A 356,646-nucleotide genomic window follows, 5' to 3' on the forward strand; every position below is an offset into this window, starting at 1 on the left:
GACGAATTTTTCTCGTTAATTTTCTCGTATCAATCCCTGCTAATCCTGGAATATTTCTTTCTTTCAAGTAATCATTTAACGAAATTTCATTACGGAAGTTTGATGGGTGATCACAAATTTCGTTTACGATTAAACCATTTACAGATGGGTGAATGGATTCAAAATCGTCACGGTTAATGCCGTAATTTCCGATTAATGGGTACGTGAATGTTACGATTTGACCGCAATATGATGGATCAGATAATGTTTCTTGATATCCAGTCATTCCTGTTGTAAATACAACCTCACCTGACTTTTCGATTTCGCCTCCGAAACCTGTTCCAATTAATACTGTTCCATCTTCTAAGATAAGTTGTCTTTTCATACTAATGCACTCTCCTTTTGCCATGCGATCTTACCACCAACGATTGTCATTACCGGCCATCCTTGGCATTTCCAACCTGCGAATGGTGTATTTTTTCCTTTTGATAAGAATGTTGTTGGGTCAATCTCTTCTTCTTGTTCTAAATCAATGATTGTAATATCAGCTGCTCTACCTTCTTTTAGGCGACCTGCTTCTAAGCCGAATGTATCAGCTGGCTTTTCTGTTAAGAATTGAATTAACTGTTCTAGCGTAATGACTCCCTTTTTCACAAGGTTTGTGTATAGAAGCGGGAATGCTGTTTCAAAACCAGTAATTCCAAACGGTGCTCTTTCAATTCCTTGTGCTTTCTCTTCCGCTGTATGCGGTGCATGGTCAGTTGCGATCATATCGATCGTTCCATCTAATAAACCTTCAATTAATGCTGTATGGTCTTCTTTTCCACGAAGTGGTGGGTTCATTTTAAAGTTAGGATCAGCTGATGGGATATCATCTTCACATAACACTAGGTGATGCGGTGTTACTTCTGCTGTTACTTTAATTCCAGCGCGTTTCGCATCACGGATTACACGTACAGAACCTTTCGTACTTACGTGACATACGTGATAGTGGCAATCTGCTGCTTCAGCAAGCAGTATATCCCTTGCAATATGTACAGATTCACATACTGATGGGATACCGTTTAATCCGTGTTTCTCAGAAAACTTCCCTTCATGTACACAACCTTTATTAATAAGCGTATTCTCTTCACAGTGCGCAACTACTGCCATATCTAATTTTGCTGCACGTTTCATAGCCGCTAACATCATGCTCGCATCTTGTACGCCTACGCCGTCATCTGTGAAAGCAAATGCTCCAAGTTCTTTTAATGTTTCGAAATCTGTCATTTCAGAACCAGCTTGACGTACTGTAATTGCTCCGTATGGTAGTACGTTAACATGAGCTTTTTCTTCAATACGTTTTTGCAAGTCTTCCATATGTTCTCTGCAATCTGGTACCGGGCGTGTATTTGGCATTGCGCAAATTGTAGTGAATCCACCTTTTGCCGCTGCTAGTGTACCTGTTTCAATTGTTTCTTTATGTTCACCACCTGGTTCACGAAGATGTACGTGTACATCTACTAATCCAGGTGCGATTAACTTTCCGTTCACATCGATTACTTCAGCATTATCTGCCGTAATATTTTCTGCTACCTTAGCGATTTTACCGTCTTGTACGAGAAGATCCGTTGCTACGATTTTTCCTTCTTCATTCATATAACGACCATTTTTAAACAAATAATTCATGTTTCATTCCTCCTAATACATTTGGTAAGGCGCGTTTTAGTACAGCCATTCTTACGTAAACTCCATTTTCCATTTGTTTAAATATGCGTGAACGCTCACACTCAACAAGTTCACTTGCAATTTCAACATCACGGTTTACAGGAGCTGGATGCATAATAATGCTTCCTTCTTTCATACGCTTTTCTCTTTCTACTGTTAATCCGTGTTTCTCATGATATTCTTTCATAATGTCTGTTTCATAATGATCATGACGCTCATGTTGTACACGGAGTAACATCATTACATCAACTTCTGGAACAAGTTCATCTAATGGTTTGTATGTTCCAAATGTGTTGTCTTCATCTTTCCACTCTTCTGGACTTGCAAAGTAAATCGTTGCACCAAGCTTCGTTAATGCTTCTGCATTAGAACGTGCTACTCGGCTATGACGAACATCTCCTACTATTGCAATCTTCAAACCTTCAAATCTTCCAAACTCTTGTTTAATTGTAAGAAGGTCCAGTAGGCACTGTGTTGGGTGGTTTCCGCATCCATCTCCAGCGTTTAAGATTGGAATATTCACCTGATCTTTTAGTTCATCGAAGTAGCGATCTTGCTCGTGGCGGATGACCACTGCTTTTGTTCCGATTGATTCTAGTGTTCTTATCGTATCGTATAGAGTTTCTCCTTTTTGTACGCTAGATGCATCAGCTGAAAAGTTTAAAACATCAAGTCCTAATCTCTTCTCAGCAACTTCAAAGCTAAATCTCGTTCTCGTACTATTCTCAAAGAACAAGTTCGCAACAAAAGTTTGCTCTGTCGTTTTGCTCTCTTTTCCATTCGCAAAATCTTCTGCATCTTTTAGGATTTCTGAAATTTCTACTTCCGATAATTCACTCATCGTTAACAAATGGCTCATCGTCATCCCTCATCTTTCTGATTTTTATGTTACCACTTTTGAATTTTTATAACAACCTTTGCATAAAAATACCCTAGTCATGTGAGACTAGGGTGCAAGAAAGAAGCCACCCTTTTCGGTCTCACAGGACTGAATTAAAAGGTTATTATTATGAAGCAATCTGCTTAGATTGTTTTATTTGTTTCGTTTCCGGTAGTAGTAGATTTAACAGTACACCTACAATTGCTGCTAGTGCCATTCCTTCTACTTGGAATGATTCTCCTACGTGAAGTACCGCTCCACCAATACCGATTACTAATATTACTGATGCAATCATTAGGTTTCGTTTGTCACTTAAATCTGTTTTATCATCTACCATCATGCGTAATCCGCTTGATGCGATTACACCGAATAGTAAGATTGATACACCACCCATAACTGGTGTTGGGATCGAATGAATCAGTGCAGAAATCTTACCGATAAATCCGAACATGATTGCGAATACTGCTGAACCGATGAATAAGTATACACTGTATGCTCTCGTAATTGCTAGCACACCGATGTTTTCACCATACGTTGTATTTGGTGGCCCACCGATTAGTGACGCGATTAATGTTGCTACTCCGTCACCGAAGATTGAACGGTGTAAACCTGGTTTTTCAATTAAATCTCTTTTAATAACATTTCCAAGAACAATTTGATGTCCGATATGTTCTGATATTGTTACTAGTGCAACTGGTACCATCAAGAGTACAATCTTCCATGAAAACTCTGGTGTGTATGTTACAAATGGTACTGTGAAATCTGGTACAACAAACCATTTTGCCTCAGCTACCGGCTTTAAGTCTACTAGCCCTTGGAAGTAAGCGAAGATATATCCGCCGATAATGCCAAGTAACACTGGTATTATACTGAAAAATCCTCTTCCAAATATCGAGCATATAATTGTAATTGCTAATGTTACTAACGCTACTGAAAAATGTGTAAAGCTATATTTGCCATCCGCATCGTTCATCGCCATGTTAACTGCTGTATGTGCTAAAGCTAGACCGATTACCATTACTACTGGACCAACTACGATTGGTGGTAGTAATTTCATAATCCACTCTGATCCTGATTTCTTAATTCCGAGTGAGATTAAAATGTACACAAGTCCTGCTAGCAAACCACCAAGCATTGCCGCTCCCGGTCCACCTGCCGTTTTGGCTGTTATAATCGGTGCGATAAAGGCGAATGATGATCCTAGATAAGCAGGTACTTGGCCTTTCGTTATAAGAAGGAACGCTAACGTTCCTAATCCACTTGATATTAATGCTACTGATGGATTCAATCCTGTTAAAAATGGAACAAGCACTGTTGATCCAAACATCGCGAACAAATGTTGTATACTTAAAAATAACCATTTTCCCGGTTTCGGTACTTCATTAACGTCTAACACTGGCTTTTGTTCCATTGTTACATCCTCCTTCAGTTTAAATCTTTGCAATAAAAAAACTCTTTGTGCCTGTGCACAAAGAGTCCTACACTTTCGTATGCCAAATTTGACATATGAAAGCCAAGACCCTTTGGCAGCCTCACAGGACTACATTTAAAAGGGCTTTACTTATCGTATATGCTTACTCGATCTTGTTGATCTGTCTCTTGCAAATCAACTTCGATACGCTCTTCACTTGATGTTGGAATGTTCTTCCCTACATAATCAGCGCGAATTGGTAATTCGCGATGACCTCTATCAACAAGAACCGCCAATTGGATTTGAGATGGTCTACCTAAATCCATAAGAGCATCCATTGCTGCTCGAACTGTTCTTCCTGTATATAATACGTCATCCACAAGGATAACTTTTTTCTTCGTAATATCTACAGGGATATCAGAACCCTTTACAAGTGGTTCTTTATTTTTCGATTGTAGTGTTAAATCATCACGATATAACGTAATGTCTAACTCTCCAACTTCCATTTCTTTTCCTTCAATTTGACCAATTCGTTCTGCCAAACGTTGTGCAATAAAAATTCCACGAGTTTTAATTCCGACAAGAACACAATTATCGACACCTTTATTTCGTTCCACGATTTCATGACTAATTCGTGTTAAAGCGCGGCGAATCATTTGGTCATCTAAAACGACAGCTTTCTCTTGCATGCTCTACACCTCCAAGCTTTTTTCTTGCGTGAGAGTAATGGTATAAAAAAAGTCCTCTCAGCGTGTGCGAGAGGACTTTTGAAAAAAGGGTACAACATACCCTAAGTATTTCAAACCGTTACCTTCTCAACCTCACGGGGCTGTGTTAAAGGATCATTATTTAACTGTTGTCAGTATCTCAGTTTTCTTATGATTTGTCAATACTATTTTCGTAAAATATTTAATGCGTCTTCAAACACTTCTGGAATTGGTGCCTCAAACTGAATATATTCACCAGTACGAGGATGATCAAAGCCTAAAATACCCGCATGAAGTGCTTGTCCATTCATATCTAACGTTTTCTTCGGACCATACTTCGGATCTCCTGCAAGTGGATAGCCAATATATTTCATATGAACACGAATTTGGTGCGTACGTCCCGTTTCTAAGCGACATTCTACAAGTGTAAAGTCTTTAAAGCGTTCTAACACTTGGAAGTGCGTAACAGCGTTCTTACCATTTTCATCAACTGTCATACTTTGACGCTCTTTCTTATCACGAGCAATCGGAGCATCAATCGTTCCCTTATCATGCGGAATCACACCGTGTACAATCGCTTTGTAACGTCTCGTTACTGTTTTTGCTACAAGCTGATTTACAAGCGATTCATGTGCCATATCATTTTTAGCAACCATTAATAGTCCAGATGTATCTTTATCAATACGATGCACGATACCTGGACGCATTATACCGTTAATGCCTGATAAGTCTGTACAATGGTGCATGAGGCCGTTTACAAGTGTACCACTTGTATGCCCTGGTGCTGGATGTACAACCATACCACGTGGCTTATTTACAACAAGCACATCTGCATCTTCATAATAAATTTCTAAATTTAAATCTTCTGGTTGAATATCTAACTCTTCTGGTTCAGGAATTGTTACTGTAATTTCATCTTCTTCTTTTACTTTATAATTTCCTTTTACAGCTTTCCCGTTTACTGTCACAACGTCATCTTTAATCCATTGCTGCACTTGCGTACGTGACCATTCGTTATTTATCCCTGCAACGAATTTATCAATTCGCTCGTTTTTTTGCTCTGCTGCAACTGTTACTTGTACTACTTCACTCATTCAATTACTCCTTCGCTTTCTTGCCTTCTAATAATGTTTGAATAATAATTAATACAACACCAATACATAATGCTGAATCAGCTATATTGAATACTGGATAGTTGTACGAGAAAATATACACGTGAATGAAATCCACTACTTCTTGTCTAAATACACGATCAATAAAGTTACCAATTGCCCCGCCCAAAATTAGGCCTAACGAAATACCTAGAAGCTTGTCTGTTTTCGCATACTTTTTCATATAAAATACAATAAATACTACAAAAACAACTGTAATAATGTAGAAGAACCACATTTTATTTTCTAAAATACCCCAAGCAGCACCTCTATTTCGATGTGATGTTATGTATAATACATTGTCGATAATCGGAATACTCGTACCCAATTCCATGTTCTTTACAATTAACCACTTCGATATTTGATCGATAGCAATGACGAATAACGCTATTACATAATATATCATTTTCATTTCCCCCACAAAGACAGTGTACCTCAAAATTTTAGCATAGCTGCTACCTTTTCACAATGAACCTTTATAGAAGAATAAAATAAATTAAAAAAAGGTAATATAATATCGTTGTGCGTATTCATACATTTACCTTTTCATAGAAGAATTCATGAATCGTACGGGCAGTCGGCATTGTCTTCATTTGCTTTGTCGAAATTAATCTCCCCGTCTCTTCACAAATACCATACATGTCTATTTCCATCTTAAATAATGCGCGTTCTACATCCTTTAAATCCTCTTTTATATCATGTAATAGCAATTTTTTCTTTATCTCTTCCTTAATTTCATATCCAAGTTCTTGGCTGAACTCGACATCATATTTGTGCATTACTTCTTTAGCTAGTCTCTCTTGCAACTCTTTTCTCATCAATTGCAATTCTTCTTTTATTTCCATGTAAATTTCATTCACGTGTACATTCCTCCTAGCTGTAATGTACAGTTAGTGTGTCCGAAATTTATTTGCTTACCTCACACACATTTTTCCTTCACAGGAAAGAGTCTGAAAGTGATTTTGATATACCATCAACAAAAAAACTGACTGCATCAATAGCAGTCAGCTTTTTTATTATTTTACATAGTTTTCTTTAACAACTGTTGCACAACGCTCACATAATGTTTCATGTTCAGTATCTTTACCAATTGTTTCTGAAACTACCCAACAACGTTCACATGTTTCACCAGTTGCTTGGGCAACAACAACCGCTGTATGTTCATACTTCGGTGCATCTGCTGGCGCTTCATCCATCATACCACCAAGTTTATACTCAGAAACGATGAATAATTGCTTTAAGTCTTCGCTAATAGACTCCAACATAACTTTCATTTCTGCAGTTGGATATAGTGTAATGCTTGCATTTAATGACTTACCGATTACTTTTTCATTACGAGCTACTTCTAGTGCTTTTAACACGTCATCACGTAATGTCATAAATGCATCCCATTTTGTTTTTAACGCTTCCGCGTCATCTAATTGTACAGCTTCTGGCATATCAGTTAATTGTACACTTTCTTCTGTTACGCCTGGAATATATGGCCATACTTCATCAGCTGTATGCGGTAAGATTGGTGTTACAAGTTTCGTTAACGCAACAAGAACATCATATAATACAGTTTGAATTGCACGACGATCTTCGTGGTTTGCACCTTCAATGTATAAAATGTCTTTTGCAAAGTCTAAATAGAATGAACTTAAATCAATTGTACAGAAGTTATGAATTGCATGATACACAGCAGCGAAGTCGTATGTCTCATATGCTTCTTTAACTTTTGTAATTAAGTCATTTAATTTCACTAACATGTAACGATCTACTTCACGAAGTTCAGCTACAGCTACTGCATTTTCACTTGGATTAAAGTCGTCTAAGTTTCCTAATAAGAAACGGAATGTGTTACGGATTTTACGATACACTTCTGCTACTTGTTTTAAAATATCATCTGAAATACGTACGTCAGATTGATAGTCAACAGAAGATACCCATAAGCGTAAAATGTCTCCACCTAATTGATCCATAATTTTCTTCGGTACGACGATGTTTCCAATCGACTTACTCATTTTACGTCCTTCACCGTCTAGTACGAAACCGTGGCTTAATACGCCTTTATATGGTGCTTTACCTGTTACAGCAACTGCTGTTGATAATGAAGAGTTAAACCAACCACGATACTGGTCAGATCCTTCTAAATATAAATCAGCTGGACGCTGTAAATCTTCGCGCTCTTCTAATACCGCTTGGTGAGAAGAACCTGAATCGAACCATACATCCATGATGTCTGTTTCTTTACGGAATTCGCCATTTGGGCTACCCGGATGTGTAAACCCTTCTGGTAATAGATCTTTCGCTTCACGCTCGAACCATACGTTAGAACCGTGTTCACGGAATAAATCTGCTACATGGTTAATTGTTTCATCCGTAATAATTGGATCACCATTCTCAGCATAGAATACCGGAATTGGCACACCCCATGCACGCTGACGAGAAATACACCAGTCACCACGGTCACGAACCATATTATGAAGACGAGTTTCTCCCCATGCTGGTACCCATTTTGTTTCCGCTACAGCTTCTATTAATTCTTTACGGAATGCTTCAATAGACGCAAACCACTGTGCTGTCGCACGGAAAATAATTGGTTTTTTCGTTCTCCAATCATGTGGGTATGAATGTGTAATGAATGTTAGTTTCAGTAACGCGCCTACTTCTTCTAATTTTTCTGTAATTGGTTTGTTAGCTTTATCATAGAATAAGCCTTCAAATCCAGGTGCTTCATTTGTTAACACACCTTTATCATCGACTGGGCAAAGTACTTCTAATCCATACTTTTTACCAACAACGAAGTCATCTTCCCCGTGTCCTGGTGCTGTATGAACACAACCTGTACCTGCATCTGTTGTTACGTGATCTCCTAGCATAACTAATGAATCACGATCGTAGAATGGGTGTTTTGCAACTGTGTACTCAAGTTCGCTACCTTTTACTGTTTTCACAACTTCAGCATTTTCCCACTCTAACGTTTTTGCAACTGTCTCAAACAGCTCAGAAGCAATGATATATTTCTCATCATTTACTTTTACAATGCTATATTCAAGCTCTGGGTGAACAGAAATACCTAAGTTTGCAGGTAATGTCCAAGGTGTTGTTGTCCAAATGATGTACTTTTCATCACCTTCTAATACGTTCTTTCCATCTTTTACAGGGAATGCTACGTAAATAGATGCTGATTTTTTATCTTGATATTCAATTTCAGCTTCCGCTAAAGCAGATTCACTCGTTGGAGACCAGTAAACTGGTTTTTGACCTTTATAGATATAACCTTTTTTCGCCATGTCACCAAACACTTTAATTTGTTGTGCTTCATAAGCTGGCTCTAAAGTAATATATGGATTATCCCAATCTGCACGTACACCTAGACGCTTAAATTGTTCACGTTGACGTTCTACTTGTTCATATGCATACTCTGCACATAACTTACGGAACTCAGCAACTGTCATTTCTTTACGTTTTACACCTTTATTTGTTAAAGCTTGTTCAATTGGTAAACCGTGCGTATCCCATCCTGGAACATATGGTGCACTAAAACCAGTCATTGATTTATAACGAACAATAAAGTCTTTTAATACTTTATTTAATGCATGTCCCATATGAATGTCACCATTCGCATATGGAGGTCCATCATGCAATACAAATAAAGGACGACCTTTTGTATGTTCTTGTACTTTTTCGTAAATATTCATTTCAGCCCATTTTTCTTGCATTGCAGGCTCACGTTTTGGTAAATTCCCACGCATTGGGAACTCAGTTTTTGGCATCAGTAATGTATTTTTGTACTCCATGCTCAATTCCTCCTTACATGTATAAAAGAAATACTTAAAAAACGGAATAAAAAAGAGACCTTCTCATCCCAAAAAGGGACGAGAAAGTCTCCCGCGGTACCACCCTAGTAGATCATATACCTATGTATAGAACCCTCTTTATATTCTTAACGCGAATACACGCCTACGCTTACTCTATTTGTTCAGCGCGGAACTCCAGGGTGATATTCCCACTATCTCCTTATCCTGAGCTTACACCATCCTCAGTTCGCTATATAAGGTTTGAAAAGGTACTTATCCCTATCTTCGTTTTTCTTAATAAATATGTTGTTTAAAATTATATGTAATAATGAGAAAAACGTCAAGCTTACACTGTTTCTTCTTTTTTCAACAGTTCATCTACTTCGTCTTCTAATTCAATTAGTTTATCCCAATCATCGTTGTTTAACATCTCAAGCTGTGTTTCTAATAACATACGGAAACGAGTTCGGAATACTTTCGCTTGTTTCTTTAGCTCTTCAATATCAAAAGCAACTTTTCTTGATTTTACTAATGCTTCGTTAATAATACGATCAGCATTCTTTTCAGCTTCACGCACAATTAATTTCGCTTCTTTTTGCGCATTACGTTTTACTTCTTCCGCTGCTTCTTGTGCAACAACGATAGATTTGTTTAACGTATCTTCAATATTAGAGAAATGATCTAACTTCCCTTCTAACTGCGCAACTTTTTCTTCTAAAGCTTTTTTCTCACGAATGACCAATTCATAATCTTTGATAATTTGATCAAGAAACTCATTTACTTGATCTTCATCATAGCCACGGAATCCGCGACCAAATTCTTTGTTATGAATATCTAATGGTGTTAACGGCACAACGCCACCTCCAAGTAGTTATCTAAATTTCCTCTTTCAATTATATCTTTTCTTCGACAAAATAGGAGGATTTCCTTCTAAAAAACCAATCATTTTAGTATACCATACAAAATTCTCCATTTGTCGCGTTTTGTTCTACCTTCTACAGAAAATAATTTACTTCGGCCATATCCTCTAACAGAAAAAACATCTCCTGGATAACATTCATACGAAGTTTGCTCCACTGTTTTCCAATTGACTTTTACTAAACCATTTTTTATGAAAGGTTGTACTTTCTGTCTAGATAAATGTAACATTTCAGCTAACATAACATCTAAACGAAGTGAAGAAACCGTTCCAGATTTCTCTCCCCACGTTTCATGTATCTGTAGAATTTTTTCTCCTTGCACTGACGCTAAAGAGACTTTTACTTTCCCTATTGATTGTAAGTTCATCTCAATATACGATACAATTTCTTTCGCAACTACAATTTGGGCACGATTTTCTTGCAGCAAAATATCACCACATTTTTCTCTTGTTAAACCAAGAGACATAAATGTACCTAATATTTGCCTATGTTCTAGCGTATAAAACTTGGAAGGATAGTCAATTTCTAATACTTCTACTTGAAATTCTTCTTCATTTAATTCTAGATAGTCTGGATAAATAAGTGCTCTTTTACGCTCTGCATTAGGCGTTGCACCACCAAATTGCACAGCAACATCACCTTGTCCTATTACCATAGAAACAATTTGTTGTTGCCTAGGATCAAGAAAATCCGTTAACTTCACTTGATGGTACTCCGCCGCTCGCTTCCACTCTAGCACTTTATCCACAAAGACCTCCTCATCAGGCCTAAAATGTTCGTAGATGCTCATGTATTTACCTTCTTACTATAAGAAATAGCTTAATAAACTGAACAAACCAGTTTTAGCAAGTTTCAACGCAAAGATTGCAACGATTGGAGAAATATCAATCATTCCAAGCGGCGGAATAAAGCGGCGGAATGGTTCTAAATACGGTTCACAAATACGTGCCAGGAACTCTCCAAAAGATGATTCCTTTGCACCAGGAAACCATGATAGGAGAATGTAAATAATAAGTGCCCACGAGTAAATCTCGATAGCATAACTTAACACTATAAAAACTGTTGTCATGGCGTATTACCACCTCTTTATATTTGTTTCTTCTTCTTCACCGAATAACTCTGAAATTGCACCAACAATATCTACATTTTCAGGTGTACACATAAATGTTTTCGGTCCTATTTTTTGAATGTCCCCGCCTATAGCGTATACAGTACCACTTAAAAAGTCAACGATACGCACCGCTTGATCAGTAGACATTCTCTGCAAATTAATTACAACAGCTCGTCTACCTTTTAAGTGGTCCGCAATCCCTTGCGCTTCCGAATATGTGCGTGGTTCTAATAAAACAACTTTTGAAGATTGTTTTGCTGTTTCAATACTAACAACATTTTGCTTCGGTTGTGCTTTCGGAAACGTAACGTCTTGTTGTTCTGGTGGATCTTGCTGCTTTTTCATGTCTGTTTGCTCCTTTTCATAACCATATTGAGCTGCTTCTTTTTCTTCCGGTGTATCAAAAAAGAAGTATTTTACTTTTGACCAACTCATAATAAGATTCTCCTTCCTTTTACGCTTTTCCTACTAAAATCGTTCCCAAACGAATATATGTAGCCCCTTCTTCAATTGCAATCGTGTAATCGTTGGACATTCCCATTGATAATTCTTTACATGGCGCATGTAATAACTCTAGCTCCTGCACCTCTGTTTGCAGCATACGTAATTCCTTAAAACAGCGTCTGATTTCTTCCTCTTCTTCTGTAAATGGAGCCATCGTCATTAGTCCAACCACTTCAATTTTATCGAATTCTTGCAAACTTTGAATAAAAGAAACAACCTCTTCTATTGCCAATCCTTGCTTCGATTCTTCAGATGAGGTTTTCACTTGAATAAAGCATTTTACTTTCTTATCAGCACGTTTCTGAATTTCTTTCGCCAGGGAAAGACGATCTAACGAATGTAAATAATCAATTTCATTAATAATTTCTTTTACTTTTCTCGTTTGTAATGAGCCAATAAAGTGCCAATTAACTTTTGAACCGAAATGCTCGTATTTCTGTAAGAAACCTTCATTTCTATTTTCACCTAAATCGATAATTCCAGCTTCAATTACTTCGTTTGTTTTTTCAATCCCTACAGTTTTTGTAACTGCAACAAGTTTAATATCTTGCAACGAACGTCCAGCTCGAGCGCAAGATTCTTTAATAGCTTCGTTTACAATTACTAAATTTTCTTGTACTGTCACTTGCTTCCTTCCTCCTTAAAACCTATGAAACTCAACATTCTTCCTGTCTTACCTTGATCACGACGATGAGAGAAAAATAGTTGCTCTTCACAGCTTGTACAAAGAGATGACATTACAATATGCTCTTCTTTTATGCCTGCTTGTACACATAATATACGATTAATTTCTTTTAAATTAATTGCGTACTGCCCGTCAGAAATTTTTTGATGAGGAACAGCACCGCTAACTACTTCCTGTGCTGCTGTTAATACACGATCATCCACAACATAACAACAAGATCCGATCGACGGCCCAATTGCAACATGAATTTCATCACTTGAAATACCTTCTGCATCCCACTTTTGAATCATTTCCTTTGCAATCTCTTGTACAGTGCCTTTCCATCCAGCATGCGCAAGTCCTATCATACCATGTGATGGTGCATAAAAATAGAGCGGAACACAATCCGCGTAACAAGACGTTAACAGAACATCTTCATTACTCGTATAAATGCCATCTGTTTTTGAAATGCCGTCCTCATATGAATAGACGCCACTTCCCTTTTCCTGTTGCCCTACTTTTTCAACATGATGAGCATGAACTTGTTCAGAGCAAATCCAGTTTTCTAATGGTTTTTGTAACTTATTTGCTAAAATGCGTCTGTTTTCATGAACGTTCTCCACGATATCATTCACATGTAATCCTAAATTCATCGTATGAAAGGAGCCCGTACTTATCCCACCATCTTTTGTCGTAAATCCAGCAGTAATGTTTCCAAGTTCTTTCCACGCTTGTAAATACAGTATACCGTCCACATATTTAAATGGTTCTCTCATAATAAAGCGGCTCCTTTTAATTAAAATAACAGAAAAAAGCATGGTACTTCCTGTCTATTTTACCATACTTTTATTTTTTCATAATCCTAACAGAAAAAAAAGAGGAATTTGTAATATTCTTTATGAAATTGTCGGTGTTTGTATTGATTCTGTTACAGTATTAACAGGATTTACTCTTACAAGTATGACATCCTCTCCAATCTTCACAATTTCCTTCCAAGGAATTACAATCTCAACATCTTTTCCAAAAATACCTAGCATACGTGTCTGTTTGGAAATAATAACAGAACAAACTTTCCCTGTGTTCATATCAATTTCAATATCTCCAATATTCCCAATCCTTTTTCCATCTGAAATATTTATAACATCCTTCATCTGTAACTCTGAAATTCGTATCACCATTTTTATCCTCTCCCTTATATGACGAATTGGAAACTGTTTCTCATATTTACAGGAAGCCACCTATACGAAACACCATACTAGTTTCATTATATGAACACTAATCCCCTACTATGAGCACAAACTATATTACATATAAAAAGGTCTCACCATAATTGGTGAGACCTTATCCTTGAATCGTTTTATTCATTTGTTTAATGGCTGACTTCTCTAAACGTGATACTTGCGCTTGCGAAATCCCAATTTCTTCTGCAACTTCCATCTGTGTCTTTCCTTGGAAGAAACGTTTTCTAATAATCATTTTCTCTCTATCATTTAAACGCTTCATTCCTTCTTTCAATGCTAATTCTTCAACCCACTGCTCGTCCTTTTGTTTTTCATCACTTAACTGATCCATAACAAAGATAGGATCTCCTCCATCATTATAAATTGGTTCAAATAATGAAACTGGGTCTTGAATCGCATCTAAAGCAAATACTATCTCTTCATGAGTTACTTCTAGCACTTTTGCAATATCCATTGCTGTTGGTTCTTTTGAATTTTCTGCAATCAACTTTTCTCTTACTTGCAAAGCTTTATACGCAATATCTCGCAATGAGCGCGATACGCGAATCGGATTATTATCACGCAAATATCTGCGTATTTCCCCAATAATCATCGGCACAGCATACGTTGAAAATTTTACATTTTGGCCTAAATCAAAATTATCAATTGATTTCATAAGTCCGATGCAACCAACTTGAAATAAATCGTCAACATATTCTCCTCTGTTATTAAATCTTTGGATGACGCTCAGTACAAGACGTAAGTTTCCATTCACTAATTTTTCTCTTGCGCTTATCTCTCCACTTTGCATTTCACGAAATAATTTACGCATCTCTTCATTTTTTAATACTGGAAGTTTAGCTGTATCAACACCGCAAATTTCTACTTTGTTTCTCGTCAAAGTGTTCCCTCCTATCGGGAGTTGCTGTACAGTGTAAAGTATTTCCTTTGAAGGGGATTTTATGCATGTGGTTTTTTCACGATTTGTTATTTAAATTATCTTTCCTAATACAACTAAATAGAATAAGACCAGCCTACATAACGGCTGGTCTTATTCTTTACACCATTTTATTAAATTCTTTTCGTAATCTTTTTATAATTCTTTTTTCTAAACGCGAAATGTATGACTGTGAAATCCCAAGCATATCAGCCACATCTTTTTGCGTCTTTTCCTCTCCTCCAGCAAGCCCAAACCGAAGTTCCATAATTTGTTTTTCACGATCATTTAATTGGTGTAATGCTTTCATTAAAAGGTGACGATCTACAGTAGCTTCTAAATCTTTTGTAATAATATCATCATCTGTACCTAACACGTCAGACAATAACAGTTCATTCCCATCCCAATCAATGTTTAGCGGTTCATCAAAAGAAACTTCCGAACGATTTTTGTTATTTCGACGTAAATGCATTAAAATTTCATTTTCTATACAACGAGATGCATATGTTGCTAATTTTATTTTCTTTTCCGGATTAAATGTATTTACAGCTTTAATAAGGCCGATTGTTCCTATACTAATCAAATCTTCAATATTTATCCCTGTATTTTCAAACTTTCTTGCTATATATACAACGAGCCTTAAGTTACGTTCAATGAGTAATGACCTTGCTGCCTGATCTCCTTTTGGCAATTTATTCAAAAGAACTTCCTCTTCTTCTTTTGTTAACGGTGGTGGCAACGCTTCGCTTCCACCAATATAATAAATTTCATCGGTCTTAATTCCTAATTTCAGCAATACTTTATACCAAAGGTATACTAAATAAAATTTTAATTTCATCATATTATCCCGCCTCTCATTATTAAGCGATCACCATTTTTTGTGAAATCAACATTTTTGGATGCACAATACATTGATACTCCCCATTAGTAGACAGCTGTTGTGTATTTAATCCAATTAATACTTTGTTTACAACAATAGAACTACCTTCATGGTCAACTTGCACACTGTCAGGCTTAATTGCCCACAAAAATTGACTCTCTACTCCTACTGCACGGAAAGGAATTAAGCGTAATTTGGTCGCCCAACCAGAATCATTTTCTGGTATTTGAGGAATTTCTGTTTTGGAATAAATTTGCTCTGTTAACCAAGATGGTAAGCAATGTTCTAATGATGAAACATGCATAATCATAACGGGTGTTTTGGTTAATGGGTCGTAAAGTTGGTTCCCACTGTCAATAAGGCCTGCCAGTTCTAGTTCTTCTTCGGCTAATTGAATTTTTACTTTCACAATTTGATCATAGTGTATTTTCGTGACCTCTACGCTTTCAATACGCTTTTTAGAAAAATAATAAATTACTGGAAAACCAAAAATAACAAATAACCAACTAATTGGATCACCGTAAGAAATTGACTGAGATTGAACCAATCCATTTACCATTTCATTCGTTTGCAAAAAGAAATGAGTTCCAATTAATCCTCCGCCAACCATAAAGGTTACAAAGTAAAAAGTAAAAACAGTTTGTGCATAATCTCTAAATGTTGTAAACCCAAATGCTGTATACACAATAAGTAACGAGTACAGTAGTTTCATAATTGGATGTGTCATCATAGAAGCAAAAGGAGTAAAGGCAAAAATAACAATAGTTGAACCTATAAATGCCCCTAGCACAAGCCTCCATCTTTGGATTTTCTTTTTTAACACGGTAGCTGTTAATAAAAGCAAAAGAAAATCAATGCAGGCGTTTAACAACCAAACAACGTCGGCGTAAACAACCAAACAATTCACCTCTTTTTTCAAGTTGAGACTAGTATAATGCATATCCAATAGGAAAGTGTGTCAATTTGCGGAGGTGTTTTTTTGTTATTTTGTGATTTCTAGACATAATCTGTCGGTAAAAAATAAAAGTACAAATTCATAGAATGATATACTCTTATTTTCACCAACAAAATATATTGAAATATACGAAATAAAAAAAGACCTGCTTAGCAGGTCTTTTCCATTTAAAAAACAAAAAAGGAGCATGAAAGCTCCTTTTTTTATCGTCTACGACGGTTACGTAAAAATGCTGGAATATCGATATCATCTGAATCTGAATGACGCTCATGTACAACTGGCTCTTCACGCTTCATTTCGCGTTTTACTTCACGCTGTTTTGAAGGTTGAGCTACTGGTTGTTGCTGTTGTTGCGTGTGGTTCGCATTCGGACGGATAATTGGTTTTGGTGGTTGAGTTGCAATGCTATCATCAAAACCAGTTGCAATTACAGTTACAACGATATCATCTTTTAATCCTTCGTTAATAACAGAACCGAAGATCATATTTACTTCTGGATCTGAAGCTGAAGCTACGATATCTGCCGCTTCTTGTACTTCATATAAGCTTAAGTTAGCGCCACCCGTAATGTTCATGATAACACCTTGAGCTCCATCAATAGATGTTTCTAGTAATGGACTTGAAATCGCTTTTTTCGCAGCTTCTGCAGCACGATTTTCCCCGTTACCAGAACCAATACCCATTAAAGCAGAACCTCTATTAGACATAATTGTCTTTACGTCTGCAAAGTCTAAGTTAATTAAACCTGGCGTTGCAATTAAATCCGAAATACCTTGAACACCTTGACGTAATACGTTATCAGCTTCACGGAATGCTTCTAACATTGGCGTATTTTTATCAACAATCTCTAATAAACGATCATTTGGAATTACAATAAGAGTATCTACATTTTCTTTAAATGCTGCAATACCAGATGCTGCTTGCGTCGCACGCTTACGTCCTTCAAAAGTAAATGGACGTGTTACAACACCAACTGTTAAAGCACCTAATTCTTTTGCAACTTGAGCAACAACTGGAGCTGCACCAGTTCCAGTTCCACCGCCCATACCAGCAGTTACGAAGACCATATCCGCACCACGAAGTGCTTCTTGGATCTGTTCTTTACTTTCTTCTGCAGCTTTTTTCCCTACTTCAGGGTTTGCACCTGCACCAAGTCCACGCGTTAATTTTCCACCAATTTGCATTTTTGTTTCAGCTTTTGATAGATTTAATGCTTGTGCATCAGTGTTCACAGCGATAAAGTCTACACCTTGTACACCGTGTTCAATCATACGGTTTACAGCATTGTTTCCGCCACCGCCGACACCGATAACTTTTATATTCGCTAATTGATCTTGAGTAGTATCAAACTCTAACATGTCGAAATCCCCCTAGAACCTCATTTTTCGTGTCCAATTTTAATCCCATAAATAACGGAATACACGTTTTACTTTTGACATCATGCGGTCATCATTTTGATTATTATTGTTTTGATTACGAGTTTTTTGTTTCGCGGGTTGCTGTTGTACCGGCGTTGGTGCTGGTGCTGGTTCAAAATGCTCTTGCTTTTCCTGCACATTTTTCCCACGTAATTTAGCTTTTTGATAAGAATGTTTAATTAATCCAACTCCACTTGTATATTGGGGCTCACGCACACCAATATAATCAGGAGTTGCTACACGAACATTTTCATGTAAAATATCATATGCAAGATCAAGAACACCTGGCATAGAAGCAATTCCGCCAGTTAGTACATAACCAGAAGCCACTTGCTTTACTCCTAACTTACGCACTTCATCTTGAACAAACATTAAAATTTCCTCTACACGAGCCTCTATTATATCCGATAATTCCAACTGAGAATATTGTTCTGTTTGGTCGCTTCCCATAATAGGAACCGTAAACATCTCTTCTTCAGATGCTGTATCATAAAAAGCATGTCCATATTTCAACTTAATTTGATCTGCATTTTCTGTTGAAGTTTTCAACCCAATCGCAATATCTTTCGTTATATGGTCTCCACCTAATGGTAATACGCTCGTCGCTTGTAACTCTCCATCTTTAAAAATAGATAAAGTTGTAGATCCTCCCCCCATATCAACAAGGGCTACTCCTCTATTTTTTTCATCTGAAGATATAGCAACTGTTGCAGCCGCTAAAGGTTGAAGACAAATATCAACAATTTCAAGACCTGCTTTTTCTACACAACGAAGTAGGTTATGTAGTAAAGTTCTCGAGCCTGTAATAAGTGTACCTTCCATTTCTAATCTTACACCGATCATCCCGCGTGGATCGTTAATCTCGTCAAGACCGTCTACGATGAACTGTCGAGGTACCACATCAATAAACTCACGTTCTGGAGCAATTGACACAACTTGTGCTGCATCTAGAACGCGTAAGACATCTTCATTCCCGATTTCACGATCTTCATTTGAAACAGCGACTACTCCGTGACAAGGAAGTAGCTGTACCTGGTTTGCATTGACACCTACTACAACTTGCTCAATGTGGATTCCCACCATGCGCTCAGCTTGTTCAATTGCTTTTTTAATTGATCGAACAGTCTCATCTATATCAACTATCGATCCCTTCTTTAAACCATTTGATTTTACATTTCCAACACCAATAATGTTTAAGCTGTCATTAACCATTTCACCAATGATGACTTTAACATTGGATGTACCGATGTCAAGACTAACATATATTTCATTGCTGTTCATTCTTTGGCACCTCCTTCTTTATTTATACCATACAACTCAATATATGGAACAACAATCGCAACTTTACTATTTATAAGAAAAATATTCAACGTCTTTATACGTTTCCCTTTTTTAACCCTATATTTTTCTTATTTTTATTTAGCATTCAATTAAGAATATCGCAGTAAACTATGAATAACTGCTTATCTTGAAATAATTCTATTTCGAGTGTAAAGTTTACCGCCAAGTATAAGTCTACACTAAGATGTACTCATAGAAAAGTGAAACTTGTACCAATACTAGTATGAATCTAAGAATTTTTACATATTTTTCATCAAATGAACCATTCTTCTAAATTCATATACATATAACAGAACATTCGTTCTGTTTTTTTCTGCTATAACCAGCGAAAACTACCATTCTATTCTTTTTTTTCTTCCACACCTAATTCTTTCGTATATGCACCTACTTCTAAGTCAATTAATACCTTCTTACCTGGCTCAATTGTTTTTAAAATAAGCGGATAGGTTTCCATACGTTTTGCGAAATTTCGAATCGTAGTGCTCACTTCATAACCCTCATTCATATATAAAGTAAGATGATCTTCATTCGCATTCGTTGGTGAATAGCGAATTTCCGAAATAGATTTTAAAATAGCTGGTGTTAATTTTTCTAGTTCAGTGATTAACTCCTTCATTTTCTCTTCTTTAAAAGGTTCAAAAATCGGTGCTGCAACAGGAAGTTTTCCATTAGGTAGTACATCAAGCGTTTTTCCATTCTCTAATAACGGTTGTAATTTTCCCTCTTTATTTATATAACCAATCGTTAAATATTCTTCGATATGAATATCAATCTTGTTTGGAAAACGTTTTTTTACATTTACTGCTTTAATTTCTTTTCGCTTCGTTAAGTTTTCTTCAGCTTTATGTGCTGTCACTCGGAAATAACTTGTATCATATGTCACGCCCGAATCCTTCATTACTTGTTCATCCGTCATATAGTGATTTCCAAACACACTAATCTTTTTTATATTACTAAGCGGAGACCGAAAATAAATTAAAAAGAGCACTAATAAAAATAAAATTGATATGTATAAAATCAATCGATGATTAACATTTTTTTTGTTTTTTTTCTTTTGATTTTTCAATTTTGGTACACGATCTTGTAGTTTAATCACTTTACTATTATTCATGTACGATCCCCCTATGTAACATAAAGAACGGCATGTTCCTCATGCCGTTCTTATCTTCTTATTATAACATAAATGATAATGAGCGGAATGAATAACCGTTATCTTCCAATGATTTCTACTTCTGTGTGCATATCTACATCAAATTTATCCTTAATTGTATGTTTTATTAATTCAATTAAGGACAATACATCTTGCGCTGAAGCTCCCCCGGTATTAACAATAAAATTGCCATGCATTTCAGAAATTTGAGCTCCACCAATCCTATAACCACGAAGCCCTGCTTTTTCTACTAAATCTCCTGCAAAATGTGGGATTGGATTCCGAAATACACTTCCTGCACACGGATAATTCCATGGTTGCGTTTCACGGCGGTAATCTTTATTATTTTGCATGCTACGTACAATTTCTTCACGTTTTCCCGCCTGTAATTGAAACTCCGCCTCTAAAACAATACCAGGACGTTTCGTTTGCAATACAGATGCCCGATAAGAAAACTCCAGTTCTCTATTCGTTAACCAGTCAATTGTACCGTCTTCAAACAGAATGAGAGCCTTCGATAATACACTCGATATATCTGATTTATGTGCACCTGCATTCATATATACTGCACCACCGACACTTCCTGGAATACCGCTTGCAAACTCCAATCCAGCTAACCCTTGACGACTAAGTAAAGTTGACAATTTAATAAGAGGATATCCACTACCAACTCTTACCTTATGTTTTTCGACCTCTAAGTGATCTAATCCTTCTCCTAAACGAATAACAACACCTTCTATGCCTTGATCAGATACAAGAAGGTTTGAACCGCGCCCAATTACAGTCCACTTCGTTTTGTATTGCTTTACTAACTGTAATGTTTTTTCAATACCGGCTACATGCTTTGGCACAATTAAAATATCCGCTGGTCCACCTATTTTCATAGTTGTATAACGTGCTAACGACTCGTTAACTAAAACACGACCAACGTCTGCTTCTATAAGCTCATTTACTAATTGTTCCATAGACAATCTCCCCCATATTAAGTCTCCTTATGACAATAATATGCAGGGCGTTCACCTAACGTTATCCCTCTATTTACGGGCAGTACGACTCCTAAATCAAAATTCGGTAGAAACAAAGAAAGTAGGCGGAATCGGGATGCCCGTAAATATCCGATTAGTGAAGGGTAATAATCAATGAGAGAGAATCACTCCCCACTGATTAAAGCCTCACTTTATTTTTTTACAAGCTTATTCATTACTTCATACAGCTTATTTGCTGCATCTGGAATACCTAGTTGCTTAGCAGCTAGCTTCATATTTTGTAATGTTTGTGCATCTAATAAAATCTCATCAATATCACGAATAAGTGTTTCAGCTGTTAAATCTTTTTCAAGTAACATTTTTGCCGCTCCTTTATCAACAACTGAACGTGCATTCTTTTCCTGATGATTATTGGTTACATACGGACTCGGTATTAACACACTTGGTTTTCCTAACGCTGTTAATTCTGCAAGTGTTGTTGCCCCAGCCCTTGAAACAACAAGGTCTACACCAGTTAGTACCTCTGGCATATTATGAATGAACGGCTTAATAATAACATTGCTTGGGTTCCCTTTTTGCTTAACGGCTTCCATCACTTTGTCATAATGTACTTCACCTGTTACATATAGTATTTCGTAGCTTTTGTTCCCAAACTGTTCAATTGCTTCAACGAAGGCATCGTTAATCGGTCTAGCCCCACGACTTCCACCAAATATAAGTACAGACTTTTTAGGAAGAGAAAGCCCAACTGAACGTTTCCCTTTCATTCCATTTTGATCCATTACCTCTGATGCCCGCGGATTACCTGTCATTACCACTTTTGACTCTGGAAAATGCTCTATAGCTGCTTCAAAACAAACAGCAACTTTATTTACATAACGGCTTAAAAATTTATTCGTTACACCTGGTACACTATTTTGTTCGTGTACAATAGTTGGAATACCTAATTTGGCTGCAGCGTATACAACTGGCCCACATACATAGCCACCCGTTCCAATTACGATATCAGGATTAAAACGACGAATATATCGTTTACTATCCTGTACACCTTTTAGAAAACGCATTACTGTTTTCACATTATCTAATGATATTTTTCGTTTAAATCCACTTATAACAATAGATTGAAATGGTACACCTGCTTTTGGAACGATTGTACTCTCTAGTCCATTTTCCGTACCAATATATAAAAATCTTGCTTCTGGATTTAACTTTTTTATTTCTCTAATTAAAGCAAGAGCTGGATAAATATGACCACCAGTACCCCCACCACTCACTAATACACGCACTACTAACTCCTCCGCTTCTTATTTCCATTATATTTATTTCTATATACATATTGCATTTTTACACACATACGAAAAACCCTGTCTTATAAACAGGGTTTAGTAGCGAGAATGGCGACTTATATTTAATAATACACCTACTGCCATTAACATTAATGTCAAACTTGATCCACCATAACTTAAAAACGGCAAGGTAATACCCGTAACAGGCATCAGTCCTGTTACAACACCAACATTAATCATTACTTGAATCGCAATCATCGCCACAATACCTACTGCTAAAAACGTACCATATAAATCTGGCGCTCCTAATGCGATACGAATCCCGCGCCATAATAATAGACTAAATAATAATAACACAAATGAACCGCCAATAAAACCTAATTCCTCGGATAAGATTGCAAATATAAAGTCAGTTTGTGGTTCAGGTAAATAAAGGAATTTTTGTCTACTTTGTCCAAGTCCAAGCCCAAATAATCCACCAGGTCCAATTGCGAGTAATGATTGGATAATTTGAAATCCACTTCCGAGCGGATCTGACCACGGATCTAAATATGATGTAATGCGTTTCATTCGATACGGTGCTGATGCAATTAACCCTATAAATCCTGCTACACCAATCAAACCAAACATTGCAAAGTGAAAGACCCTCGCTCCCGAAATAAATATCATAATGATACATGTCCCAACCATTACCGTTCCTGTCCCAAGGTCTGGTTGTAACATAATCATCCCAAAAGCAAGAAACACAAAACTAAGTGCCGGTAATAAACCACGTTTAAAAGATGTAATCAATTTTTGCCGTTCTGCTAAAAACTTTGCCAAGAAAATAATCATCGCAAACTTCATAAATTCTGACGGTTGAATCGAAAATGCACCGATTCCAATCCAACTTCGTGCTCCTCCTCGAACAAGACCTACTCCAGGAATAAGAACGAGAATAAGAAGAATGAAGCAAACTAGCAAAATCACTTTTGAATACGTACGCCACACCCAATAATCAATTTTCATAATAAAAAACATAGCTACTACACCAAGACCCGCAAACAGTAATTGTCTCTTTGCAAAAAAGAATGAGTCCCCCATTTTATAAGAGGCCCAAACTGCACTCGCACTATAAACCATAATCATTCCGATTGTCAACAATGAAAGTGTTACGATGATGAGAATAAAATCAGGCGTTTTCTTCATTACCCACAAACACCACCTCTTTAGGCAGAACCTTTTGCCCTATGTAACAAAACATCAGTAGGTGTTAGCCTACTGATGTTTTGATTTACTTTATATAAGTTTATGCACAGCTTGTATAAAAATGTCTCCTCTTTCTTCAAATGTTTTAAATTGATCCCAGCTTGCACACGCTGGAGAAAGAAGAACGACATCACCATCTTTAGAATGAGCATAAGCTTTCACCACTGCTTCATCTAAAGTATCGACACTTTCAATTATATCTAATCCCGCTTTTTCTGCCGCTCTTACTAGTTTAGGAGCTGTTTGTCCAAATGTTACAATCGCTTTTACATTTTTGAAATACGGAATTAAATCATCGAATTCATTTCCTCGATCAAGCCCACCTGCTAGTAACACAATCGGTTGTGTAAACGCAGATAGTGCTTTCTCAGTCGCTAACATATTCGTTGCTTTTGAATCATTATAAAACTTACGGTTGTTAATCGTTGTTACATATTCCAAACGATGTTTTACACCCGTAAAACGTTTTAACACGACCGTAATTGCTTCATTAGAAGTACCTAATAATTTCGCAATACTCATCGCAGCTAAAATATTTTCTAGATTATGTTGACCAGGTAAAACGATATCGCTTACTTCAACAACTTTTTCACCTTTGAAATAAAGAGCGTTATCTTTTATACACGCGCCATCTTCAATTTCTTTCGTTGTCGAAAACAGGATTTTTTGACCTTTAGAATACGCAGACAAAGCCATCACATCTGCATCATCCGCATTTATTACACTATAATCATTTTCTGTTTGATTTTTAAAAATATTTGCTTTCGCTAAACCATATTCTTTCTTCGTCCCATGATAATCTAAGTGGGCCTCAAATAAATTTAAAAACGCAGCAATTTTAGGTTGGAACAATTCTACTCCCATCAATTGAAACGATGAAAGTTCTGTAACTACAACTTCATTTTCTTTTGCATCCTGTGCTACTTCACACGCTACAGTTCCAATGTTCCCTGCAATTACAGGATGCTTTTGTCCTTCTTTTAGCATTTCAAATGTCAGCATTGTCGTCGTCGTTTTACCGTTAGACCCCGTAATCCCAACAAATGGTGCTTCTGAAATACGATATGCTAATTCAACTTCCGTAACAATCGGAATTTGCTTTTCTTTCGCAGCAACTAGTATTTGATTAGAATACGGGATTCCTGGATTTTTTACTACAAGAGAAATATTTCTCTCTAATAATTCTAAAGGATGTCCACCGCATACAACGTCCATTCCTTTTGCTTGTAATTCTGCAGCAAGTACATTCTCTGCTAAAGGCTTTCCGTCATTTACAATAACATTTGCCCCTAACTTTTGTAACAATGTAGCTGCTGCATAACCACTTTTTGCAATGCCTAATACAAGAATATTCTTATTTTGAAATTCAGTTACAGTTTTCAATTACATCCACACCCCGATATAAATTCCTAACACAGCTAATAAAAATCCTGCAGACCAAAACGTCACAACAACACGCCACTCTGACCAACCACATAATTCATAATGATGGTGTAATGGACTCATTTTAAAGACACGTTTTCCTGTTGTTTTAAATGAAATGACCTGAATGATAACCGATAAAGTTTCCATTACGAATACTCCGCCAATAATTACAAGTAGCAATTCTTGTTTTAATAAAATCGCTACAGCTGCAATGGCTCCACCTAAAGCTAATGAACCTGTATCTCCCATAAACACTTTTGCTGGATTCGCATTGAATACTAAAAATCCAAGTACAGCTCCTACAACTGCCATACAGAATATCGCTACTCCAAATTGCTCTTGTGCCACAGCAATAATACTAAATGCTCCAAATGCAATAGCAGCTGTTCCTGATAATAAACCATCTAAACCGTCAGTTAAGTTAACTGCATTCGATCCACCAATAAGCATAAATAGTACAAGTACAAAATACGCCCAACCTAATTCAAACTTAACATCCGTTCCTGGAATCATGATGTATGTGTGGAACGCTTGCCCTTTTCCAATTAAAAAGAATGCAATAGCAATAACAAGCTGACCTACTAATTTTTGTTTTGATGTTAAACCAAGATTTCTCTTCTTAACTACCTTTATGTAGTCATCTAAAAATCCGATCAATCCGTAACCAAATGTCACTAATAGTAATAACGAAACCTCTGCACCTAAATGATTAAACTTAATCGCCATAATAAGTGAAGTTACCATCATAGATACGTATATGACGATACCACCCATTGTCGGTGTCCCTGATTTTTTTTGATGTGACTTCGGTCCCTCATCACGAATACTCTGTCCGAACTTTAATTTTCTTAAAAATGGAATAAACAATGGCGAAAGGGCAACAGAAATTAAGAATGCTACCCCAGCCGTTACTAATAAACCTTGCTCAAGCACATGTAGTCCTCCTCTCACGTTGTTACTCTTCGTTGTTTAAACGCCCTGTAATTGCTTCTTTTGCAACTTCACGATCATCAAAATGATGAACTTCTTTACCAATAATTTGATACGTTTCATGACCCTTACCAGCAATAATAATGATATCATCTGCTTTCGCTTTAGCGATTGCATGGTGTATCGCTTCTTTTCTATCAATAATCACTTCATAATTATTTCCACGTGCACCATGTACCATATCATCTAAAATAACCGCTGGATCTTCACTTCTTGGATTATCTGATGTGTAAATTGCATGAGTTGCATATTTTGTTGCAACACTTGCCATTATCGGTCTCTTCGTCCGGTCCCTATCGCCGCCACAACCAACGATACAATACACATCACCTTTTGCAAATTGTTTTGCAGTTTTTAATACATTTTCTAAACTATCCGGCGTATGTGCGTAATCAACAATAACTGTATAATTTTGCCCTCCATCAACAACTTCAAAACGCCCTGGAACCCCAGCTAGTTCCTTTATAACAGCAATGATTGTTTCTAATTTCACACCCGAAACAAGTCCTGCTGCTGTTGCTGCAAGTACGTTATATACATTAAATTTACCTATTAATTTCATCGTAACATTTACACTTTCATATGGTGTGACAAGCGTAAATGTAGTCCCGCCACTCGTCATAACGATATTTTTTGCCATAATGTCACTTGTTGTATCAATACCATATGTTACAACTGTTGCTGCAGTACTTCTCATATACTCTTCTGTTACATTATCATCGCTATTCAACACAGCGTACTTTTCACGATTATGATTATAACTATTGCCAAGCTGTGCAAATAGTAACCCTTTTGCATGTTTATATTCTTCCATCGTTTTATGATAGTCTAAATGATCTTGTGTTAAATTCGTAAACACCGCTACATCGTAATCACATCCGTGTACACGACCAAGATCTAACGCATGTGACGAGACCTCCATTACCGTGCTGTCCACACCTTGTTCAACCATTTTTGAAAACGTCTGTTGAAGTGTTAGTGCATCTGGTGTTGTATTTTTCACCTCAAATGTTTCATCACCGATTTTCATATTAATCGTTCCAATTAGCCCTGTTTTATGACCATGCGCTCGCATAATCTCATCCATAATATGCGATGTTGTTGTCTTTCCATTTGTACCTGTAATTCCGATTAAATGTAACTTGTGTGTCGGTTGACCATAAAAATAATCAGCTAAAACCGCTAACGAACGAAAAGTATTTTTCACAAGTACAACTGGAACGTCAACATCAATTGGTCTTTCCGCAACAATAGCAGCCGCTCCTTGTGCCGCTGCTTGCTTAGCAAAATCATGGCTATCAACCGTATATCCTTTCATACATACAAATAAGCTTCCCTCTTTCACTTTACGTGAATCAGCTTCTATAGATGTGATTTCTGGATTTTCTTTTGGAACAACTGGAAAATCATGCAAACATGATACAAGTGTATGCAACTTCATTTCACTAAACCCTCTCTACATTGTTTATTTATCTTTTTTCAGTAAGCAACACATTACCTCCTATATAAGGAGGTAAGTGCTACTGACCTATTTATGAATGAGACACTTACTGTCTCAAATTAAGTAACTGTTCTATAAAGAACTCACTTCCACCAATTGTACCATAAAACGTACTATGTTACCTTTAATTCCCGAAGTAAATTCTAATTTTTGAGCCTTCTTTTACTTTAGCTCCCGCTTCTGGTGATTGTTTAATTACTTTCTCTCCATCTCCACTTATATCAAGCTTCAAATCGACGAGTTGTGTTTGTAAGTCTTTCTTTTTCATTCCAATTAAATTCGGAACTTCTACAGTTGGTGTATCGCCCCATTTATATTCTTTCTCAACTTGTTCTTTTCTCGGTTTCACTCCCATAACAGGAAGCGCATCTCGAAGGATATTCCCGACAATTGGAGCTGCTACCACTCCACCAAACTGTGTAACCCCTTTTGGATTATCAACAGCTACATACACAACAATCTCTGGATCATCCGCTGGAGCAAATCCGATAAAAGATACTATATAATTATTCTCTAAATATTTACCATCTTTCACCTTTTGAGCAGTACCCGTTTTTCCACCTACACGATACCCATCAATATAAGCACCTTTACCAGAACCTTTCGCTACAACATTCTCTAATGCATAACGAACTTTTTCTGAAGTTTCCTTGGAAATAACTTTTCTTTTCTCAACAGGTGTCTTTTTACTAACAACTTGATTATTTTTCGGATCAATAAACTCCTTAGCTATATACGGCTGATACAATGTTCCACCATTTACAGCCGCCGCTACAGCTGCTACTTGTTGAATCGGTGTAACAGAAACCCCTTGGCCGAATGAAGTTGTTGCTTGCTCTACTGGACCAACTTTATCTAAATTAAATAAAATCCCACTGCCTTCACCTTGCAAGTCAATTCCAGTCTTCTGCCCAAAACCAAAATTACGAATGTATTTAAATAATCGGTCTTTACCAAGGCGATCACCAAGTTCAATAAATCCCGGGTTACATGAGTTTTGAACGACTTCTAAAAACGTTTGACTGCCATGACCTCCTGCTTTCCAGCATTTCAATCTAGCTCCACCTACTTCAGCTGCTCCATCATCATAAAACGTATCCTTCTCTAAGTCTACTAAATTTTCATTCAATGCTGCAGCTAATGTAATGATCTTAAATGTTGAACCAGGCTCATACGTACTCCATACAGGTAGATTTCTGTTATACACTTCTGGAGAGACACTTTGAAAATCCGCTGGGTCAAAACTCGGTCGACTAGACATGCCTAAAATTTCACCATTTTTAGGATTCATTGCAATCGCAATCATACCGTCAGGATTATAAGTTGACTCCGCAATATTCATTTCTCTTTCCATAATCCTTGTAATACGCGCATCGATTGTTAATCCTAAATTTAAACCAGCTTCTGGTTTTTTGAAATCATCACCAACATTAGGCATCCTTTGTCCTTTCGCATCTGCAAAAAAACGCACATGACCTTTGTCCCCATTTAGCTCTTTATCATAATATTTCTCTAGTCCCATAAGACCTTGGTTATCGCTACCTGCAAAACCTAATACATGTGATAAAAAGTTTCCAAATGGATAGTACCGGATAGAATCCTCTGCGATATACACGCCCTTCAAACTTAATCCTCGTACTTCTTTCGCTTTGTCATGTGATATTTTCCTTCCGCCTTTATCTAACCTTACAATTGATTCTTTTTTTGTAATCCTTTTATAAATCTCATCTTTTTCCACACCTAATACTGCAGCTAACTTCTCTGCAGTCTCTGCTGGTTTTTCAATTTGCCTCGGTACAACAAAGACAGTTGGAGCACTTTTATTCGTGGCAAGTTCCACACCATTTCGGTCTAAAATTTTCCCACGTTCGGGTTCAAAAGTAATATTACGACTCCATGAATCTTTCGCACGATCCGTTAACATATTCCCAAGAAAAAATTGCACATATCCAAGACGAATATCGATAATAGTGAAAATAAGTATACCTGATATAAGTATAAAAATAAGTCGTTTTCTAACTGTTACATTTGATACACGCATATCGGAACAAGCCTCCCTTACGCCTAGCTTGTTCCAATATATGCTTGTACTTATTTAATTAGAACTTATTCTCTTTTACCATTACGGCTTTTCTGCTTCTTGCTGTGGTTCGAGTGGCGGTACGAGTGTGACACCTAATTCTGTACCAGGTTGTAATAATGTTCCTTCCGCCACACTTTGTTCTGTTACGTATCCTGTACCAGAAGGTTTCAAGTTAAGCTGTAATGTCTTCGCTAAATTCATAACATCACGCAGTGCCCATCCTTGTATATTTGGCATTGTAGGCTTATCTCCTACCAAGAAGACTCGGTCGCCTTTTAATGTTTGTTCAGTCGCTTTTGGTACTTGTTGCTGTACTTTCCCTTCACCTAGTACGATTGGACGAAGTTTTGCTTTATCAATCGCTTTCCCCGCTTCAGCCATCGTTTTACCAGTTACATCTGGAACAGTAGTTTGTTGTTCTTTCAGATGTTTTTTCGGATCTTTCACTTCATTTGGCTTAATCTTTAAATACTCTAAACTATTTTTTGTTACATATTTAAAAATATCAGCTAAAGGTTGTGCACCGTTCTCATCATCTTTTAATTTCGGCTGTTTAACAGCTACATACACAACAAGTTGTGGATCGTCCATTGGTGCCATACCTAAGAATGAGAATATATAATTCTGTCTTCCTGTCATATAGCCCCCTTTTCCATCCGGAATTTGCGCTGTACCTGTTTTACCACCAACTGAATATCCATCAATTTTATAAGCTGTCCCTGTACCTTTCGGAGATGTAACAACACGTTCTAATAACTGTCTTACTTGCGCTGCTGTTTCCTTTGTAACAGGTTTTCCTACTTCTTCTGGCTTATGTTCTAATTTTACTTTGTCTGTTATTGGGTCTACAATTTTATCAATTGCATAAGGTTTCATCATTTTTCCATCATTTGCAATGGCCGTTGCAGCTTGTACAAGCTGAATTGGTGTTACAGTGGAACCTTGTCCAAAAGCTGTTGTCACTTGTTGTATTTGCTGATCAAATAAAATTGTATTCGATCCTTCACCTGATAAATCAATGTTCGTTTTTTCATCTAATCCAAAACTATGAATATATTTTCGGAAACGTTCTGGACCAAGTTTTTGATCTCCTAAAATTGCAAACGCTACGTTTGAAGAACGCTCTACCCCTTCATCAAACGTGATAGAGCCCCAACCAGCACCGCCGTTATGATCTTTTATTTTCCTATTTCCGACTTGATATGTCCCAGATTGATAATAATCTTGTCCTTTGTACACACCTTCATTAATAGCTGCCGCTAACGTGAAAATTTTCATTGTTGATCCAGGTTCAAATGCATTGGCAATTGCGTCATTGAAGAAATATTTAATTTGGCGATCATTAGGGTCATAACTAGGTTTAGTAGACATCGCTAATATTTTTCCGGTTTTCGGATCTGCAACAATCCCTATTAAACTTTCTGGCTCATATTGCTTACTTGCTGCTTTCATCGCATCTTCTAAATAACTTTGGACACGTTGATCAATTGTCAAATACGCGTTATCTCCATTTTTAGGTGCCTTTACATTAACTTTTCCACCATCAAGGGACACACCTTTACGATCACCTGTATATGCTACTTCTCCATTGGAAGCACTTAAGTATTTATCCAAGCTTTTCTCTATGCCAAATTGACCTACCGAGGTTCCATTCTCATTTGGTTTTGCATGACCTATAACGTAAGATGCAAAATCACCGTTTGGATACACCCTTGCATTTTCTGTAATAAAAGATATTCCCGGCAACTTCAACGCTTCTATTTGTTCCTTCTTTTCTTTCGTCAAATCCTTACCTAACGTTCCAAATTCGACTTGACTTCTACCTTCCTTATTTAAAGAAGCTAAAATATCCTCTTCGCCTTTTCCAAGTACTCCTGCAATTTCCTTTGCAGTATCTTCTTTATTCTCAACAGAGTTAGCTCCTTTTAGCGCAGCTACTATTTTATAAGAGTTTGCGTCTTGCGCTAACACATGACCGTTTTGATCATAAATAGTTCCTCGGTTCGCTTCAAGAACTCCTTTTTTACTATGCTTTTGTTTAGCAAGTGCATCTAAATCCTGATTATGAACTGTTCCTGTTGATTGTATGTAAAAAAATCGGGCTAATAACAGCAAAAAGAGCAGGAGGAAAAATATCATAAAATAACCTGCTCCCTTATTGGTATGAAATTTAGTCATATTCTTCTTCATCGTTCCTTCACACCTATTGCCTTATTTGAGGCCTTTCACATTATTCGCATTAATTTCTAGCCCGTGTTTTTTTGCAACTTCAGCGATTCGTTCATAGCGACTTAACTTCTCTACTTCAGCTTGTAATTCTTGATTTTCTTTTTGCTGCTGTACAATTTTTTCTTCTATCGTCGCTGCTTCTACATTAACTTGATAAAGGCCTGCTTTATTTCCAATAAACGCGACACAGGCATACAATAAAAAGCCAATAAACGCTACATACAACAGTTTTTCGATTCTTGTAATTTTCGCTTTAATCTTCGGCTTAGCCATCTGCTGTGGGGGCGTTTGAATTTGCACCTCTTCTTGCGCTTGTTGTTTGTACTTTACAGCTAAATTAGTCATACCTCTCTCTCCCTTTTATCGTTTTTCAGCGATTCTCAACTTCGCAGAACGCGCACGATTATTTTCTTCTAGCTCTATATCAGAAGGTAAAATCGGTTTTCTTGTAATAAGCTTTAATTTCGGCTTAAATTCATCAGGAATAATCGGTAATCCTGGCGGCAATTGTGGCGTTGTACTATTTCGCTTAAACGTTGTTTTACAAATACGATCTTCTAATGAATGGAATGTTATAACACTAACCCTTCCACCTGGCTTAACCATCTCAATAGCAGATTCCAATGCTTCTTCAAATACTTTTAATTCATCATTTACAGCTATACGAATTGCCTGAAACACTCGCTTAGCAGGATGCCCACCCGTTCTACGAGCTGGAGCCGGAATACCTTCTTTAATTAGCTCTACTAATTCTCCTGTCGTTTCAATAGCTTTATTCTCACGATAAGCTTCAATTTTTCTTGCAATTTGTTTTGAAAATTTTTCTTCACCGTATTGGAAGAAAATCCTTACAAGTTGTTCATATGACCAGCTATTTACAACATCATACGCTGTTAATGGGGCATCTTGATCCATCCGCATATCTAGCGGTGCATCATGATGATAACTAAAGCCTCGTTCTGGTGTATCTAATTGTGGGGATGAAACACCTAAATCAAATAAAATACCGTCTACTTCTGTTATACCTATTTCCTGCAGTTTTTCAGCTAAATAACGGAAGTTACTCTTTACTGTTATAAACTGTTCACCGTATGAAGAGAACTTTTCTTTCGCGTTTTGAATCGCTATCTCATCTTGATCAAACGCTATTAATTTTCCACCTTCAGTTAATTGGGATAATAAATAAGAACTATGTCCTCCTCCCCCCAGTGTACAATCTACATATGTACCATCTGGCTTTATATCTAAGCCGTCTACTGTTTCCTTTAAAAGCACTGTTACGTGTTTAAACATTGTTGCACCTACTCTTTTTCCAATTAATTATGTTGAATGTATCCCTTCCTCTAAACACATATTTCACGCTTAGAGAATGAAATAATACGAAAGAACGACTCATTTAACTTACCAACAAAGGCAACATACTATACAAATCGCTATTTTCTTTTATTATATACTAAATTTTATCATCTTTTGCGGGAATTTAAATAAAAAACTGTCGAAAAAGCGAATAATACGTTTACATTTTGTGCTATTTTGTCATATATTTAAGTATCCAGCACAATTACCATATCCAACATTTTTTGATTGATAATTCAGAAAAAAATCACTTCACAGTAAATTCAACGGAATAAAAATAAAATCCTGCTCCAAAGAGCAAGATTTTATAGTTTTATAACATGATGTTTTCCGTCCCAAGAAAAAGGGTTTTCCATTACACGATCAACGAAATCCAAACCAAACTGATTTAAATAATAACATACATTCCACACACGTTCTTGTGGTGCACCTAATGGACGAAGTGCGAATTGTATACGACGGAATTTATTTAGCTGAACCTCATACTTTTTCTCAACATTTCTTTTCAACATTCTTTCCAGCAGTTCAATTTGTTCATTAATTTTCAATTCGTTTTTCCCTGCAAACGCACCTAACCCTGGCTCTATTTTCTTTACAAATTGCTGTAAAGATGTATGAATATCAGCAATTTCTTTTTTCGCCTTTTCAAAATGATCATCAATCGGTTCCTCTATTTGATTGGACAACCAGTTTTCACGCAATTTATCGACATCATTTAAAAATGGATCACTTTCTCTCAATTGCAAATCAAATAAATCTGTCGCTATATCTCTCTCCATATAAGTAATTGTAAGACGAGGAACGACAGGTGGCATTTGAAAACCGACAGTATGGAATACTTGTTGTAATTCACTCCAATAAGCTAATTCTCCTGGACCTCCAATAAATGCGAGCGTAGGAAATACATACTCTTGCATAAGAGGACGTGTTACAACGTTATTACTAAAACGCGCCGGATTTCTCTCCATCTCTTCAATCAATTCTTCGTATGAAAAGGAATGCGCCCCATCCTTTCCAACAAACTTACCTTGATGCTCTTCAAGCAATACTCGTTCATTATTTATTTCCATGAATATATGCACTGCATGAGACTTCGTTTCAATAATCGGTTTGTATCCTAGTTCTTTAATTACTTCCTGCTGATTTCGAAGGCCCTCTTGTACCTCTTTATACTTACTTATAACTCGCTTAAAAAATGGAATTTCTAACTTTCTTAATTCAGGATGATGTGAATCAACAAGGATTAAACCAGAATTAGCAAAGATTTTCGTAATAAGATGAGCAAAGAAATCTACATACGTATTCGATTTTTTCAAAGCATCATCAACAAATTTTAATACATCCTTTGTAAAATTTGTTTCTGGGTATGTTTTAAAAATCTCTTCAATCCAATTTCTACAATCTTCAACAGAAAGTTCAGACTCAGAAGCACTCGCCTTTTTCGGATTACGGTCATAAAAAATTGTTTTTTTCAACTTTTTATTTTTTGCTACGAAAGTATGGTTAATCTCATCCATATCATGGTCTTCACCCGCAATCCAGAAGACAGGGACAACTTTAACTCCTAAACTTACTTCCTTTTCCTTTGCAAGCTGTAAAATTGAAATAACTTTATGAATTGTATAAAGCGGTCCAGTTAATAACCCCGCTTGTTGTCCAGCTATAACAACATATGTATTTTCATCTCCAAGCGCTTTTACATTTTGAATTGTAGATTCTCCCGCTTGTAATTTTGTATTATATTCTAATAAATGCGCTACTAAATCTTGGCGGAAAAACTCCCTTTCACGCAAATCATGTAAACGTTGTTTAAAAGCATCTTCTGTTAACACATAATCAAAACATGACTGTATCTCTTTTTTACCGTTCATATAGTCCGCTACAACACCTTGTTGCGGAACAGAGATTTCTTTTATCTCCATATAATTCTTCCTTTCGTATCCAGTTCTCTCACCAATCCACATTGTAGTCAATGTTTCACGTAAAAGCAAAGAATAACACTTATACTCTTGTTTCTAAACCTTTTATTGCATCGAACAAAAATTGAAGTGTCGGAGCTGTTCGTTGCTGTTTCTTAGCTTCTTCTAATACATATCCAACAATCGCATTAATTTCCGTCTGTCTATTCGCTCTTACATCCGCTAACATAGAGGATGTATTACGAGACGTTCCTTCACACACATTTCGTACCATTTGCCATATCATTTCTTTTTCTCCTCTAATAAGAAATGCGACCTCCTGGAACACTTGCTCCATCATTTGATAAAAAAAACGATTCGTGATTAATTCACCATTCTTAACTCCCAATAATGCTGTCAACGGATTGATACATACATTTACTACTAATTTTTTGTGCATAATCTCTTCCCAATCCGTTTCTATTTGAACTGGAAAATAAGCAACAGGAAAATAATTGAATATTTTTTTAAAATGTATAGATTGACCACAAACCACTCCAAATTTTGTTACCCCTATCCCAGTATGATGAACGATATGCCCTCCCTCTTTTTTCGCACCATGTTCTACAATACCAACAGCTATATTTTCACTCCCTATGTTCAGCATCTTTTGAAGATGCGACATTCCGTTTTGCAAAAAGATTAATGATGATGCCCCTTCCACAAACGGTAGTATGTCATCTATATGATATTGCTTCACAGCAACAAATATATAATCTAAATTTTGCGCTACCATACTTTCTATCGGTAAAACAGATGGATATACTGTTTCACATCTTCCATCTCTAATACAAGTTACACCTGTTTCCTTCAATTCTTCCGCCTGCTTAGCCGTCCTAGTAAACAACGTAACATCTTGGTTATTTTTTTGTAAATAAAATGTATACAATAGACCAATAGCACCTGGTCCGACAATTCCAATTTTCATTTTCACACAAGGAATTCACATTAAGTGCCCTTGCCTTCCCCCCTTTATATCTTTTTAAAGCACATGAGCACGCCCTATAATTCCGCTGTCCTTTGCCCAACAAATACACTCTCATTTTTCACTATGTATGTACTACCTATTAATACGCTTCTACTCTTAGTTTAGCAAATCCTCAAAAAAATAAAAAAAGAAATATACTATCTTCTTCATAAAAATAAAAAAATGAGTTATAATATTATTGTAAATATTTTTACTTTTCTGCATTCAACGAGACAAGAAAAGGATGTGATGTAATGGGATTCCCAAAAGTTGAGCGCTTGCTCATCAATTATAAAACGTTAGATGAATTCAAAAAATTTAAAGGGTGCGGAGCCCAGGAACTATCTATGCTGGAAGAATTACAAGCAAACATTATTGAAAACGACAGTGAATCTCCATTTTACGGTATTTATTACGGTGGATCACTAATTGCACGTATGAGTCTATATATGAAAAGAAATGGCGGAGAACCATTCGAAATTACAGGTCCCTACCTCGAACTTTATAAACTTGAAGTATTACCAACTTTTCAAAAACAAGGATTCGGGCAAATGCTTGTAAATCATGCGAAACAAATGCAATTCCCTATTAAAACGATAGCACGTATTCATTCAGCTGGTTTTTGGGATAAATTAAATTTCAACCCCGTATCAGTAACTGATGGAGATTTTTATATTTGGCATCCAGAAGCAAATTTGAATGCGGTTACAAACGAAGAATCAGCTTAAGAAATAAAAAAACAGCTGTATAACAGCTGTTTTTTTATTTCTTAAGCTTCTCTAACTTCTCATTCGAGCGAGCATTGTTTCTTTCCGCTACCATTACACTTCTTTTTTGATCGATATAATCAAGTAATGTTCTATACTCTTCTTCATATACTGATAACCGCTCCAGAAGACGCTCTCTTTCTGTTTGTAATGATTCAACTTGTTGTTGCAACACCGTTAAAGAGTTTTCATCTTTATAATTTTGCAAGAAATCAATAACATCATTCAACGTAATTGACATAGGTTCTAACACCTTTGTCTCTTTCACTTCATAATTTTCTACTTTACGAAGTTGCTTTGCTTCCTCAATACGTTCTTTAAATTGCTTTCTTACGTAAGAATTCCATCTAAACCCACATGCTGCTGGTGTACGAGATAAATTTTTTCCCACTTCCTTAAAGGCAGAAAGTTGTGTTCCACCTTCTCGAATATGCCGGAGTACTACTTCTGCCAGAAGCAAATCTTCATCATCAGTCCAAGCATCTTGTCTTGTTGTCGCCATCTCTCTAGTCCTCCCTATGCATTTTTTATTAAGCATATGCAGTTACTAGAAAAGATAGAATACAACAACTAAAGATTAAGACAAAAAAAATAAACGCAGAAGATATCTTCTGCGTTTATTTTCCCGCAATTACTTGCTGATTACTTCTTTACCTTTGTAAGTACCGCATGCTTTACATACACGGTGAGCTAATTTCGCTTCACCACAGCTTGGGCACTCTACCATACCAGGTACTGATAATTTGAAATGCGTACGACGCTTTCTTTTTACTGTTTTAGAAGTTCTTCTAAAAGGTACAGCCATTCTTCCCACCTCCTTAAAAGAAATAGTTATTTTCATATGAAGGCCTGAACCAGTCTTCCGATTATTTGTCAAAAAACTTTGCAAGTCCTGCCAATCTTGGATCAACAGTCTTTTCTTTGTCTTCTTCCGAAATCACTTGCCAGTCTTGACCTTGCGTCGGTGCTCCACCAGAAACATCATCACTGAAAATTTGCATTGGAATCTCCAAAAGTATATTTTCCTTGATTACGGGCAGTAAGTCAAGTACTTCTCCTTCTAAAGAGTGAATTTCAGCTTCAGTTTCAAATTCTTCTTGTGAAGTTTGGAACACCTCAGTTGTTTTAATGTCAAATGGTAATGTCACATCTACTAAAGAGCGAGAACATGGTAAAACCATGCTTCCAGTTATATGTAGATGAAACGTAAACTTACCGGAGCCAAAATCAACTCTTCCCGTTACATGAACAGGATTAATTTCACGAATATCTTTCTCGACCTCTTTTAGCTCACTTACATCTACCATCTCATCCAATGTCAATCCTTTATTTCTCAATTTATTCAATTGATGGATGGACCATTTCATATCATATCACCTCAAGGCAACAAACAAAATTATAGCTAGCCATTTTATATTTGTCAATGTTTTTTCTTTACACTATAATGAAGTCATCATAGTAAATAATATATAGAGTATCACGTTTTTCAAAAAGATGCTACATCGAAAGGAGAGATTACCATAAAAGCTGGTGGTATTGTTGTTGAATATAACCCTTTTCATAACGGTCATCTTTATCATGTGCAACAGACAAAAAAGTTAACACAATCCGATATAATAATTGCCGTTATGAGTGGTCCTTTTTTACAGCGTGGTGAGCCCTCACTCATTTCCAAATGGTATCGCACTAAAATGGCCTTAGCAAACGGCGTAGACCTTGTTGTAGAGCTTCCATACGTCTTTGCAACACAAAAGGCTGAAACCTTCGCAAATGGTGCTATTTCCATTTTAAATGCTCTACGTGTTTCTGAAATTTGTTTCGGTAGTGAGGATGGACAAATCGAAAATTTTTATAATACCATCTCCGTACAAAAAAACGAAGAAGAGACTTTTAACTGCCTTGTAAAACAATTCATGGGCGCTGGTAATAGTTATGCAAAAGCAACATCGGATGCTTTCTCACACATTTTAACATCCGAAAAAAACATAGATATGTCACAACCAAATAATATTTTAGGCTTCCAATATATGAAAGCAATCCTGTCACAAAATAGCTCTATACAAGCTCAAACTATAAAAAGATTTGCCGCTCATTATCATGATGAAACATTTAGTGACCAACATATTGCAAGCGCGACAAGCATCCGAAAACAACTCTTTAGCGAAGAAGGATCATTTACAGCAATTGAACCTTTTCTCCCACAGGCAACCACTTCGCTTTTAGCAAATTACAAACAAAACTACGGGATATTACATAATTGGGAACAATACTTTTCATTTTTCAAATATAAACTCATGACGATGTCTCCAGGGGACTTACGACATATATATGAAATAGAAGAAGGTTTAGAGCATCGTATTTTATCAAAAATACAAAACAGTTCCTCCTTCTATTCATTCATGGAAGCATTAAAAACAAAACGTTATACATGGACTAGATTACAAAGAGCTTGTACACACATTTTAACAAACACAACAAAAGAGGAAATACGTAGCGCAAATATAGAACAACACGCACCATATATTCGCCTGCTAGGCATGTCACAAAAAGGACAAACTTATCTTTCAAAAAACAAGAAAAAAATCGAACTTCCAATCCTTACTCATACAAAAACATTTGACCATGCCGCTTTAGATATAGAGAAAAAAGCAAACTCTGTATATTTCTCCATCATGCACGAACCGTTACGCACGCAACTATTAAAACAGGATATAACACACCATCCTATTCGCTATGATGAAACATCTACAAAATTCCTATAAAAAAACCTCTCTATTTCAGAGAGGTTTTTCCTTATCCATCTTTTCTAAATATGTTAACGCATCATCCAGCGTATCTACTGGTACAATTTTCATTTTTGTTTTAATATCCTTTGCAGTCTCAAGTGCATCTTTATAGTTCGATTTCTCCGCACCTTTTTCATTTGGCGCAAAGAACACTTCAGCCCCGGCATCGCTAGCAGCCACCACTTTTTGATTTATACCACCAATCGGGCCCACTTCTCCTTTTTCATTAATTGTACCTGTTCCAGCTATTTCATGTCCTTTGGTTAAGTCTTCTTCCACAAGTTGATTATATATTTCTAATGTGAACATTAAACCTGCAGATGGTCCACCAATTTCATGAGAATTAATTTTCACTTTCGGATCGACCACTAATTCTCTTTCCGTAACGATAGAAACACCTATACCGACACGTCCATTCCCATTAGGAATCGTCTTTACATTTAAATTCTCTTTCAATTGTTTTCCATTTCTCATGTACTCAATACTTACAGCATCGCTTTCTTTTTTTCCAGTCATATATTCAATAAATTGCTCCGTCTTTTCAAATGTCTTTCCATCAACAGCTATAATAACATCACCAAGCTTAAGCTTTCCTTCTGACGGCATTCCTTTTGCCACACCAGCAACTAATACACCTTTATTTTCAAAAGATACTGAGCGATTTGCACGTTTATATGCATTATAAATTGCTGCATTTTGTGAATCTTTCATCGCATAATTTTGGCGAAATTGATATTCTTCATCACTCTCACCTTTTTGCAATATTTCTTCCGCTTTCGAAATATGTGTATATTTATTAAACTGTGCCGCTATTAAATTCACCACATTTGCTGGTCCCATTGAAACCGTAACAAGCATAAAATCACCAGATTCTTTCGTTCCACCCTCAACTTGAACGTAAGGCTCTAATTTGGCAGCCATTCCTGGTTTTGTTACATAATACGGTAAACGTACGTAAACAAGTAACATCGCCAATATAACCCCTATTAAGATTGCATATATAAACCGAAAACGCTTAAACATTATGTTTCTCCTTCCACTGCTCAATTAATAAATAAATATTTGAAACATGTTTTTCTGCTTCTACTTCTCCAACTCGAATAATATCTTCAATGTTTGTAAAAGCACGTGAACTAAATTGCTCTACAGCTGGTCGCATCATTAAATCCGATGCAATTTGCCGATTCATTACAAGCTCATGCTGCATAATTTCAATACTTTGCATGATTACGTCATAAATGGACGTAACATCGCCATTCACCTTAATTGGAGATACATCAACAGCGATAACAATATCGGCCCCTAACTCTTTCACAACCGATACTGGGATGCGATCAATGACTCCACCATCCACTAATAATCGTCCATCTATTTTTTCTGGTACAAACACTCCAGGAACAGATATGCTAGCCCTCACCGCATCTGCAACTGGCCCACTTGTAAAAACCACTTTTTCCCCCTTCAATATGTCAGTAGCCACAACAGCCGTCGGGATATCTAACTCTTCTAAATTTTTATTATATGTAAACATTTTAATCATATCTTTGACACGTTTTCCAGCAATAAATCCCATTTTCGGTACCGTGAAATCTAAATAATACTTCCGCTTAAAAACAGATGCCAATTTATACAATCTTTCAACGTTACTACTTGCCGCATAAAACGTACCTATTAACGCCCCCATACTACTTCCTGCAATCATGTGAATAGGGATACCCGCTTCCCTTAAAACCTTTATTACACCAATATGAGCAAACCCTTTCGCTCCTCCAGACCCAAGTGCTAAACCAATCTTTGGTTCTTTCATTTTTCTCACCCTTTAATTTTTTTCATTCCTTTTTCATACTTATGGTCTAAATTCACTACGTATCCACGTATACTGAAATGAACGTTTTTTGGGACAAAGGGGGATTTACTTACATGTATGAAAAATGGAAAACCGCTTTCCTTACCATATCAACGCTATTTTTAACCTTTTCTCTTGTACTCCACCCCCAAGCCGCTTTGCAAGCTTCTATTCGCGGGTTAAATATATGGTGGGAAGTTGTATTCCCTTCACTACTACCGTTTTTCATCATTGCGGAACTTCTAATTAGTATCGGTGTTGTAAAATTTATTGGCGTTATATTAGAACCACTCATGCGCCCACTTTTTCGCGTTCCAGGGATAGGCGGATTTGTTTGGGCGATGGGAATGGCTTCTGGTTTCCCTGCAGGCGCCAAATTAAGCGCTAGACTACGAAAAAGCAATCTTTTAACTCAGATTGAAGCGGAGCGCCTCGTTTCTTTCACAAATTCTTCTAATCCACTTTTTATTTTCGGTGCTGTTTCTATCGGTTTTTTTAATAATCCGAAATTAGGAATTATATTAGCCGCTGCCCATTATTTCAGTAACTTTGCTGTCGGATTAATTATGCGTTTTCACGGCGATAATACCGCTTACAAAAATAATACACACACTACAAAAAAACGTCGTTTTCAAAACCCTTTTTTAATTCTCCACGAGACGCGCTTACAAGAAAAAAGACCAATTGGTAAATTACTTGGGGATGCAATTGTTTCTTCTATTCAAACATTACTTATGATTGGTGGATTTATTATTTTATTCTCTGTGTTAAATAAAATGATTACTGTATTCCACATTACAGCAGCTCTTTCTTTTATTATGCAATATATTTTATCATTCTTCCAACTAAGTACAGATTTTAGTATACCTATATTATCAGGTATTTTCGAAATGACACTCGGAAGCCAAATGATTAGTCAAATAAATGAAACACCGCTCTTACAACAAGCTATGGTAACAAGCTTCATTTTAGCATTTAGCGGTCTTTCTATTCAGGCACAAATTGCTAGCATATTAGCTGAAACAGATATCCGATTTAAACCCTATTTTTTCGCACGAATTATTCAAAGTATCCTTGCCCCTATTTTTACATTTGTATTTTGGACACCGTTTTATGAGAAAGTGAGTTCTTTCTCACCTATGCCACAAGATATTCCTGTATTTTTATCCAAGCACCCTTCTATACTACATGAAATTTGGACATCTTTTATACATTACGGACCAATTTTCACATTATTTTGTCTATACTTATATGTAATTTTATTATTTTTGCGCACGTATAAAGAAAAACCCCGTTCACTTTAACGGGGTTTGAAACTTTTCTTTTAAAGCACGCTCTACAATAGGAGGTACAAGATCTACTACACTTCCTCCATACCTCGCAACTTCTTTCACAATACTCGAACTTAAAAATGAATATTGGTTGTTTGTCATAATAAAAAATGTTTCAATATTTTCATCTAATTTTCGATTCATAGAAGTAATTTGCATCTCATATTCAAAATCAGAAACTGCTCGTAAACCACGTAATATTGCATTTGCATTACGCATCTTTGCATACTCTACTAATAGCCCACTATGCGAATCTACTTTTACATTCGGGATATCTTTTGTCGCTTCTCGAATTAGTTCTAATCGCTCTTCAACTGAGAAGAATGGTTTTTTTGATGAATTGTTTAAAACGACTACGTACACTTCATCAAATACTTTTGCTCCCCTTTTAATAATATCCAGATGCCCAAGGGTAATTGGATCAAAACTTCCTGAAGAAATAGCTATACTTGTCATTCTGTCCCCTCACCTTCATACTTATAAATCGATATTGCAGTAATCCCATAATTCTCAGCTCGTACTTTTACAAGCCTACCTATTGAATTAGGTAAAACCACATCATTACCATGCTCTGCCATAATTAATCCATCACTATGCAGCAATCCATGTTGATCCATTACACTAATTAAAGATACAATTTTTTGCTCTTTATATGGAGGATCTATTAATATAAGATCGAATGACATTTCACGTTTTATTAACGCCTTTACTGCACGTTCCGCATCATTTCGATATACTTCAGCTTGTTCCTGTATTCTACAACTTTCTAAATTTTGATGAATTACTTTTATCGCTTTACTATCCCGATCAACAAAAATTGCTTTATCGATCCCTCTGCTCAAAGCTTCAATTCCAAGAGCACCGCTACCACCAAATAAATCAAGGGCGATACCACCATCAAAATAAGGACCTATCATATTAAAAATAGATTCTTTTACTTTATCTGTCGTTGGACGTGTTGTATTACCAGGAACCGCTTTAAGTGGGTGTCCTTTACATTTTCCTGAAACTACTCTCATCTGTTGTCACTACCTTTATTTCAATCTATCGAGGGATTATTGAAAGCCATTTCCACTTCGGTAACCGCTAACAAACCACATTCACCTAACTATAGGAAAACTCGGCCTTAAATAACCTCTCGTTATTTATATATATTCATCTCATCATTCACTAATATGAACCCAATATGTATATTAGTTCCACTTTATCTTTTTTATCCTATCACAAAATAAAAAAAAGAAAAATAAAAAGCCCAACATAAAATTTAATTTCATTATGTATATCTTCATTTAGATTGGACATAAATAATTATAACAACATCACCTTCGATGTTGTTGCCAACCGCGGAGAAGACTTACGTTTCCCCATAAGTTCTTCCTCCGGTTTCTCCTCTCCCTTTGCCTTCTTACTAGTACATGCTAGTATAAGAAGGGCCCTGCTATGCAGGGTTTTTTTTCTTTGTGTGCTTTTCATTTAAAAAGTGAAATGGTACAGTAAAAGAAAGAGGAGGAAAAGATATGATTCAACGCTTTATAGAACTTGGAGAAGGCTACTCTGATTTATATGAATTACTTGAAATTGCCAAAACAAATCAAGAACGTATAGCACATATGTTACAATTTGAAACGATAAAAAACGATAAAAAAGTGTGTTCGCTTGTTGTAATATTAAAACCAACTACTACTGGTGATTTCCAACCATTATACATATGTCGTGAAGGCATTCCTTTATTTGAAAATAAAAAAAGTAAACGTGTCATTTTATTTGAAGAAACGGCAGAACAACTTGGGAAAAAAGTGGCTACCTTTACTGTAAAACCATCTACAACTTTCCCAGAAAAAGAACTATTTTTTAATCATTTAATTGGTATTTTACGAATGAACAATTTCATTCCTCCGATGAAATAACACGTTATTTCAAGTGAAAAATCCCCCGCTAAATTTAGCAGGGGATTTTTTCTATTAGCTATAATCGTATTCTTTTGCTCGATCAGGACGGGAATTTTCAAATTCCGTTTTTAAATACGGGCGATACGACTGTTCTATCTTTTTCACAAAAGGAAGTTTGTTCAACTTATGCATCATATGCTCAATTTGTTCCATATCACAATATACTACAGCATATTTTAATCGTTTTGATATGTAATGTATGTTACCATATTTCCTTAAAATCTTGGCATGTTTCAATGAATGTAAATAAACAATCATACTTTGTCGTTGCCCGAACATAATCTTCTCCATCTTCTCCTTTTAAAAACATATATTTTATATTCTATGAAAACCGATCAGAAATTTATAACATTACAGGACAAACTCTGTATACGTTTTCTTCCAACTTCTAAAAAACGGGGTACATCACCCCGTTTTTTTACAACCACAACCTCCGCCAGTACCACAACCTCCACCACAGCCACCAGCATCAAAGAATGGATTTCCTGTTGGCACTTTAATGGAAGCAGACACTTCCGAACCGATTGCTACACTAACTTCGTCTAATAACTTCTGCAAAGCAGTTTCTGCTCTTTTAAAAGCTGCAACCTTATCATGTAAGTCCACAGAACGCTTTAATTCTCTCATTTTCATCGAAACGGTAGTATAGTCAGGATGGTATTTTCCAAAACGCTGTACTTCCTCATACCGTTCTTTCATCGCTGTAAATTGCTGAATTAGCTTCTGAAGTTCCATATCTTCATGTAATTCTCTATAATACTTACGATAATCTTCTGCTATATCTGAACAGATAATCGCTTTTGCAAGCTGCTCTGCCTTATCTAATATTAATACGCTTTCTAGCGTCGCTACAATCATGAGAGACACCTCCGAGTATCCATCATACCACATTTAGATTAGAACTACTAATTGAAGTGACTTACTCAAAAGAAAGATATAATGAAACTATTTTTACACTATATCCGTACACACTTATACATTAATATGTTCCGCTATATTATATTTAAGAACATCCCATTTTCCACTATTTTGTTTCACATAACTAATGCACGCATTTTTTAATGGTGTCTTAAATGTAATTTCATCTGGTTCAATGGCATGTAAAATCGCTTTTATCGCGTGTGAGTGAGCAACAATAATAATACGTTTGCCAAAATGAGTTGTCGCAACATCTTCTAAAGCAGCAAAGCAACGAGCTACAATCTCTTCATCTCGCTCCATACCTTCTACTTTACCTTCAGCAATCAACTCTCTAACAGCCGCAACCGGCTTCCCTGAAGCTTCCCCAAAATTCCGTTCAACAAATCGCTCATCTAATAAAATCGATTGTAATCCAGCTGCCTTTGCAATTTCATTAGCCGTTTCTTGCGCTCTAATTAACGGGCTACTTATAATGATATCCCACGTTTCTTTTTGTAAAGCAGCTGCACTTTGACTCGCTTGCTTCTTACCAACTTCATTAAGCGGAATATCTTCTCGTCCCTGAATAATTTCTTGAAAATTCCAATCAGTTTGTCCATGTCGTACTAAACAAATTTCCGTCATGCTGCAACTCCTTTTTAAATAATCAATCTCTATTGTAACAAAAGTTCTGCATGACGGACATATTTTTCACTTCCAATTAGGTTGCATTTTGTTGCTTCATATACTGAAACATATCAATCATAATCGAAGCAACGGCCAATTGATTTTGAAACTTTTCCACTTTATCTGGTATTGTTTTTTTGAAATGTTGCATCGCCGCTAACTCAAAAGCCTCTTTTTCTTCAGGATTTCGTGTTAATTTTCTATACCAGTATGGTTGTTCTCTAATATAGCGAGATAAATCCTCATCAGCCTTTATAAACTCCATAATTTCTGCTCTCATCATCTTTCCCCCTAATCCTTTTGAAAGAAAAACGGGTTATTTTCTGAAGTACTTTGCTCTTGCTGCGTACGGTTACCTTGAAATTGCTGAATAACTTGTTGCACGCTCCCAATTGCACTCGTCACATTAGCTAAATGGTTCTGCATTTGTTCCACGTCCAACTTTTTAAAAAAAGAAAGCATTTGCCCCATCACATCAGCAGTTTTTTCCTCTTCAGTTCGATTATCTTTTTCTTTTTTATTTTCTTTTACCGAAGAAAACGCAGGCGCTCCATCCGGTCTATACGTTGCCCATATTGGGTCCTCTTCACCAAGTAAGTACCATTCTTCATAAAATTGTTGCCATGTTTTGTGACCACTTCTAACCTCATGAACCATTTTAGGGTGATGGTTTACAAATTCTTTAAACTGTTGAACCGATGGATGTAACGGTCCTTTTGTTGTTGGCATAATCCTCACCTCTCCATGTATATCTACTATATAGTAAGAAAAAAAAGGCGCATGGTTCGCCTATTTTTAGACGATTCATGCACCTTTTTTTCTCCTATTTGCATACGGTCAGATTCCCACCTACAATTCAGTGAATACGAAGTAACTAATTTGGTGATGTAACACCCCACCGCTTACAGTTTCGCTTTATTTTCGAATAAAGTTTTGTGTATAAAATTTATCGTATACACCAACACCTAATCCTGTAAATTGTTCATTTAATAAATTCTTTCTATGCCCCTCACTATTTAACCACCCTTGCACTGCCGCAATTCCATCACTATGTTGCGCCGCTATGTTCTCACCAGCAAGTTGAAATCCTACTTTCCCGCGCTGCAAACGATCTCCTAGCGTACCTAATGTAGGTGAGTCATGAGAAAAATAATTATTGTCTTTCATATCTTTACTGTGACCAACAGCAACATCTGCTGTTTCCTGATCCCATGTTAGTAATGGTAATTTATGACGACTTCGAATGATATTTGTTAAATCAAAAATTTGTTGCATATTCCCATTTTCTACTTGTTTTATTTTTTCCGGAGTCAATGGTTGTTCTACTATTAATTCACCTGAATAAACGAGCTGATACGGTCTTTGGCGTAATAAAGTTTCATCATCCATATAACGAACACCAACAAGCTCATGTGTAAATTGATCAAAATACAATTGCGCCCATCCATCTTCTACAGGTATTAACGGTTGTTCCATGACTTCGGTATCAGATAGCTCAAATTGATAACTATTTTTCCCTCTTTTTAATGAAATTTCATGCGAAAGCGGACTTTTTTTATATACTTCTTCATATTTTTCATTTATATAATAAGGTAGAACCTTAACTTGTTCACCAGCTGCGTACGCCGTTACAACTTTACGTTCAGAAACTCCAAATTGAACATACTGAGTTAAATCCTGGTTGTATACCCACCATTCATATCCGTATGCAGATGGCTCTATTCGAGAGGGTTCTCCCCACTTCGCTAATAAGTTTTCAGAGTCTTCACCAATCATATTTAAAACAGTATCTGGGGAGTCTTCCTTCATTTGCTTTTTCTTTTTCACAATTTTATTTTCTTGCTTTGATTGAGATGGGGTTAATATATATTGTGAAACGAGTAATTTCCCGTATAAATCAACAGCTAAAATTAAAAATGTAATCATTACGATACGCAATAATTTCTTCAAACGATATACCTCCTGAACAAAACATAAAATTGAGATATACACAAATCCATTTCTTTCTTTTTGTGTGTACCGTACTCTTTTCACTATATCATATTTTTGTGAAAAAAGTCTGGATTATCCCTTTTCTCTCAATATGAATTGCACTTTCTTATTATTCATACTATTATAAAAATAATGGTGTAACATTAAAAAAGGAGGTATTATATGCAATTTACAAATACGAAATTTAATGGAGCCGTCGTTGAATTAACTCTTTTAACTGAAATCATGGAAAACAACCACTTCGTACTTGCTGGACAGTGGGATTATGAACGGGTTACATACGATTATAAATTTGAAATATTAAAGGATGTTTATTATTTACGAGTACAAGGAGTTGCTATTGAAGGTGACATTGGCAGTAGACATGCTGAAGTAAAACTACTTCCCCCCTTATTAGGAAAACATTATTATCCTCACGGCGTTGAATATGGTGATGATGAGACTTTCCCAACGAATGTACTTCAAAAAAGCGAACAACTCCTACAAAATGTCGAAAAAGAGTTAAAAGAATTTCAAATTATTGATTAACAAAAACAAGCGCATCAATATGATGCGCTTGTTTTATTTCCCTTCCCTAAGAATGAATCGTTTTTTTTACTGGATATCCATAAATAGATCCATCTTTTACTTTAATCTCCTCTTCCCAAGGAACCTTATATTTACCTTCAGCTAAATCTTTTACAAACGTATATGGATTTTCTTTCACCCCACCAGGAGTTGCTACATATCCTCTTGAACCTAGATTATATATATTATTTTCCAATCCCCATCCTAATCTAGCTTGATCTGCTAGTTCTGGATATACTTCAGCAGTAACAATCTCCCAAGGATTTCGATGTCCCTGTACTAAAGTAGTCCCATCAAAATTACATACTTGTCCTTCACCAAAGTAATAAAATACACCATCATAACCCGCTAAGTTTACCGACAATGTATACATTAAATTCTGCCATGCATTTGAACGATTGGTTAGCATCCATTGTTCACTAACTTGTGTACTATATCCAGAAATACGAATTAAGACATTTGCACCTTTATAGGCCGCTTCACGAGCTACTTCAGGGAACATACCATCATGACAAATACAAACAGCTAATTTACTTCCTCCAGGTCCATCACAAACAGGTAAGCCTAAATCTCCAGCTTTCCAAGGCTCGACTGGCACCCAAGGATTTAGCTTACGATACTTCAAAATCATCTCACCTTGTGGATCAATAATAACTGCGGTATTATATGGCTCTCCACCATCAGGATTTTTCTCCATTATTGAAAAAACACCATATACTTTAGATTCTTTACATGCCTCAGCAAATAAGTCTGTTTCCGGCCCAGGCACTGTACATAAAAATTCTTCTGTAGTCCATTTTTTTGTATTTAGCCCTTGTGTACTATATTCAGGAAATACTATCAATTCTAATCCAGGGTAACCTGATTTGGTCGAATGAATTGTTTTTATGATTTGTTGAATTTGTTTATCAATGTCTGCACGTGACTCTACTACTGGTACTGGATATTGAATTAGTGCTGTCAAAAAACCACTAATCGGCTTTACCATACTTCCACTACTACCCATTTAAACTCCCCCTTAAAATAGTTCGTATTTATTAAATATAAAAATATATATTTGTAACTCTCTAAAAAACTTGCACTACACATGGAATTATTACGCATGAAAACTAGTAGTAAATTTTATATCCACTTTTAGTACACGCCTACACTAACTTAACATTAATAGTTGGAAAATTCAATCTTTTTAAAGTGACTAAGTAAAAAAGCGTATGGAATCCCATACACTTTTTTACTTAGTCTGTAAATATGGCGGCAATTGTTGCAACTGCTCCTTATCCTTTTCACGTTCTCTACGTGCCCATCTAAAGAATACATAACCTATAATTGTACCGTACACTATTTCCTGGACAATTTTCATTATGATACCACCAGTTTGCTGGTCTTGTACGACTGGCATCCAGTGCAAAAATTCTGGTCCCGTTATATTTAAATCAGATAAAGTACCCGCTGGTACACATAGTTCCATCGCTTTCATCCAAGCAGCCGGATCCGTATACGTTGCAAATAGCGGGGCTGTTGCAAAAATGATTAACGCACAAGCAGGCGTTAATAATATGCCGTTAGCAAACATATAACCAAGTTTCTTTATATCACTTAACGTTTGATATTCTGGTAATGGATTTAACATCGGCCACCACATCATGATTGCTGTAAAAAACAATATAGCGAGACAAATAGGATGAGCTATTTGACTTTGTTTTACTGTATCAAAAACAACTGGTAAATGATAAAAAGAAAACAGGCCGTTAAATACAAACAACGCAATAAGTGGTTTAGCAAATGCCTTTAATATAACTTGAACGAACTTAAAAGAAGTAATATAACGATATAACCAAATTGGTATACCAAGCAACAGTAACGGTGGAACCGCAATATACATGACTGCCATTTCAAACATATGAGCACTAAATATAATATGGCCAATTAAATCAATAGGCCCTCCCTTTACAAAATACAAAAGAACAATACCAGTCGTAAAATAAAAAATTTGCTTCTTACTTACCTTCGTCGCATTTTCAAATCGCATTCTATATGGCCCAATAATTAAGAAGTACCCAATAAGAATCGAAAGCATAAATAATAAAAAGATTGGACTCCATAAAGCCTGAAAACCAAATATCCACAAGTTACTCATTTTCACACCGACCTTCGTAAGGTTATCTCATAATATGAAGAGGGAGCTGTGACAACACAAGCTCCCTTATTTTTCACTTTTCAAATCCACACGATTGTCATAAAAGCTAAAATTGTAATTAACCCTATTAGCAAACCAGAGTAAAGAAAGAAACTTGCTGCTTCATGTCCTTTATGACTCATATGCATAAAATAATACAATTGAAAAATTACTTGTACCACTGCTAATAGTAAAATAAACGGTACAGAGAAAGTCGGACTAAAAGTTTTTGGATACGCCACTGCTACAAATGCAACTAATGTTAAAAAAATCATTAATGCAAACGTAATAACTTGATGCCTCATTTCCTCCGCACTTTTTCTCTTCCGATAAACAAGATCAACTTTAGGATTATTCGTTTGCTTTATCGCCATTGTTTATCCCACCATTCCCATTAAATATACTACAGTGAAAATAAACACCCAAACTACGTCAATAAAGTGCCAATAAATCGATGCAACATAAAACTTCGGTGCATTGTATAAATTTAGACCTCTCTTCGCATTTCTAAAGATTAATGTTAAAATCCAACATAACCCAAACAATACGTGGAGTCCATGTGTACCAACAAGAGCATAAAACGCAGAGCCAAAGGCACTACTTCTCATAGTATGCTTAAATTCATGTGTATAATGATAAAACTCATATATCTCAAACCCTAAAAACCCTAAACCTAGCAATACAGTTACTAGTAACCAAAGTTGCATTTTCTTAAAGTTAAAGTTTTTCATGTGATACATCGCATATACACTCGTTAAGCTACTCGTTAATAAAAGCATCGTCATAATAAAAACGAGTGGCATTTGGAACATCTCTTGAGATGTTGGTCCACCATTTGTAGAATTCTTTAACGCTAAATATGTGCCAAATAAGGAAGCGAACAACACTGTTTCGCCTCCAAGAAATAACCAAAAACCGACAAACTTATTTTTCCCTTCAAGGGTTGCTTTTTCAGGCTCTGCTGGAAATGTTTCATTCGTTAATTTTTCATCTACATGCATTATGCCTTGCCCCCCTTATCATCTAAATCTTCTTTATGAATATGATATCCATGATCATCGATTACTGAACGTAGGAACATTGCGCCAAATGTAATGATTAAACCAATAATTGCTACTAATAACCAAAACTTATCTTTTCCGCGCTGCATATACATCGCACCAAATGCCGCTATAAACAATCCGAAAGAAATGACAAATGGTGAAAACGAAGGATTTGGCATATGAATATCACCAACTGGTTCCGCTGCTGTCATCTCTTTATTACCTTCACGTTTTTCAATCCAAAACGGATCTAATCCGCGAACAAATGGTAATTGTTTAAAGTTATATTCTGGTGTCGGTGCCGGCATTGTCCATTCTAATGTACGTGCATCCCACGGATCACGACCAGCTTTTTCTTTTGATACTGTCGTTTTAATTACATTGAATAAAAGAACAATCGTTCCAAGAGCCATAAATACCGCTCCGATAGAACTAATCATATTCCCCATTTCCAACCCTTGCCCTTCAAGATATGTGTAGTAACGACGCGGCATACCAATCAAGCCAAGGAAATGCTGAATAAAGAACGTTAAATGGAAGCCGATAAAGAATAGCCAAAACGTTATCTTTCCTAATGTTTCATTTAATACTTTATTAAACATCAGTGGCCAATAATAATGAGCTCCTGCAAGTAAACCAAATACAACACCGCCAACGATTACATAATGAAAATGCGCTACTACGAAATAGTTATCATGAAATTGATAATCAGCTGGTGCAGATGCTAGCATAACCCCTGTAACTCCACCCATTACGAATGATGGAATGAAAGCTACTGCCCACATCATTGGTGTCGTGAAGCGAATACTTCCGCCCCACATTGTAAAGAGCCAGTTGAATATTTTAATACCGGTCGGAACTGCAATCGCCATTGTTGCAACTGAGAAAATAGCATTTGCAACTGGACCAAGCCCAACTGTAAACATATGGTGAGCCCATACCATAAATCCTAAAAATCCAATTAATACTGTCGCAAACACCATCGACGAATAACCGAATAATCGTTTTTTCGAAAATGTCGCGAAGATTTCCGAGAATATTCCGAAAGCTGGAAGTATAAGAATGTATACCTCTGGATGACCAAAAATCCAGAATAAATGCTCCCATATAATTGTATTCCCGCCCAGCGCTGGATTAAAGAAACTTGTTCCAAATAAGCGATCTAACATTAAAAGTCCTAATCCTACAGTTAACGGCGGAAAAGCAAATAATATAAGCGAAGATGTTACAAATGTCGTCCATGTAAACATCGGCATACGCATATACGTCATCCCTGGCGCACGCATATTAATAATGGTTACAAGGAAGTTGATACCTCCAATTAATGTACCAATACCTGAAATTTGCAAGCCAAGTACATAGAAATCAACCCCATGACCTTTAGAGGCTAAAGCTAAAGATGCATAAGATGTCCATCCTGCATCAGGTGCTCCACCTAAAAACCAACTTAAATTTAAAAATACTCCACCAAAGAAAAATAACCAAAATCCGAGTGAATTCAAAAACGGGAACGCAACATCACGTGCACCAATTTGAAGTGGTACAGCGGCGTTCATAAATGCAAACACGAGTGGCATAGCTGCGAGGAAAATCATTGTTGTACCGTGCATCGTTAATACTTGATTATAAGCATCCCCAACAAGAAAAGCGTTGTTAGGAATCGCTAATTGAAGGCGAATAAATAGAGCTTCTATTCCGCCTATTACAAAAAACAATCCACCTGCAATTAAATAGAGAATGGCAATCTTTTTATGGTCTACTGTCGTTAAATAATCCCATATGACAGCACCCATCCCCTGTTTTTTTGCTACAGAACTCACGTTTTCAACCTCCCCTTCGCGAATAATCCCTCTTTACTTTTCAACTTTTAACGTTTGTAAGTATGCATTTAATGCATCAATTTGATCATCCGTTAAGTTGCCATATTTGCCAGTCATTTTGTTTCCTGGCTTCATATTTTCAGGATCTTTCAGCCATTTTTTTAAGTTTTCTTCATTGTTTTCGGCAATACCGGCAACCATATCGCGATCCGCAAAGTTTGCTAAGTTTGGTGCGATACGAGCGGAAGGTGGTCTACTATCATTAGATCCAACTGCGTGACAACCAATACAGCTTTTATTAAATATTTCTTGGCCCTCTTGCGCCTTTGTTGAAGCTACTTCTTTCTTCCCATCAATCTTCTTCATATCAGCAAGCCATTTTTTGTACTCGCTTTCATCTAAAGCTTTCACTTTAAATTGCATTAAAGAATGTGATGGACCGCAAAATTCGGTACAAAAACCATTATAAGTGCCCGATTTATCTGCCTTTAACCACATTTTGTTCACATTGTCTGTATTTGTATCCATTTTCCCTGCTAAAGATGGAACCCAAAATGAGTGTTTAATATCGGCACCCTTCAAATTTAAATACACTTTCTTACCTGTGGGGATGACCAAATCTTGCGAAGTTACTATCTTTTCTGATTTGTAAGAAAATTCCCACCAATAAAGATTCGCTGTTACATCAACAACGATAGTATCTTTATCAATATTCTTTTTCTCCATCGCACTTACATCAGCAAGTTTGAATGTATATGTAACCGTTGGAACAGCTAAGATTAGTAAAAGAATAATCGGAATAACTGTCCATATAATTTCTAGCTTGTGATTCCCTTCAACTTGCTCTGGAATATGATCTTCCTGGCCTTTCTTTTGGCGGAAACGCACAATTACATACAAGAAAATAATAGTAACTACTAGCACTACTCCTACCATGATTGCACTCGCCAGTAGAAGTAAATCATATTGCATTTTTGCTACTTCTCCTTGCGGAATTAAAGTAGATTGAAAGGCTTTACCGCATCCCCCTAACAGTAAAGCCAGCAGTGAAACGAACGAAAGCAGTCGCCACTGTTTCTTCATACAAACAACCCCCACTTTCCTTGTGAATTAGATTGTACTTTATAGTTAAGTAAAGTAAATCTCAACGTAAAGAAATCCAATTATGTCGTTGTCTTAGAAGAATGTAACTACAATCATTGATACAAATAAGATTGTTAAATAATTTAGGGAATAAACAAACATTTGCACGGACCATTTGATGTCATCTTTCTTACGGAAGCCATAAAATCCTAAAACGATCCATCCGATGTTAAGCAGTGTTGCAATTACCATAAATGTTATCCCTAGTCCACTCATATAAAATGGTAGTGGTAATAAACATACTGTCCAAATCATAATTTGGCGTTTCGTAATTTCAAATCCATGAACTACAGGAAGCATTGGAATTCCTGCATTTCGATATTCATCAACACGTTTCATCGCTAATGCAAGGAAATGTGGGATTTGCCAAATAAACATAATTAAAAATAACATCCAAGCAATTGGATGACCTAAAGATGGATCGATTGCTGCCCATCCAATTAAAGGTGGAACTGCTCCAGATATACTACCTACAACAGTATTTAGTGTATACTTTCTCTTTGTCCATAAAGTATATAGGACAACATATGTGAAAGCACCAATAAATCCCATTAAAACTGCCATTGGTGTTGTTAATAATAAGAATACAAATCCAAGAAGTAATATAACTAGTCCAAATGTAAGTGCAAATCCTGGTTTATACTTTCCAGTAACCGTTGGACGTGTCTTTGTTCTTTCCATTAACGGATCGATGTCTCTATCGATGTAGTTATTTAAACAACATACCCCCGCCATAATTAATCCTGAACCAACGATTGTAAAAAATAGTTTATCCAGATTGTCCATCACACTTAATCCATTAAAGTGTAATGCCAACCAAAATCCTGTAAATACAGTAAGTGTATTTGAGTTTACAATCCCCATTTTAACGAGTGCTGATAAATCTTGTAACCGAGTTGTTTCCGGTACACTTGTAACAGCGGACTCATCATGCAGCTCACTTGTTGCATGGTTCATCACTCTAACCCCCTCTTAAAACTTTCATCTTTCTTTTTGCGCCTATTTCAAATGAAATAATTCGCTTCTATATAGCAATATTATTACAGTAGAAACATTGTTAACCCATTCTACTACTAATCTACGCCCATACTCCAATATATTAAATCATATTTCCCGAACATTTTGTGAAGAAAACATGAACTTTTTGTGTCGAATATAAAAAACTTCATTCTGACTTGTCCTTATCATAACATGATGTTACCTTCTATAATAAACTATTTTGTCCTATTTAACACGTATTCTCCCCATTTCTTTTCAAAATAGCCTATTTTCCAACCAATTTTTTCCTTGTGAACCCTGTTTTTACACCTATTTTCTCTCCCTTTCCTTCCCCCTCCATTTCTTTGCTATTTTATTATTTTTTATATATCATAGGAACTAGCGCGTTTTATTCTATACATAATGGAATGAAAATATTTCGCAATAACTTCATAGCAGAAAGATGGTGAAAGAGATTGCAACGCTTTATTAAATGGTTAGCAGTCATTACAAGCCTTGATTTATTAATAGTTTTATTAGGAGGCGCTTTAGTTACAAAAACAGGTTCTGGTCAAGGTTGTGGTAAATCATGGCCACTTTGTAACGGTGAATTTGTTCCATCTAATTTATCAATGGAAACTATTATTGAACTTAGCCACCGATTAACATCCGGATCAGCTGGAATTCTTGTCACACTCCTTTGTATTTTGTCCTGGAAATATTATAAACATGTGCGTGAAACAAAAACGTTAGCAATTTTATCCTTCGTATTTTTAGTTGCACAAGCATTAATGGGAGCAGCAGCAGTTGTTTGGGGACAAATGCCAGCTGTACTTGCTATCCATTTCGGTATTTCCTTAATTTCATTTGCTTCTGTCATTTTATTAACGTGTCTTATCTTTGAAATTGACCAAAAATTTGATGCACGTTCACTTATTATGGACAAAAAAATGAAATTTCATATTTATGGTGTAACAATTTACAGTTATATCGTCGTCTACACAGGCGCTTTAGTACGTCACGAACGAGCTAGCTTAGCCTGTCCAGACTTTCCTTTATGTAGCAAAAACAGACCTATGCCAACTCAACTACATGAATGGGTTCAAATGGGCCATAGAGTTGCAGCGATGTTAATTTTCGCTTGGATACTATACGCGATGATTCTCGCTATCCGCCATTACAAACAGCAACCTGTAGTATATTGGGGATGGATCATTTCATTTATCCTTGTTACACTTCAAGCTGTAGTAGGAGTTTTAGTTGTATTTACAAACGCTAGTTTAGCAATGGCATTGTTACATTCTCTATTCATTTCTTGCTTGTTTGCCGTACTATGCTATTTAGTTATGTTAGGAACAAGAAGTAAAGTGAATGCAAAAGAAGCCGAATCAACTTCTAAACAAACAAAATAATTTAAAACTAAAATCCCTTGCCAATTCGGCAAGGGATTTTTTGCAATAAGAAAAGAGCTGTATTTACACAGCTCTTTTCTTATTTTAGTGATCTAATTCAATAAGTAAATCACCTGTTTGAATTGCATCACCATCGTTAACATATACTTTTTTCACTTTACCATTAAACGGCGCTTGAACTGTCGTTTCCATTTTCATCGCTTCTGTAATTGCCATAGAATCGCCTTTTTTCACTTCATCGCCTTCTTTTACAACTACTTTAATTACCGTTCCTGGCATCGTTGCACTAATATGATTTGGATTCTCACGGTTTCCTTTCACACGTTGTGCAACTGTTGCTTTTACACTCTCGTCTTTCACGATAATTTCACGTGGTTGACCGTTAAATTCCAAGTAAAGAACACGGTGTCCATCCGGCTGTGGTTCTCCAATTGATACAAGTTTAACCATCAATGTCTTACCCTGTTCAATTTCTACATCAATTTCTTCACCTAGTCTCATACCATAGAAGAACGTCGGTGTATCAAGTACAGATACATTTCCATAAAGCTCAGCAACTTTTTCATAGTCCATAAATACTTTTGGATATAAAGCATATGCAACTACATCAAAAATCGTTACTTCGCGTCCAATTTTATGGAATAATTCTTCTTTTAACGCTTCAAAGTCTACTGGCTCTAGTAATTCACCTGGTCTTACTGTTAATGGCTCTTTTCCTTTTAAAATAATCTTTTGTAATTCTTTCGGGAAACCACCGTACGGTTGACCTAAATCACCCGAGAACATTTCAACAACAGACCCTGGGAAGTCCATCGCATGCCCACGCTCTAAAACATCCTGTTCTGTCAGATGGTTTTGAACCATAAATAATGCCATATCACCAACAACTTTTGATGATGGCGTTACTTTTACAATATCTCCAAACATGTCATTCACACGGCGGTACATTACTTTCACTTCATCGAAACGATCTCCTAAACCAACGGCTTTCGCTTGTTGCTGAAGATTACTATACTGCCCACCCGGCATTTCATGCATATATACCTCTGTATGAGGCGCATTCATACCACTTTCAAACGGTGCATAGTATTTGCGTACATCTTCCCAATAATGAGATAGTTTTTCTAAAGAATCTATATTAACATCTGGTTGTCTTTCGTTTCCGCCTAACGCATAGTATAGCGTGTTGGCACTTGGTTGTGACGTTTGACCAGCCATAGAACTCACTGCTACATCGACGATATCAACACCTGCTTCAATTGCCTTCGTATACGTTAATATACCATTTCCACTCGTATCGTGCGTGTGCAGATGAATTGGAATCGACACTGTCTCTTTTAATGCAGAAACTAAATCATATGCTGCATTTGGTTTTAGTAAGCCCGCCATATCTTTAATACCTAAAATATGAGCTCCTGATGCTTCTAACTCTTTTGCTAAATTTTTATAGTAATTTAAATCATATTTACTACGCAGTGGATCATGAATATCTCCTGTGTAGCACATTGTTGCTTCTGCAATTTTACCAGTGTCTCGTACAGCATCAATTGCAACTCTCATGCCTTCCACCCAGTTTAAGCTATCAAAAATACGGAATACATCAATGCCAGCTTGAGCAGAACATTCCACAAATTTTTGGATTAAATTATCTGGATAGTTTTTGTATCCAACTGCGTTTGAAGAACGAAGTAACATTTGGAATAACACGTTCGGCATTTTTTCACGAAGATCTAGTAATCGTTCCCATGGATCTTCTTTTAAGAAACGATACGCAACATCAAACGTTGCACCGCCCCACATTTCCGCTGAGAATAGGTTCGGTAACATTCTCGCTGTTGGCTCCGCAATTTGATGTAAATCTTTTGTACGAATACGAGTTGCAAGTAATGACTGGTGTGCATCACGGAATGTTGTATCCGTTAAAAGTACACGTTTTTGATCCTGTACCCATTTTACTAATCCGTCTGCTCCACGCTCGTCCAAAATTTGTTTCGTTCCATTTTGAATTGGCTCTGAATGTTTTAAACATGGAATACGAGCATCTGGGAATATTGGTTTTTCTTTTTTCCCTACTCCTGGGAAACCATTTACTGTTACTGTGCCAATATAATTTAACATTTTTGTTCCACGGTCTTTACGTTTCGGGAACAAGAACAGTTCCGGTGACGCGTCAATAAACGACGTATCATATTCCCCTGATAAGAAGTTTTTATGTTTTACTACATTCTCTAAGAATGGAATATTTGTTTTAATACCACGAATACGGAATTCTTTTAAGTTACGTTCCATTTTTGCAGCAGCTTGCTCAAAAGTAAGTGCCCAAGTTGTAACTTTTACAAGTAAAGAATCGTAGTACGGTGTAATAACTGCACCTTGGAAGCTATTTCCTGTATCAAGACGCACACCAAAACCACCGCCTGATCGATACGCCATAATTTTTCCTGTATCCGGCATAAAATTATTTAGCGGATCTTCAGTTGTTACACGAGATTGAATTGCAAATCCATGCACAACTACTTCCTCTTGCTTCGGCACACCTACCATTTTGCTATGTAATGAATGTCCATCAGCTATTAAAATTTGTGATTGAACGATATCTACTCCTGTAATCATTTCTGTAATCGTATGTTCTACTTGAACACGTGGATTTACTTCAATAAAGTAAAACTCATCATCTTTTACAAGGAATTCTACTGTTCCTGCATTTAAATAGTTTACATTTTTCGTTAACTTCACAGCAGCATCACAAATACGCTGACGCAAATCATCTGAAAGTGATACACTCGGTGCTATTTCTACAACTTTTTGATGACGACGTTGTACAGAACAGTCACGCTCGTATAAATGAACAACATTACCTTCTTCATCTGCTAAAATTTGTACTTCTATATGTTTAGGTTTTTCAACGAATTTTTCGACGTAAACTTCATCATTACCAAAGGCTGCTTTCGCTTCTGATTTCGCTCGATTATATGATTCTCCTAATTCCTCACTAGTACGCACAATACGCATACCACGACCGCCACCACCAAGGGACGCTTTAATAATAATCGGGTAATCATACTTTTCAGCAAATTTTTCGACTTCTTCTAATGAATCTACTGGACCATCACTACCAGGTATAACTGGAATTTGTGCTAGCTGCGCTTGTGTTCTTGCTTTCACTTTATCTCCAAACATATCTAAATGCTTACTTTTTGGACCGATAAAGATAATTCCTTCTTCTTCGCAACGTTTCGCGAATTGAATATTTTCTGACAAGAAACCATATCCAGGGTGGATTGCATCTACATGATTACTTTTTGCAATCTCAATAATGCCTTCAATATCTAGATAAGCATCAATTGGTTTTTTTCCTTCCCCAACTAAATAGGACTCATCGGCTTTATAGCGATGATAAGAACCACTATCCTCTTTAGAATAGATTGCAACTGTTTTTAATCCTAGTTCCGAACAAGCTCGAAACACACGAATTGCAATCTCTCCACGGTTAGCTACCAATACTTTTTGAATACGTTGCAGCTTTGTCATGATTTTCCCCCTCTACTTTCCTACCACTCTAGAGATAAAATATATACACACCTTAAAAAGCGTGAAGTTCTTCACTTTCCACATTATATTATACTTAGAAAGCTTCACTTTATTTTTATCCATCATACCTTATTTTTTAACAAATGATAAGTTTTCTGTACAATTTGTTTCACAAAAATAGTATAGCATACCTCCTCCTTTTCTAACAACTTAATTGTATATCACATTAAACTTAATGTGATATATTTTTTAACTGAAAGATATATTAATACATCACATTTAAAACTACTTAAAAATAAAAAACACATCATGCTCTAAGCACAATGTGTTTTTATTTTACAACTACAAGATGTGGTCCATTTTGTTCTCTTTCTTTCATTACACCATTCTGTTGTTTCTCTTGTCGTTTCACGTGACTAGCAATATTGAGTAGTATTCCCATTGCAAGTAGATTAGCTATTAAGGAACTCCCGCCATAACTAATAAACGGTAAAGGTACTCCCGTAAGCGGTATTAATCCAGACATACCACCAACATTAACAAAAGTTTGTACTCCTATTAAACTTGCAATTCCGATTGCAATTAAACTTCCAAAAGGATCGTTACATTTTTGAGCAATCCTGAATGAACGAATAATAATAAGTAGCAAGCAAATTAAAATAATAGCTACACCAATAAAACCTAATTCTTCAGATATAATAGCCATAATAAAATCTGTTTGCGGTTCTGGTAAATATCCATATTTTTGCACACTATTTCCTAATCCTCTACCATTAAGCCCTCCTGAAGCAATTCCAATAAAAGAATTTACTAATTGGAATCCATCATTTTGAGGATCATTGAATGGATCAAGGAAAACTGAAAAACGTGCCTTTTGGTATCCACTTAATTTATAATTAGCCAAAAAATATAGAGCTGGAATCCATACTATAGAAGTTAAAACAATTCGTTTAATCCATAAATTAATCCGTACTCCTGAACAAAGAAACATAATCCCTACTGTTGCTGCAATTAACAAATCGGTACCTAAATCATTTTGCTTTAAAATTAAAAACATTGCCATTCCAACAAAACCAAGTGTAAGTCCCGACCCTTTAAAAACAGGTGTATTTGTCTCTTGTCTCCTTGCAAAAAAGCGAGCTAATATAATAATAATCGATAGTTTAACAAATTCAGCGGGCTGTATACCTAATATCCAACCTTTTGCACCATTTATTTCCTTACCAAAAATCAAGGCTGCTGCTAGTAAAGCAATACTCCCTAGCCCCATCGCCGATAAAATTATTCGTTTCCTCCAAAACTTATAAGGTAACGAAGCTACAATCACTAACAATACCGTTCCGATAGCTAAAGTTATTAATTGTTTTTTAAAAAAGTAATTTGCCGGCCAGTTATGCCTCGAAATCGCAACAATGGAACTAGAACTATATACCATTATTACTCCCAGTACACATAAGATAACAAGAGGAAGTAATAATGAATAATCCATTGATTTCCATACTTTTTTCATTTCATTTCCTCTTTCTGTTTCAATTTAATTATTGTTGTATTCCATATGTACATTGATTCTTCCTGCTTTATTATACAAATAAAAAGCTCAAACTAATTTAGTTTGAGCCCCCTTATTTGAACCCGTTATTGTTGTTTGTTTGTAAACGCTTCATGAAGTGCAGATAACTCACGTTCGAGCTCACCTAACATTGCTTTCCCTTGTTCTTCTGCAATAAGACCAAGGCGAACTGCAAAATCGACCTCGCGGGATAGTCCAAACATTTGTGTGTCTAACACTTCTTCATATAATGGACATTGCGGCATTGTAAGATGGTCCATTTGCACCTTAATAAGTCTTAAAATCTTCTCTGCATCCGCTTGTAGAAGGGCTAGTGCCTTTTCCTGATGATTTGCTACTGTCTCAGACGCCAAATTGATTCCCTCCGTTTCCGTCCTACTCTCCTATATCCTATCTATTAATATTAGCGATAGTTTTAATAAATTGCAATAGAAACATTTTTTGTGACAACAGTGTCTAATACTATTATACTGAAAAGTGGGAGTATAACACAAATGGGGGAACAACAATGAGCGAAATTTTATTTATTAACGGAAAAGTACGTTTTCCAATTACTATTGATCCAACTGTTTGGATCTTTGATGATCGAAAAGTAGATTTGACAACTTACTTTGATGAAACTAGAGAAAACACGTCTGAACTAGAAACTTATTTAAAAAACACTTCAGAACATTGGGATCGCGAAATCCGTGATGGTGCCGCTTTTCCCCCAATACAGCAAAGTGTGAAGAAATATAAAAAAGAACAGCTGATTACTGGAACATTTGGTATACCACTTCATCCATTCCTTGCTAACGCTGAAATTTTAGAGGACGCTACGCAAGTTGAAATTGAAACAGTAGAACAAACATTAATACTTCCATTAGAAACTGTCGAAAATGCTATTCTTGGTTTTTCAAAAGAAGGGAAGCCATTAAAAGAGGATGGACCTGTTCATCTATATTACAATGATGGATCTAATAGACAAAATCCAATCCGTAACATCCGTAAATTTACAATTATTTAAAGAAAAGGAGTGAGCTTAAGCTCACTCCTTTTTACAATAAATCTGCTGCTAGTTGAGCTAAATTAGATCGCTCCCCTTTAACAAACTTCACATGACCACTAATACGCTGTTCTTTAAACTTCTCTACAACATACGTTAAGCCATTATTATATTCATCTAAATATGGGTGATCAATTTGCTGAGGATCTCCCATCAATACAATCTTACTCTTTTCCCCTACCCTAGTTAATATCGTTTTCACTTCATGCTTTGTTAAATTTTGTGCTTCGTCAATGATAATGAACTGATCTGGAATACTTCTCCCGCGTATATAAGTAAGGGCTTCTACTTCAATCGAACCCATTCCAGCTAAAATAGCATCTAACTCTCCTGGCTTTTTCGTATTAAATAAATACTCTAGGTTATCAAAAATTGGCTGCATCCATGGTCTTAACTTTTCTTCTTTTTCTCCTGGTAAATAACCGATATCTTTTCCGACTGGAACAATTGGTCTTGCCACAAGTAATTTTTTATATAATCCTAAGTCTTCTGTTTGCATAAGTCCCGAAGCTAACGCAAGTAACGTTTTTCCTGTGCCGGCTTTCCCCGTTAACGTTACAAGCGGAATATCTTCACGAAGCAACAATTCTAATCCCATAATTTGCTGCACGTTTCGTGGTCGTATCCCCCACACTTGTTCATTGTGAAAAATAAGTTTCTTTACCTTTTTACCTAAGTGATCCACAATGCCAAGCGCAGAACTAGAGCCTCCCAATGCATCTTTCATTACTACAAATTGATTTGGGTAAAAAGGATGATTCGCAATTTCAGATAGAGGCAATTCACCTTTCTCATAAAAATAATCCAATTGTTCTTTTGATATATATCCTTCTAAAAAGCCAGAATATATATTTTCTACTTCAATTACGCGATCACTTAAATAATCTTCAGCCTTCAAACCAATTGCATCAGCTTTTACCCTTACGAGTACATCTTTACTTACTAAAATAACAGACTTCCCGTCCTCTTTTTCCTGTTCTTCTAAAGATAGATTTTTTGCTACAGCTAAAATTCGATTATCATTTGTTTTTTCTACAAAAATATCTTGTAGTTGCACAAATGAACGATGGTTCAATTCAATACGAAATGTTCCGCCGTTTTCTAGCGGGATACTTTCATGCAGCTTTCCTATTTCACGAAATTTATCTATTAACTTAGATACATAACGAGCGTTTCGTCCTACTTCATCCATATAACGTTTTTTCGAATCAACCTCTTCTAATACAACTGCTGGAATCACTACTTCATTGGTTTCAAATGAAAAAATAGATAAAGGATCCTGCAAAAGTACATTCGTATCTAACACATAAATTTTATCCAACCTGTTACCCCCTGACTCCACTTTTAAATTTGTAGAACAAGGGTTTCATCCATAAAATATGGACGAACCATTGTTATAATTATATGTACCGTGTAAACGAGGTAGAATCGAAAATCATAGTCATTAAACCTTTTATTTATTCTTTATTCATTTCTATTCAATATATTACTTTTTATTATAATTATTAACGTTAAATCACAATAACCGATTACAAAAGTGAATAAACGAATTTCCTATTTAGCATCTTTATAATTCTCTTATCCCTACTAACACTTCATTATCCAGCTTTTTCGCTGCCCGAAGATCATATGTTTTTTCATATGTTGGTTCAATTGCAAGTTTCGCTCCATAAAACATAACATCACGCACTTCTTGCACATTTACTTCTATTACAGTTAATTTTAGAGAAATACCTTCCATTCTATCTGTCAAAATTTCACTTGCACCACTTATAGAAAATACGGATTCATTCGCCATTATAGTCAATACCACACCTGTATTATGACGTATATTTTCCACAATACGTGAACGTTGATCTACTGCAAATCGAATACTAGTTTTACTCACTGCATACACCCAAGAAATAGCACTTACGTTAGGAACTTGTTTTTCGAAATCTGTCGTTGCTATCATAACAATACACTCTTTACGCAACGTTTGTACTAAATCCTCTGTTAAGGTAGGCTCTACTACATTCGCCATATTTTCACCTCCAAACATACTTGGTATATCCTTATCATAACTTATTTTTTGAATTGCGAAAATATTATTTTTTCCCGCTATTATTCAAAAACATTATACTTCCATGATATACTTATACTGATAGAATTCGTATTGAGGTGACGAAATGAGAGTCAAATGTATGATTTGTGATAAAAAAGATATGTTAGATGATGAAAATCCTATGGCAAAAAAACTGCGTAATCGCCCTATTCATACATATATGTGCATGGAATGTTCGGAACGAATTGCAGAGCGTACAATGGAACGTCATGCAAGTGGTAATTTCCGATTATATCGTGATAAAAAAATCGAAGATGATTGGTAAAATGTAAATAAGTCCTTACTCATATAGATAAGGACTTATTTATATTTTTCTGGTTCACGATTCATCTGATCCAAAAAACAATCAATGGCTTCTAACGGAAACCTTGCTGATTTCCGTTCTCCATTTATTTCATATGTAATTAAATACATTTCCTCGTTCTTTTCGACTTCCACATTTCTTAATTTATGTTCTTCATATATCATATTTTGAAATAACAAATATGTTTCTTTTGCAGCACTATCATTTGGACGTGCTTCCGCAACTGTTTTAATTGTTAACCAATTATATAGTGCATCTTGTACTGAACGCATGAAAACTCCCCTTCCTCAGCCTGCTTTTTGTTGTTTCGCTTGACGCAAACGCAATCTATAAATTCCAAGTACAATTGCCGCTACAACTAGTCCTTCTCCAACAGGTAAAAACACAGCAAAAAAGGTTAATACTGTACATCCAATTGCTAATGATATGTATATCACAATATTTTTTAGTACAGACAACTTTCTAGCAAATCCTAAATTATAAACGAGACCACTTAATATAATAATCGTCCCATAAAGTAACCACATTCCTAACTCTGGATTTTCATCTACCTTACACAATTTTGCAAAAAAAGACATCCTTTCTAACACACTCTTCCCCCCTAGCAGTAAAATGCAATTTTCTTTATATACTTAATACAAGAGTAACTCGCAAAAAAAATACTGTCCACAAAAATGAGTAAATATTCTAAAAAATAAACAAAATAAAAAAACAACGACCTTTATAAAGGTCGTTGTTTTTTTATTTTTACGCTTCAACAGATTTCTTTTTCTTAGCAGCTCTTTCGCGCTCACTCTTATCAAGAATCTTTTTACGTAGACGAATTGATTCTGGAGTTACTTCACAGAACTCGTCATCGTTTAAGTACTCTAATGATTCTTCTAAAGTCATTAGGCGTGGTTTCTTCATTGTTGAAGTTTGATCTTTCGTCGCAGAACGAATGTTAGTTTGTTGTTTCATTTTCACAACGTTAACTGTTAAGTCGTTCTCACGAGTGTGTTCTCCTACAATCATACCAGCATATACTTCTGTACCTGGTTCAACGAAGATTACACCACGGTCTTCAACTTGCATAATACCGTATTGTGATGCTTTTCCTGTTTCAAGTGAAACTAGAACACCTTGACGACGTCCACCAACTTGTCCAGCGTGTACTGGTTGGTAGCAATCGAATGTATGGTTTAAAATACCGTAACCACGAGTTAATGTTAAGAATTCTGTTGTGTAACCAATTAAACCACGTGCTGGAACCATGAAAGTAAGGCGAACTTGACCGTTTCCGTTATTCACCATATCTAACATTTCACCTTTACGTGCACCCATAGATTCCATAATAGAACCAGTGTATTCTTCAGGTACATCGATTTGTACACGCTCTACAGGCTCACATCTTACGCCATCAACTTCTTTAATGATTACTTCTGGCTTAGATACTTGTAATTCATAACCTTCACGACGCATGTTTTCAATTAAGATAGATAAATGTAGTTCCCCACGTCCAGATACGATCCACGCATCAGGAGAATCTGTATTATCTACACGTAAACTTACATCTGTTTCTAATTGTGAACGAAGACGCTCTTCAATTTTACGAGATGTAATGTATTTACCTTCACGACCTGCAAATGGGCTATTATTTACAAGGAACGTCATTTGTAGTGTTGGCTCATCAATACGTAATAATGGTAACGCATCTTGATGTTCAACTGGACATACTGTTTCACCTACGTTAATGTCTTCCATACCAGAAACGGCTACTAAGTCCCCTGCTTTTGCTTCTTCAATTTCTTGTCGTTTTAATCCCATGTAACCGAATAATTTCGTTACGCGGAATTGCTTCACGCTTCCGTCTACTTTCATTAAAGCAACTTGTTGTCCAACCTTCATTGTACCGCGGAATACGCGACCAACTCCAATACGTCCAACGTAGTCGTTGTAATCAAGAAGTGCTACTTGGAATTGAAGTGGCTCTTCGCTGTTATCAATTGGTGCTGGAATATGTTCGATAATTGTATCAAATAATGATTTCATATTCTCTTCTTGATTTGCTGGGTTTGAATCTAAGCTTGCTGTTCCGTTCATTGCTGATGCAAATACAACTGGGAACTCTAATTGATCTTCGTTTGCACCAAGCTCAATGAATAAGTCGATTACTTCATCAACTACTTCATCTGGACGAGCGAAGTCACGGTCAATTTTGTTTACAACTACGATTGGAGTTAAGTTTTGCTCAAGAGCTTTCTTTAAAACAAATCGTGTTTGTGGCATACAACCTTCATATGCATCAACAACAAGTAAAACACCATCAACCATTTTCATGATACGTTCTACTTCTCCACCGAAGTCAGCGTGACCAGGTGTATCTAAAATGTTAATTCTTTTATCTTCATAGTGAATCGCTGTATTTTTCGCTAAAATTGTAATACCGCGTTCTCTTTCTAGATCATTTGAATCCATTGCGCGTTCTTCAACGTGTTCGTTCGCACGGAAAGTCCCCGCTTGACGTAATAACTGGTCAACAAGTGTTGTTTTACCATGGTCAACGTGGGCAATAATTGCTATATTACGTAAATCTTGTCGTTTTTTCAACATGTCCAACTCCTAATGTCTTTTTAATCCTTCTCTATTATAAGAGCGAAGGGGATACAATAGCAATTAAAATAAAAGCAAGAATGAAAATATAGTTGTATTCTTACTTTTGTGAAAGTAAAATGAGATTGGAGGGTGAAGAAATGGAACACATTCAATATCGCTTTTTATTAACTGCAATTATCGGTGTTATTTTCTTAATCGGTATCGGCATTATGATTGCTGAAAATAGTCCAATCGGTATTATTATTTGCATTATCGGCACATTTGTTACAGTTGGATACGGTTTTGTAACAAAAAGAAAAATGCGCAAATCACAATAACGCTAAAAAGTAAGAAGCTTATACACAGCCTCTTACTTTTTTTGTTGCTCTCATATAAACGATAACACTTCTTCATACACTCCTGGTTTTGCAACTAACACACTGCTCTTCTCTATGATAGAAAGTGGCGCTCCAGAGAATGTCGTCACCTTACCTCCAACTTCTTCTACAATTATCTGTCCTCCGCCAAAATCCCATGGTGATAATCTCGGCGTTATATATGCATCTATTCTTCCTGTTGCAACGTATACCATCTCTAACGCTGCACAGCCATATGATCTTGTGCCCCTTGCTTTCTTAACAAGTGCCATCATACTTTCCATATTAAGCAATGGATTATCTGTAAGCCATATCGCATTTAAAGCTACAATACCTTCCTCTACAGTTCCTTTTTTCAGTGGAGGAATTGATATATCATTACAAAAAGCTCCAGATCCCTTGACTGCATGATATAGTTCATCATGCACTGGATCATATATAAGTCCAATCTTTCCGATACCGTTCTCATAAATCCCAATTGAAATTGCAAAATTTCTTTTTTGATGAACAAAGTTCATCGTGCCGTCAATTGGATCAATTAACCAAACAACCCCGTCAGAAGACGTTATCTCGTCTCCATAACCCTCTTCTCCTAAAATACTATGATTCGGGAATGTTTCTTTAATTTTCCCAATTAAAAACTGTTCTATCTCTCGGTCCATATTTGTAACTAAGTCAGCTGCATTTGATTTTGTTTCTATAATAAGTGCTTTTTTCATTGATGCCATTAAATGCTCTCCTGCATCCCGAATCCACCGTTTGGCGTGTGCATCAATGTCTTTCCATACTTCTTGCATGTTTAAACACTCCGATCTATACTGTTCACAGAAAAAACGAACCCTTTATAAGGTTCGCACCAACTAATTTTTTATACATATACTATTATTACGCTTCTAAACGAATCATTTCAAGTCTTAACACTTCTAACTTTTGTACACACTCTTCTTTTTTCTGTTTATCATCTTCCATCATCGCATCATATAAAGTTGCTAATTCATAATCTAGCTCCAAACGTAGCACCGGTATTCTCTTTTCAGCATCTGTTCTCTTTAACGCATTAATCACCTGTCTCATATTATTTGCCTCCTCCCAATATTCGTCTGCCCTCGGACTAGAATTAATTCAATTTTCTGATTTTTTGTTTTATACTATACTATGTTGGATAAATCATCTATGCAACAAAATTATATTTTTTTATTTAAATTTTTTTGTGCTGTTTTTTTTATGAATAGTACAAGCTATGCTAAAATAAAAGCAAAATAGGAGTTGGAGGAACAATCATGACAATACAAACATTCAAGTCAACTGATTTTGATGTCTTTACAGTTGATGGTCTCGAAGAACGAATGAGTGCAATTAAAACGAACATTCATCCTAAGCTAGAAGCTTTAGGGGAACAATTTGCAGAATACTTATCCAAACAAACTGATGAGAACTTTTTTTATCATGTTGCAAAACACGCACGCCGCAAAGTCAATCCACCAAACGATACTTGGGTTGCTTTTTCAACAAATAAACGAGGATATAAAATGCTACCGCATTTCCAAATCGGCTTATGGGGTACTCATGCCTTCATATACTTTGGTTTAATCTATGAGTGTCCACAAAAAGTTGAGACGGCTCATGCCTTCTTAGAACATTTAAATGATTTAAAAACAAATATTCCAAATGACTTCGTTTGGTCCATTGACCATACTAAACCAAGTGTGAAATTACATAAAACACTTGAAACCGAAGACTTACAAAAGATGATTGAACGACTAGCTACTGTAAAAAAAGCAGAATTATTAGTTGGTATTCATATATCACCAGAGGAGTTTTCAGCAATGACCAACGAACAATTCCTTGCTAAGATTGAATCTACGATGCAATCACTCCTTCCTTTATATGCACTTTGTAATCGATAGTAGAAAACGGACAATTTATATTGTCCGTTTTTAGTTGTTATCACATTATATCACTTCAGTTTTTATTTTTCAAAATATTTTTTACATTTTTACAAGCTTTTGTTCTTCGACTTCTTTCGCCCTTTGAATAGCACGATATATAGAGTATCCACTTACTTCTTGAAATTCTTTATCAATTTTCTTTTCTTCTGCTTTCGATGGAACAATCTCTTTAAAACGACGATATAAACCCATTAATTCTTCTCTTACAATCCCTTTTTCATAAGCTTTCTCAATCGCTTCATAAAACTTAACAATTGTAACCATTTCCTCATTTGACCAATCATAATCTAACGGATATTGATATTCCATTTCGCACCTCATTTATCATTTCTTCTTGTTTCATTATGCTATCTTAAAGAGAATATTTTATTCTTCATTATAGCCACTCTGCATTATACACTATTTATTCATTTTAATGGAATTGTCTTCCTCTATTCATTAGTTGAGGCTAACTATTAAACATACTCACCTTAAAAACATTTTTTTCTATACATCTATAATTATTGGTGATATAATGCTTTTGTTTTATAGAAAATAAAGTGAAGCTACCATCTCAAAAACGATTTTTTGAATGGCAGAAAAACAAGCCTTATTCTAAAAAAGACTAAACTTTTTTAGAGCAGGATTATATAAAACAAATTACACTAAATATTATGAAGAAGAAGGGGTGTATAGATTGTCCCAATACGAAACACCATTGTTTACCGCTTTAGTTGAGCACAGTAAGCGAAATCCAATTCAATTCCATATTCCTGGTCATAAAAAAGGACAGGGCATGGATCCTACATTTCGCGAATTTATTGGGCATAATGCATTAGCAATTGATTTAATTAATATTGCGCCACTCGATGATTTACATCATCCAAAAGGTATGATTAAAGAAGCACAGGATTTAGCAGCCGCTGCATTCGGTGCAGATCATACTTTCTTTTCTATTCAAGGTACAAGTGGCGCTATTATGACAATGGTGATGAGCGTTTGCGGTCCTGGTGACAAAATCCTAGTACCACGAAACGTGCATAAATCAGTAATGTCAGCTATTATTTTCTCAGGTGCAAAACCAATTTTCATGCATCCTGAAATCGATCCGAAGCTCGGTATTTCTCATGGAATCACAATTCAATCTGTCAAAAAAGCACTTGAAGAGCACTCAGATGCAAAGGGCTTACTTGTTATTAACCCAACGTACTTTGGGTTTGCTGCAGACTTAGAACAGATTGTACAATTAGCACATTCTTATGACATCCCTGTACTAGTTGACGAGGCTCATGGTGTTCATATTCATTTTCACGATGAATTGCCGATGTCAGCGATGCAAGCTGGGGCAGATATGGCAGCAACAAGTGTTCACAAATTAGGAGGCTCTTTAACTCAAAGTTCTATTCTTAATGTGAAAGAAGGCTTGGTGAATGTAAAACATGTCCAATCTATTATTAGCATGCTTACGACTACATCAACTTCTTACATCTTGTTAGCATCCCTTGATGTTGCGAGAAAACGTCTTGCTACAGAAGGAACAGCACTCATAGAACAAACAATACAATTAGCTGAACATGTTCGTGATGCTATAAATTCTATTGAGCATCTTTACTGTCCTGGAAAAGAAATGTTAGGTACAGATGCTACCTTTAACTATGATCCTACAAAGATAATTGTATCTGTAAAAGATTTAGGTATTACCGGCCACCAAGCTGAAGTATGGCTTAGAGAGCAATATAACATTGAAGTAGAACTCTCAGATCTATACAACATACTATGTCTTATCACTTTGGGAGATACAGAAAGTGATACAAATACACTTATTGCAGCATTACAAGATTTAGCAGCAACATTTAGAAATAGGGCAGATAAAGGTGTTCAAGTACAAGTAGAGATTCCAGAAATTCCAGTGCTAGCACTTTCTCCCCGAGATGCTTTTTATTCGGAAACAGAAGTCATTCCATTTGAAAATGCAGCGGGTCGTATTATAGCTGATTTTGTTATGGTTTATCCGCCAGGGATTCCAATCTTTACTCCGGGGGAAATTATTACACAAGAAAACTTAGAGTATATTCGTAAAAACTTAGAAGCAGGTTTACCTGTACAAGGTCCTGAAGATATGACATTACAAACATTACGTGTTATTAAAGAGTACAAGCCTATCAGTTGATAGGCTTTTTTTTCACCTTTTCTCCTTTTCTTCATACGATACTAAAGAATGTAACGTATAGGTGGGGATACTATTATGATTGTAATAGGCCGTTCTATTGTACATCCTTATATTACAAATGAATATGAGCCATTTGCAGCAGAGAAACAACAAATTTTATCAATAATGGCAGGAAATCAAGAAGTTTATTCCTTCCGAACAGCTGATGAACTCAGCTTTGATCTCAATTTACGAGTTAATATTATTATCTCTTCACTAGAGCTTTTTCAAAGTGGGTTTCAGTTTCGTACATTTCAACAATCCTTTTGCAACCCCCAGTATTGGAAAAGAACATCCCTTGGAGGATTCGAGCTTCTTCCAAACATACCACCTTCTATTGCCATACAAGATATTTTCAAAAACGGAAAACTATATGGAACTGAATGCGCAACCGCTATGATCATTATTTTTTATAAAGCTTTACTATCATTGTATGAGGAAGAAACTTTCAATCGTCTATTTGCAAACCTTTTACTTTACACATGGGACTACGATCAAGATCTAAGACTCATAACAAAAAACGGTGGCGATCTTGTTCCAGGTGACCTCGTTTACTTTAAAAACCCACAAGTGAATCCAGCTACGATTGAGTGGCAAGGAGAAAACACAATCTATTTAGGAAATTTCTTTTTTTACGGACATGGCGTAGGTGTAAAAACAAAAGAAGAAATTATTTATTCATTAAATGAACGACGAGTTCCTTACGCTTTTATTTCAGCTTTCTTGACCGATACTATTACCCGTATCGATAGTCGTATAATGAGCCAATACGCTTCTTCTAGTACACCACAGACCTCCATAAGCTTTATTCCGATTAGGGATGATGCAATCGTTGCAACAGTTGGTCATACAACTACAATTTATTAAAAAAGCGCCTACACATGTAGGCGCTTTTTCTTATTATTAAGCTTTTGTATGTTCTTTATGGTCACATTCGCAATGAGATCCACATTTCCCGTATAGTACTGTTGATTTTTCATCTTCAAAATGTCCAATTGTTCCTTCACATACTTGGCATACGATTGTTCCCATTTTCATTTCCCCCTGAGTTTTAATAGTAATCTATTTATTTATCATTAAGCTTTCGCATTATCTTTTCTAGCACAGTCACAATTTGTTCCACATTTTCCGTAAAGTACTGTCGTTTTCTCATCTTCAAAATGTCCGATTGTTCCTTCACATACTTGGCATACGATTGTTCCCATTTTCATTTCCCCCTAAGTTTATGGTCCTAAAAACTTTTAGCTGTCCATTTCCTATCAATTATTGGGCTTTTGTATGCTCTGTGTGATCACATCCGCAAGATCCACATTTCCCGTAAAGTACTGTTACTTTCTCATCTTCGAAGTGTGCAATTGTACCTTCACAATCTTGACATACGATTGTTCCCATTTTTCATTTCCCCCTAAGTTTATAATCCCAAAAACTTTTTGTAACCGCTTAACTTTCTGTCTTTATTTTAATATGTTATACTTTTTACGTCAATAGGTTTTTAGTATAACACATTAAATATTTTCAATTTAAATTAGTATGCAATATTCAAATGAAAAAACAGCCATATTTATAAGTACGACTGTTTCACATTAATTATTCTTCATATTCCGCATGTAAAGAAGTTGACGGAACTAGAAATTTGAAAAATTGAGCTAACTCCTTTGCTTCCTCTTCTGATCCTAATTTAAAAATCTCCTGTATATATTGAACATTCTCTACATCATCTCGTCCGAGTAAAGTAGACCTTCCTGTTTGCATACAAACAATGAGCGGCTTTCCAAAAAACATATTTGTATAAATAACACCAAAATCATAACGTGTATCATGTGTCATAAACCCTAAAAATCGTACCTTCACACTTTCATGCTCATCATACAATTTTTCAAACATTGGTTTCCACCTTTCTATATCACGTTTCATTACTAGTATATTAAACAAAACATGTAATACTCCTTTTAATTGTCAAAAAATTCAGTAGGATGTAGAATGATAGTATTCTACTAAGTTAGGGGGAACTTATATGCAACACGCCTTTATTACGCTTGTACCTAAATCCAACCAACAATCAGTTTCAATAGATGATATAAAACAACTTTTTCATTATTATAAAACAGTTACTTCTAAAACTGGTGCCCAAATTAATTACACGTATACAAATACCGCTTTTCCTTATGAAATTTTAGATACATCTACAACAACATTAAAACTTCAATCCAATCACGACCGCTATGACTCAATTTATATTGGTGTTGGTATAGAAAATGAACAATCTTTCATCCAAGTTTCTTTACCACCTAATGCAACATTTGGTGACAAAGGGAAAGCAAATGAATTTTGCCGTTTTTTAGCGAAGAAATTAGAAGGAGAGTTACAATTATTTAATGGAAGAACAATGTATTTTTATAAACGCTAATTTAAAAAATAGATAATATGATTAAAAATAGTATACAATTTGAACATGTAAGAAATAAAGCTTGCTTTCTCACGTGCAATACAAAATATGCTATTACATAGGCTAGATATAGGAATACGAAAAAAAGAATAACTTTATAATGAAACTTATCACCATTCGATAATGTTAATACAGTGGAAAAGCCACTCCATAGTAGTAAATGATAAAATATAACATGTAATATTTTCATGGAACCTTCTCCTTTGACATGCTCTATTTTATTAATATATGGGGTTAAGTTTGAATCAATTACATATTATAGGATGATATACATTACCTTTGAAGTAAGTTACGCCTGAATCATTTGTTAAAGTATTATATATTCATTCGACAAGTACGTTTAAAGACCTTGCAGGTCATTTGATGAAAATAAAAATAGCCCCTCTCTTACAATAAGAGAGGGGCTATTTACATTACTTAATTATTTTACAATGTGAATTGGCATTCCAAGAGCAACTTCAGCTGCTTCCATTGTGATTTCACCTAATGTTGGGTGAGCATGGATTGTTTGAGCGATATCTTCAGCTGTCATTCCAGCTTCGATAGCTAAACCAATCTCAGAGATAATATCAGAAGCACCTGCACCTGCAACTTGAGCACCTACAAGAAGACCATCTTCTTTACGTGTTACAAGTTGTAGGAAACCGTCAGTGCTGTTTAATGATAATGCACGACCGTTAGCAGCGAATGGGAACTTAGATACAGTTACAGTCATTCCAGCTTCTTCAGCTTGTTTTTTAGTGTAACCAACAGATGCTAATTCTGGATCAGTGAAGCATACTGCAGGAATTCCGATGTAATCGATAGCTGATGCATGGCCACTAATTGCTTCTACAGCTACTTTACCTTCGTAAGAAGCTTTGTGAGCTAATGGTGGTCCAGGAACGATATCACCGATTGCATAGATGTTTGGTACATTTGTACGACATTGCTCATCGATTTCGATGATGCCGCGGTCAGTCATTTTAACTCCAACTTGCTCAAGACCGATTTCTTGAGTGTTTGGACGACGACCTACAGTTACTAATACGTAATCTGCTTCTACAGTTTGGATTTCACCGTTAACTTCAAAGCTAACTTTTACGCCAGTTTCTGTTTCTTCAACGCCTTTAGCCATAGCTTTTGTATGGATATTTACGTTACCTTTTTTCTGTAGAGCACGTTTAACAACAGAGCTCATAGCTTTTTCGAAACCAGCTAAGATTTCGTCGCCAGCTTCTACTACAGTAACTTCTGTACCGAAGTTAGCATATGCAGTACCTAATTCCATACCGATGTAACCGCCGCCGATTACAACAAGTTTTTTAGGAATTTCAGGTAAGCTTAAAGCACCTGTAGAGTTGATAACACGTTTAGAGTATTTGAATCCTGGAATTTCGATTGGTGTAGAACCAGTTGCAAGAACAGCATTTTTAAACGTATAAGTTTGAGCTGCATCTTCAGTCATAACGCGTAATGTATTAGCATCTACAAAGTAAGCTTCACCGCGAATGATTTCAACTTTGTTACCTTTAAGAAGGCCTTCAACACCGCCAGTTAATCTCTTAACTACGCCGTTTTTCCATTCTTGAACTTTTGTAAAGTCAACTTTTACGTTTTCTGCAGTAATACCCATGTCATCAGAATGCATTGCATTCTCATAACGATGACCTGCATTGATTAACGCTTTTGAAGGAATACATCCAACGTTTAAGCATACGCCACCAAGGTTAGCTTTTTCAATGATTGCTACCTTTTGACCTAATTGTGCTGCACGAATTGCCGCAACGTATCCACCAGGACCTGCACCAACAACGACTGTATCTAATTCAATTGGGAAATCTCCTACTACCATTGTTATTACGCCTCCATTACTAATAATTGTGGGTCATTCAATAGACGTTTAATTTGGTTTAACGCTTTTTGAGCAGTTGCACCGTCAATTAAACGATGGTCAAAGCTTAGAGATAATGCTAATACTGGAGCTGCAACAATCTCACCGTTTTTCACAACTGGTTTTTCAGCGATACGGCCGATACCAAGGATTGCTACTTCTGGGTGGTTGATAACTGGAGTGAACCATTGTCCACCTGCAGAACCAATGTTTGTAATTGTGCAAGAAGCACCTTTCATTTCAGCTGGAGCTAGACGACCTTCACGTGCTTTACCAGCAAGATCATTGATCTCGTTAGAAATTGTGAAGATAGACTTACGATCTGTATCTTTAACAACTGGTACTAATAGACCTTTGTCTGTGTCAGCTGCGATACCGATGTTGAAGTAATGTTTATGAACTACTTCTTGAGATGCATCATCTAAAGAAGTGTTTAACATTGGGTATTCACGTAATGCAGATGTTAAAGCTTTAACAACGTACGGAAGGTAAGTTAATTTAATACCTTTGTCAGCTGCTACTGCTTTGAACTTCTTACGGTGAGCAACAAGTTCTGTTACATCTACTTCGTCCATTAATGTTACGTGAGGAGCTGTGTGTTTAGAGTTAACCATTGCTTTCGCAATCGCTTTACGGATACCACTCATTTTCTCACGAGTTTCTGGATATTCACCAGCTGGGATTGGTTGTGCTTTTGGTGCTTCTTCTTTCGCTGCTGCTGGAGTAGCTTCTACTGCTGCTGGAGCCTCAGTTGCTGCTACAGTTTGTCCACCATTTGCAAATGCATCGATGTCAGCTTTTACGATACGGCCATTCTTACCAGTACCAGATACTTTATGAATGTCTACACCTTTTTCACGAGCGTATTTACGAACAGATGGCATAGCGATTACGCGCTCATTTACTACTTCTGCAGTTGCTGCTGGAGTAGCTTCCGCTGCTGGAGCTTCTACTGCTGCTTCTTCAGCTTTTGGAGCTTCATCATGATCGTCACCTTTAAATTTAAGGTTTTCGTATCCAGGAGCATCAAATTTAATTAATGTATCTCCTACGATTGCAACTGTTCCTTCTTCTACAAGTACTTCAAGTACTTTACCTTTAACAGGAGAAGGGATTTCTACTACTGCTTTATCATTTTGTACTTCAAGAAGTACATCGTCTTCGTTTACTTCATCGCCTGGTTTAATAAACCATTTTACGATTTCACCTTCGTGGATACCTTCACCGATATCTGGTAGTTTAAATTCAAATGCCACGGAATTCAGCCCCCTGATTCATTTCATTATTATGGAATATGTACAAAAGAAACCAGCATGTGCTGATTTCTTTTGCACATGAAAAGCTAAAAATTAGAAGTTCATTACTTTGTTTACAGCTTCAACAATATCTTTGTGGTTTGGTAACCATACGCTCTCTGCTTGAGAGAATGGGAATACTGTATCAGCAGCTGCAACACGTACAACTGGAGCTTCTAAGTTTAAGATTGCACGGTCGTTAATTTCCGCTACAACGTTAGCTGCAATACCAGCTTGTTTTTGAGCTTCTTGAACTACAACTACGCGACCTGTTTTTTCAACAGAAGCGATGATTGTTTCGATATCTAATGGTTGAACTGTACGTAAGTCAACAACCTCTAAAGAGATACCTTCTTTTTCAAGTTCTTCAGCAGCTTTTAATGCAGCGTGAACCATAGCGCCATAAGCGATAACAGATACATCTGTACCTTCACGTTTGATATCAGCTTTGCCTAAATCAATTGTGTAATCACCTTCTGGTACCTCTTGACGGAATGAACGGTACAATTTCATATGCTCTAAGTAGATAACTGGATCGTTGTCACGAATCGCAGAGATTAAAAGACCTTTAGCGTCGTATGGAGTAGATGGAATAACAACTTTTAGACCAGGTTGTTGAGCCACTAATCCTTCTAAGCTATCAGCATGTAGTTCAGGAGTATGAACACCACCACCGAATGGAGAACGAACTGTTACTGGAGCAGTCCAACGTCCACCAGAACGGTAACGCATACGAGCTAATTGACCAGAAATTGAATCCATTACTTCATAAACGAAACCGAAGAATTGGATTTCTGGAACTGGACGGAATCCTTCAAGTGCAAGACCAACTGCAAGTCCACCAATACCAGACTCTGCAAGTGGAGTATCCATTACACGATCTTCACCAAATTCAGCTTGTAAACCTTCAGTAGCACGGAATACACCGCCGTTTACACCAACGTCTTCACCAAATACAAGTACGTTAGGGTCATTTTTCATTTCAACGCGTAAAGCATCAGTGATTGCTTGAATCATTGTCATTTGAGCCATGGCTTACTTCGACTCCTTTTCTTTGTAGATTTCATATTGTTCAGCTAAGTTGTAAGGCATTTTTTCGTACATGATTTCCATTAAATCAGTTACTTTTTGTTTTGGAGCTTGGTCAGCCTTAGCAATTGCTTGTTTGATATCTTCTTTTGCTTCTTCGATTACTGTCTCTTCAACTTCTTGAGACCATAGGCCTTTAGCTTCTAAGAACTTACGGAAGCGTACGATTGGGTCTTTTTGTTCCCATTCGTTTTCGATATCTTTTGTACGGTAACGAGTTGGGTCATCACCAGCCATTGTATGTGGACCGTAACGGAATGTTAAAGTCTCGATTAAAGTAGGGCCTTCGCCATTTACTGCGCGCTCACGAGCGAAAGCAGTCGCTGCGTATACAGCTAGTGGATCCATACCGTCTACTTGAATTCCGTAAATACCTGCTGCTACTGCTTTTTGTGCTACAGTTTTAGCTGCAGATTGCTTTTCTACTGGAGTAGAGATTGCATAACGGTTGTTTTGAACAACGAAGATTGCTGGAGCTTTAAATGCACCTGCAAAGTTCATACCTTCGTAGAAGTCACCTTGTGAAGCACCACCGTCACCAGTGTAAGTAATTGCAACAGATTTTTTACCACGTAGTTTCATACCTAACGCAACACCAGCAGTTTGGATGATTTGCGCACCGATAATGATTTGTGGAGCTAATGCATTTACATTCTCAGGCATTTGGTTACCCATGAAGTGTCCACGAGAGAATAAGAATGCTTGGTATAATGGTAATCCGTGCCATACTAATTGTGGTACATCACGGTATCCTGGTAAGATGAAATCTTCTGCTTCAAGTGCGAAATGACTTGCTAATTGAGAAGCTTCTTGTCCAGCTGTAGGTGCGTAGAAACCTAAACGTCCTTGACGGTTTAAAGAAATAGAACGTTGATCTAATACGCGAGTATACACCATACGACGCATTAATTCTTTTAATTGATCATCAGATAATTCAGGCATAGCTGCTTCATTCACAACTTCACCGTTTTCATTTAAAATTTGTAATGTTTCAAATTGAGCTGCGATAGCTTTCATTTGCTCATCAACATTAAATAGGGTCTTTTTTGTTTTAGTACCCATTCCGTTCACCTCTTCCTCTCTTGAACCATATTCTGAAACGCTTTCACTGGCTATTTTCCAGTTTAAAAAGCGCAACGATGTAAACCAACATGTTTGTCTGTCGGTTGAGAATAATTTTGTGTACCTAACAATCTGTACTAATGTTTTTTCAGAAACATATTAATACAATCTTGATCACGTTTTTTAGTTTACAACTATTCTAATTACGATGTCAATTACTTTGAATACGTTTTTTTATAAATAATATGCAGGTTTCTACTACACAAACGTGTTTTTATTTTTTACATCTGTATTAGTAAGCATTGACCTACTGTTATATTATTCCCTTTTTCACTTATTTTTTCTCTTAGAATAATATGTAAACGATTTAATTCTCTTTAGTTTTTCTCTCTTCGTAACAAAAATATACAAACTACTCTTCCTTTTTTAGGTAAATACCTATACATTTCCACCCTCTCTTCCATACATTATAGTAACCGCAGTATTAGCGGGAAATGATAAAGGAGGTCATCTCATGTACGGATACTCATATTGCTATCCAACTTGTTCATATCCTTCCTACGGTTATGGCGGTTCTTGTGGCGGGTCTGGACGCGGCTTCGCCTTAATCGTTGTGTTGTTTATTCTTTTAATTATCGTTGGTGCTGCTTGCATTCGCTAATGTAAAACGAAACAACTATGGAAAGAAAAAGACGGCTTTGCCGTCTTTTTCTGTTTATCACATACATAAATACTCTATAATAGAACGATTTCCAAAATGCCTTCCCTTTCTTGCCGATGACTTTTTCCATCTCCTTTGGTAGACTAAAGAGGAAAGGAGAGATTACATATGCTTACAATGAAAGATGTTATTCGCGAAGGAGATCCTATTTTGCGCAACGTTGCAGAAGAGGTGTCATTACCGGCAAGCGAAGAAGATACAACTACCTTAAAAGAAATGATTGAATTCGTAATAAATAGCCAAGATCCTGAAATGGCTGAAAAATATAGTTTACGCCCTGGAATCGGATTAGCGGCTCCGCAAATCGGTGTTTCAAAAAAAATGATTGCAGTTCATGTAACCGATGCGGACGGTACATTATATAGCCATGCATTATTCAATCCAAAAATCATTAGCCATTCTGTTGAACGTACATATTTACAGGGTGGTGAAGGCTGTCTATCTGTAGACCGCGAAGTACCTGGTTATGTTCCTCGTTATACAAGAATTACAGTAAAAGCAACTTCTATTAACGGAGAAGAAGTAAAATTACGTTTAAAAGGTTTACCAGCAATCGTATTCCAGCACGAGATTGACCATTTAAATGGAGTTATGTTCTATGACCATATTAATAAAGAAAATCCTTTTGCCGCTCCTGATGATTCCAAACCTCTAGAGCGATAATAAAAAGGCGGAAGTTAACTTCCGCCTTTTTATTATGAAATGGGTTCCATATTCACTTACAGCAATCCAGCCCACTTTAGTCCATGATATATACCATCTTCACTAACATCCTTTGTCACATGATTTGCAAGTTTTTTTAAGTCTTCATGGCCATTTCCCATCACAATACCTGTGCCAACAGCTTCGATCATTTCTAAATCATTTAAGCCATCTCCGAATGCATACACTTGATCACGATTAAAACCTAACTTTTCAATATATTTCTCAATTCCTTTTGCCTTAGAACCACCATTAGGAATGATGTCCATTGAATATGCATGCCAACGAATAAAATGAAAATCTGGATAATGATTAATAAACTTTTCCTCTTCATTTACTTCACAAAAAAGTAGTGTTTGATAAATATTACGTTCCTCATAAAAATTAGGCTCATATGCTGGATGCTCAAAGTTTAAGCTTCCGAAGCCTTCTTTCACATAATCATGATATTCCACTGATGCTCTCATATCTTGATGGTCAAGGTATACAAGTGGATATCCTTCTTGTTTTGCAAACTGAGTAAACTTATGTAAAGCATCTGGATGTAACGGATTATCAAATATTACCTCATCTTCAAAGACAACATATTGTCCATTAAAACTAACATAATTATGTATATCAAGTTCCTTGCGAATATCTTCGAACATAAATGGCGCGCGCCCTGTCGCAATTGCTACATGTACACCTTTCTCTTGTAACTGTTTTACTGCATCTCGTGTAGATTGTGGAATTTTTTTATCATGATCTAATAACGTTCCATCAATATCAAAAAAGACAATTTTATCATTCATTTGTCAAAATCCTTTCTGGCACTCTATATTCCTATTTTGAATATCACTTTTCAAATTCTAAAAAAAAGTATAACATATTAAACATCTGTGAAGAAAGCGTTCCCTTTCTGACCTTATTTGTAAACTTTGCATATATATATATTAGTAAAACATGTGGATACTTGTTCGGATGAATTTTCTTTTCCATTCTTCCTCATACTATACCTATAACTAACGGCTACTAATCGTTACTATAGAATAACTTTCACTGTATGGGAAAGGACAAGATTCACCATTCACTTTTGTCCTATCTCTTATATCAGAGATAGAGTTTTCACTAGTAATAGGCATGTTTAAAATAAGGAAAGGAAGGAGTAATCATGCTGAAGAAGCTGAAGAAAAAGATCAAGCGTTATTTAAACGGTCTAGTCCGTAAAAAGACAATCGCTTAAATTATGCCCATTTAGGGCTTTTTCTTCATTCTCATTCGAAAAAACATGAAAATCGTGACTGTTTGCTTTATAATAAGTAACAGATAATGCAAAACATAGACAAGGAGAGGTTTTCCAAATGATTTTTAAAGTATTTTATCAAGAAAAATTAACTGAGGTTCCAGTACGTGAAAATACAAAAGTTTTATATTTAGAGGCTACGTCTGAAAAGGATGTTCGTACAAAATTAAATAAGTTCGCATATAATATCGAGTTTGTTCAGTCTGTTACTGGCGCTCATCTTGAATATGAAAAAGAAAACGCTGATTTAACATTAGCGGAAATCGTATAGCGATATGAAATTTCTAAAAAACGACCAAGTTGCTGTATTTGCTCTCGGTGGGCTTGGTGAAATCGGTAAAAATACATACGCTGTTCAATTTCAGGATGAAATTATTATAATTGATGCTGGAATTAAATTTCCAGAGGACGAACTTCTCGGAATCGATTATGTAATACCAGACTACACTTATTTTGTGCGAAATGAAGATAAAATTAAAGGGTTATTCATTACACATGGTCACGAAGATCATATCGGTGGAATCCCTTACCTATTACGTCAAGTGAACATTCCAATTTACGGTGGAAAATTAGCAATTGCGCTCATCAAAAACAAATTAGAAGAACACGGCTTACTTCGTAAAGCAAAACTTTACGAGATTCAAGAAGATGACGTTATTAAATTCAAAAAAACGTCTGTATCCTTCTTCCGTACAACTCACAGTATTCCAGATTCGTACGGCGTTGTTGTGAAAACACCTCAAGGTCAAGTTGTTCATACAGGTGACTTCAAATTTGACTTCACACCAGTTGGTGAACCAGCTGATTTAACGAAAATGGCTGAAATCGGTAAAGATGGCGTACTATGTCTATTATCTGATAGTACGAACAGTGAAGTTCCAAACTTTACTATGTCTGAGCGTCGCGTTGGTGATAGCATTCAAGACATTTTCCGTAAAGTAGAAGGACGGATTATATTCGCAACCTTTGCATCAAATATTCACCGCTTACAACAAGTTGTTGAAGCTGCTGTTGAAAACAACCGTAAAGTAGCTGTGTTTGGTCGAAGTATGGAAGCAGCGATTGAAATTGGACAAAACCTTGGTTATATTCGTTGCCCGAAAGATACATTCATAGATGCATCTCAACTAAACCGCTTACCAGCTAATAAAGTTGTTATTTTATGTACAGGTAGTCAAGGTGAACCGATGGCAGCACTTTCACGTATTGCAAACGGTACACACCGCCAAATTCAAATTATTCCTGGAGATACAGTTGTTTTCTCTTCTTCACCAATTCCAGGAAATACAATTAGCGTAAGTCGTACAATTAACATGTTGTACCGCGCTGGCGCTGATGTAATTCACGGTAAACTTTCAAATATCCATACAAGTGGACACGGTGGACAAGAAGAACAAAAGTTAATGTTACGTCTAATTAAACCGAAGTACTTCATGCCAATTCATGGTGAATATCGTATGCAACGTATGCATATGAACATAGCAAATGATTGTGGCATCCCTGAAGAAAATTGCTTCATTATGGATAATGGCGATGTTCTTGCTTTACGTTCGGATGAAGCTAGCGTAGCTGGAAAAATCCCATCTGGTTCGGTCTACATTGATGGAAACGGTATTGGAGATATTGGCAATATCGTATTACGAGATCGTCGTATCCTTTCTGAAGAAGGACTTGTAATTGTAGTTGTAAGCATTGATATGAAAGAATTTAAAGTTGCAGCAGGACCTGATATCATCTCACGCGGTTTCGTTTACATGCGTGAAAGCAGCGATTTAATCAATGATGCACAAACATTAATTACAACTCATTTAGAAAAAGTAATGGAGCGTAAAACAACACAATGGTCTGAAATTAAAAATGAAATTACAGACACATTAGCTCCATTCCTATATGAGAAAACGAAACGCCGTCCAATGATTTTACCAATCATTATGGAAATATAAGAAAAAGGACAATGCCATGAAGGCATTGTCCTTTTCTTTTCTCTTATCTTAAAAAGTGTTTAAATCGATCCACTTCATCGTCATGACCAATGACAATTAATATATCTCCTGCTTGAATACTCTCCGTAGCTCGAGGGGATACGATAACTTCTTTACCTCGTTTAATTGCTACAATATTCAATCCAAACTTCGCACGAATATCTAATTCAATTAAAGAGTGCCCATCAATTTTTTTATTCGCAATAATCTCTACAATACTATGCTCATCTGAAAGCTCAAGGTAGTCTAACACATTGCTTGATGCAATATTATTAGCAATCCTTTTTCCCATATCACGTTCTGGATGCACAATATGATCTGCACCTATTTTACTTAACACTTTTTCATGATAATCATTTTGAGCTTTTACAGTAATATTTTTTACACCCAGCTCTTTCAAAATCAAAGTCGTTAAAATACTTGAATTTAAATTATCTCCAATAGCAACGACTACGTGATCAAAATTTCGAATACCGAGGCTTTTTAATACCATCTCATCTGTTGAATCTGCAATTACAGCATGCGAAGCTATATTTGCAAATTCATTAATTTTATCCTCGTCTGAATCGATTGCCATTACTTCCATACCTAATTGAGCTAGTTCTCGGCAAATACTTCCACCAAAGCGACCAAGTCCAATGACAGCAAATTCTTTTTCTTTCTCACCCACAGGAATTCCTCCAATAACTTCAAGTACTATTTATTTTCAGTGTAACACACTTTATATGCGTCACAAAAACTGTAATTAGCTCTTATTTTTGTTTTTGTATATAAAAATATTGTTGCAAGTAAAAAGCGATACCAACAAGTAACATAGCAAATACAAATATATTTCCAAACGAACTAAATGTTTCAAAAACGAATAATAATGTTTCTTGACCAAAAAAGGCAAATAGAAGCTGTGTGAAGGCAAATAATAATGCCCATATGTAATGATGTTGATGGAATAAATAATGCGTTGCACCTAAAAAAGCAATAAATGAAAAGATAAAGATCCACCAGTTTTCTAAAAATAGTTGCCAATTAAAAAATTGATATCCATTTACTAATATCGCAATAAGCGCGATAACTGCCATCGTCGGCACACTCCAAAATAATGCCCGTCCTCTAAAGAAACGAGTGCCTTTAACGTCTCCTTTTTCATCTGCAATATATGTTAGTACTACTGTGCTTATATACAAAACAGAAAGAATTGTTAAAACGATAATGAGCCAAAAATGTAATTGATAATATTCATGCTCTATATTTGTCACGATTGCAGCTAACATGCACGGAATTAACATTCCCGTCCAACCATCTACTTTTCTTTCATTCCAAAAGACCGTATTACCAATCCTTATTCCTAACAACATAAAAATAATGATACCCAATACAAATAACGTAGTTTTATTCCCTACTAAACTCGTTGAGAAAGCAATTAATCCAATAAATAAAAAGAGCACAAACCCATTCATAATTTCTAGTACAGGTGATAAATATCTCTTTACCCATTTGTATGTTTCGTCATATTCATTATTATCTACTAGACGATAGGCATAAAAACTTATCCCAAAATAAACCGCCGCAATAATAACATACGCATATAAGACGAAACATAAAATCGCACTGCTAATTTGCACGTAATTCCCCACCCTTTTTTCTATGTTTCACATTGATTTTACACACTTTTCATACTAAAAGTAAACATATATAAGTTAGTCAGATAATTAATAATGAGCAGTGGCTAAAACCCCCTGCTCATTATTAAAACAGTACAATTAACTTTAATTCTTTTATTTGTATGTAAATGTCTAAAATCAATCTATACGAGCGTTACTTACACCTCAAAACAAAAAGTTTTTTGGAACCTTCATGAAAGCGGAAGTTTTATTTTCTATTCCCTTTCCACTTTACATATTGGCTTAGAAATGTAATTGCCTTTTCAATCACTTCTTCGTCTGGTTTTAATTTTGCATGATGTAAACCATATTCTGAATTTACTCCAAGCCAAAACATAAATCCAGGGATTTCTCGAAGCATATAACCAAAATCTTCACCTGTCATTGCCTCAGTACATGTAATAACATTCATATCAGTTTGTTTATGTACAAATTGCATAAACTCTCTCGTTAACTCTTCATGGTTATATACTTGATGATACATTGCTCCGTAATCTATAATCGCCTCACACTGGAAAGAAGCTTCGATACCTGCAACAATTGCCTCAATTCTGCTTTTCACACGCTTCATTGATTCCACTGATAATGTTCGAATCGTTCCTTCTAAACGAGATTTTTCTGCAATAATATTTTGAACCGTACCACCTGTAATTTTCCCGATTGTAATTACTGCACTATCAAGAGGATTTACATTGCGACTAATAACAGATTGAAGCTGTGTAACAAGATGACTCGCTGCAACAATCATGTCATTTGCAGTATGCGGATAGGCAGCATGGCCACCTTTTCCTTTTAAATCAATATATAATTCTGAAGTATTGGCAAATAACAGTCCTTCTTTCGTTGCAATTGTCCCTACAGCGTATTCTGGTGCAATATGAAGACCAAGAATTATATTTGGTTTCCATTCTTTTAACTCTTCACTTTCTAACATAGGAAGAGCACCGCCTGGTCCTTCTTCTGCTGGCTGGAATAGAAATACAAGGTCATCATCTATTCTTTCGCTCACAGCTTTCGTTAGAAGGCCTAAACCGATCGCTGTATGTACATCATGGCCACATGCATGCATCATTCCTTCATGAATAGAAGCAAACTTGTATCCAGTTTCCTCTGTAATTGGTAAACCGTCTATATCTGCACGATAACCTATTATTTTTTCGGGTTTTTTTCCATTTACTTTAACGATTACACCCGTTTTCCATGTCTTCACTTCCACAAATTCATGAGAAAGTGTTCCTATATAATCTAAAATATACTGTTGCGTTTTCCATTCCTTAAATCCGATTTCTGGAATTCTATGTAGATCTCTACGAATTTGGACAAATTTGCTTACTGTCATTTTTACACCTCTATCTATAAAAAGCGTAAGAGCCCATTTACGCTCTTACGCTTTTTTACTTTTTATTTCTCTGGGTTTAATTGACGAAGCTCTTGTTTAATTTCTGTTTTTGCTTTTGTCTTCTCATCAATTTCTTTAATTACACGTGCTGGAGTACCTGCAACAACTGTGTATGGAGGCACATCTTCTGTTACAACAGCTCCCGCTGCCACAACTGCACCTTTACCTACTGTAACACCCTCTAAAACAACTACGTTTGCACCGATTACTACATCATCTTCAACGATAACTGGTTTTGCAGAAGGTGGCTCAATAACACCTGCAAGTACAGCACCTGCACCTACGTGACAGTTTTTACCGACTGTTGCACGTCCACCAAGTACTGCGTTCATGTCGATCATAGAACCTTCACCAATTACAGCACCAATGTTAATTGTTGCATTCATCATAATTACAGCGTTGTCACCAATTTCAACATGGTCACGAATAATAGCACCTGGCTCGATGCGAGCTTTAATACCTTTTAAATCAAGCATTGGGATTGCAGAATTACGACGATCGTTTTCTACAACGTAGTCAACGATGTGCTTATTATTCTCATCAAGAATTGTCTTAATTTCAGACCATTCTCCGAATAATACACCTGATTTTTTATTCACAAATGCTTGTACTGTTTCAGGGAATGTTACTTCTTTTAAATCCCCTTTTATGTATACCTTTACAGGAGTTTTCTTTTCACTTTTTTGAATAAACGAAATAATTTCGTTAGCGTCCATCATTTTCATTCTTGTTGCCTCCTAAATCCATTTATAATGTTACTCTACCAAACGGAAGAGCGAGTAGCAAGATAATAATCTTATTTTTCTCTTTGAATTTCTTCTATAATTTCTAAAAATGCTTGTACTTGTTTCAACTGCCTTGCCGAGTCACTTGTTAACAACCATGTTTCTCTCGTCAGTTGAACAGGTGTTTTATACATATTTTCCTGTACTTCCTTTAAAACAGTAGAAGGTAAAAGGGCATAACCTATACCATTTAAAACAAGTTGTTTACATGTTTCAATTTGGTCAACTACAATCGTTCGCTTAGGCGGATTAGAAAATAAACCATACCACCAATTTTGTATTTGTCCATAATAAGTCGAATCACTTTTAAATTGAATGAACGGCCTATTTGTTTCTTTTAACATCGAAATATCTTTTATTTCTTTATCAACTAAATACAGTTCATCTTCAAATAATTGTTGCTTCTGACCTTTATATTCTTGTGTTCCCCTCAGTATAGCAACATGAACGTCTCCTTCATAAAACTGCTTTTGCACTTCACTACTCCATCCAGTAAACAGCGATATCTTTACAGAAGGATATTTATGCACAAACTTTTTCAAAACAGGAGGGAGCCAATATTGACCAATAACTGATGCAACAGCTATTTTTAACGTTCCATGAGTTTCCGTTCTAAAAACAGCTAGCTCACTTTTTATATCTTCTTCCCTTTGCAACATTTCTTTAGCATAATTTGCTACTTTTTCCCCTTCAGGTGTAATTGTCAATCCTTTTTGTGAGCGAATAAAAAACTTCATTCCCCATTGTTTCTCCATAGATTGTAATCGTTGACTCAGCGCAGGTTGGGAAACAAATAAACGTTCCGCCGCTTTTCTCATATTTGATTCCTGAGCTAACACAACCATCATTTGAAAATCATCAATTTGCAACTTTCTCCCTCTTTCCTTAGCTTCCATACACCTTATTTCAATAAGCTTTTCATCCTTAATTTAGCCGAATGCTTTCATTCAGAAAATACAATTTCCGAGCGCAAACTTCCTTATGTTTTATGTCTTTTTAAATATAATACATACACAAGTGATATGCACGAAAAAAAAAGTGACTTCTTCGTTTCTATGAAGTCACTTTTCTCACGTTATCGATTATGTTGCCTTACTTTCTTATTCAACAATTTTAAAATAGCCCGACGTGTTAAAATCCCCTCAAAATAGCCTTCTTCATTAACAGCACAAATAAAAGGATGATCAATTGTCATTTCTAAAGCTTTTGCAAATGAATCTTCTAATTTAAGAACAGGTATATCTTCCTTCATCACCTGCTCTACTTTCATATCATCAAGTCTTTCAAACTCAATACGCTCTAATCCTAACATACCATCTAATATCATGGCAGTACTAATCAAACCATGTAGTTTATACATTGGATCTAAGACAGGTATCGCCGAATATCCAGATTTCACAAGAACGAGTAAAGCATGTTCTAAACTATTTCCAATTTGGACATGAGCTACTTTTTCCGATGAAATCATTAAATCCTTCACAAGAATTTGTTGAAATTCGTCTTTCGGAATACTAATCATATTACATCCCCCATTTTCCCTTTTTCCTGCTTATGTTCACAACTCTATTCACATTTTATGACAGCGTTTTCATATTATTATTTTGTCCTAAATTTATTTTAATAAAAATACAATCACACAGCTATTTTAGCATACAGTACAAAAAAAAGACTACCATTCCGGTAGCGCTTAATACCCTTTATTTTTTAATCTGTAAAATAACCTTGTGATTTTTTTATATTGCATCACATCTGTCTGTTTCAAACCATTCTCAATATCTGTAAGTTCCACAGCTAAAATTTCACTTGCATAATTTTGCTGAAATAAAATATCTAGTAGCAAACTTTCTTCTTCCTTCGTTAAAACAACTTCCCTTTGCATATACCCCTCTCCTTACACTCGCATCGTTACTCTTATTATATAAAAAATTCAACCTATTTAATAGATGTAATATTCAGTTTTTACTAAAAGATATGTAGCAATCGTAAATAGACAAAAAATCATTTCGTATATCGATTTGCATAGCTAAATGCCGCATAAGCATCCGGCTTAATTTTTGCAGTTAATCCCATCGCTCGAATTTTTTCTGTCATATCTAAAATAAATTCTTTTGTTAAACCATCATTCCCAATGTCTAAATGAATTTCCATTATGAATCCAGCCCCATCTTGAGCATAAGGGTGCAATAACTCCCATATTGTTTGTATATGAGTAGGCGTAAATAGACATGCGATTTCTTGACTAAACTGTGTTTCTAAATATATTTTCTCACGTAAGGTTGTTGGCTTATCTTTTACTGATCTATGGTGTAAACAACCCCAGGCACCTTTTCCAACACGATGAATATGGATTGCTGTAATAAACCTCGTATCCTTTTGATGGGCTTGCGAGTCTGTCCCAATGGATAATCGATATAAATTTCGTGGATCCTTTTCAATGAAACTACAAATACGGTTAAAAACCATATCGAAATTTAAATGTCTCTCTGAAACATTGTAAAATTTATGTGCACCGTCCATAGAGTCACGTCCTTTCAATTAGACAGACTTTTTGTATTCTCATTGTATGGGACAAAAACTAAAATTATAACTTCCTATCCTTTATTCGTTTCAATATTTCGAATTATAAAGTGACAAACTTGGCACGTATAAATTACATTTTGATTAGATTGAGCCGTTAATACATGAATAATCTCAGCAGAACTTTGACAATTAGGACAAATCACAACTGGTAAACGTTCCATACGATAACCTCCTAGTTATATTTCCCCCGCTATTTGCAGAACCCAGCGATTGTGAGAAATTTAGCTTCACATATTCAACCGGTTGACGGGACTAATTATCCACATGGATAAGCAAACTTGCACGGATTAATTTTTCATTTTAATACCATTGTAGGAAAAATAAAAAACTTCTATACATTACGCCGGAAAGTAATAGAACTAAAAAAGGTACTGCCATGTGGCAATACCTTTTTTATATGTATCAAGAAATGATATCGTAAATCTCAATTGCAACCATGTCGATATTATCGAATTGATACACTTGAGGTTTTTCACCTTGTTGATACACTTCTAACTCATACATTTCACTTTTATCGAAAAATTTCACGCTACATTTGCGCTCACCGTTCACTTCAAAATAGCGTTGTGCTACTTCACCGCTTTCAGCTTGTTCTTGTAGACTAACAAGTCGAGTTAAAATTCCTTGGAGTAGAGACATGAAATCTCTCCTTTCTCTGATCTTCCTACCAATAGGTTTTACAGCTATACTCATTCTATCCGTCATAACAGAAAAAATGTTCCACACTCTAGGATAAAGGTTATTGGCCAGAAACTCAACTAAAAATTTGTCGAAATGCGAAGGAAAAAACAGAAAGAACATATTTCCCCTTCTTTATTGCGGTTTTTATATTGGAAGAATATAATAAAAAACAGAAAAAAGGAGGAATTACAATGAAAAAAATTGAGGTTTATACACAACCCGATTGTCCGCCATGTGTTATTGTAAAAGAATTTTTGAAGCATAATAACGTTGCATATGAAGAATTTGACGTAAAAAAAGACGCTGCTGCTCGCAATCGTCTTTTAAACGACTATGATTCTTATTCAACTCCAACAGTCGTAATTGATGGCGAAGTAGTTGCAGGTTTTCAAATTGAAAAGTTACAAAAACTACTCAATATAGAATAGGAATAGGTAAATACCTATTCCTATTCTTATCCCGCTATTTGTAGGTAATAAAACTCCCACCCAAAATTTAGCTACAGCAAAGAAGTTAGATGGAAGAGTAATCCCTCCCACTGATTAAAAGTTTCACTTTATAATTGTTGCAACCTTTTTATTTCAGTTAAAAGTTCCTGACTTTCATGATATCCTGCTAACTTCCATTTATCTTGATCCCTTTTCAATGTTACAATTTGATATTGTCCACTTTTTGTCCGCTCATATACATATAAATTTTTATGTTCTTCATCATACGACATTTTCGTTTCTGAATTAAAAGAAAACGGTGCTTCTTTTGCCGGAAGTAAATATTCACCACTTTGTTTATCACTTCTGCTATTTTCATCTGTAAATACTTGAAGGAAATTATCTGTAAAATACGGTGATAACATCTCTATCATCTTATTCATCGGCAAATTCTTCCCACGAATTGAAAATTGGGTTTCATAGCCTTTTTGTATCGTTGTAAATACTTCTTTCCGATCGACTTCCACTTCCTCTTTTCCTAAAACAGTCGTAACACTATAACCAACTAGAAAGGCAACACATACAAATAGAACAAGCCATATTCCATATTTCCTCATTTTTTCACCTTCCTTTTAAAAGAACTTGTCTTTGTAGTATTCATTGTAACAATGATTATGCAAAGAAAGGACAGGTTTCGTTCGTAAAATCTTTACAACGATAGACAGCATTTTCATCACCATTTTCACTATTACCAATTTATGATAAAAACAAACAAAAAATGCACGAATCTCTTCGTGCATTAAAATAAAACATCTTCTTCATATAAATATTCATAAGATAAATCTATAAATAAAAAGTTGTCATCATCAATCGGGAAAGAAAATGTTCGTACCATTTCTCCCGTTTCAATATCTGCATATAAATCTGAAAGCCTCGCCTTATTCTCAAAACGCATTTTCATGATATTCTCGAGAAAATACGGGCGCCAACTCCAGTTCTTCATATAATAATCCGGCATCACAATCCATTCTCCATCTTTTTTCATAACATTTCCTGATTGCTGGAAACCATCTTCATTACAAATAAATATACGAAAACTACACTGTGATACACTTTGACTAAATTGTAATAACCAATCATTTATATCTTCATTCTTTTTTTGTTTTGATAAAACATCGCCAATGCGATCGCGTAACATCTCTGTTAAATTATAAATTTTTTGTAACTTCTTCTTTTCATGCTGAATAAACTGATGACATTCATTACCAAGTCGCTCTTTCAAAACATTCGTTTCAATAAAATCAGGTAAACATTCTTTCAAATAATTACCTTGATAATATCTTCCGCCGTTCTTCCAAGCATATTGCAGTTGATAAAAAGCATCTATTTCTTCATATAACAAAGTTGCACCAATTCTTCTAGCAAGTAATGATAAAGAATATAAAATATCTTGATAAGATTGTAAAAGTGCTGTTTGCCTTAAGTTCGTTAAATCTACTTTTAAAATATCAGGTGCTAACACGCTAATACGCTCTAAATTACTTGTGCCCGTTCCGACTTTATTAATTGAAATTTGAATACCATATGTACGATAATACATAAGCAAATGATTAAATTGCTCTATATCTTCTTTACATTCATGCTCTGTAATCTCTAAAACAATTTGTTTTAAATTTAAACCTTGTTCTTCATACCTCAATAAAAGTTGAAGCAAGCTTTCATCATCATCATTCATTAATACATTAGCATTCCGATGTATAAATAATAATAATTTTTGATCGCTTTCTAAATAACGATTTAAAGCTTTTTCTACTATAATATTATCCGCTTCCAGTTGAAATTCACTTGGAATTGAATCATCGTGAAAGAAAGAAGCTAAACTTTGTATGCCCTCTTCTGTTTGAATACGTCCTACTACTTCGTATCCAATTACAGTATGCTCATCAGCACTAAAAATAGCTTGATAATAAGGAAGGACTTTATCCAAGTTACTCATTACATCTAATGCATCTATCAACGTGCTTCCCTCCCTTTACTTTTCAAAAATTATAACATGATATTTACGGAAAAATAATAAAAAATCCCTTCAGTTTTCCTGAAGGGATTAGAGGGGTAAAATGCTAAGGGGAATTAGCAATTCTACTATGAAGAAAAAAGAGGTCTTAAATATAACGTATATATGACCTCTTGTAAACACTTTTCTTTCATATGTCACAATTCCGTCACATTTAACCATAAAAAATGAATCAAACATTCATTTTTTTATCCCTTTTAAAATGGATATTGATGTAAATGTTGTCCTCCATCCATTGTCATGCAAGTTCCATTTATGTACGCAGCTTCATCTGAACATAAATAATAAGCTAGACCAGCGATTTCTTCTGGCGTACCCAGCCTTCCAAGCGGAACACTTTGTATCGTACGCTTAGCCATTTCTTCTGAAATCCATAATTTATCAGCACCGCCCGTACGTTCAATTGGTCCTGGCGCGATAGCGTTAACTCGTATTCCATATTTACGTCCCCACTCAACAGCGAGCGTCTTCGTCATCGCTAATACTCCTGCCTTCGCTGCAGCCGAATGAATAACTCCTGGACCAGCATCCCATGCATATGTTGCTACCATGTTAATGATATTCCCTTTTATCCCTTTTCCAATCCAATATTTTCCAACAGCATGGCTACAATAAAATGTACCGTTTAATACAATATTAATGACTGAATTCCAACCATTCACGGATAAATCTTCTGCTGGACAAATAAAGTTTCCAGCTGCATTATTTATTAAAACATCAATTCGACCAAACTTCTCATCAATCTGTTCAATCATTTTCTGAATGTCATCCGTATTTCTTACATCCATTTGTACAGGTAATACTTGCCCTGGAAATTGTTCAATTTCCAACTTCGTTTCCTCTAGTTTTTCCTTCGTACGTCCTGTAATAACAACTCGTGCCCCTTCTTTTGTAAAACGAGTCGCCATTCCTTTTCCCATTCCACTCGATCCACCTGTTATAATAACTACCTTTTCTTTCACATACATCCCCTCCAAAAAATGAATACATATTCATTTTATCACTTTATTTAATAGAAATCTTTATATTTTTAAAGTTTTCTGATATTTTAACGTAAAGAACTTTCTTTTCATTCATTTTTTTTCGTAACCTATACTAATTTTTTATTATGTAAAGTATATTTTTAAATAAACTGAAAGGAGATTTGAGTAGCCTATAAATGGAATAAAAACCTTGAGGTATACTCATATTTTTATGAAGCACATTACAAGAAGAACTTTTTTGAAAATTGGTATGCGTACTTGTCTCTATTCATTTATAACCAGTAGCATCGGATACTACTATGCTAAATATATAGAGCCCCATTTCATTTCTTTTACACAGCACACATTAAAATCACAACTCATCCCAAAAAGTTTTCATGGTATGAAAATTCTTCAATTCAGCGATTTACATCTCGGATACTATTTCTCGCTCCAGCATTTATCTCAAGTTGTTTCTAAAATTAATGCTGTAAATCCAGATATTGTCCTTTTTACTGGAGATCTCATTGATAATTATCAAACGTATACTGACACTCCTTTCGTCGCATCCATTTTAAAAAATATACAAGCCCCCTTTGGTAAATTCGCTATTTATGGTAACCATGATCACGGTGGATATGGAACTGAATACTATGAGCACATCATGCGTGAATCAGAATTTGAACTATTGCTCAATAGTGAAAAAAGAATTCGTCTAATGGATAATAGTGAAATTTCTATTTTCGGTCTCGATGATATACTACTAGGCAAACCAAAAATAGAGAAAACATTACAACATGCACGGCAAAATACTTATAACATCGTTCTTGTTCACGAGCCAGATATCGCACCGCAAATTTCCAAATATCCAATCAACTTGCAACTTTCTGGTCATAGCCATGGCGGACAAGTACAAATCCCTTTTTTAGGAGCTATTATTACACCATCACTCGCCAAAGACTATATTGAAGGCTTCTATACGATGCAGGATTTAACCCTCTATGTCAATCGAGGCCTCGGAAGAACACGTGTTCCATTTCGTTTTATGTCAAAACCTGAAATCACAATTTTTACACTCCAACATTCGTAATAATTCGCCTATTTTCTTACATATCCTTTCTTGTACGCGCTCATCCACGTTTTGTTTACCATATGATAAAAGTGAGTCCAATAAAGGAGGTATGTTCATGTATCCATATTATCAACCAATTCCAGTCCGTTCAGCACCTATTGGTCCAGTAGGCGACTCACGCTTCTTCCCGTTTTTTGGCGTTCCCTTTCTAGCTGGAATTGCTGGTGGATTGCTCGGCGGAGCATTAGCTTTCGGCCCTCGACCATTTTATCCACCTTATCCACCACCTTTCCCGCCGCCAGCACCTTATCCTTGTTACGGTGGACCATGTCAGCAACCATACTATTACTAAGTTAAAATAACGATTCTTTCAAATGTTATTCTCTCAACGAGCCACCTCATTACACGCTTATAATAAAACTATTGTTTCTACCCATCCTTCCATTTTTGGAGCATATGAGTAGAAAAAAGTAAAAACCTCTTATGGACATAAGAGGTTTTTACTTTTTTCATTATTCAGCGTCTGTATTTTGATACGCCATCTTAAACAACTTCACTTGGCTATCAATTTCTTCTGTACTACCATTAATAACATAATAGTAATCACCATCTTTATTTTGTTCACGTGTCTTCACATTATCAGCTAATGTAAGCTGTAAAATCGCCTTAATTCGTGCCTTCATTTCAATATCTAATATCGGGAAAGATATTTCCACTCGCTTCTCCATATTTCGCGTCATCCAATCAGCTGAAGATAAATATATTTTCTCCTCTCCATTATGATGGAAATAATAAATACGGCTATGTTCTAAGTATCTTCCCACAACACTAACTACACGAATATTTTCACTTACATTTGGAATACCAGGTCTTAAACAACATGTTCCTCGAACAATGAGCTCTACCTTTACTCCAGCTTGCGATGCTTCGTACATTTTTTTTATTAACGGTTTATCTGTTAATGAATTCATCTTAGCGATAATATATCCATTTCCATATTGTCTATGATAACGGATTTCTTCATCTATTAAATCCATAAACTGCTCTCTTATATCAAATGGAGCAACCGATAAATGATGAAAATGTGGCTTTGTTGTATAACCACTTAAATAATTAAAGAAATTGGTTGCATCAACCCCAAAATCTTTTCTTGATGTAATATATCCAAAATCAGTATATAACTTCGCTGTTGCATCATTATAATTTCCAGTTCCGAGATGTACGAACCTTTCGATTTTTCCGTTTTTTCTTCTTACAACTAACGTAATTTTACTATGAGTTTTCAAGTGACTTACACCGTAAATAACATGACAGCCTGCCTGTTCCAATTCTTTAGCCCAATGAACATTGTTTTCTTCATCAAACCTTGCCTTTAATTCAACTAATACCGTCACTTGTTTTCCCTTTTCAGCCGCTATTTTTAACGCCTGAATAATCGGTGAATCACCACTTACACGATATAACGTTTGTTTAATCGCAAGTACATTCGGATCGTCTGCCGCATCACGGACAAAATCAACTACCGGCTGAAATGATTCAAAAGGATGATGTAATAAAATATCATGCTCAATTGCTTTTTCAAATACATCTTCTTCATCACCTAAATCTTGAGGCGGTTGCGGAATAAGAGCCGGATATACAAGATGTTCATATAAAGGAGCTAGTTTTTTATATAAAGAAAACAAACATGTTAAATCTAATGGACCATCCATTATATATACATCTTCATCTTTTACTTCCAGAACCTCATATAATAACGCTAATACTCTTTCATCAATGTGTTCTTTCCCAACTTCTAAACGAACAGCAGCCCCCCACTTACGCTTTTTTAATTCTTTTTCAATTACCTTTAATAAATCTCTCGCACCTTCTTCATGAATCGTTAAATCTGCATTGCGTGTAATACGGAAACGAGTAACAGATGATACTGTATATCCCGTAAATAATTTATGAGTAAAGCTACTAATTACGTCTTCTAATAAAATAAATTTATGCTTTTGCCCTTCGCTCGGTAAAATTATGAAGCGCTCAAGTAATGAAGGAACTTGTACAATCCCTAACTTCGTCCTGTTTTCTTCTTCCGCTTGCTTCTCATCATATAAAAGAGTAGCCAAATTCAAACTTTTGTTTAATAACATTGGAAATGGGCGATATGCATCAATAGCTACAGGAGTTAACACCGGGAAAATTTGCTCGTCAAAATACTCTTCTATAAATTCTCGCTGCTCTTTCGTCAAATCATTGAATGTTAAACGTTCAATTCCCTCTAACTCAAGCGCTGGTAATACATAATTTTTAAATGTATCATATTGTACTGTCATTAGTGCATGGGCTTTTATCGCAATTTTATTTAATTGCTTTTTTGGTGTTAAGCCAGCTTTATTTTCTGGCTGATTAAATCCAGCACTCACTTGATCCTTTAATCCCGCTACACGTACCATAAAGAATTCATCTAAATTCGAACTAAAAATACTAATGAATTTCAATCTTTCCAAAAGTGGATTATTTCCATCTTGCGCTTCTTGTAGTACACGTTCATTAAATGCTAGCCAGCTTAACTCTCGATTATTGTAATAAGCTGTATCATTTAAATCTACTGCATTCCCCTTCGATAATTCCATTCTCTTCACACTTCCCCTTGAAACTTTTTTACTATAATTTAGTTAATTTCATTTTATCAAATTACAATATTACAAAGTGTAAATTTTTCGTAAAGACATCCGTACAACCTAATGTTTTAATTCAAATAATAAATTAATATTCGTTTTTAATACTCTTTCTAACTGTTTTTTTTGTTTTTCAGCTTGCACTTTTTCTGCTAATGCAGACTGTTCACATAAAACTTTAAACGTTAATCCCTCTTCGCTTTCTGTTATAGATATGGTATCAACAAGCGATCGTTGCCTTACATTTAAAGCAGCTGAAAATTGTAAAACAGCTCCTAATAGGCGGATTTTTTTTTGTTCACTTTTATCAAACCAACCTTCAAATGGAGATAAATGTTGTTTAAATAGCATTTTTGATTTATAAGATGCAATAAGTGCTAACCTCACTCTATCTTTATGCATCATGCCATCAATTGTCTTATTCGCTAATAAATAAAACGTATGTAAACGACTCGCTTCTTCGTCTATATATTTGCCTATATTAAATACTTTCGCTGCTTGATGGAACACTTCCCAGTCTTTTACTGACATAGAAATAAGCCCTATTTCCTCAAGTTGTTTGCAAATTAGTCTTCCATGTTTAATAAGTTGAATAACAAATTCCATGTCCATTTCGTATTCATATGATAGTAAATGCAAACTTTCTTCAACTACGTTCGGATAATATGAAATCCCCAAATCTTTTGTCAACTCTTCATAGAAAACACCTTCTCTTAACCCTTTTCTACTTAATACAAATGCCGGTGCCTCTATAACATTAACAAGTGTATGAAATACTTCAACCGCTGGAATAATCGTATCTGCTCGATCTTTTGCCAATCCTTCCAATTTCTGAAGTTCTATGAACGACAATTTTTCTAATTCCTCTTTTACACTTTCAATATCTTCTTCTTTCATCTTGTATAAATGTAATCCTGCTATAGGATAACATATTAAATTTTGATGGATTTTTACTAAGTTCCTAGCACTACCACCAATTGCAATAAGAGGCAATTTCTTATTGATTAACCATGGTAACGTTCGAAATTGAGACTCTAAATACTGTTGCATTCCCTCTAACTCATCTTTAATAGGAATATCACCTTTAATAAATTGTTGCTTTAAAGAAAGTGCCCCAAAAGGAAAACTATGGTACTCTAAAATCTCTCTATTTCTAAAGTATGTAACTTCCGTACTTCCCCCACCAATATCTACCGTTATTCCTTCTGAAAACGATGTAGAATTCATAACCGCCAAGTATCCGTAACGCGCTTCCTCATACTCTGATAATACTCTAAGAATAAAGTCTGTTTGTCCTTCAACAAGCTTTTTAATTTCCTCTTGATTCTCCGACTGTCTAATTGTTGCTGTTGCAACACAAAGTACATGATGCAACTGATGGAATCTTGTACTTTCTTGAAATTGAAATAATGTCTGTAATAATACTTCTATTCCCTCTTCATTCAACACACCATCAATTAAGTAATTCCTTAACCTCGCAACAACTTTCGTATTTTCAATCTCTTTATAATAACCTCCATTTTGCTTTTCATAAATAACTAAACGCATTGTATTAGATCCAATATCTATAATGGCATACTGTTGTTTTAATATTTCTTTCAAACTTCTCACTCTTTCATTATCAAATTTCAAAAACATATTCTATTACTATTATACAAAATAGTTGTTTTTTGTAACAATATTGCTTTAATATTGAAAATATATACAATCACTTTTTGCGTATAATAAATACCTATTTTATTTATGGTATAATAATGAAAAATTGAAAGGAGATTCAATATGAAACCTTCACAACCACAATCTCAATTACAAAATCAACATTCTATTAATCGACTAGCTCAATCTATTTTCGTTGTGAATCGTCATGCTAAAGCAGCTACTAATCCTAAATATTTATACTGGTTAAAAAAGACAGCTTTAGAACGTTTGATTGCTGAAAAAAAAGCAATTAAAGAAGGATTACATTTTTCTAGAAACCCACGTTTTAGCCAACAACAATCTGATGTCCTTATACGTTTAGGTGATTATTTTTTCCACATCCCTCCTACGAAAGAAGATTTTCGAATTCTACCGCATCTTGGTCATCTTGAATCCTCCTATCGAAATCCGAAAACAACCTTATCATTAACAGTAGCAAAAAAAACACTTCAAGATTATATTGGTCCTGAAGCATTAAAACAAGAAAAAAAATTAAGTGAACCTGTTCCATGGTATAGTCGTACTTATACAAAAAAATAAAACAGTTTGGCCTACACTTGGCCAAACTGTTTTATTTTTTCTCTTCTTTAATTTTAATATTTGCTTGTTTATAAAAAGCTACTTTTTCTGTATTATAAGACTTTGTGAATTCATTAAATTTATCTTTTTCTGACTCAATATCCTTATAAGACTGATTAACTACTTTTACTTTTTCACTAATATCTTTTAATTTAGTACCTTTATCTTGTAACATTGTATATAACTCTTTTTCTTGTTTTAAAGATTTGTCATAGCTGTCATACATTTTATTAAATGAATCGTGTCGTTTCTCATACGTGCTTTTCACTTTATCAGCTTGATCTTTCAATTTCTTATCTTCAATTTTCTTCACATACTTATCAGCTGACTTCACTTCTTCTTGCGCTTTATTTAAAACTTCTTTTTCTTTTGTAAGCACTTTTTCTCGTTCAGTTGTATTTTTCACTGCTTGATTCAGTTTTTCTTTAACAGTTTGATTATTATCTTTTCCTTCTTGCACAATTTGGTTATATAATTCTTGTCCTTCTTTCTCTAAAGTCTCAAGTTTTTTTGCATCTTCAAACATTGTTTTTTCTTGTTTAGCAGCGTTTTCAAACGCTACATATAATTCTTCTTCTGGTTTCGGACCGAAACAACCGGCTAATAAAATCATTGATAATGCAGTTACAATTGCTAATTTACTATATTTCAACATCTCTTCCTCCTACTTATAAACGACCATCGTGTAATATAAAAAAGTTATAAAATATGTAATTGTTCTATACACTCGCATCTTTTTTACGAAGATCATTAATATTGTTTGTACAAATTATTACTTGATATTACATTCTTCTTTTTGAATTATTTAGCAATTCCATATCCATCTTTAAGTATACTACTTCGTGTTTTTTAAGGCCTGTTCACACTATGTATTACTTTAATGTCCACGGAATTTCACCTCAGTCTTAATAAGACTATAATAATTCACCTGATAAAAGGTGATTACTCCGCTCTCACGTCTATCATTCCCTTTCCAGCTTTCTATCAATTAATCTCTTTGTTCATTTTACACAGTACAATCGATGTCTCGCAACAACTTACAAATATTCTTTTCATTTCCTAAAAAGGAAAAGTGTAGAGCTTGCTTTCCTCTACACTTTTAAAATAAAACACACTGTGCAAATTGCATTGGCATTACCATTATAATTATATGCTTATTTCATATATTTTTAAAGACTTTTATTACAAACGTGGCGTTTTTTGTAATAAAAGTCAAAAAAATGTTACAAACAAAACATCTTCCTATCATATATCTTCAAATCAAAGCTTCACTCATTTTCTTGCAAATTTCTATACTGGTACAATTGATTTTGCGACTTTCTCAACAGTTCTTCAAACGTTTTTCCTTCTACTGGATAGCTAGCTGCTCCAAATAAAAGAGTGACACTGAGTAAATCCCCTTCTATTTCACTTTCAATATTTTTCATTAATCGTTTTGTTATTGTTGATGTTTCATGACCATTATCAATTGCTACAATAACATACTTATTTTCATCCCACTTTGTAACAACATCGCCCTTCCGAATTGTCTTTACAATGGTATTCTCTAATTTTTGTACTAACACTCCCAATTTTTTTTCTTGCAACGTGTCTTTTAATCCTTCCCATTCTTTTACAGAAAGAATGTACACTGTAATATTACGAGAATCTCTTTCAGATAAAGCAGCTACTTTCCAAAAAAAATCAACAACAAAATCGTTGCTTGCCATTCCTCCTACTTCCACATCCATACGCTCGCTCGCTCTTTTATCGTACCAATGTCCAAAATAATAACTTAGTATCATTTGCAATATATAAATAATAAAGACGGTATAAAATGATCGTGAATCTAGTTTTGCAATTACATCCTGAAGTGCAATCCATTCTGTAACTGCCACAGTATTACCAAGCAATAATCCACTAATTTTCCCTTTATGTTTCATACTTTTCCCCCTTTTATACCAATATATGTTTCTATATCAATAATGTTTTTCTACAAAATAAAAAATGTACATATCCAATGTACATTTCCGCTTAAGCTTGTATACCTTTTCTACTCTATTTCATATATATAATATATAACTTTTATAGAAAGGAGTAATCTATATGCTACAAAAAGAGAATCTATCAGATGCTATGCGTTTACTAGCTGGTTTTCTATTATCATTAAAATTATTATTTACCTCTTTCGGCATACACTTTATTACAAACGATCAAATCGACGCTATTGTTAATGTTGTTTCATTTTTATTTATTCTATACTTTGGCTACAAAAATAACTATGTAGGAAAAAAAGGAGTGGAGCAAAAGAAAATACTCAAAAAACACAACCTTCACTAAAAAAGGAACCTTTTGTACAGGTTCCTTTTTATCATTGACGCACAACAACTTCATTTGTTTGCAATGGGCCATATGATACCTCTTTGTCTTGAAATGTATATGTAGCCTGAAAGAATACTTGTTTAAGAGCTTTATCTTTATTAGCTTTTATTTTACAACGTAGTTCCACCTTCTCATTTGGTAACAAATCATCAATTCGCCATCTTACAAGCTGGAATAAAAACTCACTTATCCCCTTATCAACTTTTAAAGAATTAGGAATATAAGCAAAGTAATCTCGAATCATATGACTTACAACAACTCTCGAAATCATTTCTAACCCTTTATTTTCCACTTCAATTCGCATAATAAGTATGTCGTTTACATCATAGGTCAATTCATACGAAAATTGTTCTGTATACATACTACCAATTTGTAATGTAACGGCTATTTGAGGAGGTTCGTTTTCCTTTTTCGATCCGTCAATCCACAATACTGGTTGTAGCGGTATTGAATACTTTCCTGTATCCGAAATTCTTCCCCATATTTTCATAATATATATTCACCTCATTTCAGATGTACCATACACACAATGAATTCCCCAGATTACTAAAGTTTGCTACAAGCAATGTTTAATATTTCTCTTCCTTTTATCCTATTCGACAATATGAAGAAAAAACCATTTTTCATCTATTAACAGAAGGTGTTCTTAATGAAAATTTTTTACAATTTACTTTATGGCAATATTCAGTATGGCTCACTTGCTCTCCACTCATATGAAAGAATATTTTGGCGGAAGAAAAAGTTTGCCTTATAGTCAAATTTGACTATAATATTCTTTATGGCATATTAGTGCACTTATGGAAAAGAAATTAAAATCAACTATACATTTAAATTTTTATCCACTGCACTCAAAACTTAATATAGTTTACTTATTTCTAAAGGAGGGTTATATTTGGAAACTCAACCATTAAAAAAAGACACCAACAAGACAAAATTTGTTGTTGCTGGTTTACTGCTTGGTATATTAATGGCCGCAATGGATAATACAATCGTTGCAACCGCAATGGCAACAATTGTTGGAGACCTAGGAGGATTTGATAAGTTCGTTTGGGTCACATCAGCTTATATGGTAGCAACAATGGCAGGGATGCCTATCTTCGGGAAACTTTCTGATATGTACGGACGGAAACGTTTTTATATTGGGGGCCTCATTCTTTTCTTATTCGGTTCTGCGCTTTGCGGAACAGCTTCAAGTATTGAGCAATTAAGTATTTATAGAGCTATTCAAGGTATCGGTGGTGGTGCCCTTATGCCTATCGCCTTCACAATTATGTATGATATCTTCCCACCAGAAAAACGCGGGAAGATGACAGGACTATTCGGTGCTGTTTTCGGGACATCTAGTGTATTCGGTCCTTTATTAGGTGCTTATATTACAGACTATATAAGTTGGCATTGGGTCTTCTATATCAATATTCCATTAGGACTTATCTCCTTTTTCTTCATTACTAAATACTACAGTGAGTCTCTAGAATTTAGAAAACAAAAAATTGATTGGGCTGGTGCTATTACACTTGTCATAAGTATTGTTTGCTTAATGTTTGCATTAGAACTTGGTGGTAAGGAATATGCCTGGAATTCCACTGTAATTATTGGCTTATTTACAACAGTAGTTATTACGCTTATTATTTTCTTCTTTGTAGAACGAAAAGCAACCGAGCCTATTATTTCGTTCCATCTATTTAAAAAACCTTTATTCGCAGCTAGTCAAGGAGTTGCCTTTTTCTATGGTGCCGCTTTTATTATCTGTACAGTTTATATTCCAATCTTCATTCAAGGCGTTCTTGGAGGTTCCGCCTCTAATGCTGGATTAATTTTAACACCAATGATGGTCGGTTCTGTAATTGGAAGTCAAACAGGAGGACAATTAGCTTCTCGAACAAGCTATCGTAACATTATGATGGTATCTGGTGTCTTCTTCGTTCTTGGTATTTATTTATTAAGTACTTTAACAATGGACACACCTCGTTTACTCGTAACACTATTTATGATTCTCGCTGGGCTTGGTGTTGGCTTCTCATTCTCAGTATTAAGTATGTCCTCTATTCACAAGTTGGAAATGCGGGACCGTGGTTCGGCGACATCAACAAACTCATTCTTCCGATCACTCGGTATGACTCTTGGTGTAACGATTTTCGGTACAATTCAAAATCATATTTTTACAGATAAACTAAACTCTGTATTCCCCCCTGAACTAGCAAAATTAGCTCCAAAAGGCGGAGACACAAGTTTCTTATTATCACCAGGCGCTACCGCCAAAATTCCTGCTGAAATATTAGCGGGTATTAAAGAAGCTCTCGCTACATCTATTGCGAACACATTCTTCTGGGCACTCATCCCGGCTGTACTAAGTATTATTTGTATTTTACTTATGGGAAATGAACGCCTCTTTACAGGTCCTAAAAAGAAAGAAAAACAAAAGCAAGTTAGTTAATATAAAAAAGAAGCGGCATATCCCTTTATGAAAAAGGATATGCCGTTTATAATATGTATAAAGTGAAACTTTAATCAGTGGGGGCATCCCCCCACTGATTATTAGCCCTCACCAATCGGGCTTTTACGGGCAGTTAATGCGGGATAAAGTTTTTATATACAGGAGTTGAGACAGCATGAGCATGAAATTAGTCATTCTCGGCTTGCTGCTCGAAGGAGATAAACATCCATATGAAGTGCAGCATATTATGAAAGAACGACAAATGGATTGTTACATTAAATATGCTAAAGGATCACTTTATTACGCCTTCGAGCAATTAGAAAAGCAAGGCGCAATTCATATTACAAATGTAATTAAAGACACAAATCGACCTGACAAAACAATTTTTCATATAACAGAAGAAGGTAAAAAACTATTTCACACTTTACTATTAAAACAATTCGAAGCCAAAAACCAAATATATAAACCTATTTATTCAGCCTTATCTTTCGCTCACTTTAGCAATGATCACGAATTAGTTCCTATTTTAGAAAAAAAGAAAAACGATACTCTTCAATATTTACATACTATGCAAACGATATATGATTGTAATAAAGGAAAGGTTTCACGTGCACAACTATATATTCTGCAAAGTGTAATTGAGCATATTACAGTTGAATTACAATGGCTAAACACCCTCCTTAAAGATGCTATAGCAGGCCGACTTTCAGAAGTTGCTATAGATGAAAATTGAGCTATGAAAGAAGACATCCTACTTCTTTCATAGCTCAATTTCTCTTTTTATACTGTAATATTATTAGTTAATCCAGAATAAAAAGTCATAATAATAAGAAATAAAAACTTTTGAATTTTCTTATTTTAAAACAGTAGACAAAATTCCAAAAATTGTGTTAGAATTTGTTTCAATATCATATCGCTTGTTAAATTCCTTTCAAAAGGAAAATAGGTACACGAAAGTTTCGTTTCGTGTTTAAAAGGGAAGCTTGGTGAAACTCCAACACGGTCCCGCCACTGTAAATGCTGAGATTTCTTTTTAGTGCCACTGTGAAAACGGGAAGGTGAAAGAAATTATATGAAGCATAAGTCAGGAGACCTGCCTGTTTTAACAACACTGATAGATTCACGGATGATGATGAGGTGTTAAAACAAAAAGGAAGGCTTATTTTCTATGCCTTTATACTTTTTGTTATAGGTATTTCCTAGTAAACGGAAGTGCTTACTTTTAATTAGGGAGGAATTTGAAATGGCAATTCAAACAAGTAACTTAGGTTATCCACGTATCGGATTACAACGAGAGTGGAAAAAAACATTAGAAGCTTTTTGGTCCAATAAAATCAATGAAGAACAATTTTTAACAACAATGAAAGAAATCCGCCTTCAACACGTAAAAGTACAGCAAGAAAAAGGGATTGAACTCATTCCAATTGGCGACTTTACATATTACGATCACGTTTTGGATACCGCTTATATGCTAGGATTTATCCCATCACGTTTTTCTGAGTTTACATCTTACCTTGATGTATATTTCGCAATGGCGCGTGGCTCTAAAGATCACGTAGCTTCCGAAATGACAAAATGGTTTAACACAAACTATCATTATATCGTTCCTGAATATGAAGAGGGATTACAAATCTCTTTAAAAGATAATCGTCCACTTCGCTTATACGAAGAGGCAAAACAAGAATTAGGCGTAGATGGCAAACCTGTTATTTTAGGACCATATACTTTTTTGAAATTAGCTAAAGGCTATACACAAGAGCAATTTGCTACTATTTTAAAACAGTTAGTTGCACCATACGTACAACTGCTTTCAGAACTACATGCAGCTGGTGCACCAGCCATTCAAGTTGATGAACCGATTTTTGCTTCTTTAACGAAAGAAGAAGTTCAACAAGCAAAAGAAATTTATGAAGCTATTCGTAAAGAAGTTCCAAATGCGACTCTTCTTTTACAAACATATTTTGATAGCGTAGAAGAAAACTATGAAGAAATTATTACATTCCCGGTATCCGGTATTGGATTAGATTTCATTCATGGTAAAGAAGGTAATTTAAATGCTATTTCAAAATATGGATTCCCAGCTGATAAAACTTTAGCTGTCGGTTGTATAGATGGCCGTAACATTTGGAGAGCTGACCTTGATGAAGTCCTTGAGCTATTTACAACGTTACAAAAACAAGTCCAAACGAAAGATATCATCGTTCAGCCTTCTTGTAGCTTATTGCATACACCAATCGATAAAACAGAAGAAACTCACTTATCGACTGAGCTGTTTGATGCGTTAGCATTTGCAAATCAAAAATTAGAAGAGTTAGTTCTTATTCATTCCGCTCTCACTCAAGGTACAGAAAGCATTAGTAATGAGCTGGAAACATATCGAAACGTACATCATACAATTCGTTCATCTGCTGCACGTAACCGAGAAGATGTCAAAGCAGCACGAACAGCACTAAAAGAAGAAGATTTTTCACGCCCTCTTCCATTTAAAAAACGATACGAATTACAGCAAGTTGCCCTGGAGTTACCGCTATTACCAACAACGACCATCGGTAGCTTCCCGCAAACAACTGAAGTTCGTCAAACGCGAAAAGAATGGCGTAACGGCGTTATTTCAAATGAACAATATGAACAATTTATTGAAAAAGAGACAGAAAAATGGATTCGTTACCAAGAAGAAATTGGTCTTGATGTCCTTGTACATGGTGAATTTGAAAGAACTGACATGGTCGAATATTTTGGTGAGCGCCTTGCTGGTTTCTCATTCACTAAAAACGGTTGGGTACAATCTTACGGTTCCCGCTGCGTAAAACCACCTGTTATTTATGGTGATGTAGCCTTCATTAACGGCATGACTATTAAGGAAACAGTTTATGCACAAAGCTTAACGGAGAAAGTTGTAAAAGGAATGCTAACCGGACCTGTTACAATTTTAAATTGGTCCTTCGTTCGAAATGATATTCCAAGAAAAGAAGTTTCGTATCAAATTGCACTAGCTCTTCGTCACGAAATTGAACTACTTGAATCTTCCGGAATTAGAGTAATCCAAGTCGATGAGCCCGCACTTCGTGAAGGAATGCCACTAAAAGAAAAAGATTGGGATGCTTATATTACATGGGCAGTACAATCCTTCCTTTTAGCAACTTCTTCTGTAGCAAATGAAACACAAATTCATACTCATATGTGTTACAGTAACTTCGAAGATATTGTTGACGCGATTCGCGCATTAGATGCAGATGTAATTTCTATCGAAACATCAAGAAGTCACGGAGAATTTATTGATACTTTAAAACATACAACATATGAAAAAGGCATCGGCCTAGGTGTATATGATATTCATAGCCCACGTGTACCGAGTAAAGATGAAATGTATAAAATCGTAGAACAATCTTTACAAGTATGTGATCCTAAATATTTCTGGATTAATCCTGATTGTGGTTTAAAAACGAGAAGAACAGAAGAAGTTATTCCAGCTTTAGAACATATGGTGCAAGCAGCGAAAGATGCTCGTTCCCTTTTAAAAACAAACGCATAACAAAAATGGGTTATCCTTTTCTCAGGATAACCCATTTTTTATTCTTTACTTTCAAAAAAGAATTCGTATTGTATTTTATATAATTCATCATCCGTTGGCTCTTCAAGAGGAATTGCTTGTAATACAACTGTATACTCACCATTTGGAATAGGTATTTGAAATTTATTAGAAAGAATACTCGTTATAACGATACTTTCATTTTCAACTGTAAAAGGAACCGTAATCGTTCTAACTACTTCTTCTTTTTCAATATGTTTCCCTGGGGTCACTTTCACTTCACAAGTATAATCAGAAAGCGCTTCAAAAATAACAGTTCCATCTGCCTTAGCATAACCTCTTTCAAAATCTTCATCAGTCCAATCTACATAAGGCTGCTCACCGTCATAGTTCATCAACATTAATTGCGAATAAGAAATCGTTAACTCCATAGTTCCCCTTCTCCTTCATTATGAAATATACAACTACTACTTCACTTCAAATTTTACTCGCGTACCATCTGGGTATTTATCTAACTTATTCCCTACCCAAGAGCCTGCTCCGCGGTTATCCGCCGGACTTATATATTCAATATGTGCTCCTTTTCCGCCTTCCTTGCACATCGCCATTGGCCATTCATCACGATCATACCCTTTTTTTGATGGATATGGTGCTAACGACAATTTCCTTCTATCTGCAGCACCACCACGATCGATTGTACAAACTTCTGAATGCCCTTCTTTTATAGCATCCGTAATATGTTTTCCTGTCTCTGGATAACGTTCTTTCGGAAATTCTAACACTTGATCATACGTATTCGTGTTCTTTACACTTGTTTCCTCTGGCACAAGTACTTCATAAACTGCTACTAAAATAGACAGAATTGCGATAATTGAAATGATAATACCTTTTAATTGCTTCATGTATACCTCCATGTTTCTACCAGTTTCTTTTCCTCCGTTATTATAACAAACTTCTTCTGTATATGTTTTCAGACATTATTGCAGCTCTTCTTCGCCATTCCGCCAAAAACTCTCATTTTTCTTCATCTTTTCACTAATGCTGTAGAAAACTAATAACCTTCCGACATTCTTTTTCAAAGGAAGTCCTCATAAAAGATTGAAATGATATATACGATACTTTTTGGGGAGGAAATATTATGGAAGCTACCTATAAAACGAAAGATGTCACGAATAAAACAGGCATCCCAAAACATATAGTTCGCAAATATAGTCAACTGTTAGAGGAACATGGTTATATGATTTCCAAAACAGCTGATGCTCGTATTTATAAGCTGGATGATTTAAAACTATTGAAATCTATTCATGAAAGAGCTGCTACACTGCAAGAAGATATTTCAGAAACGATACCAATTATTTTAAAAGAAAAAGAGGCCCCACCTGTACCAGTTATACAAGATAAACAAGAAATACAACCGAAAGAAAAAGAAGATGGGCGTAACTTTGAGGAGTTCATGTTAAAACTTGAAATGCTCGCTCAATTAAATGAAGCAATTATTCATCAAAATTCTACTCTAATTACACAAAATCGTTTAAAGGATGAGAAACTAGACGAATTGATGCAACAAGTTTATGTAAAAGAAGGCTCTCAAGAAAAAATGCTTCAAGAGTTAGTCGATCACGCCGCTCAAACAGATGCATTGCAAAAAGAAAAGATGGACTTATTAATGAATCATATGTATAAACGAGAATCCAAACAGGAAGAAAAAATGAATAAACTTGTTAGTCAAATTTATAACAAGGATAGTAACCGTGATGCACAGCTTATGCAAGTTATTCGAGAAATTCAAGAAACAAAAAGAATGGTTGCTGCCTCAAAAGAGCAAAGCTTCTTTCAATCATTTAAAAGTTTATTTAGCCGAGCAAAACAAGAAAAAACAAACGAATAAACAATATAAAATAAAAAGTTACCTTCCATCGGTAACTTTTATTCCTTATTTTGTACAGCTGGTAATATAATAATTGCTTCAGTGCCTTTTCCGCTCTCACTCTTATATTCCAATGTACCATTATGCGCTTGTAAAATACTAAATGTTACCATAAGCCCTAATCCTGTTCCTTTTTCTTTTAAAGAATAATATGGTTGCCCCAGCCTTGCTAACTGTTCTTTCGTCATACCAACACCACTATCTTTAACTCTTATTATGATTGTTTCGTCTTTTTGAATAGCTGTTACTTTTAAATATCCTTTATTCCCTTGAATTGCTTCAATACCATTTTTAACAACATTCATAATAGCTTGCTTCAATTTTGTCTTATCACCAATCGTATAAAGACTTTCTGAAATTTCAACTTGTAAATATACACCTTGCATCGCTGCAAATGACGACATAAGAGTGGTCATTTCTATTAATTGGGCTGATAAACAAATGTGTTCTTTTTTCTCAATTTGCGGCCTTGCTAAATTTAAGTAATCTGAAATAATTTGTTCCGCCCGATCCAATTCAGCTAATACGAGACGCATATAATCCTTATTCTTCACATCTTCCGTGCTTTCTAGCAATTGGATAAATCCACGAACAACAGTAAGGGGATTGCGAACTTCATGTGCCACACTTGCTGCTAATTCACTTACAATATTAAGTTTTTCTGATTTTTGCATCTCTGTACGTAGCAATGCATTTTCATTTAAATATTCAGTTAAATACACCTGAAATACCATTGTCATGACCATGATAAGCGAGGCAAATATAAATCCGCTATATATTTGCGAAATATACGGTGTAAATCCTGTTTCCAAAAGAACATTAATCATGCCTAATACTAAAGAAACAAGCACATAAAATGATGAAATCATAAATGCTAAAATTAATTTCTTATCCTTTGAAAAAAGAGACCATTTCTTTGATAAAAATAGCGGAACTATCAATAGAAATATTACTTCTAAAACTGGAAGAAAGCTCATTCCCTTTAGTAACCATTCATATGCAACAAAAATAACCGCTGGGATTAAACCAACAATCCCACCATATAAAAAACCACTGACAATTGGAATGGGGTGAAAGTTATACCCACACACATTGCCAAAACAAATAGAGTATGTCATGGAGAGAATGAGCGTAACGCTAGATAAAAACATAATAAAGTAACGATTTGGCTTCGGAGGCATTTCTTGATAGCGATTTAAACGAATCGCTTCATATAAAAATAGTGGCAAAATTATGATGGCAATTTGAATCAACAAATCACGGATAAGCTCCATAACCTCTCATCCCCTATATGTATTTTGATATGATTATATCATTTTATAGGTGTATTTGTTTTAAAATTTTGATTTTTCTTAACATATTTGTTAATTCTTTGTTAACAGCTCATAATAATTGTTACAGATTTTCGAAATGATTGTAAACCCTGTACCAAATTTCCTTCATGCAGTATACAATGAATACGGATTACAAAGAAAATATAAAAATACTTTTTTAGACGGACAACTATAGCAAAATACAGCATATAATCCATACTATCTATGTTTACAAATAAGTGATCATTACTTTAGTAGGAGGAAGATAAATATGGCGGGTACTACGCTTGTTTTAAAAGAAGAAAATTTGGTTGTTCTAGAAAATGTTGAAAAATCAGTATATGAAGAGTTACAGCATAAAGCGGGAGAAGAAAACTGCACATGTGCTGTGAACGAATCAGTTGTTCACCTTGGCAAGGTATCCTCTGTACTCTGGAATGAAGATGAAATAGATTGGGAATACGGATATTAAAAAGTCGCTTATAGCGGCTTTTTTTCTCTTTTCTCTCTCTTTCTAAATAACATATACAAAGCGTAATCATAGAAAATATGATAAAATGAACTTAATTTTCAAACGGAAGAAAGGGAGATACAATGGAACAATTCATTAACCCTAGAGTGAAGGACATCCAAATTTCTGGAATCCGTCAATTCTCTAACATGATTCAAAACTATGATAATTTGATTTCTTTAACAATTGGACAACCCGATTTCCCTACACCTTCTCTCGTGAAAGAAGCGGCTAAACGGGCTATTACAGAAAACTATACAAGCTATACACATAACGCTGGTTTACTAGAATTACGCAAGGCAGCTTGTAACTTCGTAAAAGATAACTACGATTTACATTATTCACCTGAAAACGAAACCATCGTTACAATCGGTGCTAGCGAAGCAATTGATGTTGCATTCCGAACGATTTTAGAGCCAGGAACAGAAGTAATTTTACCTGCTCCTATTTATCCAGGCTACGAACCTATTATTCGATTATGCGGTGCAACGCCTATTTTTGTAGATGTTCGTGAAACTGGATTTCGTTTAACAGCTGAAGCGCTTAAAAATGCTATTACAGAAAAAACAAGATGTATCGTACTACCGTATCCTTCTAACCCAACTGGTGTAACTTTATCCACCGAAGAATTAAAAGATATTGTAGATGTTTTAAAAGATAAAAATATTTTCGTCCTTTCAGATGAAATTTATAGCGAGCTTGTATATGAACAAAAGCATACATCTATCGCCCATTTCCCAGAAATGCGTGAAAAGACAATTGTCATTAACGGTTTATCTAAATCACATTCTATGACCGGCTGGCGTGTTGGACTTTTATTTGCACCAAGCTATTTAGCAGGACACATATTAAAAGTTCATCAGTACAACGTAACGTGCGCTACTTCAATCGCTCAATACGCTGCAATTGAAGCATTAACAGCGGCTAAAGACGCACCTAAAATGATGCGCCACCAATATAAAAAACGCCGTGATTACGTATATAATAGACTCACTCAAATGGGATTAACAGTTGAAAAGCCAACAGGTGCATTTTATTTATTCCCATATGTTGGTCATTTGACATCTTCATCATTTGATTTTGCACTTAATCTTGTTAAAGAAGCAGGACTAGCTGTAGTTCCTGGAACAGCATTCTCTGAATACGGTGAAGGCTACCTTCGCTTGTCCTATGCGTATAGTATCGAAACTTTAAAAGAAGGCTGCGACCGATTAGAAGCCTTTTTAAAGAAAAAAGCTAAGAGTTAAACTCTTAGCTTTTTTTATGCATAATGATCACAAGTTTGACGTTTTAGTAATTTATGAGGAATAATGATACACTTTGCAGTGGATTCTGCATTCTCTACTTTATCAACTAATGCTTTTGCTGCCTCATATCCTAGCTGATAAATATTCACATCAACTGTTGAAAGTGGAGGGCTTGCAATTTCTGATAATAAAGCATTATTAAAGCTTACAATAGAAACATCCTTCGGTACAACGAATCCTTTTTTAGAAAGAGCACTTAACACACCAAGTCCAATTAAGTCATCCGTTGCCATAATTGCCGTCGGCGGTTCCTGCAGTCCCATTAATTCCTCAACGGCTTGTTGACCACTTTCCCTCGAAAAATCAAAATGTAAAATATATTCTTTTGGTAATACAATGTCTGCTAATTTCAAGGCATCACTCATACCAGCTAAACGATCTCTCGTTACAAGTAAATCTGATCCACCACCAATGAACGCGATTTGCTTATGCCCTAATGAAATTAAATATTCTGCCACTTCTCTTGCAGCTGTATAATTGTCATTATCTACATATGTAATTTCATCTTTTCGATCATATGGTTTTCCTATTAAAACAAACGGGAAATTTTGTTCATGTAAATATTGAATAATCCGATCATTCTCTCTTGAATATAAAAGAATAATGCCACCAATTTGGCGTCCCTGTACCATCTTTACGACACCATTAAAAATTTCTTCTTCCGTTTCACCTGTCGACATGTAAAGCGCATAACCTTCTACGTGTGCAAATGAACTAATCCCTCTTATAACTTCTGGGAAAAATGGATTTTGAAAAGCTTTACTTGCAGAACTTGGCATAACAAGACCAAGTGTCTTCGTCGTTTGGTTCGCAAGATTTCTCGCATTTAAATTGGGATGATACCCTAATTCACTCATCACTTTCCTAACACGGCGCTTTGTCTTTTCACTTATACTTGGATTATCAGCAATTACACGAGAAACTGTTGATGGTGCAACATTCGCTTGCTTCGCCACATCTTTAATTGTAACTGTCATAAAAATCCCCTCCTCTCATTTCTCTGCCATTTTTCATATATTTTATCTCGCACTCATTGCAAGTCATAAACTTTCATTTCTTATATCTTGCAAAACTAATCCTATTCTCCCTCTTCATGTATTGTAAGGGATATAGCTATTTTTTCCTATACTATAATATACTATTTATTTCACTTCTTTTCACATGTGATGTCAAATCTCTTTTCATCTCCCTATAAACTTATTTATAGGGAGATGAAAAGAGAAATGGGACGTAATGTCCCATTTTTCATCCTTTTGTACCTCCAGCTGTTAAACCAGAAATAAAGTATTTTTGTAGTGATAGGAATAAAATTGAAATTGGGATTGCAATTAACACAGAACCCGCTGCAAACGTTGTAAATTCATTACCGAATTTTTTCGCAACCATTTCATATAATCCAACTGCTAAAGTATAATTTTCTGGTGTTCGCAAAATAATACTCGCTAAAATGAAATCTGTAAACGGACCAATGAAAGTAAATAACGCTACAACCGCTACGATTGGCTTTGCAAGTGGCATAATGATTTGCCAAAAAATACGAAAATGTCCTGCTCCATCCATACGAGCTGATTCATCCAGTTCTTTCGGAATCGTATCAAAATACCCTTTCATAAGCCATGTATTCATCGGAATGGCCCCGCCTACATAAATTAAAATTAATGCAAGATGTGTATCAATTAATCCTGTTAATTGAGCTAATACGTATAGAGCAATTAACGCTGCAAAGTTTGGAATCATTTGCAGAATTAAAAATGTTAATAAACCATTTTTTCTTCCAACAAAACGATATCTCGAAAATGCATAAGCAGTAAAGCTAATTGCTAACACTGAGAAAATCATCGTTAAAACACTTACTTTTAATGTGTTTTTATACCATAGTAAGTAATTACTATTCTCTAGATCTAATAACTTACGATAATGATCTAACGTTGCATTTTGTGGAATAATACTTGATCCAGATAAACTATCACCCGGATTAAACGATGAGCCAATAATCCATAATAACGGATAGAAAATGATGGCACACATTACGAAAATAACTAAATAACTTAATGAGAGACGTAACATCTTCTGTCTTTTAATATTCATTTACATCATATCCTCTTCTTGGAATGATTTTGTTCTCTTAAATTGCCATAACGCAACTGTAATAACGATTAACGATAATATCATTGTAAGAGCTGCTGCTTTTCCGTACTGCGCTGAAGTCATCGTTAACTTATAAATCCATGAAATTAAAATATCCGTTCCACCTGCGTCTTGTCCAGCTACAGCAGGACCTCCACCGTTAAATAGATAGATGATACTAAAGTTATTAAAGTTAAACGTATATTGCGTAATTAATATTGGCGCTGTTGCGTATAACACTAGTGGCAATGTAATTTTACGAAACTGTTGCCAAGCTGTCGCTCCATCTACTGTAGCCGCTTCATATAATTCTCCCGGAATCGATTGCAGTATACCTGTTGTCATCGCAAAGATAAACGGGAACCCAAGCCACGTTTGAATCATAATTAAAGCAATCTTCGCCCAAAATGGATCTGTCATCCAAGCAATCTTTTCAATTCCGAATAAAGCTAATACTTGATTGTTAATCGCTCCGAATGTTTCATTAAACATACCAGAGAACACAAGAATAGATACGAATGCTGGAACAGCCCACGGTAAAATAAAGATTGTTCGAATAATCGCCTTTCCTTTAATACCGGGCTGATTTACGATAATCGCTAAGAAAATACCAAGCGCAACTTGTAATGTTGTTGCAACGAATGTCCAAATGACAGTCCAAGAGAATACACTTACAAATGTCTCTCTCCACATCGGTAAAGTGAAAATATCAATAAAGTTTTTAAAGCCCACCCAATCTACTAATTTAGCTGGAGGAGAATGATATAAATCATAGTTTGTAAATCCAATTAAAACTACGAAGATGATTGGAAATACGACAACAAAGATAAGTAGTAGAAAACCTGGTGAAACCATTAAATAAGGAAAACCTTGATCTAACAAATTACGGTATTGCTCTTTTACAGAATTTAACGGTGTTCCGATATCACGTTTCTTTCCATTTTGGTATGCATCATATAAGTTAAATGCATATATGCCGAGTCCAAAAGCGATAACGATAAGGGCCAAGATTCCTTCTACTAATAGAAAGACAGAATGGTCACGTGGAACTTCTGTACCAAGCGTTACAATACCCCATAATCCCATATTTAATAAATCAGCAAAGGCTACAATAAATGAACCTGTTAATACTAGAAAAATAAGACCTTTTACAAATTGTTTATTATACATTTGGCCCACGCCTGGAATGATTGATAACATGGTTGCCATTTTCCTATGCTTAGAATGATTCAACCCATTTGCTGGTTCCATAGATGTTTGCATGTTCCTTCCCCCTTTTTTCTTCCTACATGGAAGGGAGAGAATTCGTGCCTCTCATATTAGAGGCACGAATTTCACCTTATTTTTTCTTGTTATGATTTGCCTCAATATTACCTTTAATTTGTTTCACTGCACTATCAAGCGCCGCTTTTGGTGCCTCTTTATCTGTAACAACTAATTGAAGCGCATCTCCAGCTGGTTTCCAAACTTCTTGCATTTCTGGAATGTTTGGCATTGGAATTCCATTTTCAGATTGCGTTGCAACTGCTTTTGCAGCTTCGTTATCTTTAATAATTGGATCTTCCATTACTGATTTTACTGGAGGAATTTCTTTTGTTTTTTCAAATCGAATTTTTGCGTTTTCTTCATTTGTTACCCACTCAGTGAATTTTGTAGCTAAATCATTTTGTTTAGAGAAACTAGTTACATGCCACCCTTTAACCCCAACGAACGTTTTCATTGGTTGACCATTTGGTAATTTCGGCATTGGAGCAACGCCATAATCAATTCCGTTCTTTTCCATTGCTTGGAACGCCCATGGGCCATTCATGATAGATGCTGCTTTTCCTTCATTGAATAACCCATCAGCAGCAGGCCCACCTGATTCACCGATAATACCTTTCGGGAATAATTTTTCTTTGTACCATTTTTGAAGATATTCAGCACCTTGTACTGCTCCGCTATTATTTAATCCAACATCACTTGCATTTGGCTTTCCATCTTTTTCACCAAATACATAACCGCCCATACCTGCCATGAATGCATTAGCAAAGTAGAAGTTATCTCCTAATGCTAAAAATCCGTACTTGCCATCTTTCGTAAATTCTTTTGAGAAGTTAAACAGCTCGTCCATCGTTTCTGGCGCTTTTGGCATTAGTTTTTTATTGTAAATAAAGACTGGCGTCTCAATTGCTTTTGGTAAACCATATAATTTTCCGTTATATGTCTGTGCTTTTATTGATGAATCAGTAAATTTACTCTTTACAGCATCATCTGCTTTCACTTCAGAAAGTAAACCTTCTGTTACTGCATTTCCGATTTGATCGTGTGGCAATGTTACAACATCTGGTCCAGTCCCCGCTGGCCCATCAAGGCGTAACTTCTTCACTTGATCTGTCATTTGCATTTCAACAACTTTTACTTTTACTTTATATTTTTCCTCAAAGCTTTTCACTGCTGCTTCTAAACCAACACCTTTTTTATCATCTTCCCAAACAAGAAGATCATAATCTTTTTTCGCTTTACTTTCCTCTTTTTTCCCTGAATCTTTCGGTCCACATGCAGATAACATACCAATAGATAATGCTGAAACCGTTAATAATGATAATGCTTTCTTCATCCCAAAAACCTCCCTAAATTGTCTATGTACCTCAGTAACTGAAAACGTTTGCATTTAATAGTTTAATTGAAGCGCAAACAATATCTCAATTTATGAAAACGTTTGCGCTATTTGTCTATCATTATACATTCTTTTATTCATTTTGCAAATATTAATTTAAAAATTATGTCATTATACTCTTTATACATTGACTTTATATGAAATGAATACTACTCTTATAAGCAATATTAAAGCTATGAGAAAGGCAATCGTTTGCAATATAAGCTTTATTATTACACTTAAGGGAATACTATGTATAGAGATATTGAAGGGGGATTTTCTATATGTTTAAAGAAGCCATTTATCATAGGCCGAAAGATAATTATGCATACGCTTATGATGAACAAACAATTCACATCCGAGTACGTACTAAGAGAGATGATGTTCAATGCGCCAATCTTATTTACGGTGATCCTTACGAATGGAAAGACGGGAAATGGATATCATCAAGTACACCCATGAAAAAAACGGGTTCTACTGCATTATTTGATTATTGGTCCATTGCAATCGAACCGAAATTTAAGCGCTTACGTTATGGATTTGAATTAAAATCTGAAACAGACACTCTTATTTATGCAGAGCGAGGATTTTTTTCTAGCATTCCAAATGATGATGTTGGTAACTTTTTCTGTTTTCCATTTATTCATGCAGATGATGTATTCAAAGCACCATCTTGGATTAAAGACACCATTTGGTATCAGATTTTTCCTGAACGATTCGCTAATGGCGATAGTACGCTGAATCCAGAAAACACCCTTCCTTGGGGAAGTGCGAATCCAACTACAACTAATTTTTTCGGAGGAGATTTTGCTGGTGTTATTCAAAACCTTGATTACCTTGTTAACCTTGGCATTTCCGGAATATATTTCACACCTATTTTCAAAGCTCATTCAAACCATAAATATGACACAATTGACTATATGGAAATTGACCCACAATTTGGGACGAAAGAAACTTTTAAAGAGCTCGTTGAAGAATGTCATAAGCACGGTATAAAAGTAATGCTCGATGCTGTGTTTAATCATAGTGGATACTTTTTCGAGAAATTTCAAGACGTACTAGAGAATGGTGAGAAGTCCGCATATAAAGAGTGGTTCCACATTCATGAATTCCCGATTATAACCGAACCACTTCCAAATTATGATACTTTCGCCTTTACACCGTATATGCCTAAATTAAATACAGCTCATCCAGATGTAAAAGAATACTTACTTGAAGTAGGACGTTATTGGGTACGCGAATTCAATATAGATGGCTGGCGCCTTGATGTCGCCAATGAAGTCGATCACAACTTTTGGAGAGAATTCCGAACTGAAATAAAGACACTAAATCCTGAAGTATATATTTTGGGAGAAATTTGGCACGATGCCCTTCCGTGGCTACAAGGCGATCAATTTGATGCTGTCATGAGTTATCCTGTTACAAACGCTCTACTTTCTTACTTTGCTAACGATTCCATTAAAGCAAGTGAATTCACGAAGCAAATTACAGAATCTCTACATTCCTACTCTATGAATGTAAATGAAGCAGCATTTCATTTATTAGACAGCCATGATACTCCAAGAATTTTAACAACATGCAACGGAGATAAAAATAAGTTAAAATTGCTCTATGTATTCCATCTTTCTTTCATCGGCTCTCCTTGTATTTATTACGGGGATGAAATTGGTATGGATGGCGGCATGGACCCTGATTGCCGTAAATGTATGATTTGGGATACTAAAGAACAAGATCATGCATTATTTACCCATATACAAACATTGATTTTATTACGTAAAGAACATAAAGCATTTGGAGGACATGGTACTTTTCAATTCATCGAAACAAATGATGAACATAATTATATTTCTTATACGAAAACATATGAGGATGAAACTATCTTTTTCGTTTTAAACCCTACTAATAGTGAAGTTACAGTTTCACTCCCTCTTCATGTTACTGGTAAGAAAATAATTAATATTTATACAAACGAAGAATTTTCAGCGGAAGCAAGTGTATTACAAGTTACACTTCCTCCATATGGATTCTCCATATTAAAATGGTAATCCAAAAAGCCTTATGCCAAGTTTGAAGTGGCATAAGGCTTTTTCTTATTTCAATTTGAATACTATCGCTTCATACGGACGTAATGAAATGTTATCTATCGATCCGATTTCTACATCGTAATTGTGTATAAATAACTCTGATTCACTATAACCAATATCCTTAGGCATTTCAAATACACTTTCATCCGCAGTAAAGTTTGCAATGACAAGTAGTTTTTCATCTCTATATGTTCTTACATAAGCAAAAATAGAAGGGTCATTATCTAATATTAAATCATATGATCCATATACAACTATTTCATTATTTTTGCGTAGTTCAATTAATTTCTTATAGTAATAAAAAATTGAACCTTCATCTTGAATTGCTTGTTTCACATTAATCTCTTTATAGTTAGGATTTACAGTAATCCAAGGTTCACCTTTTGTAAATCCAGCGTGATTCTGATCATTCCACTGCATCGGAGTTCTAGCATTATCACGGCCCTTTATATAAATAGATTCCATTACTTTTTCTATATCTTCACCATGGTCTATCACTTTTTCTTTATACATATTTAACGTTTCAATATCTCGATATTCATTAATCGACTCAAATCGGACGTTCGTCATTCCGATTTCTTCTCCTTGATAAATATATGGCGTTCCTTTCATCATATGAAGAACTGTCGCTAACATTTTTGCTGATTCAATGCGATACATTCCATCATTACCAAAACGAGATACAACGCGAGGCTGATCATGATTATTCCAATAAAGGCTATTCCATCCTGTATGCTCTAATGCTTTTTGCCACTTTGTTAAATTCTCTTTTAAAGTAAGAAGTGAGCATGGTTTTACATCCCACTTTCCACCTTCTCCTGAATCTAAATCCATATGTTCAAATTGGAATACCATTTGCAACTCTTTTCGTTCTTCTCCAGTATACAGTTGGGCTTCTTCTGTCGTTACACCTGGCATCTCACCAACCGTCATAATATCATAATGCGATAATACTTCTTCATGCATTTCATGTAAATATTTATGAATGTTTGGACCGTTCATAAAATGTTTATGACCTGAAACATAACCATCTTCATCTGTTTCAACAGCTGGTAGCCCTTCTTCTTTAGATATAAAATTGATAACATCCATGCGGAATCCATCAATTCCTTTTTCTAACCAAAACTTCATCATCTCATAAACATCTTGTCTTACCTTTTCATTATCCCAGTTTAAATCTGGCTGTTTTTTAGAAAACAGATGTAAATAATATTCATCCGTCATTTCATCATACTGCCATGCAGATCCACTAAAAGCAGCTCCCCAGTTGTTCGGTTCTTTCCCTTCTTTTCCAGGACGCCATATATAGTAATCTCTATATTTATTATCTTTTGATTTACGTGATTCAATAAACCAATTATGTTCATCAGATGTATGATTAACAACTAAATCCATCATCAGTTTCATATTGCGTTCATGCATTTCATGTAATAGCTCATCCCAATCTTCCATTGTTCCGAACTCGTTCATAATTTTACAATAATCGCTTATATCATAACCATTATCATCATTTGGAGATTCATAGACTGGTGATAACCAAATCACATCAATCCCTAATTCTTTTAAGTAATCTAGCTTTGAAATAATCCCTTGAAGATCTCCTATACCATCACCGTTACTATCCATAAAGCTACGAGGATAAATTTGATATACTACGCTTTCTTTCCACCATTGTTTTTCCATTATGCTACCCCATTTCATTCATTTTTCTCTTTTTCAAGGCGCAAACGTTTTCATTAATGAATGATAACAGATTCTATCTCAATTTAAAATAGCGCTTACAATTTTTATTGTTCTTTTTCTAAGAAAACATATGAAAATTACTAATAACTCTCCAATAAATGAAAACGTTTTATTTTTTTATTTATTTTTTGAATCTATTCGTTTATAATGAATTCAAAGAAAACGTTTGCATAATTATTTCTAGGGGGAAATACCATGGCAGAACTTAAATTAGAAAACATTTATAAGATATATGATAATAACGTAACAGCTGTAACTGATTTTAATTTACACATTCAAGATAAAGAATTTATCGTATTTGTCGGTCCTTCTGGATGCGGAAAATCTACAACATTACGAATGGTAGCTGGACTTGAAGATATTTCAAAAGGCGAGTTTTCAATTGATGGTAAACTAATGAATGATGTTCCTCCAAAAGATCGAGATATCGCAATGGTATTCCAAAACTACGCTCTTTATCCACATATGAGTGTATATGATAATATGGCATTTGGATTAAAACTTCGAAAAATACCAAAAGATGAAATCGATCGTCGTGTGAAAGATGCAGCAAAAATTTTAGGACTTGAACAATATTTAGATAGAAAACCGAAAGCATTATCAGGTGGACAGCGCCAACGTGTTGCGTTAGGTAGAGCAATCGTTCGAGATGCAAAAGTTTTCTTAATGGATGAACCATTATCAAACTTAGATGCTAAACTCCGTGTTGCAATGCGCTCAGAAATTTCTAAGCTACATCATCGCCTGGGAACAACAACAATTTATGTAACACATGACCAAACAGAAGCAATGACTATGGCTTCGCGTCTTGTCGTTATGAAGGATGGAAAAATCCAACAAATTGGAACTCCAAAAGAAGTATACGAAACACCAGAAAACATTTTCGTGGGTGGATTTATCGGCTCACCAGCGATGAATTTCTTCCGTGGTAAATTGACTGAAACCGATTTCGTTATAGATAATACTATAAAAATTAAAGTATCTGAAGGAAAAATGAAGATGCTACGTGAACAAGGCTATGTAAATAAGGAAATTGTTTTAGGTATTCGCCCAGAGGACATTCATGATGAACTACTATTTTTAGAAGCTTCGCAATCTACTGCCTTCACAACAAAAATTGAAGTCGCTGAATTATTAGGTGCTGAATCCATTTTATATATGAAACTTGGAAATCAAGATTTTGCAGCACGTGTAGATGCAAGACATACGTTTTCACCTGGTGACCAAATTAAATTAGCATTTGATATGAATAAAGCGCATTTCTTTGATAACCAAACTGAACAACGTATTCGCTAAAAAATTTATCTTTACTATACACATACAAAAAAACCGTCCACATATATTGAGGGCGGTTTTCATTATTATACTAGGGCTTCTACTGTATGAAATGATTGTCCTTTCGTGCTAATAATACCGAAAATCGGTAAATCACTAAGCACCACTTCTTCTTGCTGTTTCATAAAAGATGACGTTAATTGTTTTATCTCTATCCAAACGTCATTAATACAAAGTACATTGGAATCGTTCTCTTGTTGGCGAGAAAAAATAGAATCTATTTTATATAAACCAGCATTTTGAAAAAGCATATCAATGCGACTGAATGCATTCAAAGTAATGCTAATAACGCGTTGCCAATCTCCTTGCTTTCCCATATCATAGGATACAAAAAGTGCTTCTCCGCCTAGATTCATAATTTCCTCCACTGTTGCTTGTCCACTCTCTTGATCAATGTCCGTCACAATAACTTTTGCGCCTTGTTTAGCCAACAAAAGAGCTGTATTACGTCCAATACCGATGCCACCGCCAGTTACGATAGCAACTTTTCCTGCAAGCTTCATTTTCATTACCCCTTCTATAAGTCTTACCGTCATTCAGTATACTCCTTTATAAGAATAATCTGCAAGCAAGAAAAATCGCTATTTTATTTGTGAACGCTTACTTTTTATCCTTCTTTTTTCTTACTATTACGCTGATCAAAAACTAGACCGATAAAAATGAGAATACCCCAAAAAATTATGCTTCCTCCTGTCATTTTAACTTCCCCCTTATTATATAAAGTGAAATTTTACTCAGCTCCAATATAGCTTAATAAAGATATTATTTTTAATCATTATACCATTTTCTTAATTTTCAATCGATTATAAATGGAAATGACACATTTTAGCTTTTCCTTACTGTAAACATTCCCAATATACTTATAAAATCAAAAAGACCCTTTTATATATAAAAAGGTCTTTTTTCATTATACAAGACTTATTACTTTCGTTTTTGTCATTAAATCCTGAAAACCACAATTATCTTTGCGGAACAACATCATATATACATTACATATTAATGGAATTCCTAATAGCAATACGTTCGGTAATAACACTACAAAAAATCTTATAATTAATGTTTGCAACGTTAGCTTTTCACTCTTCAATGAAATTAATTTTATTCTCGTTACCTTTTTACCAAGAGTTACACCGTTCCAAAGAAAGGGTAATACAATAAAATATATCGCCATTAATATGAAAACTACTGCGAAATCATATCTAAAATCACCTAAGCTTATATTAAAGCGCTTAAACATAGCACTATAGTTTCCGGTCATAATAGCTACTACTGCACCATACATAACCGAGATTAAAAACATGTCAATTAGGGAAGCACCTATGCGATTCATTACAAGCGCTGGACGATGCATCTTTAACTTCATTTTATGTCGACTCCTTCATTTCCTTCTTTACCCGTCTCATCGTACCACTTCTAAAAAACATTGTAAACTAGCGTTTCTCTTACTTTTCTTGTACAATTTGTTACAATAGCATTATAAAGGAGGTTCCCATATTGAAAAAATGGATAATCCTATTCGTCGCCTTCCTATTAACTGGTTGTGCAGGAAACACAAGTCACTTAACTTATACGGTTAACGATGAATACGAACTCATACGTACTTCTGGAAATGCATTTGAACTTTTCCCCTCGCAAGATGCTGTATATGCCACACAATACATCCCTGCAAAAATTACAGACATTGCTTGGGATGATAAATACATTATTGCAAAACAAACTGAGGAAAAATCAGATCCAAATAACCCTGACGCAGCAATTGCAAATAGAAAAAGTGAACATTATTGGATTATTGACGTAAAGCACAATAAACGTTTCGGTCCCTACAATGAAAAGCAATTTAATGAACAAAAAGATGCGTTTAAAATTAAGGTGCCTTTTCAAAATGTAGATTTATACATAAAAGAAATAAAAAAACAGTCAGCATAATATTTGAATGCTGACTGTTTTGTCTTACATTATTTTAGTGAGATGTTAAACGTTTGTGGCTCTTTTACAACATCTTGTGTTTCTGAATCTCCTGCAAGTAAATCATCAGTTGTAAACTGAATATCCTTTACCTTGTCTTTTCCATCGTCAAGTATTAAACCAATAATACCATCTCTTGTTTCACCAGGCTTATAGTCTTCTCTTGATACATTTTTTGTACCAACTAACGTATCTTCGTCATATAAAAAGTTTTGAGTGGCTACTTTAAAATGTTGCTTACCATTAATCATAACATCATTCATAGAGAAAAATTGCATATTTTTATTTCCGCTATTCTCCACTTTATATGTAATCTCAACGTAACGAATTGTATTACTAATTTCTGTTCCACTTAGCGATGCATATAATTCTGCATCTTCTTGGCTTACTTTATCCCCTAATCTACGTTTTACTTCTTCAGGAGTTAGTGCCGTGTATACTTTCAATGTATTTTTTGCCTTTTCACTCATTTGTGATAAAGAGATTACTTTCACATCTTGTACGTAAATTTTCATTGGCGCTACTTCAAATGTTTGATTCACAGAATGCATCTGCTCTAACTTGAAAGTACCCCATCCTGTTTCTTTCACTTTTTGTCCCACTTTTTTCAGCTCACGCCCACCATATTCTTTCGTTTCAGGAATAGATTCTTTCTTCTTCGGTTCAGCTTTCTTTTCTTCTTGATGGAAGCAACCACTTAACATAAGAAGAAAACTACATAAAACAAAAATACTTTTCCATGCTTTCATCATTTCATTTCTCCTAACGCTATCATTCATGAATATAAAATTAGTCCCTTGCTTTGTAAACTATAGAAACAATGACAATTCCACAAAATGAACTTGTCAGTCCAGATACTATTATACCTCCAATTTGGAAAATATGAAAATAAGGATCTAAGAACGCATGCACGATAAATATAAAAGCTGTCACAATGATTATAGAAACCCAATACTTTCTTTTTTCTAAAGCTACAATCATATCTTTCCCTGTTTCATCTTTATACTTCCATAGTACGTATAATAGCAATAATAAGCCAACACATGTACTCCCATGTTGCATATATTTATACAATGGAATACTGCGTAATTCAATTTGTAACAATGGTATTTTCATAACGAAATAGCCTGTATTATGAGTAAATGCATCCCAAACGACATGCGTGAGCATACCGAATAATGCAGAATAGCAAAATACAAAGAATTCTTTCCAGGTATGTAGCCCCCACCTCTCATCTATTGCATATGAATAATAACCAGCAAACGGTTTAGGCAAATGCGTTATAAACGGCTTTTTTAAAATGTAATGATATATGTATGCGAGTAGAAATACAAGCGGTAAATTTAAATATAAGAACCCAAGCCATGTATGGCCAATAACACCATAGGGTCTAAAGTGTAAAAAATATTCAAAGTCAGGCGCCATACTACCTAATATAAGAGCCGTTACTGAAATATGTTTAGAATGCTTTTTCGCAAAAGGAAGAACTGCTGCTGGATGTGCAAATGTAAACGGCATACTTTAACTCCTTCTCACATTTTCAATAGAATACCATATATCATAACGAGAGAATGGATCTTCATGCAATATTTATTTTCACATTGGAATATGATAGTTTAAATGATATAATCCACATAAAATATTCAAAAAACAAGAAGGGATTCAGGTGTCATTAACACTTTTATTTGCTGCCTTTTTAAATTCAAAATCCGTTATGAATTGAGGTTTATATATTGATTGACGTACCCTTTTTACAAAATGTCACATTAAAAAAAGAAAATATCCCTAGTTTTTCCGCATATCCTTACTGTTTACCCGCTATTCGAACATTACAGTCACTAGCTTTCCATCCAAATGTAACATTCATTATTGGAGAAAACGGAACAGGTAAATCAACATTACTTGAAGGAATTGCAATTGCGTTAGGTTTTAATGCAGAAGGTGGAACGAAGAATTTCCGCTTTAGCACAAACGATTCACATTCATCTTTACATGAATACCTTCGAATTTCCAAAAGTTTCAATACACCAAACGACGGTTTCTTTCTTCGCGCTGAATCATTTTATAACGTTGCTTCTTATATTGATGAAATAGATGCTATAAAATCTTACGGCGGCGTTTCACTACACGAACAATCTCACGGTGAATCATTCTTTTCCTTATTTATGAACCGTTTTTCAGGACAAGGTTTATACATTTTAGATGAGCCTGAGGCAGCTTTATCACCGATGAGACAACTTTCCATGCTCATTCGAATGCATGAGCTAGCGGAACAAGGTTCACAATTTGTTATTGCGACGCATTCTCCTATTTTAATGGCTTACCCTGAATCTACTATATACTCTTTAACACAAGAGGGAATTCACGAATCCACATTAGAAGAAACTGAGCATTACCAAACGACGAAACTTTTCTTTGAAAATCGCGATCGATTATTCCATCATCTATTTAAGTCGTAAAAAAAGAAGCAGCAATAGCTGCTTCTTTTTTATAGTGCTTCTATAAATAAGGCAACCCCAATACCGCCACCAACGCATAAAGAGGCAATTCCTTTTTCTAAACCACGTCTTTTTAATTCGTGAATTAAACTTACTGTAATACGAGCCCCTGTACAACCAATTGGATGCCCAAGTCCTACGCCACTACCGTTTACGTTCACTTTTTCACGGTCTAAGCCTAACTCTTTCTCTACAGCTAAATATTGAGCCGCGAAAGCTTCATTAATTTCAAGTAAATCTGCATCTTCTAATGACCAATCTACTTTCTCTAATCCTTTTCGGATTGCTGGTGCTGGTCCAATACCCATAATTTTCGGGTCTACTCCAGCTACTGAATATCCAACAATTCTAGCTAACGGTTGTAAGCCTTTTTCTTTCGCTTTTTCTTCGCTCATTAATACTAGAACTGCACTTCCGTCATTCAGGCCAGATGCATTACCTGCAGTTACAGATCCATCTTTACGGAATGCTGGTTTTAACCCTGCTAATTTTTCCGCTGTAATATCTGCACGTGGATGCTCATCCTGCGAAAATACTACTTCTTTTCTACGTTCTTTTATTGTAATAGGAACAATTTGATCGTCAAAATATCCAGACTCGATTGCCTTCAGTGCCAATGTATGACTGCGAAGAGCAACTTCATCTTGTTCCTCTCTTGTAATTTCATATTGTTCAACTAAATTTTCCGCTGTTTCACCCATCATAATATGGTGAATCGGATCTTCTAACACTTCCCACACCGTGTCACGAATTTCTCCGTGCTGTAGACGTTGTCCCCAGCGGTGCTGTTTCAATGCATAAGGGCTCGAACTCATCGCTTCTACTCCACCTGCAACAACAACATCACTTACACCTAATTGGATTTGCATTGCAGCTGACATAATTGCTTGCATACCTGAAGAACATTGACGTTGGATTGTATATCCCGTAACTGTGTCAGGAAATCCTGCCGCTAATGCAGCTGTTCTCGCCGTATTTGCTTCATCAGTTCTTTGAATACAATGACCTAAAATTACTTCATCAACTTCATGTGGTTCTACCCCGCCTCGTTTTACAGCTTCCTGAAGTACAGGAACAGCTAATTCTACTGGCGTTACATTTTTTAGCGCTCCTCCAAAAGTTCCAATTGGCGAACGAACTGCAGCTGTAATAACAACATTATGCATTTTGTACTTGCCCCTCTCTTATGTACCCTAGTAAGTTTTTAGGTGAACTTCCATAAGATGTATATCTATAACTATCATACTATAAACATACTAAAAAATCAAAATATTTCATATAATAAAAATAGAAGGAATTAACCTTCTATTCTGTCAGTGCATATAAAAACTTTTGTAAAATTTTCTCTGTCGTTTCATTCAATTTTGGCAACTTATCTACTGGAAAATATCGGAGTTTCAACCCTTCATGATCGAGCTTTAATTCCCCACTCACATGATGTGCCTGATACAGATGAATGACATTGAAAATTTCATCGCCATTCGGATAACGGAAATATACTTCTTTTCCTGATAGAACACCAAGAAATTGCATTATTTTTGCAGTTAACCCCGTTTCCTCAAATAACTCTCTACGTGCAGTTTCTTCTGTCGTTTCGCCCAGTTCCATCGCCCCACCAGGTACACCCCAATTATATGTATCTGAACGATATTGAAGCAATACTTCTTGATTATCATTTAATATAATGATTGCTGATCCTACGAGAATAAGCGGCCTTGTACCAACGACTTTGCGTAACTCTTCAATATACCCCATATGTAAATCCCCCTTTCCCTAACCTCCCTTATCATAACAAAATTTTTCTCTTTTTGTTCATGTAATTTTAAAGAAAAAAAGAAGCTTTCGCCTCCTTTTTTTCACCTTTATTTCTTAAAACTTTCATATTTTACAGCTTCAAAAGCTTCCTCAATTTCATCATTACGATAATGGACATATGTAAAACGCCCCAATTCTACTAATCTTGCTATTTCCTGTAACGCTTTATGCTGCTCATATGTTTCTTTCAGCTTAATATGTACATAAAACTTCATTAAAGGATGTTCATATAAAGGTTCTCCTACCTCTACATATACATCTTCAACCCCTTGTACAACTCTTACATAACTCGCAAATTGATAAAGTGCTTCTCTGTCTGAAACGATTTTTAATGTATACATATATTCTCCCCCTTTCCTTTACTATATCAAAAAGACGACCACACCATGTTATAGAACTATGAAATTTTTTCGACTTGTCATCTATATATTCAATAAAGAAGGCGTTTATCCATACATGACATCTTTTTCCCACATATATTATAGGAAGAACTTTTTCATTTGAGGTGTTCCTTATGGATCCATACGTCAATATATGTATTTGCATTACTCCCGGCGCCGATATTTCTGATGACCGCATCGCAAAAGATTTAGCTGTTGCAGAATCAATTTGGCACCCCATTACATTTCAAATTCAAGAAGTAATTGTATTAAATGAACTTTTCCGTTTTTTTGACCGTGAAATCAGTTATAGAAATTCCATTCAAAGTCAAGAAAAGTTGGCATCCTTTTTCCAAACATGTGTAAATGAAGCTCCTGAATGCGACCTTTATATTTGTTATATTGGCAGTGATTATTTCAAAGAAACAGCAGTAATTGCCTGCGCTTACTCTTTAGCAAAACAACAGCAACTTACCGGCTATATTGTTTTAACAAATTCGGCTGCCCCTATGAAAAATATATATACGCTCGCTCACGAAATCGGTCATATTTTATTTACAAGACGTGTTCATGGAAAACTTACTCATGCAGATCCTCATTCTCCAACCGGCTCGGAGCACCATCCTTCTCCAACAAATCTTATGTATCCGATAGTCCCTCGTCCAGAAAACGTTCATATTCATTCCTTATTAACTGCAGAACAAAAAGCCCTCTCTTTACAAAGCTCTTTATTACAAAGAAAAAAACAGTAACCCTCATGTTACTGTTTAAAACAATTTATTCCGATCAAAAAACCAAATCCCGGCTGCTAGAAATAAAAATAGACAACTAAATATAAATGTAATCCCTCTAAAAATCCCTATATAATATTTCTTTGGAAATAATTTTTGATATATCCAGAGCAGCCGCTTTTTATTGAACTTCTAGTTCACACTTTTTCTTTCTTCAATTTTTAAAGACCATCTCATTAATCCATATATACTTCCATACATAAGTAAGATCTTTGCAATTCCCCAAAATACATTTCTTTCTTCTAAGTCTTTAAATAAGAACATAATTGCAAGAGGAACAATTAGTACCACAACACCTATCCAACCAAGAACATATACTTCACCAATAAGAAGTAATAAAAATATAGTTACTGCTAATATATATGTCTGCATTGTCGACAATTGTAAAATTGGCGTCCCATACCATTTATTCATAAACATTAATAACACCAATAATAAAATAGGTATCATCACTATTACATAAATAATTCCAAACTCTACTAATTTACTTTTAAAAGAAGAAATTCTAAACGCAACAATCGTTCCAATAATCGTAATAATTAAAACGATTGGATAACCAATTAACTGTACATTTGTTAATGTAAATTGTTGATTCGGATTTCCAAATAAAATATTTGTAAGTAACCAATATCCACCTATCCCAATTATCATTCCTAAGATACTTTTTATACTCCCGCTTTTATCCTTCTCCATCTCTTTCGCTAATTCTTCCGCATACTCTTTTGGTGAATCACCAAATATATCACTTACCGTCTTTCCCTCTTTCTCACCTTCTATTAAATGAAGCTCTGCATCTTCTAGAAAGGCGTCCACATCTTCTTCTTTAATTCCTTTTGTTATTAAATACACTTTCGTATCGATTAAAAACTTTTCCCCTTCTTTAGAAATCTTCATAATAATCCCTCCCTTATTAAACCGCTTCTCTTCTATTCGTCTTCATCATAATTTCAACGAAAATTAAAATAAATAAACTTCCATATAAACATATAATTTGAAATAACATTGGCACGAGATCTTCCGATGTAAATGTTTTAAACACTAACATAATTGAAAGTGGAATGATTAAATATAAATTTTTAAACCATCCTTCAAAATATATATTTATAGCTACTGTGATGATAAAAATCCCACCAGCCACTATATAACTTTGCACTTCGGTGAATGTGAGCATTTTTGTCGGATATATCACATCTAATATCGTAACAGCTCCTAATAAAAACATTGGAGTAATCATAACTAGAGACCACATAGAAAACCATGTTTTTGTAAAGCTTGTTACGAAGGTCATTTTGCGAAGTAGAAAATTAGGACCTATAACAACTAAAATAAATGAAAAACTATAACCGATACACTGAATAAGTGAAATCTGTAACATTCCGTTATTCACTATTAAGATAGAAGCAATAATCCAAAATGATACGATATTCATTACTGTAAAACCAATTTGCTTCCACGTTTCCCATCTATCCTTTTCCATTACCTTTACAAGTTCATTTGCATATTCTTTCGGTGAGCTTCCGAAAATATCTTCTACACTCTTCCCCTTACTCTCACCTTCTATTAAATGCAACTCTGCATCTTCTAAAAAGTTTTCAATATCACTTTCTTTTACACTCTTTGCCGTCAAAAATAATCTCATATCTAATAAAAACTTTCGTGCTTCATTTGATAGCATTATTTTTCCCCCCCTTCCCTTCAAGTAGACGTTCTACACTACTTTGCATCGTTTCCCAGCGATCCATAAATTCATCAAGTGCTTCCTCGCCTTTTTCAGTTAATGTATAATATTTTCTCTTTGGACCAGATGGAGATTCCTTCATTACGCTTGTTATTAGTCCTTCTTTTTGCATTCGTATTAATAACGGATAAATACTTCCCTCACTCGCCATTGTAAAACCATACTTCGCTAGCTTTTCACTCATTTCATAACCGTATATTTCGCCTTCAGAAATAATAGCAAGTAAGCATCCTTCTAAAATCCCTTTCAGCATTTGACTTGTCGACATAATTTAAATCCTCCTACTATCTTGTTTTACAAGATAGATAAGCGTAAGTATCTTGCTTTACAAAATAGTATAGCAAAGACTATTTTGCAAAACAAGATAGCTAACGATATTTTTTCCAAATGTTTGCAGGAATTTCATTGTAGCCTCTCTAAATAGTGCACTATGAAAACTTTATTATGAAGGGATGTTTTTCATCATGGTTACAAATCGAGTTGTCTTTTTAACTGGTGCTGCGAGTGGTATTGGTTATGAAATGGGAAAGGCTTTTGCAAAAGAAGGTGCAAAAGTTGTGATTACCGATCGGCTTGAAGAACGTGCAAAAGAAGCTGCTGAACAATTACAAAATGAAGATTTTCAAGCTATCGGTTTAAAATGTGACGTTACATCTGAAGAGGAAATTACAGCAGCAATTTCTCAAACAGTTGATCATTTCGGTTCATTAGATATATTAATTAACAACGCAGGAATGCAACATGTTTCACCCATTGAAGACTTTCCAACTGAAAAGTTCGAGCTACTAATTCAAATTATGCAAATTGCTCCGTTTATCGCAATTAAGCATGCCTTTCCGATTATGAAACAACAAAAATATGGTCGTATTATTAATGTCGCTTCTATTAACGGCCTTGTCGGATTTGCTGGAAAAGCTGCCTACAATAGTGCAAAACATGGCGTAATTGGATTAACAAAAGTTGCTGCTTTAGAAGGTGCTACGCATGGTATTACTGTTAATGCCCTTTGCCCTGGTTATGTCGATACCCCTCTTGTACGTAATCAACTACAAGACTTAGCTACTACACGAAATGTACCACTTGAAAATGTTTTAGAAGATGTTATTTATCCACTCGTCCCACAAAAGCGCTTATTACAAGTACAAGAAATCGCTGATTATGCTATGTTTTTAGCGAGTGAAAAAGCTAAAGGTATAACTGGTCAAGCTGTCATTATCGATGGTGGTTATACTGCTCAATAAAAAATAAAGTTTGCTCAAGAAGAGCAAACTTTATTTTTTATCGCGAGGATCTTCGTACTTTAGTAATTGCCGCGGGAGTTTCTCAATTGCAACAATTACCCCATCTAATTTACTTTCAATACGGTGAAGTAAATATAATGTTACAACAATTGGAAACCCTACATTACCTATCATTCTGATCCATTCTTCCATCTTTCTCTCCTCCTTTCACTATATAAATAAGGAATAATGGACCATTTAGGCATAAAAAAACAAGCTATTAAATTTCAGCTTGTCTTTCAAATAATGTCAGAATTTCTTTTTTATAGTCTCCACGTAAAATCCCTTTCTCAGTAATAATACCTGTAATTAATTCATTCGGCGTTACGTCAAATGCAGGGTTATAAACATTTGTTCCAATTGGTGCTACTTGTTTTCCAAAGATTTTCGTAACTTCTGTTTCATCTCTTTCTTCAATAATAATTTCGGCTCCAGTTTCTTTCGTAACATCAAATGTTGACAGTGGAGCAGCAACGTAAAATGGGATATTAAAGTGCTTTGCTAAAATAGCTAAATTCATTGTCCCTATTTTATTGGCTGTATCTCCATTTGCGACAATTCGATCCGCCCCCACAATAATCGCGTTTATTTCTTTCGTTTGAATAGCATGAGCTGCAGTATTATCTGTAATAAGGGTCACATCAATATTTGCTTGCTTCAATTCCCACGTCGTTAAACGGCCACCTTGTAAAACTGGCCTCGTTTCACACGCATATGCATGTAAACGCACACCTTTCTCTTTTCCAATATAAAAGGGAGCTAATGCAGTTCCATATCTGGCAGTTGCGATACTTCCAGCGTTACAGATTGTTAAAATATTATCGCCATCTTTAAAACATGTTAACGCATATTCCCCAATATTTCGACACACCTTTTCATCTTCCTGTTGAATACGAAGCGCTTCTTCTTCTAATATTTTTTGTGCTTCTTTTATTGTAGTAATCTCTCGAATAGATTCTCTCATACGATCAATTGCCCAAAATAAATTGACTGCCGTTGGGCGTGATGTCCCTAAATAGTTACAGTCTCTATTAAACTTCTTTTGAAATTCTTCGATATGTAAAGTATTATATTTTTTCGCTGCAAGCGCCAAGCCAAATGCAGCTACAATTCCAATTGCAGGCGCTCCGCGTACTTCTAACATTATGATACTTTTCCAAACCTCTTCAATAGTCGTTAATGTTTTGTATTCTGTGCTATGTGGCAATTTCGTTTGATTTAATACCGCAATTGCATCACCTTTCCAACTTACAGATCTCGGAACAGTAACGATTGTACTCATGCTTTTACACCCCTTGAAACTGTCTGTTGAAATAATGTTCGAAACAGTTGAATATCAGCACTTTTAGATTCATATTTTATTAGTTCTTTTCCTAAGGATAGCGCTTGTTTCTTAGCTTGAATTCTTGTTTCTTTATTTTCTATTTCATCTAAATCTGCTACATGAGCTAAACCAATTGTTCTACGAATTAGTTCACATCCGGCAAATCCAACTGCATCAGTAAAGATATTTTGCAAAATAATTGGTAACCATTGTTTTTCTTTCGTATATGCTTCTATACCTTCTCCAATCCATAACTTTGTAAAAGTTTCTACAAAATAACTCCACGTCTTTTCTATATGGAAAAATAGTACACTTCTTTTTTCTTCTTCTCTAGATAAAGCATTTAATAATAGATTTGCAATAAATTGACCTATGTCAAATCCAAATGGGCCATATGTCGCAAATTCTGGATCAATCACTTTCGTTTCAGAAGGTGACGAAAAAATACTACCAGTATGTAAATCACCATGAATAAGAGTTTCTTTTCTTGTTAAGAACTTATATTTATATTGTGCTACTTTTAGTTTTAAAGTTTTATCACTCCAAAGTTCATCAACCACGAGCTGTAAATCTGGCTCATAATCATTTGTATCATAATGTCCAAACGGATCTGTAAACACTAAATCCTCTGTAATTTTACAAAGGTCCGGATTTACAAAGGTACCTTCTAGTACCCTCTTCTCTTCTGACTGTAAACCAAAATCTGAAGTATAAAATAAAACATGTGCTAGAAAACGGCCGATATGCTGGGATAAAAGCGGATATTCTTCTCCGTCTATTAATCCTTTTCTTGTAATTGTTAGTCTTGATAAGTCTTCTATTACCGTTATCGCTAACTCTTCATCATGACTGTACACTACTGGAACATAATCCGGTACATACTGCGCAAAAATTTGTAATGCCTTGCTTTCAATCGTTGCTCTTTTTATAGACAATGGCCAGCTTTCACCAACTACTTTCGCATATGGCAGTGCCTGTTTTATTATAATAGACTTCTCACCATCATCTAATTTGAACACGTAATTTAAGTTTCCATCTCCAATTTCATGACAAATGACATTTGCCTTCGCTTCAAAATAGCCATGATCTTTCGCATATTGTACAGCTGTTATTTCTGTTAATGAATAATATCCCATCGTCTTCTCCCCCTTTTTAAATTCAGAGGTTTTTCTAACACAGAAAAACCTCTTTTCACTAAGAAAGAGGTTTGAAGTTTATCTTCTCCCCTCTTATCTGCCAGAAAGTTTTACTTTCTGCTGGAATTAGCACCGTGCCTTTTGGCGTAATAAACGCCCCATTTCACAATGGTATTACGGTCGGTTGCTGGGCTTCATCGGGCCAAATCCCTCCACCTGCTCTTGATAAGAGTTATATAATTTTTTGAATTTTTAACTTTATGTTGAAGACTATACCAAGAATAAAAATCACTTGTCAACATTTTATTTGTATAATTCTGGACGACGATCCGCAAAAACTGGAATTCCTTTACGTACTTCTTTAATTTTCTCGAATACAAGCTCTCCAAATAAAATTGATTCCTCTTCATTCGCCTCTACTACAACTTCACCCCAAGGATCCACAATTAAAGAATGACCTGCAAACACATTATTCGGATCCTTTCCTGCTCTATTACAAGCAACAACATAACACTGATTTTCAACTGCTCTTGCTTGCAATAGCAAACGCCAATGTGCTAAACGAACTAATGGCCATTCAGCTACAACAAATAATACTTTTGCCCCTTTAACAGTATGGACACGCATCCACTCTGGAAAACGAATATCATAACAAATTGTTCCAGCGCATTCAACATCATCTAGCTTAAATTCGCCCGTACCATTACCAGCTATTAAATATTTATGTTCATCCATAAGCTGAAATAAATGTACTTTACTATATTCATTAACTAGTTCTCCTTCCTTGTTTACAACATACATTGTATTTGTAACACCTTGTTCCGTTTGCTTCGCTATGGAACCACCAACAATATGTACACCATATTGTTTCGACCATTCTTTTAACTTTTCTTTCGTTTCCAATCCATCCCTATCTGCAATTTCAGAAAGTCTTGTTAAATCATATCCTGTTGTCCATAATTCTGGTAAGACGATAACATCTGGCCTTTCCTTCATAGCTTCGCTTATTTTATTTTTAGCATTCTCAATATTTTTTTCTACATCTCCAAAAACAATATCCATTTGAATACATGCGACTTTCATTTTGTCAGCCCCATTCTTATTTTTTCTTTACAAAATACTGGAAAGATTATATCATTTGTCACTAGAATTGTAACAACTTTCAAAAGAGGTGGAAAGTATGAAATTATTTCAACCTTCTGAGATAGTAACATCATTGCCGACACAATTTTTCGCTTCACTTGTTGCAAAAGTTAACAAAGTCGTAGCAGCTGGTCACGATGTTATTAATCTAGGTCAAGGTAATCCAGATCAACCAACACCGCAGCATATCGTAAAAGCTTTACAAGATGCTGCAGAAAAGACCATTCATCATAAATATCCGCCATTTCGCGGACATGAAAGTTTAAAAGAAGCCGTGGCAACATTCTATCAACGTGAATATGATGTAGTAGTAAATCCAAAAACAGAAGTTGCTATTTTGTTTGGGGGAAAGGCTGGATTAGTAGAGTTACCAGTTTGTTTTACAAACCCTGGTGATACTATTCTCGTTCCAGATCCAGGCTATCCAGATTATTTATCAGGAGTTGCTTTAGCAAAAGCACAATTTGAAACAATGCCGCTTATTGCAGAAAATAATTTTTTACCAGATTATACGAAAATCGATGACTCTATTGCCGAGCGTGCAAAATTAATGTTTTTAAACTATCCAAATAATCCGACCGGTGCTACTGCATCAAAAGATTTTTTTGATACAACCATTAACTTTGCTAATGAACATAATATATTAGTTGTTCACGATTTTGCTTACGGCGCTATTGGATTTGATGGTCAAAAGCCCGTGAGTTTCTTACAAGCAGACGGTGCTAAAAATACAGGTATTGAAATTTACACTCTATCGAAAACTTTCAATATGGCTGGATGGCGTATCGCTTTTGCAGTAGGAAATGAAAGTGTCATTGAAACCATTAACTTATTACAAGATCATATGTATGTTAGTATTTTTGGTGCAGTTCAAGATGCTGCCCGCGAAGCACTATTAAGTTCACAGTCTTGCGTAATAGACCTTGTAAATAGTTACGAATCTCGACGAAACGCTCTTATTTCAGCTTGTCACTCAATTGGTTGGAATGTAGACATTCCAACAGGGTCATTCTTTGCATGGCTTCCTGTTCCAAAAGGATATACCTCTGAGCAATTTTCTGATATTTTACTAGAAAAAGCACATGTTGCAGTTGCTCCTGGTGTTGGATTTGGTGAGCATGGCGAAGGGTATGTCCGCGTTGGTCTCTTGCATACAGAAGATAGATTACGAGAAGCCATTAATCGAATTGATAATTTGAATTTTTTCAAAAAGTAATTGACAACATAAAAAATATCTGACAAAATTCAGTTATCTTAAAAATTTAAACATTTCTAAATACTTCTTATCAAGAGCAGGTGGAGGGACGAGCCCGACGAAACCCGGCAACCGATCTACAATTGTAGACACGGTGCTAATTCTCGCAGCATTACGCTGACAGATAAGGAGCTGGTTGTAAAAAAACCTCTCCTTAGCTGAGAGGTTTTTTTATTTAACTAGGAGGTTATAACAATGAGCGGAATTATAGCGACATATTTAATTCATGATGATTCACATCACTTAGAAAAAAAGGCGGAACAAATTGCACTCGGTTTAACAATTGGCTCTTGGACTCATTTGCCACATTTATTGCAAGAACAATTAAAGCAGCATAAAGGCAACGTCATTCATGTTGAGGAATTAGCTGAACATGAACATACCAATTCGTATTTACGTAAAAAAGTAAAACGCGGAATTATTAAAATCGAATATCCGCTATTAAACTTCAGTCCAGATTTACCAGCGATTTTAACGACTACATTTGGAAAGCTATCACTTGATGGCGAAGTAAAATTAATTGACTTAACTTTTTCAGACGAGTTAAAAAAATATTTTCCTGGTCCAAAATTCGGGATAGATGGTATTCGAAATCTTTTACAAGTGCATGATCGTCCCCTTTTAATGAGTATTTTTAAAGGAATGATTGGACGAAACATTGGGTATTTAAAAACACAATTACGCGATCAAGCAATTGGTGGTGTAGATATAGTAAAAGATGATGAAATATTATTTGAAAATGCATTAACACCACTTACGAAACGCATTGTATCCGGAAAAGAAGTTTTACAATCTGTCTACGAAACATACGGACATAAAACGTTATATGCCGTAAATTTAACAGGACGAACTTTTGATTTAAAAGAAAATGCAAAACGTGCAGTAGAAGCTGGAGCTGATATTCTATTATTTAACGCATTTGCTTACGGACTAGATGTACTACAATCACTTGCAGAAGATGATGAAATCCCAGTTCCTATTATGGCACATCCTGCTGTAAGTGGTGCTTATTCAGCATCCAAGTTATATGGAGTTTCATCTCCATTATTACTTGGAAAGCTACTACGTTATGCTGGGGCTGACTTTTCATTATTCCCATCTCCATACGGAAGTGTTGCGCTAGAAAAAGAGGAGGCTCTTGCTATCTCAAAATATTTAACTGAAGACGATGCATTTTTCAAGAAGAGCTTTTCTGTTCCGTCTGCTGGTATTCATCCTGGTTTCGTTCCCTTTATTGTACGAGATTTCGGTAAAGATGTTGTTATTAATGCTGGTGGCGGGATACACGGACATCCAAATGGAGCGCAAGGCGGGGGTAAAGCTTTCCGTACTGCAATTGATGCTACTTTGCAAAATAAACCGCTCCATGAAGTAGACGACATAAATTTGCATAGTGCACTACAAGTATGGGGAAATCCCTCTCATGAGGTGAAACTATGAGTATTCAAGTATTTTGTGATTTCGATGGCACGATTACAAATAATGATAACATTATGTCCATTATGGAAAAATTCGCACCACCAGAAGCCGAAGAAGTAAAGAATAAAATTTTATCACAAGAACTATCCATTCAAGAAGGTGTTTCTCAATTATTTCAATTAATACCTACTAATCTGCACGATGATATTATTCAATTTTTAATAGAAACTGCTGAAATCCGTAGTGGTTTTCATGAATTTATACAATTCGTAAAGGAAAATAACATTTCTTTTTACGTGATATCAGGTGGAATGGATTTCTTCGTCTATCCACTCTTACAAGGAATCATTCCAAAAGAGCAAATTTATTGTAATGAAACAGACTTTTCAGCAGAGTTTATTACAGTTAAATGGCCTCATTCTTGTGATGATCATTGCCAAAATCATTGCGGATTATGTAAATCATCATTAATCCGTAAATTAAGTGATACAAATGACTTTCATATTGTAATTGGAGATTCTATTACTGATTTACAAGCCGCGAAACAAGCGGATAAAGTATTCGCTCGCGATTTTCTTATTACAAAGTGTGAAGAAAATCATATTGCTTATACACCGTTTGAAACATTTCAAGATGTGCAAGCTGAATTAAAACTTTTGTTGGAGGTGAAATTATGAAACAACTTTTTCGTCAATGGTATGACTTGAGCGAGATAAAAAAAGAATTAACAACACGAAATTGGTTCCCGGCAACAAGTGGTAATATTTCTATAAAGGTTAGTCATGAACCACTTACTTTTCTTATTACAGCAAGCGGTAAAGATAAAACAAAAACCACTCCAGATGATTTTCTATTAGTAGATCATGTAGGAGTTCCCGTTTTAGAGACTGAATTACGCCCTTCAGCAGAAACAATATTGCATACACACATTTATAACAATACGAATGCCGGGTGTGTACTTCATGTTCATACAACTGATAATAATGTCATCACAAATTTATATAGTGATGCAGTCACACTTCAAAATCAAGAAATTATTAAAGCTCTCGATATTTGGGAAGAAGGTGCAACAATTCAAATTCCTATTATTGAAAACCATGCCCATATCCCAACACTTGGAGAAAACTTCCGAAAGCATATACAAGGAGATTCGGGAGCAATATTGATTCGTAACCACGGTATTACCGTATGGGGCCGAGATAGCTTTGATGCAAAGAAGAGATTAGAAGCTTATGAGTTTCTATTCCAATTTCATATAAAACTGTTATCAATTCAAGGAGGCGTTTCTAATGGCGCAAATTCGTATTCATGAAGTAAATACTCGCATTGAAAATGAAGTGGAAGTATCTAAATTTCTACAAAAGGAAGGCGTTTTATATGAGAAATGGAATATTTCTAAACTTCCTACTCATTTAAATGAAAATTATTCTTTAACAGATGAAAACAAAGCTGAAATATTAGCTGTGTTTTCAAAAGAAATTGCTGATGTTTCAGCACGCCGAGGTTATAAAGCGCATGATGTAATTTCACTTTCAAATAGCACACCTAACCTTGACGAACTATTAATTAATTTTCAAAAAGAACACCATCATACTGATGATGAAGTTCGCTTTATTGTTAGTGGTCATGGCATCTTTGCCATTGAAGGAAAAGACGGAACATTCTTTGACGTTGAACTTGAGCCAGGTGATCTCATATCTGTTCCTGAAAATGCAAGACATTATTTTACTTTGCAAGATGATCGCCAAGTTGTAGCTATTCGTATTTTTGTTACAACTGAAGGCTGGGTTCCAATCTATTAAGGTAGTTAGTTGAATAAAAGGACTTGGATCCCCTTTTCCAAACTTTTATTCACTCTACATATATACATCCTCCTATGGAACAGGCTTATTTCATTTTGAAATAAGCCTGATTTTTTATTTACTTGAAAGTACCATTTCATCACAAATTTAACACCTTGATTTTTTCAAGTGCATTTTTTGAACATTTATTGAATTTTTTCTGAAAATTCTGTTTTATATGTGATATACTACAATTAACTAAGAAGGAAAAGAATATCGCAAACAGAGGGGGATAATCATGAGCTTACTTATCGCACTTATACTTGGAGTTACATGTGGAGCATTTCCTGTTATTTTAGGAGCTATTATGGAAGAGTTAGAAATTGGTGTTTTAGGATTTGTCGCATCTTGTGTAAGCGCTTTATTATTTGGTTTATTCGGCGCTATTCCTGTTTCAATTCTGTGTGCTTTTTATATAATACGCCATGCTCGTACAAAACAATTTGGTCCTAATCACATCGCACAAATTATCCCGTTCCCGGTTGAACGATGCCGCCGTGCTTCTAACTTATAATTATAAAAATTAAAGATGACTAAATAAATAAAAGTCCTCAAATGAGGACTTTTATTTATTTTCTTCTAGAAATTGAAACAATTCTTGTAGATGTAGGGCATCTTCACCATAGCTAACAGATACATGAAATATACCATCAATCTCAGCTTGCATATAAAGATCCACTCCATCACGATCATATTTCAATGCCAAATAAAACTCCATTTCTTCTAACATCTTTTTTGAGGTTCGAATTACATAATGCCCCTTCTCATCTCTTCCATATTCAAATTCTGGTTCAAAATCATATTTTTGTTTAAAAGCTTCTTTTTGTTTTTCATTGATTTGCATACAAGTAGCTCGCTGTAAAGTATCAATCATCTCATCAAACTTTTGAAAGTCCACCTCGTTTACCCCCTTATATATTTTTTATATAATACTTGTGTTCCACTATTTTCTTCGCCACCCTTAATTAACTCTTCATACAATTCTTTCGCCAAACTTAAGCCTGGAACTGGTAATTGTAATTTTTCTGCTTCCTCTAAAGCAATTTTCATATCTTTCATAAAATGCTTTACATAAAATCCTGGCTCAAAGTCTCCTTTTAACATTCGAGGAGCTAAATTACTTAATGACCAGCTACCTGCTGCCCCTGTTGAAATACTCTCTAACACTTTATCTGGATTCAGTCCAGCCTTCTTCGCGTAAGCAACAGCCTCACATACTCCAATCATATTGGAAGCAATCGCAATTTGATTGCACATTTTTGTATGTTGTCCACTCCCAGCCGGTCCTTGTAATTGAATGTTTGTCCCTAACTTTTCAAGTAAAGGTAAGCATCTATCATATATTTCTTTCTCTCCACCTACCATAATTGCGAGTTTTGCTTCTTTCGCGCCAACATCTCCTCCTGAGACAGGTGCATCTAACGTATATATTTTTTTGCTTTTTGCAACTTTATTAATACGTTTTGCTAAAGTAGGTGTAGATGTCGTAAAGTCAATTGCTATCGTACCTTCTTTTGCATGTTCTATAATTCCTTCTATACCAAAATACACTTCTTCTACATCATGTGGATATCCAACCATTGTCATTACAATATCAACTTGCTTCACTAACTCTTTTGGCGTATCACACCAATGTGCACCATCTTGTACTAAAGAATCTGTTTTTGCCTTCGTTCTATTATATACATATACTTTATGACCATCCTGCATTAAGTGATAAACCATACTTTTTCCCATTACGCCAATACCAATGAAACCTATTGATAAAGTTTTATGTTCCATTTTCTCATCCCCTTTGTTCTAATAAATCATTTACCATCTTTCGGAACTCTTTATTAAAGTCATCATCCATACTATTTTTCACATTTGAAAATAACATAACAAAAATTCCTTTTTCTTTATTAAAATTATTGAAAGTGTTCCAACCAGATAATACACCATGATTATGAAAATAATCTGGATATATATAAAAACTAAATGCATATTTCCGTTCCGCTGAAGGTGAAAACATTGTTTGTATACTTTGTTCTGAAAGAAGTTTTCCATTTATAATTGCTTCGTCTAATTTCTTCATATCTCCAACTGTCGTATACATCTCACCACAACCATATAGCCAATCCATGCCTAGCTTTTGTGCTGGTACAAGCTCTTGATTTTTTTCACATAACCCTTTGTAAAATTTTTATCTCCAGGCACCATATTTCCCATGCCGGATTCATACATATCTGCTTTTACAAATATATTTTCTTTTATGTAATCTCCTAAAGGTTTTTTCGATATATGTTCTATTATATAAGCAAGCACCATATAATTATAATCTGTATATCTCCAACCTGTTCCTGCAGGAAATTCTAAATTTTGACGTCCAATCCAATTAATTAACTGTAAACGGGAAGCAGCATTAACATTGCCTTTTGCGTGTTCAGGTAAACCAGAGGTATGCGTTAATAAATGATATAGCGTAATATTTTTATTCTCCGGAAATGAAGGAATATATTTATTTACATTATCTTGAATATTCAATTTCCCTTGTTCTTGCAACTGTAAAATAGATGTGGCAACCACTGTTTTCGTAATAGAACCGATACGATATTTTGTCTGAGGCGTATTTTCAATTTTATTTTGAACATCAGCATACCCATATCCTTTATTCAAAATAACATGCTCTTTATCTGTTACCAAAACTGTTCCATTGAATTGCTTTCCGACTAAATATTGATCTAATTTTTGAGATATGCTAGCATAATCAATTTGTTGCTCTTCTTTTTCTTCTATATTCCCTTGTACTTCCGATTCAATAGTAGGATTCACTTTAGTTGTTAATACAGTGTTTTCCTTTATATTGGGGCTAACAAGAAAATAGTATACCCCACCGCCAACTATAGCAGACAGTGAAGCCATGACCATTACTTTTTTTATCATATTGATCCTCCATAATTCCTTAGCTAAAAATTGTCCCCCTATTCTATTATCAAACAATAAAAAAAAATCGCAACAATTTGTTGCGAAAAATTACATTTTTTCTTTTCTATACACACATACTTGATTCTTCCCATTTTTTTTCGCTTCATATAATGCAATATCCGCTCGTTGCATTAATTCTTCTCTTGTAGTTCCTTGTTCATATAACGCAACTCCAAAGCTAGCTGTTAACTTTGAAATTCCAGTGAATTGCTTTGTTTCAATGAAGAATCGTAATGACTCCGCAACTTGAAATGCTTCCTTTTCTACTGTATTTGTCACTAATATAATGAATTCTTCTCCTCCCCATCTTGCAAATACATGTTGCTGCTCCACTTTAGATTTCATAAGCTCTGCAAGTTGTATTAATGCCAAATCGCCAAAATCATGACCATATGTGTCATTAACTGTTTTAAAATTATCTATATCAAATAAAATAATTGCTATTTTCTCATCAGTACGTATTACCTTTTCCCATTCTACCTCTAGTATTTGTTGAAACTTTAAACGATTATAAATCTCTGTTAATGAATCTATCATAGCAAGTCTTTCTTGTTCTTGATAGATTTCATCTAATTCTGTAATTTCCGTGCACTTTACAATAAATCTTGATAAATCTTCTGGCAATGGTGTCGCACGTAATAGAAAAGTAGATACTGTCCCTTCATAATTTAACATCTTAATTCTTCTACCGCTTGATAAAGTATCGTCTAGCCATGTTATATCATGCGTCGTCGAGTAGTATCCATTTTCTCTAATAAAATGTTCAGCAAATACTAAATGTTGCTCACGATAGGCAAACAAATTTTCATATCCGAAAAACGTTAAAAAATTTGTATTACAATCAACAATTTCATCATCTTCTACTATAAATAATAAATCATTTTGAAAATCAAACATCGTTTGAAGCAGTTCCTGTTGCAAACTAACTTGCCTTACTAAAGAAAGTTGATACAAACTCTTATTCACTTCTTCTAACACTGCTTGCGGAGTTACATGGGCTATTACAATATTACGTATTCCTAATGCGAGTACATCTGTAAATTCTTTTGTTATTTGTTGATCCCAAATGACAATAAATGTACTTTGCAAGGTATACATATTCTTTATATATTTTATTTGAGAATAATCTGTTACATACATAATTATAATGTGCGGTTTCGTTCTTTGAAATAATAATTCGCCCTCTTCAAAACTATTTGCTATAAACATACATTTTGGATGAATATTTTCTATCGTTTGTTGATGTTTACATCCATTTTCTATATAAAGGACATTTAACTGCAAATCTTGTAACACATTTTGGAAAACCGTATTCTCTAATAAAAAATGTAGTATGTTCATCACTAGTCTTCACTCACTTCATATATCTTGTTCTACTGAATTCCTCACAAACATTTTCAAAAGACTATTACCCAATAAACTTTAATTTGTGAGAGATACATATTAACAAGCTAATTGAGAATGTTATCTTCCCTTTTCACTCTATAAATTCCTTTTTTAGTGTATGATTATAGGAATTATATCGTTTGTATGAATGCCCTAGCTTATTTCTTAAAACTTGACAATTAAAATAAGGATATTATATTCTTAAATTCGATAACTTACAAAATGTAAGTAATATATATTGCGTTTTCCCGATAATTTTATATGCAATTTGGAGGATATATAATGACAAACGACAACTTTTTTAACGTTCTATATGAACGCACATCTACACGTGCATTCAACCCAAATAAAGAAATCTCATCTACAGAATTACACGAGATTTTAAAAGCCGCAGCACAAGCACCTTCCGCTTGGAACTTACAACACTGGAAATTCCTTGTTTTTCAAGGTGAAGATGTACAAAAACGATTACACCCGATAGCTTATAACCAACAACAAATTCTTGATGCTTCTGCAGTAGTCGCTATTTTAGGTGATTTAGAAGCTTATAAAAATGTTGAGCCAGTATATGGTCCAATTGTAGAACAAGGATTTATGAAAGAAGAAGCAAAAGAACGCTTAGCTAAAAATATTGAATCTGCATATGCTCGTGAACAATTCTCAAGAGATGCTGCCTTTTCAAATGCATCTTTAGCAGCAATGCAACTTATGCTTGCAGCTAAAGCGACTGGTTGGGACACTTGTGCTATTGGTGGCTTTAATCCACAAGCACTGACAGACGAATTTAACGTTTCATCTCGTTACGTTCCAATTATGCTTATTACAATTGGTGAATCAACTTTAAAAGGCCACCCTGCACCACGTATGAGCGTAGAGCAAGTGAGCGAGTGGGCAAAATAATAAAAAACGAAGGTAACTACGTTGCCTTCGTTTTTTATTTCCTGTCACACTTTTGTAATATTACTACAAATCATTCGACATTTATACTTATGGAAAAGTATATTCTATTCCCTCCTCATAAGTAAACGTGACGTTTCGTGTCGAATTTTGTTAAGGTGTTGAAATATACCCGTGTATTTTTGTTACAATTGTGATACAATGATAACAAATAGATAACAAGAGAGGGATTTTCATTGAGTTCATACGGAAGCTTTATCGCACTTTTATGCTACATAGTAACTGTACTGCTTCTATATTTTATTGGTGATGCCGCAAACATCTCCATTTTACAATTCCCAAAAGAAGAAGCATTCCAATTAGAATCAGAAAAACATACTGCACGATCCATTGTACCACTACTCCTAGCTCTTCCTGTATATATCATCGTTTTATATAAAAGTAAAAAAGTGTAAAGGCTACCCATTTCATTTATTTCGGTGGTTTTTACATTTTTTTGTTATATTACTCCTATTTTAAACATCATTCCATACTAAACACCCAGCTAGTCATTTAAAATGAGAAAATCCCCTAGAAAAAATTCCACTCTCTGTCCAGTCACTTACTACCGAACTTACATAGATTATAAGTGTGAAGGGGGTGATGAGGATTATGTTTGGATCATTTGGATGCTGTGATAACTTTAGAGACTGTCATCATCATGAAAGAGAGCGCGACCATCGTGAGAAGGAGAGAGAGGTTAAGCCACAACAACCAGCTGTATGTAACGTACTTGCTAGCATTTCAGTTGGAACAGAGCTTTCTCTATTAAGCGTTAAAGGTGTTGGATCTTTCAACAATGTAATTTTTGAAGGTTTCTGTAACGGTGTTGCTCTTTTCTCTGCTTTAGCTCGTAATAACAATGACAAAGACAATAAAGATAACAACAAAGATGATAAGCACAATCAAAACCGAAATACTTTTACTGGTATTTTACGTGTATGCCCATCTGATATCGTTGCTATCGCTATCTAATTCTGTACCTTATCCTCTAGTAAGAAAATAAGATTTACTTTTCTCATAGAAAAAACCTGAGACCGATTTCAATCGACTCAGGTTTTTTTATTACTTATATGCTTTTAACTAGTTCAACAACTTCTTCAGCAGTTGACATCATTAATGCTTTTTCTGCTAATGTTTCCATTTCTGTTTTTGACAACTTGCTTAGTTGTGTTCTTGCAGGAAGAATAGATGTTGCACTCATACTGAACTCATCTAAACCTAATCCTAATAATAATGGAATAGCAAGTGAATCGCCCGCCATCTCACCACACATACCAGCCCATTTGCCTTCTTTATGAGCAGCATCGATAACCATTTTTACAAGACGTAAAATAGATGGGTTATATGGTTGGTATAAGTAAGATACTTGTTCGTTCATACGGTCTGCAGCCATTGTGTATTGGATTAAATCATTTGTTCCAATAGAGAAGAAGTCAACTTCTTTCGCAAATTGATCTGCTAATACTGCTGAAGCTGGGATTTCAACCATCATACCAACTTCAATAGAATCAGAAACAGTTGTACCCGCTTCTACAAGTTTCGCTTTCTCTTCTAATAAAATTGCTTTCGCTTGACGGAACTCATCAAGAGTTGCAATCATTGGGAACATAATTTTTAAGTTACCGTATACGCTAGCACGAAGTAATGCACGAAGTTGTGTACGGAACACATCTTGCTCATCAAGACATAAGCGAATTGCACGGTATCCTAAGAATGGGTTCATTTCTTTTGGTAAATGTAAGTATGGAAGCTCTTTATCTCCACCGATATCAAGTGTACGAACAACGACTGGTTGACCCTCTTTTACACCTTCAAGAACTGCTTTATACGCTTCGAACTGCTCTTCTTCTGTTGGAAGATTGTCACGGCCCATGTATAAGAATTCTGTACGGTATAAGCCAACGCCTTCTCCGCCATTATCGATAATACCTTGTACATCATTTGGTGTTCCGATATTTGCAACAAGCTCAACGTGATGTCCGTCACTTGTTACAGTAGCTTGGTCTTTTAATTTTGCCCATTCAGCTTTTTGCTCTTCAAATTTCGCTTTCTTTTCTTCAAACGAACGAAGAGTTTCTTCTGATGGGTTTACAATTACTTCTCCATCTAAACCGTCAATGATAACGATATCGCCGTTTTGGATTTTTTCCATAACAACTTTCGTACCAACAACAGCTGGAATTTCCATAGAACGAGCCATAATTGCAGAGTGAGATGTACGTCCACCGATATCAGTAGTAAAACCTTTTGCATACTTACGGTTTAACTGAGCTGTATCAGATGGTGTTAAATCTTCAGCAATGATGATTACCTCTTCAGAAATTGTACCAGGATTTGAGAAGTTAATTCCTAGTAAATGTGCAAGAACGCGTTTTGTTACGTCACGAATGTCCGCAGCACGTTCTTTCATATATTCGTTATCCATGTTTTCAAACATAGAAATAAACATTGATGCAACTTCATCCATTGCAAATTCAGCATTTACTTTTTCGCTATTTACTTTATCTTTTACTGGGTTTACTAGTTCTGGATCATTTAACACTAATAAATGTGCTTCAAAGATCGCAGCTTTGTCAGCACCTAGTTCAGCAAATGCGTGGTCTTTAATAGCTTCTAATTCAGTTTTTGCTTTCTCAAGCGCAGCGTCTAAGCGTGCAATTTCTGCAGCTTCGTTTGTAATTGATTTCTTTTCGATGTTAAATTCAGGATTTTCAAGTCTGAAAGCCTTTGCAATAGCAATCCCACTTGATGCAGCGATCCCTTGAATATTAAGAGTCATTATTCTCCTAATCCTTCGTTTTTCATAGTTTCTTCGATAGCTGCTAGTGCTTGAGCTGCATCATCACCATTTGCAGTGATTTTAATTTCTGCGTTTTGTTGAATGCCTAAAGACATAACGCCCATGATTGATTTTAAATTAACGTTCTTTCCGTTATACTCTAAGTTAATGTCAGAACCGAATTTGCTTGCAGTGTTTACAAGTAGAGTTGCTGGACGAGCATGAATTCCTGAGTCGCTAGTTACTTTAAAGATTTTTTCCATGATAATTTATCTCCTTTAAATTACAGTATTTTTTAGTTGTATAGACGTGAGTACTACACCATCTATTGTATATAATAGGCGATGTTCGGTCAACCACATCGCCTATTATAATTATAAACATTTTGCGTCAAATTCCTACTGAATGTCAATAATAGCGGTTTCGCCCTTCTTAACATTTCCATCTTTTTTCAATTCGACTTGTTGCCCTTGTTGTAAGTTTGTAAAGACAATTGGTGTAATGATAGATGGTGCATTTTCTTTTACAAATGCAAGATCTACTTTTAATAATGGTTGGCCTTGTTTCACCTTGTCGCCTTGTGCTACAAGCGCTTCAAAACCTTCACCATTTAATTTTACAGTATCAATACCAAAGTGGATTAAAATTTCTTTTCCGCCTTCAGATTGAATACCAATCGCATGTTTTGTAGGGAATACATTGACAATCTCACCATTAACTGGAGAAACTACTGTTCCTTCAGTTGGCTCAATTGCAAATCCATCTCCCATCATTTTTCCTGAGAATACTTGGTCAGGTACTTCTGTAATCGGTAAGATTTTCCCTTCAATTGGTGATACAATTGTTTCATTTTCATCAACTTTTTGAGGAGTTTCTTCCACTTTTACAGGTTCTTCTTTTTCAACATGAGGTGTACGGCCTGACATAATATCATGAATTTGTGATTTTAATGTGTCAGATTTCGGTCCGAAAATAGCTTGAATGTTATTTCCAACTTCAAGTACACCAGCTGCTCCAAGTTCTTTTAAGCGGTCTTTGTTTACATTCTTTTGTTCGTTAACTTGAACACGTAAACGAGTAATACAAGCATCTAAAGAAGCAATGTTTTCTTTACCACCAAGTGCTACTAATACTTCACGAGGAAGTTCGCCTGCTTCTGCTTTTCCTGCGCCGTCATTTGCATTTGCCACTTCACGACCAGGTGTTTTTAGATTCCATTTACGAATTGCAAAGCGGAATCCGAAGTAGTAAATAACTGCTAGTACAAGACCAACAATAATTACCCACCACCATGCTGTACGGCCTGGTAGTACACCGAATAATAGGAAGTCAATTAAACCACCAGAGAATGTCATACCAATTTTAACACCTAAAATTTGCATTGTCATAAATGATAGACCAGCAAATACAGCGTGAATTCCGAATAATACTGGCGCTACGAATAAGAATGAAAATTCAAGTGGCTCTGTAATACCTGTTAAGAAAGATGTTAATGCTGCAGAACCTAAAATACCTGCTGCTAATTTTTTATTTTCTGGACGTGCTTCATGGTACATTGCTAAAGCTGCTGCTGGAAGACCAAACATCATGAACGGATACTTACCAGTTGTAAATGTACCTGCTGTTAATTCTACACCGTCTTTTAACTGTGCCATAAAGATTTTTTGGTCACCACGGATTAATTCGCCAGCTGCATTTGTATACTGACCGAATTCGAACCAGAACGGTGAATAGAAAATGTGATGTAATCCAAATGGAATTAATGAACGTTCAATTAAACCGAATATAAATGCTGCGATTGTTCTATTTGCATCAATCATTTGATGTGAGAACGTGTTTAAGCCACCTTGAATGTATGGCCAAATGAAGCACATGATAATACCTACCATTAAAGAGAATGTTGCAGTTGCGATCGGTACGAAACGCTTTCCTGCAAAGAAACCTAAGTATGATGGTAATTCAATGTTGAAGTATTTATTATAGCAATATGCCGCTACTATCCCGACGATAATACCACCAAATACTCCTGTTTGTAGCGTTGGAATACCTAATACGTTTGCATACGCTGGATCTGCAAATCCAATTTTTACTGGGTCTGCTCCAGAACTTGTTACTTTCACTAGCTTATCTACTTCTAAGAACACACTCATCGTTTTGTTCATAATTAAGTAGCCGACGAATGCTGCTAAACCAGCTACTCCGTCTCCACCAGCTAAACCAATTGCTACCCCAACTGCGAATAATAATGCAAGGTTAGCGAAAATAATATCACCAGATTGTTCCATAATTTTTGCAACCATTACGAACCAATCTGCTTTTAAAGCAGGAATAACATTTGTTAACTGTGGATTTTGAAATGCATTACCAAATCCAAGTAAAATGCCTGCCGCCGGTAAAATCGCTACTGGAAGCATTAACGCTTTCCCGACTTTTTGAAGAACACCAAAGATCTTCTTAAACATGGAAACCCTTCCTCTCCTATCTATATTGATACCTTCCGACAAACGCCAAAAAGACATGAGGAAAAAAAGATAGAACGATAGCTATACAAAGGGTAGTATATCCCTTTCTCTAGCTTACATTCCTTACTTTTCTCCACTCATGCCTGATCGAATCAGTAACACGTGTCAAAAATAGGTTTACGTATAAGTTCACTATAATTAAGGCAAACGTTTTCGTTACTCACCTTAATGTGTTTGTCGAAATTTGTATAACTTTGCAATAGTTATTATACATAACTATTGTAAGCGATTCAATCATTTTTTTTAACGTTTTCATTTTAGACAAAAATATATAACTTTTTACACATGCTCTGCCTTTACTAAGCGTTGCAAGTGCATCGTTAAATAAATACTTTCAGCTTCATATACAGGTAGTTGCAACTCTTTTTGCATGACCTTAACTAGCTTCCAAGCCAAGTTATAGCAAACTGGATACTCGGCCTTTAATAAATCAGCAAAACTTTGTGATTCCTCTACTTTTTCTCCTTTTTTCACCCTCTCAATAGCATATTGAAGATGACGAATAAGACGTAAATAATGAATGCTCTCTTGATCTAATGTAATTTGTAAGTTTGTCTCAATTAAAGATACAAGTTGTGCAATGAGACGGGAGTTTTGATTAACTGAAGATAAATCAGAATTTGTAAGCGAACTGTAAATGTGAAGTGCAATAAAACCAATTTCTCCTTCAGGCAATGCAATTTGCAAACGAGAATTTAAAAGTTCTACAACACCTTCCGCAATTTCATATTCCTCTGGATAGAGCATTTTTGTTTCAACTAAAAAAGGGTTATCAATTGTAAGTCCTTGTTTTAACCTTTTAATCGCAAATGAAATATGATCTGTTAACGCAATATGAATATGTTCATTTAGTGGAGATTTCGCTTTCCCTTGAATGTACAGCATAATATCGTTCATCAATTCAATTAATTTTTCACTAATATGCGGCACTAATAATTTGTACTGTTCACGATCACGTTCATTTTTTAAGACAAACATTTTTTCGATTTGTTCTTGCTCCAAGACATCTTTCGCTTTTTTCCCAAATCCAATTCCTTTACCAATCACTACTACTTCCTCGTGTTCCGGATGGCTAGCAATGATGACATTATTATTTAAAACTTTTTTAATTTCTAGATAATTACTCATATAACACCACCCTCGTACTTAAATAGCCTACTTTTATGTTACAGAATATTCTTCTTTGTCGTCAATGTAAAACATCTGCCATTTAATAAAAATTCATTTTTTAGACATGTTTATATATGATGCGTATAATGTAAGAGCAACTGTACATAGAAAGGGGATAACAGCATGATTAAAATGTTTGTAAGTGATATCGATGGTACAATGATGCAACACGGAGGTCTTATTGACGAACAAGATGTTGCGGCACTGCGCAGCCTTGCCGAGCAAAATGTTATTCTTTGCTTCGCTTCCGGAAGACTTGATAATGAAATTGCAGACTTAATGAAAGCTGTAAATACAAATTTTCATCGTATTAGTGTAAATGGTGTTTTTGTATATACACATGAAAATAAACAACTATTATCTGCAACTTTTGATTCCAGCATACTTCCCGATTTGTTAGCTATGACGAATGAAGATCCTTATTTCCGTTATGTAAGTGATGAACATAATTATTACATTGAAGAGAAAACACCTTTTATTCAAGAACTTGAACAACAGGTAACTATGACTTCTGTTGAAGAACCAAACTTACTACAGAAAATTGATGATACAATTTTCCCAAATAAAATTTCTGTCGGTGGAACAAAGGAGAACTTACAACTCCTTCAGAAAAAAATTGATGAAAAATTCCACGGGAAAGTTAGTACTTTCATCTCTGCAGAACAATGTTTAGATGTAATGCCACCAAATGTTAGTAAAGGCTCTGCCATTTCTGTTTTATTAAATGAGTTTCAAATAAAACCTGAGGAAATTGCTTGTATAGGGGATTCATATAATGACATTCCTATGTTTTCTTTAACTCCTCACAGTTTTGCTATGTCGCAAGCAGATGATGCAGTAAAAAATCACGCTCACTATGTAGTAAATCACGTCAAAGATGCTGTTAACCACGTAATTACTCATAATAAAAATACGACTCATTCCTTATAAGGATGAGTCGTATTTTTATTTCTTTACATGTTAACCATTTTCAATTCCACTGTACTTCACAAACTGAAATATACTATTTGTTACGTGCGATATTCGTAATAAATTTATAACGATCTCCACGATAAATACATTTCACGTACTCTAGCGGTACCTCACCTTCTGAATATGACCATTGACGCATGACAAGTACAGGCGCCTTTTTAGGAATATGCAGATGTTCAGCTTCATTTTCCGTCGCAACGGAAGCTTCAATTGACTGAGTAGCGCTAACAAGTTTAAAGCCCAGTTTTTTCTCTAAATGTTCATATAAAGATTGTTGCAATATCTCTTCGTTAATATCTTTTACAAGAGCTGGCGACAAATATGTCGTCTCAAAAGCAATCGGTTCATCATCAGCTAAGCGAATACGCCTCACTTCATAAACCGATTCCCCCTCCTGTATTCTTAACCGGTCTGCTATTTTAGCAGTAGCTGGAACTAGGCGGAAACTAAGTAATTGACTACTTGGATTCATTCCACGAGAAATCATGTCTTCTGTGAATCCCGTCATTCCTTGCAACTTTTGTTCCACTTTCGGAAGTTGGACAAATGTTCCAATTCCACGCTTCCGATATAAATAGCCTTGTTCCACTAAATTATTAATCGCCTGTCTGATTGTCATACGACTCACTTCGAACTTATCACAAAGTTCATTCTCAGATGGGATTTTATCTCCCGGCTTCCATTCGCCGTCCTCAATTAGCTGTTTCACCCACTCTTGAATCTGATAATAGATCGGAAATGGTGAATACTTGTCGATGTTCATCAGCAATCGCCTCACTGCATAAAGATAGAGCTTCTTGATCAGCGATTACGGTTACATTCGGATGACGTTGTAAAACTGTAGCCGGACACTCTTCACTATATTCACCTTGCAATAATTCTTTAACAGCTTCTGCCTTTTTAGAACCCATCGCAACAAGTAGAACTTGTTTCGCTTTCATAATGCTTCCAATTCCCATTGTAATCGCATGAGTTGGCACATCTTCTTCTTTTTCGAAGAAGCGAAGGTTTGCTTGGCGTGTAGATTCTGTTAATTCAACAATGTTTGTTGGAGAATTAAACGGTGTTCCTGGCTCATTAAATCCGATGTGACCGTTTTCACCGATTCCAAGAATCTGTAGGTCAACTGGGTTAGCAGCTAGAATGCTCTCGTAACGTTTGCACTCTTCCTCTAAATCACTTGCCATCCCGTTTGGTACATAAGTTTGTTTAAATGGAAGATGATCAAACAACTGTTCTTGCATGAAATAGTGATAGCTGTTTTTATCTTCATGTGGTAAATTTACGTACTCATCTAAGTTTACAGTGGTTACACGGCTTGTATCAAGTTTATTTTTTCGTATTTCTGCATAAATACCTAATGGAGAGCTTCCTGTAGCCATTCCTAATGTTGGATTTTCTTTTGTTTTTACAACTTCTTCAATTAATTTATAACCTGCTTCTGCTAATTCTTCTGGAGTTTTTACAACAAGAATATTCATTTAATTACTTCCCTTCCTTCATATGAATTCCTAAACGAACCGTATCATATACATGTAAATCTTCATTCATCACAACAAAGTCTGCATCTTTTCCTACCGCTAATGCACCTTTATTATTTAATCCAAACTCTTCTGCTTGGTTAACTGATGTCATCAGTACTGCATCTTCGATTGAACAACCTGTAAATTCAATTACATTTCGGAAAGCTTGATCCATTTTTAGAATACTACCAGCTAACGTTCCATCTTCTAATCGAGCACTACCATCTTTTACATGTACTGGCTGTCCGCCAAGCTCATATAATCCATCTTCAAGACCTTTTGCACGCATTGCGTCAGTAATAACACTTACTTTTTTCGGTCCTTTTAACTTATATGCTAATTTCACCATATCAGGGTGAATATGAATACCATCTGTAATTACTTCAACCATTACATCTGGATTTAATAACACATGACCAACAACTCCTGGTTCACGGTGATGTAATCCACGCATTTGATTGTATAAATGTGTCGCATGTGTAATCTTTCTATTTTTTAGTTGTGCATCAATTGCATCTGTATGCCCCATTGTGCCAACTACACCAGTTTCAGCAAGATATTGTTCAAACTCTAATGCTCCCTCTTCTTCTGGTGCATATGTTACTAATTTAATTAAATTCCCACTTGCTTCTTGCCATTGTTTAAATTGCTCAATATTTGCAGGAACGATATGTTCAAGTGGTTGTGCACCTGCACGTTTCTTTGAAACATAAGGTCCTTCTAAGTGAATATATTCGAAATGCGCTCCTTTTTCTTTTGCTTCTTTCGCAGCAGTTAGCGCTGCTTCAATTGCCTCTGGAGCTTGTGTCATTGTTGTTGGGAAGTAAGTTGTAACCCCTTCTTTTAACATTTCTTTACCTAGAGTTACTAACCCATCGCTATTTGCATCCATCGCATCAATATCGTATCCACCATGAATATGAACATCGATCATACCTGGAATTACAATCTTCCCTGTAGCATCAAAAACAGTTTCATTTTCTTGTGGTACATATTGAGCCATCAAACCAATTTCTTTAATGGTTTCTGCGTAACGAATAAATCCGTTTTCCACTATTTCTTGACCTGTGTAAATTTTGGCATTGATGACAATTTGCGTTTTCATTTTCATCGATCCTTTCCCATGAAATACCTACTTGTTATTATTACCTTATTCGCCTAGTTCCATCTTAATATATGCACGAGTAGTTGTCTATACATTCTAATGAAATTTCCTTTTTATTCAACAGAAAAGGAAATTTCTTACGTCCCTTATAATTATAATATATATTATTCATTTTTCCAAAAAGGGACAGTATCCACCCCTAATATAGAAATCACTTCAACAATGGCATTAACCCGCTAGATTTTAACATAACATGTTCACCATCTGTTTCTATTTCTACTGTACGTTTATTTGTTCTATATACCATTATACCGTGCCTTTTCAAGCGCTTTACTACACTTTGATGAGGATGTCCATACGGATTACTACTCCCGTACGACAGAATAGCAAACTGCGGTTCCACTTTTTTTATAAACGTTTCACTTGTTGAAGTATATGAGCCGTGATGCCCCACTTTCAAAACATCTGCATGCACATCAAATTGTTTTAATATTTCATTTTCTGTCCGTACATCCGCGTCACCCATTAATAAAAAATCCGCTTTTCCATATCGTACCTTTAAAACAATTGAGGATTCATTATTTTCATCTTTTGATTTCCCGTTGTTTAATACTTGTATAGAAACATGTGGATCCAGCGGTATATATTGTCCTTCCTTTACTGAAACGAAAGGTATCCCTCTTTTTTTAATATTATTCCGATACGTATGATAAGTAAGAGAACTATATGTTTTTCCACTATCTAATATAAGCGATACCGGCATTTGCTCTACAATTGGAATTAACCCCCCTATATGATCCATATCGGGATGCGTACTGACAATTACATCTAAATGATTAATCCCTTTCTCAATTAATTTCTGAATAATAACCTCTCCTGCTTCATAAGGTCCTCCATCAATTAACATTGTTTGTCCATTTGGCATTATAATAAGTGTTGCGTCACCTTGCCCCACTTTTAAAAAGCTCACTTTCATTTTACTAAGATGTTGCCGATGCATATGTAAAGGAGACGTAGTATGAATAGACATCATATACCTTTTAGCTGATGCGCTATTTAAAGAAAAACATAATAAAACAGAAGCTAATAATAGAATAATCCGCATACCTCTCATAACTCGTCTCCTTTTTTCATTTAGTATGGCACTGTAAATAATTGATATACAAAAAAAGCTTAGCAAAATGCTAAGCTTTTATTTCGATATCTCTTGTAAGGAACCGAAGAATAAATCAGCTTCATTCATTTGTTCATTCTCTTCAGAAAGCGGTGGTAAATCAGCTAATGTTTTCAATCCAAATGTGTCCAAAAATTCTTTTGTTGTTCCATATAAAATAGGCCGCCCTGGTCCTTCTGCTCTTCCCATTTCTTTTATAAGTAAATGGGAAACCAACGTTTGTAACGCCTTATCGGTTTTAACTCCTCTAATCTCTTCCATCTCAGTCCTTGTGATTGGTTGACGATATGCAACAATCGCTAACGTTTCGAGGGCAGCTTGCGAAAGCGAAGCAGCTGTTGGTGTATCCATTAATTTTTGATAATATGAAGCATGTTCTTTCTTTGTAGCAAAACGATATACTTTTGCATACTGTACAATTTGCAAACCACGGTTTGCACCTTCACATTCTTGTTGCATTTCTTCTAAAATATTAATTACTTCATTCATTTCAATTTCAAGAACTTTCGCTATTTGTTCTGGATAAATCCCTTCATCACCAGAAACAAATAAAAGGCCTTCAATAATTGACTTTTGTTCTTTCCTATCCATTTCACGAGCTCCTTCCTTCTATTTTTCCATAAAAATACACATCAAAAAACCGAATCACAATCAATGCGTTCGGTTCAATACTTTTTCTCTTGTTCCAAACGATACATTAAAACATAGCATGAGATAAAATGTTTCTATCCCATTTTCACATACTTGCTCTATGCAGATTTATTAGAGCTTGATACGAAAATTTCATCAAAATTATGTTCTTGCTCAATTGTGATTTGTTGATTTTTCATAAGTTCCAGAACTGCTAAAAATGTTACAACCATTATTTCACGTTCATCATCAACAAACAAATCATAAAAACTTTGGCGACCACCCTTTATTTTTAACTGCTTTAAAATATCAGTCATTCGTTGTTCAATTGGTATTTCTTGACGAGTAATACGTGTTGTTACAGGTTTTTTTGCCTTTTTACGGCGCATTAATTTTTGAAATGCTGCTAGCATATCATATAACGTAACATCAAGAGGTAAACTTGTCTCCGCTTCTTGTTCCAACGATGTAAAGTCAATTGGCGGACGTGTATATAGCTGTGCTCTTTCTTGTTCTCTTTCTTTTAACTCAGTAGCAACTTGCTTATATTTCTTATATTCAATTAACCTCTCCATCAATTCTTGACGAGGATCATCTATAAAATCATCACCGTTATCAAGTACATCTTCTTCATGTTTCGGCAACAACATCTTACTTTTAATTTGTAATAACGTTGCGGCCATTACTAAATACTCACTTGCAACATCTAATTGAAGTTCTTTCATCGTATGCACATAAGATAAATATTGCTCTGTAATATCTGCTACAGGAATATTATATATATCAATTTCATAACGATGTATTAAATGTAACAATAGATCCAAAGGCCCTTCAAAAGCCTCTACTTTAAAATTATATTGCACAAAGCATCCCACCACATTTTTTCTATAACAACATAAGTATAGAGCATACTCATGTTCTATCCAACCTTTTTAAGAAATTTAATTAAAAATAGACCAATGCCTATGTCATCATGCCCACCACTTCATATGATAACAGTGTAGTAAGAACAATGTAGGAGGTCAAAAAACTATGGGTCACGTTGATTGTGGTTTTAGCGGTGGGTTCGCATTACTTGTTGTACTGTTTATTTTACTAATTATTGTAGGAGCAGCTTGCTTCTGCTAATATGAACAATAACGGCTAGGGGGAAACCTCCTAGTCGTTTATTGTTCATATTTCTATGATACACTTATATGTATAACCGTTAGATAGGGGCGAAAAAACATGTATCCTACCGAATACATACAATTTTTAATTCATTTCCATGGAGATTATGACTATTTTGAATGTCACGAAATACTAGAAGAGTACTGGAAGACAAAACCAAGAGGTAATCGAGATCATTACTTAGTTGGTCTCATTCAAATTGCAGTTTCTTTATACCACCAAAGACGTGCTAACTGGAATGGTTCCACAAAAATGATGAAAAGCGCAATCACAATTTTAGAAAAAAGCGGTGTGCCTTTACAACGTTTAGGAATTAATCAAGTACAACTTCTTTCCTTGCTCAATGAAAGATTGCAATCTATCCATAAAAAAGAACGTTTTGTACCTTTATTTTTACCCTTATCAGATCCATTGTTAGAGAAGCAGTGCATAGAGTTATGTCAAAAACAAAACCTCTCTTGGAAAGACTTGAATGCTATCCCAGTTGAATATATTATAAACAAGCACACTTTGCGTGATCGCACAGAGGTCATTACTGAACGATACGAACAATTACAAAAAAGAAAGCAGAGATAATAAACTACTTATCTCTGCTTTCACGAATGTATATTTTGTTCTAGCCCTTTACATTTTTCGCAAAAACTTGCCGTTTGCTCATTTCCGCAAATTGTAAACTCAAGAAATTTACTCTTTAACTCTTGAACCATCTTCGTCCCAATCCCCACATGACGGTGAGACGGGTTCACACTCAAATGCTGAATTTCTAATACATAATTCTCTTTTTTTACAATCCCCATTATTCCAACAAAATCTTCATTTTCTTTCCACAAATACAATTGCCAATCATCTTTTGCTTCATATTCTTTCATTGTCAATTGTAATGTTTTCACATCTTTTTCAGTTGGCATAAACGAAAGAAGCCCCATTGCAATTTTTTCATAACTTTTTTTAAAACGAATTAACATAACCCTTATCCCTTCTTACAAAAGTTACAAACTAGTAATCCCCTCAATCACTCTTTTCATATCACATTCATTTTACAATATTTTCAACAGAGTGAGAAGAGTCTAAAACAACTTGATAATCATACAAAGCGAAAAGAAGAAAGTCAAATCTATGTTTCAGCACTATTCCTTTAATAAATAGAGTTAAAAAAAGAAAATTTTATATGGAATGGAAAGAAACACATCATTCAACATCACTTCATTCATAGTTACTCTAAAGCAGCACAATTCTAGCAAAATTAATATAACAAAAAATATTTGTTGAAACATATAATGTAATGTATTCTATGTAATTTGTTAAAGGTTTGTTCTCACAAGCAATATATTTTAGCAACAACACTACTTGTATGATGAGCTGTAGAAGAAGTACTCGATTTCATTAAAAATAAAAAAGAGAGCAAAAGCTCTCTTTTTCCTTACCTTATTCTTCCCAAACTTTAACTTCTTTCATTACATCGCCTTGACGCATTTTTAATACTGTTTCAATACCGCTTGTTGCTTTACCGAATACAGTATGAACACCATCTAAATGTGGCTGTGGCTCATGAACGATAAAGAATTGGCTACCGCCTGTGTTACGGCCAGCGTGAGCCATAGAAAGTGATCCTACAAGGTGTCTATGAGGGTTTCCATCAGTTTCACATGGAATAGAGTAACCTGGGCCACCTGCACCTGTACCTGTTGGGTCTCCACCTTGGCTTACGAAGCCAGGAATAACACGGTGGAATGTAACACCGTCATAAAATCCTTGCTCTGCTAATTTTTTAAAGTTTTCTACTGTTTTTGGTGCTTCTTCTGGGAAAAATTCCAAGTCGATTTTTTCACCGTTTTCCATTAATATGTATCCTAAAGTTTTCATACGTATATGTCTCCTTTCAACTATCTCAGCACTATATTACCACATTCATGACTAGAAACAAAAAGAATCCGACAATCTAGATACTTCTTTTTTGAAATGTGGAAAAAGTCAGGTGACAAATAAGAAATATATACTATAATAACTTTGTTGCCCGAAAATTTTAGAAAGAGAAAGGGAGCGATTTTTCGTGAAAACGAAATTACTAGCTCTGCTATTAGCTGTAACGGTATTTATGATGCCAACAGCTTCGTTTGCAGACATCATCGAGGGAGAATCAATTGTTACATTAGGAGAGAACTTATCTGAACAACAAAAACAAGATCTGTTAAAAGAAATGAAAGCACCGAAAGATGCTACAATTATTACTGTATCTAATGCGGAAGAACATAAATTTCTAGAAGGCATTGTTCCAAAAGCACAAATTGGTACGAGAGCAATTTCTTCTTCTATGATTACATACACAAAACCAGGATCTGGTCTTATTGTACGATCAAAGAACATTAACTGGGTAACAGATGCAATGTACACTAACGCTTTGATTACAGCAGGTGTAAAAGATGCAGAAATTCAAATTACTGCACCTTTTAAAGTTTCAGGAACTGCAGCTTTAACTGGATTAATGAAAGCATACGAAACTGCGTCCAATAAACAAATTCCTGAAGAAGTTAAAAAAGTAGCGAATGAAGAAATGGTACAAACAGCCCAGCTTGGTGATAAAATTGGTGAAGAAAAAGCAGTTCAACTTGTTGCAAAAATTAAAGAAGAAATTGCAAAAGAACAGCCAAAAACAACAGAAGATTTACGTTCATTAATTAAAAAAATTGCTGATCAACTCGGCATTACATTGACAGATGAACAGTTAGATAACTTAGTATCGTTATTTGATAAAATGAAAAATCTTAATATTGATTGGAATCAAGTTGGTAGTCAATTAAACAAAGCAAAAGAACACGTTTCTGCCTTCTTAGTTTCTGAAGAAGGACAAAGTTTTCTAGATAAAGTGAAAGATTTCTTCTCAAGTATCATTGATTTTGTTAAATCTTTATTCAAGTAAAAAGAAGCCCGTCAGTGACGGGCTTCTTTTTTATACAAGTAACGGTAATTTCATAACAGCCTCTTCAACCGAACGCACTATATGATTTGCTTTCTCCTTTACATATGGATGGGCATGATGAAGAGTAAATGAATGCGGGGTTACTTCAAACATAGAAATATCATTGAAAGAATCTCCAATACAAGCAACTTCATTTGCTTCAATTTGCAAATGGTCCATTAGTCGCTTTAGAGCACTCCCCTTACTCACCCCTCTTGGCATAATATCAACATAGCGTTTACCTGATATAAAAACTTCCGCTTCGCCTTGAAACGTATCTCGTAGCTCTTGATCTAACGTTACAATTTTCTCTTCTTCTCCAAAAACAAACAATTTTGCAGGGTGTACAGTCTTACCAAACTCTTCTTCTAACGCTTCAATTTCAGCAATATGCACGCCCATATACGCTTCAAAATTATGGTGATGTTCATTCTTCCTTTTTGTATATCGCTGCTCATTTCCACAAACAATATCCGCTAGTCCTTTTTTATGTATATATCGATATATTTCCTGGGCAACCGTATTTTCAAAACTCGATTCATGAAATAAATTCCCATCCGGAAGTAACATTGTCGCTCCATTTAAGCCAGTTGTGTAATATGGGAATGAAAACCTTTTTACAACTTCATCAATTCTGTGTGTAAAACGGCCAGAGGCAAAACAAATATTTGCCCCTTTCTCAGCTAACCAACACAGCGCACGTTCATCTTCTTTTTGCATATGATTCACATCGTAAACGAGCGTGTCATCTAAATCACTTACAAATAATTTAATCATGTCCTCTTCCCCTTCCATACACAATATCTACTCTAAGTGTACACAAAAAATGTTTGATTTTTGTTAAAAAATAATAAATTTTCGCTAAAAAAATAAACGGGTGTATAATCCCGTTTATTTTTGTCTTTTTACATTTTGAGGTCTTACAATACTTGGTCGTACTTTTAAACTAGACATCGTTGGACGGAGTAAAATTTTTGTTAACGCGCCCCAATCAAATGGTAAAAACGGCCATAAATAAGGTGTTTGTAAACTTTTTATAGACGTTAAAAATAAAATTAATATCGTCATACCAATTACAAATCCCATCTCCTGGAAGAGACCTGTCAAAATAATAACAAACAATTTTCCAACCTTATTTCCGAGTCCTAATTCATAACTCGGTGTTGCATATGCACCGATCATAGAAACCGCAACATACAAAATAACTTCTGGTACAAACAAACCTACATCGATTGCTATTTGACCAATTAATATGGCGGAAATTAATCCTGCTGCAGACGATAACGGCGTTGGAGTATGAATGGCTGCCATCCTTAAAAATTCAAGTCCGACCTCTGCCATTATTACCTGTAATAAAATTGGTAAATGCGTCATCTTAGTCGGTCCGATGAAAGCAAGATTTTCTGGTAAAAGAGTTGGGTCAAATACAAACACTAACCAAAACGGTAGTAAAAATAAGGAGAATAAGACACCTAAAAAGCGTACCCAGCGTAAAAATGTCCCGACAGCCGGATTTTGTCTAAACTCTTCTGCATGCTGTAAGTGGTGGAAATATGTTGTTGGAGTAATCATAGCACTCGGTGATGTATCTACTAGTACTAACACATGTCCTTCTAATAAATGATTTGCTGCTACATCTGGTCTTTCTGTATATCGAATAAGTGGGAATGGGTTATAGCTTTGCTTTACAACAAATTCTTCCACTGTTTTATCAGCCATCGTAATTCCATCGACATCGATGTTATTTAATTCTTGTTTTATAATCTTAACTAAATCCGGATTTGCAACATCTTGTACATACGTAATACAAATATCCGTTTGCGATCTATCTCCTACTCTAATCATTTCATTTCGAAGACGTGGGTCACGTATTCTTCTACGAATTAACGCTGTATTTACAACGATATTTTCAACAAACCCATCCCTTGCACCACGTACAACCTTTTCTGTATCTGGTTCTGTCGGAGTCCGCCCTGGATAACTACGAACATCTATTGCGAACGCTTCCGTTTCACCTTCCACAAATATAACGATGAGTCCTGATAATACTTGGAGCATTACCTCATCCATCGTTTTCACTTTACTTACTTGTTGATGAATTAAACGATTCTCTAGAAGCTTCACTGTATCTTCTTCTACATCCCTTATTTCATTTGTATCCACCGCTTCTTCTAAAATAGGGATAATATAATTCGTATCACAGAGTCCATTTACAAACAACACACCAATTTCTTTATTTAAAATTTGAAATTTACGAATGCCAACATCGTATGTAACACCCAGTCCAGCTGTTTGCTTTAAGTAATTTTCATTATCACTTATGAAAGATGAAATTGGGATATCCACTTTTTTAGGCTTCGTCATAAAATCCACTCCTTTCCAAAATTAATTGAATTGCTTTTTTTGTAATTGGTGATCCTCTCTCCCATTCATCATTTCCACACATCTTACCAATATCACCAATTCCAACGATGACAGGAACATTCAAATCGTCTAAACAATAAATTGTATCTCCGCTAATTCTGCCAATTTCACCATCTGGAAGTCCAAATTTATCCACACCATATTCGGTTAAGTTCCCGTTCCGATCTACATTTACATCTACGCGTGCCCATTCCCAATGATGCGTATTAGACGCTACTGCTAAAATGCCAAGCACATCAATTTGTTTATGGGTAGCCACATATTTTAAAGCCTTTTCACCAGATCCTTCTCCAATAAATCCACTGTCATCAAACATGACAAATACAGGGTCATATGGCGTTTGCATAATAAGCTCAACAACTTTTTTCCCTGTCAATTTGGTTGGATTACTTTGTGATGCTGAAATACACCTACCCCCAAATTCCTTCGTTAAAAGCTCAATTGTCCGCTTTGCATATTCATCTCCATCTGTGACCAAAACAACCCTTCGTCTCATTTGATTTATCCTTTCGGTTTACATATAAGTGCTATAAAAAATGAAAACAATATCGCTGCGGAAATGCCCGCAGACGTTAAACTAAACATGCCAATACCAATTCCTAAATATCCATGTTTTTCTGCTGCTTGCATTGCTCCGTGCAATAGTGAATGTCCAAAACTTGTAATAGGGACTGTGGCTCCAGCACCTGCAAACTTTATTAGTTTATCGTACAAGCCAAATCCATCTAATATTGCTCCGATGACTACAAAAGTTGCCATTAAATGAGCTGGTGTTAACTTTGCGAAATCTAACAATAGTTGCCCAATTACACAAATAGCTCCACCTACAAGAAATGCGTATATAAAGTCCACAATTCACTCTCCTTTAACTCTCTCAAATACAACACCATGTGCAATTGTTGGAATCGTCTCTTTCTGTTGCATCATCATCGGGCTTAATAATGCACCAGTCGCAACGACAAAAATTCGTTGTAAATTCCCTTTTTGCATCTCGTGTAATAAATGACCATATGTGACAACCGCTGAACAAGCGCAACCACTACCACCTGCAAACACTTCTTCTTGACTTGATTCATAAATCATCAATCCACAATCATTGTATATATGCCCAAGATCATAACCTTCCTCAAGTAAAAGTTGTTTCGCAATCGGCGTCCCAACAGCTGATAAATCACCCGTAACAATCAAATCATAGTCATCAGCACTTCTTCTCAAATCTTCAAAATGCTGTTGAATTGTATGAGCTGCTGCTGGAGCCATCGCTGCCCCCATGTCCAAAGGATTTGTGATTCCTAAATCTTGCACTTTTCCGATTGTAGCCGCCGTAATTTTAATTGCACTTTTTTCATTACTAATTAATATAGATCCTGCACCAGTCACAGTTGAATTTGCTGTCCCTGGCTTTTGTCCACCGTACTCTGTTGGATAGCGAAATTGTCTTTCAGCCGTTGCATTATGACTACTTACTGTAGCTAAGACACGATTTGCAAATCCACCGTCTATAAAAGCTGAGCCAACTGCTAAAGTCTCCATAGACGTCGCACAAGCGCTAAACATTCCTAAAAAAGGAATACCCCACTTACGCGCAACATAATTCGCTGTCACTGTTTGATTTAATAAATCTCCCGCTAAAAAGAAATCAATTTGCGATGTTTTTATATTCCCTTTTTGCACTGCTTGTTGAATTGAGTCCGACATTAACCTTCGTTCGGCGAGCTCCCAATTTTCCTCTCCACAATGTAAGTCATCATATGAAATATCAAATTTTTTTCCAAGAGGGCCCTCAGCTTCTTTCGGACCGACAGCAGTGCCCGTTGCATTTACATATATATCATTTTGAAATACCCACGTTTGTTTTCCGGTCAACCTCATACTAGCCCCTCCTTTAAGACATAAAAATTTTAAAGGTATACCTTATCAACCCAATGATATATGCACCAACAACTCCAAATACAATCACACTTCCTGCCAATTTAAACATATTTGTAGCAATCCCTAGAACAACCCCTTCGCTCTTATGTTCTAAGGCAGCGCTCGCCATAGAATTTGCAAATCCTGTTACCGGTACCGCTGATCCTGCTCCAGCAAATTGACCGATTTTATCATATACACCACATCCTGTTAAAATCGCTGATACTAAAACAAGAGTTGCAACAGTTGGGTTTCCTGCCTCTTGTTCACTGAAGTGAAAATAATGTATATACAATTTCATCAATACTTCTCCAACTGTGCAAATGAGTCCACCTACAAGAAATGCTTTGATACAATTTAGTAAATAGTTTGGCTTTGGATGATACTTCTTCACTTTATTTATGTAATCATCCTTCAATTTCTGACTTGTCATTTATATACTGCCTCCTACCTTACGAAATAAATCCAGTGAAACAACGACCCTATTACTTTCCCAAGTACAAGAGCAACGAGTAAAACAATAATCTTCCCCTCTACCCCTACTCGTTTCGCTAAAATAGGTAGAACATTTAACACCTCTGTTAATGCCGCAGCAAGCATTCCGATGAACGTGCCACAAAATATCCCTAATATAACGAGCCAATATTGCGACGTTTGAAATGTAATATTTTTCAAACTGCACCAAGCCCCTGTTAACGTACCTGCAATGACCGCCCACTCAAAATATTGAATATGCTTTCCACTTCTCGTTAATTGAGCTAAACGGGGGATTATACCAAGTACAGCTAAAAATGCGACATATCCGCTACCTACCGCAATCCCTCCAGCTAAACCAATTAAAATAACAAATCCAGACTCAATCATCGGTAAGTTGTTTCATATTATCCTTGTTTTCATTAACGATTACATATTGATCAAGTGACTGTTGGTATTGAAACATCTCAACTTCTAGCGGACTTGGCTCTTCATTAATTCGTTTTTGAAATACATGATTAAAGAATAAAATCATTCCTAAGCCAAGGCCTAAAGAATAAGGAATTTGAAATAAAAGTGGTTGCGCATTAAATTCTCCAGTAATCATGTAATATAACCGTTGATGTACTTGTTGCATACTTACATCTTCATGGAAATAAATGATCGCAAGGGCCGCTCCAATGAAAAGTAACAACCATACAAGTCCGAAAAAAATTGGTTGTGCCTTCTTTTTTTCGTATATAATTTCAACAAGAGTTTGTCCAGAACCGAGTAAATTAATTTGTACATGAGATGCTTTCTGTTGAATAATCTCAATTACTTTCATAACATCAATTACAACATGAGTCTTATCATGCACTGTTATTTTGTAAACTATCTCATTTTGTAACAACTCAACTACGGAAGAATCTCCGGCAAGTTGAGCAACATCACCCAGCTTTACTTCATAAGTAGGAGAAACTTTTAAACGATTGCGCATTTTAATATAAATCGTTTGTTCCAACTTTCATTCACCCCTTCACTCTTCCTCGTAGTTGTAGTATGGTTATTGAATTTTTTTCTAATACAATTTTTTCATAAAAAAACATCTGCACCATTTCGGTACAGATGTTTTTACTTATGCCTTTTTCTTAAATAAGTTTGCAATACTTAATGCAAGCCCTCCCCAAATGACTACGATTCCAATAACCATCATCATAATCGCTGATCCACTCATTATGAAACACCTCGATCTTTCCATTCTTTTTCAAGCTTTGCAGAATCCGAATGTATTTGTGCATCCCATTTCTTTAGACTAATAATTAGCGCAACAATAAGGAAGGCTACTGCTATCGACCAACCATACGTTACAACAAACTCAGTCGGATAATCTCCGTAGTTCTTTTTAATATTTTGGATTGTACCATCAATTAGCATATACCCTAACATAAGCGGAGTAATAACGAGTAAACTCACTCTCCAAAACGTTCCTAATTTAATGTCAGATACAAAGTTTGCATGATTTTGATAAACTGGTAAACGACGTAAAATGAGCCCTATCGTCACTACTTCCGCAAGCGCAATTGTAATTAATCCGAAATTATTAGCGAAATAGTCGACAACATCTAAGAACATAAGCCCACCACGTGTTGCAAAAGCAAGAGAAACTAACACGAGAAGGGTTCCCATAATTCCAATGGTTTTTTCCCGACTTAAACTGAATTTTTCAGACACAGCAGCAAAGCATACTTCCGCGAGTGAAATAAGTGATGTGATTCCAGCAACCGTTAACGATAAGAAAAATAATACACCAAACAACGGTGACATCGGTAATTCATTAATAATTTGCGGAAACACTACGAACGCAAGCCCAACGCCAGCACTTGCTACTTTATCAACCGGTACTCCCATATTATTTGCCATAAACCCAAGAGCTGCAAAGACCCCAATACCTGCTAATAATTCAAATCCTGAGTTTGCAAATCCAGTAATAAAGGCATTATTTGTTGTATCCGAGTTTTTCGGTAAATAACTAGAATAAGTAATCATAATTCCAAATGCTAAAGATAAACTAAAGAATATTTGACCATAAGCAGCAAGCCATACTTTCCCATCAAAAATACGACTCCAATCTGGTTTAAAGAATGCATCTAGTCCTTGCATAGCACCTTCCATCGTCACTGCACGAACGACGATAATAAGGAACATAACAACTAATAAAGGAATAAATATACGGTTAACCACTTCGATTCCTTTTTTAACTCCTTTAAATGCAACGCCAAGCACAATAATCCAAACGAGAGCTAACGGAATTAATACTTCCGGTACAAGTCCTCCAAATTGTCCTGGCTTATCTGCAACATGTAAGTACTCTTTAAATAAAAATGATTGCGTGTCTTTTCCCCATGCTCCAGTAATTGCAAAGTATGTATACGATATAGACCAAGCAATAATCACTGCATAATATGTTGAAACGATAAATGTTACGCACATTTGCCACCATCCAATAAATTCGGCACGCGGGCTAATACGGAAAAATGTAAGTGGTGCTGAACCACGATGACGATGACCAAGGGCAAACTCAAACGCTAACAATGAAATACCAGTCGTTAATAATGCAAATAAGTACGGTAAAAAGAATGCTCCTCCTCCATTTTCATACGCTGTATAAGGAAAACGCCATATGTTTCCTAATCCAACGGCAGATCCGACCGCTGCGAAAATAAATCCAGCTCTCGTTCCCCATTGTTGCCTCGTTTCCATGTTTCCTTCCCCCTTTATGACAAGTTCATACTTGGATTATATTTTAAATTGAATAAATTATCAATAAATTCTGTTAATTCTTTCGAAAATTAACATCTCTCTCCTATTAACGGCATAAAAAAATCGAATAGACAATTATTCGTCTATTCGATCTTTCATCTGTTTTAATATTTTCTTTTCAAGTCTTGAAACTTGTACTTGTGAAATGCCTATGCGCTCTGCTACTTCTAACTGTGTTTGATCTTTATAGTAACGCAAGTATACAATTAAGCGCTCTCGTTCATCTAGTTCTCTAATCGCTTCTTTTAAAGCAATTTTATCGAACCATTTCGTTTCAGATTGATCTGCAATTTGATCTAAAATAGTGATTGGATCGCCGTCGTTTTCATATACAGTTTCATGTATAGATGAAGGAGCACGGCTCGCTTCTTGCGCTAGAACAACTTCCTCTGGCGTTAGTTCTAGTGCCTCTGCCACTTCATTAATCGTTGGAGCCCTTCCGAACTCTTTCGAAAGCTCATCTCTCATCTTTCGAATTTTGTTCCCTGTTTCTTTTAAAGACCTACTAACTTTCACTGATCCATCATCACGTAAAAAACGTTGTATCTCTCCAATAATCATGGGAACTGCATATGTTGAAAATTTCACGTCGAAAGATAAATCAAATTTATCTACCGATTTTAAGAGCCCAATACATCCAATTTGAAATAGATCGTCTGGTTCGTATCCTCGATTAAGAAACCGCTGTACAACCGACCAAACAAGACGCATATTACTTTGAACGATTGTATCTCTTGCCTGTTGATCTCCATCTTGACTTTTTTGAATTAACGCTTTTAGCTCGTGGTCCTTTAACTGAGGTTTCTTCTTCTCATTTTTGACCTCTATGTCCATAGGCTATTCTCCTTAATTGCATAGAGCGTTACTATTTGATAAGTATTTTGTCAAATGGATTGTTGTCCCGAAAGATTCGTTTGAAATAACTTCTACTTCATCCATAAAATTTTCCATGATAGTAAATCCCATTCCGGAACGCTCTAATTCAGGTTTAGTTGTAAAAAGGGGTTGTCTCGCTTCATCTAAGTTAAAGATTCCAATCCCTTCATCTCGAATCGTGAGTTTCACCATTGCTTCTTCCAAAATTACAGAAATATAAACAATACCTTCTGCATTTCCTTCGTATCCATGAATAATTGCATTTGTAACCGCTTCTGACACAACTGTTTTAATCTCCGTTAATTCTTCCATCGTTGGATCTAGTTGTGCAATGAAAGCCGCCACTGTAACGCGAGCGAACGATTCATTTTGACTTAATGCTGAAAATTGAAGGTTCATTTCATTTCTCATCTATGCCACCCCCAACGTCGCGAGCGCGTGCGCTTCACTTTCTTCTAAGCGAACGATTTTGAATAAGCCCGACATTTCAAATAAACGCTTAACAGGCGGTGAAATTGCACAAACAACCATTTCTCCACCTAATCCCTTTACGTGTTTATATCGGCCTAATATAACACCTAGACCAGAACTATCCATAAACGATAAGTTCTCTAGGCTCAAAACAATATGATGAACACCATGTGTCTCAATCATATCTGTTACTTTCGTTCGCAACTCTTCAGCCGTATGATGATCTAATTCACCCTCTAGTCTCACACATAGGACGTCACGTTTCACTTCTAATTGCATGGAAAGACTCACACGATTTCCTCCTTATGCTCAAACTTTACTTTTTCACATACATAAAGATTTTCGTGATACAAAATAAGAATCCTTCCTGCTGACAAAAGAAGAACTATTTCGTCATAAAGTGAAACCTTTCAGCATTATTCACTTACATACGAATAGAAAAGCGGCAAAATATTTGCCGCTATTTTGATGTTGAAAACATCCCAAAACTTCTTTTAAATAACTCCCACCAGCTCGCTGCAGCAACATCTTCTTTTGCTACAATTGTTTGTTTTAATAAAACATCTTTATCTTTTTTAATAACAAGTGTACCAAGCGCGTCACCTTTTTTAATCGGTGCTTTTACTTTCTTTTCAGCAATTACTTCTTGTTTTACCTTGTCCATATTCTCGCCCTTCTTCATAAGAAGAGAAACATTATCTGATGCAACTAAATCTACTTTTTCTTTTTTCCCTTTCCCTACTTGAACTGTCTTAATTTTTTCGCCGCGCGTATACAATTTCTTTGTCGTATATTGTCCAAATGCATAGTCAAGAAGCTTCGTCACTTGGTTGTTCCGTTCTTTTGATGTTGGTGCTCCCATGACAACTGAAATGACACGCATGCCATTTTTTTGAGCCGATGCTGTTAAACAATATTTCGCTTCTGTCGTAAAACCTGTTTTTACTCCATCTACGCCAGGATAAAAACGTACTAGCTTATTCGTATTAACGAGCCAAAACTTTTTATCCGTATCTTCACGTAAATAATCTTCGTACTTACCTGTGTATTTACGAATAAGTGGATACTTCATCAATTCTCTCGCCATTATAGCCATATCATTTGCTGTGGAATAATGGTCTTTAGCCGGAAGACCTGTCGGGTTTTGAAAATGTGTATTTTTCAGCCCTAGATCTTTCGCCTTTTTGTTCATCATATTTACAAATCCTTCTTCTGAACCTGCGATATGCTCGGCTACTGCAACAGATGCGTCATTTCCAGATGCAATTGCAATACCCTTTAACATCTCATTTAGAGTCATCTCTTCCCCAGGTTCTAAAAAGATTTGCGATCCACCCATTGAAGCTGCATGTTCGCTCGCTCTAACTTTATCGGTCAGTTTTAGTTTTCCTTTTTCAACTTGTTCCATAATTAAAAGCATTGTCATAATCTTTGTCATACTAGCAGGTGGTAATTTTTCATTTGGGTTTTTATCAAATAAAACTTTACCTGTATCTTGCTCAATTACGATTGCTGACGACGCTTGTTCCGCTAACTTCGGTGTTGTTTCTTCTGTTTTCTCCTGCTTCGTTTTCTCAGATTGTGCGAAACTCACTGAAGTTCCAGAAAGCAATAACATGAAACAAACAAGTATTCCAAAAACTCGCTTCATGACTAACCCTCCATTCTATATCAGACCTATTTTTTCCAATTTACTCTTTTTTAATACCAAATTTTTCTAACATTTTCAGTTGACAAACACATTCATCCCCTATATTGTATTAAGTGTATTACACGAAGTAGTACACTTAATACATATGAGGAAGGAGACATTGCTCTTGCATATTCAACTTGATCCAAGAAGCAACACTCCGATATGGGAACAAATTGTTCAAAATATAAAAGAACTCGTATTGAAAAACATGTTGGCTCCAAGTGATAAACTTCCTTCTGTACGCGAACTCGCTTCTTTACTCGTTATAAATCCAAATACAGTGAGTAAAGCGTATCAAGAGTTAGAGCGACAAGGAATTATTGAAACGTTACGAGGAAAAGGAACATTTGTATCTCAATCGATTACCCCAACATTAGACGAAAGGAAAATCGCTATGGTTGAAAAGCAATTTCATCAATTACTATTAGAAGCCTCTTATCTTGGTGTTACGAAAGATAAAATTCATGATTGGATAGATTCATACTATAAAGAGATTGGAGGGAATGCGGATGTTGAAAGTGACAAACTTGAAGAAAACAATTGATAATCAAACAATTTTAGACGATGTTTCTTTCACATTGCAAAGAGGGAGTATCATCGGATTACTCGGAAGAAACGGCGCGGGAAAAACAACTTTATTGCGAACGATGGTCGGTATTTTAGACCCAGACGAGGGAACTGTTACATATGAAGATACAAACATTCATCAGTTTCCTGAAATAAAGCAAAAAATTGTATATGTTCCTGATTCTACTAATATACTGAACGGCTATACGATAAAAGAAATCGTAAAGTTTTATAAAGAAGTTTATACCGCATTTAATGAAGCATATTTCTATGAACTGTTAGAACGTTTTAACTTACCAAACAAACGAATTCGTAGTTATTCAAAAGGAATGAAAGCACTGCTTGCCATCATTTTAGCTGTTGCTGCACAGGCAGAATATATTATTTTAGATGAACCAACAAACGGGCTGGATCCTATCGTTAAAAGACAGATTTTACAGTTTCTCGTTGGAGAAGTTGCAGAAAAAGAAATTACCATTTTCATCTCCACTCACCATTTAGATGAAGTAGAACAAATTGCAGATACAATTATTATGTTAAAAGGACATACCGTATCTTCTATTACATCATTAGACGATGCAAAATCACAATTTGCTAAAATCCAAGTAGCCTATGAACGCTCATTACCTCAAAAACTAGAAAACTTAAGCAATATTAAAATATTAAACCAAACGGGAAAAGTATATACAATCTTAATTGAGGGAAATGTAGCTACAACACTGGAGAAGTTTTATAAAGAGCAACCTATACTCATTGAAGAATTAACAATGTCACTTGAAGATGTCTTCGTTACGACACTGGAAGAGGATGGGTATGTTTCATAAGGCGTTGTGGATGTGGAATTGGAAGCGCGGGAAATATGCTGCGTTACTTTTTCTCTTCAGTTCACTTTATTTTTTATCTTTCGAATACTATCAAGCAGCAGAAACTCAACAGTCTCTCTTTCTCCATCCAGAAAAAATAGGTGAAGAAAAGTTCTACTATCATTATTCTTTTTATTCTTCTAATAGCTTTTGGTTAGGTATTATTACAATTATCCTATCCTGTATATTAATTGGCTGGGAGCGAAGTAATCAAAATGGAGATTCACTTATGACATTTCCATTTAAAAGACGTGATATGTTCTTATCGAAATGGGTTTTCGGTGGATTTTTCATTGTACTATCATTTCTAATCAATTGGGGTCTTATGTATTTTATTTATAAATCTACGATTCACTTTGAATATCAATCTTTCGAACCGTTTCATCGATATTTCCTGTATGCAATTTTCACATATATCGCTATCTATACTGTCTCTTTATGTATAGGTACATTTACTGGCAGTATTATTTCACAAAGCATCTTCAGCATTACTTTTTGCATAATGGGAATGGGAATCTTTTCACTCTTACTCCTTTTCTTTACAGCTCACGCTGAGGCAATACAGGGGAATAAAAGTTATACGAATTTCGAAAACATTTATAAATTCAATAAAAAGACCAACATTTCAAGCGCTATATTAGACTTTTCAATTAGTTATAATTACCACCCTACTGTCCAATCAGATGAAGATCATGGAAAAGTAATACAAAGGGGACCTACTTTTCATAGTTATTACTCTGCAAAAATAATACTTGTTCCTATCTTCTATACAATTTTCAGTTTACTTATCGGGATGTTTCTCTATGCAAGATCACCTAATGAACATAATAAGAAAATTTTCCTTTTTCCAAAATACAACTCACTCTGGATGTGGGGTACTACCTTTTATTTTGCATTAATAGGTGGGCAAATGTTAAAACGTTTTGATTTATTATTTAGTTACTATGTTGGATTCTTTTTATTTGGAATCGTCACTTATTTTATATTATCACGTCTTACAAACTATAAAGTTTTTTAAAGGAGAGATCCTATGTTTCAAAAAGCATTATGGGTGCATACCTATAAACAAAGTAAATATACTGTTTGGCTATTTTGGTTAGTAAGTTTTTATGTACTATCATATAAATACTATTTAGCAGCTGCCGAGCAACTAAAACATTTACATGAACATAATGAATGGAAATATATATACCGGTACAATTATCACCTTTCACTTCCCGATGCTATCATAGTTCAAGGAGGACTCCTTATTATATTAGCCTGCATTCTTATTGGATGGGAGCGTCAAAATCAATCAAGTGACATTTTATGGTCTATGCCATTTAAACGGAAACATCTCTTCATGACAAAATGGCTTTTTGGTGTGTGTAATATTGTAGCTATCGTTATATTGAATTGGGGACTTTTTGCTATTATGAAAAAGACTACTTTTCATAATAAGTATCAAATATTTTCACCATTTCATACCTATTTCTTATACATGTTTATCATCTTAATTGCTATATACACACTTGCATTATGCATAGGAACCATTGCTGGTAATATGATTTCACAAGGATTCTTCAGTGTTGCTATACTTGGATTCCCTTTTATTTTGCCGACTCTAATTGCCGGAGCTATTTCTATTCATACGGTTGGACTTACTTCCAATCATACCGTCTATACGGAGGATAATATAGATCGTTACGGTTCAGTAATAGAAAAAATGAGTATTTTAGCGCCCGTTCGCGGATTCACTATTAATTTTAATTACGATCCTCAACGTGCTTATACTGATCAACAAGGCGTACGTCATGATGAACCTAATTTTACGTATATTCCTTCAGCAACAAAACTTACCGGTCCAATTGCAAATATACTTATTCTATTCCCTTTAGGAATGTACTTATATACAAGATCACCTAATGAACAAAACGGAAACTTCCTATTATATCCAAAGCTTAAAACACTATGTATGATATGTTGTGTAATCTTTATTGGAATGTTTGGAGGAATGGCAGCGGGCGGAAGTGATTCTATCTTAAATTATTATATTGGTTTTATAGGGACCAGTACGATAGTCTACCTACTATTATCTCGCTTATTAAAATTTTCTTGGCGTGTGAAATAACCTCCTTTTGAAGGAGGTTATTTCACATTCTCTCTCCTATCCCCATACACCATCTCTTCTTTCATCCCAAATCCATCACCATTTTGCACAATTTGCTCTGTCGGTGCAACTATACTTTCGGCAATTTTCCATTCCCCACGCTCTTTCACGAATACTTGTAGAAAATAGTTCATGCCATCTAGTTGATATGCATTTTGTTTTTTCACATTATAGTGAATCGCAATGTAGTACACTTGAATGTTTTCTTTTCCTATTTTTGATACGTATTGCGATAATCTCGGTATATAGAGGGCCGCTTTCTGAAAAGATAGTTGCTTCGCTTTAACAAGCGATGAACTTGTTACATTACGTAATGTGTCCTGATTACGAATATTATCGCTATGGTGGAATAATACTGCGTTTTGCATAGAACGAACCCATAATTTCGAATATAAAACTGTATTGTCGTTTTCAATATACTTCACTTCTTTTCGCACCACTTGGATAGGCGTATCTGCGTACGTGAATGTTTGAAAATAGAAAAAACCACCAAATAAAATGGTAAGTGCAGCAATATATTTCATAATCTTTCCTCCGATCTTTTAATTAAAGTATCGGATTTTCAAAATATTTTTATTCAAAAGAAAAAGGATAGGAATGCTTTCGCTTCCTATCCTCATTTATTATAATACGCGGCCAAATAGTTCTAAGACCATTTCTATTTCTTGGTCGCTCCAACCTTTAAATCTCTCTTTATAATATTCTTTACGCACAGCTTCAAGTTTTTCAGTTACTTCTCTTCCGTGCTCTGTAATTTCTAAGTACACGATTCGACGATCTGAATTAGAACGTTTTCTTTCTACTAATCCTTTTCGTACGAGACGATCTGTAACAGCTGTAATATGACTGGAGGTTACGTTTACTTCACTCGCAATTTGCGAAGCCATCTGTGGACTCTTTAAAAATAACGCACGTAATACAGAAAATTCATTATATGGCATATGTTCTGCAAAACGTGTATTAATATCATTTTGTAATAAACGTATCATTTTTCGAAATGATGCAGATAAATCTAAAATCAGCGTTTCTCTTTTTTCGTTCAATAGCCTCGTCCCTTTTTTATCATATTTACACATATTATAATCTATAAATACCTATGTTGTATATGCTTTCTTTCCTCAACATTCTCATTTATGTAACTTTTTTCATATAAATTTCTTTTTTGTTCACACATATACATATAAAAAGGATGGTGATGGAAAATGCAGGGTGGAATGAATCCTTATTTACACAACGTACGCACAGCTAATACTGGTAAAGAAGCTACTATTACTGTACAAGGCGAAGGCATTGTCAAAGCAAAACCGAATGTTGTTATATTAACGCTTGGCATTCGAACAGATGATAAAAATGTAAAACAGGCTCAAGAAGAAAATGCAGTGCAATCCAAACAATTGCTGGATGCACTTAAACAGCTTGGTATTGCCGATAAAGATATAGAAACGATTTCTTATACGATCACTCCTCAATACGAATATGTAAATGATAAAGCATTGCTACAAGGATACCGCGTGGAGCATTTGTATGAAATTACCGTTTTAAATGTACAAAAAGCTGGGGAAGTATATGATATAGCCGTTTCAAATGGCGCAAATGTAGCAAAAGGTTTACGTTTCCGAGTATCTCATCCAAATAAATATTATGAGCAAGCTCTCATTCAAGCTCTGCACCAAGCAGTAGAAAAAGCTCGTGCTATTGCGAGTACATATAATTTAAATATTAATCCTGTTCCCCTCTCATTCGTTGAAGAATCTGCCCAATTACCAAGGGAGGTTACGTCTTATGCTACTTTACATGCACAAGCAGCCCCGCCCATTCAATCGGGTGAATTAGAAATCATTTCATCCATACGGGCTATTTTTACGTATTTATAACGAATTCTCTTTATAAGTAAACGTTATCATTTTACTTGTTGTAAAAACATGATGTTCTGATATAATAAAGAACGGTGAGCTCTTACAAAAGAGATATCACGGGTGGGAGAGGGATATGAAAAAGAAGGTTTAACATGAAAGGAATACTTGAAAGAACATTTAAATTAGGTTTACACGAAACATCACCAAAACAAGAAGTTTTAGCTGGAGTTACGTCATTTTTCACAATCGTATATATTATGATTGTAAATGCGTCAATCTTATCAGATGCTGGCATTCCTCTTGAAGCTGGAATTTTAGCAACTGTTTTTAGTTCATTTGTCGGATGTCTACTCATGGCATTTTGGGCAAATGCACCTGCTATTCTTGTCCCGGGTATGGGTGTAAATGCATTCTTTACGTACACAGCTGTGCATACGCTTGGACTAACTTGGCAAGAAGCATTGGCTGCTGTCTTTATCTCTGGTATTATTTTTGCAATTGCCGCTTTTACACCAATCGCTCGCGTGCTATCAGTATCAATTCCAAAGTCATTAAAGGAAGCGATTACTGTCGGCATCGGATTATTTTTAGCGTTTATCGGATTGCAAAAAGGTGGTTTAGTCGTTTCGAACCCAAATACTGCTGTGGCAATGGGGAAATTAAGTAATCCTGTCGTTCTTGCGACATTACTTACTCTTATCATTGCACTTGTATTATTTATTCGTAACGTACGTGGAAACTTTTTATGGACAATTGCAATAGGAACTGGTATCGCATGGCTATTTGGTCTTGTGGATACGAGTCAAGTGGGAAATAGTTCATTCTCATTCGCTAATTACGGTGATGTGTTTGGAGCTATGTCATTTGAGAAACTTTCCTCCTTACCATTTTGGATTGCAACATTCTCTTTAAGCATGGTGCTTATTTTTGAGAATATGGGACTTCTGCACGGTTTATTAGAAGATGATCGTAAATTCCCACGTGCTTACCAAGCCAATGCAATTTCAGCAATGACATGTGGTCTATTTGGCACAAGTCCTACCGTTTCAACAGTAGAAAGTGCCGCAGGTATTACTGCAGGTGGTAAGACAGGTCTGACGTCTATCGTTACTGGGTTGCTATTCTTTGCATCACTGTTTGCTCTTCCATTTGTCAAATTAATTCCTGATAGTGCCATTGCACCAATCTTAATTATTATTGGCGGTCTAATGATTACAAGCATTCAACAAATTCCTCTGAATGACTTTTCAGAAGGATTTCCAGCATTCTTAATTATCGTTATGATCCCGCTCACATATAGTATCGCTGATGGCATTGCGTTCGGATTTATTGCTTACCCTATCTTAAAAGTTGCTCTTGGAAAGCGTAAAGAAGTCGCACCATCTATGTATATCATTACATGCTTATTCTTAGCTATGTTTGTATTACATGCTATTGGTTAAGAAAAAACACCGAGGAAATCCTCGGTGTTTTTTTACTTAAACCATCCTTTTTTATAAAACCAGGCCATCATTCCCCCGCCAATTAGTGCCATGATAAGTAGACAAATAAAATAACTATATTGTCCACCAAGCTCTGGCATATGCGTAAAGTTCATTCCATATACTCCCGCAATAAATGTTAATGGCATGAAAATAGTCGAGAATACAGTTAATGTTTTCATAATGTTATTCATATGATGTGAGTTTAATGAAAAATAACTATCCCGAATATCTGCTGTTAACTCTCGGCTTGCCTCAATCATTTCTGTTAGTTTAAGCAAATGATCATGTATATCTTTAAAGTAAATTTCATGATCGCTTATACCGTAAAAACGAGTCGAATTTAAAATACGATATAATAAATCACGCATCGGAATGATTGTACGCCTTAGCTTTGATAAATCTGCACGTATATCAAATACCTCTTCTAATACACTTCCTGCTGTCTCCCCCGTTAAATTATCATCAATTGCATTTAAATGATCCTCAATGTAATATACAGGCGCAAAATAGTCATCTACAATTTGGTCGATAATTGTATGAGCTACGTGTAAAGGACTATTTTTAATACGCTTCTTTTCTCCAAGTGTTTTCCATACTCTTTCGATTGCATTGTTATGAGAAAAGTGGAAAGAAACAATATAACGATCACTAATAAATAAATCGATTTCGTGCGGTTCTAGTCCATCTTCCCCAAATGCATGAAGAACTAAAAAGTTATATCCATCATAAAAATCAACTTTTGGCCTCTGTACATATTCTATACAGTCTTCAATTGCAAGGGGATGGAACTTAAAATGGTCTTGCAGAATATATGTATACTCTTCTTTCGTTGGCTTATATAAATCTAGCCAATACCATACAATATGGTCTTTCTTTGTTTCTTCTAGAGAAACATCATATAATACTTCATCTGTTTTTGTTACTGCACAAATTCTAATCATAATTTCACCCATTATTATTATAAACAAAAAATAGTAAAAAAAGCCAAGGAGAAATCTCCTCAGCTTTTTTTATTACTTCGTTACGATACCGTGTACTAAAGTTGGTGCATCTACGTGTTCTTTAGAGATCTTCATGTTCTCATAAATTTTCGCTTTTACATCTTCAACATTTTCGCGGTTTGCGTAAATTGTAACAAGAGATTCACCCTGCTTCACGCTATCGCCTACTTTTTTGCGCAGCATTAGACCAACTGCTAAATCAATTTCAGACTCTTTCGTTGCACGTCCTGCTCCTAAAAGCATTGCTGCTGTTCCGATTTCGTCTGCAACGATTTCTGATACATATCCGTCTTCTTTCGCTTCCACTTCAATTTTAAATTGTGCTTGTGGCAATTTAGAAGGGTCATCAACAACAGATGCGTCGCCGCCTTGCGCTGATAAGAACGTTTTAAATGATTCTAGCGCTTTTCCGTTGTTCATTACTTCAATTAGCTTTTCACGTGCATCTTCTAAAGATGAAGCTTGTCCAGCAAGGTACACCATTTGACTTCCAAGTGTTAAACATAGCTCTTCTAAATCTTTCGGCCCTTTACCTTGTAATGTATCAATTGCTTCTTGAACTTCTAATGCGTTACCGATAGCTTCACCGAGTGGTTGACTCATATCAGAAATAACTGCCATCGTATTACGACCAACGTTATTACCGATGCGTACCATTGCTTCTGCTAAACGTTTTGCATCTTCATCCGTTTTCATAAATGCACCTGCCCCAGTTTTTACATCAAGAACAATTGCATCTGCACCAGCAGCAATTTTTTTACTCATAATCGAACTTGCAATAAGCGGAATTGAGTTTACTGTTGCTGTTACATCACGAAGTGCATATAGCTTTTTATCAGCAGGTGTTAAGTTACCACTTTGGCCGATAACAGCGATTTTATTTTCATTTACAAGACGCATGAATTCATCGTTTTCAATTTCCACATGGAATCCTGGAACTGCTTCTAATTTATCAATTGTACCACCAGTATGTCCTAAGCCGCGTCCAGACATTTTCGCTACTGGTACATCTAAAGCAGCTACTAATGGACCTAATACAAGTGTCGTTGTATCACCAACACCACCTGTTGAATGCTTATCTACTTTTACACCTTCAATAGCTGATAAGTCGATTGTATCACCGCTATTTACCATTGCCATCGTTAAATCCGCACGCTCTTGATCGTTCATATCTTGGAAGAAAATTGCCATTGCAAGTGAACTTACTTGATAATCAGGAATATTACCATTCGTATATCCTTCAACAATAAAGTTAATTTCTTCTGTCGTTAATGCATGTCCGTCACGTTTTTTTGCAATTAGGTCCACCATTCTCATTGTGAAGTCACCCCTTCATTTGTTTTACGATTGCTTTTACTAATGCTAAGAAGTTAGCTTTAACACGTTCTGTCGTTTCAATTACTTCATCGTGGTGAAGTGGTTGATCTAAAATACCAGCTGCCATATTTGAAATACAAGAAATACCTAATACTTTCATACCAGCATGACGCGCTACAATTACTTCAGGTACTGTTGACATACCAACTGCATCTCCGCCAAGTGTACGAAGCATACGAATTTCAGCAGGTGTTTCATATACAGGACCTGTCATTCCTACGTATACACCTTCTTGTACTTTAATATTTAAGTCTGCTGCAACTTGTTTCGCCATTTCGCGAAGTTCTACTGTATATGATGTAGACATATCAGGGAAACGTACGCCCATTTCAGAATCATTTGGTCCGATTAATGGATTCGTACCCATGAAGTTAATGTGATCTGAAATTAACATAAGATCGCCTGGCTCAAATGATGTATTTACACCACCAGCTGCGTTTGTTACAACTACTGTTTCTACACCTAGTTCTTTCATAACACGAACTGGGAATGTTACTTTTTGCATGTCGTATCCTTCATAGAAGTGGAAACGTCCTTGCATTGCTACTACTGTTACACCTTGAAGTGTACCAAATACTAGTTGACCTGCATGGCCTTCTACAGTTGATACTGGGAATTCAGGGATTTCACTGTAAGGTACTGTTACTGCGTTCTCAATTTCGTCTGCTAATACACCTAGTCCTGACCCAAGGATTAGTCCTACTTGTGGTGTCTCTTGAAATTTCTCTTTTAAGTATGAAGCTGATTTTGTAATAAGTTCACGATTCATTTGTTTATCCCCCTATTTCTTTAGCTCGTTTAAGAAGCTTGTTCCGTATTCTGGCATTTTCACACCGAAGTTTTCTGCTACTGTTGCACCAATATCAGCAAATGTTTGACGAAGTGGTAACTCTTGTCCGCCTTCTTTCATGCTTGGGCTATATGCTAATAATGGTACATATTCACGTGTATGGTCAGTACCAGGGTGAATTGGATCATTACCGTGGTCTGCTGTAATTAATAATAGATCATCTTCTTTTAGTTTTGCGAATACTTCTGGAAGACGTGCATCATATTCTTGCAGAGCTTCTCCGTATCCTTGTGGATCACGGCGGTGGCCGAATAATGCATCAAAGTCAACTAAGTTTAAGAAGCTAAGACCTGTAAAGTCCATATTTAATGTATCTACAAGCTTATCCATTCCATCCATGTTAGACTTCGTACGAAGTGATTCAGTTACCCCTTCACCATCATAGATATCAGAGATTTTACCGATAGCAATTACATCGTAGTCACTATCTTTTAATTCATTCATTACTGTACGGCCGAATGGTTTTAATGCATAGTCATGACGGTTTGGTGTACGTGTAAAGTTTCCAGGTTCACCAACGAATGGACGAGCAATAACACGACCTACCATGTATTTCTCATCTAATGTTAATTCACGTGCAATTTTACAGATTTTATATAACTCATCAAGTGGCACTACTTCTTCGTGTGCTGCAATTTGCAATACGCTATCAGCAGAAGTATAAACGATTAAAGAGCCTGTTTCCATTTGCTCTTGACCAAGTTCATCAAGAATCTCAGTTCCAGAAGCTGGCTTATTACCGATAATTTTACGGCCTGTTTTTTCTTCTAATTCATCAAGTAATTCTTTCGGGAATCCTTCCGGGAACACTTGGAATGGTGTATCAATGTAAAGGCCCATGATTTCCCAGTGACCTGTCATTGTATCTTTACCAGTAGATTTCTCTTGCATTTTTGTGTAATATCCAAGTGGTTTCTCTACTTTAGAGATACCTTTCATTTCTCGAATGTTACCAAGACCTAATTTCACCATGTTAGGCATTTGTAACCCATTCATATGTTCAGCAATGTGACCAATTGTGTCAGATCCTAGATCACCAAATTGCTCAGCATCTGGTGCTTCACCGATTCCCACAGAGTCCATTACGACTAGGAATATACGTTTATATTTATTCATAACTGCGACCTCCTATAAGTTCAGTTCTACTTCTTGTAGTATGTTCAAAACGCTATAAAGTGAAACTGTTATCCAAAAGAATTCTCATTGTCAAACAGTACTTCTTTAAATCATTTTCTAACCTATTTCGTTTACTTGAAACGATTCAAAAACATTTCTAGTTTTTTCTAAGTCAGATGTCAGACATCTGATACTGATATCATAACATGTTTACGCTTTCTTTTTAATACATTTTCGTAGAATTTCTCATTTTCTTCACACTTCTATTGTAATCCATTCTGCAACGAAGTGCTAATTTTTTTATGATTTATTTCTTCATATTAAAAATAAAAAGTAGCTCTAAAGAGCTACTTTTTATTTTACTTCTACCGTTTCTTCTTTATGTTCATGCAATTCGCCTTTTCTTACATGTACTTTCACTTTGTAAGCACCGTTCTCTTTGAAAGTATGTTTCGTTTCATACTCTCCTTTATTCCCTTCTTTCGCTGGAATAAATTCGTGTTTTTCAACACCATCTTTCCAAATCTCTAGTTGTACTTCAGCACCAGTTAATGCTTCTTCTTTTTGCTTCAAATGTACTTTCATTGTAGATTCAGCATTTGCCTTTATGTCTCCAGCCATAAGATGGATCATTGTGTCACTTTTATGATCTCCATGTCCTGCACTGTGATCACTATTTTCTTTTTTCGCATCTTCTACTTTCGCATTTCCTACAGCAACTTTTACTTCTGGCATAACGTGCATTTCACGTGCATTTGTGTGAGCGATAATATGGTATACTCCATCCGTTTCGAATGTTTTCTCGACTGCATAAACACCTTTCCCTTTATGCTTACCATCTAACATCTCGTGTTTTTCGTCGCCATCTTTCCAAATTTCAAACTTTACATCATCAGCATCCGTTACTTTTTCTTTTCCTTGTGTAACAAGTGCTTGTACTTCTGTTTTTTCACCTGGTTTAATTTCTTTCGGATTTGTTTGGACTGCTACTTTTACAGCTTCAAGTTTCTGTTCTTTTTTCGGCTCTTCTTTGTTTGTATTACAGCCAGCCAATGCTAGCATCGCGATAAATAAAGTCATAATCAGTTTTTTCATCATCATTTCCTCCTTTATACTTTATTTAGTATAGAGGAAATACATTGTAATATTCCAGTCTTCTGCTGAAAACAATATACGAAATGTTTGTGAAGTTTCTGTGAAACAGTCTTCCCCTCTTAATCTATAAAAAAAGAGCATAGTAACTATGCTCTCGGATGAAACTGTTTATATACATCTTTTAATCTAGTTTTTGAAACGTGCGTATAGATTTGAGTCGTTGAAATATCTGCATGTCCAAGCATTTCTTGTACAGCACGTAAATCTGCTCCATTTTCTAATAAGTGCGTAGCAAACGAGTGACGCAACGTATGAGGTGTAAGCTCTTTTTCAATATTTGCTTCTTTCGCTAATCGTTTTAATATTTTCCAAAATCCTTGTCTTGATAATCGATTACCATGATGGTTTAAAAAGAGTGCATCTACTACTTTTTTCCCCATTAATTCTCTTCTTCCTTTTTCAATATACTTTTGAATCGCTTCCGTTGCTAAACTTCCTAGTGGAATAATTCTTTCTTTATTCCCTTTCCCTATGCAACGAACAAATCCCATCGTTAAATGTACATCTTCTAAATTGAGTGCAATCAATTCTGAAACACGAAGTCCTGTCGCATACAGTAACTCTAGCATCGCCTTATCACGAATCCCAAAAGCACTTGTCATTTTTGGTGTTTGAAGTAACGCCTCTACTTCATCAACTGATAATACTTTTGGTAATTTCCGTTCCCCTTGTGGCGTTTCAATATGTACGGATGGGTCGTGTTCTACCGCTCGTTCACGCAGTAAAAATTGGTGGAACGAACGAATTGATGCGATATGACGCGCCAATGTTTTCGAAGATTTTCCGTTCTCTTTTAAATACTGCAAAAAGTTAACAATGTGTAAACGGGTCACTTCATGAAAAGTTTTCGTCTGTTCCACATTTTGCAAATACTTTACGTAGCTTTTTAAATCCCGTTCATAAGATACTACTGTATTCTTTGCTAATCCTTTTTCGACAACCATATAATGAATAAAATCTTTTAATTGATCTTCCACTCTACACTACTCCCCATTTTCATAGAAAAACATCATTCTATTTACGAAAGCATCCTTTGCCGGTTCTTCATTCCCTGATACTTTTTCTACAGTCTCTTCTTTAGGTTTTTCATAACGATGATAGCTTTCATATTCTTCATTTATCCATAGTATAGCGAAATAAAACAAAATCGTACAACTTGTAAATAATAAAAATACTTTTATTCCATCAAAAGTTAATTTTAAAGCTCGGCGCATTGTAAATTCCTCCAAAATATAAGTTATTACAACATATGCCAAGCTTTCACCTATTTATACCTTATTCAAATAAAAAACCTCTTCCTAGATAAATAGGAAAAGGTTATTTTTCATCCGTTTCATTTTCTTGACAATTTTTACAAATCCCATGGAATGTTAAACGATGATCTTTCACCTTAAAGCTCCAGTCTCGTTCTACTTTCCTTTCCACTTCACCAAGTAAATCTTCTTGTATTTCTTGTACAGCACCACATTGTGTACAAATCAAATGATGGTGGAAACGCTGCGCACCTTCTTGGCGTAAGTCATAGCGTGAAACACCGTCTCCGAAGTTAATCTTATCGACAACTTTTAACTCAGATAATAGTTCTAAAGTTCGATAGACGGTTGCTAATCCGATCTCTGGCGACTTTTCTTTTACAAGGAGGTAAACATCTTCTGCGCTTAAATGATCTTCTTCATTTTCTAGCAGCACACGAACTGTTGCTTCACGTTGCGGTGTTAATTTGTAGCTCGCTGCATGTAATTGCTTCTTAATTCGTTCAATTCTTTCTTCCATTCGGTACTACTCCCTCCTCGCCACTCTTACACCATTATATCAGAAGAAGGGCTTCTGTCAAAAGAAAAAACAATAAAAACAAATTGATAATTATTCTCAAAAAGTATTTATTTTTTATTAATAGCCTCAACGACTTCTTTCATTAAAACTGGTGATGCGTAAGCCTCCACACTAGAAGCAAGTGCTAACACCACTCCAATTACGAGAAAGAAGCATGTATAACGGATTAATAATGGTAATAGTGGTTCGGTTATTTTTCTAATAAATTGATGCCTAATCATCCGTAAAGAAAAACTTGCAGCAATGGTTGTCATAACGAGAAAGACTGGAATGATAATTAAATTTTGTGGCAAAACAGATACAAATGCTAATAATAGTCCATTCCATCCATGCTGACTTACTAAAAAACCAACTGTAAATCCGACGACAACTCCTTTTACAAATAATAAAATAAAAATAAGTGGTAATCCAATAATTGAAATTCCTAAAATCCAAATAAATCCGATGTATTTTAATTGCGAAAAGTAACTTTCTCGAAACATTTCGCCCGCAATGGCAAATTCTCCTTTAGAGACTTGTCCAAAAAAACGTTGTAAATAAAATGATAAATCTTGTTTTTGATTGATTTGTAAACTATTCACAAGAATGGCTCCGAATATTACTCCCATCAATAATAAAACAGCGTTAAATATATATAATGAAGAGTTTTCCTGTATGTGAGACATTACACGGTCTTGCCAATTTTTTCGCCACATTTTTCTTCCCTCCGTTCACGCTCTTATTAAAAATGTATGAAAGAAAGAAAAAAGTATGACGAATTAGCATTGAAATTCCGCTCTACTTTGCTAAACTAAAAAGTAGAGAATAGGAGGGATTTCTCTTGAAACCATTATTATTAGATTTTCCAACATTATTTCAAACTGAACGCTTGCAAGTTCGTAAACCATTTCCAGGTGATGGTGCCGAAGTATATGAAGCAATCCAAGCTTCTCTAGAAGACTTAGTACCGTGGATACCAATTAACGCTGAAACAGAAGAGAGTGCTGAAGAAATTGTTCGCGAAGCTCACGGACAGTTTTTACTTCGTGAAACACTTGATTTTCACTTATATGATAAAGTATCTGGTACATTCATCGGAGCAATTACACTAAAGCCTGAAAACTGGGATATTCCAAAGTTTTCACTTCACTTCTGGCTACATAGTGCCTATACAAAACAAGGCTATATGACCGAAGCTGTTAAAGGTGCGATTCAGTTCGCCTTTGATAAACTAGGCGCTAGAAGAATTGAAATTCGTACTGATGCAACAAATATAAATGCATGTAGCTTAGCAGAACGTCTAGAATTCATTCTAGAAGGTACAATGGAAAATGATTTCCTAGCACCAGATGGTAGCTTACGTGATGCACGTGTATATGCAAAAATCAATTAAAAAACACTCGCCTTTGGCGAGTGTTTATCTTTGTAGTTGTAAATATTGTACTGCAAACATCGTCTTCGCATCATGAATACGAAGATCTTTCATAAGAGTAATCGCTTCTTCTAACGATACTTCCATTAATTCCACAAACTCATCTTCATCTAACTCAGCTTTATTTTCTTTTTTTGTCAAACCTGTCGCTTTATATACATATAAAATTTCATCTGCGAATCCTGGAGATGTATAGAAAGAAGTAATGAGCTCCATATTTTCACATACATATCCTGTTTCCTCTTCTAATTCACGAACTGCTGTCACCTCAGGTTTTTCACCGGGTTCTAACTTGCCGGCTGGAATTTCTATAATCGCCTTTTCAAGCGCTTTACGATACTGCTCAACAAGTACCATTTTCCCCTCATCAGTAATAGCAATAATAGCAACTGCACCAGGGTGATTTACAATTTCACGTTTACTCATTGCTCCATTTGGTAATACTACATCATCAACACGAACTTTTATAACTCTACCATCAAAAATTGGCTCAGTTTTTACTGTTCTCTCTGCAAGATTACTCATACTACTTCATCTCCCTGTTCTATTTCCTATTCTTTCCTCATACATTTTACCACATTGAAAGGAGCGTGATAGAAATGAAAGTTTATATTTTACCAAATCGCGTCACTTTAGTCGGAAAAGCATGGCAAATTCGCCATAAGCTAAAACAATATGGCAAAGAGTATACAACTGTACAAGAGTGGATTACAGCAAATAAAAAGTAAACGTTTGTCAACCTCTTTTCCCTTTCGTACAATAAAGGTAAGGAGGTTGACCTATGAAAAAACGTCAATTAGGAAACTCAGATTTATTTGTGACAGAAATGGGACTTGGCTGTATGTCTCTCGGTACATCTGAAACAGAAGCCCTGCGTATTATCGATGGAGCAATCGATTTAGGAATCAATTTTTTTGATACAGCAGATTTATATGATTACGGATTAAACGAAGAATTTGTTGGAAAAGCATTAAAAGGAAAACGAAACCAAATTGTTCTTACAACAAAGGTTGGAAATCGATGGACAGAAGAAAAAAACGGCTGGTCCTGGGATCCTTCTAAGAATTACATAAAGGCTGAAGTGAAAGAAAGTTTACGTAGACTTCAAACTGATTATATTGATCTTTATCAACTTCACGGCGGAACGATTGAAGATCCTATAGATGAAACAATTGAAGCCTTTGAAGAATTAAAAAAAGAAGGTATCGTTCGCCATTACGGTATTTCTTCTATACGTCCAAATGTCATCCGTGAATATGCACAACGTTCAAATATCGTTAGTGTACTAATGGAATATAGCCTTTTAAATCGTCGTCCAGAAGAATGGTTCCCCCTTCTGAATGAACACCAAATTAGCGTCATTGCCCGCGGGCCACTTGCAAAAGGAATTTTAACTGACAACAATGCAAGAAAAATAGAAAGAGTAAAGGAAAAGGATTATCTCTCTTATTCTTACGATGAATTACATACAACTCTAGCGAGTGTAAAAGAAACGATTGGAGAGCGCTCTTTAACAGGAACAGCTATTCAATATTGCTTACATAATAAGACTGTTGCAGCTGTTATACCTGGTGCAAGCTCTATTCAACAATTACAAGAAAATGTACAGGCTAGTAAACAAACACAGTTAACAACAGAAGAATATATACAGCTTCAGCAAATCGCTAAATGTGATACCTACGCTTTACATCGTTAAAAAGACGCTACCAGTATGGTAGCGTCTTTTTATAACGTATCATATTTATCAGGATTCGTTCCTACATGTAAATTACGATTTAACGTATTAATTTGAGTCATCTCTTCTTCCGTTAGTGAAAAGTCAAAGATAGAAAAATTCTCCTGAATGCGAGATGGTGTAACAGATTTAGGAATGGTCACAATCCCGCTTTGAATATCCCACCTTAATATAACTTGCGCAGGTGTTTTTTCATATTTAGTAGCAATGGCCTGAATAATCGGGTGCTGAAATACTTCTCCGCCTCTCATTAATGGACTCCATGCTTCCATTTGAATTTGCTCACCTTGACAGAAATTACGCAACTCAAATTGCGTCAACATCGGATGAAGTTCCACTTGGTTTACCATCGGCTTTATTTTGCAATTAGGTAATAGCAGTTCTAAATGTTGTTTATGGAAATTCGAAACACCAATCGCGCGCACTTTACCTTCTTCATACAATTTCTCCAAAGCTCGGTACGTATCAACATACTTCCCTCTTACCGGCCAATGTATTAAATATAAATCTACATAGTCCATTTGTAATTTTTTCAAACTCTTTTCAAACGCCTCAAGTGTTTCCTCGTATCCTTGATCGTCGTTCCAAACTTTTGTTGTAATAAAGATGTCTTCTCTCGGAATTCCTGATTCACGAACCGCTTCTCCGACACCGCTTTCATTTTCATATACAGTTGCTGTATCAATCGAACGGTATCCAACTTCTAACGCTGTTTTTACTGCTTGTTTTACTTCGTCGCCTTCTTTCGCTTTATAAACGCCTAAACCAATCATCGGCATTTTTACGCCATTATGAAGTGTAGTTGTTGGAATGTGCACAGTCGTCTCCCTTTCATTATTACATTTTTTATAAGCCACCACTTTATTTGAACAAGATTCAACCAAAAAGTCAAAACATATGTACAGTTTACATAATAAATTTATACATATTCAAAAATAATGCGAACTCATTCATTCACGTTATTTTCTATCCATTTCTTCGCTTTTTCATCAACATTACGTACAAACTCAGTTTTCCCTTCTGAATATAACGCACCATCATATGTATACTTTTCAGCTAATTCTTTCTTTAAAGTTGCATATGCCTCAGCTTCTTCACAATGAGCCATCATATAATCACGAAATGCTAAATGCCTTACTATCTCTGGATTTCCTTTTTCAAACACGTGTAAATGATACGAGCGTTTTTCTTCAGTTCCATGAATAAAATACCGGCGTCTTGGAATACCATTTTCCCCTTTTACGATGTAACCAAGCTCTATAAATCGTTCATTCCACCTATCTACTCTATCGATACTCTCTACTTCCATAATCATATCTATAATTGGTTTAGCTGCCAGTCCTGGCACTGACGTACTTCCAATATGATGAATTTTCACTGTTTCTGGCATCGCAGATTTTAATCTTTCAGCCTCTATTTGAAACTTTTCACCCCAATGATTTTCATGCGGAACAACTACAATTTTTCTCATTCTAACTCCCCTTTTCTTACAAGCTCGTCAAAAAAATGATCAGCGTTATTTCACTGATCATTTTCGTTATTATTTAAAGTCTTTCCAAGTAAGGTTACTTTCACTTAACAGTTCTTCAAATGATTTATTCTTTTCACGTTCTTTTTGTTCTTGACGCTTTCTTTCCAGTTCTGCTGCCTCTTTTTTCTCTTCTCTCACTTGCAATTCTTTCTTCTTACTCTTTAATTGCTGCATAAGTGAATCGTTTAATTGATCACCTAATGTAAGAGATTCTTTCTTTGGTTGATTCACTTGCGATTGTCTTTGCATTTGTCTTTGTTTCTTTTTCTTCATGCTGCTCACCTTTTACTTTTTTCTCCATTATAGTAGATACACCATGAAATCGACAACAAAAAAGGGACGTTACTCTATTATTCACTTTTTGTAAATATGTTAATTTTTTGAAAAAACTAAATTTTTATATAGATATACTCCTATGAATCTATTAAAATTATGTCGTATGATGTCAGATTATAAAAAAAGGAGAATTATATTATGTGGAAAAAAATCATTCCTGCTGTTGCCGTTTTAAGCACCATTACTTTTTCAACCGTATTCGCCGCTCCCCCATCTCAGAATCCAGCTGAACAAAACCGCTACATAGACGTACAAATGCTTGGTATTAATGATCTCCATGGACAACTAGATACTGTTAAAAAAATCAATAATAAAGAAGCTGGTGGCGCTGATTACTTAGCTACTTATTTAAAAGAACATAAAAAACAAAACCCTAATACACTTCTCGTACATGCTGGTGATATCGTCGGAGCTAGTCCACCAGTTTCAGCATTATTACAAGATGAACCGACGATTGAATTTTTAAATGACTTAAAATTTGATGTCGGTACAATCGGGAACCATGAATTTGATGAAGGCATTGATGAAATGAAACGCCTCATTTACGGTGGATATCATGAAAAAACAGGGAATTTCAAAGGTGCTAACTTCCCCTATGTAGCTGCTAACTTCTATAACAAATCAACTGGCCGCTTATTTTTACCACCATTTACTATAAAAATGGTAGATGGTGTTCCTGTAGGATTCATTGGGGTTGTTACAACTGATACACCAAATGTCGTTATGCCTACGATGCTTAAAAATGTACAAATTACTGATGAAGTAGAAGCAATTAATAAATCAACACAACAATTAAAACGCCTCGGCGTTAAATCTATCGTCCTTCTTGCTCATGTCGGTGGAACAACCGATGAGTCTGGGATAACAAATGGCGATCTTACTCGAATTGCAAATGAAACAGACTCAGAAGTTGATGTTATTTTCGGTGGACATAGTCATACGTATGTAAATGGTACAGTAAATAATAAACTAATTGTCCAAGCAAATTCATACGGAACGGCTTTCTCAGACGTGGATGTAACAATTGATCGTAAAACAAAGGATATTGTAAAGAAAAAAGCTGAAGTTGTTACAACGTATCATGAAGGTGTAGAACCTGATAAACAAGTAAAGAAAAAACTAGATCAATATAAAGAAAAAATCGCACCACTTGTAAATGAAGTAGTCGGAAAATCTACAGCACCTATCGACCGTAAACAAAATGATGCTGGTGAATCCACTCTTGGAAATTTAGTTGCCGATGCTCAGCGTCAAACGATGCAAACCCAAATCGCCCTCATGAATCCTGGTGGCATTCGTAATGACTTAGATGCTGGTGATATTACGTGGGGTGAGTTATACGGCATTCAACCTTTTGGAAATCAATTGATTAAAGTAGATTTAACAGGTCAAGACATTGGCGATATTTTAAATCAGCAATGGCAAAAAGGAACAACAAGAATGCTTCAAATTTCAGGTATTCAATATACGTGGGATGCAAATAAACCAAACGGTGAAAAAGTTACAAATATACGTTTAACAAACGGAGAAGAATTATCTCCATCTACAACGTATAGCGTAGTTGCAAATGCCTTCTTAGCTTCTGGCGGTGACGGATTTGTATCATTTAAAAATGGTAAAAATGCAGAAACTGGTCCAAACGACTTTGAAGCGTTAGTCGATTACGTAAAACAATTAAAAGAACCCATTCAGCCAGTTATTGATGGAAGAATTCAAAAAGTAAATTAAGTGTTTCTCTAATAATAAATTTCATTTTTCACACCATAAAGGATTTGTACTGATCCTCTATTTTATACGTAATATACATCATAAAAAGGATACTCGTTCTTCCAATGAACATAGTATCCTTTTCTTTAGTTATCAAAATGTGATGCTTTGTCAACTTCATATTGCTGTAAAAATTGTTGCAACGCTTCTTCTACAAGTTTAGATTTTTGAATTCCTTTCGATTCTGATATAAGGTCCAATCTTGCTAATATTTCTGTATTAATAGAAAAGGTTCGTCTCTTTTTCTCTGTACTTTTACTCACAATTGGTGCAATTACTTCTTCTCTTTTTCTTAATAACTCATAAATGCTTTGTAATTGCTCATAAATTAATAATTGATAATCTGTTTTCTCATATTGAAGGGCGGTCGCTTCTTGGAGTTGTAAGTGACGTGGTTCTTCTCCATCTCCTACAAAAATACGTTTCTTCTGCTCTCCATCATATTCATATCCAATCAATCTTAATTTCTTCGATAATGTATACGGGCTTATTTCAAGACGCTTTGCTATAATAGCGATGGATTCCCGTCTATTTAAACCATCTATAATTTCTCCAATCGTCACAATTTCCCTCCTCCCGTGTTGAAATGACACTAGTATGGTATGTTACAATGATTTTCTAACAGTATATGCAAAATGAATAGCCTGTGCGATTCATACGATTTCACAAAAGGAGGTTTTCAATATGCTTTTTCGTAGCTACACCCCTCAGTTCTATAACGAAAACAAACAACTCATTCCTAATAGTATCGCTACGATAGAAAGCGTTATGATTAATAATCGAAAACAAACTCTCCTTATGCGTGGGCAAAACGTAGAGCAGCCTATTTTATTATGCTGTCACGGCGGACCTGGGATGGCACAAATCGGATTTATTCGCCATTTTCAAAAAGAATTAGAGAAGCAATTTATTGTTATTAATTGGGATCAGCGCGGGGCTGGTAAATCCTTTTCAATGAAAGATTTCGGAGCAAATTTCACAATCGAACAATTCGTTTCCGATGCAAAAGAAGTGATTCAATATGTACTTAAAAGGTTCAACAAACAAAAACTATTTCTCGCTGGTCATTCTTGGGGAAGTATTATTGGGCTTAACATAGCACATCAATATCCAAAGTATATCCAGGCTTACATCGGTATTGGGCAAATTGTACATATGAAACAAAATGAAGAATTGCTATATCAACATTTAATTCATTCTGCCAAAAAACATGATCATAAAAAAGCATTAGCTTCCCTTTTAAAATTAGGCAAACCACCATTTTTAGATACGAGACGTCTCATTATTCAAAGAAAGTGGCTTGGCACATTTGGAGGCGCAATCCAAAACGGATCTTCCTTCTCTTTCATACGAAAAGGTTTCTTTTCTCCTGAGTATACGCTATTAGATTGGTTCAAGTTTCTCGCAGGAAATTTAAAATCTGGCGTTTTATGGGAAGAAATGCTGACAATCGATTTCTTTTCTTCTATCTCAAGTTTATCTATTCCAGTTTATTTTTGTTCTGGTCGCTATGATTATCAAACTCCTTATGCACTCGTTCAGGAATATTGCGATATTATTGAAGCGCCTATAAAAAAGATGATCTGGTTCCCAAATTCAGCACATTCTCCTGATTTAGAAGAACCAGAATTATTCGCCAATTCTTTGCAATCAATTAAACAAGAGCTAGCTTTTCAGCATTAGTAACAAAAGGCTCTTTTACATTTCATAGAAAACATTTTATAATAATATGTCGCAAGTATGTATAAACATAGCAAAATGTTTCATATTTACTTGTCTTAACAGAATAAAAATTTAGGGAGATTACATTTATTATGAACGCTGTACTCGTCGCAGTAGCAATTATGCTATTGCTTAGTTTGTTACGTGTCCAGGTCATTGTCGCCATCATTGTTGGAGCTTTAACAGGCGGAATTATCGGCGGACTCGGTATCTCAGAAACAATTAACACTTTTACAACTGGTCTTGGAAACAGTGCTCCAATCGCTTTAAGTTATGCAATGCTTGGTGGTTTCGCTATTTCCCTTTCCAAAACAGGACTTCCAGATGCTATGATTCAAACTGCATTAAAATGGATTGGCAATGAACAAGACACGAAAAAACAAATTTATTCTAAAATACTTATTTTATTCATTATTTTAACGATGGCTTGTTTCTCACAAAATGTGATTCCTGTTCACATTGCTTTCATCCCCATCTTAATTCCAGCACTTTTAAAAGTATTAAATGAGCTGAAAGTGGATCGCAGACTTGTCACATGTATTATTACATTTGGATTGATTACTCCTTATATGTGGATCCCTGCAGGGTTCGGAAAAATTTATCATGACGTATTACAAACCAACGCTGCGCAAAGCGGCCTTACATTCGATGTCACACTTATTCCAAAAGCAATGACTATTCCAGCAATCGGTATGATTATTGGATTATGTGTAGCGGTATTCATTACGTACCGAAAACCTCGTACGTATGAAACAGAACAAATTCATACTACCGAAAATGAAATCGTTCCCTATACAAAACGTAGCATTACTTTCGGGTTATTATCTATCATTGCTACATTAACTGTTCAATTAACTACAGAATCAATGATTTTCGGTGCTTTAGCAGGTATTATCGTCTTATCAGTTAGTGGCAGTCTACCACTTAAAGAAGCAGATGCGATATTAACAAGCGGAATGCGTATGATGTCCTTTATTGGCTTTGTTATGATCGCTGCCGCTGGATTCGGCGCTGTTCTTCGAAAAACAGGACATGTTGAATCTCTGGTGCAAACGAGTGCACATATAATCGGAAATAACAAACCACTCGCTGCATTTCTTATGCTCGTTATTGGACTTCTCGTCACGATGGGAATTGGTTCATCCTTTTCAACCATCCCTATCTTAACAACCATTTTTGTACCTCTTTGCATTCAGCTTGGATTTAGTCCAATGGCCACAATTGCAATTATCGGTACAGCCGGAGCGCTAGGTGACGCAGGATCTCCAGCATCGGATAGTACCCTTGGACCAACATCCGGTTTAAATGCTGATAGTCAGCACCATCATATATGGGATACATGTGTACCCACTTTTCTACATTACAATATACCGTTACTTATATTTGGCTTTATTGCCGCAATTACATTATAAAAAGGTGCGTATAAAACGCACCTTTTACTTTTTTATTTTTCCTTTTAATTGTTGAAAAGCTACTTTTCCGTTATCTTTGACACTGCTTTCAATTGTCGATAGTGATGAACCTATCCATTCACACTCTATGCTCCCATTCGGTCCAACAATTTTTAATTTATTTGGTATATGTATATTTAGAAATCTCGCTGACCGAATTAACTCAATAGCAATCTGATCACTTGAGGCTACAATTCCATCTATATACGGATTGTTTTGCAATAATGTAATAAATTGTTTATTTGTATACCCTTGTACACATTCTTCTCGATAAGAGATTCCTTCATCCCAAACAGCGTCTAAAAACCCTGCTATATGATTTTCCATTTCTTCACTTTCTTCTCCCCCACCGAAATATGCAAGAAAGTGACACCCTTTCTCTTTTAATAAAGAAACAGCTCTCTGTCCACTTTCATAATAATTTCCATGTGATTGTTGCTCATCAATCACAACAAACGGAAATGGAATTTCTCCTATACTTTTAAAAACTGCTCTTGTCAAAATAACACCTGCAATATTATTTTGCTTCAGCATATGTATGTATCTATCTTTATTCTCTATATTACAAATAATGATTTGATAGCCTTCTTTATATGCTATTTCCTCAATACAATGTAGCAAAGTGATGTTTGATGGATTACTTAAATTATCTACAAGTAATGCAATTATCGTTGAATTCTCTTTAAATAGTGGCTTCGCTGCACTGTTTGGCCTATAACGTAATTCTTCAATTGCTTCCTTTACTTGTTTTACTGTGTCCTCATGAACGTATCCTTTTTCATTAATAACTCGTGAAACGGTTGCGACTGAAACACCTGCCAATTTTGCAACATCACGTATAGTTGCCACATCGTCACCCCTTAATATGGTAATAGATTACAATTTTACGGTAACCTAAATTACACTCACCGTCAAGATTAATGACTTATATTTCTGAAAATTGTTACATCATTTCACTAAACGATACTCCAACTGAATTTCATGTAAAATTGGGATATTATCATATCCAATACGTGGAATTTCTTTCTTTATTTTTCGTGCCTCCTCTACCGCATTCACATATAAATTAGTCATTACAAAATTACGTTTTTGGTAAAATCGTAACGCATTCATATTATCATTTGTTGTAATAAGCCAGACCTGGCTGCACCGTTCTTCTTCTGCAACTTGTAATACACAATCCACAAGTTTCGTCCCTATTCCTTTTCTTTCTTCAAAGCTATCCAGCGATACAATTTCGCACATATTTCCGCTCACTTCATACGTTACAATTCCGATTATTCTGTCATCTAAGAGCGCAACAAAACCTGGCAACTCTTCTAACTGATGTCCCTTACCACGTGAAATCATCAATGAACTTCCCCAGTTCTCACACATGAACATTCGGATTGTTTCTTTCATCGCTGACGTAATTTTTTGTATATGCAGCATTTCCTATTTCTCCCCTTTTATATCATTGTGATACAATATAAGTGTATCACATGTAACGGTATTTGGAGGATGAGGTAAAGTATGAAACGTTTTTTTGCAGCATTGTTTACTATACTAGGTGCAATAACTGCCCTTGGGATTTTCTTTACAAATAAAGTGATGTACTTAAAGAAAAAAACAGAGGAAGAAGTACTCGAAAGAGAAACGAAAAAACATTTTCGTATAGAGGATTTTGATGCTCTTCATAAAGAAGAAATTCATATCCCTTCTCAATTCGGATACGACCTTCACGGATATTACATTCCTGCTGGTCACTCCAATAAGTTTATGGTTTTTTGCCACGGTGTAACTGTAAATAAAATAAACTCTGTAAAATATGCAAACTTATTCTTAAAAAGGGGATATAACGTCCTCATTTACGATCATCGTCGTCATGGTAAAACTGGCGGAAAAACAACAAGCTATGGATACTATGAAAAACATGATTTAAAATCCGTAGTTGACTGGCTAAAAAACCGTTTTGGCACCAATATTACACTTGGTATTCATGGTGAATCTATGGGAGCTGCAACACTTCTTCAATACGCAGGACTTTTAGAAGATGGTGCTGATTTCTATATTGCAGATTGTCCTTTCTCTGATTTTCACGGACAATTACAGCACCGTTTAAAGGTTGAATTCCATTTACCAAAATGGCCTTTATTACCTTTAGCAAACGCATTTTTGAAAGTTCGTGACGGTTATACAATTCGTGAAGTTTCACCAATCGACTGTATAAAAAATATTAACAATCCCGTTCTCTTTATTCATAGTAAAGATGACGACTATATTTTAGCTGATATGACAAAAGCGTTATATGAAGCGAAAGAAAATAATAAACAACTTTATATTGCAGAACACGGTGCACACGCTTGCTCTTATAACGAAAATAAAGAAGAATACGAAGCAGCCGTCGATCAATTTTTAAACACCTATGTGAAAGAAACAAAAAACAGGCTTGCATAAGCCTGTTTTTTATTGCGCTAAAACGTCTGTAACTTGTTCCATATTTTCAGAAATCCATTGCATTGCATCATCTAACGTTGGGAATTCTGTCGTTTGAAATGTTACTTCATCTTGAAGTAACCAAACATCCTTTGCCTCTTGCCCTACACCTGCAATGGACCAATGTAACAAACTATATGGATGATTATCATTCAAAAATGATGCCCACGTGCGCTCATTTGCAATATTTCGTAATGTATGTAATTGTTTATCCATCTCTCGTCACCTTACTCTAGTCAGTTATGAAAACTATTATAACACTCTCTTCTTTCTCAAACAAAGTGCTCTTTTTTCCCCGCTATTTGCGGGCAGTAAAACTCTCACCTCAAAATTCGGCTGAAACAAAGAAGTTAGGTGGGAGATTAACTGCCCCTAAAAGCCCGATTGGTTCAACTAATAATTAGTGGGGGATGCCTTCCCCACTAATTAAAGTTTCACTTTATATTGCCAAGCACTTCCCTTGATTATATGATGAAATTAAGCGTTTGGGAAGGAGGGATAACGTTGGCAAAAGTACAAATTAAAGTAAATGATAATGGCTCTTTTCGCGTTACAGGGGACGTGGAATTAGTCGACTCACAAGGGAATGTATTCCCAGCAAAACCGGCATTTTCTTTATGCCGTTGTGGTTTATCAAAAAATATGCCTTATTGCGACGCTTCGCATAAAGGTAAATTCGAGTCTGTTGTTAGAGCACCAGAGGCAGAATAATTTTACATGTGACATGCACATTTTTTTGTGCATGTTTTTTCTTTTTAGCAACTCCGTTATATCCCTTCTCCTTACAACATTTCTAATACTTTTATTTCCATTCCAGCCTGCATATATTTTCACACAATTCTTCACATTCGAATATTTTTTACTAGCCTTTTATTTTTTTTGTGCTATAATTTGAGCAAACAGCATCCTTCGGGGTCGGGTGAAATTCCCAACCGGCGGTGATGAAGTGAAAACTTCTAAGTCCGTGACCCGTTTTCAACTCGAAAACGGTGGATCTAGTGAAACTCTAGGGCCGACAGTATAGTCTGGATGGGAGAAGGATATGTTTCTAGTTTTTTATATAGTGAATACACTTTTATTTCAGTATGCATATTTTTAAAGATTCATTTTGATTCTTTATATATGTTTAATTTTCTATACTTATTTTTTATACTGAAATAAAAAGAGACAACTAGCGTTTAAAAATTCGATATTTTGCTAGGTTTTTTCCTTATGCAGAAATATCAATTATCGTTAGGTTTCTTTCCTATGCTTTCGTATTCAAACTATATTTCTAGAAATCACGTCTCCCAAACCCCAAGGATATTAAATCCTTGGGGTTTTTTGATTTTTTTAGGAGAGGTGAAGAAAATGACAGATCAAGAATATATGAGGATTGCCCTGCAGTTAGCAGAAGGGACATCAGGACAAACAAGTCCGAATCCTATGGTTGGTGCTGTTGTTGTAAAAGATGGAAACATCGTTGGTATGGGCGCTCATTTACGAGCTGGTGAAGAACACGCAGAAGTTCATGCCCTTCAAATGGCTGGTCAGAACGCCAAAGACGCTACCGTTTATGTAACACTGGAACCGTGTAGCCACTTTGGAAAAACACCACCTTGCTGTGAATTGCTCATTGAAAAAGGAGTTAAGCGTGTTGTAATTGCTACTCTCGATTGTAATCCGCTCGTTTCTGGTAACGGAAAAAGAAGATTAGAGGAAGCTAGAATTGAAGTAACTACCGGTATTCTTGAAGCAGAAGCGCTTTTATTAAATCGCTACTTTTTTCACTACATGAAAACGAAACGCCCTTTTGTAACAATCAAAACAGCAATGAGCTTAGATGGAAAAATAGCAACTGTAACTGGTGAAAGTAAGTGGATTACAGGTGAAGAAGCACGTGCTGATGTTCACCAATATCGCCATACACATGATGCAATTCTTGTTGGAGTGAATACAGTTATAGCTGATAATCCTCATTTAACAACAAGAATTCCAAATGGTGGGAAACATCCTATTCGCGTTGTTTTAGATACCCATTTACGAACGCCACCATCTTCTCATGTTATAACAGATGGTTTAGCACCGACATGGATTATTGTCGGTAAGGATGTAAAGAAAGCGAAGATATCTTCTTATGAATCTAAAAATATAGCTATATTCCAAATGGAAACGAAGTATATAGAAATCGAGGACCTTCTTTCCTTTCTTGGAGAGAAACAAATTCTTTCTCTATTCGTTGAAGGTGGCCAATCAATTCATGCAAGTTTCTTAAAAACAAATAATTTTAATGAAATTGTAACCTATATAAGCCCGAAATTAATTGGTGGGAAAGATGCTCCTACTTTATTTGGAGGAAATGGTTTTTCAAAATTACAAGATGCGCTTTCCTTGAAAATTCAAGAGATGAAACAAATTGGTGATGATATAAAAATCGTTGCGAATGCCCGAAACGAGGTGACGAAATGTTTACAGGAATTGTAGAAGAATTAGGAACGATAGCAAACATGCAACAAAGCGGAGAAGCGATGAAATTAACGATTCATGCAAAGAAAATTTTATCAGATGTTCACTTAGGTGATAGTATCGCGGTTAACGGTATTTGCTTAACTGTAACAAGCTTTACAACTACTTCATTTACAGTTGATGCAATGCCTGAAACGATGCAGTCGACATCACTTCGCATGCTTAAACCGCACTCTAAAGTAAATTTAGAGCGAGCAATGGCTGCAAACGGACGATTCGGTGGACATTTCGTTTCAGGACATATTGATGGCATCGGAACGATTTTAAATAAAAAACAACATTACAATGCCGTCTATTACAAAATAGCAATTTCTGATGAACTGCTGCACTATTGTTTGCAGAAAGGGTCCATTGCTGTTGATGGAACGAGTTTAACGATATTTGATATAGACGAATCTTCCATAACGATTTCACTCATCCCGCACACAGTAAGCGAGTCTGTCATTGGAGAAAAAAATGCCGGAGATATCGTAAACATTGAGTGTGACATGATTGGTAAATATATCGAACGCTTTATTACTAAACCTACAAAACGAGTAGGTTCAATGACTGAAAGCTTTTTACAAGAAAACGGATTTCTATAAGGGGGAAGAACAATGTTTCATCGTATTGAAGAAGCTCTAGAAGATTTAGAACAAGGTAAAGTCGTTATCGTATGTGATGATGAAAACCGAGAAAATGAAGGCGATTTTATTGCTTTAGCAGAGTACATTACACCAGAAACAATTAATTTTATGATTACACATGGCCGTGGTCTCGTTTGTGTACCGATTACAGCAGGGTACGCAGAACGTCTACAATTAGAACCAATGGTATCTCATAATACAGATTCACATCATACTGCGTTTACAGTGAGCATTGACCATGTTTCTACAACAACAGGGATTAGCGCTCACGAACGTGCAACTACGATACAAGAATTGTTAAACCCTGCATCAAAAGGCACTGATTTCAATCGACCTGGACATATCTTTCCATTAATTGCGAAAGAAGGCGGTGTCCTGCGTCGTGCAGGTCATACAGAAGCTGCTGTTGATTTAGCAAAGCTATGCGGTGCCGAACCAGCTGGAGTTATTTGCGAGATTATAAATGAGGACGGCACGATGGCACGTGTACCTGATTTAATAGAATGCGCAAAACAATTTGATATAAAAATGATTACAATAGAAGATTTAATTGCTTACCGCCGCCATCATGAAACACTTGTGACGAGAGAAGTGGAAATTACATTACCTACAGATTTCGGTACTTTCCACGCAATTGGCTATTCTAACTCATTAGATACGAAAGAACATATCGCACTTGTAAAAGGTGATATTTCAACAGGTGAACCGGTACTTGTACGTGTTCATTCTGAATGCTTAACAGGAGATGTATTCGGTTCACATCGCTGCGATTGCGGACCACAACTCCATGCAGCACTTGCTCAAATTGAGCGTGAAGGAAAAGGTGTTCTTCTTTATATGAGACAAGAAGGAAGAGGCATTGGGCTTCTTAATAAGCTTCGTGCTTATAAATTACAAGAAGAAGGATTCGATACTGTAGAAGCAAATGAAAAACTCGGCTTCCCTGCTGATCTTCGTGATTACGGTATCGGTGCTCAAATATTAAAAGATTTAGGTTTACAAAGTTTACGATTATTAACGAATAACCCAAGAAAAATTGCTGGCTTACAAGGTTACGATTTAGAAGTAGTCGAGCGTGTACCGTTGCAAATGCCGGCAAAAGAAGAGAATAAATCGTATTTACAAACGAAAGTAAACAAATTAGGACACTTACTAAACTTATAATTAAAGGAGAGATTTATTATGGTATTCGAAGGTCATTTAGTTGGTACAGGATTAAAAGTTGGAGTTGTTGTTGGACGTTTTAACGAATTTATTACAAGTAAGTTACTTGGCGGCGCTTTAGACGGATTAAAGCGTCACGGTGTAGAAGAAAATGATATTGATGTTGCTTGGGTTCCTGGTGCATTTGAGATTCCTTTAATCGCTAAAAAGATGGCTAGTAGCGGAAAGTATGATGCTGTTATTACATTAGGTACTGTAATCCGAGGTGCTACAACTCACTACGATTACGTTTGTAATGAATTAGCAAAAGGTGTTGCGTCATTATCACTACAAATGGACATCCCAGTTATTTTCGGCGTATTAACGACAGAAACAATTGAACAAGCGATTGAACGCGCAGGTACGAAAGCTGGTAATAAAGGATATGAATCAGCTGTTGCTGCAATTGAAATGGCTCACTTATCAAAACAATGGGCATAAAAAAAGAGGCTGCGGCCTCTTTTTATTTTTTTACCTTTTTTTGTACATCTTTTATTAATTCATTCATCGTTTTTCCTTCTGTTTTTATATGAAGAGCTTGTGCTGTTCTCCATACATTCTCTCTTTTTTTCGCTTCTTCTATAATAGTAATTTCTTTTCTAACTTCCTTTAAATCTTTTCCTTCCGTTTTCAATCCAAAATGTTCAGCTTTCGTTCGAAAGTGTTGTTCGATTCTTTGTTGCATCTCTTTTTGTTCAGGATTTTCAGCAGCCTTAACTGGATCAGAACTTATTGCTTTTATTAAAATTAAACAAGTCATAATCGCTAATATGTATTTGTACATGTAAAATCCTCCAACCCAATATAAATTACATATTTACTATGTACAACTAGGGCTTGGAAAATTCGTCCACAAAAATTCTTTTTTTCGTTCAAAAACCAATAGCATCAAGCGTTTACAACTATTTATTACATTTTATTTACAAAAAAAGCAAACCCTTTTACAAGTTTGCTTTTTCATCTATCCTATAATGCACATTCTTCAATCTCAAATCCTAAATCTGCAATCATACCCCAGTCCGCAGTCGGCTCTTGTCCAGCTGTCGTTAAGTAGTCCCCGACAAAAATAGAATTTGCTGCAAATAAACCGATTGGCTGTACAGAACGTAAATTGATTTCACGTCCTCCTGAAATACGAATTTCTTTTGTTGGGTTTACAAAACGCATCATTGCCAGTACTTTTAAACATTCTACTGGTGTTAACTCTTTTTGCCCTTCAAGAGGTGTCCCCTTTACAGCAACAAGGAAATTACAAGGGATAGAATCTGCATCTATACGTTGTAATTCAAATGCAATTTCAGCACGCTCTTCAATTGTTTCTCCCATGCCAAAAATCGCTCCAGAGCATGGTGAAATACCAGCTTGTTTTGCTTTTTGAACTGTATCAACACGATCATCGTACGTATGAGTTGAACAAATACTATCGTAATTATTTGCATGTGTATTTAAGTTGTGGTTATAACGATGCACGCCTGCTTCCGCTAAACGTCCTGCTTGATCTTCATTTAAGAAACCTAAACAACAACAAATCTTCAAGTCTGTCGTTTCACGAATTTCCTTAACTGCTCCAATTACGTGATTTACCTCTTTATCCGTCGGACGACGACCAGACGCTACAATACAATATGTACCTGCTTTACGGCGTATTGCTTCATGTGCCCCTTCTACAATCTTCTCCTGCGTTAACCATGCATATTTATCAATCGGTGCTTCTGAAATAATAGACTGTGAGCAATATCCACAATCTTCAGGACATAATCCAGATTTCGTATTAATAATCATATTCAATTTTACTTTCTTACCAAAATGATGATGGCGAATAATGTAAGCTGCATTCATAATTTCTAAAACTTCTGTATCATCAGCTTCTAATATCGCTATTGCATCTTCTTTCGTAATCATCTTCTCTTCCACTACGTCGTATGCTAGTTTTTTCCAATCCTTTTTTGTTTGCACTTGTTTCATTTCATCTCTTCCCCTCTTTTGTTATATGCATAAATAAAGCATGATACGTTGCCATTATCCCTTCATTTCCCGTGAAGTCTCTTTCGTATATGCGTAGCATCGCACGAAAGAGTGAGGGACTTTGACAATATGATCCTTCATTGCTATTAGTTGCTCCTACTTTTCGAATAGAATGCAGAAACCCCTTAACTTCTGTAAAACTCTCTATGTAACATGTTTCAGAAACATGCACCTCCCCTGTTTCTATCTTGCATATATGAAGCAACTGATCTTTTGAATAAAAACGTTGACCAATCGATGTTTCATTTTTTATATTTCTTTCTTCTTTCGCACGTTGGAACGAAGCATGCAATTCTTGAAATGTTTCATGTCCAAACGTTGAAAAGAGTAATATCCCATCTATAGACAAATGTTGAAATAAATTTCTTAACACTTGTTGTAAATTATTTAACCATTGAAATGTAGCATTTGAAATAATGACATCATATGATTCTTCTAATCGTAATCGCTCAATATCTTCACAGTGAAACGTTACATTTTTTACATTTTGTCTAGTTTGCGCAATCGCAATCATACTTTCAGCAAAATCAACTGCTGTAATATGTGCTTTCGGAAATAACTTTGATAATTGCTCTGTTACATAACCCGTCCCGCACCCCAGTTCTAAAATACGTATCGGTGCCGTTTCACTATATCGTTCCTTTAAGATTGAAAGTAATGAATGTGCCATCTTTTTTTGTACATTTGCATATCGATCGTAAGATACGGCTGCCCCATTAAACCGTTTTTGTAGTAACGTTTTGTTGATCATGTCGTATCCCCTCTACAAATTGAATTATCTCATTTGCGCAATATTCAAAATTCGTTACACATAATGCATGCCCTGCTTCACTTACTACTTTCAGCTCGCTGCTGCTATTCTCCGTCATACTACGTGCCGCAGACAATGGGCATATTACATCCTGTTCTCCGTGGATAAGTAGTATAGGTACTTTAATTTCTTTTAGTTCTTCTCTCATATCTGTTTCTATTAAATAATCCAAACCTAGTTGTAAAGACTGAATAGAATCACCTTTAAAATGTTCTACAATGTCCTCAAAGTTTTTGTTCTCTTTTAGCTCATCTTTCGTAAACATATTTTCATAAAACCGCTTGAGCGTATCTTCTTTCCTTCTCGCCAAATTCCTTTTCAGCCGTTCTACATGCAAAGCATTCCATCCATTACTATAGTCGCTCGTATTTGTAAATTTAGCGGTCCCACCAATTAATACGATACCTTTTGCCTCAATCTTTTTATAAGCTTCAACTGCTGTTAACGCTCCTAGTGACCATCCAACTAAAATTACGTTGTCGTTATGCGCTACATCTATAATTCGTTCTGTAAATTCACTTCGTTCTTTCACATTACGCCAATCTATGCATTCAACAGGATATCCTTTAAAATACGGAAGTACTAAATCCCAAATATTCTCTTCCATTCCCCATCCGGGGATAAAAATAATCTTTAGCTCGTTCATACGAAAATCTCCTCTTCTTTCGCAATGTGAATAATTCGGTCAATAGCCCATTTTAAATCAGCTATTGTATGTTGCGATGTAACTGCAAAGCGAATTCGAGAACTATGAACCGGCACAGTTGGCGGACGAATTGCAATGGCCGCAATCCCTGCCTCTTGCAACCTTTTACTAAATCGTAAAGCATGTTCATTTGAACCGACTACAATCGGTACAATATGAGTTGAACTATTCCCAATATCAAAACCAGCATCCCTTAATTTAGTTCTGAAGTATTCTCCGTTTGCTATAAGGTTCTCTCTTCTTTCGTTATCTTCTTTTACAATTTCAATTGCTTTTTGCACTGCTCCTAACGTACTTGGTGGTAAAGCCGTAGTAAAAATAAAGCTTCTCATCATATTTTGTAAATACTCTATATAAATTTCATCGCCTGTCAAATACGCACCATAACACCCTAAAGCCTTGCTAAACGTCCCCATATGTATATCAATTTTTTGAGCAAGTTTTTTTTCTATATGAGATAACCCAGCTCCGCCGATTCCATATATTCCACTCGCATGTGCTTCATCGACTATAATGATTGCCCCGTATTTCTCTTTCAGCTGTACTAAATCTCTCAAATACGCAGTATCACCATCCATACTAAAAACGGTATCTGTTACGATTAATTTCCTTTTTTTAGGCGAAGCCATTTTCAACAGCTTCTCTAAATGATCCAAATCATTATGACGATACCTTTTATGCTCTGCCCCGCTTAATATGATTCCATCAACAATACTTGCGTGATTTAACTTATCACTAAAAACAATATCGTGCCGAGAGGCTAAAGAAGATATGGCACCTATATTTGCCGTATACCCACTATTTACAATTAAAGCTCTTTTAGTACCTTTCCAGTCACATATGCTTCTCTCAACCTCCTCATATAATGGATGATTTCCTACAACGAGACGAGAGGCAGTCGCTCCAGTTCCATATCTTTTTGTACAGGCAATAGCAGCTTCTTTTAACCTTTCATCTCCAGCTAACCCTAAATAATTATTTGACGCTAAATTTAACATCCTTTTTTTATCTCGAATAAGCCAAGTCTCTTCTGCCTTCTCTGTTACATGCAAATCACGATACTGCCCTTGCTCATGTAATTGTTGTAATTTAGATTGAAGGTGCGCCCGCCAATTTTGATTCATTTTGGATAAACTCCTCTAATTTTGAAATCATAATATATTCTTTTGCAGATTCTAATACTTCTTCTTTCGTAAACTCACCTTCAAAGAATGGTAATAATCCTAAAACTGGTACCCCGCTCAGCTCTTCAATCATTTCTTTATTTTCTTGCACTCTTTCCATTTCACATTCTTTGCAACCTGATAAAATGACACCCGCTACGGTTAAGCCATGCGCCTTTGCGTAAGCAATCGTTAACACTGTATGATTTACTGTTCCTAATGTAGGACGAGCTACTACAATAAGAGGCAACTGTAATTCTTTTGCAAAATCAATTACTAAAGCATCTTCTGTATATGGGACAGCAAGCCCACCTGCTCCTTCTACAAATAAGCTATTAAACTCTTTTAATAGTTCATTATAGTAATCAGTAATTTCTTTTAACTTTACTACTCTTCCAGCTCTTTTCATGGCAAGTCTCGGAGCAAGTGGTTCTTCAATAGAATAAGGGCAAATTTCATTTTCTTGTGTCGGTACACCTGATAATGCTTTTAACCTTGCTGCATCTCCCTCAGGGTTTGATGCAACATGCCCACTTTGTAACGGTTTATACACCCCTACGTTATATCCTAATTCTCTAAATACACCTGCTATAGCACCTGCAACTACTGTTTTTCCAACTTCAGTATCCGTTGCTGTTATGAAAAAACCACTCATTATTCTCCCTCCGTAACATCCGAGATTGCCTTATATAAAATGCGTAACATATCATCAATCTCTTCAAAAGTAGAAGCAAGTGGCGGCATAAATACAATCGTGTTACCTAGCGGTCGTAAAATCATACCCAGCTCTCTTGAGCGTTTACATACTTGAACACCGATCCTCTCTGTCCAGTCAAACGCTTCTTTCGTTTCCTTATTCTTCACAAGCTCAATACCAACCATTAATCCGCACTGACGAATATCTCCTACATGTTTATACGCAAAGAGCTTTTCTAATTGCGCTGCCACATAATCCGTTTTACGTGCCACTTCTTCTATTAAATTTGTTTTTTCATATAGTTCTAGATTCGCGATTGCTACCGCACACCCTAACGGATTGCCTGTGTAGCTATGTCCATGAAAAAATGTTTTTTGTTCTTCATATTCTCCTAAGAAGGTATTATATATTTCATCTGTCGTTACCGTAACTGCAATTGGTAAATATCCACCTGTTAAACCTTTCCCAGCAGTTAAAATGTCTGGCGTCACATTTTCATGTTCACACGCAAACATTTTCCCTGTACGCCCAAATCCAGTCGCTACCTCATCTGTAATAAATAATACATTGTACTTAGTACATAAATCGCGCAGTCCTTTTAAATATCCTTTTGGCATTGTAATCATCCCGCCAGCACCTTGCATTAATGGCTCTACAATGATGGCAGCTACTTCTTCATGCTTTTCTTTCAACAATTCTTCCATTTCTTCTAAATGGCTTTTTACAATTTCCTCCTTATTATTTCCGTAAGGAGAACGATATGTATATGGATACGGCATTTTAATCGCATCAAATAAGAGCGAACTATACACTTGGTGAAACAAGTCTATTGCTCCTACCGAAACAGCTCCAATTGTATCACCGTGATATGCTTCTTTTAATGTAACGAATCTTTGTTTCTTTGGTTTCCCTTTATGCTGCCAATATTGGAAAGCCATCTTAATTGCAATTTCAACAGCCGTAGAACCTGAATCAGAATAGAATACCTTCTTCAATCCATCTGGTACAACCTCAATAATTTTTTCTGCTAATAAAATAGATGGAACGTTAGCAAGTCCTAACATAGTAGAATGAGCAATTTTATTTAATTGCTCACGAATTGCTTCATCTAATTCCGGTACTTGATGTCCGTGAACATTTAACCATATAGATGAAACACCATCCCAATATTCATTACCATTTACATCGTATAGCTTTCTTCCCTCTCCACGTTCAATAATGACAGGATCTTCTTCTAAATAATCTTTCATTTGTGTAAATGGGTGCCATACGTAAGCTTTATTTTTCTCTGCTAATTCTTCATATGTATAAGATGATTTTTCAATCGTTTTACTTTTTATTGTCACAATTGCCACCCCTAATGTTAACTTATTTATAAATATAGTTAACATTAAATCCGAATGACTGTCAATTATTTTAAAATCAAATAGTTCTTAAAAAAGAACAACTTATCATACGATAAGTTGTTCTACTTTCCATGCTGTATCTTTCCAATTTCTAAAATAATTTCTTCATCTTTTTTCCCCTCTGTATCAATTCCAAGTTGCTTAGCGTGCTCAATTAATAAATCATGACGCTTCTCAAACCTAGCGGTATTTACTTCTTTCGTAACCTCTTCTTTTGTTTTCCCCTCAGTAGAAACTCCTAGTTTCTCTGCTGCTTTTTCCATTGATTTCTTCTCTTCTATTTCTTTTACTTTCTTCACTTCTGACTGTTGTATTTGCTTTTGTTTCAACTGCTGTGATTCAGCCGCAAAAGCTGTGTAAATTCCAGCACTTCCGCCAACGACTAGTAAGGTGGTAAAAAGAATTATTTTTTTCTTCACTCTTTCCTCCCCTTTCAAATTCATTATAACGTACAAAATTAGAGCTTTAAAACAATTATCCTTTATTTCCCTAAAAAAATATTTAATATTTTTATTGACATGTAAGATGAAAATATGATAAAAATTTAACTAACATCATATGAATCGGCGTTGATAGGATTTAGTAGTATTTCGATTTCTGATTTCAGAGAGCTGGTGGTCGGTGCGAACCAGTACAGAGCGAATTATGAATTACCCCCTGGAGCTTCTTTTACGAAACGTGAGGAGTAGTGAAAGACGGTTATAGACCGTTATGTCTAAAGAGTGGTGAAACGACACTGTTTCACAATTTAGGGTGGTACCGCGAATTTTTCGTCCCTGCATATATTGCAGGGGCGTTTTTTATTTTATAAGCGCATATCATATGACCCTTTATTTTGTGATACATTCATTTCACAAGCTAGGGTGGTACCGCGATTTCTTCGTCCCTGCATAATTATATGCAGGGACGTTTTTTTATCCAATCATTTCCGCATCATATAGAAGAACTAACAATTACCGGTAATTTGTCACAAAATTCTAAATTTTAGAAGGAAATATACAATATTGGCGAATTTTATATAAAAAAGAGCTATTTCACATTACTTAGGAGGGGAAAACAATGGTTTCAAAAATTGAGTCTGTTCTTTTAACAATTTTTATCTTTTTCTGTATTGGTTTTAGTGTTATTCAATTAGAAGTTTCACCACACATCCCAATTTTATTTGGTATCGTTCTTTTATTAGCATTTGGATTCTTAAAGAAAATCTCTTGGTCTACTATGGAGAAAGGGATGATTAGTAGTATTTCAGCTGGTATTCCATCTATATTTATTTTCTTACTTGTAGGTGTATTAATTAGCGTTTGGATCGCAGCTGGAACTATTCCGACTTTAATGGTATACGGCTTCCAACTTGTATCTCCAAAAATTTTCGTTCCAACTGTTTTTGTTGTTTGTGCAATTGTTGGAACGAGTATCGGTAGTGCTTTTACAACTGCTGCAACTGTAGGACTTGCCTTTATGGGAATGGGTACTGCCCTTGGATACGATCCAGCTCTTATTGCTGGTGCAATTATTTCTGGTGCATTCTTCGGAGATAAAATGTCTCCTTTATCTGATACAACAAACTTAGCGCCTGCTGTAACGGGTGTAGATTTATTTGAACATATTCGTAACATGCTTTGGACAACAGTTCCAGCTTTCATTATTGCTTTTATCGCATTTTTCATTTTAGGAAGCGGATCTGGTGGAAACGTTGATTTCTCAGCATTTATTAACACACTAGAAAAAAATGCAACGATTTCTATCGTTACACTGATTCCTATTTTATTACTGTTCCTATTCGCATTTAAAAAGGTACCCGCAGTTCCAACATTACTTGCAGGAATTGTGGTAGGGATTATTATTCTCTTTATTTTTAAACCTAGCACTTCTTTAGCTGATTTAATAAAAATTATGCAAGACGGTTACGTTTCTAAAACTGGTATCAAAGACATTGACAGCTTATTATCTCGCGGTGGCCTGCAAAGTATGATGATGTCAATTGCTCTTATTTTCCTAGCTCTTTGTATGGGAGGATTATTACAAGGAATGGGTATTATAGCGCAGCTGATGAATATTATCTCTAGCTTCGTAAAAACTAGTACACGCTTAATTATTTCTACTGCTTCAACTGCAATTGGTGTAAACTTCTTACTTGGTGAGCAGTACTTATCCATCGTTTTAACAGGACAAGCATTTGCTAATAAATACGATGAAGTCGGTTTAGAACGTCGTAATTTATCACGAGTATTAGAAGATGCTGGTACAGTAATTAACCCACTCGTACCATGGGGTGTCAGTGGCGTATTCTTAACAAACGTTCTTAGCGTTCCAACATTCGATTACCTGCCATACGCAATCTTCTGTTTAGCTTGTCCAGTCGTAACCATTATCGTCGGCTTTACTGGATTCGGTCTTTCATGGAAAAAAGAAAAAGCAGTACCAGTTTCATAATATAACAAAAAGGATTACCAAATCGGTAATCCTTTTTATATTTCTCGACTATCTATTCGCTTTCTTTCTTCTAAATAACATAAGTAATCCCGCTCCAACAAACGCAAGACCAGCTCCAATTGTAGAAGCAATACTTGCACCTGTTTTCGGTAAATCACGTTCATCTTTTTCAGCTTCTTTATTTTCACTTACAGTTGTTGTTTCTTTTGTATTTTGATTATCTGTTGTAGTTTGTCCAGATCCAGTAGTGTTTCCATCTTGCTTTGGTTCATTACCATTATTACCTTCTTCTGTTGGTGGTGTTGGTTTTTCTTCATTACCTGTTGGCGGTGTTGTTGGGTTTTCTCCATCACCTTTTGGTGGTGTTGTTGGATTTCCTTCACCAGTTTCTTTATCATCATTCTTCTTCGTTATATCAATTTCATATTTCGCAAATTCATTTTCAGATGGTCCAACATATGAAATCTTTCCATCTGCCTTTATATACTTTTGTGCATTTGGTGAAGAATCAAATGTTGTATTTAATTTATCTGCAACAATCGGTTTAAACGTCCAATTTTGATCAGCTGCTGGATTAATAACTGGTGTTTCTTGCATATACTTCACAATAATTTGACGTGTTTCATCTTGCGATTGGTAAATAACTTCTCCTTTACTTACACCAGGGAACGTTTTACTGCTACCGCGATAATTATTTGTAGCAACGATGAACTTTTGATCATCAGCTACTGGCTTACCTTCATATGTCATATTTACAATACGATTCGTATTTGCATTTACAACTTTTCCATCTTTATCGTATTTCGCCGGTTGTGTTACATCAATTTCGTATTTTAAGCCATCTAAAATATCGAAGTTATATGTAGGATAGCCTATATTTACTAACGGCTGTTCTTCTGTTTTCTTTGGATCAATTTGATTAAACTGACCTGCAGACATTTCAAGCCATTCTTTCACTTGTGCCCCATTTACTTTTACAGCATATAACGTATTTGGATATACGTATAAATCTGCAACGTTTTTAATCGCTAACGTTCCAGCTGGAATATCAGTATAATATGTTGCACCGTTTCGGCCACCTGCTTTAAATGGTGCACCTGCAGATAAAACCGGAATATCTTTAATCTTTTCATACTCTGGTTTTTTAAGTTCTTGTTCTACATACCATTTTTGCGCATTTGTCACAATTTGTACGGAAGGATCATCTTGTACTAATGAAAAATAACTATTAATTGGTGCAGTTGTTTTACCTACAGCTGTATTCACATAATCGATTGTCGCTTGATGATCATCTTTAATTTCATTAACTAGTTTTTGATCAGATTCTACTAATGGATTACCTTTACTATCAGCAATCGGACGAAGTTGCGGCTTAGACTGATCTTTTTGCACTTCCCATTTTCCGTTTACCTTTTTCAATTGCATATCAATAATACCTAAGTTACTACCAAAAACACCAGGCATTACAACTGGAACACCATTAAATACATCCTTCACTTCGGTATGTGAATGTCCCATTAATACTGCATCTACGCCAGGAACTTGTGTTGCTAAATAAAACGATGCATTTTCCATTCCTTCGTTGTATCCACTCTTATCAACACCTGAATGCGCTAGTGCAACTATAATATCCGCACCTTGCGCCTTCATTTCCGGAACTAATTTTTTCGCTGTTTGCACAATATCTTTTGCCTTTACTTTTCCTTCTAAATTCGCTTTATCCCAATTCATAATTTGTGGTGGAACAAATCCCATTACACCAATTTTCACTATTTGTTTTTGGCCTGCTTCATCCACTACTTCTTTCTCTAAAATATGATATGGTCTATCAAAGTAATGCTCGTCATTCTCATCATTACCATCATGGTCATCTATATAGACATTCGAGTTAATAACCGGGAAATCCGTTTTTTCAATCACTTTGTTTAGGTAATCTAAACCGTAGTTAAATTCATGATTCCCAAGAGAGATGACGTCATACTTCATTAAATTCATTAAACGATATAATGGATGTGTATAACTAGGATCCACACGATTCTTCGGATCTTTTATTTTATTCGCTACATAATCTCCAAGCGGTGTCCCTTGTAATGCATCCCCATCATCAAATAGGACAGAGTTTTTCGCTTCTTCACGTGCTTTATTAACAAGTGTTGCCGTTTGTACGAGACCTACTTTATTATCTGTTTTCGTTTGATAATAATCGTAATTCATTAAGTTAACGTGAATATCTGATGTTTCTAGAATTCGTAAGTTAACTGTACTCTCCCCAGTGTTCTCATCTGCATGAGCTGTTGCTGGCATTACTTGCGGTGCTATAACACCAATCGCAAGAGTTGCTCCAGCTAGCATTTTTTTTGACTTTTTCACAAAAAATCCCCCTTATACAATTACCAGAAATAATGAAATGAATCCCTATCTGTCTCTAACCACATACCATTTTTCTTCTATTAGAGACACAATTTTCATTTCACCCTGCGCTAACGAGTAGTCCCCTTAAACGCCCGATTGATGATGACTAACAATTAATAGGAAATAAAGCTCCCACTAATTAAAGTTTCACCTTATCTGACATTATCATATATAAAGTTCTTTCCTATCGTCAATATTTTTTGACAAACTTCAACAAATTTTCTGTAAAGTTATTATAAACTTTTCATAAACATATAATATGCCCTTACATTGCTAATACTGCTGAATATGATACAATTACCAATTACAAGGAGGATGAATTTATGAAAAAAGTCATCTTAACAATTGTTTGTCTCCTCCTTCTGATCATTTCTTATTCTTATTTTGAAAAGAACGACGAGACAAAACAAAATGAATCTGAAGAAAAAACAGAAAAAACATCTGCTCCAAATTGGATTGATAAGCAAACAAACGAATCTTTTTATCATCTTGTATTAGGTGATTCACTCGCTAAAGGATATGGATCGACACAAGGTGGGTTTGCTGAATTAGCTTCTAAGCAAATAGAAGCACAAATTCACAAACCAATTACAGTAGAAAACCTTGGGGTAAACGGTCTTACAACAGATCGTCTCGCAAAAAAAGTTCAATCAGAAGATGTAAAGGAAAAAATTAGAGCAGCAAATATAATTACAATTAATATTGGAGGAAATAATTTATTTCGTTTAAATCGTGATGTTGGTGTTATAGATGGTATAAAAATGTTAAATAAAGAAAAAGCCCATTTTGAAGCGGATATAAAAAGTATTGTAAAGACAGTTCGAGATCAAAATCCTGACGCTTTACTCATTCTCTCAGAACTCTATAATCCGTTACAACTCGATGACTCCATCGCAAGTTATGCAGATATGTTTTTAGATGGCTGGAATGAATCTGTTTATTCCATTTCCAAAGCAAATCAACCATCTATCGTTTTACCAATTCGCAAATTAATATCGAATGATAAAAAAGAGTTATTATTTGACCAAGTACACCCAAATGATAACGGCTATGCGATTATTGCCAATACATTTACAAAGCAAGTGTTATCCTACAAATATTAAAGCGACCATGAAACAATTCTATTTTTATAACATGTCTTTTTTGTTACAATGATAGTGGAAGGGGGCCTTTATATGGAATCACGCGAGTGGGAACGTATTGTTGATCATCTTCTTTCGCTAGTGCCTCTTTTTTATCGCAAATTTATGCTTCCTGGAGAATTTTCTTCTCAAAGACATATGCCGCCATCACATACACAAGTATTACTGCTTTTGCATGAAAACGGCACATTAGCAGTTTCCGAAATCGGCAAGCGGCTAGCGATTTCACGGCCTAACATGACACCTCTATTAAACAAACTTATTCAAGAAGAACTAATAGAGCGTCATTATAGCGAAAAAGATCGACGGGTCATTTTAATTTCCTTAACAGCTGAAGGGAAATTATTAGTAAATCAGTATCAGCAATTCATTTTAGACAAACTAAAAGAAAATTTCCAAACATTATCTGAGGAAGAGCGCGAAAAGCTCATTCATTCTCTTCAAACCATTCAAAATTTAATTTTGAAAACAAACGTATAAAGCTGCTTCTAAATAGAAGCAGCTTTATGATTCGTAATAGTTACCATAGTATACATTGGAATATGGCCATGTTGTTAAATATGGTTTTTTTTCCTGCGTAGGCTGTTGTGTTGGTAATTGTGGTATTTGTGATAATTGCTGTAATTGTTGTTGCCGATATAATTCGTATTGTCTACTCGTATCATAAACCGGATAATAACTTACATATGGATATACTTGAGGTACGTAATAATAATACATTATCCTCTCCTCCTTTTTCTTAAACATATTCAAAGGAGAAAATGAATGTGACATTGTTTATAATTGTACAAGTGGTTCTCTCACTCGTTTCTTCCTTTTCTTCAAACGTAACTTACGGTTCTTTTCGTATAAATAATGCACAACGAAATATGAAATGAGACCAAACCCAACTCCTAAAATCGTCATTCCAATTAATACATACACTTCACTTTGTAATAAGCTCTTTAATATCGTAAAAATGTGACTTGAAAACAAGTCCGATATCGTAAATGGTTCATGTTGAATTTTCTGTACATGAAATGGATAAATCATTTTTCCTAGCGCATACGCAAGCGGAAATAAAAATACTGGGAGAAACGATATTTTCCCAATAATATTGCCAATAACTGCCGCAGGAAAAGATCCCTTTGCTAACCTGACGATTGGATAAAATATTACATATACGAGCGATGCCGTATAAATGACTAACATTTCTAAGCCGAATCCTATAGCAAACCCTAACGATACTTTCTTTGCGCCTTCTGGCGATCGAAGCAACTTATAATATTGAAACTTTAATATTCTCCACATCCGCTGAAAAAACGAATATGTTTTCTTAGTTGTTTTCACCCTCATCATCTCTTTAACTATATTTTTATATGTAGTATGTCCTTACACACTCTGAACAACAAATTTAGTTTTCTCTTTTATTATAAATGATATCAAAATGGTTAACCAAATATACATCCAACATTTTAATATAAAAAAACCTCCCTTTTAGGAAGGCTCTTCTACATTTTTAAATAAACTCACTAATAACGCTTTTTGAGCATGCAATCGATTACCAGCTTGCTCAAAGACGATAGACTGTGGTCCATCTATAATTTCTCCTGTTACTTCTTCTTCACGATGGGCAGGTAAACAGTGTAAGAAACGATATGTTTGCTTCGCATGCTTAACAAGTTCGTCATTGATTTGGTAAGGTTGAAATAAAGTATATTTCTCTTTTTCGCCCTCTTGCCCCATGCTCATCCAAACGTCAGTATAAATGAAATCTGCTTCATTCACCGCTAATTCAGGATCATGCAAAACTTCAATTTCAGCTCCTGTTTCCTTGGCAATCGCTAACGCTTTTTTTACAATCTCTTCATTCGGTTCATATCCTACAGGCGTTGCAACAGTCATATGCATTCCGACTTTTGCACTCGCTAGCAACAATGAATGACATACATTATTTCCGTCACCTACGTAAGCCAATTTTATTCCTTTAAATGTATTTGTTTCTTCATATATCGTCATGAGGTCTGCCAATGCTTGACAAGGATGATGATCATCCGTTAAACCGTTAATAACAGGAATACTCGATTCTTTTGCAAGCTCTTCTACATCCGCGTGTGAAAATGTACGTATCATGATCCCGTCAATATACTGTGATAATACTTTCGCAGTATCTGAAACGGTTTCTCCTCTTCCCATTTGCATCTCTTTCCCACTTAAAAACATACCATGTCCCCCGAGTTGTACCATTCCCGCTTCAAAAGATACACGAGTACGAGTTGAATGCTTATCAAAAATAAGCCCTAATATTTTGCCTTGTAATAAAGGCTCTTGCTTATTCTTTTTTAAATATATAGCGAACTCAATTAATGAAATGATTTCTTCTTGCGTCAATTCTTCTAATGTTAAAAGATCTTTCGTATTTAATTTTGGTACTTGTACAGTTGACATGAAACTTCCCCCTTATATGATTGATACGTTTTTTGTAAAAACTACTTTTTTTATTATATATACTGCCTGTTCTAACTCTTCATTCGTGACAATGAGTGGCGGTAATAGTCTTATAACATTAGGCCCTGCTTGTAATACGAGAAGTCCTTCGTTTTCTAGTTGCTCTATAAAACTTGCAACTTCATGCTTACACTCAATCCCAATCATAAGCCCTTTACCACGTATATTTTGAATACATTCGACATGCTGTAATTCCTCTTGCAACTTCTGTAATACGTACTCGCCCTTTTCCTTTACTTCTTTTAAAAACGATGGTTTCTTAGTTATTTGCAATACTTCTTTCGCTGCAGCCATTGCAATATAATTTCCACCAAACGTTGAACCGTGTGATCCTGCAGGAAACGATGTTCCAAGTTCTTTCCGGCCAATCATTGCTCCGACAGGAATCCCATTCCCAAGTGCCTTTGCAACGGTAACGATATCAGGCTCTATTCGCACTTGTTCATAAGCGAATAGTGTTCCAGTTCTTCCTATCCCCGTTTGAACTTCGTCTATAATAAATAAGGAACCGAACTTATTACATAATATTTCAATCTCTTTCAAAAAAGATAGATCAGCAGGTATTACTCCTCCCTCTCCTTGAACAACTTCTACCATTACCGCCGCAACTTCTTCATTCATTACTTCCTCTAATGCTTTAATATCGTTAAAAGGGATATGTAAAAAAGATGGAAGTAATGGACCAAATCCTTCTTTTACCTTATCTTGGCCCGTTGCACTCATCGTTCCAAATGTTCTACCGTGAAAAGACTGCTGGCATGTTACGACGAGAGATTTTCCAGTATGCTTACGTGCTAACTTTAAAGCCGCTTCATTTGCCTCTGCCCCACTATTACAGAAAAACACATAATCTAATGCTCTATTTTCTGTTAATAATGACGCAACTTCTTCTTGTAAGCTGTTTGTAAACAGGTTAGATATATGCCATATATCATCAAGTTGCTCTTGTACACTTTTGAAAACAGTAGGGTGACAATGTCCTAAATTACATACGCCAATTCCTGATGTAAAATCTAAATATTGCTTACCTTTATTATCAATAACTTTCGTTCCAGTTCCCTTTACAAACTCAATAGTTCTTCTGCCATACGTTTGAAAAAGATGACTCGTCATACAATACTCACACCTTTCGTTACCGTCGTTCCAATACACTCTCCCGTAACCTCAGTAAAATCTTTTGTACCATTCACAATACTTATCTTTTGCACTCCCATTTTTAATGATGCTAGTGCCGCCTGTACTTTCGGAATCATCCCACCTGTAATAACACCTGTTTCTATAAAAGTAGCAATTTCAGATTCATCCGTTTCCTTTACCAAATTCCCTTCATGTAATATTCCATCTACATCCGTAATAAAAACAAGCTCTTTTGCCCCTAACGCGGCCGCAATCCCAGCTGCAGCATTGTCCGCATTTATGTTATAAATTTCATTACCATTTACCCCGATTGGAGCAATAACAGGAATATAATTCATATTCATTACCCCTTTTAGTAAGGACGTTTCGACATAACTTACTTCTCCCACATATCCTATCTCCTCGTTGACAGGTTGAATTTGAAGTAAATTGCCGTCACACCCTGAACAACCTACCGCAAGTAAATTGTGCTTTTGTAAATTCATTACGAGTTTTTTATTCGTACTTCCGCATAGCACCATTTGAACAATATCCATAACTTCTTTTGGTGTTACGCGTAATCCATCTCTTTTTTCTACGTTGATGTTACAATCTTTTAATTTGGCATCAATTTCTGGCCCACCACCATGGACAATCACTACTTTATACTTCTGCTGTAATTTCTTTATACAATCAAAAAACACATCATTTAATTGATCCAACATACTACCGCCGCATTTCACTACAATATAATCGCTCATCTTCCCTCTCCTTATGTACGATAACAAGCGTTTATTTTCACATATTCATAGCTTAAGTCACAGCCCCAAGCTGATCCTGTCTCTTCTCCTAAATGTAAATACACATCAATCATAATTTCATGTTCTTTTAATTTCATTTCCATTTCCTCTTCAGAAAACATTTGAGGTTCACTATTTTTCAGCACCGTAATAGATTGAAGAGTAATATCAATTGTATTTGGGTTAATCGTGGCTTCACTTTGTCCAATACTGCTAATAATTCGCCCCCAGTTTGGGTCTTCACCATGTATTGCTGTTTTCACAAGACTCGAACCGACTATTTTCTTTGCAATTTTCTTTGCCTCTTCATTCGTTCGAGCTCCTAACACATTTACTTCTATTAACTTCGTAGCGCCCTCACCATCTTGTGCGATTTTTTTCGCTAAATCTTCACATACCTTCTGTAAAGCAAATACGAAAGTTTCCCAATCTGCATGTTCCATATTTATCGGCCTTGTTTCTGATAATCCACTTGCCATAACGATGACCATGTCATTCGTAGAAGTATCTCCATCTACCGTAATTTGATTAAATGTACGATTCGTTATTTGTGATAATGCTGTTTGCAATTCTTCATGTTCTATATTGGCATCTGTCGTAATAAAACTAAGCATCGTTGCCATATTCGGATGAATCATCCCTGAACCTTTTGCAACACCAGCAATCGCCACTTTCTTCCCATCAATAATCATTTCATAGCAAGTTTCTTTCGTTATAAGATCCGTCGTTAAAATTGCTTCCGAAAAAGAATATGATTCACTTTCTTCCTTCGTCGGTATAAGAGTTGCAACTCCCTTTCGGATTATATCCATCGGCAGCGGAACACCAATTACACCTGTTGAGGCTATTGCAACGTAGTTTTCTTTCATCCCAAAATGTTCTGCCCCTAATGCGCGCATCTCGTAAGCATCTTGCAATCCTTTCATTCCTGTACAAGCATTTGCATTTCCACTATTAACGATAATAGCTTGTAATTTCCCCTCAGCCGTTATACTATCCTTCGTTACTTGCAAGGGGGCTGCTTGTATTTGATTCGTTGTATACACAGCGGCACATGATGCTGGTACATCACAAACGATGGCACCTAAATCCTTTTTCTCCTTTTTCAAACCATTTGCAGTACCAATTGCCGAAAAGCCTTTCGGCGTTACAATTGAACCATTTTCTAATTTTGTAATAGACGCTACTTTAATCATCATGTCCCCCTTATGGATAAAGCGGCATATGTTGTAAACCTGTTGTCTCTTCTAGTCCCGCTATTATGTTTGCATTTTGCATCGCTTGCCCAGCCGCGCCTTTCATCATATTGTCTATAACAGAAACGACCGTAACTCTTTCTGTTCTTTCATCGTAAGCTATGCCAATATCACAATAATTTGAGCCTCTCACTTCCTTTGGACTTGGAAATTTGCCTTGCGTACAAATTCGGATGAAAGGCGATTGTTCATACGTTTCTTCATACAATTTTTGAAGTTGCTTTATTTCCATCTTTTGTTTTACTTTTGCATAAAGTGTAATCATGATTCCTCGTGATATCGGTATTAAATGTGTGCTAAATGTAATTGGCTGTAATTCACTATTCCATTCTGTAAGCATTTGCTCAATCTCTGGAACGTGCTGATGCTGGTTTACTTTATAGATATGTAAGTTATCGTATAGCTCAGGAAAATGAGTCATTGTTGTTGGTGTTTTTCCTGCTCCTGATACCCCTGATTTCGCATCAATAATAATCGAATCTTCTTCAATCATGCCGCTACGTACTAACGGCGCTATCGCTAGCAATGTGGCTGTAGCAAAACATCCTGGGTTTGCAATTAAATTTGCATTTTGAATCTCAGACCTTTTCCATTCACTTAACCCATACACTGCTTTTCTAAGAATTTCTTCTTTCGCTGCTGGCCTTTTATACCACAGTTCATATGACGAAGGATCTATCATACGAAAGTCTCCAGATAGGTCAATTACTTTTAAACCTTCTGCTAATAACTTGGGAGTTAACTTCGCCGATACTCCTGCTGGTGTTGCTAGAAATACAATTTCTGCTTCTTTCCCTATTGTCTCCACATCAATTTCTTGTAACGTATGAACGAGAACATTTCGAAGGTGTGGATATACATTTGTTATACACTCACCAACTTGTGAAAAAGAATGAAGAGATGCTATAGAAAAATATGGATGTTGTTCTAATAAACGAATTAACTCAATGCCCCCATATCCAGTGGCTCCAATAATTGCGACTTTCATAAGTTCCTCCTCATATTGATTCTTTAAATTAAGTATGATTATAATATTGTATATTTATAGAGTCAATTAAATATTTATAAATTTTTAAAACTAAAAAAACTTAATTTTACTAGAAAAACAATATACACAACCGAATTTTTATACACAAATAGTGCATGGTAGTTTTTTTATTTCACTTCAAGTACAATAAAACCATACATACGTACATACAGGCGGGGAAAACATGAATGAAAAATTAATTGAGAAAATGATTATAAAAAGTTTTCAACAATATCAATGTAATCCTATGTCAAATGAGGATCAGGAAATGCTAATTAAACATATTCAAACGATAATTCATTCAAATACTGAAATTGATGTATACGAGGCAGTTGAGGATATTGTGTACGATTATGTGACTGGAAAATAAAAAATAGGAGATTTCCATATGGAAATCTCCTATTTTTTACTTAATGATTTACCTGCTACACGTTCAAATAAACCTGGGAATAGAGCATACAGTTTTGGACCAATACCCATCCACTTCGGTAAGTTTACTTCACGCTTTTTCGTTTGCATCGATTTTACGATTTGCTCTGCAACATATGTTGGTTTTAACATGTATCGTCCCATATTTTTCACATATGTACCGGATTGATCAGCTATTTCAAAAAAGTTCGTATCTATCGGACCTGGATTAATCGCTGTTACGAAAACATTTGTACTAGATAACTCCATGCGTAAACTATTCGTAAAACCTAATACAGCATGTTTCGTTGCTGCATAAGCACTCGATTTCGGAGTTGCAATTTTTCCAGCAAGTGAAGCAATATTAAGAATATGTCCTTCGTTCTTGTTTACCATATAAGGTAGTACCGCTTTCGTACATGCTACTAATCCAAATACATTTACTTGGAACATATCTTTTACTTCACCCATTGACGCATCTTCAAACGTTTTAAAAATACCAAATCCCGCATTGTTTACTAATATATCAATACGTCCCACTTCTTGTAATACCTTTGAAAAAACAGACTGTACTTCCATCTCTTCACTTACATCTAATACATAATAATAGCAAGGCGTATTATAAGTTTCTTTAATTTTGTCTACTAACGCTTGTAGTTTCTCTTCTGTTCGAGCCATTAATACGGGAGTCGCTCCCTGTGCTGCAACTTGCATTGCAACTTGCTCACCAATCCCACTAGAAGCACCTGTAATGACGATTACTTTATTTTGTAAACGTCCTGTCATTGCTGTCACCTACTTTGCATAATAAATCAATTGTTGCGATGACTCATCAATCATCACTTGTTGATTATATGCTAAATAGTCCAATTGTCCAACCGTTTCTGAAATAGTAAGTGGTAACTGTTCTTTATATAATACCGGAAATAGTTTTACACATACTTCAAATGCTGTCATTGGTTTTTCCTTTAATAACTCAAGCACTTTAAAAGCACGTGTTTCTTGCTTTTGTAATCTCGTTTCAATAAGTTGTTTCACATTTAGAACATCTTCCCCATGCCCTGATAAAATGCGTGAAATATTCATTTCGCTTAAACGCTGTAATGTTTGATTATATTGTAGTAATGGGCGTGCCCGCTCTGTTTGCCCTTCATATGGCGGTTCTAGTATTGGATTCGAAGAAATATGACTAATGAGAGCATCTCCACCAATTAATATTCCATCAGATTCTCTATATAAAGAAATATGCGTAGAAGCATGACCTGGTGTTTCAAGTACTGTAAATCCAGGCAAAGAATCAATACGATCTCCTTCTCTCACAGTATGCGTTAAAGATCTATTGCAAGAATATTTAAGTGTCCTCGTCGTCAATAACGACTCGTCTTTCAAAAATGCTGCTGGCACACCAAACTGTAAGGCCGTCTCTCTAAAAAATTCATGATACCGCTTTAAAAATTCTGGATTTTGTGTAATCCAAGGCTCATTCCAAGGATGTCCAATAATATTCGTCTTCTCAGAAAATATATTTAAAAGTCCACAATGATCTGCATGATGATGTGTAATGACTACTGTTTCAATATCTTCTATCGTATGTCCTAATGCACCTAATTGACTTTCTAACGCATTCCTTGCCTCTTCTGTATTAGTCCCTGTATCAATTAATGTTAATGTCTCCCCCTCAACTAAAAACACATTCACAGTTTCCACTGCAAATGGTACAGGAATCTCCATTCGGTGAATCGCCGTCATGCTTAGCCCCCCTGTCTCTTTCCGGTTCAAAAATGAATACTTCTTCAGTTTACAACTTCTATATATATTTGTCATTATTTTCAGACAAAAAGAGGTGTTTCCTATAAAAAAACGAATGTATGTACATTTATAAGAATTTCTAACCAAAATTAAAGGAGGAACATCATGTCTATTCAAAACATTTCCTTTCTCGGTGCAGGCTCTATTGCCGAAGCTATTATTGGTGGCTTGTTACATGCAAATGTCGTTAAAGGTGAACAAATTACTGTAAGTAATCGTTCTAACGAGACAAGATTACAAGAGCTACATAAAAAATACGGTGTCAAAGGTACTCATAATAAAAAAGAATTACTTACTGATGCAAATATTCTTTTTCTAGCAATGAAACCAAAGGATGTTGCAGAGGCGCTTACCCCTTTTAAAGAATACATAAATAATAACGTGCTTATTATTTCATTACTAGCAGGTGTTTCTACTGACTCAATTAGAAAACTACTTCAAAAAGACATTCCAATTATTCGTGCAATGCCAAATACATCCGCAGCCATTTTAAAATCAGCTACCGCTATCTCCCCTTCAAAACATGCAACAGCGGAGCATATTCGCACTGCAACATCTTTATTTGAAACGATTGGTCTCGTCTCTGTTGTAGAGGAAGAAGATATGCATGCTGTCACTGCATTATCCGGAAGTGGACCTGCTTATATTTATTACGTAGTGGAAGCTATGGAAGAAGCTGCAAAAAAAATTGGTTTAAAAGAAGATGTTGCAAAATCACTTATTCTTCAAACGATGATTGGTGCTGCTGAAATGCTAAAAGCAAGTGACAAACACCCTTCTATTTTGCGAAAGGAAATTACTTCTCCTGGTGGAACTACCGAAGCAGGTATTGAAGTATTACAAGAACATAAATTTCAACAAGCACTTATTTCTTGTATTACACAGGCAACGAAACGATCACATAACCTTGGAAAAACATTAGAACAACTAACAAAAGAAAAATAGAAAAAGGAGCTCAAGTTTATTTGAGCTCCTTTTTCTATAATTACACTTAGTTATTGTTCTTCCCAAAAATCTCTTCTTGCAGGCGACGACCAGTTGGCGTTGCTGCAAGTCCACCTTCTGCTGTTTCACGAAGTGCTACTGGCATCGTTTGTCCGATTCTAAACATTGCCTCAATTACTTCATCACATGGAATTGTACTCGTTACACCAGCTAATGCTAAATCTGCTGAAATCATCGCATTTGCAGCTCCTGCTGCATTACGTTTTACACAAGGTACTTCTACAAGTCCTGCAACAGGATCACACACTAAACCAAGCATGTTCTTCAATGAAATTGCCATCGCTGTAGCTGCTTGATCTTGTGTTCCACCAGCCATCTCAACTGCAGCTGCAGCCGCCATTCCACTTGCTGAACCAACTTCAGCTTGGCATCCTCCCGCTGCACCAGAAATACAAGCGTTATTCGCAACAACCATACCGAAAGCTCCTGCTGTAAATAAGAATTCAATCATTTCTTCACGTGTAGGCTGCAATTTTTCTCTTAGTGCAAATAGTACACCTGGCACTGTTCCAGCAGACCCTGCTGTTGGTGTTGCACAAATAATTCCCATCGCTGCGTTTACTTCATTTGTTGCAACAGCTTTGCTTACTGCATCCAAAATCGTATCTCCAGATAAGCCTTTTCCACTCTTCATATACGCTTGAACTTTTACAGCATCTCCACCAGTTAAACCAGTTGGTGATTTCACGCCGCGAATACCACGTTCTACTGCTTGCTCCATCACGACTAAGTTCTTTTCCATACCAGCAATTACTTCTTCACGTGAAATACTTCTTGTTTCCATTTCACATTGAATCATAATTTCTGCGATTTTTACATTTTGTTCTTTAGCTTGCGCCACTAGTTCCGCTGCGTTCCGAAACATGGTGTGTCCCCCCTGCAATTATTCCATAATAGTTACTTGACAAATATTTTGTTGCGCTTTTATTTCTTCAATTACTTCATCTGCTAATAATTCATCTGTTTCGATGACCATAAGCGCTCTTCTTCCTTTTTCTTTACGAGATACACTCATTGTACTAATGTTAATCTCATGTTTCGCAAGGATTGAAGCTACCGCTGCAATAGCACCGAAGCGATCGTTATTTACAATAAGTAGTGCTGGGCTCGTGCCTGATAATTGAAGATCGAATCCGTTTAACTCTACAACTTCAATTTTACCGCCACCAATTGAGCAAGCAACAACTTCAATTTCATCTTCACCTTTATACAAACGAATTCTCGCTGTATTTGGATGAGGTGCATTGGCATCTTCTTCAATGAATTCCACTTCAATTTCGCGCTCTTTTGCTATTTCTAGCGCCTCTGGAATACGTAAGTCATCTGTTTCAAATCCTAATATTCCACCGATTAGCGCTACATCCGTACCATGCCCACGATACGTCTTTGCAAATGATCCATATAACGAAATGCTTACTCTTTCTGGTTCATGACGAAACAGCTGGCGAGCAACTTGCCCCATTCTTGCCGCGCCTGCTGTATGTGAACTTGATGGTCCAATCATAACTGGACCGATAATATCAAATACTGAGCGATACTTCATCATAACTCCCCCTAAACCTCTATGAAAAAAATTTATTCTACTATTCTATTAAGCTGCTACATCTGTCGCTTTTCCAGTTGTACCACGAATTTGTTCTGCTATACGAATTGGATAGTTTTTGAATAAAAGTAATCCAATATAACCTGAAATAATACCAGTTATCATAATACATAAGAATCTTAGCATTATTTTCATTTAAAAATGATACAAGATGATCCAGAATAAAGTCTGGTAGCAATCCAAAGTTTAACACAGAAGCCATTGCAAGGATAGCATAAACAAGTGATATAACCATTACTAATGCAACTAAATTTGCACCCGCTATTCCGCCTATACTACCTGCTGATGTTCTGAACTCTTTTAAAGAGTGGTGTACCAATTAAATCTCCACCACCTTATTAATAAAAAGCTTCTACTAAGGAACTCGCAATAGATACACTTGCTAATCATATCGTTTAGCTAAAAAGTGAAAAAGACTTATGACAAATAATAGTAATATCTTTCCTATTATAATTCTCGTGTTACTCTCTCATGATTTAGTCAACTTCACTTGTTACGATAATGACTAAAATACATGTGACTTATCATAAATTATAATCTGCCCTCATTATAGCTTGTTTTTTATAAAACGCTTACTTTTGTTGAATTTTAAAAGTTCTGAATAAAAGTCCATTTCTGCTATTTGTATCACTTGTATGTCATCTGACTTATATAACAGTTTTTCTAAATAATCATTATTTCGTATTTTTATCCTATATATTCAAACCATCCTAATTTTCTGTATCATCCAAGTATAAGTATAAAATAATAACAGTTTTATTTTTAAATTTTTTTAAACATAAAAAAATGGTAACCCGCCGTTACCATTTTTTACGAAATTATCATTTTTCTACTGGGAATGATTTCAAATCTGTCGCTATTTCTGTATTAGAAAACAACTCTCTAGCCTCTTTCAATAATTCCTTATATGTATCTCCTTGATAGCGAGAACTAATGTGAGTTAATATTAGTCGCTTCGCATTTGCCTGAAGTGCAATGCTCGCAGCTTGCTTAGATGTAGAATGAAAATAATCATACGCTTGTTGCTCATCTTCTGCTGCGAAAGTCGCTTCATGGACAAGTACATCTGCATCTTGCGCAAGCTCCCTACTCGCTTCGCAATATCGCGTATCACCTAAGATAGTAATAATTCTTCCTTTTTGAGGTGGGCCGATAAACTCATTTCCATTTAATATCGTGCCATCCTCTAATTCAACTACTTCACCATCTTTTAAACGTTTAAAGATTGGACCTGGTTTCACACCCATCTCAAGCAACTTATCAACTAAAAGAGCACCTTGTATATCTTTCTCTACAATACGATATCCAAAGCATTCTATACCGTGTGACAATCTTTTCGTTTCTACATAAAATTCATTATCTTCAAATACGGTACCTTCTTCTGTTATCTCCACAACTTCAAGTGGATATTTCACATGTGTCGTACTTACCGATAATGCCACTTCAATAAATTGTTTAATTCCTTTCGGTCCATACACCGTTAAAGGCGTAGTTCCTCCTTGAAATGAACGGCTACCTAATAAACCAGGCAACCCAAAAATATGATCGCCATGTAAATGCGTAATAAATATTTTTTCAATGCGGCGCGGACGTACAGATGTATGTAATATTTGATGTTGCGTGGCCTCACCACAATCAAATAACCAAGTTTGTCCTCGTTCTTCTAACAATTGTAAAGCAATTGCTGAAACGTTCCTTCCTTTTGAAGGAACACCTGCACCAGTTCCTAAAAATACAAATTCCACTTTCTTTCCTCCAGCTCTAAATATACTCTATCTCTCATCTTACGGAATGTTATTTCAAATGGCAAATTGAATTTACATAACGAAACATCTAGACAACTATATAACACGAACGTTACACTTAAAAAATTTAGCTATCGTTCGTTTTTTGTGTTAAAATAATTATACTACATTTTAAGGGAGCGTTTTATTATGAAAGAAGTATTTCGTTTACAAACTGATTTTTCATCTTCATTTGATCGCTGGGTAAGTTCTTTCGTGTCTGATCACCCAGCACAATTAGAATGGACAACTTTAAAGGAATTAATCCATGAATATACAACATCACATACAAATGATACGTTACCAGCATATATTTCTTCAGCTTTAACATATTACGCCCAACGCGTTTCAACTACAAACAGTTCAGAGATTGTTATTTTTGAAAACCCTACAATCTCGTAATCTATAATAAAAAAAGCACTAGTTACAGTGCTTTTTTTATTTATACTTATTTAACAAATAATCATATTCCGTCCAAAAGTCGGTATACATACTTCGCTCAAACTCATTTGAAATTATCTTTTCACTTGATTTATTAAATAATTCTTTTGCTTGTAGTGCAAAAGAAACAATTTGTTTTCTATATTCATTTTCATTCAATTCTATATGAAGTCCTTCATAGTATATAGCCTTTTGATTAGTAGAAATAACTTTGACAAAGTCCTTTAAAATCACGTTTTCACCTATATGGTTTATAGTCCAATGAATTGAAATTGGGCATCCTAACATTAACATAGTGCCACATCCGTGCAAAATAAGCCCCTCTTCATTTTCAATATCACAAATATATTCTTTATCTAAAGTTCGTAACAAAGCTAAAGCTGATTCACTTATTCCCCATTCCTCATCCATACCTGTTTGTGTAATAATCGTTCCATCCACATTTAAATAAATTTCCCCGTGAGAACATAAATCTTCCCGCTCATTAAACAACCACTTTTGATTCTCAATATTTATAATAAAATTTTGTGGTACCATTACAAATTCCCCTTTTATAAAAATATTTATTTTTCATATTATTTATAATCAATATCATACATTTCATCCCACATATCTATTATAAATCCGTTTAATATTTTAAAAACACAGATAAAAAAGATATTGACACTACAATTTTACAGTGCTAACATTCAACATGTAATTGAATATGGTCTCTGTTAGGTGAGGCTCCTGTATAGAGAAACGCTGCTGCCCAAAAATGTCGAGAGACGCCAATGGGTCAACAGGAAAGGTCGGAATGAAGGCCTTTTTTAATGTAGCTGGTTTCAGTACCTATGCTATACAGTGCTAAAACTCAACGAGGGAGAGGTGCATGTATTTTGTCATACACAAAAACTGTTTTTATTTATGTCTACTAACAGTCTTTGTTGTGGACTCTTTTAACTGCGAATTCAGACCTTTACTCGTTTTGAGTAAAGGTCTTTTTACGTCTATATGCACCTTACTATGAAACAAACATAGCATATCAGAAACTACTAAATTGTACGGAGGTGAGGAGCAGTTGGCAATTGATGATTCGGCCCAGATACCCATACGTTTTACATTCATATTTCATCATGTAGGTAGGAAAGAAACTGTTCCTCACCATTTCAAATAGTTAGGTAACAGATTGTTTCCTCCTTCATGACAGAGGAGGAACTACCGATGTTTAATTTACAAAGACAAGAAACAAAGCATGCTTATGAGCAAGATAGCATGAAAACAAATAACGAATTATTAGTGGAGGTTGCAACACAAGATGTAAGCTCTGCGTTAAAACTTTTAGAAACAACACAAGATGGATTATCTAAACAAGAAGCGTCTCGTAGACTTTCTTTATATAGTCCGAACGAAATAGCTCATAATAAAATGGCGCCGTGGTACATTCAATTTCTGTCGGCATTTAAAAATCCATTTATTTTCGTTTTATTAGCTCTTGGAGCACTCTCCTTTTTCACGGATGATATGCAAGGAACAATTGTCGTATCTGCAATGGTACTACTTAGTGCAACAATTCGGTTTTCCCAAGAATTTCGTTCTCAAAAAGCTGCCGATAAGTTAAAAGCTATGGTTCGAACAACTGCAAGCGTATTTAGAATAAATGGATTTGTACATGAAACAAAAAATGTAACGAATTTAAATCGAAATTACACAACAGAAATTCCAATTGAGGAACTTGTACCTGGCGATATCATTTCCCTTTCAGCCGGTGATATCGTTCCAGCTGATGTGCGTATTGTATCCGCTAAAGATTTATTTGTTAATCAATCTTCTTTAACAGGGGAAGCACTTCCTGTAGAAAAATACGAACACTGCTACCATACAGAAAATAAGCATATCTTACCGAAAAACATGAAAAAAATTACAATCCACTCGATACGGAAAACCTTTGCTTCATGGGAACAAATATTGTAAGTGGTAGCGCAAAAGCTGTTGGCATCTCAACAAGTACCGATACGTATTTCCGCTCTTTAGCAAATAAGGTAATTGGAAAGCGTGTAGAAACAAGCTTTGATAAAGGTGTAAACAAAGTAAGCTGGCTCTTAATTACATTCATGCTTATTATGGCAATCGGGATTTATATTCCATTCTCATCACTTGGTGCCTGTATAATAGGAAAGGTGTCATGATTTTACTACTTCATGACACCTTCTACATAAACTTATTTTCTAACTTTTGTTGAAACGACTTCTCTTGCTTACGTAGTAGTTGACTACCTCGTTGTAAAATTGGTGTTCCATACTTATCATTAATTTGATCAATGACAGCAAGTAGTGGTTCTTTTTTCGCATCCTCTTCAAATGAAAACAAATCTAATTGTTTCACCGATTCTGTCTTCCACTCTATTTCAGTAGCTGTAACACCTAGTAAACGAACGGAATCACCATCCCAATGTTGCTTCCATAAACGGGATGCTGCTTGAAAAATATCACGTTCCTCCCAAATTGCATTTTTCAATTGCTTACTCCGTGTTACTGTTCGCCTATCATGGTATTTAATCATAATTTGAATATTATAGCTGACAAGGGTTCGCTTTTGTAATCTTTTACTCACTGATTTTGATAACCGTTCTAACATATCAAGTAATTCTTTCTCTTCATCCATATCCTTTGAAAAAGTCATCGAGTTACCGACACTTTTATGTTGGCCCATTTGACTCGGATCCACTTCCCTATCATCCGTACCTTTTGCACGCTTTTGTAAATCAATACCGTGCTTCCCAATTTTAGCGCGAATGATATGCTCGTCTCCCTTCGCTAATTGTTCAATTGTATGTATATGAATTTCATTTAATTTTTCAGCTGTTTTTTCTCCAATCCCATGCATTGCTTCAACTGGAAGTGGCCAAATCATTTCTGGAATATCACGTTTTCGAAGTACGGTAATACCGAGAGGTTTTTTCATATCAGAAGCTGTTTTTGCTAGGAAAAGATTTGGAGCGATTCCGATACTACACGGAAGCTGCAACTCTGTTAGTAGTGCTTGTTGAATCATCTTTGCTATTTCAAGAGGCGAACCAAGTGCGTAGCAATCTGTAATATCTAAATATCCTTCATCTATTGAGACTGGTTGTATCTTTTCTGTAAAACGAGAAATGACTTGAAACATTTGAAATGAAGCTTCGCGATATAATGTGAAATTAGGACGCCTTACAACTAATTGCGGGCATAACCTTTTCGCTTCCCAAAGGGGCATCGTCGTACGTATTCCGTATTCTCTCGCCTCATAACTACATGTTATAATAATTCCTTTTCTCTCTTTTTCATTTCCAGCAACCGCTAATGGTTTTCCTTGTAATGATGGATCATGAGCAATTTCAACAGATGCGAAAAAACAATTCATATCTACATGTAAAATTACACGACCATTTTTCGGATACATTTCTCGCATAGTACTCACTCCTAATCAGAACGTTCGTTCTTTTATTATATCAAATTTTGCACAATAGTTATAATAATTACTTGTTCTTTTTTATAGTCGATATAAAGAGGATATATAATAAAGTGAAAGTTTAATCAGCCCTCACCAATCGGGCCTTTACGGGCAGCAGGGCCCCACCTAACTTTTTTACTTTCGCTGAATTTTGAGGTAGGGGTGTTACTGCCCGGCAAATAGCGGGATAAACTCAACTATACATTCCTTTTTGTTATATTAATCATTGCAATTAATTATTTACTACTTCCCATTTTCAATATGAATACGTTAGGATTATTCCCTCGTCTAGTATATGTAGCAACAACGTATATACTTCCATAGGTTTTCTTATATTGGCTTATACGTTTTGTCAAAGCAATCGAGTCAAAATAAAAAGCGTGTAAATCACAATTGATTTACACGCTTTTTCTATTCCATTACTTCGCTACTTCTTCAATAATTGCAACAACTAATTCTGCTGTTTTTGCTAACTCTTCAACAGGAATCTTCTCGTTTGTTGTATGAATTTCTTCATAACCAACTGCTAAGTTAACTGTTGGGATACCATGTCCTGCAATTACGTTTGCATCACTTCCGCCACCACTTTGGTGAAGAGAAGGTGTACGACCAATTTTTTCAGCTGCACGTTTTGCGACTTCTACAACGTGATCGCCATCAGCAAATTTAAATCCTGGGTACATAACGTTTACTTCAACGTCTGCATGACCGCCCATTTCTTTTGCAGTTGTTTCAAATGCTTCTTTCATTTTCGCAACTTGTGCTTCCATTTTCTCATTGATTAAAGAACGAGCTTCTGCAAAGATTTGTACATGATCGCAAACGATATTCGTTTGTGTACCACCTTCAAAACGTCCAATATTTGCAGTCGTTTCAGAGTCAATGCGACCAAGTGGCATCTTCGCAATTGCTTTCGCTGCGATAGTAATTGCAGATACACCTTTCTCCGGCGCTACACCAGCGTGAGCTGTTTTCCCGCGAATAATTGCGTTCACTTTCGCTTGTGTTGGAGCTGCAACAACGATTTCACCAACTTTTCCATCGCTATCTAATGCGTAGCCATATTTCGCTGTAATACGCTCACGGTCTAATGCTTTTGCACCAACAAGACCTGATTCTTCTCCGACTGTAATAATAAATTCAATTTTACCATGAGGGATATTTTTCTCTTTTAAAACACGGATTGCTTCGAACATTGATGCTAATCCAGCTTTATCATCCGCACCTAAAATTGTTGTACCGTCTGATACGATATATCCATCTTTAATAGAAGGCTTAATTCCATTACCAGGAACTACTGTATCCATATGAGAAGTAAAGTAAATTGTATCAACACCCTCTTTTGTTGCTGGTAAAGTACAAATTAAGTTACCTGCACCATGACCAGTTACAGTCATTGTGTCATCTTCAAATACTTCTACACCTAAATCTGTAAATTTCTTCGTTAATACTGTGCAGATTTCTGCTTCAAATTTCGTTTCAGAATCTACTTGTACTAATTCCATAAATTCATTTACTAAACGTTCTTGATTAATCATAAGACTGCGCCTCCTGCACTACCATTATGTATGTAACACTATTAATTATAACAGAATTTCGCAAAAGTTTCGAAATACAAGACAAAAAACAGATGGTTTACATGTCTAGATAACCATCTGCTTTCTATTACTCATTTAACAATACCCAGCGCATATGATCTTCCCACACGCCATTTACCATTAACATCTTCCTAGACACGCCTTCATATTGAAAACCTATCTTCGTTACTACTTGTATAGATGCTAAATTACGAGGCATAATCGGAGCTTCTATACGATGTAACTGAAATTCCTCAAAAGCAACTTGAATCGCTTTTCTAAGTGCTTCTGTCGTATACCCTTTGTTTAACTCTGCTTTATCTAATTTATAACTGAGTACACAAGATTGATAAATGCCACGAACGATTAAATTAAATGAAATACACCCAATTATTTTCGTATCATCACCCTTTTTAAAAATCCATAGTCTGATGATTTTCCCTTCTTCGAACTCTTTTCTATCCTTTTGCAATTTTTTCTTTTGATAATCTAGCGTAAAAAAATCATCCGGTCTATACTCTTCCCAAGCTTTTAAAAATTCACGATTTCTGTCGTAATATTGAAGAACTGTTTCAGCATACGACTCATCAATTTCCCTTAAGTATAAACGATCTGTTTCGTATATTTTCATCATCGTATCTCCATTCTTCAGCTTGCCCAACTAAAAATTAACAATATACCCTTTAACTATATTCTCTATACACACTCAAATTTCCTGTTATATTTTGCAATCCCCTCCCGAATTTTGTCCTCACTCTCCTCTTGTCCATAATTTCATTTCTCGTTACAATGAAATTGTACTGATTTGCAAGGAGGTATAACGATGCATAAAAAAGCTCAAAAAATTATGGTTTATGTGATGCTAATTTCTATGCTTGTAACAACATTACTTGCTGGCGCGAGTATGTTTTGGTAAAAAGGGCGATGTGTTCGTCCTTTTTTTACTTTTTACACATGAAAAAATAAACCATCTCGACATCGAGATGGTTTATTTTATATAAAACACAATCGCTACAATACTAAAGGAAAATGACATTACAAGTGCTATTACAAAACTTGTATATTGTTTCTGCTGAAATGCCCCAATAACAAAAGTGAGATTAAGTAATGCCATACATACAATCGCTACAAGATAAGAACATATATTAAAAGTTGCCAATATGAATGTAATAACAAATAGAAATCCCATAAAAAACTGCATATATGAAAGTTTCGGATTCAAGTACATATGAGCAACCCCTTTATCTAATTTTATCTTTCTATACTCTCATTAACGCACGGTTATGTACACATGTCAAGACAACTTATTATAATAGAAAAAGCCAACCTTTTCGTTGGCTTTTTCATATGCAACGGCTCCTTTTTCTTTTGCCAATTGCTGAAATGATTTTTTCGATTTCACAATCCATACTTTCGTTCCAATTGGAATGCGATCAAACAAATATTCCACATCGTTTTTCTTCATTCTTATACACCCTTGTGAAATATACTTTCCAATTGAACTCGGTTGGTTTGTTCCATGTATTCCATATTTACTTCCATCAGTTCCTCTTGCATTAAATCCAATCCACCTTGACCCAAGTGGATTTTTTGGCGATCCACCTGGAATATCCTTCGCAATGTAATACGGATCCTTTGCTTTCATTACAACATCAAAAGTTCCTTCTGGAGTTAATTCATTCGTTTTCCCTGTCGCTACTGGAAAAACCTTTTGAATCTTTCCATCGTCAATGTAAGCTAATTTATTCGTTGCTTTATTTACAATAATAAAAGGATCTCCGGCACGTGGATTATCCCCAAGAGGCCAAATCGGCGATAAAGAAAGACATAATATGATAGAGAGAAGATACGGCATAGATAATTCCTACCTTCTATATAAGTTCTTTTATATTATCCTTTCCCTTAAAGCGACTTTTAATGAGTAAATATTGTTCCATTTCATACACAAGTTGAACAAGTTTCGCACGTATCTCAAATTCTTCGCGTGTAACTGGCAATGGCATGTCTCTAAATAATTCCCTCATTTCTTGAAGCTGCCTTAAGGAAATAACGCCAGTACTCTCAGGGCTAATAGCATTACCAATGTTTTCAACAACATCTGCAATCATGTCAGCTTGTTCATATGTCCACGATAAAGAAGCTGCTAGTGGTATCATTCGCTCTAAAATTTCGAATTGTTGCATGCGCATATTAAAATAACGATAGTAATAATCATCTTCTCGCATAAATGCATTCTCAAGTTTTTTAAACGATAAATCCCTTGCTTCATTTAACATATTCTCGGTTTCAATGAGTTCTGCTCCACTCCAACTACTTTCTCGATTTCGTAAATACACAACCATTTCAAACAAAATCGTTTTAAAATTACTCTCTATTTTATCCTGATACTCTTTTAGCTTATTTTCACTACTCGGCATATACATATTTACTAATAACGCCACGCTAATCCCTATCGTTAATATAGCAATTTCATTTCCAACTATAAGCCATGTAATTTGCTTCAATGAATATAGATGCATAACAATAACTGAACTCGTGACAATACCTTCTTGAATTTTAAGCATTACTGCAGTCGGAATAAATGTAAGTAACAATATGCTAATTGCAAGTGGTGTATAGCCTATCGTTTCAAAAATACAAAACGCGAATACCATTGATAATACACACGCTAGAAAACGATGTAACGACACTTGAAGCGATTTGCGCTTCGTATTTTGTACACATAAAATAACTAAAATACCTGCTGAACTATAAAATTCTAACCCTAATAACTGAGCAATAAAAACTGCCGCGCCTGTCCCTATTGCTGTTTTTACTGTACGATATCCAATTTTAAACATATCATTACTCCTATATGTATAAACGTATTTACAGCTAGTATAAAAAAAGGATGACACAATGTCATCCTTTTCTACTTATTATTCACATAACCTTTTCATATTACAATATTTTTTGTAAAAATTGTTGCGCACGTTCACTTTTCGGCGCTGCAAAAAATTCTTCTGGCGCACTATCTTCTACAAGCTTTCCTCCGTCCAAGAAAAGAACACGATCTGCCACTTCTTTTGCAAAACCCATTTCATGTGTAACGATAGCCATCGTCATTCCTGTCGTAACTAACGATTTCATAACTTCTAACACTTCTTTCACCATCTCTGGATCTAGCGCCGATGTCGGTTCATCAAATAACATAACTTCCGGTTCCATTGCTAACGCTCTTGCAATTGCTACACGTTGCTTTTGTCCTCCCGAAAGACGATTTGGATACGTATCTTTTTTATCTACTAATCCAACCTTTTCTAAAAGTTTCTCAGCTTTCTTTTCAGCTTCTTGCTTCGTTACCCCTCTTACATTGATAGGAGCATACGTAATATTTTCTAATACAGTCATATGAGGAAATAAGTGAAAATGCTGAAATACCATACCGACATTTTCACGAACATGCATAACATTCGTTTTCGGATTGGTTACTTCTTCCGTTCCAATCCAAATGTGACCATCCGTTGGTGCTTCTAACATATTCATACAACGTAAAAATGTTGATTTTCCTGATCCAGAAGGTCCTATAATTGCAACTACTTCCCCTTTTTCAATCGTTGTTGTAATTCCTTTTAATACTTCATTTTTACCAAATGATTTATGAAGGTTTTCAATTTTAATCACTTTTCTTCATTCTCCCTTCAATTGCCTTCCCGACTAATGTAAGAATAATGACTAACATATAATAAATCAGTCCAACAAAAAGTAATGGTTCAAGATATTTAAATGTCTCACCGCCTACAATGTAAGCACGACGCATTAAATCAGTCGCGCCTATTACTGTTACTACAGCCGATTCTTTCGTAAGTGTCGCAAATTCATTCACAAGCGCTGGTAATATATTTTTTAATGCTTGAGGGAAAATAATATTTCTCATCATTTTTCCGTATGGTATCCCTAAAGCCATTGCTGCTTCTGTTTGTCCTTTATCAACCGCTTGAATACCAGCACGAATTACTTCTGACATGTATGCACCTGAATTCAAGCTAAACGCAAGTACAGCTGCTAAGAATGCTGGTATTTCATAACCAATTATTTGTGGGACGCCGAAATAAATAATCATTAATTGCAATACAAGTGGTGTACCACGAAAAATTGATGTATAAAAATCTGCTGCTATATTTAATGCTCGTATTCTAACAATTTTACAAAGTGCTAATAGCGTTCCTAAAATAAATCCTGCTAAAGCTGATACCGCTACAATTTTCAAAGTAACTTCTAAACCTTTTAGTATATATGGTATCGAAGGCGTAATCGCCGAAAAATCTAAATTCATTCTTTTCATTCCCCTCACAGAAAAGTGAAAGGCAGCTTATTTTCCGCTGCCAAACCATTTCTTCACTAATTTATCCATTTCTCCATTTTCTTGCATTTTTTTAATTACTTTATTAAATTCAGCTGTTTTATCACTGTTTTTCGGAAGGGCAATTGCTGCTCCAACTTCTTCTGGTGCTTCTTTAATTTCAATTCCTTGTAAATCTTTCATTTTCTCTAAATAATTTTTAGCAACTGTGTCTTCTATAATTGCAGCCTCAAAACGACCAGCTTTAATTTCTTGTACGATTTCTGGTATACGGTCACGTCCCTCAACTTGGAAATCTACTTGTTTTTTAAATTCGGCTGCTTTCTCTTCTTGAATAGACCCTGTTTGTACTCCTACTTTTTTCCCTTTTAAATCCTCTACAGATTTAATGTTAGAATCCTTTTTAGAAACGACCATATTTTTCGCAACAAAATAAATATCTGTAAAATCAACGTTATTTTTACGCTCTGCAGTTGGCGTCATGCCTGCCATTACGAAATCAACTTTTCCTGAACTAAGAGATGCTAATAAACCACCAAAATCCATATCTTTCACTTTCACTTCATACCCAAGTTCTTTTCCGATATATTTAGCAACATCAACATCAAAACCAATAATTTCATCACTTTTTGAAGCTTCCACGTATTCATATGGTTTATAATCCGCTGAAGTCCCCATTACGAGTACTTTCTTATTTCCTTTTGTTTCTTTCGACTCCCCATTACTACAAGCGCTGAATATACTTACAATTAAAATAAGTGCAAACGATATTGATACTAACTTCTTCATCTTTCTTCCCCCTAATAATGTATATTTAAAAGTTTAATAGAATATTTATTCGATGTTTGTATTGTATCAGCACTTTTATTTTTATGCAATATATAAAATAAAAATAAATAAAACAGCAATACAAACGATGTTTATTATGTATAAAAAAATGCATAAAACAACATAACTATGCATATCTCAGAAATTTTAATAATAAATAAAAAAGCGGCACATCCACTTGATTGTGGATGTGCCGCTTTTTCTCTTATTTTTTATAGTTCTTCACAATTCTCTTCGAAATACGATTGTAGTTTCGCAATAACTTGCATCGGTTCATGACCTTCAATTTCATGACGCTCTACCATCGTTACAATTTTTCCATCTTTTAATAAAGCAAATGATGGAGAAGAAGGTGGGTACCCTTCGAAATATTCACGCGCTCTTGCTGTCGCTTCTTTATCTTGACCTGCAAACACCGTTACAAGGTGGTTAGGACGTTTATCATAATGTACGGAATGCGCAGCAGCAGGACGAGCAATACCACCTGCACAACCACATACAGAGTTTACCATTACAAGTGTTGTTCCATTTCTTTTAAATGCTTCTTCTACCGCTTCTGGCGTCGTCAATTCTGTATATCCAGCAGAGACAATCTCTTCACGCGCTTGGCGGACAACATCATTCATAAAAAAGTTAAAATTAATCACTCTTTTCCCTCCTCTAAAACTACCTATTTGTATCTTACCAGTTAATGTTTATGAAATACAAGTAAGTTTACTTGTATTTAAGTATAGAAAAGGTGTTAGAGCTCTTGCTCTAACACCTTTTCTTTAATGACCACGATGTTTTTGCTTTACTTTTTGTACTTTAATTAAACGTCTTCTTTCTTTTTCAGCTTCTCGCTTCTCTTTAGACTGCACTTTCTTTTCTTGCTTATGCAATTCATAAGATAAACTAATCGCCTCTTGCGCCTTAGTAAAACGTTTAATAGTTGTTTCTTTTGCTGCTTGTCGTATGATACGCTTTATGTTTTTAGGACGCTGTTTTTCATTAACTTCTACACCACATTTTGCAAAGTGCTGAAAATGCTCTAAAAGTGAACCATTCACAAACATAAGCACTTCTTCATCTGACGGTTCCGCTCCAAAAATATACCTCGCTCCATACAATTTCCCTTTTTCTTTACATGTAATAATTCCAACAAAAAATTGACCATCGTGATATACTGTCAAATCCATTGACAGCCCCTCCTTTAAAAGATTAGAAATACGGGACATCCCGGAGGGGAAGGTTACTGACATGAAATCATGCGTCTGGACTACCAACCAGAGCTGTGTTTTTGTATTTCTTTCACTATTATTATATCTTTTTTTCCATAATCTTCATATATTCAGCAATCATTTTTTTATGCGATCCTACAATATAGTCAGGTAGTTCTGTTAGTGAAAAGAATTTAAGCTGAACTGCTTCTTCTTTATTCATAACAAAATCCCCTTCGTATTCATCCGTATAATAGGCGGTTGTTACAGATTGAAATTCATCACCGTTTGCTAATTTTGTAAAGTAGTTCGCTCCAGAAAATACATTGATTAGTCGCAAATTCTTCACTTTTATTCCTGTCTCTTCATATACTTCACGATAAGCTGTTTCTTCTGGTGATTCACTAAGCTCCATTAGCCCGCCAGGTAGCCCCCATTTTCCGTACGGCTCTGTCCGCTGCTGTAATAAAACATATCCATTTTCATTTATAACGAGTACAACAGCACCAACTAAAATTAAAGGGCGATGACCAACTATTTTTCGTAATTCTTCTACATATCCCACCGTATCGCCTCCTTTTTCGTTGTCCACACTATTGTATCATATGTACGAAACGACAAAATGCGTATATCTTTCATTTTTTTAACAAAATATTTATTTTATGTGATTCATCTATTGTAGCTAACATGATAGATTCGACTTCTGTACTCTCCTCTAGCAATTCTCTCGCCCACGCTTCTGTTTTTCCTAATAATGCAAGAACATCTTTCTGTATCCTCCCATCCTTTACTAATACAAAAGAAACTGGAGATTTTTTTCCCGCCACTTTAAGATCAAGCCGCGAAACTGCTTCATATTTTGGATACCGAAATATAGAAACGACACCGTTTGCTTCCCATAATGCTAATTTAATCGTTTGAATATCGCTCACATTTCGCATACGAAATTCCGAAAATAAATATCCCGCCGTAATTCTCGCCTTTTTCAAATTGCTACAATCAATGGAACCATTATGTATAAGAATAATCGGTGCAGGCTTTAAAAACCGTCTCCATCTATCCCATTTCAACATTAAAATAGAGCTTACAATATGAAGTACAACTAGTATACAAATTGTACTCATTGAACCAAGTAATCCGACCTTTTCATCAAAAACTGCATTAGAAATATTCCCGCCAAGTAATAACACTAATACAACATCTAAAAAACGAAGTTGTGCGATAGACCTTTGCCCATCGCTTTCGCAACTAATATTAAAAATATGTATGCTATAATAGCCCGAATAACCCATTTACTATTAGAAAGATGCCGTGCTCCTTCAAAAATATGCATATGCATCACTTTGCACTCCTTACCCGTCTCAAACTGCTATCCTGTTTAGTTTGCAACGTTTATGAGCATATATGTAAAAAAGCTGGTTCGTTTAAAAACGAACCAGCTTTTTTTACTTAACTGAAAACATATATTTTTTATAAGTTTTCCGTACCGATAGTATGAGCCCCATCATAATCATATTCGAGAATAAGGAACTTCCCCCATACGATAAGAAAGGTAATGCAATACCTTTTACAGGCATTAATCCAACAATCATACCGATGTTTTGGAATATTTGAACTGTTAATATACCGATCGATCCAGCGCATAATAATGTACCAAATAAATTATCAGCGGAATAACCAATAATAATTGTTCGATATAGTAGTAATAGGAACAAGAAGACAACTAAGGCTGCTACGATAAATCCACCTTCTTCGGCAATTGTAGCGAAAATAAAGTCAGTATGCTTCTCTGGGATATAGACGCTTCCTCCCCCAAACCCTTTGCCTTCCATTCCTCCACTACCTACAGCTAAAATCGATTGCTGTGTTTGATAACCTTGATCTGCATTTTCAAATGGATTTAACCAACCTACAATACGCGACTGTTGGTGAGGTTTTAGTAAAGTAACTAACTTATTATAGAAAAAATCTGGATACTTAAAGAAAATAAATATTAATGTAGATAATATGGTCACCGGAATAACTGTACATAATGCTATCAATTTTTTTTGAATACCTGACATAAATAAAATACATGCAATAGCAGCAGCATATAAGAACACCATACCTGTATCCGGTTGGCTATATACAACAGCCATAGGAGGAAGAGAAACTAGCATAATTTTACCTACTAATTTTAAATCCGTTTGGAATGTCCTTGCCATATACTGCGCATTATGTTTCACAGCTATGCTTGCTACTACAAGAAGCAATGCAATTTTGAAAAACTCAGACGGCTGAATTTGTCCAAGTACTGGAAAAACGAACCATCTTTTTGCACCTAATTTTTCAGGTGTGAAGGTGGAAACCGGTAGTATTTTCAAAAGAATAAGTGAACCAAACCCGGCAATATAAAGTGGCCAAGACAATTTTTGCAATTGATCTAAGTCGATGCTTGCAACAAGAAGTAACAATACAATCCCAATTATGTAGTTAACACCTTGTTTCATAGCAAAGTTTGCAGCTCCATACTGTCCCGTTTGCTGACTGCTATATATAGCAGCTATACTCGTCACACATAGTGCACACAAAATTAAAATTAATTTTACATCTAAACTTTTTAGAAACTCGGTACTTCTTTTCATGACATCCTCCTGAAACATTGTTACGGCAAAAATAAAAAACCAGGAGTCAACATTCTTCATGTTTTGACGACTGATTACACATTATCTATAAAACACTTATATAGAATAACTCTCTTTTTCATACAATACAATATATTATACTACAGTTTCATCAGTAAGATTTGCCAAAAAAATTATTCTTTTCTTATTTTATATCCATATACCATATATCAGCAATGTATTTTCGTAAATTCCTAATACATAATCGTTTATTGTAAGATTACTGGGAAAGATATTTATACATATAGTAGGATGTAGATGAAGAAATAAGATAATAAAAAGCTCGCATAAGCGAGCTTTTTATTAATATACAGATGTATTATTTTCTGACATGTTTTCTAAAATTTCTTTAACACGTCCTAAGAACTTACCACAAATTAAACCATCAAGTACTCGGTGATCAAGTGATAAACATAAGTTAACCATGTCACGGGCACCGAACATACCGTTATCCATAATTACTGGGCGTTTTACAATTGATTCAACTTGTAAAATAGCCGCTTGTGGGTAATTAATAATACCCATAGATTGAACAGAGCCGAATGATCCTGTGTTATTAATTGTAAATGTTCCACCTTGCATTTCGTCCGCTTTTAACGATTTCGTACGTACTTTTCCTGCAAGTTCTGTAATTTCACGAGCGATACCTTTAATTGTTTTCTCGTCCGCTTGCTTAATTACTGGTACAAATAGTTCTTCCTCTGTTGCAACAGCGATAGAAAGGTTAATATCTTTCTTCTGAACAATTTTATCGCCAGCCCACATTGAATTAATTTGAGGATACTCTTTTAACGCTTGTGCTACTGCTTTTACGAAGAAAGCAAAGAACGTTAAGTTAAAGCCTTCACGCTTCTTAAATTCACCTTTAATTGAGTTACGGTATGACACAAGGTTTGTCACATCTACTTCAATCATCATCCAAGCATGTGGTGCTTCGTGTTTACTACGTAACATGTTTGCTGCGATTGCTTTACGCACACCTGTTACTGGAATTTCGATATCTCCAGGCATTGTAGGTACAGAAACTGGTTTCGCAGCTTCTACTTTTTGCGCTACTGGTGCTGCTTTTGGTGCTTCTGGGCGAGCTTCTACTACTGCCGCTACAGCTTCCTCTTTCTTCGCCGCACCTGCTTGTGGAATATTTCCAGATTCCACTAGCTTTAAAATATCTTTACGAGTGATACGGCCGTTTGCTCCCGTACCTTCTACTAAATCTAAATCAACGTTATGCTCACCCGCAAGTTTTAACACAGCTGGTGAAAAACGTGGTTTTCCATCAGTTGGTTGTTTTACTTTCGGTGCTTTTTCAGACGTAGCTACTTCTGCATTTGGTTCTTCTTTTGTTTTTTCCTCAACAGCTGTTGCTGCTACTTCATCTGCGCCTTCTACTTGAATCACACAAACTACTTCACCTACAGCTAACGTATCACCTTCACCAGCGATTAACTCTTTCACAATACCCGTGAAAGAAGATGGTACTTCAGCATTTACTTTATCAGTCATTACTTCTGCAAGCGGATCATACTTGTTTACGTGATCGCCAACATTAACGAGCCATTTACTAATTGTGCCCTCTGTAACGCTCTCCCCGAGCTGAGGCATTGTAATATTTTCTACAGCCATGTATAGTCCCCCCGATTAAAATTCCGCAAGTTCACGCATTGCTTTTTCAACTTTATCTGGATTTACCATAAAGAATTTTTCCATTGTTGGTGCATATGGCATTGCTGGAACGTCTGGACCTGCAAGACGTGCGATTGGCGCATCTAAATCAAATAGACAGTTTTCAGCAATAATTGCTGCCACTTCACTCATAATGCTTCCTTCTTTATTGTCTTCTGTTACAAGAAGAACTTTACCTGTTTTAGAAGCTGCTTCAATGATTGCTTCTTTATCTAATGGATATACAGTACGTAAATCAAGAATGTGTGCAGAGATGCCATCTTGTGCTAACTTTTCAGCCGCTTGAAGAGCAAAATGAACACATAATCCGTACGTGATAACTGTAATATCATCACCTTCACGTTTTACATCTGCTTTTCCGATTGGTAATACGTAGTCATCCTCCGGCACTTCACCTTTAATTAAACGATATGCACGTTTATGTTCGAAGAATAATACTGGATCTTCATCACGAATGGCTGCTTTTAATAAGCCTTTTGCATCATATGGTGTAGAAGGGATAACGATTTTTAAACCTGGTTGGTTTGCAAACATCGCTTCTACAGATTGTGAATGATACAATGCACCGTGAACACCCCCGCCAAATGGTGCACGAATTGTAACTGGACAAGTCCAATCATTATTAGAACGATAACGAATTTTTGCTGCCTCAGAAACAATTTGGTTTACTGCTGGCATGATGAAATCAGCAAACTGCATTTCAGCGATTGGACGCATACCATACATTGCCGCACCAATTGCTACCCCAGCAATTGCAGATTCTGCAAGCGGTGCATCAAGAGCACGATCTTCACCAAATTGATCATACAAACCGTGTGTCGCTTTAAACACACCACCTTTTTTACCAACATCTTCTCCTAAAACGAATACTTTCTCATCGCGTTCCATTTCTTCGCGCATTGCTAATGTAATAGCATCAATATAAGACATTACAGCCATGAAACGTTCCCCCCTATTCTGCGTATACGTGCTTCAATGCATCTTCAGGTGCTGCATACGGAGCATTTTCTGCATATTCTGTTGCTTCATTTACGATATGCATAATTTCGTCTAACATTTGTTTTTCCGATTCCTCAGTTAACACACCAGCTTCTTTTAAATAAGCCGCGAATGTTATAATTGAATCTTTTTTCTTTGCTTCTTCTACTTCTTCTTTATCACGATAAACACGATCATCATCGTCACTAGAATGTGCTGTTAAACGATATGATACTGTTTCAATTAAAGTTGGGCCTTCACCACGACGACCGCGATCTGCTGCTTCTTTTACAGCTTTATATACTGCAAGCGGATCGTTTCCGTCTATTGTATATCCAGGCATACCATAACCAATCGCACGATCTGATACGTTTTTACATGCTAATTGTTTTTCAACTGGAATAGAGATTGCATATTTGTTATTTTCACACATAAAAATAACAGGTAGTTTGTGTACACCAGCAAAGTTTGCCCCCTCATGGAAGTCACCTTGGTTTGAAGAACCTTCTCCAAATGTAACGAACGTTACTAAATCTTTCTTCTCCATTTTTCCAGCTAGTGCAATACCGACTGCATGTGGTACTTGCGTTGTTACTGGAGATGAACCTGTAACAATACGATTTTTCTTTTGACCGAAGTGACCAGGCATTTGACGACCACCAGAGTTTGGATCTCCAGCTTTCGCGAAAGCAGACAACATAAGCTCTTTAGCTGTCATACCAAATGCTAGTACAACACCCATATCACGGTAGTATGGTAATGCATAATCTTTCTCTCTATCAAGAGCGAACGCCGCTCCAACTTGTGCAGCCTCTTGTCCTTGACAAGAAATTACGAATGGAATTTTACCAGCGCGGTTTAATAACCACATACGTTCGTCGATTTTACGTGCAAGTAACATCGTACGGAACATTTCTAATACTTGCTCATCACTTAAGCCAAGCTCTTCATGGCGCTTTTCTTTTACTTCTGCCATTTTTCATAACCTCCTAAATCCACATTTTTATGCGTGTAACGCTCTTCCATCTACAGCAAGTGCTGCTTCACTAATCGCCTCAGATAATGATGGATGCGGATGAATTGTATGTGCTACTTCCCAAGGTGTTGCATCAAGTACTCTTGCAAGACCAGCTTCAGAAATCATATCTGTTACATGCGGTCCGATCATATGAACACCAAGAATGTCATTTGTCTCTTCATCAACTACAAGTTTTACGAAACCATCTGATTCTCCGTATACAAGTGCTTTTCCGATTGCGCGGAATGAGAACTTACCTACTTTTAACTTATAGCCTTTTTCTTTCGCTTCTTGTTCTGTTAAACCGACAGAAGCAACTTCTGGACTGCTATATACGCATTTTGATACCATAGAGTAATCAATTGTTGTAACTTCTTTCCCTGCAATATGTTCTACTGCAGCAATTCCTTCATGAGAAGCAACGTGAGCAAGTTGCAGGCCACCGATTACATCTCCAATTGCGTAAATATGCGATTCTTTCGTTTGATAAAACTCATTTGTTTGAATGTATCCTTTTTCCACAACGATATCTGTGTTCTCTAAGCCAATATTTTGCGTATTCGCTTGTCTTCCTACAGATACAAGCATTTTTTCTGCTTTAAATTCTTTATTTTCACCGTTGTGTTCAGCTTGGATTGTTACTCCATTATCTTTTACCAATGTTTCTGGTAATACTTTTGCACCAGTTACTACTTTAATACCTTTTTTCTTGAATAGACGTTGCATTTCTTTTGAGACGTCTTGATCTTCTAGTGGTAATATCGTTTTCGCATACTCTAATACTGTAACTTCTACACCGAAGTCAGCAAGCATAGATGCCCACTCAATACCGATTACACCGCCACCAACGATAATAATCGAACTAGGAAGCGTTTCCATTTTTAGAGCATGATCTGAAGACATTACGTACTCTCCGTCTAATTCTAAACCTGGTAATGAATTTGGACGAGAACCTGTTGCAATAAGTACATTTTTTGGAATTAACATTTCATTCTCTTCTCCACTTGCAAGTTCAACTGAAATTGTCCCTGGCATCGGAGAGAAAATAGATGGGCCAAGAATACGGCCAATACCTTCAAACACATCAATTTTACCTTGTTTCATTAAGTGTTGAACGCCTTTATGAAGCTGCGTTACAATCTTCTCTTTACGCTCTTGTACTTTCGCAAAGTTTAGTTCTACATTGCTTGCAATAACTCCGAACTCTTCGCTTTTTTTAGCAGTTGCATATACTTCCGCACTACGTAAAAGAGCTTTACTAGGGATACATCCTTTGTGTAAACAAGTACCACCAAGATTTTCTTTTTCGACTAGTGCAGTTTTTAACCCTAGTTGTGATGCACGAATTGCAGCAACATATCCACCAGTACCGCCGCCAACGATGACTAAATCATATTCTTTTGCCATTATCTCAACCCCTAGCTACCGTTTCTTTTTCACGTACAACGTATTCTTTTGGAGCTTCTTCTTCACGTAATACACGAAGTGCTCCTTCTGCTAACGCTTCTAACTCATCTTCGCCTGGATGTACAATAACATCTGCAATCCAGTCCACTCGCTCTTTTATTTCATCGACAAGAATTTTACTGTATGCCAGTCCACCAGTTAATACGATTGCATCGATTTTCCCGTGAAGTACAGCGCTAGCTCCGCCAATCTCTTTTGCAACTTGATATGCCATTGCTTTATAAATAAGAGTTGCTTCAGGATCACCTTTTTCAACCATTTTCTCTACTTTAATCGCATCATTTGTACCGATTAAACTTACAAGTCCACCTTGTCCGACAAGCTTTTTAATCATTTCATCTCGGTAATACTCACCAGAGAAACACATTTCTACTAGTTGCCCTACTGGTACTGTACCAGCACGCTCTGGACTAAATGGTCCTTCTCCGTTTAAACCGTTATTCACATCGATTACTCTTCCTTTTTTATGAGCACCAACTGTAATACCACCGCCCATATGTGTAACTAATAAATTTAAATCCTCATATTTGTGGTTTAACTGTTCGGCTACTTTACGAGCAACTGCTTTTTGATTTAATGCATGGAAGATACTTTTACGTTCCATACCAGCAATACCACTTATACGAGCAACTGGCTCCATCTCATCTACAACGACAGGATCCACAATAAATGCAGGAATGTTTAATCCAGAAGCAATTTCATATGCTAAAATGCCTCCAAGGTTTGAAGCGTGATGACCGCTAAACCCATTTTTTAAATCTTCTAACATCGCATCGTTTACTGTATACGTACCGCCTTCGATTGGACGAAGTAATCCACCACGTCCACAAACAGCGTTTAATTTTGAAATGTTAATACCATGAGAATGTAGAACTTCTAAAATCGTTTCTTTTCGAAACTCATATTGGTCGATAATTCGCTTGTATTTCCCAATCTGTTCTACGTCATGACGAATCGTTTCTTCTAAAACGGGTCTTTCATTATCAAAAACACCAATTTTTGTGGATGTACTACCTGGGTTAATAACAAGAATTCGATTTACAGACAATGTTGCTACCTCCACTAATAAATTCAAAAGGAAGCGGAAACCTCATAAGAGGTAACCACGCCTTTTGTAAAAGTTATATATGAATGATTAGCGACGGCTAATAATATCGTGACCGTTGCGTAAGTAAGTGCTACGAGAATTTTTCAAGCTTGCAATGCGCTCTTCAGCTAGACGATCTGCCGCTACATAAGTTGCTATGCCATCGCGTTTTGAAATTTCGATTACTTTTGCAATTGTGTCATAAATAGACTCAACACGTTTTAGTGCACGTTCTCTATTGTATCCATATAATTCGTCTGCTACGTTAATTACGCCACCTGCATTAATTACATAATCTGGTGCGTATACAATACCCATTTCATGAATGATGTCACCGTGACGATTTTCTTTTAATTGGTTATTTGCAGAACCTGCGATTACTTTTGCTTTAAGTTGTGGAATAGTTTCATCATTAACTGTTGCGCCTAATGCACATGGTGCGTAAATATCGCATTCAACACCGTAAATTTCATTTGGTTCAACTGCTGATGCACCGAATTCTTCTACAGCACGTTGTACAGCTTCTTTATTAATATCTGTAACGATTAATTTTGCTCCTTCAGCGTGTAAATGTTTGCATAGGTGATATGCTACGTTACCAACGCCTTGAACAGCAATTACTTTTCCTTCTAAATTGTCAGTACCGAAAGCTTCTTTTGCAGCTGCTTTCATACCACGGTAAACACCGTATGCAGTTACTGGAGATGGGTTACCAGAAGAACCGAATGATGGTGAGATACCTGTTACAAAGTCAGTTTCTTCATGGATAATATCCATATCATCTACTGTTGTACCAACATCTTCAGCTGTAATGTAACGTCCGTTTAGTCCTTGGATATAACGTCCTAGTGCACGGAACATTGCTTCGCTCTTATCTTTACGAGGATCACCGATAATTACTGTTTTCGCACCACCTAAGTTTAAACCAGCTGCTGCGTTTTTGTATGTCATCCCTTTTGCAAGACGCAATGCATCTTCAATCGCCGCTTCTTCAGAATCATATGTCCACATTCTTGTTCCACCAAGAGCCGGTCCAAGTGTTGTATCATGAATTGCAATAATTGCTTTTAAACCAGATTCTTTATCTTGACAAAATACTACTTGCTCATAATCATATTTTTCTAAGTATTCGAAGATTTCTAATGTCATTGTCGTTTCCCCCTAATGTTTTACCCTTTTTGGTTTATTTTGAAGCAGTCGCAACTGCCAATGCTAATGAATATACTTTTGTTTCTGCTGAATCAGCACGAGATGTTAAAACAATCGGTGCTTTTGCGCCAGCAATCATTGCTCCTACTTTTGCATCCGCAAAGTATACGAGTGATTTATATAGCACATTTCCAGCTTCAATCGTTGGGACGAGTAAAATATCTGCCTTACCTGCTACATCACTTACTATGCCTTTATGCTCTGCTGCAATTTGTGATACTGCATTATCTAAAGCAAGTGGTCCATCAACGATACAATCTTTAATTTGTCCGCGGCGATTCATTTGTGTTAACATCGCTGCATCAATTGTCGCCTGCATCGCTGGATTCACAACTTCTACTGCTGCGATTGGTGCCACTTTGGGCAAGTCGATTCCTATTGCCTGGGCAACTTCTACAGTATTTTGTATAATAGCAGCTTTTTGTGTTACGTCAGGTGCGATGTTCATCGCTGCATCTGTAACGAAAATAAGACGGTCGTAATTTTGAACTTCAAATGCTGCTACATGTGAAAGTACGCTACCTTTACGTAGGCCCCACTCTTTGTTTAACACAGCCTTCAAAATATTTGCTGTTGGGATGTTCCCCTTCATAAGCACATCTGCTTCACCATTTCTCACAGCTTTAACAGAAAGTTCTGCAGCTTCAGCACTAGACATTGCTGCAATCACTTCAACATGTTCTGAAGTTTGTAAACCATGTTCTTGTAGCATCCCCATTATTTTTTCTTGATTTCCATATAGACGAAATTGAGCTAGCTGTAATTTAATTGCTTTCGCTACAGCTTCAATTACTTCATGATCTTCAGCTACTGCTACAGCCACAGTTTTTTTAGGCTGTCCTGCTTGATCAATTAAGTATTCTAACTTCATATTTTGTAATCAACCCTTTCCGTCGTCCCTCGTCCATTTATAAAGCAAATACCGTGCCAACTTTTAAAAGTGGTCTTACCAATAATGAAAACGTATTCAAAATGCAGTAAAATCAATACTTTGGAAAATAACGAAAAATTCTGTCTTATCTTGTCGCTTTTTGTATACCATGCAATAAATTGCACGGTATGCAATTTATTGCGTGCTATTTTTTGCATGGTTATACTTTTCTAGCTTGTAATATAAATTTCGAACGGAAATTCCTAACGCTTTTGCAGTTTGTGTTTTATTCCCATCAAATCTCTCCAAATATTCATAAATAATATTCCCTTCAAACTCTGTCACTAAATGTTCAAGTGGCTTTTCTTCTAATTCAGGTAATAAATGAGATTGCTTTGACTCCACCTGCTCTTCGTTATGTAATGGCGGTAAATGGTGTACATCAATATAGGTCTCGTTATAATTCATAAAGATAATAGCTCTCCCCAAAATATTTTCAAGTTCCCTCACATTTCCTGGCCATTCGTATGATTGTAAATATAAAACGGCTGAATCAGTGAGCCCTTCTACATTACGACCGTAATCTTGATTAATTTTTTGAATCAACCTGTCCGCAATTGTCGGTATATCTCCTTTACGTTGACGAAGAGATGGAATTTGAATTGGGATTTTATTTAATCGATAATATAAATCCTCCCTAAACTTCCCTTCTAGAATAGCCTTTTCTAAATTCACATGTGTCGCTGCAATTACTCGAACATTAATAGGTATCGCTTTCGTTCCACCAACTTTTACAATTTCTTTTTCCTGCAATACACGAAGGAGTTTCGCTTGTGTATTTGCAGACAACTCCCCTATTTCATCTAAAAAAATACTACCGTTATTCGCTTCCTCAAAGAACCCACGTTTCCCGCCTCTTTTCGCTCCAGAAAACGCCCCTTCCTCATAACCAAATAATTCACTTTCTAACAACGTCTCCGAAATGGCCGCACAGTTTACACGGACGAACTTATTGTATTTTCGATTACTTCCATTATGGATTGCATGTGCAAACAATTCTTTACCAGTCCCAGATTCCCCGCGTAACAGTACTGTTGCTGGTGTATTCGCTCCTAGCTTCGCCTGTTCGATAGCTGCAGTTGTTTCATCTGAATTTCCGACAATATCATCAAATGAATATTTCGCTTCTAATGTGCGAATAATTTGCCTTGCTCTATTCAATTCATTTGTTAATTTTTGAATTTCCGACACGTCACGGATAACGCCGACGCTTCCTTTCAATATTCCATCCACAATAACTGGTGCTACGTTTACAATTACATCTCGCTTTTTTTGCCCAATCTTCATATGTATTCCGCGCACCGCACGACGCGTTCGAAGTACTTTCATATGCATACTTTCGCCTTCTACAATATCAGTTGTAGCAGGCTTCCCAATAATATCTTCTTCTGTTAAACCCGTTAATTTCGTATATGCCGGGTTAATGACTAAACCTCTTCCTTTTTCATCCACAACTGAAATCGCTTCTTCAGATGAGTTAATAATTGCCTCTAATAGTGTTTGAATTTCTTTTAAATCTGTAACTTCTTCCGCAAGATCTACAACTTCTGTTATATCTTTAAAAATTGCAAATGCCCCTTGCACCTCTCCGCCTTCTTTTAATATTGGAATACGCGTTGTAATAATTTTCTTTCCATTCTCTAATGTCAGTTCATAATTTACTTCTATTTGTTTCGTACGTATAATGCGAAGTAATTTACTAGTTGGAATGACTTCTAAAATATATTTTCCTATCGCCTCTTCTTTTTTATATCCGATAATACGCTCTGCACTTTTATTAAAAAGACGAACTTGTCCCTCTCGATCAATTACGATCATGCCGTCATGTGTAGAATTTAAAATTAATTCTCCTTGTTGCGTTTGTTCCTCTAACTGCCCAATTAGCCCTTCCTTCTCATGCGCTAATCCTGTAACAATTTTTGCGATATCACCTGGTATAAGAAGAGTGTCTTTTTTCTTTTTTTCCAATAAAACTTTATGTACATCATCTTCACCTGTCATATCAAATATTACATCAATATGCATAGAAAGAAATGGAGTTACACTTTCTCCAATTGCATTCCCGTATTCCTTAGCAATTTGTAATCCTTTTGCCAATGGATTTATATCAATAATCCCTATAATTTGAAATATATTCGAACTTTGTAACAGATTCAGCAGCGCGCTCCCGCCTTCACCCGCACCAACAATTAATACTTTTTGTTTCATATATTACACTTCCTCTCGAAGTAACTCTGCAAATTTTTTCACACCCTTATCTTACTCGTTCAGCACCCTCTTGACAAACCCCTTTCCGTATAACATCATTAAAATATACGAAATAATCTGAAAAGGAGTATTATGTATGCAGCGTTACGTTGCTCTACTATTAGCACTCATCCCTATTTCATTAGCTGTATTTGGTATAAAGTTAATGAGAGATACGGTATTCGGGATTCTATTTCCACCAATTTCTATACTGTGGTTACAATTTTTAATCGGCGCTCTCTGCTTCGCGCTCGGCTTTTATATCTTTGGTGGCTTCGTCTTGCACCGAGATCGCAAACGAAATAAAGTACAAGCTCGCTTTAGAAGATAGGAATGCCCCACTATTTATAAATAAAAAAATGAGACCGTTACACGCGGTCTCATTTTTTTATTGGCAATAACGTTCTTGCCGTTTCAGGGTAATCAGTAATAATCGCCGATATATTCATATCAAAATATTTACGCATAAGCGTTTCTTCATTAATTGTATAAGGGCGAACCTCTACACCACTTTCCATCGTTAGTTCGACAATAGCATCTTGAAGGTAACGATAATTCGGATGTACTGCTGTAGCCCCCATTTTTTTCGCGTATGCCCACGGACTATGCAAACCTTCGCGATATAAAATTGCTGTTTGAATATCAGGAGCCATCATATGGCACCGTTTCATACTGTAGTGATTAAACGAAGAAAATACAACACGATCCTCTAAACTAAATTTCCGTACAAGCGTTATAACTTCTTCCTCTAAACCTCTGTATGGAATTTTATTATTTTTAAGTTCAATATTAAGTAGCAAACTCGTTTGTTCAAGCCATTCTAATACCTCTTCTAAAAGTGGTATTTTACAAAAACCTACTTTATCACCAAATTTATAACTTGCATCTAACTTACATAAGTCCTCATATACATAATTCCGAACCGCACCTTTTCCATTTGTTGTCCGGTCCACCGTTTCATCATGAATGACGACAACTTTCCCATCTTTCGTTAATTGAACATCAAGTTCAATTCCATCCGCTCTAAAAGACTCAGCCGCTTCAAATGAAATCATTGTATTTTCTGGGTACGTTCCAGCCGCACCACGATGTGCAAATATAAGAGTCATCCTCACTCCCCCAATCTTATGCTATACTATACGAAAAAGGAGGTACTTCTATGAAACCATTACAAATTTCTCCAGACACTGCAGTCCGCTTATCAAAAGCACTAGGTGTTCCACTTGAACAACTCATGCATATGCCGCAGCACATTTTAATTCAAAAGCTAGTTGAATTAGAAAAACAAAATAAAGACGAAGAATAATACAGTCCTGTTTTGCAGGACTTTTTATTATTTTCTATTATATCATGGATGCCTTTCCTACTAAAATCCTTTAACAGATGTGCTACGATGCAATTTAGCCGTCCCTTCATCATTTAATAATGAATCACACCTTTTCTTTTTTGTTACATGTAATAAAGAAAGCAGACCATTTATTTATAAGTTCCCCATTGCGTCCTAAAAACACGATCATAAAAAAACTAGAAGCCCTTTATATTATTTTTTATTGAACGTGCGGAGCATCCCCTGATTCGTACAATTCTTTCGCTTTTTCCTCCCCGAATGTAGTTAAAATATAATGTTGCTCTTCTAACGCATCCATTGCTCTAGTTGCTTTACAAATGCTATCTTCTTGAGCATCCGACAAATAACTGTGATCTTCTACAATTTTACTAAAATCCTTTTGTACCCATCTATTAGCAATTGCTAATAGCTCATTTTTCTTCGCAAAGCTATTCTTATTTATAATTTCTTTTAATTTTTTAGCATTATTTTGAATAATTGGGATAGAGCCCGATTTTCGTCCTGCCACCACTTTTTGATGAGTCATGCGATGCATTGCTGTAATGACTTCTCTTTCAGTAGAATTTTCAGTAACATACACATCAACAAAGACTCCATCTATCTACTATTGTTTGGTCTTCTTTTTTATCTATTTGAGCACTCTCTTCTTTATCTACTGGATTATGGGCAAGTTCTAACATTCCAAATGTAACTGCAATAGCAAGAACTCCCATAGCTGCTACTATTCCTAGCCAAGTTGAAATTTTATTTTTCATTCCCCTTCTCCCTATCTATATCTATTTAATTGCCTTATAAAAAACTCACTTACATGTAATATTACTAAAAGTAGGTTTTATTTTCCATGATATCAAATAGTCTCTTTTTCTCAACAAAATAAAAAGACCAACGAATTATAACATTCATTGGTCTTTCATTAAAAAGTTTATTGATTTTAAAATTACTATTGAGCATAGAGTTCCAGCATGCATCGGTTTTACTAAAACGAAAACCCTTTGGTACTTCTACTCTCAGCTAGCTTTATGTTCAAGTCTCAACTTATCCGCAACCATTGCGATAAACTCAGAGTTCGTAGGTTTTGCTTTTGACATGGATACTGTATAACCAAATAAGGACGATATAGAATCAATATTCCCACGGCTCCACGCTACTTCAATTGCGTGACGAATTGCGCGCTCCACACGGCTCGCTGTCGTATTATATTTCTTTGCGATATCTGGATACAATACTTTCGTAATCGATCCTAATAATTCGATATCGTTGTATACCATGGAAATCGCTTCTCGTAAATACATATATCCTTTAATATGAGCGGGTACACCAATTTCATGAATGATACTCGTAATACTCGCATCTAAGTTTTTCGGTTTTCCATCTACTGTTGTTGCTGATCGGAATGATGGTAGTGGACGTTTAATCATAGCGTTTGCTTTACCACTCACTTGACGAATATGACTTGTTAAATTCTCCATATCAAATGGTTTTAATATGAAATATGAGGCACCTAAGTCAACAGCTTTTTTCGTCACATCTTCTTGCCCGAATGCCGTCAACATAATTACGCTAGGCTGTTTTAACCTTTCAATATGTCGCATTTTTTCCAATACAGCTAAACCGTCTAAGTGTGGCATAATAATGTCTAAAACGAGTACATCAGGTTGCTTATCTGTTAATAAGTTTAAACACTCTTGACCATTATAAGCAGTACCGATTACTTCCATATCATCTTGAGCGGCTACATAGCTCTCTAACATTGATACTAGTTCTTTATTATCATCCACAAGACATACTTTAATTTTCTCCACAGCTTTTCCTCCCTTACCGAATCGATTCTCCGACATGTGTATCCTTCTAGGCTACATGAATTGTTCGACAATTGTGTGAAAATTCCCTTTTAAAGTTTCTTACTTTCCGATAAAATCACAAAAAAATATGTTTATCGTTCATTTATTCCCTTTCGCAACACATTCCATCATAGAAATACAACGAAACGTTCAACCCTTTCCTTTTATTTTACAACAAAAAACACCTCTTGCGGAGCTTTTACAAAATTTCAACGAATTTTTCAACAGAAAAAGCGAGCTAATAATATATATTAGCTCGCTTTTTTCTCTTGATCATAAATATTAATTCCAGCTTGATGTAACATCCATTCAATATGAACACCATATCCTGATGTTGGATCATTTACAAATACATGTGTAACAGCACCAATTACTTTTCCATTTTGTACAATTGGACTTCCACTCATTCCTTGTACGATACCGCCCGTTTTCGCTAATAGACGTTTATCTGTTACTTTTATTACCATACCCTTTGTAGCTGGGAATTTTTGCTGCACTGTACTAACAACTTCAATATCAAACGCCTCTACTTTATCTTGATTAATAACTGTTAATATTTTTGCTGGTCCTTCTTTTACTTGATGAGATAATGCAATAGGCATTGCTTTATCCATTATACCATTTTTCATATTCGTCTTTAATTTTCCAAAAATACCATATGGACTATTAATTGTAATATCGCCAATCACTTCACGGTCTGGTGAGAATCTTGCTAATTTCTCTCCTGGATTCCCATGACTACCTCTTTCAATCGATGTAACTGTCGAGCGCATAATTTGTCCATCTTCGACTTGAATCGGCTTTTTCGTATCATTATCAGAAATAACATGACCAAGTGCCCCATATTTCATAGAATCTGGATGAACAAATGTCATCGTTCCAATTCCAGCTGCCGAATCACGGATATACAAGCCAATTCGATAAGACGATTCACCGTTGTCTTTTTGTGGAGTTAGCTTCGTACGAATATATTTTCCATCTCTTAACAATACAAGATTAAGCGGTTCACCTGTTTCTCCACTATTATGAATAAACGGTGCTACATCACTCATTCTTTCAATTGTTTTACCATTAATTTCAGTAATCATATCTCCGATTTGTACACCTGCTGTTTCACCAGGAGATATTTTACCTTTTTCAGTTTGAATTAAATGATGGCCTACAACAAGTACACCTTTTGTATTTAATTTCACACCAATTGATTGTCCACCTGGAATCACTTTAAAATCTTTTAACACTTTCACATTTACTTTTTTCACTGGAAAACCAGCAAGCTGAAATACCATATCAGCTTCACCATTTTGATGAGAATTTACCATAAGTCCTTGTTTTTGTTCATTCGAACTCACTGTAAATACATGACGATTTGTGGATGAAGCTTTGAAAACTGGTAATGATGATATTTCTGATTGTTGTCCTTCAAAAACAACAAGTTGTTTCGGTGATGAAATAAATGTTCGAAGCGGTTTAAAACATCCAATAAAAACTAAAGAAACAAGGAGACAAAGACCTATTATTTTTCGAAATTTTTCTAATTTCAACTTGTTCACTCTCCTCGCTCCTACCCCACATTCAGCCTCTTGGCTTCACTTTTTAATCTCTCCTTGCAATGCTTTATTTATAACCGGAAGAATTAAGAAATCTTCATTTGAGAAAAAAAGCTATCCATTACTGGATAGCCTCTGCTGTCTGTTTAAAATGATGCGCTTGCGTAAGTAATTCTTTCGCATGCTCTGTCGTTAAATCTGTAATTTCCACACCAGAAATCATTCGAGCTATTTCTGTTACTTTATCCTCCATATTTAAAACAGTAACCGAAGTAATTGTCCGATCATTCGCTACTTGTTTTCGAATAAATAAATGCGAATCCGCCATTGAAGCTACTTGAGGTAAGTGCGTAATACAAAGTACTTGCGAGTTTACTGATACTCGATAAATTTTTTCTGCAATAGCCTGTGCGACCCGGCCACTTACACCTGTATCCACTTCATCAAAAATAACAGATGCAACCCCTTGATGCTTAGAAAAAATGCTTTTTAAAGCTAAAATGATACGAGATAACTCTCCTCCAGAAGCAACCTTTGAAAGTGGTTTTAGCGGCTCTCCTGGGTTCGTTGAAATATAAAATTCCACATGATCGTAACCGTCCGCCGTAAGTCTTACCGGTGCACCTTCCACAAGGGGCTCTTCTGCATTTCCTTCTCTCTTCATAATTCTCACTTCAAATTTCGTTTTTTCCATATATAATTCTTTTAATTCCTGATGAATTGCATTTGTAAGATGTTCTGCAAGCTCATGACGCATATTACTTAACAACGTTGCTTCTTTCAGAATAACACTTTCTAATTCCTTCAACTGTTTCTTCGTCGTTTCAATATGAACGTCTTTATTTTCAATCGTAAAAATTTCCTTTTCAATTTTATCAGCATACGCTAAAATCTCTTCTACAGTATTTCCATATTTTCTCTTTAGCATACGAATTTCATTCAAACGTGTTTCGATTTCATCTAAACGATTTGGATCATATTCCATCATATCGAGCTTTTCTCTCAGTTGATAGGCAACCTCTTCTAATAAGTAATAACTATTTGCAATTGAATCATGATTCTCTTGATACACTTCATCTAAATGTGTAATACTTTCCATTTGCCCCATTGCACTTCTTACATTATCTAATCCTTGTCCGTCGGCACTTAACGAACGATATGCATCACCTAACGCTTTATAAATCTTTTCAAAATTAGAAATTTGTAATCGTTCCTCAGTTAATTCATTTTCTTCATCCAGCTTTAAATCCGCCTTGCGAATTTCTTCATGCTGAAACTGAATTAAATCTAAGCGATGTGCCATTTGTTGTTCATTTTCACTTAACGATTTCAATTGTTTTTTTAATTTTTCATAGTCAGCGTATACGTTTTGATATATATCTAATTGTTTAACGATTCGATCCCCATCAAAATGATCAAGCATAAACAGATGTCGTTCTTCATTCATTAAATCTTGCGTTTCATGCTGTCCATGAATATCAACAAGTGTTTTCCCAATTTCTTTTAATATGCTAAGTGTAACAAGCTTCCCATTTACACGACATACACTCTTCCCGTTCGCAGCAATATCACGCTTTAAAATAATCATGCCATCTTCTATTTCTATATCTAACTCTTCTGCCTTTTCAATACATGGATGCTTCTCATCTTCAACATAAAATAACCCTTCAATCTCAGCCTTTTCTGTTCCATATCGAACAAATTCTGCTGACCCACGGCCACCTACAAGTAAACTAATTGCATCAATAATAATCGATTTTCCGGCCCCTGTTTCACCGCTTAAAACCGTTAAACCTTTTTGAAAAGAAATATTTAATGCTTCAATAATAGCAAAGTTTCTAATCGATAATTCCGATAACAATGCCCCATTCACCTCGTTATAAAATAATCCCTTACTAAAGGATTTTCTCAGTTCTTCATTCAAATAATCATGCTATATATTTGTATGTATATACTCTTCTAACCCGCTTCATTGTACCAAACATTTGTTTTACGGGTCAATCCATCTATTTTTTAACTTTATACACACAAAATATTATATTACAATTGAAAATTCATATTTTTAAACAATAAAAATATCTTGTTCACTTTCCACTTTATGATGGAAAGCAAACAAGATTTTTTGTTACAACATATTTAAGAAACGATCAGAGACAACACCTGTATCTTCAGGTGTACGGCAAATAATTAAGCAAGTATCATCACCACAGATGGTTCCGATGATCTCATCCCACTCTAAATGATCAATAAGTGCTCCAAGTGAATGAGCGTTACCAGGCAATGTTTTTAGCACAAGCATATGTCCTGCCGTGTCTAATTTTACAAATGAATCCACTAGATTTCGTTTTAATTTTTGTAACGGGTTAAATCGTTGATCTGCTGGCAAGCTATATTTATAGCGCCCATCATGTAATGGCACCTTCACTAAGTGCAATTCTTTAATATCGCGCGATACTGTTGCTTGCGTTACATTAAATCCCTCATTACGTAAAATATCAACTAATTCATCTTGTGTTTCAATTTCTTTGTTTGCAATAATTTCCCTGATTTTAATATGGCGCTGACCTTTATTCATACATTTGCACCTCACACTATCTCTTACCATAGTTTAAACATTGGTATACTTCACTTATTTATGTTAACTTATAATTCGTTTCTTGTACACAATTGTTTTTGCAATCATTATACAATTACAGCAAAAAGAGGAACAACGTATGTTATTCCCCTTTCCCTTTTTGTTTTAGAACGTCATGCGCTTCTGTAACAACTTGCTCTATAGAAATTGGAGAATGATTTTCGCCATTCTCACGTTCACCATGCCATTTCAGATGAATTAAAAATTCAATATTACCATCCCCACCCGTAATTGGTGAGAATGTTAAACCTTCCACATCATAGCCTTCTTTTAAAGCAAAATCGACAATCATTTCTACAACAGCTTCATGTACTTTTCTATCACGAACGATACCTTTTTTCCCAACTTGCTCTCTTCCAGCTTCAAACTGCGGTTTAATTAACGCTGCTACATCTCCGTTAGGCATAAGCATTGTTTTTAAAACTGGCAGTATAAGCTTTAATGATATAAATGAAACATCAATACTTGCAAATTGCGGTAAACCACGTTCTAAATCTGCTGGTGTCACGTAACGGAAGTTTGTTCGTTCCATTACAACAACACGCTCATCTTGACGTAATTTCCACGCTAGTTGATTGTATCCTACATCTAATGCATAAGATAATTTCGCTCCATTTTGAAGCGCGCAATCTGTAAAGCCACCAGTTGATGAACCAATATCTATCATAACTTTATCTTGTAAATCAAGATGAAATGTCTCTAATGCCTTTTCAAGTTTATAACCACCACGACTTACATACGGCATAACTTGTCCTTTCACCGTAATCTCAGTATCTTGCGAGATTTTCTCTCCTGGCTTATCAAGTCTCATCTCATTTGCATATACGAGTCCGGCCATAATGGCGCGCTTTGCCTTCTCACGCGTTTCTATAAGTCCTCGCTCTACTAATAGTACATCTACTCTTTCTTTTTTTACGCTCATTTGTTACGCCCTTTTTTGTTTTGATGGAATCATTGTATGAATACGGTCTACAACAGCATCTGTCGTTAAACCAATTTCTTCTAATAATTTTGTTACACTTCCGTGCTCTATGAAGCGGTCTGGAATACCCATTCGTTCAACTAATGCACTATGGTAACCATTTTCAGATGCAAATTCAACTACTCCTGTTCCAAAACCACCAATTAAACAAGCTTCTTCAATCGTTAAAATCGGTATATTCTTTCCTAGAAGATCATGTAAATATGCTTCATCCATTGGTTTAATAAAGCGAGCATTCACTACTTTCACTGAAACCCCAGCTTTTTCAAGACGCTCAGCTGCTTCCATTGCCATTGGTATTGTCGTACCAAACGTTAAAATAGCTGCTTGTGTACCCTCTTTTAACGTCTCCCACGTACCGATTGGAATCGCCTTTAATTCTTCATCCATATGAACGCCAAGTCCATTACCGCGCGCATAACGCAATGCGATTGGTCCATCTTCATATTGCATCGCCGTATAAACTAAATGTTGCCCTTCATTTTCATCTTTCGGCATCATAAGCACCATATTCGGCAAGTGACGTAAGAATGAGATATCAAATACGCCTTGATGCGTTTCACCATCTGCTCCTACTAATCCCGAGCGATCTATTCCGATGAAAACATTTAAATTTTGGCGGCATATATCATGAACAACTTGGTCATATGCTCTTTGTAAAAATGTCGAATAAATTGCTAAGAATGGCTTCATTCCTTGCGTTGCCATACCTGCTGCCATTGTTGTAGCATGCTGTTCTGCAATACCTACATCAATCATACGATCTGGGAATTCTTTTTGGAATTTCTCAAGTTTTGATCCAACAGGCATTGCAGGTGTAATTGCTACGATACGCTCATCTGCTCTCGCTAGCTTAAGTACTGTTTCACTAACGACAGCACTCCATGCTGGTGCAACTTCTTTCGGCTTAACGAAGTCACCTGATTCAATTTTATAAGGTCCTGTTCCATGCCAAGTACCGATAACGTCACTCTCAGCCGGTTTATAACCTTTTCCTTTTTTCGTAATAACGTGAACGAGTACTGGGCCTTTTGTTTTCTTTGCATATTGCAACGTTTCGAATAACTTTTCATAATCATGCCCATCGACTGGACCTAAATATGTAAAGCCTAACTCTTCGAAAAAGACACCAGATACTAGTAAATATTTAAGACTATCTTTTATTTTCTCTGCTGTCGCAGCCACTTTCCCGCCAACTGCTGGAATTTTCTTTAATATATACTCTAATTCATCTTTTACCCAGTGATATTTTCCTGCAGTACGTAAACGACCGAGTACATTATGAAGCGCACCAACGTTTGGTGCAATTGACATTTCATTATCATTCAAAATAACAATCATGTCTGTTTTTTCATGTCCAATATGGTTCAATGCCTCTAAAGCCATTCCGCCTGTTAAAGCACCATCTCCAATAATTGGTATAACATATTCTTTCGTTTTCTTTAAATCACGTGCCAGAGCCATTCCCATTGCAGCCGATAACGAAGTCGAGCTATGACCAGTTTCCCATACATCGTGCTCACTCTCGCAACGTTTCGGGAAGCCACATAGACCTTGATATTGCCTTAATGTACCAAACTCTTTCGCGCGTCCAGTTAAAATTTTATGTACATAGGATTGATGTCCTACATCCCATAAAAATTTATCTTGCGGGCTATCAAATAATTTATGCAGAGCAATTGTGAGTTCTACTACACCTAAATTAGGTGCAATATGTCCACCTGTTTGAGAGAGCTCTTCAATTAAAAACTTACGAATATCCTCACTCAATCCCTCTAGTTCACTGATAGACATATCTTTCAAAAAACTAGGGTTTTGAATTTGCGTTAGATCCACATGGATCACTCACTTTCATTTCATAATCTGTCAACATGTCAAATATTATAAAAAAACATTTACACAAAACAAGAAATTCTCTTTTCTATTTTTCGTCTTGTCCCGCTATTAACCAGTCTATTGCGCCCTAATCCTATTATAAACCATATTTCTTTAGGCGATGAAAAAAATAGCCGCTAACACGAAGTGATAACGGCAATGTAATCTACATATATTTTTGCCAATAACAAGAAAAGAAAAACCTTTTCCTACATTTATATCATAAAATGATGAATGACTCAACAAATGAAAACGCTGTTATATTAGTTATTACGTTTTGCAATCAAATCACAAATAGATAGTAAATATTCATCTTGTAATTGCAAGGAGCTAATCGCACCTTTTGCTTCTGCAATTGTTTCTTCTAAAATATCCTTTGCTCTATCTATAGTAAACAACGTCGTATATGTGCTCTTTTCGTTAGAAAGATCGCTACCAATCGGTTTTCCAATCTCTTCTTCAGTTCCTTCGACATCTAAAATATCATCTCGAATTTGGAAAGCTAGACCGATATATTTAGCAAAAGTAAGCAACTTTTCTTCTTGCTCTTCTGTCGCATCAGAAAGTATCGCACCCGCAAGTACAGCAAATTCAAGCAGTTTTCCGGTCTTATGTTTATGGATGTACTCCAATTCATCAATCGTAAGGCGTTTCCCTTCCGCTTCCATATCTGCCACTTGTCCGCCAACCATTCCTTCTGGTCCTGCTGCTTTTGCAAGTTCAAGTACAAGTCTTACTTTTTTTTCAGCAGAAATTTCTTTTTGCTCATATGCCATAATAACTTGAAAAGCATACGTCAATAAGCCATCTCCTGCTAAAACTGCCATCGCTTCACCAAATACTTTGTGATTTGTGGGCTTTCCTCTTCTTAAATCATCATCATCCATACAAGGTAAATCATCATGAACTAACGAATATGTATGAATCATTTCAAGAGCACAAGCTGCACCTACTCCAAGATTTCTTTCTTTCCCAAACGCTTGTAATGTTGCAAACAAAAGTAACGGGCGGAGACGTTTTCCACCCGCTTCCAAAGAATATGCCATTGCTTCACGAAGTACATTTGGACATTGTAATTCATTTGCATAGCTTACAAGTTTTTCTTCTACGAAAGTTTTACTTTCTTTCAAAAAAGTATCAAAAGCAATCGTCACTATGCTTCATCTCCTAAAGCAGTAAACGGTTCAAGCTCTCCATCTTCCCCAAGAATAACTGCCATTTGTTCTTGTACATTCTTCAGCTTCTCATCACAAAGCTTAGATAATTCCATACCTTCTTTAAAATAAGAAATCGCTTCTTCTAAAGGTACGTCACCTTGTTCTAGCTTAGAAACAAGATGCTCAAGTTGCGAAATTGCCTCTTCAAAGCTTAATTTATTTTCCATTATTCAATTCACGCTCCTCTATGCCTGATACGCTACAATCTAGTATTCCATCTTGTAATTGAACTGAAACAGCATCTCCAAGGCTTACATCTTTCACACTTTTTAACACTTGCTTCTCTTCATCATATACAAGCCCGTACCCTCTCATCATTACTTTAAGCGGACTTAACGCTTCAAGTTTTTGAGCAGCTCTTACAAAGGCAAATTCTTTCGTTTGAAGTAACGTTTGCATTTCACGTTGTAATTGCTTTTGCAACGTTTCAACAGCTACCTTTGTTTGCATAATTTTTTGAGATGGGTGGTGCTTCTCTAAATAAAATGAAAGTTGCTTTAACTGATTCACCTTTTTATCAATATAGCGCTCTTTCGCTAAAACAAGCTGTTCTAGCGCTCTATCTAATTGCTCTTCCTTTTGCTCATATACTTGTCTTGGATAACGGAACGCATACGATTTTTGCAACACTTGTAGTTTTTCTTCTTTTTTATGTACTAACTCTCTCATCGCTCTTTGCAATCTCAGAGTTCTTTGTAATACCTTTTCTTGTAACTCTATAATGTTAGGTGCTGCCAGCTCAGCTGCTGCAGTCGGTGTTGGCGCGCGTAAATCTGCAACAAAATCTGCGATTGTAAAATCCGTTTCATGGCCTACTGCCGAAATAATAGGAATTTCACTCTTAAAGATTGCTCTTGCAACCATTTCCTCATTGAAAGCCCATAATTCCTCAATAGAACCTCCACCACGGCCAACGATTAGTACATCTATCTCTCCCATTTCATTCGCTGTACGAATCGCTTGTACAATCGAGGGAGCCGCTGACTCCCCTTGTACAAGTACCGGAAATACAATAACATTCCCAATTGGATAACGACGTTTAATCGTTGTTATAATATCACGAATCGCTGCTCCTGTTGGCGACGTAATCACACCTATTGTTTTAGCGTAAGGAGGAATTGCTTTTTTATAAACTTGAGAAAAAAGTCCTTCTTCTTCTAAACGAACTTTTAACTGTTCGTACGCTAAATGTAAATTTCCGACTCCGTCAGGCTGCATGTCTTGAATATAAATTTGATAAGAACCACTCGCCTCGTAAACAGAGATTTTCCCTTTCACGAGTACCTTCATCCCATTTTCAGGTTTGAATTTAATATTACGATTATGACCCGCAAACATAACCGCTGCGATTCTTGCATTTTCATCTTTCAATGTAAAATACATGTGGCCACGGCTATGATTTTTAAAGTTGGAAATTTCACCTTTTAACCAAACAGACTGCAAATGCGGATCATATTCTATTTTTGTTTTTATATAGCGTGTTAACGCTGTAACGGTTAAATATTGCTTCTCCATTTCTCTCTCCTCATAGCCGATTCAAATTATTTACAAACGACACCTGCACGTTTGGCAGATTCAACAGTATTATGAAGAAGCATTGTGATTGTCATTGGACCAACACCCTTTGGTACAGGTGTAATGTAACCCGCAACATCTAACACGTTGTCAAAGTCAACATCACCACAAAGTTTTCCTGTTTCTAAACGGTTAACACCAACATCAATTACAACCGCTCCTTCTTTCATATAATCAGCTGTTATCATTTTAGGTCGTCCAACAGCTACGATTAAAATATCAGCTAACTTCGATAACTCTTTCATATTTTGCGTCTTAGAATGACAATATGTGACAGTTGCATTTTCATTTAAAAACAATTGCCCCACTGGTTTACCGACAATATTACTTCTTCCAATTACTACTACATGTTTCCCAGAAATATCAAGATTTGTTTCTTTTACTAATTCTACAATACCATGCGGTGTACATGGAAGGAATGTATCTTGTCCCGTCATCATGCGTCCCACGCTGATTGGGTGAAATCCGTCTACATCCTTTTCTGGTGAAATTCTTTCAATGATAGCTTTTTCTTCAATATGTTTTGGTAAAGGTAATTGCACTAATATACCATTAATACGGTCATCGCCATTTAAGCGATCGATTTCAGCAAGCAAACGTTCCTCAGTAATTGTTTCAGGAAGTTCAATTAGCTCTGAGTAAATTCCTACTTGTTCACAGCCTTTTTCTTTTCCTTTCACATAAGAACGAGATGCTGGATCTTCTCCAACTAAAATAACTGCTAATCCTGGTACAATACCTTGCTCTTTCAACTTCACAACTTCTTCTGTTAATTGTGCTCGTTTTTTCTCCGCAACTTCATTTCCTTTGATGATTACTGCTACCATTTTAAGATTCCCCCTTAAAGAATTTACAGTGTATCTTTTATATTAGATAAAACGCCGTTAATAAAACGACGAGATTCCTCATCCCCAAATGTTTTTGCAATTTCAATTGCTTCGTTAATTGTTACGTTATGTGGAATTTCTTCCATGTACTTCATTTCATACACAGCTACACGTAAAATACTGCGATCAACAATACTAATACGCTCAAGCTTCCACTTTTTTAAGTTTTGACGAATCGCTTCATCGATTGCTTCTTTATTTTCTACAAAACCTACTACAAGTGACTCTAGAAACTCATTTGTTTCTTCGCCTTCATCTAGCGTGTTTTCCACTGCTACTTTCGGTTCTAATTCACCTGTAATATCCATTTGGTATAATGCTTGCATTGCTCTTTCTCTAGCCGTCCTACGTTTCATTGTAACTCTCCTTTATGCTTCAAGTCTTTCCTTATACTTTGTTATATTATTATAATTTATAAGCCGTCAATTCACTTACTCTTACAGTTTTCATTGATTTTCCAACCTTATAATACAATGATAATAACACAATTTATCGTTTCACACACGGGTTACAAGGCTGAAAAATAATAAAAAGATTAACTTCAAGTTCCATATCTTATCACAATGTACGTTTTTTGGAAAAACGACACATTTTCTTGTTTATTTCTTATTTTTTGAAATAGTATAATAATTAGAGGGTTGTAATTTGTGAAGAAATGAAACGATAAAAAAGATGCCTATGTTACTAGGCACCTTTTCATTCTTACACTGGTTCGATTTCTGTTTTTTGTGTTTCGAATGTTACGCCAACGATGTGAACATTCACTTCTTTTGGCTCAAGTCCTGTCATTGTAAAGAGTGCTTGGCGAATATTGTCTTGAATCTTTTGTGCAACAACTGGAATTGCTACACCAAAATACATTACAACATAAAGGTCAACGATAATATCTTCGTTTGCTAATTCAACCTTTACACCTTTACCATGATTTTTCTTACCTAACTTCTCAACAACATCTGTAGCAAAATTACCGCGCATTGCCGCTACACCTTCTACTTCAGCAGCTGCAATACCTGCAATTACTTCAATTACTTCTGGTGCAATTTCTACTTTACCAAGAGTTGTATCTTGACCCATATCTAACATATGTTCAGCCATGAAAAAAACCTCCTTTAATGTATCACTGCGTCACAAGTTCATGCTCTTCCAAAAACTTCGTATTAAACTCACCTTTTACAAAATCAGGATGATCTAACAATTGCAAATGGAACGGGATTGTTGTATGTACGCCTTCAATGACAAATTCACTAAGTGCGCGCTTCATTTTTGCAATTGCCTCTTCACGTGTTTTTCCGTGAACAATTAATTTAGCAACCATCGAATCATAGAAAGGTGGGATTGAATATCCCGGATATACAGCTGAATCGACGCGAATACCAAATCCTCCTGGTGGTAAGTACATTTCTACTTTACCTGGAGATGGCATAAATTTTTTGGCAGGGTTTTCCGCATTAATTCGACATTCAATTGCCCAACCATTAAATTGTACTTCTTCTTGCTGTAACGATAACTTTTCTCCTGAAGCAACAAGAATTTGCTCTTTAATTAAGTCCATTCCCGTTACCATTTCAGTAACCGGATGCTCAACCTGAATTCTCGTATTCATCTCCATGAAATAAAAGGTTTTCGTTTTATATTCATAAATAAACTCAACCGTACCAGCACCTGTATAATCAACCGCTACCGCCGCTTTAACTGCCGCTTCACCCATCTGCTTGCGAATATCTTCATCAAGTGCAGGTGATGGACTTTCTTCTAATAGTTTTTGCAAACGGCGCTGAATTGTACAATCACGCTCTCCTAAATGAATGGCATTTCCGTGTGTATCTGCCATTATTTGAATCTCAACATGGCGGAAATCTTCAACGTACTTTTCTAAGTATACACCAGGGTTCCCAAAAGCGGTACTAGCTTCTTGCTGTGTAATTTGAATTCCTTTTATAAGCTCTTCTTCATGGCGTGCAACACGAATACCTTTTCCGCCGCCACCTGCAGTCGCTTTAATAATAACTGGATATCCAATTTGATTAGCAAGCTCGATCGCTTCTTCGGTATTTTTAATAATCCCTTGTGAACCTGGTACAATCGGAACCCCTGCTTCTTTCATTGTATCACGAGCAACGTCTTTTGTGCCCATCTTTGAAATAGCTTCTGGACTTGGACCGATAAAAATCAAGTTACATTCACGGCATAACTCTGCGAAATCTGCATTCTCTGCTAAAAATCCGTATCCCGGATGAATAGCATCGCAGCCTGTTAACTTCGCAACGCTAATAATGTTTGTCAAATTTAAATAGCTTTCTTTCGAAATCGTTGGTCCTACACAATACGCCTCGTCTGCAATCTGTACGTGAAGTGACTCTTTATCTGCTTCTGAATAAATTGCAACTGTTTCAATATCCATTTCTTTACAAGCACGAATAATTCGTACAGCAATTTCCCCACGATTGGCTATTAATACTTTTTTTATCATCACAAAGACTCCCTTATTACGCTTTTACAAGAAATAGCGGTTGTCCATACTCAACAAGCTGTCCGTTATTAACAAGAATTTCAACAATTTCGCCCTCTACATCAGCATCAATTTCGTTAAATAACTTCATAGCCTCGACAATACATACGATAGAATCTTTCGATACTCTATCCCCAACACTTACATATGGAGGTGTATCAGGCGAAGAAGAAGAATAGAATGTACCTACCATCGGTGATGTGATTTTATGTAGGTTTTCATTTTGAACAGCCTTCTTCTCTTCTTGTTTTGGTGCTTCTGCTTGCGCTGCTGCTACTTTCGTTTCAACTTCAACAGGCGCTACTGGTTGCATAGCTTGTTTTGCTGCAGGTGCTTGCACAGCAACAACTTCATTACCACGCTTTTTCATTTTGATTGTTGTACCGTCTTTTTTGTATTCAAATTCATCAATATTAGAGCTATCAATTAATTTAATTAATTCGCGAACTTCTTGAATTTTAAACATGTAAAATCCACTCCCATACTCTTGTTTGTCCCGTTTTTACAGATTCTCGTCACGAAAACTAGATTGACTGTAAAAATACGATGTATTCTATTAGAAAATATATTTCATTAACTAATAGAAATATTTACTATTTCCATCTTACGATAAATTTTTTAAACATTCCAATTTATATTTCTTTATAATAAATCGAAACTCCTGTAAAAATATTATTCCAACAAAAATTTAATACCTAGTAATAATACCAAGTTTCACATGAAATTGGCAAGACCACTTCTTAAAAAACATTCACTACTTTTTCAAAACGTTACACAGCAAACATGCCATTCCCTCTCCACTCTTCACCACATCTATAGTCAATAATATATTTTTACCAAATATTATTTTTTTGTTTACACGCCGTTCATCATTCCTTCATATAAGAATAGTATGTTCAAGGTGTAGAAAATATATTGTGTCGAGGTGTGGAAATATATTGTGTCGAGGTGTGGAAATATGATATGGCTCATTCTCTTTTTACCTGCCGTAATCGTTTGGGCATGCGTTCTTTTCATCCACGTCAAATCCGGAAAAAGTAATCATCAGTACCATGAACCATTAATCTTTTACTCACAACGTGTTTCTCCATTCCGAGTTGAACATAATAAAAATAAATACAAAGACGAAATAGAAAAAAGCTATCGAAAATGATAGCTTTTTTCTATTCACACGCTTACTTACATACTCTATTTTACTATTTGCATACCTTTTGCTTAGTAAAAGATAATAATCCGCAGGGAAATCCCTACGGATTAAAGTTTCACTTATTTCGGTGGTGGATCAAATTTCACACCTACATCTTTTGATCCACCTTCACTTCTTACAAGTTGAATAATTTTATTTGCTTCTTTCTGTGAATGTTTTGCCGCTTTAACCGTTACTCTAATATCAGTACCATCAGCTCTTACAAGAGCATCTGGATATCCTCCTTGAGATTTAATTACTGTCTCAAGTAATTCTTGCTTCGTTTCCATTGTAGTGATTGCATCAAAGTTATCTTTCGCTTTACTCTTTTCTGTCGCTGAAGATTTCGAAGAATTCATCACTTCTTGTAATTTTGCTTTCTCTTCACTACGCTGATCTTCCATTTGCATACGTAAAGCTGTGAAATTCTCATCACTTGATTGAACTGATACATTACCCTCTTTTTTACTTGTTTCTTTTTTGTCTGTTTCTTTATTTGTTGTTTCCTTGCTTGTATTTTCTTTTTTCGGAGTTTCTTTAGGCGCTTCGTTTGTTACCGCTTTATCAGTACCTTGTTTTTCTTGTCCAATCTTTTCACCTGTTGCTGGCGATGCTGTATTCATTTTGTCAGGAGTTGTCACGTAATACACAGATAGTACAACAACTAAACTTAACATCGTTAATAGCCAAACTGTTTGTTTTTTTAACACTTTATTTCCTCCCTATCAATTTTTCGGTGAAACTGAAACGCGATGGGCCGGTACATCTAGCAGCCTTATCACAGCTTCTTTTACCATTGCTTTAACTTGTATATTATCCACTCCCTTTGCTACGACAAGAACACCACGTACTTTCGGCTTCTCTGTTCGTAAAACAACAGGAGTTTCTTTATCCCCTTCACGTATAATGACAGTCTTTTCATCAAGAGACTCGTCCTCTACTTCTCTCTTACCGCCTGTTTTATCTGTTTCACCTGTTGTTTGTGAGCGTTTCACTGTATTTTTTTCTAAAATTTTTTCTTCAGATGAATCTAAATTCACTTTAATCGTTACGTCTTTTACTCCTGCTATTTCTTCTAAAGCAGTTTTTAATTCTTGTTCATACGCTTTTTCATATTTTTCTACATTTGACATACTATCATTACTTTTTTGTCCGAAAGTTGGTACGTCTTTTTCTTGGTTTTGAGTTTTTTGTTCTTTAAATACAGGTACTTCTTCTTTTTTACTTGAAAAGAGACTACTAGAAAACATAAGCAAAATTCCAAGTATGAGTAGGACAAGTAAAAACTTAGGTGTTACCTTTTTACCCTTCTCGTTGCTTTCTTTTTGATTCCCATTCAATAAGTTTCGAAAAAATGAGAACTTCGAATTTTTATCTTTATTGTCCATTTACTCTACCTGTCCTCCCTTCCATTTGAACTTGGATTTGTTTACTCTCTAGTTGCCACCTGCTTGAAAAGAAATCTTTCATTTCTCCATTCGTTTCTTCCACTTTTTTTGGAGGCTCTTTCGTGTTAATTTCAATTGGCTTTACTGTTTCAATTGCATCATTTTTACTACGTTCTTTTTCTTTCAACGTCACAACAACAGATTGAATATCTTTCGCTGACTTTACTTCTTCTGTATTTTCTGCTGCGACTATTTGTATTTCGGAGACAGTCATACCATACTTTTTCTCAAACTCTTTTCCTACTTCTTTTTTCATTTTGGTAGCCATCTCTTCTAAACTATATGCACGTGTTAGAGCTTGTATTTCTTTTTTCTTCGAATCTATTGAATTTTTTACAGATCCTTCTGCTACGTACTTTTCTTCATTAAAATTTGCAATTACTTCATTTATATCTGTCTGCAATAGTTTAAAAAGAGGCGTTAAAATTAATACGACTAACAAAAGACTTACAACGAATTTAACGTATTTTTGCAAATTCGAATTTGGAAGAATAAGATGAAGCATTGTTGCTAAGAGCAAAAAAACGATAATATTTCTGATCCACTCTGTAACAAATTGCATACTCTTCACCTCCTATCGCATCATAAGTGTAATATTCCCCGCAGCAATAATAATTGTAATACTTAAAAAGAACATAAATGATACGATAGCTAAGCAAGCAAATACGTAAATGATGCTTCGTCCAATAATGTCTAAACATTGAATAATTGCTCCGCCGCCAACCGGTTGCAATACTGCTGCTGCAAATTTATAAATAAATGCAATACAGAAAATTTGAATCGCAGGAAAAGCAACAATTAAGCATAAAATGACGAGCCCAATAATTCCGACTGTGTTTTTCAATAATCCTGATGCGCTAATAACAGTATCTGCCGCTTCGGTAAACATCCTTCCAACTACTGGAATGAAGTTTCCTGTTACAAATTTAGCAGTTTTCACAGCTATTCCATCAGCAACGGCTGTCGCTGTTCCTTGTACAGATAATACTCCTAAAAAAATCGTTAAGAAGATACCGATAATCCCAACGCTAACGTTTTGCAGAAGCTTGGACAATTTCGTAACTTTATATTGATCACTCATTGTACTTACAATACTTAATATCGTTGCCAGTAATAAAAGCGGTAGAACGATATAATTCATAAGAAGCCCGCTTGTATTCATTAAGAAAATGATAATCGGATGAAAGAAAGATACAGATACAACCCCGCCACCAGTCGCTATAAGCGCCAATAAAATTGGCAATAGCGCTAATATGAAATCTACCATTGTTTGTATCGTTTCTCTTGCATATGTCATAACGACATAAAAACTATTCAAAGCAAAAATAATAAGTACCATATATACAACAGCATCAGCAATTTTACTTACACTACTTTTTGAAAAAGCAGATTGTAGTGATTGCAACAATGCACTAAAGATTGTGAGCATAATGAGTGTGCCAAGCAGTTTTCCATTAGCTGCAAGCTCATGAAATAAATATTTTAATAACCCTATCATCCACTCTTTTAGAGAGAATTCTTTTTCTCCCTTTACAAACTCCATAAAACTCCCTTTTTGACTCTCTGGCAAATAGCCTCCATATTTTGTAACAAGCCCGTCCCAAAATTGCTTCACATCTTCAATTCCGAGCTTATCCAATTGTTGATCAACGACGTTTGTTTCTACAGGAGAAGCTTGTACAACAACCGGTAAAGAAAAGAAAAGGAAGCAAGCAAATAGCAGCTTAGCTCCAAACCTCCTCAACATTCACTCCCCCTTATCCTGTCGGTAAAAATCCGAGAATAGTTTCAATTACAACCGTCAAAATAGGAATTGCCATAACGAGAATTAAGATTTTCCCAGCAAGTTCAATTTTCGAAGCGATGGCACCTTGACCAGCATCTTTTGTGATTTGAGCTCCAAACTCAGCAATATAAGCAATTCCAATAATCTTTAGTAACGTTTCCACGTAGACATTACTAACTTTCGCTTCACTCGCTACTCTCTCAATCATTTGTAAAATAGAATGAATTTGATCGATTAAAATAAGAAACATCACACTGCCTACGAACACAATAAATAAAGATGTAATACTAGATTTATGCTGGTTCAAAACAGCAGCTAAAAACGTAGCAACGAGGCCTAATCCGACAATTTGTATAATTTCGATTCGAACCGCCTCCTTTACTGGAAGAGAAAGACACTTTTAATCTTGTCGAATAGCGTATTAATTAAAAATGCAACATGAAATAAAATGACGACAAAACCGACAAGGATAACCCAATTTGCAATATCCTCACGCTTCAATTCTTTTAGTACAGTATGAATGAAAGCTAAAACAATGCCGATTCCGGCGATTTGAAATATTAATCCAACATCAATGGACATCGCCTTTCTCCCCCCTATAGCAGTAAAATTACAATTAGTAGCCCTGCTAGTACCCCTAAGCTCTTGATCATTTTTTCGTATTGCAGTTGTAAAGCTTTTGCTTCCTCTTCTTCTCTCTCCAAATGTGTAATACATAAGCGAATATGTTTTTGTTGTGATTCACGATCATGTTGCCCGAGAGTTTCACCAAATTGCTGCAGTATTTCATACTCGGTTTGTTGAAAAGCCGTCAACTTCCAATTCTCTTTCAAACTATCTATCCAAGCTTCCCTTACTGTTTGTTCTCCACTTTCTAGTTTTTTAGCGAAACTTTGAAATATCCAATTTAATGGCTTTGGCATTTGTTTAACTAATCGCTCGGCAGCCTCAGATAAAGGTGTGTGTCCATACATAATTTCTGCCTCTAATGATTGAAGTGCTGATTTTAATAACCTAAGTTGCCTAGGCCTCTCACTGTATCTTTTAGCGTACGAAAACCCGAAAAAGGTGCTGACCGCAACGATTAACACTGCACCAAATATTTTCACCATACGCCCTCAGCCTTTCTATTTGATAACACTGGTTTTCCATATTTATCTTTCACCTGCATAACCGTTCCTGGACCCCTCGCTTTTGACAACTCCACAAACCTATCAAATATACCAAGCTCTAGCACTGCCTTGAGCGATGGACGTCTCACAACATCCTCATAGGAAAATCCGTGTGCACTTATAAAAAGCTGAACACCTGCATGCACTGCCTCCATAATTGCTTCACTATCTTCTTTACGGCCAATTTCATCTACGATCAAAATATCAGGACTCATAGAACGAATCATCATCATCATTCCTTCTGCCTTTGGACATGCGTCTAACACATCGACTCGGGTACCAAAATCGTATTGCGGGATCCCTTTCACACAGCCAGCAATTTCTGACCGTTCATCAACAATCCCCACTTTACAGGAAGGAATTTCCGAAGCACTTACCCCTTGACTCATGCAACGTGCTACATCTCTTAAAAGTGTCGTTTTTCCTGTTTGGGGAGGGCCAATTACCATCGTGTTTAACCACCTTTTTTCATACAAATATGGCAAAAGCGGTTCAGCAATCCCTATTTTTTGACGAGCAATACGAATATTAAAGGAAGAGACATCACGAATCATTTTCACTGCGCTTTTTTCTGTAATGACTTTTCCTGCTAACCCGATTCTATGCCCCCCGCGAAGCGTCACATACCCACGTTTTAATTCCTCTTCCATCGTATAAATTGAGAATTGACTTAACTTATTCAATAAGTAAATAGCATCCTCTGCAGTAGTAATATAGTCATAAAAAAACACCTTTCCGTGTGCAATACACTCTAGCGGCCTTCCAATTCGAACACGAATTTCCTCTAAAGCATCGTATTGCTTACATTCTTCAATTAAGTACTTCATCGTTTTTGGTAAAACTTCTAATACCTCTTTCATCGGCTTCTCCCCACTATACTCGACTTACTATTTCAGTAATGCGATAAAAATACAGCAAATTCCAAGCGCTAGAAAAAAGAGCTTCAAGAAAGAAATTTCACTTGCTACACTCGCTATCCCAATTGTCATTGTTAAAATTAATACGGTAGGTCCAACAAACGCCAACATACCATTTATAAACAACGCTTTCTTCGCATCATTCACATAAAGCATAAGCAAAGCAGCAAATATCTCCGCACTACCTGAAAATAATCGAAGTGCTCCCATAACAAGCACAGATGTTTCCATTGCCGCTAGCCACTGTTTCATTCTTCCACCTTCTCCCGTAACAGTTACTAACTTCGTATTCTAAAAAAGAATATATTTGTACAACCATATGCAGAGGTTGTCTATTTCAGAAGTAAAAACATAATTTTTCTCTAAAGTCTGAATTACAATCTGAATATTCATATTATTTCATGGTATATTATGGTACATTTAGTTTAAAAGGGGTATAAACCATGCAGCACGTCACTTTATTACCACTAGATTTATGCTATACAAATGTGATTTTCGAGCTATCAAATGATCTACATATAAAAAATGCATTGGGGATAACGGTAGAAAACATCGAAGATACGAAAGCATTTCTTCTTTTTGCAATAGAAGAAGAACGTCAAAAGAAATCCTTATCGAGAATGATTGTGAATGAAGAGGATGAAATAATTGGCCTCACCACACTTAAACATATTAATAATGAGAAGAAGCAATCTCACATTGGTAGTTGGCTTGGCTATCCGTACTGGGGAAAAGGCTATAACGAGGCTGCTAAAAAAGAAATCTTTAAAATAGCCTTTTTAGACTTACAACTTTCCTACGTATTTGCTGGTGCTAAAACGAATAATATCCGCTCATTAAAAGCACAAGAAAAACTACCTTATATTTCATTGCATGTGGAAAACAAGTTTCCAGACGAACACGCTGCACTAGAGAAAGAAGTAAAGTCACCTTGCTCTCTGCATGTCGTGTCACGTGAAAATTTTTTAAACTGGTTGAAATTACAGAATGAGGAGGAAAAATATGAAGGCATTGAAAGTTAGTTTAACCGTTGTAGTAGAATTAGCTCTTATTTATCTTTTTTCATTATTGGTCGGTTGGTCATTTATAGAGACCTTTTTCCTTGGTAGTTTAGCAATATTTGCAATTATGTGGTTAATTATTATGAGTAACCATAGAAATAACATTACAGATCACGCAATAAGTAAAACATTAACTGGCGTTGAGACTGGCGAAATAAAACCATTTCAAATTGTTTTGACTCCATCTATTATGGGTACTCTTTCACTTGTTTTAGTCAGTTTTATAATAACAGCTATTTACTATCTACCCTATTTCCTATAAAAAAGCACTCGTGAATTATCACGAGTGCTTTTCTACTATGCACGAGAAACGTATTTACCTTCACCAGTGTTGATGATAAGCATTTCGCCTTCGTTAATGAAGATTGGTACTTGTACAACAAGACCAGTTTCTAATGTAGCTGGTTTTGTTACGTTAGAAGCAGTATCACCTTTAATACCAGGCTCTGTTTCTGTAACTTGTAATTCAACTGTGTTTGGAAGTTCAACACCAAGTACTTCGCCTTGGTAAGTCATGATTGCTACTTCCATGTTTTCTTTTAGGAATTTAAGCTCGCGCTCGATTTGGTTTTCACCAAGTTCGATTTGCTCATAAGTTCCGTTATCCATAAATACGTGAGCCTCACCGCTTGCGTATAAGTATTGCATACGACGGTTTTCGATATGTGCTTTTTCTACTTTCTCGCCTGCACGGAATGTTTTCTCTTGAACAGAACCTGTGCGAAGGTTACGTAGTTTAGAACGAACGAATGCAGCACCTTTACCTGGCTTTACGTGTTGGAAATCAAGTACTTGCCAAAGGCCATTATCCACTGCAATTGTTAAACCTGTACGAAAATCGTTTACTGAAATCATGTAAAAAAATCCTCCTGTATGTTACAAAATAATAAGTTCTTTTGGTGATTTCGTAATTACTTCATTACCTTCACTTGTTACAATGATATCATCTTCAATACGTACGCCGCCAATACCTGGAATATAAATACCTGGTTCTACTGTTACAGCCATACCTGGTTCAAGAACTGTATCAGAACGGAACGCTAAACCTGGTGCTTCATGGATTTCAAGACCGATTCCATGGCCAGTAGAGTGTCCGAAGTATTCACCGTATCCTTTTTCCGTTATGTAATCGCGCGTTAACGCATCCGCTTCACGGCCTGTTAAACCAGCTTTAATACCGTTCACACCACGTAGTTGTGCTTCTAAAACGATATTATAAATTTCTTTCAATTTATCCGATGGTTCACCAACTGCAATCGTACGAGTAATATCAGAACAATATCCTTTATAATAAGCGCCGAAGTCTAATGTAACGAAATCTCCTGTTTCTATCACTTTTTCAGATGCCACGCCGTGCGGTAATGCCGAACGAAGACCTGAAGCAACGATAATATCAAACGAAGAAGATGTTGCTCCTTGTTTTCTCATGAAAAATTCAAGTTCATTTGACACTTCAATTTCAGATACTCCCGGGCGAATGAATGATAGAATATGCTCAAAGGCAGCATCTGCAATCTGTGCAGCTTCCTTTAATATCTTAATCTCTGAATCAGTCTTTATCAAGCGTAACTTTTCTACAAGGCCAGAAGTCGGGATAAATTCAGCATCAATCGCTTCCTTATGCACTGAATAAGAACTATATGTAAGAGTATCTTGCTCAAAACCAAGCTTTTGAATTCCAAGCTCTTTCACTTGCTTTGCCACTTCATCAATGATCAATCCTGCGTGCTGCACAATCTCATATCCAACCGCTTGTTTACTTGCCTGCTCGACATAACGGAAATCTGTAATAAATTGAGCACGATCTTTTGAAATAAGAACAACACCAGCTGTTCCTGTGAAGTTAGCCATATATCTACGACTATGTTCATTTGTTAACAAAATACCGTCAATACCAGCCTCATCAAATGCACTTCGTAATCTTTCGATTTTCTCCATTACTTTATGCCTCCCTCAATTTCTCCATTAATGCAAATAACGCTAACTTATAGCCATAAAAACCAAATCCAACAATTTGTCCCGCACAAACAGCTGCCGTCACAGATTCATGACGGAACGACTCACGCTGGTGAATGTTAGAAATATGTACTTCAATAACAGGAATCGAAATGCTCGCAATTGCATCTCGAATCGCATAGCTATAATGTGTAAATGCTCCAGGATTTAAAATGATCCCTTCATATATATCTTCCGCCTCATGAATACGATCGATAATCGCACCTTCATGATTCGATTGGAAACATTCTAACTCCACTCCCATTGTTTCTGCTTCTTGCTTCATATCAGCTTCAAGTGTCGCTAGCGTGCCCTTTCCATATACATTTACCTCACGAACACCAAGGCGATTTAGGTTAGGACCGTTTACGAGGAGTACCTTTTTCATATGCTTAAAACTCCTTATTATTAAATGTCTATACAACATTTTAACATAGGAGTTACTTATTTGAATAGTTTGTCTTCTCTTCCCCTTCTCGCTCGGCCTTATTGGTATTTACTGCGTAAGAAACAGAGTAGGCTATAAACACACCATACAATATAAAAATGCATATGGTCGTCACAATTGTTTCTTTCGGTAAATGGAGTGCACTTTTAATAGCAGGAGCCATTAAACCCATCCCCAAAAACAGTAGTGCCCACCAAAATAGCCCATAAATAATTCCCGCTATAATCCCTTCAAACTTCGCAAAAAATGCTTTATACAAAAAGGCAATCAAAATTGAAAGAAGTCCCATACACACTATTCCGGACACATTGCCCCATACACCCTCTTTCCAACTTCCAAACGCAAATGGTAAAAGGAAATAATTTGGTCCCGCCTCCGTGAATGAAAATATATGAAGGAAATACCATATTCCGCCCCAAAAGATTCCACCAAACAAACCAATCTGCACAAAATTCCTTGTTCCTAATTGTTCTTGACTCACATCAACACCTCCGCTCAATAGTATGCCCGAAACTATTTTGAAGCATGTTTAAATACTGCGAAATTTGTCTATAAAAAGAATAAGAAATGTCCGACTCTCATAACATTTTCACTTGTCATCTACTTGTATTTGCCGATAAAATAAAGGAAACTCGGTGATTGTCTTATTTCAAAACGACAGAACCCAGTATGACAATTGCCTCTTTTTCTACATAAGAGAGAAACAAATACAGGTTGGTGTTAACATGGCAGAAGAGTCAAAACAAATATATGGCGGGCAAGCGGTCATAGAAGGAGTTATGTTTGGCGGTAGAGAATATACTGTTACAGCGGTTCGTCGTAAAGATAAATCGATTGAATTTTATCGATTACCACGCGTTCGTAATAAAGTACTATCTACCCTAAAAAAAATTCCATTTTTACGAGGGATTGCCGCTATTGTGGATGCAAGTGCGAATGGAGCAAAGCATTTAAACTTCGCTTCAGAACGATTTGACGTCCACCCAGAAGATGATGAACAAATTGCAAATAAAAAAGAAGAACAATCAAAATTAACGATGGTATTAGGAGTTGCAGCTGTTGGCGTTTTATCTTTTATATTCGGTAAAGTCATTTTCACAGCAGTTCCTGCACTATTAGCTGAATTAACGAGACCGATTTTCCCATCTCATACTGGGCAAATCATTGTCGAAAGTGTCATTAAGCTCATGCTATTATTGAGCTATATATACTTTATTTCTTTAACCCCACTTATTAAGCGGGTATTTCAGTATCACGGTGCAGAGCATAAGGTAATCAATGCTTACGAGAATAACCTTCCTCTGACTGTAGAAAACGTTCAAAAGCAAACTCGTCTCCATTATAGATGCGGCAGTAGCTTTATTATATTTACAGTCATTATTGGAATGTTCGTTTATTTCCTAGTCCCTACAGACCCTCTTTGGGCACGAGTTATAAACCGAATTTTATTAATTCCAGTTGTACTTGGTATTTCTTTTGAAGTATTGCAATTTACAAATCGATTAAGAGATATTCCCGTATTACGCGTACTTGGATATCCTGGGTTATGGCTACAACTATTAACAACGAAAGAACCAACAGATGACCAAGTGGAAGTAGCAATTGCATCGTTTGAAGAATTATTACGTTTAGAGAACAAACAATAATTATTTAAAAATGGTGTTCAACTCCTTTCCTCATCGTTAATATACTAATTTTAATATACGTTTTTAGGAGGTGTCCCTTATGAACGGTCGTTCGTTTACTTTCGCTATATTTGTGCTTATTATCGGATTGGCAATATTCGGCCTTGTTTCATCTGTTATTACAAATCCCATGGGTGTATTAAGAAATATCGGGTACATGTTACTTGTTGTCGGTATCTTTTACTTGCTATACAAGATGTTTACAAATTCCAGTGGTTCTGCAAATTCGCAAAGCTCATATAAGCGTGCGGCAAAACAATCGAACCGCAAACATGGGAAACAAAATGTAGCACCCCTAGGCAATTCTTTCTTTAAGTCAAATACTTCTAATGACAAAATTAAAAAAGGGAATTCTTCCACTTTGAAACGAAAAAGAAAACAGTCTCATTTAACTGTCATTGAAGGCAAAAAAAGCAAAAAGAAAGACCGTGCTTCCTTTTAGGAAGTACGGTCTTTTTTTATACTTTGAAGCACTTCTTTTAAACTTTTCTCTTTCATACTTTCAATTCGAAGATGATGATTTTCAAATGGTAAATTCCGCGTCACATCATTGGGTACCACAATGCACGTTAATCCCGCTGCAACTGCTGCTCTCAATCCATTTAATGAATCTTCAAATACAACAGCTTCAGACGGCTTAATTCCTAATTCTTCTATTGCAACTCGATAAAGAGCTGGATCTGGTTTTACCTTCTCAACATCTTCTCTCGTTTTAATTACTTCAAAATATTCTCGAATTTGTAGTTCTTCTAAAAAATGAATAACCCATTCTCTAGACGAACTAGAAGCTAGTGCGATTTTTAATCCCATTTCTTTCGCTTCTTCTAAATATTCTTTTACCCCGTCACGAGCTTTTGGTATTTTCATTTTCTCTTTATGTAAAGTTGCCACTTTTTCTTTTAATGCACTTTTGTTAAAATTCTCTTTTAATTGATCATTTAAATATGCATAAAGTACCTCATCTGTTGTTCCAATGCATTTCACAAATTCCTCTAAAGGTAGTTCCCCGCCGTATTCACGAACAGCATCTCTGAAAGAGTGAAACCATATCGTTTCTGTGTCCACAATTAATCCATCAAAATCAAAAATAATTGCTTTCATAATTCTCCCATCCTTTTCGAATTGAAATAAAAAAGGAAACGCCATACGTTCCCCTTAATTACTTTTCTCTTCATTTGCTCTTTGAACACCGCGAAGTGTTTCCACTCGGACTGCATCTTGTTCAAAGTATTGCACTAAATCACCAATGCGATCAATCGCTTCCCAACTTAAATGATGTTCAATTCCTTCTACATCATTGTAAATTTTACCTTCATCCACACCGATAATACGCATAAATTGCTCTAGCAAATCATGACGATATACGAGACGTTCTCCGATTTTTTTACCTTTTGTTGTTAATACAAGCCCTCTATATTTTTCATAAATTAGATATTCATCTTTGTCTAATTTTTGCACCATTTTTGTTACAGAGGATGGATGTACACTAAGCGCTTCAGCAATATCAGATACGCGGGCATAACCCTTTTCATCAATCAACAAATAAATTTGTTCAATATAATCTTCCATACTAGGGGTAGGCATCGGTTTCCTCCATCCAAGTTCATTTTGCTTATTCCGTACGAAGCAATCAATAAAATGATACACCAGAAAGAATAACGTGACAAGGTGGAAACGAGCCTAAATATATAAAACAAAAAAGAATCTGTATTTGCATACAGACTCCCCTTAAGTAAAATATTGTATTTCGGCATTAGGGAAAAACTCATTTATATAACCTCTTATCGTTTCTTCCAATACTGTTGCATCATCCTTTTTATATACATATTTTCCGATACCATATCGGCCCCATTTATACTTTCGCTTCTCTTCATCCATTTCAAGCTTCGTATTTGGATAACGCTCTTGAATAACCTTTTTCGCTGGTTTCGTAAAACGATGCTGAATTAATTCAAACGTTAAATTTGGTATCGTCATATCTTTCAGCGCATTGTACAGTCGCTCAAATAGTTCACGATATCCTTCTTCCCATCCTTCATGCATATAAAGTGGCGCGACTATAAAACCAAGTGGATAACCTGCACCTGCTACTTTACGCGCCGCCTCTATTCGCTCCTCAAACGGCGATGTCCCTGGTTCAAAATTTTTAATTACATATCGTGAATTTATACTAAACCTGAAACGAGTTTTCCCATTATGTTTTGCATCTAATAAATGATCAACGTGCGAATATTTCGTTACGAAACGTAAGCGCCCATGTTCACTTTCTCCAATGAATTCAATCGCCCGCTTTAATGCATGTGTTAAATGGTCAATCCCAACAATGTCTGATGTACACGCTGCTTCAAATCTTGTTATTTCAGGTGCCCTTTCATCCATATATTGCTTTGCCTTCTCAAATATTTCATCAAGATTGACATACACACGAACGTAAGGCTTACTCCCAAGTGTCGTTTGCAAATAGCAATAATGACAATGTCCCATACACCCTGTTGCGAGCGGAATTGCATATTCAGCTGACGGTTTTGACGTATCAAACTTTAGCGTCTTCCTTACTCCAACAACAAGTGTAGCCTTTGCATTACGATACTTTTGCAAATCATTTTCTCCTGGCAAATTTCTAATTTGATTATGTGATGTCGTTTCACGAATTTCTAATCCCATCTTCGTAAACTTCTCATAAAGCTCTTTTCCAAGTGGATATTCAAGTGCCTTCGGTTCAAAGTAAACGAGTTTTGGCATAAATGGTTTCATACGCTTCCCTCCTCTTGTTAGTATGAGGAACGCGGAAAAATTAAAACACATTAAAGTTTTCCACTTCAGTAACTCGCATTGCAAGTTACTGGATGTTATAATTTGGATAACAGCTACCTTGCAACGCAAGTTACCTGAGTAAAAGGTGGTGAAATCATGCACAGCCAAATGTTAAAAGGTGTACTAGAAGGTTGCATCCTATACATCATTTCACAAGAAGAAGTGTACGGATATGAACTGAGCACAAAATTAAATAAACATGGCTTTACATTCGTAAGCGAAGGAAGCATCTACCCTTTATTATTACGTATGCAAAAAGAAAAATTGATCGAAGGAACATTAAAAGCTTCCTCACTCGGTCCAAAGCGAAAATATTATCACGTAACCGATAAAGGGTTAGAACAACTTGAAGAATTTAAACAAAGTTGGGGAATGGTTTCTACTACGGTAAATAACTTATTACAGGGGGAGTGATAGGGATGAATGCACAAGACATGATTGAATTGAATAATAAAAAACGTGAGTTTCTAACTTCCGAAAACGAAGCTGCTTATGGCGATATGTTAGTATATCTTCGAATATCAAACGTACCTGAGCAACAAATGGAGGAACTGTTACTAGAAATATTAGATCACCTCATCGAAGCACAAACAGAAAATAAAAGCGCTTATGACATTTTCGGTAGTGATTTACAATCTTATTGCGATGAACTTATAGCTTTACCAGCCCAAACAAAATTAGAAAAAACTTCTTTAATCGGTTTTGTTGTTAGCTTACTTCTTGCTATACAGTTTGGCATAAATGCAATTATTTCATTTTTTATGTTTCTCTTTGAAAAAAACAATACATTATCAAGTCCGCCTTTTAGCATCCTTGGAACTACTTTGTCTGTTTCAATAATTATACTAGGTATACTATTTATTTTATATTTATTAAAGCGTTACTCATTTAATCAGAAAATGAATTGGAAAAGAAGAATTCTATTTGGATTCGCATTTGCTACTCCATTTTGTTCCGCTGTATTCTTAAATATTTATTTCCAAAAGCAACCTTATCTCATTTATCATCTAAACTTTTGGCAAAATGCTTTAATTGCTATCTTATTTTTTATTTTATATAAATTACTATATAAAAAATCAAATTTTTAACAGCCCTTCAAAAGGCTGTTTTTTCTTCTGTCTAATTTTACAAATTGAAAAATTTCATAAAGAAAATAAGAAAAATGCAAAATAATTAAAGTTAATTGTTGACGTGATGCTTTTATTATCGGTATCATAAATCTTCGTGAGCAATTATTTTTCGTTATACGATTTTTTTATTATTACTGAATTTTTGAGAGGAGAAATTAGATGTCAGTTAAGAAGAAAACGCAAGTACGCACCGGCAAAATGGTACGTGAACTAATGTTAGCAGACGAAGATGTAAATGCTTCGCTAATTATGGTATATAGTGAAAACGGTGTAAACGCAGAAATTAAAATCGAGGGCTTGACGCCGAAATGTAACGAAGAATTATTTTTGAGCGGAAACGTGGATTGGAACAAGAGTGTTATTTATAAAATTGTTGATTTCACTGGAAACGCTGAAGTTGGTAAAGTTACATTAACAGCGATGAACAAAAACAATGTTTCTCTAGAAATTGAACGCGTTATGTGGAGTAAAGAAAATAAAGAAGCTGCCGAGCAAGAAGAAACACGGGTAGAAGCAGCACCGAAAAAAGAAGTAGTTGTAGAAGCTCCAAAAGCAATTACACCTGCTCCTAAGCCTGTTACGCGGGTGGAAACACCTGCTCCTAAGCCTACTCCGGTACCGACACCGAAGCCAGTAAGCGTAGAAGCAGCTGTAGAACTAGCAACTCCAGCGCCTGTGAAAAAAGCAGTCCCTACTCCAGTTACAAAGCAAGAGACAGCACCGGTTGCTCCTGCAAAACCGAAGCAGCCTGCTTTGACTGAAACAAATTCAAAACTACAAGAAAATTATGTTAAACTCGTGAAAAAGACAATTGAAGTTTGTCAAGATTACGAGCTTGGCATCGACATAGATGATTCTATTGAAAACTTAAAAGAAGAACTACAAAACCAAGGTATTAGCGTTACATTTGACAAAGAAATTATGGACGTTGTAAGTCGCCTTCGTTCTTTACAAGATAAAGGAATCAAAGTAGAAAAAGTACTTAATTTACTATAAAAAATAAGAGATGGCAATTGCCATCTCTTATTTTTTATAGTTCCACTCATTACTTTCATACTTTTCTTTCGCTAACGTTTGAACTTCATGTAACTGTTCTTCTGTTAATTCATATGGAACAAGTTCTATATCTAATCCTTCTTCAAAGCCAACTTCAAACGCTTTAATTAACTGTTCTATCGTAAATGTACGGTCTGTTAATTCATTAATTGCTACTGCTTTAGAAGAGAACATACTCTTCATACGTTCCTTCACACGTTCATTTGGGAATAAAAATAGATCATATAGTTCATCTAAATCAATTTCTAATGGAATCGATCCATGCTGTAAAATAACACCTTTTTGACGTGTTTGAGCACTACCAGCAATTTTTCGTCCTTCCACTACAATTTCATACCAAGATGGTGCATCAAAACATACGCCTGAACGTGGATTTTTTAAATTTTCACGATCTGCTTCTGTTTTTGGAACTGCATAATAGGCTTCTAACCCTAATGCCTTAAAACCATCTAATAAACCTTGCGAAATAACACGATACGCTTCTGTAACTGTTTTCGGCATGTTCGGATGATCTTCAGACACAATAACACTATACGTTAACTCTTTGTCATGTAGTACCCCCCTGCCGCCTGTTTGACGACGAACGAATCCATATTTCTTTTCGTTAACTACATCCATATTAATATCTTTTTCAACACGTTGAAAATATCCAACTGTTAATGTTGGTACTTCCCATTCATAAAAACGAATTGTTGGTGGCATTTTCTTGTCACTTTGCCAATTTAACAAACATTCATCTAACGCCATATTAAATGCCGGTGAACATTGACCAGAGTTAATATAACACCATTTTTCTTTTCCCATCCTGCACCTCATATAACCAATTATTTTTCACATTCTCTAGTCTACCAAATTCGACAAAATTTGTGAAAGAATACGAAATTTCTTCTTATATGCAAATGAATCTGTTGCATAAATACATATGGGCATTATAATATTGAAAGTAGGATAAGAAAAAAGGGAGCGATAGAATCGTGTCAACAACTTGGATTATTTTATTAGCCGTAATCGTAGCATTTATCGGCTACACTGTATGGATGTACTTCTATCAGAAAAAATTAATTAAAACTCTTACAGAAGAAGAATTTCGCGCTGGCTACCGTAAAGCACAGCTTATCGATATTCGTGAAGCAGACGAATATAACGCAGGGCATATTTTAGGTGCACGTAACATTCCGTTATCACAAATTCGCCTTCGCCATAAAGAACTTCGTCAAGATCAACCTGTTTACTTATATTGCCAAAGCGGATTCCGTACAGGTCGTGCAGCGCAATACTTAAAAAAACAAGGCTACAAAGATTTCTACCAATTACAAGGTGGATTTAAATCTTGGACAGGCAAAATTAAAAAGAAATAATAACATACAAAAAACTAGCTGAATAAATCAGCTAGTTTTTTCATTTCATCTTATTCACAATGTATAATAAACTCTGCTTGATTACCTTTTCATCGTTCTCTTCTACATTCCGATATAGCAGGCGATATTCAATGCCTTTCTCTTTCCACGTTATTCTCACACATTTTGACAACACTTTTTGCAAACAAAAAAGACCCCTATTATTCTTACGCCCAAGTGAAAAGGTTACGCGAATAAAAAGAAGTCTTATTAATACCATAGTTTGTGAAAAGCTTTTCAGGTCAAGATTTTTTCTTTCTTATTATTTTCCCTTTATAATAAGGGAAAGAGGTGATACATATGGCCAATATAAAACAAATTGCTAAAACTGCTGGTGTATCGATATCAACTGTTTCTCGTGTCCTGAATAATCACCCTTACGTAAAAGAAGAAAAGCGTAAGCGTGTTCTAGATGCTGTTGAAGAATTAAACTACGCAAAAAATATAAATGCTGTCCATTTAATAAAAGGGAAAACATATACAATTGGCGTTATGCTTCCTTTCATTAACCTCCCCTACTTCAGTACGATTATTGAAGGAATCGGAAACGAAGCGTTATTAGCTGGGTATCATATTAATTTATGTCAAACGAATTACGATAGCATTGAAGAAATTCGTGTTCTTGAAATGATGAAAATGAAACAATTTGATGGGATGATTATTTGCTCCCGAACGAGCTCTTGGGAACAAATCGAACCTTTTGCAAAATTTGCCCCTATTATTTCATGTGAAAAAATGAAGCATCCCCTCATTTCATCCATCTACGTAGATCATTATGAAGGTTTCCGTCTCGGTACTGCCTATTTACTAAGTAGAGGCCATGAAAAAATCGGAATTTGTTTAGCAAGAAAAACAAGTGTAAATTCCATGGAGCGCGAAAAAGCATTCGCCGATACACTTCGTAACGAAGGGAAAACGTTGCATCCTGAATGGATTTTCCACCAATGCTATACAATGCAGGATGGTGCACAAGTACTCCATCGTATTGTAAACATGAAAAATCGTCCAACTGCTATTTTTACAGCGAACGATCAAGTTGCAGCTGGTTTATTAACAGAGGCTCGAAAACATGGCATTCGAGTACCTGAAGACCTTGCTATCCTTGGATTTGATAATCATGAAATTTCAAAGGCATTAGAAATTTCCACAATTGAACATCCCGGTCTCGCAATGGGCTCACATGCTTTTTCTTTATTCCATAAGCAGATCCAAAGCGAGCAAATTGTCGGCAGTGCAAAAGAGCTTTCATTCCATTTAATTGAGCGAGAGACTGTCTAAAAAGAGCGTTACCTATAACGCTCTTTTTCAGCTTTTCACCTATTGACTTTATATTTTCCATCTCATATAATGAACCTAACGAACGGTAGGTAGGGGATGAAAATGACAGCAAACCGCATTAAAGCTGTAGCACTTTCTCATTTCGCACGCTACGGCTACGAAGGAACTTCATTAGCAAATATTGCTCAAGAAGTTGGGATTAAAAAGCCATCGATTTACGCACACTTTAAAGGAAAAGAAGAGCTATATTTTATATGCTTAGAATCCGCTCTTCAAAAAGATTTACAAAGCTTCACTGACGATATCGAAAAATTTTCAAATTCGTCTACTGAAGAATTGCTCTTACAATTACTAAAGGGCTACGCAAAACGATTTGGTGAAAGTGAAGAATCAATGTTTTGGTTACGAACTTCTTATTTTCCGCCTGATGCATTTCGCGAACAAATTATCGAAAAAGCGAATGCGCACATTGAAAACGTCGGAAAACTTTTATTCCCTATATTTAAACAGGCAAACGAGCAAAGTGAACTGCATAACATTGAAGTGAAAGACGCTCTAGAAGCTTTTCTATGCTTACTGGACGGACTTATGGTTGAACTACTATTCGCAGGTTTAAATCGCTTTGAGACTCGTTTAAACGCCTCTTGGCAAGTATTTTGGCGAGGCCTTTCAAACTGACGGATTGCTCCTTTGCAATGCGTCGTTTTTAAGCCCTTTACCTAACGACTGGTAGGAAGGAGAAATGACAAATGGCATGGATTTATGTAATCTTAGCTGGTATTATTGAAATCTTTTGGGTGATTGGATTAAAACACGCGGAAGCACCACTTCAATGGGCTGGTGTTGCTCTATTAATTACAATTAGTTTCGTCTTATTATTTAGAGCTTATAAAGATTTACCTGTCGGCACTGTATACGCAGTCTTTACAGGTATTGGAGCTGGTGGAATCGTTCTTACTGAGATTTTCGTTTTCGGAGAACCTTTCTCTATCGTAAAAGTTTTATTAATCGGTTTAATCTTCTTCGGAGTAATTGGTTTAAAACGAGTAACAGAAGAAAAAGAAGCGAAGGAGGCCGCATAAAATGGCTTGGGTATTTTTAATTCTAGCTGGTATTTGTGAAATTATTGGTGTACTCTTTATGAAAGTAGCCACTGAAAAGAAAGGCTGGGCACCAAAAGTTATCTTAATCGCTAACTTCGGCGTAAGCTTCTTCTTCTTATCCCTTGCGATGAACACATTACCGATGGGAACTGCTTACGCGATTTGGACTGGAATCGGAACTGCCGGAAGTGCACTTCTAGGCATTCTCATTTTCCGAGAATCAGCGGATTGGCGTCGTCTTGCTTTCTTAAGCTGCATTCTATGCGGCGCTGTTGGCTTAAAACTATTAAGCTAACGTGAGGTGAATGTCATGTGGAAAGAAAAAGGAAAGAAAATATTAGCATGGATCACACTTGGTATCGTCATTCTATTACAAATAAGTTTTCATATAATAGAATCATTGTTTCATAAAGTATTATCCATTCTCACATTCCTTCCTAACATGACACTTGAAATTATATCGATTGTTTGGTCCATTATCGCCTCCATTGCAATCGTCATTATATGGAGTATCGCCAAACTATGGAATAAGTTATTAAAAAAGGACAGTACTTCTGAAAAAGAATAACTGTCCTTTTTTATATTCATTCAGACTTTCTGTAGAAGTTAGATGTGATAAGACAAAACAGACCAATTATAACAATACTTATACCAATTGCTTTATGCAAATTAGGAAACGGTGATGGTATGTCTGAATAAAAATTTGCTAATATGAGACCGATTGAAACGAAAAGTACCCCTATTCTATATAACCATTTTCTTTTGTCCATCATTCTCCCCTCCTAAAATTTTTCATACACTCCTTTCTTTTGGACATACTACCTAAAAAAGGAGTGAATAATATGCAAAATTCTATACATAAGCAAATCCTATTTTTATTTTTCCTCTTTCTTATTCTCGTTATCGTTTTCAGCTTTATATTACATACTCCGAAAGATGTGCCAAATAGCGTTTCTTTTTATAAACTACTGCTCTCGTATTGTCGTTATTGAAGAAGGTGCCTTTTATAGGGCACCTTTTAAAATTCTCTTTTTTCATATATTTTTACTGAAACAAAGATAGATGCTATGAACATGCACATTGAACTAATGAATAACAAGCTGTTGTATAGTTGAATTTGTTCTAAGTTAATTTGAAACAAAGCTTCTAAAACAACTATCGGTGCCATGAATATTACTATCGTAATGAAAATGGTTTTCTTATACCCTAGCCAAAAGGATATTGGTAAAACAAAACTTAAATACAATAAAATAAAGCTAATACTAGCAACCATTGTCGTTTCAATAAATTCAAATAAGTTAACCCCGCTCTTCATTCCCATCGTGAAACAACCGACCGTTACACTTATAAAAAGAATAATAATTGCTACTATATATTTCGCATACACAATTTGTTTTCTCAATATTGGTAAACTATTTACTATAACTTCACTCTCATTTTTACTATCTGCTTCAAATGTTTTTACTGTTGCCCCAATTGTAATAATTACTGACATAATGATGAACAAATTTTCCGTATCTGTTAAGGCCATATAAAAGAAAACAGGATACAATATGTACCAAATTAAAAATTTCCATTGAATGATGAAATCTTTTAAAATTAGTGGCTTGATCATGTATTACCCCTCCTAATATGAAAATGTCCCTTCTATAACTCTGCCTCCTGAAACATTTTCATTGAGAGAAACATTGATATGACTATACTTACTAACACTCCGATACCAAGAACACCCATTGCTTGTGTAGCCTCTTGAGAGTGAAGTACTTTTAACATAATTGTTTTATCACCAAAAATATTGCACATAAGACCAATCATACCCATTAAAGGAAAAAGCATAATCAAATTCAAGACAGTAATAGCTTTATATCCCCCAATGTAATTAGTCGGTATCGTTACTGCACAATAAATCAAAGTTGCTACTATTGCTGAAAATATTGCATATCCAGGCATAACTATATCTCTGTTCAATAAAATATTTCCTAATATTACGACTATAAAAGTTACACTCAAACCAGCCATAATAAATAATGTACTTGAAATATATTTAGCTATAATTATCTCTTTTCTCGTTATAGGCAAACTCACTAATACTTTTTCTGCCTTACTTTTCTCGTCATAATAAAAAGAAATATATATAATCGTACTACATGTTATAAATAATCCTATTGCAATCCCCATTGGTTCGACGGAATTCTTAAAAATAGATAAAATGGGTATTAAAAAATAGAAAGGAAACATCTTCTTCTGTAAGAAAAACTCCTTCAAAATCAACTGTTGCATATGAACTCTCCTCTCTATAAATCACACGTTTCATAAATTTTAATTGTAAGAAACATAGAAGCGATATAGACACTAGCTAATATCATTCCTCCAACTATAAATACACCAATATGTACTGGATTCATAATCCACTCACTGAATGAAGATGTTGTTTCATTCAGTCCATCACTAATAAATATCCAAAGAATTACACCCACTCCTATTGATGCTGCTGATACTATACTTCTTACTACCTTCGATTTTGTACCATAATAACTAGGAAAAAACGTGACAACAAAAAATGTGGCATAAACAGCTCCATTTATGACTTCATACCATGGAATTTCAATGTATAGATTAGTATGATATACACCGATATCACTAATAATCACAATACCTCTTATAAGAAAAACAACTAACATCGTAGAGATCATGCCACCTACAATGAATATTGCACAGGAAATATATCTAGCAATTATGATTTCCTTTCGACTTACCGGTAAACTATTTATAACAATGTCACTTTTATTTCTTTCATCCATAACGGTTAACGTCATAACCGATGAAAAGGTTATAAATAGACAACTCATTGGAAATAACAATTCACCACTTGCATCTAACATAAAGAACAAAAGGGGCATAACAAAATTCACTAACCACATAACCCGAAAAAAGAACAAATCTTTATATACGAGCTGACGCATAGGCACCTCTCCCTTTCGCAGTGTAAACGATGATATCGTCTAATGTAGGCTTTTCTATTACAACCTCATTTCCAAACCAATCGATAATTGCTTGTTTATCCTTCGCTAAACCTTCAAAACCAAATTTATTTTTTCGTAATCCAACAAATAGTTCTTTTCCTTCTTGATCTAATAAATCATTGCTTCCCTTTACGATTACGTAGTTCTCCATTAATTCATCTTTTTCACCAGTAAATATAATCTCTCCATCATTGATGAACGTAATATAATCTGCAATGCGCTCTAAGTCTGTTGTAATGTGTGTTGAGAATAATACAGATACTTCATCTTCCATTACAATTTCTTGCAACATATCAAGTAATTCACTTCGGACAACTGGATCTAATCCTGCTGTCGGTTCATCCATAATAATGAATTCAGCATGATGTGAAAGCGCGATTGCAATCGCAAACTTCATTTTCATCCCTTTAGATAGCTCTTTAATTTTTTTATACTTTGGAACTTGTAATCTGTGCATATACGATTGGTATTGATTTTCGTCCCACTTTTTATATAACGGTGCAATAATACGCTTCATTTGTTCACACGTTAAATCTTCGTAATAATGATTTTCATCATATACAAAGCCGATATTTTGTTTTATGTCCTTTCCGGCTTTCTTATTGTCTTTGCCAAAAATTTTTATATAGCCGCTATCTTTTCTAATTAAATTCATAATCATTTTGATCGTCGTACTTTTTCCGGCCCCATTCGGTCCGACAAACCCCATAATATATCCGCGTGGCAGTGTAAAACTTATATTTTCCACTGCGAAATCTTCATAACTTTTACAAACGTTTTTTAGCTCTAACACCCTTTATTCCCCCTCATATAAACACGCAATCATCTGCTGTAAATCTTCAAGTGAAAGCTGCAACGCTTTACTTTCATTTACAACCTCTTCCGCTTTACTTTCCAATAGACGAAGCCTTTGTTCTTTTAGTAGTTCATTATTTTTACGTGAAACATAAGTCCCCTTCCCAGCAACAGTTTCTATATATCCTTCTTTTTCAAGCTCCTCGTACGCACGCTTCGTTGTAATTACACTAATTTGTAATTCCTTCGCTAAGCTACGAATAGACGGTAATTGGTCTCCACCCTTTAAACCACCATTTAAAATAAGCTGGCTTAATTGTTTTCTTATTTGTACATAAATAGGGTCTTGGGAAGAATTCGAAATAATAATATTCATGTTTTCCTCCAGTGTGTATATACTGTATATACCTTATATATACAGTATATACACACCATCCTATTTTTGGCAAGAAAAAAAGACCAACATTGCCCTGTTGGTCTTTCGTATATGTATCACTTTTCAAAGCGATCTAACATCTCGTCTCTCATTCCGAAACTTACTACTGCAATTCCTATATACATAAACAGAAGGAATGCCGGATGAACCGTGTTGTACCAGCTGCTGTCAACGATTAAGTAAACCGTTAATGCCACAACAAGAACAAACGCTAAGATAAACATATAAAAGTGTCTTGTACTACCCATGATAAACTCCTCTCTTCTCACTTCACCATTCAACAGTTTATTTTATCGAATAATTCGATATGACTCAAGGTTAACTTTCTGTTATGTAATCAAGTTCCACCTTTACAATATCCTCACATGCTATTGAAATGATTGTTCCTTGTTTATCAATCGCCGTCACTTCTCTATTATCCATTACACGATTTGCTACTCTTTCTAACACTTTTCCTTGGTCTCGATAGCAAAATTCTTTTACATCTTTAATTGTTTCTCCATTTTCTAAATGGTATACCATTCTATAACATCGATATCCCACACTTTCACCCCCGTCTTGCTCGTTTTTTCACATATACATAAAAATGAGTAATCTTTGCCTCATCACACCTTCTTAATTTCAATAAAATTCTAACAAAAATAAATACTTTTATCAAACCGACTTTTTCAACAAAACTACCTATAAAACTACATCTTTACACCATTAGGAAAGAAAAAATATAATTTTTCAACATTTTCTTCACTATTTCTGCATAAAGTGAAACTTTAATCAGTGGGAATTTTTGTTCATCCCCACTGATTATTAGTTGAACCAATCGGGCATTTACGGACAGTTTATCTCCCACCTGACTTCTTTGCACCAGCTAAGTTTTGAGTTGGGAGTTTACTGTCCGTTAATGCGGGACAAATTCTCCATACAAAAAAAGAACTCGCATATAGCGAGTTCTTCCTTTGTTATTCTAATCAAACTTGTACAGGAGCTGGCTTTTCATAACGTAAAACTGGTTTACGTGCAGCCATCGTTTCGTCTAAACGTTTAATGACTGTCGTATGCGGTGCTTCTTGTACAACTTCTGGATTTTCTTCTACTTCTTTAGCGATTTGAATCATCTTATCAATGAAACCATCTAATGTTTCTTTTGATTCTGTTTCTGTCGGCTCAATCATAATACATTCTTCCACATTTAATGGGAAGTAAATTGTTGGTGGATGGTAACCGAAATCAAGCAGACGTTTTGCAATATCTAATGTACGTACACCAAGTTTCTTTTGACGACGACCTGATAATACAAATTCATGCTTACAATGTCTATCGAATGGAAGATCGTAGAATGGTGCTAATCTTCTCATCATATAGTTCGCATTTAATACAGCATACTCAGTTACTGCACGCAAGCCATCTGGACCCATAGAGCGAATATACGTGTATGCACGAACGTTAATTCCGAAGTTACCATAGAATGGTTTCACACGACCAATTGCTTCTGGGCGGTCGTAGTTGAAGTGATAACCATTTTCCGTTTTCTCTAAAATCGGTTTTGGTAAGTACGGAATTAAATCAGCTTTCACACCTACTGGACCAGAACCTGGGCCACCACCGCCGTGAGGACCTGTAAATGTTTTATGAAGGTTTAAATGCACAACGTCAAATCCCATATCTCCTGGGCGTGCTTGGCTTAATACCGCATTTAAGTTTGCACCATCATAGTATAATTTACCGCCTGCATTATGGACGATTTCTGCCATTTCTAAAATATTTTCTTCGAATAGACCTAATGTATTAGGATTTGTTAACATAAGTGCTGCTGTTTCTTCGTTTACAACACGTTTTAAATCTTCTAAGTCAACAAGACCATGTTCATTTGATTTTACTGTAATTGTTTCAAAACCAGCTACAGTTGCAGATGCTGGATTCGTTCCGTGAGCAGAGTCAGGAACAATTACTTTCGTACGGTTAAAATCACCATTTGCTTCATGGTATGCACGAATTAACATTAACCCTGTCCATTCTCCGTGTGCACCAGCTGCTGGTTGTAATGTAACCGTATCCATACCTGTAATTTCAATTAAATGCTCTTGTAAGTCGTACATTAATTCCATTGCACCTTGTACTGTCTTTTCATCTTGCAGTGGATGAATATTTGCAAATCCTGCGAAACGAGCTACATTCTCATTAATTTTCGGATTATATTTCATCGTACAAGATCCAAGTGGATAGAATCCAGAATCAACACCGTGGTTACGGTTTGAAAGTGCTGTATAATGGCGCATAATATCAAGTTCAGATACTTCTGGTAGCTCCGCATCTTCTACTCGAATATAATCGCTCTCAAATACATCTTCTAGTTTCACTTCTTCTACATCTAATTTTGGTAGGCTATATCCTATGCGTCCTTCTTTACTCACTTCAAAGATAAGTGCTTGGTCTTGGTTCTTCATTGGATAGCCCCCATTTCGTTTACAAGTGTGTCAATTTCCTCTTTTGTTCGAAGCTCAGTTACTGCTACAAGCATATGGTTTTCATGCTCTTTATAATCACGGCCTAGGTCGTAACCGCCGATAATATTCTTTTGTAATAATGCATCGTTTACTTCTTTCACTGGACGTTTGCAATCTACAACAAACTCATTGAAGAATGGTCCAGAAAATGTTACTGTGAAGCCTTTCGCTTCAAATTGACGTTTGGCATATTGTGCTTTAGAAATGTTTTGACGTGCCATTTCCTTCACACCTTGTTTGCCAAGTGCCGTCATTGCAACAGAAGCTGCTAATGCATTTAACGCTTGGTTTGAACAAATGTTAGATGTCGCTTTATCACGACGAATATGCTGTTCACGTGCTTGTAACGTTAATACAAATCCACGTTTACCATCTGAATCTACAGTTTGTCCAACAAGACGTCCTGGAATTTTACGCATAAATGCTTTCGTTGTTGCAAAGTAACCACAGTGCGGTCCACCAAACTGCGTTGGAATACCGAATGGTTGTGCATCACCGATTACAATATCAGCACCAAATTTCCCTGGTGGTGTTAATGCGCCTAATGATAATGGATTTGAAGAAACGATAAATAATGATTTTTGTTGATGAACGATTTTTTCAATATCAGCTAATTTTTCAACTTGTCCGAAGAAGTTTGGATATTGAACGATTACACAAGCAACTGTATCATCTACTTCACTTTGTAATACGTCTAAATCTGTTACACCATCTTTATGATTAATTTCAACAACTTCAAGATTTTGACCTTTTGCATACGTTTCAAGTACTGCTCTTGATTCTGGATGAACCGCACTAGATACAAGAATTTTCTTTTTGCGAGTATGGCCAGCTGCTAACATTGCCGCTTCAGCTAAAGCTGTCCCCCCGTCATACATAGAAGAGTTTGCTACATCCATTCCTGTTAATTCACAAATCATTGTTTGGAATTCAAAGATTGCTTGTAATTCCCCTTGTGAAATTTCTGGTTGGTATGGTGTGTAAGCTGTATAAAATTCTGAGCGAGAAATAACATGATCTACAATTACTGGAGCGTAATGATCGTATACGCCTGCTCCTAAGAAAGAAGCGTATTCTTTTAAGTTAGCATTTTTACTAGCCATTTGAGATAGCTCTTTTAAAAGCTCTGGCTCTGATTTTGCTTCTTTAATTTTTAAATCCCCTTTAAAACGAACACTCTCTGGAATATCAGAGAATAATTCATCGATCGTTTGAACACCGATCGTTTGTAACATTTCTTTTTTGTCTTCTTCTGTCATTGGAAGATAACGATGCAACATGAAATCTACCCCTCTCCCCGTTACTTTGAACGTTTGTAAAATGGTGTTGGAACAACTACTGCTTTGACGCGTTTATTACGAATTTCAATTTCTACTTCTGTATCAACTGTTGCGTATTTTACATCAATTAGTGCTAAACCAATGCTTTTCTTTAACGTTGGAGATTGTGTACCACTCGTTACTTCCCCAATTTTTTCTTCACCAATAAATACAGGGTAATGCGTACGAGGAATTCCACGTTCGATTACTTCGATGCCGACTAATTTACGAGGCGCACCGTTTTCTTTTTGCTCTTTTAACGTTGCTTTTCCAAAGAAGTCTGCTTCTTTATTTGTTTTTACCGCAAAGCCAATTCCAGCCTCAATCGGTGTAATATCTTTTGATAATTCTTGTCCATAAAGTGGTAATGTTGCTTCGAATCGAAGTGTATCACGAGCACCTAAACCACATGCTTTTAAGCCCTCTTCTGCTCCAACTTCAAGAAGTTTCTCCCAAAGTTTTGCAGCATCTTCACTCTTACAATAAATTTCGAATCCATCTTCACCTGTGTAACCTGTACGAGATACAAGTGTTGGAATTCCATCTACAAGAATATCGTTTTTAAATTTAAAGAACTTAATTTCTTTCAAATCTTCTGACACAACTTTTTGTAAAATGCCTTCTGCTTTTGGTCCTTGAATTGCAAGCTGTGCAACTTCACTAGAAACATTGACTACTGTCGCATCGCCAATTACATGACTTGCTAACCATTCGTAATCTTTCTCGATATTTGATGCATTGATTACTAATAAATAGTCTTCTTCACCACGTTTGTAGATTAATAAATCATCTACTGTACCACCATTTTCGTAGCACATAGCTGTATATTGTGCGCCCCCTACCTTTAAGGTAGATACGTCATTTGTAACAACACGTTGTAAAAATGCTAAACTATCTACACCTTTTACCTCAACTTCTCCCATATGAGACACATCGAACAAACCCGCAGCTGTACGTACAGCTTCGTGTTCTTCTTTAATGCTTGAAAATTGAACTGGTAATTCCCAACCACCGAAGTCGATTGTTTTCCCACCATACTTCGCGTATACATCAAATAACGGTGTACGTTGTAATGTAATCATGCTCTCTCCCCCTTATGCTTTGACAAATCAATAAAAGTTGCTTCCCTTTTCTAAACATTTTCATTCTGAAAAGATAGGATATACGGAATCTCATTATATTTTTTTATGAAAGCGTAAATAAAAAATCACTTTCTTGGATAAAATACGAAAGATTCCACACATTTCACACCATTATCCTAACATCATTCGCTATATTTCATCAATATTCTAGCATAAAAAATAATTTAGAATTTTTTATGTTAAAACACAATAAATACAGCTTTTGAGATTTAATACTTTATTATTGTCTATCATATAGCCTTTAATAACGATAATTATGCCTTCTTTTAAGGCAAATCATCATACATTAAAAAATAATTACTTTAGTTTATAAAAGGTGGGAGAGTTGTAATGAATGTCGATATTTCCGTAGATCGGACATGGCAAAACAATTTTTTAAATAGAATTGACGAAGATGGTCCTTGGACAAACTGGGATTTATATCACTTAGCTTATGAAACAGAAAAATCGTTACTTGTTCCTACTTTTGATGGACTACAAGCACCGAAACATTTATCCCATTTCACACCGCTTCCGCATCAATTAGAAGTCGCTCAAAATGTGATTGAACAAATGAACGGTAAAGCGATTCTAGCAGATGAAGTAGGCCTTGGAAAAACAATCGAAGCTGGACTTATTTTGAAAGAATACATGGTCCGCGGGCTTGTGAAAAAGGTACTTATACTTGTCCCAGCTTCTCTCGTATCACAATGGGCATACGAACTGAATACAAAGTTTTTCATTCCCGCTGTAGCACAAAAGAAAAGCTACTCATGGGAACAAGCTGACGTAATCGTATCATCAATTGATACTGCGAAACGTTCACCACATCGCGATATCGTGTTGAACTTGGAATATGACCTTATTATTATCGATGAAGCACATAAACTGAAAAACAATAAAACAAAAAACTATGAATTTGCACAACGATTAAAAAAGAAGTTTTGTTTATTACTAACCGCTACTCCTGTTCAAAATAAGATTGATGAAATTTTTAACCTTGTTTCTTTATTAAAACCAGGACATTTAGGCAATCAATCCAACTTTGAAGAATATTACGCTTCCAAAAATCGCTCAGCCGAATCAGATGAAGACTTAAAAGCTCTCATTAATAAAGTAATGGTGCGAAATAGACGACATAATACCGGTATCGATTGGCCGAAGAGACATGTACGTACAATTTTTGTTGAGTTTAATGAACAAGAACAAGCTCTATATAATGATATCGAAAATTGGCGAGGACAAGACGCCTTCACATCTGCTTTCTCATCGTTAACTTTAAAACGGGAAGCGTGTAGTAGTCGGGAAGCTGTTTACTATTCATTGAAAAAGCATGTAGAAAAAAGACAGAAAGAAAATGAACATTATATAAAAGATCCACATATCGATGTGCTAATGGACAAAATTAATCATATTCCTTTCAACTCAAAAGCAAATAAAGCTCTTGAGCTTATAAAAGAAATTGACGATAAAGTCGTTATCTTCACAGAATATCGAGCGTCACAAATGTACTTACAATGGTTTTTACAACAACACGGTATTTCTTCCGTTCCATTCCGCGGCGGGTTTAAACGCGGGAAGAAAGATTGGATGAAGGAGCTTTTCCAAAACCACGCACAAGTATTAATTGCAACTGAAGCTGGTGGTGAAGGGATTAACTTACAGTTTTGTAGCCATATGATCAATTATGATTTGCCATGGAATCCAATGCGTCTTGAGCAAAGAATCGGACGTATTCACCGTCTTGGACAAAAAAATGATGTTCATATTTATAACTTAGCTACAAAGCATACTGTTGAAGAACATATTCTGAAACTGTTATATGAAAAAATCAACTTATTCGAGCGTGTTATCGGTGAACTCGATGAAATTTTAACAAGAATTAATATGAAAAACATCGACGCGCACATTCAAGAAATTTTCGCGCAATCAAAAAGCGAAGGTGAAATTAGAATTAAGATGGAAAACTTAACATCTATTATCGACTTTGCGAAACGAAATGAAGCTGAGGTGCAAGGCTATGCAGCAACATGAAATTCATAATTACTTATACAATTTCTTTGAGGCGAATAACTGTGAAATTTTAGAACGTTCTCCTCATTTATTAGATGTACAGTTAACAATTGAGATGGATAAATTATTAATGAATCGCCCTTTTTATTGGCACTATCTTGAGAAAACAGGAGGCGTACCGAATCCAATGCGCCTTACTCTTATTACAAATCCAGAAAATGAAGAAAATGATGGTGAGCTTATTCACTACGGTTCACCACGTCTACATCAAATTTTCCAAACGACAAAAGAATTAGGCTCATACATACGTTTATATGAGGATGTAAGACATAATGGGGCAACACATACACCGCTCCACCCTTGGCTCGGTATTAATATAAAAGTTTCCTATCAATGTGATCGAAAAAAAGACATCCTTCACTCGATTGGTATTCATCTCATTTCTGGAACAATGATGGCAAACTTTCATGAAACATTAACAAACATTAAACTTACACCAAAAATACCTGATTTTTGTTTTACGCTCTCGCCCATCATTAAACCTCAAAGTGGTTTACAACGCATAGAAGACGCTTTAAAAAATATAATTGCAGAAGATGACCATACGTGGGCAAAAGAAGCAAGAGTGCGTTGGAATCATGATTTAGACCTTTTAAACCGTTTTTATGAAGAAAGTGACGAACTTCCTGAGAGCTATGAAATTGAAAAACAAGCTCTGCAAGAACAGTATGAACCACGTATTACAGTGCAAATTATTAACGGTGGACTCTTTTATGTTACCGCGAATCATTTTCTATCAAAATAAAGCTCCTTCTGCTTTAGAAGGAGCTTTATTTCGAGTTATTCTCTATCCTCATTACGCTCTTGTTGTTTTTGCTTTGCCATGCGTTTTTGATACGCACGATCCTTCGCGCTCACATGATTTGCATCAGTTGGAAGATTTTCTTTCGAACGTCCAATTCCATTGCTCATCTTTCCCACTCCTTTTTACGTTTTTCAGAATACATGTTTATTTTCAGCTAGAGTTACAATCCTTATACAAAAAAAATAAGAGCAGCCATTGGCCACTCTTACTCGCTCACATATTTTTGAAACATATCATGGATGCCTTTATTTACTAGGTTCGAGATCTGCTCGTCAGATTTATTCGGATAACGATCACGCAATCTGATAGATGCCTTCACCATTAAATTTTCTAATACAGAACGGCCACCTTCTCCATAAATAATTTCAGCATATTTAACAAGCCTTCCATCCTCTACTGTTGCTGGATTATGATTGAAGAAAAATTTACTCATTGTCTCCACCTCTCTCTTTTGATAACGTTTACATTTATATAGATTATTTATGTTATTTATTTCACAATATTGTATGCATGTATATTTAATTAGTTTCATTATAAAGCAACATATAGATAGTAAATATGTGATTTTCCGTCCATTTTGTGAACAAATCAAAATGAAAGCGTTTCCTTTATTATATACTAAAAAAACTTACTACGCTAGGGGCAATTTTTTTCAATCTACTAACCCCTCGAAAATTGATATATTTTTTCTTTTCCCATTAAACCTTATACAATTTTCAGAAATTATATTATAAAATATATGTATGACTTAAGGAGGCTTTGTATGAATCAAAATAAAAAAGCTATATTAGATCTTGTCTTTTATCTCGTAATCCCATTCCTCATTTGGAAATTTGCAAAACCTTATATCGATCCTTATTACGCGATGTTACTTTCCTCTGTTCCGGGGATTATTTATACACTGTATACCTTTAAAAAAGAAAAACAGTTTAACGTGACAGGGTTCTTTATTTTAATTACACTTATTTCTAATACAACGGTAGATTTATTATCTGGGTCAGCTGAACGAATGTTGTGGAATGATGCATATTATCACATCGTACTCGGTATTATCGTCATCTGTACAATTTTCATAAAAAAACCACTCATGTTATATTTCGCTGCGGATATTGCAGCGCTGCAAGGGCATGACCGCGATAAAAGTCGTGAGCTTTATCGTGATAGTCGTATCTATCCAGCACTACAATATTTAACGTTATTTTTCGGGCTGCAATTTATATTAAAAAGCTTTTTAAAAATTTATTTCATCTCTGTTTTTGGTGTAGATGGCTATGGTGAAATGAGAGCGATTATGACCGCTGTCGGCTGGGGCATTTCTATTTGTATCGGAATAGGGTTCGTATGGGTTAACAATAAAATACATGCCGTTACGGAAGAAAAAGAATCCGTGCAGTAAATAAAAATCCCCTAGTGTAATACGACACTAGGGGATTTTTGGTTTGCTAGACATATGACTAAAATTTAACTTGATTTTTTTCTTTTACTTTTTACATTTCGGTAAAACAAAGCAGCACTCAGCGGCATAACACCAAACCACTTATTCATAAATGGCTCTTTTTCAGCACGGCGTTGTTCTTTCTTTTGTTTTCGATCTTCTTTTGGAGCATCCATATACGACACAAACTGCTGCGTCACAAAGCGAACATAATCATTAGTAGACATATTATCATCACCTCTACTTGATTAGTATGTCCACTTTTTTATACATTAATCTTTTCCTTTAACTCATTCATAATTTGCCTTACAGACTTATTTGTCGTATCGATATGAATGTGAGCCTCTTCATAATAAGCTCGGCGTGATTCAAATTTCTTTACGAATGCATCTATATCTTTCTTTTGAAATAGTGGACGTGTCGTATCTTCACGAAGCCTTTCTGCAATTACATGCGGATCACAATATAAATACACGACAGTTCCGTTCTCTTTCATCCACTTGCGATTTTCCGCTCGTTCAATAATTCCCCCACCAGTTGTAATAATGACATTATGGACTGGTAGCGAACGTAACATTTCGCTTTCATATTCCCGAAAAGCCATTTCACCTTCTTCGGCAAAAATATTTCGAATTGCCTTCTCTTGCTTCTCTTCAACTTTTTGATCAGTATCTACAACATCTATTTGAAGTTCTTTACTTAACGCTTTTCCAATTGTTGTTTTTCCTGCTCCCATATAGCCGGTTATGTATATAGATTTCATTTTCTGTCCTCTCAATCGTCATTTATTAATTGTTATTATAACGAAAGATGCTACTTTGTTTAATAAAAAACGTTTTGTTCTTATACTATGAAGAACAAAACGTAACACTCGCTTTTACTTATAAGTACCTCTTCTCACCCACTGCGTTGCAATCCATTTCTCGCCTTTCGTTACAGGTGCCCCTCCGTGTAACGTAAGCTCATTTAGTGATTGATCTTGATAAAAATACTCAAAGTATACTGCCATTCCCTTTCTAGGGTGTACAGAAAGATTTAATTTCGGGAAGTACGTTTCCCCGCCTTCTTCTACATCATTTAAGTACATTACAAGCGTACTAATACGATTGTTAGCAGCTGATCTACTATGTTCCGCAAAATAATCATAGTGTGCTTTATATTGTTGATCCACTTCATAATTTAAAATGTGCAATCCTTCACCATGCGACGCAGGAACATTCATGATAGATGAAATTCGTTTTTCAATCTTTAAAGTAAGTTCACTGTCTTCTAAAAATGCACCGCTACTTGTTCGAATATCATTTACATCACGTGATGAACCAACTTTAGAACGCTTCATTTTATTTTTAGACATTTCAATTAATTCATCACACTCTTCATCACTCAGTACATTTGCTAATACGACAATAAGAGGTTCTTCGAATTTTGAAATAATGTGTATTTCTCTATCTTCTGTCATAATCGTATTTCCTTTATGATCAAAAATAGTTTGTTCCTTATTTTCACCTATTTGATTGTTGTTTGTCATTTCCCTATTCTCCCTAAAAATAATGATTGGATAGCATGAATATATCACATTCTTTCTACCTTTCTCTTTTTTGAGAAAATTTAAACTTTTAATCATTATATTTATCCATTTCTTCTAAAAAATCAATTCAATTTACAATAGAAATCCCTGGTTTTTCTTCGTATTTTTTACATATTATCCTTCTATCCAATCGACTATTTTTCCATCCTTTTTTCTATACCGAAAGCTCACCGTATAGAAAGCTTCCTGTTTGAGTGTGCACTGTAACGCAACGAGAATTAAATCATTTTCAAAGACATAATTTCCACTCGCTTCTCCCTTTTCATACTGAAAGAAGAATGTACCTTCATTTTCTTGTTGCTGTAAGTCTTTTTTTATATCTGTAATAGATCGGTTAAGTAGTTCATCCAGTAAAAACTTTTGTTCTATTTCTATATAAAAATTTTTATCTGTAAACAACATATTTGTTTCGTATATAAAAAAAGAAGTTAATAAAATAAGAAAGATAATCGTCCCAGGCATTGTAAATCCATTTTGCTTTCTCATACGTTTATTCCTATTTCGCTATATCGCATAACTACACCTTCATATATTTCCCCACTAGTATCTTTCACATTTATAATGAGTACATGAGGTGTTAGTTTGTAAGAAACCGTTCCAATATTTTGTAAAACAACTTCCCTCCCGCGCCTATTTACCTTTCTTATAAGACGACTATTCTCTTTTTCATACGATACTTCACTCCCATTACGCGATCGGAATCGTAAAATACTTTCTCCATTTTCAAATGCTAGCTGTTCTCCAGATGATACTTCACGAAACTCCAATTGCATTTGACCTAAAAACACATTCCACTCCCAATCATTTAACCCTTTCGACTGTTTATTTTCCATTTCAATGAAATGTAGGCGGGGAAAGAGCAAAAAAAATATTGATAATAGAAACAGACATACAATCATTTCTATTAATGAAAAACCAAATTCTAATTTATTTTTTCTCCTACATAAAAGCATTGTTCCATCATTCTGTCTTTCACATCTCTCCACATGGTACAAACTTCGTTGCCTCCCCAATATGTGTAATACACAATTCCATTTATATTCTTTTCTATTATTCGCTTTTCTTCATTTCCATACATATATATAGCTGCTTCTTTTTTTAATAACCCAGATGCCTTATAACGAATTTGTATATTTTTTCTTTCTTGCATAACTAATGCTGTTTGCGGTAGTAGTAACGATACAGCCATCATTAAAACACTTAACGATACAATCATTTCAGCCATTATGGATCCTTTTTGACATTTCACGATACGTAAATCTCCCTCTTCCAAGCTGAAATACAATTTCATATTTATAATTTCTATACGAAATTATAATCGTACCACCTCTATTAATATTTCCACTTGGATTATATGTCATCGGATTTGGAAACGTATGCAAATCGATTTGTATATCTTCTTCATACTCTCGCTTGACGATATAATACTTTGTACCTGACTCTTTTATAGCATACATATTTCTATCTTTATGCCAACGTAATGTATAGTGCTTTTGACGGTTTATCGCTAATTGCTGCATATATAAAATATCATTTGAAAACTGTCTCAAAAATTGTTCAACTTTTTGTCGCTCGTATAAGGAATGAACACTAAAATACGTAACTATACTTAATACAGAAATAGCAAATAAAACGAGTAACATTTCTAAAAAAGTAAATCCTTGCTGTTTCACAATGCCCTAATTGATACTGTGCCATCATCTGATATATGAATAGATTCGCCATTCGGACACTTATCAGCTGTAATATACTTTTCATCTGCCAGTTCTTTTAACGATGGAATTTTATTATGTTGTAATTGATATACTTGTATTTGCGCTTCTATAGATTTCACGTAAGCTGCACACCCTTTTCCTTGGACCGATGAGCGCTGTGTAACTACATTCGGAATAATTAATAGTAATAATATAGTTATGACAACCATTACTAATAGCATCTCTAACAGAGTAAATCCTTCCTCATTTTGCATACAAATGCCCCCTAAATAGAATCCATCATTTGAAACATCGGCATAATCATCGCTAAATACATAAGGACAACGATTCCTCCAATACATGTAAATAAAATAGGCTGAATGATAACTAACATATGTTTAATTTTCCGTTCCATCTTTTCCATAATAAGATCGCTATAGTCACCTAATTCAATCCCTAAATTGCCGTTTGCTTGTCCATGGGTAATAACATAAGAAAGTTCTTTCTCGTAATACCCACTTTTAGCAATGATAGATTGTAACTGTTCTCCTCCAATTAATTGTCTTTCAATCCGGCTCGCTTCATATTGAAAGAACGGATGATATCTTTGCTCCATCATTATTGTTAAAGCTTCGCATACTGATAGTCCACCATTTAATAAACCACTCAACTGAGTAGCAAAATAATGTGAATGCTTTAAAATAAGAAATGTTTTGATGAGAGGAATACGAAGCATGATTTTTACCTGTCTAATATGTGGAAGTTTCCTAAAATACAACATATATAAACTACATCCAATAATAACAGTTAAAATAGCGGTTAAAATAATGTAAGGTAGCAGTTTTATTGCACTTAGAATTTGTTCTGTAAGTAGTGGTGTATTAGAACCGAACGAACTATAAACCATTTCAACCTGAGGTAATAAAATAAGTTTAAAAATAAAAAGCATGATTAGTAAAAAAAACATCAAAAACATAGGATACTGCATTATTTTCATCATGTCTCTCCTATACTTATCTTTCTTATAAAGAAGTGCACTTCCTTGTTGCAAAGCAAAAGAAATATCACCATGTTGCTCGGCATAAAATAAATAACTTAACATGTCCTGATGAAACTTTAACTGATGAAAAGAATCGTGTAGACTTTTCCCATCTTTTAACCCCTCAATCATGCCCTGCAATTGTACTTTCTTTTCTACAGGTAATTGAAACTGTAAAAATTCTAATGCTTGTAAAAGAGAGTAGCCTTTTTCTAATAATTCTCCTAAACGTTTCAACAATACTACTTGATCACTTAAACTCCAAGTTTTCTTAAACATAAACATCTTCTTCTAAAAAACCTAAAGCATATCCTTTTCGTATTGACGATTCTAAAGTCTCATGTTTGTAAGTAACACATTCTCCATCTGCTTCTTTAAGCGCTTGTTTTAACTCATATCCATATAGTAGCTCATAAATGCTTGCTTGCCTTACTTGCCTCATTGATTTACATAAAGTTGAGCACTTTCCTCTGCAAAACGGACACTTCAATTCGACAAGTCGCTGTGCAGCCACAGCCAATAAAGACTGTTCAATCTCTTGCCTCGTTATACCATAATCCATGAAACGAATGATTGCTCCTTTCGCATCATTCGTATGCAGCGTTGTCATTACTAAATGTCCTGTCAAACTTGCTCTTATAGCTATTTTTGCTGTTTCTTCATCACGTATTTCACCGACTAAAATAATATCTGGATCATGACGTAAAATAGCCTTTAATCCTGTTTCATATGTGAGACCCGCTTTTTCATTTATTTGAATTTGTAATACATCGTCACTTCTTTTTTCAACCGGATCTTCAAGTGTAATGATGCGGCGTGTTTTCTTTTTTCTAATTACCTCTAATAATGCATACATTGTCGTCGTCTTCCCAGATCCAGTCGGTCCAGTAAACACGAGTAGCCCCTGTGAATAGCGTAAAAACGAGAGTAGTTTTGCTGCTGTACTTGGAAATAACGAAAGATGTGATAAGGGCTGAACAGATGCTTGTAAATGGAGGCGAATAACAAGACTTTCTTGATATACTGTTGGAAGTGTTGAAAGGCGTAAATACACTTCTTGTCCATCAATTTGCAAATACAACGAACCATTCTGTGGCTTCCGTTTCTCTCCTATGTCCATAGATGCTAAAAATTTGAAATGTGAGACAAGTTTTTCTCCAAACTCCTTTTCAATACACTGTCTCGTCATTAAATCTTTTCCTATACGTAGTTGCACCGCTACATCCTTCTGCCGGGGCACAATATGTAAATCTGACGCTTGTACCCTACACGCTTCTTTTAAAATTGCATTCGCAAAAATTTCAATCCCATTCATCACTTTTCCCTCCTCACTATGTATATAGCATGAAAACATGCGCAATAAAAATTGGGACTTTTGTATTTTCAATAGAATAAAAAGGAAAAATATGTTTGTGAAATTATGAACAATTTCCGAATTATTGTCTGAAATTACCTATACTTATGTTTATCTGTATTATAATGTTATTATCTTGGATAAAGTGATAAAGGTGGAGATCCTCATGGAACAAGCTTTAAAAATTACAGGTGTTTTAGCTGACCCAACTCGTTATTACATTTATAAATATATTTCGCAAAAACATAGTTACGTAACGGTACAAGAAATTGCAGATGAATTCGATATTCATCCAAACGTAGCACGTTTACATTTATCTAAATTAGAAGATGTTCATATGCTTAAATCGGAAACGAAGAAAACTGGAAAAGGCGGAAGACCAAGCAGATTATATGTCTTATCTGAAGATGTTATTCAATTGCAATTTCCATTCCGTGATTATCAATTGTTAGCAAGAATCGCATTCAATTCTTTACTTAGCCTTGGCGCTGCTGGTGAGAAAGCGCTATACGAAACAGGAAAACAATTTGGGGCAGAATTAATGCAACAACATATGCTGCGTTTAAATGTGAGTGAAGATGCTTTAACAGTGGAACAAAAGGTTCAAATTGCAAAAGAAGCTTTCTCAACAGCTGGCTTATCACCTGCATTTGAATTAAGTGCAGATGGAACAAAAATTTTCTATGATGTACACAATTGTCCATTTAAGGAAGTTGCTGTTCATCACCCAACTGAAATTTGTAACATGCACGGAGATATGATGAAAGGAATTTTTGAAATCCTATTCCCTAACATGGAATTAACTCGAAATGATAGTCTATTAGATGGATGTAAATCTTGTAATTATAAACTAACAATTTAATTTCTCATATAAAAAGAAGCCATTTATAAATGGCTTCTTTTTATATGAACGAATATTTACAATAGTAAGAAAAATAAACTATAATGAGGTGAGGTTTACTTTTTTTAGAAAAGGAGGGAGATGGCATGGAGCGCATGTTTCGCGTTCTCGGCTTTTGGACTGGAATTTTCTCGGTTATGTTTTACGTAGGGGATATGCAACAGGCCGCACTACTATTTTTAGGACAAACAGGATTCTTCGTACTTTTAAGCTATTTAAAATTAACAGAGCGTATGTATATATACGTATTCGGGGCATATTTAACTGTTTTCTTCATAGGATTTACATACTACACGACATTCTTACTTGTGCCTGGAGCTGGACATTAAAAGATGGCATTTTGCCATCTTTTTTTTAATTCCGTAATTTCCTAGTTGACTTATAGGTTTTATTGCCTTATATTCTATATAACAGATTGGAATTAGGGGGAATCAACATGAATACACTGCTTGTCGGAATTAACGTTGCAGTCATGCTCATCTTAGTTGGCGTATTATATTATATGCAACGTAAGCATGTATCTTTTAATAAACGTGTATTTACCGCTTTAGGAGTCGGTATTTTATTCGGTCTTATATTACAATTTATTTATGAGCCAACTTCTAAAGTAATTATTGAATCAAATACTTGGTTTGGCTTAATCGGTAACGGTTATGTAAAATTACTTCAAATGATCGTTATGCCACTTATTTTAGTATCTATTATTTCAGCATTTACAAAATTACAGTTAACGAAAAATCTTGGTAAAATTAGTGGCCTTATTATCGGTATTTTAATTCTTACTACAGGAATCGCTGCAGCTGTCGGTATCGCTGCAAGTGCAGGATTTGATGTATCTGCAACAGGCCTACAACAAGGTGATGCAGAATCTGCTCGTCTGAAACTAGTTGAAGAAAGATTTACTTCTATTGAAAAGACAACAATTCCAGATAAATTATTAGAGCTATTACCTACAAATCCGTTTCTTGATTTAACAGGCGCTCGTCCAACATCAACAATTTCTGTCGTAATATTTGCAGCCTTTATCGGCATTGCCTTTATAGGTGTAAAACGAAAATATCCAGAACAAGCAGAGCTATTTAAGAATATGCTTGATGCTGTATATGCAATCGTAATGCGTATGGTAACATTAATTTTACGCCTTACTCCATACGGCGTATTAGCTCTTATGGCAAAAACAGTTGCTGGTAGCGATATAAATGCTATTTTAAAACTTGGTAACTTCGTGTTAGCCTCTTACGTAGCACTTATCGTAATGTTTATCATTCACTTATTATTAATTGCATTGTCTGGTTTAAATCCAATTCAATATTTGAAAAAAGTGTTCCCTGTACTAACTTTTGCATTCACATCTCGCTCTAGTGCTGGTGCGATGCCATTAAATATTGAAGCTCAAAAAGAAAAGCTTGGTATTTCCGAAGGAATTGCAAACTTCGCAGCTTCATTTGGGGTATCTATCGGACAAAACGGTTGCGCAGGTATTTATCCAGCAATGCTTGCAATGATGGTCGCTCCAACTGTAGGAATTGATCCATTACAACCACAATTTATTTTAACTTTAATCGCTGTTGTTGCTATTAGCTCATTCGGTGTTGCCGGAGTTGGTGGCGGCGCAACATTCGCAGCTTTAATCGTACTATCTACGATGAACTTACCAATCGGTATTGTTGCTCTAGTTATCTCGGTTGAGCCATTAATCGATATGGGGCGTACAGCTCTTAACGTAAGTGGTTCTATGACAGCAGGTCTTATTTCAAGTAAATGGCTTGGTGAATTAGATCAAGATACGTACAATCAAGATGATACAAAAACTGGTGAAATTGCTTCATAATGAAAAAAGACGCTAACATACAATTGTTAGCGTCTTTTTTATTCCGTTCCCTCTTTATAGATTTTATCTTGAGAATTATCACTCCAAGTATTCTTCTAGTTGCTCTTTTAACTCTTCCTCAATCTCATAACAAGATTCATCAGCGAGTTCCCCTACTTTCTTACTCCCCAAAATGATTGATTGAATTGGCATTCCTAAAAAGATTCTTTCGCATTTCCAAATTAGAATATTATGAAATTCAATCATCTCTTTTTCTTCATCTAATATAGCTATAGCAACTGATGAATAATAACCCACCTCAAAGGGATTCTCTTTTTCTCTTGCAAATCCCATATCTAATTCCATGTGTTTTTCTATGTATAAATGCGAATACTCTTTATGCAGTTTAAGTGATATTCGCTCTATTTCCTTCTCCATACATTGAATGTTCTCTTTTAACTCCAACGTAAACTCCTGTTCTTTATATTTCATTTTCGCCTCCTTAAACATAGAAAAAGAGAATACAATAACATATCCTCTTTCCTCAAATATATTTCATTATCTCACAGCCCGTCCTTTTCACAAATAACCATTTTGTTCGCACCATTTATGAAATTGTCCTACGTCTACTCCAACTAACACGATATCCTTTAGCTCTACATCAATGATTTGTTCTCCAATTACAATAGCAAACTGCGATGCTAATTTTGTCTTGTTTTTCTTTACAATTCCAATTCGGTTCCGATGCGGTCCATCTTTTATATATGCTTTTTGTCCTACAATATCAAAGTTCAAGATTCTCACCTCTTTTACTGCGCTCAAATTGGAAATACGATCTCCACCTCGGAAAATTTCCTTTCATTGCACTATTTCTCTATATATATGACGAAACAATAAAAGAGTCCTTCCTTCTTTACAATTATTTTTTCTTTGTTTCATTTTTGTGATTGAAACGTAAAGTTTATAATAAAATACATTCGGAAGCGCTTTCTATGTAATTTTTTATGTTATACTATATAAGTAGAACTTCGCAAAGAGGGTTAAAAAATGAATACAAAAATGATTAAAAAAGTAATTGAAGCATTAAAAGTATATGGCTTTCAGGATGTATCATTCTGTGACAAAACGAAGCAATTTTTATTTCATAACGAAACCGATATTATGAGCGGCTATGCAGAAATAACATATAGTAGTCAATTTGAAAAATTCAACGTACAAATTCATCCAATTGAAACACATCACCAAGCAGAGTTACAAGAGATTGAAAGACATATACAAGCTTGTATAAGAAAAGTGGAATATTTAAACGCACTTCTTACCGGGCAGACAAAACTAGATGATAAAATTATTATTATGTAAAAAAAGAACGTGATCCAATCACGTTCTTTTTTCATTATATGTTCATCTTTTCCTTTAGTTGTAATCCTGTAACAGATTCTAATACATCCATCGATTCTCCAAATGTCATATCAAAAATTGTATTGTCCTCTATGTACGGAAACTGTCTGAAACGCTTTTCTAACACCTTTACAGCATCTGATGTAAAGTTTGCACTATCAATTCCAAATTCTGTTTCAAGAAGAACAATCCAATCTAACACATGAAAACCTAATCCATTGACGAATGCAATAAGTTTTTCTTCTGGGTTTGAAGATAAGAATACTTGGCGTTCCATCTCACTAAAAAGTTCTTCTCCTAAAATTTCAGCTAACTCATCATCATGTTCACGTTCAACAAGTTCTTCGTAGCCGTAATCATCCACAAGCTCTTCTACTTCTTCACTATCCTGACAAAGCAATTGACTAAGAAGTGCCTCTTTCTTAAATTCACTATTTTGTACGACTTCTAAAAAGCTCGTTTCCCATCCATTTTCTAATTTCATATTATGTACTCCTTTATATACGTTTCTTATCATCACTGTACCCAAAAGATCACTTTTATAACCTTTTAGGTAGTTACATTATTTCACATGATTCATAACATAAGATGCAAACTCAGCTACATCTCCGTCAAAAATATTTATTTCCGGCAAGTGATAGAACGTTGTTTGGAGCGGGTTTTCTGCCTGATATACATATATCGTTTTCTCTAGTGCAATCGCCATTCCAAACTCTGTATGGCTCCCGTTTCCGCCATCTAATATAAGTAAAAATACATCCGCTTTTTTTACAGCGTTTTGTTCTGCCTGACCAATTTCTCTTAATTGTTCTTCATTCGCTACTCTTTCGTTTTTTGTCCAATCATATGTATGGTGCCATCCTGCATGTTTCAGTTCATTTGCTACGGAACGTACAAGATGTTTATTTTGGAAACCTGAGGCGATATAAAAATTCATTTATATACACTCCTTCATTATGTATGGGGAAACTCCTTTTTAGCGTTATTTGTTATAGCTATAATAAAGAACAACTTCAAAAAAAATCCCCATCTTTAAAACTTATTTGCGTTTAAATGATGGGATGCTTCATGGTCTTCTTTTATTTTTTGTTTTTTATAACTTTCATCAGCTAACATTTCTAGTTCAGCTGTTATCTCTGACTTTTCAAGCTCTCTTTCTTGCGAAAATTTCCTTGAAATATAAACAATAACACTACCAACGTACAACACAAAGCATATAATAAGTGCAGTATTTTCATAGAGACTTAGCTCCAACACAGTCACTCCTAATCCATTCGTATTTTCACGCTTCATTAATTGGAATTTCCCTATTAACCCATTTGTTATCCCGCTATTTGAGGGCAGTAAGACTCCCTCCTCAAAATTCAGTAAAAGTAAAGAAGTTAGATGTGGGATGCACCCAACTGATTAAAGTTTCACTTTATTGTAACATAAAAATATCAATTCTTGGAATCTTTCACCCTACTAAAAGAGGCATGATTGTTTCATCATGCCTCTGAAATATTTTGAATGATTGTTTTAATTGCTTCTTTTCCATTATATTTTTTTAGTGCTGTTTTATACTTCTCATTATTTTGATTCAATTCTTCGACATACTTTATAAGAGATTTTACAGTTACATCTTCTTCATATAATACGGAGGCATACCCTTTCCTTTCAAAGGACTCTGCATTTAATATTTGATCTCCACGGCTTGCAAATTTCGATAATGGAATTAAAACCATCGGCTTTTGTAATGTTAAAAATTCAAAAATTGCGTTGGAGCCCGCGCGTGAAATAACAAAATCTGTTACCGCTAATATATCTGGCAGTTCTCCATGTACATATTCAAATTGTCTATATCCATTTTTATTTTGTAAACTTTCGTCAAGGTTACCTTTTCCGCAAAGGTGAACAATTTGATACTTGTTAAGAAGTTCTGGTAATGCTTCTCGAGCCGTATCATTAATTTTTTTCGCGCCCAAGCTGCCCCCCATAATCGTAATAACTGGCTTTTTACGTGAAAAACCTAAAAATGCTAAACCTTTTTCACGATTTCCCTTCAGCACTTCTTCACGTACAGGAGATCCCGTATATATTACTTTTTCTTTCGGTAAATGTTTCGCTGCTTCTTCAAATGTAACAAATATTTTCGAAGCAAAACGAAGCGCAATTTTATTTGCTAGTCCTGGCGTCATATCAGATTCATGTAATAAAACTGGTACTCTATTTAGCCATCCTCCAATTACGACTGGTACAGATACGAAACCGCCTTTTGAAAAAATCACATCTGGTTTTAGTTTTCGAATCCTTACATACGCATCCATAACACCCTTCATTACAAGAAAAGGATCTTTTATATTTTTCAAATCAAAATAACGACGTAGCTTTCCACTCGAAATACTATAGTAGGGAATGCCTTCCTTTTCTATAATCGTTTTCTCAATACCTTGATGAGAACCAATATAAGAGATATCCCAGTTGTCTTCCTGTAAATATGGGATAATGGCTAAATTAGGTGTTACATGTCCTGCCGAACCGCCACCTGTAAAGACTATTTTCTTCATACGTCTCCTCCTTCAAGACTATAATACACTAAAATATCTTGCCTCAGGGTGAGAAAATACCATAGCCGTTACGGATGCTTCTGGCTCCATCATGAATCCTTCTGTTAATGAAATACCTATTTCCTCTGGATGAATTAAGCGAAATAGCTTTTCTTGATCTGCAAGTTCTGGACACGCTGGATAACCAAATGACACACGTATTCCTCTATATTTCGTACGGAAACGTTCTTCCATCGTCAGTTCAGGTGAGTCCGGAATGCCCCAGCGATCACGAATGAGCATATGTGTTTTTTCAGCAAGTCCTTCTGCTAATTCAAGCGCTAACGATTGAATGGCATGACTACGTAAGTAATCCCCTTTCCCCTTCCACTCTTCAGCAATGTCCCGAACTCCTTCCCCAACCGTAACAGATAAGAAAGCAACATAGTCCATCTCATCTCCAATTGGGCGCAAATAATCACTTAAAGTACGATAGGGGGCCTTTCCTTGTCTAGGGAATGTGAAACGCTCTATAACACGCGTATGATCTTCTGGATCATATATTACAATGTTTTGTCCGTCGCTTTGCGCTGGGAAAAATTGATACACTGCTTTCGGTTTTAACCAAGATTGTCCTTCCTGCAATAATTCATCTATTAAATCATTTAATTCATGCGCTCTCTTATCTCCCTCTTTCAAAAGCTTCTTCACATTTCCTTTTAATCCAAGGTGATGCCCAAGTAGCATTTGTCTATTTAAAAATGGGGCGAGATGAAGGGCCGGAATATCGCGTAATACAATTCGTTTTGTTGAATCAGGCACGATAACTTCAGCCTTCGGTAATGGCTCAATTACTGCTGGAATTTCTACTTTCTTCTCCTCTTTTTTTACGATATGAAGATGACGTTCTTTTTTATCCTGTTTCATCTTCTCACGCTCTTCTTCTTTTTGAAGCTTATTAATAATATCGAGCCCCGTCATCGCATCACTCGCATAACAAACGAGCCCTTTATATGATGGTGAAATCCGATTATCTGTAAACTTTCTCGTTAACGCTGCACCACCTACAACAATGGGCACATCAATATTTGCTGCTTTTAAATCTTCAGCAGTCGTTACCATTTGTTGCGCTGATTTTACTAATAAACCTGAAAGACCTATAATGTCTGGCTTCTTTTCTTGTACTTCTTGAACAATTCGATCCGAACGTACATTAATTCCTAAATTAATAATCTCATATCCGTTATTCGCTAAAATAATTTCAACGAGATTTTTCCCAATATCATGCACGTCACCTTTTACAGTTGCTAATAACACTTTCCCTTTTTTCGCACTATCACTAGATTCCATATGTGGCTCTAAATAGCTTACAGCGGCTTTCATACTTTCGGCACTTTGCAATACTTCAGCAACAATAAGTTCATTATTATTAAATAGTCGTCCTACCTCGTCCATCCCTGTCATAAGCGGACCGTTAATAATATCAAGAGGTTTTCTTCCTTCTTCAAGTGCAAGACTTAAATCCTCGTGTAATCCTTGTTTCGTACCTTCTACAATATAATTTGCTAGTCTTTCATCAAGCGTTAACGTTTCTTGCACAACGACATCTTTCTTTTTAGCAACTCGGTAAAAATTTGTAAATTCTTCCAATGTCTCTTTCGTCGTTTCAAACAGTAATGCATCTGCAAGTCGTTTTTCTTCCTCTGGAATCGACGCATAGCGTTCTAATTTTTCCGTATTCACAATCGCGTAATCTAATCCTGCTTTCGTAGCATGGTATAAAAAAACTGAATTTAATACTTCACGTCCAGCCGGTGGTAAACCAAATGATATGTTACTTACACCTAAAATCGTTAAACACTCTGGTAACGCTTCTTTAATAAGGCGAATTCCTTCTATAGTCGCTGCCGCTGAACCAATATATTCTTCATCACCTGTCCCTACTGGAAACACAAGTGCATCAAAAATAATATCTGACGGGCGTATCCCATACTTCTTTGTAAGTAATTCATAGCTTCTTTTCGCAATTTCTATCTTTCGTTCCGCACTAACCGCCATACCGTCTTCATCAATTGTTCCTACAACTATAGCGGCACCATACTTCTGAAGAAGCGGTGTCACTTTTTTAAATCGTTCTTCTCCATCTTCTAAATTAATTGAATTAATAACAGCTTTTCCTTGAATATAAGTAAGAGCTCGCTCCATCACATTTTCATCTGTTGAATCAATCATAATCGGTACTTTTAAAACTTTCGTAACTTCTGCTAAGAAGTTTTCCATATCTTCTATTTCATCGCGATCAGGATCTGCCATACAAATGTCAATAATATGAGCATTTTTCTTCACTTGCGCTCTTGCCACTTCAGCAGCCTCTTCAAATTTCCCTTCTGCTACTAATCGTTTAAATTTACGTGACCCAATAACATTCGTTCTTTCACCCACAAATAACGGTCTCATAGACTCATCATATTGCAGTGCTTCTAATCCACTAACTCCATGTCCTTCTCTCTCATGATGGTCACGAGGCTTAAGAGGTGCTAGCGCGGATTTCATTGCTTTTATATGTTCTGGTGTCGTGCCACAACAACCACCAATAATATTAACCCATCCTTCTTCAGCAAATCGCTTCACCTTTTCAGCAAGAGAAGATGGAGATTCATGATAATGTCCATCTTCATCAGGAAGACCTGCATTTGGATAACAAGAAATGTAACACTCCGATAAATCAGATAGTGAACGAATATGGTCCCTCATAAACTCCGGACCAGTCGCACAGTTTAACCCAACAGATAATGGTTTCATATGTTCTACTGATAAATAAAAAGCTTCAATTGTTTGCCCAGCCAGAGTCGTTCCCATTGGCTCAATCGTTCCTGAAATCATAATAGGAACCGTTTTTTTCAGTTCTTCAAATGCAGCTTGAATTCCAATATAAGCTGCTTTCACGTTACGCATATCTTGACTCGTCTCAACGAGTAATACATCAACTTCTCCTTTTAATAATCCTCGTGCTTGCCTTGTATAAGCCTCAATCAATTCTTCAAAAGTCACACCACCAGTAACACTAATTGCTTTCGTTGTTGGTCCCATCGCTCCCGCAACATATACTTCCTTCCCGCTTTCTTTAACAGCTTGCTTCGCCAAAAGTGCTGCCTTTTCATTTAGTTCTTCATCTAAATGAGACAGCTCATAATCACTTAGTACAATATTCGTTGCCCCAAATGTATTTGTTTCAATAATATCCGCTCCAGCTTCAATATAAGTTTTATGAATCTTTAAAATAACGTCTGGTCTTGTTTCTACTAAATATTCATTACAGCCCTCGTACTCTTCCCCTCCGAAATCTTCAGCAGTTAAATCCTCTTGCTGAATCATTGTCCCCATTGCACCATCTAATATTAAAATGCTATTTTTTAATTTTTCTTCTATACACTTCATCAATTAATACCTTCTTTCACTTCTTGCTTTTCTCTTACATATTTAACAAGATGTTCTGTAATTTCATACTTTAAAAATGGTGTAATAAGATAAATACCATTAAAATATTTCATCGCTGCGTCAATCAATTCTTGTGAAATGCGAATCCCTTCCTCAATTGCTGCCTCTTTCGTTTCATGTCCATCCATTCTCTCTCTTATTTCTTCAGGAAGAGTAATACCCGGCACCTCAAAATGAAGAAAATCTGCATTCCGCTTACTTACTAACGGCATAATTCCAATAAAAATAGGTTGTTCCAAATGCTTTGTCGCTTCATACACTTCTTCAATTAACTTGATATCATAAATTGGCTGAGTTAAAAAATACTCCGCTCCAGCATCTATTTTTCGTTCCATCCGCTTAACCGCTGCTTTTAAGTGCCTTACATGAGGATTAAATGCGCCGCCTACAGAAAACCTTGTCGCCGGTCCAATTGATTTCCCTAAAATTGAACGTCCACCGTTCATTTCTTTAATCATTTTAATAAGCTCAATAGAGGATAAATCATATACAGAAGTGGCACCGGGAAAATCACCAACGCGCGCTGGATCACCAGTTAAAGCTAACACTTCTTCCATCCCTAACGCCGATAAACCTAACAAATGAGATTGTAGTCCAATGACGTTATGATCTCTACACGTTAAATGCGTCAATACCGGGATATCATGCTTCGTTAATAACGCACCCATTGCCATATTAGAAACACGAGGTGATGCTAATGAATTATCTGCTAGAGTAATAGCATCTGCTCCCGCTCTTTTTAACGCTCTTGCTCCTTCAAAAAAACGCTGTGTATCTAACGTTTTCGGTGGATCTAATTCCACTACAACTGTCGTTTGTTTTTTCGCTTTCTCTGCTAGAGTGACGTGAGCCTTCGAGCGTTTCTCATGCGTATGAACGACTTTCGGCCTTTGAATCGTGTCTTTTTCTATTACAGGGGTAATATTCGCAACAGCGCGCTTCATACTTTGAATATGTTCTGGAGTCGTACCACAACAACCACCCAATAACCGAATACCTTGCTCAATAAATCTCGGTGTCATCGCTTCGAAATAAGCTGGGCTTCCCTCATATACGTAACGTCCCTCCACATAATTCGGGAGACCTGCATTTGGGTATGCTGATAAATAGCCATTTTGCGGAATCGATATCATTTTGAAAGCTTCCGTCATATGAAGCGGCCCTAGTTGACAATTCAATCCAACAACATTTGCACCGTAATCTATAAGTTGCTTTAATATTTCATTGACATCATTTCCATTTTGAGTCGTACCTGCTTCATGTAACGCTAATTGAGCAACAATTGGAATATTCGTTTGCTTACGCAATACTTTAACGGCATGAAGTAATTCAAATTCATCGTAAAAAGTTTCTAATAGTAATCCATCAACCTGTTCTTCTAGTAAAGCCTCCGCCTGTTCAAGTAACATAAACTCTCTTTCCATATCAGTCGTTGTAACAGCTCCGATATGTTTCATACCACCGATTGTTCCTAAAATTGCATTTTTATCTGCCACAGATGCTTTCGCCAGTTTTACTGCCGCTCTATTAATTTCTGCAACTTGATTTTCTAAACCATACATACGTAATTTCGCCTCATTTGCTCCATACGTATTCGTTTGAATTACATCTGCTCCAGCAGCTACATATTGTTTATGAATTGATATAATTAAGTCTGGATCAGATACATTCAATTCTTCAAAACTACTTTGCAAACCATGTGAATGCAATAACGTCCCAACCGCACCATCACCTATTACAATTCCTTTTGATAATAAATCTAGTAATTTCACGAATCTCCCTCATTTCTATCAATATAAAAAACCCCTCTTCACTTTGAAGAGGGGGACATAATCGTTCCTCCTCTTATTATGCAAAACATTCGTTTTGCAGGTATTAGCACCGTTTCAAACATTTCGTTTGAAGGTTGCCGGGTTTCACAGGGCCTTTCCCTCCACCGCTCTCAATAAGAGTTGTCTTTATTATTTTATTTATGTAGCTAAAAGGAAATGTGTTCCCCTTTTAACAATGTTTGTTAATTTTTTATAAATTTAGCATGCACAAAAGTAAAAGTCAATGACAATTGCGGAAAAATAAAAATTATTTAAAATAAAGTTGCAATTCAATTATCTTTTGTTGTAAAGTTAAAAACATAATAAAAATTTCATACGAACATTCTTATCTAGAGAGGTAGAGGGACTGGCCCTGTGACGCCTCAGCAACCATTAACATTTTGTTAATAAGGTGCTAATTCCAGCAAATTGTGAAAGATTTGACAGATGAGAAGAAGACTCTATTCAAACCGAAAGCCTTCTTCTTAGAAGGCTTTTTTTATTTTATATTCACTTAATGTTTCAATTTAAAAAGGAGGAATTTTCACATGTCAACAATCGAAACAAAACTAGCACAAATCGGAAATCGCAGTGAAACTAAAACTGGAACGGTTAATCCACCAGTTTATTTCTCAACCGCTTATCGTCACGAAGGAATTGGTAAATCTACTGGCTTTGACTATTCACGAACTGGCAATCCAACTCGCGGTCTTTTAGAACGGGCGATCGCAGACTTAGAATATGGCGAACAAGGTTATGCCTGTAGTTCAGGGATGGCGGCTGTTCTCCTCGTCCTTTCTCTATTCCGCTCTGGAGACGAACTTATTGTATCTGAAGATTTATACGGGGGAACGTATCGATTATTTTCTGAGCATGAAAAAAAGTGGAATGTTCGATGTAGATACGTAAATACACAGTCTATTAAACAAATTGAGCAAGCTATCACAACTGAAGTGAAGGCTATTTTCATAGAAACTCCAACTAATCCATTAATGCAAGTTACTGATATTGCTGCTGTCGCAACTGTAGCGAAAAGGCACGGACTACTTCTTATTGTAGACAACACATTCTACACACCTTATATACAGCAACCATTAACAGAAGGTGCTGACATTGTACTTCATAGCGCAACGAAATATTTAGGGGGACATAACGATGTACTAAGCGGGCTTGTCGTTGCAAAAGGAAAGGAACTTTGCGAGGAAATCGCTCATTATCATAATGCATCAGGTGCAGTTTTAAGTCCATTTGACTCATGGTTATTAATTCGCGGTATGAAAACGTTAGCGCTTCGCATGAGACAACACGAAGAAAATGCGAAAGCAGTTGTTGCGTATTTAAACGATGAAGACGGGGTAACAGATGTATTTTATCCAGGAAGAGGCGGCATGATTTCATTCCGCCTTAAAGATGAAGCTTGGATTAATCCATTCTTACAGTCTTTATCCTTAATTACATTTGCCGAAAGTCTTGGTGGTGTAGAAAGTTTAATGACTTATCCAGCAACGCAAACACATGCTGATATTCCTGAAGAAATTAGAACAGCAAACGGCGTATGTAATCGTCTTCTTCGATTCTCAGTTGGCATTGAAAATAGTAACGATTTAATTCAAGACTTAAAGCAAGCCATTAAACTCGTAAAAGAAGGTGTAAGAATATGAGCTATTCTATAGATACACTCTTACTACACAACCAATATAAACATGACTCGCAAACAGGCGCTGTGAACGTTCCTATTTATAACACATCAACTTTTCACCAGTTTGATGTAGATACGTTCGGAAAATATGACTATAGCAGGTCAGGAAACCCAACTCGTGAAGCTCTTGAAGATATCATTGCTTTATTAGAAGGCGGAACAAAAGGATTCGCCTTTGCATCAGGCATTGCAGCGATTTCCACTGCATTCCTCCTTCTTTCACAAGGTGATCACGTACTCATTTCTGAAGATGTATACGGAGGCACTTACCGAGTGATAACTGAGGTACTCTCCCGTTACGGTGTTTCACATACATTTGTTGATATGACCAATTTAGAAGAAATAAAACAAAACATTAAACCAAATACAAAGCTCTTTTATGTAGAAACACCTTCTAACCCACTTTTAAAAGTGACAGATATTCGCGAGGTTTCTAAACTCGCAAAGTCTATTGGCGCTCTTACTTTTGTTGATAATACATTTTTGACACCACTATTCCAAAAACCATTTGAACTTGGAGCTGATGTCGTTCTTCATAGTGCTACAAAATTTATTGCTGGTCATAGTGATGTTACTGCCGGATTAGCAGTAGTAAAAGATGCAGAACTCGCTCAAAAGCTTGGATTTTTACAAAATGCATTCGGTGCTATTTTAGGGCCTCAAGATTGTTCTCTCGTACTTCGCGGTCTAAAAACATTACATGTACGCCTCGAGCATTCAGCTAAAAATGCCAATAAAATTGCACATTATTTACAAGAGCACACTAAAGTACAAAATGTCTATTATCCGGGATTACAAACACATCTCGGATTTGATATTCAACAATCTCAAGCAACATCAGCTGGCGCGGTCTTGTCGTTTACTTTGCAGTCTGAAGATGCACTCCGCCAATTTTTATCAAAAGTAAAATTACCTGTTTTTGCAGTTAGTTTAGGAGCTGTAGAGTCTATTCTTTCTTATCCAGCAAAAATGTCACATGCAGCACTGTCGCAAGAAGCTCGTGATGAAAGAGGAATCTCTAATTCATTACTTCGGTTATCAGTCGGTCTTGAAAATGTTAACGATTTAATATCCGATTTTGAAAATGCCCTTTCTTATGTAGAAGAACCTATAAATGCATAGAGAAAAAAGAAGATATGAGATTAGGTTTTCATATCTTCTTTTTATGCGGTTTAGTTATATTCATTTGAATTTCTTCTTTTCTTATAGTCCATAAAAAAATAAAAGTATATCATCTATTTCTAAATAATGGATTAATTGATATATTAAGAAATGAACAGGGGTGAAAATAATGGTTACTTGTGCAGATATTTTAATCGTTATCGATTTACAAAATGGCGTATGTTATAGCGGAGAGCATTTATTTGATTTACAGAACTTACTAACAAAAGTAAATAAAAGAATTTCTTCATACAGAAAATTAAATAAACCAATCCTTTTTGTTCAACATTGTGATGATGATTTAGTACCCGAGAAAGAACTTTGGACTATTCATACCGATCTAGATGTTCAAGAACAAGATTTTTTTGTAAGAAAAACACATGCAAATTCATTTTATAAAACAAACTTAAAAGAAATTTTAGATCAATTATCTGTAAATCGCATTGAATTTTGTGGTGCCCAAACAGAGTACTGTATGGATGCTACGATTAAGTTTGCCCACGGGCTGGGATACGAAAACTTTATGGAACAGAAAACAACCTCTACGTTGAATAATCCTTTTATGTCCGCAAAAGAGACAATTGATTTTTACGAGAACATATGGAATCACAGATTTTTAACGTTGCTAAAAGATGAATTTTAGAATAAATGACTACTGACTTGATTATCCTAAGATTTATCAGCCGTAATCAAATATTTCATTATCACCATAAAGAAGCGAATTACATTCAGCTTCTTTTCTTTTAACCTGTTTTATATTCTATATATATCATTATAATTCCTTTGTCATATTATTTTAAAAATTTAGTATATTCATTTGAAAGAATAAGAAAATCATGATAAAATTGTGTTACAAATATATTTATATCTTTCAATTTTTAAAACGCATCGAAATTTTCACCCAAAAATGTCATTTTACAAAAACGTGCTAATTTACCTATTTTATTTACATCAGGGTCTCTTTTCTTACAATTTCTTTACTTTAGGACTTTTTTTCTGCAACAACTATTTTCTTTTCTTTAAATTTTTGGTATGTATAGTATGGTATAATAGCTCACACGGAGGTGGAAAAGAACATGTTAGAAACCTTTCAAAAAGAATTAGAACTATATGAAAGTAATGCAGAATTATTAAAAGTGCTAGCTCATCCTGTTCGTTTATGTATCGTAAAAGGATTAATCGAGCGCGGTCCAAGCAACGTTTCTACAATGTATACTGGATTAAACATGCCACAATCTACAATTTCACAGCATTTAGCAAAATTAAAAAGCGCTAAAATCGTTTCTAGTGAAAGAAAAGGATTAGAAATTTATTACAAAGTAGAGAACGAAACAATAATTCAACTCGTTCGCGTATTATTAGGTTAGGGACTAATAATCGCAGAAAAAGAACGTATTCTATATTTTTTATCTCATATCTTTAATATAAATATATATCATGAGAGGAAATATATAATACTACATAAGTCGTATTAAAAAACAAGACACAGTATATACTGTGTCTTGTTTTTTATATTGTTACATACCGATCCAAATGTAAATGTTGCATATCTTTTGTATGTATAACAACATCAAACGAACTCCCTACTCCTCCATTTAAAATCATAGAACGAACTGCTCGATTTTGTTTTTGCGTTTCAGAAAAAGGATTCATATCTTGATGGCTCGTAAGCTGTTCTAATATCCCTGCAGCTAACAAGAACTCAGATTGTTTCTTATGCCATACTGCACTCATTCCTTGCATACTAAACATCTCCTTTAGCTCGTCCCAATGAATATGAGTAGTAAGATCCATTTCACCTGGATGCGCTAGTGGATTACGTATTAGCTTGTGCTGATAATACCCTCGCAAACTTCCTTCACGGTGTGCTGGATGCATCCATTCTTCTTTTGTGTATCCGTAATCAACTGTAATACATATACCTTTTTGAAACCATTTCGCAATTTCTTTTATATAATCCTCCATCACAATTGGTACTTCAAAACGTTGCCCTTCAGCAATATGAATATTATATTTCAATAAATAGCGACCAATTCTTTTATCTAACGGCCTACATACTTCCGAAAGGTTTCCTTCCTCTGTATATGTAATACGCACTTCATACAACATACCATTTCTTTTCTCAATTATTTCAACAGGAAATGCATCAAACAACTCATTCGAAAAAAGAATTCCCTCGAAAGAATCTCCCATTTCACTATAAGAGGTATAGTACGATACATTAGAAAATGAGCCAAGGTGCTCCTGCTGTAATTTTCTATGAAAAGGGCTCACTTCAATCATTGAATAGTTTAAATCAATAAAGGTTTTTGGAGATAATTGCTTCCATTCTTGTAAAACATCATAGGCAAACTTCCCTGTTCCTCCACCAATTTCACAAATATTCGGAGCAACTTCACCATTTTCAACAAGACGAATAAAAAGTTTAGCAAAAGTTTTTGCAAACACAGAGGATACGTTGCTACTTGTAAAAAAATCACCTTGTCTTCCAATCTTTTCACGTTCTTTCATATAATATCCATGACCTTCTGTATACAATACAAGGTTCATATACGTACTATATGAAATTGAATAATCCTTTTCTTTCCCCATCCATTCTCTTAAAATGAGCTCCATTCCCATAATGACTCCTTATTGTAAAAACGGATTATTTTCTTTTTCAAAGCCAATGCTTGTTTCTGGACCATGTCCACATAGCACCGCTGTTTCATCTGGTAATACAAATAATTTCTCTTCAATACTTCCAATTAATTCAGCGAAACTTCCACCAGGTAAATCTGTTCTTCCAATGCTCATTTGGAACAATACATCTCCTGAGAATACAGCATTCGCCTCTTTACTATAATAAGAAATACTTCCTGGAGAATGTCCTGGTGTCTCAAAAATTTCAAAATTAAATGATCCAATTGTTAATGTACCTTCTGCATCAATAATATGATCCGCCGGTTTTGCTGTAATACTGCGGTTCATCATAAAAATTTGAGAGCCGTTTACAGTTGCATCTCCTAACCAATCTGCTTCTTCTTTATGTACGTACACAGGAATATGAAAAGCGTCTCTTACCGCATCAACAGCACCGATATGATCAAAATGAGCATGTGTTAATAAAACAGCCAATGGTTTTAATTGTTCTTCTTGTAAATATGTAACGAGCTTTTCACCTTCATGACCAGGGTCAAAGATAATGCACTCTTTTTGATCGTTCATTAAAATATAAGCATTTGTTTGTAATGGGCCTAACGGCATTTGTATCCATTTCATATGAAAATCTCCTCCAGTTATTAAACTTACTTTTAATGATACAACATTTCTTTCTCTGAGGAAAAGAAAGGATGCTATCTCGACAATCATTTTTAAAACATGTACAATATAAAAGAGTAAATATTCCAAAAACTCATAATAAGAAATGGGTAGACAGAGGAGGATATTGTATGGGCCTTGTTATTATTTTTACACTTGTCACTCTGTTAGCTGTATTCGCTACGCTTAGAACACTTCGTGAAAAAAACTTTTTCGCAAGCGGCTTTGCAATTGCAACTGTACTCGTTTTCGGATGGTTTACGATCATGACTGTTCTATATAACGGGTATCCACCAGCAGCTTAATTCGTTTACACTTTATTCTTCATCGAGATTTCACACAAAAAGAGGAAGGGTTCCCCTTCCTCTTTTCATATTTCACAACTTATATCATCTTCGCTTCGTATTTGTGCTTTTTTACAAGCCAAGCTCCTCCGATAACACCTGCATCATTACCAAGTGTTGCAATAGCTAACTTCGTGCTCTTTACAGCACGTGAGAAAGCATATTGCTCGAAATAGCGTTGAATTGGTTCTAATAGCGCATCTCCAGCTTTAGACACGCCTCCACCAATAACAATTTTCTCTGGGTTCAACGTACTAGAAAGGTTCGCTACAGCTAATCCTAAATAAGAAGCTACTTTTTCTACTACTTCTCCTGCTAATTCATCACCTTGTCCAAGTGCTTCAAAGACATCTTTTGATGTAATACGTCCTTCTTCAGCTAACATAGAACGCAACATGCTCTCTTTATTAGTCTCTTGTATTTTTTGCATAGCAACACGTACAATACCTGTCGCAGATGCTACTGTTTCTAAGCAACCAGACTTCCCGCAATTACATGGGAAAGCATTTTCTGTAACTACTGTAATATGTCCAATCTCACCAGCAGCACCACTCACGCCGTGTACAATCTCACCATTGGCGATTACACCACCACCAACGCCCGTACCAAGTGTCATACAAATTAAATCTTTTGCACCTTCACCAGCACCTTTCCACATTTCACCAAGCGCTGCTAAGTTTGCATCATTATCAATAACAACAGGTAATCCTGTTTCTACTTCTAATAAATCTTTTAGTGGATAATTTTTCCACCCTAAATTAACCGCTTCATAAATCATTCCAGATGCCACATGTACAGGACCAGGAGCCCCCATACCAATACCAATTAACTTGCTCTTCAATTCGCCTAATTCTTCTAGCTTTTTATCAATTGCTTTCGCAACATCAAGTGTAATATGTTTTCCTTGCTCACCTGTATTCGTAGGGATTTCCCACTTATGTAAAATTTCACCGTATACATTAATAAATGCTAATTTAATCGTTGTACCACCAAGGTCAACACCAACTAACCATTTCTCTTCCATGTTGCTTACCTACCTTTATCTAATTCTTATTTAGCTCTTTTTGAATTTCTTGCTTCAATAAAAATAAAGCTGTTTGATAGTCTTGTGGATCGATTAGCTGTGATTGATTTAATTCACGCAATTCATCCTGCATTAATTGTAAATCTGCAATTCGATCTCCCGTATAAATAATCGTACCAAATTTCTTTAGCAATTGCTGAATATCATAAATAGATACCATTTCATCACCCTCTATACTCACTTACTATAAAAAATTATAATAAGAAAACGTTCACATATTTTATTATAATCAAGAAGAAAAAGTCTCGTCAATTTTTATTTGTCTATACAAGCTTATTTATAAGTATTGTTCCTTTTTCTGTAATAATTTTTTCTATGTTTTTATCAAATGGCTCTACCGGAATGTGTTTTACCATTTGAAAATCGTACGCTAATGATAGCGTTTTCCCTTTATAATGCACGAGATAACGATCATAATAGCCACCGCCGTACCCAATTCGCTCTCCTCGTTCTGTATAAGCTACGCCCGGCACAATTTGAAGATCAATTTCATCCATATTCACTTCTTCCGTAAGCCCAGGAATCGGTTCACGTAAATTCATATACACCGTTTCTAATTGATCAAAATTATTAATTTGCCGGAAAGACATCGTTCTTGTTCCTTTATTACACTTAGGAACTACAACTTTCTTTCCTTCTTCCCAAGCTTTTTCGATAATAGGATATGTATTCACTTCATTTTCCATTGAAAGAGTAATTCCAATTGTTTTAGCTTCAACCCACTCTTTTTGCGCATACAACGAAAATGCAATCTGTTCTGATAAAGTTGTATACTGTTCTTCTGATAAAGAATTCATGTGTTCTATTATTTGTTTACGTAAACGTACTTTCTCTACTTTCACACACTCTCCCCCTTACAGTGACACTTTACTCTATGCTGATAGTGTATCACTTTTAACATAGGAATCGAATAAAAAAAGAAACAGTAGGAAAATATTCCTACTGCTTACTTTGTTTCACGGTGTAACGTAGACTTCTTGTCACGCTTGCAATACTTTTTAAGCTCGATACGCTCAGCGTTGTTACGTTTATTTTTCTTTGAGATATAGTTACGATCTCCGCATTCTGTACATGCTAGAGTAATATTCACACGCATTCTTATTTCCCTCCAGTACTAATAACTTAAATCAGACTATACTATAATACCACTTTTAAAATAAAAATTCTACACCTTTTGATATTGTCTAATTTTTTCTATAAGATTTTTCATGTTTTCCCTTGCTATTACTGGGTTTCTAGCATGTGAATACACCAAAAACTTTGGTTGTTTTGTGTCAGAAACGATATAAGACCACTCTTTTTCAGTATATTTGAACTGTACTCCTTCAAATATACCTTCTCCCTTCCTTTCCATATCATCCAATAATTTCCTCATAATTTCTCCTTTTTCATTCCATGAACATACCACTTCATCATAAAGTAAATAGAGCGGAGGTGATTGCTCTACTATGCTGAGAAACGTTTTTCCTTGCAATGCTATTAGCTCAAATAATTTTCCAATTCGATATAAAATATCTCGCTTCCACCTTACTTGAAACGACTTTCTTTCATCCTGCGTATAAAATAGAAGATAACATTCTCCTAACTTCAAAGACATTGGGTAAATATTTCCTGTCGATTCGAGTAAGAAATCCGGAATATCTACCTCTTCCAAATCTGTACCTTGGTAAATATTACTATGTTTATCGTATAACTCGAAATGATTTCCTTGCTCAGAAAACATAAGAGCCATATTCGCTTTACTTGATTTCATCAAAGCTTTCACATGATCTTTTTGTTCGCTTGCATAAATCCATGTAACTGTACAACCAAGTCTTTGCAGAAAGAGCATGAGTAAATGTTGCAACGTATCATTTCTCTTATTAATAAGAAGATGAAACTTCTGCATCTGTATTTTCTCGATATCAATATGCTCCAATATAACTTCTATATACTCATTCATAGAAACATGAACCAGCTTATTACGCCCCATTTCTTTCTCATGCACGTAATAAAACAATTCGGACATATATACTTGTTCTATCTCTTTTTGCTGCTTATACGTTAACGGCATGCCAGCTTGACCGTATAACTTTATAACAATCTCATTCCCATTCTCCACTTGAATGAAAACACCACCTGCACATTGCAAATGATGAACACTATATTGAAAAAGTGACTCGTTCATTTCTTTACATTCCATCGTATGAATCCCTATACCATGAATAGCATGTAAAAATAAATTTTTATAAGAGGTTGTTTCTATATTTTCTTGACTTCCAATTAATATACTTTCTCCTTTTGTAAAAAGAGAACCATACGCCATCGCAATCTTCACGATAAACTGGGGAGTAATTTCAACATTCCCTCTTCCTACAATGCGGCTTTTTTGTAACCACCCTGCACTCATTTCACTCTCTTGAATACCAGCCGCTCCTACTATCGAATGACTATCAATCGCCTTATAAGGCCATAGTTTTCCTTTTTGCTTAATTACCGTACTTCTCCCGATATGACAGTGATCCGCTACAACGCTTTTTTGAAACAGTGTAACATCATCTTCAACTATTGTACGCTCTCCTATTGTCGTTTCTAATAGTTCACAATACTTCCCAATGTGGGCATTTGCAAAAACAATACTCTTTTGAAGATGAGAATAATTTGAAACGATACTATTTTTCCCAATAATAGAATATGGCTCAATTACAGCTCCTGTACCAATCTTTGCTCCTTCTCCAATAAAAGAGGGGCCATGAATTTTCGTCCCTTTACCAATCGTCACCCCTTCTCCCATCCATACCATCGGTAATACTTCCGTATAAGGAATAGGTACTTGTAACTTTTTCGTTAACAAATCAAATTGTGCTTGTCGATATTGATTAAATGTGCCGATATCTAACCAATAACCTTCTGACAAATATGCGAATAACACATTTTTGTTTGCCAATAGCGGAAACACATCATGACTGAAATCAAAAAATTGCCTAGGCGGTATGTAAGAAAAGATTTCTGGTTCCATAATATATATGCCTGTATTCACAACATTAGATACTACCTCATTCCAGCCCGGCTTTTCTATATATCGTGTAACCTCCTGGTCTTTATTCATTACAACCAATCCAAATGAGAGTGGATTTTCTACTTCTTTCACAAACATTGTTACCATTCTTTTCTTTTGTTCATGAAACCCAATTCCTTCTGATAATTGAAAGTCAGTTAATGCATCCCCGCTTATCACAACAAATGTTTCATCTAAAAATTGTTCTGCTTGTTTAATACTCCCTGCTGTGCCAAGCGGAGGAGAGTCTTCAAAATAATACAAGTTAACTCCCCATTTACTACCGTCACCAAAATATTGCTTAATGGTCGTACTCATATATTGAACAGTAATTGCAATTTCACGAATACCATGCTGGCGTAATAACTCAATATTATATTCTAAAACTGGTTTTTCTAATAATGGTAACATCGGCTTTGGAGTATTACATGTTAATGGCCTAAGGCGTCTTCCTTTTCCTCCAGCTAAAATAACCCCCTTCATATACTTCAGCCTCCACTTATATAATGTTCAATAACTCCATATACCATATGTATATTCCCTATCCCACATGAACTAGCAGCATAAACTTGATTAGTTAAACAAATCCTCATTTAGAAGACCATATAATTAAATTTCTCACCTATAAAAACGTACGTTTCAAACAACAAGAAAGCGCTTACTATTAATTGTTAAATAATACTTATTAACGACAAACATATATACTAATTTTTCCATTATATTATGATACATCTTATCATCATAAACTAAAGGAAACAACGAGCTTTTTTTGTCATGTTTTGACTAAAAAAAGCAGGTGATTTCTCATCACCTACTTTAATTCCTACTCATTCAATAAATAATGCTTTCCTTTTACTAAATAAAAGACATTTTCAGCAATATTTGTAATATGATCTGCTACACGCTCAATATATCTCGCGACAAATGATAATTGTGTAATTTGCGTAATTGCTTCTGGTTGTTCCGGAACTGAAGATATAAACTCACGAATTGCTTTTCCATATATTTCATCAACGGAATCATCCATTTCAGCAATTTGTTTCGCAAAAGTTAAATTTTCTTGTTCATATGCTTCTAACGCTAAATGCAACATCTCATTTGCAACCGCAAACATTTCATCCAGGTTGTGCAAACTAACAGCCACTTCTTTTTCCCCAAGACGAATTGTAGCCTTTGCAATATTAACAGCATGATCTGCAATACGCTCTAAATCTGTCGCTGTTTTAATTGAAATAAAAATCCTTCTTAAGTCACTTGCTACAGGTTGCTGCTTCGTAATGAGCATAAGCGCAAGATCGTTTATTTCCTCTTCTAAATTATCCATGCGGTAATCACCATCAATGACCTCTAACGCTTTCTCTACATCCCTTGTATGCAGACCTTCCATAGCAATCAATAAAGCCGTATTTGCTAATTCTCCAAGCTCGATCACCTTTTGCTGTAACGCTTTTAAATCACCTTGAAACTGTTCTCTTACCATTTTTCTTCCCCCTCAATATTATGTGCCATTATATAAAAGTGAAACTTTAATCAACCCTCATCAATAGGGCTTTTATAGGCAGCAAGATCCCCTCCCTAACTTCTTTGCTTTCGCTAAATTTTAAGGTGGGGGCTTACTGCCTGCAAATAGCGGGGCAAATCTCCTACATAGCCTCTTGCGCTTGTAATAAACCTTAAGATAAGGAGAAGTATTACTTCTCTATTAACAGTAAGATAAAATAAGAAATGCCCTCTGTTAAGAGGGCATTTGCTCTTAGCTTTGAAACGATATCAACCAAAGCGACCTGTAATATAATCTTCTGTACGCTTATCTGAAGGAGTCGTAAATAATTTGTTTGTATCTGTATACTCCACAACTTCCCCGCTTAAGAAGAAAGCTGTTTTGTCTGAAATACGCGCTGCTTGTTGCATATTATGCGTTACGATAACAATACTAAAATCTTTCTTTAGCTCTTGAATTAATTCTTCTACTTTTAATGTTGAAATTGGGTCTAATGCCGATGTTGGCTCATCCATTAAAATAACGTCTGGCTCAATAGCTAAGCAGCGTGCGATGCATAGACGCTGTTGCTGTCCACCAGATAAACCATATGCATTATCGTGCAAACGATCTTTTAACTCATCCCAAATCGCTGCTCCACGTAAACTTTTTTCAACAATTTCATCTAATGCCTTTTTGTCACGAATACCATGGATTTTTGGACCGTATGCTACATTCTCATAAATAGATTTTGGAAATGGATTTGGCTTTTGGAACACCATTCCTACATGCGTTCTTAATTCTTCAACCGGATATGATTTATCAAATATATTGCGTTCTCTATACTCAATTACACCTGTAGTTCGAACGATCGGTACTAGCTCTACCATGCGATTTAATGTTTTTAAGTAAGTTGATTTACCACAGCCACTTGGACCGATAATGGCTGTAACTTCATTCTCATGAATACTTAAATTAATATCTTTTAAAGCATGGTCTTCCCCATACCATAAATTTAAGTTTTTCGTATCAAATACTACCTTCTTTGGCGCAGTCTCGATTTTCTCTTCGTTTTTCACCTGTACATTTACTACTGTTGCTACCATTTGAATTCCCCTTTCATCCACTTCCAACTTATTTTCGATTTCGTAACCATAAAACAAATATATTAATAAATAGCAACAAACCTAACAAAACAATCATCCCAGCTGCTGCTACATACTGAAATTCTTCTTTTGGCCTACTCATCCAATTAAAAATTTGAATTGGTAGAACTGTAAATCTATCAAACATACTAAATGGAACATAATTTGCAAACGCAAGTGCCCCAATAACTAATAGTGGTGCAGCTTCTCCAATTGCTCTTGATATCGCTAACGTACAGCCCGTTATAATCCCTGGGAAAGCATATGGCAATACAATTTGATACATCGTTTGCCACTTCGTAGCACCTAATCCGTAAGAACCCTCTAATAATACACTTGGTACTGATCGAATTGCTTCTTGACTCGCCACAACAACTGTTGGTAAAACGAGTAAACTCATCGTCAGTGCTGCTGCAACTATACTCTCTCCTAAATGAAGAGCATATACAAAAATAGTTAAACCAAGCAATCCAAATACAACGGATGGTACTCCTGCTAACGTTTGATTATTAATCACTATTATTTTTTTAAATAGAGATTCCTTCGCATATTGCTCTAAATAAAGTGCTGTTCCAACTCCAAATATAAAAGAAACAGGTATAACAATACTCATAAATAATATTGTCCCTGACAAAGCTGCAGCAATACCAGCTTCTTTCGGATTACGTGAAGCGAAATTTGTAAAGAAATCTATTGAAAGATAACTTATACCTTTTTCAACAATTTGAAACAGTAACAAAAACAAAATTACAATTGAAAATAAAATTGCTATATAAAATAACAATTTGTAAATTCGATCTTTTAAAAAGCGTGATGCCATGTTTTTTTGTATTTTTTTATGATTCAACATTCGCATATTATGTCATCCTCCTAAAACGGCGCATAATTGACTGCGAAATGATGTTCATAATAAAAGTGAACAAAAATAACGTTGCACCTACAGCATACATGCTGTAATACGTAATCGTTCCATGCGGAGCATCACCTAAACTTACTTGTACAATATAGGCTGTTAACGTTTGAATAGAATGTGTCGGATCAAGCGATACATTTGGTGTGGATCCTGCTGCAATTACAACAATCATCGTTTCACCAATTGCACGAGAAGCCGCTAATATAATTGCTGCCATAATCCCTGTAAAAGCGGACGGAAACACCACTTGTTTTACCATTTCAAACCGCGTCGCTCCGAGTGCTAATGAAGCTTCTTTCGTCCCTTTCGCCACAGCTCTCATCGCGTCTTCAGATAGAGATGCAACTGTAGGCATCATCATAAATCCGATAACGATTCCTGGACTAATCGCATTAAAAAACTGTAAGTCTGGTATAATCCTTTGTAAAAGTGGCGTAACAATTGTTAATGCAAAAAAACCATATACAATTGTCGGGATACCTGCTAATAGCTCTAACATCGGCTTTAATATTTTCCGTGCACTATTTGAAGCATATTCGCTTAAAAATACGGCACACGCTAAACCGATAGGAATTGCTACAAACATAGCAATTGCTGTTACAAGGAACGTTCCACATATAAGTGGTAATATGCCGAATTTAGGATCTTCAAAAAATGGTAACCATTCTTTCTCCGTCAAAAAGGAGTATAATGATATTTTTTGAAAAAACATGATTGTTTCATTAGAGAGCGTAAAAACAATTCCAAGTGTCGTCACAATAGAAACGCTAGCAATTATTTTTAGTAATAAAGGTACTATTCGATTGATTCGCTGCGTTTTTTTTCTTTGTTTTGTATTTCTTTCAATCAAATGTTGTACAGAAAATGTAATTTGACTTTTGTCATTATGAGCCAAAGATGAAAACCCCTTTCCACCCCGACATTACCTTTTTATTTCTGTTAACATACGCAGCTGTTCATTGTATTTTTCTTTTCGTAATTTTACATACCCGACCTCTTCAGCGAGGTTACCGACATGCTGAATCATAAACTCAACATAGTTTGCTACATTCATTTTATTTCGGATAGATGCATTATTCACATAAGCAAGTAGCGGCCTAGATAACGGCTTATACTTACCTGATTGAATGGTCTCTTTCGTCGGAAATACACCATTTACTTTTATTGCTTTCACCTTATCTCGATTAGCCATATAATAAGCATATCCTACAAAAGCAATGGCATGTTTATCATTCATTACCCCTTGCATAATAACTTGATCATCTTCAGACAAAGAGACTTTTTTTACAATGCGATGATTTTGTAAGATGACATTTTGAAAATAATCATACGTACCAGAGTCTACGCCTGGTGCATAAAACTTCACTTGTTCACGTGGCCATGTTGAATGAATTTGTGACCATCGCTTCTCTCTTCCATCTTCACTCCAAAGTAGTCGTAACTCGTCTACTGACATATCGTCTACCCATGTATTGTGGCGATTCACAACAATCGTAAGACCGTCGTTAGCAACCTCAAAAGGTGTGAACTGAATAGAGTTTTTCTTCATTTCATTTTTCTCGACTTGTTTCATTACTCTCGAAGCATTATTTATATCTACTTCTCCTTTACTGAAACGATTAAATCCTCCCCCAGTTCCAGAAATACTGATGGAAATTTTCACGTCTGGATGCACCTTTGTATATTCCTCCGCTACTGCTTCTATAATAGGAAAAACCGTTGAGGATCCATCAACTCTCACTTCTCCCGTATCATTTAAAGCAAATGCAGTAGACATTTCAAAACAGAGGAACCATATTGATAATACGAAAATTTTAATAGGTGTACGCATCCATTTCACGTGTTCTTCCTCCTAGAAGTAACCGGAAATAACAGGATTACAGATATAAGAATACTGCTAAACTATTAATTCGGTTTTAATTGTTTGTAAAAGTTTTGTAAAGTTCCACAAAAATCAACATACGATACAATTTTAATTCATTAGTAGCTATTCATTTCCTCTGATGATTTCCCTATAAAATATTTATCCCCTATCCCACCATATACAAGTATCATTTATACGGCCGCGCTTTTTCCAATGTTGTATACTTGTCCACATTTATTACACGATATGCATAAACCATAAAAAAAAGCACACTATCTTTTCAGATAGTGTGCTTTTTTACAACTTTTTTATTCATCATCTTGATCTTTATTTTTATTGTCTTTATCATCTTTTGAAGCTTGACCATTTACTTCTTTGTTTTTCAAATCAAAGTAAGCATCCATAATTTCACGACCAATATATCCATTAATACCAGTCTTATCATCATGTACCCACGGAACGACAACAGAGAATGCTACTTCTGGATCTTCAAGTGGCGCATAACCTACTAATGTTAAGTTATATGTTTCCACACGTTCACCGTTTGCCTTTCTACCAATCTCTTTATCTCCGCCATACACAGTTTGCGCGGTACCTGTCTTCCCTGCCGCTTTATATTTTGCACCTGTAAAGTATTTTGTAGCTGTACCACCCGAATCATTATACACTTGTCTAAATCCTTCTTGAACGCGTTTAATTTGCGATTCCGGCATATCAACACGATTTAATACTTTCGGTTCCATAGATTGAACAACTTTCCCAACTTCATCTGGTTTCACTGCCGGTTGACGAATTTCTTTTACAACTTGTGGTTGCATACGATATCCGCCATTGGCAATCGTCGAAATATATTGCGCTAATTGAAGCGGTGTATACGTATCATACTGTCCAATTGATAAATCTAGTAAGAAACCTGGTTGACTACTTCTACCCATCTGACCAGCAGATTCATTCGGTAAATCAATTCCTGTTTTTACACCAAGTCCAAACTGTCCGAAATAATAACGCATCGTATCAAATGCTTTTTGAGGTATATCTAACGTACCACCTCTCACATACTGAACACCGGCGATATTCATCGCTGTTTTAAACATATAAACGTTAGAAGACATTTTTAAAGCTGTAAGGTCATTAATATATCCCATCGTTTTCCAAGACGACTTCGTAGGTGTACCTTTTAATTTAATTGGTTCATCCAATTGTACTGCCCCTGGTTGAATCGCACCAGTTTGATATCCAGTAAGTACTGTTGCACCTTTTACAGTTGATCCCATCGGATAAGAACTTGTCATGGTACCTAATGCAAAGTCATTTACTTTCGTTTGGCCATCTTCGTTAACTAATTGTTTCCCCGCCATAGATAAAACTTCACCATTTTTTGGGTTCATCATTACAACGAATGCGCGATCTAAAAGAGGTTCGCTTCCTTTAAACCTCATTAAATTCTTCGCAAGAATATCTTCCACGCGCTTTTGTAATTCCATATCAATTGTTAAGTTCAGGTCATTACCACTTTGTCCTTTTGATACATTAATCGTTTCTAAAATATTACCGTTTTTATCTGTAACATTTCTAACTTCTGCTTTCGTACCGTGCAGACTATCTTCATACTGTTGTTCAAGATAACTTTTTCCTACTCGGTCATTTCGATTATAATCACGAACAAGATAGTAATCTAGTCTTTCTCTCGGTAAGCCTTCATCAGATGTCGACACCCCACCAAGTACACTTCGGAATAAATCATCGTACGTATATTTTCGCTCCCAATCAACATTCGTATCTACACCTGGTAATGCTGCTAGGTTTTCACTAATAATCGAATATTCCTTTTCTGTAGCATCCTTTTTAATAACTTGAGGTGTCATTGCATATCCGCCGTCCATCTTACTTTTAATCGCTAGTATTTCTAGATCTTTTGCGGATAATTGATTAATCTCTTCTTCTGTTACACGACTTCTCTGACGCTCGTCTAATTCTTTATCATCAATTTTTTTACCTTTAAACTCTTGACGATCTTTATTCGTAATTTTTTCTTTAGCTTCCTCTTTATGCATAGCAAGCCAATAATCTTTTTTATCGCGATCTGTTAATTTATCTGTCGGTACTTCAATCAAATCTGCTAGCTTTTTCGCTGTTTCTAAGCGATCTTCTGCAGTTGATCCTTTCATTTTTGTAAATGTAATAGTACGAACGGCTGCATTATCTACTACAGGTCGCCCATAACGGTCAAATATTTTCCCACGCGGTACAGGATTACTTATCGTTGAGTTTTCTTTCTTCTCCACTTCATTCTTATATTCTTCACCGCGAACAATTTGTACATATCCGAGCCTTACAATAACCGCGGAGAACATTAAAAACACGCAGAAAAACAGCACGTTTAACCGAAAAGGAACGTGGGTCTTTTTCTTATTTTGCTTCTGCTTCTTGCTCATACAACCCCCCTCTACCAACAGCTATGTAATGTGAAAGGGACACCTTCTACAGGTGTCCTCACTGCTGTCTTACATCTTTTTCTATTCTAGCATAAAACAAACGAGAAGTTAACCTTCTGGTTCAGTTTGGTTTTGCGCGTTCCCTTGCGTTACAACACTTGTTTTACTCGCATTTCCCTCATCATATTTGACATTTTTAACTGCAAAATAAATAAGAAAATGTCCAGCACCTAAAATACATAATAAGTAAGGTAAACTTTTTTCAGGTGGAAAGAATAGTACAGCACATAAAAAACTTAAAATGGAACAGATTCTTCCGGCGTTTAACCACAGCTCCCGAACAACGACATATTCCACACGCCATTCTCTCGCATTTTTCGCTCTACCAATTACGTCATATGTCATTGATCCGTACGGAACAAGTAAAATAGGATATGCAACCGCAATACATGCCGCATAAATAAGTAATTTCGTGTATGTAACATTGAAAATGACTAAAAAGACGACAGCATATAAAATAATGCCCCCAAGTAAAATTGCTTTTTTTCGCCACTCTTTCTTTAACATACGAGCAACTAAGTAATAACATACAAAGGATACAGCAGAGTTAACTAAACTGTATTTTCCTAATGCGAACTCACTATTAGTTGCTAAATAAACATATACTGAAATGACAAAAATAAACGTTCCTTCTCTCAATCCTTGGAAAAAATGAGCTCGTGTAATCTTTCCCCAATTTTTATCAATCCGTCGTTCTTTCAATACTTGCACGATTTCATAACGCCCTTCACATTCTCTTTTAGATAAAAAGAAGCTTAAGACGACAGCAATTGCAAATAGAACTAATGAAAGAAAGAATATAACAGTATAACCACTCCATTTCTCCATACGTGAAATTGTGTATCCTGCTGCTATTGGTCCGATCATCCCAGAGAAGGATGTAAGAAGTCCAAGAAACCCATTAAAGAAATCTCTTGTTTCTGGTTCTGTAATTTCAAATGTCAATAAGTTAAAAGCCAACCAGTAAAAACCGTATCCTACTCCTAAAAGAGCCCCCATTAATAAAATATACTGAGAAGCACTTTTTCCTGCCACTAAGACAACGATAAAAAAAATTGCGAGCGTTCCTACCCCTATCCGTAATAAAATCGAGCGATCGATACGTTTCGCTAATTTCCCCCCTACAAGAAATGTGAGAGGCTGTAATACCACGCTGGCTAAATTATACAAGCCAAGATTCACATAATTTTGTGTTTGTTTCCATAAATAAATATTTACAAACGTATTCGATAAAGAAATTGCGAGCGTGTATAAACCTCCTATAAGGAGCAATAACACTAAATCCCGATTCACTTCAACGTCACCAATTATATGTTTCCATTTCATACACAACTCTCCTTTACTTCATGTTCTAGTCTTCCAAAGACAAGCCCAATTATGTAAAAGGAAAGCATAGAAAAAAGCTAGGGGCTCTCCCCTAGCTTTTTCTATATTTATTACAATTATTTTGCTTCTTGGTAACGTTTTTCAGCAGCGTTCCAATCTACAACGTTCCAGAATGCACCGATGTAGTCTGGACGACGGTTTTGGTAGTTTAAGTAGTAAGCATGCTCCCAAACATCTAAACCGATAACTGGCGTTTTACCTTCAGTTAAAGGAGAATCTTGGTTTGGAGTGCTTGTTACTTCTAACTCACCATTGTTTACTACTAACCAAGCCCAACCAGAACCGAAGCGAGTTGCGCCAGCTTTTGCGAATTCTTCTTTGAATGCATCGAAGCTACCGAATTTTGCTTCAATTGCAGTTGCAAGTTCACCTACAGGTTGTCCTCCGCCGTTTGGAGATAGGATTGTCCAGAAGAATGTATGGTTAGCATGTCCGCCACCATTGTTACGTACTGCTGTACGGATTGCTTCTGGTACTTCGTTTAAGTTTGCAACTAATTCTTCTACGCTTTTGTCAGCTAATTCTGCATGACCTTCTAAAGCAGCGTTTAAGTTTGTAATGTACGTGTTGTGATGTTTTGTATGATGGATGTTCATTGTTTCTTTGTCAAAGTGAGGCTCTAAAGCATCATACGCATAAGGTAAATTTGGTAATTCGTGTTTTGCCATTGTTATATTCCTCCCAGTTTATGTATTGCCACTTAAGTGACATACAACTTCATTCTACCCTAATTGCCATAGGGTGCAAACAAATAAATCACATTGTCTTGCTATCATTAAAGTAGCAAAATTCCCACTTCTTTTCAATTAAAATGCTCATATATTCCGTAAAAAAAGCTTCCTTCTACAAGGAAGCTTCCTGCTAACATAATAAACATGTGAAATGGATATGGACCCTGTAGGACTCGAACCTACGACCGGACGGTTATGAGCCGTCTGCTCTAACCAGCTGAGCTAAGGGTCCACAATTATGTATGTAACAACATATCAAATAAAGGAATTCCTATCGGATATGCCCTTTAAGAAAGGTAAGATAAATTTACCATATAGAAAAGAAAAGTGTCAATTGTATTTTTCTTATTTAAAAGAAGAAAGTTAATAAAAAGAAATTTAGTTATCTCCACTATATGTAAATATAATATATCTTGAGATTCTCTAGATTCCTACGTTACAATGATTTTATACATACATAAAGGAAGTGAATCTATGTCCATATTTACCCAATTCGTAAAAAGCATATACTCGCCTAAAGATATGGCGCTATTCCGTTTTCAAAAAATCGGTAAAACCATTTTGTATATTATGCTACTTTGCTTAATTACTACTATTCCAAGAACTTTTTTGTACGGTAGTTTTATCCAGGATGGTGTAGGCATGGTAAATCAAGTCATCGATAAAGATTTACCTGATTTTAAAATTGAAAATGGCGAACTAAAAGCCGATATTGATCAACCTATTGAAAAAGAAGAAGGAAATGCACTTTTCGTATTTGACCCAAATTCAACAGACCTAGAAAAATATCAAAATAAAACAGGTTTATTTGTTTTAAAAGATAAAGTAGTCTCTATGGGAAATGGTCAAACACAAACGTATTCTTATAACGATTTGTTAGGTGCATCTCTTGAGAAAAAAGATCTACAAGAATTTATTTCTTTATTCGATAATATTTACCCAATTTTATTATTTGTTATTGGATTTTTAGTGTACCTATTCCAATTATTCATCACTTTTGTAGGCGTGACTTTACTTGCGTTCATCGGTTCTGCTATGAGCGGTCAACGTAAACTATCCTATAAACAAGTTTGGACACTAACTGCATATAGCTACACAATCCCAACCATTTTCTTCATGATTATGGATTTATTCAAAATCGTCGTACCTGGAGCAACGTTCATTTATATCGCTGTTGTTTTAATCGTTCTATACTTAACGATTAAAGAGGTACCCAAACCGAAAGAAAAATAAAAAATGCCTAAATAGGCATTTTTTTTTTGGACAAGCATATATTCCTAGCAAAGGAGTGAAGAATATGAAGAGATTAGGTATATTCCTATTCGTGCTTGTTCTCGGTTATATATTTTATTACGATATAAAAATCGGTACTTTACCGATGTTAAGTGCATATAAAAAAACAACTACTGCTCAAACGATTAAAAAAGAAAACACAGACAGCCAACAAAATAAAGAGAACAAAACAGAAAAAGAAACGGATGTATCTTATAAAACAATTGAAGTAAAAACTGGTGAGACAGTTCTTTCTATTACAGAACAAATTAATAAGAAAAAAATTCCTTCCATAGAAAAAGTCATTGACGACTTTAAACAATTAAACAAAAGTACATCTGCTACAAAAATACAAATTGGAAAGTCTTATAAATTCCCCTTATATCAATAAGCTATCACTTAATCCTTGTCAATTACATAAAGGCGCTGATACAATAGTAAAAGTGAAACCGAGTACTTCGGTTTCTATAGCCCTATATCACGTATACTATCATTGATATGAGGGACTAAATAAGAAACTTCTTTTATAAGGAGAGCGATCTATTCGTGAATGAAATGACTCATCGTACAAAAACACGTCCAGTTAAAGTCGGTAATTTAACAATCGGCGGTAATAATGAATTAATTATACAAAGTATGACAACAACAAAAACACATGATGTTGAAGCAACAGTTGCTGAAATCAAGCGTTTAGAAGAAGCCGGCTGTCAAGTCGTGCGCGTTGCCGTTCCAGATGAACGCGCAGCAGATGCTATTGCTGATATAAAAAAACAAATCAACATTCCACTTGTTGCTGATATTCATTTTGATTATCGCCTTGCTTTAAAAGCAATTGAAGGTGGCATTGATAAAGTACGTATCAATCCAGGTAACATCGGTCGTCGCCATAAAGTAGAAGCTGTTGTAAATGCAGCAAAAGAGCGCGGTATTCCAATCCGTATTGGTGTAAACGCTGGTTCATTAGAGCGTCACATTTTAGAAAAGTACGGGTACCCAACTGCAGATGGTATGGTCGAGAGCGCGCTACATCATATTAAAATTTTAGAGGACTTAGATTTCCACGATATTATCGTATCTATGAAAGCCTCTGATGTTAACTTAGCAATCGAAGCATATGAGAAAGCTGCTCGCGCTTTTGATTATCCATTACATTTAGGTATTACAGAATCTGGAACATTGTTTGCCGGAACTGTAAAAAGTGCTGCTGGTCTTGGAGCAATCTTAAATAAAGGCATCGGAAATACATTACGTATTTCATTAAGTGCTGATCCAGTTGAAGAAGTAAAAGTTGCTCGTGAACTATTAAAATCATTCGGTCTTGCATCTAACGCAGCAACACTTATCTCTTGTCCAACTTGTGGTCGTATTGAAATCGATTTAATTAGCATCGCTAACGAAGTGGAAGAATACATCTCTACACTTCAAGTACCAATTAAAGTCGCGGTACTTGGTTGCGCTGTAAATGGCCCTGGTGAAGCTCGTGAAGCTGATATCGGTATTGCCGGTGCACGTGGAGAGGGATTATTGTTCCGTAAAGGGCAAGTCGTTCGTAAAGTACCAGAAGAAACAATGGTAGAAGAACTGAAAAAAGAAATCGACGTAATTGCTGCTGAAATGGCTGCTGAACGAGAAAAAGAAAAAGAGACGCAAGAACAATAAAAAGAAGGTTGCCACAATATTTGTGAGCAACCTTCTTTTCTACGTAAAAAAGCTCGTCAGTTATATAACCGACGAGCTTTTACTTTGCACATTTTGGACAACGACCATATATTTCAAACTTATGACCCGTTACTTCATAACCGGTAAAATCTTTATTCATAAAATCCATTGGGCAGGAAGTAATCTCTTTCGTTCCTCCACAATCCAAACAAATAAAATGATGATGATGTTCCATAATAGAACAAGTAAAACGAAAATGTTTTTCACCATTTAATTCCGTTTGTTCTAAAACACCAATCTCAGCAAAAACTGTTAAGTTACGATAAATCGTATCAAAACTAAGCCCTGGATAATCATCTTTCATATGCTCTAAAACATCTTTCGCAGTTAAATAACGATTATGTGCTGCAAATAATCTGAGCATCTCTTCTCTTTTTCCAGTATGTTTGTATCCTTTTTCTTTCATTAGGCGTAAAGCTTCTGTTAGATTCATACCTATCCCTACTTTATGCAGTTTTTTTCTTCTTCCATAAAATCGCACCGATTAAAATAAGAACTGCTATCATAACAATTGTACCACCTGGCGCTAGATCAAGTTGATACGAAGCAAACATTCCACCAATTACTGCAATTTCACCAAATAAAATGGAAAAGAAAATTGTTTGTTTAAATCCTTTAGCAATACGAATACTTGCTGCAACTGGTAACGTCATTAATGATGATACGAGAAGAACCCCTACTACACGCATTGATACTGCAATGACAAGAGCAACTAATATAATGAAAATAAAGTGAATCCATTTCGCTCTTAAACCAGTTGATACTGCGTATTCCTCATCAAATGATAATAGAAACAGCTCTTTATATAATAAAATAATTGTCGCAACAACAACAATTGCTACAATCCCAATAATAATTAAATCTGTACTTGTTACAGCACTGACACTACCAAATAAATAACTAAATAAGTCTGTGTTAAATCCATTTGCAAGTGAAATGAAAATAACTCCAACCCCCATCCCTGCCGAAAGGATAATCGGAATTGCTAATTCTTGATAGTGCTTATATACAGTTCGTAACTTTTCGATTAGTAGCGCTCCACCAATCGAGAAAATCATCCCGATATATAAGGGGTTTAAAAATCCACCTGTAAAAATGGTTTTTTCAAGTAATAAACTTGCTGCAATACCCGATAACGTCACGTGACTTAATGCATCCGCAATAAGAGATAAACGACGAATAACAACAAACACACCAATTAGTGGTGCAACAAGTCCAATTAAAATACCTGCGTATAAAGAATTACGTAAAAAGTCATATTGTAAAAAATCTTGTATCATTATATCCTCCCGTGATGCTCATGTTCGTGTTCTAAACGATGAACATGATGTCCATATAAAACGGACATTTCTGCATCTTCTAACTCTCGGAACTTCTCTACATTTCCATGGAAATGTAGATGTTGGTTTAGGCATGCAACATGTGTTACTTTTTCAGTAACAGCTCCCATATCATGAGTAACAAGAATTAATGTGATCCCGAGCCTTTTGTTTAAATCCTCTAATATTTCGTAAAAACTTTCCACATTTTTCACATCGATTCCAACAGTAGGCTCGTCCAAAATAAGCAATTCAGGATCACTAACGAGCGCACGAGCAATAAATACACGCTGTTGCTGTCCACCAGAAAGCTCTCCAATGTTACGACCTTGAAACTCACTCATCCCTACATCAGCAATTGCTTTTTCTACCTTTTTCTTATCCTCTTTTGTGAAAAAGCGAAAAAGCCCTTTTTTCGAAACAAGTCCCATTGACACAACTTCAGAAACAGTTGCTGGAAAACCAGAATTGAAACTATTTGCCTTTTGGGATACATAACCAACTTTGTTCCATTCCTTAAACTTCTTACTATCAACGCCAAACACGCGAATGCTTCCTTCTTTTGGCTTTAAAACACCTAATAAACACTTAAGTAAAGTTGATTTACCTGAACCATTCGGTCCCACTAAACCTAAAAAAGCTCCCTTCGGAACTTGCAAATTAATATTTTCTAACACATTCCGATCTTCGTATCGGAATGTTAAACCTTCAATTTCTAATATATTATTCATAGCATCTCACCTATTTTAATTCAGAATGATTCCGATTTATATCTATTTGAATTATAGTACAGCTTATTATAGTTGTAAACCAATCTGCCTAAAATATATCTATTTTTTCAAGAAACCTTACTATTATAACAAAAAGCAGAGAAAAATTCTCTGCTTTCGAAAAATATTCCTATAAACTTTTTAGTGAATAGCCGATTTAAACTTACCACCATTTGTCTCTTGCGTGCTCATAATCGTAACAAACGCATTTTCATCAATTTCATGCACAATTGATTTTAACTTCGTCACTTCTAGACGCGTTACAACTGCATAAATAACTTCTTTTTCTTTATCCGTGTAACCACCTTTCGCTACAAGCTTTGTAGTTCCACGGCCAAGACGATGCAAAATCGCGTTTGATACTTCCTCATATTGATCAGATACAATTAAAACCGCCTTCGTTTCATCTAGCCCTTGAATTACTGTATCGATCGTTTTAAATGCGATATAGTACGTCATAACAGAATACATCGCTTGTTCCACACCAAACACAAATGCTGCCCATGCAAAAATAAATAAGTTCACAAACATTACGAATTCACCAACAGAGAACGGTAATTTCTTCGTTAATAAAATCCCCATAATTTCAGTTCCATCTAGCGATCCACCATGACGAATTACAAGTCCTACACCAAGCCCTAAAATAAGACCCCCAAACACTGTCGCTAAAATAGGTTCTGTTGTAAATGGTGGTACCGCATGTAACGTTGACTCAATGAAAGCTAACGCTACAATACCAAATGTCGAAGATAACATAAATGTTTTTCCAATTTGCTTATAACCGGAATACATAAATGGGATATTGAGAACAACGACTAAAGTAGAAAAACTTAACCACCAAATGTTAGGAGTAAGATAATCTAATATAAGAGAAATACCAATAATTCCACCATCAATAATTTTATTTGGCATTAAAAATAGTTCAATTGCTACCGCCGCGCATGCTGCTCCAAAAATAATCATAACTAAACGATAAATGAGATGAATAACACTTTCTTTTCGATGTTGCTTTTGCTCCATAAGCCCTCCCTGTACTCTTTTTCTGTAGTTTCGTTCTTATATTATAACATACGCTTCTTTTCCTCATGAAAAAAGAAACTCCATACGAATATGTACAAGCTACATGCTCATATATTTCGATAGAAGAACGCGTGAAGGAGGATAACAAGATGAACCTCATTAAACAAATTGTTAATAAAAAATTAAATCATATTTCTACAAAAGAGTTATTAAAATATAGCAAAGAATACGAAGTTCCCATTACAGCAGCACAAGCTGATCAAATTGTTTTACTTATGAAGGGTAAAAATATTAATATTTACGATAACAACGAGCGACTAGAGCTCTTAAAACAGATCGCAAAAGTAACTTCCCCTGCCACTGCCCAACAAGTAAATACGTTATTTCAGCAACTACTAAAATAAGGAGGGGATTTCCCCTCCTTATTGCGCTTTAATTTTTTCAAGAAGCCCTTCATCAAAAGTGCCGTTTTTCAGCATTTCGATTTCCAATTTGTATGGTGGCTTCTTATCTTTTTTATCTTCCCCTACATACGGTGTTTCAAGAATTTTTGGTACATGCATTAACTGTGGATGATGTACAATGTGATGCAATGCTTTATACCCAATGTGACCAAATCCAATGTTTTCATGACGGTCTTTTCCTGCTCCGCGTACATTTTTACTATCATTAATATGAAGTACTTGTAAACGATCTATACCAACGATCTTATCAAATTCGTTTAATACGCCGTCAAAGTCATTTACAATATCATATCCTGCATCGTGCGTATGACACGTATCAAAGCATACAGATAGCTTTTCATTATATTTCACACCATCAATAATCTTTGCAATTTCTTCAAAGCTACGACCGCATTCTGTTCCTTTTCCTGCCATCGTCTCTAACGCAATGTTAACCGTCTGTTCTGGCGTTAATACTTCATTAAGCCCTTTAATAATTTGTTGAATACCAGCATCTGCTCCAGCACCAACGTGCGCTCCTGGGTGAAGAACAATTTGTTTTGCTACACCTAATGCCGATGTTCTTTCAATTTCCATGCGAAGAAAGTCTACGCCTAATTGGAATGTTTCTGGCTTCGTCGTATTCCCAACATTAATAATATACGGTGCATGGACGATAATTTCCTCAATTCCGTTGAGCTCCATATGTTTTCTTCCTGCTTCTATGTTCAATTCTTCAATTGGTTTTCTTCGTGTATTTTGCGGTGCACCTGTATAAATCATAAACGTTGTTGCACCGTATGAAACAGCCTCTTCACTTGCTGCTAATAACATTTTCTTACCACTCATGGAAACATGAGATCCAATCTTTAACATACAATCACCTCTTCAATATACAATAGATATAATGATAGCATAATTTGTAGAAATATGTAGTGAATTGTTTGTTCACAAAAGACGCACTACACAAATTCATATGACTATTTAGACAGACTATACTCTTCATTTAAATTAGCAGGATAAAAAAAAGATAAGGGAAATCCCTTATCTTTTTTTATGGCTGTATTTTCTCTTCACTTTGTCACGTTCTGTTGCAAGTTTACGTTTATAGTTTGGTTTTACTTTTTTCGGTTTTTTAACAACTTTTGTTGCCATAACATCAAGTTCGTCATTTGGCTTTTTACGGCTCTTACGACGACGACGCTCACCTAAATCTGCCCACTCATCTCCACGTAAATCTACATGTTTAAACTCGATATGACGTTGTTTTTCTAAGCTATCTAACGCTTCTTCGTTTGCTGGATCATAAATCGTCACTGCAATACCAGAATGCCCCGCACGTGCTGTTCTTCCAACGCGGTGAACGAAGAAATCTAAATCTGATGGTAGCTCATAGTTAATAACATGGCTAATCCCTTCAATATCAATACCACGTGCTGCTAAATCAGTTGCAACAATATATTGGAATTCCAGGTCACGAATTTGTTTCATCATTTTTTTACGATCACGTGGTGATAAATCCCCGTGAATTCGTCCAACTTTTAAGCCACGTTCCATTAATCCATCAGCAACTTGGTCTGCCATCTTTTTCGTATTCGTGAAAACAACTGCTAAATACGGTTTAAATTGAAGTAGCATTTTATGCACTAAATCAATTTTATTACGATGTTTAGAAGGCACTAAATAGTGTTCAATGTTTCCAGCTGCAACTTGTTTTGGATTGATATGAATATGTTCTGGATTCTCCATATACTTCTTCAGAAACGGTTTTAGTTTTTGAGGAATTGTTGCAGAGAAAACTAACATTTGCAAGTTTTTAGGCATGCGTGCTGCAATTTTATCTACATCATGAATGAATCCCATATCAAGCATTAAGTCTGCTTCATCGACAATAATCGTATTTGCTTTATGAACAAATAATGCTTGCTCTTCTACTAAATCTTTAATACGTCCTGGTGTTCCAACTACGATATGAGGTTGTTTTTTCAACTTTTCAATTGAGCGTTGTTTATCAGTTCCACCAATTAAACAACGTGCTGTAATCATTTGGTCTTCCGCACAAAACTTTGTTAATTTCACGATTTCTTCGTAAATTTGTTGTGCTAACTCACGAGTAGGCGCTGTAATAACAAGTTGTACTTCTTCACGGCTTGCATTAATTCTGTTTAATGTAGGAAGTAAGTATGCATGTGTTTTCCCAGAACCTGTTTGGGATTGTCCAATTACACTTACACCTTTTTTCACAACCGGGAAAATTTTCTGCTGAATTCCTGTCGGCTCTGTAAAGCGTAGTTCACGAACTGCATCTATTAAAAATGGTTTAAAATCATACTGTGTAAAAGTTTGTTGTGTCATAAGTTACACCTTCTTTCTAAAATTTCTACTGCGCGCACAAATCAGTCAAGTCTACATTATATCGAAATCTACAAGTAAAATCCATCTTTAGTTTAGGTTGGTTCTGGTGCAAAATTTTTAAAATATTTGAAAACGATCTTCCCAACTTGGTCATACTGGTACTACGACTTTAAAAAAGGTGCGTGATTAGTAT

395 protein-coding genes, 1 tRNA gene, 7 pseudogenes, 7 riboswitches and 2 other annotated features (1 of these 412 cut by a window edge) are annotated in these 356,646 nt (G+C 35.6%); of the genes and pseudogenes, 106 read left to right on the forward strand and 297 right to left on the reverse strand.

Annotated features, from left to right (window positions below):
• From F3I02_RS11200 to panE, 34 genes are all read right to left on the reverse strand, one after another.
• Positions 1-364: the beginning of a carbamoyl phosphate synthase small subunit gene (locus F3I02_RS11200; RefSeq protein WP_196478003.1), read on the reverse strand. Its footprint begins 734 nt before the window's first position; 364 of the gene's 1,098 nt are visible here — the first part of the coding sequence; the start codon lies at positions 362-364; the stop codon falls past the left edge of the window.
• Positions 361-1,647, reverse strand: coding sequence for a dihydroorotase (gene pyrC, locus F3I02_RS11205; protein WP_196478004.1), 1,287 nt, complete (start codon positions 1,645-1,647; stop codon positions 361-363). The genes F3I02_RS11200 and pyrC overlap by 4 nt, the downstream gene beginning before the upstream one ends.
• Positions 1,631-2,545: an aspartate carbamoyltransferase gene (pyrB, locus tag F3I02_RS11210; RefSeq protein ID WP_000018849.1), complete on the reverse strand. Its 915-nt coding sequence runs from the start codon at positions 2,543-2,545 to the stop codon at positions 1,631-1,633. Before pyrB ends, pyrC begins: the two co-directional genes overlap by 17 nt.
• A 148-nt stretch (positions 2,546-2,693) precedes the next feature.
• Positions 2,694-3,977, reverse strand: coding sequence for a uracil permease (gene uraA, locus F3I02_RS11215; protein WP_000435923.1), 1,284 nt, complete (start codon positions 3,975-3,977; stop codon positions 2,694-2,696).
• A 146-nt stretch (positions 3,978-4,123) separates the two neighbouring features.
• Positions 4,124-4,666, reverse strand: coding sequence for a bifunctional pyrimidine operon transcriptional regulator/uracil phosphoribosyltransferase (gene pyrR, locus F3I02_RS11220; protein ID WP_001156491.1), 543 nt, complete (start codon positions 4,664-4,666; stop codon positions 4,124-4,126).
• Between the two features lie 203 nt (positions 4,667-4,869).
• Entirely contained in the window at positions 4,870-5,778 is a 909-nt protein-coding gene (locus tag F3I02_RS11225; protein WP_000005828.1) for an RluA family pseudouridine synthase, read from the reverse strand.
• 4 nt (positions 5,779-5,782) lie between these two features.
• Positions 5,783-6,241, reverse strand: a complete 459-nt coding sequence (lspA, locus tag F3I02_RS11230) for a lipoprotein signal peptidase LspA (protein ID WP_000642180.1) — start codon at positions 6,239-6,241, stop codon at positions 5,783-5,785.
• A gap of 124 nt (positions 6,242-6,365) precedes the next feature.
• On the reverse strand, positions 6,366-6,695 hold the full coding sequence (locus F3I02_RS11235; protein ID WP_001002956.1) for a TraR/DksA C4-type zinc finger protein: 330 nt from the start codon (positions 6,693-6,695) through the stop codon (positions 6,366-6,368).
• A 156-nt stretch (positions 6,696-6,851) separates the two neighbouring features.
• Positions 6,852-9,617 carry an isoleucine--tRNA ligase gene (gene ileS2, locus F3I02_RS11240; protein WP_074593575.1) on the reverse strand — a complete coding sequence of 922 codons (2,766 nt, stop codon included), beginning with the start codon at positions 9,615-9,617 and terminating at the stop codon, positions 6,852-6,854.
• A 71-nt stretch (positions 9,618-9,688) separates the two neighbouring features.
• Positions 9,689-9,912, reverse strand: a binding site (T-box leader).
• 51 nt (positions 9,913-9,963) lie between these two features.
• Entirely contained in the window at positions 9,964-10,470 is a 507-nt protein-coding gene (gene divIVA / locus F3I02_RS11245) for a septum site-determining protein DivIVA (protein ID WP_001131611.1), read from the reverse strand.
• Between the two features lie 89 nt (positions 10,471-10,559).
• Positions 10,560-11,327, reverse strand: coding sequence for a YlmH family RNA-binding protein (locus tag F3I02_RS11250; protein ID WP_002164155.1), 768 nt, complete (start codon positions 11,325-11,327; stop codon positions 10,560-10,562).
• A gap of 15 nt (positions 11,328-11,342) precedes the next feature.
• Complete coding sequence (locus F3I02_RS11255; RefSeq protein WP_000214233.1) at positions 11,343-11,606, reverse strand: YggT family protein; 264 nt, start codon at positions 11,604-11,606, stop codon at positions 11,343-11,345.
• Positions 11,607-11,612: 6 nt separating this feature from the next.
• A complete protein-coding gene (locus F3I02_RS11260) occupies positions 11,613-12,083 on the reverse strand; it encodes a cell division protein SepF (protein WP_000119129.1) in 471 nt (156 codons plus the stop codon).
• Between the two features lie 19 nt (positions 12,084-12,102).
• On the reverse strand, positions 12,103-12,777 hold the full coding sequence (locus F3I02_RS11265; protein WP_000218005.1) for a YggS family pyridoxal phosphate-dependent enzyme: 675 nt from the start codon (positions 12,775-12,777) through the stop codon (positions 12,103-12,105).
• The gene (pgeF, locus tag F3I02_RS11270; RefSeq protein ID WP_001209016.1) at positions 12,774-13,592 is read right to left on the reverse strand and encodes a peptidoglycan editing factor PgeF; all 819 of its coding nucleotides are present in this window, start codon (positions 13,590-13,592) and stop codon (positions 12,774-12,776) included. The genes F3I02_RS11265 and pgeF overlap by 4 nt, the downstream gene beginning before the upstream one ends.
• Before the next feature lie 120 nt (positions 13,593-13,712).
• Positions 13,713-13,994 (reverse strand): YlmC/YmxH family sporulation protein, encoded by a 282-nt coding sequence (locus F3I02_RS11275; RefSeq protein ID WP_000236748.1) that lies wholly within the window; start codon positions 13,992-13,994, stop codon positions 13,713-13,715.
• A 163-nt stretch (positions 13,995-14,157) separates the two neighbouring features.
• A complete protein-coding gene (sigG, locus tag F3I02_RS11280; RefSeq protein WP_000197755.1) occupies positions 14,158-14,937 on the reverse strand; it encodes an RNA polymerase sporulation sigma factor SigG in 780 nt (259 codons plus the stop codon).
• A gap of 157 nt (positions 14,938-15,094) precedes the next feature.
• On the reverse strand, positions 15,095-15,814 hold the full coding sequence (sigE, locus tag F3I02_RS11285; protein ID WP_000976948.1) for an RNA polymerase sporulation sigma factor SigE: 720 nt from the start codon (positions 15,812-15,814) through the stop codon (positions 15,095-15,097).
• 19 nt (positions 15,815-15,833) lie between these two features.
• On the reverse strand, positions 15,834-16,751 hold the full coding sequence (gene spoIIGA, locus F3I02_RS11290; protein ID WP_196478005.1) for a sigma-E processing peptidase SpoIIGA: 918 nt from the start codon (positions 16,749-16,751) through the stop codon (positions 15,834-15,836).
• A 260-nt stretch (positions 16,752-17,011) separates the two neighbouring features.
• On the reverse strand, positions 17,012-18,166 hold the full coding sequence (gene ftsZ / locus F3I02_RS11295) for a cell division protein FtsZ (RefSeq protein WP_000888984.1): 1,155 nt from the start codon (positions 18,164-18,166) through the stop codon (positions 17,012-17,014).
• Between the two features lie 39 nt (positions 18,167-18,205).
• Positions 18,206-19,507, reverse strand: a complete 1,302-nt coding sequence (gene ftsA, locus F3I02_RS11300) for a cell division protein FtsA (protein WP_196478006.1) — start codon at positions 19,505-19,507, stop codon at positions 18,206-18,208.
• Between the two features lie 400 nt (positions 19,508-19,907).
• Positions 19,908-20,678, reverse strand: coding sequence for a cell division protein DivIB (gene divIB, locus F3I02_RS11305; protein WP_001065790.1), 771 nt, complete (start codon positions 20,676-20,678; stop codon positions 19,908-19,910).
• A gap of 98 nt (positions 20,679-20,776) precedes the next feature.
• Entirely contained in the window at positions 20,777-21,682 is a 906-nt protein-coding gene (murB, locus tag F3I02_RS11310) for a UDP-N-acetylmuramate dehydrogenase (RefSeq protein WP_000437029.1), read from the reverse strand.
• A 212-nt stretch (positions 21,683-21,894) separates the two neighbouring features.
• On the reverse strand, positions 21,895-22,989 hold the full coding sequence (gene murG, locus F3I02_RS11315) for an undecaprenyldiphospho-muramoylpentapeptide beta-N-acetylglucosaminyltransferase (protein ID WP_001265422.1): 1,095 nt from the start codon (positions 22,987-22,989) through the stop codon (positions 21,895-21,897).
• A 96-nt stretch (positions 22,990-23,085) separates the two neighbouring features.
• Positions 23,086-24,177 carry a stage V sporulation protein E gene (gene spoVE / locus F3I02_RS11320; RefSeq protein WP_000753519.1) on the reverse strand — a complete coding sequence of 364 codons (1,092 nt, stop codon included), beginning with the start codon at positions 24,175-24,177 and terminating at the stop codon, positions 23,086-23,088.
• 90 nt (positions 24,178-24,267) lie between these two features.
• A complete protein-coding gene (gene murD, locus F3I02_RS11325; RefSeq protein ID WP_000860130.1) occupies positions 24,268-25,620 on the reverse strand; it encodes a UDP-N-acetylmuramoyl-L-alanine--D-glutamate ligase in 1,353 nt (450 codons plus the stop codon).
• Positions 25,621-26,595 (reverse strand): phospho-N-acetylmuramoyl-pentapeptide-transferase, encoded by a 975-nt coding sequence (gene mraY, locus F3I02_RS11330; protein WP_000893057.1) that lies wholly within the window; start codon positions 26,593-26,595, stop codon positions 25,621-25,623.
• 22 nt (positions 26,596-26,617) lie between these two features.
• Positions 26,618-28,093: a UDP-N-acetylmuramoyl-L-alanyl-D-glutamate--2,6-diaminopimelate ligase gene (gene murE, locus F3I02_RS11335; protein ID WP_000766317.1), complete on the reverse strand. Its 1,476-nt coding sequence runs from the start codon at positions 28,091-28,093 to the stop codon at positions 26,618-26,620.
• Between the two features lie 184 nt (positions 28,094-28,277).
• Positions 28,278-30,194: a stage V sporulation protein D gene (locus tag F3I02_RS11340; RefSeq protein WP_001266234.1), complete on the reverse strand. Its 1,917-nt coding sequence runs from the start codon at positions 30,192-30,194 to the stop codon at positions 28,278-28,280.
• 81 nt (positions 30,195-30,275) lie between these two features.
• Positions 30,276-32,426, reverse strand: a complete 2,151-nt coding sequence (locus tag F3I02_RS11345; protein ID WP_483862135.1) for a penicillin-binding protein — start codon at positions 32,424-32,426, stop codon at positions 30,276-30,278.
• Between the two features lie 21 nt (positions 32,427-32,447).
• Positions 32,448-32,810: a cell division protein FtsL gene (ftsL, locus tag F3I02_RS11350; RefSeq protein ID WP_196478007.1), complete on the reverse strand. Its 363-nt coding sequence runs from the start codon at positions 32,808-32,810 to the stop codon at positions 32,448-32,450.
• Positions 32,811-32,825: 15 nt separating this feature from the next.
• Positions 32,826-33,758 (reverse strand): 16S rRNA (cytosine(1402)-N(4))-methyltransferase RsmH, encoded by a 933-nt coding sequence (gene rsmH, locus F3I02_RS11355; RefSeq protein ID WP_000472508.1) that lies wholly within the window; start codon positions 33,756-33,758, stop codon positions 32,826-32,828.
• Between the two features lie 368 nt (positions 33,759-34,126).
• Positions 34,127-35,743, reverse strand: a complete 1,617-nt coding sequence (bshC, locus tag F3I02_RS11360; RefSeq protein WP_000403070.1) for a bacillithiol biosynthesis cysteine-adding enzyme BshC — start codon at positions 35,741-35,743, stop codon at positions 34,127-34,129.
• Positions 35,744-35,822: 79 nt separating this feature from the next.
• Positions 35,823-36,707 (reverse strand): 2-dehydropantoate 2-reductase, encoded by an 885-nt coding sequence (gene panE / locus F3I02_RS11365; RefSeq protein ID WP_002164156.1) that lies wholly within the window; start codon positions 36,705-36,707, stop codon positions 35,823-35,825.
• Between the two features lie 293 nt (positions 36,708-37,000).
• Between panE and F3I02_RS11370 the strand changes: the two genes are divergently transcribed.
• On the forward strand, positions 37,001-37,474 hold the full coding sequence (locus F3I02_RS11370; protein WP_000506692.1) for an N-acetyltransferase: 474 nt from the start codon (positions 37,001-37,003) through the stop codon (positions 37,472-37,474).
• Positions 37,475-37,508: 34 nt separating this feature from the next.
• Here F3I02_RS11370 and F3I02_RS11375 read toward each other — a convergent pair whose 3' ends face one another.
• The 3 genes from F3I02_RS11375 to F3I02_RS11385 form a co-directional block, all read right to left on the reverse strand.
• Positions 37,509-38,015 carry an RsfA family transcriptional regulator gene (locus F3I02_RS11375; RefSeq protein ID WP_000246464.1) on the reverse strand — a complete coding sequence of 169 codons (507 nt, stop codon included), beginning with the start codon at positions 38,013-38,015 and terminating at the stop codon, positions 37,509-37,511.
• Positions 38,016-38,144: 129 nt separating this feature from the next.
• Positions 38,145-38,318, reverse strand: coding sequence for a 50S ribosomal protein L32 (rpmF, locus tag F3I02_RS11380; protein ID WP_001984764.1), 174 nt, complete (start codon positions 38,316-38,318; stop codon positions 38,145-38,147).
• Positions 38,319-38,379: 61 nt separating this feature from the next.
• Positions 38,380-38,880 (reverse strand): YceD family protein, encoded by a 501-nt coding sequence (locus tag F3I02_RS11385; RefSeq protein ID WP_000872149.1) that lies wholly within the window; start codon positions 38,878-38,880, stop codon positions 38,380-38,382.
• 213 nt (positions 38,881-39,093) lie between these two features.
• Between F3I02_RS11385 and F3I02_RS11390 the strand changes: the two genes are divergently transcribed.
• Positions 39,094-40,275: a nucleotidyltransferase gene (locus F3I02_RS11390; protein WP_002164157.1), complete on the forward strand. Its 1,182-nt coding sequence runs from the start codon at positions 39,094-39,096 to the stop codon at positions 40,273-40,275.
• A gap of 15 nt (positions 40,276-40,290) precedes the next feature.
• Here the strand turns inward: F3I02_RS11390 and F3I02_RS11395 are convergent, their stop codons facing one another.
• Both F3I02_RS11395 and F3I02_RS11400 read right to left on the reverse strand, forming a co-directional pair.
• Positions 40,291-41,322, reverse strand: a complete 1,032-nt coding sequence (locus F3I02_RS11395; protein WP_000476298.1) for a SepM family pheromone-processing serine protease — start codon at positions 41,320-41,322, stop codon at positions 40,291-40,293.
• Positions 41,315-42,106 (reverse strand): patatin-like phospholipase family protein, encoded by a 792-nt coding sequence (locus F3I02_RS11400; RefSeq protein ID WP_000662590.1) that lies wholly within the window; start codon positions 42,104-42,106, stop codon positions 41,315-41,317. Before F3I02_RS11400 ends, F3I02_RS11395 begins: the two co-directional genes overlap by 8 nt.
• A 113-nt stretch (positions 42,107-42,219) precedes the next feature.
• On the opposite strand from F3I02_RS11400, the gene ylbJ reads away from it, so the two are divergent.
• Positions 42,220-43,449 carry a sporulation integral membrane protein YlbJ gene (ylbJ, locus tag F3I02_RS11405; RefSeq protein WP_000273081.1) on the forward strand — a complete coding sequence of 410 codons (1,230 nt, stop codon included), beginning with the start codon at positions 42,220-42,222 and terminating at the stop codon, positions 43,447-43,449.
• Here ylbJ and coaD read toward each other — a convergent pair.
• Together coaD and rsmD are read right to left on the reverse strand one after the other, a co-directional pair.
• Positions 43,441-43,932, reverse strand: coding sequence for a pantetheine-phosphate adenylyltransferase (coaD, locus tag F3I02_RS11410; RefSeq protein ID WP_000200601.1), 492 nt, complete (start codon positions 43,930-43,932; stop codon positions 43,441-43,443). The genes ylbJ and coaD overlap by 9 nt on opposite strands.
• Positions 43,929-44,495, reverse strand: a complete 567-nt coding sequence (rsmD, locus tag F3I02_RS11415) for a 16S rRNA (guanine(966)-N(2))-methyltransferase RsmD (RefSeq protein WP_196478008.1) — start codon at positions 44,493-44,495, stop codon at positions 43,929-43,931. The genes coaD and rsmD overlap by 4 nt, the downstream gene beginning before the upstream one ends.
• 498 nt (positions 44,496-44,993) lie before the next feature.
• Between rsmD and F3I02_RS11420 the strand changes: the two genes are divergently transcribed.
• On the forward strand, positions 44,994-45,383 hold the full coding sequence (locus tag F3I02_RS11420) for a DUF7147 family protein (RefSeq protein ID WP_196478009.1): 390 nt from the start codon (positions 44,994-44,996) through the stop codon (positions 45,381-45,383).
• A 54-nt stretch (positions 45,384-45,437) separates the two neighbouring features.
• On the opposite strand, the gene F3I02_RS11425 is transcribed toward F3I02_RS11420, so the two are convergent.
• The 6 genes from F3I02_RS11425 to F3I02_RS11450 form a co-directional block, all read right to left on the reverse strand.
• On the reverse strand, positions 45,438-45,704 hold the full coding sequence (locus tag F3I02_RS11425) for a YlbG family protein (protein WP_002082261.1): 267 nt from the start codon (positions 45,702-45,704) through the stop codon (positions 45,438-45,440).
• Positions 45,705-45,830: 126 nt separating this feature from the next.
• Positions 45,831-46,283, reverse strand: a complete 453-nt coding sequence (locus F3I02_RS11430; protein WP_000634363.1) for a YlbF/YmcA family competence regulator — start codon at positions 46,281-46,283, stop codon at positions 45,831-45,833.
• A 114-nt stretch (positions 46,284-46,397) separates the two neighbouring features.
• A complete protein-coding gene (locus F3I02_RS11435; protein WP_000134949.1) occupies positions 46,398-46,970 on the reverse strand; it encodes a histidine phosphatase family protein in 573 nt (190 codons plus the stop codon).
• Positions 46,971-47,046: 76 nt separating this feature from the next.
• A complete protein-coding gene (locus F3I02_RS11440) occupies positions 47,047-47,292 on the reverse strand; it encodes a YlbE-like family protein (RefSeq protein ID WP_001200990.1) in 246 nt (81 codons plus the stop codon).
• 11 nt (positions 47,293-47,303) lie between these two features.
• On the reverse strand, positions 47,304-47,741 hold the full coding sequence (locus F3I02_RS11445; RefSeq protein ID WP_001143346.1) for a YlbD family protein: 438 nt from the start codon (positions 47,739-47,741) through the stop codon (positions 47,304-47,306).
• Between the two features lie 186 nt (positions 47,742-47,927).
• Positions 47,928-48,962: a CAP domain-containing protein gene (locus F3I02_RS11450; protein WP_196478010.1), complete on the reverse strand. Its 1,035-nt coding sequence runs from the start codon at positions 48,960-48,962 to the stop codon at positions 47,928-47,930.
• 204 nt (positions 48,963-49,166) lie between these two features.
• Here F3I02_RS11450 and F3I02_RS11455 point away from each other — a divergent pair, with 204 nt between their 5' ends.
• Positions 49,167-49,532, forward strand: a complete 366-nt coding sequence (locus F3I02_RS11455) for a YugN family protein (protein WP_001160946.1) — start codon at positions 49,167-49,169, stop codon at positions 49,530-49,532.
• A 46-nt stretch (positions 49,533-49,578) separates the two neighbouring features.
• Here F3I02_RS11455 and F3I02_RS11460 read toward each other — a convergent pair whose 3' ends face one another.
• From F3I02_RS11460 to ctaB, 7 genes are all read right to left on the reverse strand, one after another.
• Positions 49,579-50,577: a formamidase gene (locus F3I02_RS11460; RefSeq protein ID WP_000535803.1), complete on the reverse strand. Its 999-nt coding sequence runs from the start codon at positions 50,575-50,577 to the stop codon at positions 49,579-49,581.
• 225 nt (positions 50,578-50,802) lie between these two features.
• Entirely contained in the window at positions 50,803-51,708 is a 906-nt protein-coding gene (gene ctaG, locus F3I02_RS11465; protein ID WP_000069029.1) for a cytochrome c oxidase assembly factor CtaG, read from the reverse strand.
• An 80-nt stretch (positions 51,709-51,788) separates the two neighbouring features.
• Positions 51,789-52,121 carry a cytochrome c oxidase subunit IVB gene (gene ctaF / locus F3I02_RS11470; protein WP_000985708.1) on the reverse strand — a complete coding sequence of 111 codons (333 nt, stop codon included), beginning with the start codon at positions 52,119-52,121 and terminating at the stop codon, positions 51,789-51,791.
• Between the two features lie 3 nt (positions 52,122-52,124).
• Positions 52,125-52,748 carry a cytochrome c oxidase subunit III gene (gene ctaE, locus F3I02_RS11475; RefSeq protein ID WP_000557861.1) on the reverse strand — a complete coding sequence of 208 codons (624 nt, stop codon included), beginning with the start codon at positions 52,746-52,748 and terminating at the stop codon, positions 52,125-52,127.
• Entirely contained in the window at positions 52,748-54,583 is a 1,836-nt protein-coding gene (ctaD, locus tag F3I02_RS11480) for a cytochrome c oxidase subunit I (protein WP_196478048.1), read from the reverse strand. The genes ctaE and ctaD overlap by 1 nt, the downstream gene beginning before the upstream one ends.
• Positions 54,584-54,643: 60 nt before the next feature.
• Positions 54,644-55,693 carry a cytochrome c oxidase subunit II gene (gene coxB / locus F3I02_RS11485; RefSeq protein ID WP_000745265.1) on the reverse strand — a complete coding sequence of 350 codons (1,050 nt, stop codon included), beginning with the start codon at positions 55,691-55,693 and terminating at the stop codon, positions 54,644-54,646.
• A gap of 93 nt (positions 55,694-55,786) precedes the next feature.
• Positions 55,787-56,710 carry a protoheme IX farnesyltransferase gene (gene ctaB, locus F3I02_RS11490; RefSeq protein WP_001015061.1) on the reverse strand — a complete coding sequence of 308 codons (924 nt, stop codon included), beginning with the start codon at positions 56,708-56,710 and terminating at the stop codon, positions 55,787-55,789.
• A 497-nt stretch (positions 56,711-57,207) separates the two neighbouring features.
• Here ctaB and ctaA point away from each other — a divergent pair, with 497 nt between their 5' ends.
• Positions 57,208-58,143: a heme A synthase gene (ctaA, locus tag F3I02_RS11495; protein ID WP_001188744.1), complete on the forward strand. Its 936-nt coding sequence runs from the start codon at positions 57,208-57,210 to the stop codon at positions 58,141-58,143.
• Between the two features lie 84 nt (positions 58,144-58,227).
• Here the strand turns inward: ctaA and pyc are convergent, their stop codons facing one another.
• From pyc to F3I02_RS11510, 3 genes are all read right to left on the reverse strand, one after another.
• Complete coding sequence (gene pyc, locus F3I02_RS11500) at positions 58,228-61,674, reverse strand: pyruvate carboxylase (protein ID WP_000164057.1); 3,447 nt, start codon at positions 61,672-61,674, stop codon at positions 58,228-58,230.
• Positions 61,675-62,005: 331 nt separating this feature from the next.
• Positions 62,006-63,184 (reverse strand): FtsW/RodA/SpoVE family cell cycle protein, encoded by a 1,179-nt coding sequence (locus F3I02_RS11505; RefSeq protein ID WP_000758409.1) that lies wholly within the window; start codon positions 63,182-63,184, stop codon positions 62,006-62,008.
• A 125-nt stretch (positions 63,185-63,309) separates the two neighbouring features.
• Positions 63,310-63,597, reverse strand: coding sequence for an Fpa/YlaN family protein (locus tag F3I02_RS11510; protein WP_000135694.1), 288 nt, complete (start codon positions 63,595-63,597; stop codon positions 63,310-63,312).
• Between the two features lie 155 nt (positions 63,598-63,752).
• On the opposite strand from F3I02_RS11510, the gene F3I02_RS11515 reads away from it, so the two are divergent.
• A complete protein-coding gene (locus F3I02_RS11515; RefSeq protein ID WP_001289812.1) occupies positions 63,753-64,250 on the forward strand; it encodes a hypothetical protein in 498 nt (165 codons plus the stop codon).
• Positions 64,251-64,281: 31 nt separating this feature from the next.
• Here the strand turns inward: F3I02_RS11515 and F3I02_RS11520 are convergent, their stop codons facing one another.
• Positions 64,282-65,610, reverse strand: coding sequence for a PhoH family protein (locus tag F3I02_RS11520; protein ID WP_000358083.1), 1,329 nt, complete (start codon positions 65,608-65,610; stop codon positions 64,282-64,284).
• Between the two features lie 246 nt (positions 65,611-65,856).
• Complete coding sequence (locus F3I02_RS11525; protein ID WP_000024598.1) at positions 65,857-66,312, reverse strand: pyridoxamine 5'-phosphate oxidase family protein; 456 nt, start codon at positions 66,310-66,312, stop codon at positions 65,857-65,859.
• Positions 66,313-66,457: 145 nt separating this feature from the next.
• On the opposite strand from F3I02_RS11525, the gene F3I02_RS11530 reads away from it, so the two are divergent.
• Positions 66,458-66,658 (forward strand): YlaI family protein, encoded by a 201-nt coding sequence (locus F3I02_RS11530; RefSeq protein ID WP_002082250.1) that lies wholly within the window; start codon positions 66,458-66,460, stop codon positions 66,656-66,658.
• 35 nt (positions 66,659-66,693) lie between these two features.
• Here F3I02_RS11530 and F3I02_RS11535 read toward each other — a convergent pair whose 3' ends face one another.
• From F3I02_RS11535 to typA, 3 genes are all read right to left on the reverse strand, one after another.
• Entirely contained in the window at positions 66,694-66,969 is a 276-nt protein-coding gene (locus F3I02_RS11535) for a hypothetical protein (RefSeq protein WP_001258154.1), read from the reverse strand.
• A 15-nt stretch (positions 66,970-66,984) separates the two neighbouring features.
• The gene (locus tag F3I02_RS11540; RefSeq protein ID WP_000893665.1) at positions 66,985-67,287 is read right to left on the reverse strand and encodes a YlaH-like family protein; all 303 of its coding nucleotides are present in this window, start codon (positions 67,285-67,287) and stop codon (positions 66,985-66,987) included.
• A gap of 157 nt (positions 67,288-67,444) precedes the next feature.
• Positions 67,445-69,289 (reverse strand): translational GTPase TypA, encoded by a 1,845-nt coding sequence (gene typA, locus F3I02_RS11545; RefSeq protein ID WP_000914762.1) that lies wholly within the window; start codon positions 69,287-69,289, stop codon positions 67,445-67,447.
• A gap of 140 nt (positions 69,290-69,429) precedes the next feature.
• Here typA and F3I02_RS11550 point away from each other — a divergent pair, with 140 nt between their 5' ends.
• A complete protein-coding gene (locus tag F3I02_RS11550) occupies positions 69,430-69,609 on the forward strand; it encodes a DUF5325 family protein (RefSeq protein WP_000400127.1) in 180 nt (59 codons plus the stop codon).
• A 50-nt stretch (positions 69,610-69,659) separates the two neighbouring features.
• Here the strand turns inward: F3I02_RS11550 and F3I02_RS11555 are convergent, their stop codons facing one another.
• Entirely contained in the window at positions 69,660-70,445 is a 786-nt protein-coding gene (locus F3I02_RS11555) for an inositol monophosphatase family protein (RefSeq protein ID WP_001158708.1), read from the reverse strand.
• Between the two features lie 88 nt (positions 70,446-70,533).
• The gene (locus tag F3I02_RS11560; RefSeq protein ID WP_001250164.1) at positions 70,534-70,722 is read right to left on the reverse strand and encodes a hypothetical protein; all 189 of its coding nucleotides are present in this window, start codon (positions 70,720-70,722) and stop codon (positions 70,534-70,536) included.
• Positions 70,723-70,928: 206 nt separating this feature from the next.
• Between F3I02_RS11560 and F3I02_RS11565 the strand changes: the two genes are divergently transcribed.
• Positions 70,929-71,555, forward strand: a complete 627-nt coding sequence (locus tag F3I02_RS11565) for a YktB family protein (protein WP_000155317.1) — start codon at positions 70,929-70,931, stop codon at positions 71,553-71,555.
• Positions 71,556-71,636: 81 nt separating this feature from the next.
• On the opposite strand, the gene F3I02_RS11570 is transcribed toward F3I02_RS11565, so the two are convergent.
• Entirely contained in the window at positions 71,637-71,906 is a 270-nt protein-coding gene (locus F3I02_RS11570; RefSeq protein ID WP_000456557.1) for a UPF0223 family protein, read from the reverse strand.
• 367 nt (positions 71,907-72,273) lie between these two features.
• Between F3I02_RS11570 and speA the strand changes: the two genes are divergently transcribed.
• Together speA and F3I02_RS11580 are read left to right on the forward strand one after the other, a co-directional pair.
• Complete coding sequence (gene speA, locus F3I02_RS11575) at positions 72,274-73,746, forward strand: arginine decarboxylase (RefSeq protein WP_000084899.1); 1,473 nt, start codon at positions 72,274-72,276, stop codon at positions 73,744-73,746.
• Positions 73,747-73,821: 75 nt separating this feature from the next.
• Positions 73,822-74,652, forward strand: coding sequence for a protein-glutamine gamma-glutamyltransferase (locus F3I02_RS11580; RefSeq protein WP_000635343.1), 831 nt, complete (start codon positions 73,822-73,824; stop codon positions 74,650-74,652).
• A gap of 36 nt (positions 74,653-74,688) precedes the next feature.
• Here F3I02_RS11580 and F3I02_RS11585 read toward each other — a convergent pair whose 3' ends face one another.
• The 4 genes from F3I02_RS11585 to F3I02_RS11600 form a co-directional block, all read right to left on the reverse strand.
• Positions 74,689-74,817: a GapA-binding peptide SR1P gene (locus tag F3I02_RS11585; protein WP_000536796.1), complete on the reverse strand. Its 129-nt coding sequence runs from the start codon at positions 74,815-74,817 to the stop codon at positions 74,689-74,691.
• A 44-nt stretch (positions 74,818-74,861) separates the two neighbouring features.
• Complete coding sequence (locus F3I02_RS11590) at positions 74,862-74,990, reverse strand: GapA-binding peptide SR1P (protein ID WP_000536803.1); 129 nt, start codon at positions 74,988-74,990, stop codon at positions 74,862-74,864.
• A gap of 58 nt (positions 74,991-75,048) precedes the next feature.
• Positions 75,049-75,177: a GapA-binding peptide SR1P gene (locus F3I02_RS11595; protein WP_000536778.1), complete on the reverse strand. Its 129-nt coding sequence runs from the start codon at positions 75,175-75,177 to the stop codon at positions 75,049-75,051.
• A 195-nt stretch (positions 75,178-75,372) separates the two neighbouring features.
• Positions 75,373-75,669, reverse strand: a complete 297-nt coding sequence (locus F3I02_RS11600; protein WP_000462038.1) for a DUF3055 domain-containing protein — start codon at positions 75,667-75,669, stop codon at positions 75,373-75,375.
• A 130-nt stretch (positions 75,670-75,799) separates the two neighbouring features.
• On the opposite strand from F3I02_RS11600, the gene F3I02_RS11605 reads away from it, so the two are divergent.
• On the forward strand, positions 75,800-76,192 hold the full coding sequence (locus F3I02_RS11605) for a DUF1885 family protein (RefSeq protein ID WP_001163299.1): 393 nt from the start codon (positions 75,800-75,802) through the stop codon (positions 76,190-76,192).
• 1 nt (position 76,193) lies between these two features.
• Here the strand turns inward: F3I02_RS11605 and F3I02_RS11610 are convergent, their stop codons facing one another.
• From F3I02_RS11610 to pdhA, 5 genes are all read right to left on the reverse strand, one after another.
• Positions 76,194-76,421: a hypothetical protein gene (locus tag F3I02_RS11610; RefSeq protein ID WP_000697469.1), complete on the reverse strand. Its 228-nt coding sequence runs from the start codon at positions 76,419-76,421 to the stop codon at positions 76,194-76,196.
• Positions 76,422-76,652: 231 nt separating this feature from the next.
• Positions 76,653-78,065, reverse strand: coding sequence for a dihydrolipoyl dehydrogenase (gene lpdA, locus F3I02_RS11615; RefSeq protein WP_196478011.1), 1,413 nt, complete (start codon positions 78,063-78,065; stop codon positions 76,653-76,655).
• A 5-nt stretch (positions 78,066-78,070) separates the two neighbouring features.
• The gene (pdhC, locus tag F3I02_RS11620) at positions 78,071-79,360 is read right to left on the reverse strand and encodes a pyruvate dehydrogenase complex dihydrolipoyllysine-residue acetyltransferase (protein WP_000863422.1); all 1,290 of its coding nucleotides are present in this window, start codon (positions 79,358-79,360) and stop codon (positions 78,071-78,073) included.
• Positions 79,361-79,453: 93 nt separating this feature from the next.
• Positions 79,454-80,431: a pyruvate dehydrogenase complex E1 component subunit beta gene (pdhB, locus tag F3I02_RS11625; RefSeq protein WP_000068168.1), complete on the reverse strand. Its 978-nt coding sequence runs from the start codon at positions 80,429-80,431 to the stop codon at positions 79,454-79,456.
• A gap of 3 nt (positions 80,432-80,434) precedes the next feature.
• The gene (gene pdhA / locus F3I02_RS11630; protein ID WP_000536895.1) at positions 80,435-81,550 is read right to left on the reverse strand and encodes a pyruvate dehydrogenase E1 component subunit alpha; all 1,116 of its coding nucleotides are present in this window, start codon (positions 81,548-81,550) and stop codon (positions 80,435-80,437) included.
• A gap of 514 nt (positions 81,551-82,064) precedes the next feature.
• Here pdhA and F3I02_RS11635 point away from each other — a divergent pair.
• Together F3I02_RS11635 and def are read left to right on the forward strand one after the other, a co-directional pair.
• Positions 82,065-82,211, forward strand: coding sequence for a YjcZ family sporulation protein (locus tag F3I02_RS11635; RefSeq protein ID WP_000274562.1), 147 nt, complete (start codon positions 82,065-82,067; stop codon positions 82,209-82,211).
• Positions 82,212-82,379: 168 nt separating this feature from the next.
• On the forward strand, positions 82,380-82,934 hold the full coding sequence (def, locus tag F3I02_RS11640) for a peptide deformylase (RefSeq protein WP_000957048.1): 555 nt from the start codon (positions 82,380-82,382) through the stop codon (positions 82,932-82,934).
• 56 nt (positions 82,935-82,990) lie between these two features.
• Here the strand turns inward: def and F3I02_RS11645 are convergent, their stop codons facing one another.
• Positions 82,991-83,764: a Cof-type HAD-IIB family hydrolase gene (locus F3I02_RS11645; RefSeq protein WP_000998266.1), complete on the reverse strand. Its 774-nt coding sequence runs from the start codon at positions 83,762-83,764 to the stop codon at positions 82,991-82,993.
• A 549-nt stretch (positions 83,765-84,313) separates the two neighbouring features.
• Between F3I02_RS11645 and F3I02_RS11650 the strand changes: the two genes are divergently transcribed.
• Together F3I02_RS11650 and rnjA are read left to right on the forward strand one after the other, a co-directional pair.
• Positions 84,314-84,526, forward strand: a complete 213-nt coding sequence (locus tag F3I02_RS11650; RefSeq protein ID WP_000576435.1) for a DNA-dependent RNA polymerase subunit epsilon — start codon at positions 84,314-84,316, stop codon at positions 84,524-84,526.
• A 4-nt stretch (positions 84,527-84,530) separates the two neighbouring features.
• Complete coding sequence (gene rnjA / locus F3I02_RS11655) at positions 84,531-86,198, forward strand: ribonuclease J1 (RefSeq protein WP_000670377.1); 1,668 nt, start codon at positions 84,531-84,533, stop codon at positions 86,196-86,198.
• A gap of 43 nt (positions 86,199-86,241) precedes the next feature.
• On the opposite strand, the gene F3I02_RS11660 is transcribed toward rnjA, so the two are convergent.
• From F3I02_RS11660 to F3I02_RS11705, 10 genes are all read right to left on the reverse strand, one after another.
• Positions 86,242-86,907 (reverse strand): potassium channel family protein, encoded by a 666-nt coding sequence (locus F3I02_RS11660; RefSeq protein WP_000504034.1) that lies wholly within the window; start codon positions 86,905-86,907, stop codon positions 86,242-86,244.
• Between the two features lie 82 nt (positions 86,908-86,989).
• Positions 86,990-87,856 (reverse strand): cytochrome C oxidase assembly protein, encoded by an 867-nt coding sequence (locus F3I02_RS11665; protein WP_196478012.1) that lies wholly within the window; start codon positions 87,854-87,856, stop codon positions 86,990-86,992.
• Between the two features lie 247 nt (positions 87,857-88,103).
• Entirely contained in the window at positions 88,104-89,234 is a 1,131-nt protein-coding gene (locus F3I02_RS11670; RefSeq protein ID WP_000218669.1) for an N-acetyldiaminopimelate deacetylase, read from the reverse strand.
• 62 nt (positions 89,235-89,296) lie between these two features.
• Positions 89,297-90,019: a 2,3,4,5-tetrahydropyridine-2,6-dicarboxylate N-acetyltransferase gene (dapD, locus tag F3I02_RS11675; RefSeq protein ID WP_000783241.1), complete on the reverse strand. Its 723-nt coding sequence runs from the start codon at positions 90,017-90,019 to the stop codon at positions 89,297-89,299.
• A gap of 71 nt (positions 90,020-90,090) precedes the next feature.
• The gene (locus F3I02_RS11680) at positions 90,091-90,975 is read right to left on the reverse strand and encodes a transcriptional regulator CcpC (RefSeq protein WP_001987174.1); all 885 of its coding nucleotides are present in this window, start codon (positions 90,973-90,975) and stop codon (positions 90,091-90,093) included.
• Positions 90,976-91,154: 179 nt separating this feature from the next.
• A complete protein-coding gene (cbpB, locus tag F3I02_RS11685) occupies positions 91,155-91,598 on the reverse strand; it encodes a cyclic-di-AMP-binding protein CbpB (protein WP_000623581.1) in 444 nt (147 codons plus the stop codon).
• A 168-nt stretch (positions 91,599-91,766) separates the two neighbouring features.
• Entirely contained in the window at positions 91,767-91,958 is a 192-nt protein-coding gene (abbA, locus tag F3I02_RS11690; RefSeq protein WP_001188692.1) for an antirepressor AbbA, read from the reverse strand.
• Positions 91,959-92,077: 119 nt separating this feature from the next.
• Positions 92,078-92,596, reverse strand: a complete 519-nt coding sequence (locus F3I02_RS11695) for a ribonuclease H-like YkuK family protein (protein WP_000348491.1) — start codon at positions 92,594-92,596, stop codon at positions 92,078-92,080.
• A 74-nt stretch (positions 92,597-92,670) separates the two neighbouring features.
• Positions 92,671-92,820 (reverse strand): hypothetical protein, encoded by a 150-nt coding sequence (locus F3I02_RS11700; protein ID WP_000440539.1) that lies wholly within the window; start codon positions 92,818-92,820, stop codon positions 92,671-92,673.
• Positions 92,821-93,061: 241 nt separating this feature from the next.
• Positions 93,062-93,298, reverse strand: a complete 237-nt coding sequence (locus tag F3I02_RS11705) for a YkuJ family protein (RefSeq protein WP_000055151.1) — start codon at positions 93,296-93,298, stop codon at positions 93,062-93,064.
• A gap of 233 nt (positions 93,299-93,531) precedes the next feature.
• Between F3I02_RS11705 and F3I02_RS11710 the strand changes: the two genes are divergently transcribed.
• Positions 93,532-93,768, forward strand: a complete 237-nt coding sequence (locus tag F3I02_RS11710) for a glutaredoxin family protein (RefSeq protein WP_000717872.1) — start codon at positions 93,532-93,534, stop codon at positions 93,766-93,768.
• A 128-nt stretch (positions 93,769-93,896) separates the two neighbouring features.
• Here F3I02_RS11710 and F3I02_RS11715 read toward each other — a convergent pair whose 3' ends face one another.
• The 3 genes from F3I02_RS11715 to fadH all read right to left on the reverse strand — a co-directional run bounded on the left by F3I02_RS11715 (position 93,897) and on the right by fadH (position 96,804).
• Positions 93,897-94,385, reverse strand: a complete 489-nt coding sequence (locus F3I02_RS11715; RefSeq protein WP_001233807.1) for a DUF3993 domain-containing protein — start codon at positions 94,383-94,385, stop codon at positions 93,897-93,899.
• Between the two features lie 182 nt (positions 94,386-94,567).
• A complete protein-coding gene (locus F3I02_RS11720; protein ID WP_000564306.1) occupies positions 94,568-95,785 on the reverse strand; it encodes an EAL domain-containing protein in 1,218 nt (405 codons plus the stop codon).
• A gap of 254 nt (positions 95,786-96,039) precedes the next feature.
• A complete protein-coding gene (fadH, locus tag F3I02_RS11725; protein WP_196478013.1) occupies positions 96,040-96,804 on the reverse strand; it encodes a 2,4-dienoyl-CoA reductase in 765 nt (254 codons plus the stop codon).
• Positions 96,805-97,036: 232 nt separating this feature from the next.
• Between fadH and F3I02_RS11730 the strand changes: the two genes are divergently transcribed.
• Positions 97,037-97,894 (forward strand): metallophosphoesterase, encoded by an 858-nt coding sequence (locus F3I02_RS11730; RefSeq protein ID WP_002164159.1) that lies wholly within the window; start codon positions 97,037-97,039, stop codon positions 97,892-97,894.
• Positions 97,895-97,991: 97 nt separating this feature from the next.
• On the forward strand, positions 97,992-98,228 hold the full coding sequence (locus F3I02_RS11735; protein ID WP_000283738.1) for a hypothetical protein: 237 nt from the start codon (positions 97,992-97,994) through the stop codon (positions 98,226-98,228).
• Between the two features lie 160 nt (positions 98,229-98,388).
• On the opposite strand, the gene F3I02_RS11740 is transcribed toward F3I02_RS11735, so the two are convergent.
• Both F3I02_RS11740 and F3I02_RS11745 read right to left on the reverse strand, forming a co-directional pair.
• A complete protein-coding gene (locus F3I02_RS11740; protein WP_000423549.1) occupies positions 98,389-100,497 on the reverse strand; it encodes a polyphosphate kinase in 2,109 nt (702 codons plus the stop codon).
• A gap of 108 nt (positions 100,498-100,605) precedes the next feature.
• On the reverse strand, positions 100,606-102,180 hold the full coding sequence (locus F3I02_RS11745) for a Ppx/GppA phosphatase family protein (protein WP_196478014.1): 1,575 nt from the start codon (positions 102,178-102,180) through the stop codon (positions 100,606-100,608).
• 141 nt (positions 102,181-102,321) lie between these two features.
• Between F3I02_RS11745 and F3I02_RS11750 the strand changes: the two genes are divergently transcribed.
• On the forward strand, positions 102,322-102,780 hold the full coding sequence (locus tag F3I02_RS11750; RefSeq protein ID WP_000804864.1) for a YkyB family protein: 459 nt from the start codon (positions 102,322-102,324) through the stop codon (positions 102,778-102,780).
• A gap of 31 nt (positions 102,781-102,811) precedes the next feature.
• Here the strand turns inward: F3I02_RS11750 and F3I02_RS11755 are convergent, their stop codons facing one another.
• Together F3I02_RS11755 and F3I02_RS11760 are read right to left on the reverse strand one after the other, a co-directional pair.
• Positions 102,812-103,474: a YkyA family protein gene (locus F3I02_RS11755; protein WP_000922485.1), complete on the reverse strand. Its 663-nt coding sequence runs from the start codon at positions 103,472-103,474 to the stop codon at positions 102,812-102,814.
• A gap of 613 nt (positions 103,475-104,087) precedes the next feature.
• Positions 104,088-104,741 (reverse strand): diguanylate cyclase domain-containing protein, encoded by a 654-nt coding sequence (locus tag F3I02_RS11760; protein ID WP_196478015.1) that lies wholly within the window; start codon positions 104,739-104,741, stop codon positions 104,088-104,090.
• A 163-nt stretch (positions 104,742-104,904) separates the two neighbouring features.
• Here F3I02_RS11760 and F3I02_RS11765 point away from each other — a divergent pair, with 163 nt between their 5' ends.
• Entirely contained in the window at positions 104,905-105,138 is a 234-nt protein-coding gene (locus F3I02_RS11765) for an SPP1 phage holin family protein (RefSeq protein WP_000939449.1), read from the forward strand.
• 31 nt (positions 105,139-105,169) lie between these two features.
• On the opposite strand, the gene F3I02_RS11770 is transcribed toward F3I02_RS11765, so the two are convergent.
• The gene (locus tag F3I02_RS11770) at positions 105,170-105,670 is read right to left on the reverse strand and encodes a hypothetical protein (RefSeq protein WP_000708124.1); all 501 of its coding nucleotides are present in this window, start codon (positions 105,668-105,670) and stop codon (positions 105,170-105,172) included.
• 402 nt (positions 105,671-106,072) lie between these two features.
• Here F3I02_RS11770 and F3I02_RS11775 point away from each other — a divergent pair, with 402 nt between their 5' ends.
• From F3I02_RS11775 to metE, 3 genes are all read left to right on the forward strand, one after another.
• Positions 106,073-107,614, forward strand: a complete 1,542-nt coding sequence (locus F3I02_RS11775; RefSeq protein WP_000449907.1) for an MDR family MFS transporter — start codon at positions 106,073-106,075, stop codon at positions 107,612-107,614.
• 175 nt (positions 107,615-107,789) lie between these two features.
• Complete coding sequence (locus tag F3I02_RS11780; RefSeq protein WP_000062058.1) at positions 107,790-108,347, forward strand: PadR family transcriptional regulator; 558 nt, start codon at positions 107,790-107,792, stop codon at positions 108,345-108,347.
• Positions 108,348-108,541: 194 nt separating this feature from the next.
• A riboswitch (cobalamin riboswitch) is annotated at positions 108,542-108,729 on the forward strand.
• A gap of 128 nt (positions 108,730-108,857) precedes the next feature.
• Positions 108,858-111,146 (forward strand): 5-methyltetrahydropteroyltriglutamate--homocysteine S-methyltransferase, encoded by a 2,289-nt coding sequence (metE, locus tag F3I02_RS11785; protein WP_001007627.1) that lies wholly within the window; start codon positions 108,858-108,860, stop codon positions 111,144-111,146.
• Positions 111,147-111,184: 38 nt separating this feature from the next.
• Here metE and comJ read toward each other — a convergent pair whose 3' ends face one another.
• Together comJ and nucA are read right to left on the reverse strand one after the other, a co-directional pair.
• Positions 111,185-111,574: a competence protein ComJ gene (comJ, locus tag F3I02_RS11790; protein WP_000424030.1), complete on the reverse strand. Its 390-nt coding sequence runs from the start codon at positions 111,572-111,574 to the stop codon at positions 111,185-111,187.
• A gap of 36 nt (positions 111,575-111,610) precedes the next feature.
• Positions 111,611-112,045 (reverse strand): DNA-entry nuclease, encoded by a 435-nt coding sequence (nucA, locus tag F3I02_RS11795; RefSeq protein WP_196478016.1) that lies wholly within the window; start codon positions 112,043-112,045, stop codon positions 111,611-111,613.
• A 236-nt stretch (positions 112,046-112,281) separates the two neighbouring features.
• On the opposite strand from nucA, the gene F3I02_RS11800 reads away from it, so the two are divergent.
• A complete protein-coding gene (locus tag F3I02_RS11800) occupies positions 112,282-113,031 on the forward strand; it encodes a DUF3967 domain-containing protein (protein WP_000388466.1) in 750 nt (249 codons plus the stop codon).
• A gap of 38 nt (positions 113,032-113,069) precedes the next feature.
• Here F3I02_RS11800 and kinB read toward each other — a convergent pair whose 3' ends face one another.
• Positions 113,070-114,344, reverse strand: coding sequence for a sporulation sensor histidine kinase KinB (gene kinB, locus F3I02_RS11805; RefSeq protein WP_000420360.1), 1,275 nt, complete (start codon positions 114,342-114,344; stop codon positions 113,070-113,072).
• A gap of 310 nt (positions 114,345-114,654) precedes the next feature.
• Here kinB and F3I02_RS11810 point away from each other — a divergent pair, with 310 nt between their 5' ends.
• On the forward strand, positions 114,655-114,855 hold the full coding sequence (locus tag F3I02_RS11810; RefSeq protein WP_000929280.1) for a hypothetical protein: 201 nt from the start codon (positions 114,655-114,657) through the stop codon (positions 114,853-114,855).
• 122 nt (positions 114,856-114,977) lie between these two features.
• Positions 114,978-116,141 carry an aminotransferase A gene (locus F3I02_RS11815; protein ID WP_000434579.1) on the forward strand — a complete coding sequence of 388 codons (1,164 nt, stop codon included), beginning with the start codon at positions 114,978-114,980 and terminating at the stop codon, positions 116,139-116,141.
• Positions 116,142-116,155: 14 nt separating this feature from the next.
• Here F3I02_RS11815 and malR read toward each other — a convergent pair whose 3' ends face one another.
• The 4 genes from malR to F3I02_RS11835 form a co-directional block, all read right to left on the reverse strand.
• Positions 116,156-117,178, reverse strand: a complete 1,023-nt coding sequence (malR, locus tag F3I02_RS11820) for a maltose operon transcriptional repressor MalR (protein WP_000219050.1) — start codon at positions 117,176-117,178, stop codon at positions 116,156-116,158.
• A 268-nt stretch (positions 117,179-117,446) separates the two neighbouring features.
• Positions 117,447-118,289, reverse strand: coding sequence for a maltosaccharide ABC transporter permease MalD (gene malD, locus F3I02_RS11825; RefSeq protein ID WP_001022608.1), 843 nt, complete (start codon positions 118,287-118,289; stop codon positions 117,447-117,449).
• Positions 118,290-119,591, reverse strand: coding sequence for a maltosaccharide ABC transporter permease MalC (gene malC / locus F3I02_RS11830; RefSeq protein ID WP_001194994.1), 1,302 nt, complete (start codon positions 119,589-119,591; stop codon positions 118,290-118,292).
• A 76-nt stretch (positions 119,592-119,667) separates the two neighbouring features.
• A complete protein-coding gene (locus F3I02_RS11835) occupies positions 119,668-120,927 on the reverse strand; it encodes an extracellular solute-binding protein (RefSeq protein ID WP_000709912.1) in 1,260 nt (419 codons plus the stop codon).
• A 323-nt stretch (positions 120,928-121,250) separates the two neighbouring features.
• On the opposite strand from F3I02_RS11835, the gene F3I02_RS11840 reads away from it, so the two are divergent.
• Positions 121,251-123,011, forward strand: a complete 1,761-nt coding sequence (locus F3I02_RS11840) for an alpha-glycosidase (protein ID WP_074594960.1) — start codon at positions 121,251-121,253, stop codon at positions 123,009-123,011.
• 45 nt (positions 123,012-123,056) lie between these two features.
• Here the strand turns inward: F3I02_RS11840 and malL are convergent, their stop codons facing one another.
• Positions 123,057-124,733 (reverse strand): oligo-1,6-glucosidase, encoded by a 1,677-nt coding sequence (gene malL / locus F3I02_RS11845; RefSeq protein WP_050552458.1) that lies wholly within the window; start codon positions 124,731-124,733, stop codon positions 123,057-123,059.
• A 255-nt stretch (positions 124,734-124,988) separates the two neighbouring features.
• Here malL and F3I02_RS11850 point away from each other — a divergent pair, with 255 nt between their 5' ends.
• A complete protein-coding gene (locus F3I02_RS11850) occupies positions 124,989-126,089 on the forward strand; it encodes an ABC transporter ATP-binding protein (RefSeq protein ID WP_000818931.1) in 1,101 nt (366 codons plus the stop codon).
• Between the two features lie 65 nt (positions 126,090-126,154).
• On the opposite strand, the gene F3I02_RS11855 is transcribed toward F3I02_RS11850, so the two are convergent.
• The 3 genes from F3I02_RS11855 to F3I02_RS11865 all read right to left on the reverse strand — a co-directional run bounded on the left by F3I02_RS11855 (position 126,155) and on the right by F3I02_RS11865 (position 127,491).
• A complete protein-coding gene (locus F3I02_RS11855) occupies positions 126,155-126,664 on the reverse strand; it encodes an SDR family NAD(P)-dependent oxidoreductase (RefSeq protein ID WP_000218410.1) in 510 nt (169 codons plus the stop codon).
• Between the two features lie 71 nt (positions 126,665-126,735).
• The gene (locus F3I02_RS11860) at positions 126,736-126,825 is read right to left on the reverse strand and encodes a hypothetical protein (RefSeq protein ID WP_000145637.1); all 90 of its coding nucleotides are present in this window, start codon (positions 126,823-126,825) and stop codon (positions 126,736-126,738) included.
• A gap of 210 nt (positions 126,826-127,035) precedes the next feature.
• On the reverse strand, positions 127,036-127,491 hold the full coding sequence (locus tag F3I02_RS11865; protein ID WP_000769083.1) for an RDD family protein: 456 nt from the start codon (positions 127,489-127,491) through the stop codon (positions 127,036-127,038).
• A gap of 131 nt (positions 127,492-127,622) precedes the next feature.
• On the opposite strand from F3I02_RS11865, the gene F3I02_RS11870 reads away from it, so the two are divergent.
• The gene (locus F3I02_RS11870) at positions 127,623-128,054 is read left to right on the forward strand and encodes a DUF3997 domain-containing protein (RefSeq protein ID WP_000758790.1); all 432 of its coding nucleotides are present in this window, start codon (positions 127,623-127,625) and stop codon (positions 128,052-128,054) included.
• 29 nt (positions 128,055-128,083) lie between these two features.
• Here F3I02_RS11870 and F3I02_RS11875 read toward each other — a convergent pair whose 3' ends face one another.
• Both F3I02_RS11875 and F3I02_RS11880 read right to left on the reverse strand, forming a co-directional pair.
• Positions 128,084-128,845 carry a hypothetical protein gene (locus F3I02_RS11875; RefSeq protein WP_000973901.1) on the reverse strand — a complete coding sequence of 254 codons (762 nt, stop codon included), beginning with the start codon at positions 128,843-128,845 and terminating at the stop codon, positions 128,084-128,086.
• 37 nt (positions 128,846-128,882) lie between these two features.
• Positions 128,883-129,611, reverse strand: coding sequence for a DUF4184 family protein (locus F3I02_RS11880; RefSeq protein ID WP_001116858.1), 729 nt, complete (start codon positions 129,609-129,611; stop codon positions 128,883-128,885).
• A 215-nt stretch (positions 129,612-129,826) separates the two neighbouring features.
• Between F3I02_RS11880 and F3I02_RS11885 the strand changes: the two genes are divergently transcribed.
• A complete protein-coding gene (locus F3I02_RS11885; protein ID WP_000568002.1) occupies positions 129,827-130,552 on the forward strand; it encodes an AAA family ATPase in 726 nt (241 codons plus the stop codon).
• Between the two features lie 29 nt (positions 130,553-130,581).
• On the opposite strand, the gene F3I02_RS11890 is transcribed toward F3I02_RS11885, so the two are convergent.
• From F3I02_RS11890 to F3I02_RS11900, 3 genes are all read right to left on the reverse strand, one after another.
• Positions 130,582-131,757: an acetyl-CoA C-acetyltransferase gene (locus F3I02_RS11890; RefSeq protein WP_000552079.1), complete on the reverse strand. Its 1,176-nt coding sequence runs from the start codon at positions 131,755-131,757 to the stop codon at positions 130,582-130,584.
• A 139-nt stretch (positions 131,758-131,896) separates the two neighbouring features.
• On the reverse strand, positions 131,897-132,346 hold the full coding sequence (locus F3I02_RS11895; RefSeq protein ID WP_002164161.1) for an NUDIX hydrolase: 450 nt from the start codon (positions 132,344-132,346) through the stop codon (positions 131,897-131,899).
• A 107-nt stretch (positions 132,347-132,453) separates the two neighbouring features.
• Positions 132,454-132,747 (reverse strand): DUF3928 family protein, encoded by a 294-nt coding sequence (locus F3I02_RS11900; protein WP_000288330.1) that lies wholly within the window; start codon positions 132,745-132,747, stop codon positions 132,454-132,456.
• Positions 132,748-132,920: 173 nt separating this feature from the next.
• Here F3I02_RS11900 and F3I02_RS11905 point away from each other — a divergent pair, with 173 nt between their 5' ends.
• Entirely contained in the window at positions 132,921-133,538 is a 618-nt protein-coding gene (locus tag F3I02_RS11905; RefSeq protein WP_000371610.1) for an ImmA/IrrE family metallo-endopeptidase, read from the forward strand.
• A gap of 15 nt (positions 133,539-133,553) precedes the next feature.
• On the opposite strand, the pseudogene F3I02_RS33890 reads toward F3I02_RS11905, so the two are convergent.
• The 4 genes and pseudogenes from F3I02_RS33890 to F3I02_RS11920 form a co-directional block, all read right to left on the reverse strand.
• Positions 133,554-133,697: pseudogene (locus tag F3I02_RS33890) on the reverse strand (DNA-binding protein); the annotation flags it as partial.
• Between the two features lie 12 nt (positions 133,698-133,709).
• On the reverse strand, positions 133,710-134,471 hold the full coding sequence (locus F3I02_RS11910) for a DUF1129 domain-containing protein (protein ID WP_000703258.1): 762 nt from the start codon (positions 134,469-134,471) through the stop codon (positions 133,710-133,712).
• A gap of 16 nt (positions 134,472-134,487) precedes the next feature.
• Entirely contained in the window at positions 134,488-135,252 is a 765-nt protein-coding gene (locus F3I02_RS11915; protein ID WP_000950438.1) for a DUF1129 domain-containing protein, read from the reverse strand.
• The gene (locus tag F3I02_RS11920; RefSeq protein ID WP_000107980.1) at positions 135,239-135,583 is read right to left on the reverse strand and encodes a PadR family transcriptional regulator; all 345 of its coding nucleotides are present in this window, start codon (positions 135,581-135,583) and stop codon (positions 135,239-135,241) included. Before F3I02_RS11920 ends, F3I02_RS11915 begins: the two co-directional genes overlap by 14 nt.
• Before the next feature lie 196 nt (positions 135,584-135,779).
• On the opposite strand from F3I02_RS11920, the gene F3I02_RS11925 reads away from it, so the two are divergent.
• A complete protein-coding gene (locus F3I02_RS11925) occupies positions 135,780-136,556 on the forward strand; it encodes a 3-hydroxybutyrate dehydrogenase (RefSeq protein WP_000258425.1) in 777 nt (258 codons plus the stop codon).
• A gap of 30 nt (positions 136,557-136,586) precedes the next feature.
• Here F3I02_RS11925 and F3I02_RS11930 read toward each other — a convergent pair whose 3' ends face one another.
• The 4 genes from F3I02_RS11930 to F3I02_RS11945 form a co-directional block, all read right to left on the reverse strand.
• Positions 136,587-136,748 carry a YvrJ family protein gene (locus tag F3I02_RS11930; RefSeq protein WP_000393344.1) on the reverse strand — a complete coding sequence of 54 codons (162 nt, stop codon included), beginning with the start codon at positions 136,746-136,748 and terminating at the stop codon, positions 136,587-136,589.
• Positions 136,749-136,815: 67 nt separating this feature from the next.
• Positions 136,816-137,877: an S-methyl-5-thioribose-1-phosphate isomerase gene (gene mtnA / locus F3I02_RS11935; protein WP_000104606.1), complete on the reverse strand. Its 1,062-nt coding sequence runs from the start codon at positions 137,875-137,877 to the stop codon at positions 136,816-136,818.
• The gene (gene mtnK, locus F3I02_RS11940; protein WP_000542669.1) at positions 137,874-139,055 is read right to left on the reverse strand and encodes an S-methyl-5-thioribose kinase; all 1,182 of its coding nucleotides are present in this window, start codon (positions 139,053-139,055) and stop codon (positions 137,874-137,876) included. The genes mtnA and mtnK overlap by 4 nt, the downstream gene beginning before the upstream one ends.
• Before the next feature lie 90 nt (positions 139,056-139,145).
• Positions 139,146-139,287: riboswitch (SAM riboswitch) on the reverse strand.
• Positions 139,288-139,358: 71 nt separating this feature from the next.
• The gene (locus F3I02_RS11945) at positions 139,359-140,138 is read right to left on the reverse strand and encodes a carbon-nitrogen family hydrolase (protein ID WP_002164162.1); all 780 of its coding nucleotides are present in this window, start codon (positions 140,136-140,138) and stop codon (positions 139,359-139,361) included.
• 97 nt (positions 140,139-140,235) lie between these two features.
• On the opposite strand from F3I02_RS11945, the gene F3I02_RS11950 reads away from it, so the two are divergent.
• The 6 genes from F3I02_RS11950 (at position 140,236) to F3I02_RS11975 (ending at position 145,227) form a co-directional block, all read left to right on the forward strand.
• Positions 140,236-141,414 (forward strand): pyridoxal phosphate-dependent aminotransferase, encoded by a 1,179-nt coding sequence (locus tag F3I02_RS11950; RefSeq protein ID WP_000765530.1) that lies wholly within the window; start codon positions 140,236-140,238, stop codon positions 141,412-141,414.
• Between the two features lie 64 nt (positions 141,415-141,478).
• Positions 141,479-141,584, forward strand: a riboswitch (SAM riboswitch).
• 64 nt (positions 141,585-141,648) lie between these two features.
• Positions 141,649-142,893 carry a 2,3-diketo-5-methylthiopentyl-1-phosphate enolase gene (mtnW, locus tag F3I02_RS11955; protein ID WP_196478017.1) on the forward strand — a complete coding sequence of 415 codons (1,245 nt, stop codon included), beginning with the start codon at positions 141,649-141,651 and terminating at the stop codon, positions 142,891-142,893.
• Positions 142,890-143,549 carry a 2-hydroxy-3-keto-5-methylthiopentenyl-1-phosphate phosphatase gene (locus tag F3I02_RS11960; protein WP_000027462.1) on the forward strand — a complete coding sequence of 220 codons (660 nt, stop codon included), beginning with the start codon at positions 142,890-142,892 and terminating at the stop codon, positions 143,547-143,549. The genes mtnW and F3I02_RS11960 overlap by 4 nt, the downstream gene beginning before the upstream one ends.
• Positions 143,546-144,184, forward strand: coding sequence for a methylthioribulose 1-phosphate dehydratase (locus F3I02_RS11965; protein ID WP_000811342.1), 639 nt, complete (start codon positions 143,546-143,548; stop codon positions 144,182-144,184). Before F3I02_RS11960 ends, F3I02_RS11965 begins: the two co-directional genes overlap by 4 nt.
• Positions 144,162-144,674, forward strand: a complete 513-nt coding sequence (locus F3I02_RS11970) for a 1,2-dihydroxy-3-keto-5-methylthiopentene dioxygenase (RefSeq protein ID WP_000057326.1) — start codon at positions 144,162-144,164, stop codon at positions 144,672-144,674. The genes F3I02_RS11965 and F3I02_RS11970 overlap by 23 nt, the downstream gene beginning before the upstream one ends.
• Positions 144,675-144,951: 277 nt before the next feature.
• Positions 144,952-145,227 (forward strand): hypothetical protein, encoded by a 276-nt coding sequence (locus tag F3I02_RS11975; protein WP_000054659.1) that lies wholly within the window; start codon positions 144,952-144,954, stop codon positions 145,225-145,227.
• A 51-nt stretch (positions 145,228-145,278) separates the two neighbouring features.
• On the opposite strand, the gene F3I02_RS11980 is transcribed toward F3I02_RS11975, so the two are convergent.
• The 4 genes and pseudogenes from F3I02_RS11980 to F3I02_RS11995 all read right to left on the reverse strand — a co-directional run bounded on the left by F3I02_RS11980 (position 145,279) and on the right by F3I02_RS11995 (position 149,018).
• Positions 145,279-145,611 (reverse strand): DUF3909 family protein, encoded by a 333-nt coding sequence (locus tag F3I02_RS11980; protein ID WP_000347327.1) that lies wholly within the window; start codon positions 145,609-145,611, stop codon positions 145,279-145,281.
• Positions 145,612-145,616: 5 nt separating this feature from the next.
• Positions 145,617-146,495, reverse strand: a complete 879-nt coding sequence (locus F3I02_RS11985; RefSeq protein ID WP_000400427.1) for an NAD(P)-dependent oxidoreductase — start codon at positions 146,493-146,495, stop codon at positions 145,617-145,619.
• A gap of 4 nt (positions 146,496-146,499) precedes the next feature.
• Positions 146,500-147,635, reverse strand: a pseudogene (locus tag F3I02_RS11990) (serine hydrolase domain-containing protein).
• Positions 147,636-147,725: 90 nt separating this feature from the next.
• Entirely contained in the window at positions 147,726-149,018 is a 1,293-nt protein-coding gene (locus F3I02_RS11995; RefSeq protein ID WP_196478049.1) for a GGDEF domain-containing protein, read from the reverse strand.
• A gap of 327 nt (positions 149,019-149,345) precedes the next feature.
• Between F3I02_RS11995 and F3I02_RS12000 the strand changes: the two genes are divergently transcribed.
• The 3 genes from F3I02_RS12000 to F3I02_RS12010 all read left to right on the forward strand — a co-directional run bounded on the left by F3I02_RS12000 (position 149,346) and on the right by F3I02_RS12010 (position 150,974).
• Entirely contained in the window at positions 149,346-149,963 is a 618-nt protein-coding gene (locus F3I02_RS12000) for a nitroreductase family protein (RefSeq protein ID WP_000180389.1), read from the forward strand.
• A gap of 233 nt (positions 149,964-150,196) precedes the next feature.
• A complete protein-coding gene (locus F3I02_RS12005) occupies positions 150,197-150,415 on the forward strand; it encodes a hypothetical protein (protein WP_000100485.1) in 219 nt (72 codons plus the stop codon).
• A gap of 196 nt (positions 150,416-150,611) precedes the next feature.
• Positions 150,612-150,974: a DUF3915 domain-containing protein gene (locus F3I02_RS12010; RefSeq protein WP_000468026.1), complete on the forward strand. Its 363-nt coding sequence runs from the start codon at positions 150,612-150,614 to the stop codon at positions 150,972-150,974.
• Between the two features lie 94 nt (positions 150,975-151,068).
• Here F3I02_RS12010 and ptsP read toward each other — a convergent pair whose 3' ends face one another.
• The 4 genes from ptsP to glcT all read right to left on the reverse strand — a co-directional run bounded on the left by ptsP (position 151,069) and on the right by glcT (position 156,431).
• On the reverse strand, positions 151,069-152,781 hold the full coding sequence (gene ptsP, locus F3I02_RS12015; RefSeq protein WP_000174208.1) for a phosphoenolpyruvate--protein phosphotransferase: 1,713 nt from the start codon (positions 152,779-152,781) through the stop codon (positions 151,069-151,071).
• Positions 152,781-153,044, reverse strand: a complete 264-nt coding sequence (ptsH, locus tag F3I02_RS12020; RefSeq protein ID WP_000411080.1) for a phosphocarrier protein HPr — start codon at positions 153,042-153,044, stop codon at positions 152,781-152,783. The genes ptsP and ptsH overlap by 1 nt, the downstream gene beginning before the upstream one ends.
• A gap of 135 nt (positions 153,045-153,179) precedes the next feature.
• Positions 153,180-155,243: a PTS glucose transporter subunit IIABC gene (ptsG, locus tag F3I02_RS12025; RefSeq protein ID WP_196478018.1), complete on the reverse strand. Its 2,064-nt coding sequence runs from the start codon at positions 155,241-155,243 to the stop codon at positions 153,180-153,182.
• A gap of 339 nt (positions 155,244-155,582) precedes the next feature.
• Entirely contained in the window at positions 155,583-156,431 is an 849-nt protein-coding gene (gene glcT, locus F3I02_RS12030; protein ID WP_000073857.1) for a glucose PTS transporter transcription antiterminator GlcT, read from the reverse strand.
• Between the two features lie 165 nt (positions 156,432-156,596).
• On the opposite strand from glcT, the gene F3I02_RS12035 reads away from it, so the two are divergent.
• Positions 156,597-157,403 (forward strand): Cof-type HAD-IIB family hydrolase, encoded by an 807-nt coding sequence (locus F3I02_RS12035; RefSeq protein ID WP_000594242.1) that lies wholly within the window; start codon positions 156,597-156,599, stop codon positions 157,401-157,403.
• A gap of 73 nt (positions 157,404-157,476) precedes the next feature.
• On the opposite strand, the gene phnF is transcribed toward F3I02_RS12035, so the two are convergent.
• From phnF to scpA, 6 genes are all read right to left on the reverse strand, one after another.
• Positions 157,477-158,208: a phosphonate metabolism transcriptional regulator PhnF gene (gene phnF, locus F3I02_RS12040; protein ID WP_021727649.1), complete on the reverse strand. Its 732-nt coding sequence runs from the start codon at positions 158,206-158,208 to the stop codon at positions 157,477-157,479.
• Positions 158,138-158,926 carry a glucosamine-6-phosphate deaminase gene (gene nagB / locus F3I02_RS12045; protein ID WP_001024201.1) on the reverse strand — a complete coding sequence of 263 codons (789 nt, stop codon included), beginning with the start codon at positions 158,924-158,926 and terminating at the stop codon, positions 158,138-158,140. Before nagB ends, phnF begins: the two co-directional genes overlap by 71 nt.
• A gap of 4 nt (positions 158,927-158,930) precedes the next feature.
• Positions 158,931-160,073 (reverse strand): N-acetylglucosamine-6-phosphate deacetylase, encoded by a 1,143-nt coding sequence (gene nagA / locus F3I02_RS12050; RefSeq protein WP_001987227.1) that lies wholly within the window; start codon positions 160,071-160,073, stop codon positions 158,931-158,933.
• Positions 160,074-160,284: 211 nt separating this feature from the next.
• The gene (locus tag F3I02_RS12055) at positions 160,285-161,187 is read right to left on the reverse strand and encodes a ComEC/Rec2 family competence protein (protein ID WP_001214823.1); all 903 of its coding nucleotides are present in this window, start codon (positions 161,185-161,187) and stop codon (positions 160,285-160,287) included.
• Positions 161,188-161,265: 78 nt separating this feature from the next.
• The gene (scpB, locus tag F3I02_RS12060) at positions 161,266-161,838 is read right to left on the reverse strand and encodes a segregation/condensation protein ScpB (protein WP_196478019.1); all 573 of its coding nucleotides are present in this window, start codon (positions 161,836-161,838) and stop codon (positions 161,266-161,268) included.
• Between the two features lie 158 nt (positions 161,839-161,996).
• Complete coding sequence (gene scpA, locus F3I02_RS12065) at positions 161,997-162,740, reverse strand: segregation/condensation protein A (protein WP_001199747.1); 744 nt, start codon at positions 162,738-162,740, stop codon at positions 161,997-161,999.
• 169 nt (positions 162,741-162,909) lie between these two features.
• Between scpA and F3I02_RS12070 the strand changes: the two genes are divergently transcribed.
• Complete coding sequence (locus tag F3I02_RS12070) at positions 162,910-163,005, forward strand: YjcZ family sporulation protein (protein ID WP_000510194.1); 96 nt, start codon at positions 162,910-162,912, stop codon at positions 163,003-163,005.
• A gap of 99 nt (positions 163,006-163,104) precedes the next feature.
• The gene (locus tag F3I02_RS12075; protein ID WP_000283593.1) at positions 163,105-163,623 is read left to right on the forward strand and encodes a DUF309 domain-containing protein; all 519 of its coding nucleotides are present in this window, start codon (positions 163,105-163,107) and stop codon (positions 163,621-163,623) included.
• A 20-nt stretch (positions 163,624-163,643) separates the two neighbouring features.
• On the opposite strand, the gene ribT is transcribed toward F3I02_RS12075, so the two are convergent.
• Both ribT and F3I02_RS12085 read right to left on the reverse strand, forming a co-directional pair.
• Positions 163,644-164,012, reverse strand: coding sequence for a GNAT family N-acetyltransferase RibT (gene ribT, locus F3I02_RS12080; protein ID WP_196478020.1), 369 nt, complete (start codon positions 164,010-164,012; stop codon positions 163,644-163,646).
• A gap of 460 nt (positions 164,013-164,472) precedes the next feature.
• Entirely contained in the window at positions 164,473-164,910 is a 438-nt protein-coding gene (locus F3I02_RS12085) for a peptidylprolyl isomerase (RefSeq protein WP_000853782.1), read from the reverse strand.
• Positions 164,911-165,097: 187 nt separating this feature from the next.
• Here F3I02_RS12085 and F3I02_RS12090 point away from each other — a divergent pair, with 187 nt between their 5' ends.
• Entirely contained in the window at positions 165,098-165,964 is an 867-nt protein-coding gene (locus F3I02_RS12090) for a DUF1002 domain-containing protein (protein WP_196478021.1), read from the forward strand.
• A 30-nt stretch (positions 165,965-165,994) separates the two neighbouring features.
• Here F3I02_RS12090 and F3I02_RS12095 read toward each other — a convergent pair whose 3' ends face one another.
• The 14 genes from F3I02_RS12095 to dacF all read right to left on the reverse strand — a co-directional run bounded on the left by F3I02_RS12095 (position 165,995) and on the right by dacF (position 176,612).
• Positions 165,995-166,798 carry a Cof-type HAD-IIB family hydrolase gene (locus F3I02_RS12095; protein WP_142237961.1) on the reverse strand — a complete coding sequence of 268 codons (804 nt, stop codon included), beginning with the start codon at positions 166,796-166,798 and terminating at the stop codon, positions 165,995-165,997.
• 96 nt (positions 166,799-166,894) lie between these two features.
• Entirely contained in the window at positions 166,895-168,367 is a 1,473-nt protein-coding gene (spoVAF, locus tag F3I02_RS12100; protein ID WP_000165589.1) for a spore germination protein SpoVAF, read from the reverse strand.
• Positions 168,354-168,923 carry a stage V sporulation protein SpoVABEA gene (spoVAEA, locus tag F3I02_RS12105; RefSeq protein WP_001254412.1) on the reverse strand — a complete coding sequence of 190 codons (570 nt, stop codon included), beginning with the start codon at positions 168,921-168,923 and terminating at the stop codon, positions 168,354-168,356. The genes spoVAF and spoVAEA overlap by 14 nt, the downstream gene beginning before the upstream one ends.
• Before the next feature lie 5 nt (positions 168,924-168,928).
• Entirely contained in the window at positions 168,929-169,279 is a 351-nt protein-coding gene (spoVAE, locus tag F3I02_RS12110) for a stage V sporulation protein AE (RefSeq protein ID WP_074593477.1), read from the reverse strand.
• A gap of 3 nt (positions 169,280-169,282) precedes the next feature.
• Positions 169,283-170,299 (reverse strand): stage V sporulation protein AD, encoded by a 1,017-nt coding sequence (gene spoVAD, locus F3I02_RS12115; RefSeq protein ID WP_001241159.1) that lies wholly within the window; start codon positions 170,297-170,299, stop codon positions 169,283-169,285.
• 13 nt (positions 170,300-170,312) lie between these two features.
• A complete protein-coding gene (gene spoVAC, locus F3I02_RS12120) occupies positions 170,313-170,771 on the reverse strand; it encodes a stage V sporulation protein AC (RefSeq protein WP_000203814.1) in 459 nt (152 codons plus the stop codon).
• Positions 170,772-170,785: 14 nt separating this feature from the next.
• Entirely contained in the window at positions 170,786-171,202 is a 417-nt protein-coding gene (gene spoVAB, locus F3I02_RS12125; protein WP_000572937.1) for a stage V sporulation protein SpoVAB, read from the reverse strand.
• Positions 171,195-171,815: a stage V sporulation protein AA gene (locus tag F3I02_RS12130; protein WP_196478022.1), complete on the reverse strand. Its 621-nt coding sequence runs from the start codon at positions 171,813-171,815 to the stop codon at positions 171,195-171,197. Before F3I02_RS12130 ends, spoVAB begins: the two co-directional genes overlap by 8 nt.
• 114 nt (positions 171,816-171,929) lie before the next feature.
• Complete coding sequence (locus F3I02_RS12135; RefSeq protein ID WP_000016826.1) at positions 171,930-172,028, reverse strand: methionine/alanine import family NSS transporter small subunit; 99 nt, start codon at positions 172,026-172,028, stop codon at positions 171,930-171,932.
• Positions 172,028-173,554, reverse strand: coding sequence for a sodium-dependent transporter (locus F3I02_RS12140; protein WP_000450085.1), 1,527 nt, complete (start codon positions 173,552-173,554; stop codon positions 172,028-172,030). Before F3I02_RS12140 ends, F3I02_RS12135 begins: the two co-directional genes overlap by 1 nt.
• A gap of 135 nt (positions 173,555-173,689) precedes the next feature.
• Positions 173,690-174,448, reverse strand: a complete 759-nt coding sequence (sigF, locus tag F3I02_RS12145; RefSeq protein WP_196478023.1) for an RNA polymerase sporulation sigma factor SigF — start codon at positions 174,446-174,448, stop codon at positions 173,690-173,692.
• A 12-nt stretch (positions 174,449-174,460) separates the two neighbouring features.
• Positions 174,461-174,901: an anti-sigma F factor gene (spoIIAB, locus tag F3I02_RS12150; protein ID WP_001243398.1), complete on the reverse strand. Its 441-nt coding sequence runs from the start codon at positions 174,899-174,901 to the stop codon at positions 174,461-174,463.
• Positions 174,902-175,252, reverse strand: a complete 351-nt coding sequence (spoIIAA, locus tag F3I02_RS12155) for an anti-sigma F factor antagonist (RefSeq protein ID WP_000059135.1) — start codon at positions 175,250-175,252, stop codon at positions 174,902-174,904.
• Positions 175,253-175,421: 169 nt separating this feature from the next.
• Entirely contained in the window at positions 175,422-176,612 is a 1,191-nt protein-coding gene (gene dacF, locus F3I02_RS12160) for a serine-type D-Ala-D-Ala carboxypeptidase DacF (protein ID WP_000831991.1), read from the reverse strand.
• Positions 176,613-176,778: 166 nt separating this feature from the next.
• On the opposite strand from dacF, the gene F3I02_RS12165 reads away from it, so the two are divergent.
• Genes F3I02_RS12165 through F3I02_RS12180 form a run of 4 tightly spaced genes read left to right on the forward strand, consistent with a single transcriptional unit; the run spans position 176,779 to position 180,194 of the window.
• Entirely contained in the window at positions 176,779-177,198 is a 420-nt protein-coding gene (locus F3I02_RS12165) for a GntR family transcriptional regulator (protein WP_000548037.1), read from the forward strand.
• Positions 177,164-178,045 carry an ABC transporter ATP-binding protein gene (locus tag F3I02_RS12170; RefSeq protein WP_000922110.1) on the forward strand — a complete coding sequence of 294 codons (882 nt, stop codon included), beginning with the start codon at positions 177,164-177,166 and terminating at the stop codon, positions 178,043-178,045. The genes F3I02_RS12165 and F3I02_RS12170 overlap by 35 nt, the downstream gene beginning before the upstream one ends.
• A complete protein-coding gene (locus F3I02_RS12175) occupies positions 178,035-179,102 on the forward strand; it encodes an ABC transporter permease (protein ID WP_000468524.1) in 1,068 nt (355 codons plus the stop codon). Before F3I02_RS12170 ends, F3I02_RS12175 begins: the two co-directional genes overlap by 11 nt.
• 12 nt (positions 179,103-179,114) lie before the next feature.
• Positions 179,115-180,194 (forward strand): ABC-2 transporter permease, encoded by a 1,080-nt coding sequence (locus F3I02_RS12180; RefSeq protein WP_000486565.1) that lies wholly within the window; start codon positions 179,115-179,117, stop codon positions 180,192-180,194.
• A gap of 17 nt (positions 180,195-180,211) precedes the next feature.
• Here the strand turns inward: F3I02_RS12180 and F3I02_RS12185 are convergent, their stop codons facing one another.
• Together F3I02_RS12185 and F3I02_RS12190 are read right to left on the reverse strand one after the other, a co-directional pair.
• The gene (locus F3I02_RS12185; RefSeq protein ID WP_061884545.1) at positions 180,212-180,757 is read right to left on the reverse strand and encodes a hypothetical protein; all 546 of its coding nucleotides are present in this window, start codon (positions 180,755-180,757) and stop codon (positions 180,212-180,214) included.
• A 99-nt stretch (positions 180,758-180,856) separates the two neighbouring features.
• A complete protein-coding gene (locus F3I02_RS12190; protein ID WP_001003305.1) occupies positions 180,857-181,276 on the reverse strand; it encodes a MarR family winged helix-turn-helix transcriptional regulator in 420 nt (139 codons plus the stop codon).
• Positions 181,277-181,435: 159 nt separating this feature from the next.
• Here F3I02_RS12190 and F3I02_RS12195 point away from each other — a divergent pair, with 159 nt between their 5' ends.
• Positions 181,436-182,107, forward strand: a complete 672-nt coding sequence (locus tag F3I02_RS12195) for an SIMPL domain-containing protein (RefSeq protein ID WP_001161437.1) — start codon at positions 181,436-181,438, stop codon at positions 182,105-182,107.
• Between the two features lie 134 nt (positions 182,108-182,241).
• Positions 182,242-183,531 (forward strand): NCS2 family permease, encoded by a 1,290-nt coding sequence (locus F3I02_RS12200; protein WP_000676239.1) that lies wholly within the window; start codon positions 182,242-182,244, stop codon positions 183,529-183,531.
• A gap of 32 nt (positions 183,532-183,563) precedes the next feature.
• Here the strand turns inward: F3I02_RS12200 and corA are convergent, their stop codons facing one another.
• The 9 genes from corA to spoIIM form a co-directional block, all read right to left on the reverse strand.
• Positions 183,564-184,526, reverse strand: coding sequence for a magnesium/cobalt transporter CorA (gene corA, locus F3I02_RS12205; protein ID WP_002000765.1), 963 nt, complete (start codon positions 184,524-184,526; stop codon positions 183,564-183,566).
• A 60-nt stretch (positions 184,527-184,586) separates the two neighbouring features.
• On the reverse strand, positions 184,587-185,891 hold the full coding sequence (locus F3I02_RS12210) for a pyrimidine-nucleoside phosphorylase (protein WP_001243086.1): 1,305 nt from the start codon (positions 185,889-185,891) through the stop codon (positions 184,587-184,589).
• A 7-nt stretch (positions 185,892-185,898) separates the two neighbouring features.
• Positions 185,899-186,720, reverse strand: coding sequence for a purine-nucleoside phosphorylase (locus tag F3I02_RS12215; RefSeq protein WP_001078446.1), 822 nt, complete (start codon positions 186,718-186,720; stop codon positions 185,899-185,901).
• A gap of 12 nt (positions 186,721-186,732) precedes the next feature.
• Entirely contained in the window at positions 186,733-187,917 is a 1,185-nt protein-coding gene (gene deoB, locus F3I02_RS12220; RefSeq protein ID WP_001046079.1) for a phosphopentomutase, read from the reverse strand.
• A gap of 354 nt (positions 187,918-188,271) precedes the next feature.
• Entirely contained in the window at positions 188,272-189,012 is a 741-nt protein-coding gene (locus F3I02_RS12225; RefSeq protein WP_000733670.1) for a FixH family protein, read from the reverse strand.
• 146 nt (positions 189,013-189,158) lie between these two features.
• On the reverse strand, positions 189,159-190,049 hold the full coding sequence (xerD, locus tag F3I02_RS12230; RefSeq protein ID WP_000390088.1) for a site-specific tyrosine recombinase XerD: 891 nt from the start codon (positions 190,047-190,049) through the stop codon (positions 189,159-189,161).
• Between the two features lie 6 nt (positions 190,050-190,055).
• On the reverse strand, positions 190,056-190,286 hold the full coding sequence (locus F3I02_RS12235; protein WP_001250432.1) for a YqzK family protein: 231 nt from the start codon (positions 190,284-190,286) through the stop codon (positions 190,056-190,058).
• A 103-nt stretch (positions 190,287-190,389) separates the two neighbouring features.
• Positions 190,390-190,845 (reverse strand): ferric iron uptake transcriptional regulator, encoded by a 456-nt coding sequence (gene fur / locus F3I02_RS12240; RefSeq protein WP_000392657.1) that lies wholly within the window; start codon positions 190,843-190,845, stop codon positions 190,390-190,392.
• Positions 190,846-190,952: 107 nt separating this feature from the next.
• On the reverse strand, positions 190,953-191,570 hold the full coding sequence (spoIIM, locus tag F3I02_RS12245; RefSeq protein ID WP_013142149.1) for a stage II sporulation protein M: 618 nt from the start codon (positions 191,568-191,570) through the stop codon (positions 190,953-190,955).
• A gap of 155 nt (positions 191,571-191,725) precedes the next feature.
• Here spoIIM and F3I02_RS12250 point away from each other — a divergent pair, with 155 nt between their 5' ends.
• The gene (locus F3I02_RS12250; RefSeq protein WP_000803479.1) at positions 191,726-192,277 is read left to right on the forward strand and encodes a GNAT family N-acetyltransferase; all 552 of its coding nucleotides are present in this window, start codon (positions 191,726-191,728) and stop codon (positions 192,275-192,277) included.
• A gap of 24 nt (positions 192,278-192,301) precedes the next feature.
• Here the strand turns inward: F3I02_RS12250 and F3I02_RS12255 are convergent, their stop codons facing one another.
• A complete protein-coding gene (locus tag F3I02_RS12255; RefSeq protein WP_000067044.1) occupies positions 192,302-192,841 on the reverse strand; it encodes an NUDIX hydrolase in 540 nt (179 codons plus the stop codon).
• Positions 192,842-192,915: 74 nt separating this feature from the next.
• Here F3I02_RS12255 and mciZ point away from each other — a divergent pair, with 74 nt between their 5' ends.
• Together mciZ and lolS are read left to right on the forward strand one after the other, a co-directional pair.
• Entirely contained in the window at positions 192,916-193,044 is a 129-nt protein-coding gene (gene mciZ / locus F3I02_RS12260) for a Z-ring formation inhibitor MciZ (RefSeq protein WP_000870295.1), read from the forward strand.
• 53 nt (positions 193,045-193,097) lie between these two features.
• Entirely contained in the window at positions 193,098-194,012 is a 915-nt protein-coding gene (gene lolS / locus F3I02_RS12265; RefSeq protein WP_000747201.1) for an aldo/keto reductase, read from the forward strand.
• Between the two features lie 29 nt (positions 194,013-194,041).
• Here lolS and F3I02_RS12270 read toward each other — a convergent pair whose 3' ends face one another.
• The 3 genes from F3I02_RS12270 to F3I02_RS12280 form a co-directional block, all read right to left on the reverse strand.
• Positions 194,042-194,869 carry an aldo/keto reductase gene (locus F3I02_RS12270; RefSeq protein WP_000548006.1) on the reverse strand — a complete coding sequence of 276 codons (828 nt, stop codon included), beginning with the start codon at positions 194,867-194,869 and terminating at the stop codon, positions 194,042-194,044.
• Between the two features lie 128 nt (positions 194,870-194,997).
• Complete coding sequence (locus F3I02_RS12275) at positions 194,998-195,522, reverse strand: GrpB family protein (protein WP_001227167.1); 525 nt, start codon at positions 195,520-195,522, stop codon at positions 194,998-195,000.
• A gap of 69 nt (positions 195,523-195,591) precedes the next feature.
• A complete protein-coding gene (locus tag F3I02_RS12280) occupies positions 195,592-195,855 on the reverse strand; it encodes a YqkE family protein (protein ID WP_000727559.1) in 264 nt (87 codons plus the stop codon).
• A gap of 201 nt (positions 195,856-196,056) precedes the next feature.
• On the opposite strand from F3I02_RS12280, the gene F3I02_RS12285 reads away from it, so the two are divergent.
• Entirely contained in the window at positions 196,057-197,646 is a 1,590-nt protein-coding gene (locus F3I02_RS12285; RefSeq protein ID WP_196478024.1) for a bifunctional metallophosphatase/5'-nucleotidase, read from the forward strand.
• Between the two features lie 125 nt (positions 197,647-197,771).
• On the opposite strand, the gene F3I02_RS12290 is transcribed toward F3I02_RS12285, so the two are convergent.
• A complete protein-coding gene (locus F3I02_RS12290; RefSeq protein WP_000151930.1) occupies positions 197,772-198,248 on the reverse strand; it encodes a ribbon-helix-helix domain-containing protein in 477 nt (158 codons plus the stop codon).
• 121 nt (positions 198,249-198,369) lie between these two features.
• Here F3I02_RS12290 and F3I02_RS12295 point away from each other — a divergent pair, with 121 nt between their 5' ends.
• Together F3I02_RS12295 and F3I02_RS12300 are read left to right on the forward strand one after the other, a co-directional pair.
• Positions 198,370-199,368, forward strand: coding sequence for an alpha/beta fold hydrolase (locus tag F3I02_RS12295; protein WP_000898976.1), 999 nt, complete (start codon positions 198,370-198,372; stop codon positions 199,366-199,368).
• Between the two features lie 131 nt (positions 199,369-199,499).
• The gene (locus F3I02_RS12300; protein ID WP_196478025.1) at positions 199,500-200,819 is read left to right on the forward strand and encodes a Na+/H+ antiporter family protein; all 1,320 of its coding nucleotides are present in this window, start codon (positions 199,500-199,502) and stop codon (positions 200,817-200,819) included.
• Between the two features lie 24 nt (positions 200,820-200,843).
• On the opposite strand, the gene F3I02_RS12305 is transcribed toward F3I02_RS12300, so the two are convergent.
• The gene (locus F3I02_RS12305; RefSeq protein ID WP_196478026.1) at positions 200,844-201,707 is read right to left on the reverse strand and encodes a LacI family DNA-binding transcriptional regulator; all 864 of its coding nucleotides are present in this window, start codon (positions 201,705-201,707) and stop codon (positions 200,844-200,846) included.
• A 99-nt stretch (positions 201,708-201,806) separates the two neighbouring features.
• Positions 201,807-202,289, reverse strand: coding sequence for a GNAT family N-acetyltransferase (locus F3I02_RS12310; RefSeq protein ID WP_000902443.1), 483 nt, complete (start codon positions 202,287-202,289; stop codon positions 201,807-201,809).
• A gap of 81 nt (positions 202,290-202,370) precedes the next feature.
• Here F3I02_RS12310 and F3I02_RS12315 point away from each other — a divergent pair, with 81 nt between their 5' ends.
• On the forward strand, positions 202,371-203,294 hold the full coding sequence (locus tag F3I02_RS12315; RefSeq protein ID WP_000819229.1) for an alpha/beta hydrolase: 924 nt from the start codon (positions 202,371-202,373) through the stop codon (positions 203,292-203,294).
• Between the two features lie 9 nt (positions 203,295-203,303).
• Here F3I02_RS12315 and F3I02_RS12320 read toward each other — a convergent pair whose 3' ends face one another.
• Positions 203,304-203,549 (reverse strand): DUF2552 family protein, encoded by a 246-nt coding sequence (locus tag F3I02_RS12320; protein ID WP_000360793.1) that lies wholly within the window; start codon positions 203,547-203,549, stop codon positions 203,304-203,306.
• Positions 203,550-203,837: 288 nt separating this feature from the next.
• Here F3I02_RS12320 and F3I02_RS12325 point away from each other — a divergent pair, with 288 nt between their 5' ends.
• The 5 genes from F3I02_RS12325 to ribH all read left to right on the forward strand — a co-directional run bounded on the left by F3I02_RS12325 (position 203,838) and on the right by ribH (position 208,108).
• The gene (locus F3I02_RS12325) at positions 203,838-204,044 is read left to right on the forward strand and encodes a CDGSH iron-sulfur domain-containing protein (RefSeq protein WP_001151582.1); all 207 of its coding nucleotides are present in this window, start codon (positions 203,838-203,840) and stop codon (positions 204,042-204,044) included.
• Positions 204,045-204,234: 190 nt separating this feature from the next.
• Positions 204,235-204,378, forward strand: a riboswitch (FMN riboswitch).
• 305 nt (positions 204,379-204,683) lie between these two features.
• Positions 204,684-205,796, forward strand: a complete 1,113-nt coding sequence (gene ribD / locus F3I02_RS12330; RefSeq protein WP_000131982.1) for a bifunctional diaminohydroxyphosphoribosylaminopyrimidine deaminase/5-amino-6-(5-phosphoribosylamino)uracil reductase RibD — start codon at positions 204,684-204,686, stop codon at positions 205,794-205,796.
• Entirely contained in the window at positions 205,778-206,422 is a 645-nt protein-coding gene (ribE, locus tag F3I02_RS12335) for a riboflavin synthase subunit alpha (protein WP_000493906.1), read from the forward strand. The genes ribD and ribE overlap by 19 nt, the downstream gene beginning before the upstream one ends.
• Positions 206,423-206,434: 12 nt before the next feature.
• Positions 206,435-207,628 carry a bifunctional 3,4-dihydroxy-2-butanone 4-phosphate synthase/GTP cyclohydrolase II gene (ribBA, locus tag F3I02_RS12340; protein WP_046946406.1) on the forward strand — a complete coding sequence of 398 codons (1,194 nt, stop codon included), beginning with the start codon at positions 206,435-206,437 and terminating at the stop codon, positions 207,626-207,628.
• A gap of 18 nt (positions 207,629-207,646) precedes the next feature.
• Positions 207,647-208,108, forward strand: a complete 462-nt coding sequence (gene ribH, locus F3I02_RS12345; protein WP_196478027.1) for a 6,7-dimethyl-8-ribityllumazine synthase — start codon at positions 207,647-207,649, stop codon at positions 208,106-208,108.
• 22 nt (positions 208,109-208,130) lie between these two features.
• On the opposite strand, the gene F3I02_RS12350 is transcribed toward ribH, so the two are convergent.
• From F3I02_RS12350 to F3I02_RS12385, 8 genes are all read right to left on the reverse strand, one after another.
• Entirely contained in the window at positions 208,131-208,451 is a 321-nt protein-coding gene (locus F3I02_RS12350; RefSeq protein ID WP_000280032.1) for a hypothetical protein, read from the reverse strand.
• 182 nt (positions 208,452-208,633) lie between these two features.
• Entirely contained in the window at positions 208,634-209,632 is a 999-nt protein-coding gene (gene bioB, locus F3I02_RS12355) for a biotin synthase (RefSeq protein ID WP_000815836.1), read from the reverse strand.
• 1 nt (position 209,633) lies between these two features.
• A complete protein-coding gene (gene bioC / locus F3I02_RS12360; protein WP_074593467.1) occupies positions 209,634-210,443 on the reverse strand; it encodes a malonyl-ACP O-methyltransferase BioC in 810 nt (269 codons plus the stop codon).
• Entirely contained in the window at positions 210,409-211,149 is a 741-nt protein-coding gene (locus F3I02_RS12365) for an alpha/beta fold hydrolase (protein WP_001004162.1), read from the reverse strand. Before F3I02_RS12365 ends, bioC begins: the two co-directional genes overlap by 35 nt.
• Positions 211,146-212,333 carry an 8-amino-7-oxononanoate synthase gene (bioF, locus tag F3I02_RS12370; protein ID WP_196478028.1) on the reverse strand — a complete coding sequence of 396 codons (1,188 nt, stop codon included), beginning with the start codon at positions 212,331-212,333 and terminating at the stop codon, positions 211,146-211,148. The genes F3I02_RS12365 and bioF overlap by 4 nt, the downstream gene beginning before the upstream one ends.
• Positions 212,299-213,027: a dethiobiotin synthase gene (gene bioD, locus F3I02_RS12375; RefSeq protein ID WP_000012472.1), complete on the reverse strand. Its 729-nt coding sequence runs from the start codon at positions 213,025-213,027 to the stop codon at positions 212,299-212,301. Before bioD ends, bioF begins: the two co-directional genes overlap by 35 nt.
• Entirely contained in the window at positions 213,027-214,460 is a 1,434-nt protein-coding gene (gene bioA, locus F3I02_RS12380) for an adenosylmethionine--8-amino-7-oxononanoate transaminase (RefSeq protein WP_002164169.1), read from the reverse strand. The genes bioD and bioA overlap by 1 nt, the downstream gene beginning before the upstream one ends.
• Positions 214,461-214,537: 77 nt before the next feature.
• A complete protein-coding gene (locus tag F3I02_RS12385) occupies positions 214,538-214,894 on the reverse strand; it encodes a hypothetical protein (RefSeq protein ID WP_000726909.1) in 357 nt (118 codons plus the stop codon).
• 141 nt (positions 214,895-215,035) lie between these two features.
• Positions 215,036-215,256, forward strand: a binding site (T-box leader).
• A 278-nt stretch (positions 215,257-215,534) separates the two neighbouring features.
• Between F3I02_RS12385 and nhaC the strand changes: the two genes are divergently transcribed.
• The gene (nhaC, locus tag F3I02_RS12390) at positions 215,535-216,908 is read left to right on the forward strand and encodes a Na+/H+ antiporter NhaC (protein WP_000253730.1); all 1,374 of its coding nucleotides are present in this window, start codon (positions 215,535-215,537) and stop codon (positions 216,906-216,908) included.
• Positions 216,909-216,956: 48 nt separating this feature from the next.
• Here the strand turns inward: nhaC and cpdB are convergent, their stop codons facing one another.
• Positions 216,957-219,278, reverse strand: a complete 2,322-nt coding sequence (cpdB, locus tag F3I02_RS12395; RefSeq protein ID WP_196478029.1) for a bifunctional 2',3'-cyclic-nucleotide 2'-phosphodiesterase/3'-nucleotidase — start codon at positions 219,276-219,278, stop codon at positions 216,957-216,959.
• Positions 219,279-219,643: 365 nt separating this feature from the next.
• Between cpdB and F3I02_RS12400 the strand changes: the two genes are divergently transcribed.
• Together F3I02_RS12400 and F3I02_RS12405 are read left to right on the forward strand one after the other, a co-directional pair.
• Entirely contained in the window at positions 219,644-220,423 is a 780-nt protein-coding gene (locus tag F3I02_RS12400; protein WP_000755850.1) for a GDSL-type esterase/lipase family protein, read from the forward strand.
• Between the two features lie 72 nt (positions 220,424-220,495).
• Positions 220,496-220,942, forward strand: a complete 447-nt coding sequence (locus tag F3I02_RS12405; protein ID WP_000445819.1) for a MarR family winged helix-turn-helix transcriptional regulator — start codon at positions 220,496-220,498, stop codon at positions 220,940-220,942.
• Positions 220,943-220,966: 24 nt separating this feature from the next.
• Here the strand turns inward: F3I02_RS12405 and F3I02_RS12410 are convergent, their stop codons facing one another.
• The 7 genes from F3I02_RS12410 to argC all read right to left on the reverse strand — a co-directional run bounded on the left by F3I02_RS12410 (position 220,967) and on the right by argC (position 227,109).
• Positions 220,967-221,182 (reverse strand): hypothetical protein, encoded by a 216-nt coding sequence (locus F3I02_RS12410; protein WP_000291961.1) that lies wholly within the window; start codon positions 221,180-221,182, stop codon positions 220,967-220,969.
• A gap of 57 nt (positions 221,183-221,239) precedes the next feature.
• The gene (locus F3I02_RS12415; RefSeq protein ID WP_033672806.1) at positions 221,240-221,800 is read right to left on the reverse strand and encodes a DUF2062 domain-containing protein; all 561 of its coding nucleotides are present in this window, start codon (positions 221,798-221,800) and stop codon (positions 221,240-221,242) included.
• Positions 221,801-221,938: 138 nt separating this feature from the next.
• Entirely contained in the window at positions 221,939-222,889 is a 951-nt protein-coding gene (gene argF / locus F3I02_RS12420) for an ornithine carbamoyltransferase (RefSeq protein WP_000108892.1), read from the reverse strand.
• 12 nt (positions 222,890-222,901) lie between these two features.
• A complete protein-coding gene (locus F3I02_RS12425) occupies positions 222,902-224,062 on the reverse strand; it encodes an acetylornithine transaminase (RefSeq protein WP_196478030.1) in 1,161 nt (386 codons plus the stop codon).
• The gene (argB, locus tag F3I02_RS12430) at positions 224,059-224,826 is read right to left on the reverse strand and encodes an acetylglutamate kinase (RefSeq protein ID WP_001286778.1); all 768 of its coding nucleotides are present in this window, start codon (positions 224,824-224,826) and stop codon (positions 224,059-224,061) included. The genes F3I02_RS12425 and argB overlap by 4 nt, the downstream gene beginning before the upstream one ends.
• Before the next feature lie 11 nt (positions 224,827-224,837).
• Positions 224,838-226,061: a bifunctional glutamate N-acetyltransferase/amino-acid acetyltransferase ArgJ gene (gene argJ / locus F3I02_RS12435; RefSeq protein ID WP_196478031.1), complete on the reverse strand. Its 1,224-nt coding sequence runs from the start codon at positions 226,059-226,061 to the stop codon at positions 224,838-224,840.
• Positions 226,062-226,071: 10 nt separating this feature from the next.
• The gene (argC, locus tag F3I02_RS12440; protein WP_000861255.1) at positions 226,072-227,109 is read right to left on the reverse strand and encodes an N-acetyl-gamma-glutamyl-phosphate reductase; all 1,038 of its coding nucleotides are present in this window, start codon (positions 227,107-227,109) and stop codon (positions 226,072-226,074) included.
• A gap of 223 nt (positions 227,110-227,332) precedes the next feature.
• Here argC and F3I02_RS12445 point away from each other — a divergent pair, with 223 nt between their 5' ends.
• Positions 227,333-227,518, forward strand: coding sequence for a YqzH family protein (locus tag F3I02_RS12445; RefSeq protein WP_001003210.1), 186 nt, complete (start codon positions 227,333-227,335; stop codon positions 227,516-227,518).
• Between the two features lie 29 nt (positions 227,519-227,547).
• Here F3I02_RS12445 and F3I02_RS12450 read toward each other — a convergent pair whose 3' ends face one another.
• Entirely contained in the window at positions 227,548-228,342 is a 795-nt protein-coding gene (locus F3I02_RS12450) for an SDR family NAD(P)-dependent oxidoreductase (RefSeq protein ID WP_196478032.1), read from the reverse strand.
• Positions 228,343-228,351: 9 nt separating this feature from the next.
• Positions 228,352-229,305 carry an MBL fold metallo-hydrolase gene (locus tag F3I02_RS12455; RefSeq protein ID WP_000125119.1) on the reverse strand — a complete coding sequence of 318 codons (954 nt, stop codon included), beginning with the start codon at positions 229,303-229,305 and terminating at the stop codon, positions 228,352-228,354.
• Between the two features lie 165 nt (positions 229,306-229,470).
• Between F3I02_RS12455 and proI the strand changes: the two genes are divergently transcribed.
• Complete coding sequence (gene proI / locus F3I02_RS12460) at positions 229,471-230,310, forward strand: pyrroline-5-carboxylate reductase ProI (RefSeq protein ID WP_196478033.1); 840 nt, start codon at positions 229,471-229,473, stop codon at positions 230,308-230,310.
• Between the two features lie 46 nt (positions 230,311-230,356).
• Here proI and sdaAA read toward each other — a convergent pair whose 3' ends face one another.
• The 3 genes from sdaAA to rnz all read right to left on the reverse strand — a co-directional run bounded on the left by sdaAA (position 230,357) and on the right by rnz (position 233,718).
• Complete coding sequence (gene sdaAA / locus F3I02_RS12465) at positions 230,357-231,235, reverse strand: L-serine ammonia-lyase, iron-sulfur-dependent, subunit alpha (protein ID WP_000489461.1); 879 nt, start codon at positions 231,233-231,235, stop codon at positions 230,357-230,359.
• 18 nt (positions 231,236-231,253) lie between these two features.
• Complete coding sequence (gene sdaAB / locus F3I02_RS12470; RefSeq protein ID WP_000877445.1) at positions 231,254-231,913, reverse strand: L-serine ammonia-lyase, iron-sulfur-dependent subunit beta; 660 nt, start codon at positions 231,911-231,913, stop codon at positions 231,254-231,256.
• A gap of 881 nt (positions 231,914-232,794) precedes the next feature.
• A complete protein-coding gene (gene rnz / locus F3I02_RS12480) occupies positions 232,795-233,718 on the reverse strand; it encodes a ribonuclease Z (RefSeq protein WP_000397455.1) in 924 nt (307 codons plus the stop codon).
• Positions 233,719-233,907: 189 nt separating this feature from the next.
• On the opposite strand from rnz, the gene F3I02_RS12485 reads away from it, so the two are divergent.
• Complete coding sequence (locus F3I02_RS12485) at positions 233,908-234,159, forward strand: DUF3932 family protein (protein ID WP_000665709.1); 252 nt, start codon at positions 233,908-233,910, stop codon at positions 234,157-234,159.
• 36 nt (positions 234,160-234,195) lie between these two features.
• On the opposite strand, the gene F3I02_RS12490 is transcribed toward F3I02_RS12485, so the two are convergent.
• The gene (locus F3I02_RS12490; RefSeq protein ID WP_196478035.1) at positions 234,196-234,735 is read right to left on the reverse strand and encodes a hypothetical protein; all 540 of its coding nucleotides are present in this window, start codon (positions 234,733-234,735) and stop codon (positions 234,196-234,198) included.
• A gap of 168 nt (positions 234,736-234,903) precedes the next feature.
• Positions 234,904-235,071, forward strand: a riboswitch (M-box (ykoK) riboswitch).
• A gap of 330 nt (positions 235,072-235,401) precedes the next feature.
• Between F3I02_RS12490 and F3I02_RS12495 the strand changes: the two are divergent.
• Positions 235,402-236,306 (forward strand): annotated as a pseudogene (locus F3I02_RS12495) (P-type ATPase actuator domain-containing protein); the annotation flags it as partial.
• An 82-nt stretch (positions 236,307-236,388) separates the two neighbouring features.
• Here the strand turns inward: F3I02_RS12495 and F3I02_RS12500 are convergent.
• From F3I02_RS12500 to F3I02_RS12510, 3 genes are all read right to left on the reverse strand, one after another.
• Positions 236,389-237,627 carry a DNA polymerase IV gene (locus F3I02_RS12500; protein ID WP_001208853.1) on the reverse strand — a complete coding sequence of 413 codons (1,239 nt, stop codon included), beginning with the start codon at positions 237,625-237,627 and terminating at the stop codon, positions 236,389-236,391.
• 461 nt (positions 237,628-238,088) lie between these two features.
• The gene (locus tag F3I02_RS12505) at positions 238,089-239,207 is read right to left on the reverse strand and encodes a tripeptidase T (RefSeq protein ID WP_074593458.1); all 1,119 of its coding nucleotides are present in this window, start codon (positions 239,205-239,207) and stop codon (positions 238,089-238,091) included.
• Between the two features lie 127 nt (positions 239,208-239,334).
• Positions 239,335-239,880, reverse strand: a complete 546-nt coding sequence (locus F3I02_RS12510) for a GNAT family N-acetyltransferase (RefSeq protein WP_033672813.1) — start codon at positions 239,878-239,880, stop codon at positions 239,335-239,337.
• A gap of 189 nt (positions 239,881-240,069) precedes the next feature.
• Here F3I02_RS12510 and prli42 point away from each other — a divergent pair, with 189 nt between their 5' ends.
• Positions 240,070-240,162 carry a stressosome-associated protein Prli42 gene (gene prli42, locus F3I02_RS12515; protein WP_000549037.1) on the forward strand — a complete coding sequence of 31 codons (93 nt, stop codon included), beginning with the start codon at positions 240,070-240,072 and terminating at the stop codon, positions 240,160-240,162.
• Between the two features lie 72 nt (positions 240,163-240,234).
• On the opposite strand, the gene F3I02_RS12520 is transcribed toward prli42, so the two are convergent.
• From F3I02_RS12520 to F3I02_RS12610, 19 genes and pseudogenes are all read right to left on the reverse strand, one after another.
• Positions 240,235-240,474 (reverse strand): DUF3894 domain-containing protein, encoded by a 240-nt coding sequence (locus tag F3I02_RS12520; protein WP_000281167.1) that lies wholly within the window; start codon positions 240,472-240,474, stop codon positions 240,235-240,237.
• A gap of 66 nt (positions 240,475-240,540) precedes the next feature.
• Entirely contained in the window at positions 240,541-241,101 is a 561-nt protein-coding gene (locus F3I02_RS12525; protein WP_001146566.1) for a L,D-transpeptidase, read from the reverse strand.
• A 16-nt stretch (positions 241,102-241,117) separates the two neighbouring features.
• On the reverse strand, positions 241,118-242,086 hold the full coding sequence (locus F3I02_RS12530; RefSeq protein ID WP_000472672.1) for an aromatic acid exporter family protein: 969 nt from the start codon (positions 242,084-242,086) through the stop codon (positions 241,118-241,120).
• Between the two features lie 100 nt (positions 242,087-242,186).
• On the reverse strand, positions 242,187-242,909 hold the full coding sequence (locus F3I02_RS12535) for an amino acid ABC transporter ATP-binding protein (RefSeq protein ID WP_000590204.1): 723 nt from the start codon (positions 242,907-242,909) through the stop codon (positions 242,187-242,189).
• Positions 242,902-243,561, reverse strand: a complete 660-nt coding sequence (locus tag F3I02_RS12540) for an amino acid ABC transporter permease (protein WP_001046920.1) — start codon at positions 243,559-243,561, stop codon at positions 242,902-242,904. Before F3I02_RS12540 ends, F3I02_RS12535 begins: the two co-directional genes overlap by 8 nt.
• A 36-nt stretch (positions 243,562-243,597) precedes the next feature.
• Positions 243,598-244,377 carry a transporter substrate-binding domain-containing protein gene (locus F3I02_RS12545; protein WP_000737679.1) on the reverse strand — a complete coding sequence of 260 codons (780 nt, stop codon included), beginning with the start codon at positions 244,375-244,377 and terminating at the stop codon, positions 243,598-243,600.
• Between the two features lie 251 nt (positions 244,378-244,628).
• Positions 244,629-245,042, reverse strand: a complete 414-nt coding sequence (locus F3I02_RS12550; protein WP_001979317.1) for a BrxA/BrxB family bacilliredoxin — start codon at positions 245,040-245,042, stop codon at positions 244,629-244,631.
• Positions 245,043-245,186: 144 nt separating this feature from the next.
• The gene (locus F3I02_RS12555) at positions 245,187-245,594 is read right to left on the reverse strand and encodes a YjdF family protein (RefSeq protein WP_080495067.1); all 408 of its coding nucleotides are present in this window, start codon (positions 245,592-245,594) and stop codon (positions 245,187-245,189) included.
• 121 nt (positions 245,595-245,715) lie between these two features.
• Positions 245,716-246,180, reverse strand: a complete 465-nt coding sequence (locus tag F3I02_RS12560; protein WP_000542550.1) for an NUDIX hydrolase — start codon at positions 246,178-246,180, stop codon at positions 245,716-245,718.
• A 70-nt stretch (positions 246,181-246,250) separates the two neighbouring features.
• Positions 246,251-246,954, reverse strand: a pseudogene (locus tag F3I02_RS12565) (DUF421 domain-containing protein).
• Positions 246,955-247,060: 106 nt separating this feature from the next.
• Positions 247,061-248,239, reverse strand: coding sequence for an FtsW/RodA/SpoVE family cell cycle protein (locus F3I02_RS12570; protein WP_000831178.1), 1,179 nt, complete (start codon positions 248,237-248,239; stop codon positions 247,061-247,063).
• Positions 248,240-248,581: 342 nt separating this feature from the next.
• Positions 248,582-249,901: a dihydrolipoamide acetyltransferase family protein gene (locus F3I02_RS12575; protein ID WP_000257674.1), complete on the reverse strand. Its 1,320-nt coding sequence runs from the start codon at positions 249,899-249,901 to the stop codon at positions 248,582-248,584.
• 15 nt (positions 249,902-249,916) lie between these two features.
• Positions 249,917-250,900 (reverse strand): 3-methyl-2-oxobutanoate dehydrogenase subunit beta, encoded by a 984-nt coding sequence (gene bfmBAB, locus F3I02_RS12580; protein ID WP_000290071.1) that lies wholly within the window; start codon positions 250,898-250,900, stop codon positions 249,917-249,919.
• A 13-nt stretch (positions 250,901-250,913) separates the two neighbouring features.
• Complete coding sequence (bfmBAA, locus tag F3I02_RS12585; RefSeq protein ID WP_000852551.1) at positions 250,914-251,915, reverse strand: 3-methyl-2-oxobutanoate dehydrogenase subunit alpha; 1,002 nt, start codon at positions 251,913-251,915, stop codon at positions 250,914-250,916.
• A gap of 27 nt (positions 251,916-251,942) precedes the next feature.
• Positions 251,943-253,364 (reverse strand): dihydrolipoyl dehydrogenase, encoded by a 1,422-nt coding sequence (gene lpdA / locus F3I02_RS12590; protein ID WP_196478036.1) that lies wholly within the window; start codon positions 253,362-253,364, stop codon positions 251,943-251,945.
• A gap of 4 nt (positions 253,365-253,368) precedes the next feature.
• Entirely contained in the window at positions 253,369-254,472 is a 1,104-nt protein-coding gene (gene buk, locus F3I02_RS12595; RefSeq protein ID WP_000115780.1) for a butyrate kinase, read from the reverse strand.
• A gap of 87 nt (positions 254,473-254,559) precedes the next feature.
• On the reverse strand, positions 254,560-255,660 hold the full coding sequence (locus F3I02_RS12600; protein ID WP_000171357.1) for a leucine dehydrogenase: 1,101 nt from the start codon (positions 255,658-255,660) through the stop codon (positions 254,560-254,562).
• A 34-nt stretch (positions 255,661-255,694) separates the two neighbouring features.
• Complete coding sequence (gene yqiS / locus F3I02_RS12605) at positions 255,695-256,591, reverse strand: phosphate butyryltransferase (RefSeq protein ID WP_000764680.1); 897 nt, start codon at positions 256,589-256,591, stop codon at positions 255,695-255,697.
• Positions 256,592-256,786: 195 nt separating this feature from the next.
• Complete coding sequence (locus F3I02_RS12610; RefSeq protein WP_196478037.1) at positions 256,787-258,859, reverse strand: sigma 54-interacting transcriptional regulator; 2,073 nt, start codon at positions 258,857-258,859, stop codon at positions 256,787-256,789.
• 136 nt (positions 258,860-258,995) lie between these two features.
• Here F3I02_RS12610 and F3I02_RS12615 point away from each other — a divergent pair, with 136 nt between their 5' ends.
• The gene (locus tag F3I02_RS12615) at positions 258,996-259,229 is read left to right on the forward strand and encodes a DUF2627 domain-containing protein (RefSeq protein ID WP_001190210.1); all 234 of its coding nucleotides are present in this window, start codon (positions 258,996-258,998) and stop codon (positions 259,227-259,229) included.
• A 49-nt stretch (positions 259,230-259,278) separates the two neighbouring features.
• Here F3I02_RS12615 and F3I02_RS12620 read toward each other — a convergent pair whose 3' ends face one another.
• Positions 259,279-260,007: a glycerophosphodiester phosphodiesterase gene (locus F3I02_RS12620; protein WP_000172585.1), complete on the reverse strand. Its 729-nt coding sequence runs from the start codon at positions 260,005-260,007 to the stop codon at positions 259,279-259,281.
• A 50-nt stretch (positions 260,008-260,057) separates the two neighbouring features.
• Between F3I02_RS12620 and F3I02_RS12625 the strand changes: the two genes are divergently transcribed.
• On the forward strand, positions 260,058-260,204 hold the full coding sequence (locus F3I02_RS12625; protein WP_000803575.1) for a YycC family protein: 147 nt from the start codon (positions 260,058-260,060) through the stop codon (positions 260,202-260,204).
• Positions 260,205-260,445: 241 nt separating this feature from the next.
• Here F3I02_RS12625 and F3I02_RS12630 read toward each other — a convergent pair.
• The 15 genes and pseudogenes from F3I02_RS12630 to accB all read right to left on the reverse strand — a co-directional run bounded on the left by F3I02_RS12630 (position 260,446) and on the right by accB (position 275,780).
• Positions 260,446-261,001: pseudogene (locus F3I02_RS12630) on the reverse strand (PRK06770 family protein).
• Positions 261,002-261,253: 252 nt separating this feature from the next.
• Entirely contained in the window at positions 261,254-262,048 is a 795-nt protein-coding gene (gene spo0A, locus F3I02_RS12640; protein WP_011110369.1) for a sporulation transcription factor Spo0A, read from the reverse strand.
• Between the two features lie 290 nt (positions 262,049-262,338).
• Positions 262,339-263,637: a SpoIVB peptidase gene (gene spoIVB, locus F3I02_RS12645; RefSeq protein ID WP_002164177.1), complete on the reverse strand. Its 1,299-nt coding sequence runs from the start codon at positions 263,635-263,637 to the stop codon at positions 262,339-262,341.
• Positions 263,638-263,755: 118 nt separating this feature from the next.
• The gene (gene recN, locus F3I02_RS12650) at positions 263,756-265,495 is read right to left on the reverse strand and encodes a DNA repair protein RecN (RefSeq protein WP_074593454.1); all 1,740 of its coding nucleotides are present in this window, start codon (positions 265,493-265,495) and stop codon (positions 263,756-263,758) included.
• Positions 265,496-265,759: 264 nt separating this feature from the next.
• Positions 265,760-266,209, reverse strand: a complete 450-nt coding sequence (gene argR, locus F3I02_RS12655) for an arginine repressor ArgR (RefSeq protein ID WP_001032581.1) — start codon at positions 266,207-266,209, stop codon at positions 265,760-265,762.
• A 142-nt stretch (positions 266,210-266,351) separates the two neighbouring features.
• Positions 266,352-267,191: a TlyA family RNA methyltransferase gene (locus F3I02_RS12660; protein WP_000111872.1), complete on the reverse strand. Its 840-nt coding sequence runs from the start codon at positions 267,189-267,191 to the stop codon at positions 266,352-266,354.
• A gap of 3 nt (positions 267,192-267,194) precedes the next feature.
• The gene (gene dxs / locus F3I02_RS12665) at positions 267,195-269,087 is read right to left on the reverse strand and encodes a 1-deoxy-D-xylulose-5-phosphate synthase (RefSeq protein WP_000366452.1); all 1,893 of its coding nucleotides are present in this window, start codon (positions 269,085-269,087) and stop codon (positions 267,195-267,197) included.
• Between the two features lie 302 nt (positions 269,088-269,389).
• Positions 269,390-270,280 (reverse strand): (2E,6E)-farnesyl diphosphate synthase, encoded by an 891-nt coding sequence (ispA, locus tag F3I02_RS12670; RefSeq protein ID WP_000150373.1) that lies wholly within the window; start codon positions 270,278-270,280, stop codon positions 269,390-269,392.
• On the reverse strand, positions 270,280-270,510 hold the full coding sequence (xseB, locus tag F3I02_RS12675) for an exodeoxyribonuclease VII small subunit (protein WP_000428423.1): 231 nt from the start codon (positions 270,508-270,510) through the stop codon (positions 270,280-270,282). Before xseB ends, ispA begins: the two co-directional genes overlap by 1 nt.
• Positions 270,500-271,858 carry an exodeoxyribonuclease VII large subunit gene (gene xseA, locus F3I02_RS12680; RefSeq protein WP_000415249.1) on the reverse strand — a complete coding sequence of 453 codons (1,359 nt, stop codon included), beginning with the start codon at positions 271,856-271,858 and terminating at the stop codon, positions 270,500-270,502. Before xseA ends, xseB begins: the two co-directional genes overlap by 11 nt.
• A gap of 26 nt (positions 271,859-271,884) precedes the next feature.
• A complete protein-coding gene (gene folD / locus F3I02_RS12685) occupies positions 271,885-272,745 on the reverse strand; it encodes a bifunctional methylenetetrahydrofolate dehydrogenase/methenyltetrahydrofolate cyclohydrolase FolD (protein ID WP_000226734.1) in 861 nt (286 codons plus the stop codon).
• Between the two features lie 23 nt (positions 272,746-272,768).
• Positions 272,769-273,161 carry a N utilization substance protein NusB gene (gene nusB / locus F3I02_RS12690; RefSeq protein WP_000830247.1) on the reverse strand — a complete coding sequence of 131 codons (393 nt, stop codon included), beginning with the start codon at positions 273,159-273,161 and terminating at the stop codon, positions 272,769-272,771.
• Positions 273,162-273,507: 346 nt separating this feature from the next.
• A complete protein-coding gene (locus tag F3I02_RS12695) occupies positions 273,508-273,900 on the reverse strand; it encodes an Asp23/Gls24 family envelope stress response protein (RefSeq protein ID WP_000807630.1) in 393 nt (130 codons plus the stop codon).
• A 22-nt stretch (positions 273,901-273,922) separates the two neighbouring features.
• Complete coding sequence (accC, locus tag F3I02_RS12700; RefSeq protein WP_000592870.1) at positions 273,923-275,275, reverse strand: acetyl-CoA carboxylase biotin carboxylase subunit; 1,353 nt, start codon at positions 275,273-275,275, stop codon at positions 273,923-273,925.
• 16 nt (positions 275,276-275,291) lie between these two features.
• Positions 275,292-275,780, reverse strand: a complete 489-nt coding sequence (gene accB / locus F3I02_RS12705) for an acetyl-CoA carboxylase biotin carboxyl carrier protein (protein ID WP_000472859.1) — start codon at positions 275,778-275,780, stop codon at positions 275,292-275,294.
• A gap of 492 nt (positions 275,781-276,272) precedes the next feature.
• On the opposite strand from accB, the gene F3I02_RS12710 reads away from it, so the two are divergent.
• Complete coding sequence (locus F3I02_RS12710; protein ID WP_000638001.1) at positions 276,273-276,467, forward strand: hypothetical protein; 195 nt, start codon at positions 276,273-276,275, stop codon at positions 276,465-276,467.
• Between the two features lie 113 nt (positions 276,468-276,580).
• On the opposite strand, the gene F3I02_RS12715 is transcribed toward F3I02_RS12710, so the two are convergent.
• The 9 genes from F3I02_RS12715 to F3I02_RS12755 are packed head-to-tail and all read right to left on the reverse strand — an operon-like array spanning position 276,581 to position 282,075.
• Positions 276,581-277,210, reverse strand: a complete 630-nt coding sequence (locus F3I02_RS12715) for a SpoIIIAH-like family protein (protein ID WP_196478038.1) — start codon at positions 277,208-277,210, stop codon at positions 276,581-276,583.
• A 15-nt stretch (positions 277,211-277,225) separates the two neighbouring features.
• On the reverse strand, positions 277,226-277,888 hold the full coding sequence (spoIIIAG, locus tag F3I02_RS12720; RefSeq protein WP_061654470.1) for a stage III sporulation protein AG: 663 nt from the start codon (positions 277,886-277,888) through the stop codon (positions 277,226-277,228).
• On the reverse strand, positions 277,878-278,510 hold the full coding sequence (gene spoIIIAF / locus F3I02_RS12725; RefSeq protein ID WP_001161027.1) for a stage III sporulation protein AF: 633 nt from the start codon (positions 278,508-278,510) through the stop codon (positions 277,878-277,880). Before spoIIIAF ends, spoIIIAG begins: the two co-directional genes overlap by 11 nt.
• A 12-nt stretch (positions 278,511-278,522) precedes the next feature.
• Positions 278,523-279,695 carry a stage III sporulation protein AE gene (gene spoIIIAE / locus F3I02_RS12730; RefSeq protein ID WP_000946110.1) on the reverse strand — a complete coding sequence of 391 codons (1,173 nt, stop codon included), beginning with the start codon at positions 279,693-279,695 and terminating at the stop codon, positions 278,523-278,525.
• Between the two features lie 10 nt (positions 279,696-279,705).
• The gene (gene spoIIIAD / locus F3I02_RS12735; RefSeq protein WP_077393170.1) at positions 279,706-280,089 is read right to left on the reverse strand and encodes a stage III sporulation protein AD; all 384 of its coding nucleotides are present in this window, start codon (positions 280,087-280,089) and stop codon (positions 279,706-279,708) included.
• A gap of 23 nt (positions 280,090-280,112) precedes the next feature.
• Positions 280,113-280,316 carry a stage III sporulation protein AC gene (gene spoIIIAC, locus F3I02_RS12740; protein WP_000020914.1) on the reverse strand — a complete coding sequence of 68 codons (204 nt, stop codon included), beginning with the start codon at positions 280,314-280,316 and terminating at the stop codon, positions 280,113-280,115.
• A gap of 14 nt (positions 280,317-280,330) precedes the next feature.
• The gene (gene spoIIIAB / locus F3I02_RS12745; RefSeq protein WP_000238702.1) at positions 280,331-280,846 is read right to left on the reverse strand and encodes a stage III sporulation protein SpoIIIAB; all 516 of its coding nucleotides are present in this window, start codon (positions 280,844-280,846) and stop codon (positions 280,331-280,333) included.
• Positions 280,840-281,766, reverse strand: coding sequence for a stage III sporulation protein AA (gene spoIIIAA, locus F3I02_RS12750; protein WP_000665905.1), 927 nt, complete (start codon positions 281,764-281,766; stop codon positions 280,840-280,842). The genes spoIIIAB and spoIIIAA overlap by 7 nt, the downstream gene beginning before the upstream one ends.
• 27 nt (positions 281,767-281,793) lie before the next feature.
• Complete coding sequence (locus F3I02_RS12755; RefSeq protein ID WP_000816050.1) at positions 281,794-282,075, reverse strand: YqhV family protein; 282 nt, start codon at positions 282,073-282,075, stop codon at positions 281,794-281,796.
• Between the two features lie 191 nt (positions 282,076-282,266).
• Between F3I02_RS12755 and F3I02_RS12760 the strand changes: the two genes are divergently transcribed.
• Positions 282,267-282,845, forward strand: a complete 579-nt coding sequence (locus tag F3I02_RS12760; RefSeq protein ID WP_001164982.1) for a GNAT family N-acetyltransferase — start codon at positions 282,267-282,269, stop codon at positions 282,843-282,845.
• Positions 282,826-283,146, forward strand: coding sequence for a hypothetical protein (locus F3I02_RS12765; RefSeq protein WP_000645695.1), 321 nt, complete (start codon positions 282,826-282,828; stop codon positions 283,144-283,146). The genes F3I02_RS12760 and F3I02_RS12765 overlap by 20 nt, the downstream gene beginning before the upstream one ends.
• Positions 283,147-283,181: 35 nt before the next feature.
• On the opposite strand, the gene efp is transcribed toward F3I02_RS12765, so the two are convergent.
• From efp to F3I02_RS12785, 4 genes are read right to left on the reverse strand one after another with little or no spacing between them, the layout of a single operon-like run.
• A complete protein-coding gene (gene efp, locus F3I02_RS12770; RefSeq protein WP_000626510.1) occupies positions 283,182-283,739 on the reverse strand; it encodes an elongation factor P in 558 nt (185 codons plus the stop codon).
• Positions 283,740-283,760: 21 nt separating this feature from the next.
• A complete protein-coding gene (pepQ, locus tag F3I02_RS12775) occupies positions 283,761-284,822 on the reverse strand; it encodes a Xaa-Pro dipeptidase (RefSeq protein WP_000411038.1) in 1,062 nt (353 codons plus the stop codon).
• A 4-nt stretch (positions 284,823-284,826) separates the two neighbouring features.
• Positions 284,827-285,267 carry a type II 3-dehydroquinate dehydratase gene (gene aroQ, locus F3I02_RS12780; RefSeq protein WP_000757087.1) on the reverse strand — a complete coding sequence of 147 codons (441 nt, stop codon included), beginning with the start codon at positions 285,265-285,267 and terminating at the stop codon, positions 284,827-284,829.
• Positions 285,268-285,319: 52 nt separating this feature from the next.
• Positions 285,320-285,808 (reverse strand): YqhR family membrane protein, encoded by a 489-nt coding sequence (locus tag F3I02_RS12785; protein ID WP_000076884.1) that lies wholly within the window; start codon positions 285,806-285,808, stop codon positions 285,320-285,322.
• Between the two features lie 244 nt (positions 285,809-286,052).
• On the opposite strand from F3I02_RS12785, the gene F3I02_RS12790 reads away from it, so the two are divergent.
• Positions 286,053-286,973, forward strand: a complete 921-nt coding sequence (locus tag F3I02_RS12790) for a DUF1385 domain-containing protein (RefSeq protein ID WP_000807121.1) — start codon at positions 286,053-286,055, stop codon at positions 286,971-286,973.
• Between the two features lie 79 nt (positions 286,974-287,052).
• The gene (locus tag F3I02_RS12795) at positions 287,053-287,454 is read left to right on the forward strand and encodes an SA1362 family protein (protein WP_001014460.1); all 402 of its coding nucleotides are present in this window, start codon (positions 287,053-287,055) and stop codon (positions 287,452-287,454) included.
• On the opposite strand, the gene F3I02_RS12800 is transcribed toward F3I02_RS12795, so the two are convergent.
• The 3 genes from F3I02_RS12800 to splB all read right to left on the reverse strand — a co-directional run bounded on the left by F3I02_RS12800 (position 287,451) and on the right by splB (position 289,766).
• Positions 287,451-288,113 carry an HAD family hydrolase gene (locus tag F3I02_RS12800; protein ID WP_196478039.1) on the reverse strand — a complete coding sequence of 221 codons (663 nt, stop codon included), beginning with the start codon at positions 288,111-288,113 and terminating at the stop codon, positions 287,451-287,453. The genes F3I02_RS12795 and F3I02_RS12800 overlap by 4 nt on opposite strands.
• Positions 288,114-288,167: 54 nt before the next feature.
• Positions 288,168-288,596 (reverse strand): transcriptional regulator MntR, encoded by a 429-nt coding sequence (gene mntR / locus F3I02_RS12805; protein WP_001143082.1) that lies wholly within the window; start codon positions 288,594-288,596, stop codon positions 288,168-288,170.
• Between the two features lie 144 nt (positions 288,597-288,740).
• Positions 288,741-289,766 (reverse strand): spore photoproduct lyase, encoded by a 1,026-nt coding sequence (gene splB, locus F3I02_RS12810; RefSeq protein WP_000802101.1) that lies wholly within the window; start codon positions 289,764-289,766, stop codon positions 288,741-288,743.
• 156 nt (positions 289,767-289,922) lie between these two features.
• Here splB and F3I02_RS12815 point away from each other — a divergent pair, with 156 nt between their 5' ends.
• The 3 genes from F3I02_RS12815 to F3I02_RS12825 all read left to right on the forward strand — a co-directional run bounded on the left by F3I02_RS12815 (position 289,923) and on the right by F3I02_RS12825 (position 291,952).
• Positions 289,923-290,240, forward strand: coding sequence for a PadR family transcriptional regulator (locus tag F3I02_RS12815; protein ID WP_000556083.1), 318 nt, complete (start codon positions 289,923-289,925; stop codon positions 290,238-290,240).
• Between the two features lie 5 nt (positions 290,241-290,245).
• Positions 290,246-290,914 (forward strand): DUF1129 family protein, encoded by a 669-nt coding sequence (locus tag F3I02_RS12820; RefSeq protein ID WP_196478040.1) that lies wholly within the window; start codon positions 290,246-290,248, stop codon positions 290,912-290,914.
• A 201-nt stretch (positions 290,915-291,115) separates the two neighbouring features.
• Positions 291,116-291,952 (forward strand): hypothetical protein, encoded by an 837-nt coding sequence (locus tag F3I02_RS12825; protein WP_196478041.1) that lies wholly within the window; start codon positions 291,116-291,118, stop codon positions 291,950-291,952.
• A 27-nt stretch (positions 291,953-291,979) separates the two neighbouring features.
• Here the strand turns inward: F3I02_RS12825 and F3I02_RS12830 are convergent, their stop codons facing one another.
• Complete coding sequence (locus F3I02_RS12830; protein WP_000514065.1) at positions 291,980-292,816, reverse strand: lipoate--protein ligase family protein; 837 nt, start codon at positions 292,814-292,816, stop codon at positions 291,980-291,982.
• Positions 292,817-292,986: 170 nt separating this feature from the next.
• Between F3I02_RS12830 and F3I02_RS12835 the strand changes: the two genes are divergently transcribed.
• The gene (locus F3I02_RS12835) at positions 292,987-293,370 is read left to right on the forward strand and encodes a rhodanese-like domain-containing protein (protein WP_000108653.1); all 384 of its coding nucleotides are present in this window, start codon (positions 292,987-292,989) and stop codon (positions 293,368-293,370) included.
• Between the two features lie 40 nt (positions 293,371-293,410).
• Here the strand turns inward: F3I02_RS12835 and F3I02_RS12840 are convergent.
• Positions 293,411-293,524 (reverse strand): annotated as a pseudogene (locus F3I02_RS12840) (DNA polymerase III subunit delta); the annotation flags it as partial.
• Positions 293,525-293,709: 185 nt separating this feature from the next.
• Here F3I02_RS12840 and F3I02_RS12845 point away from each other — a divergent pair.
• The 5 genes from F3I02_RS12845 (at position 293,710) to F3I02_RS12865 (ending at position 296,358) form a co-directional block, all read left to right on the forward strand.
• The gene (locus F3I02_RS12845) at positions 293,710-294,687 is read left to right on the forward strand and encodes a LacI family DNA-binding transcriptional regulator (RefSeq protein WP_001273977.1); all 978 of its coding nucleotides are present in this window, start codon (positions 293,710-293,712) and stop codon (positions 294,685-294,687) included.
• Between the two features lie 96 nt (positions 294,688-294,783).
• Complete coding sequence (locus F3I02_RS12850) at positions 294,784-295,365, forward strand: TetR/AcrR family transcriptional regulator (RefSeq protein WP_002181118.1); 582 nt, start codon at positions 294,784-294,786, stop codon at positions 295,363-295,365.
• A gap of 71 nt (positions 295,366-295,436) precedes the next feature.
• The gene (locus F3I02_RS12855) at positions 295,437-295,769 is read left to right on the forward strand and encodes a DMT family transporter (RefSeq protein ID WP_000312354.1); all 333 of its coding nucleotides are present in this window, start codon (positions 295,437-295,439) and stop codon (positions 295,767-295,769) included.
• A gap of 1 nt (position 295,770) precedes the next feature.
• The gene (locus F3I02_RS12860; protein ID WP_000312623.1) at positions 295,771-296,085 is read left to right on the forward strand and encodes a DMT family transporter; all 315 of its coding nucleotides are present in this window, start codon (positions 295,771-295,773) and stop codon (positions 296,083-296,085) included.
• 15 nt (positions 296,086-296,100) lie between these two features.
• Entirely contained in the window at positions 296,101-296,358 is a 258-nt protein-coding gene (locus tag F3I02_RS12865) for a DUF3975 family protein (RefSeq protein ID WP_000265370.1), read from the forward strand.
• Positions 296,359-296,374: 16 nt separating this feature from the next.
• Here the strand turns inward: F3I02_RS12865 and F3I02_RS12870 are convergent, their stop codons facing one another.
• The 11 genes from F3I02_RS12870 to gcvT form a co-directional block, all read right to left on the reverse strand.
• On the reverse strand, positions 296,375-296,563 hold the full coding sequence (locus F3I02_RS12870) for a hypothetical protein (RefSeq protein ID WP_002181117.1): 189 nt from the start codon (positions 296,561-296,563) through the stop codon (positions 296,375-296,377).
• A gap of 245 nt (positions 296,564-296,808) precedes the next feature.
• Entirely contained in the window at positions 296,809-297,402 is a 594-nt protein-coding gene (locus F3I02_RS12875) for an ABC-2 transporter permease (RefSeq protein WP_074593489.1), read from the reverse strand.
• Between the two features lie 35 nt (positions 297,403-297,437).
• Positions 297,438-298,070 (reverse strand): ABC-2 transporter permease, encoded by a 633-nt coding sequence (locus tag F3I02_RS12880; protein ID WP_001186559.1) that lies wholly within the window; start codon positions 298,068-298,070, stop codon positions 297,438-297,440.
• A gap of 14 nt (positions 298,071-298,084) precedes the next feature.
• Positions 298,085-298,753 carry an ABC-2 transporter permease gene (locus F3I02_RS12885; protein WP_001249561.1) on the reverse strand — a complete coding sequence of 223 codons (669 nt, stop codon included), beginning with the start codon at positions 298,751-298,753 and terminating at the stop codon, positions 298,085-298,087.
• Positions 298,734-299,606, reverse strand: coding sequence for an ABC transporter ATP-binding protein (locus tag F3I02_RS12890; RefSeq protein WP_000891284.1), 873 nt, complete (start codon positions 299,604-299,606; stop codon positions 298,734-298,736). The genes F3I02_RS12885 and F3I02_RS12890 overlap by 20 nt, the downstream gene beginning before the upstream one ends.
• A gap of 3 nt (positions 299,607-299,609) precedes the next feature.
• Positions 299,610-299,984, reverse strand: a complete 375-nt coding sequence (locus F3I02_RS12895; RefSeq protein WP_001021358.1) for a GntR family transcriptional regulator — start codon at positions 299,982-299,984, stop codon at positions 299,610-299,612.
• Between the two features lie 116 nt (positions 299,985-300,100).
• Positions 300,101-300,292, reverse strand: coding sequence for a hypothetical protein (locus F3I02_RS12900; protein ID WP_000535936.1), 192 nt, complete (start codon positions 300,290-300,292; stop codon positions 300,101-300,103).
• Between the two features lie 70 nt (positions 300,293-300,362).
• On the reverse strand, positions 300,363-300,566 hold the full coding sequence (locus F3I02_RS12905; RefSeq protein ID WP_000262496.1) for a DUF3929 family protein: 204 nt from the start codon (positions 300,564-300,566) through the stop codon (positions 300,363-300,365).
• Between the two features lie 443 nt (positions 300,567-301,009).
• Positions 301,010-302,485, reverse strand: coding sequence for an aminomethyl-transferring glycine dehydrogenase subunit 2 (gene gcvPB / locus F3I02_RS12910; RefSeq protein ID WP_000795690.1), 1,476 nt, complete (start codon positions 302,483-302,485; stop codon positions 301,010-301,012).
• Positions 302,482-303,825, reverse strand: a complete 1,344-nt coding sequence (gene gcvPA, locus F3I02_RS12915) for an aminomethyl-transferring glycine dehydrogenase subunit 1 (protein WP_000903242.1) — start codon at positions 303,823-303,825, stop codon at positions 302,482-302,484. Before gcvPA ends, gcvPB begins: the two co-directional genes overlap by 4 nt.
• A 20-nt stretch (positions 303,826-303,845) precedes the next feature.
• Positions 303,846-304,946 (reverse strand): glycine cleavage system aminomethyltransferase GcvT, encoded by a 1,101-nt coding sequence (gene gcvT, locus F3I02_RS12920; RefSeq protein ID WP_046945814.1) that lies wholly within the window; start codon positions 304,944-304,946, stop codon positions 303,846-303,848.
• Positions 304,947-305,336: 390 nt separating this feature from the next.
• Here gcvT and F3I02_RS12925 point away from each other — a divergent pair, with 390 nt between their 5' ends.
• Together F3I02_RS12925 and F3I02_RS12930 are read left to right on the forward strand one after the other, a co-directional pair.
• Complete coding sequence (locus tag F3I02_RS12925; protein ID WP_001100037.1) at positions 305,337-307,019, forward strand: DEAD/DEAH box helicase; 1,683 nt, start codon at positions 305,337-305,339, stop codon at positions 307,017-307,019.
• Positions 307,006-307,803, forward strand: a complete 798-nt coding sequence (locus F3I02_RS12930) for a YqhG family protein (protein ID WP_001183964.1) — start codon at positions 307,006-307,008, stop codon at positions 307,801-307,803. The genes F3I02_RS12925 and F3I02_RS12930 overlap by 14 nt, the downstream gene beginning before the upstream one ends.
• Positions 307,804-307,838: 35 nt before the next feature.
• On the opposite strand, the gene F3I02_RS34410 is transcribed toward F3I02_RS12930, so the two are convergent.
• Together F3I02_RS34410 and F3I02_RS12935 are read right to left on the reverse strand one after the other, a co-directional pair.
• Positions 307,839-307,970 carry a hypothetical protein gene (locus F3I02_RS34410; RefSeq protein WP_000064668.1) on the reverse strand — a complete coding sequence of 44 codons (132 nt, stop codon included), beginning with the start codon at positions 307,968-307,970 and terminating at the stop codon, positions 307,839-307,841.
• 98 nt (positions 307,971-308,068) lie between these two features.
• The gene (locus tag F3I02_RS12935) at positions 308,069-308,296 is read right to left on the reverse strand and encodes a hypothetical protein (RefSeq protein ID WP_000032702.1); all 228 of its coding nucleotides are present in this window, start codon (positions 308,294-308,296) and stop codon (positions 308,069-308,071) included.
• Between the two features lie 73 nt (positions 308,297-308,369).
• Here F3I02_RS12935 and F3I02_RS33895 point away from each other — a divergent pair.
• Together F3I02_RS33895 and F3I02_RS12940 are read left to right on the forward strand one after the other, a co-directional pair.
• Positions 308,370-308,485, forward strand: a pseudogene (locus F3I02_RS33895) (GTP pyrophosphokinase).
• 141 nt (positions 308,486-308,626) lie between these two features.
• Positions 308,627-309,259, forward strand: coding sequence for a VC0807 family protein (locus F3I02_RS12940; protein WP_001073110.1), 633 nt, complete (start codon positions 308,627-308,629; stop codon positions 309,257-309,259).
• A gap of 65 nt (positions 309,260-309,324) precedes the next feature.
• Here F3I02_RS12940 and F3I02_RS12945 read toward each other — a convergent pair whose 3' ends face one another.
• The 10 genes from F3I02_RS12945 to comGA all read right to left on the reverse strand — a co-directional run bounded on the left by F3I02_RS12945 (position 309,325) and on the right by comGA (position 314,934).
• Entirely contained in the window at positions 309,325-309,525 is a 201-nt protein-coding gene (locus F3I02_RS12945) for a YqzE family protein (protein ID WP_000106083.1), read from the reverse strand.
• Positions 309,526-309,563: 38 nt separating this feature from the next.
• Positions 309,564-310,061 (reverse strand): shikimate kinase, encoded by a 498-nt coding sequence (locus F3I02_RS12950; RefSeq protein WP_000836648.1) that lies wholly within the window; start codon positions 310,059-310,061, stop codon positions 309,564-309,566.
• A 114-nt stretch (positions 310,062-310,175) separates the two neighbouring features.
• Positions 310,176-310,826, reverse strand: coding sequence for a 2OG-Fe(II) oxygenase (locus F3I02_RS12955; RefSeq protein WP_000183865.1), 651 nt, complete (start codon positions 310,824-310,826; stop codon positions 310,176-310,178).
• 174 nt (positions 310,827-311,000) lie between these two features.
• Positions 311,001-311,372, reverse strand: a complete 372-nt coding sequence (gene comGG / locus F3I02_RS12960; protein ID WP_001231319.1) for a competence type IV pilus minor pilin ComGG — start codon at positions 311,370-311,372, stop codon at positions 311,001-311,003.
• Positions 311,369-311,839 (reverse strand): competence type IV pilus minor pilin ComGF, encoded by a 471-nt coding sequence (gene comGF, locus F3I02_RS12965; protein ID WP_000923105.1) that lies wholly within the window; start codon positions 311,837-311,839, stop codon positions 311,369-311,371. Before comGF ends, comGG begins: the two co-directional genes overlap by 4 nt.
• Positions 311,809-312,111: a hypothetical protein gene (locus F3I02_RS12970; protein ID WP_000829463.1), complete on the reverse strand. Its 303-nt coding sequence runs from the start codon at positions 312,109-312,111 to the stop codon at positions 311,809-311,811. The genes comGF and F3I02_RS12970 overlap by 31 nt, the downstream gene beginning before the upstream one ends.
• Positions 312,104-312,559 (reverse strand): competence type IV pilus minor pilin ComGD, encoded by a 456-nt coding sequence (gene comGD, locus F3I02_RS12975; RefSeq protein ID WP_000813141.1) that lies wholly within the window; start codon positions 312,557-312,559, stop codon positions 312,104-312,106. Before comGD ends, F3I02_RS12970 begins: the two co-directional genes overlap by 8 nt.
• Complete coding sequence (comGC, locus tag F3I02_RS12980; protein WP_001178685.1) at positions 312,556-312,855, reverse strand: competence type IV pilus major pilin ComGC; 300 nt, start codon at positions 312,853-312,855, stop codon at positions 312,556-312,558. The genes comGD and comGC overlap by 4 nt, the downstream gene beginning before the upstream one ends.
• 11 nt (positions 312,856-312,866) lie before the next feature.
• On the reverse strand, positions 312,867-313,904 hold the full coding sequence (comGB, locus tag F3I02_RS12985) for a competence type IV pilus assembly protein ComGB (RefSeq protein WP_002164182.1): 1,038 nt from the start codon (positions 313,902-313,904) through the stop codon (positions 312,867-312,869).
• Positions 313,891-314,934 (reverse strand): competence type IV pilus ATPase ComGA, encoded by a 1,044-nt coding sequence (gene comGA, locus F3I02_RS12990; protein WP_001013169.1) that lies wholly within the window; start codon positions 314,932-314,934, stop codon positions 313,891-313,893. Before comGA ends, comGB begins: the two co-directional genes overlap by 14 nt.
• Before the next feature lie 205 nt (positions 314,935-315,139).
• Here comGA and F3I02_RS12995 point away from each other — a divergent pair, with 205 nt between their 5' ends.
• The 3 genes from F3I02_RS12995 (at position 315,140) to F3I02_RS13005 (ending at position 317,705) form a co-directional block, all read left to right on the forward strand.
• Positions 315,140-315,835 (forward strand): helix-turn-helix transcriptional regulator, encoded by a 696-nt coding sequence (locus F3I02_RS12995; protein WP_000434104.1) that lies wholly within the window; start codon positions 315,140-315,142, stop codon positions 315,833-315,835.
• A 125-nt stretch (positions 315,836-315,960) separates the two neighbouring features.
• Complete coding sequence (locus F3I02_RS13000) at positions 315,961-316,203, forward strand: DUF2626 domain-containing protein (RefSeq protein WP_000440717.1); 243 nt, start codon at positions 315,961-315,963, stop codon at positions 316,201-316,203.
• Positions 316,204-316,310: 107 nt separating this feature from the next.
• The gene (locus F3I02_RS13005; protein WP_001094346.1) at positions 316,311-317,705 is read left to right on the forward strand and encodes an L-cystine transporter; all 1,395 of its coding nucleotides are present in this window, start codon (positions 316,311-316,313) and stop codon (positions 317,703-317,705) included.
• Between the two features lie 78 nt (positions 317,706-317,783).
• On the opposite strand, the gene F3I02_RS13010 is transcribed toward F3I02_RS13005, so the two are convergent.
• Positions 317,784-318,176 (reverse strand): hypothetical protein, encoded by a 393-nt coding sequence (locus tag F3I02_RS13010; protein WP_131251068.1) that lies wholly within the window; start codon positions 318,174-318,176, stop codon positions 317,784-317,786.
• A gap of 87 nt (positions 318,177-318,263) precedes the next feature.
• Complete coding sequence (locus F3I02_RS13015) at positions 318,264-318,479, reverse strand: DUF3912 family protein (RefSeq protein WP_001008332.1); 216 nt, start codon at positions 318,477-318,479, stop codon at positions 318,264-318,266.
• A gap of 252 nt (positions 318,480-318,731) precedes the next feature.
• Between F3I02_RS13015 and F3I02_RS13020 the strand changes: the two genes are divergently transcribed.
• Positions 318,732-319,043: a hypothetical protein gene (locus tag F3I02_RS13020; protein ID WP_001093237.1), complete on the forward strand. Its 312-nt coding sequence runs from the start codon at positions 318,732-318,734 to the stop codon at positions 319,041-319,043.
• A gap of 34 nt (positions 319,044-319,077) precedes the next feature.
• Here the strand turns inward: F3I02_RS13020 and F3I02_RS13025 are convergent, their stop codons facing one another.
• From F3I02_RS13025 to F3I02_RS13050, 6 genes are all read right to left on the reverse strand, one after another.
• Positions 319,078-319,566 (reverse strand): hypothetical protein, encoded by a 489-nt coding sequence (locus F3I02_RS13025; RefSeq protein ID WP_000764263.1) that lies wholly within the window; start codon positions 319,564-319,566, stop codon positions 319,078-319,080.
• A gap of 78 nt (positions 319,567-319,644) precedes the next feature.
• Positions 319,645-320,019 (reverse strand): nucleoside 2-deoxyribosyltransferase, encoded by a 375-nt coding sequence (locus F3I02_RS13030; RefSeq protein WP_196478042.1) that lies wholly within the window; start codon positions 320,017-320,019, stop codon positions 319,645-319,647.
• A 95-nt stretch (positions 320,020-320,114) separates the two neighbouring features.
• Positions 320,115-320,375, reverse strand: a complete 261-nt coding sequence (locus F3I02_RS13035; RefSeq protein WP_000817964.1) for a DUF3966 domain-containing protein — start codon at positions 320,373-320,375, stop codon at positions 320,115-320,117.
• A gap of 194 nt (positions 320,376-320,569) precedes the next feature.
• Entirely contained in the window at positions 320,570-321,628 is a 1,059-nt protein-coding gene (gene murG, locus F3I02_RS13040; protein ID WP_074593442.1) for an undecaprenyldiphospho-muramoylpentapeptide beta-N-acetylglucosaminyltransferase, read from the reverse strand.
• Positions 321,629-321,646: 18 nt separating this feature from the next.
• A complete protein-coding gene (gene metH, locus F3I02_RS13045; protein WP_074593441.1) occupies positions 321,647-325,045 on the reverse strand; it encodes a methionine synthase in 3,399 nt (1,132 codons plus the stop codon).
• The gene (locus F3I02_RS13050) at positions 325,045-326,877 is read right to left on the reverse strand and encodes a bifunctional homocysteine S-methyltransferase/methylenetetrahydrofolate reductase (RefSeq protein WP_196478043.1); all 1,833 of its coding nucleotides are present in this window, start codon (positions 326,875-326,877) and stop codon (positions 325,045-325,047) included. The genes metH and F3I02_RS13050 overlap by 1 nt, the downstream gene beginning before the upstream one ends.
• Positions 326,878-326,947: 70 nt before the next feature.
• Positions 326,948-327,057: riboswitch (SAM riboswitch) on the reverse strand.
• Between the two features lie 202 nt (positions 327,058-327,259).
• Positions 327,260-327,370, forward strand: a riboswitch (SAM riboswitch).
• Between the two features lie 94 nt (positions 327,371-327,464).
• On the opposite strand from F3I02_RS13050, the gene metI reads away from it, so the two are divergent.
• The 4 genes from metI to F3I02_RS13070 all read left to right on the forward strand — a co-directional run bounded on the left by metI (position 327,465) and on the right by F3I02_RS13070 (position 331,143).
• On the forward strand, positions 327,465-328,577 hold the full coding sequence (gene metI, locus F3I02_RS13055) for a cystathionine gamma-synthase/O-acetylhomoserine thiolyase (protein WP_000103871.1): 1,113 nt from the start codon (positions 327,465-327,467) through the stop codon (positions 328,575-328,577).
• Positions 328,574-329,737 (forward strand): cystathionine beta-lyase, encoded by a 1,164-nt coding sequence (gene metC / locus F3I02_RS13060; protein ID WP_074593440.1) that lies wholly within the window; start codon positions 328,574-328,576, stop codon positions 329,735-329,737. The genes metI and metC overlap by 4 nt, the downstream gene beginning before the upstream one ends.
• A gap of 169 nt (positions 329,738-329,906) precedes the next feature.
• The gene (locus tag F3I02_RS13065; RefSeq protein ID WP_000255614.1) at positions 329,907-330,419 is read left to right on the forward strand and encodes a cysteine hydrolase family protein; all 513 of its coding nucleotides are present in this window, start codon (positions 329,907-329,909) and stop codon (positions 330,417-330,419) included.
• A 433-nt stretch (positions 330,420-330,852) separates the two neighbouring features.
• Positions 330,853-331,143 carry an ArsR/SmtB family transcription factor gene (locus F3I02_RS13070; protein WP_000894377.1) on the forward strand — a complete coding sequence of 97 codons (291 nt, stop codon included), beginning with the start codon at positions 330,853-330,855 and terminating at the stop codon, positions 331,141-331,143.
• 142 nt (positions 331,144-331,285) lie between these two features.
• Here the strand turns inward: F3I02_RS13070 and F3I02_RS13075 are convergent, their stop codons facing one another.
• Together F3I02_RS13075 and F3I02_RS13080 are read right to left on the reverse strand one after the other, a co-directional pair.
• A complete protein-coding gene (locus tag F3I02_RS13075; protein WP_074593439.1) occupies positions 331,286-332,398 on the reverse strand; it encodes a class I SAM-dependent methyltransferase in 1,113 nt (370 codons plus the stop codon).
• A 9-nt stretch (positions 332,399-332,407) separates the two neighbouring features.
• Complete coding sequence (locus F3I02_RS13080; protein WP_000871225.1) at positions 332,408-333,037, reverse strand: MBL fold metallo-hydrolase; 630 nt, start codon at positions 333,035-333,037, stop codon at positions 332,408-332,410.
• Between the two features lie 170 nt (positions 333,038-333,207).
• On the opposite strand from F3I02_RS13080, the gene F3I02_RS13085 reads away from it, so the two are divergent.
• Positions 333,208-333,381 (forward strand): DUF2759 domain-containing protein, encoded by a 174-nt coding sequence (locus tag F3I02_RS13085; RefSeq protein ID WP_000524852.1) that lies wholly within the window; start codon positions 333,208-333,210, stop codon positions 333,379-333,381.
• Between the two features lie 79 nt (positions 333,382-333,460).
• Here F3I02_RS13085 and glcK read toward each other — a convergent pair whose 3' ends face one another.
• From glcK to F3I02_RS13155, 14 genes are all read right to left on the reverse strand, one after another.
• Positions 333,461-334,444, reverse strand: coding sequence for a glucokinase (glcK, locus tag F3I02_RS13090; protein WP_000391701.1), 984 nt, complete (start codon positions 334,442-334,444; stop codon positions 333,461-333,463).
• A gap of 19 nt (positions 334,445-334,463) precedes the next feature.
• Positions 334,464-334,664 (reverse strand): YqgQ family protein, encoded by a 201-nt coding sequence (locus tag F3I02_RS13095; RefSeq protein WP_000253699.1) that lies wholly within the window; start codon positions 334,662-334,664, stop codon positions 334,464-334,466.
• Positions 334,665-334,767: 103 nt separating this feature from the next.
• The gene (locus F3I02_RS13100) at positions 334,768-335,346 is read right to left on the reverse strand and encodes a 5-formyltetrahydrofolate cyclo-ligase (protein WP_000861927.1); all 579 of its coding nucleotides are present in this window, start codon (positions 335,344-335,346) and stop codon (positions 334,768-334,770) included.
• 104 nt (positions 335,347-335,450) lie between these two features.
• Positions 335,451-335,600: a 50S ribosomal protein L33 gene (rpmG, locus tag F3I02_RS13105; RefSeq protein WP_001265616.1), complete on the reverse strand. Its 150-nt coding sequence runs from the start codon at positions 335,598-335,600 to the stop codon at positions 335,451-335,453.
• 69 nt (positions 335,601-335,669) lie between these two features.
• A complete protein-coding gene (locus tag F3I02_RS13110) occupies positions 335,670-338,024 on the reverse strand; it encodes a sugar phosphate nucleotidyltransferase (RefSeq protein WP_000679325.1) in 2,355 nt (784 codons plus the stop codon).
• Between the two features lie 340 nt (positions 338,025-338,364).
• The gene (phoU, locus tag F3I02_RS13115) at positions 338,365-339,021 is read right to left on the reverse strand and encodes a phosphate signaling complex protein PhoU (protein WP_000251244.1); all 657 of its coding nucleotides are present in this window, start codon (positions 339,019-339,021) and stop codon (positions 338,365-338,367) included.
• A 290-nt stretch (positions 339,022-339,311) separates the two neighbouring features.
• Positions 339,312-340,127 carry a phosphate ABC transporter ATP-binding protein gene (gene pstB / locus F3I02_RS13120; protein ID WP_000226680.1) on the reverse strand — a complete coding sequence of 272 codons (816 nt, stop codon included), beginning with the start codon at positions 340,125-340,127 and terminating at the stop codon, positions 339,312-339,314.
• A 28-nt stretch (positions 340,128-340,155) separates the two neighbouring features.
• Positions 340,156-341,022, reverse strand: a complete 867-nt coding sequence (gene pstA, locus F3I02_RS13125; RefSeq protein WP_001242558.1) for a phosphate ABC transporter permease PstA — start codon at positions 341,020-341,022, stop codon at positions 340,156-340,158.
• Between the two features lies 1 nt (position 341,023).
• Complete coding sequence (gene pstC / locus F3I02_RS13130; protein ID WP_000940914.1) at positions 341,024-341,974, reverse strand: phosphate ABC transporter permease subunit PstC; 951 nt, start codon at positions 341,972-341,974, stop codon at positions 341,024-341,026.
• A 27-nt stretch (positions 341,975-342,001) separates the two neighbouring features.
• On the reverse strand, positions 342,002-342,919 hold the full coding sequence (locus tag F3I02_RS13135; RefSeq protein ID WP_000871823.1) for a PstS family phosphate ABC transporter substrate-binding protein: 918 nt from the start codon (positions 342,917-342,919) through the stop codon (positions 342,002-342,004).
• A gap of 332 nt (positions 342,920-343,251) precedes the next feature.
• Complete coding sequence (locus F3I02_RS13140) at positions 343,252-345,378, reverse strand: peptidoglycan D,D-transpeptidase FtsI family protein (protein ID WP_196478044.1); 2,127 nt, start codon at positions 345,376-345,378, stop codon at positions 343,252-343,254.
• Between the two features lie 108 nt (positions 345,379-345,486).
• Positions 345,487-346,764 (reverse strand): MFS transporter, encoded by a 1,278-nt coding sequence (locus F3I02_RS13145; protein ID WP_000871387.1) that lies wholly within the window; start codon positions 346,762-346,764, stop codon positions 345,487-345,489.
• 116 nt (positions 346,765-346,880) lie between these two features.
• On the reverse strand, positions 346,881-347,492 hold the full coding sequence (gene sodA / locus F3I02_RS13150; protein WP_001052031.1) for a superoxide dismutase [Mn]: 612 nt from the start codon (positions 347,490-347,492) through the stop codon (positions 346,881-346,883).
• A gap of 221 nt (positions 347,493-347,713) precedes the next feature.
• Positions 347,714-347,787: transfer RNA gene (locus tag F3I02_RS13155), tRNA-Ile, on the reverse strand.
• A gap of 242 nt (positions 347,788-348,029) precedes the next feature.
• On the opposite strand from F3I02_RS13155, the gene yqgB reads away from it, so the two are divergent.
• From yqgB to ispG, 3 genes are all read left to right on the forward strand, one after another.
• A complete protein-coding gene (gene yqgB / locus F3I02_RS13160; protein ID WP_000021894.1) occupies positions 348,030-348,788 on the forward strand; it encodes a protein YqgB in 759 nt (252 codons plus the stop codon).
• A 64-nt stretch (positions 348,789-348,852) separates the two neighbouring features.
• Positions 348,853-349,218 carry a protein YqfZ gene (gene yqfZ, locus F3I02_RS13165; protein ID WP_000825404.1) on the forward strand — a complete coding sequence of 122 codons (366 nt, stop codon included), beginning with the start codon at positions 348,853-348,855 and terminating at the stop codon, positions 349,216-349,218.
• Between the two features lie 164 nt (positions 349,219-349,382).
• On the forward strand, positions 349,383-350,486 hold the full coding sequence (ispG, locus tag F3I02_RS13170; protein ID WP_153577907.1) for a flavodoxin-dependent (E)-4-hydroxy-3-methylbut-2-enyl-diphosphate synthase: 1,104 nt from the start codon (positions 349,383-349,385) through the stop codon (positions 350,484-350,486).
• 79 nt (positions 350,487-350,565) lie between these two features.
• Here the strand turns inward: ispG and F3I02_RS13175 are convergent, their stop codons facing one another.
• From F3I02_RS13175 to F3I02_RS13190, 4 genes are all read right to left on the reverse strand, one after another.
• On the reverse strand, positions 350,566-350,979 hold the full coding sequence (locus F3I02_RS13175) for a Fur family transcriptional regulator (RefSeq protein WP_001054516.1): 414 nt from the start codon (positions 350,977-350,979) through the stop codon (positions 350,566-350,568).
• Positions 350,980-350,992: 13 nt separating this feature from the next.
• Complete coding sequence (locus tag F3I02_RS13180; protein ID WP_098379623.1) at positions 350,993-351,826, reverse strand: metal ABC transporter permease; 834 nt, start codon at positions 351,824-351,826, stop codon at positions 350,993-350,995.
• A complete protein-coding gene (locus F3I02_RS13185) occupies positions 351,826-352,596 on the reverse strand; it encodes a metal ABC transporter ATP-binding protein (protein ID WP_001059662.1) in 771 nt (256 codons plus the stop codon). Before F3I02_RS13185 ends, F3I02_RS13180 begins: the two co-directional genes overlap by 1 nt.
• Before the next feature lie 180 nt (positions 352,597-352,776).
• A complete protein-coding gene (locus tag F3I02_RS13190; protein ID WP_000435963.1) occupies positions 352,777-353,655 on the reverse strand; it encodes a YitT family protein in 879 nt (292 codons plus the stop codon).
• A 149-nt stretch (positions 353,656-353,804) separates the two neighbouring features.
• Between F3I02_RS13190 and F3I02_RS13195 the strand changes: the two genes are divergently transcribed.
• Positions 353,805-354,059, forward strand: a complete 255-nt coding sequence (locus F3I02_RS13195) for a DUF2624 domain-containing protein (protein WP_001048954.1) — start codon at positions 353,805-353,807, stop codon at positions 354,057-354,059.
• 18 nt (positions 354,060-354,077) lie between these two features.
• Here the strand turns inward: F3I02_RS13195 and F3I02_RS13200 are convergent, their stop codons facing one another.
• Together F3I02_RS13200 and F3I02_RS13205 are read right to left on the reverse strand one after the other, a co-directional pair.
• Positions 354,078-354,974, reverse strand: a complete 897-nt coding sequence (locus F3I02_RS13200) for a deoxyribonuclease IV (protein ID WP_000912460.1) — start codon at positions 354,972-354,974, stop codon at positions 354,078-354,080.
• A gap of 168 nt (positions 354,975-355,142) precedes the next feature.
• Entirely contained in the window at positions 355,143-356,453 is a 1,311-nt protein-coding gene (locus tag F3I02_RS13205; protein ID WP_000194018.1) for a DEAD/DEAH box helicase, read from the reverse strand.
• Positions 356,454-356,646: the final 193 nt, after the last annotated feature.

The sequence above is a fragment of the Bacillus sp. SRB3LM genome, from assembly GCF_015712745.1.
GTDB classification, from domain to species: domain Bacteria; phylum Bacillota; class Bacilli; order Bacillales; family Bacillaceae_G; genus Bacillus_A; species Bacillus_A thuringiensis_K.

Excerpts from the sequence above, each read along its gene's own strand:
- pyrC (WP_196478004.1), bottom strand. The coding sequence starts at position 1,647 with ATGAATTATTTGTTTAAAAATGGTCGTTATATGAATGAAGAAGGAAAA.
- pyrB (WP_000018849.1), bottom strand. The coding sequence starts at position 2,545 with ATGAGCCATTTGTTAACGATGAGTGAATTATCGGAAGTAGAAATTTCA.
- uraA (WP_000435923.1), bottom strand. The coding sequence starts at position 3,977 with ATGGAACAAAAGCCAGTGTTAGACGTTAATGAAGTACCGAAACCGGGA.
- pyrR (WP_001156491.1), bottom strand. The coding sequence starts at position 4,666 with ATGCAAGAGAAAGCTGTCGTTTTAGATGACCAAATGATTCGCCGCGCT.
- F3I02_RS11225 (WP_000005828.1), bottom strand. The coding sequence starts at position 5,778 with ATGAGTGAAGTAGTACAAGTAACAGTTGCAGCAGAGCAAAAAAACGAG.
- lspA (WP_000642180.1), bottom strand. The coding sequence starts at position 6,241 with ATGATATATTATGTAATAGCGTTATTCGTCATTGCTATCGATCAAATA.
- ileS2 (WP_074593575.1), bottom strand. The coding sequence starts at position 9,617 with ATGGAGTACAAAAATACATTACTGATGCCAAAAACTGAGTTCCCAATG.
- F3I02_RS11250 (WP_002164155.1), bottom strand. The coding sequence starts at position 11,327 with ATGAGCATCTACGAACATTTTAGGCCTGATGAGGAGGTCTTTGTGGAT.
- F3I02_RS11255 (WP_000214233.1), bottom strand. The coding sequence starts at position 11,606 with ATGACAACAGTTTTTATAGTGTTAAGTTATGCTATCGAGATTTACTCG.
- F3I02_RS11260 (WP_000119129.1), bottom strand. The coding sequence starts at position 12,083 with ATGAGTTGGTCAAAAGTAAAATACTTCTTTTTTGATACACCGGAAGAA.
- pgeF (WP_001209016.1), bottom strand. The coding sequence starts at position 13,592 with ATGAGAGAACCATTTAAATATGTGGACGGTATACTGTATTTACAAGCG.
- F3I02_RS11275 (WP_000236748.1), bottom strand. The coding sequence starts at position 13,994 with ATGGTGATACGAATTTCAGAGTTACAGATGAAGGATGTTATAAATATT.
- sigE (WP_000976948.1), bottom strand. The coding sequence starts at position 15,814 with ATGATGAAATTAAAATTTTATTTAGTATACCTTTGGTATAAAGTATTG.
- ftsZ (WP_000888984.1), bottom strand. The coding sequence starts at position 18,166 with ATGTTAGAGTTTGATACTACTCAAGATCAATTAGCGAATATAAAAGTT.
- ftsA (WP_196478006.1), bottom strand. The coding sequence starts at position 19,507 with ATGAACAGCAATGAAATATATGTTAGTCTTGACATCGGTACATCCAAT.
- divIB (WP_001065790.1), bottom strand. The coding sequence starts at position 20,678 with ATGAATAATAGTAAAGTGATTAAACTACAAGATCGTGTACCAAAATTG.
- murB (WP_000437029.1), bottom strand. The coding sequence starts at position 21,682 with ATGGAACAATTAGTAAATGAGCTTATAGAAGCAGACGTTGGTCGTGTT.
- spoVE (WP_000753519.1), bottom strand. The coding sequence starts at position 24,177 with ATGAAGAAAACGCCTGATTTTATTCTCATCATCGTAACACTTTCATTG.
- murE (WP_000766317.1), bottom strand. The coding sequence starts at position 28,093 with ATGAAGTTGCATACACTTGTATCATGTTTGCATGATTTTCCAGTTGTT.
- F3I02_RS11340 (WP_001266234.1), bottom strand. The coding sequence starts at position 30,194 with ATGCGTGTATCAAATGTAACAGTTAGAAAACGACTTATTTTTATACTT.
- F3I02_RS11345 (WP_483862135.1), bottom strand. The coding sequence starts at position 32,426 with ATGAAGAAGAATATGACTAAATTTCATACCAATAAGGGAGCAGGTTAT.
- ftsL (WP_196478007.1), bottom strand. The coding sequence starts at position 32,810 with ATGACTAATTTAGCTGTAAAGTACAAACAACAAGCGCAAGAAGAGGTG.
- rsmH (WP_000472508.1), bottom strand. The coding sequence starts at position 33,758 with ATGTTTAAACACGTAACAGTGCTTTTAAAGGAAACAGTAGACGGCTTA.
- bshC (WP_000403070.1), bottom strand. The coding sequence starts at position 35,743 with ATGGAGATAAAAGAAATCTCTGTTCCGCAACAAGGTGTTGTAGCGGAC.
- panE (WP_002164156.1), bottom strand. The coding sequence starts at position 36,707 with ATGAAAATTGGAATTGTCGGACCAGGTGCTATTGGTCTATTGTATACA.
- F3I02_RS11370 (WP_000506692.1), top strand. The coding sequence starts at position 37,001 with ATGGGATTCCCAAAAGTTGAGCGCTTGCTCATCAATTATAAAACGTTA.
- F3I02_RS11375 (WP_000246464.1), bottom strand. The coding sequence starts at position 38,015 with ATGGCGACAACAAGACAAGATGCTTGGACTGATGATGAAGATTTGCTT.
- rpmF (WP_001984764.1), bottom strand. The coding sequence starts at position 38,318 with ATGGCTGTACCTTTTAGAAGAACTTCTAAAACAGTAAAAAGAAAGCGT.
- F3I02_RS11385 (WP_000872149.1), bottom strand. The coding sequence starts at position 38,880 with ATGAAATGGTCCATCCATCAATTGAATAAATTGAGAAATAAAGGATTG.
- F3I02_RS11395 (WP_000476298.1), bottom strand. The coding sequence starts at position 41,322 with ATGTTTAAGCGTTTTCGGTTTATATATGCAATCTTAATAGGGGTTATA.
- F3I02_RS11400 (WP_000662590.1), bottom strand. The coding sequence starts at position 42,106 with ATGAAAGAACCAAAGATTGGTTTAGCACTTGGGTCTGGAGGAGCGAAA.
- ylbJ (WP_000273081.1), top strand. The coding sequence starts at position 42,220 with ATGTATGAAAAATGGAAAACCGCTTTCCTTACCATATCAACGCTATTT.
- coaD (WP_000200601.1), bottom strand. The coding sequence starts at position 43,932 with ATGACAAGTATAGCTATTTCTTCAGGAAGTTTTGATCCAATTACCCTT.
- rsmD (WP_196478008.1), bottom strand. The coding sequence starts at position 44,495 with ATGAGAGTAGTTTCAGGAAAATGTAAAGGACACCCACTTAAAGCGGTT.
- F3I02_RS11420 (WP_196478009.1), top strand. The coding sequence starts at position 44,994 with ATGATTCAACGCTTTATAGAACTTGGAGAAGGCTACTCTGATTTATAT.
- F3I02_RS11425 (WP_002082261.1), bottom strand. The coding sequence starts at position 45,704 with ATGTTCGGGCAACGACAAAGTATGATTGTTTATTTACATTCATTGAAA.
- F3I02_RS11430 (WP_000634363.1), bottom strand. The coding sequence starts at position 46,283 with ATGATTGTAGCGACGCTAGAAAGCGTATTAATATTAGATAAGGCAGAG.
- F3I02_RS11435 (WP_000134949.1), bottom strand. The coding sequence starts at position 46,970 with ATGACGGAAATTTGTTTAGTACGACATGGACAAACTGATTGGAATTTT.
- F3I02_RS11440 (WP_001200990.1), bottom strand. The coding sequence starts at position 47,292 with ATGAGAGCAGAAATTATGGAGTTTATAAAGGCTGATGAGGATTTATCT.
- F3I02_RS11445 (WP_001143346.1), bottom strand. The coding sequence starts at position 47,741 with ATGCCAACAACAAAAGGACCGTTACATCCATCGGTTCAACAGTTTAAA.
- F3I02_RS11455 (WP_001160946.1), top strand. The coding sequence starts at position 49,167 with ATGCAATTTACAAATACGAAATTTAATGGAGCCGTCGTTGAATTAACT.
- F3I02_RS11460 (WP_000535803.1), bottom strand. The coding sequence starts at position 50,577 with ATGGGTAGTAGTGGAAGTATGGTAAAGCCGATTAGTGGTTTTTTGACA.
- ctaG (WP_000069029.1), bottom strand. The coding sequence starts at position 51,708 with ATGAGTAACTTGTGGATATTTGGTTTTCAGGCTTTATGGAGTCCAATC.
- ctaF (WP_000985708.1), bottom strand. The coding sequence starts at position 52,121 with ATGGCGATAAAGCAAACGAATAATCCTAAAGTTGATCTTGTTTATCGG.
- ctaE (WP_000557861.1), bottom strand. The coding sequence starts at position 52,748 with ATGCATGTAGATGAAAAATTAACGAATGAAACATTTCCAGCAGAGCCT.
- ctaD (WP_196478048.1), bottom strand. The coding sequence starts at position 54,583 with ATGGGTGCTGTCATATGGGATTATTTAACGACAGTAGACCATAAAAAG.
- coxB (WP_000745265.1), bottom strand. The coding sequence starts at position 55,693 with ATGAAGAAACAGTGGCGACTGCTTTCGTTCGTTTCACTGCTGGCTTTA.
- ctaB (WP_001015061.1), bottom strand. The coding sequence starts at position 56,710 with ATGAACCATGCAACAAGTGAGCTGCATGATGAGTCCGCTGTTACAAGT.
- pyc (WP_000164057.1), bottom strand. The coding sequence starts at position 61,674 with ATGACAAAGCTGCAACGTATTCAAAAAGTATTGGTAGCTAACCGTGGA.
- F3I02_RS11505 (WP_000758409.1), bottom strand. The coding sequence starts at position 63,184 with ATGAAAAAAGTATGGAAATCAATGGATTATTCATTATTACTTCCTCTT.
- F3I02_RS11515 (WP_001289812.1), top strand. The coding sequence starts at position 63,753 with ATGAGCGAAATTTTATTTATTAACGGAAAAGTACGTTTTCCAATTACT.
- F3I02_RS11525 (WP_000024598.1), bottom strand. The coding sequence starts at position 66,312 with ATGGCGAATGTAGTAGAGCCTACCTTAACAGAGGATTTAGTACAAACG.
- F3I02_RS11530 (WP_002082250.1), top strand. The coding sequence starts at position 66,458 with ATGAGAGTCAAATGTATGATTTGTGATAAAAAAGATATGTTAGATGAT.
- F3I02_RS11535 (WP_001258154.1), bottom strand. The coding sequence starts at position 66,969 with ATGCGTTCAGTACAAGATGCACTATATAATTGGTTAACAATTAAAACA.
- typA (WP_000914762.1), bottom strand. The coding sequence starts at position 69,289 with ATGTTGAAAAAACGACAAGATTTACGTAATATAGCAATTATTGCCCAC.
- F3I02_RS11550 (WP_000400127.1), top strand. The coding sequence starts at position 69,430 with ATGGAACACATTCAATATCGCTTTTTATTAACTGCAATTATCGGTGTT.
- F3I02_RS11555 (WP_001158708.1), bottom strand. The coding sequence starts at position 70,445 with ATGCAAGAAGTATGGAAAGACATTGATGCACACGCCAAACGGTGGATT.
- F3I02_RS11560 (WP_001250164.1), bottom strand. The coding sequence starts at position 70,722 with ATGAGACAGGTGATTAATGCGTTAAAGAGAACAGATGCTGAAAAGAGA.
- F3I02_RS11565 (WP_000155317.1), top strand. The coding sequence starts at position 70,929 with ATGACAATACAAACATTCAAGTCAACTGATTTTGATGTCTTTACAGTT.
- F3I02_RS11570 (WP_000456557.1), bottom strand. The coding sequence starts at position 71,906 with ATGGAATATCAATATCCGTTAGATTATGATTGGTCAAATGAGGAAATG.
- F3I02_RS11580 (WP_000635343.1), top strand. The coding sequence starts at position 73,822 with ATGATTGTAATAGGCCGTTCTATTGTACATCCTTATATTACAAATGAA.
- F3I02_RS11585 (WP_000536796.1), bottom strand. The coding sequence starts at position 74,817 with ATGGGAACAATCGTATGCCAAGTATGTGAAGGAACAATTGGACATTTT.
- F3I02_RS11590 (WP_000536803.1), bottom strand. The coding sequence starts at position 74,990 with ATGGGAACAATCGTATGCCAAGTATGTGAAGGAACAATCGGACATTTT.
- F3I02_RS11595 (WP_000536778.1), bottom strand. The coding sequence starts at position 75,177 with ATGGGAACAATCGTATGTCAAGATTGTGAAGGTACAATTGCACACTTC.
- F3I02_RS11600 (WP_000462038.1), bottom strand. The coding sequence starts at position 75,669 with ATGTTTGAAAAATTGTATGATGAGCATGAAAGTGTGAAGGTACGATTT.
- F3I02_RS11605 (WP_001163299.1), top strand. The coding sequence starts at position 75,800 with ATGCAACACGCCTTTATTACGCTTGTACCTAAATCCAACCAACAATCA.
- F3I02_RS11610 (WP_000697469.1), bottom strand. The coding sequence starts at position 76,421 with ATGAAAATATTACATGTTATATTTTATCATTTACTACTATGGAGTGGC.
- lpdA (WP_196478011.1), bottom strand. The coding sequence starts at position 78,065 with ATGGTAGTAGGAGATTTCCCAATTGAATTAGATACAGTCGTTGTTGGT.
- pdhB (WP_000068168.1), bottom strand. The coding sequence starts at position 80,431 with ATGGCTCAAATGACAATGATTCAAGCAATCACTGATGCTTTACGCGTT.
- pdhA (WP_000536895.1), bottom strand. The coding sequence starts at position 81,550 with ATGGGTACTAAAACAAAAAAGACCCTATTTAATGTTGATGAGCAAATG.
- F3I02_RS11635 (WP_000274562.1), top strand. The coding sequence starts at position 82,065 with ATGTACGGATACTCATATTGCTATCCAACTTGTTCATATCCTTCCTAC.
- def (WP_000957048.1), top strand. The coding sequence starts at position 82,380 with ATGCTTACAATGAAAGATGTTATTCGCGAAGGAGATCCTATTTTGCGC.
- F3I02_RS11645 (WP_000998266.1), bottom strand. The coding sequence starts at position 83,764 with ATGAATGATAAAATTGTCTTTTTTGATATTGATGGAACGTTATTAGAT.
- F3I02_RS11650 (WP_000576435.1), top strand. The coding sequence starts at position 84,314 with ATGATTTTTAAAGTATTTTATCAAGAAAAATTAACTGAGGTTCCAGTA.
- rnjA (WP_000670377.1), top strand. The coding sequence starts at position 84,531 with ATGAAATTTCTAAAAAACGACCAAGTTGCTGTATTTGCTCTCGGTGGG.
- F3I02_RS11670 (WP_000218669.1), bottom strand. The coding sequence starts at position 89,234 with ATGACAGTAAGCAAATTTGTCCAAATTCGTAGAGATCTACATAGAATT.
- dapD (WP_000783241.1), bottom strand. The coding sequence starts at position 90,019 with ATGAAAATGATGGACGCTAACGAAATTATTTCGTTTATTCAAAAAAGT.
- F3I02_RS11680 (WP_001987174.1), bottom strand. The coding sequence starts at position 90,975 with ATGGAAGCTAAGGAAAGAGGGAGAAAGTTGCAAATTGATGATTTTCAA.
- cbpB (WP_000623581.1), bottom strand. The coding sequence starts at position 91,598 with ATGATTAGTATTCCGAAAGACGAATTTCAACAAATTCTTGTGAAGGAT.
- abbA (WP_001188692.1), bottom strand. The coding sequence starts at position 91,958 with ATGCAAAGGGAAGTTGTTTTAACGAAGGAAGAAGAAAGTTTGCTACTA.
- F3I02_RS11695 (WP_000348491.1), bottom strand. The coding sequence starts at position 92,596 with ATGGACGGTGCACATAAATTTTACAATGTTTCAGAGAGACATTTAAAT.
- F3I02_RS11700 (WP_000440539.1), bottom strand. The coding sequence starts at position 92,820 with ATGGAACGTTTACCAGTTGTGATTTGTCCTAATTGTCAAAGTTCTGCT.
- F3I02_RS11705 (WP_000055151.1), bottom strand. The coding sequence starts at position 93,298 with ATGTCTCTACTCCAAGGAATTTTAACTCGACTTGTTAGTCTACAAGAA.
- F3I02_RS11710 (WP_000717872.1), top strand. The coding sequence starts at position 93,532 with ATGAAAAAAATTGAGGTTTATACACAACCCGATTGTCCGCCATGTGTT.
- F3I02_RS11715 (WP_001233807.1), bottom strand. The coding sequence starts at position 94,385 with ATGAGGAAATATGGAATATGGCTTGTTCTATTTGTATGTGTTGCCTTT.
- F3I02_RS11730 (WP_002164159.1), top strand. The coding sequence starts at position 97,037 with ATGAAGCACATTACAAGAAGAACTTTTTTGAAAATTGGTATGCGTACT.
- F3I02_RS11735 (WP_000283738.1), top strand. The coding sequence starts at position 97,992 with ATGTATCCATATTATCAACCAATTCCAGTCCGTTCAGCACCTATTGGT.
- F3I02_RS11740 (WP_000423549.1), bottom strand. The coding sequence starts at position 100,497 with ATGGAATTATCGAAGGGGAATGCAGTAGATTTAAATGATACAGCTTAT.
- F3I02_RS11745 (WP_196478014.1), bottom strand. The coding sequence starts at position 102,180 with ATGTTTTTGAAATTTGATAATGAAAGAGTGAGAAGTTTGAAAGAAATA.
- F3I02_RS11750 (WP_000804864.1), top strand. The coding sequence starts at position 102,322 with ATGAAACCTTCACAACCACAATCTCAATTACAAAATCAACATTCTATT.
- F3I02_RS11755 (WP_000922485.1), bottom strand. The coding sequence starts at position 103,474 with ATGTTGAAATATAGTAAATTAGCAATTGTAACTGCATTATCAATGATT.
- F3I02_RS11760 (WP_196478015.1), bottom strand. The coding sequence starts at position 104,741 with ATGAAACATAAAGGGAAAATTAGTGGATTATTGCTTGGTAATACTGTG.
- F3I02_RS11765 (WP_000939449.1), top strand. The coding sequence starts at position 104,905 with ATGCTACAAAAAGAGAATCTATCAGATGCTATGCGTTTACTAGCTGGT.
- F3I02_RS11770 (WP_000708124.1), bottom strand. The coding sequence starts at position 105,670 with ATGAAAATATGGGGAAGAATTTCGGATACAGGAAAGTATTCAATACCG.
- F3I02_RS11780 (WP_000062058.1), top strand. The coding sequence starts at position 107,790 with ATGAGCATGAAATTAGTCATTCTCGGCTTGCTGCTCGAAGGAGATAAA.
- metE (WP_001007627.1), top strand. The coding sequence starts at position 108,858 with ATGGCAATTCAAACAAGTAACTTAGGTTATCCACGTATCGGATTACAA.
- comJ (WP_000424030.1), bottom strand. The coding sequence starts at position 111,574 with ATGGAGTTAACGATTTCTTATTCGCAATTAATGTTGATGAACTATGAC.
- nucA (WP_196478016.1), bottom strand. The coding sequence starts at position 112,045 with ATGAAGCAATTAAAAGGTATTATCATTTCAATTATCGCAATTCTGTCT.
- F3I02_RS11800 (WP_000388466.1), top strand. The coding sequence starts at position 112,282 with ATGGAAGCTACCTATAAAACGAAAGATGTCACGAATAAAACAGGCATC.
- kinB (WP_000420360.1), bottom strand. The coding sequence starts at position 114,344 with ATGGAGCTTATCCGTGATTTGTTGATTCAAATTGCCATCATAATTTTG.
- F3I02_RS11810 (WP_000929280.1), top strand. The coding sequence starts at position 114,655 with ATGGCGGGTACTACGCTTGTTTTAAAAGAAGAAAATTTGGTTGTTCTA.
- F3I02_RS11815 (WP_000434579.1), top strand. The coding sequence starts at position 114,978 with ATGGAACAATTCATTAACCCTAGAGTGAAGGACATCCAAATTTCTGGA.
- malR (WP_000219050.1), bottom strand. The coding sequence starts at position 117,178 with ATGACAGTTACAATTAAAGATGTGGCGAAGCAAGCGAATGTTGCACCA.
- malD (WP_001022608.1), bottom strand. The coding sequence starts at position 118,289 with ATGAATATTAAAAGACAGAAGATGTTACGTCTCTCATTAAGTTATTTA.
- malC (WP_001194994.1), bottom strand. The coding sequence starts at position 119,591 with ATGCAAACATCTATGGAACCAGCAAATGGGTTGAATCATTCTAAGCAT.
- F3I02_RS11835 (WP_000709912.1), bottom strand. The coding sequence starts at position 120,927 with ATGAAGAAAGCATTATCATTATTAACGGTTTCAGCATTATCTATTGGT.
- F3I02_RS11840 (WP_074594960.1), top strand. The coding sequence starts at position 121,251 with ATGTTTAAAGAAGCCATTTATCATAGGCCGAAAGATAATTATGCATAC.
- malL (WP_050552458.1), bottom strand. The coding sequence starts at position 124,733 with ATGGAAAAACAATGGTGGAAAGAAAGCGTAGTATATCAAATTTATCCT.
- F3I02_RS11850 (WP_000818931.1), top strand. The coding sequence starts at position 124,989 with ATGGCAGAACTTAAATTAGAAAACATTTATAAGATATATGATAATAAC.
- F3I02_RS11855 (WP_000218410.1), bottom strand. The coding sequence starts at position 126,664 with ATGACGGTAAGACTTATAGAAGGGGTAATGAAAATGAAGCTTGCAGGA.
- F3I02_RS11860 (WP_000145637.1), bottom strand. The coding sequence starts at position 126,825 with ATGACAGGAGGAAGCATAATTTTTTGGGGTATTCTCATTTTTATCGGT.
- F3I02_RS11865 (WP_000769083.1), bottom strand. The coding sequence starts at position 127,491 with ATGAAGTTAAAGATGCATCGTCCAGCGCTTGTAATGAATCGCATAGGT.
- F3I02_RS11875 (WP_000973901.1), bottom strand. The coding sequence starts at position 128,845 with ATGATGAAAGCATGGAAAAGTATTTTTGTTTTATGTAGTTTTCTTCTT.
- F3I02_RS11880 (WP_001116858.1), bottom strand. The coding sequence starts at position 129,611 with ATGCCGTTTACATTTGCACATCCAGCAGCAGTTCTTCCTTTTGCGAAA.
- F3I02_RS11890 (WP_000552079.1), bottom strand. The coding sequence starts at position 131,757 with ATGCATAATGTTGTTATTACAGCTGCAGTTCGTTCGCCAATTGGAACT.
- F3I02_RS11895 (WP_002164161.1), bottom strand. The coding sequence starts at position 132,346 with ATGGGGTATATTGAAGAGTTACGCAAAGTCGTTGGTACAAGGCCGCTT.
- F3I02_RS11900 (WP_000288330.1), bottom strand. The coding sequence starts at position 132,747 with ATGTATACATTAAAAATCGTTTCAGACAGAGAAGCACTTTATCAATTT.
- F3I02_RS11905 (WP_000371610.1), top strand. The coding sequence starts at position 132,921 with ATGGATCCATACGTCAATATATGTATTTGCATTACTCCCGGCGCCGAT.
- F3I02_RS11910 (WP_000703258.1), bottom strand. The coding sequence starts at position 134,471 with ATGAAGATTTCTAAAGAAGGGGAAAAGTTTTTAATCGATACGAAAGTG.
- F3I02_RS11915 (WP_000950438.1), bottom strand. The coding sequence starts at position 135,252 with ATGCTATCAAATGAAGCACGAAAGTTTTTATTAGATATGAGATTATTT.
- F3I02_RS11920 (WP_000107980.1), bottom strand. The coding sequence starts at position 135,583 with ATGTCGACAAGTCAAATGCTGAAAGGGATTTTAGAAGGATGCTTACTT.
- F3I02_RS11925 (WP_000258425.1), top strand. The coding sequence starts at position 135,780 with ATGGTTACAAATCGAGTTGTCTTTTTAACTGGTGCTGCGAGTGGTATT.
- F3I02_RS11930 (WP_000393344.1), bottom strand. The coding sequence starts at position 136,748 with ATGGAAGAATGGATCAGAATGATAGGTAATGTAGGGTTTCCAATTGTT.
- mtnA (WP_000104606.1), bottom strand. The coding sequence starts at position 137,877 with ATGAGTACAATCGTTACTGTTCCGAGATCTGTAAGTTGGAAAGGTGAT.
- mtnK (WP_000542669.1), bottom strand. The coding sequence starts at position 139,055 with ATGGGATATTATTCATTAACAGAAATAACAGCTGTACAATATGCGAAA.
- F3I02_RS11945 (WP_002164162.1), bottom strand. The coding sequence starts at position 140,138 with ATGAAAGTCGCATGTATTCAAATGGATATTGTTTTTGGAGATGTAGAA.
- F3I02_RS11950 (WP_000765530.1), top strand. The coding sequence starts at position 140,236 with ATGAAATTATTTCAACCTTCTGAGATAGTAACATCATTGCCGACACAA.
- mtnW (WP_196478017.1), top strand. The coding sequence starts at position 141,649 with ATGAGCGGAATTATAGCGACATATTTAATTCATGATGATTCACATCAC.
- F3I02_RS11960 (WP_000027462.1), top strand. The coding sequence starts at position 142,890 with ATGAGTATTCAAGTATTTTGTGATTTCGATGGCACGATTACAAATAAT.
- F3I02_RS11965 (WP_000811342.1), top strand. The coding sequence starts at position 143,546 with ATGAAACAACTTTTTCGTCAATGGTATGACTTGAGCGAGATAAAAAAA.
- F3I02_RS11970 (WP_000057326.1), top strand. The coding sequence starts at position 144,162 with ATGGCGCAAATTCGTATTCATGAAGTAAATACTCGCATTGAAAATGAA.
- F3I02_RS11975 (WP_000054659.1), top strand. The coding sequence starts at position 144,952 with ATGAGCTTACTTATCGCACTTATACTTGGAGTTACATGTGGAGCATTT.
- F3I02_RS11985 (WP_000400427.1), bottom strand. The coding sequence starts at position 146,495 with ATGGAACATAAAACTTTATCAATAGGTTTCATTGGTATTGGCGTAATG.
- F3I02_RS11995 (WP_196478049.1), bottom strand. The coding sequence starts at position 149,018 with ATGAACATACTACATTTTTTATTAGAGAATACGGTTTTCCAAAATGTG.
- F3I02_RS12000 (WP_000180389.1), top strand. The coding sequence starts at position 149,346 with ATGACAAACGACAACTTTTTTAACGTTCTATATGAACGCACATCTACA.
- F3I02_RS12010 (WP_000468026.1), top strand. The coding sequence starts at position 150,612 with ATGTTTGGATCATTTGGATGCTGTGATAACTTTAGAGACTGTCATCAT.
- ptsP (WP_000174208.1), bottom strand. The coding sequence starts at position 152,781 with ATGACTCTTAATATTCAAGGGATCGCTGCATCAAGTGGGATTGCTATT.
- ptsH (WP_000411080.1), bottom strand. The coding sequence starts at position 153,044 with ATGGAAAAAATCTTTAAAGTAACTAGCGACTCAGGAATTCATGCTCGT.
- ptsG (WP_196478018.1), bottom strand. The coding sequence starts at position 155,243 with ATGTTTAAGAAGATCTTTGGTGTTCTTCAAAAAGTCGGGAAAGCGTTA.
- glcT (WP_000073857.1), bottom strand. The coding sequence starts at position 156,431 with ATGAGTAATTATCTAGAAATTAAAAAAGTTTTAAATAATAATGTCATC.
- F3I02_RS12035 (WP_000594242.1), top strand. The coding sequence starts at position 156,597 with ATGATTAAAATGTTTGTAAGTGATATCGATGGTACAATGATGCAACAC.
- phnF (WP_021727649.1), bottom strand. The coding sequence starts at position 158,208 with ATGAACATCGACAAGTATTCACCATTTCCGATCTATTATCAGATTCAA.
- nagB (WP_001024201.1), bottom strand. The coding sequence starts at position 158,926 with ATGAATATTCTTGTTGTAAAAACTCCAGAAGAATTAGCAGAAGCAGGT.
- nagA (WP_001987227.1), bottom strand. The coding sequence starts at position 160,073 with ATGAAAACGCAAATTGTCATCAATGCCAAAATTTACACAGGTCAAGAA.
- F3I02_RS12055 (WP_001214823.1), bottom strand. The coding sequence starts at position 161,187 with ATGAGAGGTATGCGGATTATTCTATTATTAGCTTCTGTTTTATTATGT.
- scpB (WP_196478019.1), bottom strand. The coding sequence starts at position 161,838 with ATGGATAGGAAAGAACAAAAGTCAATTATTGAAGGCCTTTTATTTGTT.
- F3I02_RS12070 (WP_000510194.1), top strand. The coding sequence starts at position 162,910 with ATGGGTCACGTTGATTGTGGTTTTAGCGGTGGGTTCGCATTACTTGTT.
- F3I02_RS12075 (WP_000283593.1), top strand. The coding sequence starts at position 163,105 with ATGTATCCTACCGAATACATACAATTTTTAATTCATTTCCATGGAGAT.
- ribT (WP_196478020.1), bottom strand. The coding sequence starts at position 164,012 with ATGTTAATTCGTTTTAAAAAAAGTTATGAAAAAATTGCAATGGGGCTT.
- F3I02_RS12085 (WP_000853782.1), bottom strand. The coding sequence starts at position 164,910 with ATGAAAACTTTAGGATACATATTAATGGAAAACGGTGAAAAAATCGAC.
- F3I02_RS12095 (WP_142237961.1), bottom strand. The coding sequence starts at position 166,798 with ATGGAAGGGGAAGAGGACATGATTAAATTATTTGTAAGTGATTTAGAT.
- spoVAF (WP_000165589.1), bottom strand. The coding sequence starts at position 168,367 with ATGACGAAGCCTAAAAAAGTGGATATCCCAATTTCATCTTTCATAAGT.
- spoVAEA (WP_001254412.1), bottom strand. The coding sequence starts at position 168,923 with ATGAGACGAAGGGTTGTTTTGGTCACAGATGGAGATGAATATGCAAAG.
- spoVAD (WP_001241159.1), bottom strand. The coding sequence starts at position 170,299 with ATGAGGTTGACCGGAAAACAAACGTGGGTATTTCAAAATGATATATAT.
- spoVAC (WP_000203814.1), bottom strand. The coding sequence starts at position 170,771 with ATGACAAGTCAGAAATTGAAGGATGATTACATAAATAAAGTGAAGAAG.
- spoVAB (WP_000572937.1), bottom strand. The coding sequence starts at position 171,202 with ATGATTGAGTCTGGATTTGTTATTTTAATTGGTTTAGCTGGAGGGATT.
- F3I02_RS12135 (WP_000016826.1), bottom strand. The coding sequence starts at position 172,028 with ATGAGTGGATCAGCGATTATGATGATGGTTATTGGAATCGTAGTCATT.
- F3I02_RS12140 (WP_000450085.1), bottom strand. The coding sequence starts at position 173,554 with ATGGAAACGAGGCAACAATGGGGAACGAGAGCTGGATTTATTTTCGCA.
- sigF (WP_196478023.1), bottom strand. The coding sequence starts at position 174,448 with ATGGACATAGAGGTCAAAAATGAGAAGAAGAAACCTCAGTTAAAGGAC.
- spoIIAB (WP_001243398.1), bottom strand. The coding sequence starts at position 174,901 with ATGAGAAATGAAATGAACCTTCAATTTTCAGCATTAAGTCAAAATGAA.
- dacF (WP_000831991.1), bottom strand. The coding sequence starts at position 176,612 with ATGAAGCGAGTTTTTGGAATACTTGTTTGTTTCATGTTATTGCTTTCT.
- F3I02_RS12170 (WP_000922110.1), top strand. The coding sequence starts at position 177,164 with ATGTTGAAAGTGACAAACTTGAAGAAAACAATTGATAATCAAACAATT.
- F3I02_RS12175 (WP_000468524.1), top strand. The coding sequence starts at position 178,035 with ATGTTTCATAAGGCGTTGTGGATGTGGAATTGGAAGCGCGGGAAATAT.
- F3I02_RS12180 (WP_000486565.1), top strand. The coding sequence starts at position 179,115 with ATGTTTCAAAAAGCATTATGGGTGCATACCTATAAACAAAGTAAATAT.
- F3I02_RS12185 (WP_061884545.1), bottom strand. The coding sequence starts at position 180,757 with ATGAAATATATTGCTGCACTTACCATTTTATTTGGTGGTTTTTTCTAT.
- F3I02_RS12195 (WP_001161437.1), top strand. The coding sequence starts at position 181,436 with ATGCAGGGTGGAATGAATCCTTATTTACACAACGTACGCACAGCTAAT.
- F3I02_RS12200 (WP_000676239.1), top strand. The coding sequence starts at position 182,242 with ATGAAAGGAATACTTGAAAGAACATTTAAATTAGGTTTACACGAAACA.
- corA (WP_002000765.1), bottom strand. The coding sequence starts at position 184,526 with ATGGGTGAAATTATGATTAGAATTTGTGCAGTAACAAAAACAGATGAA.
- F3I02_RS12210 (WP_001243086.1), bottom strand. The coding sequence starts at position 185,891 with ATGAGAATGGTGGACCTAATTGCAAAAAAACGTGACGGACATGCATTA.
- F3I02_RS12215 (WP_001078446.1), bottom strand. The coding sequence starts at position 186,720 with ATGAATCGTGAACTTATTACAAAATCAGCTTCATACTTAAAAGAGAAA.
- deoB (WP_001046079.1), bottom strand. The coding sequence starts at position 187,917 with ATGAATAAATATAAACGTATATTCCTAGTCGTAATGGACTCTGTGGGA.
- F3I02_RS12225 (WP_000733670.1), bottom strand. The coding sequence starts at position 189,012 with ATGAAAAAACTGATTATGACTTTATTTATCGCGATGCTAGCATTGGCT.
- F3I02_RS12235 (WP_001250432.1), bottom strand. The coding sequence starts at position 190,286 with ATGCGCCGAGCTTTAAAATTAACTTTTGATGGAATAAAAGTATTTTTA.
- fur (WP_000392657.1), bottom strand. The coding sequence starts at position 190,845 with ATGGAAGAAAGAATTGAACGAATTAAGAAGCAATTACATGCAGCGAGC.
- spoIIM (WP_013142149.1), bottom strand. The coding sequence starts at position 191,570 with ATGTCTCACATACAGGAAAACTCTTCATTATATATATTTAACGCTGTT.
- F3I02_RS12255 (WP_000067044.1), bottom strand. The coding sequence starts at position 192,841 with ATGAGTAATCTTGCAGAGAGAACAGTAAAAACTGAGCCAATTTTTGAT.
- mciZ (WP_000870295.1), top strand. The coding sequence starts at position 192,916 with ATGAAAGTTTATATTTTACCAAATCGCGTCACTTTAGTCGGAAAAGCA.
- lolS (WP_000747201.1), top strand. The coding sequence starts at position 193,098 with ATGAAAAAACGTCAATTAGGAAACTCAGATTTATTTGTGACAGAAATG.
- F3I02_RS12275 (WP_001227167.1), bottom strand. The coding sequence starts at position 195,522 with ATGAGAAAAATTGTAGTTGTTCCGCATGAAAATCATTGGGGTGAAAAG.
- F3I02_RS12280 (WP_000727559.1), bottom strand. The coding sequence starts at position 195,855 with ATGAAGAAAAAGAAACAAAGACAAATGCAAAGACAATCGCAAGTGAAT.
- F3I02_RS12285 (WP_196478024.1), top strand. The coding sequence starts at position 196,057 with ATGTGGAAAAAAATCATTCCTGCTGTTGCCGTTTTAAGCACCATTACT.
- F3I02_RS12295 (WP_000898976.1), top strand. The coding sequence starts at position 198,370 with ATGCTTTTTCGTAGCTACACCCCTCAGTTCTATAACGAAAACAAACAA.
- F3I02_RS12300 (WP_196478025.1), top strand. The coding sequence starts at position 199,500 with ATGAACGCTGTACTCGTCGCAGTAGCAATTATGCTATTGCTTAGTTTG.
- F3I02_RS12310 (WP_000902443.1), bottom strand. The coding sequence starts at position 202,289 with ATGCTGCATATACAAAAAATTACGTCAGCGATGAAAGAAACAATCCGA.
- F3I02_RS12315 (WP_000819229.1), top strand. The coding sequence starts at position 202,371 with ATGAAACGTTTTTTTGCAGCATTGTTTACTATACTAGGTGCAATAACT.
- F3I02_RS12320 (WP_000360793.1), bottom strand. The coding sequence starts at position 203,549 with ATGGATAAACAATTACATACATTACGAAATATTGCAAATGAGCGCACG.
- ribD (WP_000131982.1), top strand. The coding sequence starts at position 204,684 with ATGACAGATCAAGAATATATGAGGATTGCCCTGCAGTTAGCAGAAGGG.
- ribE (WP_000493906.1), top strand. The coding sequence starts at position 205,778 with ATGTTTACAGGAATTGTAGAAGAATTAGGAACGATAGCAAACATGCAA.
- ribBA (WP_046946406.1), top strand. The coding sequence starts at position 206,435 with ATGTTTCATCGTATTGAAGAAGCTCTAGAAGATTTAGAACAAGGTAAA.
- ribH (WP_196478027.1), top strand. The coding sequence starts at position 207,647 with ATGGTATTCGAAGGTCATTTAGTTGGTACAGGATTAAAAGTTGGAGTT.
- F3I02_RS12350 (WP_000280032.1), bottom strand. The coding sequence starts at position 208,451 with ATGTACAAATACATATTAGCGATTATGACTTGTTTAATTTTAATAAAA.
- bioB (WP_000815836.1), bottom strand. The coding sequence starts at position 209,632 with ATGAAACAAGTGCAAACAAAAAAGGATTGGAAAAAACTAGCATACGAC.
- bioC (WP_074593467.1), bottom strand. The coding sequence starts at position 210,443 with ATGATCAACAAAACGTTACTACAAAAACGGTTTAATGGGGCAGCCGTA.
- F3I02_RS12365 (WP_001004162.1), bottom strand. The coding sequence starts at position 211,149 with ATGAACGAGCTAAAGATTATTTTTATCCCCGGATGGGGAATGGAAGAG.
- bioF (WP_196478028.1), bottom strand. The coding sequence starts at position 212,333 with ATGAATCAAAATTGGCGGGCGCACCTTCAATCTAAATTACAACAATTA.
- bioD (WP_000012472.1), bottom strand. The coding sequence starts at position 213,027 with ATGAGTGGTTTTTTCATAACAGCAACGGATACTGAAGTTGGAAAAACA.
- bioA (WP_002164169.1), bottom strand. The coding sequence starts at position 214,460 with ATGTTAACTATATTTATAAATAAGTTAACATTAGGGGTGGCAATTGTG.
- nhaC (WP_000253730.1), top strand. The coding sequence starts at position 215,535 with ATGGTTTCAAAAATTGAGTCTGTTCTTTTAACAATTTTTATCTTTTTC.
- F3I02_RS12400 (WP_000755850.1), top strand. The coding sequence starts at position 219,644 with ATGAAAAAAGTCATCTTAACAATTGTTTGTCTCCTCCTTCTGATCATT.
- F3I02_RS12405 (WP_000445819.1), top strand. The coding sequence starts at position 220,496 with ATGGAATCACGCGAGTGGGAACGTATTGTTGATCATCTTCTTTCGCTA.
- F3I02_RS12410 (WP_000291961.1), bottom strand. The coding sequence starts at position 221,182 with ATGTATTATTATTACGTACCTCAAGTATATCCATATGTAAGTTATTAT.
- F3I02_RS12415 (WP_033672806.1), bottom strand. The coding sequence starts at position 221,800 with ATGATGAGGGTGAAAACAACTAAGAAAACATATTCGTTTTTTCAGCGG.
- argF (WP_000108892.1), bottom strand. The coding sequence starts at position 222,889 with ATGTCAACTGTACAAGTACCAAAATTAAATACGAAAGATCTTTTAACA.
- F3I02_RS12425 (WP_196478030.1), bottom strand. The coding sequence starts at position 224,062 with ATGACGAGTCATCTTTTTCAAACGTATGGCAGAAGAACTATTGAGTTT.
- argB (WP_001286778.1), bottom strand. The coding sequence starts at position 224,826 with ATGAGCGATTATATTGTAGTGAAATGCGGCGGTAGTATGTTGGATCAA.
- argJ (WP_196478031.1), bottom strand. The coding sequence starts at position 226,061 with ATGATTAAAGTAGCGTCTATTACAAAATTAGAAAATGGTTCAATTGTA.
- argC (WP_000861255.1), bottom strand. The coding sequence starts at position 227,109 with ATGAAAGTCGCAATTATTGGAGCCACTGGATATGGGGGCATTGAGTTA.
- F3I02_RS12445 (WP_001003210.1), top strand. The coding sequence starts at position 227,333 with ATGAATGAAAAATTAATTGAGAAAATGATTATAAAAAGTTTTCAACAA.
- F3I02_RS12450 (WP_196478032.1), bottom strand. The coding sequence starts at position 228,342 with ATGACAGGACGTTTACAAAATAAAGTAATCGTCATTACAGGTGCTTCT.
- F3I02_RS12455 (WP_000125119.1), bottom strand. The coding sequence starts at position 229,305 with ATGACGGCGATTCACCGAATGGAGATTCCTGTACCATTTGCAGTGGAA.
- proI (WP_196478033.1), top strand. The coding sequence starts at position 229,471 with ATGTCTATTCAAAACATTTCCTTTCTCGGTGCAGGCTCTATTGCCGAA.
- sdaAA (WP_000489461.1), bottom strand. The coding sequence starts at position 231,235 with ATGTTTCGGAACGCAGCGGAACTAGTGGCGCAAGCTAAAGAACAAAAT.
- sdaAB (WP_000877445.1), bottom strand. The coding sequence starts at position 231,913 with ATGAAGTATCGCTCAGTATTTGATATTATCGGTCCAGTTATGATTGGA.
- F3I02_RS12485 (WP_000665709.1), top strand. The coding sequence starts at position 233,908 with ATGAAAGAAGTATTTCGTTTACAAACTGATTTTTCATCTTCATTTGAT.
- F3I02_RS12490 (WP_196478035.1), bottom strand. The coding sequence starts at position 234,735 with ATGGTACCACAAAATTTTATTATAAATATTGAGAATCAAAAGTGGTTG.
- F3I02_RS12500 (WP_001208853.1), bottom strand. The coding sequence starts at position 237,627 with ATGCGAGAAATGTATCCGAAAAATGGTCGTGTAATTTTACATGTAGAT.
- F3I02_RS12505 (WP_074593458.1), bottom strand. The coding sequence starts at position 239,207 with ATGATTAATCAAGAACGTTTAGTAAATGAATTTATGGAATTAGTACAA.
- F3I02_RS12510 (WP_033672813.1), bottom strand. The coding sequence starts at position 239,880 with ATGATGAAAATATACGAAACAGATCGTTTATACTTAAGGGAAATTGAT.
- prli42 (WP_000549037.1), top strand. The coding sequence starts at position 240,070 with ATGCATAAAAAAGCTCAAAAAATTATGGTTTATGTGATGCTAATTTCT.
- F3I02_RS12520 (WP_000281167.1), bottom strand. The coding sequence starts at position 240,474 with ATGTACTTGAATCCGAAACTTTCATATATGCAGTTTTTTATGGGATTT.
- F3I02_RS12525 (WP_001146566.1), bottom strand. The coding sequence starts at position 241,101 with ATGCCGTATCTTCTCTCTATCATATTATGTCTTTCTTTATCGCCGATT.
- F3I02_RS12530 (WP_000472672.1), bottom strand. The coding sequence starts at position 242,086 with ATGTTTAAAATTGGATATCGTACAGTAAAAACAGCAATAGGGACAGGC.
- F3I02_RS12540 (WP_001046920.1), bottom strand. The coding sequence starts at position 243,561 with ATGAATTTAGATTTTTCGGCGATTACGCCTTCGATACCATATATACTA.
- F3I02_RS12545 (WP_000737679.1), bottom strand. The coding sequence starts at position 244,377 with ATGAAGAAGTTAGTATCAATATCGTTTGCACTTATTTTAATTGTAAGT.
- F3I02_RS12550 (WP_001979317.1), bottom strand. The coding sequence starts at position 245,042 with ATGAATGATGTTGTCCGCCAAGCGCGTGAAGAGATTGTCTCTGCTGGA.
- F3I02_RS12555 (WP_080495067.1), bottom strand. The coding sequence starts at position 245,594 with ATGGATTTGACAGTATATCACGATGGTCAATTTTTTGTTGGAATTATT.
- F3I02_RS12570 (WP_000831178.1), bottom strand. The coding sequence starts at position 248,239 with ATGAAAAGAAGTACCGAGTTTCTAAAAAGTTTAGATGTAAAATTAATT.
- F3I02_RS12575 (WP_000257674.1), bottom strand. The coding sequence starts at position 249,901 with ATGGCTGTAGAAAATATTACAATGCCTCAGCTCGGGGAGAGCGTTACA.
- bfmBAB (WP_000290071.1), bottom strand. The coding sequence starts at position 250,900 with ATGGCTGTAATGTCTTATATTGATGCTATTACATTAGCAATGCGCGAA.
- bfmBAA (WP_000852551.1), bottom strand. The coding sequence starts at position 251,915 with ATGGCAGAAGTAAAAGAAAAGCGCCATGAAGAGCTTGGCTTAAGTGAT.
- lpdA (WP_196478036.1), bottom strand. The coding sequence starts at position 253,364 with ATGGCAAAAGAATATGATTTAGTCATCGTTGGCGGCGGTACTGGTGGA.
- F3I02_RS12600 (WP_000171357.1), bottom strand. The coding sequence starts at position 255,660 with ATGACATTAGAAATCTTCGAATACTTAGAAAAATATGATTATGAGCAA.
- yqiS (WP_000764680.1), bottom strand. The coding sequence starts at position 256,591 with ATGAAGTTAGAATACTTAATTGATCAAGCAGGACAGCCTAAAAAAACT.
- F3I02_RS12610 (WP_196478037.1), bottom strand. The coding sequence starts at position 258,859 with ATGAAACAAAAAGTATTAATTGTTGGTGCGGGTGAAGGCGGGAGCGCG.
- F3I02_RS12615 (WP_001190210.1), top strand. The coding sequence starts at position 258,996 with ATGCAGCGTTACGTTGCTCTACTATTAGCACTCATCCCTATTTCATTA.
- F3I02_RS12620 (WP_000172585.1), bottom strand. The coding sequence starts at position 260,007 with ATGACTCTTATATTTGCACATCGTGGTGCGGCTGGAACGTACCCAGAA.
- F3I02_RS12625 (WP_000803575.1), top strand. The coding sequence starts at position 260,058 with ATGAAACCATTACAAATTTCTCCAGACACTGCAGTCCGCTTATCAAAA.
- argR (WP_001032581.1), bottom strand. The coding sequence starts at position 266,209 with ATGAATAAAGGTCAGCGCCATATTAAAATCAGGGAAATTATTGCAAAC.
- F3I02_RS12660 (WP_000111872.1), bottom strand. The coding sequence starts at position 267,191 with ATGAGCGTAAAAAAAGAAAGAGTAGATGTACTATTAGTAGAGCGAGGA.
- xseB (WP_000428423.1), bottom strand. The coding sequence starts at position 270,510 with ATGGAAAATAAATTAAGCTTTGAAGAGGCAATTTCGCAACTTGAGCAT.
- xseA (WP_000415249.1), bottom strand. The coding sequence starts at position 271,858 with ATGGAGAAGCAATATTTAACCGTTACAGCGTTAACACGCTATATAAAA.
- folD (WP_000226734.1), bottom strand. The coding sequence starts at position 272,745 with ATGGTAGCAGTAATCATCAAAGGAAATGAAGTTGCGGAGAAAAAACGA.
- nusB (WP_000830247.1), bottom strand. The coding sequence starts at position 273,161 with ATGAAACGTAGGACGGCTAGAGAAAGAGCAATGCAAGCATTATACCAA.
- F3I02_RS12695 (WP_000807630.1), bottom strand. The coding sequence starts at position 273,900 with ATGGCTGAACATATGTTAGATATGGGTCAAGATACAACTCTTGGTAAA.
- accC (WP_000592870.1), bottom strand. The coding sequence starts at position 275,275 with ATGATAAAAAAAGTATTAATAGCCAATCGTGGGGAAATTGCTGTACGA.
- accB (WP_000472859.1), bottom strand. The coding sequence starts at position 275,780 with ATGTTTAAAATTCAAGAAGTTCGCGAATTAATTAAATTAATTGATAGC.
- F3I02_RS12710 (WP_000638001.1), top strand. The coding sequence starts at position 276,273 with ATGATATGGCTCATTCTCTTTTTACCTGCCGTAATCGTTTGGGCATGC.
- spoIIIAG (WP_061654470.1), bottom strand. The coding sequence starts at position 277,888 with ATGGACAATAAAGATAAAAATTCGAAGTTCTCATTTTTTCGAAACTTA.
- spoIIIAF (WP_001161027.1), bottom strand. The coding sequence starts at position 278,510 with ATGCAATTTGTTACAGAGTGGATCAGAAATATTATCGTTTTTTTGCTC.
- spoIIIAE (WP_000946110.1), bottom strand. The coding sequence starts at position 279,695 with ATGTTGAGGAGGTTTGGAGCTAAGCTGCTATTTGCTTGCTTCCTTTTC.
- spoIIIAC (WP_000020914.1), bottom strand. The coding sequence starts at position 280,316 with ATGTCCATTGATGTTGGATTAATATTTCAAATCGCCGGAATCGGCATT.
- spoIIIAB (WP_000238702.1), bottom strand. The coding sequence starts at position 280,846 with ATGGTGAAAATATTTGGTGCAGTGTTAATCGTTGCGGTCAGCACCTTT.
- spoIIIAA (WP_000665905.1), bottom strand. The coding sequence starts at position 281,766 with ATGAAAGAGGTATTAGAAGTTTTACCAAAAACGATGAAGTACTTAATT.
- F3I02_RS12755 (WP_000816050.1), bottom strand. The coding sequence starts at position 282,075 with ATGAAACAGTGGCTAGCGGCAATGGAAACATCTGTGCTTGTTATGGGA.
- F3I02_RS12760 (WP_001164982.1), top strand. The coding sequence starts at position 282,267 with ATGCAGCACGTCACTTTATTACCACTAGATTTATGCTATACAAATGTG.
- F3I02_RS12765 (WP_000645695.1), top strand. The coding sequence starts at position 282,826 with ATGAAGGCATTGAAAGTTAGTTTAACCGTTGTAGTAGAATTAGCTCTT.
- efp (WP_000626510.1), bottom strand. The coding sequence starts at position 283,739 with ATGATTTCAGTAAACGATTTTCGTACAGGTTTAACAATTGCAGTGGAT.
- pepQ (WP_000411038.1), bottom strand. The coding sequence starts at position 284,822 with ATGGAGAAAATCGAAAGATTACGAAGTGCATTTGATGAGGCTGGTATT.
- aroQ (WP_000757087.1), bottom strand. The coding sequence starts at position 285,267 with ATGAAAAAGGTACTCCTCGTAAACGGTCCTAACCTAAATCGCCTTGGT.
- F3I02_RS12790 (WP_000807121.1), top strand. The coding sequence starts at position 286,053 with ATGGCAGAAGAGTCAAAACAAATATATGGCGGGCAAGCGGTCATAGAA.
- F3I02_RS12795 (WP_001014460.1), top strand. The coding sequence starts at position 287,053 with ATGAACGGTCGTTCGTTTACTTTCGCTATATTTGTGCTTATTATCGGA.
- F3I02_RS12800 (WP_196478039.1), bottom strand. The coding sequence starts at position 288,113 with ATGAAAGCAATTATTTTTGATTTTGATGGATTAATTGTGGACACAGAA.
- mntR (WP_001143082.1), bottom strand. The coding sequence starts at position 288,596 with ATGCCTACCCCTAGTATGGAAGATTATATTGAACAAATTTATTTGTTG.
- splB (WP_000802101.1), bottom strand. The coding sequence starts at position 289,766 with ATGAAACCATTTATGCCAAAACTCGTTTACTTTGAACCGAAGGCACTT.
- F3I02_RS12815 (WP_000556083.1), top strand. The coding sequence starts at position 289,923 with ATGCACAGCCAAATGTTAAAAGGTGTACTAGAAGGTTGCATCCTATAC.
- F3I02_RS12820 (WP_196478040.1), top strand. The coding sequence starts at position 290,246 with ATGAATGCACAAGACATGATTGAATTGAATAATAAAAAACGTGAGTTT.
- F3I02_RS12825 (WP_196478041.1), top strand. The coding sequence starts at position 291,116 with ATGTCAGTTAAGAAGAAAACGCAAGTACGCACCGGCAAAATGGTACGT.
- F3I02_RS12830 (WP_000514065.1), bottom strand. The coding sequence starts at position 292,816 with ATGGGAAAAGAAAAATGGTGTTATATTAACTCTGGTCAATGTTCACCG.
- F3I02_RS12845 (WP_001273977.1), top strand. The coding sequence starts at position 293,710 with ATGGCCAATATAAAACAAATTGCTAAAACTGCTGGTGTATCGATATCA.
- F3I02_RS12850 (WP_002181118.1), top strand. The coding sequence starts at position 294,784 with ATGAAAATGACAGCAAACCGCATTAAAGCTGTAGCACTTTCTCATTTC.
- F3I02_RS12855 (WP_000312354.1), top strand. The coding sequence starts at position 295,437 with ATGGCATGGATTTATGTAATCTTAGCTGGTATTATTGAAATCTTTTGG.
- F3I02_RS12860 (WP_000312623.1), top strand. The coding sequence starts at position 295,771 with ATGGCTTGGGTATTTTTAATTCTAGCTGGTATTTGTGAAATTATTGGT.
- F3I02_RS12865 (WP_000265370.1), top strand. The coding sequence starts at position 296,101 with ATGTGGAAAGAAAAAGGAAAGAAAATATTAGCATGGATCACACTTGGT.
- F3I02_RS12870 (WP_002181117.1), bottom strand. The coding sequence starts at position 296,563 with ATGATGGACAAAAGAAAATGGTTATATAGAATAGGGGTACTTTTCGTT.
- F3I02_RS12880 (WP_001186559.1), bottom strand. The coding sequence starts at position 298,070 with ATGCAACAGTTGATTTTGAAGGAGTTTTTCTTACAGAAGAAGATGTTT.
- F3I02_RS12885 (WP_001249561.1), bottom strand. The coding sequence starts at position 298,753 with ATGCGTCAGCTCGTATATAAAGATTTGTTCTTTTTTCGGGTTATGTGG.
- F3I02_RS12895 (WP_001021358.1), bottom strand. The coding sequence starts at position 299,984 with ATGAATATTATTATTTCGAATTCTTCCCAAGACCCTATTTATGTACAA.
- F3I02_RS12900 (WP_000535936.1), bottom strand. The coding sequence starts at position 300,292 with ATGGGTAGTACAAGACACTTTTATATGTTTATCTTAGCGTTTGTTCTT.
- F3I02_RS12905 (WP_000262496.1), bottom strand. The coding sequence starts at position 300,566 with ATGGTATACCATTTAGAAAATGGAGAAACAATTAAAGATGTAAAAGAA.
- gcvPB (WP_000795690.1), bottom strand. The coding sequence starts at position 302,485 with ATGAAGAACCAAGACCAAGCACTTATCTTTGAAGTGAGTAAAGAAGGA.
- gcvPA (WP_000903242.1), bottom strand. The coding sequence starts at position 303,825 with ATGTTGCATCGTTATCTTCCAATGACAGAAGAAGACAAAAAAGAAATG.
- gcvT (WP_046945814.1), bottom strand. The coding sequence starts at position 304,946 with ATGATTACATTACAACGTACACCGTTATTTGATGTATACGCGAAGTAT.
- F3I02_RS12925 (WP_001100037.1), top strand. The coding sequence starts at position 305,337 with ATGAATGTCGATATTTCCGTAGATCGGACATGGCAAAACAATTTTTTA.
- F3I02_RS12930 (WP_001183964.1), top strand. The coding sequence starts at position 307,006 with ATGCAGCAACATGAAATTCATAATTACTTATACAATTTCTTTGAGGCG.
- F3I02_RS34410 (WP_000064668.1), bottom strand. The coding sequence starts at position 307,970 with ATGAGCAATGGAATTGGACGTTCGAAAGAAAATCTTCCAACTGATGCA.
- F3I02_RS12935 (WP_000032702.1), bottom strand. The coding sequence starts at position 308,296 with ATGAGTAAATTTTTCTTCAATCATAATCCAGCAACAGTAGAGGATGGA.
- F3I02_RS12940 (WP_001073110.1), top strand. The coding sequence starts at position 308,627 with ATGAATCAAAATAAAAAAGCTATATTAGATCTTGTCTTTTATCTCGTA.
- F3I02_RS12945 (WP_000106083.1), bottom strand. The coding sequence starts at position 309,525 with ATGTCTACTAATGATTATGTTCGCTTTGTGACGCAGCAGTTTGTGTCG.
- F3I02_RS12950 (WP_000836648.1), bottom strand. The coding sequence starts at position 310,061 with ATGAAATCTATATACATAACCGGCTATATGGGAGCAGGAAAAACAACA.
- F3I02_RS12955 (WP_000183865.1), bottom strand. The coding sequence starts at position 310,826 with ATGACAAACAACAATCAAATAGGTGAAAATAAGGAACAAACTATTTTT.
- comGG (WP_001231319.1), bottom strand. The coding sequence starts at position 311,372 with ATGAGAAAGCAAAATGGATTTACAATGCCTGGGACGATTATCTTTCTT.
- comGF (WP_000923105.1), bottom strand. The coding sequence starts at position 311,839 with ATGCTTTTATGTAGGAGAAAAAATAAATTAGAATTTGGTTTTTCATTA.
- F3I02_RS12970 (WP_000829463.1), bottom strand. The coding sequence starts at position 312,111 with ATGGCTGAAATGATTGTATCGTTAAGTGTTTTAATGATGGCTGTATCG.
- comGC (WP_001178685.1), bottom strand. The coding sequence starts at position 312,855 with ATGCAAAATGAGGAAGGATTTACTCTGTTAGAGATGCTATTAGTAATG.
- comGB (WP_002164182.1), bottom strand. The coding sequence starts at position 313,904 with ATGTTTATGTTTAAGAAAACTTGGAGTTTAAGTGATCAAGTAGTATTG.
- comGA (WP_001013169.1), bottom strand. The coding sequence starts at position 314,934 with ATGAATGGGATTGAAATTTTTGCGAATGCAATTTTAAAAGAAGCGTGT.
- F3I02_RS12995 (WP_000434104.1), top strand. The coding sequence starts at position 315,140 with ATGGAACAAGCTTTAAAAATTACAGGTGTTTTAGCTGACCCAACTCGT.
- F3I02_RS13000 (WP_000440717.1), top strand. The coding sequence starts at position 315,961 with ATGGAGCGCATGTTTCGCGTTCTCGGCTTTTGGACTGGAATTTTCTCG.
- F3I02_RS13005 (WP_001094346.1), top strand. The coding sequence starts at position 316,311 with ATGAATACACTGCTTGTCGGAATTAACGTTGCAGTCATGCTCATCTTA.
- F3I02_RS13010 (WP_131251068.1), bottom strand. The coding sequence starts at position 318,176 with ATGAAATATAAAGAACAGGAGTTTACGTTGGAGTTAAAAGAGAACATT.
- F3I02_RS13020 (WP_001093237.1), top strand. The coding sequence starts at position 318,732 with ATGAATACAAAAATGATTAAAAAAGTAATTGAAGCATTAAAAGTATAT.
- F3I02_RS13025 (WP_000764263.1), bottom strand. The coding sequence starts at position 319,566 with ATGAAATTAGAAAATGGATGGGAAACGAGCTTTTTAGAAGTCGTACAA.
- F3I02_RS13030 (WP_196478042.1), bottom strand. The coding sequence starts at position 320,019 with ATGAATTTTTATATCGCCTCAGGTTTCCAAAATAAACATCTTGTACGT.
- F3I02_RS13035 (WP_000817964.1), bottom strand. The coding sequence starts at position 320,375 with ATGAAGCGTGAAAATACGAATGGATTAGGAGTGACTGTGTTGGAGCTA.
- murG (WP_074593442.1), bottom strand. The coding sequence starts at position 321,628 with ATGAAGAAAATAGTCTTTACAGGTGGCGGTTCGGCAGGACATGTAACA.
- metH (WP_074593441.1), bottom strand. The coding sequence starts at position 325,045 with ATGAAGTGTATAGAAGAAAAATTAAAAAATAGCATTTTAATATTAGAT.
- metI (WP_000103871.1), top strand. The coding sequence starts at position 327,465 with ATGTCAACAATCGAAACAAAACTAGCACAAATCGGAAATCGCAGTGAA.
- metC (WP_074593440.1), top strand. The coding sequence starts at position 328,574 with ATGAGCTATTCTATAGATACACTCTTACTACACAACCAATATAAACAT.
- F3I02_RS13065 (WP_000255614.1), top strand. The coding sequence starts at position 329,907 with ATGGTTACTTGTGCAGATATTTTAATCGTTATCGATTTACAAAATGGC.
- F3I02_RS13070 (WP_000894377.1), top strand. The coding sequence starts at position 330,853 with ATGTTAGAAACCTTTCAAAAAGAATTAGAACTATATGAAAGTAATGCA.
- F3I02_RS13075 (WP_074593439.1), bottom strand. The coding sequence starts at position 332,398 with ATGGGAATGGAGCTCATTTTAAGAGAATGGATGGGGAAAGAAAAGGAT.
- F3I02_RS13080 (WP_000871225.1), bottom strand. The coding sequence starts at position 333,037 with ATGAAATGGATACAAATGCCGTTAGGCCCATTACAAACAAATGCTTAT.
- F3I02_RS13085 (WP_000524852.1), top strand. The coding sequence starts at position 333,208 with ATGGGCCTTGTTATTATTTTTACACTTGTCACTCTGTTAGCTGTATTC.
- glcK (WP_000391701.1), bottom strand. The coding sequence starts at position 334,444 with ATGGAAGAGAAATGGTTAGTTGGTGTTGACCTTGGTGGTACAACGATT.
- F3I02_RS13095 (WP_000253699.1), bottom strand. The coding sequence starts at position 334,664 with ATGGTATCTATTTATGATATTCAGCAATTGCTAAAGAAATTTGGTACG.
- rpmG (WP_001265616.1), bottom strand. The coding sequence starts at position 335,600 with ATGCGTGTGAATATTACTCTAGCATGTACAGAATGCGGAGATCGTAAC.
- F3I02_RS13110 (WP_000679325.1), bottom strand. The coding sequence starts at position 338,024 with ATGAAGGGGGTTATTTTAGCTGGAGGAAAAGGAAGACGCCTTAGGCCA.
- phoU (WP_000251244.1), bottom strand. The coding sequence starts at position 339,021 with ATGGTAAGAGAACAGTTTCAAGGTGATTTAAAAGCGTTACAGCAAAAG.
- pstB (WP_000226680.1), bottom strand. The coding sequence starts at position 340,127 with ATGGTAGCAACAGTAGTAAATGTACAGGTGAAAAACGAAGAGAAAATC.
- pstA (WP_001242558.1), bottom strand. The coding sequence starts at position 341,022 with ATGCGAATGTTGAATCATAAAAAAATACAAAAAAACATGGCATCACGC.
- F3I02_RS13140 (WP_196478044.1), bottom strand. The coding sequence starts at position 345,378 with ATGAGCAAGAAGCAGAAGCAAAATAAGAAAAAGACCCACGTTCCTTTT.
- F3I02_RS13145 (WP_000871387.1), bottom strand. The coding sequence starts at position 346,764 with ATGAAATGGAAACATATAATTGGTGACGTTGAAGTGAATCGGGATTTA.
- sodA (WP_001052031.1), bottom strand. The coding sequence starts at position 347,492 with ATGGCAAAACACGAATTACCAAATTTACCTTATGCGTATGATGCTTTA.
- yqgB (WP_000021894.1), top strand. The coding sequence starts at position 348,030 with ATGTCCATATTTACCCAATTCGTAAAAAGCATATACTCGCCTAAAGAT.
- yqfZ (WP_000825404.1), top strand. The coding sequence starts at position 348,853 with ATGAAGAGATTAGGTATATTCCTATTCGTGCTTGTTCTCGGTTATATA.
- ispG (WP_153577907.1), top strand. The coding sequence starts at position 349,383 with ATGACTCATCGTACAAAAACACGTCCAGTTAAAGTCGGTAATTTAACA.
- F3I02_RS13175 (WP_001054516.1), bottom strand. The coding sequence starts at position 350,979 with ATGAATCTAACAGAAGCTTTACGCCTAATGAAAGAAAAAGGATACAAA.
- F3I02_RS13180 (WP_098379623.1), bottom strand. The coding sequence starts at position 351,826 with ATGATACAAGATTTTTTACAATATGACTTTTTACGTAATTCTTTATAC.
- F3I02_RS13185 (WP_001059662.1), bottom strand. The coding sequence starts at position 352,596 with ATGAATAATATATTAGAAATTGAAGGTTTAACATTCCGATACGAAGAT.
- F3I02_RS13190 (WP_000435963.1), bottom strand. The coding sequence starts at position 353,655 with ATGGAGCAAAAGCAACATCGAAAAGAAAGTGTTATTCATCTCATTTAT.
- F3I02_RS13195 (WP_001048954.1), top strand. The coding sequence starts at position 353,805 with ATGAACCTCATTAAACAAATTGTTAATAAAAAATTAAATCATATTTCT.
- F3I02_RS13200 (WP_000912460.1), bottom strand. The coding sequence starts at position 354,974 with ATGTTAAAGATTGGATCTCATGTTTCCATGAGTGGTAAGAAAATGTTA.
- F3I02_RS13205 (WP_000194018.1), bottom strand. The coding sequence starts at position 356,453 with ATGACACAACAAACTTTTACACAGTATGATTTTAAACCATTTTTAATA.